This is a genomic window from Brevundimonas vesicularis (assembly GCF_027886425.1).
Taxonomy (GTDB): domain Bacteria; phylum Pseudomonadota; class Alphaproteobacteria; order Caulobacterales; family Caulobacteraceae; genus Brevundimonas; species Brevundimonas vesicularis_C.
The window spans coordinates 282,598-729,523 of the sequence record NZ_CP115671.1; the positions used below are offsets into that span (position 1 = coordinate 282,598).

Sequence of the window (446,926 nt, forward strand, 5' to 3'; positions counted from 1 at the left end):
GAGCCCCGATCAGGAAAGGTCTGTGTCGCCTTCGTTCATGGTGATGTCGTCCTGGCGATCCTGACGGAAAAGGACGGGGAGTGGTGGCTGGAGCCCTCCAACTACGCGCCGCAGCCGATCAGTGATGACACCGAGGTGTGGGCGATGATCGCCGCTCTGGTTCGGACCGACGTCTGATGTTTGGCCTGATCGACGGCAACAACTTCTATGTCTCGTGCGAGCGGGCGTTCGATCCGACGCTGAGAGGCAAGCCGGTGATCGTGCTGTCGAACAACGACGGCTGCGCTATAGCCCGATCAGCAGAGGCCAAGGCACTCGGGATCAAGATGGGCGAGGTCTGGCACCTGTCGAAACGCACGCCCGAGTTCCGCACCGTCATCGCCAAATCGTCCAACTATGCGCTCTACGGCGGCATGAGCAGGAGGGTGTTCGAGGTGCTGTCCGAGCACTTCCAGCGCGTGGAGCCCTACTCCATCGATGAGATGTTCGTGGATCTGACGCAGTTCGCTCGGGTGGACTATTGCCGGCGTGTCCGCGACCGTGTTCGGCAGGTCGCCAAGATTCCTACCTGCATCGGCATCGGCCCGACCAAGACGCTCGCCAAGCTGGCGAACAAGCACGCCAAGGGCACAGAGATCGGCGTGTCTGATTTCAGTGATCTGGATGTCCGTCGCCAAGCGTTCGCAGAAATGCCGATCTCAGAAATCTGGGGTGTCGGTGGTGCGTCTCAGGCGAAGCTGAATGGGCTCGGTATCTTCACGGTGGATCAGTTCGCCAATCTGCCTTCGGCGTCGATCAGAAAGCTCATGACCGTGACGGGACAGCGAACCCATGCCGAGCTGAATGGGGTGTCCTGCATGCCCCTGACGCTGGCTCCGGCGAAGAAGCAGACGGTGTCGGTCACGCGCATGTTCGGACGCCCCGTCGAGGCCTGGGAGGACATGCGGGAAGCCCTTGCGGCTCACGCATCCAGGGCCGCCGAAAAGTGCCGGACAAATGGTTTGGCCGCCACGGGGATGCAGGTGTTCTTTCACACCAATCCGCACTCCAGCGAGCCTTGGTACAACGGCCAGCGTTCGTTCGAGATTGAGCCCACGAACGACAGCTTTTCGATCATTCGCCAGGCCGTCGGAGCTGGTCACTCGATGTGGAAGCCAGGCCTTCGTTACGCTAAGTGCGGCGTGATCCTGCTGGACCTTCGGGCGGAGGCTGTGGCGTCGCTCAATCTGCTGCCTACAGCAGACCCGGTGAGATCAGAAAAGCTTATGTTGGCTCTGGATTCCGTGAACGCGCGATTTGGGCGCGGCACGCTTCGTCCAGGCGGCATCAGCAAGGCGACCACTTGGTCCACCAGAGCGAACAATCGATCGCCGCGCTACACGACCCGATTCAGCGATCTGATGGAGGCGTCGGCCTAGCAACGTCTGATTTAGGCACTGAGGCCTAAGACCGAAATCGACCCATAGCGGACCTAAGCACGATATATTGCTAGGTCTCTTTAGTTCAGGAGGCGGTTGCAGTCTGCAAGCGCCCCATTGACTGAGCCGCCAGCTTGGCGATCAGGTCTGATTGTCGGAACGGCTTCTCGAGTCGTGGCAAGTCTGGCGGCAGCCCGACCACGTCAGCGTAGCCGGACGCGATCAAGATTCCCATGTTTGGGTGCCGATGTTGAACTATCCGCGCCAAGTCTGCACCGGTGATGCCCGGCATCATATGGTCGGTGATCAGAAGATCGATTGGTCCCTTTGACGCGATGACGTCCAGCGCTTCTTCGCCAGAGCGCGCCTCCAAAACATCGAATCCGAGGTCGATGAGCATGTCGGCGGTGCTGGCCCGCACAACGTCTTCGTCGTCCACGAGCAGCACTCTGCCCGACTGGATCTCGTGATGCTTCGGCGCGGCGGGGGCCTCGCCGATCGCTTCAGCCCACGGCAGCCACAGTTCGATCGTCGTCCCCCGTCCCGGCGAACTGAATACAGCCAGGCCACCGCTCAACTGCATGGCCAGGCCGTGGACCATCGACAGCCCCAGGCCCGTTCCCTGACCGACACCCTTGGTCGAGTAAAAGGGCTCGATTGCCCTGCGCCGCGTTTCTTCGCTCATGCCGACGCCGTTGTCGGCAACTGAGATAAGGACGTATTTGCCAGGCGATACCGGCGCTGCGTCGTCTGCGCCCACGCTCACGTTCGCCGCAGCCAAAACGAGCTTTCCGCCCTTGGGCATGGCGTCCTGGGCGTTCACAGCAAGGTTCAGAATGGCCATCTCGACCTGGTTCTGGTCAGCAACCGCACTTCCCAAATCCTCGGCGATGTCCAGTTTGAACTCGACCTGCGGCCCCAGGGTCGATCCGATCAGCGGACTGAGATCAATCAACAAGGCGGTGATGTCCACGGCGGTCGCACTTATGCCGTCGCGCAAAGGCGAGTAACCGTTGCACAAGCGTCTTTGCGCGGTCGGCGGACTGCAACGCACCCTCGATCAGCCGCTGCTCTCGCTCCCCGCCGACCTTTCGGCGGTGCAACAGGTCCAGACTGCCGAGGATTGGCGTCAGCAGATTGTTGAAATCATGCGCCACCCCGCCTGTCAGTTGGCCCATCGCCTCCAGCTTCTGGGATTGACGCAACGCTTCCTGCGTGTGTTCCAGCTCGGCCGTGCGCTCGGCGACCCTGCGCTCCAGCGTCTCTGTCATGTCACGCAAGGCCGCTTCCATGGTCTTGCGTTCGGTGACGTCAATGGAAACGCCCGCCAAGGTCAGCGGAGTTCCGTCCACGTCATAGGTCGGTTGAGCGCGGATGAGGATCCAGCGCTCGGCGCCGGCCGGCGTGATCAATCTGTATTCGACATCGTAGTCGACGCGCTGGCCGATGCTTCGTGCAATAGCCTCACCGACCATCTCTTGATCGTCAGGATGCACCGCCGCGCGCAGGGCCTGGTACGGGAAATCCGCATCCGGCTCCCGGCCGAAGTTGATCCGGCAGGTGGCGGACGTGGTCAATACCTCTGTACGCAGATCCAGCGACCAGACGCCCATCCGGCCGGCCGTGACGGCCATCGAGCGGAGGCGGTCGCTTTCCTGCACCGATGATAGCAGACGGGCGTTTTCGATAGCGATGGCCGCCGAGCGACCCAGCGCTTCCAGCCTTTCAATCGCGCTTCGGTCCGCTTCACGCACATCGGTCCAGTAGGCTCCGATCGCCGCAATCGGCTCGGGCGAACCGACCGGGACCATGACCATGCTGCGCACGAAGGTCTGCGAATAGGCCTCTTGCGGCACACGGTCGTCCAAGCGGATGTCGGTGATCGCCACAGTCTCGCGGTGCGTGATCGCCCACCCCGACACGCAGGCGTCCAACGGAAATCGCATGCCCTTGAACAGCGGCCCATCCGAGTCCTCGGCCGCGTAAAAGCATTGGTCCGCCTCGCGCACGACCACGGTGATGCCGTCCGACCCCACGATTTCGCGCGCCGTCTCGCGCAGCACGCCAACGACTTGGTCCAATGATTTGCAGCCAGCCAGGCGTTCGCTTGCCGCGATAAGGCGGGACCATGGCAAAGCGTCAGGGGCGGTCTCGGGGCCTTGGCTCACAGCGTCGGCACTCCGTTAAATCAAGCGCTTACGCTATCACGTTATCGCCGAGGCGCGAAACATCGCAGTGAGTTTTCTCTTCACTCTCCCCATAGCCAGTAGATTTGTTGAAAATTTCGATGAAACCAGGGTCGCGCTGTCAGCCGACCGGGAGTCACATTACTGATTTCCATCTTGAGCGGACGACGACGGCGACCGCATTCCGACCGGCCGCAGACGACCGCTTTCGGTACTGCACCTTAAGGCCGAAATCGACCCATTGCGGACATCTAGGCTGGATCCCAACTCAAGAGCATGACCTTGCTCGATCGGCTCGCGCTCCGGCTTCCAATTATACAGGCTCCAATGGCTGGGGTTTCCACACCTGAGCTAGCTGCTGCGGTTTCCAACGCCGGCGCGCTGGGCTCTATCGGTGTCGGCTCGACTAATGCCTCCGGGGCCGCCCGGATGATCGATGATGTCCGCGGGCGCACCGACGCGGCCTTCAACGTCAACGTCTTCGTTCACAACGCTCCGCGTCGTGATGCTGACCGCGAGGCGTCCTGGCTAACGGCATTAGGTCCTCTTTTTGACGAGTTTGCCGCCACGCCGCCGTCTTCCCTCGCGACGATCTATCAGAGCTTCGCCGACGATGATGACATGCTGCGCATTCTGGTCGAGCGAGCGCCTCCGGTCGTCAGCTTCCACTTCGGCTTGCCGGATCAGGCGAAGGTGAGGTCGCTGCGGCAGGCAGGATGCGTCTTGATCGCCACCGCGACGAGCCTTGATGAGGCTATCGGCGCCAAGGACGCCGGGATGGACGCTGTTGTGGCGCAAGGCTTTGAAGCCGGTGGCCACAGGGGCGTGTTCAACCCCGCTGGTGATGACGCCCGCCTAGGAACTCTCGCGCTGACACGGCTGCTTGTCGCGCAAGCCGGTTTGCCTATTATCGCCGCAGGCGGGATTATGGATGGACAGGGCATCAGATCGGTCCTCTCACTTGGAGCGATAGCGGCCCAGCTGGGAACCGCGTTCATCACCTGTCCGGAAAGTGCAGCCGATGATGCGTATCGGAGAGCACTTCAGAGCGACGCAGCGCACCACACGGTCATGACGAATGTGATCTCGGGTCGGCCTGCCCGTTGCCTACGCAACCGCTTCACCATTTGGGCAGAGAGCGTCACTGAAGACGCGCCGGACTACCCCGTCGCCTATGACGCTGGAAAAGCCGTGAACGCAGCCGCCAAAGCAGCCGACGAGGGCGGATTTGGTGCACAGTGGGCTGGTCAAGGCGCGCCCCTGGCTCGATGCATGGGCGCTGCCGAACTCGTTCAGACGCTGGAAGCTGAACTCGCCGCTTAGGACCACTTTCCACCCCCAGCGTCAGTTCGGCGAGAGGGCATGGGGCCGATGTCCGTCTTTCGCGCGGGTGTCGATGTCGTGGTCCGACCTGTTGCGGACATAGTTAGATCAGTTCCGCTATAGATGGCTTATGACCACCACCACTCCAACGCGGGATGCCGAAGCTACCCGACAGGCGATCCTTCGGGCTGCGCTGGACCTCTTCGCTGAGGAGGGTTTCGAGGCAGTCGGAGTCCGCTCGATTGGAGCACGCGCGGGCGTCGATTATTCGCTGATCAGCCGATACTTCGGTGGAAAGGACGAGCTTTTCGTCGAAGTGATCAAATCTGGAAGCGTGAACTGGCAGCGTCGGTGGGGAGATCGTGAGAGCTTCGCTGAGCGCGTGACGGATGATGTTCTGGCGGTTCCAAATGGCGGAAGGGTGCTGCGCGACTTGCTCGTTCTGATGCGCTCCGCTGGATCAGATAAGGCCAAACGCCTCATCGATGAAGCGTTGGGTCACCAAGGCTTTCGCGACCTTGAAGCATGGGTCGGGGGCGAGGACGCAGATGTCCGTGCGCGCCTGCTTATGGGCTTTCTCGCCGGTATGGCCATCACCCGCGATCTGAACAGTAAGTTTGACCTCAGTCACGAACGCGCCGTCGTAATGCGCGAGCAACTCCGTTCAGCGGTTGCTGCCTTCCTCAGGCCAGCGACTTGAGAACGCCAGTCCGCTTTCCACCCATCTCGGTCATTCATCACCGCCGCTTCCGGGCAGCCGCCGCAGCCATGTAGCGAGCTGCCGTTGAGGCGTGCCATCGAGCACCGCGAGGGGTTGCGATGCCCTGTCTGTTCAGCTCTTCGGCCACAGCGGAAGGCTTACTGTGACCGGCCGCCACGATGGACGCAATGATTGGGGAAAGCTCTCGCTGTCGGGCGGCTGTCTGGCGGGCCCGCGCCCGCCGAGCTAGTGTCAGGTCGCCAGCGAACTTTCCGAGCGCATCTTCAGCTCTTGGATTTCCGAGGGTGTTTACCGCCCGGCCGCTTCGGCTGGAGCGATGTGGTTCGCCCCGCGCAATCTTCTGTTTGATGGCCGCTAGCGCCTCTGTCGTTCTTCGGGAGATCATCTCCCGCTCGGCCTGTGCAATCACGGCAAGGACGCCGATGGTTAGGTCGTTAGCATCGGGAACATCCGCTGCCAGGAACCGCGCTCCACTGTCCCTCAAGGTCAATAGGAAGGCTGCGTTTCGAGAAAGCCGATCAAGCTTCGCGATCACCAGAGTCGCGTCGGTCAGCTTGGCTCGAGCGAGGGCCTTTCTAAGCACAGGTCGGTCATCGCGACGGCCTGTTTCCACCTCTGTAAACTCTGCCAGAAGGGACATCCCACGACGTCCTGCTAGCTGCTTAACGGCATGTCTCTGCGCTTCCAGGCCCAGCCCACTTCGCCCCTGTGATGCGGTGCTGACGCGATAATAAGCGATCGCCTTCATCGAAGCCTCCAAACCATGTCTCTCGCGGCAATCGAACGTTTGCCGGAATGGTCAGGGATCAGCCAGAAGTAGAGTTTGGACAACGAGCGGCGACAAAATTCGAAAATTGCGGCATGCGTCAACTGCGGATCATGTCGCCGCCTGCCGATCCAGCAGACCATCTCGTCGAGATGCCAGCGTGGCGATGGCGCCGGTCGGCGCTTCTTCAGCCGCCTGGCAGTCAGCGGTCCAAACTTCTTCGTCCAACAGCGGATGGTTTCGTAAGTGACGTCGATGCCGCGTTGGGCCAGCAGTTCCTCGACGTCGCGTATGCTCAGGCTGAAGCGGAAATAAAGCCAGACCGCATGACGGATCACCTCCGCCGGGAAGCGGTGGCGCTTGAACGACAGCGGCTTCATAAAATCGTCCCCAGTCAGCCCTTTACGGGCATCCTCAGTGGAGACAAGTTAGCGTTAGACTGACATCACCGACCCAACTCTCTGGCCACAGCCCCGGCGCTCAGCCCACTGTTGGCGACCCGATCAACGGCCTCCCGCTTGGACGAATCCGGAAACACCCGGCGTTGAACACTCATCAGACACTCCTCTCCAGCTCCGAAAAGCTAGCATGGGTGTCCACTCAAACGAGGGAGGATCACATCAATGGGTCCTCAGCCTAGCGAAGATCTACCTCAGACGGCGCCCCTCCAGATCCACGACTTCCACATCGCCAAGGCCCAAGCCCCTTACCCCGGCTTCGATCTTGCTGAGGTCGCCCACGACGATCCAGGTGAGTTTGGAAGAATCATAGAGCGTCGCGGCCGCCTGCTCCACCTGCGACTGGGACAGCGCCTGAACGCGCGCGACATACGAATCCCAATACCCCTCGGGAAGATCATACTCATACGCCGATCTATACATTGTCAGGACGCCGCCTACGCCTTGAAGTTGCGCAGGCATGCCCAAGAGCATGTCGTTTCGAGCCGCTTGAACCTCCTCGGGGCTCGGAAGACGAGTCGTGCCCAACTCGCGTAGTTCCCGATCAATCTCGCTCATGGCTTCGGCCGTCTTGTCGGTCTGCACCGCCGCGCCCGCTGTCACGCGACCAAGTCGTGCGCCCGCATCCACCTCGGATGACGCGCCATACGACCAGCCCTTGTCCTCCCGCAGGTTCATGTTGAGCCGCGATGTGAAGGAGCCTCCCAGGACCGTGTTGACGAGGTCCATCGCTTCATAGCTCGGATCGCCGCGGCGCGGTCCGGCCTGGCCCGCCAAAATCAGGCTGGACTCGGCGCCGGGCTGATCGACCAGGACCACCCGGGTCCGGTTCACGGAAGCCGCAGGAGGCAAGGACGGCTTGACCGGCGCCGGACCGGCAGGCGCGCGCCAGTCCGCAAGACGCGCTTCCAGCATCGGCATGATCTCTTCCAGCGTTGTGTCGCCGACTATGAAAAGAGTGGCGAGATCCGGTCGAATCCAATGGTTATAGTGTCGGCGGAAATCGTCGGTCGTCAGGCGCGCAGCGATCTCCGGAGTCATCTGAGCTGCGTAGGGATGATCCGGCCCGTAGTTGAGCGCGGGAGACACCAGTCCAACCTTGCCCTGCGGCGAGCGTTTGTTGTCCTCGTAGTTGGCGCTGTAGATAGCGCGCAAGCGATCCCACTCCGCCTCGGGAAACGTCGGATGCTTGAGGATATCGACGTACAGGTCGAGGGAGTCGGCCAACTTCAGCTTGAGCGCGTTGAGGCCGAAGCGCGTGTATTCGTCGGACGTCTGCCAGTTCATCATCGCGCCGAGAGCCTGGCGGCGTGCTGCGATCTGCAGCTCGTTCAGGCTTGTGGTCCCAGCCGTCGTCAGCCCGAATGCCGTCGAGAGCCCTATTGAGGCCGGATTGCGATCCGGCAGCGCCCCGACGTCGAAGATCATCGACAGATTGACGGTGGGAAGATCATGGCGTTCTGCGAGGGCAACCCTCAGGCCATTCGACAAGGTCGCATGTTGCAGCGGCGGCAGGGCGAAGGCGACCGGGGAGGCCACCGGGGGCGGGCTCGACCGGTCAGCGGTCACGCTCGCGGTGATGAAGCTCGGCATCGGCGTAACGTCCAGGATGTAGACCCCGTCCGATAGCCACCGCCGAGCAGCGTCGCGGATATCCTGTGGCGCGGCGGCATAGATCGTCTGAAGTTGCTCGCGGTAGTAGTCCGAAGAACCGGCATACAGTTGGCCCTCCGCCAGGGTCTCCGCCAGCGACATCGTCGAGGCCGCGCTGCGAACAGAAGCCGCATAGTAGTCGAACTTGATGCGATCCAATTCCTCGACTGACGGTCCATGCGCCAGGAAGTCAGCCATCTCGGCGTCGAGCGCCGCCTCAAGGGTTGCCACATCGACGCCCGGCCGCACGGTCGCCTGGACCACGAACTGGGATCCGAGTTCCAGTTTCTGCATGGAGACATCCACTTCGGAGGCCAGTTCCAGTTCGCGTACGAGACGCTTTTGAAGACGACTGTTCGGCCCGTCCGAAAGAACGCTTGCGGCAAGCTCGAGCAGTTGGGCGTCGACGCGTGCCCAGCCGGGCGCGTTCCAGATCTTCAGGACCATGGCGTTGGCCACAGACGCCTGAAGCTCGCCCCGGGTTTCACCTGTCATCTTGGCGACCTGCTCGCGACTGCGCGCCAGGGGCGGCCCGCCCGGGATGTCACCGAAGTAGCGCTCGACCTTCTCTCGGGCCTGCTGGACGGTGATGTCTCCGGACAGGACGAGGACCGCGTTTGACGGGCCATACCACCGCTTGAAGAAGGTCCGAACGTCTTCGAGACTGGCCGCGTCCAAGTCAGCCATCGATCCGATAGGCGTCCAGGAATAGGGATGGCCGACGGGATAGGTGGCCGCCGAGATGATTTCCGGAGCCTCGCCGAGGGGCGTGTTGGCGCGCTGCCGTTTCTCGTTCTGGACGACCCGTCTCTGTTCCTCCAGCTTGGCTTCATCCACGGCCCCCAGCAGATGGCCCATACGATCAGACTCAAGCCAAAGAACCCGGTCCACGGCCCCGGTCGGCACCGTCTGGAAGTAGTTGGTGCGGTCGTTGCCCGTCGTGCCGTTCATGCCAGTCGCCCCGACCTCGTTCATTGCGGCGAACCAGTCGGTGTCAGCATTCTCGGAACCGTTGAACATCAGATGTTCGAACAGGTGCGCGAAGCCCGTCCGACCCTGAGTCTCGTTGGCGCTGCCGACGTGATACCAGATGCCGATGGAGACAACCGGCGTCGTATGATCCTCGTGTACGATCAGTGTCAGACCGTTCGGCAGCACGATCGTCTCATGGGTGATCTCGACCACCGGCAGGCTCGTCGTCTCGGAGGCTTGCCGCGATGGGGACGCCCAGGCCGACGTTGCGGCACCCGAGACGGGGAGAAGCGTCAGGCAGGCGAGGACGAGCGGCAGCGCCGTTGAGTTAAACATGGGATATCCAGTCGAAGGAAGAGCGGGCGCGATCCTGCGGAAACACGCCTGAGCAGAGAGGAAAGCGATGTTCAGAACGCTTTGGTCAGGCTGACGCTGAAGCGCCGCAGACGGGGGTCGCCGTAGGTGCTGTATCCCGCCTGGGTATAGGAGGTGATCGCCACCACCGGCGGGGTCTTGTTGAAAACGTTGAGCACCCCGGCCGAGAGGCGCGTCCCGCCCAGCGGCCCTGGACGGTCGCCGAAAGCATAGGAGACATGCAAGTCGCTGTAGGTCTGGCTGGGAATCCTGCGCGCACCCTGGAGAGCGATGGCGTCCTCTATGGAGGCCGCGCCGCCAGGGGTCGTCGCGTCCTGGGTCGTGAAGATATTGTAGCTATCGTAGAACTGGGTGTTCCAGCGGATGCGCCATGCGCCCTTCTCCCAATCCACCCCGCCGTTCCCCTGCCATTCGAGCGGGCCGTCCCAGTTACCGGTATAATCAAGCGCCGCGGCGCCTGGGACGAGTTGGCGGACGGTCGTCGGTTGCCAGGTCGCCAGGGCGTAGAAGCGGGCAGAGCCCCAGGCTCCGAAGTCTCTATCGTAGTCGATCTGGACATCGACCGCCTTGAACTCGGACTGCAGCATGTTGATGGGAGAGGCGTCCACGAACAGGATTCGGCCCGCATAGCCCACAGGATCGCCGGACGCTGGCGCCGCCCGGACTACGCGGCCCGGAAAGACGTCGGGATTGGCGAGCAGATAGTCCAGCGGTATGCCGCCAATCTCTCCGGTCTTCTTGATCCGTGTGTAGTCGGCCGAGAGCCGCACACCGCTCATCGGAGTCACGATCGCCCCGAACGACATCGTTTCAGACTCCTCGGGGCGAAGCGTTCCGTTCCCTAACCCCCTGGTTGTCGTCAGAGCGTAGTCGACGATCTCATCGCCACGCAGGGGATCCGGCACGCCCAATCCAAACGGCGCAGGATCGCTCTGAGAACCGAGCTGGACGACGCTGGGCGGGAGAAAGCCTGTAGCGTAGCTGGCGCGCAGCACCAGAGCCTCAAAGGGAGAATAGCGCCCCGCCACGGTGTAGTTCGTGCTTTCGAATCGGCTTTCGACGCGCTCGAAGGCGGGCAGGTCGCTGTCTGGATCCGCGAAGATGAAGGAGTCGAAGCCCGACGGCGGGGACTTGGTGACATAAGCGTCGTGACGCACGGCCGCGCGAAGCTCGAGCTCCCGCAGGAAGGGGACGTTGTTCTGCGGACTGGCCAGCGGCAGGGCGAGTTCGGCGTATTCCGAGGTGGTCCGCTGATCCCGGCCTGGGAAGACGACATAGAGAGGGCTGCGGCTGACGGTGTCGGTGAAGGTGTTGCCCGCACGTTCGATCTTGGTGGCTTCCTGCTGCACCGCCAGGGTCAGGGTGGCGGAGCCGCCTGGCAGTCGAAACACCGGTCCCGAGGCCCTCAAGGACGGATTGGTGAAGGTCGAGTCGTAGGGACCGGCGCGATAGGTCGGCTCAGTGAAGAGATAGTCTCCGAAGTCGATCGGCGAACTCAGAGGGTCCAACACGGGTCGGCCTGCGCACGAGAACGGGTCGTCCGCCGCCCCAAGGCCACAATAGTCCCCGTAGGCATCTATAGCCGACTGATAGAAGACGGCTCGGTTCGAGGTTCGGGTCTGATTGACCTCCAGGTTCAGAGCCCACCGGCGTGGCAGGCGGATGATCGTCCCGACCGCCAGCGTCTCGGTCTTGGAGTCGGACTCATAGGGGAAGGACAGGCCCGGCGTCGGGAAGGACAGGCGGATGGCCTGCTGGAACGGATTGGTCGGGGCATCGGCGGCCAGGGACAGGATGCTGGGGAGCTGGTTGGCGCTGTAGCTCGTTCCGGCGTTTTCAAAACGCGAGTAATCGACGAAGCCGTCAAGCCAGCTCGTGAACTCGCGTCGGACATTGACGTTGAAGGACTGCATTTCTGGGGAGGTCAGAAGACCGCGTTCGAGGCCCGCGAGCGTGTCGGGAATATCGAGATCGAAGGCTCCCGCATTGGCGCGAAGCTGCGCCCCACCGTCGGCGTCGACCCCGCCGTAGCCCAGCGGAAGGTGGGTGACTGCAGAACCCAGATCGGCGCCGCCGTAACGCGGATCCAGTACGAGGCTCGATCCGTCGGCGCTGCGGATATTGACCCCGTTTCCGAGTGGCGGAAAACCCGATCGGTCATAGGGCGATAGATTGCGGAAACCCAGATCCATGCCGTCCTGGATCAGGTGCGCGCGATCCCTGACCCTCAGCGTGCCGGAGCGGCTGATCGAGCCTCCGAACGTCACCGTGGTTCGCCCCCCTTCCAAGGAAAAGCCCCCGTTGACATCGAACCGGCCGTTCGGCGCGGCGAAATCGAAGGTGTCGTTGTAGGTGGTTGCAACCTCCACCCCCTGGTAATCGTGGCGCAGGATAATGTTGATCACCCCGCCCACAGCGTTGCCGCCGTAGACGCCGCCGGCCGAGGCGGGTAGAATTTCGATCCGCTCAATCGAGCCAAGCGGAATGCCGTTGATATCAGCCTGTGCGGGGGCGAAGTTTTGGTTAGCGAGACTGGCGAGGCGGCGCCCATTGACCAGAATGAGGGTCTGGTTCGCTCCCAGGCCGCGCAGGTTGAAACTGGAATATGGCCGGCCGTTGCCAGTGCTTTGCGCTCGGGAACCGCCGAACCCTGCGTTCTGAGGCAGGCGCGTGCGCAAGAATTCTTCCACCGTCGTGGCCTGGGAGGTGGAAATCTCGTCGCGATTGAACACGACATAGGGCTGGTCGCCGTCCTCGGAGCGCCGGACGTCTACGTTCAGGCTGCGCGAACCCAACACCAGGATTTCGGAGATTTCGGTGACCTCATTCGACAGGGCGCTGGCGGCGACACCTGGGACCCTCCGATTGTCGGGCCTAACGATCAGCAGACCCGATCGCCCGACCTCGACGACCAGGCCGCTCCCGGCCAGCAGGGCCGCGACGGCGGCCTGCGGCGTGTAGGTTCCCGTCAGCGCGGGCGCCAGTTTGCCCCGGACGGCGCCACTCTCGAAGGCGATTTCGTGACGCGTTGCCCGCGCCACTGCGCGCAAAGCGTCGGCGAGGTCCTGGGCCGGCATATCCAATACAAAGGTCTGAGCCTGGGCTAAGACGGGCGCGCCTTGAGCGAGAAGGGCCAAGGTCGCCCCCGCGACCCCCGCCTGAAACAACATTCTGGAACCGATCGAACGTCTCATAGTCACACCCCCGTGTCGCGTACCCTCGCGCCCGCTGTAAGGTGAGACGGACCAGACTCCGGAGGGGACAGCGCACCAACGAATTTATTTTCTCAGAACGGACGAAGCGTCACGCCGTCATCGCTTTCGATGGCGTGCAAGCCATTGAATGCCGTCATCGCCTCGACGAAAGCGTCAACGTCGCCCGCCTCGAACACGCCGTTCACCGGAAGTCGGCCGAGCCGCGGGTCGGAGAGGCGGACCTTGCGGCGCGAATATCGGTTTACACGTTCAAGCGCCGACGACAGGGGTTCGTCCTCGAAGTTCAACTGGCCCGCCTCCCAACTGAGACTTCGGACAGGATCGACCACGGTGACCTGCGGCGCGGAGGGTGGCAGATCCAGACGCGCCACATACTCCCGCCCCGGCTGCAAGGCTGTGTAGGTCGCCGTCGAGTCGCGCCCGGACTTGGTTTCACCGGACGTAGCTTCGGCTTGGGTCCTGTCCATCAGGGCCACATGGCCTTCGTACAGCAGCACTCTCGCCTCGCGTCGGATAAGCTCGACGCTGAAAGAGGTCCCCGTCGCGACGACGACTTTCGCCCCGGCCGTGACTGCAAAGGGGCGCAACGGGTCGCGCGCCACGTCGAATTTCGCGCGACCTCGCGCAAGGGTCAGGTCGCGCCGGCTTCCGCCAAGCCGGACCCTTACCTCAGTGTCGGCGTCCAGCGACAGGCGCGACCCATCGGCCAACATGGCCACCTGGCGCTCACCCACGCCGGTCCGGTAGACCTGCGTGGGCGTATAAAACATCGCCGAAAGAACGATCAGACCGCCGACCGCTGCGGCGACGGCGACCCATCGCAATGGCGGCACGTGATGCCTCCAGCGCTGACCCTGAGCCTGCTGAAAGGCCTTCAGGCCACGCTGGCGCAGGCGCAAGACCTCCGGCAGATCGGCCGCCTGATCGGCGACCCGCCAGACGCGCAACGCATCGTCGAGCGCAGCCGCATTGTCCCCATCAGCTATCCACGCTTCGAAGTCTTGGTGCGCCATGCCGTCGAGTTCGCCCTCGGCCAGAGTGAGGCACCATTCCACTGCCTGGAGATCTCGCTCGCTCCTGCTCATCATGCGCCCTCTCGCATGCGCGCCATGATGGAGACCATGGCGCCGGCAATCTGCTTTTTCACCGCGCTTTTAGATATGCCGAAGGCTTCGCCAATCACATCTTGGCTCATCTGGTCGATACGGTAGAGAGTAAACATGACCCGGGTCCGCTCCGGTAAAGCCTCGAGGGCGGCGGCGAAACGCGCGAGCTCCGCCCGCCCCAAGGTCGACCGCTCGGGATCCAGAGGATCGACCGCCAGGGCGTGCGTCGGATCCAGAGCCTCGCGGTACTGACGTCGGACATTCGCCCGGCGGGCCCGATCAACGAGAAGATTCTGGGCGATCTGGAAGACATAGTGGTCTGCAGCGCCATCGACATCCGCTTTCAACATTCGCACGAAGACTTCCTGTGTAAGGTCCTCGGCCTCGGCATGGTCGCGTACGCGGCGCATAAAGAAGGCCATCAGCGCGGGTCGCCATCGGCCGTTCAGCCGCCTTTCCTCATCTCGCTGATGTGCCGCCAATGCCGCCGCCTTTTTCTGCCGATCCCAAGTATGACGCGCGAGTCCAGCCGAGGGACAACAAGCTCGATATTTTGTCCCTCGGCTTCCGCTCGGGCTGACTGGATTGAACCTAGCGCTCAGGGGGCCTGTCAGGTTAAGTTCAACAAGTTGAAAGCCCCCTCCCCGGACATGGCTCAGACGACCGCAGCCGCCCAAGCGGCATCCGCCTCGGCGCGGAAGCGGCGAAGGGTCGTTCGGCTGATGAGGTGACGCTGGACGTTGAAGGTGTTGTAGATCGCAGCGTGGGTAGTGAGGAATTCTAGGCGGAAGCTTGGGATTTGAACCCCTGCTGTTGTCGCTCTCGTCGTCGGATCGGCAGATGAGAGTCCTCAACCCGATTGTTCTCCCGCAGCCGGCCTGGTCGATGAAGGTGTTTCAACCCCAACTCCCGAAGCGCCGAGCCGTATGACGCCAAGCCGTCTGTGGTGATCCGTTCAGGCTCAACCGGCTGATTTCGCAAGAGCCGGTAAAGAAGCTTCAACGCCGCCCCGTTGTCCCGCCGTCGATGCACGACAAGGTCAAGAACCTCGCCCTCATCGTCGACCGCGCGCCACAGATACATGCGCCGACCGCCGATCCAGCATACCATCTCGTCCAGATGCCACCGCGGCGACGGAAGAGGCCGACGCTTGCTCAGCCGCCGGGCGATCAGAGGGCCGAACCGGTGCGGCAGAACGTCGAGAAGCAAACGACTCTCGACCGTCGGGACTACTTCCTCTGTCAGCCGCCAAGATCGAGCCGTAGTTCTCAATCTTGCCCGGTAGGTTGATGACGCGAACGCCACGTCGCTCGAACCTCGAAATATCCGACGGAGGAGCATCGATCATCACGGCGTAGCATCAAGAGTGTGCCGAGGTTTGAAATCAGCGATGTCGGCCGCGAGGCAGGATCCGAGACCGTCCCACAGCGGCATCTTCTTGCCCGTTGGGACTTCACCGTTCAGCGACATCCCGGCTCCGATGACTGGAAGCGAGCGCCTACCGACAAGGTCATCCAGCAGCGGCTTCGGAAAATATTGGAGATACTTCGTCGCCATCGCGTCAGGCCTCTATTCAATCAGAACGGGCATGGTCATATGCCCCTGATCTTTGGTCTAAGTCGACAACCCTGCACAGGTGCCTCTGTGTTGAGCGGCTAATCCGAGGCTACGAATACGACTGTGTTTCGAGGCCAAAGACCCGTCTTTCCGCGATCATCATCGTCGCCAGTGTCGACGTCGCCATGCTTCATTTTTTGGACGAGGGTCCAGATATGATTTGGGGTCCCGTCTTCTGGTGAGGGACGAGCGCGAGGCCGCTTACGCGCTTCGCGCCCTGCCCAGATCATGTCGTTTGCGTCGTTGATCGCTTCGGCGACGTCATCGGGCCCGGGAACATCCCTCGAATGGCAGAATACCATCGGGAGCCCGAACATTTGATCTCGCAACTGGCTGTAACGGGTTGGAGCGATGGGAATCGATGCCCCGCTCCTGTGGGCCTGGAGATGTGCAGCAATCCAAAAACCATCCGCGAGAGTGATTCCTGGTGACTGGTAAAATAGCGGCCACGGATGTGACGTGCTTACGGGATTGTAGAACAAGTAGAGCGGATAGGTCGCGCGCCCCGCCTTTTGCTCTGACCGGGCATGGCGGATGAGTTGGCGTGATTGTTTTCCGTGCGCACCGTTTGGATGGCGAAGCTCAGGGTATGCCCAAAGTTCGCTATTTTTAGTCATGTAATGAAGGATCTTTGCTTGAACGCTCAGGCGCAGATGGCGCGAGCCGTCGCTAGCGATGAACCACCAATCCATATCAGCGCCGGTCATTGCTTCATGAGAAGTCTTCACGAAGATTCTAGGGTCGCGGAGCCGGCGCACCTCTAATATGAAGCGGTCCGTCCAAGTGGTCTCGCGAAATTGGTGACCTTCACGTCGCGCTCCCTCAATCTCGTGTGCGACTTGCATCGGAAACCAGTCAGCTAACTCACATAGGGCGGAAGGATTGAAGGGGTTCATTATGTCACTTTCAGTCTGAAGGGGAGCGCAACGCGTCGATCACCAAGGGTCTTCGTACGGCCGCCTAGCTTCCAGCTCCTCGGCGTAAGCGATGCAGCCCTCTTCAAACGACATGCTATTGCCGCCGCAGTGGCCCGGATCGGTGACGCCGTTCTCCTCGGCCCAAGCCCAGCCCGCATCGTGCCCCGAACAGTCGTTCGTGCAGCCGTACGGTGCGCCGGCATCCTGATAACCCGAACTGACGTACGCCTCTGGTGTCACCGGATCCTCGACCTCATAGGTGGATGGCGGCGTGGGCGTATAAGTTGAATAATCCGCGTCCGTGGCTTCGGCCGAACTGTAACTTGAATAGTCTGCCTCGACCTCAGCCGGCGTCTTGTCGCGCGTGCATTGCCACACAACGGCACCAACGACAGCGATCGCAATCCACGTTCCGCAACCGTTGTTGTTGCTCACAGCCATTTCGCCACGCCACCATGCCCGGAGCATGTTCCCCGGCGGCTTTGGGAATAGCTATACGTTCTATCGCGACAACGAGCCGTTTCGCCTGACGGAATGCTAGAGCCGCTCAATAACCCTCGCGCGGTGCCGCTATGCGGGCGGCGCGGTGATGGAACGCAACTGCCTGCGGTGTTCCGATAGTAGCCGAAACCACATGACTGTGCCTCTGCCGGAACAGCATAGACAGATGCCGAAAGCGCCAAACACGCCAAAAAAACTTGAAGCTGCACGAGCCCTCCCCAGGACGTCGCCAACATAGCCAGCAACCATTACGGGAGTCCAGCTCAAGCGCTAATGATCTTTGGAGTCACTTAACCGTCTGTCACCCGAACGAGATGTCAGCCGGAGCTAGCTGCGCTTCGCCCGCTTAAGTTGTCACGCCCAATCAATCCCCCGCACCGGCATCGCTGCTCCAATCTTGACGGCTTTAAAGCTTATTGAATGGCCTCTTCGCTTCGCTCATCGGCGCTCTTTCGGAGCCTTTGTGGAGGGATTTAAAGTCTCTCTTAGAGGGGTTCCCAGAGTGTCATTGAGCTTTAGACAATACTCTATAATCAAGGCCGAACGGGTGTCTGGCCAAGCGTGTAGAGCAAAGTCCTGGGGCGAGCGCTGCCTCTAATGGGTTATGGATTATCCCCGCTTTCGCAGGGACAGTCGCTCGTGATCCAGAATGATCAGTGGGTGTTGAGCAGGTCGACCTGATCGAAATCAGAGAGCGTGCGAACGTCCTTGCTTATGTAGCTGCGGACGCCTTCGAACTCGTGGATCACCTGGACATTCTGCGCCTCACGACGGCGGAATTGTGGGTCGCCGTTCAGCCAAGTCTGGATGATCAGATCGGGCACTGCGACGGTGCAGGGGTTGGCCTTCAGGGTGAGTGCGCCGTCCGGTACGCCGACGAGCAAATGTGTATGCCAGCCCTGATCGACCGTTTGCTCTTGATGGGAGAGGACCCGCAAATGAACTTTCTTGCCGTCACGTCCTCGCTTGAAGGCGGTGCCGAACAATCTGCTGTTCACCCGGTTAAGGGTCTCGTGAAGCTCACGGGCAAACGTTTCAGGCGTCAGGCGACGCTTAGTGGTGAGAGTTATGAAGTACCTATCTAGACATGACGATATGGCCCGCTCGAGATGAGGAAGGCGGGGCTGGTTGGGACGGAAATATGGGTTGATGTTTGACATGAAAAATGGGGCCACAGCAGTGCGCTGGGGCTTGATGATTTTTGAATGTGAGGGGTGGATCGGGCGCAGCAAATGGCTGGCTCAAGTGAGCTTTATAGGTTTGAGGTGTGGGGGTGGTTGGAGGCGCAATGCGAAGCTCCAACTCAATTATTATAGCCGAGATCGCCCCAGAATCATAGGCGATTCAGCGGTCCTGAAGGACCTTTTTGCCGGCGATGTGGGCATCCTCTGGCGAAACGGCCAGAAGCGTTACGTCGTCTAGAATGGCGCCGACAGAATCCATCAGCACCACCGTTGGGCTGTTTCGGATCGCCACATACAGATTGCCCGCAAACTCGATATGATCGATCAGTTCACGCAGACTGTTCGCCGCTTTGGATCGAGCGTCCCGCCTCTCGTCGGACTCGGGTCCACTTAGAAGGTGACACACAGCGGCCACCCGTTCGATATGGCGTTCTGGACTGACCGCACCTCTCGCCTGTTCGAGACGACGTTTCAAATCGGCAGTGGACGTCTCGGCCGCAGCAATTTCCGCCCGGGCTGTAATCCAGCGCTGTCGGGCTTCGACATCGCCAGTCTCTTCGTACAAATCAAGCAGTCGGCCAGCCCGTGCTTTCGCCCGTTCCAGTTCTCGCAACGCTCGGTATTCGGCATCGACCAAGCCGCCCAGTTCGTCGGAGGTTTCGAAAAAGCGATCCGACAGTGCCGTCGTCAAGAAGGCTTCAAGTATCCCACGCTCTAACGCTTCATAACGATAGTGCTGATCGTGATCGCATGGGCCACCTCGGCTTCGCAAAGCACAGCTTAGATAGCTCGCTTGCCGCTGAGGCTGGACAACACCCCTACGCACTCTGGTCCCCTCGGGCGACTTCAATTGATAGGCCATAGGACCCCCGCAATGACCGCATCGGCAAAGGCCGCTGAGGAGATTGCGGACCTGTCCACGTTGCCCATCATTTCCGCGACCGGAAGGTCGTTTAGCTCGGACAGATGCCCAAAGATGTTCACTGATTACCGCAGGATAGTACCCGGAGATCGGGTCCCCCACAGCAAGCCTTCCCGACGCTCCACGCCGTTTAGTGTGGGGCTGGAATTCGCCGATCACCGCAGGATTCATCAGAACCTTGTGGACGTAGCTGGAGTGCCAAGCAGACGCCTTGCTCTTACCACGGCCCCAAGGCTCTACCCCTCGTCGGTTCAGGTCTGATGTGATGATCCGTTTGCCTTCACCCTCTGACGATCGCTGAAAGATCTCGTGCACGATGGCTGCCCGATCAGGGATGATCTCAAATGCCGTCCTGTCCGAATTTAACCGCAACCAAGCAGGACAGACGCCGGTCATTGGGCGGCTGTCGGCCTGGCCGAGGCGATCCCGTTTGATCTTCCAGCTAGCGGCTAGTCGCTCGCTCTTGTGGCGGCTCTCTTCGTGCGCCCGGAACGAGTTGAACACCAAGCCCATGAACCCCATCAGATTGGTGCTGATAGTGTCGGCGTTGATGATGTAGCCGTCATTGGCCGTCGCAATCGTAACGCCGAGCGTCGTCACCTTCTGAATCCAGGCGATCACCTGCGCTGGGGGTAGTCGGCTGATTCGGTCAAGTTGTTCGACCACGATGGTGATGTCGCGGGGGAGCTTACCCGCTTCAACCCGGCTCACGATCTTGCCGAGATCCCGTCTGAACGTTCGTGCCGGCGTAGGCGCTGGACCCTTCGTCAGTGACCCGTTCAAGGATCTCTAGCTTATGCTGAGAGCAGTAGCGTTCGACCACTTGAAGCTGGCGCTCCAGTGTTGAACCCTTGCCCTGTTCCAGCGAACTCCAGCGAGCGTATGCGACAGCCAACATGTCTGATCGCCTAGCCGATAAACTTGGGCTGTTAAACAAATAACCTGCTCTTCATCGGTCCGCCGGGGTCGGGCAAGTCGATGATGGCGCAGCGCCTGCCGGGCCTCTTGCCGCCCCTGACCTCGCAAGAGTTGCTGGAGACCTCGATGGTCTGGTCGGTCGCCGGCCTGATCGAACGCGGCGCACTGACCCGCGATCGCCCGTTCCGCAGTCCGCACCATTCCGCCTCGATGGCGGCCCTGACGGGCGGGGGCCTGCGCGCCAAGCCCGGCGAGGCATCGCTGGCGCACAATGGCGTGCTGTTCCTGGACGAACTGCCGGAATACAGCGCCCAGGCCCTGGACTCGCTGCGGGCGCCGCTGGAGACGGGCGAGATCGTCGTCGCCCGCGCCAACGCCCACATCCGCTATCCGGCGCGGTTCCAGCTCGTTGCGGCGATGAATCCGTGTCGCTGCGGCATGGGCGGAGCCGGGCGCGGCGCGTGCGGCAAGGCGCCGCGCTGTCAGCGCGACTATCAGAACCGCGTCTCGGGTCCGATGTTCGACCGGATCGACCTGACGGTGGAGACGCCGCCGGTCACCGCCGCCGACATGGCCCTGCCCGCGCCCGCCGAGGGCACGGCCGAGGCCCGGGCGCGCGTCGCGACCGCCCGCGCCATGCAGCAGGACCGGGTGCGCGAGGCCGGGCTGGACGCCGCCCAAGGCCTGAACGCCCGCGCCTCTGGCGCCACGTTGGATCGGTTCGCCATCCCAGACGAGGCGGGCCGGATGCTGCTGATGCGGGCGGGCGAGGCCGGCGGACTGACAGCGCGGGGCTGGACCCGCACCCTGCGCCTGGCGCGCACTATCGCCGACCTGGATGGCAGCACCGGCGTTCTTCGTCGCCACATCGCCGAGGCCCTGATCTACCGCCGCACCACCATCGGCGCCGAGGCGGATTTCGACCGCCGCGTGGCGCAGCGCCATGAAGGCTTCGGCCTGCGCGAAGGCGATGACGAGCAGACGCCCTTCCTGCACGCGTGAGGCCGCCCGAGTCATGGTGGAGACATCCTTAACCGTCCGCCTCTAGTCTCCGTGCCTGACGGGGAGGCGGCCATGACGCGACGGACGGCGACGAAGCGGATCGAGGAGCGGACGAGCGCACCCGTTGACCCCGCCCAGCAGTTCCTGCGGCTGATGAGCCACGAGATGCGCACGCCGCTGAACGGCGTCATCGGCATGATCAACCTGTTGCAGCGGACCCGGCTGGACGGCGCCCAACGCGCCTATGCCGAGAACGCGCGTCAGTCGGCCGAACATCTGCTGGGTCTGGTCAACGATCTGCTGGACTATGCGCGGTTGGAGGCCGGGGCGCTGGAGTTCGACCTGGCGCCTGTCGACCTGGAAGGTCTGGTGCGCGGCGTCGCCGAGTTGCTGAGCCCGCGCGCCCACGACAAGGGGTTGGAGATCGTCTGGTCGGTCGCCGCCGACGCGCCCGACGTGCTGGCGGACGAAGGCCGGCTGCGTCAGGTGCTTTTCAACCTGGCGGGCAACGCCGTGAAGTTCACCGAAACCGGCGGCGTGCGCATTTCGGTCGAGCGCGTCGGCGGCAGCGCGGCGCGCCCGCGTCTGGCCTTCCTGGTCGACGACACCGGCCCCGGCGTCGCGCCCGAGGCGCGCACTCGTATCTTCGAGGAATTCGGCCACGCCGACAGTTCCGACGCGGTCCGTCAGGATGGCGCCGGCCTGGGTCTGGCGGTCGTGCGCAGACTGGCCGCCGCCATGGAGGGCTCGGTGCGGGTCGAGGACCGGCCCGACGGCGCCACATCCGGCAGGGGCGCCCGCTTCCGCTTCGAGGCTGCCTTCGCCGCCGTCGCCGTGGCGCGGGACAAGCCGCTGCGAAATCATAAGGTCTCGGTGCGCTCGCCCGACCCCTTCGTCCAGTCCGCCGCCAGCGCCCAGATCGAGGCCTCTGGCGGCACGATCGCCGACCAGGCGCCGGTGACCCTGATCGATCACGCCGGCGCCTCAACGGGAAGCCTGGCCGCCCTGCCCGCCACCGGCCGTGGAATCGTCCTTCTGAAACCGTCGGAGCGCGATCTGATCGCGCGGTATCGGTCCGCCGGCTTCCACGGCTATCTGATCAAGCCCCTGCGTCGCGCCTCCCTGGCCGAACGGGTCCTAGCGGCCATCGGCGCCGAGACGGGCGACAGAAGCGCCGCTCCCGTCGCGGCCCATGTCGAGGACGACCGCGTCGCACCCGTGCAGTTCGCGGGCATTCGCGTGCTGTTGGCCGAAGACAATCCGGTCGGCGCGCTTCTGGCCCGCACCCTGCTGCGTCGCGAAGGCTGCACCGTCGAGACCGCCGCCACCGGCGACGAGGCCGTCGCGGCCCTCAAGCGTGCGCGCTACGACGTGGTCTTCATGGACATGCGGATGCCCGGCATGGACGGCCCCGCCGCCGCCCGCGCCATCCGCGCGGCGGGCGACACGACGCCGATCCTCGCCTTGACCGCCAATGCCTTCGCCGAGGACCGACGCGCCTGCCTGGAAGCCGGCATGGACGATCATATCGTCAAGCCGCTGGACGCCGAAGCCCTGCGCGCCGCGCTCGCCCGCTGGACGAAGCGCGACATCCGCGCCAAGGTCGGCTGAGTTACAGGCGCCCGCGTTTCCGGCCGCCGCGCCGGAGCCGTGCATGACCGACCAAGCCCATCCCCCCGCCAACGGCAAGCCCGCCGGCCGTTTCGGCGGCCTCGCCGTCTATGGCGAGCGGCGCGTCTTCATCATGCTGTTGCTGGGTTTCTCGGCGGGCCTGCCGAACCTGCTGATCTTCGACACCTTGTCCGCCTGGCTTCGCGAAAGCGGCCAGACGCTGGAAGTGATCGGCTTCTTCGCCCTGGCCACCCTGTCCTATTCGCTGAAGTTCGTCTGGGCGCCGCTGATCGACCGGACGTCCGTGCCCGGACTGACGCGACTGTTGGGTCATCGCCGCGCCTGGATGCTGGTGACGCAGGCCGTGATCGTGTTCGGCCTGTGGTCGATCTCGACGCTGAACCCCGCCAACGCCCTGATCGCGGTGGCTGGATTCGCCGCCCTGGTCGGCTTCTTCGGCGCGACGCAGGACATCGTCATCGACGCCTGGCGCATCGAGGCCGCCGACGACAGCCGGCACGGCGCAATGGCCGCTGCTTATCAGATGGGCTACCGGGTCGCCATGATCGTCGCGGGCGCCGTGCCGCTGGTCCTGGCTGATCTTTATAACTGGAACCTGTCCTACGCCGTGATGGCCGCTCTGATGGGCTTCGGCATCGCCGGCGTTCTGTTCGCCCCGCGGGAAAAGGCTCATTCCATCCGCGCCATCCCGGTCGGTGACGTGCCGTCTCGCCCTGGCTTCGAGGTGATCGAATGGGTCGTGCGCCTGGCAATTATCGGTGTGGCGGCGGTGGTGCTGGGGTCGGGCCTGACCGGCCAGTCGGGCCCGCTGAATGCGCTGTTTGGATTGTTCGGCCTGGGCGCGGACGGCAAGGCGGCTGTGGCGGCGGCCCTCTCGGCCAAGCCCGAGGGCGTCTATCTGCAGGTCGGTCTGGTCTTCCTTGGCCTGGCGGTAATGGTGCTGGCGTGTTGGCCCGTGCCCGGGGTCAAGACCCGGCCCGGAGCCTATCTGGCAGGGTCGTTCGGCGAACCCGTAGTGGACTTTTACAAGCGGTTCGCGGGGGTCGCCACGCTGATCCTGGCGCTGATCTGCGTCTATCGCCTGGCGGATTTCGTGCTGAACATCATGAACCCCTTCTATCTGGATCTTGGGTTCTCCAAGACCGAACTGGCCGAGGTGCGAAAGGTGTTTGGCGTGGTCATGACCACCCTGGGCGTCTTCGTCGGCGGCTGGTCGGTGGCCAAGCTGGGCCTGATCCGCACCATGGTGATCGGCGCCTTCATGAGCCCGGTGTCGAACCTGGTCTTCGCTTGGCTGGCGACCCAGGGCCCCAGCATCCCGGCCCTGACCGTCGCCATCGGGGTGGACAATGTCGCCACAGGCTACGCCGGCACAGCCCTGATCGCCTATATGTCCAGCCTGACGTCGATTGGTTTCACCGCGACGCAATACGCCCTTTTCAGTTCGCTCTATGCGCTCCCGGGCAAGCTTATCGCATCGCAGTCTGGCCGGATCGTCGAGGCGTCGGCGCGGGCTGCGGAGGGGACAGGACCGTTCGCCGGTCTGCGGCCGCTGTTCGCGCGATTGCCCGAAGGGTCCTTGGCGGCGGGAGCGGCGACCAGCGGCGTGACGCCGGCGGCGCTGGGCGCGGGGTACGTCGTCTTCTTCCTCTATTCGACGATCATCGGCATTTTCGCCATCGTTCTGGCCTTCATCGTGGCCAGCAAGCAGACCGCCTTGCAGGCGCGCCAGAAGGCCGCGTTGGAAGAGGAGGCTGCGATCGCGGCGACCGAAGGCCAGCCGTCCTGAGGCTTCAGCGCTTCAGGAAACCGCCGATCATGTCGCCCAGGCTCCCCGGCAGTTTGCCAAGCAGGTCGTCGGCGCCGTCGATCTGACCGCCAGGGGTCAGGCGGTCGATGGCTTCGGGCAGAAGACCGGCCAGGGTCTCGCCAGCCTGTTCGGGGGTCACGCCCATCTTGGCGGCGATGTCGGCGATGGGGCCGTGGCCGAGGACGGCCGTGATCTGCTCGGGCGAAATGTTGGCGTTTGGCCCCGTGCCGACCCAGGAGCCGATGACATCGCCTAGGCCCGCCTGACCGAACTTTTCCGCCAGGCCGCCGACGCCGCCCTGCCCCTTGAGCAGGTCGCTCAGACCGCCTGCGGCGTCGTCGCCGAGACCCTTCACCACATTGTCCAGAAAGCCCATCGCCGTCTCCCGAATGATGGCGCACCGTAACACCGTCATGCGACGGATACGAGAAAGGCCCGCCGGGATCCGGCGGGCCTTTCCAACATCGGCTTTCGAAAAGCCTTAGTTCTTGGCGTCGTTCGCGCCTTGCGTGACGGCCGAACCGGCGGCCGAGACGTCGCGGCCGGCGCCGGCGATGGTGTTGCAGGCCGACACGGCCAGAGCGGCGGCGACGATGGACAGGGTGATGATCTTGCGCATGGTGTGAACCCTTGTTGGTATGGTCAAGTTTCGTCGAAACGCCGACCCTGGGCTTGGGTTGCATCAAGCGACGCCGTATCGAAAATTTTGCTTTCGACGTGTCCGATCGCCGCAACGGCGGGGGCATTGATCCCTTGCGCCGCGCGCACGCGGCCCCGAAGGTGCGCCCCTGTTTCACGAGGGGTTGTTCATGCGTCGTCTTCTGATCTCGTCCGCCGCCATGATGGCGGTGCTGTCCGCCGCGCCCGCGCTGGCGCAAACCTCCGCCCCCGCACAGACAGCCGCGGCCGAAAGCGAGGACGCGCGGCTGAACGCCTTCTTTGAGCAGGCCTTCCAGGCGCGGATCGCGCTGAGCCCGCAGCAGATGACGTCGCTGGGCATCAAGACCGACTACGACAAGCTGGACGATGTGTCGGACGCCGCCGCCGACCGTGCCCTGGCGCTTCAGGAGGCGCAGCTGGCGCAGATGAAGGCCCAGTTCGATCCGCAGAAGCTGGGACCGCAGGCAGCGCTGTCGTGGCGGATGTTCGAATATGGAGTCCAGCAGGCGCGGCGGTCGAACCAGTGGCGAGACTGGGGCTTTCAGTTCGCCGCAAACGGCAATCCGACCACCAGCCTGCCGGTCTTTCTGATCAACAACCACCGGGTCTCCAGCGTGGCCGACGCCGAGGCCTATGTCGCGCGGATCAAGGCCGCCGAGACGCAGATGGATCAGGTGGCCGAGGAGTTGCGTCAGCGCGCGGTGGCGGGCGTCGTCTCGCCGCGCTTCGTCTTCGTCCCGTCCATCGCCAACACCCGCAACGTCATCACCGGCGCGCCGTTCGACGATGGGGCGGACAATCCGGTTTGGGCCGATTTCAACAAGAAGGTCGCAGCCCTGGAGGCCAATCAGGCGACGAAGGATCGGCTGCTGTCGGAAGCCCGCGCCGCCCTGACCGGCCCCTACAAGGCCGGGTTCGAGACCGTGCTGACGGCGCTGGCCGAGGTGCAGCCCAAGGCTGACAGCGATGCGGGCGTGTGGCGCCTGCCGCAGGGTGAGGCCTATTACAACGCCCGGCTCCAGCTCTCGACCACCACCGACCTGACCGCCGACCAGATCCATCAGATCGGTCTGGCCGAGGTCGCCCGAATCCAGGCCGAGATGGAGACCATCAAGACCCAGGTCGGCTTCACCGGCTCGCTGCAGGCGTTCTTCACCTTCCTGAAGACGGATTCTCGGTTCCAGTATCCGAACACGCCCGAGGGCAAAGAACAGTATCTGACCGACGCGCGCGGCTTCATCGAACAGGTGATGGCGGCGGCGCCGCAGTGGTTCTCGACCCTGCCCAAGGCGGCGCTGGAGGTGCGGGCGGTGGAGCCGTTCCGCGAGGCGACGGCCTCGATCGCCTTCTATAACTCGCCCGCGCCGGACGGGTCGCGACCGGGCATCTACTACGTCAATCTGTCGGACATGACCCAGGTGCTGAAGCCCCAGATCGAGGGCATCAGCTATCACGAGGGCGCGCCGGGCCACCACTTCCAGATCGCCTATGCGCAGGAGATCGAGGGCCTGCCACGCTTCCGCCGCTTCGGCGGTTACGGCGCCTATGCGGAAGGGTGGGGGCTGTACGCCGAACAGTTGGGCAAGGAGATGGGCTTCTATCAGGACCCCTATTCCGATTTCGGCCGGCTCTCGACCGAGCTGTGGCGCGCTGTGCGTCTGGTGACCGACACCGGCCTGCACGCCAAGCGCTGGAGCCGCGAACAGGCAATGGACTATTTCCGCCAGAACTCCCTGCTGTCCGAGCGCGACATCGAAAAGGAAGTCGAGCGCTACATCACCAACCCCGGCCAGGCGACCAGCTACAAGATCGGCGAGCTGAAGATCGAGGAACTGCGCGACCGGGCCAGGACGGCGTTGGGCGACCGTTTCGACATCAAGGACTTCCACGCGGTCGTATTGGGCTCTGGCTCGGTGCCGTTGGACGTGCTGGAGGATCAGGTGGACGGCTGGATCGCGGCGGGCGGCGGGGCGCCGACAACCTGACCCGGCTCGCCTTTCCGGCCACGGAGCGGTAAAGGGCGCGCGCCATGCCCTTTACCGCGACCGTTCTGACCATGTTTCCCGAAGCCTTTCCGGGCCCGCTCGGCGTGTCGCTGATCGGCACGGCCTGGCGCGAGAAGCGCCTGTGGAGCCTGGAAACGGTTGACATTCGCGCCTTTTCCACAGATACGCGCGGCTTCCTGGACGACACCCCTGCGGGTGGCGGCCCGGGAGCTGTGCTGAAGGCGGACGTGGTGGCCCGGGCGGTGGATAGCCTACCGGGACCGAAGCGGCCGCTTTTGTACATGAGCGCCAGGGGTCGACCCCTGACCCAGGCGCGCGTCAAGGAATGGGCGAAAGCCGACGGGATCGTCGTGCTGTGCGGCCGTTTCGAGGGGGTGGATCAGCGGGTGCTGGACGCACGCGGGTTCGAGGAGGTCTCGGTCGGAGACGCGGTTCTCGCCGGCGGCGAGGCGGCGGCGATGGTCGCGATCGAGGCGTGCGTAAGACTGATCCCCGGCGTGCTCGGCTCAGGCGACAGCCTGTCGTCCGAAAGCTTCGAGGATGGGCTTTTGGAACACCCGCAGTACACGCGACCGCGGACGTTCGAGGGGCTTGAGATACCCGAGGTGCTGCTGTCGGGCGATCACAAGAAGATCGCGGGATGGCGCGAGGCGCAGCGGGAGACGACTACGCGGGAGCGGCGGCCGGACCTCTGGCAGGCGCATCTCGCCAACTCACAGCTAAAGGGCGCAAAGCCCGAGGAGAAATGACATGAACATCGTTCAACAGCTGGACGCCGAAGAAAAAGCCCGCGTCCTGGGCGAACGCAAAATCCCGGAATTCCAGCCCGGCGACACCCTGCGCGTCAACGTGAAGATCAAGGAAGGCGAGCGCGAACGCGTTCAGGCCTTCGAAGGCGTCTGCATCGCCCGCGACGGCGGCGGCATCAGCGAAACCTTCACGGTCCGCAAGATCTCGTTCGGCGAAGGCGTCGAGCGCCGCTTCCCCATCCTGTCGCCGAACATCGAGTCGATCGAAGTGAAGCGCCGCGGCGTCGTGCGGCGCGCCAAGCTCTATTACCTGCGCGACCGTCGCGGCAAGTCGGCCCGTATCGCCGAGCGCCAGACGGTTCGTCCCGCCAAGGGCGTCGTCGTTCCGGAAACCGGTTCGGCCGCCAAGACCGAAGAAGCCTAGTTTCAGGTTAGATGATCAAATGACGAAGGCCCCGGCGGTGACGCCGGGGCGTTTTTCTATTCCGTCAGTCCGGGATTACTGCGGGAACAAGGGGTTGTCCGCGTCGCGCTGGCCTTCAAGGCTGTGTTTCAGAGCCTCCATCTGCTCATGCTCGGTCTTCACCGCTGCATAGGCCCGCCGGATCGTCTCGCGCGTGGTGGCGGAAATGCCCGTGTCTTCCAGCGCCTTTTCATATTTGTTGGCGATGAACCCCTCGCCCGAGTTGATCGAGCCGACGACGGAATCGTCGTTACGCAGCAGGGCGTGTTTCACATCCAGAAACGCGCGGTGCGCCTTGGCCAGAATCGATCCATCGGACTCCGGATCGCCACCCAGACCGCGCACGGCGGCCGACAGGTCGTCGACGACCTGTTGGCGTTCGCTGCTGCGGCGCTCGAACAGGGTGCGGTAGTGCGGGTCTTGCGTCTGTTCGGCGGCTTCGCGATAGCCGTCCGCGCTGTCCAGCGTCGTTTCGATCAGGCCGTTCAGAACCTTGATGTCGTGGGCGTTGGGGTTGCTCATCTCGTCCATTCCTTCCGCTGTTGCGGTCAAACGGCGAAATGACCCGGCGCGGCGAAGGTTGCCGCCTGCGACATCAAAGTTTGGTGCGGAGCGACCACAGCTCGGGGAAGCAGCGCTTGGTCAGCGTCGAGGCCAGATAGGCCGCGCCTTCCGTTCCGCCCGTGCCGCGACGCCGACCGATGATGCGTTCGACCGTGACGACATGCTTGTGCCGCCAGGTCAGCAGGGCGTCGTCCAGATCGACCAGCTTCTCGGCCAACTGATACAGGACCCACCACCGTTCCGTGTCGCGATAGACCTCCAGCCAGGCCGCCTCGACGGCTTCGGAGGGCGCATAGGGTTGGGTCACGTCGCGGTTCAGCACCTCGGCGGGCACCGGCAGACCGGCCTTGGCCAGTTGAGCCAGGGCGTCATCGTAAAGGCTTGGCGCGGCGATGGCGGCCTGAAGCGCGGCCAGGGCCTCGGGGCGGTCTTCGTGGAACTTCAGGAAGCTGGCGTCCTTCAGGCCCAGCATGGCTTCGAAACGTCGGAACTGGTCGCTCTGGAAGCCGGACGATGACCCCAACGACCCTCGGAACCGCAGATAGTCCGACGGCGTCATCGTCGACAGAATGTCCCAGCTGTGGGTCATCACCGCCTGGATACGGCTGACGCGCGCAAGGCTCTTGTAGGCCGGGACCAGGTCACCCGCGCGCACCATCGACTGGGCCAGGGCCGTCTCATGCAGGATCTGCTTGAGCCACAGTTCCTTGGTCTGATGGATGACGACGAACAGCATCTCGTCGTGCTGGTCCGACAGCGGGTGCTGGGTCGAAAGCAGGTCGTCCAACGCCAGATAGCCGGCGTAGGTGATGTCGCTGGATTGGGTCATGCCCGCCTATCGCCCGCGATGGCGAGCGGTGCAAGCTTGGCGCCGGCCCTTAATGCTGGCCTTGGGCCGAGACGTTGGCGGCGATCTGACGGCCGGCGTCGAAGGCGTCGCGGGCGCCTTTGTAGATGAAGCCGTAGGTCGGATAGACCGTCGTGCCCAGATCGTTGATCGGATTGTACCAGACCTTGACCTGCGACCAGTCGTTGGAGGGCGAGACGTCGACGACGGTGACGTTCTCTTCGACCTTGCCGCGGCTGCCGCCCCAGTTGGCGTGGGTCACGCGCACGACGCGGTCAGTCAGGATGTCGGAGACGACGGCGACGTGGCCCCGGCTCATGCGACCCTCGGGGCGGAAGACCAGAACCGAGCCGGTTTCCGGGGCCTTGCCGGTGCGGAAGTTGGCGGCGGCTTGGCGCCACCAGGTCCAGGCGTCGCCGAAGATGTTGATGCCGGAGAACATGCGCGCAAAAGTCACGCACTGCCAGTAGGGCTCATCAGCCTTTGCGGTGGAGGGGACGGCGCCCAGCGCAAAAAAACCGAGGGTCGCCGCAACCGCGGCGGCTTTGAGCCGTTTTGACATGCTTGGGGTATCCCGACCCGCCTTTGGAAGCGCCCTTTAGGCCACGGGATCACGCCCTGTCGCAAGTTGTTTCGGCATATCGCCGTGCTTCATATTTCCTTCTGAAACCTTGTTGTGACGCTTGGCGCGCTTGTCGGCCATGTCCCTGAGAGCCTTGCGCGCCGGGCGTTCGACGAGATGATAGGAGACAGCCGCGACAACAGGCAGAAGAGCCAGGATCGCCAACCACACGAAAATTTGAAGCTGCTTGTCGGGCGCGTCGAACAGTTTGGCGGCCAGACCGACCGCCAGAAGCTTCCACGGCACACAGACCATATAGACCGAATAGCTGATCTCGCCGAGGTAGACGGCAGGCTTTGACGCCAGCCATCCGGCGCGCGCGTTGGGCAGCGAAGCCAGCGACAGGATCAGGGCGCCGGCCGGCAGAACCGTGACGCCGTCCCATAGTCCGAGCGCGGCGCTGAGCACCATCAGGCCGAACGAGACGGCAGCGCACAGCCACGGCGCCTTCAACGGCGCGCGGCGATAAACGAGATAGAGGGCGCAGCCCAGGGCGAAGCACGGCACGATCCTGAGCGCGCCCCAGCGGATCGTCGCCTCGGTCAAGGCGAAGCCGGCCAGTTGCTCGAACGCGAAATAGAGGATGACGAGGAAGGCCGCAGCCCCGACCACCGCCGCGATCGGCCGATGACGCAGGCGCCAGAATACGAAGGCGAACAGCGGGAAGCAGAGATAGGCGAACCACTCCGCAGAGATGGACCACGACGGATGGTTCCAGCCCGCAACCGGCGCCAGCCCCCAGGCGTGAACCATGAAAAGGTTGGCGGGCAGCGACGCCCAACTCAGCACATTGGCGTCCACGCTCATACCGGCGAACAGGGCGGCGGCCGCCAGCAGCCCCACGCCGATCAGGGTGGCGATATGCAGCGGATAGACGCGCGCGATCCGCGCCCACAGGAAGCCGCGATACGAGAACCGCTTCTCGCCCGCCGCCGCCAGATAGACGTGGCTGAGGATGAAGCCGGACAGGACGAAAAACAGCTCGACCCCCAGATAGCCCTTGGCGACCAGGCCCGACTGACCCGCGCCCGCAAGGTTTTCCCAGAAGCTGTAGACGGCGACCCACATGGCCGCGCCGAAGCGCAGGGCGGTGATGGGGCGAAGATCGGCGGGCGTCTGGACGGGGGTCATGGTCTCACCTTGGCACGTCAGCCTTTTCGAACCGTGAAGGCCCGCAAAGGTTGTGCCCGTGCGGCCTTATCCCGCCCACACGCCATGGAAGCCGGCCGGCAGGGCCACGTCCGCCTGCCAGGTCGCAACCGGGCCGTCCTCGATCCGCGCCACGTCGAAGACGTGCAGTTCGGTGCGCCCGTCCTTCAGATTGACCGAGGGTCCGACCAGCCAGGCGTCCCGTTCCGCCGTCGCGCTGGGCTTGGGCACGAATACCGCCTCCTCGACCACCTGATGCACGCCGAGTTCGAAGGCGTGCGAGCGACCGCTGTCCCAGTCGTGGACCGCCAGTCCCGTCGGTAAGGGCCGGCCGCGAGTCTCGCCGGAGGTATGGGCGGTCAGGCTGCGCTTCAGCCCCGCACGACGCGGGTCCGCTTTCGGGAATTCGCCCACGACATCGCTATAGGCCATGTCGGCGCGGCCATCTGGACGCAGGGTGATCAAAGCCAGTTTCGCCGGATCGCCCGGAACGACCCCATACCCATCCACCAGAACCCGCGCGCCATCGACCGCGAAGCGCGGATCGCCACTGGCGGCGACATCGAAGCGGATCGTGCCGTCGCGCTCGGCCCAGGCGTCACCTAGGTGGAAATGGAAGAAGCTCGGCAACTCATACAGGCGGCGCTTCGACAGGTCGTCCTTGTCCAACACCAGGACCTGCGTCCCCATCTCCGGCCGCCAGGCCAGGCCTGCGGTCACCGGCATGGTGTGGGTCGCGAACACCCAGGGCTGGAGCACCAGGATCACGTGCCGGTCGGTGGCGGTGAAGTCGTGCATATAGCTGGCGCACGGCAGGGACACGATCTGGGCGTCGTTCAGGCTGCGGTCGGGGTTCAGACGCCAGATCACTGCGCGGTTTCCGGCCAGGCCGACATTCCAAATCGACCCATCGGGCGCATAGCGCGGGTGGGCCTGGAACGGCATGCCTTTCAGGTCGTCGCGCAGGGTGACGAAGCCTTGCGTCGATAGGTCTGAGGCCGACAGAGCCAGAGGCGATCCCCCTTCCCACAGCGCCCAGACCTGATCGCCGGCGACCATGACGGCGGTATTGGCGGCGTTGGCGTCGTCGTTCGAGCCGATGCGGGCGCGCGCGTCGCCCTTAGTGCCGAAGCCCGGCGTGACCACGGCGCCCAGTTCCGTTTCGGTGCGACGCTTGGGCGTGTCGGCGAACCGCGCCTCCAGCGTCGCCTGGCCGTCCTGAATGCGGAAGGTGCGCATCATGCCGTCGCCGTCGAACCAGTGGGTCGCCGACCCGCCCGGCCGCCGGAACTTGGCCGGTCCGTTGCGATAAAGCGCGCCCTGCAGCCCGGTCGGCGCCCGGCCGTGGACCAAGCGCATCGTCCGGCGCGCGATGTCACCTTCGACGTCCTGGGTCGCCAGCGCCCAGTCGGCCTTCGTCGCGGCGACGGCGTCTAGGGCGGCGGCGGCGCGCACCATTTCGGGCGTGGCCACGGCGGCCGAGAGGGCGGCGGCGCCCATTAGGAAGGAACGGCGTGAGGGGATCATGATCGAACTCCGGCTTTCGTCGCTTACTTCAGGTCGATCGACTGGGTCGTCGCGCCGGCGGCGGCGAACTTGGCGCGTTCCCAAGACGCTGGTCCCATATTGCCGACAGCGTTGTTGGAGAAAGCGAAAGGCTCGACCGGCATGCCGAAGGGATTGGTGTTCATTTTCCCGTCGCCGTTTAGGTCGTGGAAGGCGCGCACCGCATAGTCGCCGTCGGGCAGGCCGTCGAAGGTGACGCTGGTCTGGCCGGCGTCGGCATTCAGCATGGCGACCTGGGCCGGCTGACCCTCGCCGCCATAGTTGGCCTCGCTGTTGAAGACGGCGACCATGATCTGGCCTTGGGGCGCCGCGCTCGGGAAGGCGACGGTCAGGTCGGCGGCGAAGGCGGGCGCGGCTGTCAGGGCGGCGGCGAGAGCGAGAACGGGAGCGATGGCGGCGACAGTCTTCATGACGGCGTATCCTGTGTCGGTGAGAGGACCGACGACGACCGGCCCTCAATGACCGGACCGTGCCGTCGTCCCCTGCCCTTCACCACCGCGCTTGCGGCGATGAACGGCCGCCGTTCGCGAATGCACAGCCAGGGGCGTTGGCGAAGCGCGAACGAACACTTCGAACGCATCGTGTCCGTGCCTCAAAAGAAAAGGCCCGGAACCTAAGTTCCGGGCCTTGGTCTCTTCGTGCTCGCGACGAGGTACTAGTCCAGCGTGCGCTTGATCTCTTCGACCGTGAAGCACTCGATATAGTCGCCTTCCTTGATGTCCTGGAAGCCCTGGAACTGCATGCCGCATTCCTGGCCGGCCGTGACCTCGTTGACCTCGTCCTTGAAGCGCTTGAGCGTGTTGAGCGTGCCCAACTCCAGCACCACGACGTCGTCGCGGATGATGCGGACGCGCGCGCCCTTGCGGACCACGCCTTCCGACACCCGGCAACCGGCGATCTTGCCGATCTTGGAGATGTCGAACACCTGAAGGACAGCGGCGTTGCCCAGGAAGGTTTCGCGTTGCAACGGCGCCAGCATGCCGGACAGCACGCCTTTGATGTCGTCCAGCAGGTCGTAGATGATCGAATAGTAGCGGATCTCGACGCCTTCGCGCTCGGCCAGATCGCGCGCCTGTTTCGAAGCCCGGACGTTGAAGCCGAGGATCGGCGCGCCGGCCGACTTGGCCAGGTTGACGTCGCTCTCGGTGATGCCGCCGGCGCCGGAATAGACCGTGCGGGCGCGCACCTCGTCGGTGCTCATCTTGTCCAGCGAACCCATGATGGCTTCGGCCGAACCCTGCACGTCCGCCTTGATGACAACCGGCAGTTCCGAGGCCTTCTTGGAGCCCAGCTTGGCCATCATATCGACCAGCGAGACCGAGCCGCCCGAAACCTGGGCCTTCTCGCGCTTCACCCGCTGACGGTATTCGGTCAGCTCGCGAGCGCGGGCCTCGGAATCCACCACGGCGAAGACATCGCCGGGCGACGGCGCCTCGTCCAGGCCGAGGATCTCGACCGGCACCGACGGACCGGCTTCGGTCAGCTGCTCGTTGCGCTCGTTCAGCAGGGCGCGAACCTTGCCCCACGAACCGCCGGCGACGACGATGTCGCCGCGCTTCAGCGTGCCGCGCTTGACCAGGACGGTGCCGACCGGACCACGACCCTTGTCCAGCTTGGCCTCGATGACCACGCCCTCGGCCGAACGATCGGCGTTGGCGCGCAGGTCCATGACCTCGGCCTGGATCAGGATGGCTTCCAGCAGGCCGTCGAGGTTCATCCGCTCCTTGGCCGAGACCTCGATGATCTGGGTGTCGCCGCCCAGGCTTTCGGCGATGACTTCGTACTGCAGCAGCTCGTTGACGACCTTCTGCGACGTGGCGCCGGGCTTATCCATCTTGTTGACCGCCACGATCAGGGGCGCGTTGGCCGCCTTGGCGTGTTGGATGGCTTCGATGGTTTGCGGCATGACGCCGTCGTCGGCGGCGACGACCAGGACCACGATATCGGTCACATTGGCGCCGCGCGCCCGCATGGCCGAAAAGGCGGCGTGGCCCGGGGTGTCCAGGAAGGTGACCTTCTGGTCGTCCGGCAGGCGAACCTGATAGGCGCCGATGTGCTGGGTGATGCCGCCGGCTTCGCCGCCTGCGACGTCGGTCGTGCGCAGGGCGTCGAGCAGCGAGGTCTTGCCGTGGTCGACGTGGCCCATGATGGCCACGACCGGCGCGCGGGTGTCGGAGGCGTCCGCATCGTCGGCCTCGCCCAGGAAGCCGGTTTCGATGTCGGATTCCGAGACGCGCTTGACGGCCATGCCGAACTCTTCGGCCACCAGTTCGGCCGTGTCGGAATCGATCACGTCGTTGATCTTCATCATCAGGCCCTGCTTCATCAGGAACTTGATGATGTCGACGCCGCGCACGGCCATCCGGTTGGACAGCTCCTGCACGGTGATGACGTCGGGAATGACGACTTCGCGCGGACGGTTGGGCGCATCGGTCGAGCCGCCCTTGCGCTTTTCCTTCTCGCGTTCGCGGGCGCGGCGGACCGAGGCCAGCGAGCGCATCCGCTCGGCGGCGTCGCCGTCGCCGACCACGGACTGGATGGTCATGCGGCCTTCGCGGCGCTTGGGCTCGCCGCGCGTGCGGCTGACCGCCTTGCCGGCGTCGGAGAAACGCTTCTCGCGATCGTCGTCACGACCGGCCGGACGGCCGAAGCCGGCGCCGGGGGCGCGGGCCGGACGCAGAACATTGGCCTCGGCCGGCGGAGCGTTCGGGGCGGCGCGACCGCCGGGCCCGGTGCGGGGACCGCCCGGACGCGCGGCGCCGGGCACCGGACGCGGATTCAGGGCCGAATAGCGAACGGGCTCGGCCGGCTTGGCGCCTTGCGGACGCTGGCCGCCAGGACCGGAACGGGCGCCCTGCGGACGATCGCCTTGCGGGCGATCGCTCTGCGGACGGTCCGAATAGGCGCGATCGCCGCCGCCCATCGCCTGCTCGCGGGCCGAACGGCCGCCGAAGGCCGGACGCTCGGGCGCAGCGCGCTGGGGGTTGCCGGGCTTGGGCACGCGCTGGCCGAAGTTGACCACCGGGCGAGCCGGAGCGGCCGGACGAGCGGGAGCGGGTGTCGGAGCCGGCGCGGCGGGCGTGGGAGTCGGCGCGGCAGCGACCGGTGCGGCCGGCTTGGGCGCGGGCTTGGCCGGGGCGGCGGGCGCAGCGGCCGTCAGCTTGGCGGCTTCGGCGCGGGCGGCTTCTGCGGCGGCCTTGGCGGCGGCGGCCTCGTCACGGGCGGCCTGGGCGGCGCGCTCAGTGGCGGCGGCCTGCTCGCGGGCGGCGGCGTCTGCAGCGGCCTTGGCGGCGGCGGCGGCGTCAGCCTTGGCGGCGTTCGCTTGCGTGGCCAGGGCGATGGCGCGACGACGGGCTTCCTGCTCCTCGGCCGACAGGGCGCCGCCGGCGGGTTGCGACGGACGCGGACCTTGCGGACGCGGCGCCTGAGCGGCCTGTTGAGGACGTGCAACATCGAAGCCCTGCGGACGTTGCGGTCCGCCGGCGCCGGCGCGGCGCTTGGTCTCGACCACCACCGTCTTGGATCGGCCATGGCTGAAGCTCTGCTTCACGGTGCCGGTCGGCACCGATCCCACAACGCGCGGCTTCAGGCTCAGCGGAGCGCGCGGCCCCGTCTGGGACGGCGTGCCGGCCGTGTTGCCCTGGCCTTGGTTGGTCTTGTCGTTTTCGTCGCTCATCCGGTCGCTTTACTCGGGGCGGAAAGGCCCGCCGTCCTCATCTAATACCCATGAACGACCGTGAGCCCGTCTCCGCCCTTGGAGACAGGCCCTCGGCCGCTAAAATCCTCAGCTCGCCCCTGTAGGGGGTGCTCCCGCCGATCCGTCCTCGACCCTGGAAACGTCCCAGTGAAGGGGGCGAAGCGGCCGAAATCCAGCCAGTCGTTCGACCTCGATGGTCCACCGATCGGCGCGTCCGCCCGCAAGCAGGACGGCGTGTATCGCATTTTCCAGCCCAAGGGCCAAACTCAAATCGTCCGCCGTGAACGCGCCGCAGATCTTGGCGGTCTGATGACGGGCCAGGGCGAGGATCTTTCCGCGCCCGTCGGCCGAGCCATCGGCGGCTTCCAGCACCCAGGCGGCCTTGCCCGCACGCAGGCTCGCCGCGGTTTTCTCGAAGCCGGATATAAGAACGCCTTCGCGCCGGGCAAGACCCAACTGGTCGAGACAGCGCCTTGCCAGCAGCCGTTCGATGACATCGGCCAGGTCGGCCGGGGCGGTCAATTTGGTCTTGGCCGCGCGGGTGAAGCCGTTCTTCTTGACCGCCGCCTCGACCGAAGCGCGGCTGGCTTCGACCCACAGGCCGCGTCCGGGCAGTTTCCTGCCCAGGTCGGGGACCACCTGGCCATCGGGCCCGGCGACGAAACGGATCAGGCGAGATTCATCCATGACCTCGTGAGAGACGAGGTCCCGGCGTTCCCTATCGATCGTTGCGTCGCGCAAGCTCATATGTGGCCAGGTCTCCCATCACGCGTTCGACGGTTCGGCGTCGGACTCTTCGCCCTCAGCCGTGCCGTCTTCGGCAGGCGCGTCGCCGAACACCTGGTCCGGATCGTATTCGCCCTCGGCGTAGTCGCCCTCTTCTTCGTACTCTTCCGGCTCGGGCTGCGGCAGTTCCGAAGCGTCGATCCAGCCGGCGGCCACGCGCGCCTGCAGGATCAGCAGCTCGGCGTCTTCTTGCGCCAGATTGAAGCTTTCCAGCACGCCGGGGACCTTCACCCGCTCGCCGTTCTTGACCTCATAGCCGCCGCGGATTTCGTCGGTGGCCAGGTCGGCCAGATCCTCGACCGTCTTAACGCCGCCTTCGCCCAGGGCGACGGCGATGGGCAGGGTGACGCCCGGCACCTGAAGCACGCCGTCCTCGACGCCCAGTTCGACGCGCTTGGCGTCCAGCTCGGCGGCCTTCTTATCCAGATATTCGCGGGCGCGGGCCTGAAGCTCTTCAGCGGTCTCTTCGTCGAAGCCTTCGATCTCGGAGACTTCGTACGGATCGACGTAGGCCAGGTCTTCGACCGTGGCGAAGCCTTCGGTGACCAGGAGCTGGGCGATGACTTCGTCGACGTCCAGGGCTTCCTGGAACAGTCCGGTGCGCTCGGCGAACTCGCGCTGACGACGCTCGGAGTCCTGAGCCTCGGTGATGATGTCGATCTGCCAGCCGGTCAGTTGCGAGGCCAGGCGGACGTTCTGGCCGCGACGGCCGATGGCCAGCGACAGCTGCTCGTCCGGCACGACCACTTCGACGCGACCGGCTTCTTCGTCCAGCACGACCTTGGAGACTTCGGCGGGGGCCAGGGCGTTGACGATGAAGGTCGGCTCGTCCGGATTCCACTGGATGATGTCGATCTTCTCGCCCTGCAGTTCGGCGACGACCGCCTGAACGCGCGAGCCGCGCATGCCGACGCAGGCGCCGACGGGATCGATAGAGCTGTCGTTCGACAGGACGGCCATCTTGGCGCGCGAACCCGAGTCACGGGCGGCGGCGCGGATCTCGATCACGCCGTCATAAACTTCCGGCACTTCCTGGGCGAACAGCTTGGCCATGAAGCCGGGGTGGGCGCGCGACAGCATGACCTGCGGCCCCTTGGCCTCGGGCCGGACGTCGTAAATATAGGTGCGGATCCGGTCGCCGATGTTGAACACTTCGCGCGGGATGGACTGGTCGCGGCGCATGACGCCTTCGCCCCGGCCCAGGTCGACGATGGTGTTGCCGTATTCGACGCGCTTGACCGTACCGTTGACGATCTCGCCGACGCGATCCTTGAACTCTTCGTACTGGTTGGCGCGCTCGGCCTCGCGGACCTTACCGGTCACGACCTGGCGGGCCATCTGGGTTTGCACCCGACCGAATTCGAACGGCGGCAGGTTCTCGACGTATTCCTTGCCGACCACCGCCTCCGGATCGCGCTTGGAGGCGTCCTTCAGGCGCACCATGGCGCTGTCGTTGAACTCTTCCAGCTCGTCTTCCGGCATCCAGTCGTCCTCGACGATGGTGACGTGACGGGTCAGCGACAGCTCGCCGGTCTTGTGGTCGATCTTGGCGCGGATATCGTGGTGCGCGCCGTAGCGCGACTTGGCGCCCTTCTGGATCGCTTCTTCGATCGCCTCGATGACGATTTCGCGCTCGATGTTCTTCTCGCGGGCGACGGCCTCGGCGATCTGCAGCAGTTCGAGGCGGTTGGCGGAAATACCGGTGACGGCCATCAGGCGTTGTCCTCAGAAGGGGTCGTGGTGTCGGTTGTCAGGTCGGAGGCTTCCCCTTCGGGAAGGCCGTCGTCTTCAGGTTCGCCGCGTGCGGCGCGAATGGCGGCGCCCCGTTTCATCAGGGCGTCGGTCAGGACCAGCTTCGCGTCGCTCAGCCAGTCGAAGGGGATCAGGGCGGTGTCGTCCTCGCCTTCCAGGTCGATCAGGACGTTGCCGTCTTCATAGCCGGCCAGCACGCCCTTGAACCGCTTGCGGCCCTCGATCATCCGGTCGGTTTCCAGACGCGCCTCCTCGCCCTCGAACAGGTCGAAGTCGATGGGGCGGGTCAGGGGACGGTCGATGCCGGGCGACGAAACCTCCAGCATATATTCGCCAGGGATGGGATCGGCGGCGTCGAACACTTCCGACACCGCGCGGCTCAGCTTGGCGCATTGTTCGACCGAGATGTCGTGGTCGGACGGCCGCTCGGCCATGATCTGGAGGCGCTGACGTTTGGAGCCCGTCATCAGGCGCACGCGCACGACATCCAGACCCAACGACTCCGCGATGGGGTCGATCAGGTCCAGCAGCTGGCGATCCTGGGCGGTTCTTGCGCGCAAGCGACGAATATCCAAAACAAAAGCGGCGGTCCGTCCGGGCCGCCGCTTGGAACGACGCCGTTGGACGCCGGTCTAACGATGTGAGCGCCATATAGGCCAACCGAAAGGGGTTGTCAGCCCCCCGCGATCAAACGCGCCGTCAGCGCGGCCCCAGATAGTCGCGCTTGCCGATCTCGACGCCCGCCGCGCGCAACAGGGCGTAGGTCATGGTGACGTGGAAAAAGAAGTTCGGCAGCGCAAACCCGGTCAGATAATCGACGCCGTTGAACTCGTGCTGCCCGCCGGGGAATTTCAGCACCACTTCGCGCGTCTCGGCGCCCTCGAATGCATCGCGAGGCACGCTTTCGATATAGGCGATGGACAGAGCGATGGTGGCCTTCAGCTCGGCGAACGACGCTTCGGTATCGTCCGTCTTGGGCCAATCCTGTCCGACCAACCGGGCGACGCAGGCCCGCGCCGAAAACGCCGCCGTGCGCACCTGGGCTGGGAACGGGTTCATGTCCGGGGCGAGACGCGCCTCCATCAGGGCTGCCTCATCGAACCCCTGAGCAAGCGCCTTGTCGAGCAAGGCCGACAGATTGTTCAGCGTGCGCACGAAGACGGGCGCCGAGGCGTCGTAGATCGAAAAGGCCATGGAAGTCAGATCCGGTTGGAACGACCCCTTAGCTGCTAATCGACGCGCCGATATTCAAGGAAGACCGGGGTCGTGTCGCCAAGCTTCTTTTCTTCGTAGCGCGTCACGACGTGATCGGCGGGCGGGACGAACCAGTCCTGTTCAGTTGGACCCATTCGCTCAAGACCCGGCGTGCGGTTCAGCCGCTCCAGCGCCCATTCGGCGTAGTCCAGCCAATCGGTGACGAAGCGCAGGGTCCCGCCAGGCTTCAGGATGCGTGCGAAGGCCTGGGCCGTCTCGTCCTGCAGCAGGCGGCGCTTGTTGTGGCGCGCCTTGTGCCAGGGGTCGGGGAACAGGATCAGAACTCGGTCGATCGAGGCGTCCGGCAGGGCGTCGACCAGGTCGCGGGCGTCGTCAGCGTGGATCCGTACGTTCTTCAGTCCGCCCTCTTCCACGTGACGCAGGGCCGAGGCGACGCCGTTCAGGAAGGGCTCGCAGCCGATCACCAAGGCGTCGGGCCGCGTCGCCGCCTGGGCGGCCATATGCTCGCCGCCGCCGAAGCCGATCTCCAGCCAGACCTCGGTCGCCTCGGGCATCATCGTCTTGGGGTCCAGCAGCCCGGCCTTGGGATCGGGCACGGCGATCTCGGGCAGCAGGGTCTCCATCAGCGCCGCCTGGCGGGGCTTGATGGGGCGGGCCTTGATGCGGCCGAACGATCGCAGCGGGCGGTCGAGATGCGGGTTTTCGTCCTCGGGACGGTCATCGGCGTTCATGCGCCTGCCGTTAGCCGTCGCCGGCCAAAGCGTCCAGAACTAGCGTCCAGAAGACGAACGCCGAAACCTTTTGACGGTCGCGGCCGAACGCCCTTCTATGCCGGTCACAAGCGGCGTCGGGGCTGACGCTTCGCGGGAGAGGGATTTCGATGATCGGACATCATCTGCGGGGCGTCAGCCTCGCGGCCATTACATGCGCCGTGCTGGGCCTGTCGGCCTGCGCCACCACCGGCCAGAAGCCTGATGATACGGCCGCGAAACCGTCGAAGGACCGGACCTTGGCCGCCGGTCTGGATCCCGCGACGACGCTGGATCCCTATCCCTCCACCTATCAGCCCCTGCCGCGCGAGAACTTCGCCGTGGTCGGCGCAACCGTCCTGACCGGCACGGATCGCAAGATCGAGAACGGCGTGGTCGTGGTCACGGACGGCAAGATCGCCGCCGTCGGCGACGCCTCGACCCCCGTCCCTTCCGGCTATCGCATCGTCGAGGCGCGCGGCCGTTATGTCACCCCCGGCGTCATCGACGTGCACAGCCACCTGGGCGTCTATCCGTCGCCCGGCGTCAGCGGCATGAGCGACGGCAACGAGGCGACCAGCCCGAACACCGCCCAGGTCTGGGCCGAACATTCGCTGTGGCCCCAGGACCCCGGTTTCAACACCGCCCGCGCCGGCGGCGTGACCACGCTTCACATCCTGCCCGGCTCGGCCAATCTGTTCGGCGGACGCGGCGTCACGATCCGCAACGTGCCCTCGATCACCATGCAGGGGCTGAAGTTCCCGGCCGCGCCCTATACGGTCAAGATGGCCTGCGGCGAGAACCCGTCGCGCGTCTATGGCGGGCGCAACCAGAGCCCGGCGACGGGCATGGGCAATATGGCCGGCTATCGCGCCGCCTTCATCGCCGCTCGCGACTACAAGGCCAAGTGGGACAAGTGGCGCGAGGACGGCGAAGGCGCCGCCCCGACCCGCAACCTGCAGAACGAGACCCTGATGGGCGTTCTGGACGGGTCGATCCTGATCCAGAACCACTGCTACCGCGCCGACGAGATGGCGCTGATGATGGATATGGCCAAGGAGTTCGGCTACCGCATCACGACCTTCCACCACGCGACCGAGGCCTACAAGCTGGCGCCGCAACTGGCCGCCAACGGCATCTGCGCGGCCATGTGGACCGGCTGGTGGGGCTTCAAGATGGAGGCCTTGGACGCCATTGAGGAGAACGCCGCCCTGGTGGACGCCCAACAGGGATCGTGCGCCGTCATCCACTCCGATGACGCCGAACTGACCCAGCGGTTGAACCAGGAAGCCGCCGCCGCCCTTTCGGCCGGTCGACGCGCCGGGCTGAACATTTCCGAAGAGCACGCCATCGGCTGGATCACCTCCAACGCCGCCAAGGCCATCGGCATCGCCGACCAGACCGGGTCGCTGGAGCCCGGCAAACGCGCCGACGTGGTGATCTGGAGCGCCGATCCCTTCTCGATCTACGCCCGCGCCGATCAGGTCTTCATCGACGGCGCCCTGACCTTTGATCGCAGCAACCCCGCCTATCAGCCGACCAGCGACTTCGAACTGGGTCAGCCGGGCTATGGCCTGACCGCCGCCAACGTCACGGAAGGAGCCCGCTGATGCGCCTGTCTCACATCCTCGCGGGCGCCGTCGCGGCCCTGTCTCTCGCCGTCCCCGCTCTTGCGCAGGAAACCGTCGCCATCGTCGGCGGACGCATCCTGACCGGCAACTCCGTTATCGAGAACGGCACGGTCGTGATCCGCGACGGCAAGATCGTCTCTGTGGGCTCAGGCGGCGCGCCGTCCGGCGCCCGCGTCATCGACGCGGCGGGCAAGACGGTCGCGCCAGGTTTCGTCGCCGTGGATTCCGGCCTGGCCGGGACCGAGGTCAGTTCGGTTAGCGGCACCAACGAACTGCGCAACAGCGCCAATACGCTCAGCGCCGCCTTCGACATCTCATACGGCCTGGACCCCTGGTCCTTCACCCTGCCGGTCGCGCGGCTGGGCGGCATCACCCGCGCCATCGTCGTGCCCCAGCATCCGGGCTCTTCCGGCGGCCATGTGCATGAAGACGAGACGGCCGGCGCCGGCGACGGCGGCTATCAGACGCCCGGCCTGTTCGCGGGTCAGGCGGCGATCATCAACCTGGGTCAAGGCTCCAACATCCTGGTCAAGCCGCGCGTGGCCATGGTCGCCCCGTTCGGTGAGGCCGGAGCCGGCATCGCCGGAGGCGCGCGCGGCGCGCAGTTCGTCCTGTTCAAGGAGACGCTGTCGGAAGTCCGCCTCTATGCCCGCAACAAGTCGGCCTATGAGCGGGCGGGCCTGCGCGACCTCAGCCTGTCGCGCGCTGATCTCGAGGCGCTGATCCCCGTCGCCAACGGGACGATGCCGCTAATCGTGACCGTCCACCGCGCCTCGGACATTCAGCAGGTGTTACGCTTGGCGCGCGAGGAAGGGATCAAACTGATCCTCGACGGCGCCGAGGAAGGCTGGCTGGTCGCCGGCGACATCGCCGCCGCGGGCGTGCCGGTGCTGCTGAACCCCATCTCCAACCTGCCCAGCGATTTCGAGATGCGGGCGGCGCGGGCCGAGAATGCGGCGGCCCTGAATGCGGCGGGTGTCGTCATCGCGATCAAGGGCAATGAGGGCTCGACCCACCGCGCCCGCGAGGCCCGCTACAACGCCGGCAACGCCGTCTCGCACGGCCTGCCCTATGGCGCCGCCATCGCCGCCCTGACGGTCAATCCGGCGAAGATCTTCGGCATGGCCGGACAGTTCGGCCAGATCGCACCGGGCGCAGCGGGTGACGTCGTGGTCTGGTCCGGCGATCCGCTGGAGCCGCTCAGCCAGCCGTCGGCCGTCTTCGTCAATGGCGTCGAACAGCCCCTGACCAGCCGCCCGCTGATGCTGCGCGACCGCTATCGCCAGCAGACGCCGATGCCGCCGGCCTATCGCAACTAAGGACCGCTTTGGTCTGAACGGAAAGGGCGGGGCCGGACGGTCCCGCCCTTTTTCATTGGCCGCGTCCGCGCTAGGTCAGGCCCATGCCCACCGTGCTCTACATCGACGCCGACGCCTGCCCCGTGAAGGAAGAGGTGTATCGCGTCGCTCGCCGCTATGGGCTAAAGACCTATGTCGTCTCCAACACCTGGATGCAGGTTCCGCGCGAGCTGCTGGTCGAACAGGTGGTGGTGGACGCCGGCCCCGACATCGCCGACGACTGGATCGCTGAGCGGGCGGGCGTAGGCGACGTTGTCATCACCGCCGATATCCCCCTAGCGGACCGCTGTCTGAAGTCGGGCGCGCAGGCGCTGAAGTCGAACGGCCAGCCCTTCACCCCGGACTCCATCGGCTCGGCCCTTGCCGGACGGATGGTGGGCGAGCATCTGCGGTCGATGGGCGTGGCCACATCCGGTCCGCCGCCGTTCTCGGCCGCCGACCGTTCGCGTTTCTTGCAAGCGCTGGACCAGGCCGTGGTCAAGGCGCGCAAGGCGGCGACATGACCACCGTCATCCCCGAGGACGAGCTGGAGTTTCACTTCTACCGCGCGGGCGGTCCGGGCGGGCAGAACGTCAACAAGGTCTCGACCGCCGTTCAGATGCGGTTCGATGTGAAGAACTCGCCGTCGCTGACCGATCCGGTCAAGGCGCGGCTGATGAAGCTGGCCGGCAGTCGGTTGACGCTGGAAGGCGTGATCCTGATCACCGCCGTGCGTCATCGCACCCAGGAGCGCAATCGCGCCGACGCCATCGAGCGGCTTCAGGCCATGGTGGACGAGGCCTCGATCCGTCCCGTCTATCGCGTGCCGACACGCCCGACCAAGGCGTCAAAGGAACGCCGCCTCAAGGCCAAGACGACCCGCGCCTCGATCAAGTCGGGGCGCGGCAAGCCTTCGCTGGACTGACGATCAACGCTCGGCCGGGCGGAACAGCAGGGCCGCGATCTTGTCCTCGGCGTCGAAGCCGATCAGCCATTCGGTGACCTGATTGTCGAAGGTGACCTTGAACATCTGGGCCTCGCCTTCCTGCTTGACGTATTCGACCGTCTTGACGGCGCCGAAGCCCTTGATCAGCGGGACCACCTGGGCCTCCTGCTGACGGATCTGGGTTCCGAGGCCGGTCGTGAAATCCGAATAGTCGAAGCCGGTCCCCTGGGCGCTGGCGATCACGGCGCGCAGCGCCTCTTCCGAACGGGCGATGTCGGGAGCCTGGGCCGCGGACGCCGTTGCGGGCGCAGCGGCGGGGCGAGCCTGTGCCGCTGCGGCTTGAGCCGGGCGGTCGAAGGCGTTCGGCACGGCGCCGGCGGCGGCCTGGGCCAGGGCGGGCACGGGCGCCAGCAGCACGGCGGTTGCAATAGCGGTCTTCATCAGGGTCGGCTTCATAGCGAAAGCTCCGGTCAGGTCAGATAGGGCCAGAGCGAAAGGCCCAGGGCCGCCAGGGCCGCGATGACCGCGACCGTGACTGAAGCCGTCACCCAAGCCGGAGTTCCCGACTTTTCGATGACCACCGCCGCCGGGCGCGGCGGCTCCTGAACCAGGCGCGAGATGGCGCGGGCCGCGGCGATCATTTCGTTGATCGCATCACGCGCCTGGGCCTGCGGTCCCAGCTCGCGGCGGATCCAGCGTTCGACCACCGGCTGGGCGGCCTTCCACAGATCGTGATCGGGTTGCAGCCGGCGCGCCACGCCCTCGACCGAGACCATGGTCTTTTGCAGCAGGATCAGTTCGGGCCGCAGCCGCATGTCGAACAGGGCGGTGATCTCGAACAACTGGCCCAGGAGCCGGCCCATCGACACCTGGCTGGCGGCACGGCCGATCACCGGCTCACCGACGGCGCGCAGGGCCTGTGCGAAGGTCTCGACCGAGTGGTGCGGCGGGACGTAGCCGGCCTCGAAATGCACGCGCGAAATCCGGTCGTAGTCGCGGCTGATGAAGCCCCACAGGATCTCGGCCAGATAGCGCCGCTCGGCCGGTCCCAGCCGCCCGACGATGCCGAAGTCGATGGCGGTCAGATGGGCAGGCGCGCTGGCGAACAGATTGCCCTCGTGCAGGTCGGCGTGGAACACCCCGTGGTCCAACGCCTGCACCAGGAAGGCGCGCACGACATTGTCGGCCAGCTGATCCTTGTCCAGTCCGGGCAGGTCCAGCAGCGCCGGATCCGTCATGGGCACGCCTTGGGCCCACTCCAACGTCAGCACGCGCTTGCCCACACCGTCCCAGATCACGGCCGGCGCGGACATATATCCGTCCTTGGCCAACACCTCGGCCATCTCGCTGGCGGCGGCGGCCTCCAGCCGCATGTCCAACTCCAGATCCAACGAGTTGGCGATGGTCTCGACAAAGGCGGACGGCTCCAGACGCCGCGCCATCGGCACGAGCCGCCAGACCAGCCGGGCGGCCAGACGCATTGAATCCAGGCCATTGGCGACCCGCCGCTCGACCCCCGGCCGCAGCACCTTGACCGCGACGGCCCGCCCGTCGGCCAGGGTCGCGCGGTGCGCCTGAGCCAGGGAGGCGGCGGCGACCGGCGGGCTGAGGTCGATGAACAGGCTTTCGGCCGGACGACCCAGCGACTTCTCGATCTCGCGACGGGCCTCTTCCAGAGAGAAGGGCGGCAGGGCGTCCTTCAACCGGCCAAGATCGCGCGCGAATTCCAGACCGAAGATATCGGCGCGCGTGGCCAGGACCTGGCCCAGTTTGATCGCCACGGGGCCCAGATGTTCGAACGCCTTGCCCAGCCTCTGGCCCGGCCGACCCTGACGCCCGGCGCGGCCGGAGAAGAGTTGCACAAACCGGGCGAACGGGCGCGTCCAGGCCGGCAGCAGAGGGGTCACCTCGCGCGGGATCAGGGCGTCATGACGCGCCAAGACCCATAGCCAGCCCAGCAGGCGCAGGAAGGACGCAACCGGGTTCTGGACCGCGACCGTCGCGGGCGGCGGCGGGGCCGTGCGATAGATCCGGCTGGTCAGATCGCCCACCCGTGATGGATGGCGGCGATCCCGCCCGACAGATTGGTGACGGACACGCGGCGGAAGCCGGCGTCCTCGATCATGCCCTTGAACGTATTCTGATCGGGGAACCGACGGATGCTCTCGACCAGATACTGATAGCTGTCGCGATCCTTGGCGACCCAGCCGCCGATGCGCGGAATGGCGTGGAAGGACCAGGCGTCATAGACCTTGCGGATCGGCGTGGTCGTGGGGCGCGAGAACTCCAGGCACAGGAACCGACCGCCCGGCTTCAGCACCCGGCGCGCCTCGGCCAAGGCCTTGTCGATATGGGCCACGTTGCGGATGCCGAAACTGATCGAATAAGCGTCGACTGAGGCGTCAGCCAGCGGCAGGTTCATGGCGTCGCCGACGCTCCACTGCATCTCCGGTTCTCCGCCCTTGTGCACGCCGGCCAGGATCATCTCGGCGTTGTAGTCCAGCACGATAACATTGGCGTCCTCGCCGCCGCGTCGCTCCTGGGCCGCGCGCGCCATCTTGGAATAGCGACGCGCCATGTCGCCGGTGCCGCCCGCGACGTCCAGAATGGTCTCGCCGGGACGCGGATTCAGCTTGGCGGCGGCGATGTCCTTCCAAATGCGGTGGACGCCGACGCTCATCAGGTCGTTCATCACATCGTAGTTGGAGGCGACGGAATCGAAGACCCCGCGCACCATCTTCACCTTCTCGCGCGCATCCACGTCGCGAAAGCCGAAGGAGGAACGATCACCCGACGAATGCGGGCCGTGGGAGGAGGCGTCGGTCATAGTCGTCGTCTAGCGCGTCGCAGCGCCCCCGTCATCCGATGAGACACTCGATCAGGCCGCTTCGGGCTGCGGCAGTTTCAAATCCTTCATCACGTCGCGCATCAGGCCGTAACAGCCGCACGACGCCGCCTCCAGGCCGTCACGATCCAGCACCTTCACCCAGCCGCGCCCCCGCTGGATCAGCGACTTGCGCTCCAGCACCGTGCCGACCTCCGACACCGTGGCGCGACGCACGCCCAGCATGCCGGCGATATCAGCCTGCGTCAGATCGATCCGGTCGTCCTCGGCCCGGTCGTGAAGCATCAACAGCCAGCGGGCCAACCGTTCGTCCAGCCGATGCTGGGCATTGCAGGCGGCCGCCTGCTGCACTTGCGCCATCAAGCCTTCGGTGAAGCGCGACAGGGCTGAGCGCAGCGTCTCGCTGTCTTCCAGCGCCTCGCCGAACACCTCGGCCGAGCAATGGGCCGCGATCCCGTCGCGTTGAGAAATGGCCCGACTGGCGGCGCGGGCGTTGAACGGTCCGCAGGTGACGCCGATCAGGCCTTCGCGCCCTATGGCGGCCGTCTCCACCATCTTGTCATCCGGCAGGATGGTCATCAGCGACACCACGCCCTTGATCGGAAACCACACCTGATCGACCGCCTCGCCGGCGTCATAGAGCATCTGGCCGCGTGTGATCTCGCACTCTTTCAAATGCGGTTCGATCCGCTTGCGGTCGGCCGCATCCAGGGCGGCGATCCAGAGATTTTCCATCCTAACCCCGCTGGCGACCGATGACGCCGAAGAGCGACGATCGCTGCTCGATCAATGCACAAGCTTGACCATGGGTTCCCTAAGACGATCCGGGCGGCTTCGCCGCTTGCCGCCATCCATCAGGCGCCCTACGCCAAAGAAAAAGAGGAAACGCGATGACCGAGACACGGCTTGACGTAGCGGAAACGCTGAAGGATTTGTCCGCCTGGCGAGCGCATGACGGCGATCGCCCGGCCATCACGCGGACGCTGAAGTTCGCGGATTTCAACGCCGCCTTTGGCTTCATGACCCGCGTCGCCATGATGGCCGACAAGATGGACCACCATCCCGAATGGTCGAATGTCTACGACCGCGTCGAGATCCTGCTCACCACCCACGACGCCGATGGCGTGACGGACAAGGACGTGACCTTGGCCCGCTTCATTGACGGCGCCGCTGCCGGCATGGGGGTGAAGTCGTGAGCGGCGCCGCGCGTCCCGGCCGCGTTGCCGGCAAGACGGCCCTGATCACCGGCGCGGCCGGCGGCCTGGGCGAAGCCATGGCCTTCATGCTGGCCCGCGAGGGCGCCCGCGTCGCCGTCACCGACATCGACGCCGCACGCGCTCAAGCCTTGGCGAGCCGGATCAATGCGGAAATTCCGGACGCCGCCTTCGCCTATGCCCACGACGTGGCCAGCGAGGCCGAATGGGAAGGTGTGATCGCCGCCGCCGTCGCCGATCTCGGCGGCCTGTCGGTGCTGGTCAACAACGCCGGCGTCGGCGGCCCCCTGGCCTTCGTCGAGCAGGACACGATCGAGAACTGGCAGCGTCAGTACGAGATCAATCTGCGCTCCATCATGCTGGGGGCCAAACACGCCATGCCGCATCTGCGCGCCTCGGCTCCGGCCTCGATCATCAACATCTCCTCGATCGCAGGGCTCGCGGCCGCCCCCGGCATGGGCGCCTATAACGCCACCAAGGCGGCGGTCTGGATGTACACCAAGACCCTGGCGCTTGAGGCCGCCAAGGCCGAATGGAACGTACGCTGCAACTCGGTCCATCCCGTCTTCATCAAGACGCCGATCCTGGATCCCTTCATCGCCATGGCCGGCGGGGACCAGGACAAGGCGCACGAGCGCCTCGCGCGTGGCATTCCCTTGAAGCGGATCGGCGAACCCGACGACGTCGCCTACTGCGTCCTCTATCTGGCGTCCGACGAATCCAAGTTCGTCACGGGGTCGGAGTTCAAGATCGACGGCGGCATGACGGCGCAGTAGGGCGCGAGCGCCCTACTGCTTTCTTTTTGGGCCTATCGCGCTTCGCGCTGCTTGAGGCTGTTGGCCTTCCTTGTCGGTGATTGATGGCGGCCATCCGGTCGTCATCCGCGCATTCGGGATTGAGGCCGCTTGCGCCATGCTGTAAGCGGCCTGTTCCGGCGTTGCGCCGGCCGACGCACCCGTAGCTCAGCTGGATAGAGTGCTGCCCTCCGAAGGCAGAGGTCACAGGTTCGAATCCTGTCGGGTGCGCCATTTCCCCTCTAAAGTAGTCCACGACTCTCCTGCCGGCGGCGCCCCTGGAGACACGCCCGACACAAAATCGTCGTCGGGTTCTTGATTGCGCAAAGCCTATGTGACGTTATCTCGTAACAAGTCACTTCCTCCCCAGGCTGAGAGTTTTTCCATGCGTCCCTCAAGCGTCTCGCGATCCCTGCTCATGGCGGCCGCAGGCTCCACGATTCTGGCAGGCGCCGCCGCCGCGCAGTCCGCTCCGCAAGCCCCGGCGGAGTTGGGCGATATCATCGTCACGGGCGCGCCCTATGGCATCAGCCAGCGGGCCTCGGTAATCGCGACGGACGTCGTGGACGAACAGACCCTGGCCACGGCGCCGGCGGCCTCGCTCGGCGATATGCTGAGCGGGCGTCCGGGCATCCGTTCGACCGACTTCGCGCCCGGCGCCAGCCGACCCGTCATTCGCGGCCTTAGCGGGCCGCGCGTCCAGGTGCTGACCAATGGTATCGGCCTGATCGACGCGAGCTCTGTCTCGCCCGACCACGCCGTGGCCACCGATCCGGCCGAGGCCAATCGTATCGAGATCATCCGCGGACCCGCGACGCTGGTCTATGGCGGCTCGGCCATCGGCGGCGTGGTCAATGTTCTGGACGATCGCATCCCGACCGAAATCCCCGAGGGCGGCGTGTCCGGCGTGGTCTCCACCCAGGCGTCCAGCGTCGATGACGGCCGCAGCGCCTTCGGACGCATGACCGTCGGCAGTGGAAACTTCGCCTTCAACGTCGATGGGGTGAAGCGCAAGACCGACGACTACGACATCCCGGCCCCGGCCATTTCCGCCAGGCGCGCCGCCGCCGAAGGCCTTGCGCGCGAGGACACCGGAACCCAGCCCAACAGCTATACCGACCTGGAAGCCTGGGGCGTCGGCGGTTCCTACATCGGCGACAAGGGCTTCGCCGGCGTCTCCTATAAGAACACCGACAGTGAATACGGCACGGTCGCTGAGGAATCGGTCTTCATCAAGCTGAACCAGAAGCGGTGGGACGCGCGCGGCGAATACCGTTTCGACAGCGGGCCCTTTTCGGCCCTGCGCGGCTCCTACGGCCATGCCGACTACACCCACACCGAGTTCGAGGCCGTGGGCGAGCCGGGCACCATCTTCAACTCCGACGGCTGGGAAGGCCGTGCGGACCTTGTCCAGCGCGAACGCAACGGCTGGAACGGCGCCGTCGGCGTCCAGGCCCTGTCGCGTAACTTCGAAGCGATTGGCGAGGAGGCCTTCGTGCCCAGCGTCAAGATCGACGAACTGGGCCTCTATACGGTGCAGCGTCTGGACCTCGGCAACCATGGTTTCGAGGGTGGGCTGCGCTATGACCGGCGCGAACTCAGCGGCACGCCCATCGGCGGCGCCAGCGAAGTCACGCGCGAGTTCGACAACTGGTCGGCGTCTGCCGCCGCCTTCATCCGCCCGACCACCGGCCTGTTCCTGGGCCTCAGCCTAGCCCACAACGAGCGCGCGCCCAGCGAGGTCGAACTGTTCGCCGATGGGGTCCACATCGCCACCGCCGCCTACGAGACCGGCGACCTGACGCTGAACTCCGAGAAGGTGACGACGCTGGAGGGCACCGCCCACTATGATCGCGGCCGATTCACCGGCGATCTGCACGTTTATCACTCCTGGTATAACGGCTTCATCGACGAACGGCCGACGGGCGACCAGTTCTACTTCGAGGAAGAGGACGAGTTCTTCCCCATCTATCGGTTCGTCCAGACCGACGCGAAGTTCTATGGCTTCGAGCTGGAAGGCGCCTATGCGCTTTGGCAGGACGGCGATCGCAAACTGTCGCTAGAAGGCGCGGCCGACTATGTCCACGCCCAGACGGACTTCGGCCCTGCCGCGCGGATCCCGCCCTACTCCGTCACCGGACGTCTGGCCTGGACATCGACCAGGTTCGACGCCAGCGCCGAGGTTCGCCACGTCGGAGAACAGGACCGGGTCGCCAACGCGTTCGAACTGCCGACCGACGACTACACCCTGGTCAACGCCTCGGTCGCGGTCCGTCCCTTCGCCCAGCAGAACGTCACCCTGTTCGCCGAGGCGCGGAACCTGACGGACGAGGAAGCCCGCGAACACGTGTCCTTCCTCAAGGACATCGCCCCTCTGCCGGGGCGCAACCTTCGGGTCGGCGTCGCCTACCGCTTCTGACGAACATCGAGAGCCTTCGGCCCAGCCTTGGTTGCGCCGAAGGCTCACACGCGTCGGCGAACGCGAACCGCCTCCGTGCGTTGATCGCCCATGACCGACAAAGAACCCCGCAAAGTCCCGATTGGCTACGAAGACCGGCCCGACAAGCCGACACGCGGCGCCTTTCGCATCACGGCTCTCGCCATAGCGGCCGCAGCCGTCGTCTTCCTGACGCTGATCGCGGTCGTCGTCATGCGAAGCGGCGGGATCTAGGGGCTCAGGGCCTTCCGACCTGTATCGGGGTGTGGCTTGCTGCACGTCCTTTCCAAGCGCTTGAACTTTTCAACAGCCGGCGAAGTCGCCAGCCCGCGCAAACCCGCGGCCACCCGCCGCGAGGCTCTACTACGGACCGCGACAGATGATTGACTTGAACACCGCCACTTCGGCCGAACTGGATGGCGTTGAACTGTTGCGTGGCCATGGGTTTGAGATTGTCCGCTATCGTGAGGAACGCGGTCTGTTCACCAGCCTTCGCCAGCTCGACGAAGTGCCGGGTCTGGGCCAAAAAACTGATGGCATCGAGGCGCACCTTTACGTCGAACCCGCCGACGCCAGCTAGGCGATGTCTTCCATCAAATGGGTGTTCGTAACCTCGGTGACGTGACGCTGCCGCAAGGATCTCTATCTGCTGGAATGCTTGGGCAGGTTCGGTCTTCAGGTCCACGGCAGTTGGCCGCGTCAAAATCTGACCGCAGGACAGCAGAAAGCCCCACGGCTTTTGGCCGGTGGGGCTTTTTGGTGTTTGGGTGCGGGAGTAGGATTTGAACCTACGACCTTCAGGTTATGAGCCTGACGAGCTACCGGGCTGCTCCATCCCGCGGCAAACGGTAGTGTATCGTGAAGGAAGAACGGTTCGAGAAGGACCGCGATTGCGGTGTTTGTTCATCATCGGCTGTCCGCCTGGTAGACCCGGCGGCGACCTACTCTCCCGCGCCTTGAGACGAAGTACCATTGGCTCTGGAGGGCTTAACGACCGAGTTCGGAATGGGATCGGGTGGGGAACCTCCGACATAGCCACCAGGTCAACCAGGGGGACAGCGGATGATGAGAAGACATTGTCTGAGATTGCTCTGGTCAAGGAGCAATCATCGAATGAGTTTTGCTGAGAAACGATCAAACCGATCGGATTATTAGTACCAGTAAGCTTCATGGGTCGCCCCACTTCCACACCTGGCCTATCAACGTGGTAGTCTTCCACGATCCTCAGCGAAGCCTTGTTTTGAGGTTAGTTTCCCGCTTAGATGCTTTCAGCGGTTATCTATTCCATACTTAGCTACCCTGCTGCACAGCTGGCGCCATGACAGGTACACCAGAGGTATGTCCATCCCGGTCCTCTCGTACTAGGGACAGATCCTCTCAAGCTTCGAACACCCACGGCAGATAGGGACCAAACTGTCTCACGACGTTCTGAACCCAGCTCACGTACCACTTTAAATGGCGAACAGCCATACCCTTGGGACCTGCTCCAGCCCCAGGATGTGATGAGCCGACATCGAGGTGCCAAACTTTGCCGTCGATATGGACTCTTGGGCAAAATCAGCCTGTTATCCCTAGAGTACCTTTTATCCGTTGAGCGATGGCCCTTCCACTCGGGACCACCGGATCACTATGGCCGACTTTCGTCTCTGCTCGACTTGTCAGTCTCGCAGTCAGGCGGGCTTATGCCATTGCACTCGACGACCGATTTCCGACCGGTCTGAGCCCACCATCGCGCGCCTCCGTTACACTTTAGGAGGCGACCGCCCCAGTCAAACTACCCACCACGCCATGTCCCGGGACCGGATAACGGCCCTCGGTTAGACGTCAACGACAGTAAGGGTGGTATTTCAAGGACGACTCCACCAGAGCTGGCGCCCCGGTTTCATAGTCTCCCACCTATCCTACACATACGGTCGCTAACGCCAAGGCGAAGCTATAGTAAAGGTTCATAGGGTCTTTCCGTCTGACCGCGGGAACCCCGCATCTTCACGGGGAATTCAATTTCACTGAGCCTATGCTGGAGACAGTGGGGAAGTCGTTACGCCATTCGTGCAGGTCGGAACTTACCCGACAAGGAATTTCGCTACCTTAGGACCGTTATAGTTACGGCCGCCGTTTACCTGGGCTTCAGTTCGACGCTTTCACATCTCCCTTTAACCTTCAGGCACCGGGCAGGCGTCAGACCCTATACGTCGCATTGCTGCTTCGCAGAGCCCTGTGTTTTTGCTAAACAGTCGCTACCCCCTGGCTTGTGCCACTCAGTCCTGCTTGCGCAAGGTGAGTCACGCTTATTCCGAAGTTACGCGTGCAATTTGCCGAGTTCCTTCAGCATAGTTCTCTCAAACGCCTTGGTATGCTCTACCTGACCACCTGTGTCGGTTTCGGGTACGGTCTCTGCTGGAGTTATTTCCTGGGACAACGCCCCCGCACACACAATCCAATAAATGGGTACGAGTTAAGCCATCCGTCACTTCCAGCTGGTGCAGGAATATTTACCTGCTTCCCATCGACTACGCTTTTCAGCCTCGCCTTAGGGGCCGACTAACCCTGCGCAGATTAGCTTTACGCAGGAACCCTTGGTCTTTCGGCGAGAGTGTCTCTCACACTCTTATCGTTACTCATGTCAGCATTCTCACTTCCGATACCTCCAGCCAGGCTCACGCCTGACCTTCACCGGCCTACGGAACGCTCCGCTACCGCTTGCAGTAAACTGCAAACCCATATCTTCGGCGCACGGCTTGAGCCCCGTTACATTTTCCGCGCAGGATCGCTTGATCAGTGAGCTGTTACGCTTTCTTTAAAGGATGGCTGCTTCTAAGCCAACCTCCTGATTGTCAAAGCAATCCCACATCGTTTCCCACTTAGCCGTGACTTGGGGGCCTTAGATGATGGTTAGGGTTGTTTCCCTTTTCACGACGGACGTTAGCACCCGCCGTGTGTCTGCCCGATAGTTCTCTTGGGTATTCGGAGTTTGGTTAGTATTGGTACCGCTCGCGCAGCCCGCAACCATCCAGTGCTCTACCCCCAAGGAATTCGTCGGACGCTCTACCTAAATAGATTTCGCGGAGAACCAGCTATGTCCAGGTTTGATTGGCCTTTCACCCCTATCCACAAGTCATCCCAGAATTTTTCAACATTCACGGGTTCGGTCCTCCAGTTGGTGTTACCCAACCTTCAACCTGCTCATGGATAGATCACCTGGTTTCGGGTCGTCATACGTCGAACTTAGCGCCCTATTCAGACTCGCTTTCGCTGCGCCTACACCTAACGGCTTAAGCTTGCTCGACACATGAAGTCGCTGACCCATTATACAAAAGGTACGCCGTCACCGCGCTTGGCGGCTCCGACTGCTTGTAGGCTTCCGATTTCAGGATCTGTTTCACTCCCCTTGTCGGGGTGCTTTTCACCTTTCCCTCACGGTACTTGTTCACTATCGGTCGTAGAGGAGTACTTAGGCTTGGAGGGTGGTCCCCCCATGTTCAGACAGGATTTCACGTGTCCCGCCCTACTCGAGTCTCTTGCTGTTTGATGACTACGGGGCTTTCACCCACTATGGCCGACCTTTCCAGATCGTTCGTCTTTATTTCACAAGAGCACTGGCCTGGTCCCGGTTCGCTCGCCACTACTACGGGAGTCTCGGTTGATGTCCTTTCCTCCGGGTACTGAGATGTTTCAGTTCCCCGGGTTCGCTTAATGAAGCCTATGTATTCAGCTCATTATACCTTTCAACAATCCGCCAATCGCTGCTTCCGAAGAAACAGAGTTGGAAGACTGTAAAGGTGGGTTTCCCCATTCGGAAATAACCGGATCAAAGGGTGCTAGCGCCTCCCCGGTTCTTATCGCAGCTTGCCACGTCCTTCATCGCCTCTCTACGCCAAGGCATCCGTCAGAAGCCCTTCAACGTTTGATCGTTTCTCAGCAAAACTCATGCTTGGTGTATTCCGCCCGACTGGAAAGATGCCGGGGGACCAAGCCTGATTTTTGTCAGACAATGTCTTCTTCTCGAACAGGACCTCAAAGCTCAGGGGAGCCGGTCACGTTCTTCCTTTACGATATCAATGCACGCCAACCCAAAGGCCGACGGCAAACTTGAATGCGATCACAAGATCCTGGTGGAGCCAGACGGAGTCGAACCGACGACATCCTGCTTGCAAAGCAGGCGCTCTACCAACTGAGCTATGGCCCCATTCCATCAGGAATAGTGCGAAGCCCAGGAGAGCTGTCGGCGATGCCGTCTTGAGGCTGAGAACCCCCAGCGAACCAGAAGTCCTGGTAGGCCCGGGCAGACTCGAACTGCCGACCTTACGCTTATCAGGCGTACGCTCTAACCACCTGAGCTACGGGCCTATGGCAGCGACAGCCGGGTCATAGACACCCAGGCTCGCGATCGCGTCACCAACTCAACGACCCGTATGGTCGAGACGTCGATGACGAAAGTGGAAAGAGAAACGGAGACGGCGGCGTTCCGCCGTTTATTGGAGCCTCAATAGACAGTCTCGTGAGAGACGGCCTGGAGAAGCATCCTTAGAAAGGAGGTGATCCAGCCGCAGGTTCCCCTACGGCTACCTTGTTACGACTTCACCCCAGTCGCTGACCCTACCGTGGTCGCCTGCCTCCTTGCGGTCAGCGCAGCGCCTTCGGGTAGAACCAACTCCCATGGTGTGACGGGCGGTGTGTACAAGGCCCGGGAACGTATTCACCGCGGCATGCTGATCCGCGATTACTAGCGATTCCAACTTCATGCCCTCGAGTTGCAGAGGACAATCCGAACTGAGACGACTTTTAAGGATTAACCCTCTGTAGTCGCCATTGTAGCACGTGTGTAGCCCACCCTGTAAGGGCCATGAGGACTTGACGTCATCCCCACCTTCCTCCGGCTTAGCACCGGCAGTCCCATTAGAGTTCCCAACTAAATGATGGCAACTAATGGCGAGGGTTGCGCTCGTTGCGGGACTTAACCCAACATCTCACGACACGAGCTGACGACAGCCATGCAGCACCTGTGTCCTAGTCCCCGAAGGGAAAGCCACGTCTCCGTGGCGGTCCAGGCATGTCAAAAGGTGGTAAGGTTCTGCGCGTTGCTTCGAATTAAACCACATGCTCCACCGCTTGTGCGGGCCCCCGTCAATTCCTTTGAGTTTTAATCTTGCGACCGTACTCCCCAGGCGGATTGCTTAATGCGTTAGCTGCGTCACCGAAATGCATGCATCCCGACAACTAGCAATCATCGTTTACGGCGTGGACTACCAGGGTATCTAATCCTGTTTGCTCCCCACGCTTTCGAGCCTCAGCGTCAGTAATGAGCCAGTGTGTCGCCTTCGCCACTGGTGTTCTTCCGAATATCTACGAATTTCACCTCTACACTCGGAGTTCCACACACCTCTCTCATACTCAAGACACCCAGTATCAAAGGCAATTCCGAGGTTGAGCCCCGGGATTTCACCCCTGACTTAAATGTCCGCCTACGCTCCCTTTACGCCCAGTAATTCCGAGCAACGCTAGCCCCCTTCGTATTACCGCGGCTGCTGGCACGAAGTTAGCCGGGGCTTCTTCTCCGGGTACCGTCATTATCGTCCCCGGTGAAAGAATTTTACAATCCTAAGACCTTCATCATTCACGCGGCATGGCTGCGTCAGGCTTTCGCCCATTGCGCAAGATTCCCCACTGCTGCCTCCCGTAGGAGTTTGGGCCGTGTCTCAGTCCCAATGTGGCTGATCATCCTCTCAGACCAGCTACTGATCGTCGCCTTGGTGAGCCTTTACCTCACCAACTAGCTAATCAGACGCGGGCCGCTCTAAAGGCGATAAATCTTTCCCCCGAAGGGCACATTCGGTATTAGCACAAGTTTCCCTGAGTTATTCCGAACCTAAAGGCACGTTCCCACGTGTTACTCACCCGTCCGCCACTAACTCCGAAGAGTTCGTTCGACTTGCATGTGTTAGGCCTGCCGCCAGCGTTCGCTCTGAGCCAGGATCAAACTCTCAGGTTGAGTTGACTTCTGACCTAAGCTTGAAGACCACCGAAGCGGTCTTGGCATTAGTTCTACGTATTTTATTGACGAGTTCCCACGTCATCGATCCGAAGACCGACGCATGGTATCTTTTCAAAAAGACCGCAGATAGTCAGTGTCGTATGATGACCTTCTAGGGTCATCGCAAGAACACCGCCGCCTGCGTTTCTCTTTCCAAATCAACAATGTCAAAGACCTGGAACCTCCGAAGAGGCCCGACCGTTTAGCGCCGTGTCGTCGGCGGAGGCGGCGATTTAGAGAACCGCAAACCCCGTGTCAACCGCTCTTTTCAGAGATCTTTCGGAGAGAAGAGCGAACCCTTCAGACCGCAAGAAACCACCGGAGGAAAGCGAGGCTTACCTCTAAAAACCCGTCGGCGATTCGATTGGAGCGCGGAACCTAGTGAAACCAACCGATGAAAGCAAGAAGTTTTTCGCTTCTTTCTTCCGTGGGACCTTGGAGACTTTCACCCCCGCGGCCCCGTCGGCCAGCCCGTTTCCGAGCGAGGCGGCTCTATACGGAGAGGCGGATTTGTCAGCAAGCGGATTCTGACAGGAGAAGGGAAGTTTCTCGCAGACTCATGATCGTCGATCAGGAATCGCAGTCCCGAGCCTGTTCGGCGCCTGCAAATACGGGCGTTTCGCCTTCTCAGGCCCCGCCGAGACGCGACATTAGTTCTGGATCCTGCTCAGAGGCCGCGACCTCAGCATCGAAGGCGCGTTGGGCGTCCGCCTCTTCCGAGAAAGTCGCCGGGTCGGACAGCCGCAGGCTTGAGACCCTATAGACATCGTCCTTCTGCTCGAGCGTGACGCCGCTGCGGGCGTGGAGGATGCGGGCGTCCATCGCTGGTCTCCTGTTCCGATGCAGAACGCATCAATCGGCCGGATGGCTCTCCTCAATCGCCAGAAAGACCGTCGACGAGGCGCGAGCGCAGCTCTTCGTCATCCAGTCCCTGCACGACGATCATTTTCGAGCGCGACTGTCCGCCGCGTCCCACGCTGATCGACGACTTCGGCACGCCAAGGCTTTTGGCCAGCATCCGGATCAGGGCGTCGTTGGCCTCTCCCTCGATCGGACGGGCGCGGACGCGCACCTTAAGCACGGGTCGACCCTCGGCGTCGCTCGTCCACCCATCAATGCGGTCAACCACAGCGCCGGGCTGCAGCCGTACAGGCAAGTTCGCCATGCGGTCCTCTGCGGGCAAGAAAAAGGGCGCGGCTCCGATCGGCGCCGCGCCCTTTTCCGATCGATTCGACTGGGCCTAGCCCAAGGCGGCCATCAGTTCCGGCACCACCGTCTTGTAGTCGCCGACCAAGCCATAGTCCGCGACCTGGAAGATCGGGGCGTCCGCGTCCTTGTTGATGGCGACGATGGTCTTGGAGTCCTTCATCCCGGCCAGGTGCTGAATCGCGCCCGAGATGCCGATGGCGATGTAGAGCGCCGGGGCGACCACCTTGCCGGTCTGACCGACCTGATAGTCGTTGGGCGCATAGCCGGCGTCGACCGCCGCGCGCGAGGCGCCGATGGCGGCCCCCAGCTTGTCGGCGAGCGGCTCCATCACGGCATGGAACTCGTCCGCCGAACCCAGGGCGCGACCGCCCGAGACGATGATCTTGGCGGCGCCCAGCTCAGGCCGGTCCGACTTGACCATTTCCTCAGACACAAAGGCCGTCTTGGGCGCATCGGCGCCGGCGACATTCTCGACCGCAGCCGATCCGCCTTCGGCGGCGGCGGCGAAGGCGGTCGGGCGCACCGTGATCACCTTCTTGGCGTCGGCAGACTGGATCGTCTCCAGCGCATTGCCGGCATAGATGGGTCGCACGAAGGTGTCGGCCGACACCACCTCGATGATGTCCGAGATCGGCGCGACGTCCAGCTTGGCGGCAAGACGCGGGGCGAAGTTCTTCCCGTCCGTGGTCGCAGGCGTCAGGATGGCGTCGTAGCTCCCGGCCAGCGGCAGGACGGTCGCCTCGACCGCCTCAGCCAGCATCTTGCCCAGACCGGCGCCCTCGGCCAGCAGCACCTTGCGGACGCCCGCGATCTTGGCGGCGCTATCGGCGGCGGCCTGCGCCCCCTGCCCCAGGACCAGGACGTCGACATCGGACGACAGGCCCAGCGCGGCTGTCACGGTCTTGTGGGTGGTGTCGCGAACGGTCGAACCGTCGTGATCGGCGATGACGAGGACAGCCATATTACAGCGCTCCCGCAGACTTGAGCTTGGAAACCAGATCGGCCGCATCGGCCACCTTGACGCCGGCCGACCGCTTGGGCGGCTCGGTGACCTTGATGACCTTCAGGCGGTCGGCGACATCGACGCCGTAGTCGGCGACGGCCTTCATGGCGATCTCCTTCTTCTTGGCCTTCATGATGTTCGGCAGGGAGGCGTAGCGCGGCGTGTTCAGCCGCAGGTCCACCGTCACCACCGCCGGCAGTTCGGCGGCGATCGTCTGCAGGCCGCCATCGACCTCGCGCGTGACCGTGGCCTTGCCGGCATCGATCACCAGCTTGCCGGCGAAGGTCGCCTGCGGCCAGTCCAGCAGGGCGGCCAGCATCTGGCCCACTGCATTGTTGTCGCCGTCGATCGACTGTTTGCCCATCAGGACCAGGTCGGGCTTTTCCTCCTCGACCACCGCCTTCAGCAGTTTGGCGACCGCCAGCGGCTCGAGATCCGTGTCCGACTGGATCAGCAGACCCCGATCCGCGCCCATGGCCAGCGCCGTGCGGATGGTTTCCTGCGCCTGGGTGACGCCGATGGAGACCACGACGATTTCCGTCGCGGTGCCGGCGGCATGGTGTTCCTTGCCTTCCTTCAGACGAACCGCCTCTTCGACGGCGATCTCGTCGAAGGGGTTCATGCTCATCTTGACGTTGGCCAGATCGACGCCCGACTGATCCGCCTTGACGCGGGCCTTGACGTTATAGTCGATCACCCGTTTGACGGGGACGAGTACCTTCATGGGTCTATCCGTGAAATCGCCTGAATGTGTGGGCAGGACATGGAGCGGTCGTGAAGGCCTGTCAACGTAACGTGGGGTCAAGCTGTGGCTTCGATCCCTATCCAACGGACCACGAGATGAAGCGTTTCCTGACCTTTCCCCGCCTGGCGATGATCTTCTTCGGCCTGTTCGGCATCACGGTCGTTGGGATTTTCGCCCTTCAGGACTACTGGGTCGCGCCCGGCAAACGCTGCGAGGCGGCGGGCAAATGGTACGACATGGAAAGCCGCATCTGCGCCCAGCCTATCTCCATCGCCCAGATCACCGGCCGCCCCAATGGCGTGTCGCGCGCCGAGGCTTCGGCCGAGAAGAACCGCGAGCTGGTCCGGATCGAACAGGATCTCGCCGCCCAGAGCCGCGCCCGCGCCGCAGAGGCCGAGCGTCAGAAAGCCGCACTGGCGGCGGCGCGTCCCGCCGCCTGACCGGTTTCGCCTAGCGGGTCGCGCCGGGCTTCCATTTGATGTCGCTGGCTCCGTTGGCGTTGGCGCGTCGCGCGGCGACGAACAGATGGTCGGAGAGGCGGTTCAGATATTTGACCGCTTCGACATTCACGGCCTCGCCGTTTTCGATCAGGCGCACCGCCTCGCGTTCGGCCCGTCGGCAGACGGTGCGCGCGACATGCAGATGGGCCGACAACGGCGCGCCGCCCGGCAAAATGAAGCTGTCGAGCGCCTTCAGGCTCTCGTTCATCCGGTCGATTTCCTGCTCCAGCCGCGCAACCTGGCTCTCGACGATGCGCAAGGCCTCCCAGGCCGGCGGCGGGTCCAGAGGCGTGGCCAGATCGGCGCCCAGGTCGAACAGCTCATTCTGGATCCGGCCCAGCATGGAGTCGATCCGGTCGTTCTGGCCGCTGTTCAGCCGGGCGACCCCGATCACCGCGTTCAGCTCATCCACCGCGCCATAGGCCTCGACCCGGGCATCGCTCTTGGACACAGGCGCGCCGGACGCCAGCCGCGTGCGACCGTCATCGCCCGTGCGGGTATAGATCTTGTTCAGCGTCACCATGATCAGGTTCCCTGCGTCGCCTTCCACATCATGCCGACGACCAGCAGGATGACGGCCACCGCCTGAAGCCCGACGCGCAGCCGCATCAGCTTGTTGGAATGGCTGCGCGCATAGTCCCCGCCCCGGAACAGCGAATAGAGGCCGAAGCCCAAGGTGATCGTCACGGCCAGGATCGCGAGGATGATCAGAATGTCGAAAATCTGCATGCCGCCGTTCTAGACCGGGATCGCCGTCACGCGCCAGCGCAGCGCTCAAAGCCATTGTCCGGCGCGCAGGATCGAACGGCAGAAGTTCGCCGACCGCAGATATTTTATTTCCCGAGCTAAGCCATTTGGTGACGATTGTTGGCGTAACGTCAGCGCCATGACTGATCGCGCCGTCCGCAACCTGGAGCACCTCAAGAGCTCGGCCTCCACAGCTCGCGTGCTGAATCTGCTGCGCGTGTGGGAGGAGAACGGCGACAGCGCGCCCAACGGCGCCGTGCGCAATCCCGACTGGGCGGCGCGTCCGATCTTCCGTACGGCGGCGCTGAACCGCGCCCTCATCATCAAGCATCGTCTTCGACGCAATGAGACCGATCTGTTCACCGGCCGACGCCAGGTCGCGACCAAGGTCGTCATTCCCATCGACGATGGAGATTTGAAGACCGGAGGCCGATACGTCTTCGTCAATCAGATCGGCTTTGAGCGGATGATGATGGAGGCGTTCGGCGTTGCGCCCAACCATCCCGATATCGAGACGCTGCGCCTGATCGACAAACTGCCGTCGCTGGATCCCTTCCTGCTGCGCGAGCAGTTGCGGCGCGGCGGCCTGGACCCCTCGCCCTGCTACTTCTCGATCAGCGACAGTGATCTTCAGCGCATGCTGGCCTTCGTTCGCAGCGAGATCGAGCCGCTGGTGACGCTCAGCCTGGGCGCGGACACGATCGCAGTGAACTCGGATTCGGCCGGGCGGATGGCGTCAAAGATCCTGTCGAACACGCCCGGCGATCAGCTGGACGCCCTGCGACTGACGCTGCGCCTGGCGCCCGAACAGTATCAGGAGGGCGTCTTCTGCTGGAAAGGCTTCCTCTATTACAAGTGGACGCTCGCCGCCCTGCTGGGCGAAGTCGCGGGCGTCGCCGAGGCCGTGCGCACCATCAAGCCCGTCGGCAAGGTCGATCGCGCCGCCAAGGAATATCTGGCGCGCAGCCGCGATGTCCTGCGCGGCCGCATCATCAAGACGTGCGACGAGGTCAGTCGCACTCTGCGCGTCTATGACGACGCCTACGCCAAACTGACCCAGGAAGGCCGCCCGATCGCCTTCCGCGACTTCCTGCTGGACGCCCCGTCTATGTTCGCCAAGCTGGGCGACCAGCTTGGCGCCGTCCAGCATATCGTCAGCTACTGGCGCTTCCGCTTCGGCTCCTCCGCCGCTCCGGTGAACGTCGAGGAACTGATGGACATCTTCATGGACTTCGAAACCGGCCTGCTCGGCCGCGGCGAACTCCCCGACGACATCGGCATGATCGCCGCCTAGCCCGATCCTAGTGCGCCGCGTCCCAGTTCGACGCCGCGCGGGCATCCACTACGAGGGGTACGGTCAGGGCCACGGCTGGGTCCGACGCGTTTTCCATCACGCGTTTGATGACGGCGATGGCGCGGTCGGCCTCGGCTTCCGGCGCCTCGAACACCAGTTCGTCGTGGACCTGAAGCAGCATGCGCGTAGCAAGACCGGCGTCGGTCAGGGCGGCGGGCATGCGGATCATGGCGCGGCGGATGATGTCGGCGGCCGCGCCCTGGATCGGGGCGTTGATGGCGGCCCGCTCGCCGAACTGGCGCTCGGCGCCGGACTTGGAGTGAATGGCCGGGATGTGGATGCGGCGGCCGAAGACGGTCGAGACGAAGCCCGTCTGGCGCACCTCGGCCTTGGTCTTGTCCATATAGGCGCGGATGCCGGGGAAGCGTTCGAAATAGGTCTTGATATAGGCCCCCGCCTCGCCCTGATCGATGCCCAGTTGATTGGCCAGGCCGAAGGCCGAAATGCCGTAGACGATGCCGAAGTTGATCGCCTTGGCGCGCCGGCGGGTTTCGGACGGCATGCCCTCAACCGGCACGCCGAACATCTCGGACGCCGTCGCCGCGTGAATATCCAGTCCCGCCTTGAAGGCGCGCTTGAGCTCGGGGATGTCGCCGATATGGGCCAATAGGCGCAGCTCGATCTGGCTGTAGTCGGCGCTGATCAGGACATTTCCGGGCGCGGCGATGAAGGCTTGGCGGATCTCGCGGCCCGTCTCGGTGCGGATCGGGATGTTCTGCAGGTTGGGATCGCTGGACGCCAGGCGGCCCGTGGTGGCGGCGGCCAGTTGATAGCTGGTGTGAACGCGGTCCGTCTTGGGATCGGCCGCCGCGGTCAGGGTGTCCGTATAGGTGCCCTTCAGCTTCGACAGCTGGCGCCAGTCCAGGATCGCGCGCGGCAGATCGTGGCTGAGCGCCAGCTCCTCCAGCACGCTGGCGTCGGTGCCCCACTGGCCCGAGGCGGTCTTCTTGCCGCCCGGCAGGTTCAGTTCGCCGAACAGGATCTCGCCGATCTGGCGCGGCGAGCCGATGTTGAAGGGGCGCCCGGCGATCTCATGGGCCTGGGCCTCCAGCTCGGCCATACGCAGGCCGAACTCGCTGGACAGCCGCTTCAGCCGGTCGGGATCGATGCGAACCCCGTTCAGCTCCATGTCCGCCAGCACCGTCGGCATGCCGCGCTCGAGCGTCTCATAGACGGTGGACAGGCCCTCGCGCGCCAGACGGGGTTTCAGAAGACGCCACAGCCGCAGTGTCACATCCGCATCTTCGGCGGCATATTCCGAGGCGGGTTTCAGCGCGACGTGCTTGAAGGATTTCTGGCTCTTGCCGGTCCCCGCCACGCTCTTGAACGGGATCGGCTCGTGGCCCAGGTGCAGGCGCGCCAGCTCGTCCATGCCGTGCCCGTGCAGTCCGCCCTCCAGCACATAGGAGATCAGCATCGTGTCGTCATAGGGCGCGACGCGGATGCCTCGTCGCGCCATGACGGCGATGTCGTATTTGGCGTTCTGAAGCACCTTTAGGACCGACGGGTCTTCCAGTAGCGTCTTCAGCCTGGCCAGGGTCGTGGGCTTGTCCAGCTGATGGATCGGCTCGGGCGCCTCTCCCGCTTCGCCGAACAGGCCGCCCTCGCCGGCCTGCGGCTCGTGCTCGTGCGTCAGGGGGATGTAGCAGGCCTCATTCGGCCCCACCGCCAACGACACGCCGCACAGCCCCGCATGGGTCGCCGACAGCGTATCAGTCTCGGTGTCGAATCCGACGACGCCGACCTCGGTAGCGCGCGCGATCCAGCGATCCAGCGCCTCTTCGGTCTGAACGCATTCGTAGGCCGCGTGATCGAAGGTCTGGACCTCGGCCGGGCCTTCGACGACCTGGCCGTAGCGCGGTGTGGCGACGGGTGCGCTCAGGTTCGGCGCGCGCTTGGGCGCAAAGGCGGAGACGTCGCTGGGCCCGGCCTTGCCGTCGCCGACCCGGCGCTGCAGCGAGCGGAACTCCATCGTCTCCAAAAAGGCCGACAGGATCGCAGGATCGGGATCGCGCACGGCGAAATCGTCGATGGTCTCAGGCGCCGGCGCATCGCAGGTCAGGCGCACCAGTTCGCGCGACAGCCGGATCTGGTCGGCGAAGTCGATCAGAGTCTGGCGGCGCTTGGGCTGTTTGATCTCACCGGCATTGGCCAACAGAGTGTCCAGATCGCCGTATTCGTCCAGCAGCTGCGCCGCCGTCTTCGGTCCGATGCCTGGCGCGCCGGGGACGTTGTCCACGCTGTCGCCGATCAGGGCCTGCAGATCGACCATCTTCTCCGGGCCGACGCCGAACTTTTCGAAGACCTCAGGTTCAGCCAGACGCCGGTCCTTCATCGGATCCCACATCACGACGCCGCCGCCGATCAGCTGCATCAGGTCCTTGTCCGACGAGACGATCACCGCCTCCCCGCCCGCATCGCGCGCCTTGCAGGCGTAGGTCGCGATCAGGTCATCGGCCTCATAGCCGGGCAGTTCGACGCAATGCACGCCGAACGCCGCCGTCGCCTCGCGCACCAGCGGGAACTGCGGGACCAGATCCTCGGGCGGCGGGGGGCGATGGGCCTTGTACTGATCGTACAGGGTGTTGCGGAACGTCTTTTCCGAATGGTCGAAGATGGCCACCAGATGGGTAGGACCATCGGCGCCTTTCATGTCCTTCAGCAGCTTCCACAACATGTTGCAGTAGCCCTGGACCGCGCCGACCGGCAGGCCGTCGGACTTGCGCGTCAGAGGCGGCAGCGCATGATAGGCGCGAAAGATGTAGGCCGAGGCGTCGATCATCCACAGACGCAGCGCAGGGCCGTCCTGCGTCATCTGGCGTTCAGTTTCTGGATTTTCGGGCGCAGTCGTCTCGGTCATGGCGGGAACATAGGGCTCCAACGCCCCCGCGTCAGCGTCAGAATTCGGTCCAGCTCGATCCCGGATCGCGTTGACCCGGCTGGGCCTGCTGCTGGCCCCAGGACACGACCATGAAGGCCTTGTGGCTGCGGATGCGATAGGTGCCGATCATCGGCACCACAGCGCCCAAGGGCGCTCCGGTCTTGGCTTCGTAGAGGAAGCCGGAAAACTCGGCGACCCCGACCCGGTCGCGGTGGCTGTAGACCGACAGTTCCGGCAGGGAGACGACGTTAAAGGTCTCGTTGATCGGGATCCGCATCTCGGGAATGCCGAAGACGCGCCGCATCTGCTCCAGCGAAAGCGCGCCGGCGCGGATTTCGAACACGGCGTTCGCCTCGTCCTTGTTGCGGGCCAGGCTGAAACCGGCGTCCGAGATCGCCCCCCGGATCGCGCTGACGGCGTAGCGGGTGCCCTCGCCTTGGAAATAGGCGTCGTCGATGAAAACCGAAGCGCCCGTCGGCAATGGCAGGACCAGCCCCTCGACCGCCCGGTCAGAGGCGCGCGCCAAGAGCAGCTGCTCCGTCGCCGTGCGGCCGGTGTTGCTCTCGGTGGTCGAGGCGCAGGCCGACAGCACGACCGCCGCAACCGTCAGCAGAGCCGCCGTCCGCACCGTCATCACCAGGCGCCGACGTTCGGCATGGAGGCCCAGGGCTCGGCCGGCGCCAACGGCGCGCCTTCCTGAAGCAGTTCGATGGAGATGCCGTCGGGCGAGCGGACGAAGGCCATGTTGCCGTCGCGCGGCGGACGGTTGATCGTCACCCCGCCGTCCATCAGCTTCTGGCAGGCGGCGTAGATGTCATCGACCTTATAGGCCAGGTGACCGAAGTTGCGGCCGCCCTGATACTCTTCCGGATCCCAGTTGAAGGTCAGCTCGACCTCGGGGCAGCGTTCCGCCGCCGACTGTTCCAGATTCTTGGGCGCTGCGAGAAACACGAGCGTGAACCGGCCCGCCTCGTTCTCGGTGCGGCGCACCTCCTGCAGACCCAGAAGGTCGCAATAGAAGTGCAGCGAGGCGTCGATGTCCTTTACCCGGACCATGGTGTGCAGATAGCGCAAGGCTCGTCTCCGTCCGAACAGCGTGTCAGCCGTCTATAGACCCAACCGCCGCAACACCGCGACTGAACTGAGGTTACGGTCTCAGTGGGCCTCGGGCGCGCGGGCCGCGGGGCTCAGATATTCGTTTTCGTCGTGGGCCTGGGCCGACAGGACGAAACGCCGGTCGCAATAGCCGCACTCGATGAAGTCGTCCTCACCCATGTCCATATAGACTAGCGGATGACCCAAGGCCCCGCCGCCGCCGTCGCAGGCCACGCGTTTGGTCGAGACGACGATCTCTTCGGGCGGCGGGATGATGGCGTCGGAATGGCGGGGAGGCATGGTCCGGTCCGGGTCTGAAAGGCTTGCGCGCTTCCTAGGCGGCGCAGGCCTGAAGGTCAAACCTCGGCGGTCCGGCGACCCAGCAGCCGGTTCAGCATCGCCTTGCGCTTCTTGAACAGCGTCAGGCCCAGACAGGCCGCGCCGACCCACAGACCGATCTCGCCGATCAGCAGCAGGGCGGCGCCGGCGATGGCGGCATGTGTCATCTCGATCTGATCGGTCTTGCCCGCCAGCAGCGCCAGTCCTCCACCGACATATCCGATGGCGCAGACAGCCATGGCGACGAAGCCGATCAGGCGAGTGCGGGTCAGAGGCGTCTTGGCTTTTTGAACGGGGGTCACGTCGATCTCCATCAAGTTCGGTTGTCTTTATGACAAGTACGCTAGACATATTGACTGTTGACGTCAAGCACCATTGACACATGGACAGGCATGCTTGTCGGGTACCGTTGGCGAGATAGGTTGGCGATTGCGGTCACTCGCCCTACCTATGCCGCTCGCCGTCCCGCCCGAGTGAATATCCGACCATGTCAGAGACCCCTGCCCTGCCCGACAACGCCATCGAGGTGCGGGGACTGAAGAAGACCTATGCCGGGTCCAAGAAGGCCGCCCCCAAGACGGCCCTGCGCGGCGTCGATCTGGTCATTCCGCGCGGCTCGGTCTTCGGCCTGCTGGGCCCGAACGGCGCCGGCAAGTCGACCCTGATCAACATCCTGGCAGGGGTGGTGAAGAAGTCCGAGGGCTCGGTGACCATCTGGGGCCGCGACATCGACAAGGAGCCGCGCGACGCGGCCGCGGCCCTGGGCGTCGTGCCGCAGGAAATCGTCGCCGACGTCTTCTTCACCCCGCGCGAATCGCTGGAGGTGCAGGCGGGCTTTTACGGCGTGCCAAAGGACGAGCGACGGTCCGACGAACTGCTGGCAGCGCTTGGCCTGTCGGACAAGGCCAACGCCTATGTCCGCGCCCTGTCCGGCGGAATGAAGCGCCGCCTCATGGTGGCCAAGGCCTTGGTCCACAATCCGCCCATCCTGATCCTGGACGAGCCGACGGCCGGCGTGGACGTCGAACTGCGTCGCCAGCTCTGGGCCTACGTCCGCCGCATCAACGAGGAGGGGGTGACCATCGTCCTGACCACCCACTATCTCGAAGAGGCCCAGGAGCTTTGCGACACCATCGCCATCGTCAACCGGGGCGAGGTGGTGGCCTGCGAGCCGACGCCGCAGCTTCTACGCCGTCTGGACAGTCGCAATGTGGTCGTAACCCCGGAAACGCCCCAGGCGACGCCGCCGGTGCTGGCCGGTTTCGAGGTTACGCCTCGTCCGGGCGGCGCCTTCGCGGTCGCCTACAAGAAGGGGCAGTCGTCGGTCGAGCAGGTCATCAACGCGGTGCGCGCCGCCGGCGTCACCATCGCCGACATCACCACCGAAGATCCGGACCTGGAGGACGTCTTCCTGGCCCTGACCTACGGCGATACATCACGGGTCGACCCGACCAAGGACTAATCGACCTCGGCCAGGAACTCGAAGATCGCCGCCTTGGCCTCGGCCTCGTCCAACATGGGCGCGTGGCCGATGCCGGGAACCTCGACATAGGCCATGGTCGGGGCCGCCTTCTTCATCCGCGCGGCGATGTCGGCGCTCAGCAGATCCGAGGCAGCGCCCCGCACCAGCAGCGTGGGCTTCTTCTTCGCCAGCCGCCGGAACATCGGCCACAGGTTCGGGACCAGCGCCTTGGCCCCCGCCGCCCGGATCGGCACGGCGATGTCCGGATCGTAGTCGAGCGCGATCTCGCCGTCGGGCTGCTGGCGGAAAATGCGCCGGGCGAAGGCGTCCCAGTCCGCATCGGTATAGTGCGGGAAGGCCACCGCATTAATCCGCTTCGCATAGGCCGCCGCATCGGCCCAGGAGCCGATCTCGACCGGCTGACCGCTATAGGCGGCGATGCGCGCCAGACCTTCCGGCGCCACCTCCGGCCCGATGTCGTTCAGGATCGCCGCGACCACCGCCTTGGGACGCATCGCCGTCAGCGCCATTGTGATCAGGCCGCCCATGGAGGTGCCGACGAAGACCGCGCGGTCAATCCCGGCCTGCTCCATCAGGGCCAGAACGTCGCGCGCATAGACATCGGGCATATAGGTCATGGGGTCGGGCGCGCGGTCCGACAGGCCACGTCCACGCACATCCACCGCCAGCACCCGCCGCCCGCTCTGGGCCAGCAGCGGCGCGATGGCTTCGAAATCGGCGCTGTTGCGGGTCAGACCATGGATGGCGATCACCGGCGGCCGCGCGACGCCGGGACCGGGCGCATAATCCCGCGCAAAGAGCGTGAGACCATCCGGCGAGGTCCAGCGGCGTTCAGCGAATGGATAGGGCGCGCTCATTAGCGATCTCCTCCGATTTTGGATCAGAGTAATTCACCAGGCGAGGAAATGCGACGCCTGGTCTTAGAGACCCACCACATCGCGCACGAAAGCGTCCAAGTCCCCGCCTTTGAAGCGATAGCCCTGCACCCCGGCGCGCTCTCCAGCCTGCAGATCCCGCTTCTGATCGCCGATGATGAATGATTGCGTTGGGTCCAGATCGTGCTCGGCGATGGCGCGCAGCAACATGCCCGGATTGGGTTTGCGGTCGGGATGATCGGGATGGCGATAGCGCGCCTCGATCGCCTCGGGATGGAAGGGCGCGGAATAGACGGCGTCGATGATCGCGCCCTCCTCGGCCAGCCGCGCGACCAGCAGAGCGTTGAAGGCGTTCATCGTCTCTTCGCTGAACAGGCCCCGCGCCACGCCCGACTGGTTCGTCACGATCACGGTGCGATAACCGGCCTGGTTCATCCGCCGCACCGCCGCCGCCGCGCCGGGGATCAGCTTCAGGTCCTCAGGCCGATGCGGATAACCGCTGTCCTCGATCAGCACCCCGTCCCGATCCAGAAAGGCGGCGGGCCGGCCGGTCATGCGTCGCTCCGAAGCAGTTCAGAAAAGGCGGACATCAGGTGATAGAGGCTGGACGCAGGCGCCGCCGTATCGTGAGAGCGGCCTTGGGCGTCGTAGCTGTCCACCCAGAGGCCCGACACGGCGGTGGCCAGATGCGTGTCGAACACGGCGGCGATCAACCGTGAAACGCCCGCGTCGCCAAAACTCAATCCCGTGCGAATGGCCTCGGTCTGGGCCCACAGACGCCGTCCGCCATCCAGCACCTCTCCCGTCGGGCCGATCTCGCGGGTGGCGAATCCGTCGCGATAACCCTGCTCTGCCGCCCGAAGATGTAGCGCCGCGGCCAGATCAGAGCCGCCCCCGGCTTGTTGCAACAGCCAGGCCCATTCTTCGAGGTGGCCCGGCTCGATTACATGACCCGTCGCAGGATCGGCGGACCAGTCCTCGGTGAAATATTCGCGGATCGCGCCGTCGATCAGGAAGCGGTGTTTGCACAGGTCCAGCGACGCCCGCGCCGCCGCCTCGAACGCAGGATCAGGCGCAATTGCCTGCCAGGCCAGCATGGCCTCCAGCATATGCATGTGGGGATTTTGACGACGCGGCAGGCGCGGCGGCAGGGCCTCCTCCCATCCCCCATGAGGAGACGCCATCAACCGATCGATCGCGGCCAGCGTCTCAAGCGCCAGGGGCCGGGCTCGCGCATCATCCAGGACGCGGTGCGCCGCCGCGAGCGCGAACAAGACGAAGGCCAGATCGTAGAGATCAGGTGCATCATCGACCGCGACCAGGTCGTCATCGGTCGCCGCGACCCAAAGGCCGTCGTCACGCCGACCACTGGATATCAGTTGGTCAAGCCCGGCTCTGGCCACCGCACGGCCCTGCTCCCATCCCAAGGCCGCCGCTTCACAGAAGACATAGACCTGACGCGCCTGAACCCGCGTGCGACGACGAAGACCGGTCACCGGCCGGCCGTGGAAATCCAGCTGCTCGAAGAACCGCCCCTGCGCGTCCACGCCCCGCTCGGCCCACAGCGGCAGGGCATGGTCGAACAGCCAGTTCGAGACCCTGGTCCGGGCGGCGGAAAGCGTCGTCATGGCGCTGGCTTAGGACGCCAGCCGACGGGCGCCAAGACCTGTGTGCGGTAGCAAAGGGCAACGCGATGTGACGCCGCGCGATTTGGCCCGCTCGCCCGATCTTGCTAGGACGACCCGACATTCGCGGCCCGCCTGTCCGGCCGCCGCCCCCGATCCCCCGTGGAGAGCGTCCCCCATGATCCCCTTCATCGACCTTCAGGCCCAGCGCCAACGCCTTAGCGGCAAGATTGAGGCCGCGGTTCAGGAGGCCGTCGTCGGCGGCGCCTGGGTGATGGGTCCGCAGGTCCGCCAGTTCGAGGCCGACCTCGCCGCCTTCGGTCAGGCCAAACACGCCTTGGGCTGCGGCAACGGCACCGACGCCCTGATCCTGCCGTTGATCGCCTGGGGCGTTCGCACAGGCGACGCCGTCTTCTGCCCCAGCTTCACCTTCACGGCCACGGCCGAGGTCGTTCCCTGGCTGGGCGCCTCGCCCGTGTTCGTGGACGTCGACGCCCACACCTACAATATGGACCCGGCCAAGCTTGAGGCGGCCATCGAAGGAGTCAAGGCCGAGGGTCGCCTGACGCCCAAGGTGGTCATCGCCGTCGATCTGTTCGGTCAGCCGGCCGACTATCCCGCCATCCGCGCCATCTGCGACCGCCATGGGCTGAAGCTGATCTCAGATTCGGCGCAAGGCTTCGGCTGCACCCTGAACGGCGACCATCCGCTGAAATGGGCCGACGTCACCACGACCAGCTTCTTCCCGGCCAAGCCCCTGGGCTGCTACGGCGACGGCGGTGCGGTGCTGACCGACGACGACGATCTGGCTCAGGAAATGGATTCCCTTCGCGTGCACGGCAAGGTCGTCGCCAAGGACCTCGAGGCCGGCGCCGCCGCCTTCGCCCACGACCCCAAATATCTGGCCATGCGCATCGGCATGAACAGCCGGCTGGACACCATCCAGGCCGCCATCCTGATCGAGAAGCTGAAGGTCTTCGATCAGGAAATCGAATGGCGCAACCGGATCGCCGCCCGTTACAACGAACGCCTCGCGCTCCATGTCTCGGCCGTGCCCCACGTCATCGACGGCGGCGTTTCCATCTGGGCGCAATACACGATCGAGCATGAGGACCGCGACGGGCTGGCCGCGCACTTGAAGGATCAGGGCGTGCCCACCGCCGTCTATTATCCGGTGCCCATGCACATGCAGCCGGCCTATCAGCGCTTCCCGCAGGGTGCGGGCGGCCTGCCCGTCACCGAACGGCTGAGGGACCGGGTCCTCAGCCTGCCGATGCACGCCGATCTGGACGAGGCGACCCAGGACAAGGTCGTCGCCGCCGTCGCCAGCTACAAGGGCTAAGCCGATGCCGAACACCCCCGCTCTCAAGATCGGCGTCGCCGGCGTCGGCGTCATGGGCCGCAACCATGCGCGCGTCGCCTCCGAGATGCGCGAGTTCGACCTGACCACCGTCTTCGATCCCGATGCGGTGACGGCCGAGGGCGTCGCCGCCGCCTATGGCGCATCGCCCGTCACGACGGCCCAGGCCTTCGTCGACGCCGGTCTGGACGCCGCCATCGTCGCCACCCCCAACCGATTCCACGCCGAAATCGGCGTGGCCCTGCTGGAAAAGGGCGTCCACGTCCTGGTCGAAAAGCCGATCGCCGCCAGCGTCGCCGACGCCCAGCGCATGATCGATGCAGCCAAGGCCAATGACCGCGTTCTGATGGTCGGTCAGGTCGAGCGCTTCAATCCCGCGGTCGAAACCGTCAAGCGCGCCGTCGCCGACGACGACATCATCTCGATCCAGATCACCCGGGTCGGTCCCTTCCCGCCTCGCATGGGCGAGGTCGGCGTGGTCATTGATCTGGCCGTGCACGACATCGACATCATCCGCCACCTGACGGGTTCCGAGATCGTTGAGGTCCAGCCGCAACTGGCCCGCACGCGCGCGGACCGCGAGGACACGGCCCTGCTTCAGTTCCGCCTGGACAGCGGGGTGATCGCCCATATCACCACAAACTGGGTCACCCCCTACAAGACCCGCACCCTGCAGGTCGCGACCAAGACCAAGTTCATCGTCGCCGATCTCATCACGCGCCAGGTCACCGAATATTTCGGCCAGCAGCCGGACGGCTCCTATTCGACCCGGATGCTGAACAGCTGGCCGGCCGAACCGCTGAAGAAGGAGCTGGAGGCCTTCGCCCGGGGCATCACGACCGGCGAAACGCCGGCCGTCACCGGCGAAGACGGCCTGCGCAATCTCGAGGTCGCGCTGCGCTGCCTCGGTGAACACTGATCGGATCAGGCCCCGTTCTCGCCGCAAAACATGAGGAAGAGAAACGTATGCGCCGTATCACCGCCACCGCTCTCGCCCTGATCGTCGTCGGTTCGGCAGCGGCGCCCGCTCATGCGGACATCCGCTACCTAGCCTATAATGCGTCGGACCGGATCACCCAGGCGCTGACCAAGGGCGTCACCTTGCAGGTGCGGCGCGGTCTGTTCGGGGCGGTGCAGGTTGAACGTCTGTTCTCCACCACCGCGCGCGGCACCGCGGGCTTCACGCGCGGCGGACCGGACGCCGCGCGACGCGTCCTGCCCCAAGGCGCCGAGGAAAATGATGTCTACGCCATCGATCAGGACGGCGACGGTCGCGGCCTGTCGCGCGCCCTGTGTCCCGGTGCCGACGAGGTCTGGCTGATCATGGGTCGCGTCCGTGCGCCCCGTCCCCTGACGATGCAGGCGGTGGGTCGGTGGTCGGACGGCGCCTATCGGCACTGCGTAACGCTGAGCTACGACTGGCGCGGCGAATGGGCGACTGCCCCGCAAGCGCAAACGCCACGAGACTGATCCGCTTCCAGACTGTTTCATAATGAGCACGCACAAGTGGGCAATTGTGACGATTTGACTTTTATATTCGTCAGTGACACTTTGGGCACACGAGCGGCGGCGGCCGTTCTACCGCCCTGGAATATCCCCCTCCCCGGCGGCGAGAGAGACGAACCTCCCAGAGCCCGGCCCGTCGCGGCCGGGCTTTTTTTACGCGGCGCGCCTGCTAGACGGGGGCATGACCCTTCGCCTTGCCACCTGGAACATCAACTCCGTCCGCCTGCGCATCGATCAGGTGGTCCGCTTCGTCGCCGAACGCGCGCCCGATGTCCTGATGCTTCAGGAGATCAAATGCACCACGGACCAGTTCCCGCGCGGCGCCTTCGAGGAGATGGGCATGCCCCACCTTCGCGTGGCGGGCCAGAAGGGCTGGCACGGCGTCGCCATCGCCAGCCGCCTGCCGCTTGAGGACAGCGACACCTTCCAGGTCTGCAAACTGGGTCATGCGCGCTGCGTCTCGGCCCGCGTTTCCAGCATCGACGTGCAGAACTTCTACATCCCGGCCGGCGGCGACGTTCCCGATCGGACGCTGAACCCCAAGTTCGATCACAAGATGGATTTTTACGAGCAGCTGACCGCGATCGTGGCCAAGCAGGACAAGTCTCGTCCCCTGGTCATGGCCGGCGATTTCAATATCGCCCCCGGCGAAGGCGATGTTTGGAATCACCGCTACATGTCCAAGATCGTCAGCCACACGCCGATCGAGGTCGAGACCCTGAACCGGCTTCAGGAGACGGGCGGTTTCGCCGATGTGCTGCGCGACCGTTTCCCCGAGCCCCATAAACTGGCCAGCTGGTGGAGCTATCGCGCCGCCGACTTCCGCAAATCGAATCGCGGTCTGCGCCTGGACCACATCTGGACCTCGCCCGGCCTGACCCCCGCCGTGGTCAAGGACACCGCCCGCATCCACGACGACGTCCGCGAATGGGATCGTCCCAGCGACCACGCGCCGGTCACGGTCGATCTGGACGTCTGATCCTCAATAGACGGCGACCGGCTTGACCGACGCCGGCGCCTTTCGACCCCGGCCGACCTTCCTGGCGGCGCGCCCGAGCCGAATCACCGCCTCATCCAGCTGATCTTCCGGCAGGGTGTAAGGCAGGCGCAGCCGGCGTTCGAAGGCGCCGTCGACGCCGAATCGCGGACCGGCGCCGAGGCGCAGGCCTTCGGCCTCAGCCGCGATCGTCAAAGCGGAACTGATCGGCCCGGGCAGGCGCGCCCACAGGGACAATCCCCCAGCCGGGCGGGGACAGACCCACTCAGGCAGTTTTTCAGCGAGCCGCGCCCGCAGATGATCCCGCCGGGCGCGCAAGAGGGGCCGGCGCGCCGCCAGGGCCTTGCCGCCGTCGTTCAACAGTTCGACCGCCGCCAGCTGCTCCAGGATCGGAACACCCAGATCGAAGCTGGCGCGACTTTGGGCCAGGCGCTGGATCACCGCCCGGTCCGCGCGGATCCAACCGATCCGCAAACCGCCCCAGACGCTCTTGGACATCGAACCCAGCCTGACCATCCGCGGCGCATCGACGGCCGAGGCGCTGAGCGCCGGCGGTCCGCTCAAGGTCAGTTCGACCAGTGTCTCGTCCAGCACCAGCAGGGTCTCCGACCCCTTGAGCCCCGCCAGCAAGCGCGTCCGGTCCGCTGCCCGCATCATCCGCCCCGTCGGATTGTTGTGATCCAACACAAGATAGGCCATGGCCGCATTGCTGCTTCGGCAGGCCGCAACCAGACCCTCGACATCCCAACCCTCCTCGCCCTCGCCGTCCGGCAAGGCGACGGGCACGGCGCGACCGCCCGCCGCCAGAATGGCGTCGATCGCCTGCGGATAGGTGGGATGGTCGAACACCACCGGGGCGCCGGGGCCCGTCGTCAGGCGCAGAAGATGGACCAGTCCATTGTGCGCGCCGTGCGTGATCAAAATCTGACCCGAAGAGGTCGCCAGGCCGCGCCGCCGATAGCCGGCCGCTACCGCTTCGCGCAGCGCCTCCAGCCCCGCCGTCTCGTAACCGTGTCCCGGCAGGTTGGCCGGCAAACGCTCCAGCGCCCGCACATAGGCAGCGTGCACATTGGGATCGGCCGGCAGGACGGCGGCGGTCAGGTCGATCAGGCCAGTCTTGTCCGTTGACGTCGCCTCATGACGCGGCGCCGGTCCGTTCGGCAGGCTGGTGCGCGCGGCGGCGCCCTGCCCGCCGGTCAGAAACCCGTCATCCCGCAGGCGTCCGTAGGCGGCCGAGACGGTCGTTCGGCTCAAGCCCAGCGCCTGGGCCAGTTCCCGTTCGCCGGGCAACCGCGCCGCCAAGGGCAGTCGGCCATCCAGAATCAGCAGTCGTATCGCCCCTGCGAGCTGCCGGTAGGCCGCGCCTGCACCCGGCGACCGCCAGGTGCCGAGGTGGCGCGTCAGGGATACAAGACCGATCGACCGCGACGACATGGGGCCAGAATGGCATAACTGGCCCTGTTTTTGATAGCCAGTTTGGCGCATCAGATCGATTTATGACCCGTCGCCTGATCCAGCTCTTCGCCGGCCTGTTTCTCTACGGCCTGTCCATCGCCCTGATCGTCCGCGCCGATCTCGGTCTGGATCCGTGGGACGTGCTGAACCAAGGGGTGTTCGAGCGGTTCGCGAAACCCGCCGGGATCAGCTTCGGTCTGGTGGTCAATCTGATCGGTATGGCCGTGCTGCTGCTATGGATTCCCCTGCGCCAGAAGCCTGGAATCGGCACTGTGGCCAATGTGTTGGTTATAGGCACGGTCGCCAATTTCGGTCTGGACTGGATCCCGTCCGACCTAGGCCTACCGCTCCTGGCCTGCTTGCTCATCGCCGGCATCGTCCTGAACGGCGTGGCCAGCGGGGCCTATATTGGCGCGGGCCTCGGTCCCGGTCCCCGCGACGGCCTGATGACCGGCATCGTCGCGCGCACAGGCTGGCCGGTGAAATGGGTGCGGACGGCCATCGAAGTGACCGTTATCACCGTCGGCTGGCTGTTGGGCGGTTCGGTCGGAGTGGGCACGTTGCTTTACGCCCTGACTATCGGCCCGCTGGTCCACGTCTTCCTGCCGCTGTTCACGATCCGCCGATAACTTCCGTCAGCCTTGGGCCGTCCGCCGGTTTGATCGAGGTGAAGCGGCCTAATGCGAAAGTCGTCGCATCAAGGCCTTTACGGCCTTGGCGTGACCATGGTCCAGATCGCCCTCGGGATAGAGGTCGATGCGGACCTGCGGCATCAGCCCGCGTCCTTCAAGCAGATGGCCTTGCGGATCGACGTAAAGCTCCATGGGCATGGCGAAGCGCCAACCATTGGCGAGAACCACGGGGCTCTGATCCGAAAACGCGCCTCTCGTCCGGGTCCCGGCGTGCGTGACATTGGGCAGAACCGTCATCATCTGGCTGAATGTCTCGCCGGCGCTGACGGTGATATCGCTGGTCAGAAGCCAGACAGGGCCGTGATAGCCCGGTCGATCCGAGGGTCGCACCTCCACGACCTGCAGAGCGACGCCCGATCCCCAGCCCCTCTTGGTGTAGGCGACGCGCGGCTGGTCGGCGAAACGCGACGCGATCAACCGGCTGACAGAGTCATAACCGCCGCGATTGTTGGACACGTCCACGATGACTGCTCGCGTCCCGTCGAACGCGATCATCGCTTCGTCCAGCGCGGCTTCCAGCGGCTCTGTGGAAGCGGCGTCCTCGGCGTCGAACCCTCCCATGGTCACGATCGCCAGATAGCCTACGCCGTCGTTCACACCCCAGAAGACCCGATTGTTGGCGACGGCGTGACCTTCACCGTCAAGGATGGTCTGAAGGACGCCTTCGCGCCACGCGCCCAGCCACGCTCTCTCGGGTCTTGGCTCGGAGCGGGCGTTGACCGCGTCCAGGGTTCGTCCGCTCGACACCTGAAGGTCCTGCGCGCGGCCTTCGATTTCTGCGCTCAGTTCGATATGTGCGTCATCCAGTCCCGACAGAAGGTCGGCGGCGGCGGCGAACGCCTGGCTGGGGGATGACGTCTGCGAAAGACGCGCAAGCACGTCGCTGCGACGGGCTTGGAAATCGATCTTTCGAGCCTCGAAACCGGGATAGTAGGCCTGCATCAAATCCGAGATGGCCAGGACGGCGGCACGGTCGCTCGAATCTGGATGTCGGCAGGCCGGGGGCAAAGCCGGCAGCCTGTCGAACACATAGATGCTCGCCTGATCGTCGTGCGCTTCGGTCAAGCCTATGCCGTCAGCCACGGCGACGACGGCGGCGAAGCTGTCTTTCACATCTTCCCCATCAGGGTCGGGCCAGCAGACCCCGCCAGCCTCGTGATAGACCCGGAGGTCTTGCCCGGCGCGGACGATCACCAGGCCATAGCCGCGCAATCGGAACACGCCGTCCGGCGCCACGGACGGCATCGGTGATTGCTGGAGCAAGGCGGCGAGGGCGAAGGCGGCGATCATGCCGTTTCATCGCCTGCGCGAACGCTGTCGTCCAGGCGCTTTCAGGGTTGAAGTCGATACCCGCCCGCATCGGTTAGCAGAAGGCGGGCATGACCGGGTTCCGGTTCGATCTTCTGGCGTAGGCGATAGATATGGGTTTCCAGCGTATGGGTCGTGACCCCGGCGTTGTAGCCCCAGACCTCGGTCAGCAACTCTTCGCGCGACACCGGCTTGGCGCCGGCGCGATAGAGGTATTTGAGGATATTGGTTTCCTTCTCGGTCAACCGCACCTTCTTGCCCTTGGCGTCCATCAGCACCTTGGCGGCGGGCCGGAACTCGTAGGGGCCAATGGTGAAGACGGCGTCCTCGGACTGTTCATGACTGCGTAGATGGGCGCGGATGCGCGCCAGCAGCACGGCGAACCGGAAGGGCTTGGTGACATAATCGTTGGCTCCGGCGTCCAGGCCCAGGATGGCGTCGGCGTCCGCCGACTGCGCCGTCAGCATGATGACCGGTGTCGAAACCCCGTCCTTGCGCAACAGGCGACAGGCCTCGCGGCCATCCATGTCGGGCAGATCGACGTCCAATAGGATCAGATCGGCGCGGATCTCGCGCCCCATTCGCACGCCATCGGTCGCGGTTGCGGCCTGCTGAGTCTTGAACTCCTCATGCAGGTTCAGCTGCTCGGCCAAGGCCTCGCGCAGGTCGTCGTCGTCGTCAATGATCAGAATGGTCTTGGGCGTAGGCATGGGACAGACAATGGCGAGGCTTGGCCCCCGCGCCAAGGCTTGGGGGTGCGAATATTCACATAGGGTTACGAGCTAGAGGGCGTTTCGGGTCGATTTCGTTCCCCGAACAAGGCCGTTCCGACCCTGACGTGCGTCGCGCCGCACCGTATGGCGGTCTCGTAGTCGCCGCTCATGCCCATCGAAAGGACCAATACACCGTTGCGTTTGGCCATGGCCCGCAACATCTGAAAATGTGGCCCTGCATCCTGATCCGCCGGGGGAATGCACATCAGACCCTCGACCGTCAGCCCATAGGTGTCGCGCGCAGCCGCAATCAGGGCGTCGGCGGCATCGGGCAGGACGCCGGCCTTCTGGGGCTCCGCGCCGGTGTTGACCTGGACCAGGACGCGCGGCGATCGGCCGCGCTTTTCGCCCGCCTGCGCCAGGGCGCGCGCCAGTTTTTCACGGTCCAGGGTTTCGATCACATCGAACAGGGCGACCGCATCCTCGGCCTTGTTGGTCTGCAAGGGGCCGATCAGCCGCAACTCCAGGCCCGGCAAGGCTTCGCGACGATCAGCCCACCGGCCCTGCGCCTCTTGAACTCGGTTCTCGCCGAAGATCCGCTGACCCGTCGCCAGGATAGCGTCGATGGCCTCTGGGGCTTGCGTCTTGGAAACGGCGGTCAGGGTCACGCTCGCCGGATCCCGACCGGCCGCATGGCAGGCGGCGTCGATGCGCGCCCGCACCTCGGCGACCCTTTCGGCGATGGACGGGGCGGAAAAAGCGGAGGAAGAAGAGGTCATGATCCTGCCGGCCGGTTACAGCGACGATGCGCGCGCGCTCTGGAACGCCGCGACCGCTCTAAACCGCGCCGCCGCCGCTGTCAGCCCGGCCGCCGCAGCGTTGCCGCCGATGCTGTTCTTCACCGACCCGGATCGCACGCTCCGACCGTGGGAGACGGCGGCGCGCCTTCCCGCCGGCTCGGCGGTGATCTATCGCGCCTTTGGCGCCTCCGATGCCGTCGAGACGGGGCATCGGCTTCGGGATGCGACGGCCGGTCGGGACGTGAAATTGCTGGTTGGGCTGGCCCCCAATCTGGCCGAGGCGATCGACGCCGACGGGCTGCACCTGCCCGAACGGGCTGCGGACCAAGCAGCGCGCATCCGCTCGGACCGACCTGGCTGGATCCTGACGGCGGCTTGGCATGGCTCTTCGTCCGCGCCCGAAGCCGTGAACGCCCTGATCCTGTCGCCGGTGTTTCCGGCGGGCGGTGCGTCCGCCGGCAAACCCGCATTGGGCGTAAATGCATTCGAACAGCATGTGAAAGCCGCCGGCATGCCGGTCTATGCGCTGGGCGGCGTCACGCCAGAGAACGCCGCAACGCTTGCACGCACAGGCGCATGCGGCTTAGCAGCGGTGAATGCGATTCAGTCAGCGTTTCGCTGACCGGTCGAAATCAGAACTTGAAGATGGTTTCCAGACGGACGCGGGGCTGGGCTCGGCCGTTGGTTTCGGGCGCGCGGGCCGGATCGGCTTCCGGCGTGCTGACGGCCGCAGCGGCGCCGACACGCAGACGGTCGTTCAGGCGGTAATAGGCGCCGGCCTCGACGTCACCCCAGTCGGTCTCGCGACCCACGGGCTGGTTCAGGTTGAAATCCAGGCCCCAGCGGCCACGATCGTTGAGCCGCAGACCGCGACGCTGCGGCGCCGGCGCGTTACGCTGCGCCGCCTGGGCCTCCGAAAGGGAAACGGTGGATGTGCTTTGGGCGAGCGCCGACGTCGACGCGGCCATCGCCGTCGTCGCCACCATCACAGCCAGGAAACCACCGAACCGCATACCAAATCCTTCGAACCCCGCCATGAGGCGGCGTTTCAACCCTGAACCGACCTTATATGGTCGTGAGCCCCGCGATTAGACACCGGGTGTCTGCGCGGTCAACGCAATGAGCCGGCGATAACAAGGTTCCCGCGCATTGTTGTCGGCGTATGTGTCTCAAGCGTCACGGGATTCGGGCGGATTCCGGCAAAATCTGACATGCCCTTCAGAAAACACCGCGACGCGCGATGCGACGGGAACCGACTTCGCCTTGTCATCGCCCCTTTTCGCCGTGTTATAGAGCCTGGCAGTCGGCATTTCTCATGCCGTGCGCGCGTGCGGGCGAGGGCTCTCACGTCCCTGAGTTTACGGAGACTTCTCTTGATGAGCCTCAACAAGGCCCTGGTTCGGAACGTCGCGGTCGTGCTGGTCTCGGGCGTGGCCCTGGGCGCGTCCCTGTCGGCCTGCTCGAGCATTCCCTTCGTCGGCGGCAAGAAGTCTGCGCCCAAGACGAACGTGCAACAGGGCATCGGCGTCAACGCCTTCCTGTGGCGCGCCTCGCTCGACACCCTCAGCTTCATGCCGCTGCTGACCGCCGATCCGTGGGGCGGCGTCATCAACTATGACTGGTACATCAACCCCCAGACGCCGAACGAGCGCTTCAAGGCGACCGTCTTCATCCTGGACACCCGTCTGCGCGCCGACGCGCTGAACGTCACGGTGACCAAGGAAGTGAAGGGCGCCGATGGTCAGTGGACCGCCGCCCCGGTCGCCGCCCAGACCGAGGCCGATCTGGAAAACGCCATCCTGACCAAGGCGCGCCAGCTGAACCTGTCGAACGCCGGCTAAAGCCGGCGCTCGCTTTATTACTAGGCGCTACCGCCCTTCGGGCTGCTTGAGCGCGACGCGTCCAAGAGTTTTTAGGACGCATTACTTCTTGGGCGCTGTCGTCCTTCGGGCTAGTTGAGCCGGGAGGGCGTCAGCGCCCTTTCGACTTTCAGGACGACCGTGGCCCGTTACGAACCCAAGACCGCCGAACCCCGCCAGCAGGCCCGATGGGCCGAGGCTTCCGCCTTCGTCACGAAGGACACCGGCCGGCCGAAATACTATGTGCTTGAGATGTTCCCCTATCCGTCGGGCAACATCCACATGGGTCACGCCCGCAACTATGTGATGGGCGACGTGGTGGCGCGGTCCAAGCGCGCGCAAGGGTACGACGTTCTGCACCCGATGGGCTGGGACGCCTTCGGCATGCCGGCCGAGAACGCGGCCATGGAGCGCGGCATCCACCCGAAAGGCTGGACCTATTCCAACATCGCCAACATGCGCGAACAGCTGAAGCTGCTGGGTCTGTCGCTGGACTGGTCGCGCGAGTTCGCCACCTGCGACCCGGAATACTACGGCAAGCAACAGGCCTGGTTCCTGGACCTGTATCGGCGCGGTCTGGTCTATCGCAAGGATGCGGTGGTCAACTGGGATCCGGTCGACAACACGGTCCTGGCCAACGAACAGGTGATCGATGGACGCGGCTGGCGCTCGGGCGCCTTGGTCGAGAAGCGCAAGCTGAACCAGTGGTTCCTGCGCATCACCGACTATGCCGACGACCTGATCGACGGTCTGAAGACCCTGGACCGCTGGCCCGAAAAGGTCCGGCTGATGCAGGAGAACTGGATCGGCAAGTCCAAGGGCGCGACCCTGTGGTGGGACATCGCCGCGGCGCCCGACTTCCTGCCGGCGTCAGCGGAGGGCGAACCCAACCACGCCCGCGATCCGATCGAGGTCTACACCACCCGCCCCGACACCCTGTTCGGCGCCAGCTTCCTGGCCCTGGCCCCCGACCATCCCCTGACCAAGGCCATCGCTGAACATCGGCCGGACGTGGCGGACTTCATCAAGTCTTGCGCTCAGACCGGCACCAGCGAAGCCGAGATCGAAAAGGCCGAGAAGCTGGGCGTGGATCTGGGCGTCCGCGTCCGCCATCCCTTCGATCCGGACAAGACCCTGCCCGTCTGGGCCGCCAACTTCGTGCTGTCGACCTACGGTTCGGGCGCGATCTTCGGCTGCCCGGCCCACGACCAGCGCGACCTGGACTTCGCCCGCAAATATGATCTGCCGGTGACGCCGGTGGTCAAACCCGACGACACCGAGACAGTCGAAATCGGAACCGAGGCCTATGTCGGCCCCGGCCGCATCTTCAACTCCGACTTCCTGAACGGCATGGACGTCGAGGCCGCCAAGGCCGCCGCGATCGCCAAGGTCGAGGCCGCCGGCCAGGGCCGCGCCGAAACCATCTATCGCCTGCGCGACTGGGGTGTTTCGCGCCAGCGGTATTGGGGCTGCCCGATCCCGATCATCCACTGCCCGTCCTGCGGTGTCGTAGAGGTTCCCGCCGATCAGTTGCCGGTGGTCCTGCCTGATGATGTGACCTTCGACGTGCCCGGCAATCCCTTGGCGCGTCACGCGACCTGGAAGCACGTCAAATGCCCGTCGTGCGGTGCCGACGCGACGCGCGAGACCGACACGCTCGACACCTTCGTCGATTCCAGCTGGTATTTCGCGCGGTTCACCGATCCGACGGCCGAGGCGCCGATCAACAAGGCCGCTGCCGACCGTTGGCTGGCTGTCGATCAATATATCGGCGGGGTCGAGCACGCGGTCCTGCACCTGCTGTACGCTCGCTTCATCACCCGCGCCCTGTCTGACGCCGGCATGCTGTCGGTGAAGGAGCCGTTCGCCGGCCTGTTCACGCAGGGCATGGTCGTCCACGAGACCTATCGCCGCGCCGACGGCGCCTGGGTCGAGCCGACTGACGTCGAGCTCAAGAACGACAACGGCGTGCGTTCCGCCCGCCAGCTGTCGACCGGCGAGACCTTGGTCATCGGCGACATCGAAAAGATGTCCAAGTCAAAGAAGAACGTCGTCGCCCCGGCCGAGATCCTGGAAAGCCACGGCGTGGACGCCGGTCGCCTGTTCGTCCTGTCCGACAGCCCGCCCGAGCGGGACGTGCAGTGGACCCCTGGCGGCGTCGAGGGCGCCAGCCGCTTCGTCCAGCGCGCCTGGACCCTGTTCGACACCTATGACGCCGGTTTCGCGGGCGAAGACAAGGCCAACTCCGAGCTGCTGCGCGAAACGCACAAGGCCATAAAGGCCGTGTCGGAAGGGGTCGAAGGCTTCCGCTTCAACTCGGCCATCGCCAAGCTCTACGCCTTCGTCGCCACCATTCGCGACAACGCCCAGGCCGGCGGCGACGCCAAGCGTCAGGCCCTGTCGGCGCTGGCCCGTCTGATCGCCCCCTTCACCCCGCACCTGGCCGAAGAAGCCTGGATGCGGCTGGGTGAGGACGGGATGGTTCTGGACGCGCCGTGGCCCGTGTGGGACGCTGCGCTCGCGGCCGACGACGAGGTGGTCCTGCCCATCCAGATCAACGGCAAGCGTCGCGCGGAAATCCACGTGCCGCGCGGCATGGAGCCGTCCGAGGTCGAAGCGCTGGTCCTGGCCGACGAAACGGTCAAGGCGCGGCTGGAGGGTCTGAGCGTGAAGAAGATCGTCGTGGTCAAGGACCGCATCGTCAATCTGGTGGCCGGCTGATGCGTATCGCGGCGGCTCTCGCGGTTCTCGCGTCTCTGACGGTTTCCGCCTGCGGCTTTACACCCATGTACGCCGAGCCGGCCGTGGGTTCATCCCTGCGCCGGATCGCCGTTACGACCCAGGATGACCGTCTGGGCTATCGCCTGCGCGAGCAGCTGGAAGACGTCCTCGCCTGGGATCGCGGCGCGACGCCGCTGTATCGTCTGACGACAGAGGTCCAGCAGAACCGCCGCTCGCTGGGTCGCCGCATCGACGACACCGCCACCCGCTATGAACTGACGGTCAAGGCGACCTGGACGTTGACCCCGGCCGCCGGGGGAATGCCTGTCAGCGGCACGGAAACGGTCACCACGACCTACGCCACCGCCGACCAGCCCTATGCCGCCATCGCCGCCCAGCAGGACGGAGAGGAGCGCGCCGCAGCCGAACTGGCTCGCCTGATCCGACTGGATCTGATGCAGGCGATGTCGAACCCGTGATCCTGGCCAAACGCCCCGAGATCGATCGCTTTCTGAAGGCGCCCGATCCGGCGATCCGGGCGGCGGTGATCCACGGCAAGGATCGGTCCGGCGTCGCCGAGCGGGCCGAGGTGTTGTGCAAGACGGTCACGCCCGACCTGAACGACCCCTTCAATGTCACCGTCCTGACCGACAGCGACATCGATGGCGATGAAACGAAGCTGGAAGAGGCGCTGACGGCCATGTCGCTGATGGGCGGCCGTCGTCTGGTGCGCATCCGTCTGTCGGCGCTGAAGCCCGGGGTGGACAAGGCGGTCGCCGCCGCGCTGAAGATCCACGCCGAGGGCGGCTACAATCCCGACGCCATGATGGTGGTCGAGGCCGACCAGCTGGGTCGCGAATCCGCCCTGCGAAAGGCGGCCGAGAAGGAAAACGGCGCGGTCGGCATCGTCTGCTACGAGGACGAGACCGGCGATGTGGCCCGCATGGTCCGTGAAGCTTTGGCCGCCGACAAGGTAGGCCTGACCTCCGACGCCCTGGACCGGTTCGTCGCGCGCCTGCCGCGCGAGCGGGGTTTGATGCGGCAAGAGATCGAGCGCCTGGCCCTGTTCATCGGCCCCGGCTCCGGCAAGACGCTGGATATGGATGCGCTGGAGCATCATCTCGGCGTCGAACCCGACGCCTCCCTGTCGGATGCGGCCCTTCAGGCTTTTGGCGCGCGTCCCGGCCCGGCGCAGGCGGGGCTCAGGCGCGCCTTCGCCGAGGGCGAATCGTCGGTGCTCGCCGTTCGCTCCGCCGCGATCCATCTCGGAAAGCTACGCCGGATCAATATCTTGCAGGCCAACGGCGCAAACTCTAAGGAGGCCGCCAAGGCCGCCGGCGTCTTCTGGAAACAGGAGGCGGAAATGCTGCGTCAGGCGCGATCCTGGCGGCTCGAAGCCCTGGACGAGGTCTTGGACAGCATCAACACGGCCGATGTCGCCACCAAGACGACCGGAATGCCGGACCAACTGATCGCAGAACGCCTGCTGCTGGAAATCGCAGGTCGCGCCAGACGCCTGGGGCTTTAGCCCTAGCCGCGCTTGGACGCCTTGCGGAAGGCGGGCTGGGCCATGGCGACGTTGCGCGCCGACACAGCCTTCTCTTCGGCCTTGGCGCCCGGCTGGGCGTTGAACCCATGACCCGCCTTGGCCTTCTTGGCGGCGAGCGCCTGTTTCAGCTTGTCGGCGGCGGTGGGTGTCGTGTCTTCAGTCATATCGACACCCTAGCACAGTCTAGCGGTCAGCCGCGCATCAAACGGCGGCACAGGTCGTCGAGCTGCTCCAGCGAGCCGTAGCCGATCGTCAGCTCGCCCTTGCCGCCCTTGTCCGACAACTGGACCTTCAGGCCCAGCGCATCGGCCAAGTCCTGCTGCAGGGCGGCGACATCGGCCGCCCCCTCCCCGCCTGCGGCCGCCGACGCCGACTTGCTCTTCGTCGGCTTCGGCCCCTCCACCGCACGGCGCGCCAGGGCCTCGGTCTCACGGACGCTCAGACCGTCCACGAAGGCGATGTCCGCCAACTGACCCGGATCGGGCGTATTGATCAGGGCCCGGGCGTGACCCGCGGACAGTTTGCCTTCGCGCACATAGAACAGCACCCGCTCGGGCAGTTGCAGCAGGCGCATGGTGTTGGCCACATGGCTGCGGCTCTTGCCGACCACGCCCGCCACCGCATCCTGCGTCCGTCCGAAGCGATCCATCAGAACGCGATACGCCTCGGCCTCTTCCAGAGGATTCAGGTCCGCGCGCTGGACGTTCTCGACGATCGCGACTTCGAACACCTCGACGTCGTCCATCTCGTGGACCACGATCGGCACCTCGGTCAGGCGCGCCGCCTGCGACGCCCGCCAGCGGCGTTCGCCGGCGATAATCTGCCAGACGCCCTCCTCACCCGGTTGGGTCCGCACCAAAATCGGCTGCAGAATCCCCTTGTCGCGGATCGACGCGGTCAGTTCCTCCAGATCCTCCTGGCGGAAGGTCTTCCGCGGTTGGTCCGGATTGGGCTTCAGGCTTTCGATCGGTACGCGTTGCACACCGGCGGGCACGGGCGCGTCAGATGCGACCGGCGCCTCGGCGTCCTGTCCCATCAATGCCGAAAGGCCGCGGCCCAGACCTCTTTGTCGTTCAGCCAAGATACTGTTCCGTTTCTAATAAACTCAGGCGGCCAGCTTCAGGCGCTGGCGTTCGCGCTTCACCACTTCCTTGGCCAGCCGCAAATAGGCCTGGCTGCCGGCGCACTTCAGATCATAGATCAGCGCGGGCTTGCCGAACGACGGCGCCTCGGCGACGCGGACGTTACGCGGGATCACGCTCTCATAGACCTTGTCGCCGAAGTGGGCGCGGACGTCGTTCGCCACCTGACCCGACAGGGCGCTGCGACGATCGAACATCGTCAGGACCAGGCCCTGGATTTCCAGCGATGGGTTAAGGCTGTGCTTGACCATGTCGATGGTGCGCATCAGTTGGCTCAGGCCTTCCAAGGCGAAGAACTCGCACTGCAGCGGCACCAGCACCGCATCCGCCGCCGCCATCGCATTCAGCGTCAGCAGGTTCAGCGACGGCGGGCAGTCGATCAGCACATAGTCATACGCGGTAGGGCCATCGTCGTGGGCGCGCAGGGCGTCGCGCAGCCGGTAGGATCGGCGATCCGCCTGGCTAAGCTCGATCTCAACGCCCGACATATCGGCGTCGGCCGGGACGATCCACAAACCCGGCACCGTCGTCTGCACCGAGGCATCGGCGATTGAGCGCTGATCCACAACGACATCATAGATCGTGACACGCCGTGTTTCACGTGGAACACCCAGGCCCGTCGAGGCATTGCCCTGTGGATCCATATCCACGATCAGCACACGCTCGCCGATTGCGGCCAAAGCGGTGCCGAGGTTGATCGCCGTCGTCGTCTTGCCAACCCCGCCCTTCTGGTTGGAAACAGCGAGGACGCGGGCGGGCTTTCTAGCGCGTTGAGCGGGCACGGCGGAGGCTCCGGATTGTCACGATGCGGCCGCGCACGTCGCTTTGCGACGGGGCCAGTTCAGCCTCGAAATGCCAGGATTTGCGCGCTTCGATCAACTCGGATTCGGCACGTTCCCCCTTCAGGAAGAGACCTTGTGCACCCCTTTGGAAGTAGGGCTGTGCATAACCCAGCAGTTTGTCCATCGGGGCCACGGCGCGGGCGGTGACGATGTCACACGTCACGGACTGCGCCTCTGCCCGGCCGACGATGACCGTCGCCGGCAAGGACAGCGCATCCACCACCTCCTGAAGAAACCGGCAGCGCTTTGCCAGGCTGTCGATCAGCCAGACATGCGCCCCTTCCTCCCCCTTCAACATGATGGAAAGGACCAGTCCGGGAAAGCCGGCCCCTGCCCCCAGATCCGCCCAGGTCTTCGCGGCGGGCGCCAGATCGAGCAGTTGCGCACTATCCCAGACATGGCGATTCCAGAAGTCCGGCAGACTGTCCGGACCAACTAGATTCATCACCGCATTGGCCTCGACCAACCGGAGCCGAAAGGCCTCGAGGTCGGTGATCTGCTCCGCTGACGCATTCGAGCGTGCAAGGAACGCCTGTTGTTCAGCCTCCAACATCAAGCCGCGACCGGCGCCTTGGGCGCGCGCTTCACATGGGCCAGCAGCGCCGTCAAAGCGCCAGGCGTCATGCCCTCGATCCGACCGGCCTGACCCAGGGTGCGCGGTTGGACGCGCGCCAGCTTTTCCTTCGCCTCGTTCGACAAGCCGCCGACGGCGCCGTAGTCGAGATCGGTCGGAAGCATCAGCCCCTCCTCCGCCTTCAGCGCATCCGCATCCTGTGACTGACGATCCAGATAGTTGGCGTAGGCGGCGTCGATTTGAACCTGCTCACTAACGTCATCGGCCCAGTCGGCGATGACGGGCACGGCCGAAACGAACTGATCCAAAGTCACATCGGGGAAGGCCAGCAGTTCGCGCATCGACCGCCGACGACCGTCAGCATTGACCAAAATGCCGAGCGCACCGGCCTCATTGGGCGTAAATAGTGTTTCACGTGAAACAGCGCTCGCTGCCGCAAGCGCCGAAGCCTTGGATTCAAAACGAACACGCCGTTTCTCGCCGACAATGCCCAGCGCGATCGCAAGCGGCGTCAGCCGAAGGTCGGCATTGTCGGCCCGCAGCGTCAGCCGATATTCCGCCCGGCTGGTGAACATCCGGTACGGTTCGGTGACGCCGCGCGTGACCAGATCGTCGATCATGACGCCGATATAGGCCTGATCACGCCCCAGGATCACCGGCTCCTGCCCGGCCGCCGATCGCGCGGCGTTCAGCCCTGCCATCAGCCCCTGAGCCGCAGCCTCCTCATAACCTGTGGTGCCGTTGATCTGTCCGGCCAAATACAGCCCGGGGCGCTTCTTGACTTCGAGCGCCGCCGTCAGCTCGCGCGGATCGACGTAGTCGTATTCGATGGCGTAGCCGTATCGGAAGACCTCAACTGCTTCCAGTCCCGGAATGGTGCGAAGGAAGGCGAGCTGCGTCGGCTCCGATACCGAGGTCGAGATCCCATTCGGATACACCGTGGGATCGTCCAGCCCTTCCGGCTCAAGGAAAATCTGATGGCTCGTCTTGTCCGCGAACCGAACGACCTTGTCCTCGATCGATGGACAATAACGCGGCCCCCGGCCCGACAGCTTGCCGCCATAGACGGCGCTCTCGCCGAGATTCTCCGCGATGATCCGATGGGTCTCCTCTGTCGTGTGGGTCACGCCACAAGCGATCTGGGGCACGTCGATCCGGTCGGTCAGGAAGGAAAAGGCCGACGGCGCCTCGTCCGCCTGCTGCATTTCCAGACGATCCCAGGCGATCGTCCGACCGTCCAGGCGTGCGGGTGTGCCCGTCTTCAAACGCCCTATCATCAGGTCGGCCGCGTGGAGATCGGCGGCCAGACCCGTCGAGGGCGCCTCACCATGCCGCCCCGCCGGGACGCGCTCGTCGCCGCGATGGATGACCCCGTTCAGGAAGGTGCCGGTCGTCAGGACGACCGCCCCGGCGCGAACGGTCTCTCCTGCGCCGGTCACGACGCCGACCACACGGTCGCCTTCAAGGATAAGCCTCTCGGCTGTTCCCGCCATCAGGGTCAGATCGGGCGTACCCTTCAGTTCGGCCTGCATGGCCTCGCGATAGAGGCGACGGTCGATCTGACTGCGCGGACCCCGAACGGCGGCGCCCTTGGATCGATTCAGAAGGCGGAATTGGATGCCGGACACATCGGCCAGCCGGCCCATGACGCCGTCCATGGCATCGATCTCGCGAACGAGATGCCCCTTGCCCAGCCCCCCGATGGCCGGATTGCACGACATCTCGCCGATCGTCTCAAGCTTCTGGGTCAGCAGAACCGTGCGGGCCCCGGCCCGTGCCGAGGCCGCCGCCGCTTCGCAGCCGGCATGGCCGCCGCCGATGACGACGACGTCGAATACGGGATCAGAGGGAGAATTCATCGCCGCCACATAAGCCAAAACGCGTGTAATCGCCATAGGAAGGCCAATGACATCGGACTGCAACCTGGCTCTGTTTCACGTGAAACACCGGTATGGCTAGGCCTACTTTCCGATGCAGAAGGTCGAAAAGACTTCGCCCAAAATGTCCTCGACACCGATCGCACCCGTAACGCGCGCCAGAGCGTCGGCAGCCCGCCTCAAGTCGTCGCCCGCCATTTCGGGCGCAACATGGAGCGCCGCACGCGCCGCATCGACGCTTTCCAATGCCTCGAGCAAACGCAACCGATGGCGCTCCTGAGTCACGGCAGGGAAATCGGCGCCTGACAGATCTTGCGCAAGACGAGCAGCAATCCAGTCCCGAAGCTCGGCCAAGCCATCGCCAGTGGTGGTGCTAACCGCCAGAGTCTCATGGCCGACGCGTGCTAAACTGACGCCAAGGTCGGACTTGGTCGCCACGATCAGATCGCCATCCTTGACGTAGGCCGCAGCCACCCCGTCCGGGTCGCCAAGCGCGCGAACCCAAACACGCAAGTCGGCTTGCTCGGCGCGCATCCGGGCGCGGCGCACACCCTCCGCCTCGACCGGGTCATCGCTATCTCTCAAGCCGGCCGTATCCGACAATGTCACGGCATAGCCGCCGATCACCAGATCGGCGTCCAGCACATCCCGCGTGGTGCCGGCGATCGGCGTCACGATGGCCGCTTCACGCGCAACCAGCGCATTGAACAGCGACGACTTGCCGGCGTTGGTCTCTCCGATCAGGACAATGCGATAGCCGTCCCTCACCCGTTCGCCACGCCGCCCCGTATCGACCGCGCGTCGCAGGTCGGCGCCGAGTCGCTCCAGCACCGGCCCCGCCGTACGGGCCAGATTGTCCGGCACCTCTTCATCCGGAAAATCGATCTCGGCCTCGACCAGGGCTAGGGCGTGAAGAAGATCTCGACGAAAACCAGCATAAGTCTTGCTCAGCTTTCCGTCCAACTGCCCCAACGCCTGCTTAGCCTGAGCACTGGTTTCCGCATCGATCAGATCGGCGACCGCCTCGGCCTGTGCCAGATCCATGCGGCCGTTCTGAAATGCGCGGCGCGTGAACTCGCCGGGGTCCGCCGGTCGCAAGCCTAGCGCGATCAAGGCGCGGCTGGCTGCCTCAACGACCGCGCGACCGCCATGCAGATGCAATTCTGCCGCGTCCTCACCCGTGTAACTGTTGGGCGCCACAAAACGCAGCACCAGCGCCTGATCGATCTGATCGCCGGCATGGCTGAGATCGCGCACCGACGCCATGCGCGGTTTCAGACGGGTTGCGCCCAGCGCCGTCAACGCGGCCTCGACGCTCGGGCCGGACAAACGGAGCACCGCGATGGCCCCTCGGCCGGGCGGCGTCGCCAAGGCGAAGATGGTGTCGATCATCAACTCAGACCGAGCGGCTCCAGAGAGGGCGGATGCTCACTTTACCGCCGCTTCCATAAGGCGTCGGAACTGGTCCTGGGCCTGCAGGCCGAAGCTAGTCCAGGTCTTCATCAGTTCCTCGGGCTGCATCGCGGCGACATTGGCCTCCATCCGCTTCTGCATCTCCGCGACCATGGCCTCGTTCAGCGGCGTCACGTCCGGCAGACCGAGGAATGCGCGCGCCTCCGCCGGCGTGCAATCGACTTCTACATTGACCTTCACCGCATGGTCTCCTGTTTCACGTGAAACGCCATTTCTACCCTAACGCCACACGCGCGGCGCGTTGCTGCTTGAGGATGACGGATCAGGTGTTCATCGACTGGAAGAAGTCCGAGTTGTTCTTCGACTGACGCAGTTTGTCGAGCAGGAACTCGATCGCATCCTGCGGTCCCATCGGGTTCAGGATGCGGCGCAGGACGTAGGTCTTGGCCAGCTGATCCTTCGGCGTGATCAGATCTTCCTTGCGGGTGCCGGACTTCAGCACGTCGATGGCGGGGAAGATGCGCTTGTCGGCGACCTTGCGGTCCAGCACGATTTCCGAGTTGCCCGTGCCCTTGAACTCTTCGAAGATCACTTCGTCCATGCGGCTGCCGGTGTCGATCAGGGCCGTGGCGATGATGGTCAGAGAACCGCCCTGCTCCACGTTACGCGCGGCGCCGAAGAAGCGCTTGGGCCGTTGCAGGGCGTTGGCGTCGACACCGCCCGTCAGCACCTTGCCCGACGAGGGGACGGTGGCGTTGTAGGCCCGGCCCAGACGCGTGATGGAGTCCAGCAGGATCACTACGTCCTTCTTGTGCTCGACCAGACGCTTGGCCTTTTCGATCACCATTTCGGCGACGGCGACGTGGCGGGTGGCAGGCTCGTCGAAGGTCGAGGCGACGACCTCGCCCTTCACCGTGCGCTGCATGTCTGTCACTTCTTCGGGGCGTTCGTCGATCAGCAGGACGATCAGGAAGACCTCCGGGTGGTTCCGCTCGATCGATTTGGCGATGTTCTGCAACATCACCGTCTTACCCACGCGCGGCGGCGCTACGATCAGGCAGCGTTGGCCCTTGCCCAAGGGCGCGACGATATCGATGACCCGACCCGAGCGATCCTTCAGCGTCGGATCCTGGATCTCCATGTGCAGTCGCTCTTCGGGATAGAGCGGCGTCAGGTTGTCGAACAGGACCTTGGTCTTGACCGCTTCGGGGTCTTCCAGATTGATCGTGTCGACCTTGAGCAGGGCGAAGTAGCGTTCGCCTTCGCGCGGCGCCCGCACGGCCCCGTGGACAGTGTCGCCCGAGCGCAGGCCGAAGCGGCGGATCTGCGACGGCGAGACATAGACGTCGTCCGGACCCGGCAGATAGTTGGCGTCCGAGCTGCGCAGGAAGCCGAACCCGTCCGGCAGGATTTCCAGCACGCCGTCCGCAATGATCTCGACTTCTTCGTCGGCGAGGGCCTTCAGGATGGCGAACAGCAAATCCTGTTTGCGCAGGTTCGAGGCGTTCTCGACCTCCAGCTGTTCAGCGAAGGCGACCAGGTCGGCCGGGGTCTTCTCGTTCAGCTCGGCGAGCGTGATGCGGCCGTTGGCGACGACGGGCTCGCCGTCCTCTTCGTCATCCGCCGTCGTGTCCACGCCAGAATCGGCGCCCGCCGCCTCGCCCGCTTCATGCGCAGCGCCGTGATGGGTGGGGGCTTCAACCTCCACGCCTTCGTTCTCGGGGGTGTCGGGATTGGTGTCGCGGACGTCGGTCATGATGCAGGCTCGCGGGCGCACACGGCCAGACGGCTGCGGCGCGGGTCTCTGAAAATGTCTGGCCGGTAGGCCGAAGGGAGGTGCGACGGGCTCCCGCTGGCTCCAAGGCCTGCAGGCGTCACGAAAGAGAGGGACCGCCGGCGCAGGACGCCGAACGGTTCGCCGCCAGCGGAACCACAGGCGGCGGGTCAGGTCAAGCGGAGCCGCTTATCGGAACGTCCACTCCGTCGTCACCGACAGCACCATGATGATGGCCAGGACGAACGGAACCTCATTCGTCATGCGCCAGAACTTGCCTGAATATTTCGACGTGCCGGCGGCGATCTTCTTTCTTTGGGCCGCCAAGAAGCCGTGCCAGCCGCTGAGCAGGACGACACCAGCCAGCTTGGCGACCATCCACGGCTCGCCCAGGAAGGCGGCGCCGCGCGCCGAGACGTCGATGTGGATGAGCCACAGACCGAACACCCAGGCCAGGATCATCGCCGGGTTCAGAATGATGCGCAGCAGCCGCGTCTGCCACAGGCGCAACAGGGTCTGCATTTCGCTTTTCAGCGGTTCGGGCTTGGCGTTCTGCTCGGCGTCATAGGCGTAGAGCCGAGGCAGGAACAGAAGACCCGCCATCCAGGCGATCACCGCCAGAATGTGCAGCCCGCGTGCGAGATCATAGGGGTTCATGCCGCCTGCCCTCCCTTGCGATGCGGACAGGCCTTCCAGTCCGCCTTGCACCCCTGGCCGAACGGCGCGACGCCCGCGTGGGATAGTGCGCCCACTGCCGCGTCGGCCAAAGCGTCGATGAACAGAGGCTCGATCCCCACGGCCGGCGCCCGCAAATAGGGACTGGCCCCTTTTTCGTGGGCCAGTTCGCCATATTCAATATCCAGCTCGACCAAGGTCTCGATATGCTCCGAGACAAAGGCGATAGGCGTCACGACGACCCCAACGCCATCTTTGGCTGCGGTTTCAATGGCTTCAGGCGTTGACGGGCCCAGCCATTTCATCGGCCCGACCCGGCTTTGGTAGCAGATGGCGTGGTCGATCTCCCCGCGCTGCGCCTCGATGGCAGCGACGACGGCGGCGACCGTCGTCTCGATCTGCTCCTGATAGGGATCGCCCTTGCCGGTCACCAGCTTCTCGGGGATGCCGTGGGCGGAGAACAGCACCCGCACCGGCTGACCCACTGCCTCGTCCAGCTTCTCGCCGATCGCCTGGGCCTGGGCCTCAACCCAGCCTGTCGCGGCCGGATAGCAGCAGACGGCGCGGCTGACGCCCGGGCCGGTATAGGCGGCGTTCCAAGCCTTCAGCGAGGATTCCGTCGTCGTGGTCGAAAACTGCGGATAGAGCGGCAGCAGGATGACCTCGTCGGGTCCGAAGGCGGCGACCTCTGCCGCCGTCTCCTCGGTCAACGGATGCCAGTAGCGCATGGCGATGAAGACCTTGACCTCATCGCCATCGAGCCGCGCGCCAACCACCGCCTGCAAAGCCTCGGCCTGACGACGGGTTTCGGGCAGCAGCGGCGATCCCCCGCCCATCAGGGCGTAGTTGGCCTGGGCGCTGGTTTCGCGCCGGCTGGAGATTAGTTTGGCCAGAGGCGTGCGGAAGATCCCCGGAAGGCCGATGATGGCTGGGTCGTTGAACAGGTTGAACAGGAACGGCTTGACCGAAGCCTGATCGTCCGGCCCGCCCAGATTGAACAGCACCACCGCAATGCGGCGGCCGGGGGTCGCATCGCTCATTGGGCGCCGATCCGTCTCAAAACCTGTTCGACATGGTCGATCGGCACGTCCGGCAGGATGCCGTGGCCGAGGTTGAACAGCCAGGGCCCCTGCCCCCAGGCTTCCATCAGCTGATCGACACGTCGGTCCAGCAGATCCCCGCCGGCGCGCAGCAACAGCGGGTCGAGCGCCCCCTGGATAGGCTTGATCTGCTGCACCCGTTTGCCGACCTCGAGCGGGCAAGCGGTGTCCAGGGCGACGGCATCGACCTCGACCGCCTCGGCATACCGCTCTGCGAGCGCCGCAGAGCCCCGTGGGAAGCCGATGAGGGGTACAGTGACCCCCAGCTCCCGCGTGCGCTTCACCAGCGCCTGGTGGGGCTTCAGGACCAGTCTTTCGAACAGGTCGTCCGGCAAGCCCTCGGCCCAGCTCTCGAAGATCTTCAGAACCTGGGCTCCGGCGTTCGCCTGCATCTTCAGATATCGGGCGGTGGCCTCGACCAGAACCTCCAGCGTCTCATCGACGCGCTCGGGATCAGCATAGGCATAGGTGCGGGCCTGGGCGCGCTCGCCCTTGCCGATGCTGCGCGCCTGGCCGTCCAGCATATAGGTCGCCACGGTCCAGGGCGCGCCGGCGAAGCCGATCAGGGCCCGTTCCGGCTCCAGGGCCGCGCGCACGATCGACAGGGTCTCACCTACCGCCGACAGATGCTCGCCCGCCGCCGGGGCGAGCTCGGCCATCCGACCCGGGATCGGCATTTCGCCCAGGCGGGGCCCCTCCCCCGTCTCGAACCAGACGTCCTGGCCCAAGGCGCGCGGGATCAGCAGGATGTCGGCGAAGACGATCGCCGCATCGAAGCCGAACCGGCGCATGGGCTGAAGCGTCGCCTCGGCGGCCATTTCGGGGTTCAGACAGAAGGCGATGAAGTCGGGCGCCTCGGCCCTCAGCTTGCGATATTCCGGCAGATACCGACCGGCCTGGCGCATGAACCACACCGGCGGACGCTCCAACGTCTCCCCGCGGAGAGCCCGGAGCACCAAGGGTGTCGGATCGGCAGTCTGGGTCTGATCGGTCATCCCGGAGGATTAAGGTCACAGCCCCCCGCTCTCAATCCCTAATCAGATTAAGAATTAAAAGATTCGAAGTGGCAGGTAGGGCGGTGGAATGGCGGGGATGACTCGATCGGAGGCGGCGGAACAAAAGCGGATATCCACGCCTGGCGTGTCGTTAACGGGGATGTCGAAACGGCTGATCCCGCCGGTGGACAATCCCTAACGAAACCTTAACGGGCAAGGGTTTGCGGGGACTTGCGGCTGTGAACGCGGTTAAGCGCCGTTAACCTTTCATTAGGATTTTCCACAGCGGTTGGAAATTCGGTTTTCCGCCTTGGGATGATCCGGCGGCGGACGACCGATGCGATCCACCATCATCCCCGCTCGCGGGCGGATCGATCAGCGGCTAAGAAAAACGGCGCCCCGACGGTCCAACGCCGTCCCCCAACTTTCAACAGGGAGACAGACAGTCTCATGAGCCCTGCGAGACCCTCGGGACCGGCCCGTCTGGCCACCTATTTCCACGTTCACCTGGTGTCAGACTCCACCGGCGAGACCTTGAACGCCATGGCCAAGGCGGTGACCGCGCGCTTCGATGGCGTCATTCCGATCGAGCACATCTATTCCCTGGTGCGATCGGCAAAGCAGATGGAACGGGTGTTGCAGGAGGTGGAGTCCGCGCCGGGCGTCGTTCTCCACACCCTGGTCGACCGCGATCTGCGCGAGCAGCTGGAAGAAGGCTGCCGTCGCCTGGACATGCCCCAGATCGGCGCGCTGGATCCGCTGGTCGGGGCCATGTCGCGCTATCTCGGCGCGGCCCTGTCCACCCGCGTCGGCGCCCAGCACGCGCTGGACCACGACTATTTCAACCGGATCGCGGCGCTGGACTTCGCCATGGCCTACGACGACGGCCAAGGCTCTCTGGATCAGCTGGAGGGCGCCGACGTCGTTCTGTGCGGGGTCAGCCGGACATCCAAGACCCCCACCTGCATCTATCTGGCCCACCGGGGCATCCGGGCGGCCAACGTGCCTCTGGTGCCGGGCCAGGAGGACGGCGAGCGGCTGACCAAGCTGAAGAACCCCTTGGTGATCGGCCTAACCGTGTCGCCGGATCGTTTGGTTCAGATCCGGCGCAACCGCATCGACAATCTGAACGCCAGCCAGTCGTCGAACTATACCGATCAGGACGCCGTGCGCGACGAGACGATCAAGGCTCGGCGGGCCTTCGAGCGGCGCGGCTGGCCGACCATCGACGTGACCCGCCGCTCGGTGGAAGAGACCGCGGCGGCGATCACCAATCTGCTGAGCGAGCATCGCAACCGCAAGATCGGGACCACCTGGTGATGAGCGCCGCTGTTTCGGTATCGCCCTCCGCGCTGCTTGAGCGCGGCACTCTCATCCTGGCGTCCAAAAGCGCGGCTCGCCGCGCCATGCTGGAAAACGCCGGCGTCGCCTTTGAGGTGCGCGTCGCCGATGTGGACGAGGACGCCATCAAGGCCGTGTCGAGCAACCTGGACGCCGCCGCCCTCGCCGTTCGTCTGGCGGAAGCCAAGGCCCTGGCCGTTTCGCGTGATGAGGAGACCGCCTGGGTGCTGGGCTCGGACCAGACCCTGGCCTTTGACGGCGGCCTGGTCTCCAAGGCCAGGTCTCTGGGCGCGGCGCGCGAGCGGCTGAAAGCGATGCGCGGCAAGTCGCACCAACTGCACTCCGGCGCAGCGCTGGCGACCAAGGGCCAGATCGTCTGGTCCGGCGTCGGTACGGTTCAGATGCGGATGCGCGATTTCTCGGACGCCTTCCTCGACGCCTATCTGTCGGCCGAGGGCGAGGCCCTGCTGTCCTGCGTCGGTTCCTACCGGCTTGAGGGGCTAGGCTCGCAGCTGTTCGAAGCGGTGAACGGCGACTATTTCACGGTGCTGGGCCTGCCGCTCTGGCCGGTGTTGAAAGAGCTGCGTCGGGCGGGGGTGATCGCGGCATGAGTACGCACCGCATAACCGGGGCCGCCATGGTCGCCGGGATCGCCGGAAATCCCGTCGCCCATTCGCTCAGCCCGGTCATCCACAACGCCTGGCTGGCGGCCGGCGGGATCGACGGCGCTTACGTTCCCTTCGCCCCTGCCGATGCGGCCGGGTTTCAGGCCTTGGTCGCCGCGGGGCGCGCCGGTCTGATCATGGGGCTGAACGTCACCGCCCCGTTCAAGGAACAGGCCTTCGCCCTGGCGGATCAGGCGACGGCGGCGGCGCGGCTGACGTCCTCGGCCAATATCCTGCAGTTCGAAAACGGGCGGGTGCTGGCCGACAGTTCCGACGGAGTCGGCCTGATGCTCGGCCTGAAGGAACAGGCGCCGGACCTGGACGTGGCCGGGCGGCCGGTGGTGATGTTGGGCGCCGGCGGCGCGGCCCGCGCAGGCTCCGGCGCCCTGGTCGAAGCCGGCGCAGAGGTGCGCATCGTCAACCGTTCGCCCGAACGCGCCCAGGCCCTGGCCGCCGATCTTGGACCCTCCGTACGGGTCATGACGGCCGAGGCCGCTTTTGACGGCGCAGCCTTGGTCATCAATGCGCTCAGCGTTGCGCCCAGCATCGATTTCGATCGGATCGCGCCCGGCACGGTGATGATGGACATGACGTACAAGCCGCTGGCCACGCCGTTTCTGACGGCGGCGCGCGAATGCGGCCTGCCGACCGTGGATGGATTGGCCATGCTGATCGGCCAGGCGGCGCCGTCGTTCGAAGCCCTGTTCCGCCGCCCGCCGCCGCCTCTCGATCTTCGGGCCCTGTTGATGACGCATCTGGGCGAGGCGGCATGATCCTGCTCGGTCTCACCGGCTCCATCGGCATGGGCAAGTCGACGACGACGGCCATGTTCGCCGATTTGGGGGCCGTCGTCTGGAACGCCGACGACGCGGTCCACCGCCTCTACGCGCGCGGCGGTGAGGCGGTCGGTCCTGTGGGCGAAGCCTTTCCCGGCGTCGTCGTGGACGGCGCGGTCGATCGCACGCGTCTGGCTGAGGCGCTTGGGAAAGACGACACCGCGTTCCATCGTCTGGAAGCCATCGTCCACCCCCTGGTCGCCCAGGGGCGCGCGGCGGATCTGGAGGCAGCGTGCTCGGTGGGTAGTAAACTGGCGGTTCTGGACATCCCCCTGCTGTTCGAGACGGGTGGAGACAGGGCCGTCGACGCCGTGGTGGTGGTCACCGCCGATCCGGCGATCCAGGCGGAGCGCGTTTTGGCCCGTCCCGGCATGACCCGCGAACGGTTCGACGTCATCCTGGCGCGGCAGATGCCGGACGCCGAAAAGCGTGCGCGCGCGGATTTCATCATCGACACTGGCCTGGGTTTGGAGGCCGCGCGGGCCGAGGTCGAGGCGATCGTCGCCGCCGTTCTGGACCCGTCGTGGATATCTCCCCGGCGCGGCGCGGGGAGCCTTTCGCGCTGAGGCGAATACCGCCATTAAGGGCGAATGGCGCGCGAGATCGTTCTGGATACGGAAACCACCGGCTTCGACCCCAAGACGGGCGACCGGTTGATCGAGGTCGGCTGTATCGAGATCCAGGACCTGCTGCCGACGGGCCGCACCTTCCACCGGTTCGTCAATCCCGAGCGGCTGATCCCGCCCGACGCCATCCGGGTTCACGGCATCACCGACGAAAAGGTCAAGGATGCGCCCAAGTTCGCCGAGATCGCCGACGAGCTGATCGAATTCATCGGCGATGCGCAGATGATCGCCCATAACGCCGCCTTCGACCGCAACTTCATCGACTTCGAATATGCGCGGTGCGGCCGGCCGATTACCGGCGAGGCGCGCTGGATCGATACGCTGAAACTGGCTCAGACGCGGTTTCCTGGCATGCCCAACTCGCTGGACGCCCTTTGCAAACGCTACAAGGTGTCGCTGGTCGAGCGGACGCTGCACGGCGCCCTGATCGACGCCCGTCTGCTGGCCGAGGTCTATCTGGAGCTTCGCGGCGGCAAGGAACGGGTGCTGGACCTGTCGTCCGCGCCGGGTGGTCGTGGTCCCGGCGGCGTCATCGAAACCACCGCCTACGGCCAGCGCCCTCGCCCCCTGGCGCCGCGCTCCACGCCCGAGGAACAGGCCGCCCACGTCGCCTTCCTCGCCAAGGCGCTGAAGGATCGCTCGCTGTGGGAAGCCTACGGCCTGCCCGCGCAAGAAGACGCCGCGTAGTATACGGTTCTAACAGACCGCATTGAATGCGCTCAAGAAGGGAGCGACCGCAGAGCCTTTCCTTGGGCTGATCGAGGATCAGACCCGGGGGCGAACGTAGCGCGGCGCGTCAGCGCCTCGAAAACTATGCTTGCCGGAAGCCCAGCACGTCCTGCATGTCATAGAGACCGGGGCGGCGGGTGCGGACCCAGGCGGCGGCGGCGACGGCTCCGCGGGCGAACAGCGACCGGTCGATGGCCGAATGGCTGAGCGTCAGAACCTCGTCTTCCGATGCGAAAAGCACCGTATGCTCGCCGATGATGCCGCCGGCGCGGATGGAGGAAAAACCGATCTTGCCGCTCTCGCGCTCGCCCTGGACCCCATCATAAGGTTTGGAGCGCAGGTCATCCAGATCCGCGAACCGCCCCTCGGCTGCGGCTTCGCCCAGCATCAGGGCCGTACCCGACGGTGAGTCCACTTTCCGGCGGTGGTGGGCCTCGGTGATCTCGATGTCCCAATCCTGGGCGTCCAGACGTTGGGCCGCGTGCTGGACCAGGCCGATCAGGATGTTCACGCCCAGGGAGAAGTTGCCGCTCTTGACGATCGCGACCTTCTCGGCGGCCTTCATCAGGTCGGCCTCCTGCTCGTCCGTGAAGCCGGTCGAGCCGATCACCAGGGCCGGGCCGCCGCGCTCGGCGGCGCTCTGGGCCAGGGCCACCGAGGCGGCCGGGGTCGAGAAGTCGATGATCACGTCGCACAGCGACAGCTCGGCGGTTTCGCCCCAATCGAAGCGTGCGGCGACCACCACGTCTTCACGGGCGTCCAGAACCTGAGAGACCGCACGCCCCATCCGGCCGCGATAGCCGGAAATGCCGGCGTGGAAGATTGCGCTCAAACCGCGTTCTCTTTCGACCCGTCCGCGTCCTGACTGCCCAGGATGTCGGCCCAGAAACGCTTCGCCTTTCCGGCAAAGCTGGAATTCCTGGGGTTCTGCCCCTCCCCGAACGACAGGGCAAGCTCTTCCAGCAACTCACGCTGGCGCGCGGTCAGATCGGTGGGCGTCTCGACGAACAGTTCGACCACCAGATCGCCCCGGTTGCGGCCGTTCAGATGGGGCATGCCCTTGCCCTTGATGCGCACGGTCTTGCCGGTCTGGGCGCCGGCCGGCACGGCGACGGAGGCCTTGCACTTGCCGTCGCAGGCCGTGGAGACCAGGCAGGGCGCGTCGATCTCGCCGCCCAGAGCCGCCACCGTCATCGGCACGGGCACGGTGACCAGCAGGTCCAGGTTGTCGCGCTCGAACAGGTCGTGGGGCGTGACCGAGATGAAGACGTACAGATCGCCGCGCGGTCCGCCGCGCTGCCCCGCATCGCCCTCGCCCGACAGACGGATGCGCGAACCGTCGTCCACGCCGGCGGGGATTTTCAGGTTCAGGGTGCGGGTTTTGCGCACCTGGCCGTGCCCATGGCAGGTGGTGCAGGGATCGGCGATCATCTGACCCTGGCCGTGGCAACGGGGGCAGGTGCGCTCGACCTGGAAGAAGCCGTTGGCCTGGCGCACGCGACCGGCGCCCTGGCACGTGGTGCAGGTGACAGGCTTGGTGCCCGGCTTGGCCCCCGACCCCTCGCAGGTGTCGCAGGTCATGGTCGAGGGGATGTCGATCTCGACGTCCTCGCCCTTGTAGGCCTGCTCCAGGGTGATCTCCAGATCGTAGCGCAGGTCCGAGCCCCGGCGCGGTCCGCCCTGCTGCCCCCGGCCCTGGCGTCCGCCGAACGCGTCGCCGAACGCATCGCCGAAGACCTGGGAGAAGATGTCGTTGATGTCCGAGAAGCCCTGGCCGCCCTGGCCGAAGGGATTGCCGCCGCCACCCCCATTTACGCCCGCATGGCCGTAACGATCATAGGCCGCGCGCTTGTTGTCGTCCGACAGCACCGTATAGGCCTCGGACAGCTCCTTGAACTTGGCCATCGACTCTTCCGAGCCGCCATTGCGGTCCGGGTGGTGGATCATGGCCAGCTTGCGGTAGGCGGCTTTCAGGCCGGGGGCGTCGATCGTGCGTTCGACACCCAGAACTTCGTAATAATCACGCGCCATCGGGCGTTCGTCCTCATACTTCCCCGTTCGCTTTCGCCTCGCCTCTTATCGAGCGTTGGTCGAAATCGATGTCCCGGCTGACATGGGGTCCGGGACCAATGATGCAAGTTTCATGAAAAGGCCCCGCCTATCGCAAGACAAGCGGGGCCGTATCATTTCAGCGACCTGTGACGGATCAGGCGCTCTTCTTGTCGTCGCCGTCCGTGTCCGACACTTCCTCGAACTCGGCGTCGACCACGCCGTCGTCGGCCGGCTGGCCTTCGGCGGCGGCGTCGCCCTGCTGCTGGGCGTACATGGCCTCACCCAGCTTCATCGAGGCCTGGACCAGGGTGTTGGTCTTGGCGCGGATGTCTTCCGGGTCCGTGCCTTCCCGCGCGGTCTTCAGCTCGGCCAGGCCGGTCTCGATGGCCGTCTTCTCGTCCGCGCCGACCTTGTCGCCGTGTTCGGCCAGGGCCTTCTCGGTCGAGTGGATCAGGCTGTCGGCGGCGTTCTGCGCCTCGACCAGATCCTTCTTGGCCTTGTCGGTCGCGGCGTTGGCCTCGGCTTCCTTGACCATCTTGTCGATGTCGGCGTCCGACAGGCCGCCGTTGGCCTGGATGCGGATCGACTGCTCCTTGTTGGTCGCCTTGTCCTTGGCCGAGACGTTGACGATGCCGTTGGCGTCGATGTCGAAGGCGACCTCGATCTGCGGCATGCCGCGCGGTGCGGGCGGAATGCCCATCAGGTCGAACTGACCCAGCATCTTGTTGTCCGACGCCATCGGACGCTCGCCCTGGAAGACCCGGATCGTCACGGCCGACTGGTTGTCGTCGGCGGTCGAGAAGGTCTGGCTCTTCTTGGTCGGAATCGTCGTGTTGCGCTCGATCAGGGGCGTGAACACGCCGCCCAGGGTTTCGATGCCCAGGGTCAGCGGCGTCACGTCCAGCAGCAGCACGTCCTTGACGTCGCCTTGCAGAACGCCGGCCTGAACGGCGGCGCCCAGGGCCACGACTTCGTCAGGGTTCACGCCCTTGTGCGGCTCCTTGCCGAAGAAGGCCTTCACGGCTTCCACCACCTTGGGCATGCGGGTCATGCCGCCGACCAGAACCACTTCGTCGATGTCCGAAGCCTTCAGGCCGGCGTCGGCCAGGGCCTTCTTGCACGGCTCGATCGTGCGTTGGACCAGATCCTCGACCAGGCTTTCCAGCTTGGCGCGCGTCAGCTTGATGTTCAGGTGCAGCGGACCCGAGGCGTTCATGGTGATAAACGGCAGGTTGACCTCGTACTGGGTCGTGGTCGACAGCTCCTTCTTGGCCTTTTCGGCCTCTTCCTTCAGGCGCTGCAGGGCCAGCTTGTCCTGGCGCAGGTCGACCGACTGTTCCTTCTTGAACTCGTCGGCCAGGTAATCGACCAGACGCAGATCGAAGTCCTCGCCGCCCAGGAAGGTGTCGCCGTTGGTCGACTTCACCTCGAACACGCCGTCGCCGATCTCCAGGATCGAGACGTCGAAGGTGCCGCCGCCCAGGTCATAGACGGCGATCTTCTGGCCGTCGTTCTTTTCCAGACCATAGGCCAGGGCCGCCGCGGTCGGCTCGTTGATGATGCGCAGCACTTCCAGGCCGGCGATCTTGCCGGCGTCCTTGGTGGCCTGACGCTGGCTGTCGTTGAAGTAGGCCGGCACGGTGATCACGGCCTGGGTGACCTTGTCGCCCAGATAGGCCTCGGCCGCTTCCTTCATTTTGGTCAGGGTGAAGGCCGAAATCTGCTGCGGGGAATAGTCCTTGCCGAAGGCGCGCACCCAGGCGTCGCCGTTCGGGCCCTTGACGATCTCATAGGGCACCATGCCCTTGTCCTTGGCGACGACGGGATCATCGAAGTTGCGGCCGATCAGGCGCTTGATCGCGAAGAAGGTGTTGGACGGGTTGGTGACGGCCTGGCGCTTGGCGGGTTGACCCACCAGCACTTCCGCGCCGTCCTGGATCGCCACGACCGACGGGGTCGTGCGGTTGCCCTCGGCGTTTTCGATCACCTTCGGCGTCTTGCCGTCCATGACGGCGACGCACGAGTTGGTGGTGCCCAGGTCGATGCCGATAATCTTGGCCATGTGTTCTTCAGTCTCTCTGGTTCGGCGGGCGATGCAGCGGCCTTCGACGAAGCGCCGCGCGTGACCGCCCCCGGTTGGGTTGGCGTGGATCAGGCTGGATAGCCCCAAGTTTCGCGGGGTTTCTCCGAAGCTGGCCCCGATATGGGAAAATCCCCCCGGCCCGCAAGGGCGTTATGCGATTCAACGCTTTCGAAGAACGGTGAAATTCGAAGATGCAGGCGCGGCGATTACGGCGCATAAGATTTTGCATCGCGCTCTGGGGATCGCGATCGAGGAAGGGAGAGGAAACAATGATCAAGATCATGCTCAAGGCCGCCGTCGCCGCCGCCGTTCTGATCGGCTCTGCGGCGGCCGCCGCGCCGCCTGCTGGGGCGCCGGCCATCCAGTCGCGTGACGGCTATGATCGGCACGTCACAATCAAGAACCGCACCGGCTGGACCATGTTGCGCTTCTACGCGTCGGATTCGCGCAGCGACGATTGGGAAGAGGACATCCTGGGCTCGGACGTTCTGGAAAGCGGGCAGGATGTGCGCATCAACATCGATGACGGCTCGGGCGCCTGCATCTATGACTTCAAGGCCGAGTTCACCAACGGTCAGGAGCTGACGCGGTCGCGCATCAATGTCTGTGAGGTCAGCGAATACACCTATACCCGTTGAGGTGAAGACCGCTACCGAGGGCTTCCGGCTCTGGCCGGGGGCGCTCGATGCTGCGGCGCAGGCTGATCTGGTCGCCGAGGTGTTCGCCCGGCTGGATGACGCGCCCCTCTACCGGCCGACCACGCCGGGCGGTCGGCCCTTTTCGGTTCAGATGAGCAACTTCGGGCGGCTGGGCTGGGTCTCCGACCGGGGCGGCTATCGCTATCAGTCGACCCATCCCGAGACCGGGCGACCCTGGCCCGCGATCCCGACTGTGCTGCTCGATCTGTGGCACGCCACGGTCGGCTGGCCCACGCCGCCGGACGCTTGTCTGGTCAATCTGTATCGCGATGCGGCGAAGATGGGCCTGCACCAGGACAAGGACGAGGCCGACCTCGGCGCGCCCGTCCTGTCGGTGTCGCTAGGGGACACGGCCACGTTCCGCATCGGCGCGGCGGAGGGCGGACGCACCACGACGTTGAGGCTGGACAGCGGCGACGTCTGCGCCCTGACCGGACCCGCGCGCCTTGCCCGTCATGGCGTCGACCGCGTTCTGGCCGGATCGTCGCGCCTGATCCCCGGCGGCGGCCGGCTGAACCTGACGCTGCGCTGCGCCGGTTGAGCATCGGATTTTTGGACTGGCTTTCGCCGTCCGGCTGCGGCGTATGTCGGCCATGGATGATCTGAAGTGCCGTTGGGCCCGGCTGGAGCCCCATGTCACCGTCGTCGGGCCGGACGACGAGCGGCCTCGCCCCGCCGTGCTGCTTTTCCACGGCTGCGGGGGTCTGCGCGATCACCTGCCCCGCTATGCCGAGGTCGCCAAGGCGGCGGGCTGGCGCACCTTCATCATCGATTCCTACGGCCCGCGCGGCTGGGGCCGGGCCTTCACCCTGGCGGCGGTCTGCACGGGCTTGTCGTTCCGGGGCTATGAGCGGGTGGGCGACGTGCTGGCGGCGATCCGGGGCGTTTCGGCCCGCCCTGATGTCGATACGACGAAGCTGGCCCTCGCCGGCTGGAGCCACGGCGGCTGGTCGATCATGGAGATGATGAGCGGCGCGCCGACGCCCGGCGCCTTCGGCGTGACCGATCCCGCCAAGGCCGACCTGTCAGGGATCAAGGCCGTCTGGCTGGCCTATCCCTATGTCGGGCCGTTCGCCTTCAATCGGTTGAAGCCCTGGCGGCATTGCCCGCGCGTTCTGGCCGTCACCTGCAAGCGCGACCACCTGACGACTGTGCGCAACGCCGAACAGGTCAACGCCATGATCCGCAACTGCGGCTCCCAGGTCGAAAGCTGGATCGCCGGGGGCACCCACGCCTTCGACGAACCCACCAACAATGGCCCCATGCGCCACGATCCGAAACTGACGACCGAAGCCCTCCGCCGCTTCGGCGCCTTCCTGACCGACGCCGTGCCACACGTCTAAAAAAGAAAACTGACCCGCGGTCTTGACGGGCGATCCATCACGTAACAATTGCAGTTACATGAAAAGGGATTCCCGCCTGTCCAACATTCTCCACGCCCTGCTGCACATGGCCGAGCATGAGACACGCACCGGCTCGCCAATGACCTCGGACCAGCTGGCGGTCTGTCTTTCGACCAATCCGGTGGTGGTGCGCCGAACCATGGCCGGCCTGCGCGAGCAGGGATTGGTGGCGTCGGAAAAGGGGCATGGCGGCGGCTGGCGTCTCTCGCGACCGCTGGATCAGGTCACGCTGGGCCAGGTGAACACGGCCCTCGGCGGCGCGGATCTGTTTCCGGCCGCTCCGCCTGTCGATGCCGACGGCTGCCTGGTCGAGGCGGCGGTCAACGACGCCCTGGCCGAGACCTACGCCGCCGCCCGCGCCCTGCTGATCGCGCGCCTGAACGACATAACCCTGGCCGATCTGGCGGCGGATTTCTCGCGCCGCATGGCCGAACATCCCAAGAGAGACCTCCTGCATGCCCACGCCCGAAAGTCCTGACGTCATGCCGCACGACGCCCTGATCATCGGCGGCTCCTATGCCGGCCTGTCCGCAGCCATGCAGCTGGTCCGCGCGCGCCGCCGCGTTCTTGTTATCGACGACGGCCGGCCGCGCAATCGGTTCGCCGCTCGCGCCCATGGCGTTCTGACGAATGACGGAAAGCCCGGCGCTGAGATCACGGCGTCCGCCCGGTCTCAGGTCGCGGCCTATCCGACCGCCGCCTTCCGCATGGCGGAGGCGGTCGAGGTCGAACGGATCGATGGCGGTTTCTCGGTCGCCTTCGCTGACGGCACACGGACAAGCGGTCGCCGGCTGCTGCTGTCGCACGGAGTCGAGGACGTGCTGGTCGACATCCCGGGGGTGAAGGAACGCTGGGGCCGCACCGCCCTGCACTGTCCCTGGTGCCACGGCTATGAGATCGGCGGCGGTCCCATCGGCGTGCTGGGGCGCGGCGATCACGCGGTCCCGTATGCGGCGACGGTCGCCGAATGGGGCCAGGTCACTCTGTTCATGGATCTCGACGTGGGCCTGTCGCCCGAGGACGCCCATCTGCTGGATCGACGCGGGGTCACCATCGAGGCCACGCCCATCGCGCGGCTGGAGGGCGAGGCGCCGGACCTGAGCGGCGCGCGGCTGACCGACGGACGGTTCGTCGGCCTGAAGGCTATCTTCGTCGGCGCCAATGTGCGCGTCGCCAGCCCCTTCGCCGAGCGGCTGGGCTGCGAGATGACCGACACCCCGATGGGGCGAGTGATCAAGGTGGACGCCATGCAGCAGACGACCCAGCCGGGCGTCTTCGCCGCCGGCGACTTGGCGCGCGCCGCCTCCAACATCACCCTGGCGACCTCGGATGGCATGATCGCCGCCCACGCCCTGTTCAGGTCCCTGGTCGAGGAAGAGACGGCGGTCGCCGCCTAGCCGATCATCGCCTCGACCGTGATGGTCGCGCGGACCGAATGGGCCATTTCGCAATGGTCGTGGGCCTGGTGGTGCAGGGCGTCGATCTCGGCTTGATCGGGTTCTCGGCCGGTGAAGCTGGTGAAGGGGCGCAGCGTCACCTCGGCGAGGTAGCGCTTGCCGTTTTCGTCCTTGCCCATCTTTCCCGACGCCTCGTCGATATAGGTGTCGACCACCAGGCCGGCGTTGGCGGCGAAGGCCAGGAACCACAGCATGTGACAGCTGGACAGAGAGGCGATCATCGCCTCTTCCGGATCGACGCCGGCCGGATCGGACATCGGCATAGGCACGCTGGAGGGCGCCGACGACCCCGGCACCACCGCCCCGCCGTCGAAGCTCCAGGAATGGGCCCGGCTGTAGCGCTTGTCCAGAAAGGGTTGGTCGCCGCGGTTCCAGACGACCTTGGCTTCATAGACCCCCATTACGCCCTCCAGAAGCCGACGATCTTCTTGACCTCGTCCACCAGAGGATCAGCGACCTCGGCGGCGCGCTCGGCCCCAGCCTTCAGCACGCGATCGATCTCGGCCGGATCGTCCATCAGGCGGCGCATCTCGGCCGTCACGGGCGCCAGCGACGACACCGCCAGATCCGCCAACGCCGGCTTGAAGGCGCCGAAGCCCTGGCCGCCGAACTGTGCGATCACCTGTTCGCGGGTCAGGCCCGCCAACGCCGCATAGATGGCGACTAGATTCTTGGCCTCGGGCCGTTCGTTCAGGCCGTCCAGGGTTTCCGGCAACGGCTCGGGATCGGTCTTGGCCTTCTTGATCTTGGAAGCGATCGTGTCGGCGTCGTCGGTCAGGTTGATGCGGCTGTTGTCGGACGGATCCGACTTGGACATCTTGGCCGCCCCGTCGCGCAGGGACATGACGCGGGTCGCCGGTCCCTGGATGATCGGCTCGGGTACGGGGAAGAAGCCGGGAACGCCGAAGTCGTTGTTGAACTTGGCGGCGATGTCGCGGGTCAGCTCCAGATGCTGCTTCTGGTCCTCGCCGACCGGCACCTCGGTGGCCTTGTACAGCAGGATGTCGGCCGCCTGGAGCACGGGATAGGTATAGAGACCGACCGAGGAGCGTTCCTTGTGCTTGCCCGACTTCTCCTTGAACTGGGTCATCCGGTCGAGCCAGCCGAGGCGGGCGACGCAGTTGAAGATCCAGGCCAGTTCCGCATGCGCGCGCACGGCCGACTGCGGGAAGATGATCGCCTTTTCCGGATCCAGGCCCGAGGCCAGATAGGCGGCGGCGATCTCGCGCGTCTGGGCGGTCAGTTTGGCCGGATCCTGCCACACGGTGATGGCGTGCATGTCGGCGACGAAGACATAGACCGGCGCGCCCTGGTCTTGCAGTTCCACGAACCGCTTCAGGGCGCCGAGGTAGTTGCCCAGGTGCAGCGCGCCTGAGGCTTGGATGCCGGACAGGATGCGGCGAGGGCCGTCATAGGTCGCAACGGCGGGGGTTTGGTCGGTCATGGGATCGGGTCTCGGAAGGTCGAAAGGCAGGCGTGGCGAGGCAGGTGGCGGCTCAGCCGCGCCATCGCAGGTCATGGATCAGGCCCGAGGTCGTCATGGCCTCGCGCTTATCGGTTCGCCGCCTGTCAGTCCAGACCGGAGGCCGCGCCGCCGCCGGGCTCGCGCTTCAGCGTGGCCTTCAGTTCCAAGATCGTGACGGCCCGGAACGCCAGCAGGCAGAAGCCGTAAAGCCCTGCTCCGGCGCCGCAGACCACCAGGACGGCGATTTCCTTGGCCAGGAACAGGCGAGCCAGCTGCGGATAGAAGACGTCGGCGGCGAACAGCAGGGCGGCCATCATGGCGCTGGCGGCGATCACGCGGGCGATGCGCGACAAAAAGGCCGGCGACGGCCGCCAGCTGTTCTCGCGGATCAGGACCCCGCCCAAAAGGGCGACATTCACCCAGGCCGAGGTGCTGGTGGCGATGGCCAGGCCCAGCACCCCGTCCCAACCTTGACGGCGGAACCAGAAGAACAGGGCCGAGCCCAGGATGACGGTGATGACCACGCTGGCCACGGCGAAGATCATCGGACGGCGCGTGTCTTGGCGCGCGAAGAAGGGCGGGGTCAGAACCTTGGCCAGGACGAAGGCCGGCACGCCCCAGGCGAACTGACGCAAAACGTCGGCTGTGCGGGCGGCGTCGGCCGAGGTGAAGGCGCCGCGCGTTACGGTCGCGTCGATGATGAAGAAGGGAATGACGAACAGGGCAACCGCCGCCGGCAGGGTGAAGGCCATCGCCAGATTGATGCCGTCGTCCAGCGTCTTCTGCCCGCCCTCGTGATCCCCATCGACAAACGCCTTGGTCAGGCGCGGCACCAGGGCCAGGCCGATAGCGACGCCCACCAGGCCCAGCGGCAGTTGATACAGCCGGTCGGCGTTATACAGCACCGAACGCGCGCCCTCGTCCGACCCGGTCAGGAACTGCGACACCAGAGAGTTGATCTGCAGCGCCCCGCCCGCCAGGGCGCCGGGCACGGCGAGCGCCAGGGTGTGACGCACATTCGGCGTGATGCGCGGCAGGCCGATCTTGAGCCGCACGCCCAGACGCCGCACGCCCCACCACAGCAGAGCGGCCTGGATCAGGCCCGACACCGTCACCGCCGTCGTCACCATAAGCAGCACCGTCTCCTGCGGGATCGGCAGGATCAGCGGCGGCATCAGGGCGGCCAGGGTGCACAGGTTCAGAAATACCGGCACGGCCGCCGACAGGGCGAACCGACCGCCGGTGTTCAACACGCCCGACAGCAGCGAGGCCACGGTCATACAGGCCAGATAGGGCATGGCCAGTTGGGTCGCGATCACGGCGGCGCGCAACACCTCAGGCTGGCCCTGATAGGCCGACAGCAGCCACGGCATGATCCACGGCATCACGACCTGCAGCAGGATGCAGAAGCCGGCGACCACGGCCAGCATGAAGCTGAGCGCCTCGGACGCCGTGACGGCGGCCGCTTCCTCGCCCTCGCGCGCCCGAACCCCGCCATAGACCGGCACGAAGGCCTGGGCGAAGGCGCCCTCGGCGAACAGGCGGCGGAACATGTTGGGCAGCATCAACGCCGTGGTGAAGGCGTCCATCATCGGTCCCTGGCCGAAGCGCGCCGCCAGCGCCATGTCGCGCACGAAGCCGAGAATTCGACTGCCCAGCGTCAGGGTCGACTGCACCAAGGTGTTTCGGGCGAGGCTCATGCGGACATTCGACAGGGCGCGGAGGAAGGTTGTCGCTTAGCGCGCTTGTTCGCCGGGCGATACGGGCTTTGCGCGCGGGCTGCGGCGGCCCAGGTCGGAGACGTCGCGCGCGCTGGCGCGGGCCGAGGCGACCTTGCGTCCGGCGGGCGCGGGCGCGCGGCTGTCCAGCACGCCCTCAAGCGCGGTGCGCAGTTCGGCGATCCGCTGTTCCGAGGTGATCTTCCGCCCCTTGCGATCCACGACGTAGAAACTGTCCACCGCCCGCTCGCCATAGCTGGCGACATGGGCGGAGCGGATGCTCAGGCCTTCGTCGTTGAACACGCGCGACAGGTCCGCCAGCAGGCCAGGCCGGTCGGCGCAGGACACCTCGACCACGGTGGCGACCTCGCTGGCGTGGTGATCGACCATGACGACGGGTCGGACTTCGAAGGCCGCCTTGCGCGCATTGCCGGTCGGATCGGGCGCCTGGCCGATGCGGCCCTCGCCCCGCGCGGCCTGTTCCAGCGCCTCGACCAAAGCCCTCAGGCGACGCGGCTCGGCCTGGCCATAGGGCAGGCCCGCTCCGTCCTGAACACGAAACACGTCCAGAACGACGCCGTCCTCGGTCGCCACGCGGGCGTCGGTCACGTCGGCCCCAAGCGCGGCCATGGTCTGGGCCAGATCGGCGAACAGGCCCGGCCGGTCGGCCGCTGCGATGGAGATTTCGGTGGTCTGCACTGTCAGCCCCTGCACCGGCGCGGTTGGGGCGCTCTCGGCGGCCGCGCCCGTCTCGCGCGCTCGCTGGACCAGGGCCGGGTGCGCCGCCAGCGGATCCTCGCGCGTGACGTCCTCGCCACGGAACAGGGCGGCGACCTGGTTGTAGAGGGTCCGCATCAGCTGACCCTTCCAGCCGTTCCACACCCCCGGCCCCACGGCCCGAATATCGGCCACGGTCAGAACCAGCAGCATCCGCAGTCGCTCGGGGTCGCCGACCAGTTCGGCGAAGGCGCGGATGGTCGCGGGGTCCGACAGGTCGCGCTTCTGGGCGTAGTCCGAAAGCGCCAGATGGCTGCGCACCAGCCAGACGACCAGTTCGATCCGGCGCGGATCGACGCCCAGCCGCTCGCACGCCCGACGCGCGGCGATAGCGCCATCCTCCAGCTGCCCCCGCTCGCCGCCCTTGCCGACGTCGTGCAACAGCATGCCCAGCATCAGGGCTTCCATGTCCGAGATCAGGTGCACGATCTCGCTGGCCATGGGGTGGTCGGTCTTCAGCTTGCCGCGCGCGATGTCGTTGATGATGCCGATGGCCTGAAGCGTATGCTCGTCGACCGTATAGGCGTGGTACATGTTGAACTGGGTCTGGCCGACGATCCGCCCCCATTCGGGCAGGAACCGACCCAGCAGGCCCGTTTCGTTCATGATGGTCAGGACGCGATAGGGCCGCTGCCCGTGCGCCAAAACGTCCAGGAAGGCGCGCGTCGCCGCCGGATCGCGCCTCAGCCGGGGCGTCACCAGCGACAGCGACCGCGTCACCGCCGAAAAGGCGTCTGGATGCAGGTCCAGGTCATGCTTGTCGGCGCAGACGAAAAGGGTCAGCAGCTTGACCGGATCGGCGGCGAACACCTCCGGCCCCTCGACCGACAACCGGCCCTGATCGATCCAGAACCCCTCGACCTCCAGCCTGCGCCGGGGGGCGGGCCGGAACGGCGCCATCAGACGCGATAGGCCGTGCGCCGTCTTCTGGTGGCGCGCCTCCAGCTTGGCCGACATGGCGCGGGTCAGGGCGCCGACGTCGCGGGCCACCAGAAAGTATCGCCGCATGAACCGCTCCACCGCCGGCTCGTCGCCGCGCCCGCGCCAGCCCATGCGTCGGGCGACCTCGGGCTGCATGTCGAACGTCAGCTTCTCTTCGGCCCGGCCCGCGATCAGATGCAGATGGATGCGGACCCGCCACAGGAAGTCGAACGCCTCGTCCGACGTCCGTCGCTCGCGCGGGGTGAACAGTTCGTCCATCACCGTCGCGCCCAGCCGGCTTTCGGGCGCCAGGGACCTCGCGATCCAGTACAGGGTGTTCAGGTCGCGCAAGCCCCCCTTGCCGTCCTTGACGTTGGGTTCGACCTTGTAGCGGGTCGAGCCGGCCTTTTCGTGCCGGGCGGCCCGCTCCTCCAGCTTGGCGGCGATGAAGGGGCGCGGATCGGATTTCGACACCATGTCGCGAAACCGGCCGATCATCAGCTGGGCCAGCGCCTCGTCCCCCGCCAGCGGACGGGCCTCCAGCAGGGTCGTCCGCACCGTCATGTCGGTGCGCGACAGGCTCAGACACTCTTCGACCGAGCGCACCGCCGACCCGACCTTGGCCCCCAGGTCCCACAGCACATAGAGGACGAACTGGATCACCTGCTCGCCGCGCGGCGTCGCCTTGGACGATCTCAGGAACAGCAGGTCCAGATCGGAATGGGGCGCCAGCACGCCCCGGCCGTAGCCCCCGACCGCGACCAGGGCCAGCCGCTCGGCCTCGACCGGCGAGGTCGGCCACAGCGTCTGGGTCGCCACCCGCCACAGGCCGGCCAGCATCTCGTCGGCCGCGGCGGCGTACAGACGCGCCACATCGCGGCCCTTCATGCCGCCGTCCAGCTTGCGCTCCGCCCGGGCGCGGGCGGCGTCATAGGTCTCGCGCAAAACGACAGAGACCGCCGCGCGCGGGTCTTCCGCGCGGGCGGCCTCGTCAAGGCGGTCATCCAGACTGGGCGAGGCGTTCATGTCAACCGTCTATAGGCCGCATCCCACCGCACGTCAGTCAGGGATTGCTGACTACTCCGGGCGAACGCGCTTCTTGCGGAACGACGGGTTCAGCGTCTGCTTGCGCAGGCGGATGGACTTGGGCGTCACCTCGACCAGTTCATCGTCGTCGATATAGGCGATGGCCTGTTCCAGCGACATCTGGCGCGGCGGCGTCAGGCGAACGGCCTCGTCCTTGCCGGAGGCGCGGACGTTGGTCAGCTGCTTGCCCTTAATCGGGTTGACGTCCAGGTCGTCCCAGCGCGCGTTCTCGCCGATGATCATGCCCTGATAGGTCTTTTCGCCGGCGCCGACGAACATGATGCCGCGGTCTTCCAAGTTCCACAGGGCGAAGGCGGCGGTTTCACCGTCAGAGTTCGAGATCAGAACGCCCTTCAGACGACCGGCGATCGCGCCCTTGTGCGGCTCATAGTGGCTGAACACGCGGTTCAGCACGCCCGAACCGCGCGTGTCGGTCAGGAATTCGCCTTGGTAACCGATCAGCGAACGCGACGGCGCCTTCAGGCTGATGCGGGTCTTGCCGGCGCCCGACGGGCCCATGTCGGTCATTTCGGCCTTACGGGCCGACAGCTTCTCGATGACGATGCCCGAGAACTCGTCGTCCACGTCGATCATGACGTCTTCGATCGGCTCCAGCTTCTCGCCGTTCTCGCCGGTCTGGAACACCACGCGCGGACGCGAGATCGAGACCTCGAAGCCTTCGCGGCGCATGTTCTCGATCAGAACGCCCAGCTGCAGTTCGCCGCGGCCGGCGACTTCATAGGCGTCGCCGCCTTCGGTCGTGGTCACGCGGATGGCGACGTTGGCCTCGGCTTCCTTCAGCAGACGGTCGCGGATGACGCGCGACTGGACCTTGTCGCCTTCGCGACCGGCCAGGGGGCTGTCGTTGACCGAGACGGTCATGGAGATGGTGGGCGGATCGATTGGCTGGGCGGGCAGAGGCTCGGTCACTTCCATGGCGCACAGGGTGTCGGCCACGGTCGCCTTGGACATGCCGGCGATGGCGACGATGTCGCCCGCTTCCGAACCCTCGTCCAGGGCCTGACGCTTCAGGCCGCGGAAGGCCAGCACCTTGGTGATGCGGCCGCGTTCGATTTCCTTGCCTTCACGGTCCAGAGCGTGGATCGCCATGCCGGGAACGGCCTTGCCGCTCTCGATGCGGCCGGTCAGCAGACGGCCCAGGAACGGATCGCTTTCGATCAGCACGTCCAGCATGCGGAAGGGCTTGTCGCGGTTGGCCTGGACGGCGGGCGGCGGGACGTGATCGACGATCAGGTCGAACAGCGGGGCCAGATTGTCGTTGGGCTGGTTCAGGTCCAGCGTCGCCCAGCCGTTGCGGCCCGAGGCGTAGATGTGCGGGAAGTCCAGCTGCTCGTCCGTCGCGCCGATGGCGGCGAACAGGTCGAAGGTCTCGTTGTGGACGCGGTCCGGATCGGCGTGGGCGCGGTCGACCTTGTTGATGCACAGGATCGGGCGCAGGCCCATCTTCAGCGCCTTGGTCAGCACGAACTTGGTCTGGGGCATGACGCCCTCTTCGGCGTCGACCAGGATGACGCAGCCGTCCACCATGCCCAGGATGCGCTCGACCTCGCCGCCGAAGTCAGCGTGGCCGGGGGTGTCGATGATGTTGATGCGGGTTTCACCCGCCTTGCCGTTCCAGAGCACCGAGGTGCACTTGGCCAGGATGGTGATGCCGCGCTCTTTTTCCTGGTCGTTGGAGTCCATGGCGCGCTCGGTCTGCGCCTCGTTGGCTCGGAAGACGCCGGATTGGGCGAGCAGTTGGTCCACCAGGGTCGTCTTGCCGTGGTCGACGTGGGCGATGATGGCGACGTTGCGCAGGTTCATTTGAGTATCGCGAAAAGGCGCGGCCGGCATACGGGCGGCCGCTGGTCATGAAAAGGCATGCGGGAGGCGCGCGCCTCTTACAGGCATGTGGACAGAAAGACCAGAGCGGGCGTTCGCCGCGCTGATCGCCGCCTTACCGATATTTCATCCCCGACGCCGCATCCGACGCCGCTGACGGACGACTCCTTCCCACGAGGGGCCTGACGCAGGCCTATTTCGAAGGGGAGATGACGATGGGTTTGATGATCGCAGCCGCGCTTGCCGCCGCCTTGGCCGCGGGCCAGGCGCCGGACATGCATGTGGATGCCGAGGGGCTGAACATGGCCCGACCCGGCGAGGCCATGATCCTGGCCGGCCGCATCCGCGCCGCCAGCCGTGACTGGTGCGCCGTCCATCGCGCCGTCCTGACACCCGACAGCCTTGGCGACGCCAGCGTCTGTGAGCGTGAAATGAGACGCCGGGCCTATGTCGCCCTGCCCCGTCCTCAACGCATCCACTTCGTGCGCGCGGGCGGCCAGACCGCGCTCAATCGGCGCTAGAGCGGTCGCAGCATATAGCGGGCGTCGGCGCCGTAGCTGGCCAGTTTGGCCGCCATGGCCTCGGCGGGTTGCTCGACGAAACCGTGTCGCGACCAGAAGCCGACAGCGTCATTGACCGCGACCAGGGCGATGGCGGGCCAGCCGTCTTCCGTCGCCTGTTCGACCAGTCGCTCGACGATGGCGCCAGTCACGCTCCCGCCCCGCGCCTCGGGGTGCAGGGCCAGATCGTGCAGATAGATCAAATCCGGCTGAGCCGGCAGGCCCTCGATCACCGTGTTCAGCGGCGGCGCGCTCTCGGATTTCCACGGATAGGCGATCAGATAGCCCCGCGCGGCGCCGTCGCCCTCCCCCAGCACGAAACAGCCGCGCGGATACAGCGCCAGCCGGTTTTCGAAACAGGCGCGATCCTCGAAATGGTCGGGAAACGACAGCCGCGCCACCTCCACCACCGCATCGATGTCCGTAGGCCGCATGGGCCGCCATTGCAGGGTCATCAGTTCACCTTGGACGGGTCTGGCGGCGCGTCAGGCAGGGCGGATACCGGAACACCGTCGTCCTTCAGCTTCTTCACCTCGGCGGGCGTGGCCTCGCCATAGATTTCGCGCTTCTCGGATCGGCCCTCGTGGATGTCGCGCGCCTCGCGGGCGAAGGTGTCGCCGACGTAGTCGAAGTTGGCCTCGACATGGGCGCGGACCTCTCGGGCGGCGGCCATCATCATCGTCTGCATCTTGGCGGCGACGTCAGAGGCGGGATCGGCCTTGCGGGCGCCGCTGACGGCCGGGGCCATGATCGCCTTTTCGACCGCGTGCGAACCGCAGAACGGGCATTCCACCAGCCCCCGCGCCGCCTGATCGTCATAGTCGGTCGAGGAGCCGAACCAGGCTTCGAAGGCGTGGGCCTGGTCGCATTTCAGGGCGTAGCGGATCATGGGGCGTCAAATAGCGGGCAGGAAATCGCGATCGTGGGTCAGGCTGGGCACGGCGGCGCGCGCCCTGGCCACGGCCTCCATGTCCAGTTTCGCACGCACGATGCAAGGCTCGTCGTGATCCGCCTTGGCGATGATCTCGCCCCACGGGCCGACGACGGTGGATCGCCCCCAGGTGCGGCGACCGTCCTCGTGCCGTCCGCCCTGCGCCGGAGCCAGGACGAACGCCCCCGTCTCGATGGCGCGGGCGCGTAGCAGGGTCTCCCAATGCGCCTCGCCTGTCGGGGCGGTGAAGGCGGCCGGGACGGCGATCATCGACGCCCCGGCCTTGGCCAGCTGGCGATACAGGTGGGGAAAGCGGATGTCGTAGCAGATGGTCAGGCCCAGCCGACCCCAGGGCGTGTCGGCCACCGCCGCCCCGTCGCCGGGCCGCACCGTCGCGCTTTCGCGATAGGTCTCGCCATTGGGCAGGTTCACGTCGAAGACATGCAGCTTGTCGTATCGGGCCATGATCCCGCCCGACGCATCGATCAGCAGCGATCGATTGGCGGCGCGGCGGTCTCCCGCCTGGCCTGACCGGACGATGGCCGAACCGATCAGCAGCCAGACGCCCAGTTCCGCCGCCAGACGACGCAGACCCAGAACGACGACGTCCTCGTCCTCAGTCGTGATCGCCGCATCACGCCGGTCGCGGCGTTGCTCCAGGACATTAGTCCCTTCGGGCGTCAGGACGAACTTCGCCCCGCCCGACGCCGCCTCGCGGATCAGAGGCTCGACATGGGCCAGCGCCGCTCGCGCCGTCGCCGGCGTGCGCGTCTGGATCAGGGCGATGTCGAGCCCGCTGCTCATGGATCAGGCGGCCAGAAGTCCGTCCAGCTTGCCGTCGCGATCCAGCGCGTGGATGTCGTCGGAACCGCCGACGTGCTGGCCGTCGATGAAGATCTGCGGGAAGGTCATGCGGCCGCCTGACTTCTCGACCATCTCGGCCTTCTTGTCGGGATCGTTGGACGCGACGATCTCGGTATAGTCCACGCCCTTCTTCTTCAGCAGCGACATGGCGCTGAAGCAGTAGGGGCAGCCAGGCTTGGTATAGATGACGACGTCGGCCAAGTTCAGATCTCCAGCATAAAATCCAGCGCCCTCACGCAGCGAGCCGTCGCGCGGCGAGCGATAGGGCGCTCTTCACATAGTCAGTTCACGGGCGTTTCGCACCCGCGCGATGACGGCGAGATCCACGGCGCGCGCTCCGGCGTCGATCAGGGCGCGCGCGCAGGCCTCTCCGGTCGCGCCCGTGGTCAACACATCGTCGATCAGAAGGATGCGTCTTCCCCGGATCCGACGCCGGCCAACCTCGGTCACAGCGAAGGCCTTCTTGACGTTCAGCCGCCGCCCGCGCCGGCTCTTGCCCCCCTGGCTGGTCGTGTGGCTCGTGCGGACCAGCGCGTCGGGCAAATAGTCGCGGCCGGCGTGCCGGGCCAGCGGCCGGGCGATTTCGGCCGCCTGATTGAACCGCCGCGACAACAGGCGGAACCGATGCAGCGGCACGGGCAGGATCACGTCCGCGTCTTCGACCAGGTCGGCGGCGGCCCGCCCGATCCAGCGCGCGAACAGGGGCGCGAACTGCTGCTGGTCCCCGTGCTTGAACCTCAGGATCAGACCGCGCGACGCCTCGTCATACAGGCAAGCCGCGCGCGCTCTCTCGAACGCATAGGGCTTGGCGATACAGGCGGCGCAGCGATCCTCGGCGAAGGCGCCGCCGTCAAAGTCGAAGGCCGCCCCGCAGCCGTCGCAGACCGGCGCTTCCAGAAATTTGATCCGGCTCCAGGCGTCGGGCGTCAGGCCGGCCGCAGCCGTCGCCTCTCGGCTGTCATGCGCCATCGGCGGCAGGATCAGGTCGGCCAGTCCCCGCCCCGCTCCACGCAAGTGACGGCCCGCCCCTTCCCAGGCGCGCCGCCAGCCCCCATCCTGTGCGTCCATGACCGCCCCCCAATCCCCTTCCGAAGGCCCCCCGCGCATCTTCGACGCCGTTCGACGTCGGGCGCGGCTGGCGCGGTCCGCCGCCCGGTTCCCACAAGCCGACTTCCTGCACGCCCGCGCCGCCGCCAACGCCGCCGAGAGCCTGGAAGCCATACTGCGCGATTTTCCCGTTGCGGTCGATCTGTCCGCTCATCCAGGCGTGTTCGATGCGGCGGTTCGGTCCAGCGACGCCGCCGGCCGCGTCGGTCCCGTCCAGACGCCAGTCTCCCTGGCCCAGCGTGCGGCGCCGGGGGCGGACGCGCTGCCGCTGGCCGACGCCTCAACCGATCTGATCGTCTCCCTTTTGACCCTTCACTGGGCCAATGATCTGCCGGGCGCCCTGGCCCAGATCCGGCGCGCGTTGAAACCGGACGGCCTGTTCATCGGCACGCTGTTCGGCGCGGGCACGCTGAAAGAGCTACGCGCCGTCCTGACCGAGGTCGAACTGGAAGAGCGCGGCGGCGCCCAGGCGCGCGTTTCGCCCTTCGCTGACGGCTATGACGGGGCGGCCCTGCTGCAGCGCGCCGGGTTCGCCCTGCCGGTGTCGGACGTGGACCGCTTCACCGTCCGCTACCCCGACCTGTTCGCCCTGATCCGCGACCTGCGCGCCATGGGCGAGACCAATGTCCTGCACGGACCTGTTCGGCCGTTGAGCCGCCGTATCGTGACGCGCGCCGCCGCCCTCTATGCCGAGCGACACGGTCTCGACGACGGCCGCATACCGGCGACGTTCGAGATCATCCATCTGGCCGGCTGGAAACCCCACGACAGCCAGCAGAAGCCCCTGCCGCCCGGCTCGGCCAAGACGCGGCTGGCCGATGCCCTGGGCGTCAAGGAAATGACGGGCGAAGAGCCGGACTAGCTGATCGCGGCCTGTATGGCGGCGCTCAGCTTGTTCACCGTCGCGGCCAGGCCGCCGTTCTGGCTGTTCGCCAAGGCGCTGATCGAAGTCACGATCGCCAGGAAGATCAGGGCGCAGAGCAGCCCGTATTCGATGGCTGTGGCCCCGCTCTCATTGCGCAGGAACCGGCCGATAAGACGTCGCATGGCCGGCCTCCCTGGTCGGCGGTGGTCAGAGCAGGTCGCGCAACCAGGCGACCAGAGGTTCGTCCGCCGGCGGCATGGGATAGTCCGAAAGTTTGCTCGGCTTCACCCAGGCCAGGCCGTCGTGTTCACGCGCCGTGACCACGCCGTCCCACCGTCGGCACAGATACAATGGCATCAACAGGTGAAACGAATCGTAAGCGTGACTGGCGAAAACGAACGGCGACAGACAGTTTTCGCTGACGTCGATGCCCAGCTCTTCCTTCAGCTCGCGGATCAGGGCCTGTTCAGGCCGCTCTCCGGGCTCGACCTTGCCGCCCGGAAACTCCCACAGACCGGCCAGCTTCTTGCCTTCGGGACGCTTCGCGATCAGCACCCGCCCATCCACATCGATCAGGGCGACGGCGACGACCAGGACGGTGGGAAGCGACGCAGCGGTCACGAGCGATAGTCGCCGTTGATCTCGATGTAGCCCTTAGTCAGATCGCAGGTCCACACGGTCGCCGACGCCCGGCCCGAACCCACGTCGACGGTGATGTCGATTTCGGGGTTCTTCATATAGGCGGTCATCTTGGCCTCGTCGTAGGTTGGGGACGGGGCGCCGTCGACGGCGGCCTGATGAGGGCCGAACTTGATGGCCAAGCGGTCGCGATCGACCGGTTCCTCGGTCTTGCCCACCGCCATGACGACCCGGCCCCAGTTGGCGTCCTGACCGGCGATGGCGGTCTTGACCAGCGGACTGTCGGCGATCGACTTGGCCAGCTTGCGGGCCGAGGCCGGGCTAGCGGCGCCGTCCACCGTCACCTTGACGAACTTGGTCGCGCCTTCGCCGTCACGCACCAGCTGGTGCGCCAGGTCCAGCATGACTTTGTCCAGGGCGGCCGAGAAGCTCTTCAGCCGGCGATCGCCGACCCGCCCGATGCGCGGCGCGCCGGACGTCCCGGTGGCGAACAGCAGGGCCGTGTCGTTGGTCGAGGTGTCGCCGTCCACCGTCACGCTGTTGAAGGTGGTGCGGACATGCAGGCCCAGCAGCGCCTGCAGCACGTTCGGATGGATGTCCGCATCGGTGACGATGAAGGCCAGCATGGTCGCCATGTCCGGCGCGATCATGCCCGATCCCTTGGCGATGCCGGCGATCCGGACCTTGTAGCCCTCGATCTCCGCCTCGGCGTAGGAGCCCTTGGGGAAGGTGTCGGTGGTCATGATGCCGCGACCCGCCCGGGCCCAGGCGTCCGCCTCCAGTCCGTTCTCGATCTCGGGCAGTTTGGCGACGATCTTCTTGTCGTCCAGCACCACCCCGATCACGCCGGTCGAGGCCAGCATGACGTCACGCTGGCGACAGCCGAACCGTTTGGCGACCTCCGAGGCCGTGCGCCGCGCCGCGTCGGCGCCGGCCTTGCCGGTGAAGGCGTTGGCGCAGCCGGCGTTGATCACCAGGGCGCGCACATCCTTGCCGCCGTCGGCCCCGGCCAGATGCTTCTTGCACCAATCGACGGGCGCCGACCCGATCTTGTGGCGGGTGAAGACCCCGGCGCAGCTGGTCCCGCGCGCGAACCGGAACACCACCAGATCGTCGCGCTCATGCTTGTAGAAGCCGGCGCGCGCGGTCGCGATCTCGACTCCGCCGATCGGCGGAATGGTCGGGAACGGCACGGCCAGGGGCGAGATGGCCAAGCCGGGCTTGCCGGCGGCGGCCGGCGCAGGCGCGGCGGCCGGCGCGGCATCCGATCCCGGCGTGCGGGTGGCGCGCTTCAATGCCGTGGCGAACGGATCCAGCGCCTTTTCGAACGCATGCTCGATCTTCTGGCCGGTCGTGGAGGGAGGCTTGGTCATGTCAGGCGCCCGGAGGAGCGGAAGGAGCAGGCGATGCGGGCGGCGTCTGCGCGGGCAGGCGGACATCGACCTTGGCCTTGCCACGCAATTGTTCCAGCAACTGTCGCACGCCCTCATAGGTCAGATAGCGCACGATCTGCGGTCGGGCCTGTTCCAGCGTCGGCGGGTTTTCCTTGCGCCGGTCCTCAACCCTCAGAACGGCCCAGCCGCCCTCGGTCTGGAAGGGCCCGACGGTCGCACCGGCCGGCTTGTCGCGCAGGGCGTCGGCATAGGCTTGGGGCATCACGTCCAGCGTCGAGTAGCCCAGATCACCGCCGGAAAACCGCGTCGCCTCGTCGATCGACCGCTCCGCCGCGACCGCTTCGAAGCCGGCGCCCTGGCCCAGAATGCCGATCACGGCGTCCGCCTCGGGCTTGGTGCGCGACAGGATCAGCCGCACGCGGATCTCTTCCGAGGTCTTCGCCAGCCGCAGCTGCTCATTATAAAGGGTCTGCACCGCCTGGTCCGAGACGGCCTTGTTGACCACGCTCTCGACCAGCATGTCGCCCAGGATGCGTTCGCGCGTCGCTTCCAGACGCCGCTGCGCCAGGGGCGAGGAGTCCAGCCGCCGCCGCTGCGCCTCTCCGGCCAACAGCTTTTGGTCGATCACCTCGTCGAGCACCCGGCGGAAGAGATCCGACGTCGTATCCAGCGCCTCGTCCTCGCCGATCAAACCTTGGGCCACCGCCTCGCGCTTCACGTCCGAGGCCCAGATGGTCTCGTCCTGGACCGTGGCCACGGCCTGGTCCCCCTGTTCGGGCGGCCGGTTGTCGCCGCCGCGCGAACAGGCGGCGGTCGAAAGCGCCGCCGTCAGCAAGGCCGCCGTCAGAATGCGTGAAGATCGCCGGAAGGGGGTCAAGGGGGCGCTCCGTCGAAGGCGGCCGAAAGCCCCTCGCGTTGACAGGGGTTAGGCCGGTGCTTAAGTCCCGCCTGCGCCCAAGTCGAGGGGTTTTGATCGTCTGCGCGGCCCTTCGCGCGCGCCTGATGCGGCGCTCCGGGGCTGCGGTCGGTCAGGGCCTCTCTCACGGCGTCCGTATCGCCGCCCCTCACGGGATTTCAGAGCCGCTCAGCTCGCAGACGCTCGACCGCTTACCGGATCCAATATGCTCGGCTTCGCCAAGAAACTTTTCGGCTCTTCCAACGACCGCAAGGTCAAGGCCTTCCAGGACCACGCCCAGCGCATCAATGCGCTGGAGCCCAAGTTCGCCGCCCTGTCCGATGACGAACTGCGGATGATGACCGACGCCTTCCGCGATCGGCTGGCGAACGGCGAGACCCTGGACAAGATCCTGCCCGAAGCCTTCGCGGTCGTGCGCGAAGCCTCCAAGCGCGTGCTGGGCCAGCGTCAGTACGACGTTCAGCTGGCCGGCGGCATGATCCTGCATGAAGGCGGCATCGCCGAAATGCGGACCGGTGAAGGCAAGACCCTGGTCGCCGTGGCGCCGGTCTATCTGAACGCTCTGCCCGGCAAGGGCGTGCACGTCATCACCGTCAACGACTACCTGGCCCGCCGCGACGCCGAGACGATGGGCAAGGTCTATCGCTTCCTCGGTCTTGAGGTCGGCGTCATCGTCAACGGCCTCAGCCAGGGCCAGCGCCAGCAGGCCTACAACGCCGACGTCACCTACGGCACCAACAACGAGTTCGGCTTCGACTATCTGCGCGACAACCTGGTCTATGACCGGCGCGAGATGGTGCAGCGTCCGCACAACTTCGCCATCGTCGACGAGGTCGACTCCATCCTGATCGACGAGGCGCGCACGCCTCTGATCATCTCAGGCCCGACCGAGGACCGTTCGGATCTCTACAAAATCCTCGACGGCCTGATTAAAGATCTGATCAAGGACAAGGACACCTTCGAGCTCGACGAGAAGCAGAAGCAGGTCCTGCTGACCGAGCTGGGCTCCGAGCGGATGGAAGAGGCCCTGGAGGCCGGCGGTCACTTCGCCGCCGACACCACCGGCCTGTACGACGCCGCCAACATCAGCCTGGTTCACCACGCCAACCAGGCCCTGCGGGCCAACACCCTGTATCAGCGTGACAAGGACTATATCATCAAGGGCGGCGAGATCGTCCTGATCGACGAGTTCACCGGCCGCATGATGACCGGACGCCGCCTGTCCGAAGGCCTGCACCAGGCTATCGAGGCCAAGGAAGACGTCAAGATCCAGCCCGAGAACCAGACCCTGGCCTCGGTGACGATCCAGAACTACTTCCGCCTGTACGAAAAGCTGTCGGGCATGACCGGCACGGCTGCGACCGAGGCCCAGGAATTCGGCGACATCTACAAGATGGACGTGCTGGAAGTGCCGACCAACCGGCCGATCCAGCGAAAGGACTATGACGACGAGGTCTATCGGACCCACGCCGAGAAGAACCAGGCCATCGCGCGCCAGATCGCCGAATGCCACCTCGCCGGCCAGCCGATCCTGGTCGGCACCGTATCGATCGAGCGTTCGGAACAGCTGTCGGACCTGCTGAGCCGCTTCGAATACAAGGTCGAGACCTCGCGCACGCTGAAGCCGGAATATGCGGGCAAGGCCAAGGAAGCCGAGAAGATCGGCGACGCCGCCTATGACATCACCTACGAGACCAAGCTGCGTGGCATTCCGCACAGCGTCCTGAACGCGCGCCAGCACGAGCAAGAAGCCTATATCGTCGCCGACGCCGGCCTGCCGGGCGTGGTGACTATCGCCACCAACATGGCCGGCCGCGGCACCGACATTCAGCTCGGGGGCAACCTCGAGATGAAGATGCAGAAGTGGCTGCTGGAACAGCGCAACATGGCCGTCGAGGTCACGCCGGAAATGGAAGCGGCCAAGGAGGCCGAGTTCAAGGCCGAGATCGCCGTCCAGAAGAAGATCGCGCTGGAGGCGGGCGGCCTGTTCGTCTTGGGCACCGAGCGCCACGAAAGCCGCCGCATCGACAACCAGCTGCGCGGCCGCACCGGCCGTCAGGGCGACCCCGGCACCTCGAAATTCTATCTGTCCTGCGAGGACGACCTGCTGCGCATTTTCGCCGGCGACCGCCTCGACTCGATCATGAAGACCTTCGGCGTGGCGGAGGGCGAGGCCATCACCCATCCCTGGCTGAACCGCGCCATCGAGACCGCCCAGAAGCGCGTCGAGACCCGCAACTACGACATCCGCAAGAACCTGCTGAAATACGACGACGTCGTGAACGACCAGCGCAAGGCCGTGTTCGAACAGCGTCAGGAGTTCATGGACTCCGAGGATCTGTCCGAACTGGTCGGCGACTTCCGCCGCGACGTCGTGTCCGACCTGGTCGAACGCTACATGCCGCCCAAGGCCTATGCCGAACAGTGGGACATCGACGGCCTGGACGAAAAGGTCCGCTCGACCCTGGGGCTGGAGCTGCCGCTGCACGACTGGGCAGCCGAGGAAGGCGTGTCGAACGAGGAGATCGAGGAGCGGCTGCTGGCCGCCGCCGACGCCCGCGCCGCCGAACGCCTGGAACAGATCGGCGCCGACCAGACGCGCGGTCTGGAAAAGCAGTTCATGCTGCAGATGATCGACATGCAGTGGCGCGAGCACCTGGTCCATCTGGACCATCTGCGCGGCGTCATCGGCCTGCGCGGCTATGGCCAGCGCGACCCGCTAAACGAATACAAGACCGAAGCCTTCTCGCTGTTCGAGAACCTGCTCTACGACCTGCGCCACAACGTCACCCGCTGGCTGATGACGGTCGAGTTCCGCTTCCAGGCGCCGCCCGAACTGCCCGAGTTCCAGGAAATCCACCTGAACCCCGGCACCGGTGAGAACGAGATGGCCGATCCATCGGCGCAGAACCCCGAAGGCACGTTGATCGGCGACGACCGCTCGAAACTGCCCGTCGAGGCCCTGCCGCCCGGCTGGGAAATGACCGGCCGCAACTCCCCCTGCCCCTGCGGCTCGGGCCGCAAGTTCAAACACTGTCACGGGGCTCTCGTTTAAGAGGCGCGCTACCCGCAGCGCTATCGCTCGCCGCGCGGCGGCTCGCTGCTTGAGCGCTGGGTGAGATGTCCTAAAGAAGAGGGATGACCTACAAGTCCCTCTTCTCCCGCGCCCTGTCAGCGGCGCCCGGTCGGCTGCATTTCGCCGCGCACAGCCATCACCTGTGGCCCGACGCCAGTTTCGAGGCGCAGCAGCAGACCTGGCTTGACGCCAACTTGCATGCCGACCACAAGTGGGATCTCGTCTTCGGTCAGGTGATCCCCGAGGCCCAGGCCCATGTCGCGGCCGAGCTGGCACTGCCCTCGCCCGACAGCATCGTCTTTTCGTCCAACACCCACGACTTCCTGCTGCGCCTGTTTTCGGGCGTGGAGACCAAGCCGGTCCGCATTCTGGCGACCGACGGCGAATTTCACTCCTTCCGTCGTCAGGCCGAGCGGTGGGAAGAGGTCGGGGCGGCGGTGGTCACGCGCATTCCGCTGGCGCCGTTCGACACCTTCGCCGACCGCTTCATCGCCGAGGCGTCCAGGGGCGGTTACGACTGGATCGTGGTCAGCCAGGTGTTCTTCCGCACCGGGGGCCTGTTCGACCGGATCGAGGAGCTTGCCGCCCTGGCGAGACCCGAAGGGCCTTGGGTGCTGATCGACGGCTATCACGGCTTCATGGCGACCCCGACCGACCTGTCGGCGGTGGCGGACCGGGTCTTCTATGTCTCCGGCGGCTACAAATACGCCATGTCGGGCGAGGGCGTCTGCTTTCTGCACGCCCCGCCCGGCTTCTGCCCGCGTCCTGTCGTCACCGGCTGGTTCGCGGAGTTCGGCGACCTGTCGGGGCCTCCCGGCGGCGTCCAATACCGCAGCGACGGCGGTCGCTTCTGGGGCGCCACCTTCGACTGCACCCCGCTGTATCGCTTCAACGCCGTGCGCCGAATGCTGGATCAGCAGGGGCTTAAGACCGCCGCCATTGCCGCCCATGCGCGCGATCTCGCGACCAGGTTCCAGCAGGCCGTTCAATCTGGACAGGCCGGGGTGTTGTCGCAGGCCGAAATCCTCAATCCGCTCGAGAGCGACGCGTCGCGCGCCCGTTTCCTCGCCCTGCGTCATCCCGACGCCCAGGCCTGGTGCGCGGGTTTGCGGGTAGCGAACATCGTCACCGATGTGCGCGAGGACGTCATCCGCTTCGGCTTCGGCCTGTATCAGGACGCCGAGGACGTCGACCGCCTGATCGCGGCCTGCCGATCCCTCTGATCAGTAGAAGGTCGTGTCGTCCTGCTTGCTGGGCGCCGGGGCCGTGCGCGGCGGCGTCCTCGGTTGGTTCGATGCGGGCGGGCTCGCCGGTCGCACTTGAGGCGAGGGCGGCGTCGGCGTGGTGCCGCCCGTCGGCGCATTGACCGGAGGGATCACCGGCAGGTCCGGATAGGGCATGGCCGAGGGGCGAGCGTCCTGCGCCGGCGCCGCTTCTTCGGGCGCGATTAATCCCGTGTCGGACTGGCCCAACCGGTCGGGCGCGCCGACATCGTCGCGGATGAAGGCCCAGGCCTGTCGGTCCGAGCAGCCGCAGGCCTTCAGGAAGCCCTGCTTGTCACGCCAAAGGATCAGCGGATAGCTGATGTCGACGCCGGACTCCTTGAGCAGCTGGCTCAGCCGTTCGTTGAAGCGACGGCCGGCCTCCACCACGGCGGTGCGCGCCAGATTGCCGTCCGCCTGCGGCACGCCGGCGGCGGTCCAGCTGTTGGCCGGCGTCGCCATCCAGCGTTGATACAGCGGCCAGTCGCGCGTCAGCCACAGCTCCGCGACAGTCGCCCGCTCCGCCGCCGTCGATTGCGCCGCGCCTTCCAGATCGGGGCGGGCGAACAGGATGTAGCGCGTCTCGATCCCCGCCGCCTTCAGCTTGGGCGCCTCGTCGCGCGCGTAACGCAGGGCCGAGGCGCTGTCGCGATAGGTGACGATATAAAGGGCCTGTCCCCCGCTGCCGTCCGACACCCAGGACGCCTCGTCCAGCAGTTGCTGCACCTCGGCCTGATTGCGGCTGATCGTGACCGGCTGGAACCGCGAATAGAAGTTCCAATAGGCCCAGTATCCGGCGCCGGCGAGCAGCAGGCCGACCACGGCCGCCACGATCGAACCCATCAAAAAGCGACGCATGTAATCGGGTGCTCCAGCTTCACCGTTGACCCCTCCTAACGCATAGCATCGGAATCCGTTGTCGCGGCCTTCGGATCGACCATCCGGGGCGCCAAAATGTCGCGAAAGATTCCGCCCGATCCGCTCTTGAACGGCGCAGGCGGCTTCCCATTTCCGATTTCGACGCTGCGGGACACTCCCCCTCCGAACCGCAGCGAAGCGAAGCCGGCGCCCTCCCCTCCCCTCGAGGCGCCGCTCGCGCAGGCCGCCGGACTCCCCCAGTCCGGCGGCTTTCTGCTTTGTGGCGCTGCACAATAATTCCAACCTGATCACTGATCATTACAATGAACGGTCTCCGGGGGCTTCCCGAGCGACCGGACCTGGCCTAGTCAGCGGGGGTGGCGCCCCGTCGCGCCGCATCCCTTGCGGCCCTGCCGCGTCGTTCGAGACTGCTCGTCCATGACCGCCCACGATCTGCGCCAACCCGTTCAGCCGATCACCAAGGCCGCGCTGGAGGCGGCCTTCGCCAAGATCGTGGGGACCGGGCCCGGCGCAGTCGAACAGACGTATCTGACCCAGGCGCACGAAGACTATTCCGCCGATGAGACGCCTGAGCTGAGCGGCGAGGATCTGGCCGCCCTGCTCGCCGCCTCCTGGACCGCCGCCAAGTCCTATCCGACCGACGCGGCCGCTCCCGCCATCACGGTCGGCCCGTTGCACGGCGCGTCTGACAAGGTGCTGGATTACGATCTGGTGCGCATCGTCCAGTCCGACGCTCCCTTCCTGGTCGACAGCGTCATGGGCGCCCTGGCCGAGGCCGCCGTGTCCGTGCGCGCCCTGTTCCACCCGGTGGTCGAGCTGGACGGCCGCCGCCTATCGATCATCATGCTGGTCATCGACAGCGTGCCTCAGGAGCGTCGCGACGCCCTGGGCGAAGGCCTGGCCCAGAGCCTGTCGGATGTGCACGCCGCCGTCGCCGATCATGACGCCATGACGTCTCTGATGCGCCAGGCCGTACAGCGACTGGAAGAGACCCCGCCCCCGGTCGATCCCGCCGTCCTGGCCGAGAACATCGCCTTCCTGAAATGGCTGAAGAGCGACCATTTCGTCTTCCTGGGCGCGCGCGACTACGACTATCCGCTGAACGCCGACGGCGACTATGAGGCCGAGGCGCCGCTGGGCCTGTCCACCGACGGCCTGGGCATTCTGGCAGATCCCGAGCGCACCGTGCTGCGTCGCGCGTCGGAACCTGCCGTCCTGACGCGCCAGATGCGCCGCCAACTGGACCTCAGCGAACCGGTGACGGTGGCCAAGGCCAACGCCCGCTCGCGCGTCCACCGCCGCGCCTACATGGACTATGTCGGGGTCAAGCGTTACGGCCCGGACGGCAAGGCGACGGGCGAGACCCGTTTCGTCGGCCTGTTCACGTCGGAAGCCTACGACCAGCTGACGACCGAAGTGCCTCTGCTGCGTCGCAAGGTGGCCAACGCCCTGGCCCGCGCCGACAAGGCGCCCGGCAGCCACAATGAGAAACGCCTCAAGAACATCCTTGAGAATTATCCGCGCGACGAGCTGTTCCAGGTCAGCGAGGACGAGCTGCTGTCCATCGCCCTTGGCATCCTTCACCTCTACGACCGGCCGCGCATCCGTCTGTTCTCGCGCCAGGATCCGTTCGACCGCTTCGTCTCGGTCCTGTGCTTCATCCCGCGCGAGAAGTTCGATTCCGCCGTGCGCGAACGCATCGGCCAGATCATCGCCCGCGCCTGGGGCGGCCGCATCTCGGCCTGGTATCCGGAGCTGTCCGACGCGCCCTTGGTGCGCATCCACTACATCATCGGCGTCGAGCCCGGCGCCCACCCGATCCCGGACGCCGCCCAGCTGGAAGCCGACGTCGCCGAGGCCGGTCGCGGCTGGGTCGATCGTTTCGAAGGCGCCCTGCGCCGCTCGGGCGTCGAGGAAGTCGCCGTCGGTCCGCTGAGCGCCCAGTGGGCCAAGGCTTTCGGCGCCGCCTATCGCGATCGCTATGACGCCGACGAGGCCTCGACCGACCTGCAGTATGTGAACCGGCTGAACGAGACCGGTCTGCCGGGCGAAGGCAAGGCCGTCGCCGTGCGCGCCTTCCGCACGCCGGACGACAGCCGCCTGCAGTTCCGCTTCAAGCTCTATCGTCGCGGCCCCGCCGTTCCCCTGTCCGACGTCCTGCCGATCCTGGCCGATATGGGTCTGAAGACGCTGGAGGAATACGGCTATCCGATCCGCCCGCTGGGCGAGGAGGAGATCCACGTCCACGAGTTCCTGATGGAGGATCCGCGCGGCGAGGCGCTGGTCTTCGATGACGTGAAAGGCCCGTTCGAGGACGCCTTCGCCGCGGTCTGGACCGGCCGCAATGAAAGCGACGGCTTCAACCGCCTGGTGATCGAACTGGGCGTGGAATGGCGCGACGCCGCCCTGATCCGCACCCTGGCCCACTATCGCCAGCAGACGGGCCTGGACCCCTCCCAAACGGTGCAGGAAGAGGCGCTGCGCGAATATCCCGACGTGGCGCGCGCCCTGCTGTCGCTGTTCAAGGCCAAGTTCGCGCCCGAAGGGGGCTGGGCTGACGACCGTGCGCCGGCTGTCGCCGAGCTGGACGCCAAGATCGTCACTCTGCTGCAGGACGTGAAGAGCCTCGATCACGACCGGGCCCTGCGCCGCATCGCCGCCCTGATCGGCGCGATCAAGCGCACCAACTATTTCCAGCTGGACGCCGACGGTCAACCCAAGCCGCACATCTCGATCAAGATCGCCTCGCGCGAGCTGGACGACCTGCCGCTGCCCAAACCCTATCGCGAAATCTTCGTCTGGGCGCCGCACGTCGAGGGCGTGCACCTGCGCTTTGGTCCCGTCGCGCGCGGCGGTCTGCGCTGGTCGGACCGTCGCGACGACTTCCGCACCGAGGTCCTGGGCCTGGTCAAGGCGCAGCAAGTGAAGAACGCGGTCATCGTGCCGGTCGGCTCCAAGGGCGGCTTCTATCCCAAGCAACTGCCCCGCACGACGGACCGCGAGGCCATCCAGGGCGAGGCCATCCGCGCCTATCGCACCTTCCTGTCCGGCCTTCTGGATATTACCGACAACATCGCCGCCGACGGTTCGGTGACCCATCCGGCCAATGTCATCGCCTGGGAGGGCGACGACCCCTATCTGGTCGTGGCCGCCGACAAGGGCACGGCGACCTTCTCCGACATCGCCAACGGCGTCTCGGCCTCCTACGGCTTCTGGCTGGGCGACGCCTTCGCCTCGGGCGGCTCCATCGGCTATGACCACAAGGCCATGGGCATCACCGCGCGCGGCGCGTGGGAGGCGGTCAAGCGCCACTTCCGCGAAATGGGCAAGGACATCCAGACGCAGCCCTTCACCATGGTCGGCGTCGGCGACATGTCCGGCGACGTCTTCGGCAACGGCGCGCTTCTGTCAAAGGCGACGCGCCTGGTCGCCGCCTTCGATCACCGCGACATCTTCATTGATCCGAACCCGGATCATGTGACCAGCTGGACCGAGCGCAAGCGTCTGTTCGACCTGCCGCGCTCGTCCTGGCAGGACTACGACAAGGCCCTGATCTCCGAAGGCGGCGGCGTCTTCTCGCGCTCGGCCAAGTCGATCCAGCTGACGCCCCAGATCAAGGCGGCCCTGGACATCGCCGAGGACGAACTGGACCCGGTCAGCCTGATCCGCGCCATCCTGAAGGCGCCGGTCGAGCTGCTCTATCTGGGCGGCATCGGCACCTATGTGAAATCGGCGGCCGAAACCGACGCCCAGGTCGGGGACAAGGGCACCGACGCCCTGCGCATCAACGCCGACGAACTGCGGGTCAAGGTGGTGGGCGAGGGCGCAAACCTCGGCTTCACCCAGGCGGGACGCATCGCCTTCGGCCAGGCCGGCGGCCGCATCAACACCGACGCCATCGACAACTCCGCCGGGGTCGACACCTCCGACCACGAGGTCAACATCAAGATCCTGGTCGGCTCGGCCGTGACCAACGGCGTCCTGCCGGCCGAGGAGCGCACGCTGCTTCTGGCCTCCATGACCGACGAGGTCGGCCTGAAGGTGCTGGCTCACAACTACGACCAGACCCTGGCCCTGACCCTGCAACAGGCCGAAGGCGTCGGCGCCCTGGACGCCCAGCAGCGGTTCATGCAGAGCCTGTCGGCGCGCGGAAAGCTCGACCGCAAGGTCGAGGGCCTGCCCAACGACGCCCGCGTCAAGGAGCTGATGACGGCGGGCATTCCGCTGGCCCGGCCCGAACTGGCCGTCCTGATGGCCTACGCCAAGCTGGAGCTGTCGGACGACATCGTCGCCTCCCAGGCGCCCGAGGATCCCTTCTTCGAACAGATACTGGTCCGCTACTTCCCCGAGGCCCTGGCCCGGTTCGAACCGGAGATGAAGAGCCACCGTCTGCGGCGCGAGATCATCGCCACGGTCATGGCCAACGAAGTCGTCAACATGTGCGGCCCGACCTTCCCCGACCGCCTGCGCGGCTCGGCGGAATGCGACACCACCGCCCTGATCATCGCCTTCGAGGCGGCGCGCCGCGTCTTCCGCCTGGACGAGGCCTGGGACGCCGTGTCGGCCCTGGACCTGAAAATCTCGGCCGAGGCCCAGATCGCCCTCTATCAGGAAATCGCCGTCGTCCTGCGTCGTCAGACCTTCTGGTTGGCCCGCCGCGCCAAGGGCGGTCTGTCGGTTCAGGCCTTGATCGACCGCTATCGTCCGATCGCCGACGCCTTGCAGGCCGAGGGCGCGCCGGTCCTGTCGCGCTTCGAACAGGGGCGTCTGGATGCGCGCGTCAAACGCTTCGCCGACCACGGCGCGCCTGAGGATCTGACCCGCAGCATCGCCATCATGCGCCCCCTCGTCGCCGCCTCCGACATCGGGGATCTGGCGCAGGAGGCGAACTGGCCGGTCGCAGCCATGGCGCGCCTGTATCACCAGGTCGGCGCCGCCTTCGATTTCGACCGTCTGCGCGCCGCCGCCGGCTCCATTCCGTCTGCTGATCATTTCGATCGTCTCGCCGTCCGTCGTCTGATCGAGGATCTGATGAACGAGCAGGCGGCCCTGACCCGCGCCGTCGCCCGCGCCTCCGATCCGTCGGTCGGCGTCAGCGAGGACGCGGCGGAGGCCGCCGTGGACGCCTGGATCGGCTCCAAACAGGCGACGGTCGAGGGCGTGCGCGCTTCGGTGGATGAGATCGAACAGTCCGGCTCGGGCTGGACCTTCGCCAAACTGACGATCGCCAACGCGACGATCCGCGATCTGGCGACGGCGGCGGTGAATGGCTGAGCCGTGCGTCTTCGCTTGACGAAGCCGTCGTCACACGGCCTCTTCAGCCGCTGACCAGGCTGGGGAGGCCGCAATGCCGAGAAAGTTCCTCGTCGTCGTCGACGACAGTCCGGAGTTCGAGGCCGCCCTGCGGTTCGCCTCGCGCCGGGCGAAATCGACGGGCGGGCGCGTGGTCATGCTGCGCGTCCTGCCGACCGACAGCGACGCCCACTGGTCGGGCGTTCGCGAGGAAATCGAACGCCAGCAGCGCCAGGAGGCGGAAATCCTGCTCAACCGCCTGGGCGAGGAGGCGCAGACTCGCTCCGGCGCCGCGCCGGTCTTCCTGATCGAAAAGGGCGAAGCCCAGGCCGCGATCAAGAAGGTCGTCGCCGCCGACCCTGACATCAAGATCCTGGTGCTGGCCGCCGGAACCAGCTCGCGCGGCCCCGGCCCGCTGGTCTCGGCCATCATCAAACAGGGCGCGCAGATCGGCGGCCGAAAACTGCCCGTCACCATCGTCCCCGGCGAACTGACCGAAGACGAGATCGAAGACCTGGCCTAGCCCTCGGCCGGCGGCTGGGCGGCCCGCAGCTTGTCGCGCAGCGCCCCCAGGCCTTGGCGCAGGTCGGTCATGGCTGCGGGCGTCATTTCGGTGGCGTCCAGTACCGATTGCGGCAGGCAGGCGGCCTCGACAGCCAACGCCCGTCCTGCGTCGGTCAGGCTGACGCGCACCACCCGCTCATCCGCCCTGTCGCGCGCCCGCGTCACCAGCCCGGCCGCCTCCAGCCGTTTGATCAGAGGGGTCAGGGTATTGGATTCCAGAAACAGCTGCTCGCCCAGCCGGCCGACCGTCTGTTCGTCCTCACGCCAGAGCAGGGCCATGGCCAGGAACTGCGGATAGGTCAGGCCCATCCGGTCCAGGAGCGGCTTGTAGAACCGGTTGAACGCCAGGTTCGCCGAATAGGCGGCGAAACACAGCATGTCATCGACGGCCATGGCGGCGGGGGAGGGGGCGGGTGAGGTCATAGGCTGATAATAATCGCACGCGATACAATCGCAAGCTTGACGCCTCCAGCTCTGCTCACTAAATGACTCCACGCGACTAAATCGCGCACGATATTTATGATCTCCCGGAGCTGATCCCCATGTCCATCAACACCCTGTACCGCACCACCGCCGTCGCCACGGGCGGCCGCGACGGCCGCGCCGCCACCACCGACGGCGCTCTGGATGTCGCCCTGGGCACGCCCAAGGAGCTGGGCGGCGCCGGCGTCGGCAACAACCCCGAACAGCTGTTCGCGGCTGGCTATGCCGCCTGCTTCCTCGGCGCCATGAAGTTCGTCGCCTCTCAGGGCGGTCACGCTAAGGTGCCTGCCGACGCCGCCGTCAACGCCACGGTCGGCATCGGTCCGCGCAGCGACAAGGGCTTCGGCCTGGAGGTGGCGCTGGAGGTCAGCCTGCCGGGCGTGGATCGCGCCGAGGCCGAAGCCCTGGTCGCCGAGGCGGATACCGTCTGCCCCTATTCGCACGCCACGCGGGGCAATATCGCGGTGACCCTGACCGTCGCTTAACCCTTCGGGACCAGGCGCCACATCCGCAAGGGGTGGCGCACGGTCCCGGCCTCGGCCCCCGCGCGGTCGCCGCGACCCATATAGAGGTCGGCGCGCACCGGTCCGCGAATGGCCGATCCCGTGTCCAGCGCCATGGCCAGACCGCGATAGCTGGCCGTGGCGCCGCGCAGATTGCCTCCGTCGGCCTCCAGCCAGACCAGTTCGCCATAGCGCCAGTGCGCCGGATCGACCGCGATGGCCCGCCGCTCGGTCAGGGGCACGCCCGCCGCCCCCGCCGGGTGGCCGTCATCGTCCGGGTCCAGCCGGAAGAAGATGTAGCGTGGGTTCAGCGCCATGACCGCCTGCGCCTCATAGCCCCTATGGCTGGCCAACCAGTCCCGGATCGCATCGCCGGAGGTGCCGTTCTGCGGCAACAATCCCTGCTGCGCCATCGGTCGGGCGATGCCCACGAACGGCTTGCCGTTGTCGGCGGCATAGGCGGCGCGGCCGCGCGTGCCGTCCTCGAACGTCAGATAGCCCGACCCCTGGATCTGCAGAAAGAACAGGTCCTCGGCCCGCATCCAGGCCAAGGCCTGCTCGGGTCGTGCGGCGGATTCGATATAGGCGCGGTCGCCGGCCGCGCGTGGATTGGCGGGCTTGGGCAGGACGGGGGCCGAGAACTCGGCGTCCGGCCGTCGCCGCGCTGGATATTCGGGCGCGAAATAGGAGGTCAGCAGGCCCGGTCGCCCGTCCGGCGTCTGGGCCGGGATCGCGCTGAAGCTGGCCTCGAAGAAGGCGCGCGCCTGCGACGGCGTGATCGTCATTGTCGTCGCCATGGCCTTGGCGCGTCCGCAGACCCGGCGGGCGGCCTCGTCACGCGCCGCGCCGCACCCGTCCACATAGGCCCGGAAGGCGGCCAGATGGTCCTCCTGGCTCCAGCCCGGCAGCACGGCGGGGCTCAGGGCGTCGGACGGCGCGGGAAGCGGGGTCGGATTGGGCGATGGCGTATAGGGGATCGGCCCTGTCTGCAGCCCTGTCGTCCCCGTCGCGCCCGTCGGCGTCATCGGCCCGGTCGAACAGGCGGCGACAGCCAGGGCGGCCGTCAGCGTCGCCAGCGCGCCCGACCGGCCGCGAACCGCCATCAGGCGTTGGCCGGCTCGACGCGCGCCAGGACCCAGTTCGGGTCCGCCGCGCCTAGGGTGCGTTCGAACGTCCAGTGTTCGGCCGTGCGGCGTTCCTCCACCAGCGGCTCGCCCGTTGTCGCGTCCGCCGTTTCGCCCGAGGCCTTGGTCACCCGACTGCGCAGTTCGGCCAGGAAGCGCACCTTGGCCACGGCCTTGTCGCCCTCGGCGACCGCGCCTTCCAGATCGGCCCGGGGCGGATACAGGAACTCGACGGTCTCGGTCTCGCCACGCGTCTCGCGCGCTGCGATGCCGGCCTCGAACGAGGCGAAGACGTTCGGCTTCAGCAACGGCTTCAGCGCGGCCCGGTCGCCGGCGGCGTAGCCGCGAACGATGGTCTCATAGGCCTGGCGCGCGCCGTCCAAGAAACGGGCGGGGTCGAACGCCGGATCGCGCGCCTTCAGGCTGGCGATCGAGGCCAGGGTCGCCGGGTCGATCGCCGCGATCTTGGGCGTCTCGGCCTGGGCCGGGCCGGGCGGCGCGATCTTGGCGTCTTCCTGCGGCTGACGGCCCACCCGCTTGCCCAGCACATTGTAGAGCTGGAACAGCACAAAGGCTGCGATGAAGGCGAAGATGACGACCTGGAACTGAACCGGCATGTTCAAGGGGAGATTCCTGTAGCGAACGACGGGTGCGCCAAACACTTAGTCTGGCGTGATTACGGGCTCATATAGGGTGAGGCAAGGCGAAGCGCGCCCCCAATCGCGCGCGCGACGTTGCGGCCAAGCGTCCCGGCATGGTAGTCGCGGCGCCTCATTCCGGCCTCATCGGCCCCAAACTGCGCCAAAGACCGTTTCATGACCGACGCCGCTCCTCCCGCCGAACAGCCGCAACAAGGCGACGCCCAGCAGGGCCAGCCCGCCGGTCCCGGCTTCCGCATCCTGGCGCAATACGTCCGCGACTTCTCGTTCGAGAACCCGCGCGCCCCTGAATCCCTGCGCATCGACGGCAAGCCCGCAATCGACCTGGGCGTCGAAATGGCCGCCCAGGGCCGCCCCGACGGCTTGTTCGAACTGGATCTGAAGCTGTCGATCAAGGCGACCCACGAAAACCAGCCCGTCTTCCACGTCGAACTGGTCTATGGCGGCCTGTTCCAGCTGGCCAATGTCCAGGAGCAGGACATCGAGCCGCTGCTGCTGATCGAATGCCCGCGCTATCTGTTCCCGTTCGCGCGCGAGATCATCTCGGGCGCAACGGCCGATGGCGGCTTCTATCCCCCGTTCCAGCTGGACCCGATCGACTTCGCCGCCATCTACATCGCGCGCCAGCAGCAGATCGCCCAGCAGCCGGTCGAAACCGGCCAGGCCTAAGCGCGCGACATGGTCGCCGCCGCGCGGCCTTCGCCTGATCCATCGAAAGCTGCGGGCGAGGACGTCGTCCACGGCATTCTTCTGCGCATCGCCGCCGCCGGCTGTTTTTCGATCATGACGGCGACGTTGAAGCTGGCGTCGCAGGACGGTGTCGCGGCGCCGGAAATGCTATTCTACCGCGCCTTCTTCGGCCTGCCGGTGGTGCTGGCCTGGGTGCTGACCCAGCCGGGCGGCCTCTCGGCCCTGTCGACGCGCCGCCCCCTGGCCCATCTGGGACGCAGCGCCCTGGGCGTCGCGGCCATCCTGTGCCTGTTCCAGACGCTGACGCTGCTGCCCCTCGCCGACGCGACGACCCTCAGCTTCACTGCCCCGATCTTCGCCACCATCCTGTCCTTCTTCGTGCTGAAGGAGGCGGTCGGCCCGCGCCGCTGGGCCGCCGTTGCGGTCGGTTTCATCGGCGTGATCGTGGTCATGCGACCGGGCGTCGGCCATTCGGTCCTGCCGCTGGCGGGCGTGGCCTTCGCCCTGATCGGGGCGGTGCTGACGGCCGGCGTGACCATCACCCTGCGCCAGCTGCGCGACACCGAACACGTCGCCGCCATCGTCTTCTGGTTCTTCGTGGCCTGTTCGGTCGTGGGGGCGATCCTGCTGCCCTTCGTCGGCCATTGGCACGCGCTCGGCACCTTCGGCCTGCTGATCGGATCGGGCATCGCCGGCGGCTTGGCCCAGCTGTTCATGACCGCCTCGCTGCAAAAGGCCCCGGTCGCCGTGGTCGCGCCCTTCGACTATCTCCAGATCGTCGGCGCCATCGTCTTCGGCTGGTGGCTGATGGCCGCGACGCCCACCCTCACCACCCTGGCCGGCGCCGCCCTGATCGCCAGCAGCGGCCTCTACACCGCCTGGCGCGAACACATCCGCCGCAAGGCCAGCCTCATCCAGCCGACCGCGCCGTTGGTATAATTGAATGCTCGGGACTAGACACGAAAGCTTCGCCCATCCGCTGAAGTAATCATGATTTTTGAGAGCTCCCCTTGGAAGGCCTCCCTAATCCGCGATGCGGGTCTGATTTCAAGGTGGGCGATTAAGCCACCAAGCGCACGTCGATCGTTTTTGATCGAGAAGAAGCTGTTTTTATCAGCCTATTCTCTTCGAAAACTGAGCGATGACCATAAACTTTCGTCGGCGACGCTCTCAGCAGCAGTTTCTGTGAAAATTGCTCCAGCCCTCAAGAAGGGGTTTTCAAAAATACGCCATTGGCCTGACAGATACTTCGACATGGAAAACACTGTTTCCAGCACGATGGCTTGGCGCCGTGTTTTGAATCTGTTGATCCACAGCACCGTTTTTCTTGAAGACTTAGGTGACGACGGACACTACGGGGGGTTTTGGGTCACGTCTGACCAAGAACAGCGTCGTGGGCTGATTCGAGTGGATTTGGCCGATATAGTCACCCTAATTTCACGCGCCGCTGGGGACTACCCTTCGGCTATACGACACACTTGGATCAGTTCCGAAAACCGCTGGATTACGTGGACTGGTCATGGTCCGATTGATGTCGAAGAGACGGCTTAACTACCGCCCCGTCGATCCGAACCCGCCCGTTCCGCGCGCGGTCTCGTCCAGCATCTCGACCTCGATCCAGTCCGCCCGCTCATGCCGGGCGATCACCAGCTGGGCGATGCGTTCGCCGCGGCGGATGACGAAGGGCTCGGCGCCGATGTTGGCCAGGATCACGCCGCACTCGCCGCGATAGTCGCTGTCGATCGTGCCCGGCGCATTCGGGCAGATGATGCCGTGTTTCAAAGCGAGGCCAGAGCGCGCCCGCACCTGGGCCTCATACCCCAGCGGCAGGGCGATCTTCAGCCCCGTGGGCACCAGCATCCGCTGACCCGGGGCCAGGGTCATCGGCTGATCCTCGGGCACGGCGGCGCGCAGGTCCATGCCCGCCGAACCGGCCGTCTCATAGGCGGGCAAGGGCAGACCTTCGGAATGCGGCAGGCGCAGGATCTGGATCGGGGTCTCAGTCATTCGGGGGCCTTGAAATGATCGGCGATGCGGGCGGCGACAGCCCGGGCGATGGCGGTCTTGGACTGGCGCGGCCAGGTCTCGGTCCGATCGGCGGTGACCAGCAGTACGGCGTTGCCGTCCGATCCGAACACGTCGTCGGACACGTCGTTGCCCAGGATCCAGTCGCAGCCCTTTCGCGACAGCTTGGCGCGCGCATTGGCTTCCAGATCCGTCGTCTCGGCGGCGAAGCCGATGACCAGGGCCGGGCGGTTCGGACCAGGCGCGGCGACGCCGGCCAGGATGTCGGGGTTCTCGATCAGGGCCAGGGTCGGCGGGCCGCCGGGTCCCTTCTTGATCTTGCCGCCGGCGATGGTGTCCACGCGCCAGTCGGCGACGGCGGCCGACAGCACGGCGATGTCGGCGGGAAGGGCGCTCTGCGTCGCTGCCTGCATCTCAAGCGCGCTCTCCACATCGATCCGCGTCACGCCGGTCGGCGCCGCCAGCGCCGTCGGCCCCGACACCAACGTCACCTCGGCCCCCAGTTCGGCCAGGGCGGCGGCGATGGCGTAGCCCTGTTTGCCGCTGGAGCGATTGGTCAGGCCCCGCACCGGATCGATCGGTTCGAACGTCGGCCCGGCCGTGACCACGGCCTGACGCCCGGCCAGCGGTCGCCCGGCCGCGCCCGCCAGCAGACCTTCGATGGTCTCCAGGATCGCCGCCGGTTCCGCCATGCGCCCCGGCCCGTATTCGCCGCAGGCCATCTCTCCGTCATCCGGCCCCACCACCGCCACGCCGTGAAAGCCCGGAAAGGCCTTCAACCGCTCCATATTGGCCTGGACCGCCGGATGCTCCCACATCCGCACATTCATCGCCGGCGCCAACAGCACCCGCTTGTCCGTCGCGATCAGGGTCGTCGAGGCCAGGTCGTCGGCCAAACCATTCGCCGCCTTTGCGATCAGCCCCGCCGTCGCCGGCGCCACCACCACCAGATCGGCCCAGCGCGACAGCTCGATATGGCCCATGCTGGTCTCGTCGTCGGGGTGGAACAGGCCCGACCGCACCGGATGGCCGCTCAGCGCCGCCAGCGACAGGGGCGTGACGAACTCGGCTCCGGATTCCGTCAGGATGACCCGCGTCTGCCCGCCCGCCTTGGCGATCAGCCGCACCAGCTCCAGCGCCTTATAGGCCGCGATGCCGCCGCCCACGATCAGCAGAATCTTGCGGTTCGAAAGGGGGCGAGTGTCCATGCCCACGGTCTAGCCGCCGCGCGTGACGCCGTCGAGACGAGAACATTGCACGAACAATAAAGTTGTGCTTTCGTCGCGCCCAGCGGGTATCTGGAGGGAAGAATGAGAACGCTGACAAGGGGAGGGGCCGCGCTGGTCCTGTGCGGTCTGCTGGCGCTTGCTGGCTGCGACAACAGTTCGGCGGTCGAGACGCGGGAAAGAACCACGCCCACGCCCATCGCCTCGGCCGGGCCAGTGGGTGTTTCGGTCTCCACAACGACGACCGAGGAGGTCAAACCCGTCCTGACCGCCAATCGGCGCGAAACCGTCGACGCCAAGATCGCCCGTCTCTACGACCGAAACGGCGCAGACTTCGGCGCGCGCTCAGCCGAGGATTATCTGACGAAGGTCACGGCTTTCACGACCAAGCCTCCGCGCGACGCCGAGACCGTCAAACGGCCCAATGGCGACACCCTGATCTATCAGGCCTCGACCAACACCTTCGCCGTGGTGGCCCGCAACGGGTCGCCGCGCACCATGTTCAAGCCGACGACGGGCGCCGACTACTGGGCCGAGCAGAAGGCGGCGGCGCCCACCTTCGGGCAGCGGCGCCAATCGACGGGCGCGGCGGGCTGATATAGAGGGCGGGCTTCCACTGAGGATCTCGCCCCATGTCCGATACGGCCGAACCCAAGACCCCGCTGCTGAAGACCGCCCTGATCTATGATTTCGACGGCACCCTGGCGCGCGGCAATATGCAGGAGGTGTCCTTCATCCCCTCTGTCGGCATGGGCATCGGCGCCTTCTGGGAAGAAGCCGAGCGCCTGACCAAGGACGCCGACGGCGACGGCATCCTGATGTACATGCAGCTGATGCTGCACCACGCGCGTCAGAACGGCGCCCCGGTGACGCGCGAGACCCTGCGCCAGCACGGCGAGGCGGTGGCTCTGTTCGAGGGGCTGAAGGATCTCAGCTGGTTCGACCGGATGAACGCCTTCGGCGCCAAATACGGGCTGGAGATCGAGCATTACATCATCTCCGCCGGGCTGGAGGAGATGATCGACGGCACGCCGATCCGCCCCGCCCTGACCCACGTCTTCGCCTCCCACTATGTCTATGACGACAGGGGCGAGGCCGCCTGGCCGGCGGTCGGCGTCAACTACACCACCAAGACCCAGTATCTGTTCCGCATCAACAAGGGCGTGAAGAACCACTGGGAGCACGAACGCATCAACCACTTCATCCCCGACGACGAGCGCGCCGTGCCTTTCGACCGGATGATCTTCATCGGCGACGGCGACACCGACGTGCCGACCATGAAGATGATGCACACCAAGGGCGGCTTCTCGATCGCCGTCTATGACCCGCGCTCGAACGAGCGGGACCAGAAGAAGGTCTATTCCCTGATCTCGGAGGACCGGGTGAACTTCGTCGCCGCCGCCGACTATCGTGAGGGATCGGCGCTGGACCTGATCGTCAAGGGGCTGGTGGGCCGCATCGCCATCAACGCCGGCTCCATGCCCGCCGACACGGCGGACTAGCCCGGCCGATCAGCGCCCGCCGGCCCTCAGCCAGGCGTCGCGCGCGGGCATCAGCCTCGCCGGCGCCAGGCCTCTCAGCGACTTGGCCCCGGTCTGCCTCAGCCCGGCCTCCTGCCCGCGCTGCCAGACGACGGTGGCGGGATAGGCGACGCCCGCAGCCACATCGACCACCACGACCTCGCGCGGCAAGGCCCCGCCTCTGTCCAGCCGCAGCTTCATCCCCGCGTCCGACAGATCGACGATCAGACACGCCGTCTCCAGGCCGGGCGCGCAGATGACGCCGCGCGCGTTTGCGGGTCGGCGCGCTCCCATGCGGCGGTCGGGCTCGACGGCGGGCTTGGATCCAAACAGGCTCATGGTCCGATAACGCACAGATGCGGCTCAGGCGCCAAGCCCGCCTTCAAGGCTGCGAACCCCGCGATTCCGGTCCAGAGCGACGATCATGTCGGCCTTCACGCCGCCCGTCATCATATGCCGGCTCAGGCGCTCATAATGCTGGATGAAGACCGCCAGGGCCGCGCGTCGCTCGGGCGATACGGCGTCCTGCCCCATCAATCCCGCCTCCTGCTCGCAGCGCCAGTCCAGCACGACATCGAACCCCGGCGCCTTGAGAAAGATCAGGGCGTCCAGCCGCCCGCGCAGGCGGGCATAGGGCTGACCCAGCGCATCATTGACCGCCCTGCGCCATTCGGCCCCGACGTCCTGCCGGCCCTCCAGGATGTTGGTCGGCGCAACCAGATCCGCCTCGGCCTGCGGCGTCGCGCCCAAGCACCATCCCTCCAGCACGATGACCCGCGGCCGACCTTTCACGACAGGCCAGTCCGCCTCGGCCGCCCGGTCGTCGGCCAACTTGTCGAAACGCGGCAGAGGCGTCAGATCGTCCGGCCCCGCACTCTGCAACCGATCCAGCAGACGGTTCAGAAGCCCCAGGTCATGCGTCCCCGGCGGCCCGCGCGTGGCGGACAACGGATGCACCCGCGCCGCCATCGCCGCCCGCTCCGCCTTCGTCAGATAGACGTCGTCCAGCGACAGGCTCGCCCCGCCGAACCGCTCGGCGACGGCTTTGGCCAGGGTCGATTTTCCCGAACCTTGCGATCCCGCGATCCCCAGGACCGGCGGACCGTCCTCGCCCATCGCTTCGGTGCGCTGGTCGATCCATCGGCCGATCTGGTCGATCAGCCGCGCGTCGATCATTTCAGTGCTGGTTTTCCGGCAACCGTACGATCAGGCCGTTCAGGGCGTCCGACACCCGGATCTGGCAAGACAGGCGGCTGTTCGGCTCGACCTCTTCGGCGAAGTCCAGCATCGACTCTTCCATCGCCGACGGCTTGCCCGTCGCCTCTCGCCAGGCTTCGTCGACATAGACATGGCAGGTGGCGCAGGCGCAGGCCCCGCCGCAGTCCGCGTCGATGCCCGGCACATTGTTGCGGATCGCGCCTTCCATGACGCTCAGTCCAGGCTTCACGTCGACGACGTGCTCGGTTCCGTCATGCTCGATATAGGTGATGCTGGCCATGCGCCGCTCTTAAACGAGGCGGCGCCGGAGGCAAGGCCCCCGGCGCCGGATACTCAGGCCGCCTTCTTGCGGCTCGGCGCGACCATCAGCTTCTTGGTCTCGGCAATGGCCTTGGCCGGGTTCAGACCCTTGGGGCAGACCTGGGCGCAGTTCATGATCGTGTGGCAACGATACAGTTTGAACGGGTCTTCCAGGTCGTCCAGACGCTTCTGGGTCGCGTCGTCGCGGCTGTCGGAAATCCAGCGATAGGATTGCAACAGCGCCGCCGGGCCGAGGTATTCTTCCTGGTTCCACCAGTAGCTGGGGCAGGACGTCGAGCAGCAGGCGCACAGGATGCACTCGTACAGGCCGTCCAGCTTCTCGCGCTCGGCCGGGGTCTGCAGACGCTCCTTTTCAGGGTCCGGCTCGTCCGATTGAAGATACGGCTGGATCGAGTCGTACTGGGCGTAGAACAGGCTCAGGTCCGTCACCAGGTCCTTGACCACCGGCTGGTGGGGCAGGGGGGAGATGGTGATGTTGTTGGACGCGCATTCGTCCCAGCCCTTGGTGCAGGCCAGGGCGTTGCGCCCGTCGATGTTCATCGAGCACGAGCCGCAGATGCCCTCGCGGCACGAGCGCCGGAACGACAGGGTCGGATCGATGGTGTTCTTGATGTGGATCAGGGCGTCCAGCAGCATCGGGCCGTGGTCGCCGGTCGGCACCTCATAGGTGTCCCAGCGCGGATCGGCGTCGGTCTCCGGATCGTAGCGATAGACCTTGTAGGTCTTCACGTCCTTGGAGCCCGGCGCGGCCTTGTGGACCTTGCCGGTCGTCGGCTTGGAGCCTCTGGGGAGAGTAAGCTGGACCATCTTAGTAAACCCGCGCCTTCGGTTCGATATACGCGATGTCGTCGGACATGGTGTAGTTGTGGACCGGACGATAATCGATCTGGACCTGCTCGCCCGGACGCTTCCACGCCAGGGTGTGCTTCATCCAGTTGACGTCGTCGCGATCAGGATAGTCCTCGCGGGCGTGGGCGCCGCGCGATTCCGTGCGGTTCAGACCACCCTCGATCGTCACCATCGCCTGGGCGATCAGGTTGTCGTACTCCAGCGTCTCAACCAGGTCCGTATTCCAGATCAGGCCGCGATCGGTGGTCTTGATGTCGGCGCCGGCCGCCTCGATGGCGCGCAGCTTGTCGGTGCCCTGCTGCAGGGTCTCGCCGGTGCGGAACACCGCCGCATCGGCCTGCATCGCGCGCTGCATAGACAGACGCAGCTCGGCGGTCGGGGTCGAGCCGTCGGCGTAGCGGAAGCGATCCAAGCGGGCCAGGTGCTGGTCGGTCTGGCTCTTGGAGGCCGACGGCACGGCCGAGGCCTTGTCGACGACTTCACCGCAGCGCAGGCCGACGGCGCGGCCGAACACCACCAGGTCGGTCAGGGAGTTGGAGCCCAGGCGGTTGGCGCCGTGCACCGAAACGCAGGCCGCCTCACCCACGGCCATCAGGCCCGGAACCACGCTGTCGGGGTTGCCGTCGCGCAGCGTCAGGACTTCGCCGTGATAGTTCGTGGGGATGCCGCCCATATTGTAGTGCACGGTCGGCAGGACCGGGATCGGCTCCTTGGTCACATCCACGCCGGCGAAGATTTTGGCAGACTCCGAGATGCCCGGCAGGCGCTGGTGCAGGATCTTCGGATCCAGGTGATCCAGATGCAGGAAGATGTGGTCCTTGTTCGGACCCACGCCGCGACCCTCGCGGATTTCGATGGTCATGGAGCGCGAAACCATGTCGCGCGGGGCCAGGTCCTTCACGGTCGGCGCATAGCGCTCCATGAAGCGCTCGCCTTCCGAGTTGGTTAGATAACCGCCCTCGCCGCGCGCGCCCTCGGTGATCAGGCAGCCGGCGCCATAGATGCCGGTCGGGTGGAACTGTACGAACTCCATGTCCTGCAGCGGCAGGCCGGCGCGCAGCACCATCGCATTGCCGTCGCCGGTGCAGGTGTGGGCCGAAGTGGCGCTGAAATAGGCGCGGCCGTATCCGCCGGTCGCCAGAACCACCATCTTGGCGCGGAACTGGTGAAGCTGACCGTTGTCGAGCTGCAGCGCCGTCACGCCGGTGCAGGCGCCGTCCTGCATGATCAGGTCCAGCGCGAAATATTCGACGAAGAACTTCACTTCGCGGCGCACCGACTGGCCGTACAGGGTGTGCAGGATGGCGTGGCCGGTGCGGTCGGCGGCCGCGCAGGTGCGCTGCACCGGGCCCTCGCCGAAGTTGCGGGTCATGCCGCCGAAGGCGCGCTGATAGATCTTGCCTTCTTCGGTGCGGCTGAAGGGCACGCCCCAGTGTTCCAGCTCATAGACGGCCTTGGGCGCGTTACGGACCAGATATTCGATCGAGTCCTGGTCACCCAGCCAGTCCGACCCCTTGACGGTGTCGTACATGTGCCATTGCCAGCTGTCCTCGCCCATGTTGCCGAGCGAGGCGGAGATGCCGCCCTGGGCCGCGACGGTGTGCGAGCGGGTGGGGAAGACCTTGGTCACGCAGGCGACCTTCAGCCCCTGCTGGGCGGCGCCGAGCGCGGCGCGAAGGCCCGAGCCCCCGGCGCCGACGACGACGACGTCGTATTCGTGATCGATCAGTTCGTAAGCGGCCATCAGGTAATCAGGCTCCGAAACCAGCGGGCAGCGGCGCCGAACCCAGCGCCAGCCGCACGATGAAGAAGACGCTGGCGGCGGCCAGCACCAGGAAGACGACGTTCAGCAGCAGGACCAGAAGGCCGCGCGTTCCGACGTTGGGCACGTAGTCTTCCAGAATGACTTTCCAGGCCAGGCTGACGTAGCCGAAGAAGATCACCGCGGTGATCGCCATCAGGACGGCGTTCAGCGGATTGGCGAACCACGCCATCGCCGCGTCATAGCCGGCGCCCGCCAGGGTGAAGCCGGTCGAGGCGACCCACAGGCCCAGCGGCAGCAGGGCCACCAGCAGGATGCGCTCGATCAGCCATTCGCCGGCGCCGTGACGCTCGGAGACCTTGACGTTGTTCTTGAACTTTGCGGCGCCGCTCACAGCGAAACCCTCCCCGTGGCGAACAGCACGACCCAGAACAGCACGGCCAGCGGGATCGGTCCCCACACGGCGATGTTCGACAGGGCGGTCGCCGACTTCACCGTCAGCCCGTTGCCGGTGTCGTTATAGGTGTGGCGCGCGCCGTTCAGGATGAAGGAGAATAGCACGACCGTCAGACCGAAGAAGACCAGCAGGCCCAGCGGCGATCCGGCCAGATCGAGCGCGCTTTGGAACGCCTCGGGCCCGAACGCCAGCGCGCCCAGCCAGGCCAGGACGAACAGCACGCCGACCGTGGCGGCGATGATCGTCGCGCGGAACAGGATGGAGGCCGTCATGGTGACGTGCCAGCGCCACACGCCCATGTGGGGCGACAGCGGCGCGATGTGTCCGTTCGGTTGAGTGACGAAGCGACCCGTCCGGTCGCTTGAGGCGCCACCCGGCGTCGGGTTGGGCTGGTTCATGCGAATGGTTCTCAAAAGCGAATGAATTCAATCGCCGTGTGCGGTTGCGAAGGCTTTTGTGACCCTGTGGGGCCGGTGTCAACGCACAGACCCCCAGATCGACGGATTGTGCGGTTTACGTCGGTTTCATCACGACGGATCACGTTTGCGTTCCGCGTCCGTTCGACGGCTAGGCGACGCGCCCGGCGATTTGGCAGGGTGGGCTCATGTTGCTGCTCGCCTTGACTTCCGCCGTCGCCCTGGAGCCCGCCATTCAGACGACCGGTCTTCTGGAAGCGACGCCTGAGACCTATCGCGCGCCGGCCGTTCGCCCCTATCAGCCGCCGTCCCGTTTCGGGCGCGAAACGGCCGAGGGGGACGCCGCGACCGACCTGCATCGCCGCCCCCTGACGGCTCCGGTCGCGGTCGACGACTACGCCGGCGACTATGAGTTCAGCCCCTCCGACAGCCAGACCACCTACGACCAGGGCGTGGCCCAGGCCGCGATCGACGCCGAAGCCGCAATGGGCCCGCTGGACGGCCGCTGGCGCATCGCCCAGCCGGACGGAAGACCCTTGCTGTCGCTGTCCCTGACCGACCGGGGCGAGGGCCGTCGGGTCGAAGGCGCCTGGCGACGTCTGGATGCGCCGGCCGGGATCGACCAAATGGGCTTCGCCGGCCCGGTCTCGACCCAGGGCGAGGTCGTCGTCATCCCTATGTCGGAGGGCGAACTGCGTCTGCATGCGGCGGCGAAAGGCTGGGCCGGAGAATGGGTTCAGGACGGCCGCGCCCGTCCTGTCACGGCGACCCGTCCAGGCTGATCTCGCCACCGGCGATCCGCCACCCTATATGTAGCGAATGACCCAGCCCCGTTCCGTCCTTCGCCTGCACCCCGCCCATCGCGACGACATCGGCGACCTGACCACCCGGCGTCCGGTACCCGGCCCCGGCCTGGACCAGGTCGATCCCTTCCTGTTCCTGAACCACCACGGGCCCCAGACCTATGCGCCGGGCAACGCCGGCCTGCCGTTCGGCCCGCACCCGCATCGGGGTTTCGAGACCGTCACCTTCATCCTGGACGGCGAGCTGGCCCACAACGATTCCGGCGGCGGCGAGAGCATCATCAAGGCGGGCGGCATCCAGTGGATGACCGCCGGGTCGGGCCTGATCCACGCCGAACTGTCCCCGGCCGCCTTCAAGCGCGGCGGCGGGCCGATGGAGATCCTGCAGCTGTGGGTCAACCTGCCGTCACGGCTGAAGATGACCAAGCCGGACTATATCGGCCTGCCAAAGTCCGACATCCCGACCTTCACGACCGAGGCCGGCGTCACGGTCGAGCCGGTCTCCGGCGACTGGCTGGGCGTCAAGGCGCCGATCCAGTCCCTGATCGACATCCATCTGGCCGTCGTGCGCCTGCCCGCCGGTGCGACGTTCGAGACGCCCGTCGCCCGTGGCCGCAACGTCTTCCTCTATGGCGTCAAGGGCGAGATCGCCGTCGCCGGAACCCCCGTCCCGCAATGGAACCTCGCCGCCCTGTCCGACGGCGATGCGGTCCGGATCACGGCGACCACCGACGCCGTGGTGCTGCTAGGCCATGCCGATCCCATCGGCGAGCCGGTCTTCAGCCACGGCCCCTTCGTCATGAACACCCGCGACGAGATCATCCAGGCAATCCAGGATTACCAGTCCGGCAAGTTCGGTCCGCCCCCGAGGGTGTGAAGCGGGCGCTTTCGTCTCCTCCCTGCTTTGCGGGGAGATGGCGCGGCGCTTCTTCAGCGCCGTGAAGAAGGGGCTCTTCGGAGCGTCACCGATCAAGGGACGTGAGGCGGCGCAACCCCTCCACCGCTCAGCGGTCCCCCTCCCCGCAAAGCGGGGAGGAGACATCGTCTTCTCTGGGGCGCGCGCCTCTCCCCGCGCAGATGATGCGCTCCCCGCCAAAACCCTATATGACGCCGGTTCCTAGCGACCGCCCGAGCCGAAGACCGCATATGCCCAGCCTGAACGAGATCCGCGCCACCTACCTCGACTATTTCGCGGCGGACGGCCACGCCAAGGTCCATTCGGCCCCGCTGGTGCCGCAGAACGATCCGTCGCTGCTCTTCGTCAATGCGGGCATGGTGCCGTTCAAGGACTATTTCACCGGAGCCGCCAAGCCGCCCTATCCGCGCGCGACCAGCTCGCAGAAATGCGTCCGCGCCGGGGGCAAGCACAACGATCTGGACAACGTCGGCTATACCGCCCGCCACCTGACCTTCTTCGAGATGCTGGGCAACTTCTCGTTCGGCGACTACTTCAAGGAACACGCCATAGAGAAGGCGTGGAACCTGGTCACCCAGGACTTCGACCTCGACCCCAAACGCCTGCTGGTCACCGTCTATATCGATGACGACGAGGCCGCCGCGATCTGGAAGAAGGTCACCGGCTTCTCCGACGACAAGATCATCCGCATCGCCGGCTCGGACAACTTCTGGGCCATGGGCGACAGCGGTCCCTGCGGGCCCTGCACCGAAATCTTCTGGGACCACGGCGACAAGATCGCCGGCGGCCCTCCCGGCTCGCCGGACGAGGACGGCGACCGCTACGTCGAGATCTGGAACAACGTCTTCATGCAGTATGAGAAGGAGAACGATCAGATCGTTCGCAACCTTCCCAAGCCCAGCGTGGACACCGGCATGGGTCTGGAGCGGATGACCACCGTGCTCCAGGGCGTGCATTCGGTTTTCGAAACCGACCTGTTCAAGACGCTGATCGCCGCGTCCGAAGACGCCACCTCGACCAAATCGGACGGCGATCAGGCCGCCAGCCACCGCGTCATCGCCGACCACCTTCGCTCGTCGTCCTTCCTGATCGCGGACGGCGTCACGCCGTCGAACGAAGGCCGGGGCTATGTGCTGCGCCGCATCATGCGCCGCGCCATGCGCCACGCCCACCTGCTGGGCGCAGCCGATCCCCTGATGCACCGTCTGGTCCCGACCCTGGTCGCCCAGATGGGCGACGCCTATCCCGAACTGGCCCGCGCCCAGCCCTTCATCGAAGACACGCTGAAGCAGGAAGAGGTCCGCTTCCGCACCACGCTCGGCCGCGGCATGGCCCTGTTCGACACGGCGGTTCAGGGCTTCCGTCCCGGCGACATGCTGGACGGCCAGACGGCCTTCACCCTGTCCGACACCTACGGCTTCCCGCTGGACCTGACCCAGGATGAGGCGCGTCGTCGCGGCTTCTCGGTCAACGTCGACGGCTTCGAGGCCGCCATGGCCGAACAGCGCCAGCGTTCGCGCGAAAACTGGAAGGGCTCGGGCCAGACCGCCAACACCAACGAATGGCTGGCGATCCGCGACCGGATGGGGCCGACCGTCTTCACCGGCTATGACAATATCGAAGGCTCGGGCGAGGTCCTGGCCCTGATGAACGCCGGCGCGCCGGTCGAGACGGCCGAGGCCGGCGACATCGTCGAAGTGTTGTTCGACACCACGCCCTTCTATGCCGAAAGCGGCGGCCAGGCCGGCGATCACGGAACCCTGGAGTGGCCGGGTGGCGAGGCCGAGGTCATCGATGTGCGTAAACACGCCGGCGACCTGCATGTCCTGGTGGCCCAGGTTACGGCCGGCAAGCTGGAGATCGGAACCCGCGCGGCCCAGTTGGTGGACGCTGAAAAGCGCCGCACCAGCCGCGCCAACCACTCCGCCGCCCACCTGCTGCATACGGCGCTGAAGAATGTGCTCGGCCCCGCAGTCGCCCAGAAGGGTCAGCTGGTCGACGCCGAGCGCGCCCGTTTTGACTTCAGCCACGGCGCCCCGCTCACCGAGGCCGAACTGTCCGCCATCGAGACCGAGGTCAACGCCGTCATCCGCCAGAACGTCCCGGCGGAAACCAAGCTGATGGCCCCGCAGGAGGCCATCGAAGCCGGCGCCATCGCCCTGTTCGGCGAGAAGTACGGCGACGAGGTCCGCGTCCTGACGCTGGGGCGCTCGCTGGTCAGCGACAACGCCCCCTATTCGGTCGAACTGTGCGGCGGCACCCACGTCGCCCGCACCGGCGACATCGCCCTGTTCAAGATCGTTCAGGAAACCGGCGTCGCAGCCGGCGTGCGCCGCATCGAGGCCCTGACCGGCGAGGCCGCGCGTCAGTATCTGCTGGCCCAGGCCGGCGTCGCCCGTTCGCTGGCCCAGAGCTTCAAGGTCCAGACCGCCGACGTCCCCGCCCGCGTCGACAGCCTGACCGCCTCGGTGAAGTCGCTGGAGAAACAGGTCGCCGAGTTGAAGAAGCAGCTCGCCCTGGGCGGCGGCTCGGGCGCGTCGTCCGCGCCTGAGGAGATCAACGGCGTCAAGCTGATGGCCCGCGTGCTGGACGGCGTGGACGGCAAGGGTCTGCGCGGCGTCGCCGAAGACTTCAGAAAACAGGTCGGAACCGGCGTCGTCGCCCTGATCGGCGTCACCGAGGGCAAGGCCGCGGTCACCGTCGCCGTGACCTCCGACCTGACCGACCGCGTCAACGCCGCCGACCTGGCCCGCGCCGCCGTCATCGCCATGGGCGGCCAGGGCGCCGGCGGCAAACCCGACTTCGCCCAAGGCGGCGCCCCCGATGGGTCAAAGGCCGAGGAAGGCCTGGCGGCGGTCCGTGCGGCGCTGGCGTAAAAATACGATGACCTTCTCCCGTCGGGAGAAGGTGGCCCGTAGGGCCGGATGAGGGTCGGCTGGTGGCCAAGTCGCACCGCCCGACCCTTACCCTTTCGCGAAAGAACGATCGATGCGCGCTCGTGCGCTCAAGCCCTCTTCCAATGGGAAAGGGCAATCCATCGCACTTTCGAACCTGACAGCCTTGCAACTCAGCGGCTTAGCCGGCCGCAGCGTCCGCTTCCTGAGCATGCCGCAGAGACGGCCTATACTCTGCGCTCACCACAGAGGAGGCCGCGCCCCCAAGGCAAAGCGCACCAATTGCACCCACTTTTTGATCGGCGCCCGCCGTCCAATCAGACGAATTAGACACTTTAGACGGTGTTTTTGTCCCCGACCGTCTCAACCCATCGGGTCGGGCGTCAGATCGACCCCGGCCAGCTTCCAGGTAAACGGCGTCCGGCGTTCCAGGATCAGCACCAGCGCATCGTCCGGCCGATCGTCGCGCGTTAGGGTGACGGCGAAGGTGTTGAGCCCGCGATAGGCCCAGGACTGGCGGATCTTGTCCTTGTCCACGGCCGGCGTGTCGTCGGCCGGCACGGGCCGTTCCGGCTCGGGCGTCTCGCCTGAGCGGACCATGGCGGCGATGCCTTGCGGCGTGACGAAGTTGTCGACTGCGCCTTCGACCAGCGACGGGGCCAGCAGCATCCCCAGCGCCGCCAGGCCGGTGTCGCCCTTGGTCCGGTTGCGGATTTCCAGGGCCGCGCGCGCGTTCAGCTCGCTCTTCAGGCTGGTCCGGAACGCCGGGAAGTCCACCTGCCGCTCCAGCCCGGCCGCATCCCCGGTCCGCGCGGCCCGCACCAGCGCCTGGGCGGCGATGAAGGGCGAGACGAACAGGGCGACGACCACGCCGATGACGACGGCGATCAGGGCTGCGGTGATGATCTTGCGGCTCATGTCGTCTCCTTGGAACGCCAACGCAGGCCGGGCGGCGTCGGTTGCCGGGTTTATCGCGGGGTGACGGTGACGGCCGGGGCCGTCCCGTCGGGCAGGCCGATGTGAACCAGCTTCCACTCGAACGGCCCGCGCCGCTCGAACGTGAACAGGGTGCGCGACCCGCCCTGATCCGTCACCCCCATGCGCGCCCGGTTGACGCTCCAGTAGGCGGGGCTGGGCCAGGGCTTGCGGCTGCGCTCCGAGGCCGGTGCCACGCCCGCCGACGTGCGCTGGCTGGCGTATCGGCCCTCGCCCTTCAGCAGAGCGTTGAGGGCGGCGGGCGTCAGATAGGCGTCCACGTCCGGCTGGCGCAGGATCGGGTTCTGCTGGATCTGACGCCGGAAGGCGCCGATGGGGTCTTCCAGGAAGGACGGCGCAGGCGCCATTGCCTCGGGCCGTCCCGCCAGCTGCGGCCGCAACGACTGGCGCACGGCGTTGAAGTCGATCAGCCGCGCCAGCCCCGCCACGTCGTTCGCCTCAGCCGCTGACCGAATGGCGAAGAAGGCTACTGCGGGCGCCGCGAAGAAGGACAGCACCGCCACGACCACCGCCGCCAGCACCAGGTTTCCGAACAACCGCTTCAAGAACGCATCCTCATTACCGCCGATCATGCACGCCCCGGCCGATCACACAACGAAAAGCCCCGCCGGAGCGATCCGACGGGGCTCATTGTTCTTGTCCTACCGCCCTTCGGGCTGCTTGAGGACGTCTTCTTTGTCCTACCGCGCTTCGCGCTGCTTGAGAACGTCTCTTCCCCCATCGGGGGAGGGGGACCGCGAAGCGGTGGAGGGGGCCGGACGCCTCGCGACGTTTCCGGCTCCCCCTTATCCTTAGCCCACGTCCGGCAGGGCGGTCTTCAGGTTCTCGGCGACCTTGTCGAGGAAGCCTTCGGTGGTCAGCCAGCCCTGTTGGTCGCCGACCAGCAGCGCCAGGTCCTTGGTCATGAAGCCGGCCTCGACGGTGTCCACAACCACCTTTTCCAGCGTGTCGGCGAACTGGTCCAGGGCGGCGTTGCCGTCCAGCTTGGCGCGGTGCTTGAAGCCGCGCGTCCAGGCGAAGATCGAGGCGATCGAGTTGGTCGAGGTGGCCTCGCCCTTCTGATGCTGGCGATAGTGGCGGGTCACGGTGCCGTGGGCGGCTTCCGTCTCCAGCACCTTGCCATCCGGCGTCATCAGGACCGAGGTCATCAGGCCCAGCGAGCCGAAGCCCTGCGCCACGACGTCGGACTGCACGTCGCCGTCGTAGTTCTTGCACGCCCAGACGAAACCGCCCGACCACTTCATTGCTGCCGCGACCATGTCGTCGATCAGGCGGTGCTCATAGGTCAGGCCGCGCGCCTTGAACTCGGCGGCGTAGTGCTCGTCGAACACTTCCTGGAACAGGTCCTTGAAGCGGCCGTCATAGGCTTTCAGGATCGTGTTCTTGGTCGACAGATAGACCGGGTAGTTGCGCTGCAGGCCATAGGCGAAGCTGGCGTGGGCGAACTCGCGGATCGAGGCGTCCTGGTTGTACATGGCCATGGCCACGCCGGCGCCCGGGGCCTTGTAGACCTCGTGCTCGATCACTTCGCCGTCCTCGCCGACGAACTTGATCGTCAGGGTGCCGGGACCGGGCATCAGGAAGTCGGTGGCCTTGTACTGGTCGCCGAAGGCGTGACGGCCGACGACGATCGGCTGGGTCCAGCCCGGAACCAGGCGCGGCACGTTCGAGCAGATGATCGGCTCGCGGAAGACCACGCCGCCCAGGATGTTGCGGATGGTGCCGTTCGGCGACTTCCACATCTTCTTCAGGCCGAACTCCTGCACGCGGGCTTCGTCCGGGGTGATGGTGGCGCACTTCACGCCGACGCCGTGCTTCTGGATCGCGTGGGCCGCGTCGATCGTCACCTGGTCGTCGGTGGCGTCGCGGTGCTCCATGCCCAGGTCGTAGTAGTCCAGCTCGAGATCCAGGAACGGGAAGACCAGCTTGTCCTTGATCATCTGCCAGATGATGCGGGTCATTTCGTCGCCGTCGATGTCGACGATGGGGTTTTCGACCTTGATCTTGGCCATGCGTGCGGTCCGCCTGTGACTGTGGGGAAGGGAATGTCGTGGCGGCGGTATAGCGAGGCCGCGCGCCCGCGCAAACCCCGCCGCCCGTCGTCGTCGCCCGGAATAACGCAGATCCATCCTGAACCCTTTGGCGGGTGCGGACTTCTCTTTGGCTTGGCAACAATGACGGACGGCAGGATGACGGAGGAAGAGCGCCAGCTGGTGGATCGTTGGATCATCACCTTCTGCGAGGCGCCGCCCGTGGTCGATGCGGAACTGATGCGCAGGCTGATCGCTGAACAGGAAGCGACACAGCAGGAGTCATCGTCATGTCAGAAAAGACGTTCAAGGCTGGCGACAAGGTGAAGTGGGACCACAGCCAGGGCACAACGACCGGCAAGGTGGTCAAGAAGGTCACCTCGGAAACCAAGATCAAGGGCCACAAGGTTGCGGCCTCCAAGGATAATCCGGAGTATATCGTCGAAAGCGCCAAGACCGGCGCACGTGCGGCGCACAAGCCGTCGGAGTTGAAGAAGGCATGACCCCGAACGGCCTGTGGCGCGGCGTCGCCCGATCAGCCCCAGGCCTGTCCGCCCTCGCCGTGTCGGCGCTCGTCGTCGCCGGTTGCGGCGACAGGGATGCGGACAAGGCGCCTGCCGCGACTAAGGCCGCCGACGTGGCTGCGCTCGCCGCCGCGCCGGTGCTTAAGATCCGCCCTGAAACCAAGACCTTCCGGGACTGGAGCGCCACCTGCGGCAACGACGGGACCTGCTGGGCCTTCGGCTTCGCGCCAGAGTTCGCCGCCGGCTGGGTCCGCATCAGCTTGGCGCCCGGTCCGAGCGCCCAGCCTCAAATCCTCTTCGGCTATTGGCCCGACGGCGACGCCAAGGCTGCTGAGCCGCTCAGCCTGACGATCGACGGCCGCGCCTATCCGGCCGTGCTCAGCGACGCGGGCAACGTCGAGGCGCCGATCGGCGATATCCGCGAAGGCGCTCGCGCCGCCCTCGACGCCCTGGCCCAGGGCAAGGTCATGATCATTCGCGGCGCCTCCACCCAGGAGGTCTCGCTGCACGGCGCCGCCGCCGCCCTGTTGTGGATCGACGAGAAGCAGGGACGTCTGGATACGCCCACCGCCCTGATCCGACGCGGCGACCGCCCGGTCGCCCTCGTTCCGGTCGCGCCGCCGCTGCCGACCGTCACCCCCGCTCCGGCCGTCGATCAGGCCGGTTTCGGCGATCAAAGCCAGCGCCTGCCAGCCGCGCTGCGCGCTCGCACCGAGGTTGGCGACTGCCTCAAGGAGTCGGCCATGCCGGCCGTCAGCGACATGGTCATGTCCGCCCGGCTGGACGCTCGCACCGAGCTGTGGGCCGTGCCCTGCGGATCGGGCGCCTATAATGTCACCCACAACTGGTATCTGACAGGACCGGGCGGTCGCGACCCCCGGCCCGCAATCCTCGCCGGATCGGAAGGTCCGGGCTCCGATCCCGTCATGCCGGACAACGCGACCGTCAACGGCGCCTATGATCCCGAGACCCGCACCCTGTCGGCCTTCGCCAAGGCGCGGGGCATTGGCGATTGCGGGGCGGCGCAGACCTGGGCCTGGACGGGACAGGGCTTCACCCTGACGCAGGAAAGCATCATGGGCGAATGCGCCGGCGTGCCGTCCGACCTTTGGCCTGTCACTTGGCGCACGCGGTGACCGATCCGGAGGTTATGATCATCGGCGCGGGCCCGGCCGGCCTGACGGCGGCGACCTATCTGGGGCGCTTTCGTCGGCGGACCCTGGTGGTGGATGGCGGCGCGCCCCGCGCCTGCTGGATCCCGCTCAGCCACAATATGCCGGGCTTTCCGGCCGGCATCACCGGCGCCGACATCCTGAAGCGGATGCGCGAACAGGCCGAGGAATATGGCGCGGTCGTCGAACCGGGTCGCGTCCAGCGCCTGAGCCACGACGGCGACGGCTTCGTCGCTGAGATGGATGGCCGCACCATCCGCGCCCGCGCCGTCCTGTTGGCGACCGGGGTCGTCGATCACCATCCGGATCTGCCCGGCGTCGAAGCGGCGGTGCAAAAGGCGCTGGTCCGCATCTGTCCCATCTGCGACGGCTATGAGGCGATCGACAAGGCCGTCGCCATCATCGGCCAAAGCGACAAGGGCGCGCGCGAGGCCGCCTTCATGCGCACCTATTCCGACCGTGTGACCCTGATCCACATCGGCGCGCCCGACGCGCTCAGCCGGCGTGACGAACTGGAACGGTTGGGCGTCGAATTGATCCTGGCGCCGCTAGATGCGATCGACATCGAGAACGATCGCGTGACGGCCCTGAGCTACGCCGGCCAGAGCCGCGCGTTCGACCTGGTCTATTCGGCGCTCGGAACCTCGCCGAACGCCGAACTGGCCCGAGGGCTGGGCGCGCGTCTGGCCGACGACGGCCGGTTGGAGGTTGATCTGCACCAGGCCACCAGCGTGCCGGGCCTGTATGCCGCCGGCGACGTCGTGCGCGGCCTCAACCAGATCGCCGTCGCGACCGCCGAAGCCGCCGTCGCCGCCACCGACATCCACAACCGCCTGCGCCAGGCCGACGGCCTGACCGTCGCCGATTAGGCCTGTTCTCGGACCACGCGTTCGAGGACGGCCAGGGGCAACGATCCGTTCTCCAACACCTTGTCATGGAAGGCGCGCAGATCGAAGCCGGGCTGGCCTTCGGCCTCTTTGCGCAGGCGCGCGATGACAGTGTGGCCGACCTTGTACGCGCAGGCCTGGCCGGGCCAGACGCAGTATCGGTTGATCTCGCTGTTGGACGCATCCAACGGCTTGGCGCCCGAGGCCGCCATATAGTCAACCGCCTGTTCACGGCTCCAGCGCTCGGAATGCAGGCCCGTGTCCACAACCAATCGCACGGCGCGGAACAGATAGGACATCAGGAAGCCGACCCGACCCAATGGATTATCGGCATAGACATCCAGATCGTCAGCCGCCACCGCTTCGGCATACAGGGCCCAGCCTTCATTATAGGCCGAGAAGCCCCCCGCCCTTCGCCATTGCGGCAGTTCGCCGGACTCGCGCTGCAGCGCGACCTGAAGATGATGCCCCGGCGACGCCTCATGATAGGTCAGGGTCGGCAAGGCGAAGCGCGGCCAGTTTCCGGTGTCGCGCAGGTTGATGTAGTAGGCGCCCGGCCGCGATCCATCCAGCGGCGGTCCCTGATAGTAACCGCCCGGCGCGCCCGACTGGATCGAGACCGGCACGCGCCGAATCTCGACGTGGGATTTGGGCAGGCGGCCGAACACCTGCGGCAGCTTCGGCTCAAGATCGGCGACCAGCGTGTTCAGCCAGGCCAGCAGTTCGGCCTTGCCCGCATCGGTATTGGCGAACAGTTGGGCCGGTTCCTTGTTCAGAGCCTGGATGCGTTCGCCGACCGTGCCGCGCGTATAGCCCTGCGCCTTCAGGATGGCGTCGATCTCGGCGCTAATCTCGGCGACCTGTTCGCGACCCAGCGCGTGAATTTCCTTGGCCGTCAAAGTTGTGGTCGTATTGGCCTTCAGCCCGGCGGCGTAGAAGGCCTCGCCGTCCGGCAAGCGCCAGACCCCGGCTTCGTGGGTGGCGCGTGGGCGCAGGGCCTCCAAAGCTTCGATCTGGGCGGCCAGGGCCGGCTTGACCTTCTGGTTGACGATAGCGGCGGCGCGGGCGTCATAGCCGGTCAGGTTCAGCCCGGCGGTCTTGCGCGCCAAAGACTTCAGCATGGCGAGATCGGCGGCGGGCGTGTCGTGCAGGGTGCGAATCTGCGGCAGCATCCGGTCGATGATGAAGTCCGGCGGAATGACGCCCAGACCTGCGTCCTCCTGGATTTTGGCCGTCTCGCCGTCCAGCACGCCAGAGAAAGCCTCCAGCCGCGACAGGAAGGCGTCGGCGCCCGCCGCGTCCTCGATCCGGTGCTGGTTGTCGAGGAAGTCGGGCGTGCTGAAATAGGCGCCCGACAGCTGGGTCACGACATAGGGCGTCGGCCGCCCCGGTCCCGCCCCATAGTCGAAGCGCGCCGTCTGCGCGGCCGTCTCGGCTCCGAAGGCCGCGATGGCGTAGTTCAGCGCCCCGGCGGGCGACAGGCCGCTCTGGTCGAAGGCGTCCAACTGCGCCCAGCGGCTCACAGCCTTCTGACGATCCTTGCGGATGGCGGCCGGTCCGGCTTCGCTGAGTTTTGCAGAAAGCCCCGCCCGCGCGCCGCGGTCCAGGCCAAGGTTGGTCGCACCCTCCGGATTTTCGTCGATGTCTGCTTCGAACCAGCCGTCCAGCAGGCTGTTAAGGCGTCCGTCCGCATCGGCGGCGGTCGTCTGGGTCTGGGCCTGCGCTGCGGCGGGGGCGACCGCAGCCGTGGCGGCGGCGGTCAGCAGAAGTCGGCGACGATCGATCATGCGGCAACTCTCAAAGGGCGGACGCGTCGCGCCGACGTGTCCCGATCCTCTTCGCCGGCCCGGCGCGGCCGCCGTGCTCAGGCCTGGGTCGCGACCCAGCCGTCGACGATCCGCTCCAGCACCGACAGGGGCACGCCGCCGGCGGCGAGCGCCGTGTCGTGGAAGCCCTTGATGTCGAACCTGGGTCCCAGGGTCGTCTTGGCCTTTTCGCGAAGGCGGACCCATTCGTTGTGACCGACCTTGTAGGCGCAGGCTTGGCCCGGCCAGCCGCAGTAGCGTTCGACCTCGGACGTCGCCGCGCCTTCCTGATCGCCATAGGCCTCCATCATGTAGCGGATGCCCTGTTCGCGGCTCCAGCCCTTGGAATGGATGCCGGTGTCGACCACCAGGCGCGCGGCGCGGAACATCAGCGATTGCAGGTAGCCGATCTGACCCACCGGATCGTTCTCATAGGCGCCCAGCTCGTCGGCCAGCTGTTCGGCGTACAGCCCCCAGCCCTCGACGTAGGACGAGAAGCCCAGCAGGTTCATCAGCAGCGGCGCCGACTCGCTCTCCTGCTGCAAGCTGATCTGCAGATGGTGGCCCGGCGTCGCCTCGTGATAGGTCAGGGTCGGCAGGGTCCAGGACGGCCATTCCGCCGTGTCCTTCAGATTGATCCAGTATATGCCGGGCCGCGTCCCATCCAGGCTGGGCGAGTTGTAATAGCCCATCGGCGCGCCGGCCTCGATCTCGGGCGGCACCCGCTTGATCTCGACCTTGGCCTTGGGCAGGCGGCCGAAGGCGTTGGGCAGGCGGGCCTGCATGTCGGCCATCTGGGCGTTCAGCTTGGCGATCAGCTCGGCCTTGCCGGCGTCGGTGTTGGCGTAGACGTATTTGGGATCGTCCCCCAGGGCCTTGATCCGCTCGGCGACCGAACCCTGCGTCAGGCCTTGCGCCTTCAGCAACACATCGGCGCGCGCCGTCAGATCGGCCATCTGTTCCACGCCGGTGCTGTGGATCTCGTCGGCGGTCAGCCGGGTCGTGGTGATGTAGCGTAGGCTATTGGCGTAATACTGCTCGCCCTGCGGCAGGCGGCGCACCGAGGCCTCGTGCACGGCGTTCGGTTGGGCTGCCTTCAGCACGGCGTTCTGGGCGGCCAGGGCCGGATAGACCCGCTCGGTCACAAGCCGTTCGACCTGGGCGCCCCAGTCGCCGGTTAGGCCCTTGGCGCGGGCCCGATCCACGACCGACTGGGTCAGGGGCGAGGTCGCCGCGGGGGTCGCCAGGACGCCGTCCTGCTGGCGGATCGCCTTGGCCAGGATGAAGTCGGGCGGGATGACGCCCAGCGCATAGTCTTCCTTCAATCGATCCGTCTCGGCCAGCAGCACGTCCGCGAAGGCGTTGACGCGGGCGACATAGGCGTCGGCGTCGGCGGCCGTCTCGATGGTGTGCTGGTTGGCCAGGAAGTCAGGCGTGGACTGATAGGCGCCGCCCTGCTGGCTGACGCGGTACGGATTGGGCCAGCCGCCTTGGCCGTAGGGGATGTCGTAGGTGGCGATCACCCCGTCCAGATTCTGGGTCAGGCTGTCGTAGTAGTTGGCGTTGCGGGCATCGAGTTTAGAGCGGTCGATGCGGGACAGTTCGGCGCGTTGGCGACGCGTGAAGGCGCGCTGGTCGTCTTCCTCGGCGCGTGTCGGAACGGTCAGTTTGGACTTGGCGGCGGCGCGGTCGCCCTTGTCCAGGCCGAACATGGTGACGACCTCGGGGCTCTTATCCAGCGTCTGCTCGAACGTGGCGTCCATGAAGGTTTTGAGTTGGGCGGCGGCGTCGCCCTGCGATGCCCCGGCCTGACGCGCGAAGGCGGGTCCGCCCACGGCGACGAGACCGGCGCCCAAGGCGGCGGACTGAAGAAGACGACGACGATCGAACATGGAACGGCCCCTCGAAACTTGGATGCGGCAATGGAAACCGCATGGGCCGAAGCGGCAAGTGAAATCGCGGACAGCCGTTGTGCGGCCCCAAAGAAAAAGGCCCGGCGGATCGCTCCGCCGGGCCTCATCAGTCTTGGATGCGAGATCGCTTAGTCGCGACGACGACGTCCGCGATCGCCACCGCGATCCCCGCCGTCACGTTTCGGACGACCGCCGGTGTCTTCCGACAGGGGCTCTTCGCCGCGCTCGGCGCGCTCGGCGTTAATCTTGGCCGTCAGGTCTTCACCTGTGGCCTGATCGACGACCTTCATCGACAGCTTGGTCTTGCCGCGATCGTCGAAGCCCAGGAACTTGACCTTGACCTCTTGGCCTTCCGACAGGACGTCTGCCGGGTTGGCGACGCGTTCCAGTGCGATCTGGGACACGTGGACCAGGCCGTCCTTGGCGCCGAAGAAGTTCACGAAGGCGCCGAAATCGACGACCTTGACGACCTTGCCGGAGTAGATGGTTCCGACTTCCGGCTCCGAGGCGATGGACTGGATCCAGGCCTTGGCGGCGTCGATCTTCTCCTGGTCGTTGGCGGCGACCTTGATGGTGCCGTCATCGCCGATGTCGATCTTGGCGCCGGTCTTTTCGACGATCTCGCGGATGACCTTGCCGCCCGAACCGATGACTTCACGGATCTTGTCGACGGGGATCTTGACCGTTTCGATCTTGGGCGCGTGTTCACCCAGTTCGGCGCGCGGCGCATCCATAGCCTTGGACATCTCGTCCAAGATGTGAAGGCGACCGGCCGAAGCCTGCGTCAGAGCCTGCTTCATGATCTCCTTGGTGATGCCGGCGACCTTGATGTCCATCTGAAGGCTGGTGATGCCTTCCGATGTGCCGGCGACCTTGAAGTCCATGTCGCCCAGGTGGTCTTCGTCACCCAGGATGTCCGACAGGATGGCGAACTCGCCCGACGGCTCCAGGATCAGGCCCATGGCGATGCCCGAGACCGGACGGACCAGCGGCACGCCGGCGTCCATCAGGGCCAGCGACGAACCGCAGACCGTGGCCATCGAGGACGAGCCGTTCGACTCGGTGATCTCGGAGACCAGGCGGATGGTGTAGGGGAAGTCTTCCTTGGTCGGCAGCATCGGACGGATCGCGCGCCAGGCCAGCTTGCCGTGACCGATTTCGCGACGGCCGGGCGAACCCATACGGCCCGCTTCACCCACCGAATAGGGGGGGAAGTTGTAGTGCAGCAGGAAGTTCTCTTTGTAGGTGCCCTGCAGGCTGTCGATGTACTGCTCGTCCTCGCCGGTCCCCAAGGTGGCGACGACCAGGGCCTGGGTTTCCCCACGCGTGAACAGGGCCGAACCGTGGGTGCGCGGCAGGACGCCGACTTCCGACACGATGGCGCGGACCTTGTCGAGGGCGCGGCCGTCGACGCGGTGCGCGTTCTCGATGATGTCGCGACGCAGGACTTCGGCTTCGCACTCCTTGAAGGCGGCCGAGAACTTGGAACCGTCGACGCCGTCAGGGTTCTCGTCGGTCTTCACCAGCTTGGCGGCGGCGGCTTTCTTGGCCGCGTCGACGCCCGAACGGCGCTCGTATTTGCCGGCGTGGGTGTAGGCGCTCTTGATGTCTTCGCCGACCAGCGACTTGATCGAGGCGACGACGTCGGAGTGGTCTTCGGCCTGGAAGTCGAAGGGCTCCTTGGCGGCGTGTTCAGCCAGTTCGATGATGGCGTCGATCACCGGCTGCATGCCCGCATGCGCGAACATCAGGGCCTCGAGCATCTTTTCTTCCGACAGCTCCTTGGCTTCGGATTCGACCATCATCAGGGCGTCTTGCGTACCGGCGACCACCAGGTCGAGGTCCGAGGACGGGATCAGGTCGATGGCGGGGTTCAGCACCAGTTCGCCGTCGATCAGGCCGACGCGCGCGGCGCCGATGGGGCCCATGAAGGGGACGCCCGAGATGGTCAGGGCGGCCGAGGCGGCGACCATGCCCAGAACGTCGGGGTCGTTTTCCATGTCGTGCTGCAGCACGGTCACGACGACCTGGGTCTCGTTCTTGAAGCCCTTGACGAACAGCGGGCGGATCGGACGGTCGATCAGGCGGGAAACCAGGGTTTCCTTCTCGGACGGACGGCCTTCACGCTTGAAGTAGCCGCCCGGGATCTTGCCGGCGGCGAAGGTCTTTTCCTGGTAGTTGACCGTCAGGGGGAAGAAATCCAGGCCGGGCTTGGGCGCGCGGCCATAGACGACGGTGGCCAGAACCACGGTCTCGCCGTAGGTCGCCAGCACGGCGCCGTCGGCCTGGCGGGCGATGCGGCCCGTTTCCAGGGTCAGCGGGCGGCCGGCCCAGTCGATCGTCTTGCGTTTGATGTCGAACATATTTTGTCTTTCGTATCCCGGACGGCGTATTCCGTGCGGGGTCCCATCATGGGGCGGATGCGTCGGCGTTCAGTCCTTCGATCCAGAGGCCGCCGCGCCATCGCGACGACCGGGAGAGGACCGTCATGGCCCTCGCAGCTGCGCCGGTAAGTCCTGCGGCGCACAGGTCGTGTCTAGTTACACAACGAGGCGCGGACGTGACCGCCCGCGCCTCGAAAGCGTATTCTACACTGTTCCGACGCCTTAGCGGCGCAGGCCCAGTTTGGAGATGAGCGCCTGGTAGCGACCGGCGTCGACCTTGTTCAGGTGGTCGAGCAGGCGGCGACGTTGCGACACCATCTTCAGAAGGCCACGACGCGAGTGGTTGTCCTTCTTGTGGGTCTTGAAGTGTTCGGTGAGGTTGGCGATGCGTTCCGACAGGATCGCGACCTGAACCTCGGCCGAGCCGGTGTCGCCGGCGGAGCGGGCGTTATCGGCGATGATCTCGTGCTTGCGTTCAGCAGTAACCGACATCGTAGTTCTCCCTTGGTGGCCTACCGCGCTTTCGCGCTACTTGAGGCCGGGTTGGAGTCTCCTGATCAGGCGATCAGGAAAGATTGAAAACGCGGTCGGGTTCTAGCCGGCCGGCCCGCAACTGACACAGCGCGACGAGGGTCTGGCCCTGAAAGGCTGAAACCGTGCGCGAACCGCCGGTAAGACGATCCTTTAGGGTTTCCACCTGACGGGGGAGCAGAACGATCGGGCGTCCCTGCCGAAGCGAGAAGGCGTCCTGTTCGTTCACGGCCAGTTCCGGGATGTCGTCCAGAGCGGTCGCGACGGCAAGCAAGCCTTCCGAGGCGGCGCCCCTATGCACCATTTCCTCCAGAGAATCCAGAGTGACGGCGTTTTGGGTGCTGAACGGCCCGACGCGCTCGCGTCTTAGGGCGCTGACATGACCCTCGGCGCCGAGGGCGGCGGCCAGGTCGCGGGCCAGCGAGCGGACATAGACGCCCTTACCTGTGCGGATGGTCAGTTCCACGTGGTCGGCGTCCGGCGCATCCGTCACCTCGGCCGAATGGATCGTCACCCGGCGGGCCTGAAGCTCGAACTCCACGCCGTCGCGGGCCAGGTCATAGGCGCGGGCGCCGTCCACCTTGATCGCGGAAAAGCGGGGCGGCGTCTGGTCGATCTCGCCGACGAAGGCGGGCAGGGCGGCCTTCACCTGATCGACCGTTGGTCGCACGTCGGAGCGGGCGATGATCTCGCCCTCGCGGTCCACGCTGTCGGTCGAGACGCCCCAGTTGATGGTGAAGCGATAGACCTTCTGCGCCTCCATCATCATCGGCACGGTCTTGGTCGCCTCGCCCAGCGCGATGGGCAGGATGCCACTGGCCAGCGGGTCGAGCGTTCCGGCGTGACCGGCCTTCTGGGCGTTGAACAGGCGACGGATGCGGCTGACGGCCTCGGTCGATCCCATCTCGAACGGCTTGTCCAGGCAGACCCAACCGTCGACGATGTCGCCCTTCTTCTTGCGAGCCATTATGCTTGGCCTACCGCGCTTCGCGCTACTTGAGGCCGGAGGATCACTGATCGCCCTCGTCGTCGCGGCGCTCCAGGTCGGCGCGGACGCGGGGGTCGTCGAACAGGCGGTCGATGTGGCTGGCGGCGTCGAAGCTTTCGTCGTGGCGGAACTTCAGATCGGGCGTGAACTTCATGTCCAGGCGGCGGCCCAGCTGGCCGCGCACGAACTTGGCGTGGACGTTCAGCGCCTTGATGATCTCGCTCTCATGGCCATTGGTCGGCGCGGCCTCGACCCCGGCGCCCAGAGGCTCGACGAAACAGGTGGCGTGTTTCAGGTCCGGCGACAGGCGCACTTCGGTCACGGTGATGGACACCCCGGCCAGGGCCTCGTCGCGGATATCCTCCTCGCGCAGGATGTCGACCAGGGCGTGACGGATCAGCTCGCCGGCGCGCAGCTGGCGCTGGCTAGGTCCGGCGGGGCCGGAGGCGTTGCGGGTGTGTTGCTTGTGGGCCATCGGCCTCTCCTTCTTGTCCGCCCGCTGGGGATCGGACCCGGCCGGATAGGCGAAAGTCGGGCGGTCTAGTCCCGCAGCGGGGGTCTGTCCAGTTTTCGCGCCCGTTCGGCGGCCCGAACCGAGCGCATCACCTCGCCCGAGGTGATGGCCGGAACTGGACGGATCGCCACGCCGCCGGCGTTCAGGACACTGGCCGTCCAGTGATTGCACAGGTGCAGTATGGAGAAGGTCTCGCGGCTGGCGAAGAAGCGCGCGTCGTCGCCGGGACGCAGGGCTGCGATGTGCGGCCGGCCGTTCGACAGATCAAGCGAGGCCTCGACCCGCGCGGCCAGACGCTCGAAGCGGGCGCGGCTCAGGGTCAGGGCGGCGCTGTCTTCGCCATAGGTCAGGCGCGGATCGTCGTGTCGAGGGGCCAGCATCAGCACCGATCGATTGCCGGGATGCAGAAAGGCGCGCGCCCCGTCGGGCAGCCGATCCGAAATCGGCCGCTGATCGACGTAGAATTTCGCATCGCCCCAGCCGATCAAAATCCAGTCGCCGGGCGCCAAGGATTGGACTGCAAGCGCAAGAGGACCGCCGCGGCGTTCCAGCGCGGCGCGCGGCACGGCGATATCGGTGTGAAAGCCGTTGTCGAGCACCTGAATGACGACAGGGTCTGTCGCCGTCCCATCCGTCGCGCCCGGCCGGGTCCAGGTCAGAAGCGCGGCGACTAGTCCGGCCAAGGCCGCCAGCACCAGACCACGGATCATCGGCTGAGGTCCAAGACGGCGCACAGGCGGTCGTCGGCCAGTAGGGCCCCCGGCGGCGGCCCCTGTCGCACCGGCATCAGGACGAAACCGTCGCGCCGCACGGCCAAGGCCAGCCATCCGACGGGATGACCGGCGCACAGCCGCGTGTCGTCGTCAGCCGTGACACGCCGCACCTCGATCTGGGCCATCGGCGGTACGACCATGGCGTCGGTGAAACTTTTTGAGACGCTGGCCTGCTGATCCGCTTGAACCAGCCGATGGGGCGCCGAGTTCAGCCGGCCGCCCGCGGTCGTGCTCAGCGCGCCGCCGTCCACGTCAAGCACCATGTCAGACTTGGCCGCGACGTAGCGCCCGGACAGCATGACTTCCCCGACCTCGACCTGTCCATACACACGAGGTCCGACAGGCGCGTCGATCGGCGCGATCAGGCGGTTCAGTGCGGGTTCGACCACCAGTGCGCCTAGCAGGAACAGAGCAAAGGCGCCCGCGCCGACCGCCGCGATCCATTTCAGCGATGGGACGCCGGATGGCGGGGCGGTCGCGCTCATGCGGCCAGTCTAGCGAAACAGGGGTTGAGGAATGGTCACCCGCCCCCAGAACACCCTAGACTGAACGCCCTTAGTTGCGGCCGGGACGACGGGTCGGATCGCTGAGCTGGAACAGGCGCGCAGACAGGCCAGACGCGGGCCGCAGCGCGGTCAACTGGGTCCGGGTGCGGGCGCCCTGCGGATCGGTGATGGTCCACTCTTGCAGACGCATCGGATTGCCGGCGAAGGCCAGCACGACCTGACCGTCGTTCGGGCGGTTGGAATCCCGCGCCGTGATGGCGAAGGCGCCCGAAGCCATCCGGTTCACGCGCTCGATGCGCACGCCCTGGTCCAGCCGCACATTACGCGCCAGGAAGGTAGACAGCGGGGTGCGACCCAGCGGCACCTGCTGGAAGCTGTTCAGGCGCGGATCGTAGCGTTTGACATTATAGCCGTCCGACACCACCAGCAGACCGGCCGGGTTGGTGTATTCGAACCGCATCTTGCCCGGACGCTGCAGATAGAAGCGGCCTTGGCGCGTCTGGCCGTTCGGACCCGTTTCGGTGAAGGTTCCTTGCGCCGAGGTCAGGGCCTGCAGATAGCCCTGCGCCTGTTGCACCACGGCGCGATCCTCAGCCGACAGGTTGGACTGGGCGTGGGCGGCGTCGAAGGCGCCCAGCGCGATCAGGCCGGTCGTCAGGCCGGCGCCCAGCAGCAGGCTGCGGCGGTGCAGGTCGGATGTGGCCATAGCCACGGTCTTGGCGCGCGAGGTCATGAAGTTCGTCTCCCGTTCGGGATGGTTGTCGATCCTGCCGTCTTGCCCGGTCGGCTTGGCGTTGGAATGACGCGAGCCTGACCATATTCCGGCGCTGCGATGAAGCCCTGTTCATCGAAATGCTGAAGCTTGGACGCGATAGCGGGTCAGACAACGGCTCCGAGCCGCAGCCGTTCCTCGATTTTCGTCACACCATCGGCGGCGGGCCGGCCAGGACGTCGCGCTTGCCCGCGTGGTTGGCGGGGCTGACCACGCCTTCCTGCTCCATTCGCTCGATCAGGGAGGCGGCGCGGTTGTAGCCGATCTGCAGTCGGCGCTGGACGTAGCTGGTCGAGGCCTTGCGGTCGCGGGTGACCACGGCGACGGCGCGATCGTACAGGTCGTCGCCCGAGCCTCCGCCGCCGCCTTCGTCATAGCCGTTGTCGCCGTCGCCGTCCGGCTCGTCGGTGATCAGATCCAGATAGTCGGGCTCGGCCTGCGCCTTCAGGTGTTTGCAGACGTCCTCGACTTCCTTGTCGTCGACGAACGGGCCGTGCAGGCGGGTGATCCGCCCGCCGCCGGCCATGTAGAGCATGTCGCCCTGGCCCAGCAGCTGCTCGCCGCCCTGCTCGCCCAGGATGGTGCGGCTGTCGATCTTGGACGTGACCTGGAAGGAGATCCGGGTCGGGAAGTTGGCCTTGATGGTGCCGGTGATGACGTCCACCGACGGGCGCTGGGTCGCCATGATCAGGTGAATGCCGGCGGCGCGGGCCATCTGGGCCAGACGCTGAACCGCGCCCTCGACGTCCTTGCCGGCGACCAACATCAGGTCGGCCATCTCGTCCATGACCACGACCAGGAAGGGCAGGGGTTCGGGGCGGATCTTCTCGGACTCATAGACCGGGCGGCCGTGGTCGTCGAAGCCGGTCTGGACCGTGCGTTCGAAATGCTCGCCCTTGGCCTGGGCCTCTCGGGCGCGCTCGTTGTAGCTGGCGATGTTGCGCACCCCCAGCTTGGACATGCGGCGATAGCGATCCTCCATCTCGCGCACCGTCCACTTCAGGGCGACGACGGCCTTCTTCGGATCGGTCACGACCGGCGCAAGCAAGTGCGGGATGCCGTCATAGACCGACAGCTCCAGCATCTTGGGGTCGATCATGATGAAGCGGCATTCGGCCGGGCTGTGGCGATACAGGATCGACAGGATCATGGCATTGACCCCGACCGATTTGCCCGAGCCCGTGGTGCCCGCGATCAAGAGGTGAGGCATCCGCGCCAGGTCGGCGACATAGGGTTCTCCGCCGATGGTCTCACCAAGCGCCAGGGGCAGCAGGTGACCCTTCTTGTCGTATTCGGCGCTAGCCAGAAGGTCGCGCAGATACACGGTCTCGCGCTTGGCGTTGGGCAGTTCGATGCCAATGGCGTTGCGGCCCTGGACCACGGAAATACGACAGGCGCGGGCGGACATCGACCGGGCGATATCGTCGGCCAGGGCGACCACCCGGCCGTGCTTCACGCCCGGCGCGGGCACCAGTTCGTAGAGCGTCACGACAGGGCCGGGGCGGATCTGGTCGATCACGCCGCGCACGCCGAACTCCTGCAGCACGCCTTCCAGCATCTTGGCGTTCTGTTTCAGCGAGTCCTCGTCCACCGAGCCGACGCGCTGGGCCGGCTTGGTCAGGATGCCGAGCGGCGGCAGATCGAAATCGCCTTCCGGCCGCACGAAGTCGAAGGCCTGCTGGTCCACGTCGTCCTTGCGGGCCTTGGGCGCCTTGACCGCGGCGACGCGCGGCTCGACCGGGCGGGCGGCCGAGGGGCGGGGCGCGGGCTGGACGGCGTCGTCCTCCCAAGGCGGCAGGTCATCATAGGCGGTCTGAGGCGGCTCTTCTGCATAGATCGGGGCCAGCGGAGGCTCTTCCAGTGGCGCGGCGCGGGGCGCTCGGGCCTTGGCAGGCGCCTTTTCGCGGGCGGCCTGGGGCTTCGGCTGAGGCGGCGCGGGTGCGCGCAGCGACTTGCCCCAGTGCAGGGCGTCCAGAAAATCCATGGCGCGCAGGCCGATGGCGAAACCGACCAGCCACAGCCCAGCGACCAGGAAGACGAGGCCTGCAATGATGCGGCCGCCGGGGATATGCAGGGCGCCGAGACCGCGCGCCGCCAGGCCTGTCACCGCATCGCCCCACAGACCGCCCAGACCGGCGGCGAGCGGCCAGGCGGCGGGCGCGGCCAGGGCGGCGAGCGCGCTGGACAGCAGCAGCACCCCGCCGGTCGCGGCCAGAGCTTTCAACGGCGTGGGCTTGAGCCTTTGCTGGATCGCATCGCCGACCGCGCGCGCCAGGCCGAAGGCGACCAGCAGCAGGGCGGCGGGCCAGGCTGCGAGACCCAGCGATTGCATGAACAGGTCGGCGAACAGGGCGCCGTTCGCCCCCAGCCAGTTGGTCGTCGGCAGGCTGGAGGCGGCGTTCAGACTGGCGTCCGCCGGATTCCACGACACCAGGGCGACCAGCAGCAGGGTCGCCAGCAGGGCCTGCAAGACGCCCCTGAACCGCACCACGAAGGGCGCGTCCCACAGGATGCGGGCGCTGATCCAGGCCTGGCGGCCGATGACGAGGGCGGTGGACATGAAGGATCGAACCTTCCTGCGGCTGACGTTCAGCCGCCTTTGTCGCACCCACAGGGTTAAGGGGCTGTTTACCAGCTTGGCCTTGGCGATGGACAAACCGTCCTCTGGACCTTTGGCCGCGACGGCGCGACAAGCCTTCCATGGCTGATACCGAACGCTACGACATCGTCATCGCCGGCGCGGGGCTGACCGGGGCGGCCTTCGCCCTGGCGGCGGCGCAAGGCGGGTTGAAGGTCGTGATGGTCGATCCGCAGCCGTTCAGCGCCCAGTTGGCGCCGACCTTCGACGGCCGTTCGACCGCCGTGGCCTTTTCGACCTTCCGCATGCTGGACGCGCTGGGCTTGGGCGAAACCCTGCGTCCCCACGCCTGTCGGATGGATCATATTCTGGTGACGGACGGGCGTCGGCCGGGCGCGGCCAGTCGGTCCGCCTCGCCCGCCTTCCTGCGCTTCGACGCCGATGAGATCGGCGGCCGCACCGGCGGCGAGCCGCTGGGCTATATGGTCGAGAACCGCCGCATCCGCGCGGCCCTGGCCGAGGCGGTGACGCGCGCGGGGATCGCGGTGCGAGCCCCAGCTTCTGTCGCCAGCGTCGAGACGGATGCGGGCAAGGCGACCGTGACTCTGGCCGATGGATCGACCCTGATCGCGCCCCTGGTCGTCGGCGCCGAGGGGCGAGGCTCGGCCGTGCGCCGCGCGGCCGGGATCGAGACCGTCGGCTGGGGCTATGGCCAGAGCGGCGTGGTTGCGACGGTGCGGCTGGGTCGCGACCACGGCAATGTCGCGCACGAATATTTCCTACCCAGCGGCCCCTTCGCCATACTGCCTCTGACGGATCAGCGCGCCAGCCTAGTCTGGACCGAGACGACGCGACGGGGCGAGGCGCTGCGCGACGCCTCGGACGACGCCTTCCACGCCCATCTGATGCGGCGGTTTGGGGAGTTTCTTGATGGCGCGACGGTCGAGGGTCCGCGCTTCGTCTATCCGCTGTCGCTCAGCCTGGCGGAAAAACTGATCGCGCCGCGCATCGCCCTGATCGGGGATGCGGCGCACGGTGTTCACCCCGTCGCCGGTCAGGGTCTGAACATGGGGCTGAAGGATGCGGCGGCTCTGGCCGAGGTGCTGGCCGAGGCCGCGCGCCTGGGCGAGGACATCGGGTCGGAAACCGTTCTGGAGCGCTATGCGCGATGGCGCCGGTTTGACAATGCGGCCCTGGCGGCGGGTTTCGACGCCTTCGTACGCCTGTTCTCGAACGACATCGCGCCGGTGCGTCTGGCGCGCGATTTGGGCATGGCGGCGGTCAACCGCATCGGCCCTCTGCGCCGCGCCTTCATGCAGGAGGCGGGCGGCGCGACAGGCGACTTGCCTCGCCTGCTGCGTGGCGAGGCCGTCGTCTAGTTCAACTGCATCCGCACGCGTTCGAAGGTCGTGAACCGCCGCGCCTCTTCGACGCCGTCCAGACCCTGGGCGTGCGCCAAGGCTTGCAACGAGCCGGCCAGAGCGCCCTGTTTTTCGCGCGCCGAGGCGACGTCGAGCCACGGTCGGTGGTCCTCGGGATCCAGCAGGGCGCGCCGCAGGGCCGACCGCTCGGCGCCTTCATAGTCCCGACCTCGAATAGCGCGGCTGAACAGCACATTCTGCAGCCGGATCAGCGACTGACGATCGGTCACCGGCGCCATCAGAAGATCCAGCCGATCCGCGACGTGCGGCATCAGACCGGCGCGAAGCGCGCGCCGGGTCAGTTCGCTGGGCAGGATCAGCCGCCCCTGGCTGAATGGGTCCAGGGCGACGGGACCTTCGGGCGTCTCGACGCGAACCATGAAATGGCCGGGAAAATCGACGCCGGCCGCCGTGATGCCGGCCGCGCGCGCCGCGTGCAGATAGAAGACCGCCAGCACGGCGGACAGGCCGCGCCGCCGCTCGGCGACCGCGATGATGTCGGTGTTGTCGGGATGGTCGTAATGGATCAGGTCGCCGTTCAGCCGCAGGTCGGCGCACAGGGTTTCGGCCAGGGCCTCGTCAGGGCCTTCGCCGCCGATCCGCTCCTTCAGCCGCTCGCAGGCGTTGCGGGCCAGCGCGCGTACAGGCTCGGGATCACGCAACGGATGGTCATGGATGGCGCAGGCGATCGCCGCCTCCAGCAGGGGGAAGGCGTCGTCTTCGGCCTGACCGGCGGCGGTCAGGACGGCCTCGGCCTCCTCGCGCGTCATGCGATCCCCTCGTCAGCGCCTTTCGACGCCGCGAAGATGACGTGGAACGCGCCAAGGAGCCAGCGCCACCATATCAATTCTCAATTCCAGACGTTGCAGGCCTGGCCGATTGCGCCGGATCGCCTCGCCCGCCGCGATCAGTCGATCGTATTGGACCGGCTTCAGCGCCAGGAGGGCCGCCTCCATCGTCGCGCGGCGTTTGACCTCGACGACCGCCAACACCCGACCGCGACAGACCAGCAGATCGATCTCGCCGGCCCGGCTCTTCAGACGGAACCCCAGCACGCGATAGCCGCGCAGGATGAGCCAGAAGGCCGCGATCCATTCGGCGGCGTGACCGGACTTGAACGCCGCCCCGCCCTTCGCCTGACGCCACGCCGCCTTGGGGCGACGGACCGGCGCGGGGCGAGACAGGCGCTTCACTTGCCCTTCAGCTCCAGCGCCCGGCGATACAGGGTCTTTCGGTTCAGCCCCAGGGCCTTGGCCACCTCGGAGGCAGCGTCGCCGGTGGACAGGGTCCGGAGCGCGTCGATCAGGGCGGCGTCCGCGTCGGCTTCGGTCGCCTGGATTTCTTCGCCGGGGCCGACCACCACGACGATCTCGCCCTTGGGACTGTCCAGGCGAGGATCGACGGCCAAGTCGTTCAGCGTCCCGCGCACGCACTCTTCATAGAGTTTGGTCAGCTCGCGGGCGACGGCGGCGGGGCGCGGACCCAGCACGGCGGCCATGTCGGTCAAACTGTCCTTCAGGCGCGGCCCGCTTTCGAAGAAGACCAGCGTCTGGCGCTGGCTCTTCAAGCCTTCCAGCGCGGCGGTGCGGCCTGCCGTCTTGGGCGGCAGGAAGCCGGCGAACAGCACCCGGTCGGCCGGCAAGCCGGCGATGCAGAGGGCGGCCAACAGACTTGAGGCGCCGGGGATCGGATGGACGGGCAGGCCCTCGGCGATCACCGCGCGGGCGACGACGAAGCCGGGGTCGCTGACCAGAGGCGTGCCCGCATCCGAAACCAGGGCCACCACCTGACCCTCACGCAGCCGTTCGATCGCCTGTTCGGCGGCGCGGCCGGACGCATGGTCGTCGCAGCGTTCCAGCCTGGCCTTCAGTCCATAGGCGCTCAGCAGTTTGGCGGTGACGCGGGTGTCCTCGGCCAGCACCAGATCGGCGGCGGCCAGCACGTCCAGCGCCCTCAGCGTCATGTCGCGCAGATTCCCGATCGGGGTGGCGACCAGATAGAGGCCCGGCTCCACCCGCCGGGGCGGCGGGGCGGCGGGTGGAAAGGGCGAAGGTTCGCTCAACGCTCGACCACGGCCGCGGGGGGGCGCGGCGCCGAGGTCAGGCCCGAGCCCTGGAAGGCGGGACCGGCGTCATAGGCGGCGAAGGTGGCGGCGGTGATGATCTCGCTGACCGAGGCGCCCAAGCTGACGATCTGCACCGGCTTCTCCAGACCGACCAGCAACGGTCCGATCACGGTCGCGCCGCCCAGGGCCTGAACCAGCTTGGTCGAGATGGCGGCGGAATGGATGGCGGGCATGACTAGGACGTTGGCCGGCTTGGTCAGGCGGTTGAAGGCGTAGGCCGAATGCCCCTTGGGATCCAGCGCGACTTCCGGCGGCATTTCGCCCTCGTATTCGAAATCGACGCCCTTCTTGTCCAGGATGCGGATCGCCTCGCGCACCTTCTCGGCGCGGTCGCCGGGCGGGTTTCCGAAGGTGGAATAGGACAGGAAGGCCACGCGCGGATTGCGACCCAGCTTCCTGACCGTATCGGCCGCCTTGACCGCGATGTCGGCCAACTCCTCGGCGTTGGGCAGTTCATGAATGGTGGTGTCGGCGACGAACAGGGTGCGGCCCTTGGCCAGCAGGATCGACAGGCCGATCAGGGTGTCGTCCACGTCCAGCACGCGCTGGACCTCCTTCAGCGCCATGTTGAAGTTGCGGGTCACGCCCGCGACCATGGCGTCGGCCCGGCCCTTGGCGACCAGGGTGGCGGCGAAATAGTTGCGGTCCTGATTGATCATCCGCTGGACGTCTCGGCGCAGATAGCCCCGGCGCTGCAGCTTTTCGTAAAGCCAGTCGGTGTCCTCGACATTGTGGTCGGAGACGCGGGCGTTGGTGATCTCGATGCCCAGCTCGTCGAAGTTCAGACCGGCCTCGGCGGCGTTCTGACGGATCAGATCCTCGCGTCCGACCAGGATCGGCGTGCCCAGGTCGGCCTGTTTGAAGCCCCAGGCGGCGCGGATGACGGCCGGTTCCTCGCCCTCGGCGAAGACGACGCGCTTGTTCGGCCCGCCGCGTACGGCCGAGCTGATCTTCTGCATCAGGGCGGCGGACGGATCGACGCGCGAACGCAGCGCGTGGCGATAGGCGTCCATATCCTCGATCTGGACGCGGGCCACGCCGGTGTCCATCGCCGCCTGGGCGATGAAGGGCGGGATGTACCAGATCAGTCTGGGGTCGAACGGCGTCGGGATGATGTAGTCCGGCCCGAACTTCAGCTTGCGCCCGCGATAGGCGGCGGCGACCTCGTCCGGCACGTCTTCGCGCGCCAGTGCGGCCAGGGCCTGGGCGCAGGCGATCTTCATCTCGTGGTTCACGCGGCGCGCGCGCACGTCCAGCGCGCCCCGGAACAGATAGGGGAAGGCCAGGACGTTGTTGACCTGGTTCACATAGTCCGAGCGGCCCGTGGCGATGATGGCGTCCGAACGCACGGACTTGACGTCTTCGGGCGTGATCTCGGGATCCGGGTTGGCCATGGCGAAGATGATCGGATTGGGCGCCATCGACGCCACCATCTCCTTGGTGATCGCGCCCTTGGCGGACAGGCCCAGCACCACGTCGGCGCCGACCATGGCCTCGGCCAGGGTGCGCAGGGGCGTGTCGGTCGCGTGGGCGGCCTTCCACTGGTCCATGCCGTGGTCGCGCCCCTTGTAGACGACGCCGTCGCGGTCGCAGATCACGGTGTTCTCGGCCTTGACGCCCGCCGCCTTCATCAGGGCGATGGAGGACAGGCCCGCCGCCCCGGCGCCGGCCAGCACGACCTTAATCTCGTCCAGCTTCTTGCCGGCGATGTGGACAGCATTGATCAGGCCGGCGGTCGAGATGATGGCCGTGCCGTGCTGGTCGTCATGGAAGACGGGGATATCCAGCAGGTCCTGAAGCTCGCTTTCGATGACGAAGCATTCGGGGGACTTGATGTCTTCCAGATTGATGCCGCCCCAGGTGTCGCCGATGTTCTTGACGACGGTGATGAACTCGTCCGGGTCGGTCGTCTTCACCTCCACGTCGAAGCTGTCGACGTCGGCGAACCGTTTGAACAGGACCGACTTGCCCTCCATCACCGGCTTGGAGGCCATGTGGCCCAGGTTGCCCAGACCCAGGATGGCGGTGCCGTTCGAGATCACGGCGACAAGATTGCCCTTTGAGGTGTAGTCGTAGGCCTTGTCCGCATCGGCGGCGATGGCCAGGACCGGCACGGCCACGCCCGGCGAATAGGCCAGCGACAGGTCGCGCTGGGTCGCCATCGGCTTGGTCGGCGCCATGGAAATCTTGCCCGGCGTGGGGATGCGGTGGAAGTCCAGCGCTTCTTCGTCGGAGAAGGTCTGTTTTTCGGTCTGATCGGGCATCGGTCGTCCAGGGCGTCGGCGTGGCTGTAACCGTTCGTGTCCTAGAGCTTGGGAGGGGCCGCGCCAACCCTTGACGCGGAGGAAGCCTGAGCAATCGGCCCCGAGCTTGACCTGCGCGTTAGCGTCAACCTCGTCAGATCGCCAGCACGCCCGTCCGCTCGATCTCGACCGGCCCGGTCATCAGGACATGATCGGTCTGCGCATCCCAGTCGATGACCAGTTCGCCGCCATCGACGACCACCGTGGCCTTGCGGTCGGTCAGGCCCCTCCGCGCCGTGGCGACCAGGGCGGCGCAGGCGCCGGTGCCGCAGGCCTTGGTCAGTCCGGCCCCACGCTCCCAGACCCGCAGGCGGATGTGGTCTCGGTCCAGCACATTGGCGAAGCCGACATTGACCCCTTGCGGGAACAGCGGGTGATGCTCGACCAGCGAGCCGGATCCGGTGACGAAGCCGTCGTCCTGGCGGTCGGTGAAGAAGACCACATGCGGATTGCCCATCGAGACGGTGCCGGGCGTATGCAGGATCGGGGCGTCGATGGGCCCGACCTGAAGCTCGATCCCGCGCGTATCCATCTCCTCGGCCAGCGGCACCTGGGTCCAGTCCAAGCGAGGCTTGCCCATGTCGACGGTCACACGGTGATCGCCCGCGCGGGTGGCGGTGGTCGGGCCGCCCGCCGTGTCGATCACCACGCGGTCCGAGGCGTTCGCCTGCATCAACAGCCAGCCGACGCAGCGCAGGGCGTTGCCGCAGGTCTCCACCATCGATCCATCGGCGTTCCAGACCCGCATGAAGGCGTCGGCCGTGTCTGACGGTTCGATGGCGATCAGCTGGTCGAACCCCTCGCCCGTCTGCCGGTCGCCCAGAGTACGAATCTGGTCTTCATTCGGAGCGAACGGCTGTTCCAGCGCATTGACGACGACGAAATCATTGCCGGCGCCGTTCATCTTGACGAAAGGACGGGTCATGCAGGCCATATAGGCCGAACCCAGCGTCCCGGAAACCAGCGTGTCCCAGACCGAAACCGACCCCAAGGACGACGGCCTGCGCCTGCGGGCCCGGCTGCGATATCTGTATCACGGCAGCCAGCCAGCGGCGGTGAAGTTTCGGTTGACCGTCATCGTGATCGACCTGGCGATCATCGGCTTTTTCCTTGCAGCGCCCATCCTGAAGAACATGGGCTGGGCCTTCTATGCGCTGGACTATTTCATCGCCGCCATTCTGGCTCTGGATCTGGCCGCGCGGGCCTATGCCTACGCGAACATCAAGGACTGGCTGAAGCGTCCGATCGTCTGGGTCGACCTGTTCGTTCTGGCGACCCTGCTGTTTCCGGCCTGGCTGTTCAACCTCGGCTTCCTGCGAATGCTGCGGCTGTGGACCCTGCTGAACTCGGACTTCTTCTGGCGCACCGTGGGGGCGCGGTTCGATGATACGCGGGTGGAGGGGATCGCTCGCGCCCTGGCCAATCTGATCACCTTCGTCTTCGTGGCGACCGGCTTCGTCTATGCGACCTTCAGGGGGCACGACGGCATCTCCGGCTATGTGGATGCGCTGTATTTCACGGTGGCGACCCTGACGACGACCGGGTTCGGCGACGTCACCCTGCCGGGGCCGTGGGGGCGCTTGTTGTCCATCGCCGTCATGCTGGTCGGCATCACCCTGTTCCTGCGCCTGGCCCAGGCCCTGATCCGACCGCACAAGGTGCATTTCCCCTGCGACCGCTGCGGCCTGCAGAACCACGATCCCGACGCCGTCCACTGCAAGGCGTGCGGCAAGCTGCTCTGTATTCCCGACGAAGGATGAGGCGTTAGGTCCGTCGGTGTGACAAAACGGTAAGGTCGCACGGCTTGCCGCACGGGAAGGCGTCGTTAAGGTGCCGGCTTCGTTTTCGGGGACCTGTCCATGATCCGTGCTTCCGCCGTCGCGCTTGCGACGCTTCTCGCCTCCACCAGCCTGACCTCGGTATCCATGGCCCAGACCCCTGCCGCTTCACCTGCCCCTGCGTCTGGCGGTTTCGCCACCAGCGACGCGACCGACCCCTATCTGTGGCTGGAAGAGGTCGAGGGCGAGCGGGCGATGGAATGGGTCAAGGCCCAGAACGCCCACACCTTCGCCGTGCTTCAGGGCGATCCGCGCTACGAGATGCTGCATCAACAGGCGCTGGAGATCGTCCAGGCCCAGGACCGCATCCCTTCGCCCGGCTTCACCCACGACGGCCATATCGACAACTTCTGGCAGGACGCTCAGCACGTGCGCGGCATCTGGCGTCGCACGACGCTGGACAGCTATCGCACCGCGACGCCGGAATGGCAGACCATCCTGGACATCGACGCCCTGGCGGCGGCCGAGGGCCAGAATTGGGTTTACAAGGGCGCGACCTGCCTGGCGCCCGAGGAACGCTACTGCCTGCTCAGCCTGTCGAACGGCGGCAAGGATGCGGTGACGCTGCGTGAGTTCGACAGCGTCGAGCGCAAGTTCGTCGAGGGCGGCATCGTCCTGCCGGAATCCAAGGGCGGCGCGGCCTGGATCGACAAGGACACCCTGCTGATCTCGCGGGACTTCGGTCCCGGCACCCTGACCGATTCCGGCTATCCGATGGTGGTCAAGCGGATGACGCGCGGCCAGACGCCGGACCAGGCCGAGACCCTGTTCACCGGCCAGCCGACCGACGTCTCGGTGTCCGGCTATACGCTGCGCGACGCCGACGGGGTGGTGAAGGCGACCCTGATCAACCGTTCGGTGGATTTCTATTCGTCCGAGACCTGGCGCGTCGGCGACGACGGCGCTCTGACCCAACTGCAACTGCCGGCCAAGTCCGACATCACCGGCCTGGTCCAGGGCCAGCTTCTGGTGTCGCTGAAACAGGACTGGACCGCGCCGTCGGGCCAGGACTTCAAGACCGGCGACCTGATCGCCTGGCCGCTGGAGGCCTGGCTGGCCGATCAGGCGACCCCGGCCCAGCTGGTGCTGCGGCCGACCGAGCGTCAGGCCATCGAGGGCGTCAACGTCACGCGCAACCGACTGGTCGTCGCCCTGTATGACAATGTGCGCGGCTCGGTGCGGGTCTACACCCCCGGTCGGGGCGAATGGGCGCACACGACGCTGGACCTGCCGCAGAACGTTTCGGTCGGCGTCGGCTCCGCCTCGGAGAAGGATGACAAGGTCTTCGTCAGCGTCACCGGCTATCTGAACCCGTCCAGCCTGTGGCTGGCCGATGCGGCGACCGGCGCGGTCGATCAGGTCAAGTCGATGCCGGCCAAGTTCGACGCGACCGGCATGACGGTCGATCAGCACGAGGCCCGTTCGGCCGACGGGACAATGATCCCCTATTTCGTGGTGCATAAGGCGGACATGCCGCTGGACGGCTCCAACCCCACGCTGCTGTACGGCTACGGCGGGTTCGAAAGCTCGCTGCTGCCCGGCTATTCGGCGACGGTCGGCAAGCTGTGGCTGGAGCGGGGCGGCGTTTACGTCATCGCCAACACGCGCGGCGGCGGCGAGTTCGGACCGCGCTGGCACGAGGCGGCCCTGCAACAGAACCGCCAGCGCGCGCATGAGGACTTCCAGGCCGTGGCCCTGGACCTGATCGCCCGCGACATCACCAGCCAGCCCAAGCTGGGCATCATGGGCGGCTCGCAAGGCGGGCTGTTCATGGGCGCGATGTTGACCCAGCGCCCGGACCTGATCAACGCCGCGGTCATTCAGGTGCCGCTGTTCGACATGCTGCGCTTCCACAAGCTGCTGGCCGGCGCCTCGTGGATCGGCGAATACGGCAACCCGGACATCCCCGAGCAGCGCGCCTGGATTCAGCAATATTCGCCGTATCAGAACCTGCGCGCGGGCCAGCCCTACCCCGAGGTCTTCATTCATACCTCGACCAAGGACGACCGCGTCCATCCAGGCCATGCCCGCAAGGCGGCGGCGCGGCTTGAGGAGCTCGGCTATCCGGTGCTTTTCTATGAAAACGTCGATGGCGGCCATGCGGCCGGGGCCAACCTGCGCGAAACCGCGCGTCGCCTGGCGCTGGAATACACCTATCTGTCGCGCCGCCTGATGGACACGCCGGCGCAGGAATAATCCTTATTATCCGCTCATCCCCGCGAAAGCGGGGACCCAGTTCTTTTGTAAGGTTCGGCGACTGGGATCAGATTCAGTACTAACGGGCGACGCCGAACGCCCAAAGGTCTGGGTCCCCGCTTTCGCGGGGATGAGCGGAAAGTTTTGAAGCCATGCGTCACCTGATCCTGTCCGCCGCCATTCCGGCGCTTCTGATGGCCGCCTGCGCGAGCACGCCGGTCGCGACCGGCGGCCACGAAATGGTGGTCTCCACCAACGACAGCCCTCCGCCCCACTTCCCCCGCGATCTGACCCCGGCGGGCGTGGCGGCGGCGGACGATCATCTGGCGCTGGAGCAGGTGGACGGGGCCGAGGCGATGGCCTTCGTCGCCGAGGAGAACCGAAAGTCCCTCACCGTCCTGACCGGCGACCCGCGGTATGAAACCTTCCGCGCCGAGGCCCAGGCGATCCTGACCGCCACCGACCGCATCCCCAGCCCGTCTTTCCTGGGCGACGGCATCGGCAACTTCTGGCAGGACGCGACCAATCCCAAGGGCGTCTGGCGTCGCACGACGCTGGCCAGCTACCGCACCGCGACGCCGCAGTGGGAGACGCTGCTGGACATCGACGCCCTGTCCAGGGCCGAGGGCAAGGACTGGGTGTTCAAGGGCGCCGTTTGCCTGGCGCCGGACGACACGCGCTGCCTGATTAATCTGTCCGACGGCGGCAAGGACGCGGTGGTCGTGCGCGAGTTCGACCTGACCACCAAGCGTTTCGTGGATGGTGGTTTCAACCTGCCTGAGGGCAAGCACCGCATCGAATGGCTGGACCGCGACACGCTTCTGGTCGCCACCGACTTCGGCGCCGGAACCATGACGGAGTCCGGCTATCCCTTCATCGTCAAGACGCTGAAGCGCGGCCAGACCCTGGCCCAGGCGACCGAGGTCTATCGCGGCGAACAGGGCGACGGCGGCTATGGCGTCAGCCCGGCCGTCTATCGCGACAAGGACGGCAAGGTGACCGCCGTCATCATAACCCGCCCGCTGGACACCTTCCGGTCGGAGACGTGGAGCCTCGGTCACGACGGCAAGGCGACGAAGCTCAATCTGCCAGCCCGCGTCAGCGTCTTCGGCGTAGTTGGCGATCAGCTTGTATTCTCGAACGACGAGCAGTGGCGTTGGCTCGCACATGACTACAAGCCAGGAGCGCTTCTGATCGTCGGTTTAAGAGCATTATCCGCTGCTCCGTCGCCCACAAACGTTCCACCGGCGCCGATGACGGACGGACGCGATCCAGTCGGGATTTTCGTTCCGAATCCCCGTCAATCTCTCCAGAGTGTGGCGGTTCTCGACAACACCCTCATCGCCGCCATTTCGGATAATGTTGCGGGACGTCTGGTTCGCTTTCAGCGGACGGGGACTGAGGGACAGTATTCGTTCTGGGGCGCGACTGACATCACCGTCCCCCACAACCTCGCCGTCGGTCTGGGCGACTCGTCCAAAGCACGCGGCGAGGTCTTCGTCTCGACCCAGGGCTTCCTCGTTCCGCCAACCCTAAGCCTGGCCGATGCGGGCGCCGCGACCCTGACCCCGCTGAAGTCAGCGCCAGCCAAGTTCGACGCGTCGCGCGACGTGACCGAACAGTTCGAGGCGACCTCGACCGACGGGACCAAGATCCCCTATTTCGTCACCCGCCCGCGCGACATGAAGCTGGACGGGTCCAACCCGACCGTCATGCTTGGCTATGGCGGTTTCCAGGTCAGTCTCAACCCGGCCTACAAGCCCGAGATGGGCAAGCTGTGGCTTGAGCGGGGCGGCGTCTTCGTGCAGGCCAACATCCGCGGCGGCGGCGAGTTCGGCCCCGACTGGCACCAGGCGGCCTTGGACGGCGATCGTCAGAAGGCCTTTGACGACTTCGCCGCCGTAGCGCGCGATCTGGAACAGCGCGGGATCACCAGCCCGCGTCGCCTGGGCATCTATGGGCGGTCGAACGGCGGGGTCCTGACCTCGGTGTCGATCACCCAGCACCCTGAACTGTTCAATGCGGCGGTGATCGAGAGCCCGCTGGTGGACATGCTGCGCTATCACGAACTGCCGGCCGGGGCGTCGTGGATAGGCGAATACGGCGACCCGCGCATTTCGGAAGAAGCCGCGTGGATCGCGAAATATTCCGCCTATCAGCAGCTCCGTCCGGGCCAGCCCTATCCGCGCGTCTATCTGACCACCAACACACGCGACGACCGCGTCCACCCCGGCCATGCGCGCAAGTTCGCCGCGCGCCTGGGGGATATGGGCTATGACCACCTCTATTATGAGGACACGGCCGGCGGCCACTCCAACGACGCCGACCCGGTCGCCAACGCCCGTCGCTGGGCCCGCCACTATGTCTATCTGTCGCAACAACTGATGGATTGAATGAAGCGGAGAGAGCCTCACGCGAATATGAGGCGCTCCATTGCAGCCCAAGGGCTAAGAACGACGGCATGAACACCAAGGGCTGGATCATCGCGGGCACGGTCATGGCGGGCGCCCTTGCAGCCGTCGCCTCGGCGGCCCAGCCGGCGGCGGGGCGTCCGCCGCTCGCGCCGCGCCATGCGACGGCCAACGGCCCGCCGGTGGTCGTCGAACTGTTCACCGCCCAGGGCTGCGGCGGCTGCATCGAGGCGAATGCGGCGGTGGAGAAGGCAGCGGCCCAGCCGGGCGTCATCGCCCTGACCTATGGCGTCGACTACTGGGATTATCTGGGCTGGACCGACACCTTCGCCCGGCCAGAGTTCGTTCAGCGCCAGCGCGCCTATCGCGCCGCCCTGCGCCAGCGCGGCGTCTCGACGCCCCAGGTCGTGATCGACGGCCGACGTCAGGTGTCAGGCGCCCGCAGCGTCGAGCTTGAAACCGCCATTGATCAGGAGGCGGTGCGTCAGGCCTGGCCGCCGGAAATCGAATTCCGCGAGAACGGAGCCGGCGTCGGCGTCGGTTCCGGCCGCGCGCCGGTCGGCGGCGCTGAGGTGGTGGCGGTGACCTATACGCCCGGCCCTCAGGTGGTCGAGGTCCGCCAGGGCGAGAACCGCGGCCAGGCCGTGCGGCACATGAACGTCGTGCGCGGTGTGACGCGCCTGGGCGAATGGCGCGGCCGCCCGATGCTCTACGCCCTGCCGTCCGCCCGCCCCGGCGAGGCCGTGGCGGTGCTGGTGCAAGGCAAGACGGACAAGCGCATCCTGGGCGCCGCCGTCAGGGACTAGGCGCCTGCCTGCTTCGCAAAGGCCCACGCCGCGTCGCTGAGCGGACCGACCTGGGCCGCCATGGTCCTGGCGTGGGCGCTGGCGGCCGTGCCGTCGCGGACGCGGCCGGCGATGCCCTGGCAGATCGCGGCCAGGCGGAACAGGTTGTACGCGTAGAGCCAGTCGAGGTTGGCGGGCCGCATGCCTGTCGCGGCGGCGTAGTGTTCGACGGTCTCCTCCACGGACGGGATGCCCAGGGCCTCCAGATCAGCCCCGGCGAGGCCGTTGCGCAGCGAAGCCGGAATGGCCCAGGCGATCAGCAGATAGGAGAAGTCGGCCATCGGATCGCCCAGGGTCGACAGCTCCCAATCCAGCACGGCGCGAACCTCTGCTCGATCCGGCGCGAGGATCATGTTGTCGAGACGAAAGTCCCCGTGGACGATGCGGCTCGGGCCTTCAGCCGGGAGGCTGTTGGGCAGGAAGGCGATCAGCCGGTCCATTGCCGGAACCGGCTCGGTCTCCGACGCATGATACTGTTTGGTCCAGCGGCCGACCTGACGCGCGAAATAGTTTCCGGCCTTGCCGTAGTCGCCCAGGCCGATGGCGGCCGGATCGAAGGCGTGCAGCCGGGCCAGCGTGTCCGTCTGGGCTTCATATACGGCGCGCCGCTCCACGGGCGTCAGGCCGGGCAGCTTCAAATCCCAGAAGATCCGACCCTCGACCTTGTCCATCACATAGAAGATCGAGCCGATGACGGTTTCGTCCAGGCATAGGGCATGAGGCTTGGCGACGGGGAAGCCCTGCTCGGCCAGAGCCGAGATGATCTGAAACTCGCGGTCGACGGCGTGGGCGCTGGGCAACAGGACGCCGGGCGGTTTGCGCCGCAGCACATAGGCGGCCGAGGGCGTCACCAGTTCATAGGTCGGGTTCGACTGGCCGCCCTTGAACTGGCGCACCGTCAGCGGGCCGGCGTATCCCGAGACGTGGGTGCGCATCCAGGCGTCCAGCGCCGCCTCGTCCAGGCGATAACGCGGATCGACCTCGCGCGTGCCGGAAAAGGCGCTCTGGGCGTCCAGCGGGGCGGCGTCGGTCATGCGGCGGTCCTCGTCGTTTCCTTGAGCCGTCCGGATCTTACGCCCGGTCCGGCGCGGCGATGATGGCGGCCTTCACGGCCCGACGCCAGCCGGAAAGCAGACGCTCGCGCTCGTCCGCCTTCATGCGCGGTTTCCAGCAGGCGGGCGCTTCAGCGGGTCGCGCCTCCAGATCGGGTAGCAGTCCGACGCCCAGGGCCGCCAGGCGCGCGGCGCCCAGGGCCGTCATTTCCTGGAAGGCCGGACGCTCCACCTCCACCTCGCAGATGTCGGCGACGAACTGCATGGCGAAACTGTTGGCGGTGACGCCGCCGTCCACCTTCAGCGTCTTCAGAGGCGGCGCGCCGTCGGCGGCCAGGGCGTCGAGCAGGTCGCGCGTCTGATAGGCCAGGGCCTCCAGCGCGGCGCGCACGAAATGGGCCGGACCGGAATCCCGTGTCAGCCCGACGATGGTCCCTCTCGCTTCCGGCTCCCACCATGGCGCGCCCAGACCGGTGAAGCCCGGAACCATATAGACGCCGCCGTTGTCCCTGAGGGTCTGCGCCATCGCCTCCGACTGACGCGACTCCGAGATCAGGCCAACCCCGTCCCTCAGCCACTGGATCGCCGAGCCGGCCGAGAAAATCGACCCCTCCAGCGCATAGGCGGTCTGGCCGTCGGCCCGGTATCCCAGCGTGCCCAGCAGCCGCCGCGTCGAGGCCACCGGCTCCGCGCCGACATTGGCGACCAGAAAGGCGCCGGTGCCATAGGTGATCTTGGCGTTCCCGGCCTTCAGCGCCCCATGCCCGACAAGGGCCGCCTGCTGGTCCCCCGCCGATCCGGCGATGGGCAGAGGTTGGCCGAACAGCGCCGGATCGCTCTCGCCGATCACACCCGCGCAAGGGACGATGTCAGGCAGGGCTTCGCGCGGGATGTCGAACAAGGCGCACAAGTCTTCGCGCCACTCGACGGTCCTCAGGTCCATCAGAGACGTGCGGGAAGCATTGGTCGCATCGGTGGCGTGGACCCGGCCGCCGGTCAGCTTCCAGATCAACCAGGCGTCGATCGTGCCCAACTTGACCTCGCCCTTCGTCGCACGCTCGCGCGATCCAGGCACAGTATCCAGCAGCCAAGCGAACTTGGTCGCCGAGAAATAGGGATCGAGGATCAAGCCGGTCGCGGTCTGCACCCTCGGCTCGTGGCCCTGGGCGGTCAGGCGGGCGGTGACGTCGGCGGTGCGGCGATCCTGCCAGACGATGGCGCGATGCAGCGGCTCGCCGGTCGCCGCGTCCCAGATCACGGCCGTTTCCCGCTGATTGGTGATACCGATGGCGGCGAAGCGGGCGACGCCGCCGGCCTTGCGCACCACCTCTCGACAGGTCTGGAGTGTCGCGGTCCAGATTTCGGCGGCGTCATGTTCGACCCATCCGGATTTCGGGAAATGCTGGGCCAACTCAATCTGGCTGACCGCGACGGGCCTCAGGTCCCCTCTTTCTTCGCCTACCGCGCTTCGTGCGGCTTGAGGCGCGACCTCGAAGGCGATGGCGCGGGTCGAGGTCGTGCCCTGGTCGATGGCGAGGATCAGGCTCATGGTTCTCTCCCGGCTGCGTCTTGGGTAAGGGGAGCATATGAAGACGCACCTGCCCAGCTATGAAGGCGTCCTCGACGCCGCCCGCCAGATCGACGGGGCCGCCGTCCGCACGCCCCTGCTCGAAAGCCCGGCTCTGAACGCGGTGGTCGGCGGGCGGGTTCTGATGAAGGCGGAAAGCCTGCAGCGCGCCGGAGCCTTCAAATTTCGCGGCGCTTACAACCGCATCAGCCGACTGACCGACGAGGAGAAGGCGCGCGGCGTCGTCGCCTTCTCGTCTGGGAACCATGCCCAAGGGGTGGCCGCTGCCGCCGCCATGGTCGGGGCGCCGGCGATCATCGTCATGCCGTCGGACTCGCCCAGGGTGAAGGTCGAGGGCGTGATCGGCTTCGGCGGCGAGGTGCGCTTCTACGACCGCTGGACTGAAAGCCGCGAGGCCATCGGCGCGGCCATCGCCGCCGAGCGCGGGTCGATCCTCGTGCCGCCGTTCGATGATCCCTTCATCATCGAGGGCCAGGGGACGACGGCGCTGGAAATGCTGGATCAGGCGAATGCGCCCTTCGACCAGTTGCTATGCGGGGCGTCCGGCGGCGGGCTGATGGCCGGGATCAATCTGGTCATGGCCGAACGCAGTCCGGCGACGAAGGTGTTCGTGGTCGAGCCCGAAGCGTTCGACGACACCGCGCGATCGCTGGCGGCCGGGGAGCGGGTCGGTCATCCACAGGGCGCGCCCTCGATCTGCGACGCCCTGATGTCGCCGATGCCGGGCGTGCTGACCTGGCCGATCAACCGACGGCTGGCGGGGGCGATCACTGTCTCGGATGCCGAGGTCGCGGAAGCGATGCGGTTCGCGTTCCGCCATCTCAAGATCGTCCTCGAGCCGGGCGGCGCCGTCTCGCTCGCGGCCCTGCTTGCCGGAAAGATCGGGACGAAAGGACGGACGACGGCCATGGTCCTTTCGGGCGGCAACGTCGATCCGACGCTGTACGCCGAGATCATCGAGGGGCGCTTCGGCGGCTGAGGGTCTTTCCTTCGTGACAAGGGTCGGCCAACCTCACATCAAATGAACTGAGGAAACGCACAATGACCAAGGCCAGCGAACTTCAAACGTTGATCGGCCAGGAGGTCGGGGTGTCGAAATGGTTCGACGTCACTCAGGCCCGTATCGACGCCTTCGCCGATTGCACCGAAGACCACCAGTTCATCCATGTCGATCCGGAGGCGGCCAAGGCCACGCCGTTCGGCGGAACAATCGCGCACGGCTTCCTGACGCTCAGCCTCGCGTCGGCCATGAGCTATGACACGGTGGCGCCGTTGGAGGGCGTCGTGATGGGCGTGAACTACGGCTTCGACAAGCTGCGGTTCCTGGCGCCAGTGCCAGCAGGATCACGCATTCGCGGTCGCTTCAAGCTGTTATCGGCAGACGACAAGGGCGGCGGACGCTGGTTGCTGAAACACGAACTGACGGTCGAGATCGACGGGGCCGACAAGCCGGCGCTGATCGCGGAGTGGCTCGGAATGCAGATGGTCAATCCAAAGATAGAGCCGTTACACTCGCATAGGTTAGAATGTCTCGGTGCGGGAGATTGTGACGCATCGACGGCCAGAGATTAACTATTCTGTGCGTGGACGCCACATTCATCTGTATCATCAAGGCCACGGTATCGCCTTTGCTGATCGATACCGTCACGTTTCCGCCTCGACCTTATACAGCAAGGCTGGTAAGACCCGCGTAGGCGGTAGACCCGCCCCCTACTATAACAGAGGCGGAGGGATACCCCCCTATGCGTATGAAGACTTTCGTGCTGGCCTCCAGCGCAGCGGCCGCCCTGGCCCTGTCGGCTGGTGCTGTGTCGGCGGAACCCAATGGCTGGTACGGCGCCATCGACGCCGGCTACCACATGATCGACGATATCAACGCTGAATCGTCCACGACCGGCGCCAACTGGAACTGGGAAGTGAACGACGGCTGGGCGGCGTTCGCTCGCCTCGGATATCGCTTCAACCCGAACTGGCGCGTTGAACTGGAAGGCGGCTACCGCTCGGGCGACATCGGCACCGTGCGTGCCGTCTCGGGCACGCAAGGCCTGTGCAATCTGAGCCCGGCGACCGGTGATTGCGCCTCGCCCGAAGGCGACATCGAATCCGCCACCCTGATGGCCAACGTCATCTATGACTTCGGCTTCGAATACTGGGGCGTTCGTCCGTTCGTCGGCCTCGGCGCCGGTGTGAACCGCGTCGACACCAACACGATCGGCGCTCTGCGCGCCAACCGTCTGGCCACCTTCGCCGCCGACGACACCTCGACCAAGTTCGCCGCTCAGGCGATCGCGGGTCTGGCCTGGGCCATCGGCGACCGCGCCAACATCGACCTGACCTACCGCTACCTGACGGGCGACGCAAACTTCGCCTCGACGACGGCCGGCACGGGCGTGGGCGCCACGCAGTTCGGCGAATGGGACGGCGACTACGACCAGTCGCACACCGTGACCCTGGGTCTGCGCTACAGCTTCGGTGCGGAAGACGTCCCGCCGCCGCCGCCGCCGCCGCCCCCGCCCCCGCCGCCTCCTCCGCCCCCGCCGCCGCCTCCGCCGGTCGCTCAGAAGCCGGTCGCTCGCCAGTTCGTGGTGTACTTCGACTGGGATCGCTCGGACCTGACCGCGGAAGCCCGCTCGGTGGTGACGCAGGCCGCCAACTACGCCAAGTCGGGCGCACCGACGCGCGTCCTGATCGTCGGCTACACCGACACCTCGGGTTCGGCTGCCTATAACCTGGGCCTGTCCAACCGTCGTTCGCGCACCGTCGCGGACGCGCTGGTCGCTCAAGGCGTCAACGGCGGCGTGATCGCCCTCGACGGCAAGGGCGAAACCAACCTGGCCAAGCCGACCGCCGACGGTGTGCGCGAACCGCTCAACCGCCGCGCGACCATCGACATCAACTTCTAAGACTTTCAGGAGCCGATCTGGTTCGTCCGGATCGGCTTCACCCTTCGAAGTTGTCGAAAGACAGAACGCCGCTTCCGTAAGGAGGCGGCGTTTTTCTTTGCGCCATCTGACCTTCTGCATGCTGTGTCCACGCAGAGAAAAAGGGCGACGCCTCGCGACGCCGCCCTCAAGCATTCTGATTTTGACGCCGATCAGCCGGTGAACGGCCGAATCAGGATTTCGACGCGGCGGTTCTGAGCCTTGCCTTCGGCGGTGGCGTTCGAGGCCACCGGGTTACGCGAACTGTTGCCGGCGACGTAGAGGCGTTGGGCTAGAACGCCACGGCGAACCAGTTCAGAGGCGACGCTGCTGGCGCGGCGCTCCGACAGAGGCTGATTGATCGCGTCGCCGCCCGACGAGTCGGTGTGGCCGATCACGTCCACGGTCGACTGGTCATACTGTTGCAGCACGCGGGCGACATCATCCAGCACCGGCAGGAATCGAGGATCGATGGACGACTGGTTCGTGGCGAAGGTCACGTCCGACGGCATGCGCAGCACCAGCAAGTCGCCCTGACGCGCCACGCCGACACCGGAGCCGGAAAGTTCGGCTTCCATCGCGCGTTGCTGACGATCCATATATTGGCCGACGGCGGCGCCGCCCAGCGCGCCAATGCCGGCGCCAATCAGAGCATTCTTGCGGCCCTGTTCGCCGTTCGAGGTATTGGTCAGATAGCCGAGAACCGCGCCGCCCAGCGCACCGGCGATGGCGCCGGTCCCGGTGTTGTTGCGAACCGGACCCGAACGATAGGGGTCGGTGGTGGTGCAGGCGGCCGCCCCCAGCAGGGCGGCGATGGAAACGCTGGCGACGATAAACTTGGCGCGCATGGAATGGTCCCTTTCTTTTGAGCGATCTGGCGCGGAAACGTGCGCTTACTGTGAAGGTTCCAATCTGTACGGCGTATGAATGCCCGCCACGTCCGCGCTCGCCATGGCCCTGACAAAGGCGTCGATTGGGCGTATGGGAACCGCCGCACATCCCCAGATCGAGGACGACGCCGTGAGCGTGACCCAGACGGACAACACGACCAACCGCGCCATTCAGCCGGTTTCGATGACGCAGTACGACGCCGATTTTCAGGCGTTCAGCGACGCACTGGGCGCGTCCTTCTCCCGCTATGGCTTCGCTGTGGTCGCCGACCATGGTCTGGATGAGGCGCGCATCACCGCGGCCATCGACGACGCCAAGGCCTTCTTCGCCATGCCGGAAGAGGTGAAGCGTCAATACCATCAGCCCGGTACGGGCGGCGCGCGCGGCCTGACCCCGTTCGGGGTCGAGGCGGCCAAGGACGCCAAGACGGTCGATCTGAAGGAGTTCTGGCACGTCGGTCGGGAACTGCCCGAAGGCCACCCCTATCGCCGCTATATGCGCGACAACGTCTGGCCGACCGAAGTCGAGGGCTTCCGCGAGCACCTGTATGGCATGTTCGAGGACCTGGATGCTTTGGGCGCCAAGATCCTGCGCGCCATCGCCCGCTACCTGAGGCTGGGCGACGACTTCTTCGCGGACAAGGTGGAGATGGGTAACAGCGTCCTGCGCATGCTTCATTACCCGCCGGTTCCGGCAGATGCGCCGGGCGTGCGCGCCGGGGCGCACGAAGACATCAATGTCATCACCCTGCTGCTCGGCGCCGAAGAGGCTGGTCTGCAGCTGAAGGACAAGGACGGCAGCTGGCTCGACATCGCGCCGCCGCCCGGCGCCCTGGTCGTCAATATCGGCGACATGCTGCAGCGGCTGACCAACCACGTCCTGCCGTCTACGACCCACCGCGTGGTCAACCCGGCGCCCGAGCGTCGCGGTTTCGCCCGCTATTCGACGCCCTTCTTCCTGCACTTCAACCCGGACTTCCCGATCGAGACCCTGCCCAGCGCCATCACGCCGGACAATCCCGATCGCTATGCGGGCAAGACCATCCTGGCCGAGGATTATCTGACCGAACGCCTGCGCGAAATCCGCCTGCTCTAGGCCGTCAGCGGGAAATCCGTAGTCGGGTGATGTCGCGTCCGATGGCCTGGAAGTCGTTGGACAGGTCCGCGCCCGACTGCGGCAAGAAGGCCTTGTCTTTGTCAGTGGCGCAACTGCTCAAAATTTTGGCCGCGTCGCTGCCTGGGGTAATTGAGAACCCAACCGTGTAAACGATCACGTTCTTGTTCTTCATGCTGGTGCACAGTTTTGAGGCCTGATCGAACGGGTCGCCATTCGTCGCATCGCAGGCAATCTTGTCAAAGAGGTTGCCGGACCCTGAGCCCGCATCGCGCGCGATGACGCCACCGCAATAGGGCGTGTTGAATTCCCCGTCCGTCATCAAGATCACCGCCTTCAGAACCTTGGTCGGTGCATAGGCCGCTGCGGGGTTCGATGACCACAGCCCATTGAACTGGTTGGATACCGTATACCAACCCCAGGCGAGACCAATCTGCCCCGATGTCGAGCCCGTCACAGACAGCCCATTTACTAGGCTGGTCAAGGTGCTGATATTGGATGTCAACGGCTGGATCGTCGCTGCCGGGCAGGGGTTACCCGCGGATTTTACGGGCGTCGTGCGGGGTGGCGCGGCATAGTTGCGACCCACCGTGGCTGTGCTCGGAGCCGCGTCGGTGTAGGCTTGTGAACCCGTACGCTCGCTGACGCAGCTGGTGTTACTAAAGGCGGTCAAGCGATTGTACTGAGCGTCGCGGAAGACGCGTATGGCGCATCCATCGCGCCCACACTGAACGGAGCCGCCACCAGAATAATCAGCGAACGCGGCGCCACCGACAGGGATTACAAAGGCGTCGTTCGAGATTTTCTCTTGGACTTCGTAAAGGCCTTCATCATTCGTCGTGTTAAGCGCCGTCATGCCCTTAACGTCAGCGATCTGAAGCGTGTCGCCTTTCGACAAGCCGTGATTTGTGGAGGAGATGGTCACGAAGCAGTCGGAGCGCATGCATTTGCGGATCTGACCGCCCGAGCTGTAGCTGCTGTATCCATTGCCGCTAGTGGTGTTCAGCGCATACCAGTTCGTGCCCGACTGATATTGCAGGGACACCCGATTGGCGTCGATCCGCACGACCTTGTAGGCGCGGTTGTTGATCTGGGTCATGCCGCCGACGCCGCTGATCCAGACGTAGTCGTCGGTCGATAGCCCGTGGCCGTTGGCGGTCACGACGCCCGGCGAAGCGCGCGTGATGCCAGAGATCGACTTGGCCGCCGCCGCCGCCCATGCGGCGCCGCTGATGCTGGTCGATCCGATCGAGGCGCCGCGTGCGGCGTCAGCGCGAGCACCTAGATTTACGCCGATCGAATAGGGCACAATCGCCATGCGGGAATAGTAGGGCGTCTGTTTCGCGGCCGGCTGAACGACCAGTTTGATCAGCTGGTTTGCGGCGTTCTTCAGATCACCGATCCGATTGTTGCTGGCCATCGAGCCGGTGATGTCGAGCACCAGCGAAACCTCGATATCCTTGGACGATCTATTCACCTCGGAGTGGACGCTCACGGGCAGGGTGTCGTCCAGAATCTTACCGTAGGGCGGCAGGACCACATTGGCGATCAGGGTCTTCACCTGGACCTGGATGTCGGCGATGACGACCTGGTCTTTCGTCAACTCGATCTTGACGGCGTCGTCGGCGAACGGCTCCACGGACGCGTTGCGCAGATTGGCTCTCAGCGCCACCAGGGCGACGGTCTTCAGGTCTTTCGGATCGGTGTAGGACGAGCGCGCTGCGGCCAGGGCGGCCGCGTCCAGCGCGTCCTGAACGCGGGCCTTCGCCGTCGTCACGCGGTTGATGTCGATGCCGCCCAGGGTCAGCATGATCAGCGCCGGCATCACCAGGGCGAAGATCATCACGACATTGCCGCCGCGGTCCGACGACAGGCGCGACGTGAACGAGCGCAGAGCCTTCACCGCTGTGCCGATCCGATTGGAAATCTTCACCATGCCCATCCCAAAGGACGCGGACCGCCCGATTAGCGCTCAGTCTGCCATCGGGCGGTTAAGGGAATTGTGAAGGGGACGGTTAACGCCGCCGCGGCTCAGGCGACGCTCCATCCGCACTGGTGACCCCTGTTCTGTTCCTGGAGCCAGACGTTCAGCGGGGCGAAATAGTCGGCGATGGCCGAGGCATCATTGCCGTCGTCACCGGTGAAGGCCTTCATCGCCTCCTGCCAGGGTTGGGACTGGCCCATCTGCAGCATGGCGTTGAAGCGGGCGCCGACCTCCTTGTTGCCATAGACGGAGCAGCGATGCAGCGGCCCGGTCCAGCCGGCCTGTTTGCAGGCCGCGCGCTGGAACTGGAACTGATAGATCGCCGCCAGGAAGTAGCGCGTATAGGGCGTGTTGCCGGGCACATGGTATTTCGCGCCCGGATCGAAGGCGTTGGCCGGACGCGGACCCGGCGGAACCAGGCCCTGGTACTGCAGCATATCTGCGGTCCAGGCGGTATTGTAGGCGGCCGGCGCCGTCTCGCCCGAGAAGACGTCCCAGCGCCAGCGGTCGACCATCAGGCCGAACGGCAGGAAGGCGATCTTGTCCAAGGCCATCTTGAGCAGGAAGGGAATATCCTCCTCCGCGCCCGGCGTGGCCTTCAACAGGCCGATCTGGTTCAGATAGGTGGGGGTCAGGGCCGACAGGCCGACGAAGTCGCCGATGGCCTCATGGAAGCCGTCGTTGGCGCCGTTCCGGAACAGCATCGGCTGGTTCTTGTAGGCGCGCTGATAGTAGTTGTGACCCAGCTCGTGGTGGACGGTGTAGAAGTCGTCGCCGTTGACGTTGGTGCACATCTTGATGCGGATGTCGTCGGCGTTGTCCAGGTCCCAGGCCGAGGCGTGACAGACGACTTCGCGGTCGCGTGGGCGGGTGATTTGGCTGCGTTCCCAGAAGGTCTGAGGCAGCGGATCAAGACCCAGCGAGACGTAGAAGCGCTCGCCCGTCTTGACCATTTTCGTCGCGTCGTAATCGGCGGCCTTGAGCAGTTCGGTGAGGTCGTAGCTGGAGGCGCCGCCGCTGGGCGGGGCGACGACGTCGTAGATGTTGCCCCACTGTTGGGACCACATATTGCCCAGCAGATCGGCGCGGATCGGGCCGTGGTCGGGCTGGACCGCGTCGCCGTATTTGGCGTTCAGCCTGGCGCGCACATAGCAGTGCAGGTTCTCGTAGAAGGGCTTCACCTGGGCCCACAGCCGATCGGTCTCGGCGGCGAAATCGTCGGCGGGCATGTCGTAGCCTGACCGCCACAGGGCGCCGGTGTCGGCGAAGCCCAACTCACGCGAGCCCTCATTGGCGATCTCGACCATGCGGGCGTAGTCGTCGCGCATGACCGGCGAGATGGTGCGCCAGCCTTCATAAAGCGCCTTGGTCTCGGCGGGATCGCGGCTGTCGGCCAGGATCAGCGAGGCTTCGTCCAGGGTGATCGGCTTGCCCTTGAAATCGAACTTGCCGGTCGAATAGGTCGAGTCCAGCCGCGTCGTGATCTGGGCCAATTCCTCGGCTGCGCCGGGACGATTGGGCGCGGGCAAGACCAGGCTGAGCCGCAGCAGGTTCAGCTTGCGGCGCACGACCGGATCGACCTGGACGTCGTTGAACTTGGCCGCCTGATTGGCCAGCTGGACCTGAAGCTCGGTCGCCTCGGCGTTGGCCTTGGACTCCAGCCACATCGTGTCGAAGGTGATGTTGGTGGCGCGCGCCCATTGGATGCGGGCGACATATTCGCTGACCTCGGCCCATTTGGTTTCGGCGTCGGCGATGAAGGCTGTCGCGCCCTCGGCGGTGATCGGATAGTCGCCGCGCATGCCGCTGACGGCCGGCGCAGGCGTCGTCGAGGCCGTCTGTTCGACGCCCGGGGCTGCGGCGGCGGGTTCGCTGGTGCTGGCGCAGCCGGCGGCGAAGGCGAGGGCGCAGACCGCGACGGCGGTCATCATCTGACGCTTCATGATGGATCTCCTGAACAGCGCGGGCAGGAGAGGTCAGGCCCGGTCGCCCGTCAAGCGTGACGGTTCAGCGGCCGACGACGCAGGTGTTCAGACCCGCGTTGCGCACCGTGCCCATGGCGGCCTGAACGCGCGCGGCGCGCCGACGCACATAGGGGCCGGGCGCGGCGGCCTCGTAACGGCGCGGGGCCGGCAGGATGGCGGCCAGACGCGCCGCCTCACGCGGGCTCAGGTCGCGGGCATCCTTGCCGAACCAGTGGCGCGACGCGGCCTGGGCGCCATAGACGCCAGGCGCCCATTCCACCACGTTCAGATAGACCTCCATGATCCGGCGCTTGGACCACACGGCCTCGATCAGGACGGTGTAGCCCGCCTCCAGACCTTTTCGGATCCAGTCGCGGCCGGGCCACAGGAAGACGTTCTTGGCCGTCTGCTGACTAATGGTCGATCCGCCGCGCAGGCGCCCGCCCTCGGCGTTATGATCCAGGGCCTTCTGGATCGCCTCCATGTCGAAGCCGTGGTGGCTGCAGAACCGGGCGTCCTCGGCGGCGATGGCCGCATTCACCAGATTGGGCGAGATCTGGTTCAGTCCGCGCCACTGATAGTCGATGCCGTCGCCCCTCGCGAGTTGGCGCAACATCAAGATGGTGGGGGGCGGCGGGACGATGGCGACGATCAGCACGCCCGCGACCGGGATCAGGGCCAGGATCAGAAGCGCGGTCAGCACCACGCGACGCCAGCTCTTGCGGCCCGTCGCCATCAGAGGATCAAGACCCCGGCGGCGCCGTCTTCGTCGGCCCAGGCCACCTTGTCGACGGCGGGGCTGAGCGACAGGGCGACGATGGCCGGCCCCTTCTCAGCCTTGACGAAATTCAGACCTTGGGCCGCCGGATGCGCGACCCAGACCCGACCGTCGGTCAGGCCGGCGGCCAGCAAACCCTGATCGGCGCGGGCCGAGACCAGATTGACCAGGGTCGTGTCGTCATAGCCGATCTCGGTCGCCTCGCGCCCCATCGGTCCGTTCGATCCGATGAAGGGCCATAGGACCGCGCCCTGCGCGCCTGAGGTCGCCATCAGCTGACCATTTGCCAAGAAGGCCATCGACCGCACCTTGCCCGGATAGCCGCCCATGCGCAGGTTCTTGGCGTCCTTGATGCGCCAGCCGTGCATCTGATTGTCCTGCATGGTCGTGACGACGAAGGCGCCGTCGGGCGAAAAGGCGACGCCGGTGTGCGACCCGGCCCAGGCCAGTTTCACGGGCTGCTGTTTCTCGATCCGCGCATACCACAGCGCCGCCCCGCCATAGGTCGAGGTGGCGATGCGCCGGCCCTTGGGCTCGAAGGCGACGCCGGAGACGGTGCGCTCGTGCTGGAAGTCGCGCCGGAAGCCGACCTCCTTGGGGTCGATCACCGACAGGGTGCGGCCGAAGGAAAAGGCGATCAGGCCCGAGGCCGGCGAGGCGTCGATGGCGTCGATCCACTGGTTCTTGGCCGTGGCCAGAACGACCGGATCCTCGTCTCGACGGGTCCAGACGACCTTGCCGTCATCGCCGCCTGTGACGATCCCGTTGCCGGACGGGTGAACGCAGGCGCACAGCACGGCGCCGTCGTGCGCCTCCACCCGCGTCCGGTCTTCGAACCGGATCGAGCCGTCGCCGAGGGCGAAGACAGCGCCGGTGTTGTCGAACAGGGCGGCGGTGACCTGGGCGTCGAAATCGAAGTTCATAGGCCGCATGTAGCGATCCGACCTCGTCGCGTCACCTTCTGCCTGCCCGCTAGACCGGATCGGTCGGCTTGGGCGTCACTGGCGCAGGCTCCGCCTGCGCCTTTGCGGGTTCGTCAGGCAGGGGGATGAACTCCAGATCGTCGGCGTTTGGCAGCATCATCCGGCCCGCCTTCCAATCGGCCTTGGCCTGATCGATGCGGGCCTGGCTGGAGGCGACGAAATTCCACCAGATCAGCCGTTCACCCACCGGCTCGCCGCCCAGGACCATGACGGTCGACTGGGTCAGGGCCTTGACCGTCGGCTCGGCCGTCGGCTCCAGCACAACCATCTGGCCCTCGTGGAAGGTGCGGTCGCCGACCTCGATCGAGCCCTTGGCCACATAGAGCGCGCGCTCGCTCATGCCTCCGGCCCCTTTGCCGGAAGGCGGGGCGGTGCGCACGCCGGGCTGAAGCTCCCAGTGGATGTAGAACAGCGGCGACGACACCGGGACGGCCGCCTTGGCGCCGTAAGCCTCACCGGCCACCAGTCGCGCGAACAGGCCGCCGTTCTCGTAAACCGGCTGCGCGTCCTCGCCCAGGTGGTGGAAGGCCGGGTCCATCTCCTCGGCCTCGTCGGGCAGGGCGACCCAGGCCTGCATGCCGTGCATCGGCCCGCCCTTGCTCTTCTTCAGCGGATCGGTGCGCTCGGAATGGACGATGCCCTTGCCGGCGGTCATCCAGTTGACCTCGCCCGGCCGGATCGCCTGATCGTAGCCGAGATTGTCGTGGTGCATGATCTCGCCCTCGAACAGATAGGTCAGGGTCGACAGGCCGATGTGCGGATGCGGTCGCACGTCGATGGCCGTGGCGCCCGGCGCGAACTCCGCCGGTCCCATCTGGTCCAGGAAGATGAAGGGCCCGACCATCCGGCGCGAATGGAAGGGCAGGACGCGCCCGACCTCGAACCCGCCCAGGTCCTTGCGGCGTGCGTCGATCACCAGTTCGATCATGTGTCGGCTCCCAAAGCGGCCCGCGCCGCCTGAGCGACGTTATCCGACGTGAGGCGTGATGATGCCAAGAGGCAGTGCGGTCACATTCTTCACGCCGCGCGTGACGATGTGGCTTTCGCAGTCCGAGACGATGCCCAGCGCCAGCAGCTTCTCGCGCAGGAACAGGTCGAAGGCGTGCATGTCCGAGGTGATGATGCGCAGCACATAGTCCTCGCGCCCCGTGATGGTGGCGCACTGGACCACTTCCGGCCATTTGGCCACGGCGGCCTCGAAGACATTGAGATTGTCGGCCGAGGGCAGCATCAGTTTGACGATGGCGTAGACCTCGAAGTCCAGGCCCAGCAGCTGCGCGTTCAGCAGGGTGACGCGCTTGGTGATCAGGCCGGAGTCTTCCAGCCGCTTGATCCGCCGCCAGCAGGGCGAGGCCGACAGTCCGACGCGATCGGCGACCTCTGCGACCGACAGCCCGGCGTCTTGTTGCAGGATATCCAGGATGCGGGCGTCGATGGGGTCGAGTTCGTCGGCCAATGCGTTTCTCCGATTATGATTATCGCGAAATAAAATACCCGATATCGGGATTGCGCAAGGTCAAATTGAGCGAGCACCTGCTTAAGCGGCGTGTTATCACACGTCCAGAGGAAACACGGACGGACCCCAGAACGGATATGGACGCCCGCATGAACGACAAAATGAACAAAAAGAATAGCCAGCCCCTGTCCTTGCGCGTGCCGGAGCCGTCCGGCCGTCCCGGCGATACGCCGGACTTCAGCCATCTGCAGATGGACCCTGCCGGTGTCGTCGAACGGCCCGAGGTCGGATCGACGCCCTATCAGATGCGCGATCTCGCCTTCCGCCTGATTCGCGTGCTGGACGATGAGGGCGCCGCGGTCGGTTCGTGGAACCCGCGCCTGGATCCCGAGACGATGCGCCGGGGGCTGAAGGCCATGATCCTGACGCGCGCCTTCGATGACCGGATGCACCGCGCCCACCGCCAGGGCAAGACCAGCTTCTATATGAAGTGCACCGGCGAAGAGGCCATCGCGGTCGCCCAGGGCATGATCCTGAGCCGCGAGGATATGGGCTTCCCCACCTATCGCCAGCAGGGGCTTTTGATCGCGCGCGGCTATCCGCTGGTCGCGATGATGAACCAGATCTATTCGAACGCCGAAGATCCGATCAAAGGCCGCCAGCTGCCGATCATGTATTCGGCCAAGGACTACGGCTTCTTTACGATCAGCGGCAATCTGGGCACCCAGGTCCCGCAGGCCGTCGGCTGGGCCATGGCCAGCGCCTACAAGGGCGACGACAAGATCGCCATCAGCTGGATCGGCGACGGCGCCACGGCAGAAGGCGATTTCCACAACGCCCTGACCTTCGCCTCCGTCTATCGCGCCCCGGTCATCCTGAACGTCGTCAACAACCAGTGGGCCATCAGCTCCTTCCAGGGCATCGCCGGCGGGCTTGAGACCACCTTCGCCTCAAAGGCCATCGGCTATGGCCTTCCGGCCTTGCGAGTGGACGGCAACGACTTCCTGGCGGTCTGGGCGGCGACCCAGTGGGCCGAGGAAAGGGCGCGGTCGAACCAGGGGGCGACGGTGATCGAGCTGTTCACCTATCGCGGCGCCCCGCACTCGACCTCCGACGACCCCAGCCGCTATCGCCCCGGCGACGAGCATGAGAACTGGCCGCTGGGCGATCCGATCGAACGTCTGCGCCAGCATCTGACCGTCATCGGCGAATGGGACGACGAACGTCACGCCGCCGCGCTGAAGGACGCCGTCGAACAGGTCCGCGCCGCCGGCAAGGAATCCGAAGCCATCGGCACCTTGGGCCAGTCGCGCCCCAGCGTGAAGACGATGTTTGAAGAGGTCTATGCGACCGAAGACTGGCGCCTGATCGAACAGCGCCGCGAGGTGGGGGTCTGACCATGAGCGAGCAAACCACCTTCACCGAAGCCGATCGCAACGACGGCGTCGAGCCCGACATGGTCGACCAGAACGCCGCCCCCGCCTCGGAAGCGACGGGCGCGGGCGTGGTCCCCATGAACATGATCCAGGCGCTGAACTCGGCCATCGACGTCAAGATGGCCGAAGACGCCAACGTCCTGTCGTTCGGCGAGGACGCCGGCTATTTCGGCGGCGTCTTCCGCGTCACCGACAAGCTGCAGCAGAAGCACGGCCTGACCCGCAGCTTCGACGCCCCGATCTCGGAATGCGGCATCGTCGCGGCCGCCATCGGCATGGGCGCCTATGGTCTGCGTCCCGTCGTCGAAATCCAGTTCGCCGACTACATCTATCCAGCCTACGATCAGATCGTCTCCGAGGCGGCCAAGATGCGCTACCGCTCGGGCGGTCAGTTCACCTCGCCGATCACGGTGCGCAGCCCTTACGGCGGCGGCATCTTCGGCGGTCAGACCCACAGCCAGTCCCCTGAAAGCCTGTTCACCCATATCGCGGGCCTGAAGGTCGTCATTCCGTCCAACCCCTATGACGCCAAGGGCCTGCTGACCGCCGCCATCGAGGATGACGATCCGGTCGTCTTCTTCGAGCCGAAACGCCTCTACAACGGCCCATTCGACGGCTGGCACGAGAAGCCGGTCAGCCCGTGGAAGTCGCAAGAATTGGCCCAGGTCCCGACCGGCAAATATGTCGAGCCGATCGGCAAGGCGCGTGTGATGCGCGAAGGAAACGACGTCACTATCCTGGCCTATGGGACCATGGTCTGGGTCGCCCTGGCCGGGGCGGAGCACGCGGGCGTGGACGCCGAGGTCATCGACCTGCGCTCGCTTGTGCCGCTGGACATCGAAGCCATCGAGGCCTCGGTGAAGAAGACCGGCCGCTGCGTCATCGTGCATGAGGCGCCCAAGACCTCGGGCTTCGGCGGCGAGCTGTCGGCCCTGGTGCAGGAGCGCTGCTTCTATTCGTTGGAGGCGCCGATCGCGCGCGTCACCGGTTGGGACACGCCCTATCCGCACGCTTTCGAATGGGAATATTTCCCCGGGCCGCAACGGGTCGCAGACGCCTTGAAGAGCGTCATGACGGGAGGTCGATAGGATGGGTCGTTTCGTCTTCAAACTGCCCGACGTGGGCGAAGGCACCGCCGAGGCCGAACTGGTCGGATGGCACGTCAAGGTCGGCGATGTCGTCGCCGAGGACCAGATCGTCGCCGACGTCATGACCGACAAGGCCACGGTCGAGATCACCGCCCCGGTCAGCGGCAAGGTCGTCGCCCTGCACGGCGAACCCGGCGCCATGGTGCCGGTGCGCGGTCCTCTGGTGGAGTTCGAGGTCGAGGGGGCGGGCAATGCCGATGACGCCCCGACGCCTGCCGCCCCTGCCGTCGCCAAACCGGACCCCGCGCCCGTGGTCGCCGAAGCGCCGAAGGTTGAGACGCCGGCAGCCCCCGCTGTCGAGGCGCCGACATCCGGCAACTATGTCTTCAAACTGCCTGACGTCGGTGAAGGCACAGCCGAGGCCGAGCTGGTCGGCTGGCACGTCAAGGTCGGGGATGCGGTCGAGGAAGACCAGATCATCGCCGATATCATGACCGACAAGGCCACGGTCGAAATCACCTCGCCGGTCGCCGGAACGGTCGTCGCCCTATACGGCGAGGCGGGCAAGTCGGTGCCGGTCGGCGGGCCTCTGGTGGCGTTCGACGTCGAGGGTCGGGGCAATGTCTCGACGCCGGCTTCAGCTTCGGCCCCCTCCACCGCTTCGCGGTCCCCTTCCCCCGATGGGGGAGGATCGAAAGCGGCGCCCGCACCGAAATCTCCCCCGCCGGGGGAGCACCCGCGCAGCGGGGGAGGGGGCAAGCCTGTTCCCGCCCTGACCGGACGTGCGCCCGGCGAACGCCCGTCGGCCTCGCCGGCCGTGCGCAATCGTGCGCGGGATCTGGGCGTCGATCTGACCTTCGTGCCCGGTTCCGGCCCGGCGGGTCGGATCACGCACGAGGATCTGGACGGCTTTATCGCGCGCGGCGGTTCGCAACCCGCATCGGCGCCGTCCGGCGGCGGCTCGACCTATGCGAAGGCGCAAGGGACGACCGAGGTCAAGATCATCGGCCTGCGCCGCAAGATTGCGGAGAAGATGGCCGAGAGCGTGCGCCGCATTCCCCACATCACCTATGTCGAGGAAATCGACATGACGGCGGTGGAGGAGCTGCGCGCTCACCTGAACGCGACGAAGTCCAAGGACCAGCCCAAGCTGAACGTCCTGCCCTTTATCGCCCGCGCCATCGTGGTCGCCCTGCGCGACCAGCCCCAGATCAACGCCACCTATGACGACGAAGCCGGCATCCTGACCCAGCACGCCCCGGTCCATCTGGGCATCGCCGCCCAGACGCCGAACGGCCTGATGGTGCCGGTGGTGCGACACGCCGAGGCGCGCGACCCCTACGATACGGCGCTGGAAATCGCGCGTGTGTCGGGGGCGGCCAAGGACGGGTCGGCCAAGCGCGAGGAACTGTCGGGTTCGACCATCACCATCACCTCGCTGGGCACGCTGGGCGGGGTGGTCCATACCCCGATCATCAACCACCCCGAGGTCGCCATCGTCGGTCCCAACAAGATCGCCGAACGGGTCGTGGTCAAGGACGGCCAGATGGTCGTACGCAAGATGATGAACCTGTCGTCCAGCTTCGATCACCGCATCGTCGACGGACACGACGCGGCGGTGTTCGTGCAGCGGATCAAGGGGCTTCTGGAGAACCCGGCGACGCTGTGGATGGGGTGATGCCCATTTCCTAAGCGGGAAAGCGAGGTCCGCCCGCGTCTATGGCTATCACCTCGAAATCGGCGCCATGGCTCTTGATGATCCTCTTTCCTCGCCGAGAGAGGATCATCGGGATTGGAAGGGTAATGTGATGCGGCAAATCAAAGTCAAAGCGCTGACCTTCGGCGCCAGCCTGCTAGCAGCCGTCGGCGTCGTCGCCTCGTCCGCTAACGCCTGCGTTCCCGAGCCGCCGCCGGCTTGGTCGTTTCTGCTACGGACCGATGGGCCGGCGCTGTTCATCGGGCGCGTGACGACCGTGGAGCGTTTGGCTGAACCCAGCCGGACGCCGACCATCGAGGTCATTCAATCCAAGGCGACCATCGCCAGAATGGAAACGCTTCAAGGCGCGCCGCAAGAGACATACACCCTGACCGCTGCAGAAACCGCCCGTCCGTTGGGCGGCTATCAAGGCATGATTTGCGTCGATTTTCAGCGCGTCAAACCCGGCGACGTCGTACTGGCCATGGAAACCCAGACCGGCGCGGTCCGTGTTTTCGAGCCCCAGCAAGTTCCTCCGCAGTTCAGCACCCGCCTTGAGGCCTATCGTTGACCCAGACCCTGAAAACCAAAGTCCTGATCATCGGGGCGGGCACCGGCGGCTATGTCGCCGGCATTCGCTGCGGCCAGCTGGGCCTCGACACCGTGCTGGTGGACGGCGGCGACGGGCTGGGCGGCACCTGCCTGAACGTCGGCTGTATTCCGTCCAAGGCCATCATCCATGCGGCGGGCAAGTTCGAGACGGTGGCCAAGGCGGCCGGCGGCGGGATGCTGGGCATCACGGCGGCGGCGCCGGCCATCGACCTGTCGCAGACGGTCGAATGGAAGGACGGCATCGTCCGTAAGCTGAACGCCGGCGTCGCGGCCCTGCTGAAGAAGGCCAAGGTCAAGGTCATCAAGGGCTGGGCCGAGTTCGCCGACGCCAAGACCTGCGTGGTGAAGACCGACGAAGGCGACATCCGTATCACTGCCGAACACGTCATCCTGGCGACGGGGTCCGAGCCGGTTGAACTGCCCTTCCTGCCGTTCGGCGGCGACGTCATTTCCTCGACCGAGGCGCTGAGCCTGTCAGAGGTCCCCAAGAAGCTGGTCGTCGTCGGCGGCGGCTATATCGGCCTGGAACTGGGCATCGCCTATCGCAAGCTGGGCGCCGAGGTGGCCATCGTCGAAATGGCCGACCGCATCCTGCCGCTCTACGACAAGGCTCTGACCGATCCGGTCGCCAAGTGGCTGGAGAAGCACGGGGTCGAACTGCATCTGGGCGCACGCGCCGGGGGCTTCGGCGACGGTAAGCTGTCGATCACGACGAAGGACGGCGAGCCGCTGCAACTGGATGCCGACAAGGTGCTGGTCACGGTTGGCCGGCGTCCGCGTACGCAGGGCTGGGGTCTGGAGAACATGGGCGTGGCCATGGCTGGCCCGTTCGTGAAGATCGACCAGCGCTGCGCCACCAGCATGAAGAACGTCTGGGCGGTCGGCGACCTGACCGGCGAACCCATGCTGGCGCACAAAGGCTCGGCCCAGGGCGAGGTGGTCGCCGAAATCATCGCCGGCCACGACCGCATCTTCGATCCCGTCACCATCGCCGCCGTCTGTTTCACCGAGCCGGAGATCGTTTCGGCCGGTCTGGGCCCGAACGAGGTCGCGGGCCGTGACGATGTGATCCAGTCGGTCTTCCCCTTCGCCGCTATCGGTCGCGCCCTGGCCATCGAGGCGGGCGAGGACGGCGGCTTCGTGCGGGTGATCGCGTCCAAGACCGACCACCGCATCCTGGGCATCCAGGCGGTGGGCCAGCATGTGTCGGAACTCTCCAACAGCTTCGCCCAGATGCTGGAGATGGGCGCAGTGCTGGAAGACATCGCCGGGACGATTCACGTCCACCCGACGCTGGGCGAAGCCTTCCATGAGGCCAGCCTGCGCGTCCTCGGGCACGCCATCCACATCTGATCAGATCCGGTCCAGCCGCTTCGCGTGGTTCGCCACCATGCGGAGCGCCAGGCCATCGGGCAGGAAGCGAGCCAGTCCGGCCATGACATTGTTCATGACGCCGGGTGTGACGCTGGGACGGTTGGCCTCGCAGGCGTCATGGCCGATGCGCGCCACGCGCGCGGCGTCCATCCACATCCAGGCCGGATAGGCGATGGAGACCTGCTCGCGCGAACCGTTGACGTCGTGGAATTCTGTCAGGGTGTAGCCGGGGTTCAGCACCGTCACGTGAACGCCGGTTCCCTGCGTCTCCAGATGCAAGCCCTGCGAGGCCTTAATTAGGAAGCTCTTGATCGGCCCGTACAGGGTGTCGCCGCCGGTCGCGGGGATCTGGCCGGCCAGCGAGGCGACGTTCAGCACTCGGCCGAAGCCGCGCTGGATCATGCCAGGCAGCAACAGGCGCGACAGCTCGACCGGCGCGGTCAGCATGACCTGGATCATGGCGCGGTGGGCGCTCAGGTCGGTGTCCAGAAAGCCGGTGACCCGACTGAAACCCGCATTGTTGACCAGGCCGTCGACGGTCAGGCCGCGGGCCTCGATGGTCGCGACCAGCCGCTCGGGCGCCGCGGGGTCGGACAGGTCTTCGGGGATCACGGTCGCGGTCACGCCGTGGGCGGCGGTCAGGTCGTCGGCTAGGGCCTGCAACGGGGCTTGGCGACGCGCCGTCAGAATCACATTCCAACCCTCGGCCACATAGATCCGGGCCAGGGCCGCGCCGATGCCGGCGGAGGCGCCGGTGATCAGAACGGTTCGGTTCACGGCGCGATCAGGCCGCGACGGGGCAGGACTTGTGCGGCGCAAAGGCCGCTAGCGAGATCGGGTTCTCGGCCAGAAGGTCGGCGATGGTGACCTTGGACAAAGCCTCGGTCGCGGCCTCGTCGGCGGCGGTCAGGGCCTTGGCGACCTGGCGCGGGATATGTTCGCTGATCGGACAACCCTTGGCGCCGGCGGGGGGCGAACCGATGTGGGCGCAGCCGTTCACCGCCTTCAGCACCTGATCCAGCCGAATGTCCTCAGGCTGCCGCAATAGCCAGGAGCCGCCGGTCGCGCCCGGACGGGTGGCGATCAGTCCAGCCTTGGCGAGAAGGGCGGTCACGCGGCGCACCACGACGGGATTGGTCGGGATCGAGGACGCCAGCACGCCGCTGGGCATCGCCTGCGCAGGCCCGAATGCGCCCTTGTGGGCCATATAGGCCAGGGCGTGGGCGGCGACGGGGAAGCGTTGGCTGTCTGACATGGTTCTGTTCCTGATGCGAAAATAGGCGTTCAGGGGCCGAATCACAAATCGCGCCGCAGAACGCCGAAACCGAATCCGCTGCGGCGCGATTGAAGACCGCGTGGAATGGGCCTAAAGGCTCGCCGCTTTGAAGGGACCGACGCCGCGTCGGAGACCCGGAGGATACGCATGGCCGGGGACACTCCCCACGACGCGAGCGCTCCCTCGCCCGCGTCGAACACGCCGGACAAGCCCACCCACGCCACGGGTCCGGAATCCCACATCCCGGGCGGCCAGGCCGCCAAGCACGGCGGCTTCTGGGCCCTGACCATCGGCGCGATCGGCGTGGTGTTCGGCGACATCGGCACCAGTCCGCTTTACGCCCTGCGTGAGGCGATCGACCATGCGCGCTCCGGCGTCGGGGGCGATCTGGCCGTGATCGGCGTCGTGTCGTTGGCGTTTTGGGCGCTGATGGTGGTGGTGACGTTCAAATACGTCTTCTTCCTGATGCGCGCCGACAACAAGGGCGAGGGCGGCACCCTGTCGCTGATGGCCCTGGCCCAGTTCGCGGTCGGTCGGCGCAGCGCCTGGATCTTCATTCTGGGCGTTTGCGGCGCGGCCCTATTCTATGGCGACGGCATCATCACGCCCGCCATCTCGGTCCTGTCCGCCGTCGAAGGCCTGCAGGACGCGCCGGGTCTGGCCGGGCGGCTGGATTCCTTCATCGTGCCGATCTCGGCCGGCATCCTGATCGCTCTGTTCCTGGTCCAGTCACGCGGCACGGCCAGCCTGGCCAAATATTTCGGCCCGATCACCGCCGTCTGGTTCCTGAGCCTGGGGGCCCTGGGCCTGTATCATATCTTCGACGACGTCAGCGTGCTGCGGGCCCTGTCGCCCCACTATGGCGTCATGCTTCTGCTCAACGATGGCTTCCTGGGCTTCGTGATCCTGGGCAGCGTCTTCCTGGCCGTGACGGGGGCCGAGGCCCTCTATGCCGACATGGGCCATTTTGGAAAGGCGCCGATCCGCATGGGCTGGCTGGCCTTCGTCCTGCCGTGCCTGACGCTGAACTATCTGGGCCAGGGCGCCCTGATCTTGGACAATCCGGCCGCGTCCGAGAACCCGTTCTGGAACATGGTGCCGCAGTTCGCCTATTGGCCGATGCTGATCCTGGCGACCGCCGCGACCGTCATCGCCTCTCAGGCGGTGATCACCGGCGCCTTCTCGGTGACGCAACAGGCGGTGCAGCTGGGCCTCCTGCCGCGCATCGACATCAAGAACACGTCCGAAACCCAGGCCGGTCAGATCTTCGTGCCGGCGGTCAACACCTTCCTGATGATCGGGGTGCTGGTGCTGCTGGTCGTGTTCCAGAGCTCGCATAACCTGACCGCCGCCTATGGCGTGGCGGTGACCGGCACCATGCTGGTCAATACGCTGATGGCCTATTCGGTCATCCGAAAGGGCTGGAAGTGGCCGATGTGGGCGGTGGCGGGGACCCTCATTCCGTTCGCCTTCATCGACAGCGTCTTCCTGACCTCCAACCTGCTGAAGATTCCGGACGGGGCCTGGATGCCGCTGGTGCTGGGCGCCCTGCTGGTCGTGGTGATGTGGACCTGGGTGCGGGGGACGCAGATTCTGACGACCAAGACGCGCAAGGACAGCCTGCCGCTGAACGATCTGATCGAGATGCTTCAGGCCCGTCCGCCGCACCGTGCGCCGGGCATGGCCATCTTCCTGACCTCGGATCCCGATGTCGCCCCGGTCGCCCTGATGCACAATCTCAAGCACAACAAGGTGCTGCACGAGAAGAACGTCATCCTGACCGTGCGCACCTCCGAGCGCCCGCGCGTCAAGGAGGCCGACCGGGTGCGGATGGAGCCGATCAACGACGACTTCAAGAAGGTCACGGTCACCTACGGCTTCATGGAGACGCCGAACGTGCCGCGCGCGTTGGGCCTGTGCCGCAAACAGGGGCTGAAGTTCGACATCATGTCGACCAGTTTCTTCCTGGGCCGACGTTCTCTGATCCCGTCGGCGCGTCAGGGCATGCCGCTGTGGCAGGACAAGCTGTTCATCTTCCTGATGCGCAACGCCGCCAATCCGACGGACTTCTTCCACATCCCGCCCGGCCGCGTGGTCGAGCTGGGCGCACAGGTGGCTGTATGAGCACCGAGGGACGGGGAGGGCAGAGCTCGCAGGCGCGCGGCCGTCGCATGGCCACCAAGGGCCGCCCGCGCCCGGCCTCGGCCGAGGCCGATCAAGGTCCGTCGCAGGACGACATCGGCGTGGAGGCCCGCGTCGTCGCCGGCATCCTGCTGAACGCCGCGCTGGAGAAGCGCAACGGGCTGGACGAAGCCCTGTCTCAGCCCGCCGCACGCGCGCTGGAGCCGGTGGACCGCGCCTTCGCCCGCGCCGTGGCCATGGCGGCCCTGCGTCGCCTTGGTGAGATCGACCAGATTCTGGATCGCCGCCTGAAGAAGTCTCCGCCCGAGGCCGTGCGCACCCTGATGCGCATCGCCCTGGCCCAGACTCTGGTGCTGGAAACGCCCGCTTTCGCCGCCGTCTCGACGGCGGTGAAACTGGCCGAGCGCGATCCCAAGACCCGACCCTACAAGAATCTGGTCAATGCGGTGCTGCGCGGGGTTGGGCGCGAAGGTCCCGGCCTGACGACGGCCGAAAGCAATCTGCCGGACTGGATCGCGGCGCGCTGGAAGGCGACCTATGGCGAGGCCGCCCTAGCGGGTCTGGCCTTGGCCGCGCGCGAAGAACCCGCGACCGATCTCAGCCTGAAGCCGGGCGTGGATCCCGCCGCCGTGGCTGCCGCTGTCGATGGCGAGGTGCTGACCGGCGGTACGGTCCGCACCGGCCGTCGCGGCGATGTGGCCGGATGGCCCGGTTTCGAGGACGGCGACTGGTGGGTCCAGGACGCGGCCGCCGCCATGCCCGGCCGGCTGCTGGATGTGAAGCCCAGCGAGACGGCGCTCGACATGTGCGCCGCGCCTGGAGGCAAGACGCTGCAACTGGCGGCCGCCGGCGCCACGGTCGTCGCGCTCGACCGTTCGGCCCCGCGTCTGAAACGCCTGACGCAGAATCTCGAGCGGACCGGCCTCACGGCTGAAGTGGTCGCCGTTCCGGCCGAGGACTGGGAGGACGCCCGCACCTTCGACGCCGTCCTGCTGGACGCGCCCTGCACCGCGACGGGCACCTTCCGCCGCAATCCCGAAGTCCTGCGCGCCACCAAACCGGCAGAGGTCGCCAAATTGGCGGACGTTCAGCACCGCCTGCTCGATGCCGCCGCCGAGCGCGTGAAGCCGGGCGGCCGTCTGGTCTATTGCACCTGCTCGCTGGAGCGTGAGGAGGGCGAGACCCAGATCATCGCCTTCCTGCGTCGCAACCCCGGGTTCCGCACTGTCGCCGCCGATCCGGCCGCGGTCGGCGCCCCGCCCGAGGCGCTGACGCCCGAAGGCTGGCTGCGCATCCTGCCCTCCATGTGGGCCGAACACGGCGGACTGGACGGCTTCTTCGCGGCAAGGCTGGAACGGGTGTCCTGAGCGGGAGCGCCTTGCTCCCGCCCGCAACCCGCCTTATCCGGAAGGCCATGGCCGTTACTCCTCTGATCTGCCCGTCGATCCTCGCCAGCGATTTCGCGCGGCTGGGTGAAGAAGTCCGCGCGCTTGAGGCGGCGGGCGCCGACTGGATCCACGTCGATGTGATGGACGGGCATTTCGTGCCGAACATCACGCTCGGCCCCGACATCGTGAAGGCGATCCGGCCGCACACGACCTTGCCGTTCGACGTGCACCTGATGGTCGCGCCGGTCGATCCTTGGCTGGAGGCGTTCCGCGAAGCAGGCGCCGATGTCCTGACCGTCCATCCTGAGAGCGGGCCGCATCTGCACCGCACCTTGGGTCGCATTCGTCAGCTGGGCGCCAAGGCGGGCGTGGTGTTCAATCCGGCGACGCCGCTGTCGATCTTGGAAGAGGTGGTCGATCTGGTCGATCTGGTGCTGATCATGTCGGTCAATCCGGGCTTTGGCGGTCAGAAATTTATCGACAGTTCGCTGAAGAAGATCGCGGGCGCGCGAGCCATTCTCGACCGCGCCGGTTCGTCGGCTCACCTTCAGGTGGATGGCGGCGTGACCTCCGCCAACGCCGCCGCCTGCGTCGCCGCCGGCGCCGATGCGCTGGTCGCCGGGTCATTCGTTTTCAAGGGCGACTACGCGGCCAATATCGCCGCTCTGAAAGCCGCGCCGGCCTCCGCATGAGCCCGCTCGGCCCCTTCGCCCCGCGGGGCCAGGAAACGACGCTGGACGTCGCCTCGGGTCAGATTCCCGGCCTGCCTGGCGCGCCGGTGCGCACGCCCGTGCGGTCGGGCGACACGATCGCCGGACCCGGCCTGTGGCCCGCCATCGCCGGACGGTTGGCGACGCGGCAGCTGTGGATCGAGCTTTACGGCCTGCCCGGTTACGGCCTGACGCTGGGGTCGCCGCTGGGCGGAGGCAAGGTGACCGCTTTCGCCGCCACGCCGCGCGATTTCCGCCCGCATGATCCGGCGCCGGGGCGCAATGTCCTGGCCGGACGTTTCATGCTGGCCGGCGCCTCGATGGAGGTCGAGCCGCCGTCCGATCCGTGGAACAGGCCCAGCCCCTCGCGGCCCTTTGCGGTCGAGCTTCACGCCTTCGCCTGGCTGCCGGGGCTGATGGCTCAAGGGGACCGTGGCGCGCGCGAGGCGCTGCGTCTGACCCTGGCCTGGGCCGACGCCTTCGCACGATGGTCGCCCTTCGCCTGGGGGCCGGAAATCCTGGCGCGGCGGGTCGTCAATCTGGCGTGCGGCGCACGGCGGATGGGCGCCGTCGCGACCGAGGCTGAGCGGCTGAGACTGGCTGACAGTCTGGCGCGCCAGACCCGGCAACTGCTGCGTCCGCCCGGCGGTCTGGCCAGCCGGGCCGAGCGGTTGACGGCGGCGGCCATCGGCGGCTGCGTGCTGGCGGGGGCGCCAGGGCAGACCTTGCGTCGCCACGCGCTGTCGCGGCTGGACGGCGCCCTTAAGACCACGGTTCAGGCCGACGGCGGCCACGCTTCGCGCAGTCCCGAGGCGGGGCTTGAGCTGCTGCTCGACCTGCTGACGCTGGACGACGCCCTGTCGCAAGTGTCCGAACCGACGCCCGAGAGCGTCTCGGCCGCCATCACCCGGCTGACGGAAGGCCTACGCCTGCTGACCTTGCCCGACGGTCGTCTGGCCAGCTTCCAGGGCGGCGGTCCCTCCACCTTCGAACGCGTCGCCGCCGCCCGCGCTCACGACGACGAAGCGACGGCCAGGAGCGACGACGCGCCTGCAGCGACCGGTGCGGTCGCCGGCCTGACGCGCATCGCCAGCCCCCTGCTGACCATCATCGCCGACACCGCTCCGCCGGCGCGCGACGCCTGGGGGGCGGCCGCCTGCGCCCAGCCGCTGGCGCTAGAGATCGCCTGCGGCAAGGATCGTCTGGTGACCGGCTCGGGCTGGACGCCGGCCTCCACCGACCGCCAGGCCCTGCGCCTAACGCCGGCCCATTCGACCCTGACCTTGGGCGAACGATCGCTGAACGAACCGCTCGGCGGCTGGAAGGGCGATCTGTTGGGCCCGCGCCTGGTCGGACCGCCGATCCATGTGACCACCGACCTGCGCGACGGCGACGGCGCCGTCTGGCTGGAGATGGAACACGACGGCTGGAATGAGTTGTTCGGCCTGAACCATCAACGCCGGCTCTATCTGGACCAGCGGCTGGACGAGCTGCGGGCGGAAGAAAAGCTCTTCCCCACGCCCGGCCGCAAGGAGATGGTGCGCCAGATCGCGGCGCCCTACGCCATCCGCTTCCATCTGGAGCCGGGGGTCCAGGCCTCTCTGGCGCGCGACCGGCGGTCGATCCTGCTGCGCGGCGCCTCGGGTCGGGGCTGGTGGTTCAGGACCGACGGTCCGGACGTGGCCATCGAGCCCAGCGTCCATATCGACGCCGGGCTGACCCGTCGTTCGCTGCAGATCGTGGTGCGCGGCTCGGCTCGCACCGACAGCGAGACCAAGATCCGCTGGAAGCTGAGCCCGGCCGGCGCAAGCGGCGAACCGACCTGACGCGAAAGCCTGATTCACGGCGTCGATATAATCGCGCAGCGATTTGATCTCTGCCGATCAGGCTCTGAAACCGTCCGTGGGGTGACGGCGAAGCGGTTTGGGTCTAGACGGCGCGCCATCCTCCCCTGCCATCACGGACGCCGCCCATGCCCGCCGCTCCCGACTTTCCGCCCGCCCCAGACCGGGTCAAGCCGCAATGCGCCCTGATCTCTCTGTCCGACAAGGCCGGGCTGGAGGACGCAGCCCGCACCCTGCACGATCTGGGCGTCGAACTGGTCTCGACCGGCGGCACGCGCGCGGCGATCGAGAAGCTGGGCCTGCCGGTCAAGGACGTGGCCGATCTGACGGGCTTCCCCGAAATGATGGACGGCCGGGTCAAGACCCTGCACCCGATCGTTCACGGCGGCCTCTTGGGCGTGCGTGACGCCGCCGACCATGCCCAGGCCATGACCGACCACGGCATCGGCGCCATCGATATCGTCTGGATCGACCTCTATCCGTTCGAGAGCACCGTCGCGGCGGGCGGCACGTTCGAGGCGGCGGTCGAGAACATCGACATCGGCGGCCCGGCCATGATCCGCTCGGGCTCCAAGAACCACGGCTATGTCGCCGTCGCCGTCGACGGCGAAAGCATCGGCCTGATCCTTGAGGCGCTGAAGACCGAAGGCTTGACCGATCTAGCGCTGCGCAAGCGCCTGGCCGCCCGCGCCTTCGCGCGCACCGCCGCCTATGACGCCGCTGTTTCCGGCTGGTTCGCTGGCCAGATCGAGGATGCCGCCCCGACCCGCAAGTCGATCGCTGGCGCCTTGGCCCAGACCCTGCGCTATGGCGAGAACCCGCATCAGATGGGCGCCTTTTACCGTACCGGCGAGCGCCGTCCGGGCGTGGCCTATGCCGAACAGGTCCAGGGCAAGGAACTGGGGTACAACAATATCGCCGACGCCGACGCCGCCTATGAGCTGGTGGCCGAGTTCGAACAGCCGGCCGTCGTCATCGTCAAACACGCCAACCCGTGCGGCGTGGCTGTGGGCAAGGATCTGTCCGAAGCCTATGCCCGCGCCTTGGAATGCGACGCCGTCTCGGCCTTCGGCGGCGTGATCGCGGTCAACCGCCCGCTGAACGGCGATGACGCCCGCGCTATCACCGGCATCTTCACCGAGGTCGTCATCGCCCCCGGCGCCGACGACGAGGCCAAGGCCGTCTTCGCAGCCAAGAAGAACCTGCGTCTGCTGATCACTGACGGCCTGCCCGACCCCCACGGTCCGGGCGAGGTGTTCCGCTCGGTTGCCGGCGGTTTCCTGGTCCAGTCGCGCGACCGGTCGCTGATCAAGCCGTCGGACCTGAAGATCGTCACCCAGCGCCAGCCGACTCCGACCGAGATCCAGGACATGCTGTTTGCCTTCACCGTCGCCAAGCACGTCAAGTCCAACGCCATCGTCTACGCCAAGGACGGCCAGACGGCCGGCATCGGCGCCGGCCAGATGAACCGTCGCGACAGCGCCCGCATCGCTGCCATCCGCGCCCAGGAAGCCGGAGAAGCCAAGGGTCTGACCCAGTCGCTGGCCGAGGGTTCGGCGTGCGCGTCCGAAGCCTTCTTCCCCTTCGCCGACGGCCTCTTGGAAGCCGTCGCGGCTGGGGCCACGGCGGTGATCCAGCCCGGCGGCTCGATGCGAGACGCCGAGGTCATCGCCGCCGCCGACGAGAAAGGCATCGCCATGGCCTTCACCGGCGTGCGGGTCTTCAGGCACTAATCTTGGAAGGAAGGGCGCTAACGCTCGACGCGCGGCATCGGACTGCTTGAGCGCCCTTCTTCCCGTTTTGTAGCGCGCCTTATCGTGACTGGACGACTGCCGTCAGCCGTGATGCTCTGACGTCTTTCCCGCGTTGGAGCGTCCCATGACCGTGCTGATCCGCCCCGAAGGCCAGACCGCCGACGACCTGAAACTGAGCCGTCGAACTCTGGGCGCCTTGGGGGGCTTGCTTTTTTCCGGCTATGCGGTCGCGGCCCTGGCCAAGGAAGCCAAGCCCATCACGACCGACGCCGAGGGCCTGTCCACCGAGACCGTGACCTATGCCGCGCCGGACGGGTTCCAGCTTCCGGCCTATGTCGCCCGGCCGGCGGGCGACGGCCCGTTCCCGGTCGTGGTGGTGGTGTCCGAGATCTTCGGCGTCCACGAATATATCCGCGACATCTGCCGCCGTCTGGCCAAGCAGGGATACGCCGCCATTGCGCCAGCCTTCTTCGTCCGGGTCGAGGATCCCGCGCCGCTGTCGGATATGCAGCGGATCATGCAGATCGTCGCGGCGGCGAACTATGAGCAGGTGATGGGCGACCTGTCGGCGACGCTGGAATGGGCCAGCCAGCAGTCGTGGTCCAAGGACGGCAAGGTCGGCATCACCGGCTACTGCTGGGGCGGCAAGGTGGTGTGGCAGGCGGCGGCCCGCTTCGCCGCCATCGGCGCGGGCGTGGCCTGGTACGGCCGCTTGGCGCCCGCCGCAGACGCCACGCCGGTTCAGATCTCATCGGGCCAACCTTGGCCGGTCGACATCGCTGACGATCTGAAAGCGCCTGTGCTCGGCCTGTATGGCGGCAAGGATCAGGGCATCCCATTGGCCAGCGTCGAACGGATGCGCGAAGCCCTGGCCCGCGCCGGCCAGACCGGCAGCCAGATCGTCGTCTATCCCGACGCCCAGCACGGCTTCCACGCCGACTACCGAGCAAGCTACTCGGAAGCAGACGCCAAGGACGGCTGGTCCAAGCTGCTGGCGACGTTCGATAAAGCGTTAAAGAATTAGGGCGTTACTGGTGCCAAGGCTGCGGGGAGCAGCCCGAGTATGGGAGGGTAGGGCGTGAACGGATTGCGGCTTCGCGGGGCGATCGTCCTGGGTATCGGCCTGCTGTTTCTGCCTCTCGCAGCGTGCGGAGGCGGTGGTGGAGGCGGTGGCGGCGGCGGCACGATCACGCCCCCCGTTCCTCCGCCCCCGCCACCCCCGCCGCCTCCCCCACCTCCGCCCCCACCACCGCCTCCACCGCCTCCGCCTCCCTCGGTCACGTCGAGCGAGTATCTGCGGAACTACGGCTTGGCCAATATGAAGGTCCAATCCGCCTGGCAGGCCGGCGCGACCGGAGCCGGCGTCACCGTCGCCGTCGTCGACTCCGGCATCGCCAATACCCTGCCCGAGTTGGACGGGCGTATCTCCAGCGCGTCGACCGATGTCGTTGTGGGGCGCAACACCCCCTATGTGGCGTCAAGCAGTCACGGCACGCGCGTGTCGGGCGTGATCGCCTCGAACTTCAACGGGTTCGGTACGATCGGCGTGGCGTATAACTCGACTATCCTGTCGATCCGCACCGATATCTCCGACTGCACGGACAAGAATACGGACGTCTGTTTCAGCAGTTCGGATCTGGTGCGCGCGCTGGACTACGCCGTCGCCAATGGCGTGAAGATCATCAACATGTCGTTGGGCGGCGACGGACGGTTGGGCTCGGCGTTCGAGGCGGCGCTGCTGCGCGCGGTCAACTCGGGCGCCGTGATCGTGGCTTCGTCGGGCAATGACGGAAACGCCAATCCGGGCTGGCCCGCGCGTTACGCCATCGACCCCAGGTTCGCCGGCAGCGTCATCGCGGTCGGATCGCACGGCGCGACCGATGCGATGTCCAGCTTCTCGAACCGGGCAGGGGATACGGCGGCCGGGTATATTTCAGCGCCGGGCGAGGATGTGATCACAGGGTGTGAGGGCACGTCGTGTTGGCGCGTCAACGGCACATCCTTCTCGGCCCCGCATGTCTCCGGCGCGCTCGCTTTGCTGATGCAGGCCTTCCCCAATCTGACGGCGCGTGCGGCTCTGGATATCTTGCTGACGACCGCACGCGACGCCGGCGATCCCGGCACCGACATCGTTTATGGGCGCGGCCTGCTGGACATGGCCCGCGCCTTCCGGCCGGCAGGGACGACCTCGACGCCGATGGCTGACGGGAGTTCCATTGTCAGCATGAGCGAACCGGGCAGCTTCGTCGGCGCCGCGTTCGGGGACGCATTCGGTCGGCAGACGGCGCTGAATACGGTGCTTTACGACGCCTACGATCGGATGTTCGCCGTCCAACTGGGCGGCGCCTATCCGACTGCGCCCAGCCGATCCTATCAGGCGGCGCCGTTCGAGCAGAATACCACGGCGACAACCAGCCTGGCCCTGCCGGGCGGCGGTCGATTGAACCTGATCGCGGCCCAATCCAGCGCCCGACCTGACCCGATCGCCCCTCGTCACGATCTGTATGATGCGCCCTGGATGGGGGACGAGCCGCGTCAGGAGGCGATGCTTGACGTCGCCACGGGCCGGATGAACTTCTCGGTCTGGCAAGGCAAGGGCGGGGCGACCTCGCCGTTCAACGGCGCGGCGGGCGACGGTTTCGCCGCCCTGGCCCAGGCCGACCACGCCGTGCGGGGCGCCCTGCGCTTCGGCGCGGTGACGGTCTCGGGCGAAAGCGGCGGCGGCGATCGCCGTATGCCGCTGCGTCGTGTCGAGCAGGACGCCTCGACCTATAGTCGCGCGGCGATCGGATGGCGCGGAGCGGAGGGCGGTCTGTCGTTCAGCGTCGGCGCCTTGGATGAACGGCTCGGGCCTTTGGGCGCCTTCCTGCCGGGCGGATCCGACTTCGCCCTGCCCTCACGGACCAGCTTCTATGCCTTTGGCGGCGACTGGACCCTGCGACCGGGCCTGCGTCTGATCGGCGAGGCGGGAATGGGGGCGACTCAAATCGAGGGTCGGTTCCTGTCGATGGATCAGGCGGCGATCAGTTCGAATTGGCGGCTGGGGCTCTTGACGGGCTGTTCGATGATCTGTGACCGGATCAGCTTCACCCTGGCTCAGCCGCTCAGGATCGAGCGCGGAACCTTCTCGGCCATGCTGGCGGACGTGCCGGTCGAATATTTCGATCCGCTGACCTATTCGCGCCGCAGCTTCTCGGCGACGCCCAGCGGCCGCCAGATCGACTTTATCCTCGGTGGCGAGCGTCGGCTGTGGGATGGGTCCAGCATGACGCTGCAAGCAGTCGCCAGCCGCGAGCCGCGCCATGTCGCAGACGCGCCGCCGGAGTTCGCCTTGATCGGAGCCTGGCGGCGTCAGTTCTGACCGACGCCGCCTGACGACTGCGGATCAGGCCTTGCCGTCGAAGGCCTGGCCGTCGGCGGCGGGGGCGGCACCATACGGGTTGGGAGCCTGGGCGCCGGATCCCTTGGCGGCGACGACCACCATGGCGGGGCGGACGGTGCGACCGAACAGTTCGAAGCCGGACTGCATGGTCTGGATCACCGATCCGCCGGGCACGGTCTCGGACGGCTGTTCCATCATCGCCTGGTGCAGGTGGGGGTTAAAGGCCTCGCCGGCCTGGGGCGCGACGCGCTTCAGGCCGTTGGCGTCGAAGGCTTGCAGCAGCGCCTTCTGCGTCAGTTCCAACCCGGTCACCAGACCGGCGGTCGCGCCCTCGGCGTCCTTGGGCGCAGCCATCAGGGCGCGTTCCAGATTGTCGGCGACGCCCAGCAGGTCCTTGGCGAAGCGCTGGATGGCGAAGGCGCGGGCGTCGTTCTGCTGCGTCTCCGAACGGCGCTTCAGATTCTCCATCTCGGCGGCGACGCGCAGGGCGCGGTCCTTCCATTCGTCACGCTCGGCGATCACGGCGTCCAGCGGCGCCAGATCGTCTGAAGGATGGGCGTCCAGGCCGTGTTCGGCGTTGGTTTCGGCCATGTCGGCGTCCACGGCGTTCAGTTCGTCGTTAAGGGGCTTGTCGCTCACTTGTCGTTCCCGTCCAGCATCCGGCCCAGCACCCGGGCGGTATAGTCCACCAACGGAATGACACGGGCGTAGTTCAGTCTTGCGGGGCCTATGACGCCGATGGCGCCAAGAACCCGCTGTCGGCCGCTCATATAGGGCGCCGCGATCACGGCGGAACCCGAAAGTGAAAACAACCGTGTCTCGGCGCCGATGAAAATGCGCACGCCTTGGGCCGCATCGACGCCGTCCAGCAGGCCGATCAGCTGTTCCTTCTGCTCCAGATCATCGAAAAGGACGCGGACCCGCTCCAGATCGGCCAAGCCTTCCCGGTCCTGAAGCAGGTTGGCGCGACCCCGCACGATCAGGGCGCGCTCGCGATCCTGGCCGCCGGACCACGCAGCGAATCCGTCCTCGACCAGGCGGGCGGCGGTCTGGTCCAGTTCACGCCGTGCGATTTCCAACTCCTGGGTCATCTCTCGCTTGGCGTCGGCGAAGGGGCGGCCGCGCAGGCGAGCGTTCAGGAAGTTGGAGGCCTCGACCAGGGTCGAAGGCGTGACGCCGGCCGACAGGGTCATGATGCGGTTTTCGACCGTGCCGTCGTCGGCGACGATGACGGCCAGGGCCTGATCGCCGCCCAAGGCGACGAACTCGACATGTTTGACGCCGGAATCACGGACCGGGCTCGATACGACGCCCGCGCCGCCGGCCAGGCCCGACAGCAGGTTCGAGGCCTCGTCCAAGGCGGACTCGAAGTTCCGGCCGCGCCCGGCGAGCCGCCCGTCGATCTCGCGACGCTCTTCCTTGGTCAGGTCGCCGACCTCCAGCAGGCCATCGACGAACAGGCGCAGGCCCGCGTGGGTGGGAATCCGCCCGGCCGAGGTGTGGGGCGCCGCCAGCAGGCCCGCAAGGGTCAGATCCTGCATGGTGTTGCGGATCGAGGCAGGCGACAGCGCGATACCGCCCAGCGACAGGGTCCGCGACCCGACCGGCTCGCCGGTCTCCAGATAGGATTCCACGATGCGACGGAAGATGTCGCGCGCCCGCGCATCCAGCCCCGCCAGACCCGCGAGGGACTGACCGGCGTCGAACGGTGGGTTTTTCGGGGCATACAGGCTCACGGTTTCAGGATAAGCACCGCGGCCTCAGCTTCCAAGGTCAGACTTCCAAGGATCCCTCCCATGCGCCATTCGCAACGCACCGATGATCAACTGCGTCCCGTGACCATCGAGACCGGCGTCAACCGCTATGCCGAGGGCTCGTGCCTGATCAGCTTCGGGAATACCAAGGTGCTGGTGACCGCCTCGATCGAGGACAAGGTGCCGGGCTGGATGCGCAACTCGGGTCAGGGATGGGTGACGGCCGAATACGGCATGCTGCCGCGCGCCACCCACACGCGCGGCCGTCGTGAAGCCGCCGCCGGCAAACAGTCGGGCCGCACCCAGGAAATCCAGCGGCTGATCGGTCGCTCCCTGCGCGCCGTGGTGGACCTGAAGGCGCTCGGCGAACGTCAGGTGCTGATCGACTGCGACGTCATCCAGGCCGACGGCGGCACCCGCACGGCGTCGATCACCGGCGCCTGGGTCGCAATGAGCCTGGCCCTGAACTATCTGCGCGACGAGGGCGTGCTGAAGGCCGATCCGATCACGGATCAGGTGGCGGCCGTGTCGTGCGGCGTCTGCGACGGCGTTCCGCTGCTGGACCTGGATTACGAAGAGGACTCCGAGGCCGAGGCGGACTCGAACTTCGTCCTGACCGGCTCGGGCCAGATCGTCGAGGTCCAGGCCACGGGCGAGAAGCGCGGCTTCTCGCGCGCCGAGTTCGACCGGCTCTTCTCGCTGGCCGAGATCGGCTGCACCGAACTGTTCGCCCTGCAGAAGGCGGCCCTGGCGGCGGTGAAGCGATAGGGGGTTTCACCTCGGGGCGCGGACGGGCATCCTCGTCCGGTCAGTCCTGACCGGAGACAAGTCGATGCGTCGATCCCCCTGGCTTTCGATGGCCGCCTGCGTTCTGTTGATGGCCGGATGTCAGCGCGCTGATCCAGCCGATCAGCCTGCGTCCGGAGACACGGCGGCGCGCAGCGACGTCATCGACGCGGTTCCACTGGCGCCGGATGCTCCGCCGCCTGCCCCGCCCGCCAAGCCGGCGGCTGCGGAGAAGGAAGCGACCAAACCGGCCGGGGACGTCGAGGCCAGCATTCCCGAAGGACCGGACATGCCCGCTCAGCCGGTGCCGATCAGCGAGGTCCCCTGTCGCGAAGCCATCGGCGCCGCCGCCTCAGCCCGGTTGGTCGAGCGCTGCATCCAAGTCAGCCCGGCGACCCGCCCGCCCTGCAACGCCGCCAACCCCTGCGACCTGATCCAGGGGGAGATCGACCGCTCCTGCAAACTGTGGGCACGCGACGGCGACCCGCCGGCGGCGTGCAAGCCCTAGGCTGAGCGCACCGCGCCCGCCACATCGGCCACCACCCGCTTAACCAGTGCTTCGTCGTCGCCCTCGGCCATGACGCGGATCAGTTTTTCCGTGCCCGAGGGGCGCACCAGCAGCCGTCCCTGACCGCTCAGGGCCGCTTCGGCCTCGGCGATGGCGGCCTTGACCGTGTCGGTTTCCAGCGGCTTGTCGGCGGTGAAGCGAACGTTCTCCAGCTTTTGCGGAACGGGAGCGAACTGGCGGGCCAGTTCGCTCATCGGCTTGCCGGATTCGACCAGGACGGCCAGCACCTGCAGCGCCGCCATCAGGCCGTCGCCGGTCGTGGCATGGTCGTGCAGGATGATGTGGCCCGACTGCTCGCCGCCGATGTTGAAGCCGCCTTCGCGCATCCGTTCCATGACATAGCGGTCGCCAACCTTGGTCCGCTCCAGCGTCAGGCCTTCGGACTCCAGTTTACGCTCCAGCCCCAGGTTGGACATGACGGTAGCCACCACGCCGCCCCCGGTCAGGAGGCCGCGCCTGGCCCAGTCAAGCCCGACCAAGGCCATGATCTGATCGCCGTCCACGACCCGACCCGTCTCGTCGCAGATGATCAGTCGGTCGGCGTCGCCGTCCAGGGCGATGCCGATATCGGCGCGGTAGCGTTTGACCGCATCGGCCAAGGTCGCCGGATGGGTCGAGCCGCACTCGGCGTTGATGTTGGTGCCGTTCGGGGTCACGCCGACGGGGAACACCTCGGCCCCCAGTTCGAACAGGGTGGTGGGCGCGACCTTGTAACCGGCGCCGTTGGCGCAATCGACGGCGATACGCAGCCCTTGCAGCGTCAACCGTTTGGGGAAGGCCTGTTTGGCGATCTCGATGTAGCGGGCCTGGGCGTCGTCGATGCGTTTGACCCGGCCCAGCTTGTTCGACGGCGCAAGGCCCTGGTCCAGACCTTGGTCCATCATGGCCTCGATCTTCAGCTCGATCTCGTCGGACAGCTTGTAGCCGTCCGGCCCGAACAGCTTGATCCCGTTGTCGGCATAGTCGTTGTGCGAGGCCGAGATCATCACGCCCAAATCGGCGCGCATCGACCGGGTCAGCATGGCCACGCCAGGCGTCGGCACGGGCCCGAAGGTGCGCACGTCCATTCCGACCGAAGCGAAACCGGCGACCAAGGCCGGCTCGATCGTATAGCCTGACAGGCGGGTGTCCTTGCCGATCACCACCAGATGGCGTCGATCATCGTCGGTGCGGAACAGTTTTCCGGCGGCCAGACCCACGCGCAGCGCGACCTCGGCCGTCATCGGATAGGTGTTGGCGCGGCCGCGAATGCCGTCGGTGCCGAAATATTTTCTGTCGCCCAAGGTGCGGTCCTTTGTTTCGGGTAACGTTCCGAAACCCCTTTTTTGATGCGGCCCGCCTTAAGATTGCATAGACGGCCGATGGGGCTTGATGTGTGGCTTAGCCCCGGATCGCCGCCAGTGCAAAGCGGCGCCCTTTTCCTGACTTCTCGGAGCCTTCGCTCATGTGCGGCATCATCGGCGTCACCGGCAATGGTCCTGTCGTTCCCCGGCTGATCGACAGCCTGAAACGGCTGGAGTACCGCGGCTATGATTCCGCAGGCGTCGCCGCCGTTGTGGACGGCTCGGTCGAGCGCCGCCGCGCCAAAGGAAAGATCCGTAATCTGGAAGCCGTCCTGGCCGAGGAGCCGATGACGGCGACGGTCGGCATCGGCCATACGCGCTGGGCCACGCACGGCGCGCCCACGACCGCCAACGCCCACCCACACAAGGCCGGTCGTGTCACCCTGGTCCATAACGGCATCATCGAAAACTTCGCCGAGCTGAAAGCCGAGCTGGCCGCCGAAGGCCATGTCTTTGAAAGCCAGACCGACACCGAGGTCATCGCCCACCTGCTGGACGCCGAATTGAATACGGGTCGCGCGCCGCTGGAGGCGTTCAAGACCACTCTGGATCGCCTGACCGGCGCCTATGCGCTTGCGGTGCTGATCGACGGAACGGACGACCTGATCCTGGGCGCGCGACGCGGCAGCCCCTTGGTGGTCGGTTGGGGCGAGGATGAAATGTATCTGGGCTCGGACGCGCTGGCCGTCGGTCCGTTCACGCAGAAGATTTCCTATCTGGAAGAGGGCGATTACGTCGCCATGACCAAGGCCGGCGCCCAGATGTTCGACGTGGCGGGCAAGCCGGTCGAACGCGCCATCGTCCAGGTCTCGGCCTCCTCGGCGATGGTCGAGAAGGGCGAATATCGCCACTTCATGGAGAAGGAAATCCATGAACAGCCCGACAGCGTCCAGCACACCCTGTCGGAATATCTCGACCTGGTGACCGGCAAGGCCAAGACCAATCCCGTCGATTTCGCCGCCATCGACCGCATCCAGATCGTCGCCTGCGGCACGGCCTTTTACGCCGGCCAGATCGGCCGTTATGCGTTCGAGAAACTGGCCGGCCTGCCCTGCGACGTCGAGATCGCGTCCGAGTTCCGCTATCGCTCGCCTGCCGTGTCGCCCAAGACGCTGGCGGTCGCCGTCAGCCAGTCGGGCGAGACGGCCGACACCCTGGCCAGCCTGACGTGGTGCAAGGCGCAAGGGTTGCAGACCGCCGCCGTCGTGAATGTTCACTCGTCCTCGATGGCGCGTGAGGCCGCCGTGCTGTGGCCCACCCATGCCGGTCCGGAAATCGGCGTCGCTTCGACCAAGGCTTTCACCGCCCAGGTCGCGGCCCTGCTGGCCCTGGCCGTGGCGGCTGGCGTGGCGCGCGGCCGGATCGATGCTGCGACGGAGGCCGAACTGGTCAAGGCTCTGTTCGAAAGCCCGCGCCTGATCGCCGAGGCCCTGACGATGGGCGACAGCATCCGCGCCGTGACCCACGATCTGTCAAAGGCCGACGACGTGCTGTTCCTGGGCCGGGGCGCCATGTTCCCGCTGGCGATGGAAGGCGCGCTGAAGCTGAAGGAGATCAGCTATATCCACGCCGAGGGCTATGCCGCCGGAGAGTTGAAACACGGCCCCATCGCCCTGATCGACGAAGAGACCCCGACCATCGCCCTGGCTCCGCTCGACGATGTGTTCGAAAAGACCGCGTCCAACCTGCAGGAGGTCGCCGCACGGGGCGGCCCGGTCATCATGATCGCGCCGGAAAAGGCACCCGATCCGCACGGCGCCGGCATTCGCCGCATCCACGCCCCCGACTGCCATCCGCTAATCGCGCCTCTGGTCTATGCCGTGCCGGTGCAACTTCTGGCCTACTACACAGCCGTTCAGAAGGGCACCGACGTGGATCAGCCCCGCAACCTGGCCAAATCCGTCACGGTCGAATAGGCCTCGTCCGTCATCCGCCGCAGGGCGTCTGCATCGATGATTTGGATCGCGCCGCGCCGCAGCCGCACGGCGCCGGCGGCGCACAGTTCGGTGCAGGCGGTCGATATGCTGGCGCGTCGCACAGCCATCAGATGCGACAACTCGGTTTGACGCAGGGCGAGTACGTCGCCTCCCCTTCGGTCGTGAACGTCGAGCAATAGGGCGGCCAGGCGCTGGCTGACTTTTAATGTGGCGTGGCGCGAAAGCTCAGCCTGAAGGGCGATGTTGCGACGGCGAAGATCAATCAGCGCCATCTCGACCAGACTGTCGCGATCGATCTTTTGCGCCAGCTTGCGAGCGGAAACGGTCAGGTATCGTCCGGCCGTCAACCAAACGGCCGACTCTGGCCCACCCCCGCCCAATACAGCGTCGAAGTTGATCACGTCGTCGCTGGACGCCAGCCCATGCGACAGAGTGCCGTCGAGCCCGATACGCGCCAGGACGCCTGACAAAATCAGTGTGACGACAGCTTCGCCATTCTGTGTGGTTGAGGTTCGTGCGCCAGCCTCGGCGAAGAAAGCATCGCCTTCGTCCAGGCCCTGAACTGCCAGGGCAGACAACAGAGCGTGCGCGAGGTTTGACTGAGACATGCCACGTCTAGACGGCCGATCGCCGTTCGGTGCGATAACATGCGTTAAGTGATCAGACGGGCTCGGATTGCAGGCGCAAATAGGTGGGGTCGAACTCGGCGATCTCGGCCAAGCGACGCCAGTCGAGAATATCGATGCGCCCGCCCGCCCAAGCGACGACCCCCTCGCTGCGAAGCTCGGAAATCAGGCGGCTGACATGGACGGTCGAGAGGCCCAGCGTATCACCCAAGGTCGTTTGCGTCAGCGGGAGTTCGAAGGTCAAATCACCTGTTTGGCCGACGGCCTGGAGGCGCAGGTAAAGCTCGCATACCAGATGCGCCAGATGGCCCAGGCCGCTGCGCCGGCCCATGGCCACCAGCCACTGTCGATGGATGGCGGCGTCGATGATGGTGTCCAGCCAAAGCAGTCGGCCCAGGTGTGGATGTCGCTCGGTGATGTCGATCAAGCCGCTGTGCGGCGCCTCTGCGATCACGCAGTCGGTCAGGGCGACGACGCCGTGATCCATCTGCTTCATCAACAGGCTGTGCAGGTCGATGAAGTCGCCCGACACATTGATTTCAGTGATCTGTCGCGCCCCGTCTTCCAGCGTGGAATAACGCGCGGAAAAGCCCGAAATCAGAAGGGTGCTGTGCAGCGGGCGGGTGTGCTCGCGCACGATATCGGATCCGGCGGAGACGGTTTTGGGCGCATCGAGGACCGCGCTCAACGCCTCGATCTCTTCGGCATTGAGCCGGTCCCTAAGCGACAACTTGTCGACCAGCGTGGTGATCTTCGAGACGCCGCCAGCCTTGGTCATCACGCGTCCCCCGTCAATGTCCAGCCCTCGGGCGCCTGATCGGATGCGGACGCCGTGACGCTAACGACCGTTTGACCCTCGGTGTCCGTGACGATGACGCTGAAGGCGCGGGTCGTCCAAAACGACGCGCCCCGGTAGCGAAGGATTTCGCCCAGCACGGCGACGGCTTCCTCGCGCGCCGCATCAACGCTCCTCAGTTCCTCGCCCTGATCGTCGCGGATGCAATCTCCGTTCTGGGTATGGAAAAAGTAACGCGGCAATCTTCCCTCCTGGCCTCAGCCGAAAGGGAAGCGGTCACGGGCGCGATTGGTTCAGTCCGCTGTGATGTTTCAGATTTCCTGATTGAAGACGCCGATTTCGGGATAGGCGGCGAGGCGCGGCTTGATCTCCTTGCGGAAGAGGTCGCGCATGTCGTCTTCGGAACGCATGCTCTCGACCACCACGACCAATTCCGGCTTGTTGGACGAGGCGCGGACCAGGACCCAAGATCCGTCTTCCAGGTGCACCCGAACGCCGTTGACGGTGATGGCCTCGACGATCTTGCGGCCCAGGATTTCGCCGCCAGCGTCGGCCAGGTCGGAGTATTCCTTCACGATTCGCTCCAGCACGCCGTACTTCAGCTCGTCGTCGCAATGGGGCGACATGGTCAGACTGGTCCAGGCGTCTGGGAGGGCGGTCTTCAGTTCACTGAGTTTTTTGTCCGGATTGCGATCCAGCATGGCCAGAACCGCGCCCGCAGCGACTAGACCGTCGTCGTAGCCGTGGCCCAGATCGCCGGCCATGAAGAAGTGGCCCGACTTCTCGAAGCCGGCCAGGGCGCCCAGTTCGGCGGTCTTGCGCTTAATGTAGGAGTGGCCGGTCTTCCAGTAGACGACCTCGGCGCCATTGGCTTTCAGGACCTCGTCAGTCTTGTAGAGGCCGGTCGACTTCACATCGACGACAAAGGTGCTGTCCGGATAGACCTTGGACAGGTCGCGGGCCAGCATCAGGCCGATCTTGTCGGCGAAGATCTCTTCGCCCGTGTCGTCCACCACGCCGCAGCGGTCTCCGTCGCCGTCGAAGCCAAGGGCCAGATCGGCGCCCGTCTCACGCACCCGTTGGGCCATCTGCACCAGCATGGCGTGATCTTCCGGGTTCGGATTGTATTTCGGGAAGGTGTAATCGAGGTCGGTGTCCATCTCGATCACCTCGACGCCCATCCGGCGCAGGGCGTCGGGGGCGAAGGCGCCGGCTGTACCGTTGCCACAGGCGCAGACGACCTTCAGCGGTCGCTTGATCTGCACCTTGGAGGCCACATCGGCGACATAGGTTTCGCGGAAGTCATCGACCCGCACGAGCTTGCCGCCCGACCGGGCTACGCCCTCGCCGTTTAGCACGATCTCCTTCAGTCGGCCCATCTCGTCGGGACCGAAGGTCAGAGGCTTGTTCGCCCCCATTTTCACCCCGGTCCAGCCATTCTCGTTGTGGCTGGCGGTGACCATGGCGACGCAGGGCGCATCCAGTTCGAATTGACCGAAATAGGCTATCGGCGACAAGGCCAGCCCGACGTCCAGAACCTCCATCCCGCCTTCCAGCAGCCCCAGGATCAGGGCCTGTTTGACGCTGAGGCTGTAGCCACGAAAATCATGGCCGGTGACGATCTTGGGCGCGACGCCGATCTCGTGGACATAAGTGGCCAGGCCAAGTCCTAGAGCCTGAATGCCGAGAAGGTTGATCTCTTCTTCCAGGATCCAGCGCGCGTCGTATTCGCGAAAGCCTGTCGGTTTCACGAGGGCGAGATTCTCGTAATCGGCGGTGTTTGGCTTCAGATCCTGCCTGGGCTTGAGCATTCTGATCGGCTCAGGCAGCGGCGCGTTTGCGAATCCGAGCAATGCGTCGCAGGCGACGCCAGAAGCGGCCGCGCTCGGGTTCGGGATAAGGTTGCAGGTTCTCGACGAACTGTTCGGCCGAGGCACGCCAACTGAACTTTTCAGCATAGGCCCGCACAGCCTTGCGATCGAGATCGAGGCACTGCAAGCAGGCGGTCTTGAGGTCTTTGTCGATTGCGCCTGCGTTCGATCCGGGAATGATGTCGATCGGGCCGTGGGCCGGATAAGCCGCGACCGGCGTGCCGGCGGCCATGGCTTCCAGGATCACAAGACCGAAGGTATCGGTCCAACTGGGGAAGACGAAGACGTCGGCGTCGCGGAAACAGCGGGCCAGGTCGTCACCGAACTTGGCGCCGAGGAACTTGGCCTCCGGATACTTTTCTTCCAGCTCGGCGCGGGCCGGGCCATCGCCCACGACAATCTTGGTGCCGGGCAGATCGAGTTGCAGGAAGGCCTCGATGTTCTTCTCCACCGCCACACGCCCGACGTTCAGGAAGAAGGGCCGGGGCCAGTCCTTGCCGCCAAGCTCGTCGTATATGCGGTCCAGGTCGGGGTTGAAGACGTCGGTATCGACGCCTCTCGACCAAGGAGAGACATTCTTGAATCCATGCTCGACCAGTTCGTCGCGTAGGGTCGGCGTCGCCACCATCAGCCGTCCGGACGGCTTGTGGAACCACTTCATGTAGGCGTAGCCGACCTGAACCGGGATCGGGAAACGGGCCGAGACGTATTCCGGGAATTTGGTGTGGTAGCTGGTCGTGAACGGCAGCTTCCACTCCACGCAGATCCGGCGCGTGGCGATACCGATCGGACCCTCGGTGGCGATATGGACAGCCTCGGGTTCGAAGGCCCGCAGCATCTCGCGGATCTCTTCTTCCGCCCCCAGCGCCAGACGGATCTCCGGGTAGGTGGGGCAGGGGATGGTCTTGAACAGGCTGGGTTCGATGACCTCGACCTCATGGCCCATGCCGCGGCATTCCGCGACGGTGCGCGTCAGGGTGCGGACGACGCCATTGACCTGAGGTTCCCAGGCGTCGGTGGCCAGAACGATGCGCATTGAGGCGGGCGGACCCTGAGCCGTTGAGTAAGGGGCGAACTTCTAGACGGTTCGGGTTAGGAAGGCGAGACGTTGAGCCACGGCGGGAAGATCAATCAACGGAGTTGGAGCGCGGACCTTGTCGCTTGACGCAGCAGCCCATCGGACGCTCGCGTTTGTATATGCGCGGCCATGATAGAGTGCAGGGGGTTGGCCGAGGCCGGTTCATCAATGAATTTGCCGTTCTCCAGAAGCTTTGCGCGCCACAAACCCGAAGGCAGCAGGTGTTTCCATAAGGCTCGCTGGGCGCGTGCGGCATGAGCCAGATACTGTTCCTTGTCTTTTCCGTCGGCGAGCGAGGCCAAAATTAGGGCGGCCTTCATCCATTGGGTTTGAGCGGTGAGGCGGGCGCGTGCGCTCCAAGGCGCCCCGTAGATGGTCATGGTGTCCATGACAACGTCACGCGTTGGGTCAATCCCTTTCAGTCCCGTTTGGAACAGACGTCGGGCGAGGCTTATCGAACTGGAGGTGCGATTAGCTCGCGCGTGCCTCGCCATAAGCCACGCCCATTCGAACTGACGGCCGGGGTCAACAAGAATCTCTTCCTTGTTTACCGGCTCCTCATGAGGAGCAGCAAGCTCGCGTATAATGCCCCCAACGGCGTCGAGAAACCTGCGTCGCACCGAGTCCACGATCTGATCCGCTAGATCGCTCCAATCCTCATCTTCATCGGCTTCTTCCCAAGTGAGAGCTGCCTCAAGCAGTGAGATGCAGGCGCTAGATCGATCGGACGCCGCCACGGCTTGAGCCAAGTCTTTCGCTCTTGACTCAAGGCCAAGCAGGTGGCCGCCGATGGTTTGCGACCAGGCCTCGCTCGCCAGCTCGGGTGCGCACAGGGCGATTCTAGCGAGAGCTCCAGCTAGGAGGCCTTGGTTATGAAGATTGAAAGACGCGTCTGACTTCCCAACTTCACCGTTAGAATGGCGGCGGCTGAAGTTATTCAGTCCGACCTCCAGCGTCGTCCTCCAAGGTCCCTGCCAACCCGATCGACCGGCATCGGCGTAGACGTGAATTTGACGAAGTTGAACGCGCGCCACGTCAGACGGCCCAAGTCTGCGCCCCTCAAGGCTCAGGAACTCTTCGAAACCGCCTACAGAATTTTGCCCAAGGGTGCACCAGCATGGCAGCGCTGACTGGCGCAGCCATGCCGCCAGACGTACCGCGCCGTCGTCGAGCGTCTCCTGCACGGGAATCGAAAAATCAAGGTGCCGTGGCGATAGCTGTCCCAGCCGTTCCACGATTTTTTTGACATCTTGGCTGCGCGAGAGATCCGTCACAAGGATGGCGTCGCGTTCGACAATGACCCCGACATTGCTCAGGCCAATGGCCGCCACCATCACTCCATCGCAGGCGCGCACCAAGCACCCATCGGAATCTTCCAGTATGTGCAGGCCGACATCGCCTTCCCCGGATGCATGGACGGCGTCCCACGAGCCAAGATCCGACCACTCAAAATCGACCGGCAATACAGAGGCGCGCTGTGTCGTCTCCATGACGGCGTAATCGATGGAAATTCGAGGAGCGGCTGCAAACTCCTCGCCCAGAAAAATAGAGTCGCCATCCTTGAAGGATTCATCCAATCCCTTGGCAACCGCTTCGCTAAGGCCGGTTGCTGACTGCTCTATTTCCCGATTAAGCACGTCGGCGCGGACAATAAAATTGCCACTGTTCCACAGATAGCCAGCCGAGATGTAGCGGGCGGCCGTTTCCGAGTCGGGCTTCTCGATAAACGACCGAACCTCGGCCAAACCCGGGCCTGCCGGCGCGATATAACCATAGGCGGATGAGGGCTTCGTCGGGACCAGCCCAAGTGTGACGATGCGCCCGGCTTCCGCTGCTGGTACGGCGACCATCACCGCCTCGCGAAATGCCTTTTGATCGGGAATATGATGATCGGATGCGACAAAAAGGTTGATGGCGTTCGGTCGATGGCGGTGTGTCCATAGCGCAGCGGTCGCCATGGCGGCAGCCGAGTCTCGAGCTTCTGGCTCCAGCAACAGAACGGCCGTTTCACCCACCTCGGCAAGTTGTTTGAGTATCGTGCGATGGTGGTTGACGCCACCCACAACAATCAGGACGCCGTCCGCGCCAACAAGTGGCGCTACTCGATCGACCGTCTCTTGGAATGGCGATCGATTGCCGGAAAGGGGGATGAATTGTTTGGGCCGTGATGGACGCGACGCTGGCCACAACCGAGTGCCAGCGCCGCCGCACATGATTACAGGAAAGATCGCCGCCATGCCTAAACCTAAACCAGCTTAATCTGTCACTTTAGCCTGCAGGAAGTGAGCCGTCATCCGGCGCATAGCGTCCGGCAAATCTTCAACACTCTTTGTCGCAAGGTCTGGTCAGGCCGCTCCGTCGTGGAACGGATGCGGGCTCGTTGCCATCGCGCTGCCGCAACATTAGGCGAAGTCGCCTTGAAAGGCAGGTTGTGGATGCAGTTGCTATCCTCTAACCCGCCAATATCTCTCATGTGTGCTTTTGATTGCATCGCAGACGATAACAGGATGACCCATGGCGAAATGGCCAGCACGTATCGCGCACCTTTTGCGTAGCGATATCGCTAAGGGGGCGACCCTCAAGGTTGAGCGGCCACATTATTTCTACCTTGGTGAAAGCTTGGCCATGACCAAGCTTCGGAACGGCCATTTCATATATGTCGATCCTTTGGAAGAAAGCGTCTGCTCTCATTTGATCGCTCATGGCGATTGGGAGCCATGGATATATAACGTCGTGATGGGGTTGGTGGGCGCTGGGGACCATGTCGTGGAAGTTGGAGGTCACGTCGGCTTTTATACGTTGGGATTGGCCAGCAAGGTCGGTCCAAGCGGGTCGGTTTTGACGTTCGAAGCAAATCCCCGTCTTGCGGCGTTGGCATCTCGTTCTCTGAGATTTGGCGGCTATGCCGGCTGGGCCAAGGTGGTGCAGAAGGCGGTAAGTGATAAAGCGGGAACGCTAAAGTTTGCGCTGTCGCGACAGTTTGGCGGTGGCGGACACCTTTACATTGGTAAGCAGACCTTGGGAGTAGATGGGGAGATTCTGGAAGTTGAGGCCATTCGGCTGGATGACCTAGAACTCGGTAATGTTCGCCTTCTTCGCATTGATGCCGAAGGATCCGAGGCCTTGATCCTCGGCGGCGCGACCAAGCTGCTCGCGCAACCAAACATCATTGTGTGCATGGAGTGGGATCTAGTCCAGATGCGGTCAAGGTCGGACCCCCCAATGTTCGTGAAGTCGCTGACCGACATCGGATTTAGGTTTTGGAAGATCACGACTTCGAGCAAGTTGGAATCGGTCGAGCCGGAGGCCATGCTGTCGCTGCCGCCTTGCGACGTTCTTGTCTCGCGCATGCATCCGTCGATGACGAGTGACGTCTAGACCGGCAGCACCGTCGTCGATTTGATCTCTTCCAGCACCGCATAGGTGCGGGTTTCGCGCACACCCGGCATCCGCACCAGAACGTCGCCCAGGAAGGCGCGGTAGGCGTCCATGTCGCCGACCCGGGCCTTGATCAGATAGTCAAAACCGCCGGCGACCATGTGGCATTCCAGCACCTCCGGCTGGCTGCGGATGGCGGCGGCGAACGCTTCGAACACGTCGCCGGTGGTGCGGTCGAGCAGCACCTCGACGAAGATCAGCAGGTCGCGGCCGACCTGGGCCGGGTCGATGATGGCGGCGTAGCCGGTGATGATCTTCTTTTCGCGCAGCCGTTTGACCCGTTCGAAGCAGGCGGCGGGCGAAAGATTGCACCGTCGCGCCAGTTCGGCGTTGGAGATCCGGGCGTCTGTCTGGAGCACCCGCAGGATGCGGCGGTCGACGGCGTCGATATCGATCATCGGAAATCATGATACTGAACCGAACGATCTTCGGCGTAGGTTCGTATCATACGAAGCACCTTCAACGAACCCCGGCATATACGGCTGAAATCCACAGGATTTGTCGCCAATGACCACGACCGCCTTCATGCCTTCGAGCCTGGCCGCCTGGGACGGTCTGGATAGGCACAAGTTCCGCGACGAGCGTGAGGCCGTCGCCGCCAATCTGGCGCGCATGCCTCTGAATGACAGCGAACGGGCCGATGTGGTCGCCGAGGCGACGGCCCTGGTTGAACACGCCCGCCGCAGCCAGAAGAAGCAGGGGGTCGTCGAAAGCTTCCTGCAGCAGTTCTCGCTGGGCACCCGCGAAGGTCTCGCCCTGATGTGTCTGGCCGAGGCCCTGCTGCGCGTGCCGGACGAGGACACCCGCGATCGCCTGATCGCCGAGAAGATCGGCTCGGCCGACTGGGCCGCCCACCTGGGTCAGTCCGACAGCCTATTCGTCAACGCCTCGACCTGGGGTCTGATGCTGACCGGCAAGCTGGTCGATGTGGATGATGAGGCGCGCAGCGACCTGCCCGGCTTCCTGAAGCGGATCGCCGGCCGACTGGGCGAGCCGGTCATCCGCCAGGCCGTGGCCACCGCCGTCAAGATTATGGGCGAGCAGTTCGTGGTCGGCCGCACCATCCAGAGCGCGCTGAAACGGTCGAACAAGGAAGGCTGGCTGTGCAGCTTCGACATGCTGGGCGAGGGCGCCCGGACCATGGCCGACGCCGACCGTTATGAGAAGATATACGCCGACGCCATCGAGGCGGTGGGCCAGACATCCAAGGGTCAGGGACCGGAGCACGGCCACGGCGTCTCGGTGAAACTGTCGGCCCTGTCGCCCCGCTATGAGGCGACGCACGAGGATGACGTCTGGGCGACCCTGTATCCCCGCATCCTGCGCTTGGCTCAGATCGCGGCCAAATACGACATCAACTACACGATGGACGCCGAGGAGGCGGACCGTCTGGCCCTGTCGCTGAAACTGCTGGACCGGATGGCGCACGAGCCGTCGCTTGGCGGCTGGACGGGCCTGGGTCTGGCGGTTCAGGCCTATCAGAAGCGCGGTCTGGAGACGATCGAACGCGTCGCCGACCTAGCCCGCCGCTCCGGCCGTCGTCTGATGGTGCGCCTGGTCAAGGGCGCTTATTGGGACACCGAGATCAAGCGCGCCCAGGTGTTCGGCCGCACCGACTATCCCGTCTATACGACAAAGGCGGCGACTGATCTGAACTATCTGGTCTGCGCCAAGGCCATGATCGAGGCCGCGCCGGCCATCTATTCGCAGTTCGCCAGCCATAACGCCCACACCCTGGCGGCCGTGCGGCGTATGGCGCGTGATCACGGCGTCACGGTCGAACACCAGCGGCTGCACGGCATGGGCGAGGCGCTTTATGACGCCGCTCAAGAAGCCTGGGCCGATGAAACCGTCATCGTCCGCGCCTATGCCCCTGTCGGCGGGCACGAGGAGTTGCTGCCCTATCTGGTGCGGCGCCTGCTTGAAAACGGCGCCAACTCCTCTTTCGTCCACGCCCTTCTGGACGAGCGCGTGCCGGCCTCGGCCGTCGCGGCCGATCCCATTTCCCTGGTCGAGCAGGCGTCCAACCGTCACCCCAAGATTCCGGTTCCGAAAGACATGTACGGCGATCGTCAGAACTCCCTCGGCCGCGATTACTCTCAGGCCGCCGACCGTGAAGCCCACGCCAAGGCGTTGGAACTGGTCGACCGCGAGAAGTTGACCAGCGGTCCCATCATCGGCGGCAAGCTGCGGGCCGGCATCGACGCCCACGACGTGACCAATCCCTTCGATCGATCACAGGTGCTGGGCCACGTCTCGGAAGCCGAGGCGGCTGACATCGACGCCGCCGTCCAGGCGGCCGCCGTGGCTCAGGTCAAATGGGACCGCCAGGGCGGCGCCAAGCGCGCCATCGTCCTGCGCGCCATGGCCGACGTGCTGGAGGCTGATCTGGATCGGCTGGTCGCCCTGCTCAGCCGCGAGGCGGGCAAGACCCTGAACGACGGCGTCGCCGAGGTGCGCGAGGCCGCCGACTTCTGCCGCTATTACGCCCTGCTGGCCGAGCGTGACTTCACCGCCCCGGAAACACTGAAGGGTCCGACCGGCGAGACCAACCAGCTGTTCCTGCACGGACGCGGCGTCTTCGCCTGCATCTCGCCGTGGAACTTCCCCCTGGCCATCTTCACCGGCCAGATCGCTGCGGCTCTGGCCGCCGGCAACGCAGTCCTGGCCAAGCCCGCCGAACAGACGCCGCTGATCGCGGCCGAGGCCGTGCGCCTGTATCACAAGGCCGGCCTGAATCCCGACCTGTTGGCGCTGGTTCCCGGGCGTGGCGAGACGGTCGGCGCGGCCCTGGTCACGCACCCCGGAATCGACGGCGTCGCCTTCACCGGCGGCACCGACACAGCCGCCGCCATCAACCGCTCCATCGCCGCCCGGCTTGGCGCCATCATCCCCTTCATCGCCGAGACCGGCGGCCTAAATGGCATGTTCATCGACACGACGGCGCTCAAGGAACAGGTCATCGACGACGTAATTCAGTCGGCCTTCGGCTCGGCCGGCCAGCGCTGCTCGGCCCTTCGCGTCCTTTATGTGCCCAAGGATTCGGCTGACGCCCTGATCGAGGGCCTCAAGGGCGCTCTGGCGGTCCAGACCGTCGCCGACCCCGCTGATCCCAAGACCGACATCGGCCCGGTCATCGATCCCGAATCCCGTCGCGCCCTGGAAGCCCACGTCGAGCGCCTGTCGAAGGAGGCGACGATCCTCGCCCGCGCCGCCCTGCCGATGGGCGCCGACAAGGGCGACCTGTTCGCCCCCACCATCGCCGAAATCCCGACGCCCGACTTCCTGGAGCGTGAGGTCTTCGGCCCCATCCTGCACATCTACCGCTACGCCCCATCCGACTTGAAGGCAGTCGCCGGCAAGCTCGCCGCGCGCGGCTACGGCCTGACCCTGGGCGTCCACAGCCGTATCGAAGCCTTCGCCGCCGAAGTCGTCGACCTGGTCCCCGCCGGCAACGTCTACGTCAATCGCTCGATAACCGGAGCCGTCGTCGGCGTGCAGCCGTTCGGCGGCGAGGGGCTGTCAGGGACGGGCCCTAAGGCCGGCGGGCCGAACAGCCTGATCCGTTATGCGGCCGAGAAGGCGATCAGCGTCAATATCGCCGCACAGGGCGGGGATCCGGCGCTGTTAAATCTGTGAGGCAGGCGCTGTTTTGCAGTGCTTGCTTCCTGCGTGGGCGACGGTATGTTCTCCCGGCGCGTCTCGTCTGAGGCGTCGAGAGCCGGCCATTTGCTTGGCGTTATTTATGAAATGCACCCAAGCATGAGCCGTTCTTTTGTTGTCCGGCAATCGCAAATTCTCGGCGCGCTGATGATGCGCGAAATGGCGACCCGCTATGGCAGGCGGGGGCTCGGCTTCCTTTGGGTGGTCGGCGAACCTCTGATGTTTTGCTTTGGCGTGATCATCATGTGGATTTTCATTCGTCATCACAATGGTCATGGTCTCGCCGTCGCGCCCTTCGTGATGACGGGTTACATGTGCCTTCTGCTGCTTCGGCACAGCATCAGCTTTAGCATCAGTGCGGTTGGCTCAAATCTTGGGCTTCTTTACCATCGCGTTCTGGGACCTCTGCACTTCTATTTGGCGCGTTGTATTCTCGAGCTGGCCGGGGCCACAGCCGCCTTCATTGTTGTGTATCTGACGTTAATTTTATTTCGCCAGGTCGATGTGCCTCATGATTGGCTTTTGCTCTATTTCGGCTGGTTTCTGATGTGGATCATGGCGACAGGCACGGGATTCATATTCTCGGGTCTCGCGACGCGTTTCGAGGTCATGGAGCGCATCGTACCGCTACTCAGCTACGCCATGATCCCGCTCTCCGGCGTGTTCTTTATGGTGGATTGGCTGCCTGAGAACGTGCGTGAACGGTATCTGTTAGTGCCCTATCCTAACGCCATCGAAATGATCCGGGCCGGCGTGTTCGGCGAGTTTGTGCCTACTCACTTTAGCGTGGCCTACGCTACGGCCACTGCGTTTCTGCTGCTTCTGATAGGGTTGATACTGATTAAAAACGCGGAAGGTTATATCGATGTTGAATAAATTCCCTCTGGAGCTGATCGCCTCTCATGGCTGAACAACTGCGATATATCGGCGCCCTGCCTGAGCAGGGGGCCGCGCGGTCGCGTGGGCTGGCTGCCCTCCGCCGAAAACTGCCCCTGCCTTTTCTGATCTTCGTGGCTTTGCCGACGTTCATTGCGATCGTCTATTGGGGACTGATCGCCACGCCGCGCTACGTTTCCGAGGCGCATTTCATTGTGAGAAAAACCGAGGATGCGCGGCCGAACAGTCTGGGGATGGTGCTGCAGGGGGTCGGGCTTTCCGCAGGCGTATCTGATTCTTTCGTTGTGCAAGAATATATGAGTTCTCGAGCCGCCGCCGATACTTTGGACGATCGCTTTGATCTAGAGAAGGTTTTCTCTCGTAACGGCGCAGATTTGTTTTCGCGATATCCGGGGCCATTCGTCAGCCCGTCGGAGGAAGCGCGTTTTAAGGCGCTGAAACGCTTTGTCACGGTTGGTTACAACGGTGCCAGCGGCATCACGATGCTGAGGGTGCAGGCTTTCACCCCCCAAGATGCTCGCGCCATGAATCTAGCGCTTCTGCGTTCGGGCGAAGACCTGGTCAACCGCCTCAATGAAAGGTCGGCTGCCGACGCCATCGCAGAGGCCCAGCGGGCTGTGGTGGAAGCCACAGCCCGCCGCGCTCAGATCCAGCAACTTATGACTTCGTTCCGCAATCGCGAACGTTTCATCGACCCACAGACCGCCGCCGCTGAATCGACCCAGTTGATCTCGGGGCTGCTCTCGACCCTGGCCCAGCTCAGGGCGGAGTACGCGCAAATCCAACAGTCGGCACCGCAAAGCCCACAACTGCCGACCATTCGGTCGCGTATCGCCGCCTATGAGGCGCAGGTGGCTCAGGAGCGGGCGAAGCTGGTCGGCGACGAGAGTTCTCTGGTGCCCAAGATTTCGACCTACGAAGGCTTGGTTCTGCAGGGCGAGCTGGCCAACCGTGCGCTGACCGAGGCGTCGGCGGCCCTGCTGACTGCCCAGCAGGACGCGCGGCGTCAGAAGCTGTATTTGGACCGGATCGTCGAACCGAACCTGCCCGACCGCGCCACCCAGCCGCAGCGTCTTCGCGCCATCTTGATCGTCTTCCTCAGCAGCATGATGATCTTCTTGCTGGGACGCCTTATGTGGGCGGGCCTGCGGGAGCATCGCCAGGAGTGACGACCGTTCTCGCCGCATTGGACCCGGTCGGCCTGAAGGTCTCCGGCCTTTCCAAGACCTACCGTCATGCCGGAAAGACCCTGTTCAGGGATCTGAACTTCACGCTGGAGCGGGGAGGGCGACTGGCCATTCTCGGTCGAAACGGCCAAGGCAAATCGACCCTGATTAAGATGCTGGGTGGCGTGTTGCCAGCGACGAGCGGCTATATCGATTGGCGTATGAGTTCGTCATGGCCGATCGGCTTCGGTGGCGGGTTCCAAGGCAGTCTTAGCGGCCTGGACAACATTCGCTTTCTGGCCCGCCTTTATGGCAAGGACTACGCCGAGACCCTGGCGCGCGTCGATGATTTCGCCGAACTGGGCGCGGCCTTGAAGGAGCCGGCCAAGCATTTCTCTTCGGGCATGCGCGCGCGCCTGGCTTTCGGCCTGTCGCTGGCGATCGAGTTCGACTGCTATCTGGTGGACGAACTGGTCGCTGTCGGCGATGCGCGCTTCCAGAAGAAATGCAATGAGGAACTGTTCAGCAAGCGCGCCGACCGGGCTTTCATGATCGCCTCGCACAATACAAAGCTGATCACCACCTACTGCGACCGCGCGTTGCTGATCGAGAGCGGCCAGGCGCGCGTATTCGAGGACGTGGCCGAGGCGGTGGACATCTACACTTGGCTGAAGGCGGTCTGACGGTGGTCGAGACGACGACGCCGACGACGGGCGGCGCCCTGCATTGGCCGCCTGACAAGTTCCGCTACGACATGCGCGAAGCGGACGCCCGCGAACGGGTTCAGCGCATGGACATCGCCGGTCGCGCCCGCGCTTTGGTGTGGGGACCGTACGAGGTGCTGACGCCGGGCCTGTGGCGAGCCACAGCCCGCTTCGCCGTCGACCGCTGGGCCTGCCGGCACACCTATCGCCTGGAATGGGGCGCGACGGCCGATTACAGCCTGTTCGAGTTTACGCCTCACAGGCCCGGTGTGTTCGAGGTGTCCGCAGACCGCCTGTGGCGCGAGGCCGAGAAGGCCGAGTTGCGCATCATCCTGACGGAAGGTGCGTTGGGAGGCACGTTCGAGTTGCTGGGTGCAAACATTACATCGATTAGCGGTTAGGGCCGAATACAGAGAGAGCACAATGAAGATTCTATCAGGATACATCCGAAGCATTCGGGAGCTTCGCAAGACTAGATTACGTCTCGGTAAGTTGGAGGGGGTGGTTGGTGCGCTCTCGAGTTCTGCGCCAGTGGCGTCGTCTGCAGTCGTGACCGTTCGAGAGGTCGTACGTGAAATAGACAAGAAAAATGTACTAAACTATCCAAAATCAAAAGTCTTACTCTGTGATGATCAGCACATCAATCAGAAGAATTTCCCTTCACTATACAAGATTCTCTCGCACAAAAACGTGGATGTACACGTAGGCGTTGAAAAGAACTCGCGGGAGCATGCTTACATCGACGCCGCTGGAGATTACGAGGAGTTTTGCGTACAAAATCCGGTATACTTGCACCTAATAAAATCTCTGCAAAAAGAAAGCCTGTGGCAGTTTAGGTATAAGAATATAGATATTGTCGATGTCTCTTTAGATGAGACAGTATCAAGATCCATCACATGTAGAATATGGGATGACTATATAGGACAGAAAGATCGGCGGGCCATATTCGATCATTTGTGGGTCCATGACCGAGACTTGCTGCATAAGAATTGCGCTGCAGCAACTTTTTGGGCGGACTATTGGTCAAAACTAGATGGCATAAATACATATGATGCAGCGATAATATTTTCTGGCGCCAGCATATATGCGAGAACGCTTTTGGAACTTACGCGATACACTATGGCGAAAACGTTCGTCATAGAGTCGTTTATGACTGGGTTTGACTATTTCATGGAGGAAAGAAGCTCGCCTCTGCCCAATGCATCTCGAATTTCCTCAGAGAACTATTTCAGACTTAGACAAAAGCATTTTATTGACGAAGATCATCTAGAGCGTAGTAAAATTCGTGCCCTAAATAAGGTAAGAACTTCGAAAAATAAGAACGTTTCTCAGCCGAAAAAAATTGCCCTCAACGCTGATCTTAGGAGTGATAATATCGTACTGGTTCTTGGCCAGGTTGTGAACGATTATTCGCTCATAAGCGGGTGCGGAAATGTTCTTGTCTCGTTAAACGAGTATAGGAGTCTTGTTGAGGGGTTGTTAGTGGGTGATCCCACAATGCATGTTGTATTCAAGGCGCATCCGTGGGAGCGAAAAAAATCAAGTCTCCGTCAGCCTTATACATTAAACAGATTAGAAGAGTGGAAATCCTCGCTTCCTGAGGATATTGGAAGCCGCTTGTTTTTGGTGGAGGAAGTCAATCTCCAATCATTGTTATCCGTATCGAAGTATGTGGTTACACTCTGTTCACAATCTGCAATTGAGGCAGCCGTCGAGGGGTTTAAGCCGGTCGTAATTGGAGGGGCGTTTTATGACGGTCACAAGTTCACATCCAACTTCGCCAATGGGGCAGACGCTGCGGTTGCGTTGTCGTCTCACGCTATACGCGGCACACTTTCGATAGACGAATGGGGGAGCTTCCTGAACTTTCTGGCAGTTCTTGTAGAAGGTCATCTGCTAAACAACGATGACAGCGGTGCGAAGAAGGTTGGGGAATTGCTTACGAGGTACAAGCCACAAAAAGTGGCCAAGTCTCACCAGTCGGAAATGAATTTGGGCCCAACTTGGGATGATGCTGTCAGCTTTGGCGCTGAGTGCCGCGTACCCATCTGTAACTCATTCGAAAATAACCAAGGCGACCAATGATTATCAACTTTGTTATCAGCAAGGATCACTCGAGCAGGATATTTTGCGATATATTCCAGAGGTTTATAGACGCCCCCGGAATACACGTTCTCATCAGCGAGAAACTTGTTGCTGGGTGTGATATCTATCATTACCATCGACCTCAGCTTGAGAGAGATCTTCCAAGCCAAAGCGTGGTGACTGTTCATCATGATCTTGACGATCCCGACCCATTTGTGTCGTTCAACAGATTTCTTCCCGCTTACAGAGCTGCGCATACTATCGTATGCTTGAATAGCCTCCAAAAAAAATGGCTGAGCACCAACGGTCTGGATAACACGGTTGTTATACCGCATGGCTATGACGCCGATCTGCTCTACAAGAAGAGCATCTCTCCTTATTCAGATGGAAAGAAAGTCACGATCGGCATTGCTTCGAAACGATACGACCGAAGGTTTAAGGGGGAAGTCTACATATATGATTTACTGGATGTGCTTTCGCCTGAGCGCGTAAAATTTCTTTTGGTTGGAGAAGGTAGGTCTGAAGACGCATTCTATATGCGATCACTGGGGTTCGATGTTGAATGTTTCGAGCAAGTTCCCTACAAAGTATTCAACTCGTTCTACCATTCTATAGATGTCCTTTTGATGTCGAGCACATTCGAGGGGGGGCCGGCAAATCTACCTGAGGCTGTTGCTACCGGAACGCCGGTCTTTGCTACTCCGGTTGGTATGGTCCCCGACATGATCGTGGATGGTGTTAATGGGTTGGTCCTATCTGGCAGGGTGGCCGATGACTCTAGGCGGATAATGGATTTCATAAATAATAATAATGGATTGTATGATCGCCTCTGCAACGGTGCAGCGGTTGCTAACTCGGCACCGACGTGGGGCGAGGTGGTGCAGAAGCACATCGAACTGTATATGAGCATCAAGGAAGGGTGACGTCCGTTGAGTTGTTCACATGTTGACTTGTTGGTGGCTGGTTATCTTCTATGACTGGTCTTGTTAAGTTTGGCGGTACGCCTGAAGAAGCAGCCAGTTGCGGCGTTGAGATGGAGGTTTCGCCGGCTTCGCTAGTACGTGTCGGTAATAAATATGAAGGTCCATGCTCAATAAAAACTTCTGTAAGGGATATCTTTGAATTCGGAGCCTTTAGTTATATAAATGGGCGCGGACGTTTTTCATACGTGCGAGTGGGGCGTTATTGTTCGATTGCGGAAGGTGTCGCAATCGGTTACCCGGAGCATCCAGTAGACTGGCTTGGCACTACATCGTTGCAGTATATGCGGCCGGGGTGGGCGAGTGTGGCAGGTGCATGGAGAGTAGAATCGCATTCGCCTGTGAAAGAAACAATCATTGGCAATGATGTGTGGATAGGCGCTGGTGCATATATAAAATCAGGTGTTAGCATCGGAGATGGCGCGATTATCGGTGCACGAGCAGTTGTCACTCGAGACGTGCCCCCCTTTTCCATCATGGTGGGCAACCCGGGAAAGATTATAAGGCATAGACTGGACGAAATGCTAGGACGCGAGGTGCAAGCGTCGCAGTGGTGGGACTTCTCTCCGCAGCAGCTTGACGGGTGCCCATTCAATCGCCCGAAAGATGCACTCGAGTTTGTCGGGCGTCTTCGCGCAAATGGGGAACTCGCTTACAGAGGTGGTTATGTAAAGATTCTCCCAAGCGGTGCTGCGTTTACTCCAAACGGTACGTAGTTGCTCAGCCTGTCGTGTGCCAACGCGCCAGTGCGAATTGGTCTTAATCGATCACGTTCATCTGAATTCCGTAGAATAAGAGTGGCTGGCCGCCGGAAATGCGAAATTCGTAGCGAGCGTCGGCCTTCGCCGTGAAGACCAGGGACGGCGCCGCGATTGTCGTGCGGGCGACTACGACCAGCTGATCGTCCAAATGCTCCAGAACGTCCAGCGCGATGCGGGGCGGCTTGAACAGGGCCTGCACTCGGCCCGAGAGCGAGGCCGGTCGTATGCGCCACGTTGCGCGCCAGGTTCCGGGCGGAACCGTCGCATGGGGGCCGAAGACAGCGGGGGCGCCGGGGGAAATGTCGACAAGGGCTCCTTGCGCGGTTACGGCCGTCGGCGTTCTGTAGGTAAAGGCCCGCGGCGGCAGAACCCAGGGCATGAAGCTCGCTCGGCCGTGGGGCGCCGCCAGCGCCCGACCCGGCGGCCCGATCGACACCACCCAAGTCGACCCGTGATCGACTGACGTCCATCGGTCGCCCTCAAGGCCTAGGATCTGCGCGGTGCGCAGTGGATCGCAGCGGTTGCAGAGACGCTCAAGATCTTCGCGGGTCAGGCGTTGAACAGCGTCCGGCGGACAGGCGTTCGCGCTCGGCAGAGTCAAGCACAGCGTCGCCGTGGGGCCCGCCCGCGCTACAGCGCGTGTCAGAGCGGTCTGGGGGTCAATGCATTCCTCCAGCTTCAGGTCATCGTGAAACACGTCGGTCGATCCGAGGTCGGGCCTCGGACGCGGCGCCAGTCGTCCTGTCTCGGCGATGGGCCCGCCGAAGGGATGCGTCGCCAAAGCGTCTGGCGCGACATGGCGAAACAGAGTGCTGCGGTGGACCTTCGTCATGGCCGCCAATGCCTGCGCAAGGGTTCTGTCCGGGGCAAGCGCGGCGGTCAGCGCCCGAGCGGCCTTGCCCAGCGCCTGCACGTTCGATCCATACCAGGGCAGCCGGGGTCTGCGTCGGCGGGAGTGCGCCTCGGCGATCAATCGCGCCAAGCCGTCGGCGTCGCCCTCCGCCGTCAGCCCGTTGTCCAGCATCAGCGCCACAAAGGCCGAAACGTTGGCTGCGTCGGGCGGTGCGGGGCGGGACGCTAGCCAATCCGTCACATCGCCCGGCGCGGCGAGGTCCTGGGTAAGGCCGCGGCCTGAATAGACGGGACGTCCCAGAAGCGCGACCGGCAGCCCGGCGAGCAGGGCCTCCAGACCGACGTTGGATGAGAAGGCCATCACCGCTGCGCTGACCGCGAAGACATCGTGGATGTCCGCGTCCGTGCGAAGGAAGCGATCGGCGGGCGCATCGAAACCGGCCAGGACATCTTCCTTCGCCAGCGGGTGCGGCTTGTAGACGATGCGCCAGTCCGCGGGCACGGCGCTTAACGCATTTCTGTAAATGTCGGCCAGACTGTCGTGATCGCCCAGGCCGACGACGGCGTTGGCGTCCGTGGCGATCTGACCGACGAGAAACAGAACGGGCCTTGGGTCCGAGGAGATCCAGCGTTTTAGGCCTTGGCGTAGCGCCGGGTTGTCCATCTGCGGATACTTCGACACTCGGCCCGTCCGCCAGTGATCGATGAACGCCTCGATGTCCGGTCTGCGAACCGACGTCAGAGGCAGGGCGTCCAGCCGGGCCTCCCCCCGGAAAAAATGGGGGCCGCATGGATCCACGTAGTGGAAGCCCGGGAAAAAGGCGCTCTCCCAGAACAGGAGCTTGCGGTTGGTCGCGGTCGTCATCTCCGCCAACAGGCGTGAGACGACTTCAGCGCCATGGGGAATCAGCACGATGTTGGCACGGCGCTCGTTCAGGAATTGCGCAGCCGCATGAGCCACGCCTCGAAGATGCTGGTTCCAGATCGATTCCGGCAGCACGAGGTCCGGCGTCGCCGGCTGGCTGGCGAACAGGTGGGCCGAGAGGTCGGCAAGGTCCAGATCGAAGCCGTAGAGCTGCCTGAAGGCAAACGCGGACAAGCGCGGCGCCGAACCTATGTCGCGCGCGAGCAATGGCGGCTGCCCTTCGCTTTCGTCGAAGCCGTCAGGCCAGTAGGGTGCGACGACCACATCGAAGCCCGCCTTTGCTGCAGTCATCGACAGGCGGTTGGCGTTGGCGGCTGATTCAGCGCCCGGAACCCGGAAGATGACGACGCGCTGGACGTTCGTGGTCATGCCTGCTCCGCTGCCCCTTTGCGATGTCAGAGTGTGACGCCGACCTTGCCATAAAGCGTCTGCAGCCGCGCCTGATAGGCGTCAGCCGTGAATCGTCCTGCCTGGATCAGGCCTTTTTGCACCATCGCCTCGCGCAGGTCTTGATCCTGATCCAGGCTTCGGATGCCCTTCGTGATCGCCTGGGCATCATAGGGATCGACGATGACCGCCGCGTCCCCCGCGACCTCGGGAAGCGAACCGCCCGTCGAGGTCAGCACTGCTGTGGATAAGGCCATCGACTCCAGAACCGGCAGGCCGAAGCCTTCGTACAGCGAGGGAAACAGCGTCGCCTTCGCTCCCCGGATGAGGCTGATCAGCATCGAGAACGGCATGTATTCGTATTGACGGATACGTTCGGCGCTGGGGCCGCCATCGCGCTTTACCTGGTTGAGGAGAGCGGTTTCCCCTTCATCCAGCCAGGCCTTGCCCCCGATCAGAACCAAGGGCGTCTTGGACCCGGACGCGAGATAGGCTTCGACGATGCGCCCGAGGTTCTTCTTCGGTTCGATGGCCCCGAAGTGGAGGAAATAATCCTTCCAGCCGAGGCTGAAGACGCCCTCGAGCTCGGTCGTGACGTCTTCTTGGCCTCTGGCCAGCAGGGCGGCCGGGAGAGTGACGGCCTGGTAAGTATTGGTCACGCGGTCTTCGGGCACGCCCAAGATACGGATGACGTCCTGTCGGGTCGTTTCGGAGACGACGGCGAGATGGTCCGCCCGCTTAACGACTTCACGGCACAGCGCCATGAAGGTGTCCTTGTTGTCCAGCGTCGTATGTGGCAGCCGAAGCGGAATAAGATCGTGCAGGGTGTAGATGTTCGGTATGCCCTTGGCGTGCAAGGGGAGCGGCGCGGTCCAGTGCATGACGCTCGGGGCCGGCGCCTGATCCGAATGCTCGAAGCTCAGCGGCGTGGTCTTGCCGTAGGCGCTCATGGATCTGTTCGCCAGGCTGAACAGATCTTGCGCGGCCCAGAAACGATCTGCGGCGGGTTTGCCGCCAGAGCGGCTTGGCCAGATAACTTCGTCGGAAGGGAGGATGGAATGCGCCGTTCGTCCAAATCGCGTCATCAGCGTCCCTTTGAGCCGCTTCGCCTTGGCTTTACGCGAGAGCTTCTGCGGCGGGCGCTCCGCGTCAATTAGCGCTGTCTCATTGAGGATATTGTTCGCGGACCTCGCGGCGACCGGTCCGTAGAGAACCTGGGTTTCAAGGCCGATGTCGCGCGCATTGACGAGCAGATTTCTGCCGTAGGTGGCGATGCCCGTTCCACGGCTTAAAGCGAGATTGAAGCCGTCGATGCATATGGAGCTCATATCATTCGACCTAGAGGATTTAGGCGGCCTGCGCTACCGGCGCCTTGGCCCCGATCTTGATGGCGAGGTCGTCGAAGGCGATCAGTTCGGCGGCCAGAGCTTCGAACTGGCTTAGCGGCACCATGTTCGGACCGTCCGACGGCGCATTATCCGGGTCCTGATGGGTTTCCATGAAGACCGCATCGACGCCCACAGCCACCGCAGCGCGCCCCAGCACCGGCACGAACTCGCGCTGACCACCCGACGATGCGCCCTGCCCGCCCGGCTGCTGAACGCTGTGGGTCGCATCAAACACGACGGGGCAGCCAATTTCGCGCAGCACCGGAAGCGCCCGCATATCGCTGACCAGAGTGTTGTAGCCGAAGCTGGCGCCGCGTTCGCAGGCCATGACGTTCGGATTGCCGGCGCCGACGACCTTGGCGATGACGTTCTTCATGTCCCAAGGAGCCAGGAACTGACCCTTCTTGATGTTGATCGCCTTGCCGGTGGCAGCGGCGGCCAGCAGCAGGTCGGTCTGGCGGCTGAGGAAGGCCGGGATTTGCAGTACATCGACGACCTCGCCGACCGCACCACACTGAACCTCGGAGTGGACGTCCGTCAGGGTTGGCAGGCCGGTCACCTCGCGAATCTCGGCGAAGATCGGCATGGCGTCTTTCAGACCGATGCCCCGCGCGGCGCTGGCGCTGGTCCGGTTCGCCTTGTCGAAACTGGTTTTGTAGATGATGCCGACGTTCAACCGCTCGCCGATCTCCTTCAGGGCATGGGCCGTCTCCAGCGCGTGCTGGCGGCTCTCCATCTGGCAAGGACCGGCGATGAAAGCGATTCTTGCGCCGCCACCGATGACGACAGGCGTCCGAAGACCTTCGGACAACGTAATGACAGCGTTGGGAGTTTTCATGGTGGCGGCCTAACATGGGCGGTGACTGTGTGGCCATAGTGCAGGTGTGACGGAATGCCGGGCGTGCGCTTCCCGCGTGACACCGCCCCCATCCCCCGCTATCTCGCGCGCGTGATGAACGAAACAGAACGCCAGTCGGAAGAACGCAGCTGGGAGACGGCGAAGACGCTCGCCGAGGCCTTGCCGTATATCCAGGTCTATGACCGCGAGACTGTGGTCATCAAATACGGCGGTCACGCCATGGGCGAGAGCGCCGTGGCACGGCAGTTTGCGGCCGATGTGGTGCTGCTGAAGCTAATGGGCGTGAACCCGGTGGTGGTGCATGGCGGCGGGCCGCAGATCAGCGCTATGCTGGACAAGGCGGGGGTGAAGTCCAGCTTCGTCGACGGGCTGCGGGTCACCGATCCGGCGACGATGGAAGTCGCCGAAATGGTGCTGTCGGGCGCGGTCAACAAAGAGATCGCGCACTGGATCACCATGGCCGGCAAGGAGGCGGACGTGCGTGGCGTCGGTCTGTCGGGCAAGGACGCCGGTTTGCTGACCGTCGAGAAAACGCGCCGGACGAAGCGCGATCCCGACAGCATGATCGAGCACGAGGTCGACCTGGGCTATGTCGGCGAGCCGACGAAGGTGGATCCCAAACTGATCGCGGGCCTGATCGCGTCCGAGACCGAAGACTGGGTGCCGGTCATCGCGCCGATCGGCGTGGCCGAAGACGGGCAAACCTACAACGTCAACGCCGACACGGTGGCGGGCGCCGTCGCGGGTTCGCTGAACGCCAAGCGGATGCTGTTGCTGACCGACGTGCCGGGGGTCAAGGGCGCAGATGGCGACATCATCCGTCAGATGACGCTGGACGAGGCGCAAAACCTGATCGACACCGGCGTGGCCACCGGCGGCATGATCCCCAAGCTGGAGACCGCCATGGCCGCCGTTCGCGCGGGCGTCGAGGCGGTGGTCATTCTGGATGGGCGTCGGCCGCACGCCATGCTGGTCGAGTTGTTCACAGAGTTCGGCGCCGGCACCCTGGTGAAGGCGTCTTGATCGACCCCCATTCCACATCCCTTGGGCATATGCGCGCCTGGGTGTTCGACATGGACGACACCCTGTATCCGCGCGAGCAGGGTCTGATGCGGCTGGTCCAGGCGCGCATCAACGCCTTCGTGGTCGAAGCGGTCGGGCTGGAGCCCGAGGCCGCAGCCGCGATGCAGCGCCAGTTTCTGGACGAGCACGGCACGACCCTGGCCGGACTGATGGCCAACTACGCGGTCGATACCGAGCGGTTTTTGCGCGAGGTGCACGACGTGCCGCTGGACGGGGTCGAGCCCAATCCGCGTCTGGCCGAGCGGCTGAAGGCTCTGCCCGGTCGTTGCTATGTCTTCACCAACGGCGCGCGTGAATACGCCCATCGTGTTTTGGAGCGGATCGGCGTCGCCGACTGTTTCGAAGGCGTCTTCGCCATCGAGGATGGGGATCTGACGCCCAAGCCCAATCCCGCGACCTTCCGCCGGATGCTGGAGCAGTTCGGCATCGATCCGCACCGATCCGCCTTCTTCGAGGACACGCCCAAAAACCTTGAGCCGGCCAAGGCGCTGGGCATGGCCACGGTCCTGATCGGCGACGGCCATGGCAAGCCGATCGGGCCGCATATCGACCATGTGGCCCCGGACCTTGTCGACTTCCTTTCCGATCTGAGCTTCAAGGACGCCGCATGACCGATCTGTCGCATCTCGAATCCGTCGTCGAGGCCGCCTGGGAACAGCGCGCCGAGGTGTCCGCCGCCACGCATGGCGAGGTTCGCGACGCCGTTGAAACCGCCCTGGCCCTGCTGGATTCCGGGCAGGCGCGCGTCGCCTCGCGCGGCGCGGATGGCGTCTGGACCACGCATCAGTGGCTGAAGAGAGCGGTGCTGCTGTCCTTCCGTCTGAACGACAACCAGATCATGCGGGCGGGCGCGCCATCCGTCATGCCGCTGTCGGTGGATCATCCCGTCGCCGTTGGTCCCTTCTGGGACAAGGTGCCCAACAAGTTCGGCGACTGGACCGCGTCGGATTATCAGTCGGCCGGCTTCCGCTCGGTGCCCGGCGCAATCGTCCGTCACGGCGCGCATATCGCCAAGAACGTGGTGCTGATGCCGTCGTTCGTGAACATCGGCGCCTTCGTCGACGAGGGCTCGATGGTCGATGCCTGGGCCACGGTCGGCTCCTGCGCCCAGATCGGCAAGAATGTGCACCTGTCGGGCGGCGCGGGCATCGGCGGCGTGCTGGAGCCGCTGCAGGCCAATCCGACCATCATCGAGGACGGCTGCTTCATCGGCGCTCGCGCCGAGGTCGCCGAGGGCGTGATCGTGCGCGAGGGCGCGGTCCTGGCAATGGGCGTCTATCTGTCGGGCTCGACCAAGATTGTGGACCGGGCGACCGGCGAAGTGTTCCGGGGCGAGGTGCCGGCCTATTCGGTGGTCGTGCCGGGATCGCTGCCGGATCCCAATGGCGGGCCGTCGCTGTACTGCGCCGTGATCGTCAAGCGTGTGGACGCACAGACACGGGCCAAGACCGGCGTCAACGAACTGCTGCGCGACTGATTAGGCGGCGACGCGAACAGCCTCGATCTGAGGCGTGTCGAAGGTCGCGTGCAGGGTGAAGGTCGATCCCTTGCCGTGGGTCGACGTCACCGTGATCTCGCCGTCCATCAGGGCGGCTAGACGCTGGCAGATGCTGAGGCCAAGGCCGGTGCCGCCGAACTTGCGGGTGGACGACCCGTCCACCTGAGAGAAGGGCTGGAACAGGCGCGTCAGATCGTCGGCGGCGATACCAATGCCGGAATCGACCACACCAAGTCGCAAGGTCGTGCGGCCGTCGCCTGCCGGCTCGCTGTCGATAATCAGGCGAACCTCGCCCTGAGGCGTGAACTTGATGGCGTTGGCCAGCAGATTATGCGTCACCTGCGCCAGGCGCAGCGGGTCCATTCTGAGAAGCGGCGGCAGCGGGCCCCGGATGTCGGTCGTGAAGGTCAGGCCGCGCGCTTCGGCCTGGGCCTTGAATGGGCCCGTCAGCCGGGCGGCGAGGGTCTCGGCTTCGACATCGACGAAGTCCAGTTCCATCTTGCCGGACTCGATCTTGGTGATGTCGAGGATGTCGTTCAGCAGCACCATAAGCCCTTCGCCGGAGTCGCGGATGACCCCCACGAATTCTTTCTGGCGGTCGCTGAGCTCGGACATCTGCAACAGTTGCGCGGCCCCCAGAACCCCGTTCATCGGCGTGCGAAGCTCATGCGAGATGACGCCCAGGAAGTTGGATTTGGCGGCGCTGGCGGCGTTGGCCGTGTCACGGGCGGTTTCCAACTCGGCGATCAGTTCGGCCTGGCGGCGGTTGACGGCTTCCAGATCGCTGTCCTTCATCTGGGTGATGGCCACCTTGATCAACAAGGCCAGCGCCAGAACCGGGATCATGCTGAGCACCACCCAAAAGCCCGGCGTGCCCCACAGTTTCGCGAACAGCAGCACCACAACCACCGAATAGGGCGCCGACACGATCAGGGCCTCACGGGGCGCGGCGCGCATCTGGGTGAAGACCAGCACATAGCCGGCCATGAGAAGGGCGACGCCCAGCGGCACGCCATAGGCGCCGCCGTAGATGAATGCGAGCAGCGGCGCCGCTGACCAGGCGATGCAGGAAATGGTGGCGGCCATCAGCTTGATCCGGCTGTGAAGCCCCTGATCCCGCAATACCAGCACACGTTCGGCGAACGTCCGAAGCAGACCTGACGCGGTCGCGGCTGCAAACCACAACACTGCGGTCGCCCAATCGGTGACGGTCAACAAAGCGACCGCCCAACTGGCGATGATCAGATACCGCATATGACCGTTGGCAATCAGATGCTGCAGCACTGAGCGATCTTGGCCTGGCGTGTGGTTCGTCATCGTCGGATCTCGGGGTTCGATGACGCATCGTCGCCCAAATCCGACTAAGAGACTATGAACGCTAAGCTTTATGCGTGAAGTGTCCGGCGTCGGACATAGCGCGGAATGAGCGGAAAGGCAGGAAGCGGTCGTCAGCCGCCTCCCATCCCTGTATCAGGCGGCCGTCTTCATGGCGTCCGCATTGACAGCCGCGTCGGCGATGCCGGTCAGGTCTTCGTCCGTCTGGGCTTCCTCCTGAAGCGTCTCGTCCAGAAGGGCGGCGGCGTCCTTCAAACCCAACACCAGCGCCCAGCGTTTCAGTGTGCCGTAGCGGGTGATCTCATAGTGTTCGACCGCCTGGGCGGCGGCCAGCAGGCCGGCGTCCAAAGCCGGGGTGTCCTTGTATTCTTCCATGATCTCGTCGCCTTCGGCGAGGATGCCCTCAATGGCGTCGCAGGTCTTGCCACGCGCGGGCTTGCCGATCAGCTCGAAGACCTGTTGCAGGCGTTCAATCTGGCCTTCGGTCTGACCCTTATGCTTCTCGAAGGCGGCCTTCAGCTCTGGCGACTGAGCCGCACGGGCCATCTTGGGCAGGGATTTCAGGATTTTGCGCTCAGCGTAATAGATGTCTTTGAGCGTGTCGTGGAACAGGGTGTCCAGGGTCTTGTCGGCCATGGTGAGGTCTCGCATCTGTGATGGAGCGCAGGCGCGCGCCCCATCACAAGCGATCCATCCCGTTAGTGTTCCTATGCGCGAATTCGCGCGCGCAGCGGATCAGCCCGCGCGCTTCAGATCCGGCGGGGTCGCTTCGTCGGTCAGGATGCGAATGGCCTCCTCGACCGTGACCAAGGTCTGGGCTTGGGAGCCGAGGCGGCGGATGGCGACCATGCCGTCTTCGGCTTCCTTCCTGCCAACCACGGCGATGACCGGGACCTTGCCGACCGAGTGTTCACGCACCTTGTAGCCGACCTTTTCGTTGCGCAGATCGATCTCGGTGCGCAGGCCGGCGGCCTTGAACTTGGCCATCACATCGCGGGCGTAATCGTCGGCGTCCGAGGTGATGGTGGCCACGACAGCCTGGGTCGGGGCCAGCCACAGCGGGAAGGCGCCGGCGTAGTTCTCGATCATGATGCCGATGAAGCGCTCGAACGAACCCAGGATCGCCCGATGCAGCATGACCGGGCGGTGCTTCTGGCCGTCCTCGGCGATGTAGGTGGCGTTCAGACGTTCGGGCAAGACGTAGTCCAGCTGGATCGTGCCGCAGGTCCATTCGCGGCCGATGGCGTCCTTGACGATGAAGTCCAGCTTGGGCGCATAGAAGGCGCCGTCGGCTTCGGTGACGACCGGCTCGGTGCCTGCAGCGCGGGCGGCCTCGGCCATCAGGGTCTCGGCCTTGTCCCAGAACTCGTCGGTGCCGGCGCGATTCTCAGGCCGGGTGCCCAGGCTGATGTAGGCGGTCTCCATGCCCAGGTCGGCGTGGACGCTGCGGGCCAGTTTGATGAACTCGGCCGTCTCCTCGACGATTTGGTCCTCGCGGCAGAAGATGTGGGCGTCGTCCTGGGTGAAGCCGCGCACGCGCATCAGGCCGTGCAGCGATCCGGACGGCTCATAGCGGTGGCAGGCGCCGAACTCGGCCATGCGCAGCGGCAGTTCGCGGTACGACCGCTGGCCCTGGTCGAATATCTGGACGTGGCCCGGGCAGTTCATCGGCTTCAGGCTCAGTTCCTCGCCCTCGACCGTCTCGCAGACGAACATATTGGGGCGATACTTGTCCCAGTGGCCGCTCTGCTCCCAGAATTTGCGGTCCAGGACCTGGGGCGTCTTGACCTCGACATAGCCGGCGGCGTCCAGGCGGCGGCGCATATAGGCCTCGAGCACGCGCCACAGGACCCAGCCCTTCGGGTGCCAGAAGACCATGCCCCGGCCCTCTTCCTGCATATGGAAGAGCTCCATCGCCTTGCCGACCTTGCGGTGGTCGCGCTTCTCGGCCTCTTCCAGACGCTGCAGATGGGCGTCCAAGTCTTCCTTGGTGGCCCAGGCGGTGCCGTAGATGCGTTGCAGCTGCTCGCGCTTGGAGTCGCCCCGCCAATAGGCGCCGGCCAGCTTGGTCAGTTTGAACGCCTTGCCGACGTGGCGCGTCGAGGGGAAGTGCGGGCCCCGGCACAGGTCGATCCAGTCGCCCTGTTTGTACAGAGTGATGGTCTCGGTCCCCGGCAGGTCGCGGATCAGCTCGGCCTTGAACTTCTCGCCGCGCGCCTCGAAGAATTGGATGGCGTCATCCCGCTCCCAGACCTCGCGCTCAAACTTGGCGTCGCGATCCACGATCCGGCCCATCTCCTTTTCGATGGCGGCGAAATCGTCTGTCGAGAAGGGCTCTTCGCGGTAGAAGTCATAGTAGAAGCCGTCCTCGATCGCCGGGCCGATCGTGACCTGGGTGCCGGGGAACAGGGTTTGTACCGCCTCGGCCAGGACGTGGGCCGTGTCGTGGCGGATCGTATAGAGGGCGGCGGGGTCGTCGCGCATGATCAGGCGAAAGTCGCCGCCCGTCTCCAGCACCCGGCCCATGTCGCGTTGCTCGCCATTCAGTTCGGCCAACACGGCCTTCTTGGCCAGCGAAGGCGAGATCGAGGTCGCGACGTCGCGCGCCGTCGAACCGGCCGGGTATTGGCGCACCGCGCCGTCGGGGAATTTCAGGTCGATCATGTGTCAGTCTTTAACTGGCGGGACCGGGTCGTATCCCGATCCCCCGAAGGGATGGCATTTACAGAGCCTGCGCACGGTGAGCCATCCCCCCTTTACCGGTCCGTGCTGGATCAGGGCGTCGCGCCCGTAATCCGAACAGGTCGGCAGGAACCGGCACTGCTGGCCGATCAGGGGAGACAGCGTCAGCTTGTAGCCCCGATGGGCCGCGCGCACGCCGCGTTCATAGAGAGACATCACGTCCCTTCGCCGGGGGCTTGAGAGGTTCGCCGCGCTTATCCCCTGTCATCGCAGGGGGATCAACCGGTCGTGCCTGTCAGGCCGCGCCGGCGAGACGCGTTCGGGCGGCGAGGGCATTGTTCACCGCATCCAGCGTCGCTTCGATGGAGACCAAGGTGGAGGCGTGCCGGGCGGGGTAGTCGGCGACCTGTTTGAGCAGGCGCAGATCCTCGAACCGGCCGACGGGGCCGTCGCCGCCGGATTTCAGCATGGCGATCATGGCGTCGCGGGCGTCGCTGAGATCATCGACCGACGCGCCGATCACAGATTGACCCAGAACCCCGGCCGCGGCCTGGCCGAGGGCGCAGGCTTTTACGTCCTGGGCGAAGGCGGCGATGCGGCCCTGGTCGTCCAGCGTCACATCGACCGTCGCGCGCGACCCGCACAGTTTCGCCACCCGTTCCCCGATGCCCTGAGGAGTTGGCAGACGCCCCGTATGCGGCAGGTTCGCCGCCAGCGACAGGATGCGCGCGCTGTAAAGGTCGTCGATCATGGAGCGAAGATAGGCGCTCAATCCTCCTCCGTGAAGCGCGGCGTAATGTGGGGAGGATTCAAAGCGTCAGGACGAGACGCTCATCGGATCGGACTTCCAAGGTCGCATCTGCATAGTCCGCCAGAGTGGGATGATCCGTCTCCAGCGGATGGGTCCAGGCGGCGGTGACGACCAGCACGTCGGCGCCGGCCGCTTCGCCCGCCTTTATGCCGGCCTCGGCGTCCTCGAACACCAGGCAGTCGCCGATGTCGAAGCCCAGGGTCGCGGCGGCCTTCAGATAGCCGGCCGGGTCGGGCTTGCCGCTTTCGACGTCCTCGGCGGTGATCATCACGGCGGGCGGGGTGACGCCTGCGGCCTCAAGACGGGCGCGCGCCAGGGGGACCGAGGCGGAGGTGACCACGGCCCAGCGGTCGGGCGGCAGGCGTTTGACGAAGTCGACGGCGCCGGGGATGGGGGCGACGCCGTCCACGTCCTCGATCTCGCCGCGCTCGACCCAAGCCACCTCGGCGTCCAGGTCGATATCGGGCAGGTTCTGGCGACGAATGGTGTCGATCGCGCGCACGCCGTGGATCGTGGGGATGAAGGCGGCGGCATCCAGCCCGTGGCGCGCGGCCCAGCGGGTCCAGACACGCTCGGCGGCCAGGGTCGAGGTGATCAGGGTGCCGTCCATGTCGAACAGGAAGGCCTGATAGGCGCGAGACGCGGGTGGGGCGGTCATGGCCTCATCCACCATGCGGGCGGTCAGACCGCAACGGGCGGATCAGCCGCCTTGCAGCGAATTCCAGGTGCGGGCGGTGTCGGTCGCGGGCGACGGACTCGCCGCGCCGCCGCCGGACGTCGTCGCGCCGCCCGTGCTGCGCGAACGCAGCCATTGCAGGTTCTGCTCGGCCTGTTCGGGCGGCAGTTCGCGGCGCAGGATCTGTTCGGCCTCGCCCATCTTGCCCTGAAGGCCCAGCACCATGGCCAGGTTCTGACGCACCTTGGCCGAGGCGGTCGGCTGGGCCACGGCGCGACGCAGCAGGGTCTCGGCGCCCGGCGCATCGCCATGCGTCAGGGCGGCCGTGGCGGCGTTAGTCAGGACATCGGGGTTGTCGGGCGACAGGGCCAGGGCCTGGTTCCAGGCGGCGCGGGCGTCGTCGGTGCGACGCACCTGTTCATAGGCCACGCCCAGAAGGGAGTAGGCTCGCCAATCGCGCGGCGCCAAGTCGCGCGCCTGTTCCAGCGGCGCGACGCCATAGAAGGCCTGGCCGCGCGCGATGTGCGCGCGACCCAGCTCCAGCAGGGCGTCCAGATTGTTGGGCTGGAGCGTCAATGTCGCCTGCGCGGCCTCGGCCGCCTGATCGTAGCGGCCCAGCTCACGCAGGGCCTGGGCCAGTTTCACGCCCGCCACGGCGTCGGTCGGATCGGCCTGCTGCTCCGAGGCCCAGAAGACCGAGCGCGACAGGGCGTCCATCCGGTCATAGGTGGCGCGCACCGCAGCGGACGACGGCGCGCGGGCCTGGGCCGCGGTCGCCGCCGTCGGATCAGCGGCCAGCGCCGGAGTGCCGGACAGTGCGATCAGGGCGACGGTTGCGAGAAGGGCGGGCATGCGCAACATGGGTCAGGTCCAGACGGTCCTAGAGGTCTCGCCCCTAGAATCGCCGGTTCGCGTCAACCGATGGTTAACTTCGTTTCGAGGGCCTCATGTCTGTCTCGCATCCCCTGCTGGTGTCCGCCCAAGACGGCGACGGCGCCGTCCCGATCCGCTTCGTTCAGGCGGGCGGCGTGTTGGAGGGCGCGACCCGCCGCTGGGGCGCCTTGCACGGGTTCGAAGGCAAGCCGGGCCAGCTGTTGGTCGTGCCGGACGCGGACGGCGAGATCGGCCAGGTGGTCGTCGGCGCGGCCTCGGCCTTCGATCCGATGGCGGCGCGGGGACTGTCGGCGCGGCTGCCGGGCGGCCTGTATCGGCTTGAGGTCGCCGCGCAGGACGCGGAACTGGCGACCCTGGCCTTCCTGCTGGGGGCCTATGTCTTCGACCGCTATAAGGCCCGGCCGGACCGGACGCCCGTGCGGCTGGTCGCGCCGGACGGTGTGGACGTCGCCGAAATCTCGCGCATCACCGCCGCCTGCGCCCTGGCGCGCGAAATGGTCGATACGCCCGCCGCCGACATGGGGCCGTTGCAGATCGAAACCATCGCCCGCGAGATCGCAGAGAGCGCCGGCGCCGAGATCACCGTCACGACCGGCGACGCCCTGCTGGAAGACAACTATCCGGCCGTCCACGCGGTGGGGCGCGCCGCCGCCCCGCACCGGGCGCCGCGCCTGATCGAGATCGGCTGGAAGCTGGACCGGACCGACCTGCCGCTGGTCGCCCTGGTCGGCAAGGGGGTGGTGTTCGACACCGGCGGTCTGGACCTGAAGCCCGCCGCCGGCATGCGCAACATGAAGAAGGATATGGGCGGCTCGGCCCATGCGCTGGCCTTGGGACGTCTGGTGATGCAGGCCGACCTGCCGGTGCGGTTGGTGGTCATCGTCGCGGCCGTCGAGAACGCCGTGTCGGCCGACGCCTTCCGGCCCGGCGACATCCTGAACAGTCGCAAGGGTCTGACCATCGAGATCGGCAATACCGACGCCGAAGGCCGGCTGATCCTGGCCGACGCTCTGACACGGGCGGGCGAGCACCAACCCGACCTGACGCTGGACTTCGCCACCCTGACCGGCGCCGCGCGGATCGCGCTGGGGCCGGAGCTGCCGCCACTTTATACTGATGACGAAGCCCTGGCGGCCGGGCTGCTGGCCTCAGCGGGTCAGGTGCGCGATCCCCTGTGGCGAATGCCGCTGTGGCCCGGCTATCGCGGCGCGCTGGACGCCGAGATCGCGGATCTCCGGAACGATCCGGCCGGCTGGGCCCAGGCCGGATCGGTGACGGCCGCCCTGTTCCTGCAGAAGTTCGCCCCGACCACGGGGGCCTGGGCGCACATGGACATCTTCGCCTGGAACCCCCGCGCCCGCCCCGGCTATCCGGAAGGCGGCGAGGCCCAGGCGCTGAGAGCCTGCTTCCAATATCTCAGAACGCGGTTCTGTTGATTTTCTTTCGCAAAAGCGTCCCGCGTTAACGGCCCCTAAGCCATCGGGGGATAAGGCTGTGGGTTCAGCAATGCGAGTTCACGTTGACCGACGTCCTCGACCTTCTTCCGCCCGGCGACCGCCTCGTTCGCCCTGACCTCGCCGAACAGGCGCTGGAAGGGCTGGTGCGCGCAGACGCCTATCGGGCGACCGAAGCCATGCATTGCCGCGTCGCCGTGGCGGACATTTTGTCGGACGTTGACGGTCGGATCGACCAGCTTCTGCATGGCGAGATCTTCGACGTTCTGGATCGGGCGAATGGCCGGGCCTGGGGCCGGGCGCGGCGCGACGGCGTCGTCGGCTGGGTCGTCCTGGACAGTCTGTCGGCCGGCGCGCCGTTGGCGACGCACTGGATCGCCGCCGTGGATGCCGTCCTGCCGCTGAACGCTCTGGTGGTCGAGGCGACGGAAGCGTCTGAGGCCGACCTGAAGCCGATCGGCGCATTCGAGGCGGATCTGGTCGCGGTGGCCGAGCGGTTGCTCGGGCGGCCGCATGAACTTGGCGCGCGGTCTTCGATCTCCACCGACTGTTCCGGCCTGGTGCAGCAGGCCCTGCTGGCCTGCGGCCTGCCCGGTCCCCGCCGGTCGGACGCGCAGGCCCGGTTGGGGCGAGCCGCGTCTTCATCGGACCTCCAGCGCGGCGACATCGTCGTCTGGCTGGCGCCGAACGACGATCACGACTGGACGGGTCATTCGGCGCTGATGCTGGATGGCGAACGCATCATCCATGCGACAGGCGGCAAGGGCGTCGTGATCGAGACCCTGGCCGAGGTCGAGGCGCGTCTGGTCGCCGAGGGTTTCGCGACCGCCGTCTTCCGCCGGCTCTAGTCCCTTAAGGTCCGCATCGCGCCCAGCCGGGCGAAGGCCAGCGTCAACGCCTTGCGCCGGGCGGGCGCCAAGCTGACCACCGGCGCGTCTCGCACGACCGCGCCGCCGAAACCGTCTGCGACGATCAGGCCCGGTTCGTCGGGCAGGATGTCCTGCGGAAACTCGGGCGCGACGGCGAAGAAGAAGGCGTCGCAGAACGGTCCGTACTCGTGCCATTTGCGGTCGACGCGATAATCCTCGACGCCCGACTTGACCTCGCAGATGATGATGTCGCCCTTGCGCCCGATGGCCATGACATCGGCGCGGCGGCCGTTGGGCAGACAGACTTCCAGAAGCGGCGCATAGCCCATGTCCATCATCAGCCGCGCCGCGCCGCGCGTGACCGAAAGGGTGGTCTCGGGACGGCTGAAGACGAGTTCGAGATGGGCGACGGCGGACATGCCGACAGCTTATGTTCCGCCTACGTTCCTATCGCAAGCGGCGCCTTAGAGGCCGGTGTGGACGACGCGGCCGGTGCTGAAGCCCAGGGCTCGGACGCGGCTCAGAATGCGGTCGCGCTCAGCCTGAGAGGCATTCTGGTTGCGGTGCCAGATCCACCAGTTCGACTTGTCCGGCAGACCCATGATGGCCCAGCTGTAGTCCGGGGCATGGTCGTAGACCCAGTAGTTCTGGCCCGCCAGACCGCCGAAGCTGAGCAGGCCGGTCAGGCTGAACCGGAACTTGGCATTGGTCGTGGTGTCGGTGACGCGGGCGTTGGCGCGCAGCGTCTCGACCTTGGCATCGGCGCGCCGGACGCAGGTGACGGTGATGGCGTAGCGGTCGGCGGCGCCCTGCGGCGTGAAGTCGATCTGCGCCCGGCTGCAGTCCTTCTGGACATTGTTGTGGTTGCGCTCGATCTCGAACCATCGGCCGTCGAAGCGGTTCAGATCGACGTTCGACGCTTGGGCGAACGCCATTGACGGCAGGGCGGCGAGCGCGACGGCGGCGGCGATCAGGCTGGCGTGGAACATGGGCGTATCCTCGTTCGGTTTGGAAGGGATACGACGCGCCGCCGCGTTCGGTTGTGATCAGCGCTTCAGGCGCGTCCGATTGATCGCCCATTCGTCGCGCGTCTGGCCCCACAGATCGATGGCGATGTCCTGGAGCGGTTCGGGCAGGGCGCCCGGCCCGCGATTGCGTGATCCCAGCCGTGTCGCGACCGCCGCCGAGGGCAGGTTCTCGGGCGCGATGCAGTGGATCACGTCGTCCCAGCCCAGCACCTCGAAGGCGTAGTCCATCGTGGCTGCGGCCGCTTCGACGGCATAGCCCTTGCCGGTGGCGTCGCGATGCAGGCTCCAGCCCACCTCGCGGCCGGGCCAGCCATAGGGGTGCAGCGGCCCGATACGGCCGATCCACTGGCCGGTCTCCTTTTCCAGGATGGAGAACATGCCCTCTCCCGTCAGGGCCCACATGCCCGCGACGGTGCAGATCAGGCGCCAGACCTGGGGCGCGGGCTGGACCCCGCCGATGAAGCGGGCGGTCTCGGGATCGGCCATGAACTCAGCCCAGCGGGGAAAGTCCTCGACCGCCGGCGGACGCAGGATCAGTCGTTCTGTCTCCAAGGTCGGCCCCAGAACGACGTGGGGCGGGAGGGTGTAGGCGGGGTCATTCACAGCAGATACTCCCGCTCCAGTTCGTAATGGCCGCCGCTGTCGGTCAGGACGCTGGAATACAGGCCGAAGCGGTCGATGCGGATCGGCGGCGAATGCAGCAGGTTGTGCCCCGACACCCAGGCGCCGAGCCGGTCGGGATTGGTCTGAGTCTTCAGATAGGCCAGGGTCACATGCGGTTTGTAGGCGCGCGCCTCCATGCCGATCCCGGCGCGTTCTCCGGCGGCCTTGCAGCGCCCGGCGAGAACCGACAGGCGCTCATTGGGCGTTTCGACCCCGGCCCACAGCGTGTGGCTGCGGTGGTCGTCGCCGAAACAGCCGACGCCCTTCAGCGCGATCTCGAACGGGCCGCCCGTCACGCGCGTCAGCTCCGACGCCAAATCGTCGGCGCGGCGTTCATCGATCTCGCCATAGAAGGCGAGCGTGACGTGCAGGGCGTCCAGCGGCCGCCACCGTGCGCCGGGCAGGCCCGATTGCCGTCGTTTCAGCGTCTCTGCGACGTCGGGCGGCAGGGTCAGGGCGGTGAACAGACGAAGCATGCGACCGAAAGTAGCGGCCGGAACACAAGCCTCCAAGTCCGGTTTTCCTTGCAGCGCGGGCCTCGGCTCACGATATTCAAAGCCTGTGACCGGAGAAGCCTCTCCGGCCAATCGGAGAAAGTTCGTCGCCATGAGCGATTTCAACAACGGTTACGCCCGTCCTCTGCCGCAGACGGCCGACATGTCGGTCGACGCCGGCCTGCGCAGCTTCATGCTGGGCGTCTACAACAAACTGGCTCTGGGCCTCGTGGTCGCCGGCGCCCTGGCCTATGTCACCGGCAATGTGCCGGCGGTGCAGCAGCTGCTGTTCGTCCAGACGGCGGACGGCCGGATCGGCCTGACCATCCTGGGCATGATCGTGCAGTTTTCGCCGCTGGTGATGCTGTTCGGCTCGATGTTCTTCATGAAGAACCCGACGGCCAAGGGCGTGAACATGCTCTACTGGGCCGTGGTCGCCACGATCGGCGCGGGTCTGGGCATCCTGTTCCTGCGCTATACGGGCGGTTCGCTGGCCACCACCTTCCTGGTGACGGCGGCGGCCTTCGGCGGTCTGAGCCTGGTGGGCTACACGACCAAGAAGGACCTGACCGGCATGGGCACCTTCCTGATCATGGGCGTGATCGGCCTGATCATCGCCTCGATCGTGAACATGTTCCTGCAGTCCGGGACCTTCTACCTGATCATCTCCGGCCTGGGCGTGCTGATTTTCTCGGGCCTGATCGCGTACGACACTCAGCGTCTGAAAATGACCTACTACGCCTTGGGCGGCGACCAGAACGCGATGGGCGTGGCGACCGGCTTCGGCGCCTTGAGCCTGTTCATCAACTTCGTGAACCTGTTCCAATTCCTGCTGGCCTTCATGGGCGGCAACCGGAACTGAGGTCTGTCGAAAGACGGATACGGAAAGGGCCCCTCGCGGGGCCCTTTTTGTTTCTACTCCACCACTTGGAACTTGCGGCCGTCAAAGACGCGCAGCACCTGGGCCAGGTCGCGGCCGCGTTTCAGGATCTGGCCACCTTCGCCGATGACGGCCCACTGGCCCTGGCGGGTCTGGAGGGCCGGTCGCTTTTCGATCCGGTAGAGCGGGGCGTCGCCGCTGCGGCGAAAAACGGCGAACTCGGCGAAATCCTTGTGCCCGACCATGGCGTAGTCGCGCCATTCGCCCTGCGCGACCATGCGGCCATAGACCCTGAGGATCGGGTCCAGTTCGCGACGGTCGAAAAAGACGGGGCCGGGCGCCGGCGTCGTGTCGTGAGGGTTCAGACTCATAGGCTCAACTTAGGCCGCTGGCGGCCCGACGCCAGAGGCGGCCAAGAAATCGACGCAGACACGAAATGGCCCCGTTTCGGTCCTTCGCCCGCCCGTATGCGCAACGAAATATCGACCATCGGCTCGTCGGAGTTCGGAAGCGTCCCGGATCCTGAACAGCCCCCCAGCCCCCCTGGATGTTTCCAGTTTACGGGCTCCGGCGGCCGATGCTTCCTCCAAGCGAGCGCCCGCCCTGCCTTTCCCCTCCCCCTCCCTGGCAAGGCGGGCGTTTCGCTGTCTGGAGCCTGCCAGCAGCGAAACGTCGGCGTCTGATCCCGCCTAGAGCGACAGGGTCAAGTTCAGGGTCTCTCCGTTTCTGAGCACGGTCGCTTCGACCGATCCCGAGGCGCCCTGCAGGGCGGTGGCGGCCGCGCGAGCGTCGGCGACGGGCGCGCCTGCGATGGCGGTAATCACATCGCCGGCCGTCAGTTCGGCCTGAGCGGCGGGCGAGCCGGCCGAGACGGCTGCGACCTGGGCGCCGCCATCCTGGTCTCGCAACGTCGCCCCGTAGGCCAGCACCGACTGAGCGCCGACGATCACGGGCTGATCAGCGGGTGTCTCGACCGCCAGCGACGTGGTCGCCTCGCGGCCGCCGCGCAGATAGGACACGTTGAGATCCGAGCCCGGCGCGGCGATGCCGATGGTGGCGTTGACCGAGCCGGCGTTGGCGACGGGGCGGCCCTGGATCCGGGTAATGACGTCGTTGTGGCGCAGGCCCGCGCGTTCGGCCGGCGATCCCGGCGCGACATCGGCCACAACGGCCCCACGCACGATGCCTAGATGCAGGTCGCGCGCGCGCTCGGCGTTCAGCGAGCCGAAGATGGCGCCGGTCGCGCCGCGCTTGACCTCGCCGTTATTCTTCAACTGGTCGGCGACGTACAGCATGATCCGCGTCGGCACGGCGAAGGCGATGCCGTCGTTGCCGCCGCCGAGACCCCCCGACAGGATCGAGGTGTTGATGCCGATCAGCCGGCCCCGGCTGTCGAGCAGCGGCCCGCCGGAGTTGCCCGAGTTCACGGCCGCGTCGGTCTGGATATAGTCCTCGACCGCGTCGCCGAGCCCTGAGCGGTTCAGGCCCGAGATGACGCCCATGGTCAGGGTCTGGTCCAGGCCCAGCGGATAGCCGACCGCGAAGGCCAGGTCGCCCGTGCGCAGGGTGTCGGAATCCACCGTCTGGACCTGTTTCAGGTTCAGCGGCCGACCGTCGGGCGTGATGCGCAGCACGGCGATGTCGGTCGCCTTGTCCGCCCCGACTAACACGGCGTCGAACAGTCGGCCGTCCGTCAGATCGACGGTGAACTTTCGCCCGCCCTCGACCACGTGATTGTTGGTGATCACCAGCCCCTCGGCCGCATCGACGATGACGCCGGAGCCGGAGGCATAGGGTTTGGGATCGGCCGCGTCCGAACTGGGACCGCGCGACTGGCCCAGAGTCGTGACCTGCACCACAGCCGGCAGCGAGCCCTCGAGCCCCGACGAGAAGCTGAAGACCCCGCGCCGGGCGTCATAGGGCAGGCCTGCCGCGCCCGATTGCGCCAGCACCGGCGTCGCTGAGGCCAGCAGGGCCAGGGCGACGGCCATGGAAGAGGCGGGCGAAAGGCGGATCGGCATGGGCATTTCCTTGATCGAACGCCGACCCTAGACCGAGTTTTCACTTCTGACGATGGGTCTGAAGCAGGCAGGTGGCGTGTCGGTCACGTCCAATGAACAGATTGCGATGGGGGTTGCGTCGCCGGCCGTCCGGCGTGACCATGAGGCGACGAAGCAGGGAAGGCCGCCGCCATGAGTCAGACGACGATCGACCGCCGCCGTTCGGGCTCGACCGCGTTCGACCGCCTGTTCCGCGACCACCCGCGCGAGGTGGACGAGACCTATCTGCAGCATATGGTCGCCTCGGCCGGCTTCGGCTTCAAGCTGCTGGGTCTGGCCGGCGCCGCCTTCGCCCACGCGATCGTGCCGGGCGTGCACAAGGCCACCGTCTCGACCGCGATCCGCAGCATGGCCAAGGACATGGGCGGCCGGGCCGAGGAGGCGCGCGAGACCCGGATGCGCGACGCCGGCGTCTGGGACGTGGGCCTCTAGGGCGGTCGAATCCGCCCCGGCCATGCAATCGCCGGGATCCGTGCTATATAGGCCGGCTCAACCTCAAGCAGGATCGCCGCCTTGAGCATCACGCTCGATCTTTCGCGCGTCTCGAACGCGCCCGCCGTCAAGGCTCCCGTCAACCTCAGCGGTCTGACGCGCGCCGGCCTGCGCCAGGCCCTGATCGACGCGAACGTCTGTCCGCCCGAAAAGGCCAAGATGCGCGCCAGCCAAGTGTGGAGCTGGATCCACCACTATGGCGTGACCGAGTTCTCGGCCATGAGCAATGTCGCCAAGGATATGCAGGCCAAGCTGGCCGAGCATTTCACCCTGGCCCGCCCCGAGGTTGTCGAACGCCAGGTGTCCAAGGACGGCACGCGCAAATGGCTGATCCGCACCGCGCCGGGCATCGAGATCGAGACGGTCTACATCCCCGACGTGGGCCGGGCCGGCGCCCTGTGCGTGTCCAGCCAGGTCGGCTGCACCCTGAACTGCACCTTCTGCCACACCGGCACGCAGAAGCTGGTGCGCAATCTGACCGCTGCCGAGATCGTGGCCCAGGTCCAGGTCGCGCGCGACGACCTGGAGGAATGGCCGTCGCCTAAGGAAGACCGGCGCCTGTCCAACATCGTCTTCATGGGCATGGGCGAGCCGCTCTACAATCTGGACCACGTCGCCGACGCCATCGACATCATCTCGGACAATGAGGGCATCGCCCTGTCGCGCCGCCGGATCACCGTGTCGACCTCGGGCGTGGTGCCACAGCTTCAGGCCTTGGGCGACCGGACGGCGGCCATGCTGGCTATAAGCCTGCACGCCACCAACGATGCGCTTCGCGACGTGCTGGTGCCGCTGAACAAGAAGTATCCGCTGGACCAGCTGATGGCGGCGATCCGAGCCTATCCGGGCCTGTCGAACGCGCGGCGGGTGACGTTCGAATACGTCATGCTGAAGGGCGTCAACGACAGCCCGGAAGAGGCGCGGGCGCTGCTGAAGCTGATCGAGGGCATTCCGGCCAAGATCAATCTGATCCCGTTCAATCCCTGGCCCGGCGTCGAATACGAATGCTCGGACTGGAAGACGATCGAACGCTTCGCCGCCATCCTGAACAACGCCGGCTACGCCAGCCCCATCCGCACCCCTCGCGGGCGCGACATCCTGGCCGCGTGCGGTCAGCTGAAGTCGGAGAGCGAGAAGATCAGGGCTTCTGCTCTGCGGAAGGCGGAGCAAGAGGCGGCCTGATCCTGATGCCCTCTCTTGATGAGAGGGCACAACCTTCGGACACATAATGTCACGCAGTGTGTCCCCGGCGCGCTTGCGGATTGGGGCGACAATCGGGCAAGGCGTCTGGGCATGGACCCCTCCTTGTCGAACGTCCTTTCCAGCGCCGAGGTGCAGGCTTTCGCCTCGGGCTTCCCGGTCATGGTGATGCACCTGATCGTGACCCTGCTGCTGCTCGCGGCGGGGGCGACGGTCTATGCCTTGCTGACGCCGTGGAAGGAGGTCGCCCTGATCCGTCAGGGCAATGTCGCCGCCGCCATCGCCTTCGCCGGCATTCTGGTGGGGTTGGCCGTGCCGCTGGCGGTATCGCTGTCGGTGTCGACCTCGGTGCGCGACATCGCCATCTGGGGCGTGGCGACCGTGGTGCTGCAGCTTCTGGCCTTCCGGGTCGTGGACCTGCTGCTGACGGGCCTGCCGGAGCGGATCCGCCACGGCGAGATTTCGGCGGCGGTGGTGCTGCTGGGCGCCAAGCTGGCGACGGCCGTCATCCTGTCCGCCGCGCTGACCGGCTGATCGGCCGGAGCGATGCAGTTTCCCCGCCTGCCGGACTGGGCCATCTATGGAGCGGTGGCGGCCGTGTTTCTGGCGGTGTCCCTGGGGCGACGCGAGAACGCCGATGCGCCGCCGGTCGCGCAGGCCGATGCGGATGTCGCCGAGGGCGCGCTGCTAGGCCCCATCACCCCCTTTGACGCCGCCGTAACCGTCGATGCGGGCGAGGCGCCGTTCAAGCCGTCGTCGGGCACGGCCTTCTCCATCGCAGGACGAGGGCGCTGGGTGACGGCGCGCCATGTTGTCGAGGGGTGCCGCAAGCCGGCGTTGGTGGTCGGCGAGGGGCGGGCGGTCGCGGCCGACGTCCGTCTGGCGCCGCGCGCCGACGTCGCCTTGCTGATCACCGACGGCGGTCCCGCCGCACTGCCCGTCGCGGTCGAGGCGCCGCTGCGCAAGGGTCAGCGCGCCTTCCATCCGGGCTTTCCTCAGGGGCGTCCCGGCGAGGTGACGTCACGCCTGCTGGGGCGCGAGACCCTGAAGGTCTTCGGGCGCGGGGCGCGCGACGAGCCGGTGCTGTCCTGGGCCGAGGTCGGGCGCACCAACGGGCTTGAGGGCACATTGTCGGGCCTGTCCGGCGCGCCGGCCCTGGATGTGCAGGGCCGCGTCGTGGGCGTCACCATCGCCGAGGCGCCGAGGCGGGGCCGGATCTATACGACGGCGCCGGAGACGTTCGGGCCGGCCATCCGCGGCGAACAGACGCCGGCCGACGACGCGCGGGGTCAGACCATCACGACCGAGGACTACGGCCAGGTATCCAATCGCCTGAGACGCGACCTGCGCGTGGCCCAGGTGGTGTGTCTGTCGGTCTAGCGGACAGAAATTGCACGCGGCGAGAAAGGTGTAATGGCGTGCAATTCGGCGCGAAGAGGCGGAAAGCTCAGGGATAAATCTGCGCTCGAATTGCACGCGTGCAACTGTCGAGGCGGGTCGGCCCGGCCTTGAGACCCAAGGGCTCGGCGTGGGGATCGCGATGTCAAAGATCGGGGATGGATCATATCCCCGTTCGACGCCTGTATGGGTGATTGTCGACGGCGGCCCGAAAGTCCCTGAAAAGAGACGACTTCGGTTCTGAAAATAGGACGGCTGGCGGCCGATCCCCCTCCTTCGCCGCAAGGGAAGGAGGGGGCTTGCCGATCCGGCCTTACTTCAGCGAGCCGGTGTTCAGGTTCAGGGCGCCCGCCTCGATGACTTCGAGGTTCGGGTGTTTGGCGCGCAGATCGTCCAGGAACTTCGAGCCGTCGCCGACGATGACCAGGCTGGCGCGGTTGACCGGCAGGTGTTCGGCGAAGGCGGCCTCGACCTGTTCCGGCGTAACGGCGCGAACCCGGCCGGCGTAGTCGGCGAGGTCGCTCATCGGCAGATCATAGAGCGCCAGGTTGGCGACCAAAGCGCCCAGGCCGTCCACCGTCTCCAGCGAGCGGCCGAAGCCGCCGATCAGGGTGGCGCGGCGCGGGGCCAGATCGGCCTGGGTCGGGGTCTCGGTTCCCAGCTTGGCGATCTCGGCCAGGATCAGATCGGCGACCTCGTCGGCGGTCTCGTTCTTGGTCTGGGTCGAGGCGGTGAACAGGCCCGCATCCGCCCGTGCGCCCAGCGACGACGAGGCGCCGTAGGACAGACCGCGCTTGATGCGGATCTCTTGGTTCAGGCGCGACGAGAAGCCGCCGCCCAGCAGGGTGTTGCCGACCGTCAGCGGGAAGAAGTCCGCATCGGTGCGCGACACGCCGCGAACGGCGGCGACGACCGCGGCCTGACCGGCGCCGGGTTGGTTCACCACGACAATGCGCGGCGCCAGGGGCTGACCGGCCGGATTGGTCGCAGCGGCCGGGGCCGCGCCGGCCGGGCGCCAGTCGCCGAACGCCTGTTGCGCCAGGGCGCGAGCGGCGGCCGGCGTGATGTCGCCCGAGAAGACCAGAGTCGCGTCCGACGGCCGGTAGCGGGCGGCGTGGAAGGCGGCGACGTCGGCCGCCGTGATGGCCGGGACAGTCTGCTGGGTGATCGTCGCGCCATAGGGGGCGTCGCCGTAGATGACGCGGCCGACCGTCATGCCGGCGATGGACGCCGGCTGGCTGAGGGCGACGCGCAGGCCGTCCAGGGTCTGGGCCTGCTGACGTTCAAGCTCTTCGCCGGCGAAGGTCGGGTTCTTCACCAGATCCGCCATCAAGGAAACGGTCGCCGGGAAGGCGTTTGACGGCGCGTTGGCATAGACGTTCGAGAAATCGACCCCGGCCGATGCGCCCACGCTGGCGCCCAGCTGTTCGATCTGGGTGGCGATTTCGGGCGCGGTCCTGGTCTTGGTGCCCTGGGTCAGAAGCGCGGCGGTCATGGCGGCGACGCCGGCCTTGCCCGTCGGATCATCGGACGAACCGGCGTCGAAGCTGAGGCGGGCCGATACCAGCGGCACGCCGTCGGTCGGGGCGACCAGGACGCGCAGGCCGTTATCGAGCCGGAAATCGGCGACGGTCGGCGTCACGGGCGCGACCTCGGCGCCCGGCTGGGGCAGGGGCTTGCGCTCCGCCTCGGGCAGCAGGACGGCGGGCAGACCGGCGGGGGCCAGGTCGGCGACCTTCACGGGGGCGTCCACGTTCATCTTCTGGACCGAGGCGGGGTTCTGATCGTCGGCGGCCAGGAAGGTGATCGTCGATTGGCGCTGCGGCGTCAGATATTTGCGGGCGACGCGCTGAATGTCGGCGACGGTGACGGCCTGGATCTGGGCGACCTCTTCGTCGGCGGCGGCGGCCGAGCCGGTGTTGATCAGCGAGAAGCCCAGGGCGGTCGCGCGGTCGTCCACCGTCTCGCGGCTGCGCAGGGCGTCGGCGACCAGTTCGTTCTTGGCTTCGGCCAATTCCTCGGCGGTGACTGGAACGTCGCGCAGCTTGGCGATCTCGTCGTTCAGGGCGGCGATGCCTTCCTCGGCCGTGTGACCCTGGGCCATTATCGCCAGGGCGGACAGATTGCCGGCCTGCTGCGAGAAGTCTGGGGTCGAGCCGATCTGGGCCGCGATCTGCTTGTCATAGACCAGCGAGCGATACAGGCGGCTGGATTCGCCGGTGGACAGGATACCGTCCAGAACGGTCAAGGCGGCGCGGTCGGCGTCGGCGTATTTCACCGTCGGCCAAGCGACGACAGCGGCCGGCAGCGGCACGTTCGGCGCATAGTAGGTGACGTTGCGCGGACCGGTCGGCTCGGGCTCGACGACAGTGTTGGTCGGGATCGGCGTGGTCGGGTTCTTCAGCGGGCCGAAATACTGATCCACCCAGCGGTCCAGTTGAGCCTGGTCGAAGTTGCCGGCCACGATCAGATAGGCGGCGTCGGGACGATAATAGGTAGCGTGGAAGCGGCGCACGTCTTCCAGCGACGAGGCCTCAAGCTCCTCGATCGAGCCGATGCCCGGACGGCGATAGGGGCTGTCCTGATAGATGGTCTCGGGCACGAACAGGCCGAACAGGCGGCCATAGGGATTGGCGAGAATCCGCTGGCGGTATTCCTCCTTCACCACGTCGCGCTCGGCGACGAAGGTCGGCTCGTCCACCACCAGGGACCCCATGCGGTCGGCCTCGGCGAACAGCATCCGCTCCAGATGGTTGGCGGGCACGGTCTCGAAATAGGCGGTGGTGTCGTCGGCGGTGAAGGCGTTGTTGGAGCCGCCCACGTCCTCGGTCAGCCGGTCGAAGGTCTCGGGCGGCAGGTTGGTGGTCGACTTGAACATCAGGTGTTCGAACAGGTGGGCGAAGCCCGAACGGCCGGCCGGATCGTCCTTGGAGCCGACCTTGTACCAGACCTGGACCGTGACGTTCGAGGTGTCGGCGTCACGCGCCGAATAGACCTCCAGCCCGTTCGCCAGAACGCGCTTGGTGAAGCCCAGCGGCGGCACGGTCACGCCCTGCGGCGCCTGCCCCGTCGATTGAGCGGCGGCTGCGTCGGGCGCGGCGCCCTGTGCGAAGGCGGGGGCGGCGAGGCCGAGAAGGAGGGCCGAGGCGGCGGCTGTGGCGATCAGGCGGGATTTCATGATGGGCTCCGAAGCCCGGAACGCCGGGCGCCGAGACCGTATCAGCGATTGGGCGTCTTGCACCTTACCGAGCTGTAATGAACCGGATAAGGCGCGGGTCGTTGATGGACAAAACCCCGACGGCGCTCTATTCGCCAAGAGGTCGCATCCCAGCGACCACCCAAGCCGAGGACGCGTGCCGAGACGAGCGAAAGCGACTTCTGTCTCCGACGAAAAGATCGCGGTCTGGGCCTTCGTCCTGCAAAATATGGTTACTCCGCCCGCCGTTCTCTACGGCAGCTGGGCGGCCGCCGGACTGATTCTGGCGGCCCTTGGGCAGCCGTGGGTGGGGCTGGGGTTCGCCCTGGTCGGCATGGCGTTCGACGCCTGGGCGCAGGGGCGGGTCAGACGATACCAGAAGGCTGAGGCGCCCGTCGCGGGCTGGCCCCTGCTGCTGATGGCCATCGTGGCGATCCGGTTCGCCCTGGGGGTGTCCGGGCCGCTGATCGCCTGGCTGATGAACCCCCGCGCCGATGTGATGCTGGTGGTGGTGTTGATCCAGGTCTGGTCGATCGGCGTGGCCTTCGTTCAGTTCAGCGCGGCGCCTCGGCTATTGGCGCTGGCGGCGGCGCCGATCTGCGCGACCGTGCTGGTCGTGATCTATCCCTCGCTGACGGGGCCGCACGGTCTGGCGGTGGCGGCGGCCTTCGTGATGCTGGCGACGATCCTGTTCATCATCTCGCGCGCGACCCACGCCCTGTGGTGCGACCTGTTCGCGGCGGACCAGCGCAACAAGGCGTTGCTGATAGACGTGCAGGCGTCGCATGAGGCGGCCGTGCTGGACCGCGACGCCGCCCGATGCGCGCGTCAGGAGGCGGACGAGGCCAATGCCGCCAAGTCTCGCTTCCTGGCCAATATGAGCCATGAGATCCGCACCCCTCTGAACGGCGTCATCGGCATGGCGCAGATCATGGCGGGCGACGCGCTGGAGGGTCGGCAGAAGGCGCGACTGGAGATTCTGGATCGGTCGGCCCACACCCTGCTGGACCTGATCAACCAGATCCTGGACCTGTCGCGGATCGAAGAGGGGCGGCTGGAGATCGTGCCGCAGCCCATCGATGCGGACGCCCTGGTCCACGAGGTCACAGAGACGCTGCGGCCCTTGGCCGAAAGCAAGGACCTGGCCTTCCACGTCGTGTCGCCGCGCCTGGGCTGGGTCAGCGCCGATCCGGTCCGGCTGCGCCAGATCCTTTTCAACCTGCTGTCCAACGCCATCAAGTTCACGACACAGGGGCAGGTGGCGTTGGATGTCGCGCTGACGGACGCCGGGGCGGTGTTCCGCGTGTCGGACACGGGGCGGGGCATACCTGCGGACCAGATAGGGCAGCTCTTCACGCGCTTCGCCCAGATCGAGGCGGCGGCCGTCGATCGGCGCGACGGGGCCGGGCTGGGCCTTTCGATCGTGGCGACGCTGGTGGAGCTGATGGGCGGCCGGATCGAGGTAGAGAGCGAGGCGGGCGAAGGGGCGACCTTCGTCGTCAAGCTGCCGCTGATGCCAGCGCAGCCCGTACAGGCCGGCGAGGATGCGCCGGACGCCGAGCCGGAGCGGGCGCTGCGGGTGCTGGTCGCCGAGGACCACCCGGTCAATCAGCAGGTGATCCGGGGCCTTCTGGGCCAGGTCGGGATCGAGGTCGAGATTGTCGACGATGGTCTTCAGGCGGTCGAAGCGACGCAAACGCGCGACTGGGACCTGATCCTGATGGATGTGCAGATGCCGCACATGGACGGTCCGACGGCGACCCGGACGATCCGGCAGCGCGAGACCGACCAGGGGCTGGTCCGCACGCCGATCATCGCCCTGACGGCCAATGCGATGGTGGAGCAGGTCGAGAGCTATCTGGCCGCGGGCATGGACGCGGTGGTCAGCAAGCCCATCGATCTGAAACGACTGCTGACCGCCATTTCCGACGTGATGTCCGCCAAGACCTAGTCGCGGAAGACCTGGACGCCGATCTCGCCGGCAGGCGTCAGCCAGGCGTGCTTCATGCCCTGGCTGTTGAAGGGGGCGGCGATGTTTCCGGCGGCGTCCAGGGCGATCAGACCGCCATCGCCGCCCATCTGACCGATCTCGTCGATGACGGCCTGGGTGGCCTCGGCCAGCGACTGACCGGCGGCGACGCGCCAGGCGACCTGGGCGGAGGCGGCGACGCGGATGAAATATTCCCCTTGGCCGGTGCAGGAGGTCGCGGCGTGGGCGTCGGCCCAGGTTCCTGCGGCGGGGATCGGCGTGTCGCCGACGCGGCCCGGCATCTTGCCGAACACCCCGGCGGTCGAGGTGGCGGCGGCGAGACGGCCCTGGCTGTCCAGCACACAGGCGCCGACGGTGCCGTGACTGAGCGTGCCGGGCGGATGATTGTCCTCGCCCTTGCCCGCGCCGGTGAACCAGGCGGCCTCGTCGGCGATGGGTTCCAGCCCCTGGTCATGGGCGAACAGGGCCGCCCCTTCGCCCACCAGCATGACGTGGGGGGTGCGATCCATCACCGCGCGCGCGGCGACGACGGGATTGCGGAACCCTTGCAGGGCGGCGACGGCGCCGGCGCGTTTCGTCGATCCGTCCATGATGCTGGCGTCCAGCTCATAGGCGCCAGCCAGATTGGGGGATGCGCCCTTGCCCGCGACATAGAGGCCCGAATCCTCCAGCATGACGACGGCGGCGACAGCCACGTCCAGGGCGCTGTCGCCCGCATCCAGCCGAACCTTCATGGCCTCGACCACCTCGCGCATATGCACGACCTCGGCGTCGTAGTTGCGTTCGCGCCGGGCGCCGGCGCCGCCGTGGAGGATGAGGGCGGTCATGTCGTCTTCCTGAGCCTTGTCTTTATCGTCTCTTTCAAACGGGCGTGGCGCTCTTTAGCGTCGCGATGAAGGCCGCGCCATGTCGGCCAAGGAGGAAAGATGCGCGCTGTTCTGTCCAAGACGCCTGGTGGCCCCGAAACCCTGGTCGTGGAAGACGTGCTCGACCCGACGCCCAAGGCGGGCGAGGTGATCATCGAGGTCAAGGCGGTTGGGATCAACTATCCCGACACCCTGATCATCGAGGACAAATACCAGTTCCGGCCCGAGCGGCCCTTCTCGCCGGGCGCCGAGGTCGCCGGCGTGGTCGAGGCGGTCGGCGAGGGCGTCAGGGGCGTGCGAAAGGGCGACCGGGTCATCGCCGTGCCGGGCTGGGGCGGGTTGGTCGAACGGCTGGCGGTGCGGGCCGAGACGGTCATCCCCATCCCCGACGCCATGAGCTTCGAAGAGGCGGCGGCTCTGATCATGACCTATGGCACCAGCTACTATGCGCTGAAGGACCGGGCGCAGCTGAAACCGGGCGAGACGCTGCTGGTGCTGGGCGCGGCCGGGGGCGTGGGCGCCGCCGCCGTCGAACTGGGCAAGGCGATGGGCGCGCGTGTGGTCGCCGCCGCCTCGACCAACGACAAGGTGCAGTTCGCGCTGGACCTGGGGGCTGACAACGGCCTGATCTATCCGTCCGGGCCGATGGACAGAGCGGCGCAAAAGGAACTGTCGGGCGAGTTCAAACTGGCGACCGGCCGCGACGGAGCCGACGTCGTCTATGACGCGGTCGGCGGCGACTACGCCGATCCGGCGCTGAGGGCCATGGACTGGAACGGGCGCTATCTGGTGGTCGGCTTCCCGGCGGGCATTCCGTCCCTGCCGCTGAACCTGACGCTGCTGAAGTCGGTGTCGGTGATCGGCGTCTTCTGGGGCGCGGCGGTGATGCGAGATCCCAAGGCCCACGCCGCCAACATGGCCGAACTGATGCAGATGTACGCCGACGGCAAGATCAGGCCGCGGGTCTCAAAGACCTTCCCGCTGGAAAAGGCCGGCGAAGCGATCAAGGCCCTGGGCGATCGTCAGGCCCTGGGCAAGATCGTGGTGACAGTCGAGAGCTAAGCTATTTCGCCTTCAGCCGCTGCACCGCGTCCTCGGCCTGGTCGCGGTGGCGGCGTTTGATGTTGGCGCCGACCAGGGCCAGCAGGGCGGTGATGACGGCCGCATCGTCGGTATAGCCGATGCCCGCGAAGAGGTCGGGAATGGCGTCCACCGGCATGACGAAATAGGCCAGGCCCGCGAAGATCATGCCCTTGGCCGCCATCGGCGTCTGCGGATCTCGCGCGGCATACCAGGCGGCCAAGGCCTGATCCGCAAAGGGGATGCGGGCGGCCGTGCGCTGGATCTTGGGCCAGAAGCCCTTGGTCACGCGGGCCTCGTTGATCTTCACGACCGACGGCACGAGCGCCTTTTTCGGGTCCAGGACATCCGAGGGATCGGCGGGTTTGGCTTTGGCGGTCATGGCCGCTAAATCCTCAAACGAAACTCAGGTTCACGACAATATAGGGACGATCAGGATGAAACTCGACAACACCATCGCCGCAGTGGTCACCGGCGGCGCTTCGGGCCTGGGCGAGGGCACCGCGCGCGCCATCGCGGCGACGGGGGCGAAGGTCGCCCTGTTTGATCTGAACGCCGAAAAGGGCGAGGCTATCGCGGCCGAGATCGGGGGCATCTTCTGCCAGGTGGACGTGACCGATGACGCCTCGGTCGCCGCCGCCTTCGAAAAAGCCCGCGCCGCCCATGGCCAGGAACGTCTGACCGTCAACTGCGCCGGCATCGCCACCGGCCAGAAGACCGTCTCGCGCAAGAAGGACACCGGCGAGATCAAGGCCCACGACATGGCCCAGTTCGAGCGCACAGTCCGGGTCAATCTGTTCGGCACCTTCCGGGTCCTGTCGCAGTCGGCGGCGGGCATGGTGACCCTGGAGCCGATGGCGGACGGCGAGCGCGGCCTGATCGTCAACACCGCCTCCGTCGCGGCCCAGGACGGCCAGATCGGCCAGGCGGCCTATTCGGCGTCCAAGGGCGGCGTCTATGCGATGACCCTGCCGATCGCGCGCGATCTGGCTCAGGAAGGGGTGCGCTGCAACACCATACTGCCCGGCATCATGTGGACGCCGATGATGGCCGGCATGGATCAGAAGATCCAGGACGCCCTGGCCGCCGCCATCCCCTTCCCCAGCCGTCTGGGCACGCCGGCCGACTATGCGTCGCTGGTGCTGGAGCTGGCGCGCAACGTCTACATCAACGGCGAATGCATCCGTCTGGACGGCGCCATCAGGCTGGCGCCGCGCTGAGGCGCGGGGGGTGTGAGCGGGACTTGATCGCTTTTTGCAAATTCTCTCTTGCAGGACCGATCAACCCTCCGCTATACGCCCCCTCCTCGACGGGGAGCGCACCTAGCTCCTACGGAGTGCGGGCGTAGCTCAGTGGTAGAGCACAACCTTGCCAAGGTTGGGGTCGAGAGTTCGAATCTCTTCGCCCGCTCCAAGTCGAGACGAATAAAATCAGGGGCCTGTCGGTTGCGGCAGGCCCCGATTTTTTGCCCGATGCCTAAGATATTTTCAGATCAGTCCGGCGACGAGCGTCAGCACGCCCAGACCGATTGACAGCGGCGCCCGCAGCGCCAGCCAGCCCTCGGGCGTCAGACCGGCCGCCTTTAGCTTCAGATCGACCAGGACGCTGGCGGCGATGAAGACGCCCAGCACGACCAGCGACACGGCCGGGTCGGAGCCCGCCGCCCAAACGACGCTGGTCGCCAACGCGAGAAGCGAGGGCGCCACAGAGGCGGTCCAGACCCATTTGGGCGCCTTCACGCCCGTCGCGCCCGCCAGTCCCCACCAGACGCCGCCCAGAAAGCTGAAGATCAGGGCGGCGTAGGCGTAGGCCAGGCCGAGGGCGGCGGTCTGCTGGTCGGCATCGCCTGCAACAAGGACGACGACCGCCGCCGCCTGGGGCAGCAGACCGGCGAAACCCAGTATGCGGGCGAGCGGCGGCAAGCGATGTCGGCCGGTGGGTTCAATCGTCATCGGACACCTGTCGAGGCGGGTTGCGATCCGGACTGTAGAGGACGCCCGTATAGGATGGCGAGCCCGTTCGCCGTCGCCGAGAGCCTTCGATCGTCATGACTCCCTTACTTGTCTGGTACGATGGCGGCTGTCCCCTGTGCCGACGCGAGATCGCCCTGATGCGGCGGCTGGATCGACGCGGCGTGATCCGATTCGTGGATGTGTCGGACGGACAGACAAGCTGCCCGCTGGATCGCGAGACGCTGCTGGCGCGATTCCACGCAACGGAGAACGGCAGGCTGTTGTCGGGCGCGGCGGCGTTCGCGGCGATGTGGCGGGCTATCCCGCTCTTGCGACCGCTGGGCCTGGCCGCACGCATCCCCTGGGTCCTTGCGGCGTTGGAGAGGGCGTACCGGGTGTTTCTGCGCCTGCGTCCTCGACTTCAGTCTCTCGCTCGCAAATGGGCCCGGTGATAGGAATAACGCATGTCCGTGCTTAGGCTGGTGCTGGGCGATCAGCTGTCGGACGACCTGTCGGCGCTGAAAGATCTGAACCCAGACGTCGACACGGTTCTGATGGCCGAGGTTCGCGACGAGGCGACCTATGTCCGGCATCACAAGCAGAAGCTGGCCCTAGTCTTCGCCGCCATGCGCAATCACGCCGAGCGGCTGAAGGGGCGGGGCGTCAATGTGCGCTATGTGCGGATCGACGATGCGGACAACAGCGGCTCGATCACCGGGGAACTGGCCCGGGCGCTGGACAAGGGCGCCCATGAGGCGGTGGTGATGACTGAATGCGGCGAATGGCGGCTGGCCGAGCACCTGGCCGCCTTTGCGGAAGGGGCGGAGCTGCCGGTCGAGATTCGCGAGGATCGCCGCTTCATCAGCAGCCACGACCGTTTTCGTCGCTGGGCCTCGGGCAAGTCGCAGCTGCGCATGGAGTTCTTCTATCGCGAGATGCGCCGCGCGACGGGCATACTGATGGACGGCGATCAGCCGGAGGGCGGGCGCTGGAACTATGACGCCGAGAACCGCAAGAAGCTGGCCAAGGGCGTGACGCCGCCCGATCGCCTGCGCATTCCGGCCAACCCCGTAGCGCGCGAGGCGATGGCGGATGTGGAGCGGCTGTTCGGCGACCATTTCGGATCGCTGGACGGGTTCGGCTGGGCCACGACGGCGGAGGAGGCGGAAGCTTCGCTGAAGCACTTCCTGAAGCATGTGCTGCCCTCATTCGGGGACTGGCAGGATGCGATGGCGGAGGGTCAGCCGTGGATGTGGCACGGGCTTATCTCGACTTCGATCAACCTGGGCCTGCTGGACCCGCTGGATGTCTGCAAACGCGCCGAGGCGGTCTATCGGGCAGGCAAGGCGCCGCTGAATGCGGTCGAAGGCTTCATCCGGCAAATCCTGGGATGGCGCGAGTTCGTGCGCGGAATCTACTGGCTGAAGGCGCCGGAGTATCGGGCGCGCAACTTCCTGGAAGCGGACCGCAAGCTGCCCTGGTTCTACTGGTCCGGTGAGACCGACATGGCTTGTGTCGCCGATGTCGTGAAGACCACGCGCGACAACGCCTACGCCCACCACATCCAGCGGCTGATGGTGACGGGCAATCTGGCCTTGCTGCTGGGCGTGCATCCTGACCAGGTCGATGACTGGTACATGTGCGTCTATGCCGACGCCTATGAATGGGTCGAGATGCCCAATACGCGCGGCATGGCCCTGTTCGCCGATGGCGGCATCGTGGGGTCCAAGCCGTATGCGGCCTCGGGGGCCTATATCGACAGGATGAGCGACTACTGCGGGGCGTGTCGGTATGACGTGAAGAGCAAGAGCGGCGACGCGGCCTGTCCGTTCAACCGGCTGTACTGGGGCTTTCTGGAGCGCAATCGCGGCCGGCTGCGGGACAATGTGCGGCTGGCCATGCCCTACCGCACGCTGGAGAAGTTCGGGGAGGCCAAGCGCAAGGCCCTGGCGGCCGAGGCGGAGGCGTGCCGAACGCTGCTGGGCGCGACGCCGATCGATTGACCGTGGAACCACAGGCGCAGCGCGACCATTTGCCTTGCTGTTTCGTCCTGCTCGAAGAGGCCGCCCCGTGATCCTGCCCCGCCGTTCCGCCCTTGTCCTGGCCGCCGCCGTCGCGGCCTCGGCCCTGTCCGCCTGCGCCTACAACGAAGCCTTGGGCCGCAATCAGTTGCTGTTGGTGGACAACGCCGCCCTGTCGCAGCAGTCGACGGCGGCCTGGCGCGAGGCTATCGCCAAGCCAGGCGTGATGACGACCGGCGGCCAGGTCGACCGGATTCGGCGCGTCGGCGACCGTCTGGTCCAGGCGGCGGGGCTGGGCGGTCGGACCTGGGACTATGCGGTGTTCACGGAGGCCAGCCCCAACGCCTTCGTCCTGCCGTCCGGCCAGATCGGCGTGACAACCAGCCTTTTGGCCCTGGTCCAGAGTGACGACCAACTGGCCAGCGTGATCGGTCACGAAATCGGGCACGTCGTCGCTAACCATGCGGCCGAGCGCGCCTCGAACCAGACGGTGACCAGCGTCGGTCTGGCGGCTGTCGGCGGGGCGGCGGGTCGCTATGGCGATGCGGTCAACGCCTATGGCGGTTTGGCCGCCCAGTACGGGCTGCTGCTGCCCTATTCACGGCGCGACGAGCTGGAGGCCGACCGTCTGGGCGTGGACTATATGGCCGGCGCCGGGTTCAAGCCGTCGCAGGCGGTCGCGCTGTGGCGGCTGATGGCGGCGCAACGTCAGACCCAGACGCCGCAGTTCGCTTCGACCCACCCGTCGGATGCGACCCGGATCGAGGCGTTGCAGCAATATATCGCCAGCCGCGGCTGGAACTGATCAGACCCGGATGTCGAGGTAGGAGCCGGGGCGCATGATCCGCGGCTCCTCGCGCTGGGCCGGGGCGGGGGGCGCCTCCACCGGCCGGGCCGGGTTGGCGGTTCGGATCGTGGACATGACGGCGGCGGCCGGGACCGGCGGCTTGGGCGCCGCAGTCTGCTCCATTGCAGCGCGGAAGAAGGCCGCCTGGGCGCTGCGGGCGCTCGGCAGATCAAGGCCCTGGGCGGGCGTGTTCAGCGGCAGGCCGGGACGAATCGCGCTCATACCGACATGGTTAACGGAAACCCTCGAAAAAGGGTTAACGCGGCCTCACCGCTTGGTCGGTGCGGGACGAGGCGGGGCCTGCATGGAGGCGACCAGTCGGTCGATGTCGGCGTCGTCTAGCAGGGGGCCGGACTGTTTGGCGGTGATGCGCCCCATGGCGTCGACGGCGAAGGTCTCGGGCACGCCGGAGATGCCGAGGTCGAGGCCCGCGCGACCCTCGCGGTCCGCCAGCACCATCGAATAGGGATCGCCCAGTTCGTCGAGGAAGGCGCGAGTGGCGACCGGCTCGTCCTTGTAGGCGATGCCGACCACGGCGACGCCGCGCGCCTTCAGCGCCAGCAGCTTGGGGTGTTCGATCCGGCACGGCGCGCACCAGGAGGCGAACACATTGACCAGCATGGGCCGGCCGACGCCGGCGGTCTTCAGGTCCAGATTGCCCGGTCCCGCCTGGTCGCCCGACAGCAGGGGCAGGACCGTCTCGGGGATGGTCTGACCGACCAGGGCGTCGGGCTTGAAAGCCGGATCGCGCTTCAGCGACCACCCGACGAACAGGGCCGCCAGCGCCGCGAGGACCGCCAGCGGGATCAGGGCCAGCCAGCGGTTCATTTCTCTTGTCCTAACGCGCTTCGCGCTGCTTGAGGACGTTTGGAATCCGCCCCTTCTGACGAGGGCGTTTGCTCTGGCTCCAGTCGCGCCAGTTCGCGCTTCCATTTGCGGGAGGCGACGACGGCGCGGACGGTCAGGGCGGTCAGCACTAAGGCGCTGACGCCCCAGGCGGGCCAGACGAAGGCGGCGTAGGGGGTCATGTCGAGGTCGAGCATGGCGTCAGGCCTCCTGAGCCAACCGAGCGCGCAGGGTCATGACACGGCGGCGGCGGATCTCGGTGCGGATGGCTGTCAGCCACAGGGCCGCAAACAGCATCCCGTAGGCCGCCAGCATGGTCAGGAAGGGCGGCAGATAGACGGGGTCCAGCCCCGAGGAGCCAGGTGTAAGGAAGCTGGCGGGCTGATGCAGGGTGTTCCACCAATCGACCGAGAATTTCACGATCGGCAGATTGATGAGGCCGACCAAACCCAGGACGGCGGCGGCGCGCCCGGCCTTTTGCTCGTCGTCGATCGAGGCTCTCAGCGCCATATAGCCGAGATAGAACAGAAACAGCACCAGCACGCTGGTCAGGCGCGCGTCCCACACCCACCAGGTCCCCCACATCGGCTGGCCCCACAGCGAGCCGGTGAACAGGGCCAGGGCCGTGAAAGCGGCGCCCGGCAGGGCGGCGGCGCGGGCGGCGGCGTCGGCCAGGGCGTGACGGAAGATCAGCGCAAAGAAGCTGGACACACCCAGCGCGGCATAGGCGCCCAGGCCTAGGGTGGCGGCAGGCACGTGGACGAACATGATCCGCACCGTGTCGCCCTGCTGATAATCGGCCGGAACGGTGAAGCTGAGCCAGGCGCCGACGCCCAGCAGCACGGCGGCGAGCCCCCACAGAACGGGCGTCAACGGGCCGGTGAAGGCCATGAAACGCTGCGGATTGGACAGGCCGAACATCGGTTCAGCGCTTACGCGGCGAAGGGGCGGCGGGCAAGCTCACCCTTGCGCGTTGCGAACGGCGGCGGCCCCGGCGAAGGGCGCGACGACGGCGGCGAACAGCACGTAAGCGCACAGCAACGCCAACGCCGGGCCGACCGGCTGGCCTGATCCGGCGCGCTCCAGGGCGCCGGCGCCGAAGACGACGGGGGGAATAAAGAGCGGCAGGACGACGACGGCGATCAGCAGCCCGCCACGCTTTGCGCCCAGCGCAAGGGCGGCGCCGAGCGCCCCGGTGAAGGCGAAGCCTGCGCCGCCGATCAGGGCGGTCAGTGCGACCAGCGGCGTCAGCGAAGCGGGCAGGCCAAGCGCCAGGGCGGCGACGGGGGCGGTCAGGGCAAGCGGCAGACCGACGGCGATCCACTGCGCCAGGGCCTTGATCAAGACGACCTGCTCCAGCGCCAGATGGCCGAGGGCCAGCAGATCCAGCGCCCCGTCCTCCATGTCACGCTCGAACAGCCGCTCCAGCGACAGCAGGGAGGCCAGGGCGAGCGCCAACCACGCGACGCCGCCGGCGACGGGGCCGAGCGTGCGCGGATCGCCGCCGGCCGCCAGCGGCAGTATGGCGGTCAGACAGGCGAAGAAGCCGCACGCCAGCAAGGGGCCGCCGCCCCCGCCCCAGGCCAGATCCAGTTCGCGCTCCAGCAGCACGCGCGTCGCGCCGCGCAGGCCGGGCGGGCGCGGTTCCTGATCGACATCGCGGCGGCTCACTTCAGCGCCCCCAGATCGAGAGAGCGGGTCGGCAGCGGCAGGGGGTCGTGCACGGCGGCGACGATCAGGCCGTCGGCGTCCAGATGTCGCTGCATCTGTTCAGCGAAGGCTTCGCGCCAGCGGGCGTCCAGCGGCGCCATCGGTTCGTCCAGCAGCCACAAGGCGCGCGGCGATCCGACCAGCCGGCCCATGGCCAGGCGACGGCGCTGGCCGGCCGAAAGCCGCCGGACCTCCAGGTCCAGCAGAGGTTTCAGACCGAAAGCCTCGACGGCGTGGTCGACGCCGTACTGGGTGTGGCCCAACCAGTCGCACTGAAACCCCAGCTCTTCGCGCGCCGTGCGGCCGCCTTTCAGCCCGTCCAGATGACCGAGAAAATGGGTTTCGCGTCCACGCGCTTGGCGCTCGTCCAGCATATTGCCGTCGCCGTCCTGGAAGGCGACCGTGCCTGCGTCGGGGCGCAGCAGGCCGGCGATCGCGCGCAGCAGGCTGGTCTTGCCCGCCCCGTTTGCACCCGTCAGGGCCAGCACCTCGCCGGCGCGCAAGGTCAGGTCGAGACCGTCGAACAGTCGGCGCTCGCCGCGCGAGACGGTCAGGCCGGAGAGGGCGAGGGTGTGGATCATCGCGTTTCACCCGCCGCGCCAAATCTGCGAACCCTTCTCAATGTCCACGTCAGGGGTGTGGACACATGGACGGTGCGGCGTGGCGGGGCTATAGGCACGGTCGCCGCAGCAGGCTTTCGCCGCGCGCGCAGGGGCCCTGTGAGCCGCTGCGTCTGCCGCGCGAAGGCGCAACCGGATTGTCGGGCGGCGCTGACCAGAGGAACTCTCCATGCCGTCGATCGACAGCTTCAAGACCCGCCAGGACCTTTCCGTCGGGCGTAAGAAATACGCCTATTACAGCCTTCCCGCCGCCGAGGAAGCCGGTCTGACCGGGATTTCCCGCCTGCCGCGCTCGATGAAGGTGCTGCTGGAGAACCTGCTGCGCAACGAGGACGGCGTTTCCGTCACCGAGGACGACCTGAAGGCCGTCGCCGCCTGGGTCGAGAACAAGGGCTCGGTCGAGCACGAGATCGCCTTCCGTCCGGCCCGCGTGTTGATGCAGGACTTCACCGGCGTGCCCGCCGTGGTCGATCTGGCCGCCATGCGCGACGCCATGAGCGCCCTGGGCGCCGACGCCGCCAAGATCAACCCGCTGGTGCCGGTCGATCTGGTCATCGACCACTCGGTCATGGTCGACAACTTCGGCACGTCCAAGGCCTTCGGCCAGAACGTGGAGCGCGAGTATGAGCGCAACATCGAGCGCTACAACTTCCTGCGCTGGGGTTCGTCGGCCTTCAACAACTTCCGCGTCGTGCCGCCCGGCACCGGCATCTGCCACCAGGTGAATCTGGAGAACCTGGCCCAGACCGTCTGGACCCTGGACGAAGGCAAGAAGACCGTCGCCTATCCCGACACCGTCGTCGGCACCGACAGCCACACCACCATGATCAACGGCCTGGCCGTCCTGGGCTGGGGCGTGGGCGGCATCGAGGCCGAGGCGGCCATGTTGGGCCAGCCGATTCCGATGCTGATCCCCGAGGTCATCGGCTTCAAGCTGACGGGCACGATGCCCGAAGGCACGACGGCGACCGACCTGGTGCTGACCGTCACCCAGATGCTGCGCAAGAAGGGCGTGGTCGGCAAGTTCGTCGAATTCTTCGGCGACGCCCTGCCGAACATGACCATCGAGGACCAGGCGACCATCGCCAACATGGCGCCGGAATACGGCGCCACCTGCGGCTTCTTCCCCGTCTCGGCCGCGACCATCGGCTATCTGACCGCCACGGGCCGCGACAAGGCGCGCGTCGCCCTGGTCGAAGCCTACGCCAAGGCGCAAGGCCTGTGGATCGACGAGAATTCGGAAGATCCGGTCTTCACCGACGTGCTGGAACTGGACATCTCGACCGTCGTGCCGTCGCTGGCGGGCCCGAAGCGTCCGCAGGACCGCGTCGAACTGACCACCGCCGCCCCGGCCTTCGAAACCGCCCTGACCGACGTCTTCGCCCGCCCGGCCGACGCCCCGCGCGCCGAGGTCGAGGGTGAGAAGTTCACCGTCGGCGACGGCGACGTGGTCATCGCGGCCATTACCTCCTGCACCAACACCTCCAACCCGTCGGTCCTGATCGCCGCCGGTCTGGTGGCGCGCAAGGCCAATGCGCTGGGCCTGAAGGCCAAGCCCTGGGTCAAGACGTCCTTGGCCCCCGGATCGCAGGTCGTGACCGACTATCTGACCGACGCCGGCCTGCAAAAGGACCTGGATGCCCTGGGCTTCAACCTGGTCGGCTACGGCTGCACTACCTGCATCGGCAACTCGGGTCCGCTGGATCCGGCCATCTCCAAGGCGATCAACGACAACGCCCTGGTCGCGACCTCGGTCCTGTCGGGCAACCGCAACTTCGAAGGTCGCGTGAACCCCGACGTCCAGGCCAACTATCTGGCCTCGCCGCCGCTGGTCGTGGCCTACGCCATCGCCGGCTCGATGCGGATCGACATCACCAAGGACCCGATCGGTCAGGACAAGAAGGGCAACGACGTCTTCCTGAAGGACGTCTGGCCGACCACGCAGGAAATCGCCGACATCCAGCGCAAGTCCGTCACCCCGGCCATGTTCGCCAAGCGCTACAAGGACGTGTTCAAGGGCGACAAGCACTGGCAGGCCATCAAGGTCACCGGCGGTCAGACCTATGAGTGGGACGACAGCTCGACCTACGTCGCCAACCCGCCCTATTTCGACGGTCTGTCGATGGACCTGACCCCGGTTCAGGACGTGGTCGAGGCCCGCGTTCTGGCCATCTTCGGCGACTCGATCACCACCGACCACATCAGCCCGGCCGGTTCGATCAAGAAGACCTCGCCCGCCGGCGTCTATCTGACCAACCACGGCGTCGAGGCGGCCGAGTTCAACAGCTACGGCGCCCGTCGCGGCAACCACGAAGTCATGATGCGCGGCACCTTCGCCAACATCCGCATCAAGAACCGCATCACGCCCGAGATCGAAGGCGGCGTGACCAAGCACTTCCCGTCGGGCGACACCATGTCGATCTACGACGCGGCCATGCGGTATCAGTCGGAAGGTCGCCCGCTGGTCGTCTTCGCCGGCAAGGAATACGGCACCGGCTCGTCGCGCGACTGGGCGGCGAAGGGCACGCGTCTGCTGGGCGTCCGCGCCGTCATCGCCGAAAGCTTCGAGCGCATCCACCGTTCGAATCTGGTCGGGATGGGCGTCGTGCCGCTGCAGTTCAAGCAGGACGGCTGGCTGAAGCTGGGCCTGACGGGCGAAGAGATCGTCACGATCCGCGGCCTGTCGGACGCCAACATCGGCAAGCTGAAGCCGCGTCAGGACCTGTGGGTCGAGCTGTTCCGCCCGTCGGACGGCAAGATGGCCCGCTTCCCGGTCCGCTGCCGGATCGATAACCAGACCGAGCTGGACTATCTGCTGGCCGGCGGCGTCATGCCCTATGTGCTGCGCAACCTGGCGCGCGGCCCGGAAACCGAAGCGCCGATCGCCGCCGAATAGGTCGCGGTTCGTCCAGACAAGAAAGAGGGCCGGCGGAGCGATCCGCCGGCCCTTTTCCGTTTGCCGAAAGGCGGTGGTCAGTCGGCGCTGACGACCACCAGCTTGCGGTTCACGAACTCCTTGATGCCCACATCGCCCAGCTCGCGGCCGAAGCCCGAGCGTTTGACGCCGCCGAACGGCAGTTCGGGCATGGAGGTCGTGGTGGTGTTGATGAAGACCATGCCGGTCTCGATGCGAGAGGCCAGTTTGCGGGCGCGGTCGGTGTCGCCCGAGAAGATCGAGCCGCCCAGGCCGAAGTGGGAATCGTTGGCCAGGGCCACGACCGCGTCGTCGTCCTCGACCACGAAGACCTGGGCTACGGGGCCGAAGAACTCCTGATAGAAGGCCGGGTTGTCGCGCGCGACGTCCGTCAGGACGGTCGGCTCGTAGAAGAAGCCGGTGCGATCGGCGGGCTTGCCGCCGGTCACCGCCTTGGCGCCGTGCTGGATCGCCTCGTCCACCTGTTTGGTCAGGGTCTTCAGCGCATCCTCGGACGACAGCGGGCCCAGGTCGGTGGCCTCGTCCAGCGGGTCGCCCATGACGGCCTTCTTCATGCCTTCGACGAAGCCGGTGATGAAGGCGTCGGAAACCGACTTCTGGACGATGAAGCGTTTGGAGCCGGTGCAGACCTGGCCGGCGTTGGACAGGCGGCCTTCGACCCCGGCCGCCACCGCCTTTTCGATGTCGGCGTCGTCCAGCACCACGAAGACGTCGCTGCCGCCCAGTTCCAGCGTGGACTTCTTCAGCATTTCCGAGGCGCGGGCCGAGACCTTGGCGCCGGCGCCCTCCGATCCGGTCAGGGCCACGCCCTGGATGCGGTCGTCGCCGATCAGTTCGGCGACCTTGTCCGAGGAGATGTAGAGGTTGGCGACGAAGCCCTCGGGCGCGCCGGCCTCGCGCACCAGTTCGGCGAACCGGGCGGCGGAGCGCGGCACGATGCCCGCGTGCTTGTAAAGCACGGGATTGCCGACCGCGATGGCGGGAGCGACGACGCGGATCAGTTGGTAGATCGGGAAGTTCCACGGCTCGACCGCCAGCAGCACGCCGATCGGGTGAAACTCGACCCAGGCTTCGCCCAGTTCGCTGTCGATCTTTTCGGGCTTGAGGAAATCGGCGGCCTTCTCGGCATAGTAGGCGGCGATGCCGGCGCACAGATCAATCTCGCCCTGCCCCTGAGCCAGGGGCTTGCCCATCTCCTCGGCCATGGTGCGGGCCAAGTCGTCGCGGTTTTCGATCAGCAGGCCCGACAGGGATTTCAGCACGGCGAGGCGCGGCTGGATGTCGCCCTTGGACCAATCCGAATGGAACAGGCCGTCGGCCTTGGCCAGGGCGGCCTCGACGGCGTCGTCGGTGTGTTCCGGATAGTCCTCGACCAGTTGTTCGGTGAAGGGATTGAGGGTGCGATAGGCCATGGGGCGTCCTGAAGTTTCGGTCGGACGCCCGGGGCGGCGCCGATCCGTTGTCAGGAAAGCAAACGCGACCTGTCGGGGCGGGTTGCTTGGTCGTCAGTCCGGATCGCTGAACGGCGGCGGCAGTTGGCCGGACTTGAAGAGGATGGTGGGCTCTTCGTCGTATTCGCCCATTTCGGTGTCGGCCGAGACGGCGAAGGCGACGACGCCCAGACGCAACGGCGCCAGCCGTTCGGCCTTGCGACGCGCCTCTTCGGCGTCTTTGCAGCCGACCTGGGGTTCTGCGCGCAGGGCCTTGCCCCGGCCCTGGACGTAGGCCTGGACGATATAGACGGTTTCGGTTGCCATCCGTTTCCAAGCCGCCTGTTCGGCGCTCAGGTCAATCGATCAATCGAGCCTCAGTCCGTTTTCGCTCCAGCTTCACTCTAGCTTCAGGGCCTCGGCCAGCAGCCGGGCCTCGGCGGCGCGGCTGGAGCCGGCGCGCCAGGCGACGACGATCTCGCGGTGGGGCGGGGCGCCGTCGGCCTGGTTTTCGAAGGCGCGAATGGCGACGGAGGGGTTGTCGGCCAGACCGGCCTGCACCGCCATCTTCGGCAGGAAGGAGACGCCGAGGCCCGAGCCGACCATCTGAACTAAGGTATGCAGGCTGGTGGCCGCAAAGACGTCGTCTCCGCGCGGGGCCTCGATGTCCAGCGCCGCCAGAGCGTGGTCGCGCAGGCAATGGCCGTCCTCCAGCAGGATCAGATCCTCGGCCCGCAGCGAGCCGGGACGGATGGGGCCGGGCGCGGCCAGGGCATGGTCGGCAGGGGCGGCGGCCATGATCTCGTCATCGCCAATGCGGGCGTGGGCGATGCCTGGCGCGTCATAGGGCAGGGCGATGACCGCCGCGTCGATCTGACCCGCCTTCAGCGCCGCGATCAGACGGGGTGTCAGATCCTCGCGGATGAACAGCTTCAGGCTGGGATAGGCGGTCTTCACCGACGGGAGCTTGGCGGGCAGCAGGAAGGGGGCGACAGTGGGGATGACGCCCAGGCGGAAACGGCCGGACAGCAGACGCCCGGCGTTTTTGGCCGCCTCGACCAGATCCTCGGTGCGGGCCAGGACGTCCTCGGCGCGGCGAACGGCCTCGGCTCCAACGGCGGTCATGATTACGGCGCCGCGCGCGCGTTCGACCACCGGCGCGCCCAGGATGCGCTCAAGCTCCTGCACCCCGGCGCTGAGGGCGGGCTGGCTGACATGAGCGGCCTCGGCGGCGCGCGAGAAGCTGCCGTGTTCGGCCAGGAGCTTGAGATACTGGAGCTGACGCAACGTGGGGAGCATGGAAGGGAAATAGGCCTGCCCTATGCTGACGCCAAGGATAATCGATTGGCTTTATCCGTTTGACCCGTGTCGTATGACCCCATCATCTACAGGGCGATGCAAAAATCGCTCGCCGTCGTGCGCCAGAGCAGCAGGGAGAAAACACCATGACCGACGAAGCCAAATGCCCCTTTTCCGGCCGGACGCCCCGGTCGGTCGCAGGCGGCGGCGTTCAGAACCGCGATTGGTGGCCCAATCAGCTGCGGGTCGATCTGCTGAACCAGCACTCGACCAAGTCCGACCCGCTGGGGGAGTCGTTCGACTACCGCGAGGCCTTTTCCAAGCTGGACTATGAGGCGCTGAAGGCGGATCTGCGCGCGCTGATGACGGACTCCAAGGATTGGTGGCCGGCCGACTTCGGCCATTACGGCCCGCAGTTCATCCGCATGGCCTGGCACAGCGCCGGCACCTATCGCGTCGGCGACGGTCGGGGCGGCGGCGGGCGGGGCCAGCAGCGGTTCGCGCCGCTGAACTCCTGGCCCGACAACGTCAATATCGACAAGTCGCGTCGCCTGCTGTGGCCCATCAAGCAGAAGTATGGCCAAGCCATCTCGTGGGCCGACCTGATGATCCTGACCGGAAACGTCGCGCTGGAGACCATGGGCTTCCGCACCTTCGGCTTCTCCGGCGGCCGCGCCGATACCTGGGAGCCGGATCAGGACGTCTATTGGGGTCGCGAAACGACCTGGCTGGGCGGCGACGAGCGCTATGCCCACGGCTCGGACGGTGTTGTGAAGCCGGGCGACGAGGCCGTGCTGGTCAGCGATGACAATGCGGACGGCGACAAGCATTCGCGCGATCTGGAGAACCCGCTGGCCGCCGTGCAGATGGGCCTGATCTACGTCAATCCGGAGGGGCCGGACGGCAATCCCGATCCGATCGCGGCGGCGCGCGACATCCGCGACACCTTCGCCCGGATGGCGATGGACGATGAAGAGACGGTGGCCCTGATCGCCGGCGGCCACACCTTCGGCAAGACGCACGGCGCGGGCCCTGCCGACCACGTCGGCGCAGAGCCGGAAGGCGACGGCCTGGAGGCGCAAGGCCTGGGCTGGACCTCCAGCTTCGGAACGGGACACGGCGCCGACGCCATCACCAGCGGCCTGGAAGTCACCTGGACCCAGACCCCGGCCCAATGGAGCAACTTCTATTTCGAAAACCTGTTCGGCTTCGAATGGGAGCTGGAGAGGTCCCCGGCGGGCGCGCATCAGTGGGTGGCCAAGGACGCGGGCGAGATCATCCCCGACGCCCACGACCCGGCCAAGAAGAAGCGGCCGACGATGCTGACGACCGACCTGTCGATGCGGTTTGACCCGGAATACGAGAAGATCTCGCGCCGGTTCCTGAACGATCCGGAGGCGTTCGCCGACGCCTTTGCGCGGGCCTGGTTCAAGCTGACGCACCGCGATCTGGGGCCGCGTTCGCGCTACGTCGGGCCGGAGGTCCCGAGCGAAGTCCTGCTGTGGCAGGATCCGGTGCCGGAGGTGGATCATCCGCTGATCGACGCGACGGACGCGGCGGCTCTGAAGGCCAAGGTGCTGGACTCGGGCCTGAGCGTCGCTGAGCTCGTGGGCACGGCCTGGGCCTCGGCCTCGACCTTCCGCGGCGGGGACAAGCGGGGCGGTGCCAACGGCGCCCGCATCCGTTTGGCGCCGCAGAAGGATTGGGCCGTCAACCAGCCCGAACAGCTGGACCGGGTGTTAAAGACGCTGGAGCGCATCCAGACCGAGTTCAATCAGGCGCAGACGGGTGGCAAGAAGGTCTCCCTGGCCGACCTGATCGTGCTGGCCGGCAATGCGGGCGTCGAGCAGGCGGCCAAGGCGGCGGGCCACGACGCTAGCGTGCCGTTCACGCCCGGCCGGACGGACGCCAGCCAGGCGGACACGGATGTCGAGTCCTTCGGCTATCTGGAACCGGTCGCCGACGGCTTCCGCAACTTCCAGAAGGCCCGCTATGCGGTGCCGGCCGAGTCGCTGCTGATCGATCAGGCGCAGCGGCTGACGCTGACGGCGCCGGAGATGACGGTGCTGATCGGCGGCCTGCGGGCGATCAACATCAATACGGGCGGCGCGACGCACGGCGTGCTGACTGAGCGGCCGGGCGCGCTGTCCAACGATGTCTTCGTCAACCTGCTGGACATGGACGTGAAGTGGGCGGCGACCTCCGACGCCAAGGACGTCTTCGAAGGCCGCGACCGCAAGACGGGCGAAGCCAAATGGACCGGCACGCGTGTCGATCTGGTGTTCGGCTCCAACGCCGTGCTGCGCGCGCTGGCCGAGGTCTATGCCGGGGCCGACGCCGAAGGGAAGTTCGTCTCGGACTTCGTGGCGGCCTGGACCAAGGTGATGGAGCTGGACCGGTTCGACCTGCACGGTTGAGCCGGGGCAGAGGCTGAAAAGAAGAGGGCCGGGCGCTGTCGCAGCGTCCGGCCTTTTCTTCGTGCGGATCAGCGCAGCTTGATCTCGAACAGCTGCGGCCAGCGTTTGCCGGTGACAAACAGGCGCTTGCCCGCCGCATCCCAGGCGATGCCGTTCAGGACGTCGTCGTTGGGGTCGAGGTTGGCGCCCTTGGGGACCAGGGCGGTCAGATCGATGAAGGCCTTGACCACGCCGGTTTCGGGATCGATGCGCGCGATGCGGTTGTCCTGCCAGATATTGGCGAAGACCTCGCCGTCGATCCATTCCAGTTCGTTGATCTGATCCAGCGGCCGGCCGTCGGCGGTGATGGAGACGCGGCCGGTCTCGGCCAGGGTTTCGGGGTCCAGAAAGCGCAGCTGGTCTGTGCCGTCGCTCATGATCAGCCGGCGCCCGTCGGTGGTCAGGGCCCAGCCCTCGCCCGGATAGGAGAAGCCGCCTAGAGGCGAGAAGTCGTCCAGCTTCCAGATGAAGCCGATGTGGTTGCGCCAGGTCAGGCTGTAGAGTTTGCCGTTCAGCGTGGTCATGCCCTCGCCGAAGTAGATGGTCGGCAGGTCGCGCTGACGCTCCACGCGGCCGGTCTCCAGATCAACCTTGCGGATGAAGGACGGATAAAGGCCCGTGCTCTCGTAGAGGCCGCCGTCGTGGAAGAAGAGGCCCTCGGTGAAGGCCCCTGTGTCGTGCGGATAGGCCCGCACGACCTCGTAGGACTGGACCGGCACTTCGGCCCTGACCGGCAAGGCGACGCCTGTCGTCAGCAGCAGACCGGCGACAAGGCCGGCGAGCCGGGACGACAGGCGCATCATGAGCCTCAGCCCCGCTCGGCGGCGGCTTCGGCCTCGGCCTTTTGCGCGCGGGCCTCGGCGGCGTTCGCCTCGCTGCGGGCCAGTTCGGCCTTTTCCTTCTTGGATGCGGATTTGCGACCCAGCATGTTCAACGCCTCAACACCGGCCGAGAAGGCCATGGCCGCATAGATGTAGCCCTTGGGCACATGATAGCCGAAGCCGTCGGCGATCAACACCATGCCGATCATCAGCAGGAAGCCGAGCGCCAGCATGACGACGCTGGGGTTCTTGTTGATGAAGTTGGCCAGAGGGTCGGCGGCCAGCAGCATGACGGTCACGGCGACCAGAACGGCGACGACCATGATCGGCAGGTGCTCGGTCATGCCGACGGCGGTCAGGATCGAATCGATCGAGAAGACGATGTCCAACAGGATGATCTGGAAGATAGCCGCGCCGGCGTTGGCGATGACCACGTCCTTCTTGTCCATGACATCGTGGCTGGGGGTGGGATCGACCGTGTGGTGGATTTCCTTGGTCGCCTTCCAGACCAGGAACAGACCACCCGCGATCAGGATCAGGTCCTTCCACGAGAATTCATTGTTCATGACGGTGAAGACCGGCTGCACCAGACCGACCAGCCAGGCGATGATCGACAGCAGGGCCAGACGCATGATCAGCGCCAAGCCGATACCGATGCGCCGCACCTTCTGCCGCTGATGCTCGGGCAGTTTGTTCGACAGAATTGAGATGAAGATCAGGTTGTCGATGCCGAGCACGACCTCCATCACGATGAGGGTCACCAATGCGGCCCAGGCGGCCGGATCGGAGAGCAAGGGGGTTATGCTGTCGAGCATGGGGTTTCCTGGTGGAGGATAAAGCTTGAGCGGAAAGCGCTAGGGCCGACGCAGGTTCCGATCAAGCGATGGGGTGCGGCGTCATGGTCGCACCCCCCTGTCTGTCGGGGAGGCGACTGGACACGCGACGGCGCCTTCGCGCAATCGCAGCGAAGTTGGTGGAGGGCTGGGCGGAGCGCCGGGCCTTCGCCCGGAGTTCTGTGATGTGAAGTACCGTTTCGACGAAGGGTATGACGCTCCGCGCGGAAAGTTGGCCTGCAAGCTCGGGGCGCCGAGCGGTGGCGGTCTTATCGCCTAACCCCATAAGCCTGCGACGGGTCGGCGGTCCCTGCGAGGACCGGCCCGAGTGCGATCGAGTATCCCCCTCGACCCTCCGACACCGCTCCATGAGTCGCTGTCGGCGCGAGCCGTTTCAGACCCGCTCCCGTTCCATCCGCTCTCGCCGCCGCAAGGTCGCAGGCCTTACGAGCCCTCCATGCGACGAGACGGGTGCATTATGGGGCCGTTTGACCCCGTGGACGGGAAAAGGCGCACATAAATCGGCAAGCGTTTGAAGTCGCAGGAAATGGACCAGCGGCATTGCGATGGCTAAGTATCGTCTCCTCCCCATCCGTGGGGAGGTGGCTCGAAGCGCAGCGAAGAGACGGAGGGGCTCCTTCGCATCCCCGGCGCCCGTGGGACTTGAAGAACCCCTCCACCGCTTCGCGGTCCCCCTCCCCACGCGTGGGGAGGAGACGAGATGCCTCGTCGGTCCCCTGCGGCATCGGTGCGCCTTCACGCAATGTTGCGAGCGGCGAAACCCCGTGCTATCAGGCGCCCGGCTTGAAGGGGGCGTATTTCCGGATACGGCCTCCGTCGTGCTTTCCGTAAGCATTTCAAGCTTTTGACCGTTGCGAGCCTCGCAGTCGGTTGCGACCCTGACACAACGACCTCGGACCCTAATCAGTGGCTGATGATTTCAGAACGACGGAAGTCGGCGATCGCTACGCACAGGCGCTGTTCGACCTGGCGCTGGAAACCGGCCGCCTGGACGCCGTCCGCGCCGACCTGAAGTCGCTGAAGGCGGCCTGGACCGAAAGCGCCGACCTGCGTCGCCTGGCCACCTCGCCCGTCATCGCCGCGCCGGACCAGGCCAAGGGTCTGGTGGCTATCGCCGCCAAGGCCAAGTTCGAGCAGACCACAACCAACTTCCTGGGTCTGCTAGGTCAGAACCATCGCGCCAAGGATCTGCCTGCCGTGATCGCCGGGTTCGAGGCGCGCTACGCAAAACACGCCGGCGTGGTCGCCGCCGAGGTCGTCTCGGCTCAGCCGCTGGACGCCAAACAGGTCGCCGCCATTACCGCCGCCCTGTCCAAGAGCCTGGGCAAGGCTCCGGAACTGACCGCGCGCGTCGATCCGTCGATCCTGGGCGGCCTGAAGGTCAAGGTCGGCTCGAAACTGTTCGACGCCTCGCTGAAGACCAAGCTCGACCAGATGAAGTTCGCCCTCAAGCGCGCCTAAACGCGCTCCCGCCACCAAGAATGCGCGCCTGAACGGCGCACCCGCAGAAGACTGAAGAACAGAGAGCCCGTCATGGACATCCGCGCCGCTGAAATCTCGGCCATCCTCAAGTCGCAGATCGCCAACTTCGGCGTCGAAGCCGATGTCTCCGACGTCGGCAGCGTGCTGTCGGTCGGCGACGGCATCGCCCGCATCCACGGTCTGGACAATGTCCAGGCCGGTGAAATGGTCGAGTTCACCAAGGCCGGCGTGAAGGGCATGGCCCTGAACCTCGAGCGCGACAACGTGGGCGCCGTGATCTTCGGCGCCGACGCCGCCATCGCCGAGGGCGACGACGTGCGCCGCCTGGGCGAGATCGTGGACGTTCCGGTCGGCAAGGGTCTGCTGGGCCGCGTCGTCAACCCGCTGGGCGAGCCGATCGACGGCAAGGGTCCGATCCAGTTCACCGAGCGCCGCCGCGTGGACGTCAAGGCGCCCGGCATCATCCCGCGCAAGTCGGTTCACGAGCCGATGCAAACCGGCCTGAAGGCCATCGACACCCTGATCCCCGTCGGCCGCGGCCAGCGCGAGCTGATCATTGGTGACCGTCAGGTCGGCAAGACCGCCGTCGCCGTCGACACCATCTTGAACCAGAAGAACGTCAACAAGACCGACGACGAGAGCGCCAAGCTCTACTGCATCTACGTCGCAATCGGTCAGAAGCGTTCGACCGTCGCCCAGATCGTCAAGACCCTCGAAGAGTCGGGCGCGCTGGAATACACGATCGTCGTCGCCGCCACGGCGTCGGAACCGGCCCCGCTGCAATTCCTGGCCCCGTTCGCCGGCACCGCCATGGGCGAGTTCTTCCGCGACAACGGCATGCACGCCCTGATCGTCTATGACGATCTGTCGAAACAGGCTGTCGCCTATCGCCAGATGTCGCTGCTGCTGCGCCGTCCGCCCGGCCGTGAAGCCTATCCGGGCGACGTCTTCTACCTGCATAGCCGCCTGCTGGAGCGTTCGGCCAAGCTGAACGAGGATTACGGTTCGGGCTCGATGACCGCCCTGCCGATCATCGAAACCCAGGCCAACGACGTCTCGGCCTACATCCCGACCAACGTGATCTCGATCACCGACGGTCAGATCTTCCTGGAATCGGACCTGTTCTATCAGGGCATCCGTCCGGCCGTGAACGTCGGCATCTCGGTGTCGCGCGTCGGCTCGTCGGCCCAGACCAAGGCGATGAAGAAGGTCGCCGGTTCGATCAAGGGCGAGCTGGCGCAGTATCGCGAGATGGCAGCCTTCGCCAAGTTCGGCTCGGACCTGGACGCCTCGACCCAGAAGCTGCTGGCGCGCGGCGCCCGTCTGACGGAACTGCTGAAGCAGCCGCAGTATTCGCCGCTGGCGATGGAAGAGCAGGTCGTCTCGGTCTACGCCGGCACGCGCGGTTACATCGACGGCATCGCCGTCGGCGACGTCGGCCGCTTCGAGAAGGAGCTGCTGGCGCGCATCCATGCGAACCACGCGTCGCTGCTGGAAGGCATCCGCACCAAGAAGGACCTGACCTCGGACCTCGAAGCCGAGCTGAAGGACATCCTGGCCGCCTTCGTCAAGACCTTCGCCTGAACCCGTCTGGTAAGCTGAGAGAGTAAGCGCCGGATGGCCAGCCTCAAGGAAATGCGCAATCGGATCGGAAGCGTGAAAGCCACGCAGAAGATCACGAAAGCCATGCAGATGGTCGCCGCGGCCAAGCTGAAGCGCGCCCAGGACCAGGCCGAAAGCGCCCGGCCCTATGCGCAGAAGATGGCCTCGGTCATCGCCAATCTGGCCGCCGGCGTCTCGGGCGCCGACGCCCCCAAGATGCTGTCGGGCACGGGCCAGGATCAGCGTCACCTGATCGTCGTGGCGACAGCGGACAAGGGTCTGGCGGGCGGCTTCTCGACCAACGTCATCCGCGCCGCGCGCGAGCGGATCAACAGCCTGATCAACGCCGGCAAGGACGTGAAGATCATCGCCGTCGGCAAGAAGTCGCGCGATCAGCTGGCGCGTCTGTACGGCGATAAGGTGGTCCACACCTTCGAACTGTCGGACCACAAGACGATCGGCCTGCCGTCGGCCCAGCCGGTCGCCGAAATGATCGCCACGGCGTTCGAAGAGGGTCAGGCCGATGTGGTCACCCTGTTCTACAGCCAGTTCAAGTCGGTGATCCAACAGGTCCCGACGGCCAAGCAGTTGATCCCGGCCGTGGTCGAGGGCGACGCCCAGCCGATCGACCTGAACGGCGCGGTCTATGAGTACGAGCCTTCGGAAGAGGAAATTCTGGAAACCCTGCTGCCGCGCGCGCTGACGACCCAGATTCTGGCCGCGCTGTATGAGAACCAGGCCGGCTTCTTCGGCTCGCAAATGGCGGCGATGGACAACGCCACGCGCAATGCGGGCGACCTCATCAACGCCCTGACGCTGCAATACAATCGCAAGCGCCAAGCCCAGATCACCACCGAGCTGATCGAGATCATCGCCGGCGCCGAAGCCCTCTGATCCCGACCGAACAGACATTCCGATACGGACCCTGACCATGACCGACACCGTCGCCCCCAAGAAACCCGCCGCCAAGAAGCCCGCCGTCAAGAAGGCGCCTGTCGCCGCGACCGCGCCCGGCGCGGCCGTCGCCACGGGCAAGATCGCCCAGGTCATCGGCGCCGTCGTCGATGTCGAGTTCGACGGCCACCTGCCGGCGATCCTGAACGCCCTGCACACCCAGAACATCGACCAGAAGACGGGCGAGCCTTTCACCCTGGTTCTGGAAGTCGCCCAGCACCTGGGTGAGAACATGGTCCGCGCCATCTCGATGGACACGACCGAAGGCCTGACGCGCGGCCAGCCCGTGACCGACACCGGGTCGTCGATCCAGGCGCCGGTCGGCCCCGGCACCCTGGGCCGCATCATGAACGTCGTCGGCCAGCCGATCGACGAAGCCGGCCCGATCGCCACCACCGAATACCGCCCGATCCACAAGGAAGCGCCCAGCTTCGAAGAGCAGTCGACCTCGTCGGAAATCCTGGTCACGGGCATCAAGGTCATCGACCTGATGTGCCCCTACACCAAGGGCGGCAAGATCGGCCTGTTCGGCGGCGCCGGCGTGGGCAAGACCGTGACCATGCAGGAGCTGATCAACAACATCGCCAAGGCGTACGGCGGTTATTCGGTTCTGGCCGGCGTGGGCGAGCGCACCCGCGAAGGCAACGACCTGTATCACGAGATGATCGAGTCCAACGTGAACGTGGACCCGTCCAAGAACGGCGGCTCGACAGAGGGCTCCAAGTGCGCCCTGGTCTACGGCCAGATGAACGAGCCCCCCGGCGCCCGCGCTCGCGTCGCCCTGACCGGCCTGTCGATCGCGGAATACTTCCGTGACGAAGAAGGCAAGGATGTGCTGCTGTTCGTCGACAACATCTTCCGCTTCACGCAGGCCGGTTCTGAAGTGTCGGCTCTGCTGGGCCGGATCCCCTCGGCCGTGGGTTATCAGCCGACGCTGGCCACCGAGATGGGCAACCTGCAGGAGCGCATCACCTCGACCAAGAAGGGTTCGATCACCTCGGTCCAGGCCATCTACGTGCCCGCCGACGACCTGACCGACCCGGCGCCCGCCGCCTCGTTCGCCCACTTGGACGCAACGACGGTTTTGAGCCGCGACATCGCCGCCCAGGCCATCTTCCCAGCCGTTGACCCGCTGGACTCGACCTCGCGGATCATGGACCCGCTGGTCATCGGCGACGAACACTACAACGTCGCCCGTTCGGTTCAGGAAGTGCTGCAGCAGTACAAGGGCCTGAAGGACATCATCGCCATCCTGGGCATGGACGAGCTGTCGGAAGAGGACAAGCTGGTCGTCTCGCGCGCCCGCAAGATCCAGCGCTTCCTGTCTCAGCCCTTCTTTGTGGCCGAACAGTTCACCAACTCGCCCGGCAAGTTCGTCGAGCTGGCCGACACGATCCGCTCGTTCAAGGGCATCGTCGCCGGTGAATACGACCACCTGCCGGAAGCCGCCTTCTACATGGTCGGCTCCATCGAAGAGGCCGTCGCCAAGGCCGAGAAGATGGCGTCGGAAGCCTGATCATGGCCGGCAAGCTGAACTTCTCCCTCGTCTCGCCGGAACGCGAGGTCTTCTCGGGCCTCGTGGACCAGGTCGATGCACCGGGCGTCGAGGGCGACTTCGGCGTTCTGCCGGATCATGCGCCCTTCATGACCGCCCTGCGCGAGGGTCTGGTGACCGTCTATAACAACGGCGCCAAGACCCAGTACGACGTGCACGGCGGCTTCGCCGACGTGAACGGCGAAGGCCTGACCATCCTGGCCGAACAGGCCACCGAGGTCGTTGCGGCCTGATCCTGTCGAAGGGTCGAACGATTTGAGGCCTCCCGTTTCGGCGGGAGGCCTTTTTCGTGGGCGGCGGGCGCGCTAGGACCTGCCCATGACCGATCTCATCGACATCCACGGCGTCTGCGCTCCCGGTTTTGAGGCCGTGAGCGAGGCGTTCGCCGCCAACTTCACCGCCGCGCCCGAGGGGCTGAACGAGCAGGCGGCGCGGTTCAGCGTGCTGGTCGAGGGCGAAACGGTCGTCGATCTGTGGGCGGGCCATGCGGATACGGCCAGGACGACGCCGTTCACCGACACCACCCTGACCTCTGTGTTTTCGACAGGCAAGGCGGTGATGGCCATCCTGATGGCGAGCGCGGTCGAGGCGGGTCAGATCGACTATGATCAAACGGTGGCCTCGCTGTGGCCCGAGTTCGGGGCGGCGGGCAAGGCGGAGGTCACCGTCGCCCAGTTGATGAGCCACCAGTCGGGTCTGCCGGGCTTTTCCGAGGCGGTCGATCCGACAATCTGGTTCGATGTGTCCGCGGTGCTGGCGCGTCTGGCGGCCCAGGCGCCGATGTGGGCGCCGGGTTCAGCCTCGGGCTATCACCCGATCACCGTCGGCTATCTGGCCAATGAAGTCTATCGCCGCGCGACCGGACGGACGATGGGCCAGGCGCTGCGCCAGGACTTCCCGGAGCTGGACCTGTGGATCGGCCTGCCGGAAAGCCAGCATGGACGGGTGGCGCAGATGCGCAAACCCACGGCGGCGCCGAGCCTGGGGGCCATCGATCCGATCAAACAGGCGGCCTTCCTGGATCGCGGCTCGGCGCCGGGCGGGCGCGGCTCGGCGGCCTGGCGCGAGATGGAGATTCCGTCGGCCAATCTGCACGGCACGGCGCTGGGCCTGGCGAAGATGCTGGGCGTAGTGGCAAATGGCGGCGTGCTGGACGCCCGGTCGGTGCTGTCGGCGGGAACGCTGGATCAGCTGACGGGAGAGCGCATCCATGGGCCGGACAAGGTGTTGCCCTACACGATCAGCTGGGCGGCGGGCCTGATGCGCAACGACGGGCTGAAGGTCTTCGGGCCCAACGAAGCCTTCGGCCATTATGGCTGGGGCGGGTCGATGGCCATGGCCGATCCCTCGCGGAAACTGTCGGCGGCCTATGTCATGACGCGCCAGTCGCCGCACCTGATCGGCGACCCTCGGCCCAAGCGGTTGCTGGACGCGCTCTACGCCGCCTTGTGAACCGGGCCGGGCGCGGTCAGCAGGCCGATCAGGCCGGCCAAGCCCGCGCAGCCGGCGCAGGTCAGGATCACGGCCCGAAACGCCGCGTGGAAGGCGTCGCGGGCGATGGGCGTGATCGCGCCGCCCGACATGACCTGGGCCAGCTGGGCGCGGGCGTCAGGCAGATTGGCGACCCCGGCGAAGACCGCAGACAGCACCAGGCCTAGGAGGGCGACGGCCAGAAGGCTGGCCACGCGCGCCACTGCATTGTTGACGCCCGAGGCCACGCCGGTGTGGCCCGCCTTGACGGCCCCCATCACCGTCGCCGTCAGCGGCCCGACCGCCAGGGTCATGCCGATCGCCAGCACCGTCATGCCCGCCAGCGGTCCGTCGATATAGCCGGCGCCCGGCGCAGGCACGGCGAGGAGCGCCAGTCCGATCCCGGCCAGGGCCGGACCGACGCTGAGCGACAGACGCGCGCCGAACCGATCGGCGACCCGACCCGCGAGGCCGGAAAACAGGCCCATGACGGCGGCGAAGGGCAGCATGGCGGCGCCCGCCTCGGTCGCGCTCCAGCCGTGAACCCGGATCAGATCGAAGGGCAGGAAGAACATCGCCCCGCCCAGGGCGAAATAGAGCAGCAGGGTCAGCAGATTGATCCCGCTGAACACCGAGGAGGAAAACAGGCCCAGCGGCATCATCGGGTGGCTCTGGCGCGCCTCGGCCCAGACGAAGGCGGCCAGCAGCGCCGCGCCCACGACAAGTCCGGCCAGGATGACGGGCGATGGGAACCCCAGATCGGGCGCGGCGGTCAGGGCCCAGGTCAGGGCGCCCAGTCCGGCGACCGCCAGAACTGCGCCCAGACCGTCCAGACCGCGCGCGTCGGGATCGCGGCTCTCGGGCGTCGCGGCCAGGGTCACAACGGCGGTCAGGATCGCCAGCGGGACATTGATCCAGAAGATGGCGCGCCAGTCGGCGGCGTCGGCCAGCCATCCCCCGATCAGCGGTCCGACCATGCCGGTCAGGGCGCCGAAGCCGGCCCAGGTTCCAAAGGCCTTGCCCCGCTCCTCGGGCGGGAAGGTCGCGCCGATCACCGCCAGGGCGCCGGGCGTCAGCAGGGCCGCGCCGATCCCCTGGATCGCCCGGCCGGCGACCAGGGCCTGGACGGTGGGCGCCAGGGCGCAGCCGATGGAGGCCAGGGCGAAGATCGCGACCCCGATCAGAAAGACCCGCCGCCGTCCGAACCGATCGCCGGCCGCGCCACCGATCAAAACCAGGGCGCCCAGCGTCAGCAGATAGGCGTTCGACACCCACTGGACCGCCGCCGTGCCGGCCGCAAGATCCCGCTGTACGGCGGGCAAGGCGACGCCCAGGGCCGAGCCGTCGATGAAGGTCAGGCTGGAGCCCAGCACCGTCGCGGCCAGCACCCAGCGTTTGCGCGCCGCCGACAGGGGATGGGCCGGTTCGGCGGCGGCGTGGACCTGTCCGCCTTCGCAGGGGCCCGGTTGGGCGGTCGTCATGGCCTCGCCTCCGTGTGGGCGAAGGCTACGCCGGTTCCGCCGTGGTCTTCAACGCCTCGCGTGCGGCGCGGCTGCGATTGAAGGCGGCCAGGGCGAAGACGCCGGCGCCGGCCCAGATGAAGACGAAGGACACGATCCGCAGCAGGGTCAGAGGCTCGCCGGTCGCGACGCCGCAGGCGAACTGCAGCGTCGGGGCTAGGAACTGGATGAAGCCCACGGTGGACAGGGGCAGACGCCGAGCCGACCAGGCGAACAGCGCCAGCGGGATCACGGTCGCCGGGCCATTCACCAGCGCCCAGATCAGGCCGGAGGGCGACCCAAATCCGACCGCCTGACCGTGGGTGGTCAACCAGGCCAGGAAGACCGCGCCAATGGGCAGCAGCACCAGACATTCCACGAACAGACCAGTCTGGGCCGAGGCGGGCACGCGTTTTCGGATCACCGCATAGGCGCAGAAGGTGACGGCCAGGGTCAGGCCGATGATCGGCACATGCCCGAGGGCGATCGTCTGGATCACGACCCCGATGGCGGCCAGACCGATGGCGAGCGCGCTCCAGCGGTCGATCTTCTCGCGGAACAGCACGGCGCCGGCCGCCATGTTGAGCAGGGGATTGATATAGTAGCCGAGGCTGGCCTCCAGCGTCGCGTGATGCGTGGTGGCGAAGACGTAAAGGCTCCAGTTGGTGCCGATCAGCAGCGCGGACAGGGCCAGCCAGGCCAGGGTGCGCGGCGTGGCCAGCACCCGGCGCGCCTCGCCCCATTGCCCGGCCAGCAGCAGGACCAAGCCCGCCACGAAGACCGACCAGACCGCCCGATGCGCCAGGATTTCGGGCGCGCCGAAGCCGTGCGCCGCCATCGCCATGAAGAGCAGCGGCAGCAGCCCCCACAGGGTGTAGCAGGCGATGGCCGTGCCGACGGCGCGGCCGTCGGCAGGGGGTGCGTGGGCGTTCATGACGGTTGAGACCGCCTAGACCGTGATCGAACGATATCCCGACGACGACTTGATCACGCCGGTCTCGTCCAGAAGCTGCGCGATCTGGACGGCGTTCAGGGCGGCGCCCTTGCGCAGGTTGTCGGACACGACCCAAAGGTTCAGGCCGTTCTCGACGGTCGTGTCCTTGCGGATGCGGCTGACATAGACGGCGTGTTCGCTGGCCGCGTCGACGGGGGTGATATAGCCGTCGTGCTCCTGCTTATCGATGACCAGCACGCCCGGCGCCTCGCGCAGGATGGCGCGGGCCTCGTCGGGTTCGATGGGGCGGTCGAACTCCACATTCACGGCCTCGGAGTGACCCACGAAGACGGGCACGCGCACGCAGGTGACGGTGACCTTGATGTCGGGGTCCAGCATCTTGTGCGTCTCGTCCGACATCTTCTTCTCCTCGTCGGTGGAGCCGTCCTCGAGGAAGGAGCCGATGTAGGGGATGACGTTGAAGGCGATCTGTTTGGGGAACTTCTTGGGCGTGGCGTCGCCCAGGCCGTAGATGGCCTTGGTCTGGTTCCACAGCTCGTCCATGCCTTCCTTACCGGCGCCAGACACCGACTGATAGGTCGAGACCACGACTCGCTTGATCTTGGCCGCATCGTGCAGCGGCTTCAGCGCCGTCACCAGCTGGATGGTCGAGCAATTGGGGTTGGCGATGATGTTCTTCTTGGTCGCGTCCTTAATGGCGTCCGGGTTCACCTCGGGCACGATCAGCGGCACGTCGGGGTCCTTGCGGAAGGCCGAGGAGTTGTCGATCACGATGGGACCGGCCTTGCCGATCTTCTCGGACCATTCCTTGGACACCGCGCCGCCGGCGGACATCAGGACGATATCGACCTTTGAGAAGTCGAACTGTTCGATGTCCTGGCATTTGACGGTCTTGTCGCCGAAGGAGACCTCGACGCCCTTGGACTTGCGCGAGGCGATGGCGTGGATTTCATCGACGGGGAATTCCAGCTCCTCGAGGATGTTCAGCATTTCGCGGCCCACATTGCCCGTGGCTCCGACGATGGCGACGCGATAACCCATTTTTTCTCGTCCTTCGGACGCGCTACCGCTCGGCCCACGGGGCCTCGCTGCTTGAGCGCATTGTAGTGATGGCCCTGCAAATAGGCGTTCAGAGCTGTGAAGCAATCGCTTTTCACTGTACCGGGCTTTAAGCAGTCCTCCCATGACCTCCCGTATTCGCAACGCCTACGACATCCGCGTGGAAGAGGGCGTGCTGACGCCCGATCCGGCGCAGGAGAGCGTGATCACGGCGCTGGAGCGGCTGGAGGTCGATCTGGCCAAACGCGGCCTGTTCGGCAAGGCGCCGGAGGTCCGGGGCATTTATCTCTACGGCCCGCCCGGACGCGGCAAGTCGATGCTGATGGACCTGTTCTATTCGGCGACGCCGGAGCCGCGAAAGACGCGCGCCCACTTTCACGCCTTCATGGCCCGTATCCACGACCTGGTGAAACAGTGGCGCGAGGGGGATGCGAAGACCCGCAAGGCCGTGTTCGGAACCCATAGGGGCGACGACCCCATCCCGCCGATCGCAAAGCTGATCGCGTCGGAAGCCCGGCTGCTGTGTTTCGACGAACTGCAGGTCACCGACATCGCCGACGCCATGATCCTGGGCCGGTTGTTCGAAGCCCTGTTCGAGGATCGGGTGGTGCTGGCCATCACCTCGAACCGCGCGCCGGAGGACCTCTACAAGAACGGCATCAACCGCCAGCTCTTCCTGCCCTTCATCGACATCATCCGCGAGCGTTGCGTGGTGGTCGAGACGGCCGGGACGCGGGATTGGCGGCTGGACCGGATGACCTCGGCCCAGGTCTGGCACACGCCGGACGACCGCGCGGCGTTCGAGGCGTTATGGCGCGAGCTGAAGGGGGGCGAGCCGGAAGAACCGGCGCACCTGAGCGTGTTGGGCCGCGATGTGGTGGTGCAGCGCACCGTGGGATCGATGGCGAGGGCGACGTTTGCCGAGCTGTGCGCCAGGCCGCTGGGGCCGCAGGATTATCTGGCCATCGCCCAGCGGTTCCACACCCTGTTCCTGGAAGACGTGCCGATCCTGAGTTCGGCCAACCACCACGAGGCGCGGCGTCTGGTGACCCTGGTGGACGCCCTCTATGAGGCCAAGACCAAGCTGATCGTGCTGGCGGCGGCCAAGCCCGAGGCGCTCTATACCGAAGGGGTGGGGGCGTTCGAGTTTGAGCGCACCGTGTCGCGCTTCAACGAAATGCAGAGCAAGGACTGGCTGGCGCACGTCCGCGACTGACGGTTAGGGTAAGGGCTGACCCTCGGAGTGTTTCCATGCGCCGTCTCGCCCTCGCCGCCGCCCTTTCTTTGACCTTATCGCCGCTGACGGCGGGAGGAGCGTTCGCCCAAACGGCGCCGGCTGCGGCCAGTCGCGGGCTGACGCCGGCCGAGGTCGCGACGTGGATCATCGGGCTGGGCGGGCGGGTCGGGCCTGTGCAGACCGAGAACGGCCTGACCTTCTTCACCGTGACCAATGCGGGCCTGACCTGGGCGGTCTTCTTCTATGGCTGCGAGGCGTCTGGCTGCGGCGAGGTTCAGTTCAGCGCCGTGGTGCCGGGCTCCGGCGCGACGCTGGACAAGGTGAACGCCTGGAACCGCGACAACCGCTATCTGAAGGCCTTCCACACCGCGGCTGAAACACCGACGGCGACGGTGCAATACGATGTCGTCGTGCTGTCGGGCGAAGGCGTGGCGCAACTGGCGGACCCGCTGACGGTCTGGCTGCAACTGCTGCCGAAGTTTGCGGCAGGCATGGGCTACGTCCCGCCGCAATGATGCCCCTCTCCCAACGGGAGGAGGGAAAAGAAAAATGGCCTGCGGATCGCTCCGCAGGCCCCTCGTCATTCGATCGTCGCGCGGCTTACGCCAGCGAGGAATCGATGTCCTTGCAGGCTTGCAGCAGGCCCTGGACCGAGGCGACCGACTTTTCGAACATCGCCTTTTCTTCGTCGTTGGTGGTGAACTCGACGATCTTCTCGACGCCGCCGGCGCCGATCAGCGCGGGGACGCCGACGTAGAGGTCCGACAGACCGTATTCGCCCGACAGCCAGACGGCGCAGGGCAGGACGCGCTTCTGGTCCAGCAGGTAGGACTTGGCCATGGCGATGGCGGATTCCGCCGGGGCGTAGAAGGCCGAGCCGGTCTTCAGCAGGGCCACGATCTCTCCGCCGCCCTTGCGGGTGCGCTCGACGATGGCGTCCAGTTCGTCCTGCGACAGGAAGCCGGCGGCGACGGCGTCCGGCAGGGGCAGGCCTCCGACGGTCGAGTGGCGCACCATCGGCACCATGTCGTCGCCGTGACCACCCAGGGTCCAGGCGTGGATGTCCTGCACCGACACGCCGGTCTTTTCAGCCAGGAAATAGGCGAAGCGGGCCGAGTCCAGCACGCCGGCCATGCCGACCACCTTCTCCTTCGGCAGGCCGGAGAAGTTCTGCAAGGCCCAGACCATGGCGTCGAGCGGGTTGGTGATGCAGATGACAAAGGCGTTGGGCGCGTGGGCCTTGATGCCCTCGCCGACGGCCTTCATGACCTTCAGGTTGATGCCGATCAGGTCGTCGCGGCTCATGCCCGGCTTGCGCGGCACGCCGGCGGTGACGATGCAGACGTCTGCGCCCGCGATGTCGGCATAGTCGTTGGCGCCCTTCAGGGCCACGTCCTGGCCGAAGACGGCCGAGGCCTCGGCGATGTCCAGCGCCTTGCCCTGCGGGGTGCCTTCGGCGATGTCGAACAGGATCACGTCGCCCAGGGCTTCGCGCGCGGCCACGTGGGCCAGGGTTCCGCCGATCATGCCGGCGCCGATAAGGGCGATCTTCGCGCGAGCCATGGATGTCTCCGTTTATTGCGTGTGCGAAAGGGGATTAATCGTGCGGGCGGTCTAGACCCCTCGCGCGGCTGTCGCAAGAACCTCGCTTTACGGCCTTGGTCAGGCTTGCGAAGGTCCGGCGACAACCGGAGGACTTCGATGCGCCGTTCATTCGCTTTCGCCCTGCTGCTGGCCTCGGTCGCCACGCCTGTGCTGGCCCAGACGCCGCCTGCGACCATCGGCGAACGCTATATCCCGGCGCCCTGGTGGATGCGCGATCCGGTCATCGCCTCCGTCGGCCAGGTGCGGGTGGAGATTCAAGCCAACCGCGCCTTCGTTTCGGCCAGCTTCCAGTCGGTGGACCGCAGCGTCGCCGAGGCCTCGCGCGCCGCCGCCGATCAGGTTCGGGCGCTGAGCCAGGCGTTGTCGGCCTATGGGCCGGACAAGGTGCGGGTCGAGACCAGCGTCACCACCCGGCCGCTCTATGACCAGTACCGCGACGAAAACGGGGTGATGCGCGACAACACCCGAGCCGACCGCGTGGCCCGCTATCAGGCCGACGCCTCGGTCAATGTGACGGTGCGCGATGTGCGCCTGATCGAGCGGGTCTATGCGACCATCGTTGCTTCGCGTCCGACCTCGATCGGACAGGTCAATTTCAACCTGGACCCCGACAACAGCTGGAAGGCCAATCTGCAGGCCGAGGCGATGAAGGATGCGCGTCGCCGGGCCGAGGCGGCGGCGACCAACGCCGGCGCGACCCTCGGGCGGGTCAAGATCATCGATCCGTCGGGGCGGGTTTGCCAGACGGACGTGCTGGCGGGCTGGCCTTCATACGCCGCAGGGGGCGGGCAGGAGACGACGGTAGACGACATCGTGGTGACGGGGTCGCGATCGGAAGCGCGCATGGAATATGCCGCGCCGCCAGCCCCGCCCCCTCCGCCCGGAGGCGGGGCGCCCAGCGAGGCACAGATCGAGGCGGCTCGGCTGGCGCTGCAACCGCCCTTGCACGTGATGACTGACAGCGCCTGCGTCATCTACGGACTGAATTGATGGGGTTCGAGGTCGCTCCGGCCTTCGAGGCGGGATCGGTCGCCGCCGCCGAATGGCCGCTGTGCCATGTGCGGCTGCAGGACGACGCTCGCTTTCCCTGGCTGATCCTGATCCCCCGCGTCGAGGGGGCGGTGGAGCTGGAAGACCTCAGTGTCGAACAGCGGACAATGTTGATGGAGGAGACGGTGCGCGCCGGGGCGTTGGTTCGTCGGCTAGGCGCGGTTGAAAAACTGAACGTCGGCGCCATCGGCAATGTGACGGCGCAATTGCATGTCCATGTGGTCGGCCGCCGCCGCGACGACGGTCTCTGGCCCGATCCGGTCTGGGGTCGCGGTCCTGTTGTTCCGTATGCGGACGATGAGCGTACGTGGCGGCTGGCGATCGTCGCCGGCGGCTAGATGATATCCAGCGGCACGGCGTGTTTCGGGGGCGGGAAGGCCGCATCCAGCCGTTCCAGATCCTCCAGGTCGAACTGGATGTCCAGGGCGTCGGCGTTGGCCTCGACGTGTTCGACCGAACTGGCCTTGGGGATGGCGATGACGCCGTCGTGGCGCAGGACGGCGGCCAGCGCCACCTGGGCCGGGCTGGCGGAATGGCGATTGGCGATGTCGCGGATCAGGGGCTGCTCCAGCAGTTCGCCTCGCCCAAGCGGCGAATAGGCCATCATCGGCATGTCGCGCGCCTGCATCCACGGGAAGAGGTCGAACTCCACCCCGCGTGAGGCGAGATTATAGAGCAGCTGGTTGGCGGCGCAGTTCTCGCCCCCCTCGATCTCCATCAACTGCTCCATGGCGCGCAGGTCCAGGTTGGACACGCCCCAGCGGGCGATCATCCCTTCGTCGACCAGATCGCGGAAGGCCTCGACGGTCTCCTCCAGCGGCACATGGCCTTCCCAGTGCAGCAGATAGAGATCCAGCCGCTCGACGCCGAGCCGTTCCAGCGACTTCTCGCAGGCCAGCATCATCTTCATCTCCGACGCATTCTCAGGCCGGACCTTGGAGACCAAAAAGACCTCATCGCGGCGTCCGGCGATGACCTCGCCCACCAGACGTTCCGAGCGGCCGTCGCCATACAGTTCGGCCGTGTCGATCAGGGTCATGCCCAGGTCGATGCCGCGCGCCAGGGCCTGCTGCTCTTCATCGCGCCAGGCCGGGTCGTCGCCCAGCTCCCAGGTGCCTTGGCCGAGGGCGGGAACGGTCGTACCGTCCGCAAAGGTGACGAGGCGGGTCATGTCCGTCCTGACGATAATGAGCGGCGAAGACGCCGTCGGAGGAAGCGATGCGAACCCGGCATATCAAGACCGACGGTCTGGTCCAACAGGTTCTGGAGGCCGGGTTCGAGGATGACAACGCGCCGCTGGTCCTGCTGATCCACGGCTTTCCCGAACTAGGGATCAGCTGGCGCGCCCAGGTCGAGGCGATGTCGCAGGCGGGCTATCATGTCGTCGCCCCGGACATGCGGGGCTATGGCGGGACGGACAAGCCGGCGGGGGTGGAGGCCTACTCGATCCTGCATCTGGTCGGGGACATGGTCGATCTGGTCCGGGCGCTGAGCAAAGGGCCTTGCGTCGTCGTCGGGCATGACTGGGGCGCGCCGGTGGCCTGGCATTGCGCCTTGTTTAGGCCGGATCTGTTCACGGCGGTCGCGGGGCTGTCTGTCCCGTTCCAGCCGCGCCGACCCAAGGGACCGCCCACGGCCGCCATGGCCGCCATCTCGAAACGGGCCGGGCTGGGCGACCTCTACATCAGCCGATTCCAGGCGCCCGACGCGCACATGGCGTTGGACGCCGATCCGGCGATGGCGCTGAGGAAACTGTTCTATGCCTACGACAGCGCGACGCCGGCCGAGCGCAGATCGACCGGCTTCATGCCCGAGGGCGTGGCTCTGCTCGACACCATCGCCGACGACGCGACCCTGCCGCCATGGATGAGCGAGGCGCATTTCGACGAATATGTGCAGGCTTTTTCGGCGGGCGGGTTCGAAGGGCCGCTGAACTGGTATCGGGCGATGGACCTGAACTGGTTGCTGACGGCCTTAGTGCAGGACCAAAAGATCACCCCGCCTGCCCTGTTCATCGTCGGCGAGGACGACCCGGTGCGCCACTACGCCGGCGGGCACGAAGCGGGCCTGAAGGACTGGGCGCCGAACCTGATCCGCTCGGTCGTCGTGCCGGGCGCGGGTCACTGGATCCAGCAGGAGCGGGCGGACGAGATCAACCGCCTGCTGCTGGATTTTCTGCAGAGCCTCTAGGCCGCCTGCCTCGTCGTCATCTGATCACGCGCCTCGGCCACGATCTCCAGGCTGCGGATGCGGGCGGTATTGTCGAACATCATGCCGGTGACCATCAGCTCGTCCACGCCGGTCAGGGCGATGAAGTCGGTCAGTTGGCGCTTGATGGTCTCCGGGCCGCCGATGGCGGAATACAGCAGCCGGCCCTTGGCGCCGGCGATCTGCTGCGGCGTCAGGATCGCGGCGATGTCATCGACGGGCGGCGGCAACTTGCCCGGCTTGCCGGTCGAGAGGCGGGCGAAGCTCTGCTGCATCGACGTGGACAGGCGCTCGCCCTCGGCGTCCGTGTCGGCGGCGAAGACATTGATCGCGGCCATGGCGTGGGGCTTGGCCAGGCGATCCGAGGGGACGAACTCGCGGCGATACAGGGCCAGGGCCTCCAGCAGCAGTTCGGGTGCGAAATGGCTGGCGAAGGCGTAGGCCAGGCCGAGCTGACCGGCGAGCTGGGCGCTAAATAGGCTGGAGCCCAGAAGCCAGATCGGCACGCGCAGGCCGGCGCCCGGAACGGCCCGGACGGGCTGGTTCTCAGACGCCGGCTCGAACCAGTGGATCAGCTCGATGACGTCGCGCGGGAACTGGTCTGCGCCTTCGAAATAGCGCCGCAGCGCCCGGGCGGTGGCGCCGTCCGTGCCGGGCGCGCGGCCCAGGCCGAGATCGATGCGGCCCGGAAACAGGGTCTCCAGCGTGCCGAACTGTTCGGCGACGACCAGGGGCGCATGGTTGGGCAGCATGACGCCGCCGGAGCCGACGCGAATGCGCTCGGTCCCCGCCGCGACATGGCCGATGACGATGGCGGTGGCGGCGCTGGCGATGCCGGGCATATTGTGGTGTTCGGCCAGCCAGAACCGCTCATAGCCGAGCCGATCGGCGGCCTGGGCCAGGGCCAGGGTTTCATCCAGGCCGCGTCGGGCGTCGCCGCCTTCGACGATGGGAGAGAGGTCGAGAACTGAAAACGGGATCATGACGCCTAGATCGGGTCTGTCCCTCGGGGTTCAAGGGCGAGAGCCTGGAACCGCGACCGGATCAGGCGCTTTAAACTGATCTCGACAAGCGGAGCGATGCGCCATGACCGACACCGATTCCCCCAAGCCCGAAGCGGATTGCGACGACGCCCGCGAGGCCGCCGACATGGGCGAAAAGCCGGATCTGGGTCACAAGGCGGATACGCTGATCGACGCCCTGGACGGCAGCGATTCGGGATCGGACACGCGGGCAGGCTCGCTGCGTGGCGGATCGGCAAGCGGTTCGGACGACGACCCCGACTCCGCCGAGATCAATGACCGACTGGCGAAGGAAGGCTCGGCCGAGAAAGGCGCGACGAACCAGGACGACGCCGCCGACTGAGCGGGCGCCTTGTCGCCGCCGCAACCATGCGCCACGGTGGCGCTCTGAACCTCTCGGTCCAAGGACGATCTCTCGATGACGCTTCGCTTGGCGGCCTCCGCCGTCGTGGTTCTGTTTTGCCTCGCAGGATGTGATCGCTCGGCTCAACCGGTCGAGGCCAAGACTGCGCCCGAAGCGTCGGCGCCGGCCGTCGCTGACGCGACGCCGCCAGCAACCGAAGCGCCCGCCGTTTCAGAAACGTCCGCGCCCGCCGCCGACGGCGCGCCGTCCTTTGCGGTCGTGTATCCCGGCGCGCAGGTGGACGGACAGCCGCTGGCCGCTGGCGGCGAGGCAGGGCCGGGCGGCCTTATCACCTTCACCACCAGCGCCTCGCCGGACGATGTCGTCGCCTTCTATCGCGAGCGCGCCGAGAAGGCGGGCCTGCGCTCCGTCGCCGGAATGAACCAGGGCGACACACGCGCCTATGGCGCGGCGGCGGACGCGGTGAACGGCGCCTCGCTGCAGGTCGTCGCCACGCCGACCGAGACCGGCGAGACTTCGGTTCAGCTGGGCTGGAGCGCCGGTCAGTGAGGCGGGTCGCCGCCCTGGGCGCGGCGACGGCGATCCTGCTGGCCGCGGGGTGCGCAGGGGCGCCCAAGCCGGACGGCGCGATGCCGACGGCGGGCTTCCTGGGCGATGAAACGATCGCCCAACTGACGGATGCGGTCCCGCCAGCCCCAACTCCGGGATCCATCGCGGACCTGGCGGACAAGGCGGCCTCGGCGCGGCTTGCAGCGCTGGAGGACGGCGACCGATGGCTGCTGGCGACCGCCCATGCCGAGCTGCGGCCGCCCCTGGCCCTGCAACATTTCGACTGCGCCTTGGGCGTGCGGCTGGGGTCGGCCGAGACGCCGGCGCTGGACCGGGTGATGGCGCGGATCTTCCATGATGCGAACAGTGCGGCCGAACGCGTCAAGGCGCGTCAGACGCGGCTGCGGCCGGTCGGCGACGATCCCGATCGCCGCGCCTGCCAGACCCTGACGCCGGCGGCGCGACGCAGCGCCTCCTATCCGTCCGGCAGCGCAGCGGTCGCGACGGCCTATGGCGAGGCCTTTGCGGCCCTGGAGCCGGACCGGGCCGAGGCCGTGCGCCGGATCGGCCACGAGATCGGGGTCAGCCGCCTGATCTGCGCCATGCATTATCCGACCGATGTCGCGGTCGGCGATCAGATCGGACGGGATCTTGCGGCCAGGGCCGTCGCCACCCCGGCCTTCGAGGCGGACATGGCGGCGGCGCGGGCGGAGTTGGCGGCCGCGCGTCGCAGCGGCCTGACCAACCCCGGCTGCGCGGCCGAGCGCGCGGCCTTGGCGATCCCTCTGCCCTGATATGACGGCGGCGCTGGCTCTCGCCCTGTTGACCTTCCAGGCTCTGGCCGACCGGCGGTGCACGCCGCAAGAGGTCGCGGCGCTGACGACGCCGGCGACGCAGCCCTATCGCTTGACCTGCCAAGCCGACCTGTCGGGCGTCGATATTCGCCGCCGCGTGCTGATCGAGGGCGCGGAGAGTTCAGGCGCGTCACTGGATTGCGGCGGCGGGACCATCCGCGCGCCGGGCCCGGCGACGACCGCCGCCCCGACCGTCGCCGTCTGGTCCCGCCGCGAGGGCGATCAGTGGTCGCGGCCGGTCGATGTGACGATCCGAAACTGCACAGTCGTCGGCAATGTGCGGGTCTGGGGCATGGGGGCGGGCGGATCGATGCGCGACCTACTGGCCTCGTCACGCACCGCCGGACATACCCAAGCGGCCCAGTCCGCCGCGCCGCTCCGCGTCACCCTGGACCGGGTCCGGTTCGAGGGCGTGGGGACCATTCCCCTGTATGTCGGACCGGGAGTGACACGCACTACGGTGACGCGATCCCGCTTTACGGGGCGCTCGACCTCGACCGCCGTTTATCTGGACGCCGAGAGCGCAGGCGCGCTGATCCAGGACAACGATTTCGATATCCGCACCGCGCGCGAGCAGATCGCGGTGGACGGATCAGGCGCCAACCGCATCGTCGGCAACCGGCTGACGTTGCACGGCAAGGGCGGGGTGTTTCTGTACCGCAACTGCGGAGAGGACGGCGTGATCCGCCACCAGACGCCGTCCTATAATCAGATTACGGACAATCTGTTCACCGGCGCGGGCTGGCTGAGGCCGCGCGCGGTCGTGATCGGGTCGCGCGAGGGCGGACGACGGTATTGCGGCGACGACCGGGGCTGGCCGTTCGGGTCCAGCGCGGACGACGGCGACGGCGCCACGGGCAATCTGACGGCGCGGAACGTCGTGCGACGCTGATCGAGGCCTTGCACGCACCGGCGGTTCGGGGCTGATTGCGGAACAGAGCGATCGGGGGATTGGATATGCGTTGGGTGTTGTTTCTGGCGTCCCTTGCGGCGGCCGTGGGCTTGGCGGTGCTGACCGCGCAGACGCCCAAACCCCTGCCCGCCTCGGCGCCTGCGGTTCAGTTCTCGGCCGCGCGCGCCATGATGGACGTGAATCGGATCGCGCGAGCGCCGCATCCGGTCGGCTCGGCCGAGCATCGGCAGGTTCAGACCTATCTGGTCCAAAGGCTTACGGCGCTGGGGCTTCAGCCCAGCCTGCAGACCGGCGCCCTGTCGCCCGCCGCCGTCGCGCGGCTCGAGCGGGAGGGTGGAAATGCGGGCGGCGTCCAGGCGGTCAATATCATCGGCGTCCTGCCGGGACGGAATCCGGCCCTGCCTGCCGTCGCCCTGATGGCGCATTACGACACCTCGCCGACCTCGCCGGGCGCTGCCGACGACACGTCCGGGGTGGCCGCCATTTTGGAGGCCGTGCGCGCGATCAAGGCGCGGGGCGGGGCCGAACGCACGCTGGTGGTCCTGTTCACCGACGCCGAGGAGCTGAATCTGGACGGGGCGCGGGCCTTCTTCAGCGAACATCCGCTGCGCGACGACATCGGCGCGGTGATCAATCTGGAGGCGCGGGGCGGCGGCGGGCGCGCCATGATGTTCGAGACCGGGCCCGGCAACGCCCAGACCATCGCCCGCTACGCCCAGGCGACGCAGCGGGCGACGGGCGGGCCGTCCAGCAACGCCCTGGCCATCTTCGTCTATCGGCTGATGCCCAACGGCACGGACTTCACCGTGGCGGCGGATCGCAAGCTGGCGGGGATCAACCTGGCCTTCATCGGCCGCCCGGCGCAGTACCATTCGCCGTCCTCGACGCCACAGGCGCTGGATCAGGGCAGCGTGCAGCATATCGGCTCCCAGGCGCTGGAAATGGCCGATGACCTGCTGCGGGCGCCGGCCCTGCCGCAGGCGACGCAGAACGCCGTCTATGCCGACGTCTTCGGCCTGTTCGTCGTGCAGCATTCGCCGGCGATCGGCTGGCTGCTGGTGACTGTGGGGGCCTTTGCGACGGCCTTCGCCGCCTGGGGCGCGCGCCATGCGACGGGCTTGAGAGCCATGTCGGTCGCGCGGGGCGCGGCGGATGGCCTGTGGCTGTTGGCTAGCGCGGTGGTGGTGGGACAGGCGGTGCGCGTCCTGGCCGGGCCGATCGGCAGTCGCGTGGATTCGGCCGACCTCTATTACACCTTGCTGCGTCGCCTGCCGGTTCTGGAAATCGCCGTGGCCCTGGCCATGCTCGGCCTGGTTCTGATGCTGACCGCAGGGCGACGCCTGATGGGCCGATGGGGCGCATCGGGAGTGATACTGGCGGCATTCGCGATTGCAGCGGCGCTGGGCGGTTTTAGCCCGCCTGTCGTGGGGGCGACGGTGATTGCGCTGGCGCTCAGCCTAGCGCGGCCGAAACCGCAGGACGCGAACGCCGTCTGGGGCGCCTGGCTGGGGCTGATCGTCCTGGTTTTGATCCTGGGCGGCGGGGTGCAGGCGGCGGCGCCGGAAGCCGCCTTCCTGCTGCTGTGGCCCGGTCTGATCGCCGCCCTGGCCGCCGCGTCGACGGCGGTGATCGGCGCCCGCCTCGGGTCGTGGGCGTCCTTCGCACCCGCCGTCGTCGCCACAGCCCTGGTCGGCGGGTGGTTGCTGGTTCAGGGGCACGGCGTCTTCCTGGGCGTCGGCATGGACATGCCTGGCGCAGTAGGGCCGATCGCCCTGATGATCGCGATGCTGGTCCGCCCGCTGGCGCCGCGCTCGGGGCGGGCCTTGCCGATCTTCGCCGCCGCCAGCCTGGCGCTGGCCGTCGCGGTCGCCGTGGGGGCCAGGTTGGTCGCTTGATCCGGATGCGTTTCGCAGTCGTCCGAGCGATGAAACCGGGCTAAGCATACCGCTGCTGTTTCTCGGGGCCTCGGCGCGTTTGCACCATCTTCACGTCAATCCGTTCACCGTCCTGTCGCTGGCGATAGCGATCCTGGGCGCGTGGACGGCTCTGGATCTGTTCAACCGCACCCGCGATCAGATCGGCGCGACGCGGTTGCGTTGGCTGGGCGTCGCCGCCCTGGCCTTGGGCGTCAGCATCTGGTCGATGCATTTCATCGCCATGCTGGGGTTCGAGGCCGAAGGCCCCGTCTTCTATGATCCCGGCCTGACGCTGGTCTCCTTCCTGCTGGCGACGGCCGGCACGTCCGCGGCCTTCCTGACGGCGGGGACAGCGCAGGCCAGCCCCTTGCGACTGGCGCCGGCGGCCCTGCTGATGGGCGGGTCCGTCGCCGCCATGCACTACGTCGGGATGGCGGCGATGCGGATGAACGCCGTCCTGAGCTATCAGCCCGTGCTGGTCGCCCTGTCGGTGCTGGTTGCGGTCGCCGCCGCCTATGCCGCCCTGATTGCGGCCCGCCAGGAGCGGAGCCTGGCCTGGCGCGCGGTCGCCGCCGTGATCCTGGGTCTGGCCATCGTCTCCATGCACCATATCGGCATGGCGGCCCTGATCCTGACCCCGATCGCCGACGCAGGGCCGGTGGAGGGCGGGGCGTCGCCGGTGGTATTGGCGGTCGCGGTGACGACCGGGGCAGTCACGCTGCTGTTTCTCGCGCTGGGCGCCTCGATCGTCGATCAGCGGGCCAATGTTCTGGCGGCCGTGGACGCCGGCGGCGTCGGCTTCTGGGAAGCGACCCTGCCGATGAAGACGACGATGATGTCGCACCGCGCGCGCGTAATTCTGTCCATCGATCCGTCCTGCCGCCTTGGCCCGAGCGAGGTCGGCGACCGTCTGTCGCCCGAGGATATGCCGCTGCATCGTCAGGCGCTGGAGCGCGCCCTGGCGGGGGAGGGCGAATATGATCAGGAATGGCGTCTGCCGGCCTCTGGCCGGTGGATCCATCTGCGCGGACGCCTGATCCGCAGTCGTTCGGGCCGGCCGATCAAGATGTCGGGCGTCATCACCGACATCACCGATCGCCGCGAGGCCTTCGCCGCCTTGGCCGACAGCGAACGCTTGCAGCGATTGCTGATCAACGAACTGAATCACCGGGTGAAAAACACACTGGCCACGGTGCAGTCCATCGCCCACCAGACCGCGCGGCGCACGCCGGATGTCGCCACCTTCACCGCCCTTTTCGAAGCGCGGCTCGTGGCCCTGTCCAACACGCAGAATCTGCTGACGGCCGCGAATTGGGAGCGTGTCGATCTGCGCGCCATGCTGCTTCAGGAACTGGCCCCCTATGCCGAGGAACAGGTTCGCCTGACCGGACCGGCCGTCGATCTGAACGCGCAGCAGACCCTGGGCATGGGCATGGTCTTTCACGAACTGGCGGTGAACGCCGCCAAATACGGCGCCCTGTCGAACGCCTCGGGCTGCGTGCGGGTCGACTGGTCCGTGGCGGAAGGCCATTTGCTGCTCGATTGGGTGGAAAGCGGCGGACCGGCGGTGTCGCCGCCTCAGCGCAAGGGCTTCGGTTCGGTGCTGATCGACTCGACGATCAACCGCTCGCTGCACGGCTCGGCGGTCATGACTTACGACCCCGAGGGCGCCAGCTTCAGCCTGCGCCTTCCGCTTTAGCCGGCGTCAAAAACGGTCGTAGGTTTTGGGTGTTCTCGTTTTGATCAATGAGAACATCTTGTGAACCAGAACAAACCATGCACATAGTCCGCCTCACGAAACGGGGGCGGGTCCAGGCGGGTCTCTCCCAAGCTGAATGACGGGAATCATGGCAAGGGAGACGAAGGCAATGGCTTCACAGGCGGCACTCAAATTGGTGGGCAAGGACGACGGCGACAAGCAACGCGCCCTGGAGGCGGCGATCGCGCAGATTGATCGCGCTTTCGGCAAGGGCTCGGTGATGAAACTGGGCAAGGCGGGCGTGGTCGCCGAGATCGACAGCGTCTCGACCGGCTCGCTGGGCCTGGACATGGCGCTGGGCATCGGCGGCCTGCCGGTCGGGCGGGTGATCGAGGTGTTCGGCCCGGAATCCTCGGGCAAGACGACCTTGGCTCTGCACACCGTCGCGGAAGTGCAGAAGAAGGGCGGGGTCGCCGCCTTCGTCGACGCCGAACATGCGCTGGACCCGGTCTATGCCCAGAAGCTGGGCGTCAATCTGGATGATCTTCTGGTGTCGCAGCCGGACACTGGCGAGCAGGCGCTGGAGATCGTGGATACGCTGGTTCGGTCGGGCGCCGTCGATATTGTGGTCGTCGACTCCGTCGCGGCCCTGACGCCGCGCGCCGAGATCGAGGGCGAGATGGGCGACAGCCTGCCGGGCCTTCAGGCGCGCTTGATGAGCCAGGCGCTGCGCAAGTTGACGGCCTCGATCTCCAAATCGAAATGCATTGTGCTGTTCATCAACCAGATCCGTCACAAGATCGGCGTCATGTACGGCTCGCCCGAGACGACGACGGGCGGCAATGCGCTGAAGTTCTACGCCTCGGTGCGTCTGGACATCCGCCGCACCGGCGCGATCAAGAACCGCGACGAGGTGGTCGGCAACACCACCCGGGTCAAGGTGGTCAAGAACAAGGTCGCACCGCCGTTCCGCGAGGTCATCTTTGACATCATGTATGGCGAGGGTATTTCCAAACTGGGCGAGGTCATCGACCTGGGCGTCAAGGCTGGCATCATCGAGAAGTCGGGCAGCTGGTTCAGCTATGACTCCACCCGGATCGGTCAGGGCCGCGAGAATGTGCGCGAGTTCCTGAAGCAGAATCCGGACATCGCGGCCTCGATCGAAAAGGCCGTGCGCGCCTCGACCAACAAGATCGCCGACGAACTGCTGGGCACGCCCGAGCCGGACGAAGGCCAGGATCTGGAAGGCTGACGCCAGCCTCCGAGGCTGGGCGGACTGTCAGAGTTTGTCCCGGTCTCGGTCCGGTCTTTTCACCGCTACTCCGTCGCCCCTAGCGACCCGCCACCGACCCCGCGAAGGGCGGCGGAGCGACCCGCTCGACCTCGTGTCGAGCGGGTCTTTTTCTTTTGTGAGCGGTGCTGATCTTTTTTTTTGTCATTCCGGGCGAAGCGTAGCGCAGAACCAGGACCCAGCGGCGCGCGTGAGCGCGAAGCTGTCGCGGACTCGACGCCCCGAGATCCTGCGATGGAACGATCGCCGCCGGCGCCGCTGGGTCCCCCGGTCGCGCTTCGCGCGCCGGAGGATGACGAAAGTCAAACGCCAAACGAAAACGGGCGACCCGAAGGCCGCCCGTTCCGTCTGTGGATGTCCGCGACCGATCAGGCGGCGGCCTTCTCCGGGGCGAACTTGCCATAGAAGGTTTCGTTCTTCGCCGCCATGTTGCGCAGCAACTGCGGTACCTTGAAGCGGTCGCCATAGGTCTCGGCCAGACGGTCTGCGGTTTCGACGAATTTGGCCAGGCCGATGCCGTCGATCATGCTGATCGGACCGCCGGTCCAGGGCGCGAAGCCCCAGCCCAAGATGGCGCCCAGATCGGCTTCGCGCGGATCGTCGATGACGCCTTCTTCCCAGCAACGGGCCACTTCCACGGCCTGACGATACAGCAGGCGCGTCTTCAACTCGTCGATCTGAGCGAAGGCGGTCGCCTCTTCCGGCTGATCGATGCCCTTGGTGGTGGGGGCCAGTTCGCCCAGACCCTTCCAGATCGTCTTGGGCTTCTGATCGTAATCGTAGAAGCCCTTGCCGTTCTTGCGACCGAAGCGACCGCCCTCGACCATCTTGGCGACGATGTCGGCGCCTTCCGACGGGACGTATTTGTCGCCCAGATCCAGCGCCGTCTGTTTGGCGATCTTGTAGGACAGGTCCAGGGCGACGTCGTCGTGCATCTCCAGCGGGCCGCGCGGCATGCCGGTCATGCGACCGACATTGTCGATCAGGGCCGGGCCGTAGCCCTCTTCCAGCATCGCCATGCCCTCCATCAGGAAGGTGGAGAAGCAGCGCGAGGTGTAGAAACCGCGGCTGTCGTTGACGACGATCGGCGTCTTCTTGATCTTCAGCACATAGTCCAGCGCCTTGGCGATGGCGGCCTGACCCGTCTGTTCACCCAGGATGATCTCGACCAGCATCATCTTGTCGACGGGCGAGAAGAAGTGGATGCCGATGAAGTCCTCGGGCCGCACCGAGGCCTCGGCCAGGCCGGTGATCGGCAGGGTCGAGGTGTTGGAGCCGAACACGGCGCCCTCGGCCAGTCGCGCCTCGGCGCGCTTAGTCACATCGGCCTTGATCTCGCGGTTTTCGAACACAGCCTCGACAACCAGGTCCGAACCCTTGATCAGCTCATAGTCCGTCGTCGCCGTGACCGAACCCAGCAGGGCGTCATACTTCTCCTGCGTCAGCTGACCGCGCGACAGGCGCTTCTTCAGCAGCTCCTCGACATGGGCCTTGCCCTTGTCGGCGGCTTCCTGCGTCTGGTCGATCAGAATGGTTTCGATTCCGGCCAGCGCCTGCACATAGGCGATGCCCGCGCCCATCATGCCGGCGCCGATGACCGTGACCTTCTTCGGATCGGACTTGGGCACGCCCGCCGGGCGCACGGCGCCCTTGTCCAGCTCCTGCTTGGACAGGAACAGCGAACGGATCATGGCCTGGGCCTGCGGCGTCATCAGGGTCTTGATGAAGTAGCGGGTTTCGATGCGCAGGGCCGCGTCCATCGGCACCTGGGCGCCTTCATAAACGGCCTTCATCAGGTTCACCACGGCCGGATAGTTGCCATAGGACTGCTTGCGCAGCATGGCGTTGCCGACCATGAAGTTCTGAATGCCGGCCGGGTGATAGGGGCCTCCGCCGGGCAGTTTGAACGACTTTTCGTCCCAAGGCTGGACGGCCTTGCCGCCGTTCTTGATCCAGGCCTTGGCGGCCTCGACCGACTGGCCCTTCTCGACCACCTCATGGACGATGCCGGCGCCCTTGGCGTCATTCGGGCGGAAGGACTTGCCCTCGCTCATCGCCATCATGGCGTTCTGAACGCCGACCAGACGCGTCAGGCGCTGGGTGCCGCCGCCGCCGGGGAACAGGCCGACCTTGATCTCGGGCAGGCCCAGCTGGATCTTGTTGTCGTTCTCGACCACGCGGTAGTGAGCGGCCAGCGTGAACTCCAGTCCGCCGCCCAAAGCGAGGCCGTTGATCGCGGCCGCGATCGGCTTGCCCGAGGTTTCCAGCGCACGGAAGGCGCCGTTCAGCTTCCAGCCGGCGTCGAACGCCTTTTGCAGGTCGCCGCCGCCCGACAGCACGCCGCCGGCCATGTCGCCCAGGTCCGCGCCGGCGCAGAAGCCCGAGGCCTTGCCCGAGGTGATGACGGCGCCCTTGATGGCGTCGTCGGTCTTGATGCGTTCGACCAGCTCGGGGATTTCCTTCATCACCGAAGAGGTCAGGGTGTTCATCGAACGGCCCGGAACGTCGAAGGTGACCAGGGCGATGCCGTCGGCGTCGACGTCGATCTTAAAGTTTTCCATATCCATTTGCTCCTGGATCAGACGCGTTCGATGACGGTGGCGGTGCCCATGCCGCCGCCGATGCACAGGGTGACCAGTGCGGTCGACTTGTTCGAGCGCTCCAGCTCGTCAAGCGCGATTCCGGTTATCATGGCGCCGGTGGCGCCGAGCGGGTGGCCCATCGAGATGCCGCCGCCGTTCACGTTCATGTTGGCGTGGTCGATGTCTAGCGCCTGCATGTAGCGCAGGACGACGGCCGCGAAGGCCTCGTTCAGCTCCCACAGGTCGATGTCGTCGGGCGTCATGCCCAGCTTATTCAGCAGCTTGCGGGTCACATATTCCGGGCCGGTCAGCATGATCGACGGCTCCGAGCCGATCGAGGCGCCGCCCAGGATCTTGGCGCGCGGCTTCAGGCCCAGGGCCTGGCCGGCTTCCAGCGAACCGATCAGCACGCCGGCCGAACCATCGACGATGCCGGACGAGTTGCCCGGAGTGTGGACGTGATTGACGCGCTCGACCTCGGGATAGCGCTGGTTGATCACGCCGTCGAAGGCCATTTCGCCCATCATGGCGAAGGAGGGGTTCAGGCTGCCGAGCGCCTGCATGTCCGTGTTCGGACGGATCGTCTCGTCATGATCCAGGATGGTCAGGCCCAGCTGGTCCTTGACGCCGATCACCGAGTTCTTGAACCGGCCCTCGGCCCAGGCCTTGGCGGCGCGCTTGTGGCTTTCGACCGAATAGGCGTCCACGTCGTCGCGGCTGAAGCCGTATTTGGTAGCGATCATGTCCGCCGACACGCCTTGCGGCACGAAATAGGTCGGGAAGGCCGAAGAGGGGTCGGTCGGCCAGGCGCCCATATCCGAACCCATGGGCACGCGGCTCATGACCTCGACGCCGCCCCCGACGGCGAAGTCGGCCTCGCCGGACTTCACCTTGGCCGTCGCCATGTTCACGGCTTCCAGGCCCGAGGCGCAGAAGCGGTTGATCTGGACGCCCGCCGTATATTGCGACCAGCCGGCCGAGAGTACGGCCGTGCGCGCGATGTCGGCGCCGAGTTCGCCCACGGGCGTGACGCAGCCCAGGATGACGTCATCGACCTTGGAGGTGTCCAGGTCGTTGCGGTCGCGCAGGGCTTCCAGCACCTGGGTCGCCAGGCTGAGGCCGGTGATCTCGTGCAGCGAGCCGTCCTTCTTGCCCTTGCCGCGCGGCGTGCGGACGGCGTCGTAGATATAGGCGTCAGCCATGGAAGTGCGTCTCCATCTTTGGGCCCATCCTCAACGTGCGGCAGGTCGCGGCACGACGGACAAGGCGGTTCCAAGCGTGGACGCCAAGAACCCTACGTTTACGTCAACGTCAAGTAATAAGCCGCGTGATCGCGGCCGCTTGCGGCGGATGCTTTGACTGACTGAAGGTATGAGAGCGTGGGAACGCCGGCCGAGCGCCCGCTGTCAGCGCGGCGGAATACGGGTGGCGCCGCCGGTGATCTTGCAGGCGTATTCGGTCTGGGGACGGCCGGTCTGAACGCCAGTCGGCGTCAAAATGCCTTGGTCACGCGTGCAGGCGGCCTCCAGAGCGTTCAGGTCCTGCTGATAGCTATTGGTCGCGCCCATCGAGCCGCAGCCCGAAAGCAGCGGCAGGACAACAGCGGCGGAAAGGATGAGGATACGCATGGTTCGCTGCTCCCTTTGGAGCGTCAACCGCTCCGCATAGCCCCCCGGCCCTGGAAGACTACTGTGTCGCCGACAGCCTGACCAGCTTGCCATTCTGCTCGTCGGTGATGGCCCAGACCGACCCGTCGGCGCCGACCGCCACGTCGCGGATGCGTTCGCCTAAGTCTGTCAGCAGGCGCTCTTCGCCCACCACCCGGTCATTCTGGATCACCAGACGCGCAATATGTTTTTCCTTCAGGCCCGCGACCAGCAGGTTGCCGTCCCAGCCGGGGAACATGGCGCCCTGATAGAAGATTGCGCCGCCGGGTGCGATCACCGGATCCCAGTAATAGACGGGCTGCTCGGTGCCATCCTTTTGCGTCGCGCCGCTGTTGATCTGACCGCCCGAATATTCGACGCCGTAGGCCGCATCCGGCCAGCCGTAGTTGGCGCCGGCCTTGTCCAGATTGACCTCGTCGCCGCCGCGCGTGCCGTGTTCGATGGTCCAGATGGCGCCCGTTCCCGGCTGAACGGCGACGCCCTGGACGTTGCGGTGTCCCAGGCTCCAGATTTCCGGCAGGGCTCCGGCGCGGCCGACAAAGGGATTGTCCTGCGGGACCGTGCCGTCGTCGTTGATGCGAATGGTCTTGCCCATGTGCGAGCCCAGATCCTGCGCCTGGGGCCGCATCGGCTTGTCCGAGCGTTCGCCCAGGGTGATGAACAGCTTGCCGTTCGGCGCGAAGGCCAGGGATGACCCGAAATGTTTGTCGCCGTCATAGACGGGCAGGGCGCGGAAGATGACCTGTACATTTTCGACACGCGAACCGTCGTCCGACAGACGCCCGCGCGCGACCGAGGTGGCGTTGCCGCCCTCGCGGGGTTCGGCATAGCTCCAATAGATCATGCGATCCTGCGCGAAGCTCGGCCCAACGATCACATCCAGCAGGCCGCCTTGACCGCGCGCGTCGACGGCGGGCAGGCCCGCGACCGGTTCGCCGACCTGGCCTTGAGCGGTGATGATGCGCAGACGACCCGGCTTTTCGGTGACCAGCCAGCGGCCGTCGGGCAGGGCCGCAAGACCCCAGGGATGGACGAGGCCCGAGGCGACCACCGTGTGGGTCATGGCCTGTTCGGTCCTGACGCCCGGCGCGCGGGTCTGGCCGGCGAAGGCCGGTTGTTGATCGGGATTGTTCGCCGGACGCGTTTCCAGCGGGGCCCCGGCCTGAGGCGCAGCACCGGCGCTCTCGCTATTCGCGCCACAGGCGGCGGCGAGAACGAGTAGGGATGTCGAGGCGGCGGCGACGATCAGGCGCATGAAGAGCGAGCTCCGGCTGGGCTGTGGGCAGTCGTTACGAAACGGCGAGGCCAGCGTTACCGTTCCTGGCTCTGACCGTCTTGCGCTCTATCGCCGCAGGTTCTGGTCCGAGACGACTTGAACCGCGCGCCCGACGGCGATATAGGCACGCCTCTTTCTCGCTGGCCCCGGCCGCGCGCAGGGCCCGGGACTGGGTAGCTCAGATGGTTAGAGCGGTGGATTCATAACCCACAGGTCGGCGGTTCGATCCCGCCTCCAGTCACCACTTTCCTACCCAAAATCAGGCAGTTGGCTCGGCGCAGCACTATGGCTGCGCCGCGATGACGGGGACCAAAAGGGAACAAAAGTCCCGGTTCGGGAGAGAAAGTCCCGGAATAGTCCCGGAGGATGTTCTCCCGCCGTTCTTCTCGCGCACGGTCATCGACAACCGACAGATGGACCCAGACCCTTCTAGATCATAGCTTGTCGAGATGAGCCTGACTTTGGGTCCCAGTTCCGATCTGGCATGTCGCTTGTGCTGGCGAGAGAAGCCGCTCCGCGTCAGCCACATAATCCCGGCGTTCGTGTTCCGCGACTTGAAGAAAAACAGCGCTACCGGTCACATGCGGTTTTCGGATGCGCCGAACAAACGCGCTCAGGACGGCTTGAAGCTTCCTTGGCTGTGCGACGACTGCGAGCAACTATTCAGCGTTTGGGAGCGGAAGTTCGCAAATGAGGTGGTGGCAGCGTGGTCTGACGGGCGAGAATTGACTCGCTATACCGACTGGCTGCTAAAGTTCTGTGTGTCCGTCACGTGGCGCGTGCTTGTCTATGCAAAGGGGCGCAATCCCGAGGTGACCTACACGCAAGCTGAAGATCAGCTTTTCCAGCAGACGGAGTTGGCTTGGCGCGAGTTTTTACTGGGCCGTCTCCCTCACCCAGGCAAGCACGAGCAGCACTTGGTGATTTGGGACGTCGCTGAAACTGCGTCGTTCGTGGACCTCCCCACGAACTTCAATCGCTTCACGATGAACGCAATCATGCTCGATATAGTCGGCAATTCCAGGTCTACGTACGCATGGGCGAAGCTCGGTCGCTTCCAGATTTTTGGGACGGTAGTTGACCCTGATCGTGTTTGGAAAGGCACGAAGGTTCACGTGAAGGACGGCGTCCTGAAACCGGGGAGTGTGGTTATTCCTGGCGAGCTGATGGGTCTCTATCAAGAGAAGGCTAAGATTGCGGCTGACGCCTCCGCCGCAATCTCAGATAGCCAGTATGAAAAGATTGAGGCGGCGATGTTTGCGGATTTGGATCGAGTGGCATCCTCTCGAACGATGAAAGCAATGCGTGCCGACGCGGCTATGTTTGGCAAGGAAGCCATCTTCCGCCGCCCCAGCCGCGACTGAGGTCGGCGTAGCTAGCCCACATTCTCCTAGGTTGCTGTTGGTTATAGCAGCTTGGCCTGCGGAGCAGCCGAAGCAAGCTCGACGCCCTTGGCGATCAGCAGCTCGGCCGCTCCAGGCGCATTCCCGCCCTGGATCGAATAGACCGTCTTCACGGCCTCGATGTCGGCCCAGGCGAACATCTCGCGGATCTCCGGCCGGTCGTTTATCGACAGCAGGAAACGCCCCTCGATCGTCCGCAGCTTGTCGGCCATGCGCTGAAAATCGTCGCGCGAGAACATGCCGGCGCCGTAGTCGCCCTCACCGCCCCAATACGGCGGGTCCAGATAGAAAAGGCTGCCGGCACGATCGTAGCGGCTGATGAAGGCCAGCCAGTCCAGGTTCTCGATTACGACCCCGGCCATCCGGTTATGCAGCTGGCGCAGGCGCGGCTCGATCTTCGTCAGGTCGAAGTTGTGGGGGCTGGTCGGACTGACGCCATAGGACCGGCCGGCGACCTTGCCTCCGAAGCCCAGCGTCTGAAGGTAGAGGAATCGGGCCGCCCGTTCGATGTCCAGCAGATCGCCATCGGGCGTCTCGCAGATCCGCTCAAACTCCGCCCGCGCCGCCGGCCGCCACGCCAGTTCGCGGATCAGGGCGTCGGGGAAGCGCTGGGCGACGCGGAACAGGGTCACGACGTCGCCGCTCAGGTCGTTGATCACCTCAACGGCCGGGCGAACCCGCCGACGCAGGAACACGCCGCCCATGCCGATGAACGGCTCGCAGTAGGCGTCATGGGGCGTGGCGGCCAGCACGCCGCAGATCCGCCGGGCCAAGTGGCGCTTGCCACCCAGCCACGCTGTCGGCGGTTCGCACGGCGCGACGGGGCGCTGATCAACGATGAGAACATTACGAGAACAATTCATTTGCGGAGTCGCCTTTTGCACGAGTAGGAGTCCCCGGCTCGCGTGAGCGGGGGCGGCGATCAGCCGGGCGGCCGATCGGTCCTGGTCGTGCGGGGTAAGGCCCGCAGATCGACGCGTTGGCGCGCGTCGATCCCGCCCCGGACGGGGGCGAAATGAAGGAGGAGGAAGGGCATGCCGATCGACAAACCGGGTTCGTCACGACCGATGCCGCTGTCAGAGCTGATGCGGCTGGAGGCCGAGCTGGCCGCGCGCGTCGTGCGCAATCCGCCGCCGCATCCCAGCCTGCCGGCGACACCGGGGCCGGGATCGAATGTCGCCTATGTGTCAAAGGTAGAGAACGACCGCCTGGTCAGCGCCGCCTTGGCGCTGGGCATGGGCCAGTTCGCCAAGATGACGGCGGACGAAACCCATAGGCTCGCGGCGCGCCTCTCGCGCCGATGATCCGTGGGCTACAAGAAGCCGGAGAACCGGGGCCGCGGTCATCACCTCAGCGTGGCGCCGCACATGACCGCGTCGCAGCTGCGCCGCGACCATTGGACGATCTCGACTCGCTGTCCGCGATGTCATCTGGATTGCTGGGTGGACCTGTCGGTCGTCATTCGACTGTCGGGGCCACAGGTGAAGCTCTGGAACCGCTGGGCGCGCTGTCGGCGCTACGGATGCCCCGGCCGAATGGTCTTTCTGTTCACGCCCCCCGGCGAGCCGAAGGGCGTCTTTTGGCCCATGCACGACCCGCCCGAGGCGCGCGTGAAGGCCACGATCAGCGACGATCCGGGGCTGTGACGCCGTGCTGAACTTCTATCGCGACGACACGACGCCTGACGACATCCGACGCGGGGATCAGTGCGCCCTGGTCTGCCAGTGCGGCAGCAGCGTCATCCCGGCATGGGCGAAGCTGCCCCAGGCGCAGCGCTTCACGCCGCTGCGCGACATGCGCGCGAAGATGGTTTGCAAGCGATGCGGCAATCGGCGGCCGCAGATCGTCATCCGAGGACACCATGGCAGCGGGGGCCAGCTGACGGAGTTATGGCGATGGCCGCCGGCGAACCGGACCTGACGTTGGAAGAGATCGACGCGCTGATCGAGGCAGCGACGGAGCCGAAGATCCTCATCGTGGCTCACTGGACCTGGTTCCTGATCCAAGAAGCTGGTCGGCACCTGAAGACCCGCAACAACGGCGGGCTGAACTATCGGGGCCTGGATGTTTGGATCAGTAGTCGGACGCGGATCGGAACGCAGGCCGAAGCCGCCTTTCTCGCGGAGTGCTGATGCGACGGGCACTTTACAGCTTGGGGGAGTAAAGCGGCCCGCCGCATGGGGTGGCGCATATTGCCGGGCCACCACCCTCACAGGCCGGCTCCGCGCAACTAACCCAAATCAACGACACTGCGTTCCGGAAGTCCGCAAAACGACAAAAGCCGCCGTCCTCGAAAGGTCGGCGGCAGTCGGAAAACACATGAGCCGACTTTGCGATCGGCTAGCCAGATAACCACAAAGCGCTGCGTCAAGTTCCCCTTAATCCACTCAAGCTCGGCATTTGCAGCGTCGGTTTTGATTGGTAAATCAGCGCGTTTAGTTCGGAGTGATCAATGCAACGCAAACCTATCGACGAGCTGTGTGAGCTAGCGCGCTGCGGGGGCAGCATCACAATCTATGCCGACACGCGTTCCGCTGACGAACTTATCCAGCTCGCGAGCGCGCTACGCCATGGGGCAAAGCTCACATTGAATGGCACAGCGATGCGGCCGAATGAGGAGCTATGTCGGATAGCCCAAGCGTCGCCGGGAAACGTCACTTTCACGGGCTAGAGGGCTCGCGAGAATACCAGAGCCGACGTCGCTGCTCTTTTAGCTTGAGCCACTCTTCTATCAGCCGCCGCTCCGCGATCAGCGTTTCGCCGGCGAGGGCGCGGGCGGCATCCGCCACGCTCAAGGCCTGCTGGGCTGAGTTGAGCGGGGCTGTTGTCGTGGGGGGCTGGTCCTATCCGGGCGACATGGTGCCTCTGGACGGGCGGTCACCAAATCGGTCGGGCGATAAGACGCCCATAGGTCCGATGAAGCGGATCGGACGGCCGGAGGATTGGGGATGACGAAAGGCCGCCATCCCGAAGGTGACGGCCCCAAGTCGCGCAACACATGAAACCGATATCGCAAACGGTCTTGACTCCACAATCGCATAACGCCGTGTCAGGTTCCGGTTCGGAGGACTGGAGCCATGGCAACACGGAAGACCCTCATCAAATCCCGCGCAGGCGTCCGCCTTCAGCGCATTGAGCATTTGGCTCGACAGCAGGTCGTTCAGTCGTCCTGGCGTGTATCGACCATGCGCCAAAACCAGCCGCGCACATTTGCTGACGAGACTGAAGCTGAAGATGCCTTCGATATGGAGGTCATCGCTTCGCTGACCGACCCCATCATCATGGATATGCAGCGGCGTGGGCTGCTCGACTGAGGACCACACATGACGAAGAATGATCTGAAGGCAGGGCTGCAGCTCGGAGCCGGCGTTGGCGCCGGGGTCGCCATTGGCGCGGCGACCGACAACATGGGGGTCTGGCTAGCCATCGGCGTTGCGGTCGGAATGGGTATGACGACGGCCTTCCGGCGAAATCGCAGCGACACATAATGTGCAACCTCTATCGCCAGCGCTCCGGCCCCCAGGCAATCCTCGAGATGGCCAAGGCCATGCGCTCCACGGTTGGCAATCTGGCGCCGGGCGATATCTATCCCGACTACCCCGCCCCCATCGTGCGCTGGGATGGCGACGAGAGAGTGCTCGCGTCTGCGCGCTGGGGACCGCCCCATCTGGTTCAAGCTCGCGGACGACGAGCCCGAGCCGTTGGCTTTCTTCGCCGGCATCCACCTCCAGGCCCACACGAGCGTCCGCAAGATCAAGACCGGCATGGAGACGATCGACGTCTTCGCCTTCCTGACGACCGAACCTAACGCCGAGGTCGGCGCGGTTCACCCCAAAGCCATGCCGGTGATCCTGACGGAGCCCGACGAGATCGCGGCTTGGATGACGGCGCCTTGGGACATCGCTAAAGAGCTTCAGCGCCCGCTGGATGACGGCGCGCTGGAGTATGTATGATGGACTGGGAACGCCGCGAAGATGGAGAGCTGGTGCTCTCGGTGCTTCAGAACTTCGAACTGGCGACCTTCACGAATGAAGCGCTCGCCGTGAGGCTCGAATTCGCTGACGTCCAAGAACAGCTTCGCGGGGAAATGGCTCTGTCGCACAAGCAACTGATCATGACACCAAAGGCCGCCGCCGCCCTTGGCAAGCTGCTCGTCGAACAAGCGGCATTGGCGAGCGATGCCGCCGGCGAGGTTTGAACGATCTGGCTGTCCGCAAGGGTGGTGGCCCGGCGCCCTTCGCGAAGGGTGGGGATTCACCGAGCCACCGTGTTCCTACGGAGGGGAACGCATTTTCGTAGGCTGAAACCGAGAGCATGGCCCGTTAATTGGAGTTCATGCGAACGGCGGTCCGCGAGAAATAGTGAGCACCGGCACGTCCGCACGCAGACACAAAAACTTGCTTTGAGATGCTCCCCAAACGGTGTCGTCATATCGCTACGACGCTGTTTCGGGGGAAACGCTCATGCTGATGTCCATCGCCTTAGGCGAGACCCTTTACTGGGCGCACCGATTGCGCCGAACGATCATTCTGTCGCCGGCAGTCGCTATGAGCGTCGGGGTGGCGGTGATGGTTGTGCGAAACTGGCATCACCTCAGACATCTCGTCGCTCACTGATGAAAGAAAGCCCGCCCTCCGAAGAGAGCGGGCCTCGATAGCGGAGCCGAGGCTCGACGCTGGGATCGATAATGTCGAGGGCATCTAGCCCGGTCGCGGCGGCGTGATGGGCGGGCGCCGACACTCATCAAGCGCCGCCGTCTTCACGCCGTCTCGCGCGATCCGCTGAACTCGGCCGGCGACCAGCAGCACGGTGCGGGCGAAGATGTCCGGCGCGGCCGCGATGGCCTCAGCCGTGTCGACGTAGGCGGGTTCAGGTCCGATGTCTGGCGAGCAGGCCACGGCGACCGGCACCTTCACCTCGACGATCTGAACAACAGGCTCAGGCGGGGGCTTGGCGTTCGTCCCACAGCTGGCCAGCAGCAGGACGGACAGGATCAGGGCGCGGTTCATCGGACTTGCTCCAGGATAAGGCGATCGGCGGCTTCACAGCGCGTCTCGCCGGATCGGGGTGTTTCGAGAAGAAGCTGTTGCGCACGCTGCTGGGCTTGCGTGGCGCGGGCCTGGGCGGCGTCGACAGCGGCCTGGGCGCGGACCGTGCTGGCGTCGCTGGCGGCCTTCAGAGCATCGACCGCCCTGTTCTGGGTCGCCAACGCGGCCTGGGCACCCGTCAGGTTCGCCTGCGCCATGGTCAGGCGATCTTTGTAGCCGATACCGGGGGCGTTGATCTGTGCGTGGAGCTCGGCCGAGCGGCCCTGCTCCTGGACTAGGTCGTGGTGCGTCACGCCCCAACGGTAAGACGTGAAGATCGCCAGAGGGATGAAGACGGCGCAGCCGACGCCGGCGGCCATCGTCAGCCGCGATGGGAAAAGGTCGCCGATCCTCATCACGCGACCTCGAAGTGAGGGCTGTCGGTTTCGCCACGCTCGCGCGGTTTGCCGTCCTGGTCCCAATCCGCACCCCAGCGGATCTTCACGCCGAGTTCCTTGGCAGAGGCGAACATAGCCGCCGCGATCGCATCGAACTTCGCCGGCGTGTTCCAGTCCACCGGATAGGGACACAGGTCGACGGCATGGCCAAACCCGTCCGACATGATCCTGTGATTGGATCCCAGCGGGTTGGCCAGCCAGGTCACCTTCGCCGCGCCCGGCTGCGCATATTTCTCGGGCACGCCGGCGGCGCGGCATTGGGCGGCGGTGCGCCCCTTGCCCCAATATTCCCACATGGTCTCCTTCGAACGCACGCCCTCGAGGACCATGAAATCCTGTTTGGTCCGCTCGATCGCGCCCTGAACGACGCGAGCGAGCTGGGGGTGGACGCCTTTCAGGCGCGCAAGGGATTGCGCGCCCAAGCGATACTTGGACATTTCAGTCTCCGGTCTGTTAAGAGTTGCGCGCCTAGGCTGCGAGGTCTAGCGTTTGAGTTGAGCTGAATAGCTCGCTCCAGCGGGGAGCATCAGGCCGGCGGTTCCGCAAATGCCCCGGCCAATCCATTGGGGGATGGATGAGACGCCAGCGAGCGAAACGGATTGAGGTGAGGTTGATGTCGTGGGTCTCGGTCCTGATCCTGACCTACCTTCCCAAAATTCGCTGCGGCAGTCGGATGAAACGGAACCGGCGAGGCTCACGAGCGCGGATGCAGAACGCCTTATTCGTCGCCACGCTGATCGTGTCGGCCGGCTTCCAACTTTGGCTGTTTGCCCGTCATCTCTGGACACTGGCGAACGGCTGACCTGACGCCTACATGGCCGCCATGATCGGTGAAATCCTCTACTTCGCGCATCGCCACGCCCGCGTTCTGATCGTGGCAGCGGCCATAGGCCTTGCCTTCAGCCTGGTGTCGGGCGGCGAGGCTGTGGCGCACCACATCCACTGGCGCTGACGCGAACCGGGTTCGTCAGTCGGCAGTCGGCGCGGACGGCGGAACCGGGTCGATGCGGATCAGCCGGTCGTAATCGGGCGCAGGTTCGGCGAAGCCTGTGACCACCTTCTCCAGAGAGCGCTCCACGACAGGCGGGACCGTCTCCGCCACCGCTTCCTTCATGTCCTGAACGTCGGCGGCCCGCGTCTCTGCCCGCCGCACCTCCAGCACCTCGCGGCCATCGTGGACGAACATGCTGATCAGCATGGCGGTCGAGGTGACGGCGGCGAACACGAAGAACCAGGCGACCGCATCCGGCACATGCGCGCCGCCATAGATTTCGAGGATGACGAACACCGTCACAAGCGCCACGACATCCATCAGTCGTCGCACGATCCAGTTGCTGGCGTAGGAACTGCGCACGCGCGGCGAGACGATCTCAGCGCGGGCGAAGACGGTCAGCCCGACCACGCCAGCGGCGATGACGGTGACGATATCGACAGGGGTCATGGGTTGGCCCTCGTGCCGCCCAACCAGCGCAGGGCCAGATCGCGAAGGGTGGCGGGGTTGGACAGCAGTTTGACGGCCCCAAACAGACCAGGTGCGAAGCGCCACGCCCCCATCCCGATCCCGAAGCCGATGGCTCTCAGGTCGGACGGGTTGATGTCGGGCGCCAATCGCAGGGCGATGGGCGCGGCCCAGAACCGGGCGACCAGCGCCCCGACGACGACGGCGAACACGCCCTCGATCACAGCGCGCATGATCTCGCGCGAGGTCGCCGGTTCTGACCCCAGCGAGACCACGCCGACGTGGACCAGGGCGGACACGATGCCGCCCGCCGCGCCCGCCAGGAAAATCCAGTCGGGGTCGATCCGGTCCGCGCCGAGGACGCCGGCATAAGCCGCCGCGCTCAGGATCAGGTTCAGCAGCGCGCCTATCCCGAACACGGTGAAGGGTTCCGCCACCCAGCGGATGAAACGAGCCATGGAGGTCTCCGATAGTCAGGCCGTGGTGAAACAGCCGTTGGGCGGCTTACGGGAACCGGGCGGGTCCGCGAGGCGCTTGCCTCTCATGGACATGACCACGATGCTTCTTCTGGTGCTGATCGCTGCGACGGTGATTGGCGCAATGGCGCTTCAGTCGCGTCAGCCCAACGATGCGACGCCTGATCATAGAACTAATCTGGCTCTTTGTCGGCGGCATCGTGCTTGTCGGGGCGATGTGGGCGCTGAACGACGCCATCACCAAACGTCCGCGCGGGCCGCCAGCGACAGCCAAGCCCGCACCCGCGCCTCGCGCTTCGCGCCCTTCGATCCATAGGCCGGGATCATGCCCAGCCCGCCCGCGATCAGGCCGCCGCACAGGCCCCAGAACCAGAGCATTTCACGCGGGTCGAACATCCGCCCCTCCAAGTCGTCAGCCCACGAACACAGACAGCCGACGTGGAGACGGCTTCGCAGCGATGTCAGATCGTGACCCCGCGCCGCGCCATGTGAGTGCGCACGTCCGCCACGACGGTGGCGATCTCGTCGGTCGTCAGGGCGACGGAGTGGGCTTGGAAAAAGGCCATGTCGGCATGCCCGGCGAACTGAGTGTAGCCGGAACCAATGCGAAGAAGACCCAGGCTCGGATAGCGCGGCAGGGCCGAGGAGGCGTTCTGCGCCTGTGTTCCCGCCGTTTCGTTGCGAACGATGGTGTCCTCGGGAGCGCCCACGCCGGTACGGTGGATCATCAACGCCCAGCTGCCCGGCGCGACCGTCAGCGTGGCGGGACCGGAAGTGTGGTCCGCAAGCGAGTTTCCGCGCCCGGCCCCAGCTGAATACTGGGTCGCACTTGCGGCAAAGAGCGAGATACCGAAGGTCGTATCGGCCGTCGTGCCGTCAGCTGGCAGCGAGCGGAACGTGCCATAGAACATCGGCCGGGTGGCGTTGTCCGCCAGGGTGTCCTGCGTCCTGACGACCGAGAAGATGGTCATGGCCCGCGCCTCGCGCACCTGGGTCTGCACATAGGCGCTCAGGCTCTTGGTCCGAACCGACTGCGCGCCGATCAAGACCGGCGATCCGACGAACACGCCGTTCGGTTTGCCGGGGGCATAGTTCTTGGCGACCTTCTCCGGCGTCTTGTTCATGAAGTGGACGGCTTCCAGCCCCCGGCGAACGGGAGCCAGATACTCGACGGCGGTGTCTTCCGCGTCGATGTCCTTGGCGATCAGGCGCGTGCCCATGGGTCGATCTCCCTTGTCAGATCAGGTTGGACGCCGCGCACGCGACGTAGGCGGACACGGCGTGGAAAAGCTGCGCTCGAGCGCTGTTGATGGGGTGGATGTCGTCCGACAGGTCAGCAGAGAGGGCGCCTGTCGTCGGGTCCGGCGTGGCGGCGGCCAGGGCGAAACCCGTCTCCTGCGTCATCATCGCCCAGGCCGGGCAGAGGTGCATCTTGGAGTCATTGAGCGTCTTGAGCGCATCCATCATGGCGCGGATGACGGGGATGTATTCGGGGGCCCACAGCGCATCGCGGCTGATGGATCGGGGAGCGCCCGGCATGACGCGTATGATCTTGGCGTTCGGCCATGCCGCCCGCATTCTCGACAGGATCAACAGGTCGTTGGCCAGAACCGTCTCGTAGACCACGCCCGCGTCGCGATCACGGATGTCGTTTGTGCCGCACTCCCAGATGATGACGTTCGGCGTCGGCAGGCTGAAGCGCGACTGGTAGAAGGCGAAGTCCAGCACATAGCCGTTGCGGACGATGCTGGGGTCGTCCCCGCCGGTGGATTCCCTGATAAACGGGTTGCGGCCCCGCTGGTCGCCCTTCGACATCGCTAGATAGGTCGCCTCTCCGCCCGGCGCGACTGGGGAGGAGCGGTCGGTGATCGTGTTGGTGTAGTCGCCGGTTTCCCAACCCTCGCGGACCTCCCCCAACTCCCCGGTGATGTCGTCATTGTTCGCCTGGGTCGAAGAGCCGCGCATGGTGCCGATGAAGTTCGGCGCATAGCCCCAGGCCTGGAGGAAGGCCTTCATCAGCGTTCCGCCCTGGCGGTTCAGGATGCTGTCGCCGATCGGCAGGACATTGAAGCCGGATGTGAAGGTCGCGGGGTTGGCGGCCGTGCGGACGACAAGGGGCAGAACCCGTCGAGCGTTCACGACGCTGTTGCGAAGCGAGAGTTCCGCTGTCGCCCCGAGCTTCTCCGTTCGGACCACGATCTCGTCGGCGCCGACACGGGCGTAGGGATTGCCGATGACCGTGCTGGCGATCACGCCCGTGACCACGGCCGTATCCGAACGCGCCTCCCTGAGATTGCGCAGGTAGATCGGCGTGTCCTCGCCCTGGACACCACACAACAGGCCGCTGAAATACGGCATGGTGTCGGGGACTTCTTCGACCGGCGGCGCGACGCCGCTGTCCGCGCCCGAGCCGTCGATGCGGAGCAACAGGAAGCCGTTTCGATCCGTGAAGACCGCGCCCGGCTCCACAGGGTCGCCCAAGGCCGTCAGTCCGGCCAGGAAGGCGCCGCGTTCGTCGACACCGCTGCTGCGAAAGCCTGAGCGATCCACAGCGGCCACGCCGGAGAAGCCGTCGTCCACCTGGGAACGGACGCCCGCCATCAGGGCGTTCCGAGATCCGGCGCGGGCCAGAACGAAGCCGTTCGGATCGGTCGTGACCTGTTCGTCGGCGGCGACTTCGCCCTTCACCAGGCCGGTGACCTCGGTCGCGGCCGCAGAGGCGACATTGGCGCTGGCCAGCGCATCCACTGCGGCCTGGATGACGGGATCGTCGAACGGCTCCCAGCTGTCGCCGTCCCACCGATAGACCAGACCCGTGTGCTCGACCTTGGCCAGCTGGCCGAGGTCTGCCCCGGTCAAGGTCGGAAGGTCCGCCAGCAGGGCGTAACCTCTGACGCTATTGATGACCGAGGCGGCCACATCGGCGATGTAATCGACGACCGGCGTCAGGGCCGAACGGATTTCTCCCTTGTCCGGCTCGTTGGCGCCGGATGCCGGCACGCCATCGACGCGGAAGTCGCGGAAGGTCGTAAGAAGGCGAGCCTTCACGGTGGCGGGATCAGCCATCGAGCACCTCGAAGAATTTGGATGTAAGGGAGCCGATCAGTCTCGACGGCTAAGCGACCTGCCGCTCATAGATCGGCGAACTGCCGCCGCCGCCCCAGCCAGGAGGCGAGGGAGGGGATGTCGGATAGCCGCCTGACCCGTCAGACGTCGCCTGCCAGCCGATGAAGACCCAAGAACCAAGCGCCAGGGCGTTGGCGGCGAAATCACCCGGCAGCGCGGCGTAGCCGACATCGCTTCGCCAGAACACGCCGTATTGCGTCAGCGCCGCCAGACCTGTGATCGTGGCGGCAGGCAGGTTCAGCGTTGAGCCGTCGGGTAATACGCCACTGAAGGCGAGAATAGAGATCGTGTCGGAAGTCGCGGACGTGGGGTATGGAACCGACAAGTTGATCAACCTGCGGGCTGGCTCTTGCTCGCCGGGAACGACAGGCGGCTTTTCGACCGGCGGCACCGATGGTGCGGCGGCTTCACCCACGTCGATCTGGGTGTCGGCGAGGACGACATCGAACACGACCTGTGCGTTGGCCATGTCCAGTTCGACGTTCGTGACCTCGACCACGACATCCGCCATGGAGTTCAGTTCAGGGTTCTGGATGCGGATGAAGCGCTCGCCCAAGCCGTTCAGTCCATAGACCGAGGCGCGGACCTGGCCCCGACGTTCAGCCGTCAGTCGCGTCATCTTTCGCCGCGCCAGCTCCATGGCTTGAGTGCCGCTCGGGCACCACGGCAGTTGCAGGGCCTCGGACCTTTCGACGCCGTTCCTACCGTCGATATCGTCTTGGTCGAAGAGCGTGCCAGCCTCGACCTCGGTATAGTCTTTCGCCGGATCGACGAACGATACGACCAGGGCGTTGCAGGCTTCCTCATCGGTCTGGAAGGCGCGCCAGCTGTAGCCCTGGATATGCTCGCCGGTCAGGGCGAAGGTCGGCTCGACATAGCGACCGGCCTTGATGATCAGGCGCCCCCGGCCGTCCAGCGACATCCACCCGTCAAACGTGGACAGCAGGGCTTCTCGCACCGCTTGCGGCTCGGTGTTGACCGGATAGTTGCCGGCGCAGCGATAGCGCGCCTCGGTCACGCCGCTGCGGGTGACGATCTGGTCGCAATAGTCAGCCTCGGCCGTCAGTTGATCCAGCACCGGCGCGATGCTTCGTTCCCAGCGGCGTCCGTGGCGATGCCACTCGACGAAGACCAGCCAGACGACCGGATTCCAGCTGGCTTTCCAGGTCGAAGGGTCAGTTCTACTCTGCGAAGGATCGCGCCAGTCGTAGCAGACGGCAGCGGCGACGATGGAGACGACGGGTTCGCCGTTCGGGAAATGTCGCGCGAAGCTCTCGCGTGAACGGTGCTGGGCGAAGATGCCAATAGAGGCGATGCCGTCGCCCCGCGCCGAGGTGGGCCAATAGGCGCCGAAGTTCGGCGTCAGCATCGAATAGTGGGTCTCGGTCGGATTGCCGAGGCGGGTCTGGACCCTCAACAGATCGCCGGAACCGAACTGTTCGCCGGCCATACCTTGGACCCAACCATCCGAGTTCCGGGTGATCAGGTTGTCGTGCTCATAGACAGCATCGACTGACGCCAGACGACCTTCGCAGACGGCGAGCACGGCGCCGTACTTATTGCCGACGGCCTCGCGCAGCATGTAGGCACCCGACATCCTCGACGGGCCGCCTACGGCATGGACGCGGATCGGGCGGGCCTGTTTGCGCGTGACCTTCTGGCCCTCGGGGTCTGGGGCTTGGGCTTGGGCAATAGCCGTCAGACCCATGCTGACGGCGGAATAGAGGGCGGCCTGGGCGCCGTAGTAGAGGGTGGCGGTGACGATGGCATGAGCGGCCGTACCGTAGGCGAGGCCGGTTGCGGCGAACGCCCAGTTGGCGAAGGCGGCGGCGGCGACCGGGATGGCTTGCGGCATTCAGACCCTCCAGGCCATGAGCAGGCGTTCAGCAGGTGCGACCACTAAGCCGTCGCCCTTGATCGCCCAGCGCTCACCCAGGCAGATCGCAGCGACCGTCTGGCCATGAGCGACAATCAGACCGACGTCGCCACGAACCGGGTTTGTCGTTTCGGTCAGACCGGCCCGCTCCGCGCCATCGGACATCAGGACCAGCAGGCCGCCGGACTTGCGGATCAGCCGGTGTCGACCCAGCGCCGTGCGATATCGGCCTCGGTACGGCGCAGCGGGGTCAGGATGGCCGTTCAGGACGATCCAGTCCGCCACGCTCAGCACGCAGTCCGCTGCGCCGTCAGCGAAGGGCTGTCGGGACAGGTCTTCCAGAAATGTCGAGAGCATCAGGCCGGCGCTGGCCAGGTGATTGTCGAGTCGACCGAATAGGACGCGACCCGACTGCAGAAGGTGTCCGTAGGCGACCGGCGCTTCTGTTCGGCGTCGGTGTAAAACGCGAGCTGGGGCCGGGTGCGATCGGTGAACCCAGAGCCGACCGACAGGGTGACGTGCCGGGTGATCTCAGTCTCGGTCGCGTCGCGATCCACAGCAGGCACATCGGCCGTACCGTCCCACAGCCAGGCGATGTCATCCACCGGCTGCCAGTCTTCGTCGAAGAAAACGACCCCGACGTTGACCGGCGCCGCCCGGACTTCGGCCGCGTCATCATCGGCCAAGGACAGGGTGATCTCGTCTGCTCCGTTGAGGGTGAACTCGACCCGTTCACCCAGCCCGCCGATCAACTGGCTCAGCGCAGGGATTTCGCCGACCAAGCCAATACCGAGATACGTCCCGCCCTCCTGATCGACGTCGTCGGCCGGCAGATCGTAGTCGCCGACGCCCAGCCAGGCGCGGACGTAGCCCTGCGTCTTGGTCTTCAGCAGGAAGAACAGAGAATAGCGCGGAGCCTGAAGCGCTGACATGGCGGCGGCCTGTGCGGGCAGCATCAGAAGGCCTCGACCCACACGGCGTTTGCCATGCTTTCGTGGTGGGGATCGATGGCGCCCAGGAACTCGTCAGGGTTGGCCAGGCGCATCACGCAGCCGGGCGTGGAGAAGTCCAGGCCTACGCCGGACGCGACCGCCTCTCGCAAAGGTGGCCGAACTTCGATCCTATAGCCGCCCGGCTCGACGTCCTGAACCCGCGCGACCGTGTAGAGCCGTTTGCCCCTCGTGGCATGAACGATGGAGAACCGCTCGCCGGCCTCCAGCGGCACGCCACCGACGAAACTCACCCGAAGCGATGTCGCCCGCAGTGCCGACGCTTCCGTCGTCGCGCTGGCGACGCTGCTGGTCTGATAAAGACTGCCATCCGCAAAAGGCGTCCCGTCGGCGTGAGCCACCAGTTCAGGGCTGAACGCCCATTCGAACGCCGGCACCACTATCGAGGAGACCCCGCCATCCAGCACGGCTTCAAGCGCGCGCGCCGCCTTGATCTGCGCGCGCGTCACCAGCTCGATCTCGTTCATCCAACACATCCAAAACCCGCCGCCGTCTGTGCGCGCCAGGCTAGGGCCTGACGCTACCCTGACGCCGCCGCTGACGCTGATCGAGGTCAGTCGCCACCGCTCGGAGCCCGGCGGAAGAAGGTCGAAGGGATAGGCGTCCATTATTTGCCCAGTCGCATTTGCTGCTGCTGAAGGGCGGCGGCGCCGCGACGCGAGGCGTTGATGGCGTCGGCCGCTCCGGTTACGCGCGCCTGCTCGGCCATGGGCTGAGCGACACGGCGAACCTCGACGTCGAACAGTGAGGACTTGTCCACGCGCACCTCCAACACTTCGCCCATTCCTGCTGCGGCCGGCGCGCGGCCGTAACCGCCCGTCTCGGCCATGCTCTCGCGCAGCATCCGCGCGGTTTCGACGGCGCTGGTCACATGGCCGGAGCCGCCGATCATGAACAGTTCGGGCCGGCCATGCTCCACAGTGTGATAGAAGCGTCCGGCCTCGGCCCCACCGCCGGCCGCGCGCCCGCCGCCGAAGAATGACTTGGCGACGTTGAAAGCCGACGAGAGCCAGCTTCCGCCCCCGCCGCCGCCCGCGCCGCCAGTCCCAGACTTCATGCCGTTGAACAGGTTGAAGAGCTGGTCCAAGGCCCCATCCAGAAGTCGCCGCTTCAGCTGGTCACCGATGTATTCGCCGATCCGGCCCTCGCGGATCGCGTCGGTAACCTCACGCCCGTAGGACTTGAACTGCGCCCGCAGTCGCTCCGTCTCCTGATGGTCGAACAGTTCGACCCGCCGTGACGCGCCGCGATTGAAGATCGCCATCTGCTGACCGCGTTGCTGGTCATCCAGCTCGGGGTCATTCTCCAGTTCAAAAGCTTTGCGCTTGCTGGCGATCTCGATCGTGGCCAGCAGGATCTCGCGCTCGACGCGATGACGCTCGGCTTGGGTGCGAACCATCTGAGCATCGATGTCGAGCAGTTCGGTCGCGGACCGTGCGGCGTCTTCCTCATCCTTCAACCGGCGAGCGGCGATTTCGCGCCGGCGATCCCATTCGACGATCGCCTTCTTCTGCTCGGTCAGCTCGGCCTGTTTCGCGCGGAGCTGTTCACCCTCAGCTTCCGTCAGGCCACGCAGACCCTTCGAACGGATGTACTCTTCCTCGGCTCGCGCAATCTCGCGCAGCCGCGCCGCGCGCTCCAGCTCTAGATCCGCAACCTCATAGGCCGCCTTGCCTTCGATCGACAGATTGCCCTTATCGTAGGACCGAGCGATGTCATCGTCGGCGCGCTCCAACTGCTGTTGCGCGCGCTCCTCCCGTTGTCGGCGCTGCTCGGCTTCGCGCTCGCGCTGGCGGGCCGCAGCGGCGGCAGAGGACGCGCCGCCGCCGCCGCGGCCGGAGGTGTGACCCCTTGGCTCGTAGTCGCCTTTGGGCGAGGTCCCCAAGGCCGTCAGACCTTTCAGCACATCGTCGCGGTCCCAGGTGCCGGCACGATTGGAATCCGTGTCGTTCCCGGGCCCGACTAGGGTGGAGAACGTGCGCCCTAGGGCAAACTCCCCAGCGCGCTGGATCATCCCGGCTCCAGGAATGGCCCGGCCGATAGCAAGGAAGGTCTGGATCCAACCGGGCGCACGGCTCTCTATGTTGGAGAACTCGACCGCCAATCCGGCGAGCTCGCCAGCCACGTTGGCGAATATCTCAGCCAGTGGCGCCACAGCGGTGTCGCGCACGACGCGCATTTGCTGCCCAGCCAGCTCAAGCTTCCGATCTGACTCGTCGAGACGTTTGTTTGTCTCAGAGTCCAGGACCAGACCGAGATCGCTTGCCGCTGCCGTCAGGCGCTCAAGTTCGTCTCGTCCCAAGCGGATGACCGGCAGCGCCTCCTCAACACCTAGGGTCCGCGCTAGAGCGACCTGCTGACCCCTGTCCTTCACCTGGCCTAGCGTGTCGGCCAGCAACAGCAGCATTTGATCCGCCGTCTGGACGTTGGCCAGTTGCTCCTTCGTGATGCCCAGCTCTTCGAAGGCGGGCTTCAGCTTGCCATCGCCCAGCCCGAGTTTGAACTTGCCGATCGTGCCGTTCAGCTTCTCCATGACGCTTTCCAGCGTCGCGGTATCCACCCCGGCTTCGTCGGCGACGTATCGCCATTGCTGTAGGGCCTCGACGCCAACGCCGATCCGATCCGCCGCGTCCGTCAGGTCGGCCGCATTGTTCATCGCCTCAAAGGCGCCCTGCGTCGCGATAGCCAGCGCCCCAAGGGCGGCGGCGGCGGCCAGGCCGACGACCCCGAAGGCGGCCAGCGCGGTGCCTGCGGATCCTGCCCTGCTGACCAGACCGTCAAAGCCTTGCTTCAGCTCGTTCGCGCCGATTGAAAGAGACCGGATTGCGGGGTTGGCCGACTTCTCGCCCAACGCGATCTCCGCCCACATCTTCTTTCCGCTGTCGCCGACCTGGTCGAAGGTGCGTCGGACGACTTCGCCACCCTGCACGAATAGGCGGATGCCGACGCCGCCGCGCCCTGCTGTCGTATCAGTCATCCGCAACGTCCTCATCGTCGTGCGCACGGCGTGCGCGTGGCTCGGGCTTGTCGCGTTTGGCCCGCTTCTTTTCCGCAATCCCGGCCGCCTTAAGAGCGGCGGGTTCGAACGCGTCCAGGAGCACTTCCAGGATCCAGGCCGGCACATGATCGAGACGCGCGCGAACGCCGTTTCGATCGATCCGCCGTGGCGTCATCCCGCCGCCCGTCCAAGCGCCAGCGCGCTGGACCGCGTCCCACACTTCGGCGCCCTCAACCGTCCGGCAGGCGTATTCAAAACGGGGGCAGCGGCGGCCATTCACCGCGACGCCCTGGCTACAGGGTGCCGAGACCTTTTGGCAGTTGAAACAGTGGTCGGGGCCTACGCCGTCGTCCCTGGCGCCGAAGAGCCATTCGGCGAGGCCCCGAAGGGCTCCCCCTCGACGATCAACAGCTGCGCCGCCTCCGTCACCACGCCCAGGATCTGGTCACTCAGCGCCTCGTCCAGCAGTAGAACTTCGAGAACATCGCGCTCGATGGGCGCTTGGGCGCCGTCCTCGGTTTGGATCCCCGTCCAATCCGCGACGCCGACGAGCGCGCATTCGACCGCCGTCAGCCACATGCCGATGCCGATCAGATACTGGGCATAGGCGACTGGATCGTTGTCTTTCATCCGCTTCCAGCCGCGCACGCCGCCCTTCGGCAAGAGGTCGTGCTTGACGAGAAGGTTCAGCAGCTCCGCATCGTTGCGGAGAATGGCCTGGGCGGCGTCGCGGGCGCTGTCCCACTCCGGCGTCCTCAGCCGTCTCGCAGTGATGGTTACGTCGGAATATGGAAAGCGCAGCGCTTTCGTCACCGGCCCCAACTTTAGGGCGACGCGGATGCTCATGTGTAAGCGGCCACGTCATTAGTGATGATGATCTGAGCCGCCGCCGCCGCGGCTGTTTGATAGGGCGACCAGTTGATGGTGCGCTCGATCTGGCCGGGTCCACTGATCGGAATGGCGCTAGGTGCCAGCAGGGCTTGCGGGTGGCGTAGACGGATCAGATGCCCGGTCTGAACCCCGAGCATGCGGAAGGTCGCAGCGAAGGTGTCTTCCTCCTCGTCCATCTGGTCGAAGACCGCGCCGATCGCACGGAACGAGGCCGAGCCGGAATGCTGGGTCGCGTTGGGTCGCAGGCTGGACACCGTCGGCGTTGCGCTGAGGAAGATGCCCTCCTGCAGTTGGCGGCTGAAGCTGAACGATCCCGTCAGCATGTTGCCGGCGGCGACGTCGTCGACTTCGAACAGCGCGCGCAGGATGGGCGCCTCGGTCGGAACGGCCGTCACCGTGCCGACAGGGAAGGCCGTCAGCTTTTTCCGGCGCAGGCCGGCGAGGCTGATGTTCAGGTTGAAGTCCTGTGTGTTCTCCCCAGTGAACTGGGTCGAGAGTTGGGACATCGTCAGGCCCTCATAGACCCGGATGTCGTTGTCGCCGACCTTGATGGCCAGGTCGAAATACTGCTCCGCCTTGGAGCCGCTTTCGAACGCGTGATCGAACAACTCGCCATTGGCGACAGCAGCGGCCGGCGGTCCCATCGCTGCGCGCAGCAGCAACGGCAGCTGACGCGTATCGGCGTCGACCACCAGCTCGCCGGTCAGGCGGGAGAAGCCCTTACGCGGTCGCGTCGGATCCAGCACGTTCTTGCGGATGCCGGGATTGCCCAGCTTCGTCCGCTCGCGCCATTCCTGCGCAGGCGTGATGGTCAGTAACAGGAACTCGAAGTTCTGCCAGACGGTCGGCGCCGTCTCCAAGTTCGCGCGGCGGCCGATGCGGGTTTCGCAGTCGCCGCCATACCAGACGTCAGCGGGCATGGGTCAGTCCTCCTGGGCGTCCGTGACGCCGGCGATGGCCAGGTCGCGCTCGGTCGCGCGGCGGCCCTTGTCGTTGGAAATCGCGCCGTCGACGGCGCTGGCGTTGACCTGATGCAGGCCGGCCTCTGGCGTGACGATCCAGACCCGCTTGGGCTTGGGGCCGGGCTTGTTCGGCGCGTCGGTTTCGGTGTCGGTTTCCGTGGTCATGTCAGGCTCCGGTCAGGGGGTGCGGCCCAGCGCGTCGCCCGAGCGGACGCGGATGGTGAAGGTGATGAGGAAGCTGACGCCGTTCGGCGGCAGCTCGTCGTCGGTCTGCTCGCCCAGGACCAGCCGCTCGGCTTTGCCGGATAGGGTCGGGTTGACGTCCTGCAAGACCGCCAAAGCCGCCAAGGCGTCCTCAACGCGGCTCTCACGACGCAGGCGCTCAGGTCCGGCGATAGCGAGTTCAAGCTGACACTGGCGTTCGACGACGTAGCGGACCGTTGGGCCGCCCATAAGCTGACGAACCGGGTTCGTCCTGACCTTCACCAAGGCGGCGGCCGCGACCAGGGTTCGCTCATCTCCGGTCGGAGTGAAGGGGGCGGGGGGATCGATCTTGAGGTCAGCTGCAACGTTGATGAAGCCGGCGGCAACAAGCGCGGCGGCAACATCGGAAGCCAGTTGCTGATAGGCGGGTTCAATCATTGCTCGGTCCCGTCAGAAGGGCCTGGCCTCCGGGCTGCTCAAAGTAGCGGATGAACAGTCGGTCGATGGCGCCGGCGGCGTTGCGCTGGGCGCGTTCTCGGATGACGTTGCCGCGTAGCATCCGGGGCAGGCGGGCTTCCTTGACCAGGTAGAAGACAACAATGGTCGTCAGGCCGTTGCCGGTACGAAGGGCGGTGGCGCTGGCCTTGCGAAAGCTCCCGGGTCGCGACGCGCTGGATCGCGCTTCGGCCACCAGCAGCGAGGCCTGCCCCTGGCGATAGATCATCCTCAGCTTGCCAAATCTCGCCTCGGCGATCGCCAGCGTATTGTTCCGCTGGCCACTACGCCCGCCCGGCCGGGGCACGCGCCCGCTCGGCCAGACGTCGGGATTTGGGATCAGCAGGAAGTGCCCATTCGGCGATCGGACCGTGGTCGCCTGCTCGAACGCGCGCTGCAGAATGGGGAAGGTGGAATAGACCTGGGCGGCGGGGTTCAGCCCCCGGTTCTTGTATTTGCGTAAACGGATGGTCTTGGTCATCCGCCCGGCATTGCGCAGGCCAGATTGAGCGACGTCCTGACGCCACTTCGTCTGAGTATCGCCGGCATAATCGAAGAGCGCCGCCTGGACGGCGCCTTCAACCCGCTTCAGACCGGCATCCATGTCTTTATCGAAGTCGCCAACAAGCGCCGCCTTCAGCTGCGCAAGAGTGGTCACCCTGGCATCACCTCGACCGCCCACCAACGGCCATCTCCATCCGCCGTGGGTGCCTCAGCAACTTCCCAAAGGTCGACGCCGTGGCGGAAGACGTGCCCCTCTTTCAACGTCGGACAGGCGGCCTTGGCGACCCGGATCAGCGGACGGGTGCGAGTGAACGAGATCGTCTGCATCCGATCCGCCGGCGTCGGATGGTCCAGCTGAATCCGGACGCCGACAAACACGGCGCGATCGACCGAATACAAGGCGTCGTCGCACAAATGCTCTTCGATGGCGTCATCGATGCCGTCGAGCAGATCCGAGAAGCCTGCCACGATGGATCAGCCGATGCGAGCCGAGCCAAGCCGCGTCGCGGCACGCTCAACTTCTTCAACCGAACCGAAGCGGATCTTGCCGGAGCGCTCCAGGGCAAACGCGCGTCGCTTGGGCACGGAAACAGCCATGCCCCTGCGCAGACGTTCGCCGCCGGCGCCCAGCAGCTTGGAGGTCGACAGGATCGCGTCAACGCGTTCTTCCTCGCCGCCATCGGCAGGCGGACCACGCCGTGCACGAGGGGGCTTCGCCGCCTTCTCGGCCGCCGCCTTCTCGGCCGCCGCCTTCTCGGCCGCCGCCTTCTCGGCCGCCGCCTTCTCGGCCGCCGCCTTCTCGGCCGCCGCCTTCTCGGCCGCCGCCTTCTCGGCCGCCGCGTCCAGCGTCGGCTGCGCCTGGCTGGACGCGGCTTGAAGAGCGAGTTGGGAGGTCGAGGTCGGCGTGTTCGTATTGTCCATGACAGGTTCCTTTCGACGGGCTTGTCGGAGGGCGCGATGCCGCGCGCTCGGAAAAGCCCGCCGCCCGAGTTGATCGGGCGGCGGGTTCTGCGATGCGGGCGCGACTTACTTGAGACGGCCGGGGATCAATGCTTCAGGGCGGGTGCAGATGTGCAGACCGTTCGTCTGACCCTCCAGGTCGATGTATTTCTCGCCCGTGGGGTCGAGGGTCGCCATGGCGTAGCGCGGCAGACCCTTGCGGTTGACGGCCGAGAACCAGGGCGCCGGGGCATAGCGACTGATGAACAGGCCGGGAATGCCCATGGGGATGAAGCGACATTCGTCCGCATCCATCTCGACATCGCCGTAACCGGGATACTTTTCCCAGATCACGCCGCCATAGACGAAGGACTCGGACGGATCGCCGCGCAGATCCTTGGCCTCCATGGTCGCCAGATAGGTCTCGCGGACTTCCGGGTGATTGGCGACCTGCTCATAAAGATCCTCGCCGCAGGGCGCCCAAACCCCGCGCACAGGCTTGTTGCCGAGGATCTGGCGCATCTGCGTGCGGAGGCCGGAGAACTGCGCACGCAGCAAGCCGGACTTTTCGGCCGTCCAGCCGGTGCGGTCGAGGTCGATCTCGATCGCGGCGGGTTCGGTGACCTCGAACTCGTCGTAGAGGTCCAGCAGCACGCTGCCGTCTTTGTCCAGGATCAGTCCCTGAATGGCGCCTAGACGGTGATATTCTTCAGTCACCGTCAGAGTGTCATCCATCGTCTGAAGCTTCTCGTCGCGCGCCGACTCGATCCCGACCATTTGGTCTTCGGACCCGAACTCACGCACGTCCTGAAGTTCGTCCGCCATCAGACGGTCGCGCACGGGCACGTGCGGAATGACCAGAGGAATGCCTTGGCGCGTTGGATCCTTCATCGGGGTGGGGTCTGCGCCGCGCGGCAGGACGGGCGCGATATCCAGACGTGCATTCTTGCGCTCGATGACGACGGACGTCGTGGGCACGCCCTGCTCTTCGAACAGACCCAGCTGGGCGATGCGTTGCGGCGGGGTTTCGGTGGCGTTGATCGCCGCCGTCAGAGTGGTGGTTTTGAAGAGGCTGGACTTGAAGACGTTCACCAGAGACATGGTCGGTTTCCTTGCGTTTTGGCAGCCGACGGCCGTCACGGCGACGTCGGTGAAAAGAGACCGGCCCGGCCGCTGGCCGGGCCGAGTTGAGTGAAGAAGGCGCCTCGATCAGACGCGGGCGAGGACGCCCTTTGCGGCCAGCTGGGCGACGGCCGCCGCCTTTTGGTTGTCAGTGGCGCCGGCAGGCCAGACCAGCTTGGCGAGCGTCACTTCGCCGTCACGTTCGAAACTGACGCCATCGACCTTCTCGGTCGTGGTGACGTAGTCGTCGAAGGCGATGCCGGCGGCGGTCTGGCTGCCATCGGTGGCCGACGGCGCCAGCTTCACATAGTCACCGCTCGCGGTGACCTTGCCGAGCACCTGGCCGGCGAGGAGCGTCTGCGATAGGCCGACGACAATGCGCTGACGTGACCGATAGCCATTGGCTTCGGACAGGATGAAATGGCCCGCACCAGGCGAGTCCTTGAGGATGGTCATTAGAGGTCTCCAGATCCGGCGCCGCCCTGCGACGCCTTCAGGCGATTGAGGTTGGAAGGCTCAGGCGAGGCTTATTTGACGCTGCCCTTGGCGCGTTCGGCGCGGCGCTTGTAGATGGCCGACGGGTCGAGGCCCGAAGCGGCCGGCTTGCCGGACACCGAAGCGTCAGCGCCAAGTCGCGGCGAGCCCTTTAGCGTCGCTTCGAGACGGCGCGCCCCGCCGCCGGCGTAAGCGGCCGACGTCTTGCGGAACTGGGCATAGGTCAGACCGGCCGCGATCGCCGCCGTCGCCGCCTTCGGATTGGCTTCAGCTTCGGGCGACTTAGCGATCTTCTCGGCCTCGGTTTGGTCGCCGTCTTCGTCGCCTTCAGCGGGGTCATCCGCCTCAGCATCGGCGTCATTGTCGTCAGCGTCGTCGTCTTCGATCTCGGCATTCGGCTCGTCGGCGTCGTCTTCATCGTCCGCCGGCGGCGCCTGTTCAGCAGCCTCGGCCTTCAATTGAGCGACTTCGGCTTGCGCCTTGCGGGCGGCGGCCTGGGCGGCAGCCAGAGCGGTGCTCGCGGACGGCTTGCCGCCCGCTTTCGGTGTCTTGGCCATAGGGGCCTCCTTTGCAGGGGAAGCCGAAGCGCGGTCCCGCGCGCTGCCGGCCGATGCTTGTGAACCCGGGACGGTGTTGGTTTTGGAGCCGGCGACCTGGTCGCGCAGCTCAGCGAAGGCGCTCTCTTCCGAAGCGATCGCATCGATCAACTTCAGGCCCAGCGCGGATCTGGCGGGGTCATCGTGGTGCCCCATGAAGACGGCCGCCTGCGTCGCCAGAACTTCGTCGGGCGAGAGTTGAGGACGGCCGGCGACGACATCGGCGACGAAGTCCCTGCCGCACTGGTCGATCTCGGCCTGAAGGTCCGCGCGCGCGCGATCTGACAGGGCGGCGAACCAGGCTCCGTCGGTCTTGGCATCACCGAACTGGATAGGCGTTATTTCGACGCCGGCCTTTTCCAAGGCCCCAGACCAGTTCTCATGCACGATGACGGCGCCGATGGACCCCACAAGGCCTACGCGGCCGGCGACGATCTTGTCGGCCCCGGAGGCGATCCAGTAGCCGGCCGAGCAGGCCATGTCGGCATAGACGTGGATCGGCTTGCCGCCGCCTCGCGCGCTGTTCTCGCGCATGTATTCAGCCAAAGCGGGAAGCCCGCTGGCGACGACACCGCCCGGCGTGGCCTCACGGATGAAGATGGCGCGGACGCGATCATCTTCGTTGGCCTCCCGCAAGCCCTGCAGGATGGTGTCGTAACCGTGATAGACCTCGCCGCAGAACATCTCGCCGCGATCGAGCAGCGGCTTGTCGATCTGCATGAGGGCGACGCCGTCTTTCAGCGTCCAGCAGAAACCGAAGTCGTCAGGCTCGCCGGCGTAAAGCGGCGTGTAGGCGAGACGAGTTTCCATGGGGACAGGCGTATAATCGCCATCGTCGTCCATGGCGGTTGGCTGGCGGTCCAGCCCCGCCAGTTTGCGGATCAGAGCGGAGAAGCGGCCGGGCTTCACGCTGGCCTCGGCATCGACATCGCGCACGCGGTTGGCCAGCTCGAACGCCGCGCGCGGCGTGAGCAGAAGGGGACGGCCCGCGTGGCGGGTCGCCAGACTGGTCAGGTTCGACATGAGGTGTCCTCAGATGGCTCGAAGGCCGGTCAGGCCGCGACGGGCCGGGCATCCAGGAAGGCGTTGTGATCGACGCTGTCGGCGATCGCAGCGACCCGCGACATGGCCGAGCGGCGCGCGGAACGCGGGCGCTCATCCCGCTGGCGATCCGCCTCGGGATCATCGTCCGGCACGACGGGATCGCCATCGACCGGCAAGCCAAGTTCGCGCTTGTAGGCGTTCTCGCGGGCCTTCTGCTCGAGCTTGTCTTCCCAGTTTGAGCCGTCGTACTCGGCGCACTCGTCTTCCATGGTCGTGATGCCCTCTTCCATCCGACCAGCCGCCGCCAGCAGCTCCTTCGTGGGATCGATGTGGCCGCGACCAGGACCGCGCCAGCGGCCTTCGACATAGGCGTCGATCGCGTCGTAGAAGTCGGGAGCGCCTGCCGGCAGCTGGATCGCGCCGATGTCGATCGCCTCTTCCAGCCAGGCCGCAAAGAAGGGCCAGACGATCTGCTGCTCGATCAAGCCGCGCAGAGCGAGCGTTTCCTTCCAGGCGATCATCAGGGCTGCCCGCGCCGACGAATAGTTCGTCGTCGAGAAGTCCATGGACAGCTCTTCGTAGGTGACGCCGAGCGCCGCCGCGATGAGCCGCAGGATCGCCCGCGTGAAGCCGTCGAAGCCCGAGGTGTCGCGGGCCGTCGTCTGCATCTGGACTTCGTCATCCGGTCCCAGAACGGGGAAGCGGACGCCCTGAACCTCGACCGGGTTCTCGTCGTAAAAGTCCTCGCGCTCCGCCGCGAAGCCCGACATGTCGTCGGTGTCGAACGAATCCGAAACCGCCGACGGACCAGCATTGGACTTGATGAAACCGAGGAAGAGGGCGTTGAGGGCCGCTGCCTCGATGGTCTTGTCGGTGAACCGCGAGAAGCTTTTGAACAGCTTCAACACCGACGCGAACCGGGTGACGCCACGTGTCTGACCGGCACGCAGCTTGTCGAACGCATGCAGCACCTGGGGCCGCCCCAGATTGGTCGAGTAACGCTCCCACGACTTCCAGTTCATGGACACGCGACCGGCGCCCATGCCGACATCGTCGGGGTGACCCTCGCGGATCCAGTAGCGGATCGGCGCTTGGCTCCAGTTCTTCTCGACGCCGCCGCGCAAGGTTGGCGTGTCCGGCTTGCCGTTAGGGTTCGACAGGCGGTCGGGATCCACGACACGCAGGCGCGTCTTGTATTTGGTCAGCTCTTCCTCAGCCCACTCGACGAGGCCCAACATCTCGCCGTCGTTGAAGATGTGAGCGGCCGACAGGCGCAGCAGCTGGCCGAAGGTCAGGGTGCGTTCCGCGTCGGCGCAGAAGTGGATGCCGTAGGCGTATTGCTCCCACTCAGCACCGATCGCTTGGCCCAGCTCGCGCGCCGCCTCATAGCTGATGCCCAGCGCGCGATGGTTCGGCTTTGACGTGAAATCCCAGCGGAAGCCGACGGACGCATTGACGACGCGCATGGTGGCGGATGCTCCGACGCCTTCGTTCCGACCGATGTCACGCGATTTGGCGATCACCTCATCGCGGTCATCCAGCCAGTCGGCATCCGCCGACCGGAGGCCCGGCCGCCAGTTTGCGTGCACGCCTTCGCGGCGCGCCGCTTCATAGGGTCGCTCGAACGCCGTCGGCACATGAGCCACCGACGCTGATCGGGTGGAAGGATAGGCAGGGCCGCGCAGGCCGAACACGCCGCTCATCGGCCCCACCGGAAGGTGATCGCACCGCGACGACGCGACCGCCCAGTGAGAGCCTTAGCTTCCAGAGCCTCGATCTCACCATCCAGACGCTTCAGATCCGGCGCCGCCATATCCTTAGAGCGACCATTCGAAGCGACCTTGGACACCGCCCGGCCGCTGATCTGGGCGTCGCGGTCAGCCCGCAGGCGGGCGAGACGGATCACATCGTCATCGGTCAGCGCCATGCTCAGCCTCGTTTCTTACGGAAGAACCGACGTTCCGACGAACCCGGTTTGTCATTCGCCGGCGGCGTCGGATCGGACGGCTCCAACGCAACTGCGGACTTCGGCGCCGTCTTTTCCCCCGAGAAGAGGTCAGGCGCCGATGCCGAGCCCTGGCCGCGCGCAGCGGCGCGTGCGGCCCAATCCACATTCTCTGCGCCGTTCTTAGCCGGCGCGCCGACCCCGAGGCTCCACGCCAGCGCGCGGGCGCCGACCCAGATGTCCACCCACTCGTTGCGGTCCCGCAGCTTTTTCCACCAACGCTTGATCTCGCCGGTGCGGTCGTCGGTTTCCTCGGCCAGACCCTCTGCCGTGATCTGCTGCGCCCAGGCCTCGTCTTCGGCCATGGACCAGTGTCCCCGACCTTGCTGACGGACTGCGTAGCCCGCTTCGGTCGAAAGCTTCAGGGACCAGGCCAACATGGCCTTCAGTTCCCACGTGCCGGACGGCCACAGCTTGACGCGCCCCTTGACCCGGCCCTGCTCGACCACCTTGACCGGCTTGGCCTTGCCCAGGATCGGCACTTTCCAACCCGGCCGGCCATCCATGGCGTAAGACCGGGGACGCCCGCGACAGAAGGAATAGACGCGCTGGGTTCTGAAGCCGGTGTCGACGCCGAACGCCTCGATCCCCAGCTCGCCGCCTTCGGCATGGGGGTAGGTTCGGCGGTAGATCTCGTCGAGTTCGAACCAGACCTGGTCGCCGGCTGTGTCGCCCGGAATGACCCAACGATCGATGACCCACCACTCGCCGCCCGGCCCCCAGGCGATGGCGCCGCCTTCGAGGTAGGCACCCTGGACGTCGGTGAAGGCCGTGACATACTCCGCCCCTGCCGGGACGATGGAGTGTTCGTATGGCTCGCGTAGGCGGTGAAGTTCCTCCCAGCTCATCGCCTCGACCGAAGGATCCCAAGCGCGACCGAAGGTCTGCTGCTCCAGGGTCTTCAGTTCCGCTGGCGACTTGGCGTCGGCGATGGACTTGGCGATCTTTGCCCAACTGATCAGGCCGCAGTATGCCTGCCAGATGTAGTAGCTGGGCTCGCGGCCTTCGCAGTTTCGGCGCGTATAGCCATGGACGTCTTCAGCTGCGACGAACTTGGCTGGCGCCGGGTTATCCTCGTTCTGGCTCGGGAAGGTGGCCAGCCAGATCCCGGCGGGGCGGAACGTCAGCATGTCCGTCTCTTCCAACACGCCGCCGCATCCGCCCTCCGAGGGAGGGCAGACGAAGTGATGAGGCGTGCCGTTCGGCGAAGCCGGTTTGAAGTCCTCCGGCTCGAGGTGGAAGAAGCCGGTGCAGTGAGGGCACTGGCCATAGAATCGGCGCTGGTCGCCCGCCTCTTCGGCCTTCGAGACTTCGCACTCACCCAGCACGGACGGTGTCGAGATCATCAGTTCCTTTGAACCGATCACCGAATAGGCGGCTTGACGTTCGCGTGCCTGGGCGACCGGAGAGCCGCGCTCACCAACATCGACGAGGGCGTTGCCAACCTCTTCCAGGATCAGGTTCCCGGTCGAGATCATCTGTAGTTCTTTGGGTGACGCGAGATTGAAGAGGCGGATCTGCGCGCCCGTCTTCAGCGTCTTCTTCTTGCCATCCGACATCGGCCGGCCACGGATGACGCGGCGGTCGATGCGGTCTTTCAGCCGGGGACTATCGTCCAGCAGTGGCTCGAGCTTCAGCTCGTTGTATTTCGTAATCTCGCCCGCCGAAGGCAGGCCGATTGCGAAAGAGCGCGGATTGTTCTCGACCGACCAGCAGACCCAGAGCTGTCCGACGGTGCTCTTGGCGGATTGCGCCCCGCCACGAATGGTGACCCGCGATGCTGGATCGTCTGGGTGCAGACGATCCAGCGGCTCGCGTAGATACTCGACGCCGTCGAAACTGATCGGCCCCTCTTTGGGCGTGTTTGTTCGCGCCGACAGGATAACCGGCCCGCCGTCGGCGCCGCCCGCAACCCACTCTGAAATGCTCGTTTCGGGGGCGGGCGCCATCGCCGCCGCCACACCCGCGTAGACCGCCGCAGCGGCCAGCGACATTGCGGTCATCGCGTCAGGGTGCAGCGGCCTGATCGGCGGCAATCATACCGGAGACAGACGGGTGCAGTTGCGCTTCGGCCGAGACCTTTAGTTTGGCTGATGCCGCTGCCTGGGCATCCTTTCGCGCCTTGCGGAAATCAGCAGCGACGACGCGGCCGTGGCGGGTGGCAATGGACATCTCGACCCGCTCCAACTCTGTCACGAAGGTCTGCATCACGCCGTTGATGACGGCCAGGACGTCAGCCGCCGGCACAAGGTCGCCCTCGGCCAGTGCGTCTTCACGTTCCTTGTCGCGGACCTGAAGCTGTTTCAGGCGAAGGTTGGCCTGCTGGATCTCCGAGGCGATGCCGGGCGTCAGCGGTACGCCGCCGCCATCATCATCGTCCAGGCCAGTTGGTACAGCATCCTCCGGGACCATGTCGCGCCGCCCTATCGACAGCGTGTTACCCGAGCGATGAAGGATCAACGCCGCTAGATCGACGTATCGGCATCGGCCTTCTTTTCGAGAGGCGATGTCGGGGTTGCGGGCGAGATACCTCGACACGTTCGAGGCGTCGATCTTATCCCCGCGTCGCGTCAATTCGGCCGCCGCCTGGGCGACGGTCACGAAGCCCGACGGTGCTGACTGCATCCGTGCGTTCATGTGCGTTCACCCGTGCGCCAAACCTGATCCGTGCGCGATCCGTGCTATGCGCATTTTAGGTCTTCGCTTGAGAACCTACATGCCCAAGCTGCCCGTATACGTCAGGGTTTGGGGGAAGGACCCGTGGCCTTTTGCGGCCACCAAAAACCCGCCTCGGCATGGCCGGGCGGGCTGGGGTCGCACCTCTGGAAGTGAGGGAACGGATGCACTTAGCGTTCCCGTCCGACAACCTACATTTTCTCGACCGATCGAACTTTGTCGGAAAGTGTAAGTGCCTCGATCAGCAGCGACCGATTCGTCTGCCACCGACGACCGCCGCCCGTAAGCCCCCGAATGCTCTCACCGCGACCGGCGACGGCCTGAAGCACGGCGGCCTGTTCCGGCGTCAGCGCCGCGTGCTTTCTCGACAGCAGCGCGCCGGCCTGTCCTCGCTCGATCGCCGCCGCCATCGGAGCCTCCGGATCCGCCCATGCCCGGCCCACGCGTGGCTCGATCGTCGCGACGCCGACCGGCGGACGGGCCGCCTCGACCAGCTGGCGATACTCGTCGGCGATCCGCAGCTGGTCATCGTCGAGGTGCCCGGCCCGATAGAGGCTGGCGATCCCATCGATGCGCCGCGCCCGCCGAACGGTCTGAACGTCGAGGATGGGCTGACCCTTCAGCCGCGCCAGCCCGCCGTTGTCGTCGCGCCGGAACTCGCCGACCGCCACCGTCTCGACCTCGAACGCCTCGCCGCGCGCCTCGGCCCGCAGCAACGTGTCCTCGATCGAAGCCTCGACGGCCGCCCCATCACGCGCCGCCTTCAACTGCCCCTCGACCAGGCGGACCAGCATGGCCGCCTTGCGTCGCTCAGCCAGGCCGCCGCCGGCCAGACGCTCGGCTTCCATCAGCGCATCCCGCTGCGAAGGGCGCAGGGTCACGCCCGACACCACCATCTCGACGGGACCGGCGACGCGCCGCGCCCGGCTGGCCTCCATGCGCGCTAGCTGCTCTGCGCTCAGCCGCATCGACATCGCCGCCTTACCCATGCGCCGCCCCCTTCGTCATCACCCGGACGCCCAGCGCCTTCAGCGCCGAACCCGCCCCATCCGTCAGGCGCTGCGCCCCGATCTTCGTCGCCGCGACGACCGCGCAGAGCCCTTCGTCCCAGCCCGCGTGATTGAGGTAGCTGGCCACGCCCGCTTCCCCCATCGCGTCCATGACGGCCGCCTTCACGTTCGCCGGTCCCGCCCAGCCCAGGATGATCGGGGCCTGCGCCAGCGCGCCGTCGTCCGGCAGCCAGGCCATGAACCGATCCTCATCCAGCCAGCGGTCCAGGTTCATCGCCTTGCCCCGGCCGAAGTCAGGATCGCGGGCGACACAGGCCCGAACCGCGCTCAGCATCCGGTCGTCGGTCTCACGGCTGCGCTCGACGGCATTGAGCCATGACGCCTCGACCCGTGGCGGGGCGACCCGCTCCGGCGCCTTCGTCGCCCACGCCTTCCCTGCGGCCTCGCTCGCGCACGCACTCGCGGAGGGCTTTAGCCCTTGAGTAATTCTATTCCCTATTTGGGCGACACCCGTGTCGCCCCTAGGGGTGACATCTGAGACATCTTGGGGCGACACCCGTGTCGCCCCAGTTTCTTCACGGGCGACACCCATGTCGCCCCTAGGGGCGTCACCCGTGTCGCCCCACGCGGCCCGTTCAGCTTTTAGCCGTCGAACCGTCGAGGCATGTCCAACGTCTAGAGGCAGCTGATAGATCGGCACCCTCTTGCCCCGGTGGATCTTCATCTGATCGGTCTTCAGCAGCAGGCCGCTAGCGACCAGGGCTTTCCGTCCCCGTTCGACGGTGCGCTCGTCCACCTCCATTTCCAGAGCTAAGACGGACACAAGCGCCCAAGCCTCACCCGCCGCATCGGCATAGGAGGCCATATGCACCAGCACCTGTTTGGCCGTGCGATCAGGTTTACCTGCCCTGGTTAGGCAGCTTTGAGCTTTCGCCCACGTGACAGCGACATCGCTCATGGTCGACCTCCGACCAGAGCAGCAGGCGTTAGAGCCGCGTCTCGTCCCAGTCGAAGCGTTCCAGCATGTAGTCCTGAAACTGTCTTTCGGTGCGCGCGTGCTTGCGGCTGTTGCAGCCCTTGCAGGCGGTGGCGAGATTGCGATCGTCGTCCCCGCCGTCCGGGTCCAGATGATCGATTGTCGCCGTCTCCGGCGGCTGAAGCGAGGGCGTCGTCATGATGACGCAGACCCGACGGCAATAGCGACAGATGAGATTGTCGCGCACGAAGATGCGCATCCGCTGCGCCTTGCTGACCGCCATAGCGATTCGCCTCCATTAGCTCATGCCCAGTATGCCTCATGACAAGGCCCCCAGCGGCGCGCTGGGCGTCTTCAGTGCCAAGGCGCTGGTCCGCTCTATCGGCGGCAAGTCGGCCGCCGCCACGCGGGGCCGCAGCACCGTCTCCGGTGCGACCACGATCCGCCCGGCCTCGACAGCTTCCAGCGTGCTGATCGCGCGCCCCAGCTGCCCCATCTCGTTCAGCGTCTGGACCATCAGCGCGTGCTGATGCTTCGGATCTTCCGCCCGCAGCGCCTCATCGCTGGCGATCTGACGGCGCACGTCCGCCACCGCCCGCAGCTGCTCGCGCAGCAGGTTCAAGGCCGCCTCGAACGCGCCGGCCTCCCCAAGCTTACTCACATCCACCCCCGTTCCCGGGCCAGCCAGGTCGGCATGGTCCAGATGTTCTCGTCCCGGCCCTCGCCGCGTTTCGCATGCGACTTCGGCGCCCACTGCGCGTCGCCCCAATCGTTGGTCTCAGCCAGCAGCCACGCCTTGTCGGTCTGCCCGTGCAGGACCATCGCCAGGGCGATCTCGCCCGCCTTCGGGGCCGGCCGAGCCGTTTCGCCGAACAGGTCACGCGTCATGCCGCCACCTCGACGATGGCGGGCGTATCAGGGCCGAATACGACCCGCCTCAGCGCGGCTGCTGCATTCGGGCGCATGCGATAGCCGACGCCCCAAACCGTCTCGATCCCGTCGTTGATGCCGACCGCCGCCATCGCCCGGCGCACCTTGTGCACCGTGACCTTGGCGCTCGTGCAGGGGTCGGCAAGATCGTCGAAGTGTCGGCAGGTCGCCCTCGCGATCGCGTCATAGCGCACCGCGCGCCCCGCACGTTCAACCAGCAGGATGACAGCCTGCGACAGCAACGGGGCCAGACGCAGCGTCCTGGACCAGCGGTCGCGCACCTCACCGTGGACGACGACGCTGCGATCTTCCGACGCCTGTCGCCGCCATTCGGCCAGCTCATCCTTCATCTGCGCCAGCTCGGCCGCCAGAAGATTGCACCGCTCACACATCGGGTGACCTCGCGATCTCGGCGAAGGCGATCACCGCATCGCCCTGATCCATCCAGATCCGCCAGCGCAGGCCGGCGAAGGCCTCCGGATCATGATCGGCGGCGCGGAACGCCAGGACGTCGGGCGAGCAGTTCAGCCGATCGACGCCCAGCATCTTGCCGGCGCGACTGGTGACGCCCAGCACCACCCCGTCATCATCGACGACTGCGACGGGCCAGGCTGCCCAGAGCCCGACAGTGGCGTTCAGGCACAGAACGACGATGTCGCCCGCAGCCGCAACGCGACGCACGCGGACAGGCTCGCCGGGCGGGCGAGCGGGGAAGTTGACGATGTCGGCGGTCATGGCTTGGCCGAGCCCCCGTCGTTCGCGGCAGCCGTCGCGGCCGCTTCGATGATCGCGGTTGCGAGCCGAGGATCAGCCTGCAAACGCACCGCAGCCAGGAGGTGCCTGCCGAAAGCGGCGGAGGCGCTCGCCTTGGCCAGATCCTGCTTCGCTCGCTGAAAGCGCAGGTCGATCTCGGCCACAGCATCTCGCGCGACGGCAGGCGTCGGATCGAGGCCCAAGGCGAGCATTCGCCGCTCGACGCGTTTCACCCCCATTGCGGCGAAGCCGAGCGCCGAGCGGGCGCGATCCATCCACCCCGCGTCGAACTGGCCACTCAGCTTCGCCGCGCCGATCTGGCATTCGATATCGCCTTTGTCGTCGCGCAGCGTCTCCAGCCAGTCGCGAAGTTGGTCGGGATCAATGCAAGCAGCGATGTCGCGAATAGTGATGTCGGGGATGTCATAGTCTTCGTCGTGAACGAAACCCATCAGGCCGCCCTCGCCAGTTCGGGTTTCAGACGATCGGCCAGCGCCTCGACGTCGACGTCAAACAGGTCGGCCAGGTCGCCGATCGGCACGCCGCGCGAGAGGTAGATCCGCGACCATCGCACCATGTTGTCGCTGACGGCCTTTAGCGTTTCGACCGCGCCGGACCGCGCCGGCGTCGGCCGCGAACGAACCGGGTTTGTCGCGGTGGGACGGGGACGATCGGGTTCGGGGGGCTGGGCGGGCGGCGGTGGCGGGGGCGCAGGCGGCGGGGCGAGCGGGCGATCCGGGCGCATCTGAACCGGCGAGGGCTTACGCGCCGACGCATCCGCGTCCGCCGCCTTTGGCTGTGGGCGCGCGCCATCCAGCACGCCGCCCGTCCGCAGCGCCTCCGCGACGGTCAGGAGGTGATCCGCCTCGATGTCCGCGTTGCGCAGCATGGACGGGGCCAGCCGCGACCGATCGACCTTGAACACGCCGGCGACGTCGCGGGGCTTCAGCTTCAGCGCCGTCATCAGGCCCGCCGCCGCGATCAGCCGGGCGCGTTTGTTGCCATGGGCAGGGCCGAACACGGCCTGCGGATCCGCGCCCGTCATCCGACACGCCGCCACGACCGCGAGCGCCACATGGGCGGCGGTAATCTGTCCTGTCATCCCCACACCTCCGGACGGCCGCGATGGGCCTGTCGAAAATCCCGGTCCGCTAGGCCGGTCAGCTGCTGATCCAAAAACATCGAAAGGTCGGCGACCGAGGCCGCCAGTCGCCGTCGCACCTCGCCGGGCGTCTCGCGCCGAGCGAATGCCTTTGCCGCCAGCACGAAGGCTTTCGCGGCGTCCGTCGTCGCCGCCCCGGCTTCGCGCGCAAACACCTCGGTCGAGGCGCCGTTGACCCGGTTGCCCAGGCTGGCCAGACGCAGTTCGGCGTCCTGACCAAACGCCTCCTCGGCAGCGTCATCGGCGCAGGCCTTGGCCAGCTCGACCAGACCGCGCCAATCGGCCCGGCTCTTGACCCCGGCCGGTCGCGGCTGCGGTTTGCCGGGGCGCCGGTTCACTGAGCGGCCTCCCAGGCTTCAGCCAGCCGCGACACGACGACCAGATCGGCGGGTGTCAGGCCGAACCCCTTGTCGCGGAAGGTCAGGCCCAGCCGCGCCTTGGCGATCTCTCGCGCCGTGACGCAGACCGCGCGCGCCGCGCCGCCGCCGGCGATGCCCTGGGCCAACTGTGCGCTGGGCAGAACGGCGCCATTGGCGTGCCACAGACGGGCGACGATGGCCGCTGCATCCTTACCCAGGCCAGCCTTCACCAGCGCCCGTTCCGCCTTTTCGCGCGGCGACAGGGCCGGTTTGACGGTGGGCACGGCGGGCATGGACGCGTCGAACTTGCGCCGCAGCTCCAGCTCCGAACATCCGGTCATCCCGGCGATCGCGCTCCAGCTGGCGCGTAGGGCGCGTTTGCGCAGCACGAAGTCAGCATCGACGTGATCGATCCGCGTCATGCCGCCGCTCCCATCGCGATACGGCCGAGGCCGCGATCCAGCTTGGCCAGTAGGGCGTCGTGCCGGTCGGACGCGTCGCCGATATCCGAGCGCCAGAACCGCAACAGCGGCTCGCTGGCGACATTGCACGGCGCGTCGCGCAGCCGCGCCCGCACCATCGGCGGCAGGGCGTCAAAGGCCGCCATGTCCTTTTGCGGGGTCGTCGGGCACACGCCCAAGCCAGTGCGGAACGTGTTGCCGCTCATCGCGCCGCCGCCTCTCTGGGCCGCATCGCCTCGGCTAGGGCCTGACGCGCCTGGTGCAGATCTTCGAAGAAGGCGTCCAGCATCACGCCGATCTCGGCGCCCTCGCGCGGATCGACCTGACCATCCGCCATCGCCGCGCGCACCGCCTTGGACAGGTCGCCGCCACGCTCGATGACGTCTGCCACCTCGTCGCGCAGGCACCCGACCACGTCGCCGGCCGGGCGCGCCTCGGCCATGGCGGCCGTGACAATCGGCTGGCCGCAATAGGCTTCCAGGCACAGGACGATGTCGATCGGCAGGAAGTCGGGGCCGTCGGGCCGCTGGCAACGGGACAGGTGCGGCACCGAATAGGGCCGGCATGATTCCGCGCAGGCGGCCGAGGCCTCTTCCAGCCCGCCGCAGGCCTTGATCAGCAGCTTCGTCTTCAGCTTCAGCCAGCGGTTCGGCGCGATCTCGCTCATGCCGCACCTCCTGCTGGGGAGAAAACGGCCAAGCTTTTCTCGGCGCCATGATCCGCGCCCGGCGCCACAACCGAGCTGTCGCCGCTTCCAGAAAGTTTCTCCCGATGAGCCGCCAACTCCTTGCTGACAGACCAAGCGGGCACCTTCCCACCACTCCACGCCTCAATGCGAAGCGCCAGCCGCAAAGAGGCGTCGCGCTTCCCGTTTTCGATGTCGCTCAGCCAGCCGACCGATTTCTCGGAAAGACCGAGCTCAGCAGCGGTCTGAGCCAACGTGAGGCCGAGAGCCTTGCGGTGATCAATGAAAGCCATGGCCTATGTTCACTTCAAGTGAACATGGCGTCAAGCCAAGATTTTCACCCAGAGCTTACAGACAGTCGGAGGCCGTTTTCACATGATATGAACATGGCCGCACCCGATCGCCCCCTCTGGTATCTTCAGGAATGGTTCGCTACCCAAGGCAGGATCCAACGCGACCTCATCACCAAACTCGACTGGTTGCCCGCCAAGGCAAACAAGGTTTGGCATGGCGTTCAGATCGCTAAGCTGGATGAGGTCGCCGAGATTGCTGACCTTCTGAATATCGCTCCCTGGGAGCTGCTAATGGCGCCCGACGAAGCCATGAAACTAAGGCGGCTGAAATCCGTGCTCGCTGAGGTCGCTCAACCCACGCCTACGCAGGACGATGTTGCGACCCCGCGTACCGGAACTAACGGATGATCGCAGCCGCGTTCTCTTCTGCTGTTTTGGCGCTGGCTGCGAGCGAACAGCGGGATTGGCCAAGCGCGGGCGGCTTTGACATCTTCCAAATGGAGGATGGCTGCGCTCTAGAGACCGATTATGCCATACCTGGACGGTCGCCGGTCAATCTCTCGGTCTGGAGCGACGGTGACAAGACCATGTTGGCAATGACCAGCATGGATTGGTCCGCCAAAGACGGAGAGCGATATGATCTTCGCTTTCAGATCGGTGGATGGGCCTATACCGGCCGCGTCAGAGGCATCGTCACCGACTACGTAAACAAGGGCTTTGTTGCCAACTTCGAACAAGAGTTTCTCGAAGCCTTTGCAGCAGCGCCAAGCCTGTTCGTGACCCGCGATGAGTCTGTCGTCGCAAACCTCAGCCTGCAGGGGACCGCTGCCGCGACCAACGTGCTGCGACGCTGTATAACCCATGTCGCGCGCAGTAACGCCGCACAGGCCGAGCGAGAGCGCCGGTTTGACTACATCGCAGCAGATCCCTTCGCGGCTAAGCCCGCCGAGCAGGCCGAGGCCCAGTCGGAGGGACCGAGGCCGACAGTCATCACAAACATTTCGTGGGCACGGCAACCTCGGCCAGAGTTTCCAGCGAGAGCGTTGGAGCGAGGGACGAAATCAGCCTCGGTGACGCTTCAGTGCGTGGCACAAAAGAGCGGCTCTTTAGCCAGTTGCTCAATCGTGTCGGAGAGCCCGGCCGGCGAAGGTTTCGGACGCGAGGCGATACGAGCCGCCACACAAGCGAGGCTGTCGCCTGAGACTGCCGACCAGGCGCCCGCCACAGTCCGCTTCGTGGTGTCCTTCAGTCTGCTTTAGGCCGCCTCGTTCGGCACGTCGCCGATCGTCGCCAAGACCTCGACCTCGGTCCACTGATCGCCACTGGCGCTTGTCTCGATCCGATAGAAGACCGCGCCGGCGACGCGCTCAGCCATCTGCTTTCCGCGCTTGAAGGCTTGAGCCTCGGTATCGCAACGCACGATATCGGCGGGATGCAGTTCGCCGTTCAGGCGCTTGAACGGCTGAACCACATAGGTCTGTTCGTCAGCCATTCTGGCCCTCCAAATCTTAACGGCAGTGATTCCGTGAGAGTGATCAGGAGTCCAGCCTCCCTACGACAAAACCGGACGAATATTCACACAGAGTGATATTTTCACTTGACGTGAATATTCACCTAGGATGACTATGCCTTGTCCGCACCGACAAGGCGTTGCCCTAGCGCCACCGGCAATCCCGCCGGGTCCGGTGCGGACACCCACCCACGGGAGCGTCCGCGCCATGTCCAACGTCCTGCCCTTCCCGACGAACCCGGTTCGTCACCTCTCTCTCGGATCGACCCTGCGCCTGGCGCAGCGGGTCGACGCCATGGTCGCCCGATCGGTCCGCCCTGGCGTCGATCGCGTCGCCGACTGCGCCCTCGCGATGGAGGCGTCCTGCTACACCGAGCCGTGCATCGTGGCGGCGCGCAACATTGCTCGCGAAACCCGCATCGCCGTCGTCATGCCCGGTTACGACCGGCTCCTGACGTCGGATGAAGCCCGGGCCGTCGCCCACAGACTGCGAGCCGACAACGCCTTCGCCGGCGCCTTCGGCACGGCCCTCCGATTGGATCAGGTCGCCGACGAAGCCGATCGCCGCCATCCAGACGGCGGGCCGCTGAACCCTCGCCCGAACAAGACGGGCGCCCGTTTCCTCATCATCGCCACCCTGATCGCCGCCGCCATCTGCGCGCTGCGTGCCTTCGCCTGACCGGATCCCGATCATGCTCGAACTGAACATCCTCGCCGTCCAGAACGCGGACGTCCTGCGCGCCCTAGCCACGCCGGCGGGCCGCCGGACAATCCCGTCGATCAGCGCCCTGGCGGCTTTGATCGGCCGCGACCACTCCAACCTCAGCAAGACGCTGAAAGGGATGGAGGGGGCGGGCCTGCTGCTCGCCGAGCCGATTGCCAATGGCCTCACTCCGGACGGCCTGTTGCAGCTCGAGGCCATCAACCGCGCCGAAACCGCGGAGGGCGGGGAGGGCCTTCCGGACGGCCTGCTGGCGCTGCGCCACGACCAGATCCTGCCCGATCCGGACAACGCCCGTCAGGACTGGACCAGTGACGAGGCGAAGGATGAGCTGGACGCCCTGCGCGCCGACATCGTCAAGAACGGCCTGCTTCAGAACCTGGTCGTGCGCCCCATGGCCGATGACGACCTCCAGGATGCGACGATCACCGTTGTCACCCCGGCCGGCGAACAGACCCTGCCGCGCTATCGCCTGGTCGCCGGCGAACGCCGCTGGCGCGCCATTGGCGAGGCGATCAGCGATGGCGATTGGGAACCGGAAGAGCCGATCCTGGCCCGCCTGCTGGACCGCGACGCCAAGGAAACCCGCTTCGCCGCCATCGCCGAGAACCTGCTGCGTCGCAAGCTGAACCCGATCGAGAAGGCCAAGGGTTTCGAGCAGCTGGCGGAACTGGGCTTCGAGAACAAGCTGATCGCCGAACGCCTCGGCTACACCCCCGAACACGTCCAGCAGCACCGCCGCTTCCTGAAGCTGGACGAGGCCGATCAGCAGCGGATGACCCTGCCGCGCGACGACCCCAAACACCTGTCGGTGCGCGACGCCCGCCAGAAGCTGACGGCGAAGGACGCAAGGGATGCGGCATGGCGACCGGGCAATCTGCCGCCAGAGCAGCAACTCGTCATCGCCGAGATCGCGGTCGCGATGCGAAAGCACTCGACCTATCTCGGTTCATCTCTCGCCGTTGGTCCGGCCGCCCGCGACGATCAGGCCGTCGCTAGCCTTCGAACCGCCGGCATACTTCAGATTTCGGACAAGCCAGCTGAGTGGGGGAGCGCCGCCGGCCACTTCACTGTGTCATTCCCGAACTGGGCGATTGGCGACGCCTGTCGCACCGCCTGGGCCGATCTCTTTGTTGATGATGAAGCCAAGCGTCATGCATCCCTTCAGTTCCGGCAGAAAGGTTGGGCGGGCCGCAGCAGCGAAGGCGCAAACTATCTGACAGAATGGCTCAATGGGCCGTTCGACATGACGCCTGAGGGGCAGGCGATCCTTGATCGTCAAGCCGCCAATCAGAAGGCTCATGAACAACAGGCCGCCCAACGCGCCGCTGAAGCAGCTGAAGCCGCCGCACGGTTCGCCGCCATTCGCCAAAAGCATTTGGAAGCCCTCAACGCCGCCGCCGCCGCACCGCCGAAGGATCTGAAAGCCGCGACCGTCGAAGCCACGGCCGCGATCGACAACCCTCTGCCCTGGACTTTGCTCGACAACGGCGAAGTCATCGACGCCAACGGCGAGCAGCTCAATCATCTCGATATCTGGAACCCCGACGATCGTGAGACGACATTCCTTCAGGTGATCGTCGTGGCCGTGAACTCAGCCGCAGGCTTGGCGACGCCACCGATCAAGTCGGCAGAGGCCCATCAGTCGGAGATGGAAGCGCGTCGCGACGCAGAAGCGCTGGCCGAAGATAGCCGGGACGAGGCCGCCTGATGCGCCCGCCCTCAGTCGACGTGGTCGAGAACATTGCTGGAGAACTGGACGAAGCCGAGGCGAAAGCCTGGGACAGCCTCGCCCGCTACAAGTTCTGGATGTTTGGGTATTGGGCCGCGATCTGGGTTCATCTGAACCGGGCTGGCCAGTTTCGCCGGCCGAACCCGTTCCTTGAACTGGTGAAGTTCGCCCGCGCGCGATCGGCCACCACCACGCTGTCAAACATCAAGGCGGCCGCCTGATGCGCCCGCCTTGGATCGAAGGCGTCGCCCTGCTGGCCGCCCACAACCTCCCGACCCCTGCACCCCGCAACCTGTATCGCCGGAGATACCGCATGTCCCACGACGTCCGCTTCGCCATCCTGACGGCGAACCCCGCCGACAAGCCGAAGGCCTTCCCCGATCTGGAGGCCTTGGCCCGCCACATCCAGCGCGAGCGCGGCCTACAGGCCCTTGAATTGGTCGAGGTCGAAGATCTCGAGATCGACGGCGACACCCAGAACCGCCGCGCCGTTTCCGTCTTCGCCCTGGACGCCGGCAACGACCGCGACCGCCTGATCGGCCACGCCTACCTCGACGGCAAGGGCCGCGACGTCCTGCAAGCCGCCCTGCGCCGCAACCGGCTGGTCATGGCCGACGACATGAAGGACGCGGCGTGATGACTGAGATCGACATCCCAACCGACAATATCCGCGTATCGTTCAAGGACGACATCGACCTGACCAAGCCTGTGGCGATGCTTCTCGCGGTTGCCAAAGACGGTGTTGAGCCGAACGTCTGGTATGCGCCGCAGGCTGACCGGCTAGCCCCGTCCCCCGAAACCGCCCGCTACTTGGAAGAGCGCGAGGCCGCGAGGGCGGAACAGTCGTCCCCCGAAGCCACCGCTAGACGACAGGCCCTGCGGGACGCCCGAAGCCTTATCGCCGCCGAGACCATACCGGCCGACGAATGGAAAGGCTGGGTCTGCGATGGCGAGGAAACTTACGCTGGCAGCGTCGAGGAGCTGGTCGAAAATCTCATCGATATCGGCGCCCCGTCGCCGAGTTATTGCTACGCCACGATCGCAAAGGGTTTCGACTTCGACCTGGAAGACGCCATCGAAAACTACCTCATGGACGAACACCATGAGGACGCGGAGTGCCGAGATCTCCCCAAGCTGATCGACTTCTTCAATGAGTGGAAGAAGACCGAGACAGTCACGACCTACTGGCCCGGCTCGACCGTCGTCGTCATCGACGCCACCCGCTTCGCTGAAGAGATCGCGGCAGCCAAGGCGTTGGTCGCCGAGGCGGAGGCCGCCCGATGACGCCGATGATCCCATCCAACCGCGACTTGGCGTTCGACGGCAATCTGACCCAGGCACGCTACGAACTGCACAAGGCGATCGACCGGGGAGGTGAGGCCGAACAAGCCGCCTGGAGCCGGAACTGGGGCGAAGCGGCGCTCACCCACGCTGAGGGCGTCTCGCCTGACTGGGACGAGAGCGGACCCAGCGAACGCCTCATTCAGGCGGCCAGTCGGGCAACCGAAATCGCCGCCAACCTTCACGCCGCCCTCCATCGGGATGCACCCGTCATGAGCACGGCGAAGGAACACCTCAGCAGCCTGCGTCGCCAGCTGCTGACGATCAACGAATGCCTTGATGCGGAAGACGAATGAAAGTCCTTGTCCAGCAACCCGCGCTGCAACGCGCGACCGCCCGCGTCGTCAGCGCCGTTGAACGCCGCAACACCATTCCGATTCTCTCCAACGTCCTGCTGCGGGCCGAAGGCGATCGGCTGTCGATCACTGCGACGGATCTGGACATCGAGGTCGTCGAGAAGCTGCCGGCCGAGATCGTCCAGGAGGGCGAGTTTACGGTCAGCGCCGCCACCCTGGCCGAGATCGCGCGCAACGCCCCGCCCGGCGCCGAACTGGCGATCGAGTGGGCCGATCACGACGACCCGCGCGCGACGGTCAAGTTCGGCCGATCGCGCTACCAGTTGCCGGTCCTGCCCGCAGGCGACTTCCCCATTCGCGGCGACCTCACCGAGGCAGTCTCGCTCACGCTGGACGCGGCCGTACTTCACCGGCTTCTCGACCGGGTGCACTTCGCCCAGAGCACGGACGAGACCCGCTATTACCTGAACGGCGTCCATCTCTGCATGGTGTCGGATGAGGGCGAGCGCGTGTTGCGAACGGTCGCCACTGACGGGCATCGCATGGTCCGCGATCAGACGCCGTGCGGGGACACCGAACGGATGCCGTCGGTCACCATCCCGCGCAAGGCCGCCAACGAGATGCGCCGGATCCTCGCCGACCTGAAGGACGCGGTGACGCTGGAGGTCGCCAGCACAGGCCTCGCGCTTCATACCGGAACGGGACGCCTGATCACCAAGGCTCTGGACGGCAGCTATCCTGACTATGAGCGGATCACACCCCGCCAGTGGGACCGCGAGATCACCATCGACCGCGCCCTGTTCAAGGAGGCGATCAAGCGCGTCTCCCTGATCAGCGGCGAGAAGTCGCGTTCGGTGAAGATGACGATCGCGGACGAGGTGCTGACGCTGACCGTGCGCAACATGGAGGCTGGCGTCGCGGCCGAGGAGATCGAAGTCAGGGGCGAAGGGCCGTCATTCGAGACCGGCTTCAACGCCAAATATCTGCTCGACCTGCTGGACCAGACCGATGCCGACCAGATGCTGTTCCGCGTCACAGACCCCGGCAGCCCGGCCCGCCTCGACCCCGGCCCCGGCGCGAAGAACGCCGAGGGCCTGGTCAATATCGTCATGCCGGTCCGCGTCTGACCGCCGCTTCACCGTCGAGGATCACCCATGAAGAACAAACTGTCCCACCTCAACGACCACCTGTTCGCCCAACTGGAGCGGCTCGGCGAAGAAGACCTGACGGTCGAACAGATCGAGGCCGAGGCCAAGCGCGCTGACGCCATCGTGGACCTGTCCGATCAGATCCTGCGCACGGCCGATCTGCATCTGAAGGCCGCCACGCTGATCGCCACCCACGGCGAACGCTTCCACGACAAGCTGCCCATGATCGCGGGGCCGTCCAGCCAATGAAGGGCCGCGCGATCAGGTACACCGCCGAGGAACTGGACTGGATCGCCGAACGGCGGACCTGGTCGCGCGACGCCCTTCACCGGGCGTTTGTGGGCCAGTTCGGCCGCTCGGACGTCTCGCGCATCAATCTGAACTCTCTCTGCAAGCGGAAGGGCTGGATGACCGGCCGTACCGGCTGTTTCGCTAAAGGGCAGGCGCCGGCGAACAAGGGCAAGCCGTGCGCGGAAGGCCGGGGCGGACGGCACCCGAACGCCCGGCGGACGCAGTTCGTCAAGGGCGCGAAACCCCACACCTGGCGTGGCGCGGGCCATGAACGGATCGACGCCAAGGATGGCTACGTCATCCTGATTGTTGACGAACCGAACCCTTGGACCGGGGCCGCCACCCGCCCGGTCCACAAACACCGCTGGCTATGGGAAAAGGCCAACGGCCCGATCCCCGAAGGCAAGTGCCTGAAGTGCCTCGACGGCGACAAGACCAACACCGATCCGTCCAACTGGACTTTAATCGATCGCGGCGTTCTCCCGCACCTGAATGGCGGCCGGCACAAGAAGCGCCTCGCCTTCGACGAAGCCGCGCCCGAACTGAAGCCCGTCCTGATGACGGCGGCGAAGCTGAAGCACGCCGTTCACCAGCGTCGAAAAAGTAGAACTGAAGGATCGGTGACATGAGCGAGCGCGAACGCATCGCCGCCCGCATTCGCGCTCTGCGGGCCAAGACGGTCGAGAACGGCTGCACCGAGGCCGAGGCCATGGCGGCGGCCGAGAAGCTCGCCCGGCTGCTGGCCGACTACAACATGACGATGGACGAGGCCGATCTGCGCGCCTCACCTTTCGGCGACCATGTGCATGACGCCGCCGGCACCGTCGGCCTGAAGCTTTGGAAGCCCGCAAGCGCGATCGCCAAGCTGACCAACACCCGGTACTGGACCGGCGGCCGCGCCGCGCCGACCCGGATCACCTTCGTCGGCCTGACGCACGAGGTTGAGATCGCCGCCTATCTGCTGGCCATCTGCGAACGCGCCATGCGAACGGAATCGGCAGCGATCATGCGTGCCGTCAGCCGCCTGCCACACATCAAACAGGCCGCTCGCGTGATGCCCTTCCTTGACGGCATGGCCGATCGGCTCGCCGCACGGATCCTCGCAATGATCCCGCCCCATCCGCCGGGCCGTGGACTTGTCATCCTGCGCAATGCCCTAATAACCGAAGAGCTGGCCAGGCGCGGTGTCGAGATCGAGACGGGATCCGCTAGGCGGCCGATGAACTGGGGCGCCTACCACGGTCAGCGCGCCGGCGACGGCGTCACCCTCAATCCCGGCGTCGCCGCAACCTCGGCCGCGAGGGTGCTGCGATGACACCTTCAATCTTCGGCGTGGAAAGCTTCTGCCGCTCGGTCGGCATCGAACAATTCTGCCAGCTGGGTTCGTCTTTCCAACGCAACCTCGAGCGCTATCCGAACCTCCGTAAGAATCGGGGTGCCGAAGGCTGGAAGCCACCCAGTCAAACTCCTTCGAGCGGCCGCGACCTCACGATCGACCGCCGCCAGCGCTTCGCCCAAAAGTCCGGCAAACGAAGAGAAAATCAACATCTCCCGAGCCGAGCCGAGATCCGCGACCTTGAAGTCCATCAAGAGTTGACGGGTGTAACTCAGATCCCGGCTGAGCGACTCGGCGTCCGCGACTTCCGGCTTGTCGGCCAACATCACTTCGCAGGAACGAAGACGCTCAACCGTCAAATCGGCGAAGGCGGATGCAATCGCCCGGATGGACTCCCTTCGAGTTTCTCTGTCGATGCGGGCTTGTTTCAGGCGCGACCTGTCGTCCGCGTCCCTCAAAGCCCGGGCATGGGCTGCTTGCCGCTCGCCAACAGCCCAGGTGCCGACAATCGCTGCTATCGAACCAAGAGCTTGGATCCAGGCGGCGGTTGCAGGGTGCTGAATGAAGGCGGCGACATCGCCATTGGGCACGAAGACAACAGCAAGGGACGCGCCGATCAAAACTGCGACGTCCAAGGCCGAAACAATTATCACGGGAGCAAATCGAAACATTTCGACGAAGCTGCCACGACAGAGGCCGCGTGACCATGGGAGCCGCAGAACGCCTGCCCATGATCGGCCCAGTGACCGAGGCGCGCATCCAGTCCGCCTTCGCGGAGGCCGCCGTTGTCACGGCCGCCGCCGCCTGCAAGGTGATCGGCTGCGACCCGAAAACCCTGCGCGAAATGTCCGACGCCGGCATCATCCGGACCGTCCGCGTGGGGGCCGGAAAGACGCGCGGTTACACCGAGGGTGACATCCGCGCCTATCTGACCGAGAGTGACGCGCCATGTCCGTCTATAAGCCAGCCAAGAGCCCGTACTTCCAATACGACTTCCAAATCAAAGGTCGTCGATTTCACGGCTCGACGGGCGTTGAAACGCGCCGAGCGGCCGAAGAAGTAGAACGCCGCATCCGCGTCCAGGCCGCTAAGGGCGAACTGGACGACGCCAGCCGCATGACGTTGGACGAGGCGGCGGCCAGATGGTGGGACGAGCACGGAACGACATTGAAAGGCGGCGATCGGCTCGAGGGCCGCATCGAGCGCGCCGTCACAGCGATTGGCCCTAAGACGCCGATCGGAGACATCACGACAGACGTTGTCGCGCGCGGGATCCAGCGCCGTCGCGGCATGACCTTCGCCAAGGCTGAAGGGAAGGCCGCCAAACAATACCTGCCGTCGAATGGCACGGTGAACCGGGACATGATCGACAGCCTTCGGCCGATCCTAATACGTGCCCGCAAGGTGTGGGGCGCCACCCTGCCCGAAATCGACTGGCAGGCGCTTCGGATGAAAGAGCCGAAGCCCAAGCCGAAAGAATTTGCCGCTGGCCAGCTGGACCTGGTGCTGGCCGAGGTCCGCCCGCACTGGCACGACATGGTCCGCTTCGCCGCGCGATACGGCTGCCGCCTGTCCGAACTCTTCTTCAGCCTCGACGACATCGATGTCGCCGACCCGACGCGGGCGCGGGTCAGGCTGAGAGAACGCAAGGGCGGCGACGACCACGTGATCCCGATCCTGCCGGCCGACGCCGCCATGCTTGCCGCACGCAAGGGCAGGGCGAAGGCCGCGAAGCTGGACACGGTGTGGTTCCGGGAGATGAAGCCGCCAAAGTTCGGTCAGGCCAAGCTGCGGGCGCTGACCTATAACGGGGCCTCGATCGCCTTGCGTCGCGCCATGACGACCTCAGGCCTTCGCGCCAGCAAGGGCATGAAGGGCGCCCACGATCTGCGCCACCACAGCGCCATGACCGCTCTTCGCGCGACCGGCAATATCCGCATGGCCCAGCGCCTTCTAGGCCACGCCGATATCAAGTCGACGATGGTCTATGCCCACGCCGTCGAGGACGATGTGCGCGCGGCGCTTGAGGCGATGTCACGGAATAGTCCCGAACCAGTTACGGACGCCCCTGAAAAAACGGCGACAAACAAATGACTAAGCGGTCTGGCACGGACGCTTCATAACCCACAGGTCGGCGGTTCGATCCCGCCTCCAGTCACCATTTTGTTGTTGGTCAACAGTAACTTAAGTCGTCCTTGGTTTGGGTCGTTTCACGCGTAGACCCATCAGCTTCGCGATATTCATCCAAACGTCCATTTTTCGGCCGCAAGTTTAAGGCTGAACTCGACCCGTAGCGGACGATAGTTTTCTCTTTGCCTAGGATCTAATTGACATCGCGAAGGCTTTAAATTGAAGCGGAAGTACATCCAGATGGACTGTCGAGTCACTCCGGCCTGCGCCGATGACGCTTGGACGATAACCATGTCTCGCTGTTCCTAATGACCTTCCTGCCTCCTTCAGTGGAGACAGTTCAGCATTAGACGGACAGGACCAAGCTTAAGGCGCCGAATGCACTCTCCGCCGCATGTTGTTCACAATCAGTCCAGCTTGCGCATACGCTGAGCGAGGAGATGCGTATTGCGAATAGAGGCTGTGAAGATACGCTCTATCCCAGTCCGTCATCCCGGGGCCGGCGTCGTCAAACAGATTAAGCACGGTTTCGTAAGAACTGGTTTCGGCCGCCATGTCGATCTGGGCCAAGGAGATCATGGCAATATAATCACCGAGTTGCCCAGCGCTGACCGACCCGGTTTTCGAGAGATCGACGATGACGATGACTTTATACAGCGCGTCGACCGTCTGATCGGTCAGGCGAGAACCCGTGGTGGCCTCGACTATGGGCGCGAAGGCAATCGGGCAATCGTATCCGCCACAACCCGCCGCCTCTGCGATGTCTGGAGAGATGAACCGGGGTTGGTCGCCTGGCACGCGCACTGCCCTTGAGCCGAACTTATCGACCGGCATACTCAGTGACCACCAGCGCACTGGCTTTTCTGAGATCTGGAATGCCTGCAGTGGTGCCGGCCCTCGATCAAGGCCGCCTACACCAACGCGAAACAGTCTGGCGTCGTTTTCGACCATTTTCTGCGCCAGGGCAGACCCGTCGTTGGTGAAGATGATCACAAGGTTCGGGTCGCAACCGGGCTGTCCCGGACGGAGATGCAACTCGGCCGAAATGTCGCTGACCCGGTCGAGAATCGGCTGTGCCGCCTCCGGACGCAGGTTGACCGTCGCCGGACATATGGGCCCTCGCCAACGCGCTAGACCGCGACCAGTCGCCGGAGCCGCCACACGTCCGACGAAACCATGCACCGCATCCCGCTCGGGCACGCCGGTGACTTCAACCTCCGGCAATGTGGCCAATTGCGGCTCTGTTGCCGGAGCCGGCTGGAGCGGCGTGGCCAACAGTAGGGCAGACAAGATTGAGACTGAAAGCATCAAACGGCTCGCTTCGATGTTGGAGGTGGATGCTAGCGCCTTAAGCCTGAGGGTGACGCCCGAACGATCGCTAAGTTCAGCCCAAAGTAGTGTCCGCTAGCCACCCTCAGCGGAACTTCAAAGTGTCCGCTGCTAGGCCGCGCATTCTCGACGACGGAAACGCATCAGGTCATTGCCCTGTAATTGAGCCTGGTTCAGCACGCAATGCGCGTTGCTGGAGATGTGGGTCTGTGCATTATCCCGCCTCCAGTCACCATTTCCACTATGCTGAGCAAAGTCGTCAGTTCAAAGCGGTCCAGGCGGAATGCCGACGATCGAGCGGTCGTATTGCACGGCGTCTCGGCTCTGAATTTCGCGAAGTTCCTTGCGCTTGGCCTCGACCAGAGCAGCATATTGCTCAGGCGTATAGCAGATGGTCTGCTCAAGCCTGCGACCTGTCAGGGCTCGCCGCTCGCAGACGCGGCGCGCCCGGGGAGGGGGCGCTGCTTGGTCCTCAGCGGCAACCTGAGGTGACGGCGCTGTCGTCGCTGGAGGGGTTTGAGCTAATGCTTGCAATGCTAGCGTGGATGCAAAGGCCAATGATGTTGCGAACATGCGTGTCTCCTTGATGATCTACGGTCTCATGTCTCGTCCCAACTATCAAATACAACGCGCGCAGCGATCGATCGTGAGTTGCGCGTAACGACTGCCGTTGCTTTGGCTGGCTGCAACCTGCGCCGTTGTGCTGCGTTTTTCGGTCGAGCTTTCAACCTTGACCGGAGTTTCGTCGTGACGATCCGAACCAAAGCCCTGATGGCGGCCGTCGCCGCAATGACGCTGGGCGCGGCCGCCTGCACCCAGGCCGAGCAGGAAAAGACCGAGGCGCATGCCGAGGCTGCCGCCGACAAGACGGCCGATGTGGCGTCTCAGGCCGGGGAAGTGATCGAGGGCGGCGCGATGAAGGCGGCGCAGGCGGTCGAGAGCGGCGCCGGCAAGGTCGCCGACAAGCTGGAAACCGAACAGGCCGAAGCGGCGGCCGAGGGCAAGCCCGGCGCGATCGATCCCGCGACCGACCAGCGCGTGCCGGGCAATAACAACTAAAAGTCGATCAGGCGGAAGGCGGCGCGCCGCCTTCCGCCAGGATCGCATCGATCAGGGCGCGGGCTTCCTGGCTGGACCAGTCCGCCTCGCCCTTCATGACAGCCCGAATGCGGCCCTGACGATCCAGGACGATGGTCTGCGGCATGGCGCCCTTGCCGGGAAACTCGAACGGCAGCTGGAATTTGGCGTCGCTGTAGAAGGGCAGGGGCGCGTGGTCGGCCAAGAAGCGTTTCGCTTCGGCTGCGGCTTCGGGCGTGGCGTCGACGTTGATCGGCAAGACGACCAGATCCTCGTTCGCCTCATAGGCCTTCGCCAGCGCCTGAAGCGTGGGCATCTCCGCCTTGCAGGGCGCGCACCACATCGCCCAAAGGTTCACGACCACGACCTTGCCTTGAAAGGCCGAGAAACGAACGGCTGTGCCGGTGCCATCGCGGAACGCGTATTCGGGCGCCGACTTCGCCTCGGCCGGGGTCGACAGCGCGGCCAGGGATCCGACCGCGAAGCGCGCCAGATCGCTTTTCGGCGCCTCGGCGGCGGTTGTGGTCTGTTCGACTTGCGCCTTCTGGCGATGATTGGCGTATAGCGACATCGCCATGCCGCCGGCGCCGGCGATGGTGCTGACGACGACGACCGCGCCGACGACCGCCCAGATCGCCTTTCTTGAGCCGCTCATGACCGAAACACCTTCTTCCGACGCCAATCCATCCGGCGGTTCGACTGCGCCGGTGAAGCCCGCGGGTCAAGACATGTGGGGCGGACGCTTTTCGTCGCGCCCTGCCGAGATCATGCAGGCGATCAATGTTTCCATCGGCGTCGACCAGCGCCTGTGGCGTCAGGATCTGGCCGGATCGCGAGCCCACTGCCGCATGCTGGCCAAGCAAGGCATCATTTCACAGGCCGATGCGGACGCGATCCTGGGCGGGCTGGAAGTCATCCAGTCCGAGATCGAGGCCGGAACCTTCCCGTTCCGTGACCAGTTCGAGGACATCCACATGAATGTGGAGGCGCGCCTCAATGAACTGATCGGCGAGCCGTCGGGCCGGCTGCACACGGCGCGCAGCCGCAACGATCAGGTCGCGGTCGATTTCCGCCTGTGGGTCCGCGACGCCTGCGATCGCTCGGTCGCGCAGTTGAAGGCGCTGCAGGCCGCGTTGCTGACGCGCGCCGAACAGCATGCCGGCGACCTGATGCCCGGCTTCACCCATTTGCAGACCGCCCAGCCGGTGACCCTGGGGCACCATCTGATGGCCTATGTCGAGATGTTTGGCCGTGATGCCGGACGTTTCGCCGACGCCCGCGCTCGGATGAATGAAAGCCCGCTGGGAGCCGCAGCCCTGGCCGGTTCGCCATTCCCCATCGATCGCCAGGCGACGGCGGCGGAACTGGGCTTCAACCGGCCGATGGCTAATAGCCTGGACGCCGTGTCGGACCGCGACTTCGCGCTGGAAAGCTTGGCCGCCGCCTCAATCACGGCCGGGCATCTGTCGCGCTTGGCTGAGGAGATCGTGGTCTGGATGACGCCGATGTTCGGTTTCGCCAGCCTGCCCGACGACCTGACCACCGGCTCGTCGATCATGCCGCAGAAGCGCAATCCGGATGCCGCCGAACTGGTGCGGGCCAAGACCGGGCGGATCATGGGTTCGCTGGTCGCTCTGTCCACGGTGATGAAGGGCCTGCCGCTGGCCTATTCCAAGGATATGCAGGAGGACAAGCCGCCGGTGTTTGAGGCGTTCGACGCCCTGGATCTGGCCTTGGTCGCGATGACGGCGATGGTTTCGGCCCTGCAACCCAACACCGAACGAATGGCCCAGGCGGCGGGCGCGGGCTTTTCGACTGCGACGGACCTGGCCGACTGGCTGGTGCGCGAACTGAACTTGCCGTTCAGGAAGGCGCACCATGTGACGGGGGCGGCGGTCAAACAGGCAGAGAAGCTGGGCGTGGATCTGTCGCAACTGCCGCTGGAAGAAATGCAGAAACTGGAGCCGGGGATCACCGAAGCGGTTTACAAGGTGCTGACCGCCGAGGCTTCGTGCCAAAGCCGCCAAAGCTATGGGGGAACCGCGCCGGAACAGGTCCGTGCGCGCATCGCCGACTGGAGAGCCCGCCTTTGAAAAAATCTCTGATCCTCGCGGGCGCGCTCGCCCTCCTGACCTCCGCCTGCGGCCGGATGGCCGATCTGGAATCGCCGGTGCGCGAGACCGAGCGTGCGCCGCGCAGCAGCCGCGCGCCGGGTCTGCCCGAGCCGGCGACCATGAACCGTCCGTCCAGCAGCGTGCCGATCGACGGCGGCCCGTCCAACCCGATCGGCGCCGGCGCCGCCCAGAACGACCCGCGGTAAGTTGCACCATTTCGATCTGAAGGAAGGCGCCCTCCATGCTGAGGGCGTGCCGCTGGAGCTTATCGCGGACGAGGTCGGCACGCCGGCCTATGTCTATTCGACCGCGACCCTGAAGCGGCACTACGGCCTGCTGCGCGCCGCCGCCGATGCGCATCGCGACGCTCTCGGCGAGGCCCTGATCGCCTTTGCGATCAAGGCCAACTCCAACCTGTCGGTGCTGGCGACCCTGGCGAAACTGGGGTCGGGCGCAGACACGGTGTCCGAGGGCGAAATCCGCCGCGCCTTGGCCGCCGGTGTGCCGTCCGACCGGATCATCTTCTCCGGCGTCGGCAAGACCGATGTGGAAATGGCCTTCGCCATCAGCGTCGGCGTGCGTCAGATCAACGTCGAATCCGGCGCCGAGCTGGATCGGCTGATCGCCGTTGCAGCCATGATGGATGCGTCGCCGGCCATCGCCGTCCGGGTCAATCCGAACGTGGGCGCGGGCGGCCACGCAAAGATCACCACGGGCGGCAAGGGCGACAAGTTCGGCGTGCCGGTCGAGGAGGCGATGGACCTCTATGCCCGCGCCTCGGCCTCGCCCCATGTCACGCCCGTCGGACTGGCCTGTCATATCGGCAGCCAGATCACTGACCTTGAGCCGCTGAAGGCCGCCTTCGAGGTCTTGGCGGACATGACGCGCAAACTGCGGGCGCAGGGTCATGCCGTGACCCGCCTGGATCTGGGCGGCGGGCTGGGCGTGCCCTATTCAGGCGGGACTGAGCCGCCGTCGCCGGCTGAGTATGTCGCCATGGCCGCGCGGGTTCTGAGCGGGCTGGATGTCGAGGCGGCGTTCGAACCGGGCCGGCTGCTGGCCGCAAACGCCGGGGTGTTGCTCAGCCAGGTGATCCAGGTCAACGAACGCTCGGACGGACGGCGCTTTTTGGTGCTGGACGCGGCGATGAACGACCTGATGCGGCCGGCCCTGTACGACGCCTTTCACGACATCCAGCCGGTCAATCCGCGCGAGGGTAAGGCGACGTCCTATGACGTGGTCGGGCCGGTGTGCGAGACGGGCGACACCTTCGCGCGTGACCGCGCGCTGCCGCCGCTGGAGGCCGAGGACCTGATCGTCTTCACCGGCGCGGGGGCTTACGGCGCGGTGATGTCCAGCGAATACAACAGCCGGCCCCTGATTCCCGAGGTGCTGGTGGATGGCGATCAGTGGGCCGTGATCCGGCCACGTCCGACGTATGAAGAGATGCTGGACCGCGAGCCGTTCGCCGATTGGCTTTGATCGCCGATTCTTCTCGACCGTTATAAAGTAACACGCTATAGGGCCGGTCATGTCCTCCGGTCCCGAACAGTCCGTCATGCTTTCCCTGCTGGGCGGCGGCTTCGTTGCGGCCTTCCTGCATGCGGCCCTGCCGACCCACTGGCTGCCCTTCACCCTGGTGGGGCGGGCGCAAGGCTGGCGGCCGTCGCGGATCCTGATGGCGGTGACGGCGGCGGGTCTGGCCCATATCGCCACGACGGCGGTGGTCGGTGGTCTGATCGTGGCGGCGGGTCTGGCGCTGGATCAGTGGATCGAGGGCGTGCTGCCCCACCTGGCGGCGGTGCTGCTGTTCCTGTTCGGCGCCTTCTATCTGGCGCGCGCGACCCTGAAGCGCCCGGCCATGGCCGGTGGTCCTGCGGTCGAGACGCCCGAGCCGGCCGTGTCGGACAAGGCCGCCTTCCTGGGTCTGGTCGCCATGATGGCGGTCTCGCCGGGTGAAGTGCTGCTGCCCATCTATCTGTCTTCGGCCTCGGCGGGTCTTGGCGCCCTGGCGCTGCTGACGGTGGTGTTCGCGGCGGGGACCATCGCCGGCATGGCGGTCTTCACGGCATTGGCCAGCGCCGGCGCCTCGATCCTGCGGCTGGAACGCTGGGCGCGATATGAGGGGGCGGTGCTTGGCGTGGCCCTGATCGGTCTTGGCCTAGTCGTCGCCATGCACCAACACTGACGCGATATTACATGATAACATTCAATGCGTTATCATGTATCGGCTTGGCTGTTTCGCCAGAGGGCGTATAGGCGAGCCATGAACGCCGCGCACGACCACAGCCCCAGCCACCGGCATGACCACGATCATGCGGATCACGGCCATGGGCATTCTCACAGTCACCACGGACACAGCCACAGCCACGGCGGTCATAGCCACGGTCCGGTGGACACCGGCGACTGGCGCTACGCCGTCGGCCTGGTGGTCAATCTGCTGTTCGTGGCGTGCGAGTTCGGCGCCGGCCTGATCGCGGATTCGACCGCCCTGTTGGCCGACGCCGGGCATAATCTGTCGGACGTGCTGGGTCTGGCCATGGCGGGCGGGGCGGCCTGGCTGGCGCGACGCGGCGCACATGGAGCGGCGGGCGGTCGGCGGACCTATGGTTTCGGCAAGGCGACGGTGCTGGCGGCGCTGGGCAATGCGTTGCTACTGATCTTCGCTTGCGGGGCCATCGCCTTCGAGGCCGTGCGGCGGTTCAACGAACCCGCCCCGGTCGGGTCGGGCGTCATCATGGCGGTCGCGGGCATCGGCTTCGTCATCAACCTGGGCACCGCGCTGCTGTTCATGAAGTCGCAGCACGACCTGAATGCGCGCGGCGCCTATCTGCACATGATGGCCGACGCAGGCGTGTCGCTGGGCGTGGTGCTGGCCGGCGGGCTGATCATGATGACCGGCTGGTCGGTGGTCGATCCGCTGGTCAGCCTGGCGATCGTGGTCGTGATCCTGTGGTCGACCTGGGGCCTGCTGAAGGACTCGGTCAATCTGGCCATGGACGGCGCGCCGACAGGCGTGGACGTGCCGGCTCTGGAACAGGCGCTGGTCCGCCTGCCGGGCGTGCGAGCCGTGCATGATCTACACGTCTGGGGATTGTCGACGACCGAGACGGCCCTGACCGCCCACCTGGTCCACGACCGCGCCGACACGGCGGCGCTGATCTGCGAGGCCCAGGCCGTGGCGAAGCGCTACGCCATCGGCCATACGACACTGCAACTGGAGACCGAGCCGCTGCCGGATTGCCCGGGCTGCTGAGCCGTTAGGCCTGTTCGAACGTCACTGGCGCGCCCCAGAACTGGGACACCAGTTCCGACTGCGGCCCGGCCTGGCCGGTGGTCAGGAAGTCGCGGCGCCCGCTGTCGCCCAGATCGTATTCGGGGTGCGCCTTGAAATAGCGCTCTAGCGCATCCGCCACCGCCGTCGGCTGTTCGATCAGAACGGTGCCGGCCGGCAGGGCCTGGGCGAACAGCTCGGCGACGATCTCATAGTGGGTGCAGCCCAAGATGGCCTTGTCCGGGTGGCGGCCGATGCGGCGACGCAGCGCATCGACGTGGTCGTCGATCACCACCTTCAGCTCCTCCGGCGGCGCGCCCAGCTCGATAAGACCCGCCAGGCCGGGGCAGGGCTCGGAAAAGACGGCGATGTCCTCGCGCCGCTTGTCGATCTCGATCTCATAGACGCGGCTGATGGCGGTGGCGGCGGTGCAGAAGACGCCGGTGATGTCGATGGAGGCGACCTTTTCGCCTTCCTGCGGGCGCTCGGCCTCGAAGCTCCAGGGCTTGCCGGTCGCCGCCTCGATGGTCGGGACGATGATGCCCAGAATGTTGACCGGGCGGCCAAGACGCTCGCGCAGACCCGGCAGCCAGGTCTGTTGCAGGCGGCGAAGCGCAATGGCGCTGGCGGTGTTGCAGGCCAGGACGACGACGGAGGCGCCGGCCTCGAACAGTCGCTCGCAGCCGGTTTTCGTCAGTTCGACGATGTCTTCGCCACCGCGCCCGCCATAAGGGGCGTGGGCCTGGTCGGCCAGATAGACGAAGTCCCGCTGGGGGAAGCGTCGGGTCAGTTCGCGGTGGACGGTCAGGCCGCCCACGCCGGAGTCGAAAACGCCAATAGCCATGGCCCGGCTTTAGAACAGTGCGACGACGTATCCAACCGGATTGGCGACAAGTTTATCCCCGCGTCAGGTGACGGGGCCGATCCGTGCGCCTAAGTGTATCGCAACCATGATCTTGTTTCGGAGCATTCCATGCATAGACGCCAGCTTCTCATCGCGGGCGGCAGCCTGATGGCCCTGTCGGCCTGCGCTTCCACAGGCGCGACCTCGGGCAGGTCCGCTGCGGCGCCGTCCGCCGCCAGCGTCGCCGAGGAAGCGCGCATCGCCCGCGCCGTCCTGCCCCGCCAGACGCCGCGCGCCGAGCTGCTGCAGGCCTGGACCGGAAAGTATGATGGCGTTCCGCCCTTCGACAAGGTGACGCCGGCCAAGCTGCGCGAAGCCATGCTGGAAGGCATCGAACTGCAGCGCGCCGACATCGCCGCCATCGCCAACAACCCCGAGGCCCCGACGTTCGCCAACACCATGGCGGCGCTGGAGCTGGCCGGCGAGCCGCTGGACCGGGCGTCCAACGTCTATGGCGTGATGACCTCCAACATCGGCGGCGAAGCCTATGACGCGGTCGACACCGAGCTGTCGCCGCTGCTGTCCGCTGCTTCTGACGAGATCACCTTCAACGAGAAGCTGTTCCAGCGGGTCAAGACCGTCGCCGACACCGCGGACGCGGCGGGCCTCAGCGCCCAGCAGAAGCGTCTGGCCGAGCGTCGCCGCGACGCCTTCATCCGTTCGGGCGCCAATCTGGACGCGGCCGGCAAGGCCGAACTGGGCCGGATCAACACCGCCCTGTCCAACGCTTTCACCCGCTTCGGCCAGAAGGTCGTCGCTGACGAGAACGCCTGGACCCTGATCCCGAACGAAGCCGGTCTGGCGGGCCTGCCGGCCTCGAACAAGGCCGCCGCCGCCGGCGCGGCGCGCAGCCGCAGCCTGCAGGGCTGGGCGATCCTGAACACGCGTTCGGCGGTCGATCCCTTCCTGACCTTCGCCGACGACCGGGCCTTGCGCGAGCAGGTGTGGAAGAAGTTCGTCAATCGCGGCGACAACGGCGACGCCAACGACACCAACTCGACCATCGCCGAGATCGTGAAGCTGCGCGACCAGCGCGCCAAGCTGCTGGGCTATCGCAACCACGCCGAACTGCGCATGCAGGACACGATGGCCAAGACCCCGGCCAATGCTCAGGCCCTGATGGACCGCGTCTGGGCGCCGGCCAAGGCCCGCGTCGCCGAGGAAGTCGCCGACATGAAGGCGATCGCCGGCTTCGACATCGAGCCTTGGGACTACCTCTACTTCGCCGAGAAGGTGCGTAAGGCCAAGTACGACCTGGATCAGAACCAGCTGAAGCCCTACTTCGAGCTGAACGCGGTCCGCGCCGGCTCCTTCGCCATGGCCGAGCGCCTTTACGGCTTCCAATTCAAGAAGCTGCCCAAGGGATCGGTGCCGACCTTCGAGCCGGACGTCGAGGCCTATGAGGTCTATGACAAGAGCCGCGACGGCCGCCTGATCGGTCTCTACTACACCGACGACTACGCCCGTCCGGGCAAGCGTTCGGGCGCCTGGATGACCACCTATCGGTCCTTCTCGCAGCTGGACGGCTCCAAGGTCATCCTGGCGTCGAACAACAACAACTTCACCAAGCCGGAGCCGGGCGAGCCGGTCCTGATCTCGCTGGACGACGCCGAGACCCTGTTCCACGAGTTCGGCCACGCCCTGCACTATCTGTCGTCGGTGGTGACCTATCCGTCGTACGGCAATACGCCGCGCGACTTCGTGGAATATCCGTCGCAGGTGCACGAGCACTGGGTGCTGAGCCGCCCGATCCTGGACGGCTATCTGAAGCACTATCAGACGGGCGCGGCCATGCCGGCCGAACTGGTCAACAAGATCGAGGCCGCCGCCACCTTCAACCAGGGCTATGCGACGGTCAGCTATCTGTCCTCGGCCATCGTGGACATGGACCTGCACACCCAGGCCGTGCCGCCGACGGATATCGACGCGTTCGAAAAGGCGAGCCTGGCGCGGATCGGCATGCCCAAGGAGATCGTGATGCGGCACCGCCTGCCGCAGTTCAATCACCTGTTCACGTCGGACGCCTATTCGGCGGGCTACTACAGCTATCTGTGGTCCGAGACGATGGACGCCGACACCTGGGCCTATTTCGAAAAGTCCGGCGACGTGTTCAATCCGGACATCGCCGGCCGCTTCAAGTCGATCATGCTGGCCCCCGGCAACACCACGGACCGCGCCGAAGCCTATCGCGCCTTCCGCGGCCGCGACCCGGACGTGGCGGCCCTGCTGAAGGTCCGGGGCTTCCCGGTCTCTTGATCAAGGGCGCTAGCGCGCTTCGCGCTGCTTGAGCGCATTCGTGAACCTGACGGCCGGCGGAGCGATCCGCCGGCCGTTTCGTTTGGCTGAAACCTGGCCTAGAGCAGGTCGAGACCCGCGCAGATCCCGGAACCCCGCATGACCGTCGTCGCCTCCTACGTCTATCGCGACGGTCAGCGCGTGCGAGAGGCGCCGTTGACGCCCGAGGGGTTGGCGCTGGAGCCGGGCGAGTTCGTCTGGGTGGGGCTGTACGATCCGACGGACGCCGAGATCGATGTCCTGGTGGAACGGTTCAAGCTGCATCCGCTGGCGGTCGAGGACGCCTTGGCGGCGCACCAAATGCCCAAGGTCGAGGTCTATGGCCGCGAACTGTTCGTAGTGGCGCGCACGGCGATGAAGATCGATGATCGGCTAGCCTATGGCGAAACGCACGTGTTCGTCGGCGAAGACCATGTGGTCAGCATCCGCCACGGCTCGGCTCGCGCCCACAACCATCTGCGCACACAGCTGGAAGCCTCACCCCTTCAGCTTAAGAAGGGTCCCGACTTCGTCCTGCACGGCATTCTGGACTTCATCGTCGACGCCTATGCCCCCATCGTCGACGACGTCGAGGACAGCGTTCTGGAGATGGAGCAGCGGACGCTGGACGCCTTCCTGTCGCGCCTGGAAATCCGGCGGCTGTTCACCCTGCGCCGCGAGCTGCTGAAGTTCCGGCGCATCCTGGGGCCGATGGAAGAGGTGCTGGGACGGCTTCAGTCGCTGGACCTGCCCTGCATCGATCCGGACGTTCGGCCCTATTTCCGCGACGTGGGCGACCACGTGCGGCGGGTGAACAGCCGGCTCGGGGGATTGAACGACATCCTGTCGTCGGTGTTCGAAGTGGCCAACCTGCTGGAGCAGCAGCGTCAGGGCCTGATCACGCGCAAGCTGGCCGCCTGGGCCGCCATCCTGGCCGTGCCGACGGCCATCGCCGGCATCTACGGCATGAACTTCGAGCACATGCCCGAGCTGCGCTGGGAATACGGATACTATGCGGTCCTGGGCGTAATCGCGGCCATCTGCGCGGCGCTGTATGTGACGTTCAAACGGACGAAGTGGCTGTAGTCAGCCGCTGTTTCGCAGGCCTGCCGCCACGCCGTTGATGGCCAGAAGGATGCCCTCGCGGACGCGGGGGTCGTCGTCGCCTGCGCGGCGGCGGCGGATCAGTTCGATCTGGACGTGGTTCAGCGGCTCGACATAGGGCATACGCAGCCGGATCAGCCGGTCCAGCTCGGGCTGGCCGCCCAGCAGGGCGTCATGGCCGGTGATGGCCAGGATGGCGTCGTGGGTGCGCTGCCACTCCTCGCGGATTTCACCATAGACGCGCGAAGCCAGAGAGGCGTCGGGGACAAGGGTGGCGTAGCGGCGGGCGATGGTCATGTCGGACTTGGCCATGACCATCTCCATGTTCTGGACTAGGGTCTTGAAGAAGGGCCAGGCCTCGGCCATCGCCTTCAGCTCGCCCATGTCCTTGCCCTGCACGGCCGAGCCGAAGCCGAACCAGCCGGGCAGCATGACCCGGCTTTGCGACCAGCTGAACACCCAGGGAATGGCGCGCAGATCCTCGATCCGCGTCGAGGCGGTGCGCGACGACGGCCGCGAGCCGATCTTCAGATCGGCGATCTCGGCGATGGGGGTAGCGGCGCGGTAGTAGTCGACGAAGCCGTCGGTCTCATAGACCAGCTTGCGATAGGCGGCCATCGAACGCGCCGACAGGTCCGACAGGGTCGCGCCGTGTTCGGCGGTGAAGGCGTGATCCGTCCCCTTGCCCAGCGAGGCCAGCATGGCGCCGCAGGTCAGCGCGTCCAGATTGCGAAGCGCGATTTCCGGCTCGCCGTATTTGTTGGCGATGACCTCGCCCTGCTCGGTGGTGCGGATGCAGCCCTGGACCGTGCCTTCGGGCTGGGCCAGGACGCCGGCGAAGGACGAACCGCCGCCGCGCCCGACCGTGCCGCCGCGCCCATGGAACAGTTGCAGCTTCAGCCCATGCTTCTGCGTCACCTCGACCAGGGCGCGCGAAGCCTCGTGCAACTCCCAGCCCGAGGTCAGGTAGGAGCCGTCCTTGTTCGAATCCGAATAGCCGATCATCACCTCCTGGACCCCGCGCGCCTTGGCGACGGCGAGGGCGGACGGCTCCTGCAACAGCCGCTCCAGTGTGGGGCGGGCGGCGCGAAGGTCTTCAATGGTTTCGAACAGAGGCGCGGCCTGGATGGGACAGGCGGCGGGGTCTTCGGGTCGGTAGAGACCGACCTCCCTGAGCAGCAGATAGACTTCCAGCAGGTCGGACGCCGCGTCGGTCTTGGACACGATATGGGTGCGGATCGCCTGGGGCCCGAAGGCGGCGAGTGCGGTCGCGGCCGCCTGAAGGATGGCGCGCTCCTTCAGGGTTTCCGGCTCATAGTCGGCATAAGGGCTGAACAGCAGGCGCGACGAGGCCAGTTCGGCGGCCAGCACCTTCAGGCGACCTTCCTCGTCCAACGCCAGATAGTCGGACTGGACGCCCGCGACCTTCAACAGGTCGGCGACGACGCGTTCGTGGACGTCGGCGTTCTGGCGCATGTCCAGGGTCGCCATATGGAAGCCGAACACCTCGACCGCCGTGATCAGGTCGCTGAGCCGGTCGTCGGCGAAGACGCCGCCGTGGTGCGACACCAGGCTGTCGTGAAGCGTCTTCAGATCGGCTTCGAAGGCGTCGGGGCCGGGATAGGGTTCGGCCTGGACCGCGGGGCGACGGGGCGGGGGGGCGTCGCCCAGCTTCTCGTGCGTGGCGGCCAGGCGAGCATAGACGCCGGTCAGGGCGCGGCGATAGGGCTCGTCCGCGCGGTGGGGCGACGGATCATGGGCGGCGTCGGCCAGGGCCTGAAGCTCGGGCGACACCTGGGCCAGTTCGGCCGCGAGGCTGAGTTCGGCGCCCAGGGCGTGGACCTCCTCCAGATAGAAGCTCAGCACGGCCCGCGCCTGGGTGCGGAAGGCGGCGGCCATGACCGTGGCGTCCACGTTGGGATTGCCGTCGCGGTCGCCGCCGACCCAGGTGCCGACGCGCATGAAGGGTTTCAGCTCGGGCGCGTCCAGCAGACGCCGCCAGGCCGACAACTGCTTGGGCGCGACGTGCAGGAAGATGCGGTCCAGGAAGGAGACGACGGTGTCGATCTCGTCCTGCACCACCAGGCCCTGGGTGCGGACCAGACGCGTGGCCCACAGGATGACGATCTGGCGGCGCAGGGGTTCGGCGATGGCCTCCAGGGTGCAGGCGTCGCCGGCCTTGTCGCAGGCGTCCAGCAGGTCGGTGATGGCGGCGATACGGTCGATGACGCTCTTGCGCCGGACCTCGGACGGGTGGGCGGTCAGAACGGGCGAAATCAGCGACTGATCCAGCAGGGCGCGCACGGCCTCGCGGTCCACGCCCTGGTCGGCCAGCCGCTTCAGCGCGCCTTCGGGCGTGTCGGGACGGGCGCCGGCCACGGCCTGGCTCTGGGCGCGACGGCGAGTCGAGCGGTCCTCTGCGATATTGGCCAGCAGCGAGAACAAGGCGAAGCCGTGCGCCAGGCCGGCCGCCTGATCCACCGACATGGCGGTCAGCAGCTTCTCAAGACGCTTGGCGGGGTGCGAGGCCGGGTCGCGGTGATAGGCAATCGAAGCCTGGCGCACCGCCTCGACATGGTCGAACAGGGCCTGGCCGCCCTCGTCGCGGATGATGTCGCCCAGAATGCCGCCCAGGAGTCGAACTTCGTCACGCAGGGCGTCATCAGCGGCGGGGCTCATCATCTTAAATATCCTGGGTCGGCACGGGGAGATGGGCATCTGGAAGGTCGAAGTCGCCCGCGTCAACGCACGATCCGTGACAGCCGCCACCAGAAATCACCGCGTCGATCATGGTGAACCGCCCGTTAGGGTTTCTTAACCGACGGCGCGCGATGATGCGGGCGTAGGATTCCAGATCGGTTCCACTCTTGCCCATGTTCGCCAAACGCCAATCCGCACTCGCCGCCACCGCCGGGACCGCCCCGCGCGCCAAGGATGGCCCGAGCCTGAAACCTGTCGTCGATGCCTTGAAGAAGCCGCCGGTCGCGGCGGGTCTCGCGGGCTTGCTGCTGCTCAGCGCCAGCGCCCTGTTCCTGACAGTGCTGGGTGATCCCAAGGCGGGAACACCCTCGGCCCATGTCGCGCTGGAACGCGAGGCGGCCGCAGCGCAAGCGCCGGCGCCGACGGGCTTCGAAGCCTTCTCCATGGGCGCGATGGGGCTTTATCAAAATCTGGCGGGCGGCGCCGATCCGACCGCGGGCGGCGACGCCGTCATCACCCTGCCGGACGGCGGCAGCGTCTCGGGTCAGGGCGCGCCCATCACGGCGCCAGTCCATGCCGCCTCTCCGTTGGCCAAGGCCCCCATCGCCGGCCTGTCGCAGCCCGGATCGAACGGTCCCCTGCCGATGATCGCGCCCGACGGCCGCGTGCCGGCCCAGGCCTATGCTCGCCCGTTCCGTCCGAACGGCAAGCCGCGCGTGTCGTTGATCGTCGGCGGCCTGGGCCTGAACGCCGTCACCACCCGCGCGGCCATCGAACGGTTGCCGCCGGAGGTTACGCTCAGCTTTGTGCCCTATGCCGACAATCTGCAGGGCTGGATCGACCAAGCGCGCGCGCAGGGCCATGAGGTCATGCTGGAAATGCCGATGGAGCCGACCGGCTATCCCGACAACGACCCCGGCCCGTATACGCTGCTGGCCGACGGCGGCGCCGACGACGTGACCGCCAAGATGGACTGGCTGCTGAGCCGCGCCACCGGCTATTTCGGCGTGACCAACTATCTGGGCGACCGGTTCGCCGGCTCGGACACGGGCATGAACGCCTTCCTGAGCGTCCTGCGCCAGCGCGGCGTCACCTTCCTGGACGACGGCTCGTTCCAACGTCGGCCGGGCGCTTGGGCGCGGGCCAGCGCGGACCGCGTCATCGACCGGACGCAGTCGCCCGCCGCCATCGTCGCCGCCCTGAACGGCCTCGAAGCCCAGGCCAAGCTGCGCGGTTCGGCCCTGGGGGCCGGCTTCAGCTATCCGGTGACGGTCGAGGCAGCCGCCCGCTGGACCGCCGGTCTGGAACAGCGCGGCCTGCAACTGGCGCCGGCCTCGTCCATGTCGATGCGGCCGGGGCGCTAGTGTCCGATCTCGACGCCTATCGGCCCAATGTCGGGGTCGTGCTGTTCAACCGCGACGGCCTGGTCTGGTACGGCCAGCGCCACGCCACGCCCGGTCCGCATAACTGGCAGTTCCCGCAGGGCGGCGTCGATGCGGGCGAGGATCTGGAAGCCGCCGCCCGCCGCGAACTGCATGAGGAAACCGGCGTCACCTCGATCGAACTGCTGGCGCGGACGGACGACTGGATCCTATACGACTTCCCGCCCGAAGCCATGAACAACGCCAAGGCCTGGCGCGGTTTCAAGGGTCAGAAGCAGCAGTGGTTCGCCTTCCGCTTCACCGGAGACGAGGCCGAGATCGATCTGGCGGCCGACGACGAGGTCGAGTTCGACGCCTGGCGCTGGGGGCCGCTGTCGGACGCCTGCGACCTGATCGTGCCGTTCAAACGGCCGGCCTATGAACAGGTCGTCGCCGCCTTCTCGCACCTGGCGGCATAGAAAAAGGGCGGCGCGAACGCCGCCCTTTCATAGTTCGCCTTGAAACGGCTCAGGCCGCTTCGGCCTTCTTCTCGGCCTGGCCTTCGATCAGCGGTTGGCCGGCGCCGATCTCGATACGGCGGGGCTTCAGCGCCTCGGGCAGCTCGCGCTTCAACGAGATCGACAGCAGGCCGTTGACCAGGTTGGCGTCGTTGACGACGACATAGTCGGCCAGCTGGAAGCGACGCTCGAAATCGCGCTCGGCCAAACCGCGGTGCAGATAGGTCTTCTGCGTCGCCGTATCGTCGTTGGCGGTCTTGCGGCCGGTCACGGTGAGCAGGTTTTCCTTCACCTCGATATTCAGCTCGTCGGGGCTGAAGCCGGCGACGGCGATCTCGATGCGATAGGCGTTCTCGCCCGTGGTCTCGATGTTATAGGGGGGATAACCCGTATCCTGGCTGGTCGCGCGCGAGGCGTTTTCCAGCAGATTGGCCAGACGGTCGAAGCCGACGGCCGAACGGTACAGCGGGGTGAAATCGTAGGTACGCATCAGCATCCTCCTGAGGATCAGCAAGGTTGAGCCGCCCGGCGTTTTGGCCCGGACGGTGGGAGATCAGATCGACGACCCGAAACCGGCGCCGTCAGTCTGGAGAACCCGAAATCGGCGTCCTCGGAAGCCAAGATGGGAACCGGCGAAACGGCGTCAAGGGCGCCGCCCGCACGATTTTGCTTGCGTCAAATCCGCCTGTGTCTCGCGAAGTTCATTTGCGCGGGCGGCCCGCCTGCCTATGGAGAACGACCTGAACCTGGAGCCCTCGATCATGCGCCTTGCCGTCTACGGCCTCGCCGCCGTCCTGCTGTCCGCCGCCCCCGCCCTGGCCCAACAGTCGCCCCAGACCCAGGGCGCGTGGACGCCGCCGCGTTCGGCCCTGTCCAGCGCCATGCCGAGCTTCTCCGACGACACGGCCTTGCAGAGCGCCATCGCCGCCGAGACCCGCCCCGCCGCCGACCGGGCGCGCGACGTCTATCGTCATCCGTATGAATCCCTGACCTTCTGGGGCCTGACGCCGGGCATGACGGTGGTGGAGATCGAGCCGGGCGGCGCCAGCTGGTGGCGGCACATCCTGGAGCCCTATGCGGCGGCGACCGGCGGGCGTTATGTGCCGGTCAATCGTCCGCTGGAAAGCATGGGCGTGGCGGATGGAACCGCCGACTTCATCCTGGTGGCCCGCGCCTTCCACAACTGGTCGCGCGACGGCCGGACCCAGCCGTATCTGCAGGCCTTCTTCAAGGCCTTGAAGCCCGGCGGCGTGCTGGCCGTCGAACAGCACCGCAGCGCGGAGGGTCTGAATGTCGCTGACGTCGCCCCCACCGGCTATGTGCCTGAAAGCTATGTGATCCATGAGGCGCGCAACGCCGGCTTCGTGCTGGAGGCGCGCAGCGAGCTGAACGCCAATCCCAAGGACGACCACGATCACCCGTTCGGGGTCTGGACCCTGCCGCCGATCCGCCAGTCGGCTGCGCGCAACGACCCGTCGGGCCGCACCCTGACGCCCGAGGAACGCGCCGCCTTCGACGCCATCGGCGAGAGCGACCGGATGACCCTGCGTTTCCGCAAGCCCGAATAGGCCGTCTTGCGTTTTGACCGGACCTGCGAACCCGATTAAGCCCAAGGCGTCAGGGTGCGTCGGACGCGGGTCCCGGCGTCCTGCGGAGGTTTTGAATGGCTGATCGTCTGGCGAGCGCGAGCGGATTGTCGCGTCGGTTTCTGCTGAGCGGCGCTGCGGCGCTGGGGCTGACCGGCGTGGCGGCTTGCGGGCGTAAGGACGAGGCCGCAAAGGCGCCCGCCGCGCCGCCCACACCCGCCGGGCCGCCGGAAGGCTCGCTGGAATGGGTAGTTGAGGGATCGTGGCGCTCGGCCCAGGACAAGGCGCGCGACGCCTTCCGTCACCCGATGGAGACGCTGCGGTTCTTCGGACTTCAACCCAAGATGACGGTGGTGGAGTTCTGGCCCGGCAGCGGCTGGTACACCGAAATCCTGGCGCCCTATCTGGCCAAGGGGGCGGGAACCTATGTCGCCGCCCTGTTCCCCGAGGGGCCGACCGCCGATCCGGCGCAGGCCGTGCTGAACACCGCCTTCCGCACCCGGTTCTCCAGCGACAAGAAGCTCTATGGAGAACCGCAGTTTTCGGTCTTCGGCGCGGGGTCCGGTCCGGTGATCGCGGCGGGTACGGCCGAGATGTGCCTGTTCATGCGGACCCTGCATGGCTGGATGGCGGCTGGCATTGCGGAAAAGGCCTTCGCCGACGCCTTCGCCGCCCTTCGCCCGGGCGGCATCCTGGGCGTCGAGCAACATCGACTGTCCCCGGCGGAGGACCAGGATCCGGTCGCGGCCAATGGCTATGTCCAGGAAGCCTTCGTGCGCCAGTTGGCGGCCGAAGCGGGCTTCGTCTTCGTCGAGGCGTCCGAGATCAACGCCAATCCGGAAGACACCAAGGACCACCCGTTCGGCGTCGATACCCTGGCGCCCACGCGCTTGACGGCGCCGCGCGGCGAACCGGCGGACCCCGCCTTCGACCGCTCCAAATATGACGCGATCGGCGAGAGCGATCGCATGACCTTGAAGTTCAGGAAGCCCGAGTGAACCGCGCCCAAGCCTTCGCCGCCAACGCCCCGCTGATGGGGGTTCCCGGCGCCTATCCGCCGCCCGGCGGAAAGGGCGACTGGTTTCGCGGCGCAGGCGGAATGCGGCTGCGCGCCGGGCTGTGGAAGCCGTCGCATCTCGCTGCGGACAAGGTGCGCGGCACCGTGGTGCTCAGCCCCGGCCGCACCGAGCCGATCGAGAAATACTATGAGGTGATCGGCAATTTCCTGGCGCGCGGTTGGTGCGTGCTGACCCACGACTGGCGCGGCCAGGGGCTGTCGGCGCGGCTGTTGCCCGACCGGCTGAAGGGTCACGCCCGTGCGGTCGAGGAGTTTCTGGACGACTACAACCGCCTGCTGAACGCCTATGAGGACCATTGCCCCAAGCCGTGGATCATGGTCGGCCACTCGATGGGCGCCTGTCTGAATCTTTTGTCGCTGGAAAGCGGCGAGGACCGGTTCGCCGGCGCGGTTCTGTCCAGCCCCATGCTGCGCATCAAGACCGGAAAACGGTCGATGTGGTCGGTCAAGCTGGTGGTGCGCTGGAACATCCGCCACGGCCAGGCCGGCGACTATATCCTGGGCGACCCCGACGATCCGTTCGATCACAACTTCGCCGAAGACGCCCTGACCTCGGACGAAACCCGCTATGAGATGTGGCGTCAGCAGCTCTATGCCTGCCCGCACCTGGCCATCGGCGGTCCCACCTATGGTTGGCTGGCCTTTGCGCTGGACGCCGGCGAGCGCGCGCTGAAGCCCAAGGCTCTGAAGGCGGTCAAGGCGCCGGTCGTGATCGTCCAGGCCAGCGCCGACGACGTGGTTTGGAAGCAGACCAACCAATGGGCCGCCAAACGCATCCCGCGCGGCCGCTACGTCGAGGTCGCCGGCGCCAAGCACGAGGTCATCATGGAGGCCGACGACCTGCGCGCCGTCTTCCTGAACGAGTTCGACGCCATGGCCGATTTGGTCGCGCCTACGACCGACGCGGCCGCCGATCCTTCGGCGAGGACTGCAGACGTGGCGGCGGTTTGATCGTTTAGGCGGCGGTTTCGGTGCGCCAGCGTCGGTCGATCGTCTGGGTGACGCCGCATAGCTGCAGGAAGGCGACGGCGACGCCGGGGCCGGTCTCGGCCTTGACCAGCAGGGGCAGAACGATCCACTCGCGCGGGAAGCGCATCACCATCACGTCGTCGCTGGCGCGCAGGTGCGGGCAGTATTTCATCGAGCGATCCACGCAGCGGCGGTGCAGGGGCGCGATCGAGCCGGCGTCGATCATCACCCGGTCGTCGGCGATGTCGGCGCGAACCTGACCGCCGCGCGCTCTGAGCTGACCGGCGCATCGTCGCGCGGCGATCTGGGTCCAGCGATCGCCCTCCTCAGTTGGCTCGCCGCACATCGGGCACAGCATGCGCGCGACCGTGAGGCGCTGTCGGACCAGATGATTCTTCGAATATTGCGGTTTGCCGGCGCCGGGCGCGCTGGCCTGCATCAGGGCGAGACGACCGCCGACGGTTCGGCACGGTGCGGCGCCCGTAATCTCTTCGCCGCTCCAACTCGTGACCCAGGGCACGTCGACGCCGACAACCAGTTTGGACAGCCCAGCCATCGAAATCCGTCCCCTCAACCGTCCGCACCCTGACGCCGTCTCTCGACCTGCGTCAATATGCGCCAGGTGAGAGGTTCAGGCGGCTGCGCGTTTCAGCGTCACCAGGGCCTGATCGATCAGGCGCGCGTCACCGACGGCGAGGACCTGGCCCCTGTCGTCCGGCGCTGCGCCGCGCCAGTTGACGACCTTGCCGCCCGCCGCCTCGATGACAGGCACAAGGGCGGACCAGTCCCAAGGCTTCAGGCTGGTCTCGGCGACCAAATCCATCTTGCCCGCCGCCACCATGGCGTAGGCGTAGGCGTCGCAGCCCAGACGCGCCAGGCGGGCGGTGGCGCGGATCTGGGTCCAGGCGCCCAGTTCGGAGCCGTTGAAGATGTCGGGGTCCGTGGTCGAGATGACGGCGTCGGTCAACTTCTCGCAGGACCGCACGGCCAGCGGCGTCTCGACATCGCCGCGCAACAGGCGCGCGCCGGACGGGCCGCCGATAAAGATTTCGTCCAGATAGGGCTGGGCGATCACGCCGACGGTCGGCTTTCCGTCCGTGCGCAGGGCGATCAGCGTGGTCCACAGCGGCAGGCCCGAGATGAAGGCGCGCGTGCCATCGATGGGATCCAACACCCAGACGTGCTCGACGTCCGGCCGATCCTCGCCATACTCCTCGCCGATGACGCCGTGGTCGGGATAGCGGGCGGCAATCAGGCGGCGGATGGCGGCCTCAGCCTGCTTGTCGGCTTCTGTGACGGGATCGAAGCCAGCCGCGCCGCCCTTGTCCTCATGCCCGATGTCCGAGCGGAAGAAGGGCAGGGTCACACGCGCGGCTTCGCGCGCCAGTTCGATGGCGAAGGCTTCGTATTCGGTCATGGGGCTCCCTTACCGCGCTTTCGCCGGCATGGGCGCCCCTTGAGACGTGTAGATCAGGGAGACGTGCAGATCAGGCAGACGCGCAGATCAGGCGGCGGCCGCGTCGCCCGCGTGCAGGGACTTGGCCAGATCCAGCAAACGCCGGCGGGGCCGTTCGTCCAGCTGATAGTAGGCCTGGATCAGGTCCAGCGTTTCTTTGCGAGAAAAGACTTCGCCGCCCTTGGGCGCGGGCGCGTCGCCCTCCATCGCCTCGGCCAGGCCATCGTAGAAATAGGCGACGGGGGTTTCGAGCGCCTCGGCCAACTGCCACAGGCGCGCGGCGGAGATGCGGTTGGCGCCGCATTCGTACTTCTGAATCTGCTGAAAGCGGATGCCGACCTGAACGGCCAACTGCTGCTGGGTCAGGCCCAGCAGGCGGCGACGGCGGCGCAGGCGGCGGCCCAGATGAAGGTCGATGTCGTCGGCCATGACGGTGATCCTCGTCTCGACGTCTGTCCCGATGCGGGACGACACGCGTCGATCACGGCAATCCCCATGCCGGATCGCGCCAGAGGCGAATTCGGCCTTATTGCGGCGAGGGCGAACGAAGGACGCAACCGTATGGCCCGAGCCGCATTTACTGCAACAGCTTGGCTTTTAAAGGAAGGAACCACAGCATGGGTCTCGGAATCATTGGTTGGCTCGTCATCGGCATCGTCGCCGGCTGGCTGGCTGAAAAGGTCATGGGTCGCAATCACGGCCTGCTGACGAACCTGATCGTCGGCGTCATCGGCGCTCTGCTCGGCGGCTTCATCTCGAACAACGTCTTCGGCACGCCGGTCGGCGGCTTCAACTTCGTCACCCTGATCGTGGCGTTCCTGGGCGCCTGCCTGCTGCTGTTCCTTCTGGGACTGGTCAAGCGTCGCGCTTGATCCGACAGTTGGTCGATAAGGAAAAGGGCGGCTCACGAGCCGCCCTTTTTGCTGCGCCACTGCCTCCGCTGGCTTGCGGGCAGTCGAAAGGGCGGCCGGGAAACCCGACCGCCCTTGATCATTCAGCCTTGGAAGACTGACTTACTGCGGCTCGGTCGGAGCCGGCGAGGCGCTGTCCGGAGCCGGGGTCGCAGGTTCTGTGGTCGCCGGATCGGTCGGTTCGGCCGCAGGTTCCGCGGTCGGCGCGGGAGCGGCGGCCGGATCAGCGGCGGGGGCTGCCGGGGCGCCGGCGATAGGAGCGGCGGCGTCAAACTCGGCCTTCGTGTAGGCCACCACGACGCCGGTTCCTTCCTGACGGATGCCGCTCAGCGGCACGGCGCGAAGTTGGCCGTCGGCGCCGCGGACGGTAAGCTCCTGCTTGCCTTCAGCATTGTTCTGAACGCCTTCCAGCTTGCCCAGCTCGCCATCAGGACCGGAAACGCTCGATCCGGGGTTCAGCGACAGCGATTGCTGCGAGGACGCGGCGGCGGCAGGGGCGGCGGCGGGAGCGGGCGTGGTTTCTTGCGCCAGAGCCGGCGCGACGGTCATGAAGGCGGCTGCAGCGCCAGCCAGAAGAGCGGTCTTGATATTCATGGGTCATCCCCAGTTGCACGGGCCCGACGCCCGCACCCCTATATACTCGCTCTGTTACGGATTGTTTCGTATGCCCCGAAATGACCTTGGCAGCGCCCCGGTTGGACGATTCTTGGTCTATGTTCGGGCGATCCGCGATTCGAGAGGCCACGTTTGTCCAGCCGCCCCCGGCACACATCCGGTCTGATCCGCCGACTGGCGGGTCTGGCCTTCGAACTGACGCCCCAGATCTTTGCGGTGGTGGCCTTTGGCGCAGGCGCGCTGATGCTGGCCTCTGCGGTGACGCCCGAGTTCGACAGTCGGCTGCGTCAGCTGACGGGCGTCGTGTCTCCCATCCTGATCGACCTGTCGCACTTCGTCGGCAGCATCGCCGGTTTCCTTCTTCTGCTCTTGTCGGCGGGTCTATGGCGGCGTCGACGCGGCGCCTATTGGGCCGCCCTGCTCGTCCTAGCGGCCGGGGCGGTGTTCTCGGTGCTGAAGGGTCTGGACTGGCAGCAGGCGACGGATCTGCTGGTCGTCGCCGCGCTCCTGGCGCCGTGCCGCACGGCCTTCAACCGGCGCTCGCGTCTCAGCGAGCCGCTGCGGCCCAGCTGGCTGTTGCTGCTGACGGCGGTGGTGGCGGCCATGCTGTGGCTGGGCTTCTTCGCCTATCGCGACGTCGCCTATAATGACGAGCTGTGGTGGCGCTTCCTGAGTGATCGCCAGGCGTCCGGCTTCCTGCGGGCCGGGCTGGTTCTGGCGATCCTGACGCTGGTGGTGGCCGGCCGCTCGCTATTGAGCTCGCCGGGCGCCCACAGTCACGGACCGGCCAACAAGGCCGACATCGATCGCGCGCTCCAGGCGTTGCAGACGGCTGATACGGCCACGCCCGAGGCCTGGCTGGCCATGCTGGGCGACAAGGCGCTGATGTTCAGCCCGTCGGGTTCCAGCTTCCTGGCCTATCGCGTGCGAGGCCGGCGCTGGATCGCCATGGGCGAACCGGCCGGGCTCAAGAGCGAACGGCTGGAGTTGCTGTGGTCCTTCGCCGAGATGGCCGACAGTTATGGTGGGGCGGCGGTCTTCTATTCGGTCAGCGAAGAGGTGCTGGGCGATCTTGCGACCATGGGGCTGGCGGTGCGCAAGGTCGGCGAGACGGCCGTGATTGACGCCCACCGCTTCTCCATCGAGGGCAAGGGCAAGCAGAACCTTCGCACAGCCATCAATCGCGCCGAGCGTGAAGGCTCCTCGTTCGAGGTTCTTCCGCCCGGTTCGGCCGCAGCGATCGCGGACGAGCTGCGCGAGATTTCGGACGCCTGGCTGGCCATGCACGAGGGCTCGGAGAAATCCTTCTCCTTGGGGCGCTTCGACGTCGACTATCTGGACCTGACGCCGCTGGCGGTGGTCAAGGAGGGCGGCCGCATCGTCGCCTTCGCCAATCTGCTGACCTCGCCGGACGAGGCAGCGGTGGATCTGATGCGCCATCGGCCGGACGCGCCGCATGGGGTGATGGACTATCTGTTCATCCGCTGCGCCCAATGGGCCAAGGCGGAAGGCCTGGCCAGCTTCGACCTGGGCATGGCCCCGCTGGCCGGGCTGGAGGATCGTCGCATCGCGCCGGTCTTCGCCCGTGTCGGCGCCCTGGTGTTCGAAGAGGGCGGGGCGCTCTACGGCTTCCAGGGTCTGCGCAGCTACAAGGCCAAGTTCGGCCCGGACTGGCGCTCGCGCTTCATCGCCGCGCCGGTTTCGACGCCGCTGCCGCTGGCCCTGCTGGACGTGGCTTTGCTGACCAGCGGCGGCTGGCTGGGAATGCTGGGGCTGAAGAAGGCCTAGGTCAGCAGCGCCTTCAGCACGCCGTCCAGCACCGGGCGGCCGCGCTCGGTGGCGATCAGTCGCTCGGCCTTCAGCATCAGGAACCCGTCGGCGATCAGGTCCGCGACCGGCGCGCATTCAGCCGACAGGCCGAGCGCCGACAGCAGGGCGACAGGCGCGCCTTCGGTGGTGCGCAGGGCCAGCAGCAGCCGTTCTTCGGCGGCGTCGGACAGGGTCTGGGCGTCGCGCTCGGACCAGGGCGTGAGGCCTAAGACGCCCGCCACATAGTCGGCGATGCGGCGGTGGGCGACGGTGGCGGTCCTGACGCCGTCCAGCGTCAGCCGGCCGTGGGCGCCGGGGCCAAGGCCCAGATAGTCGCCGCCGCGCCAGACATGCAGATTGTGCGACGAGCGGGCGGCGGGACCGCGGGCGTGGTTGGACACCTCATAGGCTTCGAAGCCGGCGGCCGAGAGGACTTCCTGGGTGGTTTCGTAAAGGGAGGCGGCCCGGTCCTCGTCCGGCGGGGTCAGGGTTCCCCGTGCGAAGGCCCGGCCAAAGGCGGTCGTCGGCTCTATGTTCAGCTGGTAGGGCGAGACGTGTTCGAACCCGAGCGCCAGCGCCGCCGTCAGTTCGGCGGCCCAGGCCTGCGGCGTCTGGTCCGGGCGGGCGTAGATCAGGTCGATGGACAGACGGTCGAAGGCGCGGCGGGCCAGATCGACCGCGCGCAGGGCCTCGGCCGCCGAATGGTCGCGACCCAGAAAACGCAGGGCGGCGTCGTCCAGCGCCTGAACGCCCATCGACAGGCGGTTGATTCCGGCGTCGGCCAGGGCGGCGAACCGGCCGGCCTCGGCGTCCGTGGGATTGGCCTCCAGCGTGATCTCGATGTCGTCGGCGGGCGGGAACAGGTCGCGGGCCGCCGCCACGATGCGTGCGACGGCGTCGGGCGCCATCAGCGACGGCGTGCCGCCTCCGAAGAAGACCGAGGCCAGTCGTCGCGGACCTGTCAGATCTCTCTGGGCGTGCAGATCCGCCAGGATCGCCTCGACCAGCCCGGCCTGTTCCTCGGTGCGCCCGCGATCGCGCACGACGTTGAAGTCGCAGTAGGGGCAGATGCGCGCGCAATAGGGCCAGTGGACGTAGAGGCCGACGTCCGATCCCGGATCAAGCGGATCAGTCAATCAGGGCGGCTCTCAGCTTGGCGAAGGCGACGGTGCGGTGGCTGATGGCGTCCTTGGCCGCCGGCTCCATCTCGCCGAAGGTCTGATCGCCCCCATTCGGAATGAAGAGCGGGTCATAGCCGAACCCGCGATCGCCGCGTGGGGGGAAGGTCAGCTGGCCGTGAACCTCGCCCTGGACGACGACGCAGGGGCCGTCCGGCCAGGCGACCGCCAGGGCCGAGGTGAACCAGGCGGTGCGGTCCGTCGCGCCGATCTCTTCCAGCCGCTCCTCGACCTTCTTCATGGCGACGGCGAAATCCTTGCCCGGCCCGGCCCAGCGCGCAGAGAAGATGCCCGGCGCGCCATCCAGCGCCGCGACCGACAGGCCGGAATCGTCGGCCAGCGAAACCTCTCCCGACAGCTCAGCCGCGTGACGCGCCTTCAGCATGGCGTTGCCGGTGAAGGTGCTCTCCGTTTCGTCGGGTTCGGGCAGGTTCAGCTGGCCGGCGGTGACGAGTTCGTAATTTCCGCCCAGCAGCGCCGAGATTTCGGGAACCTTGCCGGCGTTATGCGTCGCCACGACGATCCGCATCCCTTTGATAAGCTTGAGATTCATCGTCGATCACGCTCCTGAAACAGTCTATTGCCAAAGTTTAATATCGTTAAACGATATGTAACGTGCCTTTTTCGCCCGCACGGCCTATCTATTGATCGTCAGGAACGAGGTCGCGGCGTTCAGGACTTCCGGAAAACCGGAAACGATCATGCGGCTAACAAATCCAAACGGCGATAATCGCCCAAACACGAAAGACGGAGAACCACAATGCATACGATGAACACCTCGATGTGGCTCGACAAGGTCGGCGCTGCTTTTGTCAGCACCGTTCTGATCGCCGCCCTGCCCACCGCCCTGGTCGTCACCCTGTTCCAAGCCCTTTGATCCCTCTCTTTTCGATCACTGGAGCTTTGACGACCTGCATGAAGACCGCGATGTATAGAGCCGCGCGCGGGTTCGCCGGACCCCGCGTGGCCATCGCCCCGCCTTCCCCGGCTTGAGATCAAAAAGACCATGCGCCTGCCCCTGCCGCCAAATCCGCTGAAGCGAGGCGAGGCAAGCGTTCCGAGCTGGCTGGGCGCGCCGATCAAAGCGCTCGGCCCGGGTTCGGTATCCAGCGTGCTGAAGGTGGTGCTGGACGTCGCCTATATCCTTCTTTGGTTGATCACCGGCATTCTGCTGCTGCTGGTTATCGCCGCGATCTTCATTCCCTTGGACAATGTGAACATCACCGTCAGCGGGGATTCCGGCGGCAAGCAACTGCCGCTGACGCGCACCCTGCTGCTATTCGGTTTGGGCGCCGCGACCGCCTATTTCGGCGGGTTCATGCTGATCCTGCGAAGCCTGCGTCGCATCATCCGCACCCTGACCATGGGCGACCCGTTCCAGCCCGATAACGTGCGCCGTCTGCGCCAGATCGGCCTGACCCTGGCGGTCGTGACCGGCGGCGTCTGGGTGGCTCAAGGCTTCGTCGCCAAGCGGCTGGCGCCCGGCGTCATGGATCCGCAGGGCTTCGGCGAACTGCTGACGCCCATCTTTTCCGTGCTGATCGTCTTCGTGCTGGCGGAGGTGTTCCGCGAGGGCGCGCGCCTGCGTCGCGAATCCGAACTGACGATCTGAGCCGTTTCGAAGTAGGATTTGCGCATGGCCATCCGCGTCCAGCTCGACCGCGTCCTCGTGGAACGCCGCATGTCGTTGACCGAACTCGCCGACCGGGTCGGGGTGACGGTGGCGAACCTGTCGATCCTGAAGACGGGCAAGGCGCGCGCGGTGCGGTTCTCGACTCTGGACGCCCTGTGCCGCGAGCTGGACTGCCAGCCCGGCGACTTGCTGGCGCACGAGCCTGGTCCCGGCGACACGATCGAGGACGACGGCGAGGCATGAGGCGAAAGGGCCCGAGCCGTGACGAGAACGGACTGACGCCCGAAGACCGTCGCATCTGGACCCGTGTGGCCGGATCAGTCGTGACGCCGAGGACGCGAAAGGCCGCCCGCGTCACGCCCGGCGCCGAAACGCCGCCCGAGATCGTGGTGACGCCGGTCGAGCGACCGCGCCCTCTGGTCAAGGCGTCTCCCAAACGCACCGCTGTCGCGCCGCCGGCGGAAAAGCAACCTTCCCCGAACAAACCCAAGCCCGCGCCCGAGGATCTGGAGCCGCGCCGCAAGCAGCGGCTGTCGCGCGAACGCGATCCCATCGAGGCGCGCATCGACCTGCATGGCTTCGGCCGGTTCGAGGCTGAGGATCAGCTTCGAGGCTTCCTGACATCCTGCCAGGCGCGCGGAATGCGGGCGGTGCTGGTCATCACCGGCCAGGGGCGGATGGGCGGCGGAGTAATCCGCTCGGCCTTTGCCGAATGGATGCATTCGCCCGCACTGCGCGGCGTGGTGTCGGGCTTCACCATCGCCCACCAGAAGCACGGCGGAAACGGCGCCTTCTACGTCACCCTGAAACGCCGGGCCTGACGCTCACGAAGAAGGCCGGACCCGCGTTGGCGGACCCGGCCTTTCGAAAAGCGTCTTTGCTCTGGCCTATTTGGCGGCGATGGCGCCGGCCAGGATCACGTCGATCTGCTTGCCCATATGATCCGACAGGGCCTGCGCGTCCCATTCGTCATAGGCGGCGCGGCGGTAGTTCGAAAGATAGGCGTCCCAGATCAGCTCGACCAGCAGACGGCTGTCGGCGTCCTTGGACAGCTCGCCCTTGGCCACCGCATCCTGAAGGATGTTGCTGATGGCGAGCAGCAGGTTCTTGGTCGCCGCGCGGGCGCGCATTTCGGCGGCCAGGGGCTGGAACCACGAGCGGGCCACGATGGCCTGGAACAGCGGCAATTGGTCCAGCGACGAGTGATACCCGGCGCTCAGCGCGCTGACGAGGCGCTGGCGGACGGGCTCGCCTTCGGGAGCCGCCGCTTCGACCACCTCGGCCAGACGCGTCATGTCTTCGGTCAGGACCGCTTCGAACAGCTCGGCCTTGTCCTGGAAGTTGGCGAAGACGGCGCCGGTGGACATGCCCGCACCCTTGGCGATGTCGCGGATCGTGGCGGGCTCATAGCCGCGCTCGGCGAAGAGCGAGCGGGCGGCGTCCAGAACCTTTTGCCGCGTGCGGATCTTGGCGGCCTGGCGGCGGTTCAAGCGGGGCTCGACAGCGAGGGAGGCGACGGTATCTGTCATATAATCAGGCTTTTACTCTACTTTCGGTCTCTGGTCGGGGCGAGCCCGGCAGCGACCTCGAATGAATATCTGAGCCCTTGGATCGAACCGAAAGGGCGCTTCTGCTCCGCAGATGCAGTCATGGAGAGGCGCGCTTGCATCACGGAACCATGACGAAAATGGGTCCGGCGACGGTCTGTAAGGGGCATCCCTTACTCCGGCGCGGGGTCGACGCGCGTCGGGCGTAGCGTGCGGCGCAGCGCCCGGCTGGGGCGATTGCGACGCTCGATCGGGATGGCCGACTGAAAGGCCTTGCGAAACTGATCGCGACGTTCGTGGACTGAGGCGAGCACCAGGCCCATGGGCACGCCCAGATCGACCAGGGTGTTTTCGGCGAGCTGCAGACTGGCCTCGGTCGTCTCCGGCACGGCGTCGGTGACGCCCAGCCCATACAGCCGAATGGCGTGCTGATCGTCACGCGCACGGGCGATCAGGATCAGGTCGTCGCGCATCGACCGCGCCGTCGTGACGACTTCGTCCACTTTCGTCGGCGCGTCCATGGTGACGATCAGGGCGCGGGTGGACTGGACGCCGCAGTGCTGGAGCATCTCGCGCCGCCCCGCATCGCCATAGAAGACATCGAATCCGTCACGACGCCCCGCAGCGACGGCGCCCGCATCGGTGTCCAGGGCGATGAAGGGCTGACCGTGCGCCTTCAGCATTTCCCCGATCAAACGGCCGACGCGCCCGAAGCCGACGATGATGACCGCGCCGTCGGCCGTCTCCAGCTTTGGAAGCGCGACGGGCTGGCCTGCGGCTGCCGACTTGCGCGCCAGCTTCTGGCCCAGCAGGGCGAGCAGGGGGATCGAAAAGATGCTGACGGTCGCCGACAGGGCCACGGTGTTGGTCAGCTGCGGCGGCGCGAGGCCTTCGACCAGGCCGGTGGCGAAGACCACGAAGGCGAACTCGCCCGCCGGCGCCAGAACGAGCGCCGTCTCCAGCGCCGGGCGGGCGCCCAGGCCCCAAAAACGCGCCAGGCTGAAAATGACGCCGGTCTTCAGGACCGTAAGGGCCAGGGCCAGGCCGAAGACGCCGACCGGATCGGCCGCGATGGCGTCCAGGTCCAGACCCAGGCCGACGCCGACGAAAAAGACACCCAGCAGAAGCCCCTTGAACGGTTCGATGGAAACCTCGACCTCGCGCCGGAACTCGGTCTCGGCCAGCAGCACGCCGGCCAGAAGCGCGCCGATACTCATCGACAGGCCGCTGGCCTGGGCGGCGAGACCGGCCCCGACCACCACCAGCAGGGAGGCGGCGACGAACAATTCGCCGCCCTGGTCGGCCTTGCGCGCCTTGGCCACCGATCGGAACATCGGTCGCAGCACCACGCGCCCCAGCAGCACCATCAGACCCAGGCCGATGGCGGCCGGAACCAGGGTGAACAGGGCGCGCCCCAGCACGACGGGATCCAGCGCGCCGCCCTGCTGGGCCAGGGCCGCCAGGACGGTGACGGTGATCAGGATCGGGGCCACCGACAGATCCTGGGCCAGCAGGATGGCGAAGGTCGAGCGGCCGACCGTTCCCTTCAGCCGCCCGCGCTCGGCCAGTACGGGCATGACCACGGCCGTCGAGGACAGGGCGAGGCCCATGCCCAGCACCACGGCGCTGGCCAGGGTCTGGCCCATCAACATGAAGCCGCCCGCCAGCACGGCGGTGCAGACGACGACCTGCATCAGTCCCAGGCCGAACACGAGCCGACGCATGGCGCGCAGCCGCTCCCACGACAGCTCCAGACCGATCATGAACAACAGGAAGGCGACGCCCAGTTCCGACAGCTGCGCCAGTTGGCCCGGATCGCCGATGGTCAGCCACGACAGCCAGGGCAGGCTTTGCGCGAACCGACCCAGGCCGTCCGGCCCCAGCAAAACGCCCGCAGCGAGGAAGCCCAGGACGGGGCTGACCTTCAGCCGATTGACCAGGGGCACGATGACGCCGGCGGCCGCCAGAAAGACCACCAGATCCTTGTAGTCACCGCCCTGACCGTGCATCCGCCCTCCTCGCGTCGGCGTATCTGACCCTGATCCCGGCGCTGTGGCGAGAGGCCGCATCGGAATCATGAACTTTTTTTAAGGCGACACCCCCCCTCGCCGGACTAGGGTCTGCGCCGAACCATCCAAATGCCGGGTGGGAACAGGGACATAGTGATGAAACGTCTGCTTATCGGGGCCGCCGTCGGCGCCCTTCTTCTGCCCGCCAGCTCGGTTCTGGCTCAGGATATCGGTCACGACCACGCCTGCATCGACGACGCCTGCACCCTCGTTTCGCTGTTCTCGGGCGAAGAGACGGCAGCCGGCTGGCAGGGGACAGAGGCGCCCCGCTACGGAACCTGGGGCTTCGACCTGGCCGGCCGCGACACCTCGGTGAAGCCGGGCGACGACTTCTTCCAATACGCCAACGGCAAGGCGCTGGAAAAGCTGGTCATTCCGTCGGACCGCACCAGCTATGGCTCGTTCGCCCTGCTGCGTGAACTGTCGGACAACCGCATGAAGGAACTGGTGCTGGGCCTGGCCAACCGCACCGACCTGGCGCCCGGATCGGATGAGGCCAAGGTCGCTGACGCCTATCGGTCCTACATCGACGAGGCGCGCATCGAGCGGTTGGACGCCCAGCCGCTGCAGCCCTATCTGGCCGCGATCCGCGCCGCCGACAGCCACGACAAGATGGCCGTCTATATGGGCCAGACGGCCGGCCGCTTCGGCTCGTCCTTCTTCGGCACCGGCATCACGATCGATTCCAAGCAACCGACCCGCTACGTCGTCTCGACGGGCCAGTCGGGCATCGGCCTGCCGAACCGCGACTATTATCTGGACGCCCGTTTCGCCGACAAGAAAGAGAAGTATCAGGCCTATGTCGGCCGGATGCTGGAGATGATCGGCTGGACCAACCCGACCGAGACCGCCGCCCAGATCGTCGCATTGGAAACCAAGATCGCCGAGGCCCACTGGACCCCGGTGGAGAACCGCAACCGCGACCGGACCTACAACGAGTTCACCATCGCCAAACTGGCCGAGGACGCGCCGGGCTTCGCCTGGCAGGCCTATTACGATGCGGCCAAGCTGGGCGGCGTGCCGCGCCTGATCGTGCGTCAGGATACGGCCATGCCCAAGATCGCGGCCATCTACGCCGAGACGCCGGTCGAACTGCTGCAGGCTTGGCAGGCCTTCCACACCGCAGACGACATGGCGCCGCTGATGTCCAAGCGCTTCGCCGACGCTCAGTGGGAGTTCCGTTCGCGCGATCTGTCGGGTCAGCCTGAGCAGCGCACCCGCGAAAAGCGCGCGATCTCCTTCGCCGAAGGATCGCTGGGCGAGGCCACGGGCCGGCTCTACGTCGCCCAGTATTTCCCGGCCGAATCCAAGGCCAAGATGGAAGAACTGGTCGCCAATCTGCGCACCGCCCTGTCGCACCGGATCGACAACCTGACCTGGATGGGGACCGAGACCAAAGCGGCGGCGCAGGAAAAGCTGCGCAAGTTTACCGTCAAGATCGGCTATCCTGACAAGTGGCGCGACTACTCCGGCCTGGACATTCGTGCGAACGACCTGGTCGGCAACGCCGAGCGCCGCGGCCTGTTCGAGTGGAACTATGATCTGGCCCGTCTGAACGAGCCGGTCGATAAGTCGGAGTGGGGCATGACTCCGCAGACCGTCAACGCCTACTACAACTCGGCCAACAACGAGATCGTCTTCCCGGCGGCCATCCTGCAGCCGCCCTTCTTCGATCCGAACGGCGATGCGGCGGTCAACTATGGCGGCATCGGCGGCGTGATCGGGCACGAGATCGGCCACGGCTTCGATGACCAGGGCTCTAAGTCCGATGGCGACGGCGTGCTGCGCAACTGGTGGACGCCGGAAGACAAGGCCAACTTCGAGGCCCTGACGGCGCGTCTGGGCGCGCAATATGCGACCTATGAGCCGATCGCGGGCTATCACATCAACCCTGGCCTGACGATGGGCGAGAACATCGGTGACGCGTCTGGCGTGGCCGTCGGTCTCGAGGCCTATCACCTGTCGCTGAATGGTCAGCCGGCGCCCATGATCGACGGCACGACCGGCGACCAGCGCTTCTTCTATGGCTGGGCTCAGGTCTGGCAGTCGAAGTACCGCGACGAGGCGCTGAAGCAGCAGGTCGCCACCGACCCGCACTCGGCCGCCCAGTTCCGCGTCATCGGCCCGCTGCGCAACGTCGACGCCTGGTACGACGCCTTCGACGTCCAGCCCGGCACGAAATACTATCTGACGCCCGAGGAACGCGTCCGCCTCTGGTAGGGCGACGCTTGTTCGAGAATGGAAAGGCCGGGGTTCGCCCCGGCCTTTTTCATATCGAGACAGGGCTACTCGATTTCGACACCGTATCGAGAATTTGTCGAGGTTTTATGGGCGTTTGTCTGAGCGCCAGACGCGAAAAAGCCCGCTGCGGGGGATACATCGCAGCGGGCTTTCGCGCTCTTTAAAGAGCGGACGTTTCCTCCCCGAAACGCCTTCGAGTGCTGCGCGCTTGAGCAACGCTTGCCCTCGAGTGAGGTCATTTGACGCAAGGGCCGGTCGGTCGTCAACGGCCGGTTTGGCAAGAGTCGAACTTTCTTCGACTTATCACTGATAACCCATTTCAGGAACCAGTCATTATCGAAGCTTATTCGATAATGGACCTGATGGCGGCGACCAGGCCTTCGCGGGGGACTTTCATCTGGCCGGGGCGTTCGGCCTTCCAGGCGTCGTTGTCCGTGATGGCGGCGGCGGCGGCGCGGCCGGCGTCCAGATCCTTGATCGTGACCTCGCCGGCGGCGATCTCGTCTCCGCCAAGGATGACGACAGCCGGGGCGCCGCGCCGGTCTGCGTATTTCATCTGCGCCTTCATGCCGGCGCGACCCAGATAAAGCTCGGCGGCGATCCCGGCGGCGCGCAGTTCGGCGACGGCGATCAGATAATGAGCCATGTCGTCCTCGGAGAAGACGATGACGACCACGGGGCCGCGCACGGCGTCCTCAGCGCCTCGTCCCGCCGCGCGCAGGGCCGAGGCCAGACGCGAGACGCCGAAGGAGAAGCCGGTCGCCGGCGTGCTCTGACCGGTGAAGCGGGCGACCAGATCATCATAGCGGCCGCCGCCGCCGATGGAGCCGAAGCGGACGGGACGACCCTTGTCGTCAACCGTGTCCAGCAGCAGTTCGGCCTCGAACACGGCGCCGGTGTAATATTCCAGGCCGCGCACGATGGTCGGATCGAACTTCACGGCGTCCTGGCCGACCGACATGGCGGCCAGCGCCCGGTCGATGGCGGCCAGTTCGTTGAGCGCCGCCTCGCCCGCCGCGCCGAGGTCGCCGGAGTGCGCGACGGCGTGCAGCGTCTCGGCTCGCGACAGGCCGGGGGTATTGGCCGAGGCCAGAAACGCCTCGATGGCGGCCGTGACCTTGGCGGGCAGCTGGGCGCCCTTGGTGTAGTCGCCCGAGTCGTCCAGACGCCCTTCGCCCAGCAGTTGGACCACGCCCTCCCAGCCCAGGCGGTCGAACTTGTCGATAGCGCGCAGGGCGGTCAGTCGCTGACCGGCCTCGGTCACGCCGCCGGCGTCGAACAGGCCGTCGAACAGCTTGCGGTTCGAAACGCGGATCTGGGCCTGGCCGGCGTCCAGACCGGCGGCGCGCAGGCCTTCGCAGCCCATGGCGATGATTTCGGCGTCGGCCTCGGGCCGGTCGGAGCCGACAGTGTCGGCGTCGCACTGCCAGAACTCGCGGAATCGGCCGGGGCCAGGCTTTTCATTGCGCCAGACGGGGCCATAGGCATAGCGGCGGAACGGCTTGGGCAGGGTTTCCCAGGTCTGGGCCGCGAACCGGGCCAGGGGCGCGGTGTGGTCGTAGCGCAAGGCCATCCATTCGCCCGGCTCGTCCGATCCGGCGTCGTCCTGTAGTGCGAAGACGCCCTCGTTCGGCCGATCGGCGTCGGGCAGGAACTTGCCCAGCGCATCGGCATATTCGAAGGCTGGCGTCTCCAGCGGCTCGAAGCCCCAGCGCTCATAAACCTCTGACACGCGCGCGACGATGCGCCGCTCGGCGGTCAGGTCACGGCCGCGCTTGTCGGCGAAGCCGCGCGGATTGCGGGCGAGGGGGCGGGGAGGCGCGGCGTCGGTCATGGCGCGCGCTTAAGCCAAGGCGCCCTTGATCGCAAATTTTGCACGGCGGCTGACGTAAAGACAGCTACCGTCGGCGCCATGCAATGGTCTGTTCCTAAAGACGAAATCCTGATATCGGGCGGAACCGCTGTGCGGATTTTTCGTTGATGGCGCATGACGCCCCACGCCCTTCTCGTTCCGCGCACCTGCAACACCTCCGATCGTCGCACGATCCGGTGGTGGGAGTGCGAGCTGGTCGATGACGCGGGGTCGCGGCGGATGCAGAACCAGGCCTTTTTCTCGATCCGAGAAGCCCGGTCATGGGCGTCGGCCCAGGGCTATCCCATCAGCGACGACGCCGCCGCCGCGGCCGAGCTCTGATGTCAGAGGCGGCGCCGAGCGGCGTTCTGACGGCCGAAGCTTTCGATACGCCGCGCATTCTTCTCGCCGGCGCGGTCGATTACGCCATGTACGACCGCTTCCGCCAGCAGATGGCGGAGGCGCCCGACACCGGGCTGACCGTCATCGAACTGTCCACCCTGGGCGGTGATCCGGAGGTGGCGCGCATGATGGGCGAGGACGTGCGCTTTCAAAGCGACATCAATCCGTCCCGCCGGCTGGTCTTTCTGGGCAAGGCGGCGATCTATTCCGCCGGCGCCACCTTCATGAGCTTCTTTGCGGTGGAGAACCGCTATCTGACGCGGGGCGCGCGAGTGATGATCCATGAGCGCAAGATGGATAAGCAACTGCATGTCTCGGGGCCGCTGACGACCTGCATCGCCTCGGTTCGCGCCATGCTGAACGAGCTGGAACACTCCATCGCCATCCAGAACGAAGGTTTCGAGAATCTGGTGCGCGGATCGTCGGTCACGATGGAGGAGGTGCTGAAACGCGCCCCCGCCAACTGGTACATCGAGGCCCAGGAGGCCAAGGCGCTGGGCCTGATCGCCGAAGTGATCTGACCCGCCTGACGGGTCAGGCCTGAAGCGTTTCCACGGTTAGATTGCCGTTGGTGTAGACGCAGATTTCGGCGGCGATCTTCATGGCCTTGCGCGCGACCTGTTCGGCGTCCAGATCGGTTTCCTCGATCAGGGCGCGGGCGGCCGACAGGGCGTAGTTGCCGCCCGAACCCACGGCGGCGACGCCATATTCCGGCTCCAGCACATCGCCGACGCCCGTTACGGTGAAGATGGACGACTTGTCCGCCACCAGCAGCATGGCTTCCAGACGGCGCAAATAGCGGTCGGTGCGCCAATCCTTGGCGAGATCGACGCAGGCGCGCGCCAGCTGATCAGGATACTGCTCCAGCTTCGCCTCAAGCCGTTCGATCAGGGTGAAGGCGTCGGCCGTGGCGCCGGCAAAGCCGGCCAGCACCTTGCCGCCGGCCAGAGTGCGCACCTTGCGGGCGGCGCCCTTGACGATCGTCGGGCCCATCGAGACCTGGCCGTCGCCGGCGATCACGGTGCGTCCGTTCTTGCGCACCGCCAGAATGGTGGTGCCGTGCCAGTCGGGGAAGTTGGATGCGGTCTGGGTCATGACGATCAGATGGCGCGGCCGGGGGCCGGCATCAAGTCTGTCGCGCCTCGGTGTAACACTGTCTTATTTTGACCCCAATATTGGCTAGAAGGCGCAATCCGCTTTCGCGGTTCTTTGAAATCGAGGGACAGGTTTTGCTTTACCGCGTCGTTTTCGTGAGTGAAATGATCGGTGGCGCCAACCACACGATCCAGTCGCTTGCCGAAATCCTCGGCGCGTCGGAGCGAAACAATCGCCGCGACGAGATCGGCAGCGCCATGCTGTTCTACGAGGGCGAGATGGCCCAGGTCATCGAGGGCGCCCGTGCGGACCTGGACCGCCTGATGTCGCGCCTCTGGAAAGACCCGCGTCATCACAACATCCGCGTCCTGGATGATCGGCCCGTCATGCAGCGGCGGATGCGCGAACCCGCGCGGCTGTGCGCCCTCAGCACCCAGCAGGCCGCCGACATTCTGCGCGGACGACGCCTGAGCGATCTGTCCAGCGCGGGTCTGGAAAAGCTGCTGTCGTGCGAACACGTGCGGATGGCCGCCTGAGGCGATAGGCCCCTCGCGTCGGGATTTGTGCGGCGCTAGATAGGGCGGTGATCTTTTCCGAAGACGAAGTCGAACGCTATGCGCGCCATCTGGTCCTGTCCGAATTGGGCGGGCCGGGGCAGCAGGCGCTGAAGCGCGCGCGGGTGTTGATCGTCGGCGCGGGCGGCGTGGGATCGCCGGTGGCGCTCTATCTGGCGGCGGCGGGCGTCGGGACCCTGGGCCTGATCGACAACGATGTTGTGGGTCTGTCCAATCTGCAGAGGCAGATCGCCTTTTCGACGGCGCAGGTCGGCCGGTCGAAGGTCGAGGCGGCGGCGGAACGGCTGGTCGGCCTCAATCCGCATGTCGCGGTCGAAACCTTCGCCGAACGGATCACCGCCGAAAATGCGGCGACGCGGATCGGAGCCTTCGACATCGTGCTGGACGGGACCGACGATTTCCAGACCCGGCTGTGGGTCAACGCGGCCTGTGTTGCGGCGAGCAAGCCGCTGGTGTCTGGGGCGCTGGGCCGCTGGAACGGGCAGGTCGGCGTGTTTGCGGGCCAGCCCTGCTATCAATGCCTGGTGCCCGAGGTTCCGCCGGATGCCGAAACCTGTGCGCGCGTCGGCGTCGTGGGCGCTCTGACCGGCGTGATCGGGTCGATGGCGGCGCTTGAGGTCGTCAAGCTGATCACCGGCGCGGGCGAGGCCCTGACGGGACGGCTGATGCTGTATGACGGTCTGGCAGGCTCGGCGCGGACCGTGCGGGTCGCCGCTGATCCGGAATGCCCGGTCTGCGGCTGACGCTCAGGCGGCCGTCGCGAAACGGATGTCGGCCAGATCCAAGTCAGGCAGCGGCGGAGCGAAGCCCAGCGCCGGGTTGCTGAGCACCGTCACCAGACGTTCGCCGCAATAGAGATAGAGGGTTTCGAACCCGACCCAGTTGCGGGCGATCGCCTCCAGCGCCTGATTGGCCGTCGTGTCGTTCGCCGCGTCGAGGACGCAGATGTCCCGCACCGGAACGCCGGGCAGGTTGACGATGCAGTAGTAGGAGTCCAACGCACACTTCCTCGATCAGGACGCCGGAAACGAAGCGCGTTTACGACGGTTCCTCCCCTGCCAGCGGTTTTCGACAGCCGTGTGAGTTCGGTCCGACAGACTTGTGAAAAGGAGGCCTGATGGCCCGACGTCCCGCCTCGCCCAAACGCCTGAACGCCGCAAATCTCAGCGGCTTGGGCGCTGAGCGTCTGGGCGAACTGCTGATGCAGGCGGCGGATGCGGATGCGATCCTGAAGCGGCGGCTCAGGCTGGTGATGGCGGCTGAGGCGGGGCCGGATCTGCTGGCTCTGGAAATCGACAAGCGATTGACAACCATCGCGGCCAGCCGCGCGCGCGTGTCGTGGCGAAAGCGGCCGGACCTGCTGCGCGATCTGGAGATTCTGCGGGCTGCAATCGTCGAGGATTTGGCCGAGGCCGCGCCGGCGATGGGGTTGGAGCGATTGATCGGCTGGTTCGACCTGTTTCGCGGCTTGGCGACGCGGGTCAAGGATCAGAAGGGCGAACTGGCCGACGCGTTCGAAACGGCAGCCTCGGACCTGTGGCGGATCGCCGAGGCTGCGGTTCGGACGGACGAAAGCACAGTGGGTCTGCTGGCGGAGGCGGTGGCGCGGCAACCGCTCGAATACGCCCGCTGGATCGGCGCGGGCGGCGACGATCTGACGGCGGACATGGCCAAGAGGCTGCTGGATCGTCTCGATACTGCATCCAGCGCGCGCGGCATGCGGACGGTCGTGCGACGGCTGGCCGACCGGGCGGGCGATCTGGACCTGTGGCTGTCGATGACGACGCCGGAGGAACAGGGCTCGCCGGATTTTGCGGCGGTGATGGCCAAGCGGCTGCTGGTCGCGGACCGTGTGCCCGAAGCGCGTCAGGCGCTGGAGGCGGCGCTCAAGCCTTCGGCGGGCAACCGGCGCTGGACCTTCGGGCGATCGCCGCAGGCCGAACCGCCGGTCCTGACGCCGGCATGGGAGGCGACCTCGATCGACCTCTTGGAAGCCGAGGGCCGCAAGGAAGAGGCGCAGGGCCTGCGTTGGGCGATGTTCGAGCGCGACCTGTCCGCTCCGTTGCTGCGGGCCTATCTGGCGCGCCTGCCGGACTTCGACGATGTGGAAGCGCTGGACCGCGCCTTGGCTCACGCCGCGACCTACGCCGATGTAGAGACGGCGCTGGGGTTTCTGATGGACTGGCCCGCGCACCGCGAGGCCGCCGCCCTGGTCGAGCGCCGCATTCGCGAGGTGCGCGCGCCGCTGCCGCTCAAGGCCGACTGGGCGGCGCGGCTGGCGCAAAAATATCCCGATGCGGCCGAGCGTTTGCTGGCTGCGCCCTAAAGCATTGCGGGGATGACCCGATCCGGCGGGCGGTGGCCGTTCTGGTAGGTCATGACGTTGGCGATGACGCGGTCGCCCATGTCCTGGCGCGCTTCCAACGTGGCGGAACCCAGGTGGGGCAGGAGCACGACATTGGATTGACCCAGCAGGCCATGATGGATGGCGGGCTCGTTCTCGAAAACGTCCAGGCCGACGCCGGACAGAGCGCGCATGGCTACCGCCTGGGCCAGGGCCGCCTCGTCGATCAGTTCTCCGCGCGCCGTGTTGATCAGGATGGCGTGGGGCTGGAGCCGGGCCAGGCGTTCGGCTGACAGCAGATGGTGGGTGTCCTTCGTCGCCGGACAGTTCAGCGAGACGATGTCCATCCGCGCCAGCATCTGGTCCAGGTCGTCCCAGTAGGTCGCGCCCAGCTCTTCCTCAATCAAGGCCGGGACGGGCTTGCGATTGTGATAGTGGACCTGAAGCCCGAAGGCCTTGGCGCGGCGGGCCAGGGCCTGGCCGATCCGGCCCATGCCGACGATACCCAGCCGCTTGCCCCAAAGCTTGCGTCCGCACATCCAGGTCGGGGTCCAGCCCTCGAACCGGCCTTCGGCCACCACCTGGGCGCCCTCGACGATGCGGCGGCTGACGGCCAGGATCAGGCTCATGGCCAGGTCGGCGGTGTCCTCGGTCAGGACGCCGGGGGTGTTGGTGACGGTGATGCCGCGCGCCACGGCCGCATCGACGTCGATATGGTCCACACCGGCGCCGAAGTTGGCGATCATCTTCAACTGCTCGCCTGCGCCATTGATCAGGTCGGCGTCGATGACGTCTGTGATGGTGGGCACCAGAACCTCGGCCCGCTGGACGGCGGCCCGCAGCGCGGCGCGATCCATCGGCTGATCCTTCAGGTTCAGCTCGGCGTCGAACAACTCGCGCATGCGCGTTTCGACCGCGTCGGGCAGGCGTCTGGTTAATACGACCTTAAGCTTGCGGGGGGACATTCTCGGCCTTGGTTAGCGGGCGGCGATTCAGACGGATCAAAGCCCGCGCGACGGGTCGTTCCAATCAGTGTCTAGCAAAGCCGCCGCCATCTTCCAAAGCCTGCGACGCCGCATCGCCATCGTGGGAGCCGTTCTCGGCCTCGGCGTGATGGCCAGCGCCGGCGCGACCATGCCCGACGGCCGCCCGACGCCGACGGGGCTTGAGGTGCCGCGCTGGATTTCGCTGAAGTCCTCGCACGTCCGCGCGCGCCAGGGGCCGGGCCTGGATTATCCGATCCTGTGGGAATATCGGGCCGCCGGGCTGCCGGTTCAGGTGATCGCCGAGACGACCGAATGGCGCAAGATCTGCGATCCCGACGGCGCCGTGGCCTGGATCCACCGCACGGTGTCGTCGGGCCGGCGCTATGTTTTCAACACGACTGCCGAGGAAGTGCCGATCCGGTCCGGCCGATCCGAGACGGCGTCGGTGCGGGCGCGCCTGTCGCCGCGCGCCCTGGTGATGCTGGACGAATGCGAAGAGGGCTGGTGCAAGGTCCGGGCGCGACGGCTGGAGGGTTTCGTGGCCCAGCGGGCCGTGTTCGGCACCCAAGAACGCGCACTGTGCAACGCCAATCGCCCCGCGGGCACGGGTCGCAACTGACCGCACGCTGTTGAGCGAAGCGGCGCGGTCGTGTAACCCGCGCGCAACGCCTTAAGAAACGGAAGCGCCTTGACCCAGTCCCAATATCCTTCGTCCTTCGATCATGAGGCCCTGCTGGCCTCGGGCCGCGGCGAGCTGTTCGGTCCCGGCAACGCCCAGCTGCCCGCCCCGCCGATGCTGATGTTCGACCGCATCACCACGATCAATGCGGACGGCGGAGAGCACGGCAAGGGCTATGTCGAGGCCGAACTCGACATCCATCCCGACCTCTGGTTCTTCCAATGCCACTTCATCGGCGACCCCGTCATGCCGGGCTGCCTGGGCCTGGACGCCATGTGGCAGCTGGTCGGCTTCTATCTGGGCTGGATCGGCGGTCCCGGCCGCGGCCGCGCCCTGGGCGTCGGCGAGGTCAAGTTCACCGGCCAGGTCACCCCGGACGTCAAGAAGGTGGTCTATAAGATCAACCTGAAACGCGTCATCAACCGCAAGCTGGTCATGGGCATCGCCGACGGCGTGCTGGAGGCCGACGGCCAGGTCATCTACACCTGCAACGACATGCGGGTCGGCCTGTTCGGCGCCAAGGAAGAGGCGGCGGGCGGTTAACGCCCCTATATAACCGCGAACAAGGCGGACGGTCCTCGGACCAGGAAGCATCAAGAAGGAAACACCATGCGTCGTGTCGTCGTCACCGGCCTGGGCATCGTCTCTTCCATCGGCCACGGCGCCGAGGAGGTGACCCAGTCCCTGCGCGAAGCCCGGTCGGGCGTCGTTCATGCCCCCGACCACGCCAAATACGGCTTCCGCAGCCAGGTCTGGGCGCCGCCCAAGATCGGTCCGTGGGAAGAGCTGGTCGACCGTCGCGCCGCCCGCTTCCTGGCCAACGGCACGGCTTGGGGCCACATCGCCTTCGAAGAAGCGCTGAAGTCGTCGGGCATGACGGCGGACGAGATCAAGGATGACCGGATCGGCCTGATCGTAGGCGAGGGCGGTCCCTCGACCCAGGTGATCCTGCAGGCTGCCGCGACCACGGTCGAAAAGGGCGCGCCCAAGCGCATCGGCCCGTTCGCGGTGCCCAAGGCGATGGCGTCGGGCCCGTCGGCGGTGCTGTCGACCTGGTTCCAGATGCGCGGCATCAACTATTCAATCAGCTCGGCTTGCGCGACCAGCGCCCACTGCATCGGCGCCGGGGTCGAACAGATCCAGTGGGGCAAGCAGGACGTGGTCTTCGCCGGCGGCTGCGAGGACATCGACTGGTCCATGTCCAATATGTTCGACGCCATGGGCGCCATGTCGTCGGACTTCAACGACAATCCGTCGGTCGCCTCCAGAGCCTATGACGCCAACCGCGACGGCTTCGTCATCGCCGGCGGCGCGGGCATCGTGGTGCTGGAAGAATACGAGCGAGCCAAGGCGCGCGGCGCGACCATCTATGCCGAGGTCACCGGCTATGGCGCCAACGCCGACGGCTACGACATGGTCGCTCCCTCGGGCGAGGGCGCCCAGCGCTGCATGAAGATCGCGCTGGAACAGGCCGGCAATCCGAAGATCGACTATCTGAACCCGCACGGGACCTCGACGCCCGTGGGCGACGCCAAGGAGATGGAGGCCGTGCGCGCCGTCTTCGGCGACCAGATGCCGATGATCTCCTCGACCAAGTCGCTGACTGGCCACTCGCTCGGCGCTGCCGGCGCCCAGGAAGCCATCTACTGCCTGCTGATGATGCAGAACGGCTTCGCCGCCGAAAGCGCCCATATCGAAAATCTCGATCCGGCGTTCGAAGGCATGCCGATCCTGCGCCAGCGCCACGACGGCGAACTGACGCACGTGATGTCCAACAGCTTCGGCTTCGGCGGCACCAACGGCACGCTGATCCTGTCGAAGGTCTGAAACTTTCACCCGTCATCCTCGGGTCAAGCCCGAGGATGACGGGTGGGAGGGTTTGGGCAGCGGCTTTATTGCGTGTGCAGGGCCGTTCCCCATCTCTTTGCGGGAATTCTTTCGTCACTGCCCGTTTACACGACCGTTTCTCACCCTTAGAGAGCGTCGCCGTGACCAAGCGCCCGCTTAAAACGATGACCTCGAAAACCACCGGCTTCGGCGGGGCGGTTTCGGGTGCGCGCGCGGTCTAGCGACAACCCGATCCCAAGCCCCGCCGATGCGCGGGGCGGTCGATCCGGCTGAACCCCGCGCCTCCATCCTTTCAGGAGACGTCTTCATGTCCTTTTCCCCGTCCAACCCGCCCCACGTGGGAATCGTCGGCGCCACCGGCCTCGTCGGCGAGATGATGCGCAGCCTGTTGGCCGAGCGGAACTTTCCGCTGGCCTCGCTGCGTCTGTTCGCCTCGGCCCGGTCGGCGGGCAAGACCATCCGCTTCGGTGACAACGACATCGTGGTCGAGGATGCGGCGAGCGCCGACTACGCCGGTCTGGACATCGTCTTCTTCTCGGCGGGCAGCGAGACGTCCAGGGCCCTGGCGCCCAAGGTGGCGGCGGCCGGGGCGGTGGTGATCGACAACTCCTCGGCCTGGCGTTCCGACCCGCAGGTGCCGCTGGTGGTCGCCGAGGTGAACCCCCACGCCCTGGCCAATCTACCCAAGGGGATCATCGCCAACCCCAACTGCACCACCATGGCCGCCATGCCGGTGCTCAAGCCCCTGCACGACGCGGCGGGGCTGAAGCGTCTGACGGTGTCCACCTATCAGGCCGTCTCGGGCGGGGGGATCGAGGGCATCCGCGTGCTGGAGGACCAGTCGCGCGCCACCGTGGGGCAGGGTGCGGTCCTTGCCCGCGACGGCGGGGCCGTGGACTTCGGCGCGCCCGAGAAGTGGGTCGTGCCGATCGCCGCCAACGTCGTGGCCCTGAACTATACGCTGGGCGAAGACGGCTATACCGACGAGGAGCTGAAGCTGCGCGACGAGAGCCGCAAGATCCTGGAAATCCCCGGCCTGCCGGTCTCGGGCACCTGCGTGCGGGTGCCGGTCTTCACCGGCCATTCGCTTTCGATGAATGTCGAGTTCGAGCGCCCGCTGTCGGCGGCTCAGGCGCTGGAGCTGCTGGCCCAGGCGCCCGGCGTGGTGGTGACGGCCGTGCCGAACCCGCTGGAGGCGTCGGGTCAGGACCCGGTCTTCGTCGGGCGCGTGCGCCCCGATCCGACGGTCGAGCACGGCCTCGCCTTGTTCGTCTCCAACGACAATCTGAGGAAGGGCGCGGCCCTGAACGCGGTCCAGATCGCCGAGGTGCTGGTGCAGCAGCGCGGCTGACTGGCGGATTCAGTCGTAGCGCACGCCGCTGAGATAGAGCCCTGCCGAGGGGGCGACGGGGCCGCACCGCGCGCGGTCCTTCGCCTCCAGCGCGGCCTTGACGTCGTGGGCGCTCCAGCGACCCAGCCCCACCTCGACCAGGGTCCCGGCCATGGACCGGACCTGGCGGTGCAGGAAGCTGCGCGCCTGGAACACCAGATGCACCTCCTCGCCGAACCGGGACACGCGCGCCACGTCCAGCGACTTGACCGGCGATTTGGACTGACAGCCGACGTCGCGGAAGGTGGTGAAGTCGTGGTGGCCGACCAGCACCTGGGCCGCGTGGTGCATGGCCTCGGCGTCCAGGGTCTTCTTGACGTGCCAGACGCGGTCGCGCTCCAGCACGGGCTGGGGGCGGCGGTTCAGGATGCGGTACAGATAGCCCCGGCCAGTCGCCGAGAACCGTGCGTGCCAGTCAGGGTCAGGCGCATATTCGGCCGCCAGGACACAGACGTCCTGGCGCACCAGATGGGCGTTCATGGCGTTCTGCACGGTATCGACGGGCCAGTCGCGGTCCAGATCGACATGGATGACCTGGGCCGTCGCGTGGACCCCGGTGTCGGTGCGGCCGGCGGCGGCGATGCGGATCCGCTCGCCGGAAAAGGCGTGGATCGCCGCCTCCAGCGCGCCCTGCACCGTCGGCTGGCCGTCCTGCGCCTGGAAGCCGTTGTAGGCCGTACCGTCGTACTCGATCGTCAGCTTATAGCGCGGCATCAGCCGAGCACGCTCCCGGCCGCCACGTGAAAGCCGCGCAGCATCTCCTCGGCCGATTGCGCCGCCTTGCCTTCGCGCTGAACGCGGATCAGACCCACGGCGCCGTCGCCGCAGGCCACGGTCAGGGCGTCATCCAGCACGGTTCCAGGCGCGCCGGATCCGTCCGCCAGGCCCGACAGCAGCGCCTTGATCCGCACGGGGCCAGCCTCTGACGGGGCCTCGAACCAGGCGCCGGGGAAGGGCGAAAGGCCCCGGATGTGGGCGTCCACATCGGCGGCCGGGCGGGTCCAGTCGATCCGGGCCTCGGCCGGGGTGATCTTCTTGGCGTAGGTCGGCTCTCCAACCTGTTCCGAGGGGGTGACGCCGCCCCGGTCGATGGCGGCCAGCGCGCGGGGCCACAGGCCCGCGCCGACATGGGCCATCCGTTCGGACAGGCTGGCGGCCGTGTCGTCGGGCAGAATGTCCATCCGTTCGCTGAGCAGGATGGGGCCTTCGTCCAGACCCAGGCTCATCTGCATGATCTGGACGCCGGTCTGTTTGTCGCCGGCCATGATGGCGCGCTGGATCGGGGCGGCCCCGCGCCAGCGCGGCAGCAGGGAGCCATGCAGGTTCAGACAGCCCAGGCGTGGCGCCTCCAGCACCTCGGTCTTCAGGATCTGGCCATAGGCGACGACGCAGGCCGCATCCAGATCCAGACTTCTGAAGGTATCGATCGCCTCGGCGTCCTTCATGGATTCGGGCGTGAAGACGGGCAGCCCCATGGTCTCGGCGAAGGCGTGGACGGGCGACGGAGTCAGCTTCTGGCCCCGGCCCTTTGGGCGTGGCGGCTGCGAATAGACGGCCACGATCTCGTGACCCGAGGCGATCAGCTCGGCCAGGGACGGCACGGCGAAGTCGGGAGTTCCCATAAAGGCAAGGCGCATGGGCACGCCTTTAGAACTTTAGGCGGCTTACTGCCAGCGGGTGAAGACGCCGCCGCCCTCGTCCCATTCGCCGCCCGCGTCCAGGGCGTCGTCGAAATCGAGCAGGCGGTCCAGCAGAAGGCCCGCCAACACGCCCAGCAAGGCCACGCCGGCCAGGGTGGCGACGCCGGCGACGCCGACCTTCTGACTGCGCGTCAGGCGACGACGGCCAGAGGCGTCGATGATCAGCGAACGGCCGCGCGGGATGGACGGGGCGATCCGGCGCGCAGCGCGTTCGATACGTTCGGGGCGGACGATCTTGGTCATCAGGCGGCGATCCTGTCGCGGGCGGCCTTCTTGACCTTGGTCACGGCGCGGTCCCGCTTGAGACGCGACAGATGGTCGATGAAAAGCACGCCGTTAAGGTGGTCCATCTCGTGCTGGATGCAGACGGCGTAGAGACCCTCAGCCTCTTCCTCCACCGACTGACCGTCACGGTTCAGATAGCGAATGCGGACGCGGGCCGGGCGTTCCACCTTGTCGAAATACTCAGGGATCGACAGGCAGCCTTCCTCGTAGGTGTAGAGCTCGTCCGAGGTCCACAGGATTTCCGGGTTGGCGAAGAAACGCGGATTCTTGCGCGCCTCGGCGTTCTCGGCCGCCTCTTCCTCGGTCTCGCAGACCACGCCGTCCTTGTCGCCCAGATCCATGACGATGACCCGGTCCAGTGCGCCGATCTGAACGGCGGCCAGGCCGATGCCCGGCGCGTCGTACATCGTCTCCAGCATATCATCCATCAGGGCGCGGACGGCGTCGTCCACGGCCGCGACGGGCTTGGACACCTGCTTCAGGATCGCCAAGTCGGCGGCGTTGTCGATGGTGAGGATGCGTCGAATGGCCATGGCCGGGACGTAGGCCCGCCCCGGCGCAAGGTCAAGATTTGCGCCTCTTGCCGCGCTTTACGCCTTGCCGGGCAGAGCGCGGGGTTTGCGGTTTTCGTCGATGGCCACATAGGTGAAGACGCCCTGGGTCACGCGTACCGAAGCGGCCTGGGGCTGTCCCCGCGCCCGCTTCCACGCCTCGACCTGGACGCGGATGGAGGTGCGGCCCGAGCCGATGACGTGGGCGTAGATGCTGACCTCGTCGCCGACCGAGACCGGCTGGTGAAAGACCATGCCGTCCAGCGCCACGGTGGCGCAGCGACCGCAGGCCAGTTCGAACGCCGGGGTCGCGCCCGCAAGGTCCATCTGCGCCAGCAGCCAGCCGCCGAAGATGTCGCCCTCGGGGTTGGTGTCGGCGGGCATGGCGATGATGCGACCGACGGGCTGATCTTCGGGCGGATATTCGGGGGCGTCGGACATAGGAGGAGCCTGCTGTTCGGGGAGGCGGGCTCTCTAGCGCGGCCTTGACGGCTTGTCGCCCTTCAGCGCCTTGGGACGTGGGGCCTGTGGCGCCGACAGGGTAAGGCGAGACGTGCGAAAAGCCTGCGCATCGCGCAAGGCTCGCCAGGCGGCGCCTAGTTCCATGGCGGTCAGCAGATGATCCTGGGTCAGCACGGCGCGTCGAGACGCCCGCAAGCTCGCGACGTCGGCCATTAGACGCGCGGCGGCCTGCACATCCTCGCGGTCCGACCGCGCGCCCAAATCTTCCAGCCGGGCGAAGCGCCATCCCTGTTCGGGCGGATAGCGCAGGGCCAAGGCGAAGCGTTCGGACGGCTCGATCTGGCGGGCCAAGAAAATCCAGTCCCCCGTGTCGGGATCGCGACGATAGTGGCCCGGCTGGGTGGGCAGGCCGGCCTGGGCGTAGATTTCCAGCGCCCCGGCTTCGATTTCAGCCAAGGCCAGGCTCAAGGCGTCGGATTGCTCCTGCGCAAGATCGGTCCGGCGATCGAACGGGTCGATCGTGTTCTCGGCGGGCGCAGCCGGTGACTTGTGCGAAAACAGTCCCGAAAGCAGCGCCCGCCGTCTGGCCATGACGTCAGTCGACGTTAATCGCGCTGGTCACCGACACATCATAGATAACGCGCGTCACCGTCTGAACAAACTCGAAGAACTTGCGCGCTTCGGCGGCGCCTGCCAGCGGCACATAGATTACGTCTTCGGGCATGACCTGCATATTGGTGGCGGCGAAAACGTTGGCTGCGTCATTGAAGTTCAGTTCATAGACGACTGGCACGCCGCGCGGCGTCGCTGGCTGGCGAATACCCAAGGCTTCGGCCACCTCTGGCCGTTCGAAGCGGAAGATCAGGACGCGGCGGGCATTGGCCGTGGCAGTGTTAAGGCCGCCGACCTTCGACATGGCGCCGGTCAGCGTCATGGGACCGGCCGGCATATCGACTTGTGCTACAGCATTGAGGGCGCCGAACGTTGAGAAGCGGCGTGGTTTGTAGATTACGTTGACGATATCACCGCGCTGTAGCTGAACGTTCTCTCCGAACTGTGTCGTGACAGCCGTCAGAGGTGCCGAGTAGGTTTTACTACCTCGTTGAACATTGATGATGAGATCGTCCGTAGCGCGCGCGGATCCGCCAGCCGCCGCCACAACATCCAAAACGCGATTGCTTTCGACGCCCAGCGGTACGCGCCCCGGCCGAACAACGTCTCCAAGGACATTCACCGTGTTTGACGCGTTGCCCGATATGGTCACGAGCACTTGAGGGTTGGCGACCTTGCCTCGGAGGGCCCGGCGGATTGCCTCCGCCGCTTGGGGCGGCGTTAAGCCTTGGACGCGAACTGATCCTGCGTAGGGAACTGAAATCGAACCGCTGCGATCAACCGATGCGGGCGGCAGTGCTTGAGCCCCACCCCCTATTTGTGTCCCGCCGAACAACGAGCCTGATGGATCGTAGATCGAAATGGCTAAAGTGTCGCCTTCGCCAATTATATCTGCGGGCTGGTCGCTTGAGCCGGTGGCAAGAGTGCCCAAAAATTGCGGCGGGATCTGTTTGATCCGCTCAGTAACCTCATACGTCAGGGGCACAAGGGCGTAGCTGCCAAGAGCGGTAGCGGTCGTCGCGCCGGCATTGACTGAGGCGCCCGAAGGTCCGTCGCGCGGCAAGGTGGAACAGCCGCCTAAGATGGCGACGATGGCAAGCGGCAGGATGGTGCGCGTCATAAAGCTGGTTAGCCCTTGTTCGCAGATTGATTACAAGCCTTTGAGCGCGCTCGCCAGAGGCTAGGCGTGTTCAAGGCCGATGACGTCGGCGACGATGCGGAAATGCTCCGACCAGGACGGCGCCTGGTAGGAAGGCGGCGTTGGCGAAGGCGCAATCGTCGCGCGTTTGATGGCGGCCAGCCAGCCAAGTCCGTCGAGCGGATCGATCAATTCGGCGTTCGACGTCAACTCGCGGTGCGGCGGAATGTCGGAGGCGATCAGCGACAAACCCATGGCGCAGGCCTCTACGGCGGGAAGGTCGAACCCTTCGACGGAGGAGGGGGCGAGTACGGCGCGAGCCCCGCGCATCAGCCTGGCCAAGACAGCATCGGACAGATTCGCCGCCTGATGAACGACCCCTTGCAGATTGGGCGAGCGCTGCAGGTGATCCAGCACCGCCTCGTTCTCCCAGCCGTAGCGACCAACAAGCACCAGGGACGGCGTCTGATCGCCCATCCGTTCTTCCAGGCGTCGCCAAAGGGTCAAGAGCAAGGCCAGATTCTTGCGCGCCTCGATCGTGCCGACGTGGACGAAATAGGGGCGCGGCGCCTGAATCGCGTTGCCGGCTACGAAGGCCGGCTCCAACCCGAGGTGGGCGACGTGGACCGGCGGCAGAGGCAGGCCCTCGCGCTCGGCGAAGGCTCGGAGTTCATCGCCCGTATAGGCGGAGTTGACGATGATCTGGCTGGCCAGACGCAGGGTGTTTGAGACCCGTGCATAGTGTTTGTCGCCGTCGCCGGGGCGGCAGAATTCAGGGTGGGTGAGCGGAATCAGATCGTGCAGCAGGACGACGCGCTCGATCCCGGCAGCCTTCAGATCTTCAAGGGCCGTCGGCTCATGCAGGGTAGTGTGGCCAACGGTAAGATACGTATCCGCCGCCGGCAGCGGTGCGACATGACGAGAGCGAAAGAACTGTTTGAAAACCCGCGTCTTGTCGGCGGGCTTCTCCTTCTCGGGAGGGGGCACCGGGCACAGCACCGAGGCGGCTGGCCGTCGTTCCGCCGTCAGGGCTGCGAGCAGCCGCTGTTCGTGCGCCAGATCAGCCGCCGTGCTGGCGGCGCCGTTCCACTTGGCGCGCAGATCGGCCACGAACCGCCGGAACCAGCCGATCTCGACGGCGACCAACCGGTTCTTGCGGCCACGCACCGGGATGGTCGTGACATCGGGCGAGGCGAGCAGCCATTCGGCATAGGCCAGACACACCCGGTCCACGCCCGTCGGCGCCGACCGTTCGGCCCGGCTCATCAGCCGGCTGGCGTCGTAGAGAATGCGCATCCTAGGCGACGTAGCCGGCCTGCATCAGTTCGGCGATATGGACAATGGCCGTAGGCTTGCCGTCCTCGACCACGAACAAATTGGCGATCTTGTTGACGGTCAACAGATCGACGACATCGCTCATACGCGCGTCCGGATCGACGGTGATGGGATTGGAGCTCATGATGTCAGCCGCCTTACAATGTGTTGTCTCATGCTGAAATGCGCGGCGAATATCCCCATCGGTCACGATGCCAACGAGCGCGCCATCTGTATCGAGCACGGCCACCGCGCCTTTTCTGCCCTCGGTGATCGCCGAGACGACATTGCTGAAGCTGGCGTCTTGAGGCACGCTGGCGGGCGCTGCGGCGTTATCGCCCATCCATTCGCGCACGCTTTGCAAGCTCATGCCCAGGGCGCCGCCGGGGTGGTGCAGGCCGAAGTCCATGGCCGTAAACTCGCGGCGATCCATCAGCACCATGGCCAAGGCATCGCCCAGAGCCAGGGTCATCAGGGTCGAGGTGGTGGGCGCCAAGCCGTTGGGGCAGGCCTCGGCCACCTTCGGCATGGTCAGGCAGACAGCCGCGTTTCGGCCGAGGAAGCTAGCCGGCCGCTGCGTGATGGCGATCACGGGAATGCCGTTGCGCTGGCAATAGATCAGCGGATCGCGCAGCTCGCGGCTCTCGCCCGAGTTGGAGATGGCCAGCACCGTCACGTCGGGACGCAGCATCCCCAGGTCTCCGTGGCTCATCTCGGCGGGGTGAACAAAGAAGGCGTTGGTGCCGGTCGAGGCCAGTGTGGCGGCGATCTTGCCGCCGATATGGCCCGACTTGCCCATGCCAGTGACGACGACATAGCCCGGCCGGCTCATGATGACATCGACAGCGCGGGCCATCGACACGTCGATCGAGCGTTCCAGCGCCTCCAGCGCTTCAATGTTCAGCCGCACGACTTCACGGGCGCGGTCGGTCATTACGGCGATGTCGTCGGGGGTCGAGTGAGCGATCTCGGTCATAGTGTTCTGGCCCGCAGCCGGGCTCTCCTTCTTTGACGAGCGCGATCCGCCATGAGGGCGTTTCGCAAGCCGCCTCCTTTTCAGACGACTTTGTCGGTTTCAGGTCAACCTTTACCGCTCTCGCGCGTTACTCCGACCGGGGAACTAAAACAATGAGTTTGATCGTAAAATGCCGTCTCATGCCGGAGCCGCCTCGCTATTGCTCCCGACGCCGCCCGTCGTCGCCGACGGGATCGCCCTATTCTTGGACATGGACGGCGTGCTGGCGCCGATGGCCCCGACGCCCGACGCCGTCGTGCCGACCGCGCGTCGTACGGCGGCGCTGAAGGCTATTGAGGCGCGACTGGCGGGCCGCGTCGCCATCGTCAGCGGCCGCACCATCGCCGAGATTGACCGCATTTCCGATCATGCACTGGTCTCGGGCTCGGGTGTGCATGGCCTGGAGCGGCGGCTGAAGGACGGCTCCATTGAACGCAAGACGCCCGACGCCGGCGTCGCCCAGGCGCTGGATGCGTTCGAGGAGTTCGCCGCCGATCGCCCCGGCGTGATCGTCGAGGACAAAGGCGTCTCGGTCGGTCTGCACTATCGTCAGGCGCCGGATGAGGCCGGCGCCGCAAAGGGGCTGGCGGCCGAGCTTCAGGCCGAGACGGGACTGACGCTTCAACCCGGACATATGGTGTTGGAGCTGAAAACGCCCGGCGCCGACAAGGGCACGGCCGTCACGGCCTTCATGCAGGAGGTGCCGTTCAAGGGCGCCGTCCCGGTCATGCTGGGCGACGATTTGACCGACGAATACGGGTTCGAGGCTGCGGCGGCGCTGGGCGGATACGGCGTGCTGGTCGGTCCCGAGCGCGAAACGGCGGCCCGATACCGCCTGGACGATGTGGACGCCGTGCTCACCTGGCTTGAAGCCGTAGCGAAGGCCTGAACCGATGAAGCCCAATCTGGATTTGTTCCCCATCGGCAACTGCGGCGTCAGCGCCCTGATCGACCGTCAGGGCCGCTTCGTCTGGGCCTGCGCGCCGCGGGTGGACGGCGACCCGGTCTTTTCCGCCCTGATGGACGGCACGGCGCCCGAGCATGGCTTCTGGGCCATCGAGATGGAGGACGTGAAGACGATCGATCAGGCCTATGTCCGCAACACGCCGGTTATGCGCACGGTCATGACGGCCGAGGATGGTTCGTCGGCCGAGATCATCGATTTCGCCCCGCGTCATCCGAAACATTCGCGCACCTATCGGCCGCTGGCCTTCGCTCGCATCGTGCGGTCCCTGTCGGGCACGCCGCGTATCCGTGTGCGGTTGCGGCCCTCGACGGACTGGGGCGCGCGCCCGGCGCCGCACACCTCCGGATCTAATCACATCCGCTATATGTGCGCCGACGTCACCTTCCGCCTGACGACCGATTGTCCCGTGTCGCATGTGCTGGAGGAGCGAGTCTTCCGGCTGGAGCGGTCGCACGCCTTCTTCCTGGGCCCGGACGAGGGCTACGACCAGGATGTCGGCCACGGCGTGCAGGGCGCGCTGGATCGCACGATCGCCTATTGGCAGGACTGGGTGCGCAAACTCTATCTGCCGCTCGACTATCAGGAGGCGGTGATCCGCGCGGCGATCACGCTGAAGCTGTGCGCCTACGAAGAGACCGGCGCCATCGTCGCCGCCATGACGACTTCGGTGCCCGAGTTCAAGGAGAGCGGGCGTAACTGGGACTATCGCTACTGCTGGATTCGTGACGCCTATTATACGGTGCGGGCGCTGAACCGGCTGGGCGCGGTCGATATCCTGGAGAACTATCTCGTCTATCTGAGAAACTTGGTCGACGATTCCGCCGGCGGCCACGTCCAGCCGGTCTATGGTGTCGGCCTGGAACCCGGAATCGGCGAGAGCATCATCGACAGCGTCGAGGGCTATCGCGGCATGAAGCCGGTGCGGATCGGCAATCAGGCGCACGAACATCTGCAACACGACGTCTACGGACAGATCGTGCTGCCTCTGGTCCAGGCCTTCTATGACGCACGGCTGCTGCGTCCGGGCACGCTGGAGGATTTTCACGCTCTGGAAGCGATCGGCGAGCGGGCCTTCGCCATGCACGATCAGACCGACGCGGGCCTGTGGGAGTTCCGCACGATTGCGCGGGTCCACACCTATTCGTCCGTCATGTGCTGGGCCGCCTGCGATCGTCTGGCCAAGGCGGCCGACCATCTGCATCTGCCGGATCGGGCCGCCTTCTGGCGTGAGCGGGCGCAAATCATCCGTCAGCGGATCGAAGCGGAGGCCTATCTGCCCGACGAGGGCCGGTTCGCCGCCAGCTTTGGCGGCCGCGAGCTGGACGCCTCCCTGCTGCAGATGACCGATCTTGGCTTCCTCGACGCCCACGATCCGCGTCAGGTCGCCACCTTCGACGCCATCGAGCGCGACCTGAAGAAGGGCAGCCACCTGTTCCGCTATGTGGAGCCGGATGACTTCGGCGAGCCGGAGACGGCGTTCAACTTCTGCACCTTCTGGTTCATCGAGGCCCTGCACCAGAACGGCCGCATCGAAGAAGCCCGCACCATCTTCCAGGAGATGCTGAGCCGGCGAACGGCTGCAGGGTTGTTGAGCGAGGATATCTCGATCGATGATGGCGAGCTTTGGGGCAACTATCCGCAGACCTATTCCCTGGTCGGCATCATCAATTGCGCCGTGCTGTTGAGCCGTTCCTGGACCGATGTGCGTTAATGTCTGGACCCCGGGGCTGGGGTCGCCGTGTGAAGTGAAGTCATGAGCCGCCTGATCGTTGTTTCGAACCGGGTTTCGGCCCCGACCGACCCCGCCGCCGGGTCTGCCGGCGGCTTGGCCATGGCCCTGTCCGCCGCCCTCAGAAAATACGACGGCCTGTGGTTCGGTTGGTCGGGCGAACGGGTGGACCACTACACCGGCGAGGTGAAGATCGAGGACCGGGCCGGCGTCACCGTAGGGCTCGTCGATCTGGAGGGGCAAGACGTAGACGAATACTACAACGGCTACGCCAACAAGACGCTGTGGCCGCTGTTCCATCACCGCATCGACCTGGCCCAATACGAGCGGTCCTATGGCGAGGGCTATGAGCGGGTGAACCGGCGTTTCGCCGAGGCGCTGGCGCCGCTGATCCAGCCGGACGACATGATCTGGATCCACGACTACCACATGATCCCGATGGCGCGGGATCTGCGCCGCCTGGGCATTCGCAACCGGATCGGCTTCTTCCTGCACACGCCCTGGCCGGCGCGACAGTTGCTGGTGACTTTGCCGCATCACCGGCGGCTGGTGGAGTCTATGTTCGACTTCGACCTGATCGGTTTCCACACCCAAGAATGGAGCGATCTGTTCACCGACTATGTGGTGTCGGAGGCACAGGGCGAGCTGGACGGCGTCGGCGGGCTGGAGTGTTTCGGGCGCAAGGTCCAGACCGGCGTTTTCCCAATCGGCATCGACGTGGACGGCTTCCTGGCGGCGCGGAACTCAACCCTGGGAGCGCGAACCTATGACCGGATGGCGGCGTCTTCTGCCTTCCGCTCGATGATCGTGGGGGTGGACCGGCTGGACTATTCGAAGGGGCTGGAAGAGCGGCTGCTGGGCTACGAACAGTTCCTGCATGACAACGCCTCGATGCGGGGCGAGGTCTTCCTGTTGCAGGTCACGCCCATCTCGCGCGACGACGTGGACAGCTATCAGGATATTCGTTCGCGGCTGGACGCCCTGGCCGGACGGATCAACGGCGCCTTCGCCGACATGGATTGGCAGCCGATCCGGTATCTGAACCGCACCTATCGCCGGGATCAACTGGCGGGCATCTACCGCGCGGCGCGGGTGGGGCTGGTGACGCCGTTGCGCGACGGTATGAATCTGGTGGCCAAGGAATATGTCTGCGCCCAGAATCCGGACGATCCCGGCGTGCTGATCCTGTCGCGCTTTGCCGGGGCGGCCGAACAGATGGGCGAGGCGCTGCTGGTCAATCCCTACAGTCGCGAAGAGCTGTCGGACGCCATCCAGAAGGCGCTGACCATGCCGCTGGCCGAGCGGATCCGGAAATGGGAAGCCTTGATGGATGTGGTTCGCGCCACTGATGTCGGCATCTGGCGCGATGATTTCGTGCGCGCCCTGCAAGCCGATGAATCGACCTCGCAACCGACGCAGTGGGCCGGCGCGGCCTGACGCCTAGCGCAGGTCGAAGGCCAGCATCAGGGTGCGCTGGGCCGGATTGAAGTTGTCGTCGGAGAGGATGTAGAGGCGGGTCTTGCCGTTGCGCGTCTCTGCGGCGACCCCCTCGAAATTGTCGGTCGTGCCGGGCAGTTTCAGCTCGATCAGCACCGGCCCCAGCGTTCCGTCGGGGGCCATGCGGCGCACGCGCGCGCGCATGTCGATGGGCGCGCGGTACAGGCGCTGGACCACCAACCATCCGGCGCCGGACGGATCGCGATCCAGACCGGTGATGCGGTATTCGCTGTCGGGGATGGGGGTCGCAGGCGGCGCGCTGGCGACCGTGCATCCCGCCGCCGCGCAATCCCAGACGCCGCCCGCCTCGCCAGAGACGCGCCAGCCGCCGGGGGCCGTGGCCATCCCCTCCATGCCGTCGTTCTCGGTGAAGGCGAAGTCGGGCGACCGCACCGGCGTCGGCTGGGTCTTCAGCGCCGACAGGGGGCCGTAGTTCCAGATGCGGTGACGCCGCTCGAAACTGACCAGCAGATCGCCGGACGGGGTGATGGCCAGGCCCTCGGCGTCGCCGTCCGACTTGTCGGAAATCGCGGCGCCGTCCTCAAGCGTCAGCCGGCGCGAGCGGAAGTGGTCCAGGCCGACCAGCCGTCCCCGGGCGTCCAGGCGAATGTCGCCGCGCACCAGATCACCGGTGTCCGATACCGTGACGAAGCCGCCGTCGCCGGTCAGCTTCAGGTCCGAAAGGCTGTGCAGCGGCGAGGTCGGCGCGGCGCTGACCTGCAGGCCGCCGGCAAACATCACGCCATCGGCCAACTGCGTGCCGCCGGGCAAGCCCAGGCTGACGCTTCGCAGTTCCGCGACCTGAGGCGTCCAGCCGTCCGACGACAACGGATAGGGACGCGGCGCGCCCAGTGAGGCGGCGCAGGCCGACAGCGACAGACCGATCCAGACACTGGCCAGCCGGCCGAAACGGCTCATGCCGCCAGCTTTCGCTTGGCGCGACGGGTGGGACCGGCCGCGCCCTCGTTCTCGAACAGCTCGGCCAGCTTTTCGGTCATGGCGCCTGCCAGCTGTTCCACATCGACGATGGTCAGGGCCTTGCGATACCAGCGGGTCACGTCGTGGCCGATGCCGATCGCCAGCAGTTCGACCGGCGAGCGATCCTCGATCTCGGCGATCACCTGGCGCAGGTGCTTGTCCAGATAAAGCGCCGCATTCGCCGACTGGGTCGAATCGTCGACCGGAGACCCGTCGGAAATGACCATCAGGATGCGGCGCTGCTCGGTGCGGGCCAGCAGGCGGCCGTGCGCCCATTGCAGGGCCTCGCCGTCGATATTCTCCTTCAGCAGACCTTCGCGCATCATCAGGCCCAGGTTCTTCTTGGCCCGGCGCCAGGGCGCATCGGCGGCCTTGTAGATGATGTGGCGCAGGTCGTTTAGGCGGCCGGGATTTTGCGGCTTGCCCGCGGTGATCCAGGCTTCGCGGCTCTGTCCGCCCTTCCACGCGCGGGTGGTGAAGCCCAGGATTTCGACCTTGACGCCGCACCGCTCCAACGTCCGCGCCAGGATGTCGGCGCAGACCGCCGCCACCATGATCGGTCGCCCGCGCATGGAGCCGGAGTTGTCCAGCAGCAGGGTCACGACCGTGTCGCGGAACGGGCTTTCGCTCTCGGCCTTGAACGACAGGGGGGCGGTCGGGTCGGTGACGATCCGGGTCAGCCGCGCCGTGTCCAGCATCCCCTCTTCCAGATCGAACACCCAGGAGCGGTTCTGCTGCGCCAGCAGGCGGCGTTGCAGCTTGTTGGCCAGGCGCGACACGACGCTGGACAGGATGGCCAGCTGGCCGTCCAGCAGGGCGCGCAGCCGGTCCAGCTCGACCGGGTCGCACAGGTCGGCGGCGTCCACCACCTCGTCGAAGGCGGTGGTGAAGACGCGGTAGAAATCAACCGCGCGGCCGTCGTCGGCCGTCTGCTGACGGTTCGGCTGCTGGCCTTCCTGAAGTTCCGGGCCGTCGTCGGTACCTTCGCCGTCGGGATCGGCGGGCGCGCCTTCGGGGCGACTTTCGCGCTCTTGCTCGGAAGACTGATCGTCGGCGTCGCCCTCCATCGACTGGGAGCCTTCGCCGCCGTCCTGCTCTTCCTCCTGGTCCTGATCGTCGTCGGCCGCAGGGTCCTGAGGATCCGGTTCCTCGTCGCCGGGATCCTCGGACGAATCTTCGCCGCGCCCGTCGCCGGGGTCGAGCTCCAGCGCGCGCAACACCTCGCGCATCTTCAGTGCAAAACCTTCCTGATCGCCCGCCGTGCCGGCCAGGGCGTCCAGCTTGGCGCCGGCCTTGGCCTCGATGTTGGCGCGCACCAGATCCAGCATGGCCCGGGCGCCGTCGGGGGCGGGGCGTCCCGTCAGCCGCTCGCGCACCAGAAGCGCCACGGCCTCGGACACGGGCACGCGGTCGGCCTCGCTGATGCGCAGGGCGCCGGTCTTTTCCAGTCGCGTGATCAGGGCGGCGCCCAGATTGTCGCGCACCCCGGCCAGATGTTCCGAACCAAAGGCTTCGACGCGCGCCTGTTCGACCGCGTCGAACACCTCGGCCGCCTTGGCGTCCGCCGGCCGCATCCGGCTGTTCACCGCCGCGTCGTGATTGGCCAGACGCAGCGCCAGCCGGTCGGCCTGGCCGCGCAAGGACGCGCTCTCGGGCCCGGACGGATCGCGCGGCGGATGGGGCAGGGTCAGGACGCCGTTCGACAGCTTGGGCCCGTCCGACCCGAACACCACCTCCAGCTCGGGCTGTTCGGCCAGCGCCCGCGCGGCATGACCCAGCGCGCGCTTGAAGGTTTCGGCGGGAGTATCCGGGGCGGCCATGGCCCTCAGTTAATCGCTTCGCGCCTGCGATAAAAGCGTCGTCAGCCGCCTTTTGAAATCGGCACCCGCCGGCCATAGGTCAGACAGCGCCAAACCCATTCCAGCGGCCCCATGCTGAACCGCGACAACCACAGCGGCGACCAGATCAGCTGCAGCGCCCAGACCGCCAGGACCAAGCCCCACATCTGCACATAGTCGGCTTGTCCGAACAGGCGCGGCCCCCACGGCATGTAGAAGATCGACGTCATGATCAGGGTCTGGGTCAGATAGTTGGTGAAGGCCATCTGTCCCACCGGCCGCAGCGCCGCCGTGATCCAGGCCGCCCCTCGCGTCGTCGCCAGCACGATCAGGCTGACGTAGGCCAGTGTGACGAAGACGGGGAAGGAGGCGACGACCTCCGCCAGGCCGCGCGTCGGGTGAGTCCCGGCCGGCGCCATCGCCTCGCGCCATTCCAGCACGCCCAGCAGGGCCAGCACGGCTCCGCCGACACCGATCAAGGCGACATAGACCCGGTTGGGCGCCCGGCCGCTGAACACGCCGGCCTTGAACAGACCCAGTCCCAGCATCATCAGGGCCACGGTCGAGAACACGAACATGGTCAGGCTGGCGCCCTGCAGCAGCAGCCAGTTCTGCAGGTTCTGGCCCATCGCCCCGGCCCAGCCGCTGCGATAGGCGGCGATCAACTCCGTCACCATGGCGGCGGTGGAATGCGGCCCGCCCTGGTTCATGGCCTCGGTGATCGCCGGCGGCCCGGCGACCATCAGCCAGGTCGCGCCCGCCTGCATCGCGCCCAGCAACAGGGTCACGCCCAGGCCGATCCCGATCAACGTCCCGGCCCGCATCGACCGCATCAGCATCACGAACAGGCCCGACCAGGCGTAGAGCAGCAGGACGTCGCCATACCAGAAGGCCAGGCCGTGGATCAGGGCGATGACCGCCAGCCAGAAGAGGCGGCGTCGCAGCAACTTGCCACGCGCCGCATCGCCCCGCTCGCCCCCGACCAGATAGATCGAGGCCCCGAACAGCATCGAAAACAGGGTGATGAACTTCTGATGGAAGAAGACGTCCATCGTCCAGCGCGCCACGGCGTTGGCGCCGATCACCGGAAACGGGCTCAGGCTTGCGTCCTGATAGACCATGACCGGCAGGCCGAAGGAGACGACATTGACCGCCAGGATGCCCAGCACCGCCAGCCCCCGCATGACGTCCAGGCTGGCGATGCGCGAGGTCGCCGCGACGGGCGACAGCATCTCCGCCGCATCCTTGTCCGTGTCGTCCATGGTCATTCTCGGATACCCCAATCCTCGAACTCAGGCGTCAGGCGCGCCTGTCAGCCCTTGGGCATCAGGCCCAGTCTGTCCTTGACCGCCGGCCGCGCCTCGAAGGCGATGAAGGCGGCGCACAACCCGGCCCACAGGGCGTAGCTGACGCCCACGATCATGGCGATGGGCAGGCCGCCGACCCCGAAGATCAGCAGGGTGGTCTCGGTCGCGCCCAAGGCCTGCATCACATCGCCGGCCTCGAACCAGCCCATCACGCTCATGCCCAGGGCGACGACGATCTGAACCAGGGCTGCCGCCAGGCCGCCGTACATCATGAAGCGCCAGACGACGCCCAGCCGCGTGCCGGGCCGGCCGTCGCGCTTGCGCTCGTTCAGAACACGATAAAGCGCCAGCGGCACGGTGATCAGGCCGATCAGCATCACCACCAACCGCCAGTCCATGTCGCGACCCGGCAGATAGGCGTGCGGCCGCCAGAAGGGCAGGGTCAACCACAGGGGCGGCCAGGCCGCGCCGGCCAAACAGGCCAGAATCCGAGGCGTCCGCCCGGGCCGCGCGGCGATGGTCGCCTGACCCGGCAGGTCGGAATAGCTCTCGAACCGGCTCATCGCGTCGGCGCCGGCGCAGCGCCGGAATAGTCATAGAAGCCGCGGCCGCTCTTCCTGCCCAGCCAGCCGGCCTCGACGTATTTCACCAGCAGGGGGCAGGGACGATATTTGCTGTCGGCCAGGCCGTCATACAGCACGTTCATGATGGCCAGGACGACGTCCAGCCCCATGAAGTCGGCCAGTTCCAGCGGGCCCATCGGATGATTGGCGCCCAGACGCAGCGCCTTGTCGATCGAGGCGACGTTGCCGACCCCTTCGTACAGGGCGAAGATGGCCTCGTTCATCATCGGCACCAGGATGCGGTTGACGATGAAGGCGGGGAAGTCCTCGGCGTCCGTGGTCGTCTTGCCCAGGCTTTCGGCGAAGGCGACGGCGGCGGAATGGGTCTCGGCCGAGGTGGCGATGCCGCGAATGATCTCCACCAGCTTCATCACCGGCGCCGGCTTCATGAAGTGCAGGCCGACGAACCGGTCCGGCCGGTCTGTCGAGGACGCCAGGCGGGTGATCGAGATCGAAGAGGTGTTGGACGCCAGCAGGGTCTGCGGCCCCAGGTGCGGCACGACCTGCGCATAGATGGCCTTCTTGACGGCCTCGTCTTCCAGCGCCGCCTCGATGACCAGATCGGCGCCGGCGACGGCCTCGACCATTCCGTCGCTGGTCGTGATGCGGGCCAGGGCCGCATCGGCGGCGGCCTGATCGACCAGGCCGCGCCCGACGTGACGCGCCAGGCTGGCCGCGATCTCGCCCTGCGCCAGCGGCAGCCGGTCGGCGACGACGTCATAAAGGCGAACCGAATAGCCCCCGAGCGCGACCGCCTGCGCGATGCCTGCGCCCATCTGTCCGGCGCCCAAAATGGCGACTGTGGTGATCGAGGTCATGAACCGTGGTCGAAAGTGGTCGGGCGGGCACCTTTAGAAAGGAAGGCGCGCGGCGCAAGAGCGGATCAACCCTCTCGCATCAGATTTCCGTCCGCCGTGTCGCCTCAGCCGAGCAGCTGGATCAGGGCCGGCGCCGCCGTGCGGTTGAACAGCACGCTGATGAACTGCAGCAGCAGGATCACCACGATGGGCGAGATGTCGATGCCGCCCAGGTTCGGAATTATGCGGCGGAACGGCTCCAGCAGAGGCGCGGTGACCCGGTCCAGGAAGGTCCCGACCGAATAGACGAAGCGGTTGCGATAGTTGACGACGTCGAACGCCACCAACCAGCTCAGAATGGCCTGGGCGATGATGAACCAGATCATCAGACTGATGATGGTGTTGATCAACCAGACGAGCGCATAGCCCATGAACGGTAACTCCTGCTTGGATCGGCGCTTCTAGCCTGTTCGCCCCGGCTCCGACAACGGCCGTATCGGACCTGCGCGCTTTGCGCGCACAAGCCCGTTGACACCACGCCCGCCCGCCTTCTATGTCCGCCACGCCTGTGAAACCCGATCCCACGCTGGAAACGGGGCCGTAGCTCAGTTGGTAGAGCGCGTCGTTCGCAATGACGAGGTCAGGGGTTCGACTCCCCTCGGCTCCACCAGGCTTCTTCTCTAAAATTATCTGGAAGTCAGCGTCAGTGCTGGGTCGGCCGGACCAGGGTCAGGTCATAGCCCAGGGCGCGGGTGCGGTTCAGGATGGTTTCCCGGGTCTGGGCCGAGGGTTGCGCGGTGCGGCTGAGCAGCCAGAGGTAACGGCCCGACGGCTCGCCGACGATGGACCAGGAATAGTCGTCGGCGTGGTCCAGCACCCAATAGTCGCCGACGTAGAAGGGGCCGAAGAAGGACACCTTCAGCTTGGCGTTGTCGCTGCCCTCGACGATCTTCGCCTTGCCCTCGGAGGTCTTCGCCGGACCATCGACCGCGCCCCGGCGGCAGGTGTTCAGCACCCCGACCAGACCGTCGTCGCGCACCGTATATTGGGCGGTCACGCCTTCGCAGCCGCGCTCGAACCCGTTCTCGTAGCGCCCGATCTCATACCACAGGCCGGCGTAGCGGTTCAGGTCGATCGGCTTGGCGGGTTGAGGCACGGCGGCGTTGCCGACGGGACCGCGTTGCAGAGTGGCGCAGGCGCCCAGCGCCAGGGCGGCGCCGGCGATCAGGGCGATGGAAGCGGTGCGAGCGACTTTCATGGCCGCAGAACGATGATGAGGACGCCCGGTTCCGGACACTCGGTCTCGTCAGATCACCGCAGGGCGACGTAGCCCCGTTCGATGACTCGGCGCAGAGCCTCGTAGGCTTCGGCCAGTTCGTCGTAGGCCGTGCGGGCGGCGGTCAGGCGGGCGACCTGGTCCGGCGTGACGGCCGAGCCGGAGTGAGCGAGGCGCAGCGATTCCGCCACCCATTTGGCGCGCGCCGTGGCCGTCATGACCGCCAGCTTTTGCAGCGAGCCGGCGTCCACGCCGGTCAGGGCGTGACCGATCACTTCCTTGTTGGCGATGTAGGCGGCGTAGTCGATCTGCTCCAGTTGGCCGCGCAGGCGACGCTGCTCGTGCGGATCGGTGTCCTGCGGTTCGAAATGATCGCTGTGGCGGCGGGTGCTGGACGTCATCTTGGTCGACATGGGCGAGCCCTCCCCGGCCTGTCCTGGCGGTCTAGGCGGCCGCTCGACAAAGAAGGTGCGCCGTCTCGGTTAACGCCGCGTTGCGTTGGGGACCCGCGCATCCAATATCGGGGCCACACGGGATCGGAGAAGACCATGGACCTGAAACTCAACGGCAAGCGCGCCCTGATTTGCGGCGGCTCATCCGGCCTTGGCCGCGCCGTGGCGACGGCCCTGGTCGCGGAGGGCGCGCACGTCGCCTTGCTGTCGCGCGATGAAGGCAAGCTTCAGGCCGTGGCGGACACACTGAACGCATCCGGGCCGGGCAAGGCGGTCGTAGTGACGGCGGACCTGGCGGACCATGAGGCGCTGTTGAAGGCGACGGACCGGGCCGAGGATCTGCTGGGCGGGCACATCGAAATCCTGTTGAACAACACCGGGGGGCCGCCGCCGTCGGGCGTGTCGGGGCTTGAGCCGGCGGTGTGGCGCGATCATTTTGAATCGATGGTGCTGTCGATCTTCCGCCTGACGGACCGGGTGCTGCCGGCCATGCGGGCGGCCGGCTGGGGGCGCATCCTGAACGTCGCCTCGATCACGGTGGTCGAGCCGTCGGCGGCGCTGGGCGTGTCCAACACCCTGCGGGCCTCGGTCGCGGCCTGGGCCAAGACACTGGCCAATGAGGTCGGACCAGACGGTGTGACGGTCAACACCTTGCTGCCGGGCCGGATCGACACGCCCCGCATCGAACGGCTGGACCAGGCGGCGGCCGAACGCACCGGGGTCACGCCGCAGGAGGCGCGGGCGGAATCGGTGAAATCCATCCCCGTCGGCCGCATCGGCACGACCGAGGAGTTCGGCGCGACCGCCGCCTTCCTGGCCAGCCCATTGGCGGCCTATGTCACCGGCTCGCTGATCCGGCTGGACGGCGGGGCGATCAAGGCGATCTGACGCCCGGTGCGCGACGAAGCAGGCCGCCGAAGGCCACGCGACTGCGGCCGTAATCCAGGGTGATGCGGCTGAACCGGCTCAGGACGTCGGCGCCCAGCAGCAGGGCCGGCTGGTCGATCAGTTCCATGATCTGGAACAGATGCAGGTCGGCGAACAGCAGCGGGGTCGGTCCCAGCGACCGCTCGGCCAGCCGCAGCGTCTGGGCCGCGCCCGTCCGAACCTCCACCGCCCCGCCGACGATGCCGACCATCCGCACGGGCCGGGCCGGGTCGACGGCGGGACGGATGTCCGCCGCGCGCATCAGGGCCAGGTTGCCGATGGAATATTGGGCGCCGCTGTCGATGAAGGCGGCGGTCGGTATGCCGTTGACCTCGACATGGGTCAGGATCAGCTGAGCCGAACGGCCGCGACGGCCGGCGACGACGACCTCCTGCTGACGCACGCTGCCGATCTCGGTGTCTCGGGTCAGGGCGAGGCCGGGCGAGCCCGACAGCGCCAGGGCCGCCCGGCGCGAGAGCATGTCCAGCGTCAGCCGGAACCGCGACAGCAGGTCCAGACCCAAGAGGCCGTCGGCGCTCAGGGCGTCGCGCGGAAAGACCGGCAGGTTCAGGTCGGAAAAGCGGCGGTGTCCGATCTCGATCCGGGCGACGGTCACGGTCGGCGTCGTCTCGGCGGCGGTGACGCCATGCACCACGACCGGCCGGCCGGGCGGCAGGGCCAGGGCCTGGGCCAACTCGACCGAGACGGCGCTGCGCTCGGCCCCGGTGTCGATGACGAAGACCTCGGGCGGGCCGTCGTTCAGGCGGACCTGCACGCCCATCCGGGTCATCAGGTTCTGCATCAATCGTATGTCACCGGGCGCGGGCGAGGGCGTGGATTGCGCCGACAGAAAGGGGACGGCCGCCAGCAGGCCCAGCGTGTCGCGCCGCGACGCGAAGGCGGTCTGGTCGGCAAATGGAAGGCGCAACCGCCTGCCTCCTCACGTTGTCGGGTCGATCAGGTTAGGCGCATTGCGCGAAGGCGATGAGACATATTTTTGTCGGTCCTGTTCTTGCGGCTCTGGTTGATCGATCTGGTCAATCCGGGGTTGCCGGGTTAGGTTCGCGGCCAAACCCGGAGGATGCGATGCTGACCTTGCTCATGCTGGCCTTGTCCAACAGCGCGGCGATTGTCCATCCGGCGCCTGTCGTCGATCAGGCCATGGTTCGGGTCGCGCCGTTGGTAGACCAGGCGATCGTGCGCTGCGACCCTTTGATCCAGGCCGAGCAGGCGAACGGCGACCGCGCAGCACCGCTGCTGGACCGTTCGCTGGCGGACGGTCAGGTGCGGCGATATCTGCTTCTTGATCGGCGCGATCAGAACAACTGCCCCCTGCCGATCAGCTACGCCTTACCCGATCAAAGGGCGCTGGGGCGAAACCTGGCCGAGCCCCAGCCGGACCCCGCCCTGCGACCGGCGCCGCCGGCGCGCCGTCGATAGGGTCAGGCGGGAACGGGCGTGATCGGCGGCCTGTCCGCCAGAACGGACTCAAGGTTGGCCATCATCAGTTCGGCCATGGCGTTGCGGGTCTCGACGGTGGCGGAGGCGACGTGGGGCGTCAGGACGCAACGGTCGCTGTCGATCAGGGTCTGGGGCACGGTCGGTTCGTCGGCGAAGACATCCAGCCCCGCGCCGCCCAGCGCGCCCGAGGTCAGGGCGGCGACCAGGGCGTCCTGATCCACCACTTCGCCGCGCGCGACATTGATCAGCACGCCGGTCGGCCCCAGGGCCTCCAGCACCTTGGCCGAGACCAGGCCGCGCGTCGCGGCGCCGCCCGGCACGATCACGATCAGCACATCGACCTGGGTCGCCAGATCGACCAGTTTCGGGACATGCCGCCAAGGCGCATCCCTGACCGGATTGCGGGTGTGATAGGCGAGGCTTCCTGCGAAGGGCTCCAGTCGGCGGGCGATAGCCTGGCCGATCCGACCCAGACCCAGCAGGCCGTATTTCAAGTCCGTGGCGCTGCGCGACAGCGGCGGCGGCCCGTCCGACACCCAGCGACCGGCGCGGATCCAGGCGTCCATGGCGGTCAGGCGACGCAAGGTCCCGAGGGTCAGCAGCAGGGCCAGATCGGCGACGTCCTCGTTCAGCACATCGGGCGTATGGGTGACGATCACGCCGCGTGACCGGGCGTGGGCGACGTCGGTCAGATCATAGCCGACGGCGTGGACCGAAACGATCTTCAGCGCGGGCAGGGTGTCGATCAGTCGGGCGTCCACGGTCGCGGCGCCCGAGGCGGCGACGCCGACGATCCGGTCGGCGACCTCGGGCGAAGGCAGGCCGTCGGGGCCGGGGCGATGCAGGGTCCAGCCGAGGTCGGCCGCGCGCTGGGTCAGCATTTGGTCCGCGAGGGCGGGCAGGCCGATGGCCAGGATGTCGATGGTCATCCGGCCGTTCTAGAGCCTGATCAGCTGAGGGGGAATCGCTTCGCGACTCCGCTGATGCCGTGAATCAGGCTCCAGATTGATGCCGGAGCGAAATCTGAGCTGAGCTGGCCGCAGGCCAACTCAGCCGATTTCGCTCTAGGCGCGGGGATGGGCGGCCGCATAGGCGTTCAAAAGTCTATCGGCGTCGACGCCGGTGTATTTCTGGGTCGTGGACAGACTGGCGTGGCCCAGCAGCTCCTGGATCGACCGCAGGTCGGCGCCGGCGCCCAGCAGATGGGTCGCGAAACTGTGGCGCAGGGCGTGAGGCGTCGTACGCTCCGGCAGCCCCAGACGACCGCGCAGCCGCTGGACCGAGGCCTGGACGTGACGCGGGCTGAGCGGGCCGCCGCGTCGGGCCCGGAACAGGGCATCGGTCGGCTGGAGCGGGAAGGGCAGCAGGGCCAGATAGGCGTCCACCGCCGCGCGGACGGCGGGCAGGATGGGGGCGATCCGGGTCTTGGACCCCTTGCCGACGATGCGCAGGGTCTCGTCAAGCGGCGCATCGGCGCGGGTCAGGGACATGGCCTCGGAAATCCGCAGGCCGCAGCCATAGAGCAGGGTCAGCACGGCCCGGTCGCGTGCGGCTTCCCACGGTTCGGCGTCGGGATCGGCGTCCGGTTCGGCCAGCAGCCCGCGCGCCTGATCCTCGGTCACCGGGCGGGGCAGGGACGGCTTGACCTTGGGGCCGCGCACCAGGGCCAGTTGCGGGGCGGGCGTGTCCAGCCGCCGGTCGAGGAAGGCGTGAAACCCGCGAATGGCCGACAGGCTCTGGCTCAGCGACCGCGCCGCCAGCGGATGATCGCCGCCGCGTCGCTCGGCCATGTGGGCGCGGACCTCGGCGGCGGTGATCGTGCCCATGTCCTTCAGCGACAGGGTCTCGCCGCGATGGCGTTCAAGGAAGGCGACATAGAGCCGGCCGATATGGCCATAGGCCTCCAGCGTGCGCGGCGACAGCCGACGCTCGTGCGCCAAGTGATCGAGCCAGGCGCGCAGGGCGTCCGAGGCGGTCAGTTCAGAGCTTTTCAGTTCAGGACGGGCCATCGCTCGGCCATCCGCTCCGTTACCCGCGCCAGGAAGGCGGCCAGTTCGCAGCCCATGTTCGGGGTGAAGCCTTCGGGTTCCGGCGAGCCGAAGGCGCAGATGCAGGGGCGCGGCGGTCCGCCCGGCGTCAGGTGCGGGGCCATGCGGACCAGGGCGATGGATTTCACCTGATCCTCGGTCGCGCCGAAGAAGTTCAGCCCCGGGATCATCGGGCCGAGCCAGGTCAGGCCGTGCTCGCCCAGAAGGTTGTCGACATCGCCTTCTTCCAGGGCGCGCCAGCCGAAGGGCACGCCGCCCGGTTTTTCCAGAGCGATGGCGGCGCCGGCCAAGCCGAACCGCCCCTGCGCCGCCGCATCCAGCCGACGGGCCAGATCGGAATGGTTCTTGGCCTCCATCAGGTCCAGGGTCGCGACGTGCGTCTGGGTCTGGGCGGCGAAGTTGGCGCGGGCGATCAGTTCGATCTCACGCCGGGCGCCGGTCTCGCGCTCGACCACGGCCTCTAGCCGCGTCAGGGCGGCGGCCCCGAACTCGACCACATTGCGGCCGTGCGGCCGCAGACCGATTTCTTCAAGCAGAGAGCGGTCGTCCAGCAGGGTCTGCGGATGGGTCTGCAGCCAGCCGCGCACGTCGGGCCAATGCAAGCCGTCGCCGATATGGGGCGTTGCGTCCGATTCCGACGTTTCGAAAAGGTCCAATGAGCCGCTCAAACAGACCTCTCCGGGAACCGCGATGCTACAGAATAGACTGACCCGTCTTGGCCCAGTCCGCCACGAAGGCATCAAGACCCTTGTCGGTTAACGGGTGGTTCACCAAGGCCTTGAATGTGTCGGCGCCGAAGGTGGCGGCGTCCGATCCGGCGACGGCGGCGGCGGCGACATGGCCCACATTGCGCAGGGACGCGGCCAGGATCTGGGTCTCGAAACCATGCACGTCATACAGGACGCGGATTTCTTCCAGCAGGCCGATGCCGTCGGCGCCGTTGTCTTCCAGACGTCCGACGAACGGCGAGACGAAGGTGGCGCCGGCCTTGGCGGCCAGCAGGGCCTGGGCGGCCGAGAAGCACAGGGTGACGTTGGTCTTGATGCCCTTGTCGGTGAAGACGCGGCAGGCGCGCAGGCCATCCCAGGTCAGGGGCAGTTTCACCACCACGTTCGGCGCGATGGCGGCCAGCTTGTCGCCTTCCTTGACCATCGTCTCGAAATCGAGCGAGACGGCTTCGGCGGAAATCGGCCCCTCGACCAGGGCGCAGATTTCGGCGATGACCTCGGCGATGTTCCGACCCGACTTGGCGATCAGCGACGGATTGGTGGTGACGCCATCCACCATTCCGGTGGGGACCATGTCCTTGATGACGGCGACGTCGGCGGTATCGAGAAAGAGTTTCATGGGCAGGGCTTTTAGCGTCACCGAGGCGGCGAGGCGAGCCAAATCCTCCCCCATCGGGGGAGGGGAACCGCGAAGCGGTGGAGGGGGCCAGCCCCAGACACCCAGTTCGCGATCCGCCCCCTCCACCACCCTTCGGGCGGTCCCCCTCCCCCGACGGGGGAGGATCAAGTGAAAGTCGCCTCGGTCCTCATTCCACTGCCGGTGCCGGAGGCCTTCGACTACGAGGTTCCCGAGGCGCTGAGCCTGGCCCACGGAGATTTGGCGCGGGGCGATCAGGTCGTCGTGCCGCTGGGGCCGCGCCTGATCCGGGGCGTGGTGTCCGAGGTGTTCGAAACCACAGGCTCAAACCGGCGACTGAAGGCGATCGACAGCCGCCTGGATGATCCGCCCCTGCCGGCGGGCGTGATGGATTTCGTCGAATGGGCCGGACGCTGGACCCTGTCGGCGCCCGGCGAGATGGCGGCGACGGCGCTGAAGGGCTTGCGCGCGCCTCGGCCCCGGCCGGAACGCCGGGTGCGACGCTTGGGCGAGCGGTCCCCGTCGCGCGCCACCCCGGCGCGGACGGGCGTGCTGGAGGCCCTGGGCGATCGCGCCATGCCGCCGGCCGATCTGGCGCGGGCGGCGGGCGTGTCGTCGGGCGTGGTCAAGGGCCTGATCGATGAGGGCGTGCTGGAGATCATCGAGATCGCGGCCGAGGCGGCGTTCGACCGACCCGATCCCGACCACGCGCCCGCATCGCTGAACGGCGATCAGGCGGCGGCGGCGACAGCCCTGGCGGCGGGTGTGACCGGCGGCGGTTTCCGGCCCTTCCTGCTGGACGGGGTCACGGGGTCGGGCAAGACCGAGGCCTATCTGGAGGCGATCGCGCGGGTGCTGCGGGCTGATCCGGCTGCGCAGATCCTCATCCTGTTGCCCGAGATCGCCCTGACCCAGGCCCTGATCGAGCGGATCACGGCGCGCTTCGGCGCCGCCCCGGGCGAATGGCATTCCGGCGTCGCCCCGCCGCGCCGCCGCCAGGTGTGGGAGGCGGTCGTCGCCGGGCGCTGCAACATCGTGGTCGGGGCGCGCTCGGCCCTGTTCCTGCCCTTCGTCAACCTGCGCCTGATCGTGGTGGACGAGGAGCACGACGGCTCGTTCAAGCAAGAAGAGGGGCTGGTCTATCACGGCCGCGACCTGGCCGTGGCGCGGGCGCGGATCGAGGGGGCGGCGGTGGTCCTGGCCTCGGCGACGCCGTCGCTGGAGACGCTGTGGAACGCGCAGAGCGGGCGCTACGACTGGCTGAAGCTGGGCGCGCGGCACGGAACGGCGGTCCTGCCGGACATCGCCCTGCTGGACCTCCGTCAGAACACGCCCGATCCGCAGACCTGGCTGTCGCAGCCTCTGCGCCTGGCCATCGGCGAAACCTTGCTGCGAGGTGAGCAGACCCTGCTCTTCCTGAACCGGCGCGGCTATGCGCCCGTGGTCCTGTGCCGCGCCTGCGGCCATCGGCTGACGGCGCCGGACACCGACAGCTGGCTGGTCGAGCATCGGTATACCGGGCGGCTGGTCTGTCACCTGACCGGCTTCTCGATGGCGCGTCCCAAGCTGTGTCCCTCGTGCGGTGCTGAGGATTCGTTGGTCTCGGTCGGACCAGGGGTCGAGCGGGTCGAGGAAGAGGTGCGCCAGCTGTTCCCCGAGGCGCGCACGGCGGTCTTCAGCTCCGACACCGCGCCGGACGCGCGGTCGGCCCGCGCCTTGATCCAGAAGATGACGGACGGGGAGATCGACATTCTGGTCGCGACGCAGGCCGCGGCCAAGGGCCACAACTTCCCGCGCCTGACCCTGGTGGGCGTGGTGGATGCGGATCTCGGGCTACGCGGCGGCGACCTGCGCGCGGCCGAGCGGACCTATCAGCTTTTGGCCCAAGCGACCGGGCGAGCAGGGCGTGCGGATCGGCCGGGGCGGGCGCTGCTTCAGACCTGGACGCCCGAGCACCCGGTGCTGATGGCGCTGGCAGCCGGTGATCGTGACTCCTTCGTGGAAGCCGAGATGGCCGAACGCGAGGCTGCGTCCCTGCCGCCCTATGGCCGGCTGGCGGCGATCATCCTGTCCAGTGAGAATGCGGCCGCCGTCGAGAAGACGGCGAACGACCTGGCCCAGGCCATTCCCAACGCCGAGCGGCTGGAGGTCTATGGCCCGGCCGATGCACCGCTGGCCCTGGTGCGGGGGAGGCGGCGCAAGCGGCTGCTGGTGCGGGCCGACCGGGATGTGAACCTCCAGGCCTTTTTGAGAGCCTGGCTTCAGCGGGTGAAGGTGCCGGGGTCGGTCCGCCTGACGGTGGACGTGGACCCCTACTCGTTTCTCTAGAGGCGGAAGTCAGACCGCCATGACGGTGCCGAGCAGCAGGCGGGCGCCGGCGCGGCCCAGGGTGGCGTTAGTCGCCGCCTGAAGCGCGGCCGACAGCTGGTCGATGTCGGGCACGACGCCGGGACGCAGGCCGTTGGCAAAGCGCTGGGCGGCGGTGTTGTAGGCGGCGCGCAGGCGCGGCGCGGACTGCTGGGCGCGGGTGCGAAGGGTCGCATCGGGCACATCGACGCCGAGTTCGATGGTCAGCACGCCCCGACGACCGTTCGCCTGAAGGATCGAGGCGGTGATGACTGGCAGCCGGATATAGGTGTCGGCCGACGGCGCCGCGCCGCCGCTCGAAGCGCGGGCGGAGGTTGAGGCGGCCGTCGCGACGACGGCGAGACCGAGTAGAGCGCGGCGTTCCATGACGAGGTCTCTACCGGCCAGGATTTAAGAAACTGCTGAGCCTGGATCGCATAAGGATATCTTTATGTGTTTGTTGATACTCGACGCGCGCCGGGCTATGAGGGCCCAAACTCATTGCGGCCGGGAGCCCAAGCCATGACCGACTACATCGTTCGCGACATCACCCTGGCCGATTGGGGCAACAAGGAAATCGAGATCGCGGAAACCGAAATGCCGGGCCTGATGTCCCTGCGTGACGAGTTCGGCGCCAGCCAGCCGCTGAAGGGCGCCCGCATCGCCGGCAGCCTGCACATGACCATCCAGACGGCGGTCCTGATCCAGACGCTGGAAGCCCTGGGCGCCGAAGTGCGCTGGGCCTCGTGCAACATCTTCTCGACCCAGGACCACGCCGCCGCCGCCATCGCCGCCAACGGCACGCCGGTGTTCGCCACCAAGGGCGAGACGCTCGAGGAATACTGGGACTACGCCCACAAGATCTTCGAATGGGCCGACGGCGGCTACCCGAACCTGATCCTGGACGACGGCGGCGACGCGACCCTGCTGTGCGTGCTGGGTCCGAAGGCCGAGAAGGACATCTCGGTTCTGGCCAATCCCCAGAACGAAGAGGAAGAGGCTCTCTTCAAGGTCATGAAGCGCTATCTGGCTGAGAAGCCCGGCTTCTATTCGGCCATCCGCGACGCCATCGGCGGCGTGTCGGAAGAGACGACCACGGGCGTGCACCGCCTGTATCAGATGGCCGAAAAGGGCGAGCTGCCCTTCCCCGCCATCAACGTCAACGACAGCGTCACCAAGTCCAAGTTCGACAACCTGTACGGCTGCCGGGAATCGCTGGTCGACGCGATCCGTCGCGGCACCGACGTCATGCTGTCGGGCAAGGTCGCGGTCGTCTGCGGCTACGGCGACGTGGGCAAGGGCTCGGCCGCCTCGCTGCGCCAGGGCGGCGCCCGCGTGATCGTGACCGAGATCGACCCGATCTGCGCCCTGCAGGCCGCGATGGAAGGCTATGAGGTCCAGACGCTGGACGACACCGCCGGCCGCGCCGACATCTATGTGACGACGACCGGCAACAAGGACGTCATCACCGTCGACCACATGCGGCAGATGAAGAACAACGCCATCGTCTGCAACATCGGCCACTTCGACTCCGAGATTCAGGTCGCCGGCCTGAAGAACTTCAAGTGGGACGAGATCAAGCCGCAGGTCCACCACGTCGAGTTCCCGGACGGCAAGAAGATCATCCTGCTGTCGGAAGGCCGCCTGGTGAACCTGGGCAACGCCACGGGTCACCCCTCCTTCGTGATGTCGGCGTCCTTCACCAACCAGACGCTGGCCCAGATCGAACTGTGGACCAACGCCGACAAGTACGAGAACAAGGTCTACACCCTGCCCAAGCACCTGGACGAGAAGGTCGCCATGCTGCACCTGGCCAAGCTGGGCGCCAAGCTGACCGTCCTGACCAAGGACCAGGCTGACTACATCAACGTGCCGGTCGAAGGCCCGTTCAAGGCGGATCACTACCGTTACTAAGCTCTCCCCGAGGCTGGAACCGCGAGGTTCCCAGTGACGAGGGCGTCTTCGGACGCCCTCGTCGACGTCCTGGTGGTTGGGGCCGGCGCGGCCGGGATGATGGCCGCCATCGAGGCCGGGCGACGCGGGCGCCGGGTCAGGGTCGTGGACCATGCCGACCGGCCCGGCGAGAAGATCCGCATCTCGGGCGGCGGACGCTGCAACTTCACCAATCTGGGCTGCGGACCGGCGAACTTTCTGGGCGAGAACCCCCGGTTCGCGACCTCGGCCCTGCGCCGCTACACCCAGCACGACTTCGTCAAGCGCATCGATAGGGCCGGGATCGCTTGGCACGAGAAGACGCTGGGCCAGCTGTTCTGCGACGACAGCGCCAAGCAGATCGTCCGTATGCTGACCGACGACATGGCGGCGGCGGGCGTGACCCTGAGCCTGAAGACCGGGGTGGAGCGGATCGCACGATCCGGCGAGGGCTTCACGGCGATCCTGTCGGACGGATCACAGGTCACGGCGGCGTCGCTGGTCGTGGCGACGGGCGGCAAGTCGATCCCCAAGATGGGGGCGACCGGCTGGGCCTATGAGGTCGCGCGCCAGTTCGACATTCGCGTCACCGAGACCCGGCCGGCGCTGGTCCCCCTGACGTTCGAGGCGGGACTGCTGGAGACGCTGACGCCGTTGGCGGGCGTGGCGGTGGACGCCTCGGTCGCCTCGGCGCCCGAAGGGGCCAAGGCGCGCAAGGCCAGCTTCAACGAGGCCATGCTGTTCACCCACCGCGGCCTGTCGGGTCCGGCCATTCTTCAGATCAGCTCCTACTGGCGCGAGGGCGAGGCGGTGGTGGCCTCGATGGCGCCGGGCCGCGACGTGTTCGAGGAGTTGAAGGCGGCCAAGGCGTCGAACGGAAAACAGGCGGTGCATACGGCGCTGGGCCATATCGTGCCGCGTCGTCTGGCCGAGAGCCTGTGCCAGCGCGAAGGGGCGGCGGGCAATCTGGCGGACCTGTCGGACAAGGTGCTGCGGCGACTGGATCAGGCGGTCAACGCCTGGGCGGTCAAGCCGGTGGGGTCCGAAGGTTACAGGACCGCCGAGGTGACGCTGGGCGGGGTCGATACGGCCGCGCTCGACCAGCAGACGATGCAGGCCAAGGCGGTTCCGGGGCTGTATTTCATCGGCGAGGCGGTCGATGTGACCGGCTGGCTGGGCGGCTATAACTTCCAGTGGGCCTGGTCGTCGGGCTGGGCCGCCGGGCAGGTCTGCTAGAATTTTTAAGGTGCAATCTGTGCACTTTGGCCGGCGGGTCCGCTGACAAAAACACCGTCTAATTCGTCTAATCTGTCTAATTCGGCGCAGGTTCTGGCGGCGCGCGAAGATGTCAAAGACCGGGGCGCCATTCTAACACGGTTTGCGACCATGACCGGCAAAGGGTCGCTGGTCGATCGTAAGGCACGGTAAAGGCGCGCAATCGTCATCGCCGATAGGATGGCAGGGGCGGCCGAAGCGCCTGCGGCCCCGCGACGCATGGCGGCGGGCGGCGACGGCGCCTAGCTTGATGAGGCGGAACGGGCCCCTCTGGCGTTCTCGCGGTCTGGCGTCCCCCTTCCTTGCGCCGGATCGTGCGACGCGATGTCGGACCGCAAGGGCGTGTCGATGCGGCGAAGCTTTCCCCTCCTGGCCTGTCGCATCGACCGCCCATTCTTTTTCGATCGGAGCCCGACATGCCTCTTCTGATGTGCCCCAACGACAACGCCGCCATGCAGACGCTGGAGCGCAACGGCGTTCAGTTCGACATGTGCCCCGACTGCCGGGGTGTCTGGCTGGATCGCGGCGAGCTGGAAAAGCTGATGGCGGCCGCCGTCGAGGAGGGCCGCGCCACGGCCCCGGTCGCGCCCGCGCCGCAGGCCTATGCGCCGCCGCCTCAGCCCTATGCCCAGCCGCATGCTCACCCTCAGGCCCAACCGTGGGGCGGCGGGGCGTCGCAGCCGTATCGCGACGATCGGGGCTACCGGAGCGACAAATACCGCGACGACCGGCATCGCGACGACGACTATCGCTACAAGAAAAAGAAGCGCGACAGCATCTTCGATATCTTCGACTGAGGTCGGCTAGGCCGCCAGACCCGCCTGCTGCATCAGACCTTTCAACGCCGCGACGTTTTGCGGGGCGGCGGTCAGGGCTGTGCGGACGTCGGGCGAGCGCAGCAGCTTGATGGCCTCGGCGCGGGCCCGGTCGGCGACGGGGCCGAGCGGGCCGGCTTCACCGGTGGCCAGTTTCAGCAGGGCCGTCAGCTTTTGAGGCGCAGCCGCCTGGGCGCGGACGATCTGGGCGATCAGATGGGCGTCGGCCTCCAGATTGGCGCCGACCGCGCCGATGGCGTCCAAGATCTGGGTCTGGTCGTGATCGGCCAGATGCGCGGCCTGAACCGAGCGTTGAAGCCGGGCCAGTGTGGCCAGCTTGTGCGAGGCGCTGGGGCCGCCCGGGACGGACTGGCGGATCTCGGTTTCGAAACGCAGCGAGCCGATGCAGGCGCTGAGCCAGCGCGCGGCGGCGCGCTTGTTGGCCCCGCCGGTGACGTTCTCGCACAGGCGGGTCAGCTGCTCGGCCTCGGCCAGGACCGTCGGGCAGGGGTTGACGTAGGCGCCGACGAAATCGGCCGTGACCAGGCTCTTGGAGCGTTCGACGAAGGCGGTCTGGACCTCTTCCAGCGTCAGCAGGCGTCCGGCCGAGGCCGTCAGGGCCATGGCCAGCAGACGCAGGATGTCGATCTCTCCGACCGGATCATGGGGGCGGAGGCGGCGCTGGCTGGTCAGTTCGCGGGTGACAAGGCGAGCCAAGGATGCGGCCAGCAGCGGAAACTCACCCGAGGCCAGATGCAGGCCCAGGCGCGCGGCCGGTCCCTCGACTTGGGGCATCATCAGGGCGAGGCGCGGGTCCATCCGCAACAGGGCGTCCATCTCCTCCGGCGCGACCATGCGGACGATGGCCGCCAGATTGGCGCCCTGATCCAAGGACGGACCCAAAATCTCGGTCAGGTTGGTGCGCACGGCCAGCATTTCGGCGACGATCTGCTCGACCACCACCACGACCAGGGCGCGCGGCGGGCCGTCGGCGGGCGCGGCGTCCATCAAATCCATCAGGACGGTCAGGCGATCGCGGGCGCCGCGCCGATCCTTCAGCGCGCCGGCGACCACCCCGCCCATGCGCAGCGCCCGATCCGGCGCGCCGGTCAACCGATGCGCCAGATCGGCGATGGAGCGGTCGTCCAGCGCGGGGAACAGGCCGTCGCGTCCGGCCTTGCGCAGCCGGGCCATCGCCTGTTCGGTGAGCTTTTGATAGTGGCGCACGACGCCGTGCACCTCCTGGCCCGTGGCCTGGCTTTCGGGGACCGCGACCTTCTGAATGGCGTGCTGGAGCTCGACCCCGGCCGCCTCCAACCGTTCGGCCACATCGGGGCGGTGCAGCAGTTCGAAGGCGGTCACGCCCTCGCGTTTCAGCCAGTCCTCCAGCACCCGGCCGATCAGGGCGCGGGCATGGGGCGAATAGAGTTCGGCCGGACTGCTGCAGGCCGGCGGGACCGCCT

The 446,926-nt window shown here is 66.1% G+C and carries 448 protein-coding genes, 7 tRNA genes, 3 rRNA genes and 3 pseudogenes (2 of these 461 running past the window's edge); 193 read left to right on the plus strand and 268 right to left on the minus strand.

Annotated elements, in window-relative coordinates:
- On the plus strand, positions 1–177 hold the final stretch of the coding sequence (locus PFY01_RS01350; RefSeq protein ID WP_055806729.1) for a LexA family protein. The gene continues 198 nt to the left of window position 1, outside the view; the window shows 177 of its 375 coding nt (coding positions 199–375); its start codon lies beyond the left edge, outside the window; the stop codon is at positions 175–177.
- Positions 177–1,418: a Y-family DNA polymerase gene (locus tag PFY01_RS01355; protein WP_271042121.1), complete on the plus strand. Its 1,242-nt coding sequence runs from the start codon at positions 177–179 to the stop codon at positions 1,416–1,418. The genes PFY01_RS01350 and PFY01_RS01355 overlap by 1 nt, the downstream gene beginning before the upstream one ends.
- 85 nt (positions 1,419–1,503) lie before the next feature.
- Here PFY01_RS01355 and PFY01_RS01360 read toward each other — a convergent pair whose 3' ends face one another.
- Positions 1,504–2,391 (minus strand): ATP-binding protein, encoded by an 888-nt coding sequence (locus PFY01_RS01360; protein WP_271042122.1) that lies wholly within the window; start codon positions 2,389–2,391, stop codon positions 1,504–1,506.
- Complete coding sequence (locus PFY01_RS01365; RefSeq protein WP_420197033.1) at positions 2,366–3,481, minus strand: PAS domain-containing protein; 1,116 nt, start codon at positions 3,479–3,481, stop codon at positions 2,366–2,368. The genes PFY01_RS01360 and PFY01_RS01365 overlap by 26 nt, the downstream gene beginning before the upstream one ends.
- A gap of 399 nt (positions 3,482–3,880) precedes the next feature.
- Here PFY01_RS01365 and PFY01_RS01370 point away from each other — a divergent pair, with 399 nt between their 5' ends.
- Positions 3,881–4,927 (plus strand): NAD(P)H-dependent flavin oxidoreductase, encoded by a 1,047-nt coding sequence (locus PFY01_RS01370; protein ID WP_271042124.1) that lies wholly within the window; start codon positions 3,881–3,883, stop codon positions 4,925–4,927.
- Between the two features lie 130 nt (positions 4,928–5,057).
- Positions 5,058–5,627, plus strand: a complete 570-nt coding sequence (locus PFY01_RS01375) for a TetR/AcrR family transcriptional regulator (RefSeq protein WP_271042125.1) — start codon at positions 5,058–5,060, stop codon at positions 5,625–5,627.
- A 37-nt stretch (positions 5,628–5,664) separates the two neighbouring features.
- Here the strand turns inward: PFY01_RS01375 and PFY01_RS15590 are convergent, their stop codons facing one another.
- The 14 genes and pseudogenes from PFY01_RS15590 to PFY01_RS15600 form a co-directional block, all read right to left on the minus strand.
- On the minus strand, positions 5,665–6,396 hold the full coding sequence (locus PFY01_RS15590; RefSeq protein ID WP_420197034.1) for a recombinase family protein: 732 nt from the start codon (positions 6,394–6,396) through the stop codon (positions 5,665–5,667).
- A 134-nt stretch (positions 6,397–6,530) separates the two neighbouring features.
- Positions 6,531–6,794, minus strand: a pseudogene (locus PFY01_RS01380) (IS6 family transposase); the annotation flags it as partial.
- Between the two features lie 267 nt (positions 6,795–7,061).
- Complete coding sequence (locus PFY01_RS01385; protein ID WP_271042126.1) at positions 7,062–9,833, minus strand: M16 family metallopeptidase; 2,772 nt, start codon at positions 9,831–9,833, stop codon at positions 7,062–7,064.
- Positions 9,834–9,904: 71 nt separating this feature from the next.
- Positions 9,905–13,009 (minus strand): TonB-dependent receptor, encoded by a 3,105-nt coding sequence (locus PFY01_RS01390; RefSeq protein ID WP_271042127.1) that lies wholly within the window; start codon positions 13,007–13,009, stop codon positions 9,905–9,907.
- 149 nt (positions 13,010–13,158) lie between these two features.
- Positions 13,159–14,175: a FecR family protein gene (locus PFY01_RS01395; protein ID WP_271042128.1), complete on the minus strand. Its 1,017-nt coding sequence runs from the start codon at positions 14,173–14,175 to the stop codon at positions 13,159–13,161.
- Entirely contained in the window at positions 14,172–14,615 is a 444-nt protein-coding gene (locus tag PFY01_RS01400; RefSeq protein WP_420197035.1) for an RNA polymerase sigma factor, read from the minus strand. Before PFY01_RS01400 ends, PFY01_RS01395 begins: the two co-directional genes overlap by 4 nt.
- Before the next feature lie 233 nt (positions 14,616–14,848).
- Positions 14,849–15,378, minus strand: a pseudogene (locus PFY01_RS01405) (IS6 family transposase); the annotation flags it as partial.
- Between the two features lie 162 nt (positions 15,379–15,540).
- Positions 15,541–15,750, minus strand: coding sequence for a hypothetical protein (locus PFY01_RS01410; protein ID WP_271042130.1), 210 nt, complete (start codon positions 15,748–15,750; stop codon positions 15,541–15,543).
- Positions 15,751–15,848: 98 nt separating this feature from the next.
- Positions 15,849–16,706: a DUF6615 family protein gene (locus PFY01_RS01415; RefSeq protein ID WP_271042131.1), complete on the minus strand. Its 858-nt coding sequence runs from the start codon at positions 16,704–16,706 to the stop codon at positions 15,849–15,851.
- A 39-nt stretch (positions 16,707–16,745) separates the two neighbouring features.
- Positions 16,746–17,168, minus strand: coding sequence for a hypothetical protein (locus PFY01_RS01420; RefSeq protein WP_271042132.1), 423 nt, complete (start codon positions 17,166–17,168; stop codon positions 16,746–16,748).
- Positions 17,159–17,464, minus strand: a complete 306-nt coding sequence (locus PFY01_RS15595) for a DUF3761 domain-containing protein (RefSeq protein WP_420197036.1) — start codon at positions 17,462–17,464, stop codon at positions 17,159–17,161. Before PFY01_RS15595 ends, PFY01_RS01420 begins: the two co-directional genes overlap by 10 nt.
- A gap of 417 nt (positions 17,465–17,881) precedes the next feature.
- Positions 17,882–18,214 (minus strand): hypothetical protein, encoded by a 333-nt coding sequence (locus PFY01_RS01425; protein ID WP_271042133.1) that lies wholly within the window; start codon positions 18,212–18,214, stop codon positions 17,882–17,884.
- Between the two features lie 358 nt (positions 18,215–18,572).
- Positions 18,573–20,045, minus strand: a complete 1,473-nt coding sequence (locus tag PFY01_RS01430; protein ID WP_420197037.1) for a recombinase family protein — start codon at positions 20,043–20,045, stop codon at positions 18,573–18,575.
- Positions 20,032–20,232 carry a recombinase family protein gene (locus tag PFY01_RS15600; protein WP_420197038.1) on the minus strand — a complete coding sequence of 67 codons (201 nt, stop codon included), beginning with the start codon at positions 20,230–20,232 and terminating at the stop codon, positions 20,032–20,034. Before PFY01_RS15600 ends, PFY01_RS01430 begins: the two co-directional genes overlap by 14 nt.
- A 38-nt stretch (positions 20,233–20,270) precedes the next feature.
- Here PFY01_RS15600 and PFY01_RS01435 point away from each other — a divergent pair.
- From PFY01_RS01435 to PFY01_RS01445, 3 genes and pseudogenes are all read left to right on the plus strand, one after another.
- Positions 20,271–21,254 (plus strand): annotated as a pseudogene (locus PFY01_RS01435) (YifB family Mg chelatase-like AAA ATPase); the annotation flags it as partial.
- Positions 21,255–21,326: 72 nt separating this feature from the next.
- A complete protein-coding gene (locus PFY01_RS01440) occupies positions 21,327–22,865 on the plus strand; it encodes a response regulator (protein ID WP_271042135.1) in 1,539 nt (512 codons plus the stop codon).
- A 43-nt stretch (positions 22,866–22,908) separates the two neighbouring features.
- Complete coding sequence (locus PFY01_RS01445) at positions 22,909–24,675, plus strand: AmpG family muropeptide MFS transporter (RefSeq protein WP_271042136.1); 1,767 nt, start codon at positions 22,909–22,911, stop codon at positions 24,673–24,675.
- Between the two features lie 4 nt (positions 24,676–24,679).
- Here PFY01_RS01445 and PFY01_RS01450 read toward each other — a convergent pair whose 3' ends face one another.
- Together PFY01_RS01450 and PFY01_RS01455 are read right to left on the minus strand one after the other, a co-directional pair.
- Complete coding sequence (locus PFY01_RS01450; protein ID WP_271042137.1) at positions 24,680–25,072, minus strand: YidB family protein; 393 nt, start codon at positions 25,070–25,072, stop codon at positions 24,680–24,682.
- 105 nt (positions 25,073–25,177) lie between these two features.
- Positions 25,178–25,315, minus strand: a complete 138-nt coding sequence (locus PFY01_RS01455; RefSeq protein WP_039247129.1) for an entericidin A/B family lipoprotein — start codon at positions 25,313–25,315, stop codon at positions 25,178–25,180.
- A gap of 190 nt (positions 25,316–25,505) precedes the next feature.
- Between PFY01_RS01455 and PFY01_RS01460 the strand changes: the two genes are divergently transcribed.
- From PFY01_RS01460 to rplS, 3 genes are read left to right on the plus strand one after another with little or no spacing between them, the layout of a single operon-like run.
- Positions 25,506–27,341, plus strand: coding sequence for a DUF885 domain-containing protein (locus PFY01_RS01460; protein WP_271042138.1), 1,836 nt, complete (start codon positions 25,506–25,508; stop codon positions 27,339–27,341).
- 44 nt (positions 27,342–27,385) lie between these two features.
- The gene (gene trmD, locus PFY01_RS01465; protein ID WP_271042139.1) at positions 27,386–28,111 is read left to right on the plus strand and encodes a tRNA (guanosine(37)-N1)-methyltransferase TrmD; all 726 of its coding nucleotides are present in this window, start codon (positions 27,386–27,388) and stop codon (positions 28,109–28,111) included.
- Position 28,112: 1 nt separating this feature from the next.
- Positions 28,113–28,535: a 50S ribosomal protein L19 gene (rplS, locus tag PFY01_RS01470; RefSeq protein WP_017505017.1), complete on the plus strand. Its 423-nt coding sequence runs from the start codon at positions 28,113–28,115 to the stop codon at positions 28,533–28,535.
- Between the two features lie 75 nt (positions 28,536–28,610).
- Here the strand turns inward: rplS and PFY01_RS01475 are convergent, their stop codons facing one another.
- The 12 genes from PFY01_RS01475 to trmB form a co-directional block, all read right to left on the minus strand.
- A complete protein-coding gene (locus PFY01_RS01475; protein WP_271042140.1) occupies positions 28,611–29,096 on the minus strand; it encodes a PA2169 family four-helix-bundle protein in 486 nt (161 codons plus the stop codon).
- Positions 29,097–29,169: 73 nt separating this feature from the next.
- The gene (locus PFY01_RS01480) at positions 29,170–29,967 is read right to left on the minus strand and encodes a tryptophan 2,3-dioxygenase (RefSeq protein ID WP_055809435.1); all 798 of its coding nucleotides are present in this window, start codon (positions 29,965–29,967) and stop codon (positions 29,170–29,172) included.
- Between the two features lie 49 nt (positions 29,968–30,016).
- The gene (locus PFY01_RS01485) at positions 30,017–30,547 is read right to left on the minus strand and encodes a CHAP domain-containing protein (RefSeq protein ID WP_055809437.1); all 531 of its coding nucleotides are present in this window, start codon (positions 30,545–30,547) and stop codon (positions 30,017–30,019) included.
- A gap of 36 nt (positions 30,548–30,583) precedes the next feature.
- On the minus strand, positions 30,584–31,738 hold the full coding sequence (locus PFY01_RS01490) for an acyltransferase family protein (protein ID WP_271042141.1): 1,155 nt from the start codon (positions 31,736–31,738) through the stop codon (positions 30,584–30,586).
- Between the two features lie 66 nt (positions 31,739–31,804).
- Positions 31,805–33,283, minus strand: a complete 1,479-nt coding sequence (locus PFY01_RS01495; RefSeq protein ID WP_271042142.1) for a carotenoid oxygenase family protein — start codon at positions 33,281–33,283, stop codon at positions 31,805–31,807.
- Between the two features lie 23 nt (positions 33,284–33,306).
- Positions 33,307–33,732, minus strand: coding sequence for a DUF2141 domain-containing protein (locus tag PFY01_RS01500; RefSeq protein ID WP_271042143.1), 426 nt, complete (start codon positions 33,730–33,732; stop codon positions 33,307–33,309).
- A 245-nt stretch (positions 33,733–33,977) separates the two neighbouring features.
- Positions 33,978–36,998, minus strand: a complete 3,021-nt coding sequence (gene infB, locus PFY01_RS01505) for a translation initiation factor IF-2 (RefSeq protein WP_271042144.1) — start codon at positions 36,996–36,998, stop codon at positions 33,978–33,980.
- Between the two features lie 108 nt (positions 36,999–37,106).
- Positions 37,107–37,766, minus strand: a complete 660-nt coding sequence (locus tag PFY01_RS01510; RefSeq protein WP_271042145.1) for an RNA-binding protein — start codon at positions 37,764–37,766, stop codon at positions 37,107–37,109.
- 18 nt (positions 37,767–37,784) lie between these two features.
- Complete coding sequence (gene nusA, locus PFY01_RS01515; RefSeq protein WP_271042146.1) at positions 37,785–39,518, minus strand: transcription termination factor NusA; 1,734 nt, start codon at positions 39,516–39,518, stop codon at positions 37,785–37,787.
- Positions 39,518–40,117: a ribosome maturation factor RimP gene (gene rimP, locus PFY01_RS01520; protein ID WP_174085391.1), complete on the minus strand. Its 600-nt coding sequence runs from the start codon at positions 40,115–40,117 to the stop codon at positions 39,518–39,520. Before rimP ends, nusA begins: the two co-directional genes overlap by 1 nt.
- Before the next feature lie 139 nt (positions 40,118–40,256).
- Positions 40,257–40,751 carry a DUF1993 domain-containing protein gene (locus tag PFY01_RS01525; protein ID WP_066553704.1) on the minus strand — a complete coding sequence of 165 codons (495 nt, stop codon included), beginning with the start codon at positions 40,749–40,751 and terminating at the stop codon, positions 40,257–40,259.
- Between the two features lie 35 nt (positions 40,752–40,786).
- A complete protein-coding gene (trmB, locus tag PFY01_RS01530; protein ID WP_271042147.1) occupies positions 40,787–41,503 on the minus strand; it encodes a tRNA (guanosine(46)-N7)-methyltransferase TrmB in 717 nt (238 codons plus the stop codon).
- A 149-nt stretch (positions 41,504–41,652) separates the two neighbouring features.
- Between trmB and PFY01_RS01535 the strand changes: the two genes are divergently transcribed.
- The 4 genes from PFY01_RS01535 to arfB all read left to right on the plus strand — a co-directional run bounded on the left by PFY01_RS01535 (position 41,653) and on the right by arfB (position 45,414).
- Positions 41,653–43,131 (plus strand): amidohydrolase, encoded by a 1,479-nt coding sequence (locus tag PFY01_RS01535; protein WP_271042148.1) that lies wholly within the window; start codon positions 41,653–41,655, stop codon positions 43,129–43,131.
- Positions 43,131–44,471, plus strand: a complete 1,341-nt coding sequence (locus PFY01_RS01540; RefSeq protein ID WP_271042149.1) for an amidohydrolase family protein — start codon at positions 43,131–43,133, stop codon at positions 44,469–44,471. The genes PFY01_RS01535 and PFY01_RS01540 overlap by 1 nt, the downstream gene beginning before the upstream one ends.
- Positions 44,472–44,554: 83 nt before the next feature.
- Entirely contained in the window at positions 44,555–45,013 is a 459-nt protein-coding gene (locus PFY01_RS01545; protein ID WP_271042150.1) for a YaiI/YqxD family protein, read from the plus strand.
- Positions 45,010–45,414: an alternative ribosome rescue aminoacyl-tRNA hydrolase ArfB gene (gene arfB, locus PFY01_RS01550; protein WP_017505001.1), complete on the plus strand. Its 405-nt coding sequence runs from the start codon at positions 45,010–45,012 to the stop codon at positions 45,412–45,414. The genes PFY01_RS01545 and arfB overlap by 4 nt, the downstream gene beginning before the upstream one ends.
- Positions 45,415–45,417: 3 nt before the next feature.
- Here arfB and PFY01_RS01555 read toward each other — a convergent pair whose 3' ends face one another.
- From PFY01_RS01555 to PFY01_RS01570, 4 genes are read right to left on the minus strand one after another with little or no spacing between them, the layout of a single operon-like run.
- Positions 45,418–45,891 carry a hypothetical protein gene (locus PFY01_RS01555; protein WP_271042151.1) on the minus strand — a complete coding sequence of 158 codons (474 nt, stop codon included), beginning with the start codon at positions 45,889–45,891 and terminating at the stop codon, positions 45,418–45,420.
- Between the two features lie 14 nt (positions 45,892–45,905).
- Positions 45,906–47,486, minus strand: coding sequence for a 2-polyprenylphenol 6-hydroxylase (ubiB, locus tag PFY01_RS01560; RefSeq protein ID WP_271042152.1), 1,581 nt, complete (start codon positions 47,484–47,486; stop codon positions 45,906–45,908).
- Positions 47,474–48,262, minus strand: coding sequence for a class I SAM-dependent methyltransferase (locus tag PFY01_RS01565; protein ID WP_271042153.1), 789 nt, complete (start codon positions 48,260–48,262; stop codon positions 47,474–47,476). The genes ubiB and PFY01_RS01565 overlap by 13 nt, the downstream gene beginning before the upstream one ends.
- Before the next feature lie 51 nt (positions 48,263–48,313).
- On the minus strand, positions 48,314–49,015 hold the full coding sequence (locus PFY01_RS01570) for a Crp/Fnr family transcriptional regulator (RefSeq protein ID WP_271042154.1): 702 nt from the start codon (positions 49,013–49,015) through the stop codon (positions 48,314–48,316).
- Positions 49,016–49,170: 155 nt separating this feature from the next.
- On the opposite strand from PFY01_RS01570, the gene PFY01_RS01575 reads away from it, so the two are divergent.
- The 6 genes from PFY01_RS01575 (at position 49,171) to PFY01_RS01600 (ending at position 53,305) form a co-directional block, all read left to right on the plus strand.
- Complete coding sequence (locus PFY01_RS01575) at positions 49,171–49,476, plus strand: 4a-hydroxytetrahydrobiopterin dehydratase (RefSeq protein WP_271042155.1); 306 nt, start codon at positions 49,171–49,173, stop codon at positions 49,474–49,476.
- Complete coding sequence (locus PFY01_RS01580) at positions 49,473–50,270, plus strand: SDR family oxidoreductase (protein WP_271042156.1); 798 nt, start codon at positions 49,473–49,475, stop codon at positions 50,268–50,270. The genes PFY01_RS01575 and PFY01_RS01580 overlap by 4 nt, the downstream gene beginning before the upstream one ends.
- Before the next feature lie 175 nt (positions 50,271–50,445).
- Positions 50,446–50,522: transfer RNA gene (locus tag PFY01_RS01585), tRNA-Arg, on the plus strand.
- Positions 50,523–50,673: 151 nt separating this feature from the next.
- Entirely contained in the window at positions 50,674–52,707 is a 2,034-nt protein-coding gene (locus PFY01_RS01590; protein ID WP_271042157.1) for a TonB-dependent receptor, read from the plus strand.
- Between the two features lie 90 nt (positions 52,708–52,797).
- Entirely contained in the window at positions 52,798–52,959 is a 162-nt protein-coding gene (locus tag PFY01_RS01595) for a hypothetical protein (protein ID WP_153923917.1), read from the plus strand.
- A 145-nt stretch (positions 52,960–53,104) separates the two neighbouring features.
- Entirely contained in the window at positions 53,105–53,305 is a 201-nt protein-coding gene (locus PFY01_RS01600) for a helix-hairpin-helix domain-containing protein (protein WP_271042158.1), read from the plus strand.
- A gap of 184 nt (positions 53,306–53,489) precedes the next feature.
- Here PFY01_RS01600 and PFY01_RS01605 read toward each other — a convergent pair.
- From PFY01_RS01605 to PFY01_RS01650, 10 genes are all read right to left on the minus strand, one after another.
- Positions 53,490–53,566, minus strand: a tRNA-Met gene (locus tag PFY01_RS01605).
- 87 nt (positions 53,567–53,653) lie between these two features.
- Positions 53,654–53,768: ribosomal RNA gene (gene rrf / locus PFY01_RS01610) — 5S ribosomal RNA — on the minus strand.
- A gap of 87 nt (positions 53,769–53,855) precedes the next feature.
- A 23S ribosomal RNA gene (locus PFY01_RS01615) occupies positions 53,856–56,635 on the minus strand.
- 200 nt (positions 56,636–56,835) lie between these two features.
- Positions 56,836–56,911: transfer RNA gene (locus PFY01_RS01620), tRNA-Ala, on the minus strand.
- 84 nt (positions 56,912–56,995) lie between these two features.
- Positions 56,996–57,072: transfer RNA gene (locus PFY01_RS01625), tRNA-Ile, on the minus strand.
- Between the two features lie 181 nt (positions 57,073–57,253).
- Positions 57,254–58,714 (minus strand): 16S ribosomal RNA (locus PFY01_RS01630).
- Together the 16S, 23S and 5S rRNA genes with 3 tRNA genes alongside form the textbook arrangement of a ribosomal RNA operon.
- A gap of 669 nt (positions 58,715–59,383) precedes the next feature.
- Positions 59,384–59,578 (minus strand): hypothetical protein, encoded by a 195-nt coding sequence (locus tag PFY01_RS01635; RefSeq protein ID WP_271042159.1) that lies wholly within the window; start codon positions 59,576–59,578, stop codon positions 59,384–59,386.
- A 52-nt stretch (positions 59,579–59,630) separates the two neighbouring features.
- Positions 59,631–59,921: a DUF167 domain-containing protein gene (locus PFY01_RS01640; protein ID WP_271042160.1), complete on the minus strand. Its 291-nt coding sequence runs from the start codon at positions 59,919–59,921 to the stop codon at positions 59,631–59,633.
- Between the two features lie 75 nt (positions 59,922–59,996).
- On the minus strand, positions 59,997–60,926 hold the full coding sequence (locus PFY01_RS01645; RefSeq protein ID WP_271042161.1) for an electron transfer flavoprotein subunit alpha/FixB family protein: 930 nt from the start codon (positions 60,924–60,926) through the stop codon (positions 59,997–59,999).
- A gap of 1 nt (position 60,927) precedes the next feature.
- A complete protein-coding gene (locus tag PFY01_RS01650) occupies positions 60,928–61,692 on the minus strand; it encodes an electron transfer flavoprotein subunit beta/FixA family protein (protein WP_271042162.1) in 765 nt (254 codons plus the stop codon).
- Between the two features lie 116 nt (positions 61,693–61,808).
- Here PFY01_RS01650 and PFY01_RS01655 point away from each other — a divergent pair, with 116 nt between their 5' ends.
- Positions 61,809–62,153: a hypothetical protein gene (locus PFY01_RS01655; protein ID WP_055755047.1), complete on the plus strand. Its 345-nt coding sequence runs from the start codon at positions 61,809–61,811 to the stop codon at positions 62,151–62,153.
- Positions 62,154–62,163: 10 nt separating this feature from the next.
- On the opposite strand, the gene PFY01_RS01660 is transcribed toward PFY01_RS01655, so the two are convergent.
- Positions 62,164–62,736: a cob(I)yrinic acid a,c-diamide adenosyltransferase gene (locus tag PFY01_RS01660; protein WP_271042163.1), complete on the minus strand. Its 573-nt coding sequence runs from the start codon at positions 62,734–62,736 to the stop codon at positions 62,164–62,166.
- A gap of 2 nt (positions 62,737–62,738) precedes the next feature.
- The gene (locus tag PFY01_RS01665; RefSeq protein ID WP_271042164.1) at positions 62,739–62,942 is read right to left on the minus strand and encodes a twin transmembrane helix small protein; all 204 of its coding nucleotides are present in this window, start codon (positions 62,940–62,942) and stop codon (positions 62,739–62,741) included.
- Positions 62,943–63,099: 157 nt separating this feature from the next.
- Between PFY01_RS01665 and PFY01_RS01670 the strand changes: the two genes are divergently transcribed.
- Entirely contained in the window at positions 63,100–64,254 is a 1,155-nt protein-coding gene (locus PFY01_RS01670; RefSeq protein WP_271042165.1) for a hypothetical protein, read from the plus strand.
- A 7-nt stretch (positions 64,255–64,261) separates the two neighbouring features.
- On the opposite strand, the gene polA is transcribed toward PFY01_RS01670, so the two are convergent.
- The 5 genes from polA to PFY01_RS01695 all read right to left on the minus strand — a co-directional run bounded on the left by polA (position 64,262) and on the right by PFY01_RS01695 (position 68,931).
- Positions 64,262–67,174: a DNA polymerase I gene (gene polA / locus PFY01_RS01675; RefSeq protein WP_271042166.1), complete on the minus strand. Its 2,913-nt coding sequence runs from the start codon at positions 67,172–67,174 to the stop codon at positions 64,262–64,264.
- A gap of 37 nt (positions 67,175–67,211) precedes the next feature.
- Positions 67,212–67,829 (minus strand): DUF6655 family protein, encoded by a 618-nt coding sequence (locus tag PFY01_RS01680; RefSeq protein ID WP_055809524.1) that lies wholly within the window; start codon positions 67,827–67,829, stop codon positions 67,212–67,214.
- Positions 67,829–68,269 (minus strand): VOC family protein, encoded by a 441-nt coding sequence (locus PFY01_RS01685; protein ID WP_017505426.1) that lies wholly within the window; start codon positions 68,267–68,269, stop codon positions 67,829–67,831. The genes PFY01_RS01680 and PFY01_RS01685 overlap by 1 nt, the downstream gene beginning before the upstream one ends.
- 81 nt (positions 68,270–68,350) lie before the next feature.
- Complete coding sequence (locus tag PFY01_RS01690; protein WP_017505425.1) at positions 68,351–68,590, minus strand: zinc-finger domain-containing protein; 240 nt, start codon at positions 68,588–68,590, stop codon at positions 68,351–68,353.
- A gap of 56 nt (positions 68,591–68,646) precedes the next feature.
- Positions 68,647–68,931, minus strand: coding sequence for a hypothetical protein (locus tag PFY01_RS01695; protein WP_271042167.1), 285 nt, complete (start codon positions 68,929–68,931; stop codon positions 68,647–68,649).
- Between the two features lie 185 nt (positions 68,932–69,116).
- On the opposite strand from PFY01_RS01695, the gene PFY01_RS01700 reads away from it, so the two are divergent.
- Positions 69,117–70,091 carry an ABC transporter ATP-binding protein gene (locus PFY01_RS01700; protein ID WP_265150533.1) on the plus strand — a complete coding sequence of 325 codons (975 nt, stop codon included), beginning with the start codon at positions 69,117–69,119 and terminating at the stop codon, positions 70,089–70,091.
- Here PFY01_RS01700 and PFY01_RS01705 read toward each other — a convergent pair.
- The 3 genes from PFY01_RS01705 to PFY01_RS01715 all read right to left on the minus strand — a co-directional run bounded on the left by PFY01_RS01705 (position 70,088) and on the right by PFY01_RS01715 (position 72,615).
- Positions 70,088–70,969: an alpha/beta fold hydrolase gene (locus PFY01_RS01705; RefSeq protein ID WP_271042168.1), complete on the minus strand. Its 882-nt coding sequence runs from the start codon at positions 70,967–70,969 to the stop codon at positions 70,088–70,090. The genes PFY01_RS01700 and PFY01_RS01705 overlap by 4 nt on opposite strands.
- Before the next feature lie 63 nt (positions 70,970–71,032).
- Positions 71,033–71,542, minus strand: a complete 510-nt coding sequence (locus PFY01_RS01710; protein WP_271042169.1) for a D-glycero-alpha-D-manno-heptose-1,7-bisphosphate 7-phosphatase — start codon at positions 71,540–71,542, stop codon at positions 71,033–71,035.
- Positions 71,539–72,615 (minus strand): AGE family epimerase/isomerase, encoded by a 1,077-nt coding sequence (locus PFY01_RS01715; RefSeq protein ID WP_271042170.1) that lies wholly within the window; start codon positions 72,613–72,615, stop codon positions 71,539–71,541. Before PFY01_RS01715 ends, PFY01_RS01710 begins: the two co-directional genes overlap by 4 nt.
- Before the next feature lie 175 nt (positions 72,616–72,790).
- On the opposite strand from PFY01_RS01715, the gene PFY01_RS01720 reads away from it, so the two are divergent.
- The 4 genes from PFY01_RS01720 (at position 72,791) to PFY01_RS01735 (ending at position 76,457) form a co-directional block, all read left to right on the plus strand.
- On the plus strand, positions 72,791–73,954 hold the full coding sequence (locus tag PFY01_RS01720) for a DegT/DnrJ/EryC1/StrS family aminotransferase (protein ID WP_271042171.1): 1,164 nt from the start codon (positions 72,791–72,793) through the stop codon (positions 73,952–73,954).
- A gap of 4 nt (positions 73,955–73,958) precedes the next feature.
- Positions 73,959–74,891: a Gfo/Idh/MocA family protein gene (locus PFY01_RS01725; RefSeq protein ID WP_271042172.1), complete on the plus strand. Its 933-nt coding sequence runs from the start codon at positions 73,959–73,961 to the stop codon at positions 74,889–74,891.
- Between the two features lie 47 nt (positions 74,892–74,938).
- Positions 74,939–75,442 (plus strand): hypothetical protein, encoded by a 504-nt coding sequence (locus PFY01_RS01730; protein ID WP_271042173.1) that lies wholly within the window; start codon positions 74,939–74,941, stop codon positions 75,440–75,442.
- Positions 75,443–75,659: 217 nt separating this feature from the next.
- Entirely contained in the window at positions 75,660–76,457 is a 798-nt protein-coding gene (locus PFY01_RS01735; protein ID WP_271042174.1) for an exodeoxyribonuclease III, read from the plus strand.
- A 3-nt stretch (positions 76,458–76,460) separates the two neighbouring features.
- Here the strand turns inward: PFY01_RS01735 and PFY01_RS01740 are convergent, their stop codons facing one another.
- Positions 76,461–77,909: a PLP-dependent aminotransferase family protein gene (locus PFY01_RS01740; protein WP_271042175.1), complete on the minus strand. Its 1,449-nt coding sequence runs from the start codon at positions 77,907–77,909 to the stop codon at positions 76,461–76,463.
- Positions 77,910–77,971: 62 nt separating this feature from the next.
- Here PFY01_RS01740 and PFY01_RS01745 point away from each other — a divergent pair, with 62 nt between their 5' ends.
- Entirely contained in the window at positions 77,972–78,559 is a 588-nt protein-coding gene (locus PFY01_RS01745) for a YczE/YyaS/YitT family protein (protein ID WP_271042176.1), read from the plus strand.
- 48 nt (positions 78,560–78,607) lie between these two features.
- Here PFY01_RS01745 and PFY01_RS01750 read toward each other — a convergent pair whose 3' ends face one another.
- The 3 genes from PFY01_RS01750 to PFY01_RS01760 all read right to left on the minus strand — a co-directional run bounded on the left by PFY01_RS01750 (position 78,608) and on the right by PFY01_RS01760 (position 81,422).
- On the minus strand, positions 78,608–79,912 hold the full coding sequence (locus PFY01_RS01750; protein WP_271042177.1) for a S41 family peptidase: 1,305 nt from the start codon (positions 79,910–79,912) through the stop codon (positions 78,608–78,610).
- Between the two features lie 41 nt (positions 79,913–79,953).
- Positions 79,954–80,640 (minus strand): response regulator transcription factor, encoded by a 687-nt coding sequence (locus PFY01_RS01755; RefSeq protein ID WP_066553631.1) that lies wholly within the window; start codon positions 80,638–80,640, stop codon positions 79,954–79,956.
- A 65-nt stretch (positions 80,641–80,705) separates the two neighbouring features.
- Positions 80,706–81,422 carry a YggS family pyridoxal phosphate-dependent enzyme gene (locus PFY01_RS01760; protein WP_271042178.1) on the minus strand — a complete coding sequence of 239 codons (717 nt, stop codon included), beginning with the start codon at positions 81,420–81,422 and terminating at the stop codon, positions 80,706–80,708.
- Here PFY01_RS01760 and PFY01_RS01765 point away from each other — a divergent pair.
- Entirely contained in the window at positions 81,421–82,065 is a 645-nt protein-coding gene (locus tag PFY01_RS01765; protein WP_271042179.1) for a thiamine phosphate synthase, read from the plus strand. The genes PFY01_RS01760 and PFY01_RS01765 overlap by 2 nt on opposite strands.
- A 10-nt stretch (positions 82,066–82,075) precedes the next feature.
- Here PFY01_RS01765 and PFY01_RS01770 read toward each other — a convergent pair whose 3' ends face one another.
- Positions 82,076–82,480, minus strand: a complete 405-nt coding sequence (locus tag PFY01_RS01770) for an NtrZ family periplasmic regulatory protein (protein WP_271042180.1) — start codon at positions 82,478–82,480, stop codon at positions 82,076–82,078.
- Between the two features lie 339 nt (positions 82,481–82,819).
- Between PFY01_RS01770 and PFY01_RS01775 the strand changes: the two genes are divergently transcribed.
- From PFY01_RS01775 to holA, 4 genes are all read left to right on the plus strand, one after another.
- On the plus strand, positions 82,820–83,284 hold the full coding sequence (locus PFY01_RS01775) for a DUF3576 domain-containing protein (RefSeq protein ID WP_017505409.1): 465 nt from the start codon (positions 82,820–82,822) through the stop codon (positions 83,282–83,284).
- Between the two features lie 159 nt (positions 83,285–83,443).
- Positions 83,444–86,023: a leucine--tRNA ligase gene (gene leuS, locus PFY01_RS01780; RefSeq protein WP_271042181.1), complete on the plus strand. Its 2,580-nt coding sequence runs from the start codon at positions 83,444–83,446 to the stop codon at positions 86,021–86,023.
- Positions 86,023–86,502: an LPS assembly lipoprotein LptE gene (lptE, locus tag PFY01_RS01785; protein ID WP_271042182.1), complete on the plus strand. Its 480-nt coding sequence runs from the start codon at positions 86,023–86,025 to the stop codon at positions 86,500–86,502. The genes leuS and lptE overlap by 1 nt, the downstream gene beginning before the upstream one ends.
- A complete protein-coding gene (gene holA, locus PFY01_RS01790) occupies positions 86,499–87,551 on the plus strand; it encodes a DNA polymerase III subunit delta (protein ID WP_271042183.1) in 1,053 nt (350 codons plus the stop codon). The genes lptE and holA overlap by 4 nt, the downstream gene beginning before the upstream one ends.
- A 2-nt stretch (positions 87,552–87,553) precedes the next feature.
- On the opposite strand, the gene PFY01_RS01795 is transcribed toward holA, so the two are convergent.
- The 11 genes from PFY01_RS01795 to hemE form a co-directional block, all read right to left on the minus strand.
- Positions 87,554–87,736, minus strand: coding sequence for a hypothetical protein (locus tag PFY01_RS01795; RefSeq protein WP_055755069.1), 183 nt, complete (start codon positions 87,734–87,736; stop codon positions 87,554–87,556).
- A gap of 26 nt (positions 87,737–87,762) precedes the next feature.
- Positions 87,763–88,653, minus strand: a complete 891-nt coding sequence (locus PFY01_RS01800; RefSeq protein WP_271042184.1) for a ParB/RepB/Spo0J family partition protein — start codon at positions 88,651–88,653, stop codon at positions 87,763–87,765.
- A gap of 24 nt (positions 88,654–88,677) precedes the next feature.
- A complete protein-coding gene (locus PFY01_RS01805; protein WP_039246649.1) occupies positions 88,678–89,496 on the minus strand; it encodes a ParA family protein in 819 nt (272 codons plus the stop codon).
- Positions 89,477–90,109, minus strand: coding sequence for a 16S rRNA (guanine(527)-N(7))-methyltransferase RsmG (gene rsmG, locus PFY01_RS01810; protein WP_271043009.1), 633 nt, complete (start codon positions 90,107–90,109; stop codon positions 89,477–89,479). The genes PFY01_RS01805 and rsmG overlap by 20 nt, the downstream gene beginning before the upstream one ends.
- A complete protein-coding gene (gene mnmG, locus PFY01_RS01815) occupies positions 90,109–91,989 on the minus strand; it encodes a tRNA uridine-5-carboxymethylaminomethyl(34) synthesis enzyme MnmG (RefSeq protein ID WP_271042185.1) in 1,881 nt (626 codons plus the stop codon). The genes rsmG and mnmG overlap by 1 nt, the downstream gene beginning before the upstream one ends.
- 102 nt (positions 91,990–92,091) lie before the next feature.
- Entirely contained in the window at positions 92,092–93,399 is a 1,308-nt protein-coding gene (mnmE, locus tag PFY01_RS01820) for a tRNA uridine-5-carboxymethylaminomethyl(34) synthesis GTPase MnmE (RefSeq protein WP_271042186.1), read from the minus strand.
- 36 nt (positions 93,400–93,435) lie between these two features.
- Entirely contained in the window at positions 93,436–93,660 is a 225-nt protein-coding gene (locus PFY01_RS01825) for a DUF6489 family protein (RefSeq protein WP_055755073.1), read from the minus strand.
- Between the two features lie 82 nt (positions 93,661–93,742).
- Positions 93,743–95,176, minus strand: coding sequence for a transcription termination factor Rho (rho, locus tag PFY01_RS01830; RefSeq protein WP_055755074.1), 1,434 nt, complete (start codon positions 95,174–95,176; stop codon positions 93,743–93,745).
- A gap of 207 nt (positions 95,177–95,383) precedes the next feature.
- A complete protein-coding gene (locus PFY01_RS01835; RefSeq protein WP_271042187.1) occupies positions 95,384–95,851 on the minus strand; it encodes a CopD family protein in 468 nt (155 codons plus the stop codon).
- On the minus strand, positions 95,848–96,909 hold the full coding sequence (gene hemH, locus PFY01_RS01840) for a ferrochelatase (protein ID WP_271042188.1): 1,062 nt from the start codon (positions 96,907–96,909) through the stop codon (positions 95,848–95,850). The genes PFY01_RS01835 and hemH overlap by 4 nt, the downstream gene beginning before the upstream one ends.
- A complete protein-coding gene (gene hemE / locus PFY01_RS01845; RefSeq protein WP_271042189.1) occupies positions 96,906–97,964 on the minus strand; it encodes a uroporphyrinogen decarboxylase in 1,059 nt (352 codons plus the stop codon). Before hemE ends, hemH begins: the two co-directional genes overlap by 4 nt.
- A gap of 450 nt (positions 97,965–98,414) precedes the next feature.
- On the opposite strand from hemE, the gene PFY01_RS01850 reads away from it, so the two are divergent.
- Genes PFY01_RS01850 through dnaQ form a run of 5 tightly spaced genes read left to right on the plus strand, consistent with a single transcriptional unit; the run spans position 98,415 to position 102,119 of the window.
- Positions 98,415–99,284, plus strand: coding sequence for a pyruvate, water dikinase regulatory protein (locus PFY01_RS01850; protein WP_271042190.1), 870 nt, complete (start codon positions 98,415–98,417; stop codon positions 99,282–99,284).
- A complete protein-coding gene (locus PFY01_RS01855; protein WP_271042191.1) occupies positions 99,284–99,916 on the plus strand; it encodes a Maf family protein in 633 nt (210 codons plus the stop codon). The genes PFY01_RS01850 and PFY01_RS01855 overlap by 1 nt, the downstream gene beginning before the upstream one ends.
- Positions 99,913–100,743, plus strand: a complete 831-nt coding sequence (locus PFY01_RS01860) for a shikimate dehydrogenase family protein (protein ID WP_271042192.1) — start codon at positions 99,913–99,915, stop codon at positions 100,741–100,743. Before PFY01_RS01855 ends, PFY01_RS01860 begins: the two co-directional genes overlap by 4 nt.
- Entirely contained in the window at positions 100,740–101,372 is a 633-nt protein-coding gene (gene coaE, locus PFY01_RS01865) for a dephospho-CoA kinase (RefSeq protein ID WP_271042193.1), read from the plus strand. Before PFY01_RS01860 ends, coaE begins: the two co-directional genes overlap by 4 nt.
- Positions 101,373–101,396: 24 nt before the next feature.
- Positions 101,397–102,119, plus strand: coding sequence for a DNA polymerase III subunit epsilon (gene dnaQ, locus PFY01_RS01870; protein WP_271042194.1), 723 nt, complete (start codon positions 101,397–101,399; stop codon positions 102,117–102,119).
- A gap of 124 nt (positions 102,120–102,243) precedes the next feature.
- Here the strand turns inward: dnaQ and dapB are convergent, their stop codons facing one another.
- The 3 genes from dapB to dnaK form a co-directional block, all read right to left on the minus strand.
- Positions 102,244–102,993 carry a 4-hydroxy-tetrahydrodipicolinate reductase gene (gene dapB / locus PFY01_RS01875; protein WP_271042195.1) on the minus strand — a complete coding sequence of 250 codons (750 nt, stop codon included), beginning with the start codon at positions 102,991–102,993 and terminating at the stop codon, positions 102,244–102,246.
- Complete coding sequence (gene dnaJ, locus PFY01_RS01880; RefSeq protein ID WP_055755084.1) at positions 102,990–104,192, minus strand: molecular chaperone DnaJ; 1,203 nt, start codon at positions 104,190–104,192, stop codon at positions 102,990–102,992. The genes dapB and dnaJ overlap by 4 nt, the downstream gene beginning before the upstream one ends.
- 175 nt (positions 104,193–104,367) lie before the next feature.
- Positions 104,368–106,275 carry a molecular chaperone DnaK gene (dnaK, locus tag PFY01_RS01885; protein ID WP_039246674.1) on the minus strand — a complete coding sequence of 636 codons (1,908 nt, stop codon included), beginning with the start codon at positions 106,273–106,275 and terminating at the stop codon, positions 104,368–104,370.
- A 290-nt stretch (positions 106,276–106,565) separates the two neighbouring features.
- Here dnaK and PFY01_RS01890 point away from each other — a divergent pair, with 290 nt between their 5' ends.
- Genes PFY01_RS01890 through PFY01_RS01910 form a run of 5 tightly spaced genes read left to right on the plus strand, consistent with a single transcriptional unit; the run spans position 106,566 to position 109,794 of the window.
- On the plus strand, positions 106,566–106,934 hold the full coding sequence (locus tag PFY01_RS01890) for a hypothetical protein (RefSeq protein WP_066553572.1): 369 nt from the start codon (positions 106,566–106,568) through the stop codon (positions 106,932–106,934).
- On the plus strand, positions 106,897–107,535 hold the full coding sequence (locus tag PFY01_RS01895) for an alpha-ketoglutarate-dependent dioxygenase AlkB (protein ID WP_271042196.1): 639 nt from the start codon (positions 106,897–106,899) through the stop codon (positions 107,533–107,535). The genes PFY01_RS01890 and PFY01_RS01895 overlap by 38 nt, the downstream gene beginning before the upstream one ends.
- Before the next feature lie 52 nt (positions 107,536–107,587).
- Positions 107,588–108,337: a dienelactone hydrolase family protein gene (locus PFY01_RS01900; RefSeq protein WP_271042197.1), complete on the plus strand. Its 750-nt coding sequence runs from the start codon at positions 107,588–107,590 to the stop codon at positions 108,335–108,337.
- A gap of 58 nt (positions 108,338–108,395) precedes the next feature.
- Positions 108,396–108,875 carry an Rrf2 family transcriptional regulator gene (locus tag PFY01_RS01905; protein ID WP_271042198.1) on the plus strand — a complete coding sequence of 160 codons (480 nt, stop codon included), beginning with the start codon at positions 108,396–108,398 and terminating at the stop codon, positions 108,873–108,875.
- Positions 108,853–109,794: an NAD(P)/FAD-dependent oxidoreductase gene (locus PFY01_RS01910; protein ID WP_271042199.1), complete on the plus strand. Its 942-nt coding sequence runs from the start codon at positions 108,853–108,855 to the stop codon at positions 109,792–109,794. Before PFY01_RS01905 ends, PFY01_RS01910 begins: the two co-directional genes overlap by 23 nt.
- Here the strand turns inward: PFY01_RS01910 and PFY01_RS01915 are convergent.
- From PFY01_RS01915 to typA, 5 genes are all read right to left on the minus strand, one after another.
- Positions 109,791–110,255, minus strand: a complete 465-nt coding sequence (locus PFY01_RS01915) for an OsmC family protein (protein ID WP_271042200.1) — start codon at positions 110,253–110,255, stop codon at positions 109,791–109,793. The two genes, PFY01_RS01910 and PFY01_RS01915, sit on opposite strands and share 4 nt — an antisense overlap.
- Complete coding sequence (gene trpS, locus PFY01_RS01920; protein WP_271042201.1) at positions 110,255–111,298, minus strand: tryptophan--tRNA ligase; 1,044 nt, start codon at positions 111,296–111,298, stop codon at positions 110,255–110,257. Before trpS ends, PFY01_RS01915 begins: the two co-directional genes overlap by 1 nt.
- Positions 111,299–111,423: 125 nt before the next feature.
- On the minus strand, positions 111,424–113,019 hold the full coding sequence (murJ, locus tag PFY01_RS01925) for a murein biosynthesis integral membrane protein MurJ (RefSeq protein ID WP_271042202.1): 1,596 nt from the start codon (positions 113,017–113,019) through the stop codon (positions 111,424–111,426).
- Positions 113,020–113,055: 36 nt separating this feature from the next.
- Positions 113,056–115,761: a [protein-PII] uridylyltransferase gene (gene glnD / locus PFY01_RS01930; RefSeq protein WP_271042203.1), complete on the minus strand. Its 2,706-nt coding sequence runs from the start codon at positions 115,759–115,761 to the stop codon at positions 113,056–113,058.
- 51 nt (positions 115,762–115,812) lie between these two features.
- Entirely contained in the window at positions 115,813–117,645 is a 1,833-nt protein-coding gene (gene typA, locus PFY01_RS01935) for a translational GTPase TypA (protein WP_055755091.1), read from the minus strand.
- A gap of 233 nt (positions 117,646–117,878) precedes the next feature.
- Between typA and PFY01_RS01940 the strand changes: the two genes are divergently transcribed.
- The gene (locus PFY01_RS01940; RefSeq protein WP_194943585.1) at positions 117,879–118,184 is read left to right on the plus strand and encodes a UrcA family protein; all 306 of its coding nucleotides are present in this window, start codon (positions 117,879–117,881) and stop codon (positions 118,182–118,184) included.
- Here the strand turns inward: PFY01_RS01940 and PFY01_RS01945 are convergent.
- The 5 genes from PFY01_RS01945 to PFY01_RS01965 form a co-directional block, all read right to left on the minus strand.
- The gene (locus PFY01_RS01945; protein WP_271042204.1) at positions 118,181–118,678 is read right to left on the minus strand and encodes a GNAT family N-acetyltransferase; all 498 of its coding nucleotides are present in this window, start codon (positions 118,676–118,678) and stop codon (positions 118,181–118,183) included. The two genes, PFY01_RS01940 and PFY01_RS01945, sit on opposite strands and share 4 nt — an antisense overlap.
- Positions 118,678–119,112 carry a DUF1178 family protein gene (locus tag PFY01_RS01950; RefSeq protein ID WP_271042205.1) on the minus strand — a complete coding sequence of 145 codons (435 nt, stop codon included), beginning with the start codon at positions 119,110–119,112 and terminating at the stop codon, positions 118,678–118,680. Before PFY01_RS01950 ends, PFY01_RS01945 begins: the two co-directional genes overlap by 1 nt.
- Positions 119,113–119,118: 6 nt before the next feature.
- The gene (locus PFY01_RS01955) at positions 119,119–119,958 is read right to left on the minus strand and encodes a carbon-nitrogen hydrolase family protein (RefSeq protein WP_271042206.1); all 840 of its coding nucleotides are present in this window, start codon (positions 119,956–119,958) and stop codon (positions 119,119–119,121) included.
- A 3-nt stretch (positions 119,959–119,961) separates the two neighbouring features.
- Positions 119,962–120,219, minus strand: a complete 258-nt coding sequence (gene grxC / locus PFY01_RS01960; protein WP_055755096.1) for a glutaredoxin 3 — start codon at positions 120,217–120,219, stop codon at positions 119,962–119,964.
- Between the two features lie 72 nt (positions 120,220–120,291).
- Complete coding sequence (locus PFY01_RS01965; RefSeq protein WP_271042207.1) at positions 120,292–121,086, minus strand: ComF family protein; 795 nt, start codon at positions 121,084–121,086, stop codon at positions 120,292–120,294.
- Here PFY01_RS01965 and PFY01_RS01970 point away from each other — a divergent pair.
- Positions 121,085–121,987, plus strand: coding sequence for a class I SAM-dependent methyltransferase (locus PFY01_RS01970; protein ID WP_271042208.1), 903 nt, complete (start codon positions 121,085–121,087; stop codon positions 121,985–121,987). The two genes, PFY01_RS01965 and PFY01_RS01970, sit on opposite strands and share 2 nt — an antisense overlap.
- Here the strand turns inward: PFY01_RS01970 and PFY01_RS01975 are convergent.
- The 4 genes from PFY01_RS01975 to PFY01_RS01990 are packed head-to-tail and all read right to left on the minus strand — an operon-like array spanning position 121,984 to position 124,900.
- Positions 121,984–122,172 (minus strand): Flp family type IVb pilin, encoded by a 189-nt coding sequence (locus PFY01_RS01975; protein ID WP_039246696.1) that lies wholly within the window; start codon positions 122,170–122,172, stop codon positions 121,984–121,986. The genes PFY01_RS01970 and PFY01_RS01975 overlap by 4 nt on opposite strands.
- A 25-nt stretch (positions 122,173–122,197) precedes the next feature.
- Positions 122,198–122,611 (minus strand): (deoxy)nucleoside triphosphate pyrophosphohydrolase, encoded by a 414-nt coding sequence (locus PFY01_RS01980; protein WP_091751939.1) that lies wholly within the window; start codon positions 122,609–122,611, stop codon positions 122,198–122,200.
- Positions 122,608–124,002, minus strand: coding sequence for a bifunctional glutamate N-acetyltransferase/amino-acid acetyltransferase ArgJ (gene argJ / locus PFY01_RS01985; protein ID WP_017505367.1), 1,395 nt, complete (start codon positions 124,000–124,002; stop codon positions 122,608–122,610). Before argJ ends, PFY01_RS01980 begins: the two co-directional genes overlap by 4 nt.
- Before the next feature lies 1 nt (position 124,003).
- Positions 124,004–124,900: a peptidylprolyl isomerase gene (locus PFY01_RS01990; RefSeq protein WP_271042209.1), complete on the minus strand. Its 897-nt coding sequence runs from the start codon at positions 124,898–124,900 to the stop codon at positions 124,004–124,006.
- 244 nt (positions 124,901–125,144) lie between these two features.
- Here PFY01_RS01990 and secA point away from each other — a divergent pair, with 244 nt between their 5' ends.
- Both secA and PFY01_RS02000 read left to right on the plus strand, forming a co-directional pair.
- The gene (gene secA / locus PFY01_RS01995; RefSeq protein WP_271042210.1) at positions 125,145–127,994 is read left to right on the plus strand and encodes a preprotein translocase subunit SecA; all 2,850 of its coding nucleotides are present in this window, start codon (positions 125,145–125,147) and stop codon (positions 127,992–127,994) included.
- Positions 127,995–128,077: 83 nt separating this feature from the next.
- Entirely contained in the window at positions 128,078–129,238 is a 1,161-nt protein-coding gene (locus PFY01_RS02000; protein WP_271042211.1) for an aminotransferase class V-fold PLP-dependent enzyme, read from the plus strand.
- Here the strand turns inward: PFY01_RS02000 and PFY01_RS02005 are convergent, their stop codons facing one another.
- Positions 129,239–130,135: a hypothetical protein gene (locus PFY01_RS02005; protein ID WP_271042212.1), complete on the minus strand. Its 897-nt coding sequence runs from the start codon at positions 130,133–130,135 to the stop codon at positions 129,239–129,241. It lies immediately after the preceding gene.
- Positions 130,136–130,573: 438 nt separating this feature from the next.
- On the opposite strand from PFY01_RS02005, the gene PFY01_RS02010 reads away from it, so the two are divergent.
- Positions 130,574–135,430: an NAD-glutamate dehydrogenase gene (locus PFY01_RS02010; RefSeq protein ID WP_271042213.1), complete on the plus strand. Its 4,857-nt coding sequence runs from the start codon at positions 130,574–130,576 to the stop codon at positions 135,428–135,430.
- Between the two features lie 73 nt (positions 135,431–135,503).
- A complete protein-coding gene (locus PFY01_RS02015; RefSeq protein ID WP_017505361.1) occupies positions 135,504–135,971 on the plus strand; it encodes a universal stress protein in 468 nt (155 codons plus the stop codon).
- On the opposite strand, the gene PFY01_RS02020 is transcribed toward PFY01_RS02015, so the two are convergent.
- On the minus strand, positions 135,968–136,435 hold the full coding sequence (locus PFY01_RS02020) for a MarR family winged helix-turn-helix transcriptional regulator (RefSeq protein ID WP_271042214.1): 468 nt from the start codon (positions 136,433–136,435) through the stop codon (positions 135,968–135,970). The two genes, PFY01_RS02015 and PFY01_RS02020, sit on opposite strands and share 4 nt — an antisense overlap.
- Positions 136,436–136,554: 119 nt before the next feature.
- Here PFY01_RS02020 and PFY01_RS02025 point away from each other — a divergent pair, with 119 nt between their 5' ends.
- A complete protein-coding gene (locus PFY01_RS02025) occupies positions 136,555–136,980 on the plus strand; it encodes an organic hydroperoxide resistance protein (protein ID WP_091751964.1) in 426 nt (141 codons plus the stop codon).
- Here PFY01_RS02025 and PFY01_RS02030 read toward each other — a convergent pair.
- On the minus strand, positions 136,977–138,101 hold the full coding sequence (locus tag PFY01_RS02030) for an MltA domain-containing protein (protein ID WP_271042215.1): 1,125 nt from the start codon (positions 138,099–138,101) through the stop codon (positions 136,977–136,979). The genes PFY01_RS02025 and PFY01_RS02030 overlap by 4 nt on opposite strands.
- Positions 138,101–138,739, minus strand: coding sequence for a TIM44-related membrane protein TimA (gene timA, locus PFY01_RS02035; RefSeq protein ID WP_271043010.1), 639 nt, complete (start codon positions 138,737–138,739; stop codon positions 138,101–138,103). The genes PFY01_RS02030 and timA overlap by 1 nt, the downstream gene beginning before the upstream one ends.
- Positions 138,740–138,937: 198 nt before the next feature.
- Between timA and secB the strand changes: the two genes are divergently transcribed.
- From secB to PFY01_RS02050, 3 genes are read left to right on the plus strand one after another with little or no spacing between them, the layout of a single operon-like run.
- A complete protein-coding gene (gene secB / locus PFY01_RS02040; RefSeq protein WP_017505358.1) occupies positions 138,938–139,450 on the plus strand; it encodes a protein-export chaperone SecB in 513 nt (170 codons plus the stop codon).
- A gap of 9 nt (positions 139,451–139,459) precedes the next feature.
- On the plus strand, positions 139,460–140,410 hold the full coding sequence (locus tag PFY01_RS02045) for a DMT family transporter (RefSeq protein WP_271042216.1): 951 nt from the start codon (positions 139,460–139,462) through the stop codon (positions 140,408–140,410).
- A 51-nt stretch (positions 140,411–140,461) separates the two neighbouring features.
- The gene (locus PFY01_RS02050; RefSeq protein ID WP_271042217.1) at positions 140,462–141,022 is read left to right on the plus strand and encodes a hypothetical protein; all 561 of its coding nucleotides are present in this window, start codon (positions 140,462–140,464) and stop codon (positions 141,020–141,022) included.
- On the opposite strand, the gene dut is transcribed toward PFY01_RS02050, so the two are convergent.
- Together dut and coaBC are read right to left on the minus strand one after the other, a co-directional pair.
- On the minus strand, positions 141,023–141,478 hold the full coding sequence (gene dut, locus PFY01_RS02055; RefSeq protein ID WP_271042218.1) for a dUTP diphosphatase: 456 nt from the start codon (positions 141,476–141,478) through the stop codon (positions 141,023–141,025).
- Positions 141,475–142,704, minus strand: coding sequence for a bifunctional phosphopantothenoylcysteine decarboxylase/phosphopantothenate--cysteine ligase CoaBC (gene coaBC / locus PFY01_RS02060; protein ID WP_271042219.1), 1,230 nt, complete (start codon positions 142,702–142,704; stop codon positions 141,475–141,477). The genes dut and coaBC overlap by 4 nt, the downstream gene beginning before the upstream one ends.
- Positions 142,705–142,806: 102 nt before the next feature.
- Between coaBC and PFY01_RS02065 the strand changes: the two genes are divergently transcribed.
- A complete protein-coding gene (locus PFY01_RS02065; protein ID WP_271042220.1) occupies positions 142,807–143,319 on the plus strand; it encodes an S-type pyocin family protein in 513 nt (170 codons plus the stop codon).
- 35 nt (positions 143,320–143,354) lie between these two features.
- Positions 143,355–144,224, plus strand: a complete 870-nt coding sequence (locus PFY01_RS02070) for an HAD family hydrolase (RefSeq protein ID WP_271042221.1) — start codon at positions 143,355–143,357, stop codon at positions 144,222–144,224.
- Positions 144,225–144,233: 9 nt separating this feature from the next.
- Here PFY01_RS02070 and PFY01_RS02075 read toward each other — a convergent pair whose 3' ends face one another.
- The 7 genes from PFY01_RS02075 to sdhC are packed head-to-tail and all read right to left on the minus strand — an operon-like array spanning position 144,234 to position 149,247.
- A complete protein-coding gene (locus PFY01_RS02075) occupies positions 144,234–144,596 on the minus strand; it encodes a PilZ domain-containing protein (RefSeq protein ID WP_271042222.1) in 363 nt (120 codons plus the stop codon).
- Between the two features lie 9 nt (positions 144,597–144,605).
- Positions 144,606–145,418 carry a kinase gene (locus tag PFY01_RS02080; RefSeq protein ID WP_271042223.1) on the minus strand — a complete coding sequence of 271 codons (813 nt, stop codon included), beginning with the start codon at positions 145,416–145,418 and terminating at the stop codon, positions 144,606–144,608.
- A 1-nt stretch (position 145,419) separates the two neighbouring features.
- On the minus strand, positions 145,420–145,740 hold the full coding sequence (locus PFY01_RS02085; RefSeq protein ID WP_039246732.1) for a 2Fe-2S iron-sulfur cluster-binding protein: 321 nt from the start codon (positions 145,738–145,740) through the stop codon (positions 145,420–145,422).
- 53 nt (positions 145,741–145,793) lie between these two features.
- The gene (locus PFY01_RS02090; protein ID WP_055755116.1) at positions 145,794–146,588 is read right to left on the minus strand and encodes a succinate dehydrogenase iron-sulfur subunit; all 795 of its coding nucleotides are present in this window, start codon (positions 146,586–146,588) and stop codon (positions 145,794–145,796) included.
- Position 146,589: 1 nt separating this feature from the next.
- On the minus strand, positions 146,590–148,374 hold the full coding sequence (gene sdhA / locus PFY01_RS02095) for a succinate dehydrogenase flavoprotein subunit (RefSeq protein ID WP_055809722.1): 1,785 nt from the start codon (positions 148,372–148,374) through the stop codon (positions 146,590–146,592).
- A 7-nt stretch (positions 148,375–148,381) separates the two neighbouring features.
- Positions 148,382–148,786 (minus strand): succinate dehydrogenase, hydrophobic membrane anchor protein, encoded by a 405-nt coding sequence (sdhD, locus tag PFY01_RS02100; protein ID WP_174086837.1) that lies wholly within the window; start codon positions 148,784–148,786, stop codon positions 148,382–148,384.
- Positions 148,783–149,247: a succinate dehydrogenase, cytochrome b556 subunit gene (gene sdhC / locus PFY01_RS02105; RefSeq protein WP_017506653.1), complete on the minus strand. Its 465-nt coding sequence runs from the start codon at positions 149,245–149,247 to the stop codon at positions 148,783–148,785. The genes sdhD and sdhC overlap by 4 nt, the downstream gene beginning before the upstream one ends.
- Positions 149,248–149,453: 206 nt before the next feature.
- On the opposite strand from sdhC, the gene PFY01_RS02110 reads away from it, so the two are divergent.
- The 3 genes from PFY01_RS02110 to alaS all read left to right on the plus strand — a co-directional run bounded on the left by PFY01_RS02110 (position 149,454) and on the right by alaS (position 153,860).
- Positions 149,454–150,047 carry a hypothetical protein gene (locus PFY01_RS02110; RefSeq protein WP_271042224.1) on the plus strand — a complete coding sequence of 198 codons (594 nt, stop codon included), beginning with the start codon at positions 149,454–149,456 and terminating at the stop codon, positions 150,045–150,047.
- A 37-nt stretch (positions 150,048–150,084) separates the two neighbouring features.
- Positions 150,085–150,945 (plus strand): pirin family protein, encoded by an 861-nt coding sequence (locus tag PFY01_RS02115; RefSeq protein WP_271042225.1) that lies wholly within the window; start codon positions 150,085–150,087, stop codon positions 150,943–150,945.
- Between the two features lie 269 nt (positions 150,946–151,214).
- Complete coding sequence (gene alaS / locus PFY01_RS02120; RefSeq protein WP_271042226.1) at positions 151,215–153,860, plus strand: alanine--tRNA ligase; 2,646 nt, start codon at positions 151,215–151,217, stop codon at positions 153,858–153,860.
- A 381-nt stretch (positions 153,861–154,241) separates the two neighbouring features.
- Here alaS and PFY01_RS02125 read toward each other — a convergent pair whose 3' ends face one another.
- From PFY01_RS02125 to PFY01_RS02135, 3 genes are all read right to left on the minus strand, one after another.
- Positions 154,242–154,796, minus strand: a complete 555-nt coding sequence (locus PFY01_RS02125) for a DUF2939 domain-containing protein (RefSeq protein WP_271042227.1) — start codon at positions 154,794–154,796, stop codon at positions 154,242–154,244.
- A gap of 50 nt (positions 154,797–154,846) precedes the next feature.
- On the minus strand, positions 154,847–155,419 hold the full coding sequence (locus PFY01_RS02130; protein ID WP_271042228.1) for a DUF2939 domain-containing protein: 573 nt from the start codon (positions 155,417–155,419) through the stop codon (positions 154,847–154,849).
- A gap of 246 nt (positions 155,420–155,665) precedes the next feature.
- Positions 155,666–156,886 carry an NADP-dependent isocitrate dehydrogenase gene (locus PFY01_RS02135; RefSeq protein ID WP_039246750.1) on the minus strand — a complete coding sequence of 407 codons (1,221 nt, stop codon included), beginning with the start codon at positions 156,884–156,886 and terminating at the stop codon, positions 155,666–155,668.
- A gap of 308 nt (positions 156,887–157,194) precedes the next feature.
- Here PFY01_RS02135 and PFY01_RS02140 point away from each other — a divergent pair, with 308 nt between their 5' ends.
- The 3 genes from PFY01_RS02140 to PFY01_RS02150 are packed head-to-tail and all read left to right on the plus strand — an operon-like array spanning position 157,195 to position 159,469.
- The gene (locus tag PFY01_RS02140; protein WP_017506660.1) at positions 157,195–157,407 is read left to right on the plus strand and encodes a DUF2945 domain-containing protein; all 213 of its coding nucleotides are present in this window, start codon (positions 157,195–157,197) and stop codon (positions 157,405–157,407) included.
- Positions 157,404–158,564 carry a DUF1176 domain-containing protein gene (locus PFY01_RS02145; RefSeq protein WP_271042229.1) on the plus strand — a complete coding sequence of 387 codons (1,161 nt, stop codon included), beginning with the start codon at positions 157,404–157,406 and terminating at the stop codon, positions 158,562–158,564. Before PFY01_RS02140 ends, PFY01_RS02145 begins: the two co-directional genes overlap by 4 nt.
- On the plus strand, positions 158,561–159,469 hold the full coding sequence (locus tag PFY01_RS02150) for an NAD(P)/FAD-dependent oxidoreductase (protein WP_271042230.1): 909 nt from the start codon (positions 158,561–158,563) through the stop codon (positions 159,467–159,469). Before PFY01_RS02145 ends, PFY01_RS02150 begins: the two co-directional genes overlap by 4 nt.
- On the opposite strand, the gene PFY01_RS02155 is transcribed toward PFY01_RS02150, so the two are convergent.
- The 10 genes from PFY01_RS02155 to PFY01_RS02200 all read right to left on the minus strand — a co-directional run bounded on the left by PFY01_RS02155 (position 159,466) and on the right by PFY01_RS02200 (position 172,233).
- Positions 159,466–161,274 (minus strand): DUF885 domain-containing protein, encoded by a 1,809-nt coding sequence (locus PFY01_RS02155; RefSeq protein WP_271042231.1) that lies wholly within the window; start codon positions 161,272–161,274, stop codon positions 159,466–159,468. The genes PFY01_RS02150 and PFY01_RS02155 overlap by 4 nt on opposite strands.
- Positions 161,275–161,351: 77 nt before the next feature.
- The gene (locus tag PFY01_RS02160) at positions 161,352–163,184 is read right to left on the minus strand and encodes a DUF885 domain-containing protein (RefSeq protein ID WP_271042232.1); all 1,833 of its coding nucleotides are present in this window, start codon (positions 163,182–163,184) and stop codon (positions 161,352–161,354) included.
- Positions 163,185–163,333: 149 nt separating this feature from the next.
- A complete protein-coding gene (gene pnp, locus PFY01_RS02165; protein WP_055809759.1) occupies positions 163,334–165,568 on the minus strand; it encodes a polyribonucleotide nucleotidyltransferase in 2,235 nt (744 codons plus the stop codon).
- A gap of 243 nt (positions 165,569–165,811) precedes the next feature.
- A complete protein-coding gene (rpsO, locus tag PFY01_RS02170) occupies positions 165,812–166,081 on the minus strand; it encodes a 30S ribosomal protein S15 (protein ID WP_017506665.1) in 270 nt (89 codons plus the stop codon).
- Positions 166,082–166,154: 73 nt separating this feature from the next.
- Positions 166,155–167,087: a tRNA pseudouridine(55) synthase TruB gene (gene truB, locus PFY01_RS02175; RefSeq protein WP_271042233.1), complete on the minus strand. Its 933-nt coding sequence runs from the start codon at positions 167,085–167,087 to the stop codon at positions 166,155–166,157.
- Between the two features lie 43 nt (positions 167,088–167,130).
- Positions 167,131–167,583 (minus strand): 30S ribosome-binding factor RbfA, encoded by a 453-nt coding sequence (gene rbfA / locus PFY01_RS02180; protein ID WP_055809765.1) that lies wholly within the window; start codon positions 167,581–167,583, stop codon positions 167,131–167,133.
- A 65-nt stretch (positions 167,584–167,648) separates the two neighbouring features.
- On the minus strand, positions 167,649–168,332 hold the full coding sequence (locus PFY01_RS02185) for a DUF2459 domain-containing protein (protein ID WP_271042234.1): 684 nt from the start codon (positions 168,330–168,332) through the stop codon (positions 167,649–167,651).
- Positions 168,329–168,880, minus strand: a complete 552-nt coding sequence (locus PFY01_RS02190; RefSeq protein WP_271042235.1) for a hypothetical protein — start codon at positions 168,878–168,880, stop codon at positions 168,329–168,331. Before PFY01_RS02190 ends, PFY01_RS02185 begins: the two co-directional genes overlap by 4 nt.
- Before the next feature lie 70 nt (positions 168,881–168,950).
- Positions 168,951–169,634, minus strand: coding sequence for a LolA family protein (locus PFY01_RS02195; protein ID WP_271042236.1), 684 nt, complete (start codon positions 169,632–169,634; stop codon positions 168,951–168,953).
- Positions 169,635–169,821: 187 nt separating this feature from the next.
- Positions 169,822–172,233 (minus strand): FtsK/SpoIIIE family DNA translocase, encoded by a 2,412-nt coding sequence (locus PFY01_RS02200; protein WP_271042237.1) that lies wholly within the window; start codon positions 172,231–172,233, stop codon positions 169,822–169,824.
- 140 nt (positions 172,234–172,373) lie between these two features.
- Here PFY01_RS02200 and PFY01_RS02205 point away from each other — a divergent pair, with 140 nt between their 5' ends.
- The gene (locus PFY01_RS02205; RefSeq protein ID WP_271042238.1) at positions 172,374–173,630 is read left to right on the plus strand and encodes a UbiH/UbiF/VisC/COQ6 family ubiquinone biosynthesis hydroxylase; all 1,257 of its coding nucleotides are present in this window, start codon (positions 172,374–172,376) and stop codon (positions 173,628–173,630) included.
- Here the strand turns inward: PFY01_RS02205 and PFY01_RS02210 are convergent.
- The 5 genes from PFY01_RS02210 to dapF all read right to left on the minus strand — a co-directional run bounded on the left by PFY01_RS02210 (position 173,627) and on the right by dapF (position 179,025).
- On the minus strand, positions 173,627–174,442 hold the full coding sequence (locus PFY01_RS02210; RefSeq protein WP_271042239.1) for a transglutaminase family protein: 816 nt from the start codon (positions 174,440–174,442) through the stop codon (positions 173,627–173,629). The genes PFY01_RS02205 and PFY01_RS02210 overlap by 4 nt on opposite strands.
- A 12-nt stretch (positions 174,443–174,454) precedes the next feature.
- A complete protein-coding gene (locus PFY01_RS02215; RefSeq protein WP_055755150.1) occupies positions 174,455–174,856 on the minus strand; it encodes a YraN family protein in 402 nt (133 codons plus the stop codon).
- 5 nt (positions 174,857–174,861) lie between these two features.
- The gene (gene rsmI / locus PFY01_RS02220) at positions 174,862–175,734 is read right to left on the minus strand and encodes a 16S rRNA (cytidine(1402)-2'-O)-methyltransferase (protein ID WP_271042240.1); all 873 of its coding nucleotides are present in this window, start codon (positions 175,732–175,734) and stop codon (positions 174,862–174,864) included.
- Complete coding sequence (locus tag PFY01_RS02225) at positions 175,731–178,061, minus strand: NADP-dependent malic enzyme (RefSeq protein WP_271042241.1); 2,331 nt, start codon at positions 178,059–178,061, stop codon at positions 175,731–175,733. Before PFY01_RS02225 ends, rsmI begins: the two co-directional genes overlap by 4 nt.
- A 133-nt stretch (positions 178,062–178,194) precedes the next feature.
- Positions 178,195–179,025 carry a diaminopimelate epimerase gene (gene dapF / locus PFY01_RS02230; protein WP_271042242.1) on the minus strand — a complete coding sequence of 277 codons (831 nt, stop codon included), beginning with the start codon at positions 179,023–179,025 and terminating at the stop codon, positions 178,195–178,197.
- Between the two features lie 40 nt (positions 179,026–179,065).
- Between dapF and PFY01_RS02235 the strand changes: the two genes are divergently transcribed.
- The 4 genes from PFY01_RS02235 to PFY01_RS02250 all read left to right on the plus strand — a co-directional run bounded on the left by PFY01_RS02235 (position 179,066) and on the right by PFY01_RS02250 (position 185,351).
- Positions 179,066–179,860: a potassium channel family protein gene (locus PFY01_RS02235; RefSeq protein ID WP_271042243.1), complete on the plus strand. Its 795-nt coding sequence runs from the start codon at positions 179,066–179,068 to the stop codon at positions 179,858–179,860.
- A gap of 99 nt (positions 179,861–179,959) precedes the next feature.
- Positions 179,960–182,134: a prolyl oligopeptidase family serine peptidase gene (locus PFY01_RS02240; RefSeq protein WP_271042244.1), complete on the plus strand. Its 2,175-nt coding sequence runs from the start codon at positions 179,960–179,962 to the stop codon at positions 182,132–182,134.
- A gap of 152 nt (positions 182,135–182,286) precedes the next feature.
- Positions 182,287–184,527, plus strand: a complete 2,241-nt coding sequence (locus PFY01_RS02245) for a prolyl oligopeptidase family serine peptidase (protein ID WP_271042245.1) — start codon at positions 182,287–182,289, stop codon at positions 184,525–184,527.
- A gap of 68 nt (positions 184,528–184,595) precedes the next feature.
- A complete protein-coding gene (locus PFY01_RS02250) occupies positions 184,596–185,351 on the plus strand; it encodes a DUF1223 domain-containing protein (protein ID WP_271042246.1) in 756 nt (251 codons plus the stop codon).
- Here the strand turns inward: PFY01_RS02250 and PFY01_RS02255 are convergent.
- Positions 185,348–186,424, minus strand: a complete 1,077-nt coding sequence (locus PFY01_RS02255) for a phosphotransferase (protein WP_271042247.1) — start codon at positions 186,422–186,424, stop codon at positions 185,348–185,350. The two genes, PFY01_RS02250 and PFY01_RS02255, sit on opposite strands and share 4 nt — an antisense overlap.
- A gap of 37 nt (positions 186,425–186,461) precedes the next feature.
- Positions 186,462–187,991 (minus strand): glycerol kinase GlpK, encoded by a 1,530-nt coding sequence (glpK, locus tag PFY01_RS02260; RefSeq protein ID WP_271042248.1) that lies wholly within the window; start codon positions 187,989–187,991, stop codon positions 186,462–186,464.
- A 37-nt stretch (positions 187,992–188,028) separates the two neighbouring features.
- On the opposite strand from glpK, the gene PFY01_RS02265 reads away from it, so the two are divergent.
- The 3 genes from PFY01_RS02265 to PFY01_RS02275 all read left to right on the plus strand — a co-directional run bounded on the left by PFY01_RS02265 (position 188,029) and on the right by PFY01_RS02275 (position 190,933).
- Complete coding sequence (locus tag PFY01_RS02265) at positions 188,029–189,009, plus strand: threonine ammonia-lyase (protein WP_271042249.1); 981 nt, start codon at positions 188,029–188,031, stop codon at positions 189,007–189,009.
- 62 nt (positions 189,010–189,071) lie between these two features.
- Positions 189,072–189,602: a MaoC family dehydratase gene (locus tag PFY01_RS02270; protein ID WP_271042250.1), complete on the plus strand. Its 531-nt coding sequence runs from the start codon at positions 189,072–189,074 to the stop codon at positions 189,600–189,602.
- A gap of 176 nt (positions 189,603–189,778) precedes the next feature.
- Entirely contained in the window at positions 189,779–190,933 is a 1,155-nt protein-coding gene (locus PFY01_RS02275) for an outer membrane beta-barrel protein (RefSeq protein ID WP_271043011.1), read from the plus strand.
- Between the two features lie 191 nt (positions 190,934–191,124).
- Here the strand turns inward: PFY01_RS02275 and PFY01_RS02280 are convergent, their stop codons facing one another.
- Positions 191,125–191,799 carry an OmpA family protein gene (locus tag PFY01_RS02280; RefSeq protein ID WP_045811096.1) on the minus strand — a complete coding sequence of 225 codons (675 nt, stop codon included), beginning with the start codon at positions 191,797–191,799 and terminating at the stop codon, positions 191,125–191,127.
- 226 nt (positions 191,800–192,025) lie between these two features.
- On the opposite strand from PFY01_RS02280, the gene PFY01_RS02285 reads away from it, so the two are divergent.
- Positions 192,026–192,937 carry an isopenicillin N synthase family dioxygenase gene (locus PFY01_RS02285; protein WP_271043012.1) on the plus strand — a complete coding sequence of 304 codons (912 nt, stop codon included), beginning with the start codon at positions 192,026–192,028 and terminating at the stop codon, positions 192,935–192,937.
- 4 nt (positions 192,938–192,941) lie between these two features.
- Here PFY01_RS02285 and PFY01_RS02290 read toward each other — a convergent pair whose 3' ends face one another.
- The 6 genes from PFY01_RS02290 to PFY01_RS02315 all read right to left on the minus strand — a co-directional run bounded on the left by PFY01_RS02290 (position 192,942) and on the right by PFY01_RS02315 (position 200,120).
- On the minus strand, positions 192,942–194,891 hold the full coding sequence (locus PFY01_RS02290) for a TadE/TadG family type IV pilus assembly protein (RefSeq protein ID WP_271042251.1): 1,950 nt from the start codon (positions 194,889–194,891) through the stop codon (positions 192,942–192,944).
- Positions 194,892–194,986: 95 nt separating this feature from the next.
- The gene (locus PFY01_RS02295; protein ID WP_271042252.1) at positions 194,987–196,882 is read right to left on the minus strand and encodes a M2 family metallopeptidase; all 1,896 of its coding nucleotides are present in this window, start codon (positions 196,880–196,882) and stop codon (positions 194,987–194,989) included.
- A gap of 64 nt (positions 196,883–196,946) precedes the next feature.
- On the minus strand, positions 196,947–197,639 hold the full coding sequence (gene mtgA / locus PFY01_RS02300) for a monofunctional biosynthetic peptidoglycan transglycosylase (protein WP_271042253.1): 693 nt from the start codon (positions 197,637–197,639) through the stop codon (positions 196,947–196,949).
- Positions 197,639–198,604 carry a WD40 repeat domain-containing protein gene (locus tag PFY01_RS02305; protein ID WP_271043013.1) on the minus strand — a complete coding sequence of 322 codons (966 nt, stop codon included), beginning with the start codon at positions 198,602–198,604 and terminating at the stop codon, positions 197,639–197,641. The genes mtgA and PFY01_RS02305 overlap by 1 nt, the downstream gene beginning before the upstream one ends.
- Positions 198,605–198,653: 49 nt before the next feature.
- The gene (locus PFY01_RS02310; RefSeq protein WP_271042254.1) at positions 198,654–199,592 is read right to left on the minus strand and encodes a pirin family protein; all 939 of its coding nucleotides are present in this window, start codon (positions 199,590–199,592) and stop codon (positions 198,654–198,656) included.
- Between the two features lie 39 nt (positions 199,593–199,631).
- Entirely contained in the window at positions 199,632–200,120 is a 489-nt protein-coding gene (locus PFY01_RS02315; protein WP_055754211.1) for an Lrp/AsnC family transcriptional regulator, read from the minus strand.
- Between the two features lie 161 nt (positions 200,121–200,281).
- Between PFY01_RS02315 and PFY01_RS02320 the strand changes: the two genes are divergently transcribed.
- From PFY01_RS02320 to lpdA, 5 genes are all read left to right on the plus strand, one after another.
- Positions 200,282–201,517 carry a thiamine pyrophosphate-dependent enzyme gene (locus tag PFY01_RS02320; protein ID WP_271042255.1) on the plus strand — a complete coding sequence of 412 codons (1,236 nt, stop codon included), beginning with the start codon at positions 200,282–200,284 and terminating at the stop codon, positions 201,515–201,517.
- Positions 201,518–201,576: 59 nt separating this feature from the next.
- Positions 201,577–202,644 (plus strand): alpha-ketoacid dehydrogenase subunit beta, encoded by a 1,068-nt coding sequence (locus tag PFY01_RS02325; RefSeq protein ID WP_363309573.1) that lies wholly within the window; start codon positions 201,577–201,579, stop codon positions 202,642–202,644.
- A gap of 1 nt (position 202,645) precedes the next feature.
- Entirely contained in the window at positions 202,646–204,322 is a 1,677-nt protein-coding gene (locus PFY01_RS02330) for a 2-oxo acid dehydrogenase subunit E2 (protein WP_271042257.1), read from the plus strand.
- A 67-nt stretch (positions 204,323–204,389) separates the two neighbouring features.
- On the plus strand, positions 204,390–204,911 hold the full coding sequence (locus PFY01_RS02335) for a hypothetical protein (RefSeq protein WP_271042258.1): 522 nt from the start codon (positions 204,390–204,392) through the stop codon (positions 204,909–204,911).
- Positions 204,908–206,305 carry a dihydrolipoyl dehydrogenase gene (gene lpdA / locus PFY01_RS02340; protein WP_271042259.1) on the plus strand — a complete coding sequence of 466 codons (1,398 nt, stop codon included), beginning with the start codon at positions 204,908–204,910 and terminating at the stop codon, positions 206,303–206,305. The genes PFY01_RS02335 and lpdA overlap by 4 nt, the downstream gene beginning before the upstream one ends.
- Here the strand turns inward: lpdA and PFY01_RS02345 are convergent, their stop codons facing one another.
- Together PFY01_RS02345 and PFY01_RS02350 are read right to left on the minus strand one after the other, a co-directional pair.
- Positions 206,306–207,103, minus strand: coding sequence for an SDR family NAD(P)-dependent oxidoreductase (locus PFY01_RS02345; protein WP_271042260.1), 798 nt, complete (start codon positions 207,101–207,103; stop codon positions 206,306–206,308).
- Between the two features lie 7 nt (positions 207,104–207,110).
- Positions 207,111–207,581 carry an Rrf2 family transcriptional regulator gene (locus tag PFY01_RS02350; protein WP_271042261.1) on the minus strand — a complete coding sequence of 157 codons (471 nt, stop codon included), beginning with the start codon at positions 207,579–207,581 and terminating at the stop codon, positions 207,111–207,113.
- A 168-nt stretch (positions 207,582–207,749) separates the two neighbouring features.
- On the opposite strand from PFY01_RS02350, the gene PFY01_RS02355 reads away from it, so the two are divergent.
- The 7 genes from PFY01_RS02355 to PFY01_RS02385 all read left to right on the plus strand — a co-directional run bounded on the left by PFY01_RS02355 (position 207,750) and on the right by PFY01_RS02385 (position 218,801).
- Positions 207,750–209,726 (plus strand): potassium transporter Kup, encoded by a 1,977-nt coding sequence (locus PFY01_RS02355; RefSeq protein WP_271042262.1) that lies wholly within the window; start codon positions 207,750–207,752, stop codon positions 209,724–209,726.
- On the plus strand, positions 209,723–211,111 hold the full coding sequence (locus PFY01_RS02360; protein WP_420197039.1) for an RsmB/NOP family class I SAM-dependent RNA methyltransferase: 1,389 nt from the start codon (positions 209,723–209,725) through the stop codon (positions 211,109–211,111). Before PFY01_RS02355 ends, PFY01_RS02360 begins: the two co-directional genes overlap by 4 nt.
- A gap of 47 nt (positions 211,112–211,158) precedes the next feature.
- A complete protein-coding gene (gene rpe / locus PFY01_RS02365) occupies positions 211,159–211,824 on the plus strand; it encodes a ribulose-phosphate 3-epimerase (protein ID WP_271042263.1) in 666 nt (221 codons plus the stop codon).
- Positions 211,821–213,668 carry a heparinase II/III family protein gene (locus PFY01_RS02370; protein WP_271042264.1) on the plus strand — a complete coding sequence of 616 codons (1,848 nt, stop codon included), beginning with the start codon at positions 211,821–211,823 and terminating at the stop codon, positions 213,666–213,668. Before rpe ends, PFY01_RS02370 begins: the two co-directional genes overlap by 4 nt.
- A 146-nt stretch (positions 213,669–213,814) precedes the next feature.
- The gene (gene purH, locus PFY01_RS02375; RefSeq protein WP_271042265.1) at positions 213,815–215,419 is read left to right on the plus strand and encodes a bifunctional phosphoribosylaminoimidazolecarboxamide formyltransferase/IMP cyclohydrolase; all 1,605 of its coding nucleotides are present in this window, start codon (positions 213,815–213,817) and stop codon (positions 215,417–215,419) included.
- Positions 215,420–215,564: 145 nt separating this feature from the next.
- Positions 215,565–216,464: a dienelactone hydrolase family protein gene (locus PFY01_RS02380; protein WP_271042266.1), complete on the plus strand. Its 900-nt coding sequence runs from the start codon at positions 215,565–215,567 to the stop codon at positions 216,462–216,464.
- Positions 216,465–216,758: 294 nt separating this feature from the next.
- Complete coding sequence (locus PFY01_RS02385) at positions 216,759–218,801, plus strand: S8 family peptidase (RefSeq protein ID WP_271043015.1); 2,043 nt, start codon at positions 216,759–216,761, stop codon at positions 218,799–218,801.
- A gap of 24 nt (positions 218,802–218,825) precedes the next feature.
- On the opposite strand, the gene grpE is transcribed toward PFY01_RS02385, so the two are convergent.
- On the minus strand, positions 218,826–219,413 hold the full coding sequence (grpE, locus tag PFY01_RS02390) for a nucleotide exchange factor GrpE (RefSeq protein WP_153924513.1): 588 nt from the start codon (positions 219,411–219,413) through the stop codon (positions 218,826–218,828).
- Between the two features lie 44 nt (positions 219,414–219,457).
- The gene (gene hrcA / locus PFY01_RS02395; protein ID WP_055754458.1) at positions 219,458–220,552 is read right to left on the minus strand and encodes a heat-inducible transcriptional repressor HrcA; all 1,095 of its coding nucleotides are present in this window, start codon (positions 220,550–220,552) and stop codon (positions 219,458–219,460) included.
- 66 nt (positions 220,553–220,618) lie between these two features.
- Here hrcA and rph point away from each other — a divergent pair, with 66 nt between their 5' ends.
- Both rph and PFY01_RS02405 read left to right on the plus strand, forming a co-directional pair.
- Positions 220,619–221,344, plus strand: coding sequence for a ribonuclease PH (gene rph, locus PFY01_RS02400; protein ID WP_271042267.1), 726 nt, complete (start codon positions 220,619–220,621; stop codon positions 221,342–221,344).
- A gap of 64 nt (positions 221,345–221,408) precedes the next feature.
- On the plus strand, positions 221,409–221,870 hold the full coding sequence (locus tag PFY01_RS02405; RefSeq protein WP_271042268.1) for a hypothetical protein: 462 nt from the start codon (positions 221,409–221,411) through the stop codon (positions 221,868–221,870).
- Here PFY01_RS02405 and glmM read toward each other — a convergent pair.
- Complete coding sequence (gene glmM / locus PFY01_RS02410) at positions 221,867–223,213, minus strand: phosphoglucosamine mutase (RefSeq protein WP_271042269.1); 1,347 nt, start codon at positions 223,211–223,213, stop codon at positions 221,867–221,869. The two genes, PFY01_RS02405 and glmM, sit on opposite strands and share 4 nt — an antisense overlap.
- Positions 223,214–223,374: 161 nt before the next feature.
- On the opposite strand from glmM, the gene glmS reads away from it, so the two are divergent.
- Positions 223,375–225,189: a glutamine--fructose-6-phosphate transaminase (isomerizing) gene (gene glmS / locus PFY01_RS02415; protein ID WP_271042270.1), complete on the plus strand. Its 1,815-nt coding sequence runs from the start codon at positions 223,375–223,377 to the stop codon at positions 225,187–225,189.
- Here the strand turns inward: glmS and PFY01_RS02420 are convergent.
- The 6 genes from PFY01_RS02420 to PFY01_RS02445 form a co-directional block, all read right to left on the minus strand.
- A complete protein-coding gene (locus PFY01_RS02420; RefSeq protein ID WP_271042271.1) occupies positions 225,150–225,788 on the minus strand; it encodes a Crp/Fnr family transcriptional regulator in 639 nt (212 codons plus the stop codon). The two genes, glmS and PFY01_RS02420, sit on opposite strands and share 40 nt — an antisense overlap.
- Positions 225,789–225,870: 82 nt before the next feature.
- The gene (locus tag PFY01_RS02425; RefSeq protein ID WP_271042272.1) at positions 225,871–226,614 is read right to left on the minus strand and encodes a Crp/Fnr family transcriptional regulator; all 744 of its coding nucleotides are present in this window, start codon (positions 226,612–226,614) and stop codon (positions 225,871–225,873) included.
- Complete coding sequence (locus tag PFY01_RS02430) at positions 226,614–226,874, minus strand: DUF6894 family protein (RefSeq protein ID WP_271042273.1); 261 nt, start codon at positions 226,872–226,874, stop codon at positions 226,614–226,616. The genes PFY01_RS02425 and PFY01_RS02430 overlap by 1 nt, the downstream gene beginning before the upstream one ends.
- A 69-nt stretch (positions 226,875–226,943) precedes the next feature.
- Entirely contained in the window at positions 226,944–228,443 is a 1,500-nt protein-coding gene (locus tag PFY01_RS02435; protein ID WP_271042274.1) for a phosphomannomutase/phosphoglucomutase, read from the minus strand.
- A gap of 10 nt (positions 228,444–228,453) precedes the next feature.
- Complete coding sequence (locus tag PFY01_RS02440; RefSeq protein WP_271042275.1) at positions 228,454–229,539, minus strand: glycosyltransferase family 4 protein; 1,086 nt, start codon at positions 229,537–229,539, stop codon at positions 228,454–228,456.
- Between the two features lie 95 nt (positions 229,540–229,634).
- Positions 229,635–231,818, minus strand: a complete 2,184-nt coding sequence (locus tag PFY01_RS02445) for a sugar phosphate nucleotidyltransferase (protein WP_271042276.1) — start codon at positions 231,816–231,818, stop codon at positions 229,635–229,637.
- 277 nt (positions 231,819–232,095) lie between these two features.
- On the opposite strand from PFY01_RS02445, the gene PFY01_RS02450 reads away from it, so the two are divergent.
- Positions 232,096–232,959, plus strand: a complete 864-nt coding sequence (locus tag PFY01_RS02450) for an FkbM family methyltransferase (protein WP_271042277.1) — start codon at positions 232,096–232,098, stop codon at positions 232,957–232,959.
- Here PFY01_RS02450 and PFY01_RS02455 read toward each other — a convergent pair.
- On the minus strand, positions 232,956–233,417 hold the full coding sequence (locus PFY01_RS02455) for an Lrp/AsnC ligand binding domain-containing protein (RefSeq protein ID WP_271042278.1): 462 nt from the start codon (positions 233,415–233,417) through the stop codon (positions 232,956–232,958). The genes PFY01_RS02450 and PFY01_RS02455 overlap by 4 nt on opposite strands.
- Positions 233,418–233,526: 109 nt before the next feature.
- On the opposite strand from PFY01_RS02455, the gene putA reads away from it, so the two are divergent.
- The 8 genes from putA (at position 233,527) to PFY01_RS15605 (ending at position 243,230) form a co-directional block, all read left to right on the plus strand.
- On the plus strand, positions 233,527–236,658 hold the full coding sequence (putA, locus tag PFY01_RS02460; RefSeq protein WP_271042279.1) for a bifunctional proline dehydrogenase/L-glutamate gamma-semialdehyde dehydrogenase PutA: 3,132 nt from the start codon (positions 233,527–233,529) through the stop codon (positions 236,656–236,658).
- A gap of 123 nt (positions 236,659–236,781) precedes the next feature.
- Positions 236,782–237,558: an ABC transporter permease gene (locus PFY01_RS02465; protein ID WP_271042280.1), complete on the plus strand. Its 777-nt coding sequence runs from the start codon at positions 236,782–236,784 to the stop codon at positions 237,556–237,558.
- A 26-nt stretch (positions 237,559–237,584) separates the two neighbouring features.
- Positions 237,585–238,748, plus strand: a complete 1,164-nt coding sequence (locus PFY01_RS02470) for a chain-length determining protein (RefSeq protein WP_271042281.1) — start codon at positions 237,585–237,587, stop codon at positions 238,746–238,748.
- On the plus strand, positions 238,745–239,428 hold the full coding sequence (locus PFY01_RS02475; protein WP_271042282.1) for an ABC transporter ATP-binding protein: 684 nt from the start codon (positions 238,745–238,747) through the stop codon (positions 239,426–239,428). Before PFY01_RS02470 ends, PFY01_RS02475 begins: the two co-directional genes overlap by 4 nt.
- Positions 239,410–239,850, plus strand: a complete 441-nt coding sequence (locus tag PFY01_RS02480) for a hypothetical protein (protein ID WP_271042283.1) — start codon at positions 239,410–239,412, stop codon at positions 239,848–239,850. The genes PFY01_RS02475 and PFY01_RS02480 overlap by 19 nt, the downstream gene beginning before the upstream one ends.
- A 22-nt stretch (positions 239,851–239,872) precedes the next feature.
- Positions 239,873–241,534 (plus strand): hypothetical protein, encoded by a 1,662-nt coding sequence (locus PFY01_RS02485; RefSeq protein WP_271042284.1) that lies wholly within the window; start codon positions 239,873–239,875, stop codon positions 241,532–241,534.
- Complete coding sequence (locus PFY01_RS02490) at positions 241,531–242,457, plus strand: glycosyltransferase family 4 protein (protein WP_271042285.1); 927 nt, start codon at positions 241,531–241,533, stop codon at positions 242,455–242,457. The genes PFY01_RS02485 and PFY01_RS02490 overlap by 4 nt, the downstream gene beginning before the upstream one ends.
- A gap of 341 nt (positions 242,458–242,798) precedes the next feature.
- Entirely contained in the window at positions 242,799–243,230 is a 432-nt protein-coding gene (locus tag PFY01_RS15605; RefSeq protein ID WP_271043016.1) for a CatB-related O-acetyltransferase, read from the plus strand.
- A 43-nt stretch (positions 243,231–243,273) separates the two neighbouring features.
- Here PFY01_RS15605 and PFY01_RS02500 read toward each other — a convergent pair whose 3' ends face one another.
- From PFY01_RS02500 to kdsA, 3 genes are all read right to left on the minus strand, one after another.
- Positions 243,274–245,316 (minus strand): hypothetical protein, encoded by a 2,043-nt coding sequence (locus PFY01_RS02500; RefSeq protein ID WP_271042286.1) that lies wholly within the window; start codon positions 245,314–245,316, stop codon positions 243,274–243,276.
- A 131-nt stretch (positions 245,317–245,447) separates the two neighbouring features.
- On the minus strand, positions 245,448–246,767 hold the full coding sequence (locus PFY01_RS02505; protein ID WP_271042287.1) for a glycosyltransferase family 4 protein: 1,320 nt from the start codon (positions 246,765–246,767) through the stop codon (positions 245,448–245,450).
- Positions 246,768–246,786: 19 nt separating this feature from the next.
- On the minus strand, positions 246,787–247,665 hold the full coding sequence (kdsA, locus tag PFY01_RS02510; protein WP_271042288.1) for a 3-deoxy-8-phosphooctulonate synthase: 879 nt from the start codon (positions 247,663–247,665) through the stop codon (positions 246,787–246,789).
- Between the two features lie 114 nt (positions 247,666–247,779).
- Between kdsA and argB the strand changes: the two genes are divergently transcribed.
- Genes argB through dapD form a run of 3 tightly spaced genes read left to right on the plus strand, consistent with a single transcriptional unit; the run spans position 247,780 to position 250,246 of the window.
- A complete protein-coding gene (gene argB / locus PFY01_RS02515; RefSeq protein ID WP_017506718.1) occupies positions 247,780–248,709 on the plus strand; it encodes an acetylglutamate kinase in 930 nt (309 codons plus the stop codon).
- Complete coding sequence (locus tag PFY01_RS02520) at positions 248,706–249,380, plus strand: pyrimidine 5'-nucleotidase (protein ID WP_271042289.1); 675 nt, start codon at positions 248,706–248,708, stop codon at positions 249,378–249,380. The genes argB and PFY01_RS02520 overlap by 4 nt, the downstream gene beginning before the upstream one ends.
- A complete protein-coding gene (dapD, locus tag PFY01_RS02525) occupies positions 249,377–250,246 on the plus strand; it encodes a 2,3,4,5-tetrahydropyridine-2,6-dicarboxylate N-succinyltransferase (protein WP_271042290.1) in 870 nt (289 codons plus the stop codon). Before PFY01_RS02520 ends, dapD begins: the two co-directional genes overlap by 4 nt.
- Here the strand turns inward: dapD and PFY01_RS02530 are convergent, their stop codons facing one another.
- From PFY01_RS02530 to PFY01_RS02560, 7 genes are all read right to left on the minus strand, one after another.
- A complete protein-coding gene (locus PFY01_RS02530; RefSeq protein WP_271042291.1) occupies positions 250,247–251,551 on the minus strand; it encodes a sensor histidine kinase in 1,305 nt (434 codons plus the stop codon).
- Positions 251,552–251,737: 186 nt separating this feature from the next.
- Entirely contained in the window at positions 251,738–252,238 is a 501-nt protein-coding gene (locus tag PFY01_RS02535; protein WP_055807212.1) for a ferritin-like domain-containing protein, read from the minus strand.
- 99 nt (positions 252,239–252,337) lie between these two features.
- Entirely contained in the window at positions 252,338–254,266 is a 1,929-nt protein-coding gene (gene thrS / locus PFY01_RS02540; RefSeq protein WP_271042292.1) for a threonine--tRNA ligase, read from the minus strand.
- Between the two features lie 3 nt (positions 254,267–254,269).
- A complete protein-coding gene (yidD, locus tag PFY01_RS02545) occupies positions 254,270–254,500 on the minus strand; it encodes a membrane protein insertion efficiency factor YidD (protein ID WP_039243812.1) in 231 nt (76 codons plus the stop codon).
- A 79-nt stretch (positions 254,501–254,579) separates the two neighbouring features.
- Positions 254,580–255,035 carry an iron-sulfur cluster assembly scaffold protein gene (locus tag PFY01_RS02550; protein WP_271043017.1) on the minus strand — a complete coding sequence of 152 codons (456 nt, stop codon included), beginning with the start codon at positions 255,033–255,035 and terminating at the stop codon, positions 254,580–254,582.
- 58 nt (positions 255,036–255,093) lie between these two features.
- Positions 255,094–255,753: an HAD-IA family hydrolase gene (locus PFY01_RS02555; protein WP_271042293.1), complete on the minus strand. Its 660-nt coding sequence runs from the start codon at positions 255,751–255,753 to the stop codon at positions 255,094–255,096.
- Between the two features lie 42 nt (positions 255,754–255,795).
- Positions 255,796–256,632: a tetratricopeptide repeat protein gene (locus PFY01_RS02560; RefSeq protein WP_271042294.1), complete on the minus strand. Its 837-nt coding sequence runs from the start codon at positions 256,630–256,632 to the stop codon at positions 255,796–255,798.
- Positions 256,633–256,718: 86 nt separating this feature from the next.
- Here PFY01_RS02560 and PFY01_RS02565 point away from each other — a divergent pair, with 86 nt between their 5' ends.
- Both PFY01_RS02565 and PFY01_RS02570 read left to right on the plus strand, forming a co-directional pair.
- Entirely contained in the window at positions 256,719–258,101 is a 1,383-nt protein-coding gene (locus PFY01_RS02565; protein WP_271042295.1) for a leucyl aminopeptidase family protein, read from the plus strand.
- 83 nt (positions 258,102–258,184) lie between these two features.
- Positions 258,185–258,967 (plus strand): NlpC/P60 family protein, encoded by a 783-nt coding sequence (locus PFY01_RS02570; protein ID WP_271042296.1) that lies wholly within the window; start codon positions 258,185–258,187, stop codon positions 258,965–258,967.
- Here PFY01_RS02570 and mmcB read toward each other — a convergent pair.
- The 4 genes from mmcB to thpR are packed head-to-tail and all read right to left on the minus strand — an operon-like array spanning position 258,964 to position 261,155.
- Positions 258,964–259,407, minus strand: coding sequence for a DNA repair putative endonuclease MmcB (gene mmcB / locus PFY01_RS02575; RefSeq protein ID WP_271042297.1), 444 nt, complete (start codon positions 259,405–259,407; stop codon positions 258,964–258,966). The two genes, PFY01_RS02570 and mmcB, sit on opposite strands and share 4 nt — an antisense overlap.
- Positions 259,408–259,452: 45 nt before the next feature.
- Positions 259,453–259,977 carry a lipocalin family protein gene (locus tag PFY01_RS02580; protein ID WP_271042298.1) on the minus strand — a complete coding sequence of 175 codons (525 nt, stop codon included), beginning with the start codon at positions 259,975–259,977 and terminating at the stop codon, positions 259,453–259,455.
- Positions 259,978–260,034: 57 nt separating this feature from the next.
- Positions 260,035–260,619 carry a GNAT family N-acetyltransferase gene (locus tag PFY01_RS02585; RefSeq protein ID WP_271042299.1) on the minus strand — a complete coding sequence of 195 codons (585 nt, stop codon included), beginning with the start codon at positions 260,617–260,619 and terminating at the stop codon, positions 260,035–260,037.
- Positions 260,616–261,155, minus strand: coding sequence for an RNA 2',3'-cyclic phosphodiesterase (gene thpR, locus PFY01_RS02590; RefSeq protein ID WP_271042300.1), 540 nt, complete (start codon positions 261,153–261,155; stop codon positions 260,616–260,618). Before thpR ends, PFY01_RS02585 begins: the two co-directional genes overlap by 4 nt.
- Positions 261,156–261,285: 130 nt before the next feature.
- On the opposite strand from thpR, the gene PFY01_RS02595 reads away from it, so the two are divergent.
- Positions 261,286–262,035 carry a Bax inhibitor-1/YccA family protein gene (locus tag PFY01_RS02595; RefSeq protein ID WP_055754260.1) on the plus strand — a complete coding sequence of 250 codons (750 nt, stop codon included), beginning with the start codon at positions 261,286–261,288 and terminating at the stop codon, positions 262,033–262,035.
- A gap of 53 nt (positions 262,036–262,088) precedes the next feature.
- Here PFY01_RS02595 and PFY01_RS02600 read toward each other — a convergent pair whose 3' ends face one another.
- Together PFY01_RS02600 and PFY01_RS02605 are read right to left on the minus strand one after the other, a co-directional pair.
- On the minus strand, positions 262,089–262,424 hold the full coding sequence (locus tag PFY01_RS02600) for a DUF2794 domain-containing protein (protein ID WP_055807234.1): 336 nt from the start codon (positions 262,422–262,424) through the stop codon (positions 262,089–262,091).
- A 318-nt stretch (positions 262,425–262,742) separates the two neighbouring features.
- Positions 262,743–264,074 (minus strand): trypsin-like peptidase domain-containing protein, encoded by a 1,332-nt coding sequence (locus tag PFY01_RS02605; protein ID WP_271042301.1) that lies wholly within the window; start codon positions 264,072–264,074, stop codon positions 262,743–262,745.
- 171 nt (positions 264,075–264,245) lie between these two features.
- Between PFY01_RS02605 and PFY01_RS02610 the strand changes: the two genes are divergently transcribed.
- From PFY01_RS02610 to PFY01_RS02625, 4 genes are all read left to right on the plus strand, one after another.
- The gene (locus PFY01_RS02610; protein ID WP_055807241.1) at positions 264,246–264,545 is read left to right on the plus strand and encodes a DUF6356 family protein; all 300 of its coding nucleotides are present in this window, start codon (positions 264,246–264,248) and stop codon (positions 264,543–264,545) included.
- An 81-nt stretch (positions 264,546–264,626) separates the two neighbouring features.
- Positions 264,627–265,787, plus strand: a complete 1,161-nt coding sequence (rlmN, locus tag PFY01_RS02615) for a 23S rRNA (adenine(2503)-C(2))-methyltransferase RlmN (RefSeq protein WP_271042302.1) — start codon at positions 264,627–264,629, stop codon at positions 265,785–265,787.
- Between the two features lie 111 nt (positions 265,788–265,898).
- Positions 265,899–266,339 (plus strand): DUF350 domain-containing protein, encoded by a 441-nt coding sequence (locus PFY01_RS02620; RefSeq protein WP_017506264.1) that lies wholly within the window; start codon positions 265,899–265,901, stop codon positions 266,337–266,339.
- 12 nt (positions 266,340–266,351) lie between these two features.
- A complete protein-coding gene (locus PFY01_RS02625) occupies positions 266,352–267,185 on the plus strand; it encodes a S1 family peptidase (RefSeq protein ID WP_271042303.1) in 834 nt (277 codons plus the stop codon).
- A 331-nt stretch (positions 267,186–267,516) separates the two neighbouring features.
- Here PFY01_RS02625 and PFY01_RS02630 read toward each other — a convergent pair whose 3' ends face one another.
- Complete coding sequence (locus tag PFY01_RS02630; protein WP_271042304.1) at positions 267,517–270,381, minus strand: M16 family metallopeptidase; 2,865 nt, start codon at positions 270,379–270,381, stop codon at positions 267,517–267,519.
- A gap of 247 nt (positions 270,382–270,628) precedes the next feature.
- Here PFY01_RS02630 and PFY01_RS02635 point away from each other — a divergent pair, with 247 nt between their 5' ends.
- Entirely contained in the window at positions 270,629–272,350 is a 1,722-nt protein-coding gene (locus PFY01_RS02635) for an ATP-binding protein (RefSeq protein WP_271042305.1), read from the plus strand.
- Here PFY01_RS02635 and PFY01_RS02640 read toward each other — a convergent pair.
- Entirely contained in the window at positions 272,347–273,216 is an 870-nt protein-coding gene (locus PFY01_RS02640; protein WP_271042306.1) for an isoaspartyl peptidase/L-asparaginase family protein, read from the minus strand. The genes PFY01_RS02635 and PFY01_RS02640 overlap by 4 nt on opposite strands.
- Before the next feature lie 99 nt (positions 273,217–273,315).
- On the opposite strand from PFY01_RS02640, the gene PFY01_RS02645 reads away from it, so the two are divergent.
- On the plus strand, positions 273,316–274,317 hold the full coding sequence (locus PFY01_RS02645; RefSeq protein WP_271042307.1) for an NADPH:quinone oxidoreductase family protein: 1,002 nt from the start codon (positions 273,316–273,318) through the stop codon (positions 274,315–274,317).
- A 1-nt stretch (position 274,318) separates the two neighbouring features.
- Here PFY01_RS02645 and PFY01_RS02650 read toward each other — a convergent pair whose 3' ends face one another.
- Complete coding sequence (locus tag PFY01_RS02650; RefSeq protein WP_271042308.1) at positions 274,319–274,717, minus strand: YkvA family protein; 399 nt, start codon at positions 274,715–274,717, stop codon at positions 274,319–274,321.
- A gap of 55 nt (positions 274,718–274,772) precedes the next feature.
- Here PFY01_RS02650 and PFY01_RS02655 point away from each other — a divergent pair, with 55 nt between their 5' ends.
- Positions 274,773–275,555, plus strand: coding sequence for an SDR family NAD(P)-dependent oxidoreductase (locus tag PFY01_RS02655; RefSeq protein WP_271042309.1), 783 nt, complete (start codon positions 274,773–274,775; stop codon positions 275,553–275,555).
- A gap of 118 nt (positions 275,556–275,673) precedes the next feature.
- Positions 275,674–275,748, plus strand: a tRNA-Gly gene (locus tag PFY01_RS02660).
- Positions 275,749–275,822: 74 nt separating this feature from the next.
- Here the strand turns inward: PFY01_RS02660 and PFY01_RS02665 are convergent.
- Positions 275,823–276,287 carry a DUF3429 domain-containing protein gene (locus tag PFY01_RS02665; RefSeq protein ID WP_271042310.1) on the minus strand — a complete coding sequence of 155 codons (465 nt, stop codon included), beginning with the start codon at positions 276,285–276,287 and terminating at the stop codon, positions 275,823–275,825.
- A gap of 95 nt (positions 276,288–276,382) precedes the next feature.
- On the opposite strand from PFY01_RS02665, the gene PFY01_RS02670 reads away from it, so the two are divergent.
- From PFY01_RS02670 to PFY01_RS02680, 3 genes are all read left to right on the plus strand, one after another.
- Entirely contained in the window at positions 276,383–276,739 is a 357-nt protein-coding gene (locus tag PFY01_RS02670; RefSeq protein WP_271042311.1) for a thiol-disulfide oxidoreductase DCC family protein, read from the plus strand.
- A 12-nt stretch (positions 276,740–276,751) separates the two neighbouring features.
- Entirely contained in the window at positions 276,752–278,290 is a 1,539-nt protein-coding gene (locus PFY01_RS02675; RefSeq protein ID WP_271042312.1) for a cryptochrome/photolyase family protein, read from the plus strand.
- 67 nt (positions 278,291–278,357) lie between these two features.
- Positions 278,358–279,113 carry a M48 family metallopeptidase gene (locus tag PFY01_RS02680; protein ID WP_271042313.1) on the plus strand — a complete coding sequence of 252 codons (756 nt, stop codon included), beginning with the start codon at positions 278,358–278,360 and terminating at the stop codon, positions 279,111–279,113.
- Here PFY01_RS02680 and PFY01_RS02685 read toward each other — a convergent pair whose 3' ends face one another.
- From PFY01_RS02685 to ccmA, 6 genes are read right to left on the minus strand one after another with little or no spacing between them, the layout of a single operon-like run.
- Positions 279,114–279,377 carry a hypothetical protein gene (locus PFY01_RS02685; RefSeq protein ID WP_271042314.1) on the minus strand — a complete coding sequence of 88 codons (264 nt, stop codon included), beginning with the start codon at positions 279,375–279,377 and terminating at the stop codon, positions 279,114–279,116. It abuts the gene before it with no gap.
- Between the two features lie 45 nt (positions 279,378–279,422).
- Positions 279,423–279,983 (minus strand): DsbE family thiol:disulfide interchange protein, encoded by a 561-nt coding sequence (locus tag PFY01_RS02690; RefSeq protein ID WP_271042315.1) that lies wholly within the window; start codon positions 279,981–279,983, stop codon positions 279,423–279,425.
- The gene (ccmD, locus tag PFY01_RS02695; RefSeq protein WP_271042316.1) at positions 279,980–280,198 is read right to left on the minus strand and encodes a heme exporter protein CcmD; all 219 of its coding nucleotides are present in this window, start codon (positions 280,196–280,198) and stop codon (positions 279,980–279,982) included. The genes PFY01_RS02690 and ccmD overlap by 4 nt, the downstream gene beginning before the upstream one ends.
- A 4-nt stretch (positions 280,199–280,202) precedes the next feature.
- Positions 280,203–280,922, minus strand: a complete 720-nt coding sequence (locus tag PFY01_RS02700) for a heme ABC transporter permease (protein ID WP_066553183.1) — start codon at positions 280,920–280,922, stop codon at positions 280,203–280,205.
- Between the two features lie 39 nt (positions 280,923–280,961).
- Positions 280,962–281,672: a heme exporter protein CcmB gene (gene ccmB, locus PFY01_RS02705; RefSeq protein WP_137720592.1), complete on the minus strand. Its 711-nt coding sequence runs from the start codon at positions 281,670–281,672 to the stop codon at positions 280,962–280,964.
- Positions 281,669–282,292, minus strand: coding sequence for a heme ABC exporter ATP-binding protein CcmA (gene ccmA / locus PFY01_RS02710; RefSeq protein WP_271042317.1), 624 nt, complete (start codon positions 282,290–282,292; stop codon positions 281,669–281,671). Before ccmA ends, ccmB begins: the two co-directional genes overlap by 4 nt.
- A gap of 208 nt (positions 282,293–282,500) precedes the next feature.
- On the opposite strand from ccmA, the gene acnA reads away from it, so the two are divergent.
- Positions 282,501–285,227, plus strand: a complete 2,727-nt coding sequence (gene acnA, locus PFY01_RS02715; protein WP_091751475.1) for an aconitate hydratase AcnA — start codon at positions 282,501–282,503, stop codon at positions 285,225–285,227.
- Positions 285,228–285,304: 77 nt separating this feature from the next.
- On the opposite strand, the gene PFY01_RS02720 is transcribed toward acnA, so the two are convergent.
- The 3 genes from PFY01_RS02720 to PFY01_RS02730 form a co-directional block, all read right to left on the minus strand.
- Positions 285,305–286,678, minus strand: coding sequence for an NAD-dependent succinate-semialdehyde dehydrogenase (locus PFY01_RS02720; protein ID WP_271042318.1), 1,374 nt, complete (start codon positions 286,676–286,678; stop codon positions 285,305–285,307).
- 93 nt (positions 286,679–286,771) lie between these two features.
- A complete protein-coding gene (locus tag PFY01_RS02725) occupies positions 286,772–287,023 on the minus strand; it encodes a hypothetical protein (protein WP_271042319.1) in 252 nt (83 codons plus the stop codon).
- A 72-nt stretch (positions 287,024–287,095) separates the two neighbouring features.
- Positions 287,096–287,995 carry a hydrogen peroxide-inducible genes activator gene (locus PFY01_RS02730; protein WP_271042320.1) on the minus strand — a complete coding sequence of 300 codons (900 nt, stop codon included), beginning with the start codon at positions 287,993–287,995 and terminating at the stop codon, positions 287,096–287,098.
- 146 nt (positions 287,996–288,141) lie between these two features.
- Between PFY01_RS02730 and katG the strand changes: the two genes are divergently transcribed.
- Complete coding sequence (gene katG / locus PFY01_RS02735) at positions 288,142–290,412, plus strand: catalase/peroxidase HPI (RefSeq protein ID WP_271042321.1); 2,271 nt, start codon at positions 288,142–288,144, stop codon at positions 290,410–290,412.
- Between the two features lie 68 nt (positions 290,413–290,480).
- Here katG and PFY01_RS02740 read toward each other — a convergent pair whose 3' ends face one another.
- The gene (locus tag PFY01_RS02740; RefSeq protein ID WP_271042322.1) at positions 290,481–291,254 is read right to left on the minus strand and encodes a glutaminyl-peptide cyclotransferase; all 774 of its coding nucleotides are present in this window, start codon (positions 291,252–291,254) and stop codon (positions 290,481–290,483) included.
- A 5-nt stretch (positions 291,255–291,259) separates the two neighbouring features.
- Positions 291,260–292,087, minus strand: coding sequence for a TerC family protein (locus PFY01_RS02745; RefSeq protein ID WP_271042323.1), 828 nt, complete (start codon positions 292,085–292,087; stop codon positions 291,260–291,262).
- Between the two features lie 945 nt (positions 292,088–293,032).
- Between PFY01_RS02745 and PFY01_RS02750 the strand changes: the two genes are divergently transcribed.
- From PFY01_RS02750 to PFY01_RS02775, 6 genes are all read left to right on the plus strand, one after another.
- Positions 293,033–293,587, plus strand: a complete 555-nt coding sequence (locus tag PFY01_RS02750) for a F0F1 ATP synthase subunit delta (RefSeq protein WP_091751459.1) — start codon at positions 293,033–293,035, stop codon at positions 293,585–293,587.
- Positions 293,588–293,659: 72 nt separating this feature from the next.
- Positions 293,660–295,192, plus strand: a complete 1,533-nt coding sequence (gene atpA, locus PFY01_RS02755; protein ID WP_055754289.1) for a F0F1 ATP synthase subunit alpha — start codon at positions 293,660–293,662, stop codon at positions 295,190–295,192.
- Positions 295,193–295,225: 33 nt separating this feature from the next.
- Positions 295,226–296,104 carry a F0F1 ATP synthase subunit gamma gene (locus PFY01_RS02760; RefSeq protein WP_066628192.1) on the plus strand — a complete coding sequence of 293 codons (879 nt, stop codon included), beginning with the start codon at positions 295,226–295,228 and terminating at the stop codon, positions 296,102–296,104.
- Between the two features lie 37 nt (positions 296,105–296,141).
- Positions 296,142–297,680, plus strand: coding sequence for a F0F1 ATP synthase subunit beta (atpD, locus tag PFY01_RS02765; RefSeq protein ID WP_055754291.1), 1,539 nt, complete (start codon positions 296,142–296,144; stop codon positions 297,678–297,680).
- A gap of 2 nt (positions 297,681–297,682) precedes the next feature.
- Positions 297,683–297,952 carry an ATP synthase F1 subunit epsilon gene (locus PFY01_RS02770; RefSeq protein WP_017506810.1) on the plus strand — a complete coding sequence of 90 codons (270 nt, stop codon included), beginning with the start codon at positions 297,683–297,685 and terminating at the stop codon, positions 297,950–297,952.
- Positions 297,953–298,037: 85 nt separating this feature from the next.
- Positions 298,038–299,171: a serine hydrolase domain-containing protein gene (locus PFY01_RS02775; protein WP_271042324.1), complete on the plus strand. Its 1,134-nt coding sequence runs from the start codon at positions 298,038–298,040 to the stop codon at positions 299,169–299,171.
- On the opposite strand, the gene PFY01_RS02780 is transcribed toward PFY01_RS02775, so the two are convergent.
- The 3 genes from PFY01_RS02780 to PFY01_RS02790 are packed head-to-tail and all read right to left on the minus strand — an operon-like array spanning position 299,156 to position 302,684.
- Complete coding sequence (locus PFY01_RS02780) at positions 299,156–300,670, minus strand: DHA2 family efflux MFS transporter permease subunit (protein WP_271042325.1); 1,515 nt, start codon at positions 300,668–300,670, stop codon at positions 299,156–299,158. The genes PFY01_RS02775 and PFY01_RS02780 overlap by 16 nt on opposite strands.
- A 25-nt stretch (positions 300,671–300,695) precedes the next feature.
- Entirely contained in the window at positions 300,696–301,622 is a 927-nt protein-coding gene (gene rarD / locus PFY01_RS02785; RefSeq protein WP_271042326.1) for an EamA family transporter RarD, read from the minus strand.
- A 15-nt stretch (positions 301,623–301,637) separates the two neighbouring features.
- Entirely contained in the window at positions 301,638–302,684 is a 1,047-nt protein-coding gene (locus PFY01_RS02790) for an aspartate-semialdehyde dehydrogenase (protein WP_271042327.1), read from the minus strand.
- A 142-nt stretch (positions 302,685–302,826) separates the two neighbouring features.
- Here PFY01_RS02790 and zapE point away from each other — a divergent pair, with 142 nt between their 5' ends.
- Both zapE and PFY01_RS02800 read left to right on the plus strand, forming a co-directional pair.
- Complete coding sequence (zapE, locus tag PFY01_RS02795; RefSeq protein WP_271042328.1) at positions 302,827–303,918, plus strand: cell division protein ZapE; 1,092 nt, start codon at positions 302,827–302,829, stop codon at positions 303,916–303,918.
- A gap of 35 nt (positions 303,919–303,953) precedes the next feature.
- Positions 303,954–304,454, plus strand: coding sequence for a YbjN domain-containing protein (locus tag PFY01_RS02800; protein WP_271042329.1), 501 nt, complete (start codon positions 303,954–303,956; stop codon positions 304,452–304,454).
- An 85-nt stretch (positions 304,455–304,539) separates the two neighbouring features.
- Here PFY01_RS02800 and mdh read toward each other — a convergent pair whose 3' ends face one another.
- The gene (gene mdh / locus PFY01_RS02805) at positions 304,540–305,502 is read right to left on the minus strand and encodes a malate dehydrogenase (RefSeq protein ID WP_271042330.1); all 963 of its coding nucleotides are present in this window, start codon (positions 305,500–305,502) and stop codon (positions 304,540–304,542) included.
- Between the two features lie 138 nt (positions 305,503–305,640).
- Here mdh and PFY01_RS02810 point away from each other — a divergent pair, with 138 nt between their 5' ends.
- A complete protein-coding gene (locus PFY01_RS02810) occupies positions 305,641–306,534 on the plus strand; it encodes an SIMPL domain-containing protein (protein ID WP_271042331.1) in 894 nt (297 codons plus the stop codon).
- Positions 306,534–306,932, plus strand: coding sequence for an HIT domain-containing protein (locus PFY01_RS02815; RefSeq protein WP_271042332.1), 399 nt, complete (start codon positions 306,534–306,536; stop codon positions 306,930–306,932). Before PFY01_RS02810 ends, PFY01_RS02815 begins: the two co-directional genes overlap by 1 nt.
- On the opposite strand, the gene PFY01_RS02820 is transcribed toward PFY01_RS02815, so the two are convergent.
- Positions 306,929–307,765: an aldo/keto reductase gene (locus PFY01_RS02820; RefSeq protein ID WP_271042333.1), complete on the minus strand. Its 837-nt coding sequence runs from the start codon at positions 307,763–307,765 to the stop codon at positions 306,929–306,931. The two genes, PFY01_RS02815 and PFY01_RS02820, sit on opposite strands and share 4 nt — an antisense overlap.
- A gap of 47 nt (positions 307,766–307,812) precedes the next feature.
- Between PFY01_RS02820 and PFY01_RS02825 the strand changes: the two genes are divergently transcribed.
- A complete protein-coding gene (locus PFY01_RS02825; RefSeq protein ID WP_271042334.1) occupies positions 307,813–308,784 on the plus strand; it encodes an alpha/beta fold hydrolase in 972 nt (323 codons plus the stop codon).
- On the opposite strand, the gene PFY01_RS02830 is transcribed toward PFY01_RS02825, so the two are convergent.
- Positions 308,781–309,785 carry an LLM class flavin-dependent oxidoreductase gene (locus PFY01_RS02830; RefSeq protein WP_271042335.1) on the minus strand — a complete coding sequence of 335 codons (1,005 nt, stop codon included), beginning with the start codon at positions 309,783–309,785 and terminating at the stop codon, positions 308,781–308,783. The two genes, PFY01_RS02825 and PFY01_RS02830, sit on opposite strands and share 4 nt — an antisense overlap.
- 103 nt (positions 309,786–309,888) lie before the next feature.
- Between PFY01_RS02830 and PFY01_RS02835 the strand changes: the two genes are divergently transcribed.
- The 7 genes from PFY01_RS02835 to recA all read left to right on the plus strand — a co-directional run bounded on the left by PFY01_RS02835 (position 309,889) and on the right by recA (position 317,371).
- On the plus strand, positions 309,889–310,167 hold the full coding sequence (locus tag PFY01_RS02835) for a ribonuclease (RefSeq protein ID WP_271042336.1): 279 nt from the start codon (positions 309,889–309,891) through the stop codon (positions 310,165–310,167).
- Positions 310,168–310,242: 75 nt separating this feature from the next.
- On the plus strand, positions 310,243–310,737 hold the full coding sequence (locus tag PFY01_RS02840; protein ID WP_271042337.1) for a hypothetical protein: 495 nt from the start codon (positions 310,243–310,245) through the stop codon (positions 310,735–310,737).
- Complete coding sequence (locus PFY01_RS02845) at positions 310,734–311,531, plus strand: PA-phosphatase (protein ID WP_271042338.1); 798 nt, start codon at positions 310,734–310,736, stop codon at positions 311,529–311,531. The genes PFY01_RS02840 and PFY01_RS02845 overlap by 4 nt, the downstream gene beginning before the upstream one ends.
- A 1-nt stretch (position 311,532) precedes the next feature.
- Complete coding sequence (locus PFY01_RS02850; RefSeq protein WP_271042339.1) at positions 311,533–312,483, plus strand: right-handed parallel beta-helix repeat-containing protein; 951 nt, start codon at positions 311,533–311,535, stop codon at positions 312,481–312,483.
- 65 nt (positions 312,484–312,548) lie between these two features.
- Positions 312,549–314,399 carry a M20/M25/M40 family metallo-hydrolase gene (locus PFY01_RS02855; RefSeq protein WP_271042340.1) on the plus strand — a complete coding sequence of 617 codons (1,851 nt, stop codon included), beginning with the start codon at positions 312,549–312,551 and terminating at the stop codon, positions 314,397–314,399.
- Between the two features lie 79 nt (positions 314,400–314,478).
- Positions 314,479–316,119, plus strand: coding sequence for an MHYT domain-containing protein (locus PFY01_RS02860; RefSeq protein ID WP_271042341.1), 1,641 nt, complete (start codon positions 314,479–314,481; stop codon positions 316,117–316,119).
- Positions 316,120–316,288: 169 nt separating this feature from the next.
- Positions 316,289–317,371, plus strand: a complete 1,083-nt coding sequence (gene recA / locus PFY01_RS02865) for a recombinase RecA (RefSeq protein WP_055807377.1) — start codon at positions 316,289–316,291, stop codon at positions 317,369–317,371.
- A gap of 407 nt (positions 317,372–317,778) precedes the next feature.
- Here the strand turns inward: recA and PFY01_RS02870 are convergent, their stop codons facing one another.
- The 4 genes from PFY01_RS02870 to PFY01_RS02885 all read right to left on the minus strand — a co-directional run bounded on the left by PFY01_RS02870 (position 317,779) and on the right by PFY01_RS02885 (position 322,914).
- Entirely contained in the window at positions 317,779–319,971 is a 2,193-nt protein-coding gene (locus tag PFY01_RS02870; RefSeq protein WP_271042342.1) for a 3-hydroxyacyl-CoA dehydrogenase NAD-binding domain-containing protein, read from the minus strand.
- Positions 319,972–319,988: 17 nt separating this feature from the next.
- The gene (locus PFY01_RS02875) at positions 319,989–321,194 is read right to left on the minus strand and encodes an acetyl-CoA C-acetyltransferase (RefSeq protein ID WP_271042343.1); all 1,206 of its coding nucleotides are present in this window, start codon (positions 321,192–321,194) and stop codon (positions 319,989–319,991) included.
- A 204-nt stretch (positions 321,195–321,398) separates the two neighbouring features.
- Positions 321,399–321,620, minus strand: a complete 222-nt coding sequence (locus PFY01_RS02880) for a hypothetical protein (RefSeq protein WP_066553113.1) — start codon at positions 321,618–321,620, stop codon at positions 321,399–321,401.
- 58 nt (positions 321,621–321,678) lie between these two features.
- The gene (locus PFY01_RS02885; RefSeq protein WP_271042344.1) at positions 321,679–322,914 is read right to left on the minus strand and encodes a PQQ-dependent sugar dehydrogenase; all 1,236 of its coding nucleotides are present in this window, start codon (positions 322,912–322,914) and stop codon (positions 321,679–321,681) included.
- Positions 322,915–323,102: 188 nt separating this feature from the next.
- On the opposite strand from PFY01_RS02885, the gene PFY01_RS02890 reads away from it, so the two are divergent.
- Together PFY01_RS02890 and PFY01_RS02895 are read left to right on the plus strand one after the other, a co-directional pair.
- Positions 323,103–323,179 (plus strand) — tRNA-Met (locus PFY01_RS02890).
- A 205-nt stretch (positions 323,180–323,384) separates the two neighbouring features.
- Positions 323,385–324,299 (plus strand): hypothetical protein, encoded by a 915-nt coding sequence (locus tag PFY01_RS02895; protein ID WP_271042345.1) that lies wholly within the window; start codon positions 323,385–323,387, stop codon positions 324,297–324,299.
- Positions 324,300–324,340: 41 nt separating this feature from the next.
- Here PFY01_RS02895 and PFY01_RS02900 read toward each other — a convergent pair whose 3' ends face one another.
- The gene (locus PFY01_RS02900) at positions 324,341–325,111 is read right to left on the minus strand and encodes a DNA adenine methylase (RefSeq protein ID WP_420197040.1); all 771 of its coding nucleotides are present in this window, start codon (positions 325,109–325,111) and stop codon (positions 324,341–324,343) included.
- Between the two features lie 261 nt (positions 325,112–325,372).
- On the opposite strand from PFY01_RS02900, the gene PFY01_RS02905 reads away from it, so the two are divergent.
- Together PFY01_RS02905 and PFY01_RS02910 are read left to right on the plus strand one after the other, a co-directional pair.
- Complete coding sequence (locus tag PFY01_RS02905) at positions 325,373–325,642, plus strand: hypothetical protein (RefSeq protein ID WP_271042347.1); 270 nt, start codon at positions 325,373–325,375, stop codon at positions 325,640–325,642.
- Positions 325,643–325,705: 63 nt separating this feature from the next.
- On the plus strand, positions 325,706–325,984 hold the full coding sequence (locus PFY01_RS02910) for a hypothetical protein (protein WP_271042348.1): 279 nt from the start codon (positions 325,706–325,708) through the stop codon (positions 325,982–325,984).
- A gap of 57 nt (positions 325,985–326,041) precedes the next feature.
- Here PFY01_RS02910 and PFY01_RS02915 read toward each other — a convergent pair whose 3' ends face one another.
- Positions 326,042–326,188 carry a hypothetical protein gene (locus PFY01_RS02915; protein WP_271042349.1) on the minus strand — a complete coding sequence of 49 codons (147 nt, stop codon included), beginning with the start codon at positions 326,186–326,188 and terminating at the stop codon, positions 326,042–326,044.
- A gap of 45 nt (positions 326,189–326,233) precedes the next feature.
- Here PFY01_RS02915 and PFY01_RS02920 point away from each other — a divergent pair, with 45 nt between their 5' ends.
- The 5 genes from PFY01_RS02920 (at position 326,234) to PFY01_RS02940 (ending at position 328,536) form a co-directional block, all read left to right on the plus strand.
- On the plus strand, positions 326,234–326,470 hold the full coding sequence (locus PFY01_RS02920; RefSeq protein ID WP_271042350.1) for a hypothetical protein: 237 nt from the start codon (positions 326,234–326,236) through the stop codon (positions 326,468–326,470).
- A 945-nt stretch (positions 326,471–327,415) separates the two neighbouring features.
- Complete coding sequence (locus PFY01_RS02925; protein WP_271042351.1) at positions 327,416–327,652, plus strand: hypothetical protein; 237 nt, start codon at positions 327,416–327,418, stop codon at positions 327,650–327,652.
- A 9-nt stretch (positions 327,653–327,661) separates the two neighbouring features.
- Positions 327,662–327,826 (plus strand): hypothetical protein, encoded by a 165-nt coding sequence (locus tag PFY01_RS02930; protein ID WP_271042352.1) that lies wholly within the window; start codon positions 327,662–327,664, stop codon positions 327,824–327,826.
- 213 nt (positions 327,827–328,039) lie between these two features.
- Entirely contained in the window at positions 328,040–328,291 is a 252-nt protein-coding gene (locus PFY01_RS02935) for an SOS response-associated peptidase family protein (protein WP_271042353.1), read from the plus strand.
- Entirely contained in the window at positions 328,288–328,536 is a 249-nt protein-coding gene (locus tag PFY01_RS02940; protein ID WP_271041052.1) for a hypothetical protein, read from the plus strand. The genes PFY01_RS02935 and PFY01_RS02940 overlap by 4 nt, the downstream gene beginning before the upstream one ends.
- A 502-nt stretch (positions 328,537–329,038) precedes the next feature.
- Here the strand turns inward: PFY01_RS02940 and PFY01_RS02945 are convergent.
- Genes PFY01_RS02945 through PFY01_RS02955 form a run of 3 tightly spaced genes read right to left on the minus strand, consistent with a single transcriptional unit; the run spans position 329,039 to position 330,260 of the window.
- Entirely contained in the window at positions 329,039–329,347 is a 309-nt protein-coding gene (locus tag PFY01_RS02945; protein WP_271042354.1) for a hypothetical protein, read from the minus strand.
- Entirely contained in the window at positions 329,344–329,781 is a 438-nt protein-coding gene (locus PFY01_RS02950; RefSeq protein WP_271042355.1) for a hypothetical protein, read from the minus strand. Before PFY01_RS02950 ends, PFY01_RS02945 begins: the two co-directional genes overlap by 4 nt.
- Complete coding sequence (locus tag PFY01_RS02955; RefSeq protein ID WP_271042356.1) at positions 329,781–330,260, minus strand: M15 family metallopeptidase; 480 nt, start codon at positions 330,258–330,260, stop codon at positions 329,781–329,783. The genes PFY01_RS02950 and PFY01_RS02955 overlap by 1 nt, the downstream gene beginning before the upstream one ends.
- Positions 330,261–330,637: 377 nt before the next feature.
- Between PFY01_RS02955 and PFY01_RS02960 the strand changes: the two genes are divergently transcribed.
- Positions 330,638–330,775: a hypothetical protein gene (locus PFY01_RS02960; protein WP_271042357.1), complete on the plus strand. Its 138-nt coding sequence runs from the start codon at positions 330,638–330,640 to the stop codon at positions 330,773–330,775.
- Between the two features lie 15 nt (positions 330,776–330,790).
- Here PFY01_RS02960 and PFY01_RS02965 read toward each other — a convergent pair whose 3' ends face one another.
- The 39 genes from PFY01_RS02965 to PFY01_RS03155 form a co-directional block, all read right to left on the minus strand.
- Positions 330,791–331,264 (minus strand): hypothetical protein, encoded by a 474-nt coding sequence (locus PFY01_RS02965; RefSeq protein ID WP_271042358.1) that lies wholly within the window; start codon positions 331,262–331,264, stop codon positions 330,791–330,793.
- Complete coding sequence (locus tag PFY01_RS02970) at positions 331,261–331,740, minus strand: hypothetical protein (RefSeq protein ID WP_271042359.1); 480 nt, start codon at positions 331,738–331,740, stop codon at positions 331,261–331,263. Before PFY01_RS02970 ends, PFY01_RS02965 begins: the two co-directional genes overlap by 4 nt.
- Positions 331,741–331,995: 255 nt before the next feature.
- A complete protein-coding gene (locus tag PFY01_RS02975; protein ID WP_271042360.1) occupies positions 331,996–332,154 on the minus strand; it encodes a hypothetical protein in 159 nt (52 codons plus the stop codon).
- A gap of 65 nt (positions 332,155–332,219) precedes the next feature.
- Positions 332,220–332,978, minus strand: coding sequence for a hypothetical protein (locus PFY01_RS02980; protein ID WP_271042361.1), 759 nt, complete (start codon positions 332,976–332,978; stop codon positions 332,220–332,222).
- 16 nt (positions 332,979–332,994) lie between these two features.
- Entirely contained in the window at positions 332,995–334,824 is a 1,830-nt protein-coding gene (locus PFY01_RS02985) for an SGNH/GDSL hydrolase family protein (RefSeq protein ID WP_271042362.1), read from the minus strand.
- 49 nt (positions 334,825–334,873) lie between these two features.
- Positions 334,874–336,739, minus strand: coding sequence for a phage tail protein (locus PFY01_RS02990; RefSeq protein WP_271042363.1), 1,866 nt, complete (start codon positions 336,737–336,739; stop codon positions 334,874–334,876).
- On the minus strand, positions 336,740–337,117 hold the full coding sequence (locus tag PFY01_RS02995; protein ID WP_271040987.1) for a DUF6950 family protein: 378 nt from the start codon (positions 337,115–337,117) through the stop codon (positions 336,740–336,742). It abuts the gene before it with no gap.
- Positions 337,117–337,716: a hypothetical protein gene (locus PFY01_RS03000; RefSeq protein WP_271042364.1), complete on the minus strand. Its 600-nt coding sequence runs from the start codon at positions 337,714–337,716 to the stop codon at positions 337,117–337,119. Before PFY01_RS03000 ends, PFY01_RS02995 begins: the two co-directional genes overlap by 1 nt.
- Complete coding sequence (locus tag PFY01_RS03005) at positions 337,716–338,237, minus strand: hypothetical protein (RefSeq protein ID WP_271042365.1); 522 nt, start codon at positions 338,235–338,237, stop codon at positions 337,716–337,718. Before PFY01_RS03005 ends, PFY01_RS03000 begins: the two co-directional genes overlap by 1 nt.
- Before the next feature lie 140 nt (positions 338,238–338,377).
- On the minus strand, positions 338,378–340,747 hold the full coding sequence (locus PFY01_RS03010) for a hypothetical protein (RefSeq protein ID WP_271042366.1): 2,370 nt from the start codon (positions 340,745–340,747) through the stop codon (positions 338,378–338,380).
- A complete protein-coding gene (locus PFY01_RS03015; RefSeq protein WP_271042367.1) occupies positions 340,740–341,048 on the minus strand; it encodes a hypothetical protein in 309 nt (102 codons plus the stop codon). The genes PFY01_RS03010 and PFY01_RS03015 overlap by 8 nt, the downstream gene beginning before the upstream one ends.
- A 59-nt stretch (positions 341,049–341,107) precedes the next feature.
- A complete protein-coding gene (locus tag PFY01_RS03020; protein WP_271042368.1) occupies positions 341,108–341,614 on the minus strand; it encodes a hypothetical protein in 507 nt (168 codons plus the stop codon).
- Positions 341,611–342,579 carry a phage tail tube protein gene (locus tag PFY01_RS03025; RefSeq protein WP_271042369.1) on the minus strand — a complete coding sequence of 323 codons (969 nt, stop codon included), beginning with the start codon at positions 342,577–342,579 and terminating at the stop codon, positions 341,611–341,613. The genes PFY01_RS03020 and PFY01_RS03025 overlap by 4 nt, the downstream gene beginning before the upstream one ends.
- A 3-nt stretch (positions 342,580–342,582) precedes the next feature.
- Positions 342,583–342,786 (minus strand): hypothetical protein, encoded by a 204-nt coding sequence (locus PFY01_RS03030; RefSeq protein ID WP_271042370.1) that lies wholly within the window; start codon positions 342,784–342,786, stop codon positions 342,583–342,585.
- 12 nt (positions 342,787–342,798) lie between these two features.
- A complete protein-coding gene (locus PFY01_RS03035; protein WP_271042371.1) occupies positions 342,799–343,263 on the minus strand; it encodes a hypothetical protein in 465 nt (154 codons plus the stop codon).
- Positions 343,256–343,978 (minus strand): DUF6441 family protein, encoded by a 723-nt coding sequence (locus PFY01_RS03040; protein ID WP_271042372.1) that lies wholly within the window; start codon positions 343,976–343,978, stop codon positions 343,256–343,258. Before PFY01_RS03040 ends, PFY01_RS03035 begins: the two co-directional genes overlap by 8 nt.
- Positions 343,975–344,292 (minus strand): head-tail joining protein, encoded by a 318-nt coding sequence (locus tag PFY01_RS03045; RefSeq protein WP_271042373.1) that lies wholly within the window; start codon positions 344,290–344,292, stop codon positions 343,975–343,977. Before PFY01_RS03045 ends, PFY01_RS03040 begins: the two co-directional genes overlap by 4 nt.
- A 6-nt stretch (positions 344,293–344,298) precedes the next feature.
- Positions 344,299–344,745: a hypothetical protein gene (locus PFY01_RS03050; protein WP_271042374.1), complete on the minus strand. Its 447-nt coding sequence runs from the start codon at positions 344,743–344,745 to the stop codon at positions 344,299–344,301.
- Between the two features lie 105 nt (positions 344,746–344,850).
- Positions 344,851–345,864, minus strand: coding sequence for a major capsid protein (locus tag PFY01_RS03055; RefSeq protein WP_271042375.1), 1,014 nt, complete (start codon positions 345,862–345,864; stop codon positions 344,851–344,853).
- Between the two features lie 108 nt (positions 345,865–345,972).
- Complete coding sequence (locus PFY01_RS03060; protein ID WP_271042376.1) at positions 345,973–346,341, minus strand: head decoration protein; 369 nt, start codon at positions 346,339–346,341, stop codon at positions 345,973–345,975.
- Between the two features lie 71 nt (positions 346,342–346,412).
- Complete coding sequence (locus tag PFY01_RS03065; protein WP_271042377.1) at positions 346,413–347,999, minus strand: S49 family peptidase; 1,587 nt, start codon at positions 347,997–347,999, stop codon at positions 346,413–346,415.
- Between the two features lie 29 nt (positions 348,000–348,028).
- Positions 348,029–349,723 (minus strand): phage portal protein, encoded by a 1,695-nt coding sequence (locus PFY01_RS03070; RefSeq protein ID WP_271042378.1) that lies wholly within the window; start codon positions 349,721–349,723, stop codon positions 348,029–348,031.
- A complete protein-coding gene (locus PFY01_RS03075; RefSeq protein WP_271042379.1) occupies positions 349,720–349,947 on the minus strand; it encodes a hypothetical protein in 228 nt (75 codons plus the stop codon). The genes PFY01_RS03070 and PFY01_RS03075 overlap by 4 nt, the downstream gene beginning before the upstream one ends.
- A 2-nt stretch (positions 349,948–349,949) precedes the next feature.
- Positions 349,950–352,028: a terminase gpA endonuclease subunit gene (locus PFY01_RS03080; RefSeq protein ID WP_271042380.1), complete on the minus strand. Its 2,079-nt coding sequence runs from the start codon at positions 352,026–352,028 to the stop codon at positions 349,950–349,952.
- Positions 352,029–352,032: 4 nt separating this feature from the next.
- Positions 352,033–352,626 (minus strand): hypothetical protein, encoded by a 594-nt coding sequence (locus PFY01_RS03085; protein ID WP_271042381.1) that lies wholly within the window; start codon positions 352,624–352,626, stop codon positions 352,033–352,035.
- 266 nt (positions 352,627–352,892) lie between these two features.
- Positions 352,893–353,690, minus strand: a complete 798-nt coding sequence (locus PFY01_RS03090) for a hypothetical protein (RefSeq protein ID WP_271042382.1) — start codon at positions 353,688–353,690, stop codon at positions 352,893–352,895.
- Positions 353,683–354,669, minus strand: coding sequence for a helix-turn-helix domain-containing protein (locus PFY01_RS03095; RefSeq protein ID WP_271042383.1), 987 nt, complete (start codon positions 354,667–354,669; stop codon positions 353,683–353,685). The genes PFY01_RS03090 and PFY01_RS03095 overlap by 8 nt, the downstream gene beginning before the upstream one ends.
- A gap of 28 nt (positions 354,670–354,697) precedes the next feature.
- Positions 354,698–354,970: an HNH endonuclease gene (locus PFY01_RS03100; protein ID WP_271042384.1), complete on the minus strand. Its 273-nt coding sequence runs from the start codon at positions 354,968–354,970 to the stop codon at positions 354,698–354,700.
- Positions 354,971–355,006: 36 nt separating this feature from the next.
- Entirely contained in the window at positions 355,007–355,348 is a 342-nt protein-coding gene (locus PFY01_RS03105; RefSeq protein ID WP_271042385.1) for a hypothetical protein, read from the minus strand.
- Positions 355,345–355,575, minus strand: coding sequence for a hypothetical protein (locus PFY01_RS03110; RefSeq protein WP_271042386.1), 231 nt, complete (start codon positions 355,573–355,575; stop codon positions 355,345–355,347). Before PFY01_RS03110 ends, PFY01_RS03105 begins: the two co-directional genes overlap by 4 nt.
- Positions 355,572–355,967, minus strand: coding sequence for a helix-turn-helix domain-containing protein (locus tag PFY01_RS03115; protein ID WP_271042387.1), 396 nt, complete (start codon positions 355,965–355,967; stop codon positions 355,572–355,574). Before PFY01_RS03115 ends, PFY01_RS03110 begins: the two co-directional genes overlap by 4 nt.
- A 34-nt stretch (positions 355,968–356,001) precedes the next feature.
- Entirely contained in the window at positions 356,002–356,352 is a 351-nt protein-coding gene (locus PFY01_RS03120; protein ID WP_271042388.1) for a hypothetical protein, read from the minus strand.
- Entirely contained in the window at positions 356,349–356,822 is a 474-nt protein-coding gene (locus tag PFY01_RS03125; RefSeq protein WP_271042389.1) for a hypothetical protein, read from the minus strand. The genes PFY01_RS03120 and PFY01_RS03125 overlap by 4 nt, the downstream gene beginning before the upstream one ends.
- The gene (locus PFY01_RS03130; RefSeq protein WP_271042390.1) at positions 356,822–357,472 is read right to left on the minus strand and encodes a hypothetical protein; all 651 of its coding nucleotides are present in this window, start codon (positions 357,470–357,472) and stop codon (positions 356,822–356,824) included. Before PFY01_RS03130 ends, PFY01_RS03125 begins: the two co-directional genes overlap by 1 nt.
- Positions 357,469–357,870 (minus strand): hypothetical protein, encoded by a 402-nt coding sequence (locus tag PFY01_RS03135; RefSeq protein WP_271042391.1) that lies wholly within the window; start codon positions 357,868–357,870, stop codon positions 357,469–357,471. Before PFY01_RS03135 ends, PFY01_RS03130 begins: the two co-directional genes overlap by 4 nt.
- Positions 357,867–358,313, minus strand: coding sequence for a hypothetical protein (locus PFY01_RS03140; RefSeq protein WP_271042392.1), 447 nt, complete (start codon positions 358,311–358,313; stop codon positions 357,867–357,869). The genes PFY01_RS03135 and PFY01_RS03140 overlap by 4 nt, the downstream gene beginning before the upstream one ends.
- Positions 358,310–358,558, minus strand: a complete 249-nt coding sequence (locus PFY01_RS03145) for a DUF6525 family protein (RefSeq protein ID WP_271042393.1) — start codon at positions 358,556–358,558, stop codon at positions 358,310–358,312. Before PFY01_RS03145 ends, PFY01_RS03140 begins: the two co-directional genes overlap by 4 nt.
- Complete coding sequence (locus PFY01_RS03150; protein WP_271042394.1) at positions 358,555–359,019, minus strand: hypothetical protein; 465 nt, start codon at positions 359,017–359,019, stop codon at positions 358,555–358,557. The genes PFY01_RS03145 and PFY01_RS03150 overlap by 4 nt, the downstream gene beginning before the upstream one ends.
- Positions 359,016–359,330 (minus strand): helix-turn-helix transcriptional regulator, encoded by a 315-nt coding sequence (locus PFY01_RS03155; protein WP_271042395.1) that lies wholly within the window; start codon positions 359,328–359,330, stop codon positions 359,016–359,018. The genes PFY01_RS03150 and PFY01_RS03155 overlap by 4 nt, the downstream gene beginning before the upstream one ends.
- Positions 359,331–359,423: 93 nt before the next feature.
- Here PFY01_RS03155 and PFY01_RS03160 point away from each other — a divergent pair, with 93 nt between their 5' ends.
- Together PFY01_RS03160 and PFY01_RS03165 are read left to right on the plus strand one after the other, a co-directional pair.
- Positions 359,424–359,738, plus strand: a complete 315-nt coding sequence (locus PFY01_RS03160) for a hypothetical protein (RefSeq protein WP_271042396.1) — start codon at positions 359,424–359,426, stop codon at positions 359,736–359,738.
- Complete coding sequence (locus PFY01_RS03165; RefSeq protein WP_271042397.1) at positions 359,735–360,589, plus strand: energy transducer TonB; 855 nt, start codon at positions 359,735–359,737, stop codon at positions 360,587–360,589. The genes PFY01_RS03160 and PFY01_RS03165 overlap by 4 nt, the downstream gene beginning before the upstream one ends.
- Here the strand turns inward: PFY01_RS03165 and PFY01_RS03170 are convergent.
- Positions 360,586–360,822, minus strand: coding sequence for a hypothetical protein (locus tag PFY01_RS03170; protein ID WP_271042398.1), 237 nt, complete (start codon positions 360,820–360,822; stop codon positions 360,586–360,588). The genes PFY01_RS03165 and PFY01_RS03170 overlap by 4 nt on opposite strands.
- A 226-nt stretch (positions 360,823–361,048) precedes the next feature.
- On the opposite strand from PFY01_RS03170, the gene PFY01_RS03175 reads away from it, so the two are divergent.
- Genes PFY01_RS03175 through PFY01_RS03220 form a run of 10 tightly spaced genes read left to right on the plus strand, consistent with a single transcriptional unit; the run spans position 361,049 to position 367,684 of the window.
- Entirely contained in the window at positions 361,049–361,519 is a 471-nt protein-coding gene (locus tag PFY01_RS03175) for a hypothetical protein (RefSeq protein WP_271042399.1), read from the plus strand.
- Positions 361,520–361,532: 13 nt separating this feature from the next.
- Entirely contained in the window at positions 361,533–363,272 is a 1,740-nt protein-coding gene (locus tag PFY01_RS03180; RefSeq protein ID WP_271042400.1) for a ParB N-terminal domain-containing protein, read from the plus strand.
- On the plus strand, positions 363,272–363,514 hold the full coding sequence (locus tag PFY01_RS03185) for a hypothetical protein (protein WP_271042401.1): 243 nt from the start codon (positions 363,272–363,274) through the stop codon (positions 363,512–363,514). Before PFY01_RS03180 ends, PFY01_RS03185 begins: the two co-directional genes overlap by 1 nt.
- On the plus strand, positions 363,514–363,930 hold the full coding sequence (locus PFY01_RS03190; RefSeq protein WP_271042402.1) for a hypothetical protein: 417 nt from the start codon (positions 363,514–363,516) through the stop codon (positions 363,928–363,930). Before PFY01_RS03185 ends, PFY01_RS03190 begins: the two co-directional genes overlap by 1 nt.
- Positions 363,930–364,577, plus strand: a complete 648-nt coding sequence (locus tag PFY01_RS03195) for a hypothetical protein (protein WP_271042403.1) — start codon at positions 363,930–363,932, stop codon at positions 364,575–364,577. Before PFY01_RS03190 ends, PFY01_RS03195 begins: the two co-directional genes overlap by 1 nt.
- Entirely contained in the window at positions 364,574–364,930 is a 357-nt protein-coding gene (locus tag PFY01_RS03200; RefSeq protein WP_271042404.1) for a hypothetical protein, read from the plus strand. The genes PFY01_RS03195 and PFY01_RS03200 overlap by 4 nt, the downstream gene beginning before the upstream one ends.
- Positions 364,927–366,057 (plus strand): DNA polymerase III subunit beta, encoded by a 1,131-nt coding sequence (gene dnaN / locus PFY01_RS03205; RefSeq protein ID WP_271042405.1) that lies wholly within the window; start codon positions 364,927–364,929, stop codon positions 366,055–366,057. Before PFY01_RS03200 ends, dnaN begins: the two co-directional genes overlap by 4 nt.
- 27 nt (positions 366,058–366,084) lie before the next feature.
- Positions 366,085–366,327, plus strand: coding sequence for a hypothetical protein (locus PFY01_RS03210; RefSeq protein ID WP_271042406.1), 243 nt, complete (start codon positions 366,085–366,087; stop codon positions 366,325–366,327).
- Positions 366,324–366,998: an HNH endonuclease gene (locus PFY01_RS03215; protein ID WP_271042407.1), complete on the plus strand. Its 675-nt coding sequence runs from the start codon at positions 366,324–366,326 to the stop codon at positions 366,996–366,998. The genes PFY01_RS03210 and PFY01_RS03215 overlap by 4 nt, the downstream gene beginning before the upstream one ends.
- A complete protein-coding gene (locus tag PFY01_RS03220; protein ID WP_271042408.1) occupies positions 366,995–367,684 on the plus strand; it encodes a DUF7168 domain-containing protein in 690 nt (229 codons plus the stop codon). Before PFY01_RS03215 ends, PFY01_RS03220 begins: the two co-directional genes overlap by 4 nt.
- A 5-nt stretch (positions 367,685–367,689) precedes the next feature.
- On the opposite strand, the gene PFY01_RS03225 is transcribed toward PFY01_RS03220, so the two are convergent.
- On the minus strand, positions 367,690–368,325 hold the full coding sequence (locus tag PFY01_RS03225) for a hypothetical protein (RefSeq protein ID WP_271042409.1): 636 nt from the start codon (positions 368,323–368,325) through the stop codon (positions 367,690–367,692).
- 80 nt (positions 368,326–368,405) lie between these two features.
- On the opposite strand from PFY01_RS03225, the gene PFY01_RS03230 reads away from it, so the two are divergent.
- Positions 368,406–368,768, plus strand: coding sequence for a hypothetical protein (locus PFY01_RS03230; RefSeq protein ID WP_271042410.1), 363 nt, complete (start codon positions 368,406–368,408; stop codon positions 368,766–368,768).
- Positions 368,654–369,799, plus strand: a complete 1,146-nt coding sequence (locus PFY01_RS03235; protein ID WP_271042411.1) for a tyrosine-type recombinase/integrase — start codon at positions 368,654–368,656, stop codon at positions 369,797–369,799. Before PFY01_RS03230 ends, PFY01_RS03235 begins: the two co-directional genes overlap by 115 nt.
- 402 nt (positions 369,800–370,201) lie before the next feature.
- Here the strand turns inward: PFY01_RS03235 and PFY01_RS03240 are convergent, their stop codons facing one another.
- A complete protein-coding gene (locus PFY01_RS03240; protein ID WP_271042412.1) occupies positions 370,202–371,068 on the minus strand; it encodes a hypothetical protein in 867 nt (288 codons plus the stop codon).
- Positions 371,069–371,428: 360 nt separating this feature from the next.
- Entirely contained in the window at positions 371,429–371,737 is a 309-nt protein-coding gene (locus PFY01_RS03245; protein WP_199059955.1) for a hypothetical protein, read from the minus strand.
- Between the two features lie 174 nt (positions 371,738–371,911).
- Between PFY01_RS03245 and PFY01_RS03250 the strand changes: the two genes are divergently transcribed.
- A complete protein-coding gene (locus PFY01_RS03250) occupies positions 371,912–372,223 on the plus strand; it encodes a hypothetical protein (protein WP_174086463.1) in 312 nt (103 codons plus the stop codon).
- Positions 372,224–372,230: 7 nt separating this feature from the next.
- Here the strand turns inward: PFY01_RS03250 and PFY01_RS03255 are convergent, their stop codons facing one another.
- Positions 372,231–372,896 (minus strand): TlpA family protein disulfide reductase, encoded by a 666-nt coding sequence (locus PFY01_RS03255; protein ID WP_271042413.1) that lies wholly within the window; start codon positions 372,894–372,896, stop codon positions 372,231–372,233.
- Between PFY01_RS03255 and argH the strand changes: the two genes are divergently transcribed.
- The 5 genes from argH to PFY01_RS03280 all read left to right on the plus strand — a co-directional run bounded on the left by argH (position 372,895) and on the right by PFY01_RS03280 (position 377,611).
- Positions 372,895–374,334: an argininosuccinate lyase gene (gene argH, locus PFY01_RS03260; RefSeq protein ID WP_420197041.1), complete on the plus strand. Its 1,440-nt coding sequence runs from the start codon at positions 372,895–372,897 to the stop codon at positions 374,332–374,334. The genes PFY01_RS03255 and argH overlap by 2 nt on opposite strands.
- On the plus strand, positions 374,331–374,561 hold the full coding sequence (locus tag PFY01_RS03265; RefSeq protein WP_055807399.1) for a hypothetical protein: 231 nt from the start codon (positions 374,331–374,333) through the stop codon (positions 374,559–374,561). Before argH ends, PFY01_RS03265 begins: the two co-directional genes overlap by 4 nt.
- A gap of 1 nt (position 374,562) precedes the next feature.
- Positions 374,563–375,837 carry a diaminopimelate decarboxylase gene (lysA, locus tag PFY01_RS03270; RefSeq protein WP_271042414.1) on the plus strand — a complete coding sequence of 425 codons (1,275 nt, stop codon included), beginning with the start codon at positions 374,563–374,565 and terminating at the stop codon, positions 375,835–375,837.
- A gap of 49 nt (positions 375,838–375,886) precedes the next feature.
- Positions 375,887–376,543 (plus strand): hypothetical protein, encoded by a 657-nt coding sequence (locus PFY01_RS03275; protein ID WP_055807405.1) that lies wholly within the window; start codon positions 375,887–375,889, stop codon positions 376,541–376,543.
- Between the two features lie 78 nt (positions 376,544–376,621).
- Positions 376,622–377,611 carry a cation diffusion facilitator family transporter gene (locus PFY01_RS03280; RefSeq protein WP_271042415.1) on the plus strand — a complete coding sequence of 330 codons (990 nt, stop codon included), beginning with the start codon at positions 376,622–376,624 and terminating at the stop codon, positions 377,609–377,611.
- A 4-nt stretch (positions 377,612–377,615) separates the two neighbouring features.
- On the opposite strand, the gene PFY01_RS03285 is transcribed toward PFY01_RS03280, so the two are convergent.
- Entirely contained in the window at positions 377,616–378,473 is an 858-nt protein-coding gene (locus PFY01_RS03285) for a glutamate racemase (RefSeq protein ID WP_271042416.1), read from the minus strand.
- A gap of 129 nt (positions 378,474–378,602) precedes the next feature.
- On the opposite strand from PFY01_RS03285, the gene PFY01_RS03290 reads away from it, so the two are divergent.
- Both PFY01_RS03290 and PFY01_RS03295 read left to right on the plus strand, forming a co-directional pair.
- Positions 378,603–380,789 (plus strand): M3 family metallopeptidase, encoded by a 2,187-nt coding sequence (locus tag PFY01_RS03290; protein ID WP_271042417.1) that lies wholly within the window; start codon positions 378,603–378,605, stop codon positions 380,787–380,789.
- Positions 380,790–380,927: 138 nt separating this feature from the next.
- Positions 380,928–381,893, plus strand: a complete 966-nt coding sequence (locus tag PFY01_RS03295; protein ID WP_271042418.1) for a magnesium and cobalt transport protein CorA — start codon at positions 380,928–380,930, stop codon at positions 381,891–381,893.
- Here PFY01_RS03295 and ppc read toward each other — a convergent pair whose 3' ends face one another.
- Positions 381,894–384,593: a phosphoenolpyruvate carboxylase gene (gene ppc / locus PFY01_RS03300; protein WP_333780226.1), complete on the minus strand. Its 2,700-nt coding sequence runs from the start codon at positions 384,591–384,593 to the stop codon at positions 381,894–381,896. It abuts the gene before it with no gap.
- A gap of 191 nt (positions 384,594–384,784) precedes the next feature.
- On the opposite strand from ppc, the gene PFY01_RS03305 reads away from it, so the two are divergent.
- Positions 384,785–385,975: a divergent polysaccharide deacetylase family protein gene (locus PFY01_RS03305; protein WP_271042419.1), complete on the plus strand. Its 1,191-nt coding sequence runs from the start codon at positions 384,785–384,787 to the stop codon at positions 385,973–385,975.
- Positions 385,975–386,451 carry an RNA pyrophosphohydrolase gene (locus tag PFY01_RS03310; protein ID WP_091750899.1) on the plus strand — a complete coding sequence of 159 codons (477 nt, stop codon included), beginning with the start codon at positions 385,975–385,977 and terminating at the stop codon, positions 386,449–386,451. The genes PFY01_RS03305 and PFY01_RS03310 overlap by 1 nt, the downstream gene beginning before the upstream one ends.
- A gap of 49 nt (positions 386,452–386,500) precedes the next feature.
- On the opposite strand, the gene PFY01_RS03315 is transcribed toward PFY01_RS03310, so the two are convergent.
- Positions 386,501–386,980: an Hsp20 family protein gene (locus PFY01_RS03315; RefSeq protein WP_026108379.1), complete on the minus strand. Its 480-nt coding sequence runs from the start codon at positions 386,978–386,980 to the stop codon at positions 386,501–386,503.
- A gap of 271 nt (positions 386,981–387,251) precedes the next feature.
- On the opposite strand from PFY01_RS03315, the gene PFY01_RS03320 reads away from it, so the two are divergent.
- The 3 genes from PFY01_RS03320 to PFY01_RS03330 all read left to right on the plus strand — a co-directional run bounded on the left by PFY01_RS03320 (position 387,252) and on the right by PFY01_RS03330 (position 390,105).
- Positions 387,252–388,058, plus strand: a complete 807-nt coding sequence (locus PFY01_RS03320) for a class I SAM-dependent methyltransferase (protein ID WP_271042420.1) — start codon at positions 387,252–387,254, stop codon at positions 388,056–388,058.
- A 95-nt stretch (positions 388,059–388,153) separates the two neighbouring features.
- On the plus strand, positions 388,154–389,074 hold the full coding sequence (locus PFY01_RS03325; RefSeq protein WP_271042421.1) for a class I SAM-dependent methyltransferase: 921 nt from the start codon (positions 388,154–388,156) through the stop codon (positions 389,072–389,074).
- Positions 389,071–390,105, plus strand: a complete 1,035-nt coding sequence (locus PFY01_RS03330; RefSeq protein ID WP_271042422.1) for an alpha/beta fold hydrolase — start codon at positions 389,071–389,073, stop codon at positions 390,103–390,105. Before PFY01_RS03325 ends, PFY01_RS03330 begins: the two co-directional genes overlap by 4 nt.
- Positions 390,106–390,109: 4 nt before the next feature.
- Here the strand turns inward: PFY01_RS03330 and PFY01_RS03335 are convergent, their stop codons facing one another.
- From PFY01_RS03335 to PFY01_RS03345, 3 genes are all read right to left on the minus strand, one after another.
- Positions 390,110–390,679 carry a hypothetical protein gene (locus PFY01_RS03335; RefSeq protein ID WP_271042423.1) on the minus strand — a complete coding sequence of 190 codons (570 nt, stop codon included), beginning with the start codon at positions 390,677–390,679 and terminating at the stop codon, positions 390,110–390,112.
- Between the two features lie 75 nt (positions 390,680–390,754).
- The gene (hisN, locus tag PFY01_RS03340; protein ID WP_271042424.1) at positions 390,755–391,540 is read right to left on the minus strand and encodes a histidinol-phosphatase; all 786 of its coding nucleotides are present in this window, start codon (positions 391,538–391,540) and stop codon (positions 390,755–390,757) included.
- 87 nt (positions 391,541–391,627) lie between these two features.
- Entirely contained in the window at positions 391,628–392,008 is a 381-nt protein-coding gene (locus tag PFY01_RS03345) for a helix-turn-helix domain-containing protein (protein ID WP_420197042.1), read from the minus strand.
- A gap of 188 nt (positions 392,009–392,196) precedes the next feature.
- Here PFY01_RS03345 and PFY01_RS03350 point away from each other — a divergent pair, with 188 nt between their 5' ends.
- Positions 392,197–392,451 carry a GlsB/YeaQ/YmgE family stress response membrane protein gene (locus tag PFY01_RS03350; protein WP_039243891.1) on the plus strand — a complete coding sequence of 85 codons (255 nt, stop codon included), beginning with the start codon at positions 392,197–392,199 and terminating at the stop codon, positions 392,449–392,451.
- A 141-nt stretch (positions 392,452–392,592) separates the two neighbouring features.
- On the opposite strand, the gene PFY01_RS03355 is transcribed toward PFY01_RS03350, so the two are convergent.
- Positions 392,593–393,084 (minus strand): hypothetical protein, encoded by a 492-nt coding sequence (locus tag PFY01_RS03355; RefSeq protein WP_271042425.1) that lies wholly within the window; start codon positions 393,082–393,084, stop codon positions 392,593–392,595.
- A 153-nt stretch (positions 393,085–393,237) separates the two neighbouring features.
- On the opposite strand from PFY01_RS03355, the gene PFY01_RS03360 reads away from it, so the two are divergent.
- The gene (locus tag PFY01_RS03360) at positions 393,238–394,893 is read left to right on the plus strand and encodes a GNAT family N-acetyltransferase (RefSeq protein WP_271042426.1); all 1,656 of its coding nucleotides are present in this window, start codon (positions 393,238–393,240) and stop codon (positions 394,891–394,893) included.
- Here the strand turns inward: PFY01_RS03360 and hemW are convergent.
- Positions 394,890–396,050: a radical SAM family heme chaperone HemW gene (gene hemW / locus PFY01_RS03365; RefSeq protein WP_271042427.1), complete on the minus strand. Its 1,161-nt coding sequence runs from the start codon at positions 396,048–396,050 to the stop codon at positions 394,890–394,892. The genes PFY01_RS03360 and hemW overlap by 4 nt on opposite strands.
- A complete protein-coding gene (rdgB, locus tag PFY01_RS03370) occupies positions 396,043–396,645 on the minus strand; it encodes an RdgB/HAM1 family non-canonical purine NTP pyrophosphatase (RefSeq protein ID WP_271042428.1) in 603 nt (200 codons plus the stop codon). The genes hemW and rdgB overlap by 8 nt, the downstream gene beginning before the upstream one ends.
- 453 nt (positions 396,646–397,098) lie before the next feature.
- Here rdgB and PFY01_RS03375 point away from each other — a divergent pair, with 453 nt between their 5' ends.
- Genes PFY01_RS03375 through PFY01_RS03385 form a run of 3 tightly spaced genes read left to right on the plus strand, consistent with a single transcriptional unit; the run spans position 397,099 to position 398,546 of the window.
- Positions 397,099–397,704, plus strand: coding sequence for a DUF2975 domain-containing protein (locus PFY01_RS03375; RefSeq protein ID WP_271042429.1), 606 nt, complete (start codon positions 397,099–397,101; stop codon positions 397,702–397,704).
- Positions 397,705–397,728: 24 nt separating this feature from the next.
- A complete protein-coding gene (locus PFY01_RS03380; protein WP_017504942.1) occupies positions 397,729–397,968 on the plus strand; it encodes a helix-turn-helix domain-containing protein in 240 nt (79 codons plus the stop codon).
- Positions 397,965–398,546, plus strand: coding sequence for a Smr/MutS family protein (locus PFY01_RS03385; protein WP_271042430.1), 582 nt, complete (start codon positions 397,965–397,967; stop codon positions 398,544–398,546). The genes PFY01_RS03380 and PFY01_RS03385 overlap by 4 nt, the downstream gene beginning before the upstream one ends.
- 66 nt (positions 398,547–398,612) lie before the next feature.
- Here PFY01_RS03385 and PFY01_RS03390 read toward each other — a convergent pair whose 3' ends face one another.
- Together PFY01_RS03390 and PFY01_RS03395 are read right to left on the minus strand one after the other, a co-directional pair.
- Positions 398,613–399,254, minus strand: a complete 642-nt coding sequence (locus PFY01_RS03390) for a TetR/AcrR family transcriptional regulator (RefSeq protein ID WP_039243898.1) — start codon at positions 399,252–399,254, stop codon at positions 398,613–398,615.
- Positions 399,255–399,445: 191 nt separating this feature from the next.
- The gene (locus PFY01_RS03395) at positions 399,446–401,281 is read right to left on the minus strand and encodes a cation:proton antiporter (protein ID WP_271042431.1); all 1,836 of its coding nucleotides are present in this window, start codon (positions 401,279–401,281) and stop codon (positions 399,446–399,448) included.
- A gap of 156 nt (positions 401,282–401,437) precedes the next feature.
- Here PFY01_RS03395 and PFY01_RS03400 point away from each other — a divergent pair, with 156 nt between their 5' ends.
- Complete coding sequence (locus PFY01_RS03400; RefSeq protein WP_271042432.1) at positions 401,438–403,561, plus strand: M13 family metallopeptidase; 2,124 nt, start codon at positions 401,438–401,440, stop codon at positions 403,559–403,561.
- Between the two features lie 364 nt (positions 403,562–403,925).
- On the opposite strand, the gene hisS is transcribed toward PFY01_RS03400, so the two are convergent.
- Positions 403,926–405,416 (minus strand): histidine--tRNA ligase, encoded by a 1,491-nt coding sequence (gene hisS / locus PFY01_RS03405; RefSeq protein WP_271042433.1) that lies wholly within the window; start codon positions 405,414–405,416, stop codon positions 403,926–403,928.
- A gap of 153 nt (positions 405,417–405,569) precedes the next feature.
- On the opposite strand from hisS, the gene PFY01_RS03410 reads away from it, so the two are divergent.
- Both PFY01_RS03410 and PFY01_RS03415 read left to right on the plus strand, forming a co-directional pair.
- A complete protein-coding gene (locus tag PFY01_RS03410) occupies positions 405,570–405,776 on the plus strand; it encodes a hypothetical protein (protein WP_265151161.1) in 207 nt (68 codons plus the stop codon).
- Positions 405,776–406,357, plus strand: a complete 582-nt coding sequence (locus tag PFY01_RS03415; RefSeq protein ID WP_271042434.1) for a ClpP family protease — start codon at positions 405,776–405,778, stop codon at positions 406,355–406,357. Before PFY01_RS03410 ends, PFY01_RS03415 begins: the two co-directional genes overlap by 1 nt.
- Before the next feature lie 13 nt (positions 406,358–406,370).
- Here PFY01_RS03415 and hslV read toward each other — a convergent pair whose 3' ends face one another.
- Entirely contained in the window at positions 406,371–406,931 is a 561-nt protein-coding gene (gene hslV, locus PFY01_RS03420) for an ATP-dependent protease subunit HslV (RefSeq protein ID WP_017504950.1), read from the minus strand.
- A 164-nt stretch (positions 406,932–407,095) separates the two neighbouring features.
- Here hslV and PFY01_RS03425 point away from each other — a divergent pair, with 164 nt between their 5' ends.
- Positions 407,096–407,467 (plus strand): BLUF domain-containing protein, encoded by a 372-nt coding sequence (locus tag PFY01_RS03425; RefSeq protein WP_235559286.1) that lies wholly within the window; start codon positions 407,096–407,098, stop codon positions 407,465–407,467.
- Between the two features lie 47 nt (positions 407,468–407,514).
- On the plus strand, positions 407,515–408,249 hold the full coding sequence (locus PFY01_RS03430; RefSeq protein WP_271042435.1) for a HesA/MoeB/ThiF family protein: 735 nt from the start codon (positions 407,515–407,517) through the stop codon (positions 408,247–408,249).
- Between the two features lie 3 nt (positions 408,250–408,252).
- On the opposite strand, the gene PFY01_RS03435 is transcribed toward PFY01_RS03430, so the two are convergent.
- On the minus strand, positions 408,253–408,504 hold the full coding sequence (locus tag PFY01_RS03435) for a hypothetical protein (RefSeq protein WP_199060586.1): 252 nt from the start codon (positions 408,502–408,504) through the stop codon (positions 408,253–408,255).
- Between the two features lie 119 nt (positions 408,505–408,623).
- Between PFY01_RS03435 and PFY01_RS03440 the strand changes: the two genes are divergently transcribed.
- Complete coding sequence (locus PFY01_RS03440) at positions 408,624–409,832, plus strand: DUF6880 family protein (protein ID WP_271042436.1); 1,209 nt, start codon at positions 408,624–408,626, stop codon at positions 409,830–409,832.
- Here PFY01_RS03440 and PFY01_RS03445 read toward each other — a convergent pair.
- Positions 409,829–410,815, minus strand: a complete 987-nt coding sequence (locus tag PFY01_RS03445) for a 2-hydroxyacid dehydrogenase (RefSeq protein ID WP_271042437.1) — start codon at positions 410,813–410,815, stop codon at positions 409,829–409,831. The two genes, PFY01_RS03440 and PFY01_RS03445, sit on opposite strands and share 4 nt — an antisense overlap.
- A gap of 67 nt (positions 410,816–410,882) precedes the next feature.
- Here PFY01_RS03445 and PFY01_RS03450 point away from each other — a divergent pair, with 67 nt between their 5' ends.
- The 4 genes from PFY01_RS03450 to PFY01_RS03465 all read left to right on the plus strand — a co-directional run bounded on the left by PFY01_RS03450 (position 410,883) and on the right by PFY01_RS03465 (position 414,714).
- Positions 410,883–411,455 carry an SH3 domain-containing protein gene (locus PFY01_RS03450; RefSeq protein WP_240484458.1) on the plus strand — a complete coding sequence of 191 codons (573 nt, stop codon included), beginning with the start codon at positions 410,883–410,885 and terminating at the stop codon, positions 411,453–411,455.
- A 69-nt stretch (positions 411,456–411,524) separates the two neighbouring features.
- Positions 411,525–412,058, plus strand: a complete 534-nt coding sequence (gene fabA / locus PFY01_RS03455) for a 3-hydroxyacyl-[acyl-carrier-protein] dehydratase FabA (protein WP_271042438.1) — start codon at positions 411,525–411,527, stop codon at positions 412,056–412,058.
- Positions 412,059–412,124: 66 nt separating this feature from the next.
- Positions 412,125–413,342 (plus strand): beta-ketoacyl-ACP synthase I, encoded by a 1,218-nt coding sequence (gene fabB / locus PFY01_RS03460; protein WP_017504958.1) that lies wholly within the window; start codon positions 412,125–412,127, stop codon positions 413,340–413,342.
- Between the two features lie 328 nt (positions 413,343–413,670).
- Positions 413,671–414,714, plus strand: coding sequence for an aspartate-semialdehyde dehydrogenase (locus PFY01_RS03465; protein WP_420197043.1), 1,044 nt, complete (start codon positions 413,671–413,673; stop codon positions 414,712–414,714).
- Positions 414,715–414,723: 9 nt separating this feature from the next.
- Here the strand turns inward: PFY01_RS03465 and truA are convergent, their stop codons facing one another.
- Genes truA through PFY01_RS03510 form a run of 9 tightly spaced genes read right to left on the minus strand, consistent with a single transcriptional unit; the run spans position 414,724 to position 421,791 of the window.
- Positions 414,724–415,467 carry a tRNA pseudouridine(38-40) synthase TruA gene (gene truA / locus PFY01_RS03470; RefSeq protein WP_271042440.1) on the minus strand — a complete coding sequence of 248 codons (744 nt, stop codon included), beginning with the start codon at positions 415,465–415,467 and terminating at the stop codon, positions 414,724–414,726.
- Positions 415,467–416,390, minus strand: a complete 924-nt coding sequence (gene fmt / locus PFY01_RS03475; protein ID WP_271042441.1) for a methionyl-tRNA formyltransferase — start codon at positions 416,388–416,390, stop codon at positions 415,467–415,469. The genes truA and fmt overlap by 1 nt, the downstream gene beginning before the upstream one ends.
- 27 nt (positions 416,391–416,417) lie before the next feature.
- The gene (locus PFY01_RS03480; RefSeq protein ID WP_271042442.1) at positions 416,418–416,696 is read right to left on the minus strand and encodes a hypothetical protein; all 279 of its coding nucleotides are present in this window, start codon (positions 416,694–416,696) and stop codon (positions 416,418–416,420) included.
- A complete protein-coding gene (def, locus tag PFY01_RS03485) occupies positions 416,696–417,271 on the minus strand; it encodes a peptide deformylase (RefSeq protein WP_039243916.1) in 576 nt (191 codons plus the stop codon). The genes PFY01_RS03480 and def overlap by 1 nt, the downstream gene beginning before the upstream one ends.
- Positions 417,272–417,328: 57 nt before the next feature.
- The gene (locus PFY01_RS03490) at positions 417,329–417,730 is read right to left on the minus strand and encodes an acyl-CoA thioesterase (RefSeq protein WP_242077814.1); all 402 of its coding nucleotides are present in this window, start codon (positions 417,728–417,730) and stop codon (positions 417,329–417,331) included.
- Positions 417,731–417,763: 33 nt separating this feature from the next.
- Entirely contained in the window at positions 417,764–418,342 is a 579-nt protein-coding gene (locus tag PFY01_RS03495) for a hypothetical protein (RefSeq protein WP_271042443.1), read from the minus strand.
- Positions 418,343–418,346: 4 nt separating this feature from the next.
- On the minus strand, positions 418,347–419,483 hold the full coding sequence (locus PFY01_RS03500; RefSeq protein WP_271042444.1) for a polysaccharide biosynthesis/export family protein: 1,137 nt from the start codon (positions 419,481–419,483) through the stop codon (positions 418,347–418,349).
- A gap of 60 nt (positions 419,484–419,543) precedes the next feature.
- Positions 419,544–420,797, minus strand: a complete 1,254-nt coding sequence (locus PFY01_RS03505; RefSeq protein ID WP_271042445.1) for a glycosyltransferase family 4 protein — start codon at positions 420,795–420,797, stop codon at positions 419,544–419,546.
- A 1-nt stretch (position 420,798) separates the two neighbouring features.
- Positions 420,799–421,791, minus strand: coding sequence for a KpsF/GutQ family sugar-phosphate isomerase (locus PFY01_RS03510; RefSeq protein ID WP_271042446.1), 993 nt, complete (start codon positions 421,789–421,791; stop codon positions 420,799–420,801).
- Between the two features lie 169 nt (positions 421,792–421,960).
- Between PFY01_RS03510 and otsB the strand changes: the two genes are divergently transcribed.
- From otsB to PFY01_RS03525, 3 genes are read left to right on the plus strand one after another with little or no spacing between them, the layout of a single operon-like run.
- Entirely contained in the window at positions 421,961–422,719 is a 759-nt protein-coding gene (otsB, locus tag PFY01_RS03515) for a trehalose-phosphatase (RefSeq protein WP_271042447.1), read from the plus strand.
- A gap of 4 nt (positions 422,720–422,723) precedes the next feature.
- Positions 422,724–424,508, plus strand: a complete 1,785-nt coding sequence (locus PFY01_RS03520; protein ID WP_271042448.1) for a glycoside hydrolase family 15 protein — start codon at positions 422,724–422,726, stop codon at positions 424,506–424,508.
- A gap of 42 nt (positions 424,509–424,550) precedes the next feature.
- The gene (locus PFY01_RS03525; protein WP_271042449.1) at positions 424,551–425,963 is read left to right on the plus strand and encodes an alpha,alpha-trehalose-phosphate synthase (UDP-forming); all 1,413 of its coding nucleotides are present in this window, start codon (positions 424,551–424,553) and stop codon (positions 425,961–425,963) included.
- Positions 425,964–425,966: 3 nt separating this feature from the next.
- On the opposite strand, the gene PFY01_RS03530 is transcribed toward PFY01_RS03525, so the two are convergent.
- The 6 genes from PFY01_RS03530 to PFY01_RS03555 all read right to left on the minus strand — a co-directional run bounded on the left by PFY01_RS03530 (position 425,967) and on the right by PFY01_RS03555 (position 431,997).
- Positions 425,967–426,941, minus strand: a complete 975-nt coding sequence (locus PFY01_RS03530) for an esterase-like activity of phytase family protein (RefSeq protein ID WP_271042450.1) — start codon at positions 426,939–426,941, stop codon at positions 425,967–425,969.
- Positions 426,938–428,821 carry a cobaltochelatase subunit CobT gene (gene cobT / locus PFY01_RS03535; protein ID WP_271042451.1) on the minus strand — a complete coding sequence of 628 codons (1,884 nt, stop codon included), beginning with the start codon at positions 428,819–428,821 and terminating at the stop codon, positions 426,938–426,940. The genes PFY01_RS03530 and cobT overlap by 4 nt, the downstream gene beginning before the upstream one ends.
- A gap of 41 nt (positions 428,822–428,862) precedes the next feature.
- On the minus strand, positions 428,863–430,101 hold the full coding sequence (locus PFY01_RS03540) for a DUF418 domain-containing protein (protein ID WP_271042452.1): 1,239 nt from the start codon (positions 430,099–430,101) through the stop codon (positions 428,863–428,865).
- A 50-nt stretch (positions 430,102–430,151) separates the two neighbouring features.
- Positions 430,152–430,709, minus strand: a complete 558-nt coding sequence (locus PFY01_RS03545) for a phthalate transporter (RefSeq protein ID WP_137720670.1) — start codon at positions 430,707–430,709, stop codon at positions 430,152–430,154.
- Positions 430,706–431,587: a 3-hydroxybutyryl-CoA dehydrogenase gene (locus tag PFY01_RS03550; RefSeq protein WP_271042453.1), complete on the minus strand. Its 882-nt coding sequence runs from the start codon at positions 431,585–431,587 to the stop codon at positions 430,706–430,708. The genes PFY01_RS03545 and PFY01_RS03550 overlap by 4 nt, the downstream gene beginning before the upstream one ends.
- A gap of 104 nt (positions 431,588–431,691) precedes the next feature.
- Positions 431,692–431,997 carry a YggT family protein gene (locus PFY01_RS03555; RefSeq protein WP_017504977.1) on the minus strand — a complete coding sequence of 102 codons (306 nt, stop codon included), beginning with the start codon at positions 431,995–431,997 and terminating at the stop codon, positions 431,692–431,694.
- A 163-nt stretch (positions 431,998–432,160) separates the two neighbouring features.
- Between PFY01_RS03555 and PFY01_RS03560 the strand changes: the two genes are divergently transcribed.
- Positions 432,161–432,236: transfer RNA gene (locus PFY01_RS03560), tRNA-Ala, on the plus strand.
- A gap of 33 nt (positions 432,237–432,269) precedes the next feature.
- On the opposite strand, the gene PFY01_RS03565 is transcribed toward PFY01_RS03560, so the two are convergent.
- Complete coding sequence (locus tag PFY01_RS03565; protein WP_271042454.1) at positions 432,270–432,824, minus strand: lipocalin family protein; 555 nt, start codon at positions 432,822–432,824, stop codon at positions 432,270–432,272.
- 53 nt (positions 432,825–432,877) lie between these two features.
- The gene (locus PFY01_RS03570) at positions 432,878–433,255 is read right to left on the minus strand and encodes a hypothetical protein (protein WP_271042455.1); all 378 of its coding nucleotides are present in this window, start codon (positions 433,253–433,255) and stop codon (positions 432,878–432,880) included.
- 135 nt (positions 433,256–433,390) lie between these two features.
- On the opposite strand from PFY01_RS03570, the gene PFY01_RS03575 reads away from it, so the two are divergent.
- Complete coding sequence (locus tag PFY01_RS03575) at positions 433,391–434,182, plus strand: SDR family oxidoreductase (protein ID WP_271042456.1); 792 nt, start codon at positions 433,391–433,393, stop codon at positions 434,180–434,182.
- On the opposite strand, the gene PFY01_RS03580 is transcribed toward PFY01_RS03575, so the two are convergent.
- Positions 434,169–435,149, minus strand: a complete 981-nt coding sequence (locus PFY01_RS03580; RefSeq protein WP_271042457.1) for an aspartyl protease family protein — start codon at positions 435,147–435,149, stop codon at positions 434,169–434,171. The genes PFY01_RS03575 and PFY01_RS03580 overlap by 14 nt on opposite strands.
- Positions 435,150–435,307: 158 nt before the next feature.
- On the opposite strand from PFY01_RS03580, the gene PFY01_RS03585 reads away from it, so the two are divergent.
- On the plus strand, positions 435,308–435,661 hold the full coding sequence (locus PFY01_RS03585) for a hypothetical protein (protein WP_271042458.1): 354 nt from the start codon (positions 435,308–435,310) through the stop codon (positions 435,659–435,661).
- Between the two features lie 2 nt (positions 435,662–435,663).
- Here PFY01_RS03585 and PFY01_RS03590 read toward each other — a convergent pair whose 3' ends face one another.
- From PFY01_RS03590 to fsa, 4 genes are all read right to left on the minus strand, one after another.
- A complete protein-coding gene (locus PFY01_RS03590; RefSeq protein ID WP_271042459.1) occupies positions 435,664–436,611 on the minus strand; it encodes a 2-hydroxyacid dehydrogenase in 948 nt (315 codons plus the stop codon).
- A 135-nt stretch (positions 436,612–436,746) separates the two neighbouring features.
- A complete protein-coding gene (locus PFY01_RS03595; protein WP_271042460.1) occupies positions 436,747–437,691 on the minus strand; it encodes a tyrosine recombinase XerC in 945 nt (314 codons plus the stop codon).
- Positions 437,673–438,386 carry a DUF484 family protein gene (locus PFY01_RS03600; protein ID WP_271042461.1) on the minus strand — a complete coding sequence of 238 codons (714 nt, stop codon included), beginning with the start codon at positions 438,384–438,386 and terminating at the stop codon, positions 437,673–437,675. Before PFY01_RS03600 ends, PFY01_RS03595 begins: the two co-directional genes overlap by 19 nt.
- A 37-nt stretch (positions 438,387–438,423) precedes the next feature.
- Positions 438,424–439,077: a fructose-6-phosphate aldolase gene (fsa, locus tag PFY01_RS03605; protein WP_026108568.1), complete on the minus strand. Its 654-nt coding sequence runs from the start codon at positions 439,075–439,077 to the stop codon at positions 438,424–438,426.
- A 168-nt stretch (positions 439,078–439,245) separates the two neighbouring features.
- On the opposite strand from fsa, the gene PFY01_RS03610 reads away from it, so the two are divergent.
- Complete coding sequence (locus PFY01_RS03610) at positions 439,246–441,423, plus strand: primosomal protein N' (RefSeq protein WP_271042462.1); 2,178 nt, start codon at positions 439,246–439,248, stop codon at positions 441,421–441,423.
- Positions 441,424–441,432: 9 nt separating this feature from the next.
- Here PFY01_RS03610 and PFY01_RS03615 read toward each other — a convergent pair whose 3' ends face one another.
- The gene (locus PFY01_RS03615; RefSeq protein WP_271042463.1) at positions 441,433–441,828 is read right to left on the minus strand and encodes a Tat pathway signal protein; all 396 of its coding nucleotides are present in this window, start codon (positions 441,826–441,828) and stop codon (positions 441,433–441,435) included.
- 135 nt (positions 441,829–441,963) lie between these two features.
- Between PFY01_RS03615 and ahcY the strand changes: the two genes are divergently transcribed.
- The 3 genes from ahcY (at position 441,964) to PFY01_RS03630 (ending at position 445,445) form a co-directional block, all read left to right on the plus strand.
- The gene (gene ahcY / locus PFY01_RS03620) at positions 441,964–443,355 is read left to right on the plus strand and encodes an adenosylhomocysteinase (protein ID WP_017506126.1); all 1,392 of its coding nucleotides are present in this window, start codon (positions 441,964–441,966) and stop codon (positions 443,353–443,355) included.
- A 33-nt stretch (positions 443,356–443,388) separates the two neighbouring features.
- Entirely contained in the window at positions 443,389–444,609 is a 1,221-nt protein-coding gene (locus tag PFY01_RS03625) for an NAD(P)/FAD-dependent oxidoreductase (RefSeq protein WP_271042464.1), read from the plus strand.
- Positions 444,610–445,064: 455 nt separating this feature from the next.
- Entirely contained in the window at positions 445,065–445,445 is a 381-nt protein-coding gene (locus PFY01_RS03630; RefSeq protein ID WP_271042465.1) for a zf-TFIIB domain-containing protein, read from the plus strand.
- A gap of 6 nt (positions 445,446–445,451) precedes the next feature.
- Here PFY01_RS03630 and PFY01_RS03635 read toward each other — a convergent pair whose 3' ends face one another.
- Positions 445,452–446,926, minus strand: partial view of a hypothetical protein gene (locus PFY01_RS03635; RefSeq protein ID WP_271042466.1) — the 3' portion only. 244 nt of this gene lie beyond the right edge of the window; 1,475 of the gene's 1,719 nt are visible here — the last part of the coding sequence; its start codon lies beyond the right edge, outside the window; it ends in the stop codon at positions 445,452–445,454.

Excerpts from the sequence above, each read along its gene's own strand:
- katG (WP_271042321.1), top strand. The coding sequence starts at position 288,142 with ATGACCGACGAAGCCAAATGCCCCTTTTCCGGCCGGACGCCCCGGTCG.
- mdh (WP_271042330.1), bottom strand. The coding sequence starts at position 305,502 with ATGGCTCGCGCGAAGATCGCCCTTATCGGCGCCGGCATGATCGGCGGA.
- PFY01_RS01855 (WP_271042191.1), top strand. The coding sequence starts at position 99,284 with ATGAGCGCCGCTGTTTCGGTATCGCCCTCCGCGCTGCTTGAGCGCGGC.
- PFY01_RS01535 (WP_271042148.1), top strand. The coding sequence starts at position 41,653 with ATGATCGGACATCATCTGCGGGGCGTCAGCCTCGCGGCCATTACATGC.
- PFY01_RS03440 (WP_271042436.1), top strand. The coding sequence starts at position 408,624 with ATGGCCCGACGTCCCGCCTCGCCCAAACGCCTGAACGCCGCAAATCTC.
- PFY01_RS03595 (WP_271042460.1), bottom strand. The coding sequence starts at position 437,691 with ATGGCCCGTCCTGAACTGAAAAGCTCTGAACTGACCGCCTCGGACGCC.
- PFY01_RS02255 (WP_271042247.1), bottom strand. The coding sequence starts at position 186,424 with ATGACCGACGCCGCCCCGCTGGACGCCCAGAGCGCCTTTTCCGGCACG.
- PFY01_RS03155 (WP_271042395.1), bottom strand. The coding sequence starts at position 359,330 with ATGGCTTTCATTGATCACCGCAAGGCTCTCGGCCTCACGTTGGCTCAG.
- timA (WP_271043010.1), bottom strand. The coding sequence starts at position 138,739 with ATGCCGGTTCAGTTCCAGGTCGTCATCTTCGCCTTCATCGCAGCCTTT.
- dut (WP_271042218.1), bottom strand. The coding sequence starts at position 141,478 with ATGACTGAGACCCCGATCCAGATCCTGCGCCTGCCGCATTCCGAAGGT.
- PFY01_RS03210 (WP_271042406.1), top strand. The coding sequence starts at position 366,085 with ATGAAGAACAAACTGTCCCACCTCAACGACCACCTGTTCGCCCAACTG.
- PFY01_RS02620 (WP_017506264.1), top strand. The coding sequence starts at position 265,899 with ATGGACCCCTCCTTGTCGAACGTCCTTTCCAGCGCCGAGGTGCAGGCT.
- PFY01_RS02265 (WP_271042249.1), top strand. The coding sequence starts at position 188,029 with ATGAAGACGCACCTGCCCAGCTATGAAGGCGTCCTCGACGCCGCCCGC.
- secA (WP_271042210.1), top strand. The coding sequence starts at position 125,145 with ATGCTCGGCTTCGCCAAGAAACTTTTCGGCTCTTCCAACGACCGCAAG.
- PFY01_RS02195 (WP_271042236.1), bottom strand. The coding sequence starts at position 169,634 with ATGACCTCGCGCGCCAAGACCGTGGCTATGGCCACATCCGACCTGCAC.
- PFY01_RS03055 (WP_271042375.1), bottom strand. The coding sequence starts at position 345,864 with ATGTCTCTGGTGAACGTCTTCAAGTCCAGCCTCTTCAAAACCACCACT.
- PFY01_RS02245 (WP_271042245.1), top strand. The coding sequence starts at position 182,287 with ATGCGTCACCTGATCCTGTCCGCCGCCATTCCGGCGCTTCTGATGGCC.
- PFY01_RS02635 (WP_271042305.1), top strand. The coding sequence starts at position 270,629 with ATGGTTACTCCGCCCGCCGTTCTCTACGGCAGCTGGGCGGCCGCCGGA.
- PFY01_RS03275 (WP_055807405.1), top strand. The coding sequence starts at position 375,887 with ATGTCCTCCGGTCCCGAACAGTCCGTCATGCTTTCCCTGCTGGGCGGC.
- PFY01_RS02875 (WP_271042343.1), bottom strand. The coding sequence starts at position 321,194 with ATGGCTGACGCCTATATCTACGACGCCGTCCGCACGCCGCGCGGCAAG.
- kdsA (WP_271042288.1), bottom strand. The coding sequence starts at position 247,665 with ATGAAAACTCCCAACGCTGTCATTACGTTGTCCGAAGGTCTTCGGACG.
- trmB (WP_271042147.1), bottom strand. The coding sequence starts at position 41,503 with ATGAACGCCGATGACCGTCCCGAGGACGAAAACCCGCATCTCGACCGC.
- PFY01_RS02535 (WP_055807212.1), bottom strand. The coding sequence starts at position 252,238 with ATGGCCGACAAGACCCTGGACACCCTGTTCCACGACACGCTCAAAGAC.
- PFY01_RS01655 (WP_055755047.1), top strand. The coding sequence starts at position 61,809 with ATGAAGCGTTTCCTGACCTTTCCCCGCCTGGCGATGATCTTCTTCGGC.
- PFY01_RS02885 (WP_271042344.1), bottom strand. The coding sequence starts at position 322,914 with ATGCGCCTGATCGTCGCCGCCGCCTCGACATCCCTACTCGTTCTCGCC.
- PFY01_RS03020 (WP_271042368.1), bottom strand. The coding sequence starts at position 341,614 with ATGAGCATCCGCGTCGCCCTAAAGTTGGGGCCGGTGACGAAAGCGCTG.
- PFY01_RS01700 (WP_265150533.1), top strand. The coding sequence starts at position 69,117 with ATGTCAGAGACCCCTGCCCTGCCCGACAACGCCATCGAGGTGCGGGGA.
- PFY01_RS01915 (WP_271042200.1), bottom strand. The coding sequence starts at position 110,255 with ATGGGGGTCTATGAAGCCAAGGTCGTCTGGAACCGCGGCGACCAACCC.
- PFY01_RS03490 (WP_242077814.1), bottom strand. The coding sequence starts at position 417,730 with ATGTCCGACGCCCCCGAATATCCGCCCGAAGATCAGCCCGTCGGTCGC.
- grpE (WP_153924513.1), bottom strand. The coding sequence starts at position 219,413 with ATGGCCGAAACCAACGCCGAACACGGCCTGGACGCCCATCCTTCAGAC.
- PFY01_RS02965 (WP_271042358.1), bottom strand. The coding sequence starts at position 331,264 with ATGACCCCTGTCGATATCGTCACCGTCATCGCCGCTGGCGTGGTCGGG.
- PFY01_RS02990 (WP_271042363.1), bottom strand. The coding sequence starts at position 336,739 with ATGCCGCAAGCCATCCCGGTCGCCGCCGCCGCCTTCGCCAACTGGGCG.
- PFY01_RS02210 (WP_271042239.1), bottom strand. The coding sequence starts at position 174,442 with ATGACGCGCGAGGAGGCCGAGGCCGTCCTGACCGCCGCCGGTCAGGCC.
- PFY01_RS02700 (WP_066553183.1), bottom strand. The coding sequence starts at position 280,922 with ATGTTCGGCCTGTCCAATCCGCAGCGTTTCATGGCCTTCACCGGCCCG.
- glpK (WP_271042248.1), bottom strand. The coding sequence starts at position 187,991 with ATGAGCCTGATCCTCGCCATCGACCAGGGCACGACCTCGACCCGCGCC.
- PFY01_RS02070 (WP_271042221.1), top strand. The coding sequence starts at position 143,355 with ATGTCCGATACGGCCGAACCCAAGACCCCGCTGCTGAAGACCGCCCTG.
- PFY01_RS02855 (WP_271042340.1), top strand. The coding sequence starts at position 312,549 with ATGCGTTGGGTGTTGTTTCTGGCGTCCCTTGCGGCGGCCGTGGGCTTG.
- PFY01_RS01475 (WP_271042140.1), bottom strand. The coding sequence starts at position 29,096 with ATGAGCAACCCCAACGCCCACGACATCAAGGTTCTGAACGGCCTGATC.
- PFY01_RS01775 (WP_017505409.1), top strand. The coding sequence starts at position 82,820 with ATGAGCCTCAACAAGGCCCTGGTTCGGAACGTCGCGGTCGTGCTGGTC.
- rplS (WP_017505017.1), top strand. The coding sequence starts at position 28,113 with ATGAACATCGTTCAACAGCTGGACGCCGAAGAAAAAGCCCGCGTCCTG.
- PFY01_RS03110 (WP_271042386.1), bottom strand. The coding sequence starts at position 355,575 with ATGACGCGTGACCTGTTCGGCGAAACGGCTCGGCCGGCCCCGAAGGCG.
- PFY01_RS03305 (WP_271042419.1), top strand. The coding sequence starts at position 384,785 with ATGTTCGCCAAACGCCAATCCGCACTCGCCGCCACCGCCGGGACCGCC.
- PFY01_RS03590 (WP_271042459.1), bottom strand. The coding sequence starts at position 436,611 with ATGACCATCGACATCCTGGCCATCGGCCTGCCCGCCCTCGCGGACCAA.
- PFY01_RS03160 (WP_271042396.1), top strand. The coding sequence starts at position 359,424 with ATGGCCGCACCCGATCGCCCCCTCTGGTATCTTCAGGAATGGTTCGCT.
- PFY01_RS01680 (WP_055809524.1), bottom strand. The coding sequence starts at position 67,829 with ATGACGGTGCGGACGGCGGCTCTGCTGACGGTTGCGGCGGTCGTGCTG.
- PFY01_RS03170 (WP_271042398.1), bottom strand. The coding sequence starts at position 360,822 with ATGGCTGACGAACAGACCTATGTGGTTCAGCCGTTCAAGCGCCTGAAC.
- PFY01_RS02115 (WP_271042225.1), top strand. The coding sequence starts at position 150,085 with ATGACCCAGCCCCGTTCCGTCCTTCGCCTGCACCCCGCCCATCGCGAC.
- PFY01_RS03245 (WP_199059955.1), bottom strand. The coding sequence starts at position 371,737 with ATGTTCGCAACATCATTGGCCTTTGCATCCACGCTAGCATTGCAAGCA.
- rbfA (WP_055809765.1), bottom strand. The coding sequence starts at position 167,583 with ATGGCCCACAAGCAACACACCCGCAACGCCTCCGGCCCCGCCGGACCT.
- PFY01_RS01540 (WP_271042149.1), top strand. The coding sequence starts at position 43,131 with ATGCGCCTGTCTCACATCCTCGCGGGCGCCGTCGCGGCCCTGTCTCTC.
- PFY01_RS02440 (WP_271042275.1), bottom strand. The coding sequence starts at position 229,539 with ATGCGCATCGTTCTGGCCACCGACGCCTGGGAACCTCAGGTCAATGGC.
- PFY01_RS03090 (WP_271042382.1), bottom strand. The coding sequence starts at position 353,690 with ATGGGTAAGGCGGCGATGTCGATGCGGCTGAGCGCAGAGCAGCTAGCG.
- recA (WP_055807377.1), top strand. The coding sequence starts at position 316,289 with ATGGCTTCACAGGCGGCACTCAAATTGGTGGGCAAGGACGACGGCGAC.
- PFY01_RS03550 (WP_271042453.1), bottom strand. The coding sequence starts at position 431,587 with ATGACCTCGATCACCACAGTCGCCATTTTGGGCGCCGGACAGATGGGC.
- infB (WP_271042144.1), bottom strand. The coding sequence starts at position 36,998 with ATGAGCGACGAAAACGACAAGACCAACCAAGGCCAGGGCAACACGGCC.
- PFY01_RS02030 (WP_271042215.1), bottom strand. The coding sequence starts at position 138,101 with ATGGCGGTTCGCGGCCGGTCGGGCGCGCTGGCGACGCTGACGGCCGCC.
- PFY01_RS03180 (WP_271042400.1), top strand. The coding sequence starts at position 361,533 with ATGCTCGAACTGAACATCCTCGCCGTCCAGAACGCGGACGTCCTGCGC.
- PFY01_RS02945 (WP_271042354.1), bottom strand. The coding sequence starts at position 329,347 with ATGAACCGCGCCCTGATCCTGTCCGTCCTGCTGCTGGCCAGCTGTGGG.
- PFY01_RS02985 (WP_271042362.1), bottom strand. The coding sequence starts at position 334,824 with ATGGCTGATCCCGCCACCGTGAAGGCTCGCCTTCTTACGACCTTCCGC.
- acnA (WP_091751475.1), top strand. The coding sequence starts at position 282,501 with ATGCCGTCGATCGACAGCTTCAAGACCCGCCAGGACCTTTCCGTCGGG.
- PFY01_RS02455 (WP_271042278.1), bottom strand. The coding sequence starts at position 233,417 with ATGATCGATATCGACGCCGTCGACCGCCGCATCCTGCGGGTGCTCCAG.
- PFY01_RS02920 (WP_271042350.1), top strand. The coding sequence starts at position 326,234 with ATGGCCGCCGGCGAACCGGACCTGACGTTGGAAGAGATCGACGCGCTG.
- zapE (WP_271042328.1), top strand. The coding sequence starts at position 302,827 with ATGACCTCCCGTATTCGCAACGCCTACGACATCCGCGTGGAAGAGGGC.
- PFY01_RS03115 (WP_271042387.1), bottom strand. The coding sequence starts at position 355,967 with ATGAAGGATGAGCTGGCCGAATGGCGGCGACAGGCGTCGGAAGATCGC.
- PFY01_RS03355 (WP_271042425.1), bottom strand. The coding sequence starts at position 393,084 with ATGAATATCAAGACCGCTCTTCTGGCTGGCGCTGCAGCCGCCTTCATG.
- PFY01_RS02840 (WP_271042337.1), top strand. The coding sequence starts at position 310,243 with ATGACGCTTCGCTTGGCGGCCTCCGCCGTCGTGGTTCTGTTTTGCCTC.
- PFY01_RS02740 (WP_271042322.1), bottom strand. The coding sequence starts at position 291,254 with ATGATGCGCCTGTCGTCCCGGCTCGCCGGCCTTGTCGCCGGTCTGCTG.
- PFY01_RS02950 (WP_271042355.1), bottom strand. The coding sequence starts at position 329,781 with ATGAGGATCGGCGACCTTTTCCCATCGCGGCTGACGATGGCCGCCGGC.
- PFY01_RS02565 (WP_271042295.1), top strand. The coding sequence starts at position 256,719 with ATGTCTGTCTCGCATCCCCTGCTGGTGTCCGCCCAAGACGGCGACGGC.
- PFY01_RS15590 (WP_420197034.1), bottom strand. The coding sequence starts at position 6,396 with ATGAAGGCGATCGCTTATTATCGCGTCAGCACCGCATCACAGGGGCGA.
- PFY01_RS02470 (WP_271042281.1), top strand. The coding sequence starts at position 237,585 with ATGGCTGAACAACTGCGATATATCGGCGCCCTGCCTGAGCAGGGGGCC.
- mnmE (WP_271042186.1), bottom strand. The coding sequence starts at position 93,399 with ATGATCGACACCATCTTCGCCTTGGCGACGCCGCCCGGCCGAGGGGCC.
- PFY01_RS03220 (WP_271042408.1), top strand. The coding sequence starts at position 366,995 with ATGAGCGAGCGCGAACGCATCGCCGCCCGCATTCGCGCTCTGCGGGCC.
- PFY01_RS02155 (WP_271042231.1), bottom strand. The coding sequence starts at position 161,274 with ATGATCGATCGTCGCCGACTTCTGCTGACCGCCGCCGCCACGGCTGCG.
- PFY01_RS03050 (WP_271042374.1), bottom strand. The coding sequence starts at position 344,745 with ATGGACAATACGAACACGCCGACCTCGACCTCCCAACTCGCTCTTCAA.
- PFY01_RS01590 (WP_271042157.1), top strand. The coding sequence starts at position 50,674 with ATGCGTCCCTCAAGCGTCTCGCGATCCCTGCTCATGGCGGCCGCAGGC.
- PFY01_RS02250 (WP_271042246.1), top strand. The coding sequence starts at position 184,596 with ATGAACACCAAGGGCTGGATCATCGCGGGCACGGTCATGGCGGGCGCC.
- PFY01_RS02285 (WP_271043012.1), top strand. The coding sequence starts at position 192,026 with ATGACGCAGTACGACGCCGATTTTCAGGCGTTCAGCGACGCACTGGGC.
- PFY01_RS02970 (WP_271042359.1), bottom strand. The coding sequence starts at position 331,740 with ATGGCTCGTTTCATCCGCTGGGTGGCGGAACCCTTCACCGTGTTCGGG.
- PFY01_RS01650 (WP_271042162.1), bottom strand. The coding sequence starts at position 61,692 with ATGAAGGTACTCGTCCCCGTCAAACGGGTGATCGACTATAACGTCAAG.
- PFY01_RS01480 (WP_055809435.1), bottom strand. The coding sequence starts at position 29,967 with ATGACCCAATCCAGCGACATCACCTACGCCGGCTATCTGGCGTTGGAC.
- PFY01_RS03065 (WP_271042377.1), bottom strand. The coding sequence starts at position 347,999 with ATGTCGAACCTGACCAGTCTGGCGACCCGCCACGCGGGCCGTCCCCTT.
- hemE (WP_271042189.1), bottom strand. The coding sequence starts at position 97,964 with ATGACCGATCAGACCCAGACTGCCGATCCGACACCCTTGGTGCTCCGG.
- PFY01_RS02915 (WP_271042349.1), bottom strand. The coding sequence starts at position 326,188 with ATGACGATCTGCGGCCGCCGATTGCCGCATCGCTTGCAAACCATCTTC.
- PFY01_RS03505 (WP_271042445.1), bottom strand. The coding sequence starts at position 420,797 with ATGCGCATTCTCTACGACGCCAGCCGGCTGATGAGCCGGGCCGAACGG.
- PFY01_RS02200 (WP_271042237.1), bottom strand. The coding sequence starts at position 172,233 with ATGTCCACCGCCCTCGTCATCGGCCGCCAGGCCTGGATCAGCGCCCGC.
- PFY01_RS03325 (WP_271042421.1), top strand. The coding sequence starts at position 388,154 with ATGGCTGATCGTCTGGCGAGCGCGAGCGGATTGTCGCGTCGGTTTCTG.
- PFY01_RS01600 (WP_271042158.1), top strand. The coding sequence starts at position 53,105 with ATGATTGACTTGAACACCGCCACTTCGGCCGAACTGGATGGCGTTGAA.
- rho (WP_055755074.1), bottom strand. The coding sequence starts at position 95,176 with ATGACCGACGTCCGCGACACCAATCCCGACACCCCCGAGAACGAAGGC.
- PFY01_RS03445 (WP_271042437.1), bottom strand. The coding sequence starts at position 410,815 with ATGTCCCCCCGCAAGCTTAAGGTCGTATTAACCAGACGCCTGCCCGAC.
- PFY01_RS03195 (WP_271042403.1), top strand. The coding sequence starts at position 363,930 with ATGACTGAGATCGACATCCCAACCGACAATATCCGCGTATCGTTCAAG.
- dnaK (WP_039246674.1), bottom strand. The coding sequence starts at position 106,275 with ATGGCCAAGATTATCGGCATCGACCTGGGCACCACCAACTCGTGCGTC.
- PFY01_RS03500 (WP_271042444.1), bottom strand. The coding sequence starts at position 419,483 with ATGACGCGCACCATCCTGCCGCTTGCCATCGTCGCCATCTTAGGCGGC.
- argH (WP_420197041.1), top strand. The coding sequence starts at position 372,895 with ATGACCGAAACACCTTCTTCCGACGCCAATCCATCCGGCGGTTCGACT.
- PFY01_RS02825 (WP_271042334.1), top strand. The coding sequence starts at position 307,813 with ATGCGAACCCGGCATATCAAGACCGACGGTCTGGTCCAACAGGTTCTG.
- PFY01_RS01635 (WP_271042159.1), bottom strand. The coding sequence starts at position 59,578 with ATGGACGCCCGCATCCTCCACGCCCGCAGCGGCGTCACGCTCGAGCAG.
- PFY01_RS02910 (WP_271042348.1), top strand. The coding sequence starts at position 325,706 with ATGACCGCGTCGCAGCTGCGCCGCGACCATTGGACGATCTCGACTCGC.
- mtgA (WP_271042253.1), bottom strand. The coding sequence starts at position 197,639 with ATGGCGACGGGCCGCAAGAGCTGGCGTCGCGTGGTGCTGACCGCGCTT.
- PFY01_RS02830 (WP_271042335.1), bottom strand. The coding sequence starts at position 309,785 with ATGATCCCGTTTTCAGTTCTCGACCTCTCTCCCATCGTCGAAGGCGGC.
- PFY01_RS02145 (WP_271042229.1), top strand. The coding sequence starts at position 157,404 with ATGACCCCGAACGGCCTGTGGCGCGGCGTCGCCCGATCAGCCCCAGGC.
- PFY01_RS03630 (WP_271042465.1), top strand. The coding sequence starts at position 445,065 with ATGCCTCTTCTGATGTGCCCCAACGACAACGCCGCCATGCAGACGCTG.
- PFY01_RS01595 (WP_153923917.1), top strand. The coding sequence starts at position 52,798 with ATGACCGACAAAGAACCCCGCAAAGTCCCGATTGGCTACGAAGACCGG.
- thrS (WP_271042292.1), bottom strand. The coding sequence starts at position 254,266 with ATGATCGACCTGAAATTCCCCGACGGCGCGGTGCGCCAATACCCGGCC.
- coaBC (WP_271042219.1), bottom strand. The coding sequence starts at position 142,704 with ATGGACACTCGCCCCCTTTCGAACCGCAAGATTCTGCTGATCGTGGGC.
- PFY01_RS02670 (WP_271042311.1), top strand. The coding sequence starts at position 276,383 with ATGACTCCCTTACTTGTCTGGTACGATGGCGGCTGTCCCCTGTGCCGA.
- PFY01_RS02835 (WP_271042336.1), top strand. The coding sequence starts at position 309,889 with ATGACCGACACCGATTCCCCCAAGCCCGAAGCGGATTGCGACGACGCC.
- PFY01_RS02940 (WP_271041052.1), top strand. The coding sequence starts at position 328,288 with ATGATGGACTGGGAACGCCGCGAAGATGGAGAGCTGGTGCTCTCGGTG.
- PFY01_RS02625 (WP_271042303.1), top strand. The coding sequence starts at position 266,352 with ATGCAGTTTCCCCGCCTGCCGGACTGGGCCATCTATGGAGCGGTGGCG.
- PFY01_RS03185 (WP_271042401.1), top strand. The coding sequence starts at position 363,272 with ATGCGCCCGCCCTCAGTCGACGTGGTCGAGAACATTGCTGGAGAACTG.
- PFY01_RS03165 (WP_271042397.1), top strand. The coding sequence starts at position 359,735 with ATGATCGCAGCCGCGTTCTCTTCTGCTGTTTTGGCGCTGGCTGCGAGC.
- cobT (WP_271042451.1), bottom strand. The coding sequence starts at position 428,821 with ATGGCCGCCCCGGATACTCCCGCCGAAACCTTCAAGCGCGCGCTGGGT.
- PFY01_RS01905 (WP_271042198.1), top strand. The coding sequence starts at position 108,396 with ATGAAAAGGGATTCCCGCCTGTCCAACATTCTCCACGCCCTGCTGCAC.
- PFY01_RS03005 (WP_271042365.1), bottom strand. The coding sequence starts at position 338,237 with ATGAACGAGATCGAGCTGGTGACGCGCGCGCAGATCAAGGCGGCGCGC.
- glnD (WP_271042203.1), bottom strand. The coding sequence starts at position 115,761 with ATGAACGCCTCGCCCAGTCTGGATGACCGCCTTGACGAGGCCGCCCGC.
- PFY01_RS01910 (WP_271042199.1), top strand. The coding sequence starts at position 108,853 with ATGCCCACGCCCGAAAGTCCTGACGTCATGCCGCACGACGCCCTGATC.
- glmS (WP_271042270.1), top strand. The coding sequence starts at position 223,375 with ATGTGCGGCATCATCGGCGTCACCGGCAATGGTCCTGTCGTTCCCCGG.
- trmD (WP_271042139.1), top strand. The coding sequence starts at position 27,386 with ATGCCCTTTACCGCGACCGTTCTGACCATGTTTCCCGAAGCCTTTCCG.
- PFY01_RS01725 (WP_271042172.1), top strand. The coding sequence starts at position 73,959 with ATGCCGAACACCCCCGCTCTCAAGATCGGCGTCGCCGGCGTCGGCGTC.
- PFY01_RS01495 (WP_271042142.1), bottom strand. The coding sequence starts at position 33,283 with ATGATCCCCTCACGCCGTTCCTTCCTAATGGGCGCCGCCGCCCTCTCG.
- PFY01_RS03335 (WP_271042423.1), bottom strand. The coding sequence starts at position 390,679 with ATGGCTGGGCTGTCCAAACTGGTTGTCGGCGTCGACGTGCCCTGGGTC.
- PFY01_RS03555 (WP_017504977.1), bottom strand. The coding sequence starts at position 431,997 with ATGGGCTATGCGCTCGTCTGGTTGATCAACACCATCATCAGTCTGATG.
- PFY01_RS01755 (WP_066553631.1), bottom strand. The coding sequence starts at position 80,640 with ATGCCTACGCCCAAGACCATTCTGATCATTGACGACGACGACGACCTG.
- PFY01_RS01555 (WP_271042151.1), bottom strand. The coding sequence starts at position 45,891 with ATGAAGCCGACCCTGATGAAGACCGCTATTGCAACCGCCGTGCTGCTG.
- PFY01_RS02655 (WP_271042309.1), top strand. The coding sequence starts at position 274,773 with ATGAAACTCGACAACACCATCGCCGCAGTGGTCACCGGCGGCGCTTCG.
- PFY01_RS01395 (WP_271042128.1), bottom strand. The coding sequence starts at position 14,175 with ATGATGAGCAGGAGCGAGCGAGATCTCCAGGCAGTGGAATGGTGCCTC.
- purH (WP_271042265.1), top strand. The coding sequence starts at position 213,815 with ATGCCCGCCGCTCCCGACTTTCCGCCCGCCCCAGACCGGGTCAAGCCG.
- hisN (WP_271042424.1), bottom strand. The coding sequence starts at position 391,540 with ATGACCGAATACGAAGCCTTCGCCATCGAACTGGCGCGCGAAGCCGCG.
- PFY01_RS01460 (WP_271042138.1), top strand. The coding sequence starts at position 25,506 with ATGCGTCGTCTTCTGATCTCGTCCGCCGCCATGATGGCGGTGCTGTCC.
- atpD (WP_055754291.1), top strand. The coding sequence starts at position 296,142 with ATGACCGACACCGTCGCCCCCAAGAAACCCGCCGCCAAGAAGCCCGCC.
- PFY01_RS01730 (WP_271042173.1), top strand. The coding sequence starts at position 74,939 with ATGCGCCGTATCACCGCCACCGCTCTCGCCCTGATCGTCGTCGGTTCG.
- PFY01_RS02955 (WP_271042356.1), bottom strand. The coding sequence starts at position 330,260 with ATGTCCAAGTATCGCTTGGGCGCGCAATCCCTTGCGCGCCTGAAAGGC.
- PFY01_RS02355 (WP_271042262.1), top strand. The coding sequence starts at position 207,750 with ATGGCCGGGGACACTCCCCACGACGCGAGCGCTCCCTCGCCCGCGTCG.
- PFY01_RS02605 (WP_271042301.1), bottom strand. The coding sequence starts at position 264,074 with ATGCCGATCCGCCTTTCGCCCGCCTCTTCCATGGCCGTCGCCCTGGCC.
- PFY01_RS02960 (WP_271042357.1), top strand. The coding sequence starts at position 330,638 with ATGGCCGCCATGATCGGTGAAATCCTCTACTTCGCGCATCGCCACGCC.
- truA (WP_271042440.1), bottom strand. The coding sequence starts at position 415,467 with ATGCCGCGCTATAAGCTGACGATCGAGTACGACGGTACGGCCTACAAC.
- PFY01_RS01900 (WP_271042197.1), top strand. The coding sequence starts at position 107,588 with ATGGATGATCTGAAGTGCCGTTGGGCCCGGCTGGAGCCCCATGTCACC.
- PFY01_RS01970 (WP_271042208.1), top strand. The coding sequence starts at position 121,085 with ATGACCGCCCCCCAATCCCCTTCCGAAGGCCCCCCGCGCATCTTCGAC.
- PFY01_RS02555 (WP_271042293.1), bottom strand. The coding sequence starts at position 255,753 with ATGACCGCCCCACCCGCGTCTCGCGCCTATCAGGCCTTCCTGTTCGAC.
- PFY01_RS02290 (WP_271042251.1), bottom strand. The coding sequence starts at position 194,891 with ATGGTGAAGATTTCCAATCGGATCGGCACAGCGGTGAAGGCTCTGCGC.
- PFY01_RS02005 (WP_271042212.1), bottom strand. The coding sequence starts at position 130,135 with ATGCGTCGCTTTTTGATGGGTTCGATCGTGGCGGCCGTGGTCGGCCTG.
- PFY01_RS01670 (WP_271042165.1), top strand. The coding sequence starts at position 63,100 with ATGACTGATCGCGCCGTCCGCAACCTGGAGCACCTCAAGAGCTCGGCC.
- PFY01_RS02295 (WP_271042252.1), bottom strand. The coding sequence starts at position 196,882 with ATGAAGCGTCAGATGATGACCGCCGTCGCGGTCTGCGCCCTCGCCTTC.
- PFY01_RS03495 (WP_271042443.1), bottom strand. The coding sequence starts at position 418,342 with ATGGCCAGACGGCGGGCGCTGCTTTCGGGACTGTTTTCGCACAAGTCA.
- PFY01_RS01420 (WP_271042132.1), bottom strand. The coding sequence starts at position 17,168 with ATGGCTGTGAGCAACAACAACGGTTGCGGAACGTGGATTGCGATCGCT.
- PFY01_RS03285 (WP_271042416.1), bottom strand. The coding sequence starts at position 378,473 with ATGGCTATTGGCGTTTTCGACTCCGGCGTGGGCGGCCTGACCGTCCAC.
- PFY01_RS01860 (WP_271042192.1), top strand. The coding sequence starts at position 99,913 with ATGAGTACGCACCGCATAACCGGGGCCGCCATGGTCGCCGGGATCGCC.
- PFY01_RS03255 (WP_271042413.1), bottom strand. The coding sequence starts at position 372,896 with ATGAGCGGCTCAAGAAAGGCGATCTGGGCGGTCGTCGGCGCGGTCGTC.
- PFY01_RS01410 (WP_271042130.1), bottom strand. The coding sequence starts at position 15,750 with ATGGCGACGAAGTATCTCCAATATTTTCCGAAGCCGCTGCTGGATGAC.
- PFY01_RS02730 (WP_271042320.1), bottom strand. The coding sequence starts at position 287,995 with ATGCTCCCCACGTTGCGTCAGCTCCAGTATCTCAAGCTCCTGGCCGAA.
- PFY01_RS02325 (WP_363309573.1), top strand. The coding sequence starts at position 201,577 with ATGGTCGACCAGAACGCCGCCCCCGCCTCGGAAGCGACGGGCGCGGGC.
- PFY01_RS01750 (WP_271042177.1), bottom strand. The coding sequence starts at position 79,912 with ATGATCGCCGCCTTCGCCCTCGCCGCCTTGCTCCAGCAATCACCGATG.
- PFY01_RS02930 (WP_271042352.1), top strand. The coding sequence starts at position 327,662 with ATGACGAAGAATGATCTGAAGGCAGGGCTGCAGCTCGGAGCCGGCGTT.
- PFY01_RS02160 (WP_271042232.1), bottom strand. The coding sequence starts at position 163,184 with ATGTTCGATCGTCGTCGTCTTCTTCAGTCCGCCGCCTTGGGCGCCGGT.
- hemH (WP_271042188.1), bottom strand. The coding sequence starts at position 96,909 with ATGAGCGATGCGACCCCCGGCCGCCGCATTGCGGTGGTGCTGTTCAAT.
- PFY01_RS02775 (WP_271042324.1), top strand. The coding sequence starts at position 298,038 with ATGACCGATCTCATCGACATCCACGGCGTCTGCGCTCCCGGTTTTGAG.
- PFY01_RS02980 (WP_271042361.1), bottom strand. The coding sequence starts at position 332,978 with ATGGGCACGCGCCTGATCGCCAAGGACATCGACGCGGAAGACACCGCC.
- PFY01_RS02995 (WP_271040987.1), bottom strand. The coding sequence starts at position 337,117 with ATGCTCTCGACATTTCTGGAAGACCTGTCCCGACAGCCCTTCGCTGAC.
- PFY01_RS02025 (WP_091751964.1), top strand. The coding sequence starts at position 136,555 with ATGTCCATCAACACCCTGTACCGCACCACCGCCGTCGCCACGGGCGGC.
- PFY01_RS02020 (WP_271042214.1), bottom strand. The coding sequence starts at position 136,435 with ATGACCTCACCCGCCCCCTCCCCCGCCGCCATGGCCGTCGATGACATG.
- pnp (WP_055809759.1), bottom strand. The coding sequence starts at position 165,568 with ATGTTCGACATCAAACGCAAGACGATCGACTGGGCCGGCCGCCCGCTG.
- PFY01_RS03585 (WP_271042458.1), top strand. The coding sequence starts at position 435,308 with ATGCTGACCTTGCTCATGCTGGCCTTGTCCAACAGCGCGGCGATTGTC.
- PFY01_RS03480 (WP_271042442.1), bottom strand. The coding sequence starts at position 416,696 with ATGACCAAGATCGTCCGCCCCGAACGTATCGAACGCGCTGCGCGCCGG.
- dnaJ (WP_055755084.1), bottom strand. The coding sequence starts at position 104,192 with ATGGCGCGTGATTATTACGAAGTTCTGGGTGTCGAACGCACGATCGAC.
- secB (WP_017505358.1), top strand. The coding sequence starts at position 138,938 with ATGACCGACGCCGCTCCTCCCGCCGAACAGCCGCAACAAGGCGACGCC.
- PFY01_RS01955 (WP_271042206.1), bottom strand. The coding sequence starts at position 119,958 with ATGAGCAGCGGGCTCGACATCGCCCTGATCCAGACGCGCACGCCGGCG.
- PFY01_RS01400 (WP_420197035.1), bottom strand. The coding sequence starts at position 14,615 with ATGGCCTTCTTTATGCGCCGCGTACGCGACCATGCCGAGGCCGAGGAC.
- PFY01_RS02610 (WP_055807241.1), top strand. The coding sequence starts at position 264,246 with ATGAGTCAGACGACGATCGACCGCCGCCGTTCGGGCTCGACCGCGTTC.
- PFY01_RS03035 (WP_271042371.1), bottom strand. The coding sequence starts at position 343,263 with ATGATTGAACCCGCCTATCAGCAACTGGCTTCCGATGTTGCCGCCGCG.
- PFY01_RS02320 (WP_271042255.1), top strand. The coding sequence starts at position 200,282 with ATGAACAAAAAGAATAGCCAGCCCCTGTCCTTGCGCGTGCCGGAGCCG.
- PFY01_RS02450 (WP_271042277.1), top strand. The coding sequence starts at position 232,096 with ATGGCGAAATGGCCAGCACGTATCGCGCACCTTTTGCGTAGCGATATC.
- yidD (WP_039243812.1), bottom strand. The coding sequence starts at position 254,500 with ATGTCTCTCTATGAACGCGGCGTGCGCGCGGCCCATCGGGGCTACAAG.
- truB (WP_271042233.1), bottom strand. The coding sequence starts at position 167,087 with ATGGCTCGCAAGAAGAAGGGCGACATCGTCGACGGTTGGGTCTGCCTG.
- PFY01_RS03540 (WP_271042452.1), bottom strand. The coding sequence starts at position 430,101 with ATGGACGACACGGACAAGGATGCGGCGGAGATGCTGTCGCCCGTCGCG.
- PFY01_RS01690 (WP_017505425.1), bottom strand. The coding sequence starts at position 68,590 with ATGCCTCCCCGCCATTCCGACGCCATCATCCCGCCGCCCGAAGAGATC.
- PFY01_RS01525 (WP_066553704.1), bottom strand. The coding sequence starts at position 40,751 with ATGGCCTTTTCGATCTACGACGCCTCGGCGCCCGTCTTCGTGCGCACG.
- argJ (WP_017505367.1), bottom strand. The coding sequence starts at position 124,002 with ATGACCAAGCCTCCCTCCACGACCGGCCAGAAGATCGAGCATGCGTTC.
- PFY01_RS02880 (WP_066553113.1), bottom strand. The coding sequence starts at position 321,620 with ATGCGTATCCTCATCCTTTCCGCCGCTGTTGTCCTGCCGCTGCTTTCG.
- PFY01_RS02925 (WP_271042351.1), top strand. The coding sequence starts at position 327,416 with ATGGCAACACGGAAGACCCTCATCAAATCCCGCGCAGGCGTCCGCCTT.
- PFY01_RS01950 (WP_271042205.1), bottom strand. The coding sequence starts at position 119,112 with ATGATCCGCTACGCCCTGAAATGCGACCAGGCCCACGCCTTCGAAGCC.
- PFY01_RS02305 (WP_271043013.1), bottom strand. The coding sequence starts at position 198,604 with ATGAACTTCGATTTCGACGCCCAGGTCACCGCCGCCCTGTTCGACAAC.
- PFY01_RS03520 (WP_271042448.1), top strand. The coding sequence starts at position 422,724 with ATGAAGCCCAATCTGGATTTGTTCCCCATCGGCAACTGCGGCGTCAGC.
- PFY01_RS02560 (WP_271042294.1), bottom strand. The coding sequence starts at position 256,632 with ATGTTGCGCATGCCCGCCCTTCTCGCAACCGTCGCCCTGATCGCACTG.
- PFY01_RS03200 (WP_271042404.1), top strand. The coding sequence starts at position 364,574 with ATGACGCCGATGATCCCATCCAACCGCGACTTGGCGTTCGACGGCAAT.
- mmcB (WP_271042297.1), bottom strand. The coding sequence starts at position 259,407 with ATGTCCGCCGTCGCCCATCTCGAACTCGTCTTCAGCCGTCCCGAGACC.
- PFY01_RS01945 (WP_271042204.1), bottom strand. The coding sequence starts at position 118,678 with ATGACCCTGCAATGGCGGCCCATGCGGCCTACGGACATCGATGCGGTG.
- PFY01_RS03400 (WP_271042432.1), top strand. The coding sequence starts at position 401,438 with ATGAAACGTCTGCTTATCGGGGCCGCCGTCGGCGCCCTTCTTCTGCCC.
- PFY01_RS03235 (WP_271042411.1), top strand. The coding sequence starts at position 368,654 with ATGTCCGTCTATAAGCCAGCCAAGAGCCCGTACTTCCAATACGACTTC.
- PFY01_RS03545 (WP_137720670.1), bottom strand. The coding sequence starts at position 430,709 with ATGAGCCGGTTCGAGAGCTATTCCGACCTGCCGGGTCAGGCGACCATC.
- PFY01_RS02465 (WP_271042280.1), top strand. The coding sequence starts at position 236,782 with ATGAGCCGTTCTTTTGTTGTCCGGCAATCGCAAATTCTCGGCGCGCTG.
- PFY01_RS02760 (WP_066628192.1), top strand. The coding sequence starts at position 295,226 with ATGGCCAGCCTCAAGGAAATGCGCAATCGGATCGGAAGCGTGAAAGCC.
- PFY01_RS03125 (WP_271042389.1), bottom strand. The coding sequence starts at position 356,822 with ATGGGTTTCGTTCACGACGAAGACTATGACATCCCCGACATCACTATT.
- atpA (WP_055754289.1), top strand. The coding sequence starts at position 293,660 with ATGGACATCCGCGCCGCTGAAATCTCGGCCATCCTCAAGTCGCAGATC.
- PFY01_RS02140 (WP_017506660.1), top strand. The coding sequence starts at position 157,195 with ATGTCAGAAAAGACGTTCAAGGCTGGCGACAAGGTGAAGTGGGACCAC.
- PFY01_RS02205 (WP_271042238.1), top strand. The coding sequence starts at position 172,374 with ATGGCTGATACCGAACGCTACGACATCGTCATCGCCGGCGCGGGGCTG.
- PFY01_RS02725 (WP_271042319.1), bottom strand. The coding sequence starts at position 287,023 with ATGGCAACCGAAACCGTCTATATCGTCCAGGCCTACGTCCAGGGCCGG.
- PFY01_RS02080 (WP_271042223.1), bottom strand. The coding sequence starts at position 145,418 with ATGATCGACGCGCGGCTGATCGACCAGATCGGCCGATGGATCGACCAG.
- PFY01_RS01735 (WP_271042174.1), top strand. The coding sequence starts at position 75,660 with ATGACCCTTCGCCTTGCCACCTGGAACATCAACTCCGTCCGCCTGCGC.
- rsmG (WP_271043009.1), bottom strand. The coding sequence starts at position 90,109 with ATGTTGGAGGCTGAACAACAGGCGTTCCTTGCACGCTCGAATGCGTCA.
- PFY01_RS02820 (WP_271042333.1), bottom strand. The coding sequence starts at position 307,765 with ATGACCCGCCTCGTCACCTTTGCGGACGGTACGACCGTTCCCGCCCTC.
- PFY01_RS02600 (WP_055807234.1), bottom strand. The coding sequence starts at position 262,424 with ATGAGTCTGAACCCTCACGACACGACGCCGGCGCCCGGCCCCGTCTTT.
- PFY01_RS02895 (WP_271042345.1), top strand. The coding sequence starts at position 323,385 with ATGAGCCTGACTTTGGGTCCCAGTTCCGATCTGGCATGTCGCTTGTGC.
- PFY01_RS01385 (WP_271042126.1), bottom strand. The coding sequence starts at position 9,833 with ATGTTTAACTCAACGGCGCTGCCGCTCGTCCTCGCCTGCCTGACGCTT.
- PFY01_RS01355 (WP_271042121.1), top strand. The coding sequence starts at position 177 with ATGTTTGGCCTGATCGACGGCAACAACTTCTATGTCTCGTGCGAGCGG.
- PFY01_RS03190 (WP_271042402.1), top strand. The coding sequence starts at position 363,514 with ATGCGCCCGCCTTGGATCGAAGGCGTCGCCCTGCTGGCCGCCCACAAC.
- fmt (WP_271042441.1), bottom strand. The coding sequence starts at position 416,390 with ATGCGCCTTGCCTTTATGGGAACTCCCGACTTCGCCGTGCCGTCCCTG.
- PFY01_RS02240 (WP_271042244.1), top strand. The coding sequence starts at position 179,960 with ATGATCCGTGCTTCCGCCGTCGCGCTTGCGACGCTTCTCGCCTCCACC.
- PFY01_RS02135 (WP_039246750.1), bottom strand. The coding sequence starts at position 156,886 with ATGGCCAAGATCAAGGTCGAAAACCCCATCGTCGACATCGACGGCGAC.
- PFY01_RS01450 (WP_271042137.1), bottom strand. The coding sequence starts at position 25,072 with ATGGGCTTTCTGGACAATGTGGTGAAGGGTCTCGGCGACGACGCCGCA.
- PFY01_RS02405 (WP_271042268.1), top strand. The coding sequence starts at position 221,409 with ATGCGTCGATCCCCCTGGCTTTCGATGGCCGCCTGCGTTCTGTTGATG.
- thpR (WP_271042300.1), bottom strand. The coding sequence starts at position 261,155 with ATGCTTCGTCTGTTCACCGCCCTGACCCTGCCGCCCGACGTCGCAGAG.
- dnaN (WP_271042405.1), top strand. The coding sequence starts at position 364,927 with ATGAAAGTCCTTGTCCAGCAACCCGCGCTGCAACGCGCGACCGCCCGC.
- PFY01_RS02385 (WP_271043015.1), top strand. The coding sequence starts at position 216,759 with ATGAAGGTCCAATCCGCCTGGCAGGCCGGCGCGACCGGAGCCGGCGTC.
- dapF (WP_271042242.1), bottom strand. The coding sequence starts at position 179,025 with ATGACCCGTCCTTTCGTCAAGATGAACGGCGCCGGCAATGATTTCGTC.
- coaE (WP_271042193.1), top strand. The coding sequence starts at position 100,740 with ATGATCCTGCTCGGTCTCACCGGCTCCATCGGCATGGGCAAGTCGACG.
- PFY01_RS03575 (WP_271042456.1), top strand. The coding sequence starts at position 433,391 with ATGGACCTGAAACTCAACGGCAAGCGCGCCCTGATTTGCGGCGGCTCA.
- otsB (WP_271042447.1), top strand. The coding sequence starts at position 421,961 with ATGCCGTCTCATGCCGGAGCCGCCTCGCTATTGCTCCCGACGCCGCCC.
- PFY01_RS01640 (WP_271042160.1), bottom strand. The coding sequence starts at position 59,921 with ATGGCGAACTTGCCTGTACGGCTGCAGCCCGGCGCTGTGGTTGACCGC.
- PFY01_RS02640 (WP_271042306.1), bottom strand. The coding sequence starts at position 273,216 with ATGACCGCCCTCATCCTCCACGGCGGCGCCGGCGCCCGGCGCGAACGC.
- PFY01_RS01490 (WP_271042141.1), bottom strand. The coding sequence starts at position 31,738 with ATGACCCCCGTCCAGACGCCCGCCGATCTTCGCCCCATCACCGCCCTG.
- PFY01_RS02225 (WP_271042241.1), bottom strand. The coding sequence starts at position 178,061 with ATGCCCGATCAGACCGAAAAACAGACCTTCTCCGACGAAGAAGCGCTG.
- PFY01_RS01715 (WP_271042170.1), bottom strand. The coding sequence starts at position 72,615 with ATGACGACGCTTTCCGCCGCCCGGACCAGGGTCTCGAACTGGCTGTTC.
- PFY01_RS03095 (WP_271042383.1), bottom strand. The coding sequence starts at position 354,669 with ATGAGCGATGTCGCTGTCACGTGGGCGAAAGCTCAAAGCTGCCTAACC.
- PFY01_RS01375 (WP_271042125.1), top strand. The coding sequence starts at position 5,058 with ATGACCACCACCACTCCAACGCGGGATGCCGAAGCTACCCGACAGGCG.
- PFY01_RS03000 (WP_271042364.1), bottom strand. The coding sequence starts at position 337,716 with ATGCTGCCCGCACAGGCCGCCGCCATGTCAGCGCTTCAGGCTCCGCGC.
- PFY01_RS01500 (WP_271042143.1), bottom strand. The coding sequence starts at position 33,732 with ATGAAGACTGTCGCCGCCATCGCTCCCGTTCTCGCTCTCGCCGCCGCC.
- PFY01_RS03215 (WP_271042407.1), top strand. The coding sequence starts at position 366,324 with ATGAAGGGCCGCGCGATCAGGTACACCGCCGAGGAACTGGACTGGATC.
- PFY01_RS01975 (WP_039246696.1), bottom strand. The coding sequence starts at position 122,172 with ATGCGACGTCTTATCGGCCGGTTCCTGCGCAATGAGAGCGGGGCCACA.
- PFY01_RS01455 (WP_039247129.1), bottom strand. The coding sequence starts at position 25,315 with ATGCGCAAGATCATCACCCTGTCCATCGTCGCCGCCGCTCTGGCCGTG.
- PFY01_RS03315 (WP_026108379.1), bottom strand. The coding sequence starts at position 386,980 with ATGCGTACCTACGATTTCACCCCGCTGTACCGTTCGGCCGTCGGCTTC.
- PFY01_RS02490 (WP_271042285.1), top strand. The coding sequence starts at position 241,531 with ATGATTATCAACTTTGTTATCAGCAAGGATCACTCGAGCAGGATATTT.
- PFY01_RS03280 (WP_271042415.1), top strand. The coding sequence starts at position 376,622 with ATGAACGCCGCGCACGACCACAGCCCCAGCCACCGGCATGACCACGAT.
- PFY01_RS01765 (WP_271042179.1), top strand. The coding sequence starts at position 81,421 with ATGATCCTGCCGGCCGGTTACAGCGACGATGCGCGCGCGCTCTGGAAC.
- PFY01_RS02085 (WP_039246732.1), bottom strand. The coding sequence starts at position 145,740 with ATGGCCAGCATCACCTATATCGAGCATGACGGAACCGAGCACGTCGTC.
- PFY01_RS02435 (WP_271042274.1), bottom strand. The coding sequence starts at position 228,443 with ATGCTCAAGCCCAGGCAGGATCTGAAGCCAAACACCGCCGATTACGAG.
- PFY01_RS02275 (WP_271043011.1), top strand. The coding sequence starts at position 189,779 with ATGAAGACTTTCGTGCTGGCCTCCAGCGCAGCGGCCGCCCTGGCCCTG.
- PFY01_RS02015 (WP_017505361.1), top strand. The coding sequence starts at position 135,504 with ATGCCGAGAAAGTTCCTCGTCGTCGTCGACGACAGTCCGGAGTTCGAG.
- PFY01_RS03290 (WP_271042417.1), top strand. The coding sequence starts at position 378,603 with ATGCATAGACGCCAGCTTCTCATCGCGGGCGGCAGCCTGATGGCCCTG.
- PFY01_RS03390 (WP_039243898.1), bottom strand. The coding sequence starts at position 399,254 with ATGACAGATACCGTCGCCTCCCTCGCTGTCGAGCCCCGCTTGAACCGC.
- PFY01_RS02335 (WP_271042258.1), top strand. The coding sequence starts at position 204,390 with ATGGCTCTTGATGATCCTCTTTCCTCGCCGAGAGAGGATCATCGGGAT.
- PFY01_RS01575 (WP_271042155.1), top strand. The coding sequence starts at position 49,171 with ATGACCGAGACACGGCTTGACGTAGCGGAAACGCTGAAGGATTTGTCC.
- PFY01_RS02645 (WP_271042307.1), top strand. The coding sequence starts at position 273,316 with ATGCGCGCTGTTCTGTCCAAGACGCCTGGTGGCCCCGAAACCCTGGTC.
- dapD (WP_271042290.1), top strand. The coding sequence starts at position 249,377 with ATGACCGATCTGTCGCATCTCGAATCCGTCGTCGAGGCCGCCTGGGAA.
- PFY01_RS02045 (WP_271042216.1), top strand. The coding sequence starts at position 139,460 with ATGGTCGCCGCCGCGCGGCCTTCGCCTGATCCATCGAAAGCTGCGGGC.
- PFY01_RS02310 (WP_271042254.1), bottom strand. The coding sequence starts at position 199,592 with ATGATCGAACTGGTGATCGACGCACGCCGCAAGGACCTGGGCGGGTTC.
- PFY01_RS03175 (WP_271042399.1), top strand. The coding sequence starts at position 361,049 with ATGTCCAACGTCCTGCCCTTCCCGACGAACCCGGTTCGTCACCTCTCT.
- PFY01_RS02050 (WP_271042217.1), top strand. The coding sequence starts at position 140,462 with ATGATTTTTGAGAGCTCCCCTTGGAAGGCCTCCCTAATCCGCGATGCG.
- PFY01_RS03080 (WP_271042380.1), bottom strand. The coding sequence starts at position 352,028 with ATGACCGCAATGTCGCTGGCCGCTGCGGCGGTCTACGCGGGTGTGGCG.
- PFY01_RS02720 (WP_271042318.1), bottom strand. The coding sequence starts at position 286,678 with ATGGCCTATCGCACCCTCAATCCCTTCACCGAACAACTGGTCGAGGAC.
- PFY01_RS02280 (WP_045811096.1), bottom strand. The coding sequence starts at position 191,799 with ATGCGCGCCAAGTTTATCGTCGCCAGCGTTTCCATCGCCGCCCTGCTG.
- PFY01_RS02350 (WP_271042261.1), bottom strand. The coding sequence starts at position 207,581 with ATGTCAGACAGCCAACGCTTCCCCGTCGCCGCCCACGCCCTGGCCTAT.
- PFY01_RS01545 (WP_271042150.1), top strand. The coding sequence starts at position 44,555 with ATGCCCACCGTGCTCTACATCGACGCCGACGCCTGCCCCGTGAAGGAA.
- PFY01_RS01895 (WP_271042196.1), top strand. The coding sequence starts at position 106,897 with ATGTCTGTGAGGTCAGCGAATACACCTATACCCGTTGAGGTGAAGACC.
- PFY01_RS03510 (WP_271042446.1), bottom strand. The coding sequence starts at position 421,791 with ATGACCGAGATCGCTCACTCGACCCCCGACGACATCGCCGTAATGACC.
- PFY01_RS02580 (WP_271042298.1), bottom strand. The coding sequence starts at position 259,977 with ATGTTCCACGCCAGCCTGATCGCCGCCGCCGTCGCGCTCGCCGCCCTG.
- PFY01_RS02190 (WP_271042235.1), bottom strand. The coding sequence starts at position 168,880 with ATGAGCGCGACCGCCCCGCCATCCGGCGTCCCATCGCTGAAATGGATC.
- rdgB (WP_271042428.1), bottom strand. The coding sequence starts at position 396,645 with ATGAATCTCAAGCTTATCAAAGGGATGCGGATCGTCGTGGCGACGCAT.
- PFY01_RS03130 (WP_271042390.1), bottom strand. The coding sequence starts at position 357,472 with ATGACAGGACAGATTACCGCCGCCCATGTGGCGCTCGCGGTCGTGGCG.
- PFY01_RS02800 (WP_271042329.1), top strand. The coding sequence starts at position 303,954 with ATGCGCCGTCTCGCCCTCGCCGCCGCCCTTTCTTTGACCTTATCGCCG.
- PFY01_RS02380 (WP_271042266.1), top strand. The coding sequence starts at position 215,565 with ATGACCGTGCTGATCCGCCCCGAAGGCCAGACCGCCGACGACCTGAAA.
- PFY01_RS01890 (WP_066553572.1), top strand. The coding sequence starts at position 106,566 with ATGATCAAGATCATGCTCAAGGCCGCCGTCGCCGCCGCCGTTCTGATC.
- PFY01_RS02000 (WP_271042211.1), top strand. The coding sequence starts at position 128,078 with ATGACCTACAAGTCCCTCTTCTCCCGCGCCCTGTCAGCGGCGCCCGGT.
- PFY01_RS02090 (WP_055755116.1), bottom strand. The coding sequence starts at position 146,588 with ATGGTCCAGCTTACTCTCCCCAGAGGCTCCAAGCCGACGACCGGCAAG.
- typA (WP_055755091.1), bottom strand. The coding sequence starts at position 117,645 with ATGAACCTGCGCAACGTCGCCATCATCGCCCACGTCGACCACGGCAAG.
- PFY01_RS01710 (WP_271042169.1), bottom strand. The coding sequence starts at position 71,542 with ATGACCGGCCGGCCCGCCGCCTTTCTGGATCGGGACGGGGTGCTGATC.
- PFY01_RS03150 (WP_271042394.1), bottom strand. The coding sequence starts at position 359,019 with ATGAGCGAGATCGCGCCGAACCGCTGGCTGAAGCTGAAGACGAAGCTG.
- PFY01_RS02065 (WP_271042220.1), top strand. The coding sequence starts at position 142,807 with ATGAGAACGCTGACAAGGGGAGGGGCCGCGCTGGTCCTGTGCGGTCTG.
- PFY01_RS02125 (WP_271042227.1), bottom strand. The coding sequence starts at position 154,796 with ATGAGCCGCAAGATCATCACCGCAGCCCTGATCGCCGTCGTCATCGGC.
- ccmD (WP_271042316.1), bottom strand. The coding sequence starts at position 280,198 with ATGCTCGACCTCGACATGACCCCCTACGCCGCCTTCGTCTGGCCCGCC.
- PFY01_RS02370 (WP_271042264.1), top strand. The coding sequence starts at position 211,821 with ATGAGCCCGCTCGGCCCCTTCGCCCCGCGGGGCCAGGAAACGACGCTG.
- PFY01_RS02270 (WP_271042250.1), top strand. The coding sequence starts at position 189,072 with ATGACCAAGGCCAGCGAACTTCAAACGTTGATCGGCCAGGAGGTCGGG.
- PFY01_RS01645 (WP_271042161.1), bottom strand. The coding sequence starts at position 60,926 with ATGGCTGTCCTCGTCATCGCCGATCACGACGGTTCGACCGTTCGCGAC.
- PFY01_RS02745 (WP_271042323.1), bottom strand. The coding sequence starts at position 292,087 with ATGCTCGACAGCATAACCCCCTTGCTCTCCGATCCGGCCGCCTGGGCC.
- fsa (WP_026108568.1), bottom strand. The coding sequence starts at position 439,077 with ATGAAACTCTTTCTCGATACCGCCGACGTCGCCGTCATCAAGGACATG.
- PFY01_RS01705 (WP_271042168.1), bottom strand. The coding sequence starts at position 70,969 with ATGAGCGCGCCCTATCCATTCGCTGAACGCCGCTGGACCTCGCCGGAT.
- PFY01_RS02870 (WP_271042342.1), bottom strand. The coding sequence starts at position 319,971 with ATGGAAAACTTTAAGATCGACGTCGACGCCGACGGCATCGCCCTGGTC.
- PFY01_RS03410 (WP_265151161.1), top strand. The coding sequence starts at position 405,570 with ATGACGCCCCACGCCCTTCTCGTTCCGCGCACCTGCAACACCTCCGAT.
- PFY01_RS01740 (WP_271042175.1), bottom strand. The coding sequence starts at position 77,909 with ATGTCGTCGCGGTCGATCGGTCTTGTATCCCTGACGCGCCACCTCGGC.
- PFY01_RS01940 (WP_194943585.1), top strand. The coding sequence starts at position 117,879 with ATGGGTTTGATGATCGCAGCCGCGCTTGCCGCCGCCTTGGCCGCGGGC.
- PFY01_RS01445 (WP_271042136.1), top strand. The coding sequence starts at position 22,909 with ATGACCGACCAAGCCCATCCCCCCGCCAACGGCAAGCCCGCCGGCCGT.
- PFY01_RS03385 (WP_271042430.1), top strand. The coding sequence starts at position 397,965 with ATGAGGCGAAAGGGCCCGAGCCGTGACGAGAACGGACTGACGCCCGAA.
- PFY01_RS01660 (WP_271042163.1), bottom strand. The coding sequence starts at position 62,736 with ATGGTGACGCTGAACAAGATCTATACCCGCACGGGCGATGACGGTCGC.
- argB (WP_017506718.1), top strand. The coding sequence starts at position 247,780 with ATGAACGAAACAGAACGCCAGTCGGAAGAACGCAGCTGGGAGACGGCG.
- PFY01_RS01570 (WP_271042154.1), bottom strand. The coding sequence starts at position 49,015 with ATGGAAAATCTCTGGATCGCCGCCCTGGATGCGGCCGACCGCAAGCGG.
- PFY01_RS01850 (WP_271042190.1), top strand. The coding sequence starts at position 98,415 with ATGAGCCCTGCGAGACCCTCGGGACCGGCCCGTCTGGCCACCTATTTC.
- PFY01_RS01415 (WP_271042131.1), bottom strand. The coding sequence starts at position 16,706 with ATGAACCCCTTCAATCCTTCCGCCCTATGTGAGTTAGCTGACTGGTTT.
- arfB (WP_017505001.1), top strand. The coding sequence starts at position 45,010 with ATGACCACCGTCATCCCCGAGGACGAGCTGGAGTTTCACTTCTACCGC.
- PFY01_RS03615 (WP_271042463.1), bottom strand. The coding sequence starts at position 441,828 with ATGGAACGCCGCGCTCTACTCGGTCTCGCCGTCGTCGCGACGGCCGCC.
- polA (WP_271042166.1), bottom strand. The coding sequence starts at position 67,174 with ATGACCGAGACGACTGCGCCCGAAAATCCAGAAACTGAACGCCAGATG.
- sdhC (WP_017506653.1), bottom strand. The coding sequence starts at position 149,247 with ATGAACCAGCCCAACCCGACGCCGGGTGGCGCCTCAAGCGACCGGACG.
- PFY01_RS02810 (WP_271042331.1), top strand. The coding sequence starts at position 305,641 with ATGCGCCGTTCATTCGCTTTCGCCCTGCTGCTGGCCTCGGTCGCCACG.
- PFY01_RS02850 (WP_271042339.1), top strand. The coding sequence starts at position 311,533 with ATGACGGCGGCGCTGGCTCTCGCCCTGTTGACCTTCCAGGCTCTGGCC.
- PFY01_RS03075 (WP_271042379.1), bottom strand. The coding sequence starts at position 349,947 with ATGGCGCTGACCGATGACGATGTGATCCGTCTCGCCCGCCTGCGGGCT.
- alaS (WP_271042226.1), top strand. The coding sequence starts at position 151,215 with ATGCCCAGCCTGAACGAGATCCGCGCCACCTACCTCGACTATTTCGCG.
- PFY01_RS02595 (WP_055754260.1), top strand. The coding sequence starts at position 261,286 with ATGAGCGATTTCAACAACGGTTACGCCCGTCCTCTGCCGCAGACGGCC.
- dnaQ (WP_271042194.1), top strand. The coding sequence starts at position 101,397 with ATGGCGCGCGAGATCGTTCTGGATACGGAAACCACCGGCTTCGACCCC.
- PFY01_RS02685 (WP_271042314.1), bottom strand. The coding sequence starts at position 279,377 with ATGAGCGCGATTCGTCCCGGCCTGCCGCTGAACACGCCCGCCCAGGGC.
- PFY01_RS02790 (WP_271042327.1), bottom strand. The coding sequence starts at position 302,684 with ATGGGTTATCGCGTCGCCATCGTCGGAGCCACGGGCAATGTGGGCCGC.
- PFY01_RS03145 (WP_271042393.1), bottom strand. The coding sequence starts at position 358,558 with ATGAGCGGCAACACGTTCCGCACTGGCTTGGGCGTGTGCCCGACGACC.
- PFY01_RS03345 (WP_420197042.1), bottom strand. The coding sequence starts at position 392,008 with ATGGCCGACGACATCGACCTTCATCTGGGCCGCCGCCTGCGCCGCCGT.
- PFY01_RS02770 (WP_017506810.1), top strand. The coding sequence starts at position 297,683 with ATGGCCGGCAAGCTGAACTTCTCCCTCGTCTCGCCGGAACGCGAGGTC.
- PFY01_RS03415 (WP_271042434.1), top strand. The coding sequence starts at position 405,776 with ATGTCAGAGGCGGCGCCGAGCGGCGTTCTGACGGCCGAAGCTTTCGAT.
- PFY01_RS02690 (WP_271042315.1), bottom strand. The coding sequence starts at position 279,983 with ATGAACCGCTGGCTGGCCCTGATCCCGCTGGCGGTCCTCGCGGCGCTG.
- def (WP_039243916.1), bottom strand. The coding sequence starts at position 417,271 with ATGGCCATTCGACGCATCCTCACCATCGACAACGCCGCCGACTTGGCG.
- PFY01_RS01835 (WP_271042187.1), bottom strand. The coding sequence starts at position 95,851 with ATGAACCCCTATGATCTCGCACGCGGGCTGCACATTCTGGCGGTGATC.
- PFY01_RS03010 (WP_271042366.1), bottom strand. The coding sequence starts at position 340,747 with ATGACTGATACGACAGCAGGGCGCGGCGGCGTCGGCATCCGCCTATTC.
- PFY01_RS03530 (WP_271042450.1), bottom strand. The coding sequence starts at position 426,941 with ATGAGCCGTTTCGGCCGGCTGGCCAGTGTCTGGATCGGTCTGTCGCTG.
- PFY01_RS01720 (WP_271042171.1), top strand. The coding sequence starts at position 72,791 with ATGATCCCCTTCATCGACCTTCAGGCCCAGCGCCAACGCCTTAGCGGC.
- sdhA (WP_055809722.1), bottom strand. The coding sequence starts at position 148,374 with ATGGCCGCTTACGAACTGATCGATCACGAATACGACGTCGTCGTCGTC.
- PFY01_RS01745 (WP_271042176.1), top strand. The coding sequence starts at position 77,972 with ATGACCCGTCGCCTGATCCAGCTCTTCGCCGGCCTGTTTCTCTACGGC.
- PFY01_RS02505 (WP_271042287.1), bottom strand. The coding sequence starts at position 246,767 with ATGAGCTCCATATGCATCGACGGCTTCAATCTCGCTTTAAGCCGTGGA.
- PFY01_RS03120 (WP_271042388.1), bottom strand. The coding sequence starts at position 356,352 with ATGACCGCCGACATCGTCAACTTCCCCGCTCGCCCGCCCGGCGAGCCT.
- PFY01_RS02815 (WP_271042332.1), top strand. The coding sequence starts at position 306,534 with ATGGGGTTCGAGGTCGCTCCGGCCTTCGAGGCGGGATCGGTCGCCGCC.
- PFY01_RS03070 (WP_271042378.1), bottom strand. The coding sequence starts at position 349,723 with ATGAGCGGCGTGTTCGGCCTGCGCGGCCCTGCCTATCCTTCCACCCGA.
- mnmG (WP_271042185.1), bottom strand. The coding sequence starts at position 91,989 with ATGAATTCTCCCTCTGATCCCGTATTCGACGTCGTCGTCATCGGCGGC.
- murJ (WP_271042202.1), bottom strand. The coding sequence starts at position 113,019 with ATGAGCCTCGCCCGAAACACCTTGGTGCAGTCGACCCTGACGCTGGGC.
- PFY01_RS02485 (WP_271042284.1), top strand. The coding sequence starts at position 239,873 with ATGAAGATTCTATCAGGATACATCCGAAGCATTCGGGAGCTTCGCAAG.
- PFY01_RS02630 (WP_271042304.1), bottom strand. The coding sequence starts at position 270,381 with ATGAAATCCCGCCTGATCGCCACAGCCGCCGCCTCGGCCCTCCTTCTC.
- hslV (WP_017504950.1), bottom strand. The coding sequence starts at position 406,931 with ATGACCCAGACCGCATCCAACTTCCCCGACTGGCACGGCACCACCATT.
- PFY01_RS01665 (WP_271042164.1), bottom strand. The coding sequence starts at position 62,942 with ATGCAGATTTTCGACATTCTGATCATCCTCGCGATCCTGGCCGTGACG.
- PFY01_RS03350 (WP_039243891.1), top strand. The coding sequence starts at position 392,197 with ATGGGTCTCGGAATCATTGGTTGGCTCGTCATCGGCATCGTCGCCGGC.
- PFY01_RS01565 (WP_271042153.1), bottom strand. The coding sequence starts at position 48,262 with ATGACCGACGCCTCCTCCCACGGCCCGCATTCGTCGGGTGATCGTTCC.
- rpsO (WP_017506665.1), bottom strand. The coding sequence starts at position 166,081 with ATGTCGGTTACTGCTGAACGCAAGCACGAGATCATCGCCGATAACGCC.
- rarD (WP_271042326.1), bottom strand. The coding sequence starts at position 301,622 with ATGAACGCCCACGCACCCCCTGCCGACGGCCGCGCCGTCGGCACGGCC.
- rph (WP_271042267.1), top strand. The coding sequence starts at position 220,619 with ATGCGCCATTCGCAACGCACCGATGATCAACTGCGTCCCGTGACCATC.
- PFY01_RS15600 (WP_420197038.1), bottom strand. The coding sequence starts at position 20,232 with ATGTTGGCTGTCGCATACGCTCGCTGGAGTTCGCTGGAACAGGGCAAG.
- PFY01_RS03570 (WP_271042455.1), bottom strand. The coding sequence starts at position 433,255 with ATGTCGACCAAGATGACGTCCAGCACCCGCCGCCACAGCGATCATTTC.
- PFY01_RS03525 (WP_271042449.1), top strand. The coding sequence starts at position 424,551 with ATGAGCCGCCTGATCGTTGTTTCGAACCGGGTTTCGGCCCCGACCGAC.
- fabB (WP_017504958.1), top strand. The coding sequence starts at position 412,125 with ATGCGTCGTGTCGTCGTCACCGGCCTGGGCATCGTCTCTTCCATCGGC.
- PFY01_RS03320 (WP_271042420.1), top strand. The coding sequence starts at position 387,252 with ATGCGCCTTGCCGTCTACGGCCTCGCCGCCGTCCTGCTGTCCGCCGCC.
- PFY01_RS02675 (WP_271042312.1), top strand. The coding sequence starts at position 276,752 with ATGTCCGTGCTTAGGCTGGTGCTGGGCGATCAGCTGTCGGACGACCTG.
- ahcY (WP_017506126.1), top strand. The coding sequence starts at position 441,964 with ATGACCGACTACATCGTTCGCGACATCACCCTGGCCGATTGGGGCAAC.
- PFY01_RS02330 (WP_271042257.1), top strand. The coding sequence starts at position 202,646 with ATGGGTCGTTTCGTCTTCAAACTGCCCGACGTGGGCGAAGGCACCGCC.
- PFY01_RS02425 (WP_271042272.1), bottom strand. The coding sequence starts at position 226,614 with ATGACCAAGGCTGGCGGCGTCTCGAAGATCACCACGCTGGTCGACAAG.
- PFY01_RS02665 (WP_271042310.1), bottom strand. The coding sequence starts at position 276,287 with ATGACGATTGAACCCACCGGCCGACATCGCTTGCCGCCGCTCGCCCGC.
- PFY01_RS02360 (WP_420197039.1), top strand. The coding sequence starts at position 209,723 with ATGAGCACCGAGGGACGGGGAGGGCAGAGCTCGCAGGCGCGCGGCCGT.
- PFY01_RS03425 (WP_235559286.1), top strand. The coding sequence starts at position 407,096 with ATGATCGGTGGCGCCAACCACACGATCCAGTCGCTTGCCGAAATCCTC.
- trpS (WP_271042201.1), bottom strand. The coding sequence starts at position 111,298 with ATGACCGACCAAACCCCCGCCGTTGCGACCTATGACGGCCCTCGCCGC.
- PFY01_RS02550 (WP_271043017.1), bottom strand. The coding sequence starts at position 255,035 with ATGATCGACGACCTTTACAGCGCGCGCATCCTGTCGCTGGCGGCGAAC.
- PFY01_RS01510 (WP_271042145.1), bottom strand. The coding sequence starts at position 37,766 with ATGAGCTTGCGCGACGCAACGATCGATAGGGAACGCCGGGACCTCGTC.
- PFY01_RS01760 (WP_271042178.1), bottom strand. The coding sequence starts at position 81,422 with ATGACCTCTTCTTCCTCCGCTTTTTCCGCCCCGTCCATCGCCGAAAGG.
- PFY01_RS15605 (WP_271043016.1), top strand. The coding sequence starts at position 242,799 with ATGCGGCCGGGGTGGGCGAGTGTGGCAGGTGCATGGAGAGTAGAATCG.
- PFY01_RS02650 (WP_271042308.1), bottom strand. The coding sequence starts at position 274,717 with ATGACCGCCAAAGCCAAACCCGCCGATCCCTCGGATGTCCTGGACCCG.
- putA (WP_271042279.1), top strand. The coding sequence starts at position 233,527 with ATGACCACGACCGCCTTCATGCCTTCGAGCCTGGCCGCCTGGGACGGT.
- PFY01_RS03395 (WP_271042431.1), bottom strand. The coding sequence starts at position 401,281 with ATGCACGGTCAGGGCGGTGACTACAAGGATCTGGTGGTCTTTCTGGCG.
- ppc (WP_333780226.1), bottom strand. The coding sequence starts at position 384,593 with ATGATGAGCCCCGCCGCTGATGACGCCCTGCGTGACGAAGTTCGACTC.
- PFY01_RS03025 (WP_271042369.1), bottom strand. The coding sequence starts at position 342,579 with ATGCCCGCTGACGTCTGGTATGGCGGCGACTGCGAAACCCGCATCGGC.
- rpe (WP_271042263.1), top strand. The coding sequence starts at position 211,159 with ATGGCCGTTACTCCTCTGATCTGCCCGTCGATCCTCGCCAGCGATTTC.
- PFY01_RS01770 (WP_271042180.1), bottom strand. The coding sequence starts at position 82,480 with ATGGCGGGGTTCGAAGGATTTGGTATGCGGTTCGGTGGTTTCCTGGCT.
- PFY01_RS01795 (WP_055755069.1), bottom strand. The coding sequence starts at position 87,736 with ATGACTGAAGACACGACACCCACCGCCGCCGACAAGCTGAAACAGGCG.
- PFY01_RS01440 (WP_271042135.1), top strand. The coding sequence starts at position 21,327 with ATGACGCGACGGACGGCGACGAAGCGGATCGAGGAGCGGACGAGCGCA.
- PFY01_RS02975 (WP_271042360.1), bottom strand. The coding sequence starts at position 332,154 with ATGTTCGACCCGCGTGAAATGCTCTGGTTCTGGGGCCTGTGCGGCGGC.
- PFY01_RS03140 (WP_271042392.1), bottom strand. The coding sequence starts at position 358,313 with ATGACGCGGATCGATCACGTCGATGCTGACTTCGTGCTGCGCAAACGC.
- PFY01_RS03375 (WP_271042429.1), top strand. The coding sequence starts at position 397,099 with ATGCGCCTGCCCCTGCCGCCAAATCCGCTGAAGCGAGGCGAGGCAAGC.
- PFY01_RS03295 (WP_271042418.1), top strand. The coding sequence starts at position 380,928 with ATGACCGTCGTCGCCTCCTACGTCTATCGCGACGGTCAGCGCGTGCGA.
- PFY01_RS02010 (WP_271042213.1), top strand. The coding sequence starts at position 130,574 with ATGACCGCCCACGATCTGCGCCAACCCGTTCAGCCGATCACCAAGGCC.
- PFY01_RS02185 (WP_271042234.1), bottom strand. The coding sequence starts at position 168,332 with ATGATCCGTGGTCTGGTGCTGGCGGCCTTGGCCGGACTAGTCGCCGCG.
- PFY01_RS01965 (WP_271042207.1), bottom strand. The coding sequence starts at position 121,086 with ATGGACGCACAGGATGGGGGCTGGCGGCGCGCCTGGGAAGGGGCGGGC.
- ccmA (WP_271042317.1), bottom strand. The coding sequence starts at position 282,292 with ATGATCCACACCCTCGCCCTCTCCGGCCTGACCGTCTCGCGCGGCGAG.
- hisS (WP_271042433.1), bottom strand. The coding sequence starts at position 405,416 with ATGACCGACGCCGCGCCTCCCCGCCCCCTCGCCCGCAATCCGCGCGGC.
- PFY01_RS01370 (WP_271042124.1), top strand. The coding sequence starts at position 3,881 with ATGACCTTGCTCGATCGGCTCGCGCTCCGGCTTCCAATTATACAGGCT.
- PFY01_RS03100 (WP_271042384.1), bottom strand. The coding sequence starts at position 354,970 with ATGGCGGTCAGCAAGGCGCAGCGGATGCGCATCTTCGTGCGCGACAAT.
- PFY01_RS03030 (WP_271042370.1), bottom strand. The coding sequence starts at position 342,786 with ATGACCACGGAAACCGACACCGAAACCGACGCGCCGAACAAGCCCGGC.
- PFY01_RS15595 (WP_420197036.1), bottom strand. The coding sequence starts at position 17,464 with ATGTTGGCGACGTCCTGGGGAGGGCTCGTGCAGCTTCAAGTTTTTTTG.
- PFY01_RS02780 (WP_271042325.1), bottom strand. The coding sequence starts at position 300,670 with ATGACGACCGCCCAACCGGGCCCCTGCGAAGGCGGACAGGTCCACGCC.
- PFY01_RS02905 (WP_271042347.1), top strand. The coding sequence starts at position 325,373 with ATGCCGATCGACAAACCGGGTTCGTCACGACCGATGCCGCTGTCAGAG.
- PFY01_RS01485 (WP_055809437.1), bottom strand. The coding sequence starts at position 30,547 with ATGTCAAAACGGCTCAAAGCCGCCGCGGTTGCGGCGACCCTCGGTTTT.
- PFY01_RS02110 (WP_271042224.1), top strand. The coding sequence starts at position 149,454 with ATGTTGCTGCTCGCCTTGACTTCCGCCGTCGCCCTGGAGCCCGCCATT.
- PFY01_RS02445 (WP_271042276.1), bottom strand. The coding sequence starts at position 231,818 with ATGGCGGCGATCTTTCCTGTAATCATGTGCGGCGGCGCTGGCACTCGG.
- nusA (WP_271042146.1), bottom strand. The coding sequence starts at position 39,518 with ATGGCCGTCACCGGTATTTCCGCCAACCGCCTCGAACTGCTGCAGATC.
- PFY01_RS03465 (WP_420197043.1), top strand. The coding sequence starts at position 413,671 with ATGTCCTTTTCCCCGTCCAACCCGCCCCACGTGGGAATCGTCGGCGCC.
- PFY01_RS03060 (WP_271042376.1), bottom strand. The coding sequence starts at position 346,341 with ATGACCATCCTCAAGGACTCGCCTGGTGCGGGCCATTTCATCCTGTCC.
- lptE (WP_271042182.1), top strand. The coding sequence starts at position 86,023 with ATGCGTATCGCGGCGGCTCTCGCGGTTCTCGCGTCTCTGACGGTTTCC.
- PFY01_RS03380 (WP_017504942.1), top strand. The coding sequence starts at position 397,729 with ATGGCCATCCGCGTCCAGCTCGACCGCGTCCTCGTGGAACGCCGCATG.
- PFY01_RS03565 (WP_271042454.1), bottom strand. The coding sequence starts at position 432,824 with ATGAAAGTCGCTCGCACCGCTTCCATCGCCCTGATCGCCGGCGCCGCC.